Genomic DNA, 454,035 nt, shown 5'->3' on the forward strand with positions numbered 1-454,035 from the left:
CGCCCGACACCCTCCCCTCCTCCCTCGACCCCCTCTCCTCCCTCGCCAAGGGCTGTGCGGACGCCGCCGCGTGGACCGTCGACACGCTCAGTGACGCCGTGAAGAACACCGCGGACGTCGACTTCACGAACGGCACGTTCCTCAAGCAGTACGCCGTCGTGTTCGCGGCGTCGACGATCCTCACCCTGATCCTCTGGCTGCTGGCGGTCGCCAAGCGCGCCGTCCGGGGCGTGCCCCTCACCACCGCGCTCTCCGAAGCGGTCGGGTTCCTGTGGCTCACCGTGCTGGCGTCGGCCTTCACCCCGCTGATCCTCTACACGGTCGTGTCCGCCACCGACGCGGTGACCGACGTCCTGGCCAAGGGCACCGGGGACCAGACGGACACGTTCTTCGGCACGTTCTCCCAGGCGCTGGAGCAGGGTGACGACATCGGCGGCGGGCCGATCATGCTGATCCTGGTGTCGTTCGTGTCGATCGTCGCCGCCGGAGTCCTCTACCTGGAGCTGTATCTGCGGGCCGTCCTGCTCTACGTCGGCGCCCTGCTCGGTGTCGTCGTCTACGCCGGCCTCGTCGACAAGAACCTGTGGGGGCACGTCCGCCGCTGGGCGGGCATCATGATCGCCGTGATCATGGTCAAGCCCGTGATCGTCATCGTCCTGGGCCTCGCGGGCGCGCTGACCACGGAGGAGGGGCCCGACTCCGTCGCCGCGATCGTCTCCGGCCTCGCCATCATCCTGCTCGCGATCTTCGCCTCGGCGATGATCTACCGCTTCGTCCCCGGCTTCGGCGACGAGATCGCGAACGGCCGCAACAACCGCATCATGCAGGGCGCCGAGGGCAAGGCCGCCGCCGTGATGAGCTCCCCGGCGAACCTGGTCGCGCAGGGCATCAGAACCCACAGCACCCGCGGCAACGGCGACGGAGGAGGTGGCGGACAGTCCTCGTCCTCCGCCGCGGCCCGCCCCTCGAACCCCGCCTCCGGCGGAGTCGCCGCGCACAGTTCGCGGCCCTCGGACGGCGGCGGAAATGTCCCCTCCGCCGCACCCGCACCGCGCTCCGGCAGCCCGGTGAACACGCCCCACGCACGCAACACCCGCAACAGCGGCACCAAGAGCACAGGAGGTGACGGGCGTTGACGACCGAGTCCCACGTGTCCCATGCGGTCACGCCCCGCCGTACGTATCTGATCGGCCGCGCCCGGCCGAACGCGATCGTCGGCCGCAACCGCGAGAGCGGTGAGATCGCGCTGATCGTCGCGGGCGCGTTCCTCGGCATGATGTGCGGGCTCCTCGTCCCCGTCCTGACCCTGCGCATCGTGCTGCTCTGCGGCTTCCCGATGCTCGCGCTGGCCGCGGTCTACGTGCCGTACAACCACCGGACGTTCTACCGGTGGTTCGAGATCAACCGCAGCTACAAGCGGACGCTCCGCAACGGCACCACCTACCGTTCCGGCGCCACCGAGGCCGGCACCAGGCTCGACGGCCGGGAGATCGAGGTCGGTCCGCCGCCCGGCATCGGACGCATCTCCTGGCTGGCGGCGCCGTTCGGGCCGGACGAGATCGCCGTGCTGCTGCACGCCGACCGCAAGACCGTGACGGCCGCGATCGAGATCGAGGGGCCCGGCGTCGGCCTGCGCGACTCCGAGGACCAGGAAGCCCTCGTCGACCGCTTCGGCACCCTGCTCAAGCACGTGGCCAACGGCGACGGCTTCGTCACCCGCATCCAGATGCTCGCCCGTACCCTGCCGGCCGACCCCGACGCGCACGCCAAGGACGTCACCCAGCGCGGCGACGACAAGGCCCCGCCGTGGCTCCAGCAGTCGTACGACCAGCTCCAGTCGATGGTGTCCACCAGCAGCGAGCAGCACCGCGCGTATCTCATCGCCTGCATGCACTACAACCGCGAACTGGCCGCCGAAGCACACGCCATGGCCCGCGCCGCCCGGCCGCAGAGCGGACGCAAGCTGGACCGGGACGCCGGTCTCGCGGTCGTGATGGCGCGCGAGCTGACCGACATCTGCTCGCGCCTCCAGGAGGCCGACATCCGCGTACGCCAGCCGCTGGGCCAGGGCCGGCTCGCCTCCCTCATCCACGCCATGTACGACCCGGACCACCCCATCGACCACATCCAGGCGATGACCAAGCGCAACGCCTGGCCTGCCGAGCTGGACGCCATGGAGCCCACCTACCTCCAGGCCAAGACCCGCGAGTCCTCCACCCGCGCGCCCTGGTGCCACGCCACCGCCTGGGTCAAGGAGTGGCCGATGACCCCGGTCGGCGTGAACTTCCTCGCGCCGCTCCTCGTCCACACCCCCGACGTCATCCGCACCGTCGCCGTCACGATGGACCTCGAACCCACCGAGGTCGCCATCGAGCGCATGCTGACCGAGAAGACGAACGACGACGCCGAGGCCTCCCGCGCCGCCAAGATGAACCGGACCGTGGACCCGCGCGACATCGCCGCCCACGGCCGCCTCGACCAGCGCGGCGAGGACCTCGCCAGCGGCGCGGCCGGCGTCAACCTGGTCGGCTACATCACCGTGTCCTCCCGCTCCCCCGAGGCCCTGGCCCGCGACAAGCGGACGATAAGGGCGTCGGCCGGAAAGTCGTACCTGAAACTGGAGTGGTGCGACCGTGAGCACCATCGCGCCTTCGTGAACACTCTTCCGTTCGCCACCGGCATCCGAAGGTAGGGGCTGAGCCTGATGCGGGACCCGCTGTCCGTCCTCACCGACGCCTTCACGTCCTTCCTCTTCGGGAAGGTGGAGACGACCCGCCTCCCCGTCCGCACGTCCACCGGCCAGGCCCAGGCCGTCTACCTGCCGACGGCCGCGCCCGGCCTCGGCGACTCCGGCGTCATCATCGGCCGCGAGGTCTACTCCGGCAAGGGCTACATCTACGACCCCTTCCAGCTGTACGGACAGCAGCTCCCCGCCCCACACTGGCTGGTGCTCGGCGAGTCGGGCAACGGCAAGTCGGCCCTGGAGAAGACGTACGTCCTGCGTCAGCTCCGCTTCCGCGACCGCCAGGTCGTCGTCCTGGACGCCCAGGGCGAGGACGGTGTCGGCGAGTGGAACCTCATCGCCGAGGAGCTGGGCATAACTCCCATCCGGCTCGACCCGATGGCCGCCCTGGACCACGGCATCCGGCTCAACCCCCTGGACCCGGCGATCACGACGACCGGACAGCTGGCGCTCCTGAGGACGATCATCGAGGTCGCCATGGGGCACGGCCTGGACGAGCGCTCCGGCTTCGCCCTCAAGGTCGCGCACGCCTACGTCAACGAGACCATCGTCGAGCGCCAGCCCGTCCTCACCGACATCGTCGAGCGACTCCGCCACCCCGAGCCGGAGTCGGCCGAGGCGATGAACGTCGCCATAGACGACGTACGGGCCTGGGGCCTGGACGTGGCGCTGGTCCTGGACCGGCTCGTCGACGGTGACCTGCGCGGCATGTTCGACGGCCCGACGACGGTCGGCATCGACCTCGACGCCCCTCTCATCGTCTTCGACCTCTCCCACATCGACCGCAACTCCATCGCGATGCCGATCCTCATGGCCATCGTGGGGGTCTGGCTGGAGCACACCTGGATCCGCCCCGACCGGAAGAAGCGCATCTTCCTGGTCGAGGAGGCCTGGCACATCATCAACAGCCCGTTCGTGGCGCAGCTGTTCCAGCGGCTGCTGAAGTTCGGGCGCCGGCTGGGCCTGTCGTTCGTGGCGGTGGTGCACCACCTGTCGGACGTCGTCGACGGCGCGGCCGCCAGAGAGGCCGCGGCCATCCTCAAAATGGCCTCCACCCGCACCATCTACGCCCAGAAGGCCGACGAGGCACGGGCCACGGGACGCGTACTGGGCCTGCCACGCTGGGCGGTGGAGATCATCCCCTCACTGACCCCGGGCATCGCGGTGTGGGACGTCAACGGCAACGTGCAGGTGGTCAAACACCTGATCACCGAGACGGAACGCCCACTGGTCTTCACCGACCGCGCGATGACCGAGTCGTCCGCCGACTTCAACGACGACGCCCTGCGCGCCGCCGAACTGGAGGCGGAGGAACGGGCGGCGGCCTTCATGGAACAGCACATCGGCGACTCCTCCGAATCGACGGTGGCGTAGGACGACGGAGAGGCACCGGACGCATGAGACCGGACGACCGCCGCGACCAGCGGCCGGCCCAGGGCGGCATCCCCGACGGCCTGCTGGTCGGCCTGCTGGCCTTCATCCTCGGCATGACCCTGCTGGTGTGGACGGCGACCGGCCTGTCCGCCCTGTTCGCCCACGGCTCCTGGCCCGCCGGCGTCAGCTTCACCGGCACCCCGCTGGCCATGCGCCACCTGATCGCCGAGCCCCACGACATCCCCGGCGCCTGGCCGGACACCCCGCAGACGGCACTCTCCGGGTACGGGCTGTTCTGGGGGCTGTTCATCGGCCAGCTGATGGTGCTGGTCGTCCTCACCGTGTTCGTGATGGGCACGGTGGCCCGGTGGCGGGCGGTACGGCAGCGACGGCACACGGAGCCGACACCGACGCCGGCACCCGCACCGGCACCGGCACCGGCGGCGCGGGAGACACCGGCCCCGGAGGCACCGGCCCCGGAGGCACCGGTGCACGAGGTACCCGTCCCCAGGGCGCCGCAACAGAACCCGGCTCCGGAAACCGAGCCCTCAGCCTCTGCGGCCAACGGCAAGCGGGTGAGCGGTTGGGAAGCCAACCGCGCCGAAGGCGCCGTGCACTACGCCCCCAGGGAGAGCCGCCACTCCACCGCAGCCGAGGCCCTGCGGGACGCGGAGGGCGCCGCCCTCGTCATCACCTCCAACCCGGCCCTCTGGTCGGACACCAAGGACGCCCGCGCGAAACTCGGCCCCGCCCACCTCTACGACCCGAACCACCTCTGCGACACCCCCGCCCGCTTCCACTGGTCCCCCACCGCGGGCTGCGAGGACAGGCAGACGGCCACGAACAGGGCGGCCGCCCTCCTCGCCCCGGTCCGCCCCACCGCCCGGCTCGACCAGGCGCTCGGCGACACCGCCGAGCTGCTGCTGCGCAGTTACCTGCACGCCGCCGCCATCGACGGCCGCACCATCCGCCACGTCCACCGCTGGTCCCAGGGCCTCCAGATCCAGGACGCCGTCCGGATCCTGCGTACCCACCCCAAGGCCGCCCCAGGGTCCGCGGGCGAACTCGAAGGGTCCCTCACCGCCCACCCCGAACGCCGGGACATGGCCCAGCAGCTGACCGCGAGAGCCCTCGCCGCCCTCTCCACGGTCAATATCCGCGAGGCGTGCACTCCCAACCGAACTGATGCCCTCGCCTTGGATTCCTTCGTGCACGAACAGGGAACCCTTTACGTGGTGGGTGAATCCATTGAGGATCCCCGCACGAGCCCGGGCGCGATGCCGCTGCTCACGGCGCTCGTCTCCAGCGTGGTCGAGCGCGGCCGGCGCATGGCCGAACGGTCATCCTCCGGTCGCCTCGACCCACCAATGACCCTCGTCCTGGACGATGTCGCGGCCGTGGCCCCGCTCCCTCAACTCCCGGAGCTGCTGGCCACCGGGACGGACGTGGGCATGCCGACCCTGGCCCTGCTCCGCTCCCGCGAACAGGGCCGGGCCCGCTGGCCCCACGACGAACTGCCGGTCTAGAGCGCGAAGACCGCTTCAGCGCTCGAGCACGTACTCCAACTCGTAGTCCCCGGGCCCGCCCACCAACGGCACCGTCCGCCCGCTCGGCGCGAACCCCGCCTTGCGGTAGGCCCCCTGCGCCCGCACGTTGTCCGGATGCACGATGAGCCGCATCCGCTCCACCCCGTTCGCCCATGCCCACTCGAGACCGGCGTCGAACAGCGCCTTGGTCAGCCCGCTGCCCCGCCACTCGGACCGTACGAACACACCGACGACGTGCCCCTGCCGCCGCTCCACCGGAAACCCGGCCCAGTCCGTCGTCCCGGCCTCCTCCACCAGCACGGTCAACGTGCCGAGCCACAGCCCGCCGGGCCCCTCGGCGACGATCTGATGCGCCCCTGAGGCCCCCTCGGCGCCCCCGGCCGCCCGCTCCTGCCAGAAGGAGTCCGGCCGCGCCGCCGCGTCCTCGTACGTCTCCAGGTACGCGAGATCCGCGACCGGGTCCCGCAGCGCGCGCAGCCGCAGCTCCTTCACGGCGGGCCACTCGTCGGCGCGTATGGAGCGGATCACGTAGTCACCGGGGACCGAGGCACTCATGGCGGCCACCGTAATACCCGGGTACTACGCCTCTCACCTCATATACGGCCCCCGGAGGGACGCCCACCGGCCCCGGAACCCCGACCATGGTCGGATGGACCACGTGGACCCCGCACAGCCCCTGCCGGAAGACAGGGCGGCCGAACCCCTCACCGAGTACGTCCAGCGCGTCAACCGTCGGGTCCGCGCCTTCGACCGCCGCCGTCCACTCGTGTGGGACCTGCACCTCACCGGCTTCTGGGTGCTGGCCGCCCTGATCGACGCCTCCGGCGGCTGGCGCAACGTCGCCCACGACCCCGGCGTTCCCGTCGGCCTCGTCATCGCGCTCAGCCTCGCCCTCTCCGTGCCCCTCCTCTGGCGCCGCAGCCACCCCCGGGCCGCCCTGATCGTCACGCTGCCCGCGGCCCTGGCGAGCGCCTATTCGGGAGCCGCCCTCCAAGCCGCGCTGCTCCAGCTCCTCCTCGTCCACCACATCGCCCTGCGCCTGCCGCTGCGCAACCTCTGGTGGGCGGTGGCCCTGGCGACCGCCCCGACCTGTGTCACGGTCGTCCGCTACGGGGACGGCGCGGGCTCCTGGAACCAGCAGCTCGGCTCGCAGCTCGTCTCCATCGGCGTGGCCGCCCTCATCGGCATCACCGTACGCACCCGGCGCGACTACACCGAGGCCCTGGAGGACCGCGCCCGCCGCCTGGAGACCGAACGCGACCAGCAGGTCCGGCTCGCGGCGGCCGCCGAACGCGCGCGCATAGCCCGGGAGATGCACGACATCATCGGCCACAACCTCTCCGTCATCACCGGCCTCGCCGACGGCGGCCGCTACGCCGCCGCCAAGTCCCCCGACCGCGCCACGCAGGCCCTCGACGCCATCGGTACCACCAGCCGCCAGGCCCTCGGCGAACTCCGCCGTCTCCTCGACGTCCTGCGCGACGACGACCAGGACGCCGCCGGCAAGGCCGAACTGGCCCCCCAGCCCGCCCTCACCGACCTCGACCGCCTCCTCGACGGCGTCCGCCAGGCCGGCCTCCCCGTCCGTACGAGCGTCAAGGGCAAGGCCGCCCTCCCCGAGGGCCGCCAGCTCACCCTCTACCGCGTCATCCAGGAAGCCCTCACCAACACCCTCAAGCACGCCGGCCCCGACGCCACCGCCCACATCGACCTCTCCTACGAGGCGGGCGGCGCCGTCACCCTCACCGTCAGCGACACCGGACGGGCGGCCCCGTCCCCCGCCCTCACCGGCGGCCGCGGCCTGCCCGGGATGCGCGAGCGAACGTCCCTGTACGGGGGCACACTTGAGGCCGGTCCACGTCCGGCCCCCGAGCGGGGCTGGCGCGTCCGTCTGCACCTACCGGAGGAACCCCCGCAGTGACCACCGTCCTCATAGCCGACGACCAGCCCCTCCAGCGCTTCGGCTTCCGGATGCTCCTGGAGAGCCAGGACGACATGACGGTCGTCGGCGAGGCCGTCAACGGCGCCGAAGCCGCCCGGATGACGGCCGAACTCCACCCCGACGTCGTCCTCATGGACGTCCGGATGCCCGGTCTGGACGGCATCGAGGCGACCCGTCGCATCGTCGCGGACGGGGGCCGCACCCGCGTCCTCATCCTCACGACCTTCGACCTCGACGAGTACGCCTACGCCGGCCTGCGCGCCGGTGCCTCCGGATTCCTCGTCAAGGACGCCCAGCCGGAGGAACTGCTCTCCGGCATCCGCGCGGTGGCCACGGGCGACGCGGTGGTGGCCCCGAGCCTCACCCGCCGCCTCCTCGACGCCTACGTCCACCATCTGCCGGCCGCCACCGGGCCGGACAACTCCCCCGACGCTCCCGATCCGCGCCTGTCCTCGCTCACCGACCGGGAGACCGAGATCCTCCGGGTCATGGGCCAGGGCTGGACCAACACGGAGATGGCGGAGCGCCTCCACCTCGCCGAGTCGACGGTCAAGACCCACGTGGGCCGCATCCTGGCCAAGACGGGCTCGAGGGACCGCGTCCAGGCGGTGATCCTGGCGTACGACACGAAGTTGGTGGGGTAGAACGCAGAAAACCCCGCACCGTTCCCGGTGCGGGGTTTTCTCGCAATGATTGTTCGGCGGCGTCCTACTCTCCCACAGGGTCCCCCCTGCAGTACCATCGGCGCTGTAAGGCTTAGCTTCCGGGTTCGAAATGTAACCGGGCGTTTCCCCTACGCTATGACCACCGAAACACTATGAAACTCTCAACCGCACCATGTGTGGCACATGGGGTTGTTCGTGGTTTCAGAACCAACACAGTGGACGCGAGCAACTGAGGACAAGCCCTCGGCCTATTAGTACCGGTCACCTCCACACCTCACGGTGCTTCCAGATCCGGCCTATCAACCCAGTCGTCTACTGGGAGCCTTAACCCCTCAAAGGGGGTGGGAGTCCTCATCTCGAAGCAGGCTTCCCGCTTAGATGCTTTCAGCGGTTATCCCTCCCGAACGTAGCCAACCAGCCATGCCCTTGGCAGGACAACTGGCACACCAGAGGTTCGTCCGTCCCGGTCCTCTCGTACTAGGGACAGCCCTTCTCAAGACTCCTACGCGCACAGCGGATAGGGACCGAACTGTCTCACGACGTTCTAAACCCAGCTCGCGTACCGCTTTAATGGGCGAACAGCCCAACCCTTGGGACCGACTCCAGCCCCAGGATGCGACGAGCCGACATCGAGGTGCCAAACCATCCCGTCGATATGGACTCTTGGGGAAGATCAGCCTGTTATCCCCGGGGTACCTTTTATCCGTTGAGCGACGGCGCTTCCACAAGCCACCGCCGGATCACTAGTCCCGACTTTCGTCCCTGCTCGACCCGTCGGTCTCACAGTCAAGCTCCCTTGTGCACTTACACTCAACACCTGATTGCCAACCAGGCTGAGGGAACCTTTGGGCGCCTCCGTTACTCTTTAGGAGGCAACCGCCCCAGTTAAACTACCCATCAGACACTGTCCCTGATCCGGATCACGGACCCAGGTTAGACATCCAGCACGACCAGACTGGTATTTCAACGACGACTCCACCCACACTGGCGTGCGAGCTTCAAAGTCTCCCAGCTATCCTACACAAGCCGAACCGAACACCAATATCAAACTGTAGTAAAGGTCCCGGGGTCTTTCCGTCCTGCTGCGCGAAACGAGCATCTTTACTCGTAGTGCAATTTCACCGGGCCTATGGTTGAGACAGTCGAGAAGTCGTTACGCCATTCGTGCAGGTCGGAACTTACCCGACAAGGAATTTCGCTACCTTAGGATGGTTATAGTTACCACCGCCGTTTACTGGCGCTTAAGTTCTCAGCTTCGCCACACCGAAATGTGACTAACCGGTCCCCTTAACGTTCCAGCACCGGGCAGGCGTCAGTCCGTATACATCGCCTTACGGCTTCGCACGGACCTGTGTTTTTAGTAAACAGTCGCTTCTCGCTGGTCTCTGCGGCCACCCCCAGCTCAGAGTGTAAAACTCGTCACCGAGTGTGGCCCCCCTTCTCCCGAAGTTACGGGGGCATTTTGCCGAGTTCCTTAACCATAGTTCACCCGAACGCCTCGGTATTCTCTACCTGACCACCTGAGTCGGTTTAGGGTACGGGCCGCCATGAAACTCGCTAGAGGCTTTTCTCGACAGCATAGGATCATCCACTTCACCACAATCGGCTCGGCATCAGGTCTCACCCACATGCCATCCGGATTTACCTGGATGACGGGCTACACCCTTACCCCGGGACAACCACCGCCCGGGATGGACTACCTTCCTGCGTCACCCCATCACTCACCTACTGCAAGTCTGGTTCGCCGGCTCCACCACTTTCCTTTCCCCGAAGGGTCCGGAACGGCTTCACGGACTTAGCATCGCCTGGTTCGATGTTTGACGCTTCACAGCGGGTACCGGAATATCAACCGGTTATCCATCGACTACGCCTGTCGGCCTCGCCTTAGGTCCCGACTTACCCTGGGCAGATCAGCTTGACCCAGGAACCCTTAGTCAATCGGCGCAAACGTTTCTCACGTTTGTATCGCTACTCATGCCTGCATTCTCACTCGTGAACCGTCCACAACTCGCTTCCGCGGCTGCTTCACCCGGCACACGACGCTCCCCTACCCATCACAGCCGGCGTTGGCCGTATTGCTGCAATGACACGACTTCGGCGGTACGCTTGAGCCCCGCTACATTGTCGGCGCGGAATCACTAGACCAGTGAGCTATTACGCACTCTTTCAAGGGTGGCTGCTTCTAAGCCAACCTCCTGGTTGTCTGTGCGACTCCACATCCTTTCCCACTTAGCGTACGCTTAGGGGCCTTAGTCGATGCTCTGGGCTGTTTCCCTCTCGACCATGGAGCTTATCCCCCACAGTCTCACTGCCGCGCTCTCACTTACCGGCATTCGGAGTTTGGCTAAGGTCAGTAACCCGGTAGGGCCCATCGCCTATCCAGTGCTCTACCTCCGGCAAGAAACACACGACGCTGCACCTAAATGCATTTCGGGGAGAACCAGCTATCACGGAGTTTGATTGGCCTTTCACCCCTAACCACAGGTCATCCCCCAGGTTTTCAACCCTGGTGGGTTCGGTCCTCCACGACCTCTTACAGCCGCTTCAACCTGCCCATGGCTAGATCACTCCGCTTCGGGTCTTGAGCGTGCTACTCAAACGCCCTATTAGGACTCGCTTTCGCTACGGCTTCCCCACCCGGGTTAACCTCGCAACACACCGCAAACTCGCAGGCTCATTCTTCAAAAGGCACGCAGTCACGAGACAAAGAGCAAGCTCTCCGTCCGACGCTCCCACGGCTTGTAGGCACACGGTTTCAGGTACTATTTCACTCCGCTCCCGCGGTACTTTTCACCATTCCCTCACGGTACTATCCGCTATCGGTCACCAGGGAATATTTAGGCTTAGCGGGTGGTCCCGCCAGATTCACACGGGATTTCTCGGGCCCCGTGCTACTTGGGTGTCTCTCAAACGAGCCGCTGATGTTTCGACTACGGGGGTCTTACCCTCTACGCCGGACCTTTCGCATGTCCTTCGCCTACATCAACGGTTTCTGACTCGCCTCACAGCCGGCAGACTGTGAAAGAGAGATCCCACAACCCCGCACACGCAACCCCTGCCGGGTCTCACACGTATACGGTTTGGCCTCATCCGGTTTCGCTCGCCACTACTCCCGGAATCACGGTTGTTTTCTCTTCCTGCGGGTACTGAGATGTTTCACTTCCCCGCGTTCCCTCCACACTGCCTATGTGTTCAGCAGCGGGTGACAGCCCATGACGACTGCCGGGTTTCCCCATTCGGAAACCCCCGGATCAAAGCCTGGTTGACGACTCCCCGGGGACTATCGTGGCCTCCCACGTCCTTCATCGGTTCCTGGTGCCAAGGCATCCACCGTGCGCCCTTAAAAACTTGGCCACAGATGCTCGCGTCCACTGTGCAGTTCTCAAACAACGACCAACCACCCATCACCCTGCCCTCACAGGCAAGTTCACTGGGGCCGGCAACTGAAGGAAAATCATTCCCTCAGATACCCAACAGCGTGCCCGACACCCCTGCCCCTCCCCCACTCGTGTTCCACGCCGAAGCAGTACTAACGAGAAGATCAGGTCAAGTGTGCCGAGTAGTCAACGTTCCACCCATGAGCAACCGTGCAGGACATTTGCCTGCAGTCGGCTATTGCTCCTTAGAAAGGAGGTGATCCAGCCGCACCTTCCGGTACGGCTACCTTGTTACGACTTCGTCCCAATCGCCAGTCCCACCTTCGACAGCTCCCTCCCACAAGGGGTTGGGCCACCGGCTTCGGGTGTTACCGACTTTCGTGACGTGACGGGCGGTGTGTACAAGGCCCGGGAACGTATTCACCGCAGCAATGCTGATCTGCGATTACTAGCGACTCCGACTTCATGGGGTCGAGTTGCAGACCCCAATCCGAACTGAGACCGGCTTTTTGAGATTCGCTCCACCTTGCGGTATCGCAGCTCATTGTACCGGCCATTGTAGCACGTGTGCAGCCCAAGACATAAGGGGCATGATGACTTGACGTCGTCCCCACCTTCCTCCGAGTTGACCCCGGCGGTCTCCCGTGAGTCCCCAACACCCCGAAGGGCTTGCTGGCAACACGGGACAAGGGTTGCGCTCGTTGCGGGACTTAACCCAACATCTCACGACACGAGCTGACGACAGCCATGCACCACCTGTACACCGACCACAAGGGGGCGCCTGTCTCCAGACGTTTCCGGTGTATGTCAAGCCTTGGTAAGGTTCTTCGCGTTGCGTCGAATTAAGCCACATGCTCCGCCGCTTGTGCGGGCCCCCGTCAATTCCTTTGAGTTTTAGCCTTGCGGCCGTACTCCCCAGGCGGGGCACTTAATGCGTTAGCTGCGGCACGGACAACGTGGAATGTTGCCCACACCTAGTGCCCACCGTTTACGGCGTGGACTACCAGGGTATCTAATCCTGTTCGCTCCCCACGCTTTCGCTCCTCAGCGTCAGTATCGGCCCAGAGATCCGCCTTCGCCACCGGTGTTCCTCCTGATATCTGCGCATTTCACCGCTACACCAGGAATTCCGATCTCCCCTACCGAACTCTAGCCTGCCCGTATCGACTGCAGACCCGGGGTTAAGCCCCGGGCTTTCACAACCGACGTGACAAGCCGCCTACGAGCTCTTTACGCCCAATAATTCCGGACAACGCTTGCGCCCTACGTATTACCGCGGCTGCTGGCACGTAGTTAGCCGGCGCTTCTTCTGCAGGTACCGTCACTTTCGCTTCTTCCCTGCTGAAAGAGGTTTACAACCCGAAGGCCGTCATCCCTCACGCGGCGTCGCTGCATCAGGCTTTCGCCCATTGTGCAATATTCCCCACTGCTGCCTCCCGTAGGAGTCTGGGCCGTGTCTCAGTCCCAGTGTGGCCGGTCGCCCTCTCAGGCCGGCTACCCGTCGTCGCCTTGGTGAGCCATTACCTCACCAACAAGCTGATAGGCCGCGGGCTCATCCTGCACCGCCGGAGCTTTCGAACCTCGCAGATGCCTACGAGGGTCAGTATCCGGTATTAGACCCCGTTTCCAGGGCTTGTCCCAGAGTGCAGGGCAGATTGCCCACGTGTTACTCACCCGTTCGCCACTAATCCCCACCGAAGTGGTTCATCGTTCGACTTGCATGTGTTAAGCACGCCGCCAGCGTTCGTCCTGAGCCAGGATCAAACTCTCCGTGAATGCTTTACATCACGGGAGCGGAACAGTCGGAGGAATAATCCGACCGTTCACAGCGTCCTCGCTGTTGTGTTACTTCAAAGGAACCTCAACCCGATCAGAAGAACCGATCAGGTCGGGGTATCAACATATCTGGCGTTGACTTTTGGCACGCTGTTGAGTTCTCAAGGAACGGACGCTTCCTTTGTACTCACCTGAGAGACTCTCTCGGGCTTTCCTCCGGGCGCTTCCCTTCGGTCTTGCGTTTCCGACTCTATCAGATCTTTCCGACCCGATTTCCTCGGTGCTTTCCAGGTTCCCGCTTTCGCGTTTCCCTTTCCGGCGACTCCGACTCTATCAGATCCTTTCGGGCTCTGATTCCCCGTCAGAAGGGGTTGTCTCCGCGGCCGTTGGGCCGTTTCGACGTCTCAAACCTTAGCGGACCCTCTCGGCGATTCCCAATCGGGGTCGATCGGGCCGACGAGTACCAAGCGGAATTGAATTCGGACACACCGAAGTCATTCCCACTGGGGGATCATGCTGGTGGTTTGGGTGCCGCTGATGCGGCGGGAGGTGCTACCGCAGAACCGTTACGGTCCCGTGGCAACCCGGAGAACATTACGGATCCCGTAGGGGGCTGTCAAGCGTCGCTGTCAAGATCTTTAATCGAGGTCGCTGAGCCGGCCGCCGGCGTCAGGTTGTGCGTGCTCCACCCTGCGCAGGAGACGGGTGAGCACCTCGCCGAGCGCGGTCCGGTCGTCCGCGGAGAGGTCCTGGAGCAGGTCCTCCTCGAAGACGGTGGCGAGGCGCATTGCCTCCAGCCACTTCTGGCGCCCGTCCGCCGTCAGCGCGACGATCACACGGACCCGGTTGGACTCGTCGCGCTCCCGGGTGACCAGGCCCTCCGTCACCATGCGGTCGATGCGGTGGGTCATCGCGGCCGGCGTCAGGCCGAGGCGCTTGGCGAGGTCGCCGGGGCCCAGCCGGTAGGGGGCGCCGGAGAGGACGAGCGCCTTGAGCACCTCCCAGTCCGTGTTGCTGATGCCCAACTCGGCGGTCTGCCGGCCGTACGCGACGTTCATACGGCGGTTGAGGCGGGAGAGTGCCGAGACGATCTTCTCGACCTGGGGGTCGAGGTCCTGGAACTCGCGCTGGTAGGCGGCGATCTGCTCTTCGAGTGTCGGCTCGCCGGCGCCGGAGGTGTCGCCCATGGCCGCAGTATGGCACGCAGCTCCTTTGCCTTGAAGTCCTTCGGTATGTACTCTTTACCTTCGAACTTTAGCTTCTAAGTCTTCAGCTCTAACGGCTGTAGCGACCGATCCCGAGAGATCAAGAGAGGGTGAACGTGACCAGGGCAATGGGCGCGGCGATGCGCCGGATCCACGTGGGCAACGCACTCAGCGCGTTCGGACTCGGCTTCACCGTCCCCTATCTGTATGTCTATGTGGCGCAGGTACGGGGACTGGGTTCTGTCACGGCGGGCCTCGTGCTCGCCGTCTTCGCCGTGGCCGCGCTGATCGTGCTGCCGTTCGCCGGGCGTGCCATCGTCCGGCGGGGTCCGCTGCCGGTGCTGCTCGTCGCCCTGGTCACCGCCGCGCTCGGCGCGCTGAGCCTCGGGCTGTCCGCCTCGGCGGGCACCGTGCTGATCTCCGCCGCCGCGTTGGGTGCCGGGCAGGCCGTGATGCAGCCGGCGCTCGCGACGATGATCGTGGACTGCTCCTCGTCGGAGACCCGGTCCCGGGCGTTCGCGACGCAGTTCTTCCTGCAGAACCTGGGGCTCGGCGTCGGCGGGCTCATCGGTGGTCATCTGGTCGACACCACGAGCGCCTCGTCCTTCACGCTGCTGTTCGCGATCGAGGCGGCGATGTTCCTGGTGCTCGTCGCCGTCATGGCGACCGTGCGGGCGCCGCGCGCGCCGCGGCTCGAGGAGGCGCCGGGGCAGAACGCCGGCGGCGGAAGCTGGAAGCAGCTCCTCGGCAACCGGGCCATGGTGCAGCTGTGCGTGCTGGGCTTCGTGCTGTTCTTCGCCTGCTACGGGCAGTTCGAGTCGGGGCTGAGCGCGTACGGCGTCGAGGCGGCCGGGATCTCCACGTCCGCGCTGGGGACCGCGCTGGCCGCGAACACGCTGGTGATCGTGGTCGCGCAGTTCGCGGTGCTGAAGTTCGTGGAGCGGCGCAAGCGGTCACGGGTGATCGCCTCCGTGGGGCTGATCTGGGCCTTCGCGTGGGCCGTGGCCGGGTACGCCGGGCTGGGGCACGGCAGCCAGACGATGGCGACGGCCGCGTTCATCTCGACGTACGCGCTGTTCGGGCTGGGTGAGGCGATGCTGTCGCCGACGCTGGCGCCGCTGGTGGCGGATCTGGCGCCGACCGGTCTCGCCGGGCAGTACAACTCCGCCTTCGCCCTGGTGAAGCAGCTCGCGCTGGCGATCGGACCCGCGGTGGGCGGGCCGCTCGGGGCTTCGCTGCACGCGCCGTACATCGTGGCGTTCCTGCTGTTCTCGCTGGGCATCACGGTGCTGGCGGTGCGGCTGGGGCGGCAGCTCACGGACGTACAGAACCAGCCGTCGCTCGGCAGGAGCCGGGTGGTCACGCAGGGCGGGGCGCCGGTCGAGGCGGTGGCTGCCGCGGAGGCGTGAGCCGGGCCGGGGTGGGGACGGCGGGTTGCTGCCGACCGCCCCGGCTCACGGCTTCTGCAGGACGAACTCGCACCAGACCGCCTTGCCGCCCCCGGGTGTGCGCCGGGACCCCCAGTTGGAGGCGATCGTGGCGACGATGGCGATGCCCCGGCCGGACTCGTCCACCGGTTCCGCGCGGCGGCGCCGGGGCAGGTGGTCGTCCCCGTCGGTCACCTCGATGATCAGGCGGCGGTCGGTGCGGCGCAGGCGCAGCCGCATGGGTGGCGTGCCGTGCTGGAGGGAGTTGGCGACCAGTTCGCTGGTGGCCAGGACGCCAAGGTCGTGCAGGTCGGTGGGGAAGCGCCAGCTGGTGAGGACGCCGGAGGCGAAGGCACGCGCGCGTGGGGCCGCTTCGACGCCGCCGAGCAGTTCCAGGGCGGCGTTGCGGAACAGCTCGGCCTCGGCGCCCTTGCGGGCGGGGTGCTGGAGGACCAGGACGGCGACGTCGTCGTCGTGGTCGGGGGTGACGCCCGCCGAGCGGATCAGGCGGTCGCAGACCACCTGGGGGGTGCCGGTCGCGCCGGACAGGGCGCGCTCGAGGCCGGCGATGCCCTCGTCGAGGTCCTCGTTGCGGCGTTCCACCAGGCCGTCGGTGTAGAGGACGGCCGTGGAGCCGGGGGGCAGGGCGATCGAGCCGGACGTGTGGATCCAGCCGCCGGTGCCGAGCGGGGGGCCGGTGGGTTCGTCGGCGCGCTGGACGGTGCCGTTCTCGTCGCGGACGAGGATGGGCAGGTGGCCGGCGGAGGCGTAGACCAGCCGGCCCTCGTTCGGGTCGTGGATGGCGTAGACGCAGGTGGCGATCTGGTTGGCGTCGATCTCGGTGGCGAGGCCGTCGAGGAGCTGGAGCACCTCGTGCGGGGGCAGGTCGAGGCGGGCGTAGGCCCTGACCGCCGTACGGAGCTGGCCCATGACGGCGGCCGCGCGGACGCCTCTGCCCATGACGTCGCCGATGACGAGGGCGGTGCGGCCGCCGCCGAGGGTGATCACGTCGTACCAGTCGCCGCCGACGGCCGCTTCGGTGCCGCCGGGGTGATAGGTGGCGGCTACGCGCAGGTCGTCGGGCTCTTCCAGCTCCTGCGGGAGGAGCGAGCGCTGGAGGGTGACGGCGGTCTCGCGCTGGCTGCGTTCGCTCGCGCGGAGGCGGCCCGCGGCCTCGGCGTGGTCGGTGACGTCGGTCGCGAACACGAGGACGCCTCGGCCGCCTCGGCCGCCCCCGCCGCCTTCGTTCCCGCTGTCGGCGTCGGTGTCGGTGACCGGGGTGCAGGTGAAGGTGTAGGAGCGGCCGTCGGGGGCCTTGCGGGACTTGAGGGTGCGGGGCCTGCCGCTGCGCTGGACCTGGTCCAGGAGTGGGAAGAGGCCCGGCGCGTCCAGTTCGGGCAGCGCCTCGCGGGCCCGTTCGCCCAGGTCGCGGGTGCCGAAGGCGGCGACGTAGGCGTCGTTGACGTAGGCGAGGCGATGCTCGGGGCCGTGGACGAGGGCGACAAGGGCCGGGACGCGGTCGAGGACATCGCGCACGGGCAGTTCGTCAACGGTGGGGACGGCGGGGGCGGGCGGGGCCTCGTCGGTCAGCTGTTCGGCGCGGGCGGCGGGTACGGAGCCGTCTCCCCGCCGGTCGGGGGAGACCGTCGTGTCGGTCCGCGCTGCGGCGCGGCGCTGCGTTCCGGGGAGTCGGGCGCTCCAGCGCGTGAAGTTCACGAATCCTTGCCTCGTGTAGTTGTCGGCGGCCGGAGACCCGGTGCGGGCCGGGACCGGCCGGGGCCCCGGGGGCCGCGCTGGGGCGAGCGGCGGCGCGCCCGCGGTGGTGGACCAGTCTGGCAGGGTGCCGGCCGGGTCGGCATCCGTCAGACGCCTCAGTGGCCGCAGGAGTTCCTGAGTCCGGTCAGGACGACCCCTTCGGGTTGTGCGGTGGCTCCTGAGAAGGCTTTCCACCGGCCGCGAGTTCGAACTCCGCCCGCGGATGTTCGAGTGAACCCAGGGAGACGATCTCCCGTTTGAAGAGTCCGGCGATGACCCATTCCGCCAGCACGCGCGCCTTGCGGTTGACGGTGGGGACCCTGCTCAGGTGGTAGGCGCGGTGCATGAACCACGCGGGGTAGCCCTTCAGCTTGCGCCCGTAGACGTGGGCGACGCCCTTGTGGAAGCCGAGGGAGGCGACGGAACCGGCGTATTTGTGCGCGTAGGTGTCGAGGGGTTCGCCGCGCAGGGCGTGGGCGACGTTGTCGCCGAGGACCCTGGCCTGGCGGACGGCGTGCTGGGCGTTGGGGGCGCATTCCCGGCCGGGTTCGGACGCGGTGACGTCGGGGACGGCGGCGGCGTCTCCGGCCGCCCACGCGTGTGGGGCGCCGTCGACCGACAGGTGGGCGGTGCAGGTGAGCCGGCCGCGGTCGTTCAGGGGCAGGTCGGTGGCGGCGAGGACCGGGTGCGGTTTGACGCCGGCCGTCCAGACGACCGTACGGGTGGGGAAGCGGGAGCCGTCGCTGAGGACGGCGACGCGGTCGGCGCAGGATTCGAGGCGGGTGTCCAGGCGTACGTCGATGTTGCGGCGGCGCAGTTCGCTGACCGTGTAGCGGCCGAGTTCCTCGCCCACCTCGGGCAGGATGCGGTCCGAGGCCTCGACGAGGATCCACTTCATGTCCTCGGGGGTGACGTTGTGGTAGTACCGCGCGGCGTAGCGGGCCATGTCCTCCAGCTCGCCGAGGGCCTCCACGCCCGCGTAGCCGCCGCCGACGAAGACGAAGGTGAGGGCGGCGTCGCGGATGGCGGGGTCGCGGGTGGAGGAGGCGATGTCCATCTGTTCGAGGACGTGGTTGCGCAGGCCGATGGCCTCCTCGACGGTCTTGAAGCCGACGCCGTGGTCGGCGAGGCCCGGGACGGGGAGGGTGCGCGAGACGGAGCCGGGCGCGAGGACGAGTTCGTTGTACGTCAGCCGGCGGGCGCCCGTCTTCTCCTCGTCGGTGGCGAGGGTGGTGATGGTGGCGGTGCGCGTCGTGTGGTCGATGGACTGTGCCTCGCCGATGACGACGTCGCACTGGCCGAGGACCCGGCGCAGGGGCACGACGACGTGCCGCGGGGAGATGGATCCGGCCGCCGCCTCGGGGAGGAACGGTTGGTACGTCATGTAGGGGTCGGGGGTGACGACGGTGATCCCTGCCTCGCCCCGCCGGAGTTCGCCCTTGAGGTTCCGTTGCAGCCGCAGGGCCGTGTACATCCCGACGTAGCCACCACCGACAACGAGAATGCGCGCACGTTCCTTCACCATCCCATGACGCACCCGGCGCCTGCGTTTGTCCACAGGCTCGTCGATTTGTGTGACCGGAGATCGTCAAGGAGCGGAGTCGGACGAATCGTCGCGTTGTGGCGCTGTCGCGCAGGTCAGAGGGGGTGAGTGCGGGGGTGGGAGGCGGCACATTCGGGGTGTGTGCGATCCGTGTTCCGATCGGGGGGCGCTCCGTGCGGAACGTGCCCCTTCTGAATTGCCCCCCGCTCAACTATGTTCTTTCCGACGGGGTGTAGGGGGATGTGCTCATGGGGTCCGCGACAGGCGGGCCGCAGAACCGGGCCCGTTCCGCGCACTCCGGCTTTCGATGGCGGGGAGAGTCTCCGGGGGGAGACGTCATTACCGGGGGAATGTCTATGCATGTTCAGGACTCTCATTGGTCGTCCGCGTCGGCTGTCGCGCCCGGCGGTGCGATGAGTGCGGCGACGGGCGGCACACGCGGCGACTCGGCGCGCAGCGCGCCCCTGCGTGTGGACGCCCAGCGGAATCTGGAGCACGTGCTGCGCGCGGCGCGCGAGGTGTTCGGCGAGCTGGGGTACGGCGCGCCGATGGAGGACGTGGCCCGGCGCGCGCGGGTCGGTGTCGGCACGGTGTACCGGCGCTTTCCGAGCAAGGACGTGCTGGTGCGGCGGATAGCCGAGGAGGAGACGGCGCGGCTGACCGACCAGGCCCGCACGGCGCTCGGGCAGGAGGACGAGCCGTGGTCGGCGCTGTCCCGTTTCCTGCGGACGTCGGTGGCCTCCGGCGCCGGGCGGCTGCTGCCGCCGCAGGTGCTGCGGGTCGGCGTGTCGGACGACGGTGACGGCGGGGCGACGGCCGGTGATCCGAGGGTGCCGCAGCAGCGGATGCAGCCGGGCACCGGCGAGCTGCGGCTGGTGTCCGAGGAGACCGTGACGGCCGGTGGGTCGGCCGGTGGGTCGGCCGGTGGGTCGGCCGACGGACCGGTTTCCCTGGCGGGCGACGACGGGGCGGCGGCGCTGCTGGAGGTCGTGGGCCGGCTCGTGGAGCGGGCGCGTGCGGCGGGCGAGCTGCGGCCGGACGTGTCGGTGTCGGACGTGCTGCTGGTGATAGCCACGGCGGCGCCCTCGCTGCCGGACCCGGCACAGCAGGCGGCTGCCTCGGCACGGCTGCTGGACATCCTGCTGGAGGGGCTGCGGTCGCGGCCGGCGTGAGACGCCCGTCGAGGCGGGGGCTTTCTCCTTCCCCGAACGGCTGAGCGTTATCACCGCGGCACGGCAAGTCCCCACGGACGAGTGATGGTCGGCGCAGGGCTGTCCTGAACAAAAGCCAATATGGCACGCTGACCCGGTGTTCGGACGGGCTGGGCAGGTGGCGGGGGCTTTCCGCGATGAGCGTTGACGGGCGGGACGGGTCACTCGGTGACGGGAAGATCGGACCCGGTGACATCGGGAACGGCGACACCCGGGCCGGTGACGCCAAGGCCGACGAGGCCCAGGCGGGTGACTCGCCGCAGGTGCCGGGCCAGGGTGGGCCGACCCAGGTCCGGCGGGACGGCGTTCCCGCGGGGGTCGACCGGCCGGCCGATGACCGCGACCGCGGGGGCCCCGCCGAGGACGGCGGCCGTGGTGGCCGGACCGAAAGCGATGGGCGCGGCGCCCCCGCCGAAGGCGCCAGGCACGGGAGCCCGGCCGAAGGCCACGGACTCGGTGGCCAGGCCGAAGGCGACAGGCGCGGGGGTCCCCCCGAGGACGGCGGCCGTGGCGGCCCCACCGAAAACGACGGGCTCGGCGACCGAACCGAACGCGACAGGCACGGCGGCCGAGCCGAAGACGACGGACGCGGGGGGCGGGCCGAAGGCGGGAGGCGGGCGGGGGTCGGTGTTCCGGCGCAGCGTGAGTTGCACGAGGACAGTGTTCTGCCGCCGCCGCGCGTCCTGTACGACGACGGGATCCTGCCGCCGCCGCGCGAGCTGCCGTCGTCCGACGCGGACCTGATCGAGCGGATGCGCTCGGGCGACGACACGGCCTACGAGGAGCTCTACCGGCGCCACGCGGACGCGGTACGCCGGTACGCGCGCACCTGCTGCCGCGACGCCCACACCGCGGACGACCTCACCGCCGAGGTGTTCGCCCGCATGCTCCAGGCGGTGCGCGGCGGTTCGGGGCCCGAGCACGCCGTACGCGCCTACCTGCTCACCGCGGTCCGGCGCGTCGCCGCCGGCTGGACGCGGTCGGCCGGGCGGGAGCAACTGGTCGAGGACTTCGCGGTGTTCGCCGCGCAGGCCGCGCACACCGCCAAGGTGCCGGACGACGACACCCTGGAGCTGGGCGCCGACGTCCGCGCCATGCACGACGCCGAGCAGTCGATGGCCATGCGGGCCTTCCGGTCGCTGCCGGAGCGGTGGCAGGCCGTGCTGTGGCACACCGAGGTCGAGGACGAGTCGCCGAGCGAGGTGGCCATGCTCTTCGGGCTCGACGCCAACGGCACCCGCGTCCTCGCCAGCCGAGCCCGCGAGGGTCTGAAGCAGGCCTACCTCCAGGCCCATGTCAGCGATGCCCTGGTCGCCGACGAGGAGTGCGCCCGCTACGCCGACCAGCTCGGCACGTACGCGCGCGGCAGGCTGCGCATCCGGGCCGAACGCGGGCTGCGCAAGCACCTGGAGGAGTGCGCCAGGTGCCGGCTGGCCGCCACCCAGATCGAGGAGGTCGCCAGCGGCATTCCCGCCGTGGTGCCGGTCGCGGTCATCGGCTGGTTCGGTGTCGCCGGGTACGCCAAGGCGGCGGGACTCATCGCCGGGGGCGCGGGCGCCGGTGCGGCCGGAGCCGCGGGCGCGGCGGCCGCGGCGAGCGGCGGTACGTCCGGCGGAGCGGGCGCCGGGGGCGGTGCGGCGGCCTCCGAAGGGCTGGGCGCGCCGGTGAAGGCCGGCATCGCGGCCGGTGTCGTGGCGGTGGCCGCCGCGGCGGCGCTGGTCTTCGCGCTGGCCGGCAACGACGCCCCGGACGAGGAGCCGCCGAAGGCCGCTCCACCCGCCTCCTCGCCGGTGGCGCAGCCCGCCCCGGACACCCCCACGCCCTCGACGCGGCCACCCCGCCCGCAGGTACCCGCGGCAGCGCCCAGGCCGACCCCGACGCCCACCCCCACTCCGAAGCCGACACCGACCCCGGAGCCCACGCCCACCCCGAAGCCGACACCGACCCCGACTCCCACGCCGACCCCCACCCCGACGCCTCCACCTCCGCCACCACCGCCCGCCCCGACCGTCTACCAGTGGAGCGAGCTGGCGTACGACGTGACCGGCGACGGCACCGGCCCCGAGATGCGACTGGCCGGGAGCAGTTGGGTGTGGCAGCGCTCCGCCCTGTCGATCGACGACGTGCGGTACGCGCACGGGGTCACCGTCAACGGGCGCTCCTCGGTCACCGTCGACCTCAACCGTGACTGCTCGTCCTACGACGCGCTGGCCGGTGTCGACGACCTGACGATGAAGCTCGGAAGGGTCCACTTCTCGGTGTACGCGGACGGCGTCCGGGTGTGGAGCTCGGGGATGGTCAAGGGTGGGGACCCGGCGGTGCCCGTCCATGTGGACATCTCGGGGCGCGAGACCCTGCGGCTGGTGACCGAGCCGCACAGCCCCTTCGACTCGGTGGCGCTCGCGGACTGGGCCCGGTCGCGCTTCACCTGCGCGTAGGCGCCTGTGGGACCGGCTGCCGCGGTCGGCCGGCCCGCACCGCCTCGTCCAGCTCGCCCAACACGTCCCGCGTCGTGAGGGCGGCCCCCTGGGCCAGCTCGACGGCGTACCGCTCCCCGCCGAGGGCACCGCGGGCGGCGGAGTCGGCCCGCTCGGCGTGCGCGCGGTCTGGCATGGGGCGCGGCCGGTCGCCGCGCCAGTGACCGGCCGCGCCGAGCAGCCGCACCGCGCGGGCGTGGTCGCCCAGCTCGCACAGCAGCCCCGCGGCACTGTCCGCGAGGGTCGCGATGACCAGCTCGGCGCACCCCTCCTCGACTGCCGTACGGATGGTGTCCGCCAGCAGTGGCAAAGCCGGTCGCGGGCCCGACTCGCCCGCCGTCACGAGCACGTCCACCAGCCCCAGCATCGCCAGGAACTGGGGCGGGGGCGTACCGCGCGCGCATTCCTCGCAGGCCGCCTCCCACAGGACGCGCGCCCGCGCGAACTCCTTGTCGTCCACCGCGAGTCCGGCCCTGAGGATCAGGACGAAGGCCTTGGAGTCCACCACGCCGTACCGGTCGGCGGCGGCGCCTGCCTCGTCGAGTACGGCGAGTGCCGTGCCGCGGTCGCCCTCGCGGTAGGCGATCTCGGCGAGCCGGGCGATGAGGAACGGCGACTCCGCGAACGCGCCCACCTCCTCGGCGAGCCGCAGCGCCTCCTCGTACTCGGCTCTGGCCTCCTCGTAGCGGCCGCGCACCATGGCGGCCTCGCCGAAGGCGCTGCACACCTGGGCCTCCACCAGGCGGTCGCCGACGCGGCGGCTGAGCAGGCGCAGTTCCGCCAGGTCGTCGTCGACGCCGGCGAGGGTGCCCGAGGTGTCGACCACCGCGTGCGTACGGAACATGAGGCTGGCGGCGATCTCCCACTCGCCCCCGTAGGTGCGGCAGTTGGCGACGGCGGCGTCCATGGAGTGCCGGACGTCGCCCGAGTCGCTGACGAAGAACTCGGTCAGTGGCCAGATGAGGCCGGGCACCCGGGCCGCTTCCGGCCCGCCCGCGGCGAAGTGGTCCCGCACCCGCTGGACGTACCGCCGCATGCGGCCGTCCACCAGCCTGTCCCCAGGCCCGGTCTCGAAGGTGAGGAGGATGTGCATCATCCGCACCCGCATGCGCAGGGAGTGCAGCGGGTGCCGCCGGTCGTCCTCCCGGGCGGCGAGCAGCGCTTCTACGGGGTCGGCGGCGGCCGTACGACGGGCGAGGACGTCCTTCGACGGCACCTGGGCACCGCCCGCGTCCAGGGCGGCCCCCAGGCGCAGGGCGCGGTCCAGCCATCTGACGCCTTCATGACGGTAGTTGCGCAGCCACCAGAACCAGCCCATGGCAAGGACGAGGGCGGCGACCTCTTCCTCGTCGCCCGCGGTGAGGGAGCGGTCGAGGGCCGCGCGGATGTTGTCGTGCTCGGTCTCCAGACGGGAGATGTACGGCAGTTGCGCGGCCGACCGCAGCCGCGGGTCGGCCTCCTCGGCCAGGGCGCGCGCCCATGCGCGGTGGGCCTCTTCGGCGGCGGCGCGCAGGCCGGGCGCCTCGGCGGCGCGTTCGTCGGCGTACTCGTGGATGGTCTCCAGCATGCGATAGCGCATGCCGGTGCCTTGGGTGCCGGGGTCGGCGACGACCAGGGACTTGTCGACGAGGGCACCGACGAGGTCGGCCGCGGGCCCGGTGCCGACGGCCTCCGCGGCCTCGAGGTCCCAGCCGCCGGCGAAGACGGACAGCTCGCGCAGCATCGTGCGTTCCGCCTCGTCGAGGAGGTCCCAGGACCAGTCGACGACCGCGCGGAGCGTCTGCTGGCGGGGCAGGACGGTGCGGCTGCCGGAGGTGAGCAGGCGGAAGCGGTCGTCGAGCCGGTCGGCGATCTCGCGTGGGGTGAGCAGCCGCAGGCGGGCGGCCGCCAGCTCGATGGCGAGGGGCAGCCCGTCGAGGCGCCGGCAGATCTCGGCGACCGCGTCCTCGTCCCGCAGTACGGCGTCCGCGTCGGGGCGTACGGCGGTCGCGCGGGCGGTGAAGAGGCGGTGGGCCTGGTCGGGGGTGAGCGGCTCGACCGGGCGCACGGACTCGCCGGGGACGCCCAGGGGTTCGCGGCTGGTGGCGAGGATGGTGAGGTCCGGACAGCGGGTCAGCAGGGTCTCGGCGAGCCGGGCGGCCGCGCCGATGACGTGTTCGCAGTTGTCGAGGACCAGGAGTTGGCTGCGCGAGGCGCAGTACTCGACGAGCAGGGCGACGGGGTCGTCCTGCACGGCCGGCCGGTCGCCGGTCACCAGCACGGTCTCGCGCAGCCCGAGGGCGTTGACGACCGCGCCGGGCACCGCCTCCGGCCGGTCGAGCGGGGCCAGCTCGACCAGCCATGCCTGCGGGAGCCGGGCGGCGGCCTCCTCGGCGAGGCGGGTCTTTCCGGAGCCGCCCGGTCCGGTGAGGGTGACGAGTCGGGCCCTGTGCAATTCGGAACGGATGGCGTCGAGTTCGAGTTCCCGCCCCACGAAGGAGTTCAGCCGGGGTCGGATGTTGCCCCTTCGCTCGGGTGCCTGGGTCCGCTCGGGTGCCGGAGCGTGGCGTCCCGGGGCCTGCGCGCCGAGCAGTTCGGCGTGCAGGGCACGCAGGCGGGGGCCGGGTTCGGTGCCGAGGCCTTCGGCGAGGGCGCGGCGGACGCTCTCGTAGGCGGCGAGGGCGTCGGCTTCGCGGCCGGTGGCGCGCAGGGCGCGGACGAGGAGGGCGTGCAGCGGTTCGTCGTAGGGGTGCGCGGTGGTCAGTTCGCGCAGCCGCGGCACGGCGTCGTGGGCGTCGCCCAGGCGCAGTCCGGCCTCGATGCGGGTGCGGGTGGCCTCCAGGTGCAGGGCCTCGGGCCGGGCGGCGTGACCGGAGAGGTCGGCGAGGGCGGGGCCGCGCCAGAGGGCGAGTGCCTCGTCCAGGTGGCGGGCGGCGGTCGCGGCGTCGCCGCGTTCGAGGGCGGCGGTGCCTTCCCGTACGAGGCGCTCGAAGACGAACAGGTCCACGTCGTCGCGGGTCGCGGCGAGCCGGTAGCCGCCGGGGGCGGAGGCGACGGCGTCCTTGCCGACGGTACGGCGGAGCCTGCCGACGAGGGCCTGGAGGGCGGCGGGGGCGTCCTGTGGCGGCTCGTCCGTCCAGACCTCGTCGATCAGGGTGGCGGGCGTGACGACGTGGCCGGGACGCAGGGCGAGGGCGGCGAGGAGCGCGCGAAGGCGGGGCCCGCCGGGGGTGACGACGGTGCCGTGGTCCTCCGTCTGGGCCACGCCCAGGATTCTGTACCGCACGGGGTCATTGTCGCCGCACCGGCGGTGTGCGGGCACCCGGCGTGGGTGCGGTGAGTGCGCCGGCGTCCTCCTGGCACCCGGCGTGGGTGCGGGCCGGGGGTGGGTGACGCGGCCCGGCGTAGCGGGGTGCCGCTGCGCCCACCCGTGCCGCCCCAGCGGCACGACTGCCCGCAGCTACCGGGGGGGCGGGGGCGACTGCCCGCAGCTGCGGGGGCGGGGGGACTGCCCGCGGCTACGGCGGAGAGCCGCGGACGGCCGCCGGCGGCGGACGGGCGCGGGCGGCGGGCGGAAAGCCGCGGACGGCGGACGGGCGCGGGCGGCGGGAGGCGGGCGGAGAGCCGCGTACGGCGGGAAGGGGTCGTGTCGGGGGGTGTCCGCCCGCAGCGGTTGGCGCGTCAACGCGTCCCGCATCTGTGGCCGACCGATTCCGCGCCGTTCCGAGGACGGACACCCCCCGGCGCGGCACCGACCCACCCACAACGCACCGCGCTACGCGCACCCCCACCGGACCCGCACAGGCCGCCGCAGGCATCCCGCACCCCCACTCACCCCGCACAGGCCGCCGCAGGCACCCCGCACCCCCACCCACCCCCCACAGGCCGCCGCAGGCACCCCCGCACCCCCACCCACCCCGCACAGGCCGCCGCAGGCACCCCCGCACCCCCACCCACCCCGCACAGGCCGCCGCAGGCACCCCCGCTCAACCGCCGGAGGCACCCGCGTTCAGCCCCGGCGCGCGACCGTTCCCGCGCCGCCCAGCGCCCCCCGTTGCGGGGCGATGCCCGCGGGTACGGCGCGTTGGCGGGCCGGGGTGCCGGTCCAGCAGGTGCCGCGGCGGGCGAGGAGGCGGCGGAGCCAGAGTTCGAGGGAGACGAGGTCGGCCAGCCCGTCCAGCGGCAGCGGCTCACCCGCGGCGGCCGCGCGCACCGCTTTGCGCACGACCCGCGCCTCCACGAGCCCCGCCTCCGCGAGCAGCGGCGTGTCGAACAGCCCCAGCAGGGAGTCCGCGGAGGCCCGCAGCCCGATCCGCGCGGCGGAGGCCGCCACCGCCTGGGTGGGCGCACCCCACCCGCTCGGCAGCTCGCTCACCCCCGCCCCCTCCAGCACCGTCCGCAGGATCGCCGCCCGCGCCCCCGGCCGCACCCGCAGCGCCTCCGGCAGCGCACGACACGCGCGGACGACCTGGTTGTCGAGGAACGGCGCGTGCAACCGCTGGAAGCGGATCTCGGCGGCCTGCTCCAGCACCCGCACGTCCGCGGCCTGCCGTGCCAGCGCCGCCCGCGCCCGGAAGTCACCGGGCCGCTGCCCGGGACCGACCCCGGACCGCTGCGAGGACGTCTGGAGGCGAACCGATACTTCAGCCAGCGCCTCTCCGGTCAGCCACCGCGCCGCCGGCCCGGCTCCGGCCCAGGTCAGCGCGGCCAGCGACGCGTCCATCGCCCCGTCGCCGAGCGCGTCGAAGCGTCTGCGCAGCAACCGCTCGGAGAGCACCTCGAGCCCGCTGCGGTACGGCGTGCGCGCCAGCCGCCGGGCCGCCCCGTACACGCGCGCGGGGACCAGTACCGACCCGTCGGCCTTGGCCAGCGCGGCGACCGGCCGTACGAGATGGCGCCGTTTGCGGTCCATGAGCAGGTCGGCCAGCCGCGCCGGGTGGGCGTCGAGGACCTGCCGCGCCCCGTACCCGGTGAAGTGGTCCGCGCTGCCCGCGGCCAGCCGCGCCCGGTGCCGTGCGGCGGCGACCAGGGACGAGCCCGGTTCGTCGGTCAGCGGCCCGTCCAGCGCGGCGAACGGCAGCATGTCCTCGCCGCCGGTGACCACCACGTGGTGCAGCCGCGGGTTGGCCGCGAGCGCGCCCGCCCGCGCCAGCTCGGGCTCCTGCCCGCCGACGGCGAGGTCGTTGAAGGTGACGGCCAGCAGCCGCTCCCCCGCCCCGGTGCCGTGCCCGAGCACGGTCCCCGGCATCCCCGGCAGCCCGGCCGCCAGCAGTGCCAGCGTGCCCGAGGCCGGCCCGCCGGACAGGTCGGCCCCGATGCCCGGCACCGGCATGCCGCGCGCCGCACGGCGTTCCGCGGGGCCCATGCCCGGGACCGGCCCGGGGTCGATACCGTCCCCAGGGACGTGCCGCGGCGCGGCGAGCCGGGTGCGCACCGCCTCCACCAGGGCGTCCCGCACGCCGTCCACCGCGCGGTCGGGGTCGGCCGAGGGTGCCGCGACGGCGAGTGAGGCCACCGGCTCGTACCCGGCGACCTCGCGCGCCCCGGCGCGCAGGATCAGCGCATGCCCCGGCGGAACGCGCTTCACGCCGTCGTACGGGGTGGAGTCGTCCAGCGCGGCCGGCACGTCGGGCGTGGCGAGGAGCGCGGCGAGGTGGCCGAAGTCGAGGTTGGCCTCGACGAGGTCGGCCAGCGGCAGCGCGGCGGTCGCGTAGGCGGTGCCGCCGGCCCAGGGGGTGTGGAACACGGGCCGCGCGCCCGCGAGATCGCCGCAGACGGTGATCCGCCGTCCCACCTGGACGACGGCGGTGTAGCTGCCGGGCCACGCCGTCAGATGCCGCAGGGCGCCACCGCGCGCGGCGAACAGCGCGACCCGCAGCTGCTCGTCGCTCGCGCCGCAGATGCCGAGCACGGCGATCCGGGTCTGCGGGTCGGCCGTGACGACGCGCACCTCGTCGGGGCGCCAGTCGCCGACCGCCCACAGGGGGTCGGGGTCGCCCCACAACGGCTGGGCGCCCACGGGCTGCACGGTCTCGCCGTCGTAGCCATTGGCGCCCACGGAGCCGGGCACGGAGCCGTCCGCTCCGGCGATCCCGGCTGCTCCCACGGCGGCGCTGCTCCACCCCACCAACCACCGCATCGACGCCTCCACAGGCTGGGGACAACCAGTGCACCGTACGAACTGGTTCCCCATGCTGCCATGAAGGGCGCGCCACAGAGCGTCGGCGGAGCCGCATGAGCTCCTACGAGTGCGCCCGCGCGGAAACCCACGCGAGGGCGTCAACTCCCTCTCCACCGCGCTTCGGCAGCTCTCCGAAGGGCGTGAAGACGACGCGAATGCGCCCCCGTAACGCGCCCTTTGGCTACTCAACGCGCCCTCAACTCCCGTGGTGAGGGCGGTAGTACCCCGGAATCACCGGGGACGATTTTCAGCCAAATCAGCGTCACGCGGACACGTTCGAATACGCTCCGTACAGTCTCCGCGCACCGTCCGACAGCCTGCCGGCGGTGCGCGGCCCGGGGGACGGGACTCGCCCCCCGGGCCGGTCCGCCGCCCGCGGGGATGTAGGCGGCGGCGTCCCCCAGCCCACTGGATCCAGTACAGCGGGCCGACCCACGCAACGCCCATGGAACCGCTCCCCCCGTGGCCGGAGAAGAGCGCACGGGCGGGCGCACGGCCACACACCGGGAGCACGTGACAACAGACCGTGCAGGCACCGCACTTCAGTACGGACCACAATCCCGCCATCCGGAACAATGCCTCTTAACGCCTGGGATGCGGCGAACTACGCTGGGTTTACGAATGCCGCATGGTTATGCCAGCGCGGCAGCCGTCTGTGTCGAGGGGTGGCGCATGTCCAGGGAGCAACGCGGGCCGAACGAAAAGCTCGGCGCCGTTCTCGCCCTCGCGGGAATCAGCAACGCAGGACTCGCCCGGCGCGTCAACGACCTCGGCGCCCAACGCGGGTTGACACTTCGCTACGACAAGACGTCGGTGGCGCGCTGGGTGTCGAAGGGGATGGTGCCGCAGGGTGCGGCACCGCACCTCATCGCCGCCGCCATCGGCCAGAAGCTCGGCCGCCCGGTGCCGCTCCACGAGATCGGCCTGGCGGACGCGGACCCCGCCCCCGAAGTGGGCCTCGCCTTCCCCCGGGACGTCGGCCAGGCGGTCAGGTCCGCCACCGAGCTGTACCGTCTCGACCTCGCCGGCCGCCGGGCCGGCGGCGGCATCTGGCAGTCGCTCGCCGGATCGTTCGCGGTGAGCGCATATGCCACACCCGCCTCGCGATGGCTCATAACCCCGGCCGACAGCTCGGTGGCGCGCGACGTGAGCCCGGCCGAGGGCTCCGGCGCACCGCTCAAAGTCGGCCACAGTGATGTGCAGAAGCTGCGCGAGGCCGCCGAGGACGCCCGGCGCTGGGACTCCAAGTACGGGGGCGGCGACTGGCGTTCGTCGATGGTCCCCGAGTGCTTGCGCGTCGAGGCGGCGCCGCTGCTCCTCGGCTCCTACTCCGACGAGGTCGGCCGCGCCCTGTTCGGCGCCTCGGCCGAACTGACCCGCCTGGCCGGGTGGATGGCCTTCGACACCGGCCAGCAGGAGGCGGCACAGCGGTACTACATCCAGGCCCTGCGCCTGGCCCGCGCGGCGGCGGACGTACCCCTGGGCGGTTACGTCCTGGCCTCGATGTCGCTGCAGGCGACCTACCGCGGTTTCGGCGACGAGGGCGTCGACCTGGCCCAGGCCGCCCTGGAGCGCAACCGCGGGCTGGCCACGGCCCGCACCATGAGCTTCTTCCGCCTGGTCGAGGCCCGCGCCCACGCGCGGGCGAGCGACGCGGCGGCGGCCGGCGCCGCCCTGAAGGCCGCCGAGAGCTGGCTGGAGCGCGCCCGCCCCGGCGACAGCGACCCGACGTGGCTGGGTTTCTACTCCTACGACCGGTTCGCCGCCGACGCGGCCGAGTGCTACCGCGACCTGAAGGCACCACGCCAGGTGCGTCGCTTCACCGAGCAGGCCCTGTCGAAACCGACGGAGGAGTTCGTACGCTCGCACGGCCTCAGACTGGTCGTCTCGGCGGTGGCGGAGCTGGAGTCCGGCAATCTGGACGCGGCCTGCGAGCAGGGGGTGCGGGCGGTCGAGGTGGCCGGCCGCATCTCCTCGGCCCGCACCACCGAGTACGTCAAGGACCTCCTGCACCGCCTGGAGCCCTACGGCGACGAGCCGCGCGTCGTGGAACTGCGCGAGCGCGCCCGACCCCTCCTCGTGACTCCGGCATGACTCCGGCCTGACTCCGGCCTGATCCACCGCCCCCTTCCGGGTTTGAGGGCATTGTCAGTGGCGCAGTGCACTATCGAAGCCGGGAGGTGGGCCGGAGATGGAACGAGCGCGGACCGGGATCGCGCGGAGCATCGGCTACGACAGCGACGTGCTGGTGATCGGCGGCGGAATCGTCGGCCTGTCCACGGCGTACGCGATCACGCGCGCCGCGCCGGGCACCCGTGTCACGGTCCTGGAGAAGGAGCCGGGCCCGGCCCGCCACCAGACGGGCCGCAACAGCGGCGTCATCCACAGCGGTGTCTACTACCGCCCGGACTCGCTCAAGGCCCGCTACGCGGTCCGGGGCGCCGCCGAGATGGTCAAGTTCTGCGCCGAGTACGGCATCGCCCACGCCGTCACCGGCAAGCTGATCGTCGCCACGGAGCGCGCCGAGCTGCCCCGCCTGCACGCCCTCGTCCAGCGCGGCCGGGAGAACGGCATACCGGTGCGCGAGCTGGGCGCCGCCCAGATCCAGGAGTACGAGCCCGAGGTGCGCGGCCTCGCCGCCATACACGTCGGCACGACCGGCGTCTGCGACTACGTCGGCGTGGCCCGGCAGCTGGCCCGGGCGTCCGGCGCGGAGATCCGCTACGGCGCCGAGGTGCGCCGCATCGACCGGCGCCCCCGTCTCGGGGTCGCCGTGCGCACGGGCGCCGGGGAGGTGCTCCGGGCCCGGGTCATGGTCAACTGCGGCGGGCTGCACTGCGACGAGATCGCCCGGCTCACCGGGGACGACCCCGGCATGCGGATCGTCCCCTTCCGGGGCGAGTACTACGAGCTGGCGCGGCCCGAGCTGGTGCGGGGCCTGGTGTATCCGGTGCCGGATCCGGCGTTCCCGTTCCTCGGGGTGCATCTGACCCGCGGGATCGACGGAGGCGTGCACCTCGGGCCGAACGCGGTGCCGGCGCTGGCCCGCGAGGGCTACGACTGGGGCGTGGTGCGCCCCCGCGAGCTGGGCGCGACCCTGGCCTGGCCGGGTTCGTGGCACATAGCCCGGAGGCACTGGAGATACGGGGCGGGCGAACTGCGGCGGTCGCTGTCCAGGCGCGCGTTCACCGCGGCCGTACGCAGGCTGCTGCCGGCGGTGACCGAAGGCGACCTGGTCGCCGCGCCGGCCGGCGTGCGGGCACAGGCGGTGCTGGCGGACGGGACGCTGGTGGACGACTTCCTGATCAAGGAGGGCGCCCACGCGGTGCACGTCCTGAACGCGCCGTCGCCCGCGGCGACCGCCTCCCTCCCCGTCGGCCGGGAAGTGGCACGCAGGGCGCTGGCGATGCTCGGGACGGACTAGTCGGAGGTGGCCTGGTCGGAGGTGCCCGGCTCCTCCCCGCGCCCCGGCGCGCTGCTGCCCTCGTACGAGCCGAGGCCTTCGATCAGGGCGACGAGGGCGGGGTCCCCGGCGAAGCGCTCGGCGTGGATCTGCCGGATGAGGTCGCCCGTGGCCGGGTCCTCGTCGTCGGTCAGGTCGTGGGACACCATGTTCCTCACCAGCGGCAGCCCGATCTCGTCGACCTGCCGGTGCAGCGGAGCGAGCATGTACGCCCGGTAGGCCTCGATGTCCTGCACGGCGAACATCGCTCCGTAGTCGAAGTCACCGCCCACGTCGCGCCCGACCGTCCAGTACGCGACGGCATCGATCTCGCGCCCCATCCTGCGGAGCATGTCGAGCGCCTCCTCGACCTTGTCCTGCGGTGCGTCGGGGCGCATGGCGAGGCGGATCTGGTGATGAATCACGGCGGTTCTCCTCCAGGTCGGAAGGGCGGACGAAATGTTTCCCTCTCTCGCTCTAGTTATACCCTATAACGAATCCAGTAGTCCATCGCCGCCGCGTACATGGAGTGATGCCGTCGCACCGTAAAATCGACGCATTGTGTCTGACTCCCACCACACCCCCGAAGCTCCCCCGCCCTCGATGGGGACCTCCCTGCGGCACGTCCGCGCCAAGGGCGAGCCCCGTTTCCCCGACGGGCCGAAGGCCGATCCCGCCGGGTCGCACTTCGAGCGGCGGATCCGGAGTTTCCAGCCCCGTCGCAGTCGGGTGACCGCCGGGCAGGCGGACGCGCTCCAGCGGCTGTGGCCCCGGTGGGGCCTGGACATCGACGGGCAGCGGGTCATCGACCTCGCCGAACTGTTCGGCAACGCCCGCCCCGTCGTCCTGGAGGTCGGCTTCGGCATGGGCGAGGCCACCGCGCAGATGGCCGCCGCCGATCCGGACACCAACATCCTGGCCGTGGACGTCCACACCCCGGGCCAGGGCAACCTGCTGGGTCTCGCGGAGCGCAACGAACTGGCCAACGTCCGGGTGGGCAACGGCGACGCGATCATCCTCATGCGCGAGATGCTCGCCCCCGACTCCCTCGCCGGACTGCGCGTCTACTTCCCGGACCCCTGGCCCAAGAAGCGCCACCACAAGCGCCGGCTGATCCAGCCGGAGTTCCTGGACCTGGCCGCGACCCGGCTCGCACCGGGGGCCGTCGTGCACTGCGCCACCGACTGGGAGCCGTACGCCGAGCAGATGCTGGACGTGCTCACCGCGCACCCCGCCTTCGAGAACACCGTGCCCGGGGGCGGTTTCGCGCCGCGCCCCGCCCACCGGCCGCGGACCCGTTTCGAGGGCCAGGGACTGGAGAAGGGACATGTGGTGAACGACTTGCTCTTCCGCCGCGTACCCCACGGCGATCAGCACCGCGATCAGCACCGCGATCAGTACCGCGACCAGCACCGCGATCAGCTCAAGGAGCAGCCCCCCACCGGTTAGGGTCCATGCCGTGGCCACCTGTCCCCCGTATCCGACGCGTCCGCCCACGCATCCGCACCGGCATACGCACTGGTGGCAGCGCACCTGGGTGCGTTACGGCGCACTGATCACCCTGCTCGCGCTCTCCGGCCTGGTGATCCTGGCCCTGGTCCGCGAACAGACGGGCACGCAGGGCTTCCTGGTGGGACTCGGCCTGGCGGTGCTGCCCGTGCCGCTGCTCCTGGCCGCGTTCCGCTGGCTGGACCGGGTCGATCCCGGCCCCTGGCGCAACCTGCTGTTCTGCTTCGCCTGGGGCGCCTGCGCGGCGGCGCTGATAGCGATCGTCGCCAACAGCTTCGCGACGCGCTGGATAGCGACCGCGACCGCCGACCCGGCCGGCGCGGACACGCTGGGCGCCACGGTCATAGCCCCGGTCGTCGAGGAGTCCGCCAAGGCCGCCGCCGTCCTCCTGGTGTTCCTCTTCCGCAGACGGGACTTCACCGGCATCGTCGACGGCGTGGTCGTCGCCGGGGTCACCGCCACCGGCTTCGCCTTCACCGAGAACATCCTCTACCTGGGCACCGCCTTCGGCACCGACCAGCTCACCGGCGACAGCGGCATCGCCTCCGTCACCGCGGCGACCTTCTTCGTCCGTGTGGTGATGGCACCGTTCGCGCACCCGCTGTTCACCGTGCTCACCGGCATCGGCTTCGGCATCGCCGCGCTCTCGACGGGCGGGCACCGCCTGCGCCGAGCCCTGCTCCCGTTCGCCGGACTGCTGCTCGCGATGGGCATGCACGCGCTGTGGAACGGCTCGGCCGCGTTCGGCGAGTACGGCTTCTTCGCCGTGTACGCGGCGTTCATGGTGCCGTCGTTCGGCCTGCTGACCTGGCTGGTGATCTGGACCCGGCAGCGCGAGCTGGGCACCGTACGGGCCGAGCTGCCCGCGTACGTCGTGGCCGGGTGGCTCACCCCCGCGGAGCCGTACGCGCTCGGCTCGATGCGGGCCCGGCGCATCGCCCGGCAGCACGCGCGCCGGCACGCCGGGAAGGAGGGGGCGCGGGCGGTGGCGCGGTACGAGGCCTGCGCGACCTCACTCGCGTTCCTGCGCGGGCGTGGGCGCCGGGGCAGGGCCGGCACCGACTTCACCGCACGGGAGCGCGAACTGCTGAACGCCCTGTGGCACCTGCGAGGCGTCGCGCGCCCGGCGCTGGACTACGCGGCCCGGGCCACGGCCCCGCCCGCACCCCGGCCGGTACCGCCGTGGGCGTACCCGTACGGGCCCTACGGCGGCGGCCACCCGACGCCGTACCCGCCCAGGACCGCGTACGCCCCCTACGCCCCGCACACCCCCTACACCCCGTACGGACCGCACTCCGCGCCCTCCGCGCACTCCCCGCAGGCCCCTTACGCGCCGCCCGGTCCCTACCGGCCGTAGCGCCCGCTCAGGCCGACGACGCCCGTGTCAGCCTCGCGACCTCGTCCTGCGTCAGGCGCAGCTCCGCCACGCCCAGCAGCGCCGGCAGCTGCTCCACCGTGCGCGCGGACGCGATCGGCGCGGCGACGGTCGGCTGGGCGGCGAGCCAGGCCAGGGCGACCGTGGCGACGGGAGCGTCGTGGGCCTCGGCGATCTCGTCCAGGGCCGTGAGCACCCGCCGGCCGCGCTCGGTCTCCAGGTGCTTCGCCGCACCGCCCGCCCGCGGGCTGTCGACGGCCGCACCGGGCCGGTACTTGCCGGTGAGGAAACCGGCCGCGAGCGCGTAGTACGGCACGGCGGCCAGGCCCGCCTGCTCGGCGAGATCGCGCAGCTCTCCCTCGTAGGTGTCGCGGGAGACCAGGTTGTAGTGGGGCTGGAGGGCCACGTAGCGGGCGAGTCCCTCGCGGTCGGAGAACTCCAGGGACGCCGCGAGCCGCTCGGCGGAGATGTTGGACGCGGCGATGTGCCGCACCTTGCCGGCCTTCACCAGCGCGTCGAGCGCGCCGATGATCTCCTCGACCGGCACCTCGGGCTTGTCGAAGTGGGTGTAGTAGAGGTCGATGTGGTCGGTGCCCAGGCGGCGCAGCGAGGCGTCGGCGGCGGCCTCGATGTTCGCGGCGGTGAGTCCCGGGTAGTCGGGGTGCTGGCTGACCTTGGTGGCGAGGACGACGTCGTCGCGGTTGCCGCGGGCCGCGAGCCACGCGCCGAGGACGGTCTCTGACTCGCCGCCGCTGTTGCCGTCGACCCAGGCGGAGTAGGAGTCGGCGCTGTCGACGAAGTTGCCGCCGGCCGCCGTGTAGGCGTCCAGGACGGCGAAGGACTGGTCCTGGTCGGCGGTCCAGCCGAAGACGTTGCCGCCGAGGGCGAGGGGGAAGACCTCGAGGTCGGAGGAGCCGAGCTTGCGCAGAGAAGTCATGTAGGACGTCAACCACCGCACCGGAGAGGACCATTCCGGCGGACGCGCAAAAACCCCGCAAACCGGCAGCCCTGGCGTCGGGGGGTCGCCGTCAGGACCGCCGGGGACCAGCGGGGGTGGAGACGGTGTGGGTCAGGGAGTGAGGCCCTTGCCCTGCAGCCAGGCCATCGGGTCGATGCCGGTGCCGCCGTCGGTGTGGACCTCGAGGTGGAGGTGGGCGCCCGTGACGTTGCCGGTGGCGCCGACGCGGCCGATGACGTCACCGGTGGTGACCTGCTGGCCGACGCTGACGTTGATGGAGGACTGGTGCGCGTACCAGAGCTCGGTGCCGTCGTCGAGGGTGAGCACGGTCTTGTAGCCGTACGACCCGTCCCAGCCGGCCGACGTGATCGTGCCGCTGTGCACCGCCTTGAGCAGCGTGCCCGTGGGTGCGGCGAAGTCGAGGCCGGTGTGGTGGCCGGAGGCCCAGAGGGAGCCGGCCTGGTTGAACGTCGAGGAGATCGTGTACGAGGAGGTCGGCAGCGTGTACTGCTTGGCCAGCTCCGCGAGCCGCTCGGCCTCGGCCTTCTTCGCGGCCTCCTCCTCCGCCTTCTTCTTGGCGGCGGCGGCCTTGGCCTCGGCCTCCTTCTCCGCCTTGGCGGCGGCTGCCTCGGCCTTCTTCTCGGCCGCGGCGGCGGCTTCGGCGGCGGCCTTGGTCTCCACCTGGGCCTGCTGCTGCTCGGCCTGCGCCATGATCCGGGCCCGCAGCGACTCACCGGCGTCGGTGGTGGCGGCGGTCTGCGTGGTGTCCGCGGCGGCGGCCTGGCCGATGCCGCTGAGCGGGGTGGCGGAACCCTCGGGCTCGGTCGCCTCGTCGTCGCCGGAGATGAGCGAGCCGACGTTCGGCAGGTCCGGCATGGAGATCGACACCGGCGGCTTGCCGGTCTGCGCGCTGGCCATGCCGCCCGCGCCGACGGCCGCTATGACGCCTACGCCGAGGACGGTGGAGCTGCGGGCGAGCCCGCCGCGCTGCTTGGCGACGCGGTGCCGGCCGCGTACGGGACGGATGGAATCCGCGGTGGGATTCCACTCCTCCCAGGGGCCCTCTTCGGTGCGCGGGCCCTCGGGGCCGTCGTAGCCGAAGGTGTCGGTGTCGTGCCGGGTCGGCACGAACGGGGCCTCGGGGGCAGGCCGGTTTGACGCCACGTGGGCGTACTCCTTTCCTTCCTTTCGCCTACCGGGTTAGCTGACGGGTTCGGAGCAGGAAGGTCTCCTACGCGCGTGTGCCGACCGTGTCTCCACGGCGTCAAACGCCCGATTCACCCCAATGTGGTGGTTCCCCGGTTCCCTTGCGGAATTCGGCGCGTGCGCACGGAGCCGCCTTCTGTGACGGCTGGGACGACCGCGCTGCGTTATCGAACGTTAATAGACGCGGGGCTCGGATTCCAAGCTGTTCCTCTTGATCATTAACGGAAACGGCTGGGACGTACACCTCACAGCCGGTGAAAAACGGGCGAGTTGACCCGACCCCGGTATTCCCGTTCACGCGTCTTTGTTCTGACGGTACGTCAGTTGTTATGCGGAGGGAGGTCGTTCCGTCACGACTGGTGACAATGATCATGATCGCCGTGTCGGGGACGCCGTACGGCGAGCAGCGCCATGTCGTCCGCCATGCCGCCCCCGGAGTGGTGGCGCACGTCCTCGGCGAGGGTGTCGAGGAGCTTCGCCGGATGACGGAAGACGCGGCCGGCCAGCCGCGCGTGCGGATCGTAGAACTCACCCTTCGCGTCCCGGGCTTCGGACAGCCCGTCGGTGTAGAGCAGGAGTGTGGCCCCACCGGGGAAGGCGACCTCCTCCGCCCGGTCGGGCCACACACCCAGGTCGCCCATGCCTAGCGGCAGCGCCGACTCGCGGGCGGGCAGCGGGCCCAGGGTGCCGTCGGCGTAGAGCAGCAGGGGCGGCGGGTGGCCGCGGTTGACGATGCGCACGATGCCGTCGCCGTGCGGGAGTTCGGCGAGGACGGCGGTGGTGAAGCCCTCGAAGGCGTCCAGCCCGTCCCGCCGGGTGCCCTCGCGCGCCAGCGCCCGCTCCAGCCGTTGCGCCACCGCCTCCAGTGTCGCCTCCTGCTCGGCCGCCTCCCGGAAGGCGCCGATCACGACGGCGACGGCGGCCACCGCGCCCATGCCCTTGCCGCGCACGTCCCCGACGATGAGCCGGACGCCGCGGGCGCTGTCCTGCACGGCGTACAGGTCGCCGCCGATGAACGCGTCGGCCTGCGCGGCCTCGTAGGAGGCGGCGATCTCGAAGCCGGCGATCCGCTCGGCGGGTTCGGGCAGTACGGCGCGCTGGGCGGCCTCGGCGATCTCGCGGACGGAGACGAGGCGCTCGTCGGTGCGGCGCACGAGGCCGTTCACGAGGACGGCGAGGACGGCGACCGTCGCGATGGTGATCAGCTCGGTGAGGGAGTCGACGTAGTGGATGACGCCCTTGCCGATCTGCAGCCCGATGACCGCGGCGACCACCGCGACGCCGGTGAGCGCCGTGCCGCGCCGCGAGTAGATCGGGGCGGCGACCAGGGGCGCGGCCGTGTAGAGGGGGCCGGCGGTGAAGTACCTCGGGGTGAAGGTGTCGTACAGGATGGCGACGACGATCAGCAGCACGGGGAGCACGCGTACGAAGGCCCGCATGTACCTGGTCCGCCGGCGCGGCGGTGGCCCGGCGGGCGGCACGGGCCGCGCCTCGTCGCCGAGGCCCAGGCCGGGGTCGGGCACGGGATCTCCGGGGAGTCGGCCGCCGGCTCTGGCCTTCGCTCCCTCGTCGTCCACGTCACCTGGCCGCACCACTCGTCTCCCGCCACCCCGCACGTCCACGCCGCTCGCTGCCGTCCCGTACTCCAGGTTTCCCGGAGCGGGGGCGGGGGGCGAGCGGTGAGGGGCCGACCGAATGACGCCGCGTGGCGAAACGCACCGAGGGCCGGAACCCTTTCGGATTCCGGCCCTCGGCCTTCAGTAGCGGGGACAGGATTTGAACCTGCGACCTCTGGGTTATGAGCCCAGCGAGCTACCGAGCTGCTCCACCCCGCGTCGTTGTGTTCACCACTGTACGTCATCCCGGGGGCGGAATGCACATCGGTATCTCCCGTGACGGTTCCCTATCCCTCCAGGTGGCGGTTGGGCGCCTTCGCGCGCTCCTCGTACTCGGGCAGTACGACGACGACGGCGCCCCCGGCGGCGAGCACTCCGCTGCCGTTCGCCCCCGGCACGAAGGTGTCCGGCTCGCGCCAGGCCGTAACCACGCGGCGCACCCCGGCGTCGAGGATCAGCCGGGCGCAGGGCGCGGGCCGGGAGGCGCGGCGGGCGCAGGGCTCCAGGCTGCTGTAGACGGTGGCGGCCGCGAGCCGAGGGTCGGTGGGGTCGACCTTGGCGAGCGCGGCCTCCTCGGCGTGCACGACGGGGTCGCCGCCCTCCCGCGAATACCCCCGGGCCAGCTCCGTCCCGTCGGCGGCGACCACGACGGCCCCCACGCTGAACGCGGTGTCCGACGGCGGGCACAGCTCGGCCAGTTCACAGGCGAGCGCCAGCCAGTGCCGGTCGGCGGCGGCCACGCGGTCGCCGGTGCCGGGCGCGGTGGGCAGGTACCGGTTCAGCACCACGTCCTCGATCGGCCGCGACTCCACCAGCCGCAGCCGCCCGCCCTGGTAGGCACCGGGTCCGAACAGCCGGGGTGCGTCCGGGTCCCCCACGAGCAGCGGCGCGAGGACGAGCTGCAGCTCGTCGGCGAGCTCCTGCCGCAACAGCTGGGTGTGGACGCTCCCGCCTCCTTCGACCATGAGCCGCCGCACTCCGCGCCGGTCGTGCAGGTACTCGAGGGCCGCCCGCCAGTCGAGGACCGGGCCCAGGGGCACGACATCGGCGGCGATCCCCAGCGCGCGGGCCCGCAGGGCGCCGTCGTCGGTGGTCAGCAGCACCTTGTCCCCGCCGGTGTGCCAGAACCGCGCCGCCGGGTCCAGCTCGCCACTGCCACTGACGGCGACCTTGAGCGGGTACTCCGCCTTCCCGTCCGCGACCCGCGCCGCCCGCCGCTCGGCCGAGTTCACCAGCAGCCGCGGATTGTCGGCCCGGATCGTGCCGGCACCGATCAGGATCGCGTCCACGGAGGCCCGCACCTCGTCGACCCGGTCGAAGTCGGCGGGGCCGGACAGCAGGAGCCGGTCGGGTCCGGTGTCGTCCAGGTAGCCGTCGAGGGAGACGGCGGCGGAGAGGAGGACGTACGGGAGGGGCATGCGAGTACTCCCAGAAGGCGAGCGTGTGACGGGTTTTGGCGGGGCAACCCTAGGCGCCCGCACTGTCGTCGGGGCTCACCGCGTCCGGCCGCGGTCGGGCGCCGCCCTTCCCGGCTCCGCGACCCGCGCACGTGGGGGCGGAGCGCGCTTGGATGCGGAATTGCGAAAGTTTGCAATTCATTAGATGCTGTCTTGTCTGGCTCCGCGGACGGTCGCGGACCTGGATCTCCGTGTCCTCCGGTGGGGGGCACCGTCGGGAAGGCGAGGAGTGATGAGGGCGGCGATCGTTTCGCTGGGAGCCCGGCTCACGGCACTGCTGCCCGCACGCGACGACATGGCGCAGGTGCGCCGGACTCCGCGCCGGGATCTGCTGGCCGGACTGACGGTGGCGATCGTCGCGCTGCCGCTCGCGCTGGGCTTCGGGGTCTCGTCCGGTCTCGGCGCGGAAGCGGGGCTGGCGACCGCGGTGGTCGCGGGGGCACTGGCCGCGGTGTTCGGCGGATCGAATCTCCAGGTGTCCGGGCCGACGGGCGCGATGACGGTGGTCCTGGTGCCGATCGTCGCCGAACACGGGCCCTCGGGGGTGCTCACGGTCGGCGTCATGGCGGGCGTGATGCTCGTCGTGCTGGCGGTGCTGCGGGCCGGCAAATACATGCGGTACGTACCCGCGCCGGTGGTCGAGGGCTTCACACTCGGCATCGCCTGCGTAATCGCGCTGCAGCAGGTTCCGAACGCGCTGGGAGTGGACAAGCCCGAGGGCGAGCGGGTGCTGGTCGTCACCTGGCGCGCGCTGCGGGAGTTCGCGCAGCACCCGAACTGGACCGCGGTCGCCCTCGCTCTGGCGGTCGCGGCCGTCATGGTGGCCGGGGCCCGCCGGTGGCCCAAGGTGCCCTTCTCGATCCTCGCGGTGATCGCGGCCACCGTGGTCGCGCAGCTCGCCGGCCTCGACGCCGCCCGGCCGATCGGCGACCTCCCGGCGGGGCTGCCCGCGCCCTCCGTGGCCTTCCTCGACCCCGCCGCCCTCGGCTCCTTGCTCGCGCCGGCGGTGGCGGTGGCGGCGCTGGCCGCCCTGGAGTCGCTGCTGTCGGCCTCGGTCGCCGACGGGATGACGGTCGGCCAGAAGCACGACCCGGACCGGGAGCTGTTCGGGCAAGGGCTGGCGAACATCGCCGCGCCCCTGTTCGGCGGTGTCCCGGCGACCGGCGCGATCGCCCGGACCGCCGTCAACGTCCGGACCGGCGCGAGCTCCCGGCTGGCCTCCCTCTCCCACGCCGCCGTCCTGGCCGTGATCGTCTTCACCCTCGCTCCCCTCGTCTCCAGGATTCCACTGGCCGCGCTCGCGGGTGTGCTGCTGGCGACGGCCGTCCGGATGGTCGAGGTCGGCTCCCTGAGGGCCATGGCCGGGGCCACCCGCTCGGACGCGCTGATCCTCGTGCTCACCGCCGTGGCCACGCTGGCGCTCGACCTGGTCTACGCCGTGGTCATCGGCCTCGTGGTGGCGGGCGCGCTGGCCCTGCGGGCGGTCGCGGTGCAGGCCCGCCTGGACGAGGTGCCGCTGGACCGGGGGGACCACAGCGCCGAGGAACACGCGCTGCTGGCCGAGCACATCGTGGCGTACCGCCTCGACGGGCCGCTGTTCTTCGCCGCCGCCCACCGGTTCCTGCTGGAGCTCGCCGACATCGCCGACGTCCGGGTCGTCGTCCTGCGCATGTCGAGGGTGACCACGATCGACGCCACCGGCGCCCTGGTGCTGAAGGACGCGGTGGAGAAGCTGAACCGACGCGGCATCGCCGTCACGGCCTCCGGCATCCGCCCCGGTCAGCGCCAGGTGCTGGACGCGGTGGGGGCGCTGGAGCTGCTCCGGCTGGGAGGCAGCGAGTACCCGACCACGCCGGAGGCGATCCGGGCGGCTCGGACGCATCTGGAGTACGAGGGTGTACTGCCCGCCCTGCCGGCCCAGGTCTCCCGGACCGCGGAAGCAGAAGCAGAAGCGGAAGAAGCGGGGCGATGAGCACACGGGCACACCGCCTCCGCCGACGGGCCCGGTCGACGGGAACCGCACCCGCACCGGTATCGGCACCGGAACCGGAACCGACCGCGGTACCGGTATCGGCACCGGCCGGTCCGTCACCACGACCGGTCCGCCCGACGTGATCAGCGACCCCGACGACACCGCCCACCTGGAGACGCGATGAACGCCCTGCTCGAACCCCTGCCCCACCGGCACGTGCTCACCCTGCCCACCGAGCCCTCCGCCGTCCGGCTGGCCCGGGAGACCGCCGAGCAGGCGTTCGCCGAGTGGGGAGTCAACGCGAACCATCCCAGCGTGGGGCCCGCCCTGCTGATCCTCAGCGAGCTTGTCACCAACAGCGTCCGGCATGCCGCGCCGCCGTCCGAGCAGGTGACCGTCATCTATTCGGCCGGCGCGGACTGCCTGGCCTTCGCGGTGCACGACCGGCATCCGCACCAGCCGCTGCTGTCCGGCGCGGCCGCCGTGAACCCGTCCGGGGGTCTGGCGACCGTCATGGAGCTGACCACCGGCCTGGGCGGCACCGCGGTCGTCCGCGGCGACAGCGACGACCGGGGCAAGAGCATCTGGATCACTCTTCCCCTGTGATCGTCCGACCGTGTGATTGGGCCCGAGGGGTCGCTCGGGCGAGGATGGGCGGCATGCTGATGAGGATGGGGCGGGCGCGACGCGCCCTGGACCGGCCGACTGGGTCGCGCCGACGGGGTGCGAGGAAGGCGATGGCACGATGAGCACGCCGCTGTACCAGTTGAAGGCCGAGTTCTTCAAAACGCTCGGCCACCCGGCGCGCATCCGCGTACTCGAGCTGCTGAGCGAGCGGGAACACGCGGTGGCGGAGATGCTGCCCGAGGTGGGGATCGAGCCGGCGCACCTGTCCCAGCAGCTCGCGGTACTGCGCCGGGCGAACCTGGTGGTGTCCCGCAAGGAGGGGTCGACCGTGTACTACTCCCTGACCAGCCCTCAGGTCGCCGAGCTGCTCAGGGTCGCACGCGGCATCCTCTCCGGCGTGCTCGCCGGTCAGGCGGAGCTGCTCGCGGACCTCCGGGCCGACCTGCCCCGGACGGGGCCGCCCGCATAGAGCGGACTCGGGGCGTGAGTGACGGTACCCCGGTCATTTGTGGGCGTGTTCGCCCACGTAGAAGAGCAACCAGATGAAACCGGCGAGCAGGTGCGTGCCGAAGATGTAGAAGCCCGCCCGGATCGCGACGCCCCGCTCGAACCTGCGCTCCGCGGTGTTCCGCTCCTTCTTGCGGCGCTCGCCGCCGGGCTGCGCCTCGCCGCTCTCCCGGCTCATGCGGATCGTCCTCCGGATTCCACTGTCGGGCCCGTGGCGCGCAGTTCCTCCAGCAGCCGCTGCTGTCCCGCTATCAGGACGGACAGGACCCGGCGGGCGGCGGCCAGCAGGTCGGCCACGTCCCCGCCGGCCAGTTCGTAGACGACGGTGGAGCCGGTGCGAGTCGCGGTGACGATGCCCGCGCGGCGCAGGACGGCGAGCTGCTGGGACAGGTTCGACGGCTCGACCTCGATCGCGGCGAGCAGCTCGCGGACCGGCCTCGGTCCGTCCTGCAGCAGCTCCAGCACCCGGATGCGCACGGGGTGGCCCAGCATCCGGAAGAAGTCGGCCTTCGCCTCGTACAGCGGAACCGGCATCCCGGTCACCTCCCGTCCACGCCGTATCGCGGCATTCTGCGCATCAGAGCAACTCACCAATTGAAGAACTCTTCAAGTCTACAGGGACGTGGCCGGCCGGTAGGTTGCCGGTATGCCTGATCTCCGCTGGTCCTCACCCCTCGAGGCATACGCCGCTCTGTTGGAGGGCAACGCCCGCTTCGTCCAGGGCGACCGCTCGCACCCCAACCAGGACGCCGACCGCCGGTCGGAACTCGCGCCGCGGCAGCGTCCGTTCGCCGTGCTCTTCGGCTGCTCGGACTCGCGGCTCGCGGCGGAGATCATCTTCGACCGGGGGCTGGGAGACTTCTTCGTCGTCCGTACGGCCGGCCACGTGTCCGGCGCGGAGGTACTCGGCAGCATCGAGTACGGGATCGCGGTACTGGGCGCACCGCTCGTGGTGGTGCTCGGCCACGACTCCTGCGGCGCGGTCACCGCGGCCTCCGACGCCGAGCGCGGGGGCGCCTCACCCCCGGGATACATCGGGGACGTGGTGGAACGCGTGATGCCCAGCGTGCTCGCGGCACGCGCCCTGGGCCACACCGAAGTCGACGAGTTCGTGGACGAGCACATCCGACGCACCGTCGACGGACTGGTGGGACGCTCGGTGCTGCTGGCCGACGAGTTGGCCGCCGGCCGCTGCGCGGTCGTAGGCCTCTCCTACCGGCTGGCCGACGGAACGGTGCACCGCGTGGCCGCGCGCGGACTCGACGACGAGGATCCGTCCGGCCGGTCGACGGGCTGAGACGGACGGGACCCCAGCTCAGTCGTTCTCTGAACCGGGGTCCGACGGGTAGGCCCTGTGGGACTCGAACCCACAACCAATGGATTAAAAGTCCACTGCTCTGCCAATTGAGCTAAGGGCCCAGGCGTTGTGTCGCGCGGTGCTGCGTGATGTTGCCACACCGAGCATAGCCCGACGCGGCCGGGACGCCGATCGGGTATCCGGGTCGCGGCCGCGTCGTGGTGGGGTGGTGGGGCGCGGTGGCTAGGGGTCCACCGGCTCGGGGACGTTCGCTCGGGCGGCTGTGCGGGCGCGGGTGCGTTCGTGGTCGGGGTTGAGGAACCAGTGGCGGGCCGAGGCCAGCCACCAGGTGGCGGCGAAGCCCAGGACGACCAGGACGGCGATCGGGGCGTAGTTGAAGGTCTCCCAGGTGACCGGGGAGACCTGGGGCAGCATGAAGAGGACCGTGATGACGCCGACCCACGTCACCGCGACGACGCCCACCGCCTGGGACCAGCGGCCCAGGTGCCACGGCCCGCGTTCGAAGGCGGCGCCCTTGCGCAGGCGCAGCAGGGTCGGGATGACGTAGGCGATGTAGAGGCCGATGACCGCGATCGAGGTCACGGCGGCGTATGCCGTGACGTTGATCAGGTACGGCAGGCCGAGGACCAGCGCGGCCAGGGCGGCCAGCCAGACCGCTGCGACCGGGGTGCGGGTGCGCGGGTTCACCGAGTGCCAGATGTGGGAGTACGGGAGCGCGCCGTCGCGGGAGAAGGCGTAGATCATGCGGCTGTTGGCCGTCACCGACGCCATCCCGCAGAAGAGTTGGGCGCCGATCACGACGAGGAGGAGGAGTTTGCCCGCCGTGGCCCCCAGCGCGTCCAGGAGGATCTGCGCGGGGGGTGCGCCCGTGGGGGACGTCAGGGCGCCCTCGTAGGACTGGATGGCGAAGGTGAAGCCGAGGAGGAGGACGAAGCCCGCGATCCAGGAGGTCCAGATGGAGCGGACGATGCCCTTCGGACCGGCCGTGGACGCGTCGTGCGTCTCCTCGGTCATGTGGGCGGAGGCGTCGTAGCCGGTGAAGGTGTACTGGGCCATCAGGAGACCGATGAGGACCACGTAGACGCCGCTGCCCCAGCCGGTGTTGTTGACGAACTCGCCGAAGACGAAGGACGCCGACTGGTGGTGGTCCGGCGCGAAGGTCAGCGCGCCGACGATCACCGCGACGCCGAGGACGTGCCACCACACGCTCACGCTGTTCAGCAGGCCGACGATGCGGACGCCGAAGGTGTTCAGCACGCCGTGGAGGATCAGGATCGCGGCGAACAGGAGGATCGTGCGGCCCGGTGTCACCTCGAAGTCGAACTGGAGGTTCAGGTAGGCGCCCAGGAAGGACGCGGCGCCGAAGTCGATGCCGGCGGTGACCGCGACCTGGCCCAGCACGTTGAACCAGCCCGTGAACCAGGCCCAGGCCGCCGCCGTACGCGGGGGCGCCAGGCGGTGCGCCCAGAAGTACAGGCCCGCCGAGGTCGGGTACGCCGAGCAGATCTCGGCCATCGCCAGGCCGACGAAGAGGGTCATCAGGCCGACGGCGACCCAGCCCCACGTGATGACGGCGGGGCCGCCCGTGTTCATGCCGAAGAGATAGAGGGTCAGGCAGCCCGACAGGACCGAGATGATCGTGAAGGAGACCGCGTAGTTGGAGAACGCCGACATGCGGCGGGCCAGAACCTGGGTGTAGCCGAGCTGGGCCAGCCGTTCCTCGTCCGAGAGCCCGCGCGCCTTGGCGTCATCTGTCATGCCCCCAGCAATTCCCCCACCGCAGGCGTGACATGCGTCACTTCGTGGCCGAAAACCGGCCCGGAGAGCATGAGCAGCCATGGGCCGTCATGAGCAGCAGCATGAGCAGCAGAGCGCCGTGGCCTCCACCCTCAGGGGCGGAGGCCACGGCGCTCGTCAGATGTTCAGGCGTCAGCCGTTGCGCTTCCAGCGCGGCTTGTCGTCACGGCGGCCGAAGGACGACGACGAACCACGGTGGTCGTCGCGGCGGCCGTACGGGCGGTCGTGGCCGCCGGAACGGAAGCCGGGACGGTCGCCCTGGCGGTCGCGGTTGAACGGACGGTCGCTGCCACGGTGCCCGCCGCGGTCGTCACGACGGTCGTCGCGACGCTCGAAGGAACGGCCACCACGGTCGTCACGACGCTCGAACGAACGGCCACCACGGTCACCGCGGTCGTCACGACGCTCGAACGTGCGCCCGCCACGGTCACCGCGGTCGTCACGACGCTCGAAGGAACGGCCACCGCGGTCACCACGGTCGTCACGACGCTCGAAGGAACGGCCGCCACGGTCACCACGGTCGAAGGAACGGCCGCCACGGTCACCACGGTCGTTCCGGTCGTCGCGGCGGAAGCCACCACGGTCGTCACGACGCTCGAAGGAACGGCCACCGCGGTCACCACGGTCGTCACGACGCTCGAAGGAACGGCCGCCACGGTCACCACGGTCGTTCCGGTCGTCGCGGCGGAAGCCACCACGGTCGTCACGACGCTCGAAGGAGCGGTCGCGGCCGTTGCCGCCGGTGCTGCGCTCCGTCTTCTCCACGTCCCGCGCGCCGGGCTGCTCGGGCAGCGAGACCTCGGTCTCGGCCGCGGCGGCGGCCACCTCGGCCAGCGCCGTCTCCGGGTCCTCGCCCCGCTCGCGCGCGGACCTGGCGACCAGCCGGTCCGCCTCCTCGCGCAGCTCGGTGGCGCGGCGCTGGGCCCGCTCCAGCTCCTTCGTGAGCTGGGCGACCTCGCGCTCGGCCTGCTGAGCCGCGTTGCCCGCGGACTCGGCCTGGACCTCGGTCATCGACCGGGCACCGGTGATCTCGGCGACCTCCGGCTCGAAGGCCGCGCCGCCCTGGATGATGTGGCGCGTGGCGTCGACGCCCGCGTCCTCCATCAGCCGGAAGATCTGGCGGCGCTGGTGCGGGAGGGAGAGCGAGACGACCGTGCCGGTGCGGCCGGCGCGGGCGGTGCGGCCGGCGCGGTGCAGGTAGTCCTTGTGGTCGCCGGCCGGGTCCACGTTCAGGACCAGGTCGATGCCGTCGACGTGGATGCCGCGCGCGGCGACGTCGGTGGCGACGAGGGCGTTGACGTAGCCCTTCTTGAAGTCCTCCAGCACCCGGGTGCGCGCGCCCTGGGTCATGCCGCCGTGCAGGGCGTCGGCCTTCACACCGGCGTCGCAGAGCTGCTCGGCGATGCGGTCGGCGCCGAGCTGGGTGCGGACGAAGATGATGGTGCGGCCCTTGCGGGCGGCGATCGCGGCGGTGACCGGCGCCTTGTCCTTGGGCTTCACCACGAGGATGTGGTGCGACATGGTCGTCACGTTGCCCTGCGCGCTGTCGACCTCGTGCGTGACCGGGTCGGTCAGGTAGCGCTTGACCAGCGTGGAGATCTCGTTCTCCATCGTGGCCGAGAAGAGCATGCGCTGACCGCCCGCGGGGACCTGGTCGAGCAGCTCGGTGACCTCGGGCAGGAAGCCCAGGTCGGACATCTGGTCGGCCTCGTCGAGGACCGCGATCTGCACGTTCTCCAGGGAGCAGGCGCCGCGGTTGATGATGTCGCGCAGGCGGCCCGGGGTGGCGACCAGGATGTCGACGCCGCGCTCGAGGGCGTAGATCTGGTTGCCCATCGAGGTGCCGCCGCAGACGACCTTCATCTTCAGGCCCATGACGTCGCCGTACGGCTGGAGCGCGTCGGCGACCTGCATGGCCAGCTCGCGGGTCGGGGTGAGGATGACGGCGCGCGGCTTGTGCTTCTCGGTGCGGCCGCCGGCCAGCGTGGCCAGGGTCGGCAGACCGAAGGAGAGGGTCTTGCCGGAGCCGGTGCGGCCCCGGCCGAGGATGTCCTTGCCCGCCAGCGCGTCCGGGATGGTCGCGGCCTGGATCGGGAAGGGGGTGGTCACGCCGTTCTGCGCGAGCTTGCGCACGACGCCCTCGGGCAGACCGAGGTCGGCGAACGTCGACTCGGCAGCCTCGGCAGCCTCGGGGGTCGTGGGGGCCTCGACGGCCTCCGGCGCGCCCTCGGCGCCCGCGACGCCCTCGGCGTTCTCGGGCACGACGACGTGATCAGTACTGGTCATGGACATGCGAATGCGAAACCTTCCGGAGTCTCTCGTCGGCACGCGCCCGTCAACTCCGTGAATCGCGATTCGCAATACGACCGCCTCAATGCGGTCCACCACGGCAGGGGGAGAGAACGCGCCACACGGCGCGCTCTGCGGTGGCGCCGGGCAAATGGGATCAAACGATCTACCACCATACGCACCCTCCACCCCCGAAGGCAAACCGGGTAGCACATGCCCAGCTCAGCGGGGCCGCCACCCCGCTTTCCGAGGCCGTCCGCACTACGCCGGAGTCCCGGCCGCCGGTGCCGGTTCACGCTGTTCGAGCTGGGTCCCCGGCGGCTCGTGCGCCGACGAGGAGGGCTCGGCCACCGTCGGGTCCGGCGTCGGGGACGCGGGCGGCTCCTCGGTCGGCGTCGGGTCCGGTTCGACCGTCCGGGTGGGCTCCGCCGGCGGCGTCCGGGTGGGCTCGGGCCCATGGTCCCCGCCCTTCGGCGGCGGGGCCCCGGTCGGGCGCGCGGGCGGGGCGGCCGACGCGGACGCGTCCTTACCCTTCCCGTCGCCGCCCTTCCCCCTGCCGTCGCCCTTACCCTCGGCCTTCTTCCCCTTGCCGTGTCCCTCCCCGGCCGCCGCGCCGTACCCGGCGTTCCCGCCGGACACCGCGGGGCCGCCCTCGGGGACCTCGCCGCCCCGCTCCCCGGCGGAGTGCGACGGCCTGCCGCGCCCGCCGGGCTCGTCGTCGCCGACGCTCATGCAGCCGGCGGCGGCGACGACGGCCATGGCCGTGGCGGCCAGACGGACGGGTACGTACAAGGGGCGCACGGGCGGCCACCTCCGGGGGTCAAGGAGTCGCCGTGCCCAACTCCCGTCACCCACATGAGGACACGCGCCCGGCGAGGCGGACTTGACCCGGGCGCGTCACCCGTACCCGAGGGCGTGCAGCCGCGCGTCGTCGATGCCGAAGTGGTGGGCGATCTCATGAACCACCGTCACCTCGGTCTCGGCCACGACGTCCTCACGTGTCTCGCAGAAGCGCAGCGTCGGCCCCCGGTAGATGGTGATCCGGTCCGGCAGCACGCCCGCGTACCACTCCCCGCGTTCCGTCAGCGGCGTCCCCTCGTACAGCCCGAGCAGCTCGGGATCGTTCGTCGGCGGTTCGTCCTCGACGAACACCGCGACGTTGTCCATCAGCCGCGTCAGCTCCGGCGGGATCCGGTCCAGGGCCTCGGCGACCAGTTCCTCGAACTCCTCGCGCGTCATCTCCAGCACAGGCCCATTGTCGGGTACGACCGTGGAGTACGACCCGCATATCCGCCCCGGGCCGTGGGCATACGGGACCAATGGCCCGCGTCCCCGCCGCAGCCCTGCACGCCCTGGCCGAGGTGATGAACCCCATCCGCAACGCCCCGCGCGCCCTCAACCTCCACCGCCGCGCCCGCCGTGCGCCCGCCACACCCGAACTCGCCGCCCGCTCACGCCCCTGGACCCGGGCCGTCGGCCTCGTCGCCGTCGTCCTGCTCGGCGCCTGGCTTGGCCTGCTGGTCGTCGGCGACGTCCGGGTGCCGGTCGGCCCCATGAACACGACGATGACCCTGCGCCCCTCGCTCACCGGCGGCACGAAGATCAACGTCTCGCCGCTGGGCGCCCTCCAGCTGGACAGCCACGTCGCCCCGGTCCGCCTCGACGTCAACGTCGACCAGCTCGACCCCGACCGCGCCCAGGCCCTCGTCGACCACCCCGAACGCCTCTCCGGCCTCCAGGACGAGGTCGCGCGGGACGTCGAGCACGGCACCCTCGACCTCGCCGTCCGCTCCTGCGTCGCCGTCGTCACCGGCGCCACCACCCTCGGCCTCGCCGTCTACCGCCGCCCCCGGCGCGCCCTGGCCGCCGGCGGACTCGCCCTCACCCTCCTGGTCGCCTCCGGCGGCACCGCCTACGCGACCTGGAACCCCGACTCCGTCCTGGAACCGAGGTTCTCGGGCCTGCTCTCCTCCGCGCCCTCGCTCGTCGGCAACGCGCGCAGCATCGTGACCGAGTTCGACGTCTACCAGAGGGAACTGGCACGACTGGTGACCAACGTGACCAAGCTGTACGACGTCACCTCCACCCTCCCCGCCTACCAGCCCGACCCGACCACGATCCGCGTCCTGCACGTGTCGGACATCCACCTGAACCCGGCGAGCTGGAAGATCATCGCCTCGCTGGTGGAGCAGTACAAGGTGAACGTGATCGTCGACTCCGGCGACACGATGGACCACGGAACGGCGGCGGAGAACGGCTTCCTGGACCCGATCGAGGACCTCGGCGCCCCCTACGTCTGGGTCCGCGGCAACCACGACTCACGCGGCACCCAGGAGTACCTGAAGCGCCTGAAGAACGTGCACGTCCTGGACGACGGCCGGGCCCGGACCGTCTCCGGCCTGCGCTTCGCCGGCATCGGCGACCCGCAGTACACCCCCGACCGCTCCCAGGCGGACGGCGCCGAGGCCTCCCAGGAGCTGGCCGGCGCCCGGCTCGCCTCCGCCCTGCGCGACCAGAGCACCGCCGGCACTCCCGTGGACGTCGCCATCGCCCACGAGCCGTCGGCCGCCCGCGAGGTCGACGGCGACGTGCCGCTGGTCCTCGCCGGGCACCTCCACCACGAGGACATGGAGGTCATGAAGTACGGCACCCGGCTGCGCGTCGAGGGCTCCACCGGCGGCAGCGGTCTACGCGCGGTCGAGGGCAAGTACCCCGACCCGATCCAGGCGTCGATCCTCTACTTCGACCGGGACACCCGGCACCTCCAGGCCTGGGACGAGATCAAGCTCGGCGGCCTGGGCCTCACGACGGCCGAGGTCAGCCGCCATCTGCCGAAGGAGAACCAGCCGGGCGCCACCCCGTCCCCGACCTCGACCGCGCCCTCCGCGACAGCCCCGGGCGGCCCGGGCGCCTCCCCTCCGGGCAACCCTTCCGGCGCCCCTTCCCGCACCCCTTCCGGCACCCCGTAAACCGTTTTGGCGATACGTCTCGCCGTCGCCTATGCTTCTCACGTCCCCGACGCGCCGTGAGGCGCCCCGGCGGGCCGATAGCCCTCATCGTCTAGCGGCCTAGGACGCCGCCCTTTCAAGGCGGTAGCACGGGTTCGAATCCCGTTGGGGGCACCATCGTCGTATTCCGAGTGAGCCCGCGTCCTTCGACGCGGGCTCACTCGTGTGCGTGCTCAGTTGTGTGCGTGCAGGAGTTCACTCACCGCGAGGCGCGGGTGGGTGGCGGTGACCAGGGCCTGACCGACGAGGACCGCGTCCGCTCCGGCGCGCGCGTACTCCGCCACGTCCCGCGGGCCCCGTACGCCGGACTCCGCTACCCGGACCAGGTCCGCGGGGATGCGGGGCGCGACCTTGGCGAAGGTGGCCCGGTCCACCTCGAGCGCCCTGAGGTCGCGGGCGTTGACCCCGATCACGGTGGCTCCGGCCGTCACCGCCTGCTCCGCCTCGGTCTCGTCGTGCACCTCGACCAGGGGGTGAGCCCGATGTCCCGGGCCTGTTCGAGGAGTTCGGTCAGCCGTGCCCGGCCGAGCGCGACGCCGACCTCGAGCTTGCCGGACGCCGTCTTCAGCACGAGCGGTCCCCGCGTGGTCTCGTCGATGCGGATGTCGCCCTGCGAGGCCCGGGCCTCGACCTCGGCGTGCGCCCGCCCGATCGGCAGCGAGCGCGCCTACGCCGGCCTGCCCCGGTTCTGGAGCAACCAGTTCGCCTCGACCCTGCAGATCGCCGACCTGGGTCACGGCCACGGCCACGACACGGACCTGGTGCTGCGCACGGCCCCGGACGCCTTCTCCGTCCTGCTCTTCCGCGACGCCGCCCTGGTGGCCGTCGAGTCCGTCAACCGCCCCGCCGGCCACATGGCGGCCCGCCGCCTCCTCACGAGAGGAGTTCCCCTCACTCCCGAGCAGGCAGCCGGCGAGGGATTCACCCTCCGCGGCCACCTCGGAGCGCAGGCACCCACCCCCCGTGCCCGCTCCATGAGAAAGGGGCGCCACATGCCCCGCATCACCACGGCGTCCGCGGCCCACCCCATGCCCCCGGACCTCCCGGCCCGGGGACGCGGAAGGCGCCCGATCGGCGCCCACGCGTCCGCTCGCGGCCGACCTGTGCGTTTCCAGGGCGACACGCATCCTCTGATACTCTGCTTCAGCGACGTCACCCCAGCTGACGAGGGTCCGGACCACCGGGAATCAATCATGTTGGGGGCACAGCAAGCGTGTGCGACACTGTCACACACAGCGCCTGGTCCTGTGGAGCAGTTTGGAGTGCTCGCCACCCTGTCAAGGTGGAGGCCGCGGGTTCAAATCCCGTCAGGACCGCTGAGGTTTCACGTGAAACCTCGCGGCTGGGTAGCTCAGTTGGTACGAGCGATCGCCTGAAAAGCGATAGGTCGCCGGTTCGACCCCGGCCCCAGCCACATACAACCCCCGTCGAGATCATCGACGGGGGTTCTGTGTGTCCGGACGGAAATCGTTCGCCAGGATTTTCCCGGGGATGAGATCCTGGAACTCGTATGTCTACGCACCCCGCCCCCGCCCTCGGCACCCTCGCCCCCCGGCTGACCGAGCTGTCCCTGCGCGACGCGCACCGGCTCGGCCGCAGGCTCGAGGGTGCGCGGAAGATCCGTAAGCCGGAGGCCCGCGCCGCCGTTCTCGCCGAGATCGAGACGGAGGTGGCCAAGGCCGAGCAGCGCATCGGTGAACGCCGGGCGCGTGTGCCCACCGTCAGCTACCCCGAGCAGCTCCCGGTCAGCCAGAAGAAGGACGTGATCGCGGAGGCCATCCGCGATCACCAGGTCGTCATCGTCGCCGGCGAGACCGGATCCGGTAAGACCACCCAGATCCCGAAGATCTGTGTCGAGCTGGGCCGTGGCGTCCGCGGCATGATCGGGCACACCCAGCCCCGCCGGATCGCCGCGCGCACCGTCGCCGAGCGGGTGGCGGACGAGCTGGACACCCCGCTCGGCGAGACCGTCGGCTGGAAGGTCCGCTTCACCGACCAGGTGAACCCGGAGTCCACCTTCATCAAGCTGATGACGGACGGCATCCTGCTCGCCGAGATCCAGACCGACCGCGAGCTGCGCGCCTACGACACGATCATCATCGACGAGGCCCACGAGCGCTCCCTCAACATCGACTTCCTGCTGGGCTACCTCGCGCAGCTGCTGCCGAAGCGTCCCGACCTCAAGGTCGTCATCACCTCGGCGACCATCGACCCGGAGCGCTTCTCCCGGCACTTCGGCGACGCCCCGATCATCGAGGTCAGCGGGCGCACGTATCCGGTGGAGGTGCGGTACCGGCCCCTCCTCGAAGAGGACGGCGACGACGCCGACCGGGACCAGATCACCGCGATCACCGACGCCGTCGAGGAGCTGATGGGGGAGGGCAAGGGCGACATCCTCGTCTTCCTCTCCGGTGAGCGGGAGATCCGGGACACGGCGGACGCGCTGGAGAAGAAGAGATACAAGTTCACGGAGGTGCTGCCGCTGTACGCGCGGCTCTCCCACGCCGAGCAGCACCGCGTCTTCCAGCAGCACACCGGACGCAGGATCGTTCTGGCGACCAACGTCGCCGAGACCTCGCTGACCGTCCCCGGCATCAAGTACGTCATCGACCCCGGCTTCGCGCGCATCTCCCGCTACAGCCACCGCACCAAGGTCCAGCGGTTGCCCATCGAGGCCATCTCGCAGGCCAGCGCCAACCAGCGCAAGGGCCGCTGCGGCCGTACCTCCGACGGCATCTGCATCCGGCTGTACTCGGAGGACGACTTCACCGCCCGGCCGGAGTTCACCGACGCGGAGGTCCTCCGTACGAACCTGGCCTCCGTCATCCTCCAGATGACCGCGGCCGGCCTCGGCGACATCGAGAAGTTCCCCTTCATCGATCCCCCGGACCACCGCAACATCCGCGACGGCGTGCAGCTCCTCCAGGAACTCGGCGCGCTGGACCCGGCGCAGAAGGACGTCCGCAAGCGGCTGACCGACACCGGCCGCAAGCTGGCCCAGCTGCCCGTCGACCCGCGGCTGGCCCGGATGGTGCTGGAGGCCGACAAGAACGGCTGTGTCCGCGAGGTCATGGTCATAGCGGCGGCGCTGTCCATCCAGGACCCGCGGGAACGCCCGGCGGAGAAGCAGGCCCAGGCCGACCAGCAGCACGCCCGCTTCAAGGACGAGACCAGCGACTTCCTCGCGTTCCTCAACCTCTGGCGGTACCTGCGCGAGCAGCAGAAGGAGCGCGGCTCGTCGTCCTTCCGCCGGATGTGCAAGCAGGAGTACCTCAACTTCCTGCGCATCCGCGAGTGGCAGGACATCTACACACAGCTGCGCACGGTCGCCAAGCAGATGGGCATCCACCTCAACGACGCCGACGACACCGCGCCGGACGACCGGGTGCACGTGTCGCTGCTGGCCGGCCTCCTCTCCCACGTCGGCATGAAGGACGTGAAGGAGGGCGCGAAGAACGAGTACCTGGGCGCGCGCAGCGCCAAGTTCGCGATCTTCCCGGGCTCGGCCCTCTTCAAGAAGCCCCCACGCTTCGTGATGTCGGCGGAGCTGGTGGAGACCTCCCGCCTCTGGGCCCGCGTCAACGCGAAGATCGAGCCCGAGTGGGTGGAGCCGCTCGCCGAGCACCTCCTCAAGCGCACGTACAGCGAACCGCACTGGGAGAAGGACCAGGCGGCCGTGATGGCGTACGAGAAGGTCACGCTGTACGGCGTACCGATCGTGGCCCAGCGCAAGGTGAACTACGGGCGGATCGACCCGGAGGTCAGCCGCGAGCTGTTCATCCGCAACGCCCTGGTGGAGGGCGACTGGCGCACGCACCACAAGTTCTTCGCGGACAACCGCCGGCTGCTGACCGAGGTCGAGGAGCTGGAGCACCGGGCCCGGCGCCGGGACATCCTGGTCGACGACGAGACGCTGTACGACTTCTACGACCAGCGGGTGCCCGAACACGTCGTCTCCGGGGCGCACTTCGACTCGTGGTGGAAGCACAAGCGGCACGAGCAGCCCGACTTCCTCGACTTCGAGCGCGAGATGCTCATCAACGAGAAGGCGGGGGCGGTCACCAAGGACGACTACCCGGACTCCTGGCGCCAGGGGCCGCTGAAGTTCCGTGTCACCTACCAGTTCGAGCCGGGCGCGGACGCCGACGGCGTCACCGTCCACGTACCGCTCCAGGTCCTCAACCAGGTCACGGACGAGGGCTTCGACTGGCAGATCCCGGGCCTGCGCGAGCAGGTCGTCACGGAGCTGATCCGGTCCCTGCCCAAGCCGGTCCGCCGCAACTACGTGCCCGCGCCGAACTACGCGCAGGCGTTCCTGGACCGTGCCGTGCCCCTTCAGGAGCCGCTGCCGGTGACCATGGCGCGGGAGCTGAAGCGCATGGTGGGAGTGCCGTTCGACGCCGAGGACTTCGACTGGGCGAAGGTCCCCGACCACCTCAAGATCACGTTCCGGATCGTCGACGAGCGACGCCGCAAGCTGGCCGAGGACAAGGACCTGGAGGCGCTGAAGCTGCGGCTGCGCCCGAAGGCGCGCAAGGCCCTCTCCCAGGCCGCGGCCGCCACCGCAGAGCGCAGCGGCGGCGAGTCCCTGGAGCGTTCGGGCCTGACGGACTGGACGATCGGCACGCTGACCCGGGTCTTCGAGACGCGCCGGGCCGGTCAGCCGGTGAAGGCGTATCCGGCGCTGGTCGACGACGGAGCGGCGGCGGACACCGTCTCCGTCCGCCTTTTCGACACCGAGGCCGAGCAGGCACAGGCCATGTGGAAGGGCACGCGCCGGCTGATCCTGCGCAACATCCCGGTCAACCCGGCGAAGTTCGCGTCCGAGAAGCTGACCAACCAGCAGAAGCTGGGCCTGTCCGCGAACCCGCACGGTTCGATCCAGGCGCTGTTCGACGACTGCGCGAGGGCGGCGGCGGACAAGCTGATCGGCGACTTCGGCGGTCCCGCGTGGGACGAGGAGTCGTACCGCAAGCTCTACGACAAGGTCCGCGCGGAGATCGTCGACACCACCGTCCGCGCGGTGGGCCAGGTCCAGCAGGTACTGGCGGCCTGGCAGGCCTGCGAGCGCCGCCTGAAGGCCGTGCGGAGCCCCGCGCTGCTGGCGAACCTCCAGGACGTACGGGGACAGCTGGACGCGCTGGTGAAGCCGGGCTTCGTCACGGAGGCGGGCATCGGACGGCTGCCGGACCTGATGCGCTATCTGGTCGCCGCCGACCGGCGTCTGCAGCAGATGCCGACCGGTGTGCAGCGGGACACGTCCCGGATGGAGAAGGTCCACGAGATGCGGGACGAGTACGCGTGGCTGCTGGAGCAGATGCCCCAGGGCCGGCCGGTGCCGCGGCAGGTCCTGGATGTCCGCTGGATGATCGAGGAGCTGCGGGTCAGCTATTTCGCGCACGCGCTCGGCACGGCGTACCCCGTCTCCGACAAGCGCATCGTGAAGGCGATCGACGCGCTCGCGCCGTGACGGAGCTTGCACGGAGGGTGAGTTCGACCGGCGGCTCACCCTCCTGTACAGTCTCTTCTCGCAGCGCAACGCACAAGAAGCGCCGCGAAACCTGGTCCTGTGGAGCAGTTTGGAGTGCTCGCCACCCTGTCAAGGTGGAGGCCGCGGGTTCAAATCCCGTCAGGACCGCAACGAGACCCCGCACCGTTTGGTGCGGGGTCTTTTTTCGCGCCTGGTGGCATGTCCCGCCCCACGCCCCCCAGAAGGCCTCAGCGCCCCTCTCGCGGCCTTGACGGCGTCACATTCGCTCGGTACTCCAAAGACAGGGCACATCCCCCGTGTGGCCCCTGGAGGTGGCGTATGGCGGCATCGGTCAGGCACGAGACGCGGGCCCTGCTCCGCGCGCATCTGTCGGCCGCGTCGTCATACGGTCACGTGACGCGCCACTGTCCGATCTGTCACCGGCTGTTGCGGCTCGCGCTGGACTCGCCGGCGCCACAGTCTCCGACAGGCCGTCAAGAGGGCGTCGAGGACGGGAGCGCGTCCACGGCGTGAGCCCCGCGGGCCCCAACGTCCTTGCCGCGCCGACCTCCTGGAGGCCACGCCTCCATTAGCGCACAGGCGCCCGGCCCAACAACCACCATGCCGTGTGACGGGTGTCACCGCATGAGTTTTGGAAACGGTGGCACTTACGACTCCCCTACAACTAGTCAATTTAATATGTGCAATTGCACCCGGTTCCGCGGTGCTCGCACAGCCGATCCGACGCACGTCCCCAGACTCCGACAAGCCCGCTCACAGAACCGGCCGACCGCGCACCACCAGGCACAGGACCGGACACAAAAAAGATCGCGCTGGACCCGGCGGAGTCCAGCGCGATCAACGACGCACCTCTGTTGGGGCAGGGACGGCGTCGCTTGGAGCTGTGGTCCGAGCGCCCCGGCAGATTGGGGGACCTGCCGTTTTGCCCGGTTATTCAGTTGTTCAGGCCTCGCTGCGCTGCTGCGGAATGCCCGCGAGCAGAGCGCGGACCTCGGCTTCGCGGTAGCGGCGATGCCCGCCGAGCGTGCGGATCGACGTGAGCTTGCCGGCCTTCGCCCAGCGCGTGACCGTCTTCGGGTCGACGCGGAACATGGTGGCGACCTCAGCCGGGGTCAGCAGCGGCTCGGCATCAGGGGTGCGAGCGGTCATGAGCGGCCTCCTCGGGAGAACCGAACCTTCTCGGTTCATTCCTCTAAATTCTGCACCTTGACCCGCGTTGCCCGAAATGGCGGACGCGAGTCGAGTCGGTTATAGGACGAACGGCTTGTCCTCGGCACTACAACTACACCATCTGTCCAGCCGCGTCGGCCAAACCGATGGAATTGCCCTCCCAGGTGTTCATCAGCGACGGAAGCCGATGGACCATGCCATAGCGGACAGTCACGCCACTGTGACGATCAGTCACAGGACGATCAGGGGCCACTTGACCTGTCATCAGACCCCCCAAAGCGTGCAATGCTGAGAATCCGCCCACAGTGCATCACAGCAGGACGGAAGGAGCCCTCCCCGGGCTCCTTGTCCTATTTTGGCATGAGGAGGGGGAAGGGGCGCAAGAGTGATGTACGTGCGGTCCGTCACGCTTGACACATACGCCCGGATCGGGACCTACGTCCCTTGTCGAGATGACATCAGCCCACACCGAACGAGTGTCTGAGCGGAAGACGAAACCCCACATCGGGCGGTACGTCAAACGTCAGTTCGCGGACCGCCGGTCCCGGACCGCCCGCCAGCGCTCCACGAGCCGCCCGTAGGCCTCCCCCGCCGTGGCCCCGTCGCCGTGGCGCAGCGCCTCGATGCCCTCGGCCACGTCCGCCGCCGAGTGGTCGGCCTCCAGCTCGCCGGCCGGCAGGGCGTGCACCAGTCCGCCGTAGTCCAGCTCCACCAGGGAGCGCGGGTGGAACTCCTCCAGCCAGCGCCCCACATCCACCAGGCCGTCGATGAGCGGCCCCTCGTCCACGGCCTCCCGCAGGGCCCGCAGGCCCCGGGCCACCCGCCGGCGGGCCTGCACCATCGGCGTCCGGTAGCGCAGCACCGGCGCGGCCGCCCCGGCGCCCTCGCCGCCCCGGTCGTACTCCCGCTCCGCGTCGGAGACCAGTACGAACCAGTTGATCGGCACCTGCCAGGTGGCGGTGCGGATCCAGGGGCGGGCATCCGGATTCCGCTCCAGCCAGCGCTCGTAGTCCTGCGCGGTCTGACGACGTACGACCGGTGGGATCAGGGCGTCCAGAACGGGTTCCGGAAAGTCCTCGGCCACGTCCTCCAGGGCCTGCCAACCGCGCAGCCGGGTCCGCCAGGGGCAGACGCAGACCACGCCGTCGACCTCCGTCACGAAGGCGTCGGCGCTCTCGTGCACCGGCACCGCCACGGGCGGGGTGGGCAGCAGGTCGGCCAGGGAACGGCGGAGTTCTTCCTGGTAGGAGGGCCGGTCCGGGCGGCGCGCGTAACGGGTCCAGTGGGCGCGCTCCTCGTCGGGGAAGGCGGCCAGCGGTTCGTACACACGCAGGTACGCCGCGTACGGGACGATCACCGAGGACACCTTGGGCACGCCTGCTCCCTCCCCCGCGCACCGACGCGAAAACCTGCGGAGACTCGTGGAAACGGATCACAAACGCGCGAGAATCTCTGCGAATCGTCGCACGCCCGTACTCCGTGCGGAGGTGATCCTCGGCACTGTGCGGCGGGCGGGCACCACCAGGCTCTAATCTCATGCCACAGTCCCCGCCACCCGCACGGGGACTGCCGCCCATCGCCGCAACTACACAGGAGTCACCACCGTGACCGACGTAACCGGCGCACCTGCTGATGTACTGCACACCCTGTTCCACTCGGACCAGGGGGGTCATGAGCAAGTCGTGCTCTGCCAGGACCGTGCCAGCGGTCTCAAGGCCGTCATCGCCATCCACTCCACCGACCTGGGCCCCGCGCTCGGCGGTACCCGCTTCTACCCGTACGCGAGCGAGGCGGAGGCCGTCGCCGACGCGCTGAACCTCGCGCGCGGGATGTCGTACAAGAACGCCATGGCCGGTCTCGACCACGGCGGCGGCAAGGCCGTGATCATCGGTGATCCGGGACAGATCAAGAGCGAGGAACTGCTCCTCGCCTACGGCCGGTTCGTCGCCTCGCTCGGCGGCCGCTACGTCACCGCGTGCGACGTCGGCACCTACGTCGCCGACATGGACGTCGTGGCCCGCGAGTGCGGCTGGACCACCGGCCGCTCCCCCGAGAACGGCGGCGCGGGCGACTCCTCCGTCCTCACCTCCTTCGGCGTCTACCAGGGCATGCGGGCCGCCGCCCAGCACCTGTGGGGAGACCCGACGCTGCGCGACCGCACCGTCGGCATCGCGGGCGTCGGCAAGGTCGGCCACCACCTGGTCGAGCACCTGCTCGCCGAGGGCGCCCACGTGGTCGTCACCGACGTACGCAAGGACGTCGTTCGGGCCGTCACGGAGCGGCACCCGTCGGTGGTCGCCGTCGCCGACACCGACGCGCTGATCCGGGTGGAGAACCTGGACATCTACGCCCCCTGCGCGCTGGGCGGCGCCCTGAACGACGACACCGTGCCGGTGCTGACCGCCAGGGTGGTGTGCGGCGCGGCCAACAACCAGCTCGCCCACCCGGGCGTCGAGAAGGACCTCGCCGACCGCGGGATCCTCTACGCGCCCGACTACGTGGTGAACGCCGGTGGTGTCATCCAGGTCGCCGACGAGCTGCACGGCTTCGACTTCGACCGGTGCAAGGGGAAGGCCGCGAAGATCTACGACACCACGCTGGCCATATTCGCACGTGCGAAGGAGGACGGTATTCCGCCGGCCGCCGCGGCCGACCGGATCGCCGAGCAGCGGATGGCGGAGGCCCGTCCCCGGCGGTGATCGGCGGGGCCGCACAGGGGTCCTCGCAGGTTTGACCGGTACCCGTCGGGGGGCAGTTGGAGAGAACTCTCACTTATCCCGGCGGGTCGACCGTCGAAAGGTGGTTAAAATCGCCGTTGACCAGCGAGGACGGGCACCTCGCAGGTCCTGGGCATGGCCACGTCCTGCGGGCGACGTACCGTATGGGCGTGGGCTCAGGTACCGTGGAAGCCCTACGGACCGGTCTCTCCACGGAGAGCCCGTTCCGGACCATGAACGCGTGTCAAGACTCTGGGGCCGTCGAGCCCCGTCGTTGAGGGGGTCGAGCCATGGGGCGCGGCCGGGCCAAGGCCAAGCAGACGAAGGTCGCCCGCCAGCTGAAGTACAACAGCGGTGGGACTGATCTCTCCCGCCTGGCCGAGGAGCTGGGCGCATCGCCGGCGAATTCGCAACCGCCGAATGGCGAGCAATTCGAGGACGATGAGCAAGACGATGACGTGTACGCGAAGTACGCCGACCTCTATGAGGACGACGACGAGGACGAGGACGGCCAGTCCCCGCAACAGCGACGCGGCGCTTGACCTTGCACTGAGCACCTTCCCGGTCGGTGGCATCTGTCACCGACCGGGTTCTGTGCTACCCGCAGGGTCTCGGGCGGCCGGGTGTCAGACGGCGTAGTCGCCCACCAGCGCCGCGCCGCTCTCGTGGTCGCCGCGGTCGGTGATCTCGCCGGCCACCCAGGCGTCCACGCCGCGGTCGGCGAGGGTCGTCAGGGCCACGTCCGTCGACTCCTCGGGCACGATGGCGATCATGCCCACGCCCATGTTGAGGGTCTTCTCCAGCTCCAGGCGCTCGACCCGGCCGGTCCGGCCGACGAGGTCGAAGACCGCGCCCGGAGTCCAGGTGGAGCGGTCGACGACGGCGTGCAGACCGTCGGGGATCACGCGGGCCAGATTGGCCGCGAGCCCGCCGCCGGTGACGTGGCTGAAGGCGTGGACCTCGGCGGTGCGGATCAGGGCCAGGCAGTCCAGGGAGTAGATCTTGGTCGGCTCCAGCAGCTCCTCGCCGAGGGGCCGGCCGAGGCCGTCCAGGTGGGCGTCCAGGGACAGCCCGCCCTCGTTCAGCAGGACGTGGCGGACGAGCGAGTACCCGTTCGAGTGAAGCCCGGAGGAGGCCATGGCGATCACCGCGTCACCCGTACGGATGCGATCCGGGCCCAGCAGCCGGTCGGCCTCCACGACGCCCGTGCCCGCGCCGGCGACGTCGAAGTCGTCCGCGCCCAGCAGGCCCGGGTGCTCGGCCGTCTCGCCGCCCACCAGGGCGCACCCGGCCAGCACACAGCCCTCGGCGATGCCCTTGACGATCGCGGCGACACGCTCGGGGTGGACCTTGCCGACGCAGATGTAGTCGGTCATGAAGAGCGGCTCGGCGCCGCACACCACGATGTCGTCCATGACCATGGCGACCAGGTCGTGGCCGATGGTGTCGTAGACGCCCAGCTGCCGGGCGATGTCGACCTTGGTGCCGACGCCGTCGGTGGCGGAGGCGAGCAGGGGACGCTCGTACTTCTTGAGGGCGGAGGCGTCGAAGAGGCCGGCGAAGCCGCCGAGGCCGCCGAGGACCTCGGGGCGCCGCGTCTTCTTGACCCATTCCTTCATGAGCTCGACCGCGCGGTCGCCCGCCTCGATGTCGACGCCGGCGGCTGCGTAGCTGGCACCAGTTGTGTCAGGCATGACGATGAGAACCTTCGTGTCGTACGGCAGGGAGGCCGGGGAAGCCTGGGAAGCCTGTGGAACGGACGGCTACGGGCGACGGATGGCGTCGGCGGCGGCCGTACCGGCGGGCCCGGCGGCCAGCTCGGTCTCCAGGAGCTGCTTGCCGAGCAGCTCGGGGTCGGGAAGCTCCATCGGGTACTCCCCGTCGAAGCAGGCGCGGCACAGGTTCGGCTTGGCGATGGTGGTCGCCTCGATCATGCCGTCGATGGAGATGTACGCCAGCGAGTCGGCGCCCATCGAGGTGCCGATCTCCTCGACGCTCATGCCGTTGGCGATGAGCTCGGCGCGGGTGGCGAAGTCGATGCCGAAGAAGCAGGGCCACTTCACGGGCGGGGACGAGATCCGCACGTGGACCTCGGCGGCACCGGCCTCGCGGAGCATGCGGACCAGGGCCCGCTGGGTGTTGCCGCGGACGATGGAGTCGTCCACGACGACCAGCCGCTTGCCCTTGATGACTTCCTTCAGGGGGTTCAGCTTCAGGCGGATGCCCAGCTGGCGGATGGTCTGTGAGGGTTGGATGAAGGTGCGGCCGACATAGGCGTTCTTCACCAGGCCGGCGCCGAAGGGGATGCCGGAGGCCTCGGCGTAACCGATCGCGGCGGGGGTGCCGGACTCCGGGGTCGCTATGACGAGGTCGGCCTCGGCGGGGGCCTCCTTCGCCAGTCTGCGGCCCATCTCGACCCGGGAGAGGTAGACGTTGCGGCCGGCGATGTCGGTGTCCGGGCGGGCCAGGTACACGTACTCGAAGACACAGCCCTTGGGCTTCGCTTCTGCGAATCGCGACGTGCGCAGGCCGTTCTCGTCGATGGCGACGAACTCGCCCGGCTCGATCTCGCGGACGTAGGAGGCGCCGCAGATGTCGAGCGCGGCGGACTCGGAGGCGACCACCCAGCCGCGCTCGAGGCGGCCGAGGACCAGCGGGCGGATGCCCTGCGGGTCACGGGCTGCGTAGAGGGTGTGCTCGTCCATGAAGACGAGGCTGAAGGCACCGCGCACCTGGGGCAGCACCTTGACGGCCGCCTCCTCGACGGTCAGCGGCTTGCCGTCGTCGTCGACCTGGCCCGCGAGGAGGGCGGTGATCAGGTCGGTGTCGTTGGTCGCCGCGACGCGGGTGGAGCGGCCGTCCTGCTTGGGCAGGTCCGCGACCATCTCGGCGAGCTGGGCGGTGTTGACGAGGTTGCCGTTGTGCCCGAGCGCGATGGAACCCTGCGCGGTGGCACGGAACGTCGGCTGGGCGTTCTCCCACACGGAGGCGCCGGTGGTCGAGTAGCGGGCGTGACCGACCGCGATGTGACCCTGGAGCGAACCGAGCGAGGTCTCGTCGAAGACCTGGGAAACGAGGCCCATGTCCTTGAAGACGAGGATCTGGGAGCCGTTGCTGACCGCGATTCCCGCGGATTCCTGGCCCCGATGCTGGAGGGCGTAGAGCCCGAAGTAGGAGAGTTTTGCGACCTCTTCGCCCGGAGCCCAGACACCGAAGACGCCGCATGCGTCCTGGGGGCCCTTCTCGCCGGGAAGCAGATCGTGATTGAGTCGACCGTCACCACGTGGCACGCCACCGAGTGTAGGCGAGATCGACCACTGGTCCGAATTGGGGATATCGGCTCACGATCGGATCACTGGTCGGCGACGGCCCGGACGGTGGCACCGTCTTCGCTGGTCAGCGTCAGGGTTTCATGATCGATCCGGTAGTGGACCTTGCCGTCGAAGAGGGCCAGCATCCGCTTCTCGGCGTCCATGAGTGAGCCTTCGCACATCATTCGGGTGGTGGACGGGGCGCCGAGGGTGATACGTCCGTCGCTGACCGTGGCCCTGGCGTTGACGTGGTTGCAGGGCAGGCGGCCGGAGACGGTCTTGGCGTCCTGGTCGAAGGTGAGGTGGGCGCGGCCCTTGTGGCCGGGGGTGGTCACCGTCCATTTCGTCCCGTACAGGGACGCGTCCTGCGGCCTGCTCAGCCGGACGGTGTCGCCGTCGGAGGTGGTGAGGGTGAGCTTCTCGCCCTCGTGCTTGGTGGTGAGCGAGCCGGTGGTGAGGGTGCGGCCGAGGGACTTCTCGAAGTCGACGGGCGTGTTCTCGCAGGCCTTCTCGGTGAACATGCCGTCACTGAGCCGGACGCTCCCGCCGTCGACGTCGGCACGGGCGCTGAAGGTGTTGCAGCCGGTGCTGCCCGCGGCTTCGCCGCCCTCGTCGATCCGTACGTGTGCCGCGTCCGGCGCCCGGTGGGTGGTGCCGTCGACAGTGACGCTGTCGATGCTCCACCGGACGCCGGTGACGGACTGCCCGCCCGCGCCCACGGAACCGCTGCCGGTGTCGTCGGCCGTCTCGCTGCCGCAGGCCGCGGCGAGCGGGACGAGCGCGGCGACGGCCGCCACGGTCAGGGTCATGCTGCGCTGCTGCTTCTGCCTGTACATGCCCATTCGACGGAGGCGGGGAAGGACCGGTTCCCCTCAGCTCAGCAGGGGCAGCAGCTCCTCGAGGTCGGCCCGCTCCCCACTCGCGCTCACCTTGGCCGCCGCCAAGGCGTCCTTCCAGGCCAGCCGCCCGGTGGCCAGCCGCATCCAGGTCAGCGGGTCGGTCTCGACGACGTTGGGCGGTGTACCCCGGGTGTGCCGGGGCCCTTCCACGCACTGCACGACCGCGTACGGCGGGATCCGCACCTCCGTCGAACCGCCGGGCGCCTTCACCGCGAGCGCGTCGGCCAGCAACCGTGTCGCGGCGGCCAGCGCCTGCCGGTCGTACGGGATGTCGAGGCCGGGGACCGCGGCGTTCAGGTCGTCGGTGTGCACGACCAGCTCGACGGTGCGGGTGACGACGTAGTCGGCCAGCGGCAGGGCGCCCGCGCTGGTGGGGAGCAGCCTGCCGCCGGGCCGGGTGTCGAGCCGCTCGGTGAAGCACCGCTCGACCTCGGCGAGGTGGGCGTCCAGGTCCGGATGCTCGGCGGCGAGCCGCCGGGCGGTCCCGGCGATGGCGCCGGCGTCGGCGGCGATCGCGAACGGCCAGTCCAGCAGCCGCCCGTCCTGCCGCACGGGCTCGGGCTCCCCCAGCAGCCGGTCCACGGCGGCCAGCGCCATCCCGACGTGCGCCACCAGCTCCCGCACGGTCCAGTCACCGAGCCTGGTGGGCAACGCGAGCTGCTCGGGGGTGAGGGCACGGACCGCCGCCCGCACGTTGCCGAACTGAGCGAGGACGGCGGCGCGGGTGCGGGCGGGGTCGTAGGCGCGGGGGCGTTTCCTGGCGGGCGGCATGGCGGTGAGCCTATGCGGGCGTGGCGGTCGGCGAGGGCGTCTCGAAGACCTCGCCGTTGCGCGGGACGCCGATGCCGGGCCAGGTGAAGGGGACGCCCTGGGCGGTGTCCGGGTCGGGGCCGTCCATCAGCTGGAAGTGGACGTGCGGCTCGGTGGAGTTGCCGGAGTTGCCGCACCGGGCGAGGACCTGGCCGGCGTGGACCCGGTCGCCCTCGCGGACGGCGAAGGAGCCGCGCCGGACGTGGGCGTAGAGGGCGTGGGTGCCGTCGCCGAGGTCGAGGACCAGGTGGTTGCCGACGATGCGGCGGACGCCCGTCATCTCCCGCGCCGAGCCCTCGAGGATCATCAGGTACAGCAGCGCGGGCAGCGAGTTGCGGCTGAGGTGGTCGCGCTGGCCGTCGTCGGCCCGTACGACCGTGCCGTCGGCCACCGCGAGGAGCGGGGCGCCGAACGCCGGGAAGTCGCGGGCGTGCCGGGCGGGCGGCCACAGGACGCGGAAGCCGGGGCGGGCGCCGGGCTCCGGTTCGGCGACGAGGTCGATGGCGAAGGTCTGGCCGTAGGCGTGGACGCCGTGGCTCGGGGTGCGGCTGGCGGGACTGTTCAGCGCGGACCAGCGGCCGCTGACGGGCGGCGCGACCTCGACGGGCTCGCGGGCCTTGCCGGACGCGTCCGGGGCGCCGCCGTTCCACCGGTTGACCACGGTGATCAGGACGTAGGCGAGGACCAGCGGCGCGAAGACGCACCACCACGGATACCCGGGGTCGAAGACGACGCCGACGGCCACCAGGGCCAGGAAGGCGAGTTGCAGTACCCGGAAGGTGATCATGGCGAGCTTGCGTGCGGACATCGTTCCCCCTTGATCGTGACGGTTCCGTGGGTGTCGTGATGTTCCCGGTCAGTTCCGGGCCGTCGACAGCGCCACCAGCAGCGGTACGACCCGCCCCGGCGGCACCTCGTGGCGGCCCCGGCCGGTGGTGTGCAGCCAGCCGGCGCCGGTGAGCTGGCGCAGGTGGTGGTAGATCTGGCCGGTCGTGCCCACCCCGTCCAGCTCGGCCAGCTCGGCCGCGGTGCGCCGGCCGCCGAGGATCTCCCGCAGCAGCCGCAGCCGCACGGGATGCCCGAGCGCGGCGAACACCTCGGCGGAGTCGGCCCACTCGGCGTCCATCAGGCCGTCGGTGAGCGCGCCGTGCTGCCAGCCGTACTGCTCACCGGTCGGCAGGCGTACGGAGCCGGTGAACAGGACGCCCCCGGCCGCGGCCTTCATCTCCGCGAGCTGCTCCTTCAGGCCGTCCAGGGCCCAGAAGTCGCCCTCCTGGACGCGGGGTGCGGGCCGGTCGACGGCTTCCAGTGCGGCGAGGCGCCGTTCGAGATCGGCCACGCGTTGTTCCAGTCGCTGCTCCACTCCGACGAGATTACGGAAGTACGTAATTACGTGCAACCCTGAATCCGGATCACTCGTACGTGCGCCCGTCCGAGCAACTCGCCCTCGCGGCGCCGGAGCCCGGACCGTCACCCTCGAGTTCGTCGACGGACGCCTCGCGGTCAGGAAGGCGACGGACGGGGACCACGGCACCGTCGTGTCCTGGCTGGTCAGGCGCTGCCGGCAGACCCGGCCCGACCTGGAACTCGACACGGAGATCCGCAAGAACTACGTGCGGTGAAACGCCGAGGTCCCGCCCGGAATCGGACGGGACCTCGGTCTCACGGCAGCCGTGCGCTCAGGCCAGCAGCGCCGGGATCGTGCCCTCGTGGGCCTCGCGCAGCTCGGTCAGGGGGAGGGTGAACTCGCCCTGGACCTCCACCGCGTCGCCGTCCACTACGCCGATGCGGGTGACGGGCAGGCCGCGCGCGCCGCACATGTCGTTGAAGCGGAGCTCCTCCGAGCGCGGGACGGCGACGACCGCGCGGCCCGCCGACTCCGAGAACAGGAAGGTGAAGGCGTCGAGCCCGTCCGGTACGACCAGACGCGCGCCCTTGCCGCCGAGCAGCGCCGACTCGACGACCGCCTGGACCAGACCGCCGTCGGACAGGTCGTGCGCGGAGTCGATCATGCCGTCGCGGGAGGCCGAGATCAGGATCTCGCCCAGCAGACGCTCGCGCTCCAAGTCGACCTTCGGGGGCAGGCCGCCGAGGTGGTCGTGGATCACCTGGGACCAGGCCGAGCCGCCGAACTCCTCCCGGGTGTCACCGAGGAGGTACAGCAGCTGGCCCTCCTCCTGGAAGGCGACCGGCGTGCGGCGGGCCACGTCGTCGATGACGCCCAGCACGGCCACCACCGGGGTCGGGTGGATGGCCGCCTCGCCCGTCTGGTTGTAGAGCGAGACGTTGCCGCCCGTGACCGGAGTACCGAGCTGGAGGCACCCGTCGGCCAGGCCGCGCACGGCCTCCGCGAACTGCCACATGACCGCCGGGTCCTCCGGAGAGCCGAAGTTCAGACAGTCGGAGACCGCCAGCGGCTTCGCACCGGTCGTCGCCACGTTGCGGTAGGCCTCCGCCAGCGCCAGCTGCGCGCCCGTGTACGGGTCGAGCTTGGCGTAGCGGCCGTTGCCGTCGGTGGCGATGGCGACGCCGAGGCCGGACTCCTCGTCCACGCGGATCATGCCCGAGTCCTCGGGCTGGGCGAGGACGGTGTTGCCCTGCACGAAGTGGTCGTACTGCTGGGTGATCCACTGCTTGGACGCCTGGTTCGGGGACCCGACCAGCTTGCGGACCTGGTCCGCGAGCTCCTCGCCCGACTCCGGCCGCGGCAGCTTGTTCGCGTCGTCGGCCTGGAGGGCGTCCTGCCAGTCCGGACGGGCCAGGGGGCGCTCGTAGACCGGGCCGTCGTGGGCGACCGTGCGCGGGTCGACGTCGACGATCTTGCCGCCGTGCCAGAAGATCTCCAGCCGGTCGCCGTCGGTGACCTCACCGATGACGGTGGCGATGACGTCCCACTTGTCGCAGATCTCGAGGAAGCGGTCGACCTTCCCCGGCTCGACGACCGCGCACATGCGCTCCTGCGACTCGCTCATGAGGATTTCCTCGGGCGAGAGGGTCGAGTCGCGCAGGGGTACGTCGTCCAGGGTGACGCGCATGCCGCCGGAGCCGTTCGACGCCAGCTCGGACGTGGCGCAGGACAGGCCCGCCGCGCCCAGGTCCTGGATGCCGACGACCAGCTTCTCGGCGAACGCCTCCAGGGTGCACTCGATGAGGAGCTTCTCCTGGAAGGGGTCGCCGACCTGGACGGCGGGGCGCTTGGAGGGCTTGGCGTCGTCGAAGGTCTCGGAGGCGAGGATCGACGCGCCGCCGATGCCGTCGCCGCCGGTGCGGGCGCCGTACAGGATGACCTTGTTGCCCGCGCCCGACGCCTTGGCGAGGTGGATGTCCTCGTGCCGCATGACGCCGATGGCACCGGCGTTGACCAGCGGGTTGCCCTGGTAGCAGGCGTCGAAGACGACCTCGCCGCCGATGTTGGGCAGACCCAGGCAGTTGCCGTAGCCGCCGATGCCGGCGACGACGCCCGGGAGGACGCGCTTGGTGTCGGGGTGGTCCGCGGCGCCGAAGCGCAGGGGGTCGACCACGGCCACCGGACGGGCACCCATCGCGATGATGTCGCGCACGATGCCGCCGACACCCGTGGCCGCGCCCTGGTAGGGCTCGACGTAGGAGGGGTGGTTGTGCGACTCGACCTTGAAGGTGACCGCGTAGCCCTGGCCGACGTCGACCACACCGGCGTTCTCGCCGATGCCGACGAGCATCGCCTCGGACTCGGGGGCCTTCTCGCCGAACTGGCGCAGGTGCACCTTGCTGCTCTTGTACGAGCAGTGCTCGGACCACATGACGGAGTACATGGCCAGCTCCGCCCCGGTGGGGCGGCGGCCGAGGATCTCCACGACCCTCTCGTACTCGTCCTTCTTCAGGCCCAGCTCGGCCCAGGGCAGCTCGACGTCGGGGGTCGCGGTCGCGTGCTCGACCGTGTCCAGAGGCGTCCGGCTCATGCGTTGACCAGCTTCTTGAGGATCGAGGTGAAGAACGGCAGGCCGTCGGTACGGCCCGTACCGATCAGCGACTCGACGGCGTGCTCGGGGTGCGGCATGAGGCCGACGACGTTCCCGGCGGCGTTGGTGATGCCCGCGATGTCGTTGAGCGAGCCGTTGGGGTTCACGTCCAGGTAGCGGAAGGCGACGCGGCCCTCCGCCTCCAGCTCGTCCAGCGTGCGCCGGTCGGCGACGTAGCGGCCGTCCATGTTCTTCAGCGGGATGTGGATCTCCTGGCCGGCGGTGTAGTCGCTGGTCCAGGAGGTGTCCGCGTTCTCCACCCGCAGCTTCTGGTCGCGGCAGATGAAGTGCAGGTGGTCGTTGCCCAGCATGGCGCCCGGCAGCAGGTGGGCCTCCGTGAGGATCTGGAAGCCGTTGCAGATGCCGAGCACCGGGAGGCCGGACTTCGCCTGGTCGATGACGGTGTCCATCACCGGCGAGAAGCGCGAGATGGCGCCGGCACGCAGATAATCGCCGTACGAGAATCCGCCGCACAGCACCACGGCGTCGACCTGCCCCAGGTCCTTGTCCTTGTGCCAGAGAGCGACGGGTTCGGCGCCGGCGACGCGGATCGCGCGCTGCGTGTCCCGGTCGTCGAGACTGCCGGGGAAAGTGACGACGCCAATACGAGCGGTCACTTCGCGGCCCCCGCGACTACGTCCTCGGACTCGACCTTGACGGTGAAGTCCTCGATCACGGTGTTGGCGAGGAAGGATTCCGCAAGATCATGGATGCGGGCGAGGGCGGCGTCGTCGACCGGCCCGTCCACTTCCAGTTCGAATCGCTTTCCCTGGCGGACGTCCGAGATCCCTTCGAAACCCAGTCGCGGCAGTGCGCGCTGCACCGCCTGGCCCTGGGGGTCGAGGATCTCCGGCTTGAGCATGACGTCGACTACGACGCGTGCCACTGGCACTCCCGGTGTGTGGTGCTGAGCAGGTTCCTTCAGACTACCCGTACAAAATTTCTACGCGCGTAGCCTTGGAGGAAACTACGTGACCCCTGTCACGATTCCGCATCGAGGGGAGGCGGTCACGAAAAGCTTCGGGAAAGATCCCGGATCGAGCGCGGGACACCTATTGCGCGACGGACACGCCAAGAGATTTAGTCGGTCTTCCCATTGCAATGCCGGGCACTGTACAAATGAAATGTCATTAGCCGATACTTTGCCCAATTACAGGCGAACAGTCGGCATCATCGCGGCGTCTTGGCACGTTCGGGCACGTCATCGCGGAGATGCCGCACGAAGGGACCGATATTCGTGGCGCAGCGTGTCGTGGTCACTCTCTTTGACGACATCGACGGCTCGGAAGCGGCGGAGACGATCGCCTTCGGAGTCGACGGCCGTACGTACGAGATCGACCTGAACGAAGCCAATGCCCGGAAACTGCGCAAGGCGCTCGAGCCGTACGTCTCGGCCGGCCGCAAGCGCTCCCGGTCCGGCAAGGCGTACCGGCAGACGGAGGTCGCCCCCGACCCGGCGGCGGTCCGGGCCTGGGCCCAGGCGAACAAGATGGACGTGCCCGCGCGGGGCCGGATCCCGAAGAAGGTGTACGAGGCGTTCGCCGAGGCGCGGTGAGCCGCCGGGCCCCGTCCCGGGCGTGACCGAGGCCGACGGACGCTCAGCCGCCCCTCGCGGCAGCCGACTTGCGCAGCACCCAGGGTGATCAGCTAAAGTCTGGAGCACGCCGAGGGGCGAGGCCGAAAAGGCCCAGCTCACGGAACATGCGGGTGTAGTTCAGTAGTAGAACATCCCCCTTCCAGGGGGAAGGCGCAGTGTGCAATTCCTGTCACCCGCTCTGCATCGCCGTACCGATGGTCCGATTGGATCAGGTAGGCTGGTGCTCGCACCGATCGGTGAAGGCCGGTCGGGGGCAATGCGGACGTAGCTCAGTTGGTAGAGCGCAACCTTGCCAAGGTTGAGGTCGCGAGTTCGAACCTCGTCGTCCGCTCGGGAATCAGGCCCCGGTCCTCAGGACCGGGGTCTTTTCGTGTGCCTGAACCCGAGCGGCGTCCGGCAGCCCGGCCCTGACATTTGTCATGCGGGGTGATGACGGGCCGCACTGTCGGCGGGCCCCGTGTGCCGGAAGGCTTGGGGCATGCAATCAAACGGACACGAACACGTGATTGAGGTCACCGACCTGCGGCGTGTGTACGGGGGCGGGTTCGAGGCCGTACGCGGAATCGACTTCTCCGTGCGCCGCGGCGAGGTCTTCGCCCTGCTCGGCACCAACGGCGCGGGCAAGACGTCGACGGTCGAACTGCTCGAGGGCCTCGCCGCACCGGCCGGCGGGCGGGTGCGCGTCCTCGGGCACGACCCGTACACCGAGCGGGCCGCCGTACGCCCCCGCACCGGGGTCATGCTCCAGGAGGGCGGCTTCCCCTCCGAGCTGACCGTCGCCGAGACCGCCCGGATGTGGGCGGGGTGCGTGAGCGGGGCCCGCCCGCCGACGGAGGTGCTGGGGCTGGTCGGTCTCGAGTCGAAGACCGACACCCGCGTCAAGCAACTGTCCGGAGGCCAGCGGCGCCGCCTGGACCTGGCGCTCGCGCTGCTCGGCGACCCCGAGGTGCTCTTCCTCGACGAGCCCAGCACCGGACTGGACGCCGAAGGGCGCCGCGACACCTGGGAGTTGGTGAGCGCGTTGCGCGACCAGGGCACCACCGTGCTGCTGACCACGCACTACCTGGAGGAGGCCGAGAACCTCGCCGACCGGCTCGCGATCATGCACGAGGGCCGGATCGCCGCGACCGGCACCCCGGCCGAGGTGACCGCCGCCCAGCCGTCCCGGATCTCCTTCGAACTGCCCGCCGGCTACTTCGTGGGCGACCTGCCGCCGCTCGGCGAACTGGGCGTGAGCGACCACGAGGTCGACGGCCGGATGATCAAGCTGCGCACCCGGGAGCTCCAGCGCGCGGCCACCGGACTGCTGGTGTGGGCCGCACAGGCCGGAGTCGAGCTGCGCCGCCTGGACGTGCGCTCGGCGTCCCTGGAGGAGGCCTTCCTGAGCATCGCCAAGGAGGTGTCCGCGCGGACGGCCGACGGGACGACGCCTCAGACACCTCGGACACCTGGGACGCCTGGGACGACGAAGGAGTACGCCGCATGAGCGCCACGACCACCCATGACCCGGCCGCCACGCGCGCCGTACCCGCCCCGGCGAGCACGCCCAGGACGCGCATGACCGCCCTCGCCCGCGCCGAACTGACCCTGCTCGGGCGCAACAAGGGCACCCTCTTCGCCGCGCTGTTCGTACCGCTGGTGCTGCCGTTCAGCGTGCGGTCGGCGGCCAAGGAGATGGACCTCGCCGGAGCCGGGCTGACCACCGGCACCCTCGTCCTGCCCGCCGCGATCGGCTTCTCCCTGCTGTTCGCCGTCTACTCGGCCCTCGTCGGCGTCTTCGTCGTCCGGCGCGAGGAACTCGTCCTCAAGCGGCTGCGCACCGGAGAGCTGCGGGACGTGGAGATCCTCGCCGGCTCGGCGACACCGGCCCTGCTCAGCGGGCTCGTGCAGTGCCTGCTGCTCGCGGTGGGCTGCGCGGCGCTGCTCGACCTGTCGGCGCCGTCCGCGGTCCACCTGTCCGTCCTCGGCCTGCTGCTCGGTCTGGTGATGTGCGCGGCGCTCGCGGCCGTCACCGCGAGCTTCACCAAGACCGGTGAGAGCGCGCAGGTCACGCCGCTGCCCTTCATGTTCGTCTCGATGCTCGGCTCCGGCATGTTCGTCCCGCTGGAACTGCTTCCCGACCGGCTGGCCTCGATCTGCGAACTGCTGCCGCTGACGCCCGTCATCACCCTGGTGCGCGGCGGCTGGACCGGCGACCTGTCCGGCGCCGAGGCGATGGGCGCCGTCGTGACGGCGGTGGCCTGGACCGTGGTCGCGGTGTTTGCTGTACGACGGTGGTTCCGCTGGGAGCCACGGCACTGAGGCACGGGGCGACTGGGAGCGGCGGACGGATGCGCAGGCCGGGCGGATGGTGGCGGGTCAAGAGCACGCCGGAGAAAGTGGAGACGTACACGCGGTGGTCGTTCCACTTCTTCGGCGCCATCGAGATCGTCGCGCTGGGGGTGACCGCCTACGGGCGGGCCGAGGCCGGGCTCGCCACCGCGCTGTGCCTGCTGGTCACCGTGCACGCCGCCGTCTGCATGCTGGTCTCGTCCCGGGCACTGGACTGGACGCTCGGGCGGCGGCCGCAGCCCGTGCGGCTGATGTGGGCTCTCGTCGTCGTCACCGCCGTGGTCTCGGTCACCGCGGTCGGGATCGCGGAGCGCGGACCGGCCGGCGAGGTGGAGACCGCGGCGGGCACGGTCTACGGGGGAGTGATGTGCTTCGGCGCCGGTGTCATCACGCTCGGGGTGCGCGGCCGGCGGCGCATGGTCGCCGTCGTCGGGGCCTTCGCGCTGGGCGCCGGGCTCATCACGTTCCCGCTGGACATGCCCGTCCTCGCGTCGGTCGTGCTGGCGGGCCTGGTGATGGTGACCGGCGGGTTCCTCGCCGTCACCTCGATCTTCTCCCTCTGGCTGCTCAACGCGGTCTACGCGCTCGACGACGCCAAGGAGACCAGGGCCCGGCTCGCCGTCGCCGAGGAGCGGCTGCGGTTCGGCCGGGACCTGCACGACGTGATGGGACGGAACCTGGCGGTGATCGCGCTCAAGAGCGAACTGGCCGTCCAGCTGGCCCGGCGCGGACGGCCCGAGGCGGTGGAGCAGATGATCGAGGTGCAGCGCATCGCCCAGGAGTCGCAGCGCGAGGTCCGGGACGTCGTACGCGGCTACCGGGAGGTCGCCCTGGAGGTCGAACTGGCCGGCGCCCGGGGCGTGCTCTCGGCGGCCGGCATCGTCTCGGAGGTCACCGGCGGCACGGCCGGCCTGCCCGCCGAGGTGCAGTCCGCGCTCGGCTGGGTGGTGCGGGAGGCGACCACGAACGTGCTGCGGCACGGGGACGCGAAGAAGGTCACCGTGATGGTGCGGATGTCGGAGGGACGTGTAGTGCTGACGGTGGAGAACGACGGGGTGGCCGAGCCGACCGGGGAAGAACCCCTGGCGGGCTCGGGTGGCTCGGGCGGCTCGGGTCGCTCGGGCGGTTCGGGGCTCGCGGGGCTGCGGGAGCGGCTGTCCGCCGTGGACGGGACGCTGGAGGCGGGGACCGTCGGCAAGGGCGTGTTCCGGCTGACGGCCGAGGTGCCGCTGCCGGCCGCCGGGGCCGGGACCGCGCTGGAGGTCGCGTCGTGACGACGGCCGTGCGCGTGCTGCTCGCCGACGACGAGCACCTCATCCGCGGGGCGCTGGCCGCCCTGCTGTCCCTGGAGGACGACCTGGTCGTGGTCGCCGAGGCGGCGACCGGTCCGGAGGCGCTGGCGATGGCGCGGGCGCACGCGCCGGACGTCGCCGTACTGGATCTCCAGATGCCCGGCGCCGACGGTGTGAGGGTTGCCACATCCCTGCGGGCCGAGCTGCCCGCCTGCAAGGTGCTGATCGTGACCAGTCACGGCCGGCCCGGGCACCTGAAGCGGGCGCTCGCGGCAGGGGTGCGCGGGTTCGTCCCCAAGACGACCAGCGCCCAGCGGCTCGCCGAACTGATCCGTACGGTGCACGCCGGAAACCGGTACGTCGACCCCGAGTTGGCCGCCGACGCGATCTCCGCCGGGGACTCGCCGCTGACCGCGCGCGAGGCCGAGGTGCTGGAGCACGCCGCCGACGGGGCGCCCGTCGCGGAGATCGCCGAGCGCGCCGCACTCGCCGAGGGGACCGTACGGAACTACCTCTCGTCGGCCGCGAGCAAGCTCGGGGCGGAGAACCGGCACGCGGCGGTGCGGCTCGCCCGGGAGCGGGGTTGGGTATAGTGGCTGTCGCGCCACGGTGAAGTCCACGACGAAGCCCGCGCGCAGTGCGAACGTAGCTCAGTTGGTAGAGCGCAACCTTGCCAAGGTTGAGGTCGCGAGTTCGAACCTCGTCGTTCGCTCCAGGTGAGAAGCCCCCGGCTCCGGCCGGGGGCTTCTTCGTGTGCCGGGGCCTCTTCGGGGGTGGCCCCGGCCCCTCTAGCTCCAGCTCAGGCCGGTCAGGCGCTCGTAGGCCTCCACGTACTTGGCGCGGGTGGCGTCCACGACCTGCTGCGGCAGCGCCGGCGGGGGCTGCTCGCTCTTCCGGTCCCAGCCGGACTCCGCCGAGGTCAGCCAGTCCCGCACGAACTGCTTGTCGTACGACGGCTGCGCGCGGCCCGGCTGCCACTGGTCGGCCGGCCAGAAGCGGGAGGAGTCCGGGGTGAGGACCTCGTCGGCGAGGACCAGGGTGTCGTCCCCGTCGAAGCCGAACTCGAACTTGGTGTCCGCGAGGACGACGCCGCGGTCGCGGGCGATGTCCCGGGCGCGGGAGTACACGGCGAGGGTCGCCTGGCGCAGGGCGGCCGCGGTGTCCGCGCCGACCTGGCGGGCGACCTCCTCGTAGGAGACGTTCTCGTCGTGCTCGCCGACCTCGGCCTTGGTGGCCGGGGTGAAGATCGGGCCGGGCAGCTCCGAGCCGTCGACGAGGCCCTCGGGCAGCGCGAGGCCGCACACGGTACGGGTCTCGTTGTACTCCGCCAGCCCGGAGCCGGTGAGGTAACCGCGGGCCACGCACTCCACGGGGACCATCCGCAGCGACTTGCAGACCAGCGCGCGGCCCTCCCAGTCGGCGGGGGCGCCCGGCGGCAGCTCGGTGCTCAGGACATGGTTCGGGGCCAGGTCGGCGAGCTGGTCGAACCACCACAGGGAGAGCTGGGTGAGGACCCGGCCCTTGTCGGGGATCTCGGTCGGCAGCACCCAGTCGTAGGCGGACATGCGGTCGCTGGCGACCATCACGAGGTCGCCCGCCTCGTTCCGGTACAGCTCGCGCACCTTGCCGGTGTGCAGATGCACCAGACCCGGAACCTGGATCGGCTCGGGCTTTTCAACGAATCCGGACACGGTTCCTCCCCGTGGTTCTGTCTAGTACGTCGATTGTCCCGTACGTCGGGAGGAGGGCGACGGGCGGGGCGGTCCCTGCGCAGGTCAGTCCCGTTTGCAGATGCGGTCCAGGAGGTTGGCGGTGGCGCGCTGGACGCGCGGGTCGACGTGGCCGGGGCGGTCCAGGGCCGGGGACCAGGCGAAGGTTCCGGAAGCGAAGACCCAGGCGCCGGACGGGGCCCGGTACAGCGACGTCTCCTGGTGGCGCCGTGCGCCGTCGGCGTCGGTGTACGGCGAGTGGGCGAGCAGGACCCGCTCGTCGTGCTCGGGGAGCGCGGTGCGCGGGAAGTAGCGGTCGGCCTCGCCGGCGACCAAATCCTCGATCTCGTCACCCTCGTGCGCTCCGGTGGCCTCCCAGAGCCAGTGGTCGGCGTTGCGGACGACCATCGGGTGCGGTTCGGGGACGCGGCCGGCGTACTGGATGCCGAGCAGCTGCTGCTCGGCGCGGTCGATCTCCCGCCACAGGGCGGGCCGCCCCGGGCCCCTGCGTTTGCGGCAGGTCAGCAGGCGGTCGGGGGCGCCGGACGGGGAGGGGGCCAGCTCCACCTGCCAGTACATGGTGTTGGCGGAGAGGAAGACCAGGGACGTGCCCTGCTCGCGGGCGAGTCCCGCGGTGCGGCGCATGGGGGTGGACCAGTACTCGTCGTGGCCGGGGAAGACCAGGCCCCGGTAGCGGGCCGGGTCGATGCGGCCGGAGTGCAGGTCGCGGGCGTCGGCGTAGGCGAGGTCGTAGCCGTAGCGCTCGGCGAAGCGGATGAAGTCGTAGGCGTGCCCGACGTGCAGCGGCAGGCCCGCGCCCGCGTACGGGCGGTCGAAGGAGACGGTCGTCGCGGCGTCCGCCTCGCCCAGCAGCCGGCCCTTCTCGTCCCAGGCGTGGTAGAGGCTGGCTCCGGTGCGGCCGTCCTCGGGGTAGAGGTTGTACGCCTGCCAGGTGACGTCCGGCAGGAGCAGGAGCAGGTCGGCCGGGTGGCTGTCGCGGACCGTGAAGGGGACGTGGGAGCGGTAGCCGTCGACGGTGGTGAGGACGGCCACGTACGCGCCGATGTTCCAGTACGTGGGGATCTGGAGCCGCCAGGACAGCCACCAGTGGTGGCAGGAGACCGTGCGGTCGGCGGTGAGCGGAGGGGGCTGGACGATGCCGGACAGCCGGGGGCTGGTGGTGATCTTGGCGGCGCCGTCACCGCCGTAGTGGCCGATCCGGTAGACGTCGACGCTGAACTCCTGCGGCGGGTCGACGGTGATGTGGAAGTCGATGGCCTCGCCGGGCGCGGCGGCTCCGGTCGCGGTGAAGCCCTTGATCTGGCGGCGGACGTCGTCGGCGGCGCGGGGGCCGCCGCCGGTGCCGGGGTGCCCGTCCGGGTCCTGGGCGGTGGCGTCCCGGTCCGCGTACCAGGCGACCACCTGGCCGGTGTCCCCGAAGTACGTCTCACCCCCGCGCAGCCACGGAACGGGCCCCAGTCCGAAGGGGTCCGTCACGGCGTGCGCGAGTGCTCCCGACTCCCAGCGGCGGATCTGCTCGGGCCCCATGGGAAAGTCCCCTCCCTCGTGCCCCCGTGGTCGTGCGTATGACGAAACGCTCTTGCCATGTGCGCGATCGGTCCCAGCACATCACATTTCGCACGCGGGCTGTCACTGTTCGTTGCGAACTGGCCGAAAGTGGAATGGGAGGATCCGATTCACCTCGGCGCGAGAGGTCAGACCAGGCGCACCGGCTTCTCCGGGCGAACGCCGAGTTCGGTCATCCAGGCGCGCAGCGGGCCCGGGTCGCCGGTCTCGACGAGGCTGAGCACGCTGGGGGCCAGGTCCGCGGCGCGGGCGCCGCTGAACAGGAGCGACGGTCCGTCGAGCCAGTCCAGGCCCGGCGCCGCGCCCGCGGTGTCCATCGCCGCGCAGCACACCATCGCCGTGATGTGCGCGGTGAGGATCTCGCGGCCGGTGCGCGGGGGCTGCAACGGGAGGAGAGGGAGCGCCCGGTCGTCCCAGAGAGCGGGGTCGGGCCCGGCTGCCGGCCCCGGGGCGGACGAGCCTCCGGCTCCGGTGGGCCGCCCCTCCGCCTCCTCGCGGGCCAACTGCGCACTGAGCCCGGCGGCCAGCGCCGCGCCACGGTCCGTGGTACCGGCGAGGTCGTCCTCGTCGTCGGCGGGGGCGGGGGCGTCGGCGAGGGCCGGGGCGTCGGCGGGGGCCGGGGCGTCGGTGGGGGTGCGGTGGTCGGGGTGGCCTTCGCCGGGGAGGGCCGCGTCGGTGGGGGTGCGGTGGTCCGGGCGGCCTTCACCGGGGAGGGCCGCGTCGGTGGGGGTGCGGTGGTCCGGGCGGCCTTCACCGGGAACGGCCACGTCGGCCGGGGTGCGGTGGTCCGGGCGGCCTTCACCGGGGAGGGCCGCGTCGGCCGGGGCGCGGTGGTCCGGGCGGCCTTCACCGGGAACGGCCGCGTCGGCCGGGGCGCGGTGGTCCGGGCGGCCTTCACCGGGAACGGCCACGTCGGCAGGGGCGCGGTGGTCCGGGCGGCCTTCACCGGGAACGGCCACGTCGGCCGGGGCGCGGTGGTCGGCGGAGGCGTCTGAGTCGCCGTGCGGCGGGTGCGGGGCGCCGGTGGCAGCGTCCGGCGCGCCGGTGCCAGCACCGGTGACGGCACCGGGCCCAGCCCCGGTCGCGGTAGCCGCCTCGGGTCGACGCCCGACCTCTGCTCCGGTCGGGGTCCCAGCCCCGGCCGTGGTCCCGGGCTCAGTGTCGGCCTCGGTCCAGGTCCCGGACGCGGTCTCGGTCCCGGAAGCAGGGCCGGTCCCGGAGGCAGGGTCGGTCCAGACCCTATGGCCAGGCCCTGCCCCAATTCCCCTCCCGGCCCCTGCTTCGGGTCCAGTCGCGGCCCCGGGATCAGTCGCCGGAGAAGCGTCGGGCACCACGGGGTCCGGGGTCGTGAGGTGGTCCAGGACGCGGGCCAGGGTCGGGCCGTCGGTGCCCGGTGCGGCGGTGCGGCGGACGCCGAGGGTGTCCAGGACGCGGTGCAGGCGGGCCGCGTCCGTGCGCCAGGTCCGGTCGACGACCTCCTCGGGGTACTCGTCCCAGCCCACCGGCGACCAGTCCGGGCCCGCCTCGGCGGGCCCGCCGTGGAAGAGGCGCGCGGCGAGGAGCGAGACCGCCTCGTCCATCGCCCCGGGCTCCTCCAGCAGGTCGCAGGCGGGACGCTCGCCCAGTCGGGAGGCGAACCCCTCGGCCAGGCGGTCGCGGCGGGACAGCTCCGTGAGGGCGGCGACGACGCCCACGTCCAGCCGGGAGGGCCAGCGGCCCATCCGCCAGGCGGGCAGCGCGACCCGGGTCAGCAGCCGGTCCCAGCCCGCGTAGGCGAGCCCGACCTGCTCCTGCGCGACGATCCGCAGCCCGTAGTCCACAGCCTGTGCACGCTCGGCGGCGGCCACCGCGACCCCGCGCTCCATCTCGGCCGCGTGAGCGCGACAACTGCGCAGCAGCAGCCGGGACACCCAGCCCAGGCCCGCGCACGCCACACGGGACAGCGGGTCGCGTCGGCCCGCCGAGGCCACCGCCACGGCGGCGTCCAGGCCCCGTATGAAGCGCCGGGCGGCGGCTATGTCGGGGTGCGCCGAGGGTCCCGTACCGGCGACGACCGGGGCGAGGACGGCGCGCAGCTCGCCCACCCGCATCCACCACAGGAAGGGCGAGCCGATGACCAGGACGGGCGCGGCGGCACTCCGGCGCCGGGCGGGTCCGCCCAGGCCGGCCAGGTCGTCGTCGTCCTTCTCCTCGGGCGGCGGCCGGCCGTGGGCCGGATGGGTACGGTCCTCCAGCCAGCTGTCGCAGTCCGGGGTGAGGGCTATCGCGGAGGGGGCGGGGACGTCGAGCCGGTCGGCCAGGTCGCGCACCATCCGGTAGAGGTCCGGCGCGGACTCCTCGGCGATCGTGACCGTGGGCGTCACGGCGGGCCGGGAGCGGGCCACGACCAGGGCGACCCCGGCGGCGGCCGGCAGCACGAGCAGCGCGAGGACGGACACGGCCCAGCGCACGACGTCCCAGCCCTCGCCCGCGAGGCGCCCGGTGGAGCCGCCGACGAGGAGGATCACGGCGGCGGCAGCGGGCAGCAGGGCCACGGCCAGCGCACGGCTGCGCACGCGCAGCACCGCCAGTGCCCGGGAACGCGCGGCCTGCACGCCCATCTCCACACCACCGATAGCGGTCACGGCGGACCTCACCCCCTCATCGCTGTCCTGTCTGCCCTGTCTGTCCTGGACCGTCCTGCTGCTCTTGTGGTCTTCCGCTCTTGCTCACTCCCCCCACTGTGGCACCCGGCACTGACATCGCAATGCCGGTGGGCCAAGTGCCGGAACGCTTGCGCGGCACCATAGTTGGGGCCCCCGCGCCCGTCAGCCGTATGGCCCATCGGTCACTCGATGGAATGGCTTTGGGGAAAGGTGGAGACGGACAGCAAGGGTCAGGCCCCGGTTCCTGAGGAGACGGAGCCGGGGCCTGTCGTGTTCGGTGCGGAACGGGTGTTCAGGGAGTCCAGGGGACCCCCTCGGTCACGCGCCCGCCGCCCGCGCCGCGATGTCGGTGCGGTGCTGCGAGCCGTCGAGGCCGATGCGGGCGACGGCCCGGTAGGCGCGGTCGCGTGCCTCGGTGAGGTCGGCGCCGGTGGCCGTGACGGACAGGACGCGCCCGCCGGCGCTGAGCACGGCGTCGCCCTCGGCCCGGGTGCCGGCGTGCAGGACGTAGGCGTGCGGGGCGTCCTCCGCGGCCACCTCGTCGAGGCCGGTGATCGGGTCGCCGGTGCGCGGGGTGCCGGGGTAGTTGTGGGAGGCGACGACCACGGTGACGGCCGCGTCGTCGCTCCAGCGCAGCGGCTCGAGGTCGGCGAGGTTGCCGGTGGCGGCGGCCATCAGCAGACCGGCCAGCGGGGTCCTCAGGCGGGCCAGTACGACCTGGGTCTCGGGGTCGCCGAAACGGGCGTTGAACTCGATCACGCGCACCCCGCGCGAGGTGATCGCGAGACCGGCGTACAGCAGGCCGGAGAACGGGGTGCCGCGGCGGCGCATCTCGTCGACGGTCGGCTGGAGCACGCTCTGCACGACCTCGTCGACCAGCTTGGGGTCGGCCCAGGGCAGCGGCGAGTACGCGCCCATGCCGCCGGTGTTGGGGCCCTCGTCGCCGTCGAGGGCGCGCTTGAAGTCCTGGGCGGGCTGGAGCGGGCGCACGTTCTCGCCGTCGGTGACGGCGAAGAGGGAGACCTCGGGGCCGTCCAGGAACTCCTCGATGACCACGCGGTCGCAGGCCGCCGCGTGCGTCCGGGCCGCCTCGACGTCGTCGGTGACGACGACGCCCTTGCCGGCGGCCAGCCCGTCGTCCTTGACGACGTAGGGCGCGCCGAAGGCGGCGAGGGCCGCGTCGACCTCGGCGGGGTTCGTGCAGACGTAGGAGCGGGCCGTGGGTACGCCGGCGCCGGCCATGACGTCCTTGGCGAAGGCCTTGGAGCCCTCCAGCCGAGCGGCCTCGCCCGAGGGGCCGAAGACTGGGATGCCCGCCTCGCGCACGGCGTCGGCGACCCCGGCGACCAGGGGCGCCTCCGGGCCGACCACGACCAGCTCGGCGCCGAGCCGGGTGGCCAGCGCGGTGACGGCCGCGCCGTCGAGGGCGTCGACCTGGTGCAGTTCGGCGACCTCGGCGATACCGGCGTTGCCGGGTGCGCAGTGCAGCGCGGTCACGTCGGGGTCGAGGGACAGGGAACGGCACAGGGCGTGTTCGCGGGCGCCGCCGCCGATGACAAGGACCTTCACGGGGTCAGCCTAATGGGAACGGGGCGATGCGCTTTGTGCGGGCTTCCGAAGGCACGGGGCGCAGGCGCTTGTGGCTTCCTCCAGTACGAGCGGTACGGGCACCGCGCGGTTTCGGGCACCAGCGGCGGTACGGGAGTGGCCGCACCGCCCCGCCTACTCGTGCGCGATCTCCTCGACCACCGTCGCGCCCAGCTCCCGCACCAGCAGTTCCCTGCCGGAGAGGGCGGTCTCGTCGAGGTCCGGGTCGTCGTCCTCGGGAACGTCGTCCTCGGGGGAGACCGGGCGCGGCTCGGGCGCCGAGGGCCGAGGCGCGGGGGCGGGCTCCGGAGCCGGCGCGGACGGCTGGGCGGCGGGCGCGGGCGTCGAGGGCCTCGGTGCGGGCGCGCCGCCACCGAAGCCGCCACCGCCGAAGCCGCCTCCGCCACCACCACCGGATCCGCCCTGGCCACCGGAGGGACCGGCGGGCGGTGGGGGCGCCGAACCGCCGGAGGGGTCGACGATCGCGTCGATCTTCCACTGCACGTTGAACTGCTCGGCCAGGGCCTGCCGCAGCACGTCCTCGCTGCCGCTGCTCACGAAGTTGTCGCGAGCTCCGGCGTTGACGAAGCCGATCTGGAGTGAGGTGCCGTCGAAGCCGGTCACCTGGGCGTTCTGGCTGAGCAGGATCCAGGTGAACCGGCGCCGGTTCTTGACCGCCTCCAGGATGTTGGGCCAGATCGTGCGGGGGTCGACCCCGGTGCCGCCCGGCGGCGGAGAGGCGGGTGCGGGGGCGGGGGCAGCGGCGGCAGGGGCGGTAGCCGGGGCAGCGGCCGGGGCCGCGGCGGGTCCGGGAGCGTCCGGTGTCCGGGGCTGTCCGCCGCCGGCCGGTGCCGTCGTGGGCCACCCACCGGGACGGCGCCCGCCGCCCGCGGGAGCCGCGGCCGGCCAGGCACCCGGCGCGGGCGCCGAGGGAGGCGCCGCGGCGGGCGGCGCGCTCGGGGCGGGCGCGGTGTCGGGGGCGGGAGAGGACTGGGGCCGCACGCCACCGGTGGGACCGCCGCCTTCGTCAGGGGCGGGACCGGCGCCGACGGCCGCGTCCGAGGACGGTCCACCGGGATTCCGGACCGCCGCCCGGGCCGCGGCGGGCCCGCCGCCGGGCGCGACCGGAGCCTCGGCGGGCGGAACGGGGGGTGCGGCGGCCCCCGCCGCACCCCCCGCACCCGCATGCGCCTCGGGCCCGGGCACGTACCCCATGGCGGGCGCGCCCGCGCCGGCCGAGAACTGCACCCCGCGCTCGATCCGGTCCAGGCGGGCCATCACCGAACGCTCGTCGCCGTACGCGGCGGGCAGCATCACGCGCGCGCAGATCAGCTCCAGCTGGAGGCGCGGCGAGTGGGCGCCGCGCATCTCGGTGAGCCCCTCGTTGACGATGTCGGCGGCCCGGCTCAGCTCGGCGGCGCCGAAGGACCGCGCCTGGGCCTGCATCCGCTCCACGACGTCGGCGGGGGCGTCGATGAGCCCCTTGTCCGCCGCGTCGGGCACGGCGGCGAGGATCACCAGGTCACGGAGGCGCTCCAGCAGGTCGGTGACGAAGCGCCGCGGGTCGTTGCCGCCCTCGATGACGCGGTCCACGACCTCGAAGGCGGCCGAGCCGTCCCCCGAGACGAACGACTCGACGACGGAGTCGAGCAGCGATCCGTCCGTGTAGCCGAGCAGGGCGGTCGTCATGTCGTACGTCACACCGTCGGCACCGGCGCCCGCGAGCAGCTGGTCCATGACGGACATGGAGTCACGCACGGACCCCGCGCCGGCCCGCACCACCAGCGGCAGCACGCCCTCCTCGATCGCGATCCCCTCCCGGCCGCACACCTCGGCGAGATAGTCGCGCAGGGTGCCGGGCGGCACGAGCCGGAACGGATAGTGGTGGGTCCGCGACCGGATGGTCCCGATGACCTTCTCGGGCTCGGTGGTCGCGAAGATGAACTTGAGATGCTCCGGGGGCTCCTCGACGACCTTCAGCAGGGCGTTGAAGCCCTGCGGGGAGACCATGTGGGCCTCGTCGATGATGTAGATCTTGTACCGGCTGGAGGCGGGCCCGAAGAACGCCTTCTCGCGCAGGTCACGGGCGTCGTCCACGCCTCCGTGCGAGGCGGCGTCGATCTCGATGACGTCGATCGACCCCGGCCCGTTCCTGGCGAGGTCCTGGCACGACTGGCACTCGCCGCAGGGGGTCGGCGTGGGTCCCTGCTCGCAGTTCAGACACCGCGCCAGGATCCGGGCGCTGGTCGTCTTGCCGCAGCCGCGCGGACCGCTGAACAGGTACGCGTGATTGACCCGGTTGTTCCGCAGCGCCTGCTGCAGCGGGTCGGTGACATGCCCCTGCCCGATGACCTCGGCGAAGGACTCCGGGCGGTAACGGCGGTAGAGCGCGAGAGACGACACGCATACGAGGTTATAGGCGACCGCCGACAACCGGACCGCCCACAAAAGAGACGCCCCCCACGCACCCGCCAGAGCCGACCTACCCTTGCTGCCTTCCGGCCCTGGGGGAGTTCAGTCAGATAGCGCCGCGTGAGGGGCTGAGCCACACGTTACCCGATGTCGGGCCCCCAGAACGAGTTCGCAAGCACTCCCGGGCGTCATGTAATGTTCTCCGCGGAGGATTCGCCTAGTGGCCTAGGGCGCACGCTTGGAAAGCGTGTTGGGGGCAACCCCTCACGAGTTCGAATCTCGTATCCTCCGCCAGTGCCTCACCGGGCACGAAATCGAAGGGGCCCGCTGTTCGCAGCGGGCCCCTTCGACGTGTGTGGTCTCAGTTCTGGTCTCAGTCGCCGTGCGCGTACGGGCTCACCGGACCCGCCGCTGCCTACCCCTGGTTGGGGCAGGCAACCTGCTGGGGCAGGTCCCACACTTGCAGCCATGACCGCGAAATCGCCCCTCGGGGAGTTCCTGCACACCCGGCGCTCCCAACTGCGCCCGGAGGATGTCGGGGTGCCCACTTACGGGGAGCGCCGGCGTGTACCGGGTCTTCGCCGCGAGGAGCTCGCGCTGCTGGCGGGGGTGAGCGCCTCGTACTACACGCGGTTGGAGCGGGGGGAGTCCCAGAGCGCGTCCCCCGAGGTGCTGGACGCGCTTGCCGGGGCGCTGCTGCTGGACGAGTCCGAGCGGCGGTACCTGCATGACGTGGCCCGTACGGGCAGACAGCGCACCCGCGGCCGGCGGCCCGCGCCGGAACGTGTGTCGGAGCCGACCCGCCAGTTGCTGGACGTGATGGGGGATGTCCCGGCGATCGTTCTGGGACGTCGCAGCGATGTGCTGGCGTGGAACCGGCCGGGGCACGCCCTGTTCGCCGGGCACCTGGACCCGGGTGCCCCGGACCTCCCCCGTGAGCGTCCCAACATGGCCAGGCTGGTGTTCCTCGACTCACATGTCCGTGAGCTGTACGCGGACTGGCCGAGCAAGGCCAGGGCGGTGGTGGGGAGTCTGCGCCTGGTGGCGGGCCGGCATCCGGAGGACACGGCGCTGCACGCGCTGGTGGGCGAACTGTCGGCGAAGAGCGGGGAGTTCGCCACCATGTGGGCCGACCACCGGATCAGGGCGTGCACCGTCGCCGCCTACGAGATGCGCCATCCGCTGGTCGGTTCGCTGACCGTCACGCAGCAGACGCTGAGCCACGGGCCGGGCCCCGTCGTGGTCGTCGCCACCACGGAACCGGACTCACCCTCACGGGCGGGGCTGACCCTGCTCGCCCGGGCCACCGCGCAGTCCGGTTTCTCCACCGGACCGGCAAGGACAGGGTCCCGCGTCGGCCAGGACTGACGTCCTCGTCGATAGCCCACGCGTCCACATACCCACCCATCCGCCCACGGCCCCCAGGCCACCGCATGCGTCGGCATGTCGCCGCCGCATGCCCGAAAACACCCCGAAACAGGAAAAAATCATGTCCACGAGGCTTTTCCGGTCCGCCCTGACGGCGGGCATCATGGTCGCGGCCACCATCCCGGCACTCGTTCCCACCGCGGCCTCGGCCGTCTCCGCCCCCCTGACCGAAGCGCGGATCGCCGAGCACTTCGACCTGGCCGAGGGCCGGACGCCGGAGAACATCGCCATGGCGCCGAACGGTGACGCGTACGTCACCTTCGCCGCGGGCCGGCAGGTCGCCAGAATCTCCCGCGCGGGGGCCGTCCGGGTCCTCGCCACCCTGCCGGAGCCCGCGGACGGCGGCGTCCACACCCCTGTCATGGGCTTCCCGCTGACCACCGGCGTCGTACGTGCTCACGACGGCACGCTGTACTTTCTGTACGCCACCGGCACCGCAGACCTCACCGGCGTGTGGCGGCTGCACCCCGGCGGCCGGCCGCAGCGGATCGCCGCGCTGCCCGCGAACGGCCTGCCCAACGGCCTGGCGCTGGACCGGCGGACCGACACCCTCTACATCACCGATTCCGTACTCGGCACCATCTGGAAGGTCCCCGCCTCCGGGGGCACCCCCACCGCCTGGTCCACCGCCCCCGAGCTGGCCTCCACGGGCTTCCTCGGAGCCAACGGGCTGAAGATCCACAACGGTTCCGTCTGGGCCACCAACCTCGACAAGGGCACCGTCCTGCGTATCCCCATCCGTTGGCACGGACGCGCCGGCAAGGTCCGGACCGAGGCCAGCGGCCTGACGGGGATCGACGACTTCGCCTTCACCGGCCGCGGCGACCAGCTGCTGGCCACGCTCAACGGCCCGAGCGAGGTCGCGCTCGTCCAGCCCGACGGCAGCCACTCCACCGTCCTGACCTCGGCCGACGGCCTGCAGAACCCCACATCCATCGCTCTGCGCGGCGACCGGGTCTACGTGCTGAGCGCCGCCTACCTCACCAGGAAGGACCCGAACCTGCTCCTCGCCCGCCTCGACCGCTGACGCCCGCACACGCACACGCACACGCACTGAAGGAACTGAAGGAGAAGCACCATGCAGGACATGCACGAGACCACGCACGAGATCACCTTGGGCGACGTCACCGTCACCCGTGTCGAGGAGATGCACGGGCCGATCATGCCCGCGGACCAGTTCTTTCCCGGCATGCCCGAGCAGGCCTGGCGGGACCACCGCGAGAACCTCGTGCCCGACCACCTGGGAGCCGACGGCGTCATGGTCCACACCGCCATGCAGACCTGGGTACTGCGCAATGGCGGCCGTACGATCCTGATCGACACCGGCGTCGGCAACGACAAGACCCGCCCGGCCGTCGAGGCCTGGGACCATCTCACGCTGGACTACCTCGGCAATCTCGCCCGTGCCGGTGTGCGGCCCGAGGACGTCGACCTGGTGGTCAACACCCACCTGCACAGCGACCACATCGGCTGGAACACCCGGCTCGTCGACGGCGTCTGGACCCCCACTTTTCCCAACGCCACCTACCTCATGCCGAAGATCGACGTCGAGTACTGGAACCCGGCCAACAACCCGGACATCACCGGCGGCGTCAACGAGAACGCCTTCGAGGACAGCATCGCCCCCGTCCTGGCCTCGGGCCAGGTCCAACTGTGGGAGACGAGCCGGGAGATCGACGCCAACCTGCGTCTGGAGGCCGCGCCCGGCCACACCCCCGGCGCCGGCGTGATCACGCTCGACTCCCGCGGGGAGCGTGCGCTGTTCGCGGGCGACATCCTCCACACGCCTCTCCAGATCACCCACCCCGGCCACAACAGCTGCTTCGACCTGGATCCGGCCCAGTCCCGGGCCACCCGCCTCCGGCTGCTCGGCTGGGCCGCCGACAACAAGGCCCTCATGTTCCCCGCCCACTTCAGCGGCCACACCGCCCTGGAGATCGAGAACACCGGCAGCGGCTTCGCGATCAAGCAGTGGGCGCCGTTCCCCCGCTACTGACCCCGGCCCCCGCGGACTCACTTCACCTTCGACTCACTCCACCTTCGGGCCCTCCGCCGTCGCGGCCTCCAGCGTCACCCTCGGCAGCCGGCGGGCCACGGGGGACGGGAGCCACCAGGCGTGGCGGCCCAGGAGGTGCATGACGGCCGGGACGACGCGGCAGCGGATCACGGCCGCGTCCAGGCTCACGCATCGTCCACCGACGGCACGCAGTCGGGGAACCCGGAACGTTATAGGGCGCGCCCCGCTACCGCTCGATCCGTATCCGCCGCGTCTCGCTGACCTGGTCGATCTCCGACACCCGGATCGTCGTCCGCATCGTCCAGACGCCGGGGAGCGGGAGGGTGAGGGTGTTGGCGCTCCAGTAGCCGCCCCGGTCGACGAGTCGCGCGTCGATGGGTCCCACGTCCTTGTCGGGCAGGGTGAAGGAGAGCCGCAGTTCGGGTACGGCGGCCAGGCTGCCGTCGGGGCCGAAGACGACGGCCTGCACCGCGTTGTCGCCGGTGCGGCCGGGGTCGAGGGTGACCTGGACCGTGCCCCGGCCGGAGGCGCCGACCTCGAAGGGGATCGTGGTGACCGACGCGGGCAGCACCCCGCCCGCCGGAGCGGTCCGCGCCGCCTCGTCCGCCGCCCGGCCGGGCAGGGTGCTGGTCAGCACGGTCGTGACCACCAGGACGACGGCGGCGACGACTGCCTCGACCAGGACGGAACGGCGCAGACCGCGCCGAAGGGCTGCCCCGGCGGCGGGCGGTTCCGACACCGGCGGTTCCGACACCGGCGGTTCCGGCACTGACGGTTCCGGTTCGGACGGTTCCGGCGCCGCGACGGGTGGGCCGCCAGCCGGCACCGGCACCCGCTCGCGCACACGGTCCCGTTCCCGCTCCCGAACGCGCGGCTCCGCCGTCACCAGCGCGGCCGTCCACCTCCGGGACACCGCCGCCGCGGCCAGCAGTACCGCTACCAGGACCACCTTGACGAGCAGCAGCCTGCCGTACGCCGACCCCGTGAGCGCCTGCCAGGAGCCGAGGCCGCGCCAGGACTGGTAGAGGCCGGTGACGACCAGGACGGTCACGGAGGCGAGGGCGGTCCGGGAGAACCGGGCGACGGTGGCCGTGTCCGGGGCGGAGCGCAGGGTGGTGAGCAGGGCCACGAGACCGCCGAGCCACACCGCGGTGGCCAGCAGATGCAGCACGGAGGACGTCATCGCGACCGGCACCTGTATGCCGGCCGAGGCGTGCTCGGCGGCGGCCCAGGTCAGGGCGAGGCCGACCGCCAGTACGGCGCCCGCCGCGGCGAGGAGCGGGGGGCGCTCCCCCTGCCGGTCCACCCGGGCCGCGCGTACGAGGAACAGGGCGGCCGGCGCGAGCAGTGCCAGTCTGACCAGCAGCAGGACACCGGGGCGGGTCGTGAGGGTGTCGCCCAGCGCGGCCGCGTCCAGGGCCGCCGACGGTCCCGTCCCCGCCTCGTACGGGGCACGCAGCACCAACAGGGCGAGGGTGGCCCCCAGCAGCGTCCACCAGCCCGCCACCAGCGGCCGGCGCAGCGGGGCGGGGTCCGGCGGGCGGCACAGGGCGACGAAGGCGGCGACGCCGATGAGCAGGGCCGCGGCGAGGTAGGAGAGGTAGCGGGCGATCTTGTGGAGGGTCGCTGTCAGCGGGTCCTCCGTGGGACCGGTGTCCAGGGGCGCGGTCGTCTGCGACGGCTTGCCCACGGAGAAGGTGAAGGCGCCCGAGACGGGGTGGCTGTCGGCCGACACCACGCGCCAGGCCACGGTGTACGTGCCCTCGTCCAGCTCGCCCGGCAGCGCGACGCGGGCCGTGTCGGACCGCCCGGCCGCGCGCCCGGCCTCCCCCGTGTGGACCCGGTGGCCGCCGGGGTCCAGGACGCGGAAGGAGTCGTCGCGCAGGCCGACGGACTCGCTGAAGGTCAGGGTGACGTGGCGGGGGGCCCGCTGGAGGACGGTTCCGTCCTCGGGGTCGGTGGAGCTGAGGGCGGCGTGGGCGGACGCCGGTCCCGCGCCGCCGAGGAGGAGCAGGACCAGCACGGTGCCCAGCAGCACCAGCCGCCGAACTCCCCGCCGGTCACCTCCCCGCCGGTCAGGTCCTCGCCGCCGGTCCCGCCGGTCCCGTCCGCACTCTCGCTCCCGGGCTCCAGCGCACGCACCGCCACCACACCTCACGTCGCATCTCCGTCGTCGGGACCCACTGCCTCGTGGATACGTACGGACGCGGAGGCCGCCCCGCTCACCCGTGTGCCCGACGGCTCCTCACCACGACGGGCGTGCCGTCACCCCGCCGTCCACCACGAGGTCGTGGCCGGTGACCCAGGACGCCAGCCGGGAGGCGAGGAACACGCACGCGTCGCCCACGTCCTCCGGGCGCCCCAGCCGTCCCGTCGGCGCCGCCCGCCGCCATCTCCGTACGCCCTCCGGCCAGGCCTCCGCGAGGCCCTCCCGGTCGACGAGGCCGGGCGAGACGGAGTTGACCCGCACGCCCCACGAGCCGTACTCCAGGGCCGCCGACCTGGCGTGCATCACGACCGCCGCCTTGGAGGCGCTGTAGTGCGCGTGGGCGGGAGCGGGGGCGCCCGCCTCGATGGAGGCGATGTGCGTGACCGTGCCGCCGCCGTCCTGGGCCCGCATGACCCGGGCCGCGGCCTGCGTGCACGCGAAGACGCCGGTGAGGTTGGTGTCCACCACCGCACGCCACTCGGCCGCCGTCATGCCGGGCAGCTCCCGCAGCGGCTGCACGCCCGCGTTGTTGACCAACGCCGAGAGCCGTCCGCCGCCCCAGTCGGCGGCCTCCTCGACCAGGCGCCGGCAGGCGTCCTCGTCGGTGAGCTCGGCCCGCAGGACCGTGGCCTCGCCCCCGCGCTCCCGGATGCGTTCAGCCACCTCCCGCGCCGCCGCCACCGCCGTACGGCAGTGCAGCGCGACCGCCGCGCCCTCCTCGGCGAACCGCAGCGCGATCCCCCGGCCGATGCCCCCGCCCGCGCCGGTGACCAGGGCGACCTGACCCTCGAGGAGACGGGTGGGCGGGTTCACGGACGGGCTCGTGTGCGGGTTCACGGACGGGTTCATGGACGGCACAGTTCCACGATCCGCGCGGCCTCGGCCGGGTAGCGCGCCGTGAGGCCGGCGGCGTCGCCGTGCTCGTAGTCCCCGTAGGTGAATCCGGGCGCCATCGTGCAGCCGAACAACGACCACGCGCCGCCCGCCGCCACCCTGCCGCCCATCCAGGTCCCGGCCGGGACGGTGAACTGCACGTGCTGCCCGCCCAGGACGTCCGGTCCCAGCACGGCCGTACGCGCGCCGCCGTCCGGGGCGAGGAGCAGCAGCTCCAGCGGATCGCCGAGGTAGAAGTGCCAGACCTCGTCGGCGGGCAGGCGGTGCAGGGCGGAGAAGTCACCCGGTCGGGCGGTGAGCAGAGCGACGATGGCCGAGCCCGCCGGGCGTCCGTCCGGGCGCTCCGGCCCGGCCCAGGTGCGCCGGAACAGACCGCCCTCACGGGGGATGGGCTCCAGCCCGTAGTGCGTGATCAGGTCCTCGGCGGTCGGCGGGGAAGTCACCCGGCGAACGCTACCTCCCGGCGGAGGAAAGCGAGTTGTGCCTTCTTCTCCGGCAGGTACACGTCCGGCAGGTCGACCTCGGGCAGCACGACCGCGGGTCCGGCGGTGAAGCCCTGCTTGAGGAAGCGGGCGATCGCCTTCTCGTTGTCCACGTCCGGGTCGACCACGATCCGCGTCCGGTCCAGGCCCCGCAGGACGTACGCCATGAGGGTCCCCGCCAGCGCGGCCGTCCAGCCGGGCCGCGCGCCCCCGGTTCCGGCGGGGGCGAGCAGCAGGTGGACGCCGATGTCGCCGGGTTCGACGTCGTAGCACTCGCTCACCCGGTCGGCCCCGGGTTCGTAGGTCTGGAGCAGGGCGACCGGCTCGCCGTCCTTGACGACCAGGAAGGCGTGGTGGGTGTCGAGCGTGTCCATGTGGGTGTAGATCCCGGCGACCTGAGCCCGCGTCAGTCCCGTCATGCCCCAGAAGGCGGCTCGCTCCTCGCTCACCCAGCGATGGATCACCGCCGCGTCCACGGCGGCGTCGAGGGGGAAGACGCGGACGGTGCCGAAGCCGGCAAGGTGCTGCTCGTGGACGGGCGCGCGGTCGGCGTACGGGTGGTCAGCCATCGGATTCCTTCGTGAGCCGGGTGAAGTCGGTGATCACCGGGGCGAGTTCGCCGTCGAGCCACAGGGGCTGCTGGTCGCGGTGGTGGGGCGAGCCCGGGACGCCCGAGGCGCCGTGCGGCACCACCCAGCGGCTGTTCGCGCGGTCGGCCAGGTCCCAGACGTACCGGGCGGCCGGCCCGCGTGCGGCGCGGTCGGTGAGGCCGGGCACGGGGGAGGTGCACAGTACGCAGTCGTGGTCGCCGGAGAGGCCGGGTTCCTCCGCGCGGGAGCCGCTGTCCGGAAGCGCCCGCCAGGGGGCCAGGCGGTGCGTGTCCCCCCACGTGCCGGCGGGCGGTCGCGCGGCGACCTCCTCCAGGGCGGCGCGGACGGTCGCGGCGCGGTCGATGCCGTAGAGGTCCTCCGCGCGCAGCAGGTGTTCCAGGGCGTGTCCGACGCGCGGCACGAGCGCGAGCCACGGCAGGAGCACCTCGGGGTACGCGGGCGGCACGGACGCCGCGGCGAGGACCGGGTGCGCCGTAAGACCGCGTACGACCGCTGCGCGCACGGCCGCGTACGCCGCCGCGTCGGTGCTGCCGGCGTCCATGCGCCGGTCCCAGCCGAGGAGGCGGTCGCGCAGGGCGGCCGCGGCGGAGGTGAGGCCGGACAGCGCGGCGAGGTGGTCCAGGAGGGGGCCCGCCGAGCCGAGGTGGGTGTCCGTGTGGATCGCGGGCATGTCCGCCGCCGACCAGTGCTCCTTCTCCGCGAGCAGGGCGGCGATGCGCTCGGCGCGGTGCGGCGGGGCGAACTCGACGCCGAGCGGGGCGGCCGGGCCGCGCTGGTTGGCCATCACGGCGACGCCTTCGGTGAGTCCGGCGCGGGGCGGGGTGTGCCAGCCGGTCCACTCGTGGCCGTCCTCCCAGGCGGGCACCGGGCGCAGGCCGTTGGCGGCGGGGCGCACGGGTACGCGCCCGGCGACCCGGTGCAGCAGCCCGCCCTCGGTGTCGGCGGCCTGCACGACGTTGACCGGCTCGGCCCACGCGTCCAGGGCGCGGTCCACGTCGGCGACCCGGCGGGCCCGCAGCAGCGGCAGCAGGACGCCGAAGCCGAGGTCGGCGGTGACGCGGGGCGGGTAGCGCAGGCTGAGGGCGGCCGGGGTGCCGTCGTCGAGGCCCTCGGGGCCGCCGGCGATCACCGGGCCGCGGTCGGTCTCGATGACCTCGACCTCGACGGTCCCCTCCCCGGCCACGTCGATGCGTTCCGTGTGCCGGGCGGCGCGGTGCCAGGTGCCGTCGGGGCCGAGCGCCTCCACACCGGCGCCGGTGCGGCGCAGGCGCTCGCGGTACAGGTCCTGGTAGTCGGCCATGGCGTTGGTGATGGCCCAGGCGACCGTGCCGGTGTGGCCGAAGTGGGCGACGCCGGGGACGCCGGGCACGGCGAGGCCGACGACGTCGAACTCCGGGCAGGACAGGTGGACCTGCTGGTAGACGCCGGGGTCCTCGATGAAGCGGTGCGGGTCGCCCGCGATGACCGCGTACCCGGTCGTGGTCCGCTCGCCGCTCACCAGCCAGCCGTTGCTGCCCGCCGTGCCGGGGCCGTCGGCGGCGAAGAGGGCGACGGCCTCCGGACCGAGGTGCGCGGTGATGTGCTCGCGCCACAGCTTGGCGGGGAAGCCCGCGAAGAGGATGTGGGTGGCGAGCCAGACGCCGAGCGGGGTCCAGGGCTCCCAGCGGCCGGGGGCGAGGCCGGTGCGCGCGAACTCGGGGGCGGCGGGTCCGTCGTCTCCCGGCCCTTCGGCCAGCCCCTCGTTCACGCCGTCGACGTACGCCCGCACCCAGGCGGCCGTCTCCGGGTCCTTCTCCTCCAGGGCGGTGAAGCAGCGGCGTGCGGTGTCCGCGACCCGGGCGCGGCGGGCGAGGCGGTCCCAGGGCAGGGCCTCGGGTCCGAGGAAGGAGGCGGAGGTGCCCTGGGCTCGGTGCCGCTCGACCTCCAGTTGCCAGGCGCGGTCACGGGCGGTCACCCGGCCCTGGGCGCGGGCGAGTTCGCGCGGGGTGTCCGCGCGCAGGTGCGGGATCCCCCAGGCGTCGCGGTATGTCTCGGCGCTCACCTCTGTGCCCCTACTTTCCTTTAGGTTAGGCTCACCTAAGTTCTTGGACGTGGTGGCCGAATAGTACGTGAAGGGTGAAGGAATCATGGGGCAGGGGCGGGGTTGGGAGGGCGCGGTCCTCAAGCTGATGCGCGCGAAGGACTTCGAGTTCACCGTGACGCACGCCGAGGACGTGACCCCGCACTACCGGCGGCTGCGGCTGAGCGACGGCGGCATGCTAGCGGCGACCGGCGTCCACCCCACGATGTGGGTGCGGCTGTGGTTCGACAACGCCGGCAAGCCGCACCAGCGGGGGTACACACTGGTCGACCCGGACCCGGCGGCCGGCACCTTCGGCATGGAGTTCGCCCTGCACGAGGGGTGCGCGAGCGACTGGGCGCGGGCGGCGAAGCCGGGCGACACCATCGAGGCGACGGTCCAGGGCACCGGCTTCGAGGTGCCCGAGCCCCCGCCCTCCCGTGTCTTCGCGGTCGCGGACCCGGCGTCCCTGCCCGCCCTCAACTCCCTCCTCGACGCGCTGGGACCGGTGCCCGCGACCATCTGGTTCGAGGGCGGCACGGACGAGGGGCTCCCCTTCCGCACCGACCCCGAGCGGCACGAGGTGCACGCGGTTGCGCGCAAGAACGGGGGCGCGCAGCTGGTCGCGCGGGTGAAGGAGGCGCTGCCGGAGCTGCTGCGGTCCACGTCCGAGCCGTTCGTGTGGATCGCCTGCGACACCGCGACCACGCGGGCGCTGGCCTCGTACGCCCGCAAGGAGCTGGGCGTTCCCAGGCAGCGGGTGAACGCGCTGGGGTACTGGCGCGCGACCTGAGCCCGCAGGCGCGATCATCGGGGCCATGGACGTCACACTTCACCTCGCCCAGGACCCCGAGGCCGACGAGCTGCTGGGGCGCAGTCCGCTCGCCGCGCTGGTCGGCATGCTGCTCGACCAGCAAGTGCCCATGGAGTGGGCTTTCAAGGGGCCGTCGACCATCGCCCGGCGCATGGGCGCGGAGGACCTGGACGCGCACGACATCGCCGCTTACGACCCGGAGGCGTTCGTCGCGCTGCTGTCCGACAAGCCGGCCGTGCACCGCTACCCCGGCTCGATGGCGGGGCGCGTCCAGCAGCTGTGCCGGTACCTCGTCGAGACGTACGACGGTGACGCCGAGGCCGTCTGGCGGGGCGTCCCCACCGGCAGGGAGCTGCTGAAGCGGCTCCAGGAACTGCCGGGCTTCGGCAAGCAGAAGGCCCAGATCTTCCTCGCCCTGCTCGGCAAGCAGCTCGACGTCCGTCCCGAGGGGTGGCGCGAGGCCGCGGGCGCGTACGGCGAACCCGGCTCCTTCCGGTCCGTCGCGGACATCACGGGGCCGGAGTCGCTGACCAAGGTGCGCGCGCACAAGCAGGAGATGAAGGCCGCGGCAAAGGCCTCCGGCAAGTAGGCGGCACCCGGCCGGCGCCGGCCCGCGTCCCACCCGGCGCCCCTGTCAGCCCCGTGGACCGTCTCCGGTGGCGGGGGCGTCGCGGGTGCTCGCAGCATGGGGCATGACCGAACCACCCGGCGGGTCCCCCGGAGGGGCCGCGTACGACGACCGCGGCGTGCACGCCCGGCACGGGACGCACGCAGCGGCGCCCGGACGGCAGGAGCCCGAGCCCGAGCCGGCCTTCGAGGGGCCGCTGCACCTGCTGTCCCGTGCCGCCTGGCAGACCGTGCTGTTCACCGGTGTCGCCTCACTGATCCTGGGCGTGCTGGTCCTGGTCTGGCCGGGCGCCTCGCTGCTCGCGGCCGGCGTGCTCTTCGGCCTCTACCTCGTCATCAGCGGCATCCTCCAGCTGGCCGCCGCCTTCGGCACGCACCGCAGGACCTCGCTGCGGGTGCTGGCGTTCATCAGTGGCGCCGTGTCGATCCTGCTGGGTCTGTTCTGTTTCCGCGGCCCGCTGCAGTCGGTGCTGCTGCTCGCGCTGTGGATCGGCATCGGCTGGCTGTTCCGCGGTGTCACGCAGATCGTGGCCGCCGTGCACGACCCCGCGATGCCCGCGCGCGGCTGGCACATCTTCCTCGGCGCCGTCACCGTCGTCGCCGGCGTCGTCCTGATCGACTCGCCGGTCGAGTCGGCCACCGTTTTGATGCTGGTCGGCGGCTGGTGGCTGGTCGTCGTCGGCGTCGTCGAGATCGTCACGTCCGTGCGGCTGCGCGGGCGTGCGCACGAGGTCCCCCGCACCCCGTGAACGGGCGCCGCCCGTCCTCCCCTACGCCGAGCGGGCGGTTCTCGTCGCCGGCGCGGTGGACGGCGTACGCCGGGCGGGGACACGACTGACGTGAGCCCCGCACCGCACGCCTCTGCCGCCGCCCGCGCCGCGCGCGCCGGACGCGGGGGGCGTGGGGGGCGCTGGAGAGGCTGGGGGCGTGGGAGACGCCGGACGCGTGGAGGGCGCCGCGTCGCCCGGCTGCGGGTCCTGGTGCTGCTGCTCGTCCTGGTCGTGCCCTGCACGCACATGACGGCGCAGGCGGCGCCGACCGTGCCGGTGGCCGGTGCGGGCGGCACGGCGGGGGAGTACGACCACCTCGACACCGCCCTGCGCTCCCCGGGCCGCGGCGGCCGGCGTGCCGCCGTGGTCCGGCCGGCTCCGGCGTCCTGCGTGGCGGACGGCTGCCACCGTGTCCGGTTCCCCTCGGCCCTCGTTCCGGCCGGGTCGCCGCCCTCCGCCCGCGGCCCGCGCTCCGTGGTGCTGCGCTGCTGACCGCGCCGGACCGGTCCCCCGCCGGTCCGCACGAGCAGGGACACCACGCGATGCACGGAACCAGGAACGAGGAACCGCCATGCCCAACGACCCCTACGCCGTCCTGCGCGCCCTCCTGCGCGCCGAGGCCGCCCGCCGCGCCCCCAAGCCGGGCACCGAGCCGCAGGCCGCCGGCGAACAGCGGCTCCCCACCCGGGAACGGAGGCGCGGCTGACGGAGGGTCCGGGCGGCGGAGGCGGGTCACGCACCGTCTCCGCCGCAGGCTGAAGACCCTCACGGTCGCCCGTCCCGCGGGCCCGGTCCCGATTGATCCCGTTTCCGGCGTCATTTCCGGCGCCGCACTCCGGCGCCATGGCTGCGCCCGCAACGTCCGGGCCGGTAGGCTTTCCGTGTGATCTTCAAGCGCATCGGAAACGGCCGGCCGTACCCCGACCACGGCCGGGAAAGCACCCGGCAGTGGGCGGACGTCGCGCCGCGCCCGGTCCGCCTCGATCAGCTCGTGACGACCAAGGGCCAGCTCGACCTGGAAACGCTCCTGGCCGAGGACTCCACCTTCTACGGCGACCTCTTCGCGCACGTCGTGAAGTGGCAGGGCGATCTGTACCTGGAGGACGGGCTGCACCGCGCGGTGCGGGCCGCGCTCCAGCAGCGCCAGGTGCTGCACGCCCGGGTCCTCGAACTCGACTGACCGGGTCCGACCGCCCCCGTGGGGCTCCCGCTTGACCCTTTCGGGTTGCGTTGCACCGAACCACGGAACGTCGACTGATCATCTAATAGGCATCGCCGCTCAAGCGCACTACGCTGCGCCCATGAGCATGCTGACTCCTCCCGGCATGGGTGGCCAGTACAAGATCACGGGGGACAAGTACCCGCGGATGCGCCCGGCACGACGACGCGGCAGGATCGCGTTCGTCGCCGTCGCCTGCGTCACCGTTCTCGGAGTGCTCGGCTGGGGCACGCTGCAGCTCATCGACGTCTTCACCGGCGGCGACAAGGCCTCGGCGGCCGGTGCGGCGGGCTGTGCCACCACCGCGAGGGCGAGCGCCTCGCCCGCCGCCGCGGTGCTGCCGAAGCCGGGTCAGGTCACCGTCAACGTGCTCAACGCGACCACCCGCAGCGGCCTGGCACAGAAGACCGCCGACGAGCTGAAGAAGCGCGGCTTCCGCGTGGGCGACGTGAGCAACGCCCCCAAGGAGTACGACAAGAAGGTCGCCGGCACGGGTCTGCTGCTCGGCCCGGCCGCCGCTCTGAAGAGTTCGCTCCCCGTACTCGGCACCCAGCTGCCCGCCGCCGAACACCGCACCGACGCGGCCCGCAAGGGCGCCGCCGTCGATCTGATCATCGGCAACGGCTTCAAGGGGCTGGCGAAGCGCGCGGCCGCCGACACGGCGCTGGCCGAGCTGGCCGCGCCGCGGTCGACGCCCGCCGCTCAGAAGAAGAGCTGCTGAGCGCCCCCGGGGGTGGCTACTCGGCCGCCCCGTACATCCGGTCGCCCGCGTCGCCGAGGCCCGGCACGATGTAACCCTGCTCATTCAGGCGCTCGTCGACCGAGGCCGTCACGACCGTCACCGGGGTGCCGGCCAGCTCGCGCTCCATGAGTTCGACGCCCTCGGGAGCGGCGAGCAGCACCACGGCCGTCACGTCGTCGGCGCCGCGCTTGATCAGCTCCCGGATCGACGCGACCAGGGTGCCGCCCGTGGCCAGCATCGGGTCCAGGACGTACACCTGACGCCCGGAGAGGTCGTCCGGCATGCGCGTGGCGTAGGTGGAGGCCTGGAGCGTCTCCTCGTCGCGCACCATGCCCAGGAAGCCCACCTCGGCGGTCGGCAGCAGCCGGACCATGCCGTCGAGCATGCCGAGGCCGGCCCGCAGGATCGGCACCACCAGCGGGCGCGGGTGGGAGAGCTTGACGCCGGTGGTCTGCGAGACCGGCGTGCGGATGTCGACCTGTTCGGTGCGCACGTCGCGCGTGGCCTCGTAGGCGAGCAGGGTGACCAGCTCGTCGGCGAGACGGCGGAAGGTCGCGGAGTCGGTGCGCTGGTCGCGCAGCGTGGTGAGCTTGTGGGCGACCAGGGGGTGGTCGACGACGTGGAGACGCATGCCCACCACAGTAACCGGGCCCCGGGGCACCGGCGTCCCCGCGGCGGGCAAGCCCCGAGCGGCGGCTCCACTCGTTCGCGGGCGTCAAACCACCCGCCCGGGGGAAGGTGGGAGGGACGGACGCTGGGTGGTGAGACTGTGCCTGACCGGGACTTCCACAAGACGCCGTTCCCCGGCGCGGAGCGGGATACGGGACGCGCGACGGAGCCGAGTACGGAGCCGGAGCGCGATCCGGAGCCGGCGCGCGAGGCCGAACGGCGCCGCCGCCGGGCCCAGTTCCTGCGGGACCTCGCGGAGGCCCGGGAGCTGCGGGACCGCGTCCAGCCGCGCCGCGCCAAGACCGCCCGGCTGCGGCACGCGATGCGCATGCGCACCTTCCGCTGGTAGCTGCCGGGGCGACTCCCTGACCCGCCCGGGGAAGATCGCGCGCCGCGCCGACGTTGGTGGAGACGGACGTACGCGGGGACCGCGAGAATCCGCGTACGATCCGCACGTGGTGGCGACGAAGGCGCTGCTGGGCGGCTGTCCGGGTCCGTACTTCCGGGGAGCCGGTCAAAACCGCCGGACACAGGGCGCGGAAGACGTCCCCTGAGCGCCTTGTTTCTGCCACGATTCCGAGTGGGTGGGGCTCGGAGCACCGCTCCCCCGCCCGTAGCCTCCGCCGGGGGGAACCCCAACCGGCACGTCTATGACCAGTGGGAGAGTCACGGTGTACTTCGCCGCACTGCTCGCGCGCACCGAAGACGGGTGGGAAGCGAGCGACAGAGAGCTCGACGATGTGGAAACCCTGTCGGATCTGGCCGACCTGGCCCGGGAGGCCTCTCCCGACGACGACACGGTGCTCGTACTGATCGAGCAGGAGGACGCGTGGTTCGGAGTCGTCCGGGTGGACGGCGAGGAGGATCCCCGCATCTATGTCTCCGACGCCGCCGCGGCCGCCCGCAGCAGCTACGGCGAGATCCTGCTCACCGACGAGTTGCTCGGCCGGGAGCCCGGTGACGGCGGCGACGACCTCGACGCCCTCGACCTCGACGGCACGGAGGACGGTGAGTCCGACGACGACGGGGCCGACGGCGGTGACGGTGCCGACGGCGGTGACACGGCCGCCGGTTCGGGCGAGGCCGTGCCGCACGGGCCGGTCGGCGACGCCGAGGTCCTCGACGACCTCGGCGTGAGCGAGAAGGAGCTGCGCTCGATGTCCGGGGACGCGGTCGGGGAGATCGCCGAGGCCCTGGGCGCCTTGGACGTCCTGGAGACCGTCCGCTGACCGCGCCGGCCGAGGAGGATCCCGAGGGAGCACCGCCCGACCCGGTGCGCGACCGGTGGCGGTCCGCGATGCGGCTCGCCCTGACCGAGGCCGGGCGGGCCGTGCGGGGCGGGGACGTCCCCGTCGGCGCCGTCGTGCTGGCGCCGGACGGCACCACCGTGCTGTCCGCCGGGCACAACGAGCGCGAGGCCACCGGCGACCCGACGGCCCACGCCGAGGTCCTCGCGATCCGGCGGGCGGCCGCCGGACTGGGGGAGTGGCGGCTGGCCGGCTGCACGCTCGTCGTCACCCTCGAGCCGTGCACGATGTGCGCGGGCGCGCTCGTCCAGTCCCGCGTCGACCGCGTCGTCTACGGCGCCCGCGACGACAAGGCCGGCGCGGCGGGGTCCCTGTGGGACGTCGTGCGCGACCGGCGCCTCAACCACCGCCCCGAGGTGGTCGAGGGCGTCCTCGCGGACGACTGCGCCCGGCTGCTCACGGACTTCTTCCGCGAGCGCTGACACCGCCCGGAGGGCTGCTCAAAGACGTCCCCGGGACCGTCGAATACCGATTTCAAACCATGCCGCACTGTGCTGTAAGGTCTCTCTCGGTAGCGTGTCCGAGCGGCCGAAGGAGCTCGCCTCGAAAGCGAGTGTGGCGCAAGTCACCGAGGGTTCAAATCCCTCCGCTACCGCTTTGGAAGGGCCCCGTCGAAAGACGGGGCCCTTCGTGCGATCATGAGCGGTCGAAGGCGTGAGTCGAAAGGTCAGGGGAGGCCGCGGTGGCGGTGAACTCGAAGAAGATCGCCGTCTATGTGCTCGTGGTCTTCGTGCTGTATGTGATCATCACGGATCCGGCGAAGGCCGCCGACTACGTCCAGATAGGTTTCCAGGGCATATCCGACGCGGCGGGCGCCGTCGGCGACTTCATGACCTGGGCCGCCAACGGAGGAGAGTGATGATCCGCCACCTCGTGCTGTTCAAGCTGAACGACGGCGTCGAGCGCGACGACCCGCGCGTCGTCGAGGGCGTCGAGGCCTTCCGGACGCTGGGCGGCCGGATCGAGGAGCTGCGCTTGTGGGAGTGCGCCTGGAACATCAGCGACCGCCCCATCGCCTACGACTTCGCCATCAACTCCGCGGTGGACGACGCCGACGCCCTCAAGCGCTACGTCGAGCATCCGGCGCACCAGGCGGGCGTCGCGCTGTGGCGCGAATTCGCCACCTGGGTGATCGCCGACTACGAGTTCTAGTACGACCGGACGTTCCGGCCCGTGCCTGCGGCCCCGCACCTGACCGGTGCGGGGCCGTTCTGCGTTCACTCAACACGACGTTATGCGGTGCTTGCACACAGTGGACATGTCTTGTGATGCTATGACCGCTTTTGACGGATGAGTTGACGGAAGAGTTGACAGATCACGAGGTGGAGTTGACCGTGCCGGCCAGTACTGCGCCTCAAGCCCCGCCCGCGCCACCCGCGCCGCCCGCCCAGGCCCAGGAGACCCCGGCCCCGGCCTCGGCCTCACCCCCGGCCTCACCCCCGGCCCCGGCCCCCGCGCCGCAGCGCAGCCGGGGTGCCGACACCCGGGCCCTGACCCAGGTCCTCTTCGGCGAGCTGAAGGGCCTCACGCCGGGCACGCCGGAGCACGACCGGGTGCGCGCGGCGCTCATCGAGGCCAACCTCCCGCTGGTGCGCTACGCCGCCGCCCGCTTCCGCTCCCGCAACGAGCCGATGGAGGACGTGGTCCAGGTCGGCACCATCGGGCTCATCAACGCCATCGACCGCTTCGACCCCGAGCGGGGCGTGCAGTTCCCGACGTTCGCGATGCCGACCGTCGTCGGCGAGATCAAACGGTACTTCCGCGACAACGTCCGCACGGTGCACGTACCGCGCCGGCTGCACGAGCTGTGGGTGCAGGTCAACAGCGCCACCGAGGACCTGACGACCGCCTTCGGGCGCTCCCCGACGACCGCCGAGATCGCCGAGCGGCTGCGCATCACCGAGGAGGAGGTGCTGTCCTGCATCGAGGCGGGACGGTCGTACCACGCCACCTCGCTGGAGGCCGCCCAGGAGGGCGACGGGCTGCCCGGGCTGCTCGACCGGCTCGGCTACGAGGACCCCGCGCTCGACGGGGTGGAGCACCGGGATCTCGTGCGGCACCTGCTCGTCCAGCTCCCGGAACGGGAGCAGCGGATTCTGCTGCTGCGCTATTACAGCAATCTGACCCAGTCGCAGATCAGCGCGGAACTCGGCGTCTCCCAGATGCACGTCTCGCGGCTACTGGCGCGTAGTTTCCAGCGGTTGAGGTCCGCGAACCGGATCGACGCGTAACCTCGAGAGGGACTCGAGCGGAGTCGAAAGCGCGAGCGAGGGGTCACCGGGGAGAGCGAATCGCTCACCAGGGCCGTTGCGGGCGGAATCGGGCCGAAAGACCGTCAGACCCCCTGTTTCCAGGGGGTATTCGCATCTCGGATGTCGACATGTCACTACAGCGCGTTGCCGACATGTGACATTCTGCCGGAGACGCGTTTGCCGGAGCCCCGGCTCCGGTATTCAGGTGAAGGCTGCGTTCCCGGCGTGGGAGCGTGTGCCGTGACCGTCCCGCGACCCAAAGGGGGTGGCATGTCCGCAGAACAGGGCAGCTCGAAGGTGCTTGCGCTCGCGGAGAGCGAGACCGCGCCCGACACGATCGAGGCGCTCGGCCCCGTCGGCCCGATCGGTCCCATCGGCACCGTCGATGACGAACCGGCCGCCGAAGCCGTACCGAACCTCGACGCCGTGCCGGCCCAGACCCTTCCGGCCACGGAGGCCATCGACACCCGCACCCTGTCCCGCTCCCTGTTCCTGCGGCTCGCCGCCCTCGACCAGGACAGCCCCGAGCGTGCCTACGTCCGGGACACCCTGATCGAGCTCAATCTCCCGCTGGTGCGCTACGCCGCCGCGCGCTTCCGCTCGCGCAACGAGCCGATGGAGGACATCGTCCAGGTCGGCACCATCGGCCTGATCAAGGCGATCGACCGCTTCGACTGCGAGCGGGGCGTGGAGTTCCCGACGTTCGCGATGCCGACGGTGGTCGGGGAGATCAAGCGCTTCTTCCGCGACACCTCGTGGTCGGTGCGCGTCCCGCGCCGCCTCCAGGAGCTGCGCCTGGCCCTGACGAAGGCCAGCGACGAGCTGTCCCAGAAGCTGGACCGCTCCCCCACGGTGGGCGAACTGGCCGCCGTGCTGGGCGTGACCGAGGAGGACGTCGTCGACGGCCTCGCGGTCGGCAACGCCTACACCGCCTCCTCGCTGGACTCCCCGGCCCCGGAGGACGACGGCGGCGAGGGTTCGCTGGCGGACCGCCTGGGCTACGAGGACACGGCGCTGGAGGGCGTGGAGTACCGCGAGTCCCTCAAGCCGCTGCTGGCCAAGCTGCCGCCCCGGGAGCGCCGGATCATCATGCTGCGCTTCTTCGCCAACATGACCCAGTCGCAGATCGGCGAGGAGGTCGGCATCTCGCAGATGCACGTCTCCCGGCTGCTGACCCGGACCCTGTCGCAGCTGCGCGAGGGGCTCATCTCCGACTGACGGCTGATCCACGGCCCAAGGCCGTCAGCACGACAGCCCGGCGGCCGCCGCGGCACCTCGGGGGTGCCACGGCGGCCGCCGGGTCGTGTGTTGCGTGCCCGGCCCGAACTACCGGACGGCCCTAGCCCAGCGCCAGCCAGGCCACCGCCGCGACGACGATCACGGCGGCCACGATGCCGACGATCAGGCCGATGCGCGGCCCGGAGGAGGCGGCGGCGGGGGCCGCCTGCCGGGTCTGCGGGGCGTCGTCGACGAACGCGCGGAACATCTGGGTGCTGCCTGCGGGGTCGTTGGTGCCCTGGGGGCCCTGGTTGTTAGCCATGGGCCGAGACACTAGCGAATGTGCGGGTGCGGCCCAAGTGCGGGGCTCCCGAGGCCCCTTGCCCCCGCCCACCGACTACCACCTGCACGTTTACTTTCGCAATACTTGCCTTTGCCAACTTTTTATGCCGTCATGACCGTTTTTGTTTGCCTGTAGCAACCAACCGAACTTATGGTTGCCCTAAGCAACGAATCGGGAGGTGCGCATGGCCGAGAAGGCGCAGTACGAGGAGCTGATCCGCCAGTTCAGCGCCTTCGGCGCCGTGAAACGGGAGATGGGACGGCTGCTGCCGTCCGACTGTCCCGGTGGGTCCGTCGCCGTACTGACACTGCTCGGCCGCCACGGGGACATGCGCATGAGCAAGCTCGCGGAGCTGCTCGCGGTCGACATGTCGGTGACCAGCCGCCACGTCGCCCACGGCGCCGAGCGGGGCTGGATCGAACGCCTCCCCGACCCCGCGGACAGGCGCTCGCGCATCCTGCGCCTGACGCCCGCCGGGCAGGACCAGCTCGACGACATCGCCGAGCGGACCACCCAGCTGCTCTCCCACCGCCTGAGCGACTGGTCCGACGACGAGGTCGGCCAGCTCTCCCGGCTCATGGCCCGCCTCAGGGCCAGCTTCGACGACTGCCGGGCCCCCGCGGCCCGGCCTCCCGCACTGTCCGGGGACGAACAGTCCACCCGTACACCCGCGATCACCACGTAAGTAAAGGAAGTCCATGGCAACGACCACACCAGCCGGTGTGCGGGCTCATGCCAAGCACGGGGGAGGCTCCTCCGGAGACGCTCCGATGACGCACCGGCAGATCATGGAGGCACTGTCCGGGCTGCTGCTCGGCATGTTCTGCGCGATCCTGTCCTCGACCATCGTCACCAACGCCCTGCCGGAGATCATCGGCGACCTCGGCGGCGGCCAGAGCGCCTACACCTGGGTCGTCACCGCCTCGCTGCTGACGATGACCGCCTCCACCCCCCTGTGGGGCAAGCTCGCGGACCTGTTCAGCAAGAAGGCCCTGGTCCAGATAGCCCTGGTCGTCTTCGTCATCGGCTCCGTCGTGGCCGGCCTGGCGCAGAACCCCGCGATGCTGATCACCGCGCGCGGCATCCAGGGCCTTGGCGCCGGCGGTCTGTCCGCCCTGGCGCAGATCATCATGGCCGCGATGATCGCCCCGCGTGAGCGCGGGCGCTACTCCGGCTACCTCGGCGCCACCTTCGCCGTCGCCACCGTCGGCGGTCCGCTGCTCGGCGGTGTCATCACCGACACCAGCTGGCTCGGCTGGCGCTGGTGCCTCTACGTCGGCGTGCCCTTCGCGATCATCGCGCTGATCGTGCTGCAGAAGACGCTGCACCTGCCCGTGGTCAAGCGGAAGGTCAAGGTCGACTGGGCCGGCGCCTTCTTCGTCACCGCGGCCGTCTGCCTGCTGCTCGTCTGGGTCACCTTCGCCGACGACAAGTACTCCTGGATGTCCTGGCAGACCGGAGCCATGGTCGGCGGCGCGATCGCGCTGACACTGATCTTCCTCCTCGTCGAGTCGAAGGCCAGCGAGCCGATCATCCCGCTGCGCCTGTTCAAGAACCGCACCATCACGCTGGCCTCGCTGGCCTCGCTGTTCGTCGGTATCGCGATGTTCGCGGGCACCGTCTACTTCAGCCAGTACTTCCAGCTGGCCCGGGACAAGTCCCCGACGATGTCGGGACTCATGACGATCCCGATGATCGGCGGCCTGTTCATATCCTCGACGGCCTCCGGCATCATCATCACCAAGACCGGCAAGTGGAAGCGCTGGCTGCTGGCCGGCGGCGTGCTGCTGACGGCGGGCCTGGGTCTGCTCAGCACCATGCGCTACGACACCGCGTACTGGCACATCGCGATCTTCATGGCGCTGATGGGTCTCGGCGTCGGCATGATGATGCAGAACCTGGTGCTCTGCACGCAGAACCAGGTGGCCCCGGGCGACCTGGGCGCCGCGTCCTCCACGGTCACCTTCTTCCGCTCCCTCGGCGGCGCGGTGGGCGTCTCGGTGCTCGGCTCCGTGATGTCCACCCGGATCAGCCACTACGCCTCCGACACCATCGGGCAGCTCAGCCCGCAGGAGCAGGCGGCGGCCGCCAAGGCCTCCGGCAGCGGCGCCATCCCCGACATGGACCTGCTGCCCCCCGGCATCCGCGAGTGGCTGGAGAGCGCCTACGGGCACGGCATCGCCGACATCTTCCTGTACGTCGCGCCGATCGCGCTGCTCGCCTTCCTGGTGACGCTGTTCATCAAGGAGGTTCCGCTGCGCACCACGGGCGCCCTCGCCCAGGCGGCGGAGGCCTCGGCCGAGTCCGCCCCGCCGGTCGCGGGGACCCCCGCGGAGGCCACCCGCGTCGCCGACGAGCCGGCTCTGGCCGGTGCGATGGCGGCCGCGTCCCCGGCGCCGTCGGCCACGTCGGTCACGTCGGCCGCACCGGCGGCGGAACCCGCGGCCACCCAGCGGCTCGCCGCCGTGGCCACGGCGGCCGGTTCCGGTGAGCCGCAGGCGCCCGTCTCCGGGGGTGTCGCGGTCCGTGGTTTCGTCCGCGGCGCCGAATCCGCGCCGGTGCCGCAGGCCGCGGTCACGCTGATCTCGCTGGCCGGCCGCCAGCTGGGCCGCTCGGTCGCCCAGGGCGACGGCTCCTACGCCCTCGACGCACCGAGCGCGGGATCGTACGTCCTGATCGCCTCCGCCGACGGCTTCCAGCCGCAGGCCTCCACGATCGTCGTGAACGACGAACCGGTCGCCTACGACATCCTGCTCAGCGGCACCAGCGGCCTCACCGGCCTGGTGCGGGCCGTGGACAGCTCACTGCCGGTCAAGGACGCCATGGTGATCGTGACCGACGTCCGCGGTGACCTGCTGGCCAGCGCCGCCACCGGGGAGCAGGGCGAGTTCGCCTTCACCGAGCTGGTGCCGGGCACGGTGACCGTCGCGGTCAACGCCGCCGGCTACCGGCCGCGTGCCCTGCCCCTTGAGGTCGCTGGCACCGGCGTCACCCGCGTCGAGGTCGATCTCCAGGCCGGCGCGCAGGTCCAGGGCGTCGTGCGGGCCGGGCAGGGTCCGCTGGCCGACGCCCGCGTCACGCTGGTCGACGCCGCCGGGAACGTGGTCGGCACGGCCACCACCGGCACGGACGGGGCGTATGCCTTCACCGACCTGGACGCCGGTGAGTACACGGTCATCGCGACCGGCTACCCGCCGGTGGCCACCGCCCTGACGGTCTGCGGCACCGGTGCCGAAGGCCACGACATCCAGCTCGCCCACCCCGGCGAGTAGCACCGCCCCGGCCCGTGGCAGGTGTGCGCGCTGTGAGCGGAGGCGCGCCCGCCCACCACGGGCCGGTTTGTCTACGACCACTTTTTTGTGCCTTTGCAGGGAGAAAACGCCGATGGGACTGACCGCGAGGATCCGAACGCGGGACGGATGGGCCGTGTCGCACGCGGTCGTCACGGTGACCGACATGACCGGCGCACAGGTGCTGCGCGCCGAGGCGGACACCGAGGGCGCCGTGCGGGACACCACCGCGCTGACGCCCGGGGCGTACACCGTGATCGTCACCGCGGTCGGCTACGCGCCCGCCGCCTCCAGCGCGATCGTCACCGCGAGCGGCCGGGCCGAGGTCGGCACGGTGACGCTGGCCCGCCAGGGCGGCACCGAACTGCCGCCGCCCGGGCCGTGGACGGTCGACCCGGCGCACTCCAGTGTGGCCGCCGTCGCCCAGCACCTGGGCATCTCCAGCGTGCGCGGCCGGTTCACCGACTTCACCTCCACCCTCGAGATCGCCCCGGACGACGTCACCAAGTCCCGAGTCCAGGCGGTGATCCGGGCGGCCTCCATCGACACCGGCAACGGCATCCGCGACACCCACCTGCGCTCGCCGGACTTCCTCGACGTCGAGCGGTACCCGGAGATCACCTACCGCTCCACCGGCGTCTCGGAGGCGGGCCCGGACCGCTGGACCGTCCGCGGCGAACTCGGCCTGCACGGGATCGTCCGCCCGGTCGACCTCGACCTGGCCTACCTCGGCACCGGCGCCGACCCCTGGGGCGGCACCCGGGCCGCCTTCCGCGCGACCACGGAACTGCACCGCGAGGACTTCGCCATGAACTACAACCAGGTCGTCCAGGCCGGCATCGCCGCCATCGGCACCACCCTCAGGGTCGAACTGGACATCCAGGCCGTCCAGGGGGAGTCACTGCCCGCCGCGTGACGCGCCGCCGGACGCCCGGGCCACCAACTCGGCGCACAGGTCGCGGAGCTTGACGTTCCGGTCCTGTGAGGCCCGGCGCAACCGCTCCAGGGCCCGGTGGGCGTCGATCCGCTCCCGGGCCATCAGCATGCCGACCGCCTGGTCGATGACGCTGCGGGAGAGCAGCGCGGTGCGCACGTCGGCCGCCGAGGCCTGCTGCCGCTCGATGCGCAGCGCCTCGTTCACCGCGTCCGCGGCCCGCTCCGCGAAGGCCCCGGCCGCGTCCAGTCCGGCGGCCAGGGAGTCGGGCTCGAGGCCGTAGAGGTTGAGCGCGGCGCCCGTCTCGCCCTCGACGGCCAGCGGCAGCGCCAGCACACAGCGCACGCCGGTGGCCAGCGCGTACCGCGTGTACGCGGGCCAGCGGGACTCGGCCGCCAGGTCGGGGGCGTACTGCGCGGTCCCCGTCTCGGCGGCGTCCACACAGGGGCCCGAGCCGTTCTCGTACTGCCGCAGGTCCAGGCCGCTGGGCAGGCCGGAGCTGCCCGCCAGGGTCAGCAGCCGGTCGGCGCGGCGCACCGTGACCGAGCAGGCGGTGGCGCCGGGCACCTGCACGACCGCCCGGTCGGTCAGATCGCGCAGCAGGGTGTCGAGGCCCCGGCTGCGCGCCATGGCGTGGTCAAGCGTGTCCGTGGTCCGCGAGGTCATGCCCGTACGGATGTCCCGTCACCGCTCGGTCACGCCTCGGCCGCCCGTGCCGTCGTTCGCGTCGACGATGCGGCGGGCCAGGTCGCGCAGCTTCACGTTCTCCCGCTGGGAGGCCTTCACCAGGGACTCGAAGGCGCCGGCCGCGTCGATGTCCAGGCGCTCCATCAGGATGCCGGTGGCCTGGCCGATCAGGTCCCGGGTGCGCATGGCCTCGGTGAGCTGCTCGCGCACGGTCGCCGAGTCCAGGGCGAGGGCGACGTGCGCGGTGAACAGCCTGCCGATGCGGGCGGCGTCCTCGTCGAAGGCCTGCGGCTTGCGGGCGTACGCGGTCAGCACGGTCAGGCGACGGCGGTCGGCGCGCAGCCGCAGGGACAGCGCCGAGCGCAGACCGAGGCCGGAGAGGATGTTGCCGCCGCCGTCGGCCTCGCTGTCGTCCGTGCGCACCACGGGCGTGGTCCACAGGTGCTCCCAGTCCGGGTGCGGTTCGCGCCCCCCGTGCCGGGGCTCGGCCGCGAACCGTACGACCTCGTCGGTCCAGGCGAGGGTGCGGAGCCGGCCGCCGCGCTGGACCTCCGAGATGCCCGCGTGCTCCGCGCCGGGCAGCAGCCGCACCGCCAGCCCCACCGCGGTGCTCAGCGTGTCGTTCGGGGCGCCCGCACCGTGCAGTTGCCGGGCCGCCGCCGTCAGGGCGTCGGCCAGCTCGAAACCCGCCGGAAAACGCGGCAAATCAGTAAATTCGGACGCAGCCACCACGAACCTCTTCGGCATGCGCGGCCAAACGGCCGTGCGCAGGAGAGCTCCGCAGCACATTCCCGACTGCGAGCACAGGACGAACAGCACTTTAGCTGCTTGGTTGCGTGCCGGTGACGCCCGGCCGAAGGACCGGGCGGCCGCCTTTCGCACGACCGTGCCGCGTGGTGGAATGGACCCGGGTCAGGAAGCGGCCCGGCCAAAAGCCCGACGGACGTCTGTCAGGTGAGTGCTGTGACCTTCCCTCCCCAGCCCTGCGAGCCGTGCGAGCCGTGCGATCCACCCGGCTGCGCCGTGCTCGCCATGCCCAGCGACATCGACTTCTGCAACGCCTCGGGGCTGCTGCCCCTGATCACGGCCGCCGTGGACCAGCGCTCCGACGACCTGCGTCTCCTCGTCCTGGACTTCACCGCGACCCGCTTCATGGACTCCCAGGGCGTCCGTCTCCTCGACGCGGTACGCCGCCGCCTGCCCACCCGCACCCGGCTGCGGGTGGTGGCCGTCCCGAAGGGCGTACCGAGCCGTGTCCTGGAACTGTCCGGCCTGCGCCGCGACGTGCCGGTGTACGACAACCTCACGGAGGCGCTGCGCGTGGAGAGCCGGGACGGCGGAGAGCGGGGCTCCGGCCTAGGCTGACGGCATGGCACCGAACATCGCGACGAACACCCGTGTCTCCCTGGACGAGTTGCTGGACTTCGTACGCCCCCGGCACCGGGCGATCCTGCTGACCCGGCGGGCCGACGGCAGCCCCCAGGGATCGCCGCTGACCTGCGGCGTCGACGACTCCGGCCGGATCGTGGTCTCCACGTACCCCGAGCGGGCCAAGACGCGCAACGCGCGCCGTGACCCGCGGGTCAGCCTCATCGTGCTCAGCGACGAGTGGAACGGCCCCTGGGTCCAGATCGACGGCACCGCCGAGGTCATCGACTCCCCCGACTCCGTGGAGCCACTCGTGGAGTATTTCCGCAACATCTCCGGCGAGCACCCGGACTGGGACGAGTACCGGCAGGCCATGGTCAAGCAGGGCAAGTCCATCGTCCGGGTGACACCGCGGAAGTGGGGGCCGGTGGCGACGGGCGGCTTCCCGGCGCACCTGGCTGCGGACGACTGAGGACGACTGAGGACGGCTGAGGACGGCTCAGCCCCGTTCGACCATCGCCTCGATGCCCGCCACGAGCAGGTCGAGCGCGAACTCGAAGTCCCGGTCGAGCATCTCCGCGACGGTGTCGCCGCCGCGGGCCGCCATGATCTCCTGGGCGTCCTCGATGACGCCCCCGGTGTCCGGCATCTCGATCGCCGCGTTCATCGAGTCCTGGAAGTACTCGTCGGCGCTCAGGCCGGTGTCCGCCACCCGGGCGAGGAAGCGGCCCTCGATGGTGCCGTAGCCGTGGACGAACTGGAAGACGGCGGCGATGGCGCCGGTCACGCGGTGCGCGGGCAGTCCGCTGCGGCGTACGACGGTCTGCACCGACCGGGAGAAGGCCAGCGAGTTGGGCCCGATGTTGAGGTAGGTGCCGATCAGCCGGGACAGCCATGCGTGGCGCACCAGCAGCGCGCGGTTCTCCCGGGCCAGCGTGCGCAGTTGCTCGCGCCAGTCCTGGCCGGCCTCCGGGTCGGGTTGGCCGAGCTCGCCGAACACGGCGTCCAGGGCGAGTTCGAGCAGCTCGTCCTTGGTGTCGACGTACCAGTAGACGGACATCGCGGTGACGTTCAGCTCGGCGGCCAGGCGGCGCATGGAGAACCCGGCCAGGCCCTCGGCGTCCAGCAGGCCGACGGTGGCCTCGGTGATCCGCTCCCGGTCGAGACCGGACGGCTGCCCGCCGCGCCGACCGCTGCGCCGGCCCTCCCCCGACAGCCACACACTGGTCCGTGGACCCTGCCGCCCTGCCTTCGCCATGCGCGTCTTCTCCTCGACTCATCGAACGCCGGTCGGCCGGACGCCCCCTGAGGGGCGCGGGGAACGGCGCGACCAGCCACAACGGACCCACGGCCGCACCAATACCCTGCCACCGCGCCCGTCAGGCGACCACCTTCTCCGCGCGCCGCAACAAAACCGCCGCCACGACCCCGCCCAGCAGCACGGCCACCGCCCCCACCAGCTGACTGCTCTGCACTCCGGAGGAGAACGCGTCGATCACCCGTGCCCGCTCCGCCTCCCCCCGCGCCGAGGCCAGCGCGGCCGGCAACGACGACGCCGCCACCGGCACCAGCGCCGCGAACCGCGAGTTCAGCACGGCGCCCAGTACGGCCACGCCCAGCCCGTTGCCGAACTCCGCCAACGTACCGTTGACGCCCGCGCCGACCCCCGCCCTGGCCGGCGGGATCGCGCTCATGAGCGCGTGGGCCATGGCCGGGTTGCCGAGCGCGCACCCCACGCCGATCAGCAGCAGCCCGAGCAGCGTCCCGGCGTACCCCTGACCGGTCAGCGTGGCGATGGAGACCAGCCCCGCCGACATCAGCACCATGCTCAGCAGCACCGCCACCGGCGTACCCAGCCGGGCCAGCCATCTCGCGGCCACCCCGGAGAAGTTCAGCAACACCACCGTCAGGGCCAGCGGCGCGGTCCGCAGCCCCGCCTCCAGCGGGCCGTACCCGAGCACGAACTGGAGGTGCTGGGTGAGCAGGAACAGCGCGCCGCCCATGCCGAAGGTGATCAGCACCAACCCGGCCACCGCTCCCGTGAACCGCTGGTCGCGGAAGAAGCCGAGGTCGAGCATGGGGTGGGGGATGCGGCTCTCCCAGTGGGCGAAGAGCGCCAGCGCCCCCGCCGCGAGGGCCGCCGTGGCCAGTACCCGTCCCGACGCCCACCCGTACTCGGGGCCGGAGATGACCGCGTAGACCAGCGCGGCCATGCCGATCGTGGAGAGCGCCGCGCCGAGGAGGTCGGGGCTCTCGCCCTGCCGGTTCTTCGACTCGGGGACCAGGGTCACCACCGCGACCAGGCCGAGTGCGACGACCGGCAGATTGATCAGGAAGATCGCACCCCACCAGAAGTGGTCCAGTACGAAGCCGCCGATCAGCGGCCCGCAGGCGAAGCCGAGCGCGCTCACCGCGCTCCAGATGCCGATCGCCCTGGCGTGCTCCTCGGGCGCGAAGATCTGCATGACCACGGCGAGCGTGGTGGTCAGCAGCAGGGCGCCGCCCATGCCCATCCCGGCCCGGGCCGCGATCAACTGGCCGGTGGTGTCCGCGAGTCCCGCCGCCAGCGAGCCGAGACCGAACAGGGCGAGCCCCGTCGCCAGCATCTTCTTGCGGCCGTACCGGTCGGCGGCGCTGCCCGCGGTGAGCAGCAGGCCGGACTGCACCAGCGAGTAGGCGTTGATCATCCACTGGATGTCCGAGGTCGTCGCGCCGAGTTCGTCGGTGAGCGAGGGGATGGCCACGTTCAGCACGGTGTTGTCCAGCACGACGGTCAGCTGGGCGAGGCTGATGACACCGAGGATCAGCCAGCGCTGCGGGTGGCCCTGGACCGTGGGAGCGGCTTTCCGTTCCTGGGGCGAGGTCGTCATGCTGTACAGCGTATAGCGACTCTTATACGCTGTACAGCACAGCTCCGCCCCGGTCAGCCCGTCGGCTGGGTGAGGTCGTAGAAGGTGGCCGAACCGACGGTCACCTCCTTGTAGTTGGCCTCGACCCAGGAAGTGATCTGCGACGAGGTGCCGGAGTCGCCGCCCATGCCGCCGCCCGTTCCGCCACCGATGAAGTAGTGGATCCTGCCGTCCGCCACGTACTTCTTGAACTGGGCCAGGGTCGGCGACGGGTCCGTGCCGTTGAAGCCGCCGATCGCCATCACCGGGTCGCCGGTGCTGAGCTGGTAGCTCGCGGCGTTCTGGGAGCCGATCGCGGCGGCGGCCCAGGTGTAGTCCTCGGCGTCGGCCTCCAGCAGCTTCTTGGCCTCGGCGTCCACCTGGGCGCCGTTGAGGAGGCCGCCCATGCCGCCGCCACCGGCGCCCATGCGGCCGCCTTCGCCGGTCGTGCCGCCGTTCTGCGGTGCCTGCCCGTTCTGCGGTGCCTGGCCGTTCTGGCCCGGGGCGCCGCCGGGGAAGCCGCCGGTGCCGGGGCCGCCCTGTCCTTGTCCTTGTCCCTGCCCCTGGCCCTGACCAGGCGCTTTCCCGCCGCCCGGGAAGCCGCCGCCTCCGGGGCCACCGCCCCGGCCGCCGCCACCGCCGGGGCCGCCCATCATGCTCGCGCCGGACGGACCGGCCGTGACGATGGAGCCGCTGTGCCCCTCCCGCACCGTGCTCAGCGTGTACGCGGTGGGCGCGGCCAGCGACGCCACGAGGGCGAGGCCCGCCGCCGCGAGGGCGGTCCGCCGGCCCAGCCGGCCGGCGAAGACGAGCCCGAGCGCGGCGAGCAGACCGCCGACCAGGACCAGCCACTTCAGCCAGGGCAGGTAGTCGGGCGTGCGGCCCAGCAGCACGTACCCCCAGGCCGCGGTCGCCGTGGCGGCGGCGGCGAGGGCGAGCGAGACCCAGATCCGCTCGCGTCGTTCCCACAACGCGGCGGCGCCCATGCCGATGACGGCCGCCAGGTAGGGCGCGAGTGCGACCGTGTAGTACTGGTGGAAGATGCCGGCCATGTAGCTGAAGACGGCCGTGGTCATCAGCAGCGAGCCGCCCCAGACCAGCAGGGACGCGCGGGTGGCGTCCGTGCGGCCGCCGTGCCGCGTGGCGACGAGCCCCGCGACGAGCAGGATCAGGGCGGCCGGGAGCAGCCAGGAGATCTGGCCGCCGATCTCGGAGTTGAACATCCGGTCCCAGCCGGTCTCGCCCCACTGCCCGCCGCCACCGCCACCCATGCCGCCGCCACCGCCGCCGACGCTGCCGGTCTCCTCGCCGTTGAGCCGGCCGAGGCCGTTGTAGCCGAAGGTCAGCTCCAGGAAGCTGTTGTTCTGCGAGCCACCGATGTACGGGCGCGACGACGCCGGCCACAGCTCCACGACCGCGACCCACCAGCCGCCGGAGACGACGATCGCCGCGGTCGCCAGCGCCAGTTGACCCAGTCGCTTCTTCAGCCGGACCGGCGCGCAGACGCCGTAGACCAGGGCCAGGGGAGGCAGGATCAGGAAGGCCTGGAGGGTCTTCGCCAGGAACGCGAGGCCGATCGCGACGCCCGCCCAGACCAGCCACTTGGTCCGGCCGTCCTCCAGCGCCCGTACGACGAGGTAGCAGGTGACGGACATCAGCAGCGCGAGGAGCGCGTCCGGGTTGTTGAACCGGAACATCAGCGCCGCGACCGGCGTGAGCGCCAGGACGGCACCCGCGATCAACCCGGCGGCGGGGCTGAACCTGCGGCGCACGGCGGCGTACACGACGGCGACCGTCGCGACGCCCATCAGCACCTCGGGAACGAGGATCGACCAGGAGGAGAGACCGAAGACCCTGACCGCCAGCGCCATCGGCCACAGCGCGGCCGGGGGCTTGTCGACGGTGATGGCGTTGCCGGCGTCGAGCGAGCCGAAGAAGAACGCCTTCCAGGACTCGCCGCCCGCCTGCACGGCCGCCGAGTAGAAGGAGTTGGCGTAGCCGGAGGCGCTCAGGTTGTAGAGGTAGAGCAGGGTGGTGGCCAGCAGCAGGCCGAGGAAGGCCGGGCGCACCCAGCGGGCGTCGTCCGGACGGCCCCGCCACAGTCCGCGGAGCCGGGTCTGCCGGGCGGCCTGCCGGTGGGAGGGCGGCGCCGGCGGGGACGGCGGGCCCCCGTCCTCTCGGTCGGCGGGACGCGTGTCGTCCACGTAGCCCGTCCGGTCGTCGTGCGTGTGCGTCGTCATCGTGCGTCCCTCGGGTCGGTGTCGGCGGAGCGCACCGGTTGCAGCCGCACGGTCGCGTCGCTCCAGTCGCGGTAGGGGTCCGGGTGCCGAGCGGACGGCATGTCGGTGATCAGCGGCACGTCCGTCGGGTGCGGCACATCCGTCGCGTGCGGCACACCCGTCGCGTGCGGCACGTCCTGCGCGGGCGGCTCGTCCGGGAACACCCAGGCCCGGAAGAGCAGGAAGCGCAGCACGGTGGCCGCGAGGTTGGCGGCGATCAGTACCGCCAGCTCGGTGGAGTGGTCCGGGTCGGTCGTCGCCGCGCTGAGGGCGGCGAGCGAACCGCTGGTCAGGGCGAGACCGATGCCGAAGACGACCAGGCCCTGGGCCTGGTGCCGCACCGCGCCGCCCCGGCCCCGCACCCCGAAGGTCAGCCGCCGGTTGGCGGCGGTGTTGGCGACCGCCGAGACCAGCAGCGCGAACGCGTTGGCGAGCTGGGAGCCGGCGAAAAGCCGGAAGCCGCTGTAGAGCAGCAGGTAGAAGAGGGTGGACAGGACGCCGACGACGCAGAAGCCGACGAGTTGCCGGGCCAGCCCCTGCGGTACGTCCGTCAGGTCGCGGTCGCGCGGATCGTCACCGAAGGGCCGCGCCAGCCGGTCCAGCGGCAGCGAACCGGTGGCCAGGGCCTTGCCGACCCGCCACACGCCCCTGAGGTCGTCGGTCGCGGTCTTGACGATGTGCACGGTGGAGTCCGGGTCGTCGACCCAGTCGACCGGTACCTCGTGGATCCGGCACCCGGCGCGCTCGGCGAGCACGAGCATCTCGGTGTCGAAGAACCAGCCGGTGTCCTCCACCAGCGGCAGCAGCACCCGGGCCACGTCGCGGCGGATCGCCTTGAAGCCGCACTGGGCGTCGGAGAAGCGGGCCTGGAGGGAGCCGCGCAGGATGAGGTTGTAGGTGCGGGAGATGAACTCCCGCTTGGCGCCGCGCACCACCCGTGAGCTGCGGGCGAGCCGCGAGCCGATCGCGAGGTCCGAGTGGCCGGAGATCAGCGGCGCCACCAGCGGCAGCAGCGCGTTCAGGTCGGTGGAGAGGTCCACGTCCATGTAGGCCAGGACCGGGGCGTCCGAGGCCGACCAGACGGTCCGCAGCGCCCGGCCCCGCCCCTTCTGCTCCAGCCGGACGGACCTGACCCGGTCGAGGTCCGCCGCCAGCCGGGACGCGACGTACGGGGTGGCGTCCGTGGAGGCGTTGTCCGCGACGGTGATGCGGAAGGCGTAGGGGAACGTCCGCGTGAGGTGCTCGTGCAGTCTCAGGACGCACGGCCTCAGGTCCTTCTCCTCGTTGTAGACGGGGATCACCACGTCCAGGACAGGCGTACCGGCTCCTGCGGCCGGGAGATGCTCCCGTGCCGGCAGGGAGCCGGGAGAAGAGTCGGTTCGCATGGGACCGACTCTTCTCAAACCCCCTGTCGCACCGGTGTGGTGGGACTGTGCTGTGCCTGTGAGTGCGCCCATGCGTCGGACCGGTCGTGAACCGCGGGCAGATGCACGGTGAACACCGTCCGCCCGGGCGCGCTGTCGACGCTCACGCCACCGCCGTGCGCGGTCGTCACGGCCTGCACGATGGCGAGCCCGAGGCCCGTCGAGCCGGTCGCGCGGGACCGCGCCGAGTCGCCGCGCGCGAACCGTTCGAAGACGTGCGGCAGCAACTCGGCGGGAATCCCCGGCCCGTTGTCCGCCACGTCCACGCACAGCCACGCCCCGCTCCGTCGCACGCGCGCGGTGACGGTCGTACCGGGCGGGGTGTGGTTGCGGGCGTTGCCCAGCAGGTTGACCAGCACCTGCTGGAGCCGGGCGGCGTCCGCCGACACCGGCGCCGGTTCGTCGGGCAGGTCGAGGCGCCAGTTGTGATCGAGGCCGGCCGCGCGGGCGTCGCTGACGGTGTCCACGACCAGCGGTACGAGGTCGGTCTGCGCGAACTCCAGCGGCCGCCCGGCGTCCAGGCGGGCGAGCAGCAGCAGGTCCTCGACCAGCAGCGTCATGCGGCCGGCCTCGGACTCGATGCGGCCCAGCGCGTGCCGGGTGTCGGGGCCGACCTGTTCGCGTCCCCGGCGGGTGAGTTCGGCGTACCCGCGGATGGAGGCGAGGGGCGTGCGCAGTTCGTGGCTGGCGTCCGCGACGAACTGCCGGACGCGTGTCTCGCTCGCCTGCCGTGCGTGCAGGGCTGCGTGCACGTGGTTGAGCATCCGGTTGAGCGCGGAGCCGACCCGGCCGACCTCGGTGTGCGGATCGCACTCGGCCGCCGGCACCCGTTCGTCGAGGTTCACCTCGCCCGCGTGCAGCGGGAGTTCGGAGACCCGGGTGGCGGTGGCCGCGACCTTGCGCAGGGGCCGGGTGGCGACCCCGACGATGACGGTCCCGGCCAGGGAGGCGGCGATGAGGCCGGCGGCGGTGACGCTGGCCTCGACGATGATCAGGGTGTTGACGGTGCCGTCGACGTCGGAGGTGGGGAGGGCGGCGTAGTAGCCGTCGTGGTACTCCACGCGGTAATCGCCGAGGTCGGCGATCTCGACGGTGTGCGCGTTGCCGTCCCGGGGGACGGAGGCCAGCGCGGCGCTCTGGGCCTCGCTGAGGGAGACCGCCGTCGTGCCGCTGAGGTCGGTGGCCTCGTCGTCCTTCTTGCCGTATTTGGCGTCCACGACGACGCCGTCCCGCACCTCGGCGACGATCGTGCCGCGCGGTTGCGGTCCGTGGGTGACGAACTCGTCGAGGTCCGTCCCCTGCGGGCCCACGCCGCCGGCCTTGGGGTCGCCGGGCGGTCCGAAGCCGGACACCCGTGCCGCGACCTCGTGCACCTGCCCGTCCAGCTGCTCGTACAGGTGCGACCGCAACGCCACCGTCGTCACCGTGCCGATCACCGCGCAGACCACCGCGATCAGCGCCACCGACGCGACGACGAGCCGCGTCCGCAGGGTCCGCGGCCGCGGTCGTCGCCGGCGGCTCATGACGCGGCGGGCTTGATCAGGTAACCGGCACCGCGCCGGGTGTGGATCATCGGCTCGCGTCCGGCGTCGATCTTCCGGCGCAGGTAGGAGATGTACAGCTCGACGACGTTGGCCTGGCCGCCGAAGTCGTAGGACCACACGCGGTCCAGGATCTGCGCCTTGCTCAGCACGCGCCTCGGGTTGCGCATGAGGAAGCGCAGCAGCTCGAACTCGGTGGCGGTGAGGTGGATGCCGTCGCCGCCCCGGGTGACCTCGTGGCTGTCCTCGTCGAGGGTGAGGTCGCCGACGACGAGTACGGAGTCGGAGCGCCGGTCGGCGGCGCCCGAGCGCCGGATCAGTCCGCGCAGCCGGGCGACGACCTCCTCGAGGCTGAACGGCTTGGTGACGTAGTCGTCGCCGCCCGCGGTCAGCCCCGCGATACGGTCCTCGACCGCGTCCTTGGCGGTCAGGAACAGCACCGGCACGTCCGGCAGGTCGCGGCGCAGCCGCCCCAGCACGCTCAGCCCGTCCATGTCGGGCAGCATCATGTCCAGTACGACGGCGTCGGGCCGGAACTCGCGCGCGGCCTGGACGGCACCGTGGCCGTCCCCGGCGCTGCGGATCTGCCAGCCCTCGTAGCGCAGGGCCATGGACAGCAGTTCGGTGATGGACAGCTCGTCGTCCACTACAAGCACCCGGACGGGGCTCCCGTCCGGCCTCAGCAGTTCGGTGCGCCCCTGGGGCGAGGTCGTGGTCATACCGGACACGATGTCGGGGCGCTCTGAGAGCACCCTTTCCCCAAGCTGTGATTTCTCTGAGAAACCCACAGGGGCCTCTCAGGTACGGCCCGCGGGTGCGGCCGTGCGGGTTCAGCCGGTCAGTCCCGCCGCCGTGAGGGTGAGGTGGCGGACCAGGACCTCGGCCGCGGTGTCGGCGTCGCGGGCCAGCGCCGCCTCCTCCAGGCGGCGGTGCTCCTCGATGCCGTCCCGGCCGGGATTGCGGAGCGTCGACCAGCGGCGGGCCAGTTCGCTCGCCGTCCACAGCCGGTCGAAGGTCTCCAGCAGTACGGGGTTCCCGCAGCCCTCCATCAGGGCGCGGTGGAAGAGCCGGTGCGCCTCGGACCACGCCTCGCTGTAGTACTCGCCCTCCTCCGGCACGTACACCGGCGTGCGGGACAGCCGGTGGTGGGCGGCCCGCACCCGGGCCTCCCAGTCGACGTCGCCGCGCTCTACGGACATGCGCAGCAGGACGGGTTCGACGGTCCGGCGGGCCTCCGCGATCTCCTGCCAGCGGCGGTCGGAGAAGGCCGGGACGGCGAAGCCGCGGTTGGGCAGCCGGTCGGCGTAGCCCTCGCCCACCAGCCGCACGAGGGCCTCGCGCACCACGGCCAGGCTCACGCCCCGCTCCTTGGCGAGGTCCTGCGGCCTGAGGGCGTCACCGGGGGCGTGGCCGCCGCGCATGATCGCGTCCCGCAGATGTGCGTAGACCTGCTCGGAGAGCATCCGCTTCCCGGGTGGTGGCGAGGTGTGGCCGGTCTCAGTCATGACCCCAGCATAGACGATCCATTGAATAATCGATTATCAGTGTTATGGTCGATTGGTCGATTGCAGTAGCCGACACGGCTGCCCGCCCCGTCTGGGGCCGGCCCACCCGAAAGGAACGACGCGATGAGCGCCAACAACCCGTTCGCCCGCCTGCCCGAGGCGGCCTCGTTCACCCTCACCAGCACCACCGTCACCGACGGCGCCGCCTGGGCTCCCGAGCAGTTCTCCTCCGGCGTCCCCGGCGGCAAGGACGTCTCCCCGCAGCTGGCCTGGAGCGGAGCGCCCCAGGGCACCAGGAGTTACGCCGTCACCGTCTACGACCCCGACGCACCCACCGGGTCCGGCTTCTGGCACTGGGCGGTCGCGGACATCCCCGCCGCCGTCACCGAACTGCCCGAGGGCGCCGGCGACGACACCGGCTCGGGCCTGCCCGAGGGCGCCTTCCAGCTCCCCAACGACGCCCGCGCGGCCCGCTACCTCGGTGCCGCCCCGCCGGCCGGGCACGGCCCGCACCGCTACTTCGTGGTGGTGCACGCCCTCGACGTCGAGTCCATCGGCGTCCCGGCCGACGCCACCCCGGCCGTCCTCGGCTTCACCATGGCCGGCCACATACTCGGCCGCGCGGTCCTGACCGCGACCGCCGAGACCCCCGCCTGACGCACCGCGTGTCCACGCGCGGCGGCACCGCGCCTCAGCGCCCCTCCAGTCCGAACAGCCGGGCCGCGTTGTCGTGGCAGACGCCGCGCAGCCAGTCGTCCCCCAGCTCCAGCCGCTCCAGCGCGTGCAGCTGATGCAGGTAGGGATAGGGGATGTTGGGGAAGTCCGAACCGAGCAGGACGCGGTCGCCGAGGTCCGCCAGCCGGGGCAGCGCCCGGCGCGGGAAGGGGGCGAGGCGCTCGCTGAAGTCGGTGAACGCCATGGTCGTGTCCAGCCGCACCTCCCCGTACCGCTCGGCGAGGTCCAGGAAGTCCTCGTACTCGGGCATCCCCAGGTGCGCGACGACCAGCCGCAGCCGGGGATGGCGCGCCAGGACGCGCGCGATCGGCTCGGGGCCGGTGTGCTTGCCGGGCGCCGGTCCCGACCCGCAGTGGACGACGACCGGGATCCCGGCCTCGGCGAGCACCCCCCACGCCGCGTCGAGCAGCTCGTCGGCCGGGTCGTACGCCCCCACCTGCACATGCGCCTTGAAGACCCGCGCCCCCGACTCGACGGCCCGGCGGACGTAGGTCCCGACGCCCGGCTCGGGGAAGAGGGTGGAGGTGTGCAGGCAGTCGGGCGTCCGGCGGGCGAAGTCCACCGCCCAGTCGTTCAGCCACTGGGCCATCCCCGCCTTGTGCGGATACAGCATGGCGGTGAAGGCCCGCACGCCGAACGCCCGCAGCAGCTCCGCGCGTTCGTCCTCCTCCTGCCGGTAGGTGATCGGCCACTCGACCCCGCCGGTCAGCGGCCCGAGGGCGTCGAAGTAGCCCCAGACCTTGCGCAGCACCCGCTCCGGCATGAAGTGCGTGTGCACGTCGACCAGCCCGGGCAGCCCAAGCCCCTCCCAGAACCGGCGGACCTGCCCGGCCTCGTGATCACTCATGCGGCCACGATCGCGCCCCGCGCTCCCATGGACAAGGGGGCGGGGGCCCGGGAAGCCGGGAAGCCGGGAAGCCGGGAAGCCGGGAAGCCGGGAAGCCGGGAAGCCGGGAGGAGGGTCAAGGACGCGAGGTCAGAACAGCCCGTCCTGTACTCCGGCCGCTCGTTTGAGCTCGCGCACGGGCACGGCGCACGGCTCGCCCCCGGCGGACCCCAGCTCCCAGCCGGTCATCAGCCGTGTGTCGAGCACGACGACGCCGCGCTCCGTCGCCAGATGCAGATCCGGCCCGGCGGCCGCGACCAGCTCACCCCCGATCGCCCCGCCCGCCACCAGCTCGGCCACCTCCGCCACCGCGGCCGGCCCCCGGTCCGCCCCCTCGATCCCGAAGACACCCGCATGGTCCACACCCCGGAACGGCTCCGGCGTCAGCGACTCGGGCCAACCGCCGAGCGCGACCGCCCGCGCGTGCAGCCCGGCGATCTCGGCCGCCCGCTCAGCCGCCGTCCGAGGCAACCCGGCCCGCACCGCGCGCTTGTGGGCGTACGGAATGCGGTCGGGCACGCCCAACGCGGCCCGCAGCAGCTCCTCGGTCCGGCGCGCGGCCATCAGCGGCCCGCGGCCCAGCCAGCTGAAGCACACGGCCCCCTGCTCCAGCAGCCGGGCAGGCCCTCGTTCGTATGCGGTGATCCCCACCTTGACGAGTCCCGGACCGAACCACGCCAGATACACGTGGTACGGCCGCGGATCGTCCGCCATGGTGTCGGCGGCCACGGAGTGGGCCCGGTCCAGCCGCGCGCACTCCTCGCACCGCGCCCCCGTACTCCGCCCCGGCACGCCGGCCCGCACCGGACACGCGTGCCCCCGTGCTCCCACACATGTCCGCGCACCCCCTTCGGCGACCCCGAAGGCCACCCGCTTCCCCCGGACCAGCGCACTGCGCCGCCCCCCGACCCACGTCAGCACGGGACCGTCCGCCGCCCACCGCAGCCCCGAGCACTTCCATGCCTGTGCCATCCCTGCCGAGAGTAGAGGCCACCACTGACAACGCCCGGGCGGGCACTTACTCATGGTCAGTGCCCGCCCGGAAGTACCGTATGAACATGGCAGAAAGTGAAGCGAGGTGCCCCGAGCGCCTGGTCATGGAGCACATCACCAGCCGCTGGGGCACCCTGGCCCTGATCGCCCTGCTGGACCGCCCCTACCGCTTCAGCGAACTGCGCCGGGAGATCGGCGGCGTCAGCGAGAAGATGCTGGCCCAGACCCTGCGGACCCTGGAGCGCGACGGCCTGGTCCACCGGGACGCCAAGCCCGTGATCCCGCCCCGCGTGGACTACTCCCTCACCGACCTCGGCCGCGAGGCCGCCGAACAGGTCCGGGGCCTCGCGCGCTGGACGGAGCGGCGGATGAGCGCGGTCGAGCGGGCCCGCGAGGCGTACGACGCGACGCGGGAGTGACCCCGCCGCCCTCCGCGGGCCGGCCGCGTCACTGCTTCAGCACGGCCTTCATCACGCTCTTGGCGATGGGCGCGCCCAGCCCGCCACCGGAGATGTCCTCGCGGGAGATGTCCATGTCGGTCGGGTCGATGAACACGGCCACGGCGACGGAGGACCCGTCGTCCTTCTTGCCGTAGGACACGAACCAGCCGTACGGCACCTCGTCGTTCACGTCGACACCACGCTGCGCGGTACCGGTCTTGCCGCCGACGGTGATGCCGTCGATCTGGGCGCGCCGGGCGCTGCCCTCCTTGGCGGTGAACTCCATCATCTCCTGGACCTTCTGCGCGGTCTCGGCGGAGACCGCCTCGCTCATCACCGCGGGCTCGGTCTTCTCCAGGGTGTCGAGGTCCGGGCCCTTGACCTCGTCGACGAGGTAGGGCTGCATCACCTTTCCGTCGTTGGCGAGCCCGGCGGTGACCATGGCCATCTGCATCGGCGTACTGGTGAGGCTGCCCTGTCCCATGCCGGTGAGCGCGGTGCCCGGCAGGTCGAGCTCCTCCGGGTAGAGGCTCTTCGTGGCGAGCAGGTCTCCGAAGTCGTCGGAGTAGACGTCCTCGTTGAAGCCGAACTTCTGGGCCGTCTCACGCATCTTGTCCTGCCCCAGCTCGGCCGCGGCGTCGAGGAAGACGTTGTTGCAGGAGTACTGCATGGCGGTCTTCATCGAGGCCTTGTTGCAGACCGCGTCGCCGGCCTCACTGCCGATCTTGTTGCTGGACTGCGGCAGCGGGTACGGCGAGACGGCGTCCGTGCGGGCGTCGACGTCGGTGACGACGCCGTGCTCCAGCGCGGCGGCCGCGGTGAGGATCTTGAAGGTCGAGCCCGGCGGGTAGGTCTCCCGCAGCGCGCGGTTGGCCAGCGGCTTGTTCTTCTTCTTGTCCAGCGCGACGAATCGGTCGGACTCCTTGAAGGTGCTGCCGGCGAACGTCGACGGGTCGTAGGAGGGCGCCGAGACCAGCGCCAGCACCTTCCCGGTCCGCGGGTCCAGCGCGACCACGGCCCCCCGCGCGCCCTTCAGATCGCTCAGCCCGTCCCAGGCGGCCTTCTGCGCCTTCGGGTCGATGGTGGTGACCACCGACCCGGCCCGCCGGCCCTCGCCGCTGACGACGTCGGCGAACCGCTGGAACGCCAGCCGGTCGTCCTTGCCGGTCAGGATGGAGTCGTAGGTCTTCTCCAGCAGCGTCATGCCCTGGGCCTGCGACGCGTATCCCGTCACCGGCGCGTACATCGGCCCGTCGGCGTAGGTGCGCTTGTACTTGAGGTCGGTGCTCTCGGTCTCCTTGGAGCCGGTGACGGCCCGGCCGCCGACGACGATGTCGCCGCGCGGGGTGGCGAACTGCTCGATCTGCACCCGCCGGTTCTTGGTGTCGGACGCCAGCTCCGGGGCCCGGACGTACTGCAGCCAGTTCACGCGGATCAGCAGGCCGAGCACCAGCAGCCCGCAGAAGATCGCCACGGCCCTCAGGGGCTTGTTCACGGGTGGCCTCCGTCGAGGCTCGGCCGGCCGGATATGAAGACTGGTCCTCGCAACATGCGCTCACCCTAGGCACAGTTGCGCACAATGATCACGTCGACAGGGAAACACCGAAGGCCCCGTCGATCACTCGACGAGGCCTTCGATCCATGTGCACTCGGCAGGATTCGAACCTGCAACCTTCTGATCCGTAGTCAGATGCTCTATCCGTTAAGCTACGAGTGCTTGTCTTGTTCAGTTTTACCGCCGCTCCCGGCCCTTCCGGCCCGCTCGCGGCGACAGGAAGAACATTACATGACTGCCGCCGCCATGTGAAATCCATTGGCCACACCCCTTGTGACCTGCAAAAACGGCTTCGATGGCGTTATGCGCGCACCCTCGACAACGCCGAAGCCCCGACCGTGTGGCCGGGGCTTCGGTGATCGGTGCGGAGGCGGAGGGATTTGAACCCTCGATGGGCTTTAAAACCCAAACCGCATTAGCAGTGCGGCGCCATAGACCGGACTAGGCGACGCCTCCAGACAACATCACCCCTCGCGTGCGAGCGCGAGTGGCGCGTGCCGATGATGACACAGTTGAGCGCGCTGTCACCAATCGACCCCTACGGTACTAGGCGGGCAGGCCACAGGGCAAAGCCCTTAGGACGTACTCCGCGGCCGGTCGCGCAACGTCTGCCGGGCCCGCGCGTTGGTCAGGTCATGTTCCAGGTCACCCGCACCCCCGCCGCCCGCCTCCTCGGCGCCGCCGCCATGTCCGCCGCCGCCCTCGCCTCCGTCTGCGCCGCGCACCCTGCCGCGGCCGCCGGCCCCGGTGCTCCGGACGGCGACCACCTGACGGTCACCGTCCGCGACGCCGGCCCCGGCATGGACGGCACGTACGAACTGTCCTGCCACCCCGCCGCCGGCGACCACCCCGACCCCGAGGGCGCCTGCGCCGTCGTCGAGGGCGACACCCGGTGGGGCCGGGACACCTTCGCGCCGGTGCCCGAGGGCAGCGTCTGCACCATGCAGTACGGCGGTCCGGCGACCGCGCACGTCACCGGAACCTGGGCCGGACGCCCCGTCGACGTGACGTACGACCGCCGCGACGGCTGCGAGATCTCCCGCTGGGACCGCATGGTGCCGCTGCTGCCCGAGGTGGGGGCGCCGACCCGGTCCTAAGGGCCGGTCACAGGGGTAGGGACGACGGCCGTGGGCGGTCCCCGACGGTTACCGGTCACACGTTCTACGTCACTTCCTCGTGCACCTCCCTCGCATCCCACGCCGTCCGCCGGGCCCCAACCCTTAGACTCCCTCGCGTGACACGCTGCGGGCCGATTGGCAAGATGGCCCAGGCGGTCGGCAAGTGCGGTAACAGGAGGGAAGCGTCTCGTGAGCAGCAGGCCATCCCGAGGCGCTGCTCGCCTCGCAGCCATACTGGACGCGCTGCCCGACGCGTTGGTCCTGGTCAACGCCAACGGCACCGTGGTCAACGCGAACACCATCGCGCTGGAGGCGTTCGAGACGCCCGGCACCGCGCTGGTCGGTCGCGGACTGCTGGATCTGCTGCCGCAGTTCGACTCGCGGCTCATCCCCGGGTCCATGCGGCGGCCGGACCACATCGATCCCCGGGCGCGCACCAAGCCGACCCGGATGGTCGCCCGGCGCACCGACGGCTCCGAGTTCCCGGTCGAGGTCACCAGCGCCAACCTGGAGACCGGCCAGCAGGCCTACGACACCTACGGTTACACCGGCGACGAAATGCTGATGCTCGTCGTCCGCGACCTCTCCGGCACCGTCGACACCGAGGCGGAGCTGGCCCGTTCGCAGCGGCAGACCGAGATGATCCTGCGGGCCGCCTCCGAGGGCGTCGTGGGCACCGACACCGACGGGCGGATCGTCCTCGTCAACCCGGCCGCCGCCCAGATCCTGGGCTACCGGGCCGGTGAACTCGGCGGCCGCGAGCTGCACACCCTCGTCCTGCACTCGCGCGCCGACGGCTCGCCCTTCCCGTACGACGAGTCGCCGCTCGCCGACACCCTGCGCTCCGGGCGCAAGCACCGGGTTCGCGGGCAGGTGCTGTTCGCCAAGAGCGGCGACCAGCTGCCGGTCGACCTGACGACGGCGCCCGTGCGCGACGGCGACCAGCTCGTCGGTGCCGTGATGACCTTCACCGACCGGCGCCCCCAGGACGCGCTCGTCAAGGAGCACGAGGAGGCGGAGCAGCGGCACGCCGAGGAACGGGAGCGGCTCGCCGAGGAGCACGCCTCCGAGCTGACCGCGCTGCGTCAGCGTCACGTGGCCGAGTTGGAGGAGCTGCGGGAGCAGCACGCGGAGGAGACCGCCGCGGACGCCGACCGCTACGCGGCGCTCGGTGAGCGGGAGAAGGACCGCTACGAGGCGATCGCCGCCCGGCACGAGCAGCTGCTCACCCTCCTCGGCGTCTCGCTGCGCGGGCCCCTTGACGAGCTGCGCCAGGAGCTGGCAGCGCTGGCGTCGGACGACGCCGGGCAGTTGTGGCCCGAGGCCAACCAGGTGCTGCACCACCTGTCGGCCGGCTACGCGCGCATCACCACCCTCATCGACAACGTCCTCGGCTACCAGCGCCTCGACGTCGGCAACGAGCAGGTCGCCCGTACGAAGGTGATGCTCGACGCCGTCGTCGCCGCCGGTGTCGACGGGGCCGTGGAGCTGATCGGCCCGGGACGGGTGCAGTTCGCCGTGCACGCGCCGCCCATCGAGGCCGAGGTCGATCCCCGGCTGCTGGCCACCGCGCTCGCCCATCTCGTCGCCGACGTCGCGGGCGTCGACGCCACCGGCAACTCGCCGGTGTCGGCGACGGGCGGCTACCTGGACAACACCGTCGTGGTCGCGGCGGCGCAGCGCGGCGAGGTCGTGCGCATCGAGGTGCGCGGACCGTACGCCGGGGGAGACCCGGTGCACGAGCCGATCGTGCGCGGGATCGTGCGGGCGCACGGTGGCGTGCTGCAGACGCACGAGGTACCGGGCATGAGCGGCAGCGCGTACGTGCTGGAGGTGCCGATCGGGGGCGGGGCGGGGGCCGTCGCGGCCCAGGCCGCCCAGCTCGCCCAGCTCGCCCAGGGCACCGAGGTCGCCGTTCAGGGCGACGGGACCGCCGCGGAGGTCGCGGGGGTCGCGGGTACGGACAACGCCGTGGCCGTGCGGGCGCCGGCGCCCGGGGGCGGTCGGCGGCGTGCTCGGCGGGCGTCCGTCGACGCGTTCCTGGAGAGCGAGGTCGCGGGAGCACCGGGCGCGGGCGGTGCCGAGCCCGAGGCGGAGAACGCCGCACCGACCGGGCGGCGCAGGCGGCGCGCGGCGCAGGCTCAGGAGCAGGTTGCGGCGGAGCAGCTCGCTCAGGAGCAGGCTGCCCAGGGACAGGCCGTGGCGTCGGCGCCGCTTCCGGTGCCCGCGCAGGCGGGGTCGGGCGAAGGGGCCGGGTCCGGTGGTACCGGGCGTCGGCGTGGGCGGCCCGCGGAGGCCGCGGGTGCCGAGGTCGCCGGGGTGCCCCAGGGACTGCCCGCCGGGGTGTCCGAGGGCGCCGTCGTCATGGCCGGCGAGCACCGCGGAGGGGCCGCGGCGTCCAACACCGGTCTGGGCGGGACCGTACCGCCGCAGGGCGTGCCCGCGCCCTCCGGCGGACGTGCCCGGCAGGACGGCGGGGAACAGCAGGCGCTGCCTCCCGCACTGCCCGCGCAGGCCGGCGAGTCGGACCCGGCCGACGCCGATCGGCCGACGGGGCGCCGACGCCGTGCCCTGGCGTCCGCGAACGAACGCGCCGCCGCGCAGGAGGCGGCTCCGCGCCAGGTCTTCGCCCTGCCGCCCGCCGACGCCGACCGCCCGGCCGACGGGACGGCGGAGGCACCCGGGGCGCCCGTGACCGCGCCCACGGGGGCGGTGCAGGGGCAGGGGCAGGGGCAGGGTGGTCGGGCCCAGGTGCCCGGACCGGCCGCTCCCGGTGACGCCCACCCCGACGACGGCCGCCACGACGCCGTCCCCCACGACCAGGCCGACGACCACACGCCGCCGCAGCCGCACCCGGCCGAGGCGCCCACGGGACGCCGCCGCCGGGCCGGGGCCACCCGGCCGGCCGAGGAGTCGCCTTTGCCGGCGCAGGGTCGACCGGCGCAGCACGCTCCCGCGCAGAACGCCCCGGCGCAGGGCATCCCGGTCCAAGGAGCGCCGCCGGTGCACGGGGCCCCCGTGCCCGCGCAGCACACCGCCGGCGGCGGGGTACCCGCCCCGGCCGCCCAGACCACCCAGGCCCCGGGTGCGGAGGCCGGCGCCGACACCGCGCCCGCCGCCGCTGCCGCCGGTCAGCCCGCCCCCGCCCCGCAGCCGTGGCCCGCCGCCGCGGACACGCAGGGCGCCGGCACCCCCGTACCGCCCGCCGCGCCCGCGGCCCCCGCCTCTGCGGCTACGCCTGCGCAGGGCGTCCCGGCCTCGACGCCGAGCCGGGGCACCCCGCTGCCGCCCGAGAACGCGCCCGCTCCGCGCGCGGCGCAGCCCCTGCCCGCCGAGGCGGCCGCGCCCGTCGACCCGAACTCGACGCAGGGGCGGGCGATCAGCGTGCGGACCCTGGGGCAGGGGGTGCCGTTCAACCGGCAGGCGGTGCAGGTGCAGCAGCCGTCGGCCCTGCCCACCACCCCGCCGCCGCCGTCGGCCACACCCGCCCCGCATCAGCCGGGCGTCGGCGGCCGGCGCCGCAAGCTGGGCACGCCGCCCGACCCGGCCGCCGCCCGCCCGGAGCAGTCGGCCCGCCCGCACCCGTCCGCCGAGCAGCCGCCCACCGCGCAGCCGAAGAAGCAGGCCCAGCCGCAGCCCCAGGAGCAGCAGCCGTCGGCCGGTGGTCAGCAGCGGATCGCGCCGGTCACCGAGGGCGCCGGACGGTCGTACGCCATAGGGGCGCCGGACCGGAACGCCGCCGAGGGGCCCGAACCGCTGGACGGGCCCGGCGGGGCCGTGGAGGTGGCGGACCCGCCGCGTCCGCAGCCGATGGACGACGAGCTGCCGCCGGAGCCGCTGGACAATCCGCGGCGGCTGCTGGTGTGGCCCGCGCCGGACGTCTCCACGCAGCAGGCACTCAGCGACCGCGGCTACCGGCCGGTGATCGTGCACTCGCGCGAGGAGGTCGACGCGCAGATCGCGGCGTTCCCCGCCGCGCTGTTCGTGGACCCGCTGACCGGTCCGATCACGCGTACGGCACTCCAGTCGCTGCGGCAGGCGGCAGTGGCGGCCGAGGTGCCGGTGCTGGTCACGGCGGGGCTCGGGCAGGCCTCGCGGGACGCCGCCTACGGCGCCGACCCGGCCGTACTGCTCAAGGCGCTCGCTCCCCGGGACAGCGAGCAGCATCCGCCGCGGGTGCTGCTGATCGAGGAGCACGCGGAGATCGCGCTGGCGCTGACCGCGACGCTGGAACGGCGCGGGATGCAGGTGGCGCGGGCGGCGAGTGACGCCGACGCGGTGACGCTGGCGGGGCAGTTCCGGCCGAACCTGGTCGTGATGGACCTGATGCGGGTGCAGCGCGGCCAGGGGGGCGCGGCCGGGATCGTCGACTGGCTGCGCGCCAACGGGCAGCTCAACCGCACCCCGCTCGTCGTCTACACCGCCGCCGTCGACCAGGCCGACCTGCCGCGGCTGGCCTCGGGCGAGACGGTGCTGTTCCTGGCGGAGCGGTCCACCAGCGGCGAGGTGCAGGCCCGGATCGTCGAGCTGCTCTCCCGGATCGGGACCAACTGACGCGGCGCCGCCCGCGCGGCGCTACCGGTCGACGATCCTGCGCGCCGCCTTCTTGATCGAGGCACGCAGGCGGTCGGCGTCCGTGTCCTCGCCGCCGACCAGGATGCGATGCATCTGGGGCACGACGACCGCCCAGTTGGCCATCGCGACCAGCAGGAACAGCAGGTCGGGCGCCGGGATCGCGTCGGTGACCACGCCGCGCTCCTGGCCGTCGCGCACGGCGGCGACCTTGCGGGCGTAGTGGGCCTGGCGTTCGGCCTCGTGGGGCAGCTCGGCGGTGCCGTACTCCATGCCCTCCCAGAAGAGGAGGCGCAGCAGCTCGGGGTGGGCGGCGTGGTAGTCCAGCAGGCGGTCGATCCAGCCCTCGATGTCGTCCGGGTCGACGGGCACCGAGATCGCGAGGTCGAGCATCTTCTTCTCGAGGACGGACGCGAACAGCTCGCTCTTGTTGCCGTAGTAGGCGTAGATCAGCTGCTTGTTCGCCTTGGCCTCGGCCGCGATGCGGTCGATGCGCGCGCCGGCGATGCCGTGGCGGGCGAATTCCGCGACCGCCGCCTCGAAGATCCGGGCTTTGGTGGCCTCGGGGTCTCTTGCTGCCATGAGGCCAGGGTAGCGGGGCGGGCGCGGTAACCAACTATTTGGTTGACACGGATCGGGAATGCGGGCCAGACTCCGGGAGTTCTTCCAACCAACCAGTTAGTTGCTAGTGCGCTCGAAGGAGTGGCTCCGCTCATGCCGTCATCGTCGTCATCGCCCGCAACCACGCGGCCCGGAACCGCAACCGCGCAGGCCGGGCCGGCAACCGACCCCGTACGACCATCGTCCGGGAAGCCCGGGAGGTCTGAGAGGTTCGGTAAGACCGGAAGGTCCGGGAGGTCCGGGAGGTCCGAGACCGGGCCGTCCGGGGCCGCCGCCCGGCTCTTCCTCCCCCTGATCGCCCTCTGCACGGCCGTGACGGCCGCCAACATCTACCTCGCGGCGCCCCTGCTCCCCCTCATCGCCCACGACATGGGCTCCACCCCCTCGGGAGTCGCCTGGCTCGCCTCGGTCGCGCAGCTGGGATACGCGGCCGGCCTGCTCTTCTTCGCCCCGCTCGGGGACGCCGTGAACCGGCGCCGCCTGGTCGCCGTCCTCTCACTGGTCGCCACGGCGGCCCTGCTCGCCGCCGCCGCGTCCGCCGGGACCGGCGCGCTCGCGGGCGCCGTGCTGGTCGCCTCGGCCGCGACCGTCGTACCGCAGCTCCTGGTCCCGCTGGTCGCCGTGCGCGCCCCCGCCGACCGCCGGGCCCGGCACGTCGCGGCCGTCATCGCGGGCCTGTTCACCGGCGTCGTGGCGGCCAGGGTGCTCGGCGGTCTTGCCGGGCAGGCCTTCGGCTGGCGTGCGGTGTTCGTGGGCGCCGCCGTACTGACCGCCGTACTGGGACTGGCGACCGCGTACATCCTGCCCGTGGAGCGGCGGCAGCGGCGGGGCCCGCTGTTCGCGGGGCTCCTCGCGATACCGGGCGTGGTGCGCCACTCGCCCGACCTGTGGCGGGCGTGCGTGCGCCAGGCGGGGATGTACGGCGCGTGGAGCGCCCTGTGGACCTCGCTCGCGCTGCTCCTGGCGAGCGACGACGGGTACGGCATGACCACCGCCGCGGCCGGGCTGTTCGGCCTGTTCGGGCTCGCGGCGAGTGTGGTCGCGCCGCTCGCGGGCGGCATGGTCGACCGGTTCGGCGCCGCCAGGGTCGTACGGTCCGCTTATCTGCTGGCCGCGCTGTCGGTGCCGCTGTTCTGGCTGGGCGGTCGGGCGATGGCGGCCCTGTGCGCGGCGGCCGTCCTGGTCCACGCCGCCCTGGTCGCCTCCCACATCGCCAACCAGACCCTCGCCCTGACCACCACCTCCGCCCCGGCCACCGCCAACACGGCGTACGTCGTCGCCGGCTTCGCGGGCGGCGCGCTGGCCTCGGCCCTCGCGGGACCCGCGTTCGGCCACTGGGGCTGGGGCGGCGTGTGCGCGGTGGCGGGGGTGTGGCTGGTGCTGGGGTGGTCGGCCACGGCGGTGCGGACGCGGTAGGCGGCGTGGGGCACGGGGACGCCGGGTGGGGTTGGAGTCGGAGCCCCACCCGGCGTCCTTGTGCGCGCGCCGGTCGTACGCGGCTGGGTCGTACGCGGCTCGGCCGTATGCGCGTCGGTCGTATGCGCCTCGGCCGTACGCGGCTCGTCCGTACGGTCAGAGGCGGGTGACGTCCAGCCCGCCGTCGGCGTACCGCCTGCGCAGCACCTTCTTGTCGAACTTGCCGACGCTCGTCTTCGGCACCGTCTCGATGACCGTCCAGCGCTCCGGGAGCTGCCACTTGGCGATCTTGCCGTCCTCGGCGAGGAAGGCGCGCAGGGCGGTGAAGTCGGCGGTGGCGCCCTCCCTGAGGACGACGGTGGCCAGCGGACGCTCGCCCCACCTGTCGTCGGGGACGGCGACCACGGCGGCCTCGGCGACGTCCGGGTGGGACATCAGCGCGTTCTCCAGGTCGACGGAGGAGATCCACTCTCCCCCGGACTTGATGACGTCCTTGGCCCGGTCGGTGAGGGTGAGGAAGCCGTCGGGGGAGATCGTGCCGACGTCACCGGTCTTCAGCCAGCCGTCCTCGCTGAACTTGTCGGCGGGACGCAGCGGCTCGGCCCCGGGACCGTTGTAGTAGGCGCCGGCGATCCAGTTGCCGCGCACCTCCAGCTCACCGGCGGACTCGCCGTCCCAGGGCAGGCGCTCGCCGCCGGGACCGGTGAGGCGAGCCTCGACGCCGGCCGGGAAACGGCCCTGGGTGAGCCGGTAGGCGAACTCCTCCGGCGTGCCGACCACATGGGCCGGCGGACGGGCGATCGTGCCCAGCGGGGAGGTCTCCGTCATGCCCCAGGCGTGGCAGACCCGCATGCCGAGCGCGTCGAAGGCCTCCATCAGCGACGGCGGACAGGCGGAGCCGCCGATGGTGACCTGGGTGAGGGAGGAGACGTCCCGGGGCTTCGCGGTCAGCTCGGCGAGCAGCCCCTGCCAGATGGTGGGGACGGCGGCGGCGTGTGTCGGCCGCTCGCTCTCGATCATCGCGGCGAGCGGGGCCGGCTGGAGGAAGCGGTCCGGCATCAGCATGTTGACGCCGGTCATGAAGGTGGCGTGCGGCAGTCCCCAGGCGTTGACGTGGAACTGGGGGACCACGACCAGCGAGGTGTCCTGGTCGGTCAGGCCCATCGACTGGGCCATGTTGACCTGCATCGAGTGCAGGTAGATGGAGCGGTGACTGTAGACCACGCCCTTGGGGTCGCCGGTGGTGCCGGAGGTATAGCACATGGCGGCCGCGGCACGCTCGTCCAGCTCGGGCCAGTCGTAGGTCGTCGGCTTCCCGGCGACCAGGTCCTCGTACTCGTACACCTCGACGGACGCGCCGTCCAGCAGGGTGCGGTCGCCCGGGCCGCTGACGACGACGTGCTCGACCGTCTTCAGGTGCGGCAGCAGCGGGGCGAGCAGCGGGAGCAGGGAGCCGTTGGCGATCACGACGCGGTCGGCCGCGTGGTTCACGATCCAGGCGAGCTGCTCGGGCGGGAGGCGGAGATTGAGGGTGTGGAGGATCGCGCCCATCGAGGGGATCGCGAAGTAGGCCTCGACATGCTCGGCGTTGTTCCACATGAGGGTCGCCACGCGTTCGTCGTCACCGACGGCGAGGTCCTCGCGCAGGGCGTGCGCCAGCTGGGCGGCGCGGGCGCCGATCTCGGCGAAGGAACGGCGGTGCGGCTCGTCCTCACCGGTCCAGGTGGTCACCTGCGAGCTGCCGTGGATCGTCGACCCGTGGGTCAGGATCCTCGATATCAGCAGCGGTACGTCCTGCATCGTGCTCAGCACGGTGTCCTCCCGGGGCGACATTGCCTACGCGGCGGTAAGGGTTGCGCTGATTCTGCGCACATACCGCGCGGTATGTCACTAGTCCCGGGTGATCGATCAGTGCGCGTTGCCCGTCGGGGTGCGGTTCGGTGTCATCCGCGGAAGCCCCCAAAGGCTTTCATTAGCGAACAATCCCCAGCTCAGGGTCCTCGCGGAGCTTGCCGAGCGCCCGGGACACCGCCGACTTCACCGTGCCCACGGAAACTCCGAGCACTTCGGCCGTCTGGGCCTCGCTGAGGTCCTCGTAGTACCTGAGGACGACCATCGCACGCTGCCGGGCCGGCAGCTTCATGATCGCCCGCCACATCGCGTCGTGCAGGGCCTGCCGCTCCGCCGGGTCGTCGCCGCCGGGCACGGGCTCCGGCTCGGGCAGCTCGTCGCAGGCGAACTCGTCCACCTTGCGCTTGCGCCACTGCGACGTCCGGGTGTTCAGCAGCGCCCGGCGCACATAGCCGTCCAGTGCGCGATGGTCCTCGATGCGCTCCCAGGCCACGTACGTCTTGGTGAGCGCGGTCTGCAGCAGGTCCTCCGCGTCGCTCGGGTTCGCGGTGAGCGACCGGGCGGTACGCAGCAGCACCGGCTGGCGGGCCTTCACGTACGACGAGAACGACACGTACGAGAAGGTCTGTTTCCTCGCTGCGGCCACGGCCGGTGCGATGGCCGGCGCCGTGGCCCGTGCCATGGCCGGCGCCGTGGCCGATGCCGTGGCCGATGCCGTGGCTGTGGCGGCGTTCGAAGCGCTGGTGCAGACGGGTGTGGTCATGACTCAACGCTATGAGCGAGGGGGCGCCCGGCGGATCGGCCGCAGGTCCCGAAGCAGAGTCCGCCTCAGGTTGTAGGGGTGGTGTTGGCCCCACCTCCTGTAGGTGGACGAGGGGAGGAGGGGTACTGCGGGTTCACCCCTGGGGGCTCCCCGAGCGGTGGGCCCCCGTCGATACGCACGGGCACGAAACGCCACGGCACGAGTACCGAACAACGCCAGGGCACCACTGCCGAACAATGCCTGGGCACCAGTACGGAAGAACGCCACGCCGACGGTACGGAACAACGCCAGGGCGGCGGTACGGAACAACGCCAGGGCGGCGGTACCGAAGCACCGCCGCCCAGACGCACTGCGACCCCATGAAGCACACCCGCACAAGGAACCGGGGACCGGCGCGGCAGCGCACCCGCGCCGGCCCCTCAGCTCACCACCACAGCGGGGAGAAGCTGACGGCCACGTTCTCGTTGCCCTGATTGATCGCCGTGAACGCGGAGCCGTCGACCTGCGCGGTGTTGCTCTGGTTCGAGGCCCCCGAGCCGACCGCCTGCTGCTGCGTGGTGGACGAGTTGCCGTTGTTGTCGTCGCCGACGCCGCTGCCGAGGATGCCGGCGTTGGCACTGGCGGCGGTCGCGTTCGATCCGTCGTCCGCGAAGGCACCGTTGTCCGCCGTGGCCACGCCACCGAAGAGAGCGGCGGCGAGCGGAAGGGCGACAACGGCGGCGACGACACGGGCGGTACGGATGCTTGCCATGTTGTTCCTCCAGAACAAGTGCGCACCGGCTTCCAGCCGACAACGCGAGAAGTACGTGAACTAGGGCTTTTGCCAAGGCAGTTGGCCGACCGCCTCGACGTTGTACACGACGTCGCGTGATCAGAATTGCCCACCGAACCCCCGGCGAACCACCCCGTAAGCCCTGATTCGCCCTCAAGCGTGAGGACAAGTCGATAAACCCCTTTGCTTCCCTTCCGTACCAGCCCGGGGCAGCACGGACAGCTCCACCCCAAGCCCCGCAAGAGGTGAAGCGTTCCGCCACTTTTTCCGCCCACCCCGCCTCCCCGGCGCGTCGCACCGACTTACCCTTCCCTTTCTCGAACATGCGTACGAACATAGAGCCATGGCCACCACCGACCGGCAGGCCACGACGCTGGCCCTCGCACACGCCCTGTCAGCCGCGGAACGCGGACTGGCCGTCATCCCGCTGGCCCGGACGAAGCTCCCGGCCCTGCGCTCCCCCCACCGCGACGACCCGACCCCGCAGCCGCTCACCTGCCACGGCGAGTGCGGCCGCTTCGGCCACGGTGTCCACGACGCCTCCACCGATCCGGCCCGCATCCGCGCCCTCTTCGCCGCCGCCCCCTGGGCCACGGGCTACGGCATCGCCTGCGGCCTGCCCCCGCACCACCTGATCGGCGTCGACCTGGACACGAAGTCGGAGACGGACTCCTCGGCCGCCCTGCGCGAACTGGCCCTGCGTCACCTCTTCACGATCCCGCCCACGGTCGTCGTCCTGACCCCCAGCGGAGGCCGCCACCTGTGGCTGACGGGGCCGCCCGACCACGTCGTCCCCAACTCGGCCGGCCGCCTCGCCCCCGGCATCGACATCCGGGGCGCCGGCGGCTACCTGGTCGGCCCCGGCTCCCGCACCCGCCACGGCACGTACACGACCGCTCCCGGTACGTCCCACCTGCCTCCGGCGGCATGCCCGCCCGCGCTCCTGCGCCTGCTGCTCCCGCCGCCCGTCCGGCGCGCCGGCGGCGAGGCGGTGACGGTCGGCGGGGGCGAGGCGGCGACGGGCGAGGCGGGCGGCCGGGGCCTCGTCCAGTTCGTCCTCGCCGCGCACGAGGGCCAGCGCAACACCCGCCTCTTCTGGGCGGCCTGCCGCGCCTACGAGAACGGCATCGGCCCCGCCCTGCTGGACCCCCTGCTGGACGCCGCACGAGCCACCGGCCTGACCGAACGCGAGGCCCGCGCGACGATCGCGTCGGCGGCCCGCATGACGGGCCACCACCCCTGACCGAAGCCGCACGCCCCTGCTGCCCACCCCTGCTGTCCGCCCCACCCGGCACGAACCCGAAAGCCCCCGATGCACGACCGCCCCAAAGCACCGACCATGTCGCTGACCCGGGTCGTCCTGACCTCCGGCCGCAGCGTCGACCTGGCCGAACTGCGCCTCACGCCGACGTACGGCGGCATGCCGGAGAGCTACCCGTGCCGCCCCGTCAACGACCTGCGCATCCAAACTCTCCTGCACACCGCCGCCCGGATGTCCCCCACCACACCGGTACACCTGATCCCGCCGCCCCGCGAGTACCCGGACCAGTACGCCGGCGCCTTCGGCCCCGTCGAGACACTCCCGCGCGTGGCCTGCGTGGGCCGCTTCTCCTCCACGCCCCTGACCTCGGCCAGCGACCCGGTCCGCCACCGCTCCGGCCTGACCGTCATCTGGTTCCAGCCCACGTCCCGCATCCCGGACACGTACGACACGGAACCCGCCCTGCGGAACGTCGACTGGGCGGCACTGGCCAGGGACTACGAGTTCGAGGACCTACCGGACCGCCCCTAGGACAGCCCTAGGACGAAGGCCGTGCCGCCCCGCCCCCCCGTTCCCTCGCCACCTCGCACGGCTTCATGCATTGGGGCAGACGAGACCCGGCGAGTCCCTCTAACATTTGAGTACTGCCTACCGCCAGTGACCCAATATCGTGCGGCCTAATCGGCTTGTCCACAAGGAACCTAAATGCCCCGTGAGCGCCGACAGACCACTCAAACCATCGCATGGTTTCGTGACCTTTGGACCCGAGAATTGCTGGAGCTTGACCCTCCCTACCAGCGCAGAAGCGTATGGAATCAGTCCTATCAAGACTATTTCATTGAAACACTCATGCTCCAGTACCCAGCCCCGGCAATCTTCATTTATGAGAATATGTCGGCTGACGGAATCGCAAATTACTCTGTTGTCGACGGCAAGCAGAGATTGAGCGCAATTTTCGAGTTCACCTCGAACCAGTTTCCTGTCAGCGAGAAGAGCGCAATCAAGCGATCTCGGGGTCTTTTCTTCAGCGACCTATCCGACGAAGAAAGAAAGGAATTCTGGTCTTATCAGTTCGCTGTCGAATACCTTCCCACAACAGATGACAGCACCCTTAATAATATCTTCGATAGGATCAACCGGAATGTTGCGCGACTAACCCCGCAGGAGTTGCGGCACGCACGATATAACGGACAGTTTGCGCGAACCTGCGAAGAGCTTGCCGAGATCCTTCCCGTTGTCTTGGCTCAAGACTTCCCGCGTTTTGCGCCTGCATCACGTCGGCAGATGAAGGACGTCGAATTTGTAACGAACCTTCTACTCCTCACGGAAGAAGGGGCCCGCGCGTATTCGCAGGATGATCTAGATAGAGAATACGGGGCTAGGGAAGATGAGTGGTCCGAGCAGCAAAGGGTGGACGTAGAATTCCGCGAAACCATTCGCGTAATGTCACGCATCAACTCCGAGCTGCTCTCCGGCGCAGGGAAGCGCCTCAAGAATCAGGCAGATTTTTATTCTCTGTACGGCGCAATTTTGGAACTCTCGCGACATTCAAAGCTGCCGAGCGAGGCGGAAATTAATGGCCGGTTGGTTGACTTTATGAATGTGGTCGTTAGCGACGACGGGCGTGCGAACGACGACGTCGCAAAGCGATATTTCGAAGCCGCCCGATCCGCGTCTAATGACGCACTACAACGCCGCACTCGAATTGGTATCGTCAAGGACGTCCTTACGGGGGTGTGGAATGCCGGTGCCGCAGAGCGTATCTAATGCGTATAGCCAAGTGGAGCCGCTACTCAAAGCGGTTTCGGAGTACGTAGGGCAGACCCTCCGAACGTATTGCGACCGATCCGGCTACATTTTCTTCGATAGAATCAAGAAAGTTGAATCCCTCTCGGAAAAGCTGGAGGGCGGGAGAATTACAAAGTGGTCGGACATCGATGATCTCTACGCATGCACAATCGTAATTCCAACGACGGCGCATGAGCCTGCTGTTATTCGCAAATTGGATGCTTGTTTTACACGTGTCGGCATGAGGTCTCGAGGTACAACCAAGAAGGCTCCCGAAGTCTTCAGATTCGACACTACTCGTTACTATGCGCGCCTCACAGACGTTGCAGCAGCAGAGAGAGCACCTGGTATCGAGGGTGTTACTTTCGAAGTTCAGATTGCCACTGCATTCGAGTATGCTTGGTCGACTGTTACGCATGACCTAGTCTATAAGGGTGATCGAGTCGACTGGCAAAAGCAGAGGCTCGCTGCACAGCTAAAGGCTGCTGTCGAGCAGATCGAGATGATTATTGGCGCGTTCGACCAGGTTTCTGTCGCAGTCCCGGAGTCGGAGTGGCCCGACATTGCAGCAAAAGATGCGATCGTTGAGCGATTTCAAGAACTCATTACCGATGGGGTCATTTCGACGAACTTGACTCCAGTTAGTTGGCGACGCTTCGCGGATAATGTCTTCGCGCTCGTTTCGAGCTACACGCCAAATAATCATGCCAGGTCAAATTCGGTTGAGGCACTTCTGGTCGAATTCGCGACAATGTGGCGGCAGCCAAGTGCGCCACCGTGCCCTGAGAGTGGTTCACTGTTTCAGATGGTTCTTGGCCACGTGGGTAACTCGGACACGGTCGGGTCACTCGAAAAATACACGATTGTAAATTCGGTCGAGATGCGGGATTTCTATAAACTGGAAAATGTCAGTCGAGAATTCCAATTTGACGGTGCGCAACAGAAGTTGGATGCTGGGGGCAATCCGTCCTAACTTCTAGAGTTTTGCTTCCGCAGATCAGAAGATACGTTGCCCAACCGCCCTCCTTAGGCAGTACAGGTGCTACCTGCGCCTTCTGGTATGCCGCTCCGCCGTCGCCACCAGAAGGGGCGGGCCGCCACCGAAGGCCCACACCGTAATTGTGGAGTCGTACTAGGTGTACAAATGAGCGAGCATGCTCAAGCGGACACCTGAGATCGGTGCCCGCGGCCCGGCTGGGTCGGCTCTGGGCTGTCCCAGGCCCCTCGACGTTGACCAACGGCGACCGCCAGTTGCGGTGTCCCAGGCGACGCCCCAGGCTCCCCATTTCGTCTGCGACACTGGATGAGCTATGCCTAAGCCCGGAGAACTAAGCCGACTTGCGCTGACTCTCGCGCGCCGGCAACCGTGCCGAGTGAGGGTCTAACCGCGTGACAACGCCGACGAGAAAAGGCATACGATCCGGGACGAACCAGTCGCTCGGTCGAGGCATGACCCTCGCGTCGCGAGCCAACTCGTCCAGAAAGCATCCACGTCGAGACCCACGGCGCTGGCATGCTGGCAGGTCCTAGTATCGGACCGCAGCCCTGGGGGACAGCGTGATCGTGAACCGGAACGTCGGCAGCGAACAGCCGGATGAGCACGACGAACTAGAACAGCACCTCGCCGAAAGGCTCAGGGTCCCGCTTGACTGGCCAGAAGATGACGGCCTCACTGTCAGCCACGTAGCCAGAATTGCCGCTGCTGCCACATGCGATACCGCGTACAGCCATGCGGCCAACGGCCACTTGATCGACCTCTTCGCGGCACTTCCGCTGCCTGGGACGGCAAAAGGGAAGGACTTCTGGGAGCGCATCCGAGACGCCGGTGGTAGCGCATCCTGGAACATCCATCCTGCCAACATGGGCGGCCCCTTCTTCGACCGCATCCATGACGGCAATGAGGGGGGCATCGCCTCCCGGATGCTTAGCTTCATGGAGGAGCTGACGCCAGCTCAGCGCGCTGACGTGGCTGAGGTCATCGGCTCTGCCCTCGACAATGACACGATCGGCGTCAGTGGCCGGTACGGGGGCCAACTCTGGCTACGGGATGCAGAGATGAGCGCCTGGCGCGTTGCACTTGCCAGTCGACGAGAGTTCGAAACGGCACAGGAGCGCATTCAATTCTTCGAAGCGTGGCGCGACGCTTGACCTCAAGCACGCCCGAATCAGGTCAGCGAAGTACACGCGGACGTGGTCCGTCAGCGTCTCCACCATCGAGGTTGGGCATGCGCGCTGCTTTGCTCTTGGTATCGGCGTGAGTACATGAGTCGGGGTTGATACGAGCCCAAACGGGCGGGAAGTCCAGGTGCGGTCTCGGCTTCCTCCCCGCTCGCGAGGGGTGGCTGGGGGCATCGTTCAAGTCTGCCTTCAAAGGAGTTGGCGTTCACTCGCTCCCGAGGAGGCGACCACGGCTGGTTGCCACAAAGGGGTGCATTACGGGGAGCCCTCGTCAGCTCTTCCGCCAGTTCCTGCACTTCCGCCGGGTTCGTCGGTGCCGGCCCCGGCGGAGGTCCCCGCCCGACTCGGTATCGCCGAGGGCGAGCTGTGCGTCCGGACCGCTTACGAGTTCCTCGCCGACGGCAGGCCCGTGCAGCTGTCGACCAGTTGGGAGCCGTACGACCTCACCGCCGGCACTCTCGTCGTCCTCCCCGAGGGAGGGCCACACGCCAGGGCAGGCGTCGTGAACCGGATGTCCGCCATCGGCATCACAGTGGGCCATGCCATGGAACCGCCCGAGCCCAGGCAGGCGACCGCCGAGAAGGCGTCACTCCTCGGGACGGCCCGTCGAGACGGCGGACATCGTGGTGCCCGCCGCGCACTGCGAGATCGTCTACGAGATCCCCATCAACCGATAGTCCCAATTCGGAGCGTGCCAGCGCATGACCGACGCCATGGCCTGCCCCAACTGTGCGCAACTGCTGAAGTCAGGCGGACTGGTTTTGGCCAGGCGGGACGATGGTGATCGGGCATGCCGGTCTCTGTGGAGGTGTGCCGATGGGCACGCCTGGTGGAAGTGGGCGGACCGGCCCGACGATGGCTTGGAGATCTGCCCCGAGCCACGCTTGTTTCGATGACCCGGCACTCACGCGCACGAAAACGCACAAGGCTGCAACAGCCCCGGCTGATCCCTCGATCCATGGCGATACCAGGCCGTAAGCCGTGCCCCCTCGTGCCCCATCCGTGCCCGATAGAGCGGGAAGCCAGGGGAAACAGCGGTGACCGACGGGTACGCGAAACGGCAGCGGCCCCCGACCAAAGATGCTGGTCGAGGGCCGTAATGCACCGCGGTGGGTGTGGGATTTGAACCCACGGTGACATCGCTGCCACGACGGTTTTCAAGACCGTTCCCTTAGGCCGCTCGGGCAACCCACCCCTGCGCCGTCCCGCCTGGGGCGGAGCGGGTACAGCCTACCGGCCTCGGTCGGCGGGTGGGGCTCCCGGTTCGCAGTGGGGAGTGCGGGTCGTGCGTGCGCGGAGGTGGGTGGGGCGGCGGGTCCTCAGGTGCTTCGAGTAGGGGAGGCGATCTCCCAGGCCGCCTCGATCATCGGGAAGACCTCGTCCACCGCGGCCTCCGGGTCGGGCGCCTCGCGGGCCAGGGAGTAGGCGTCGATCACGAATCTGGCGATCGTGCGGCCGGCCGTCGCGCTCAGTGCGAGGTGGGGGTCGGCGGCGATGGCCGTGGCCAGCGCGTCCGCGTGGCGCAGGCGCATCGAGTCGTCGTACTTCCGCAGGGCGGGTGACGTGTCGATCATGCGCCAGATCGGGGCGGCGCCGTCCGCCGTGCAATGGCGTACGAGGGCCAGGATCTCGCGGCGCAGCGCGGGGATGAGCGGCTCGTGCGGCGCACGGTCGGTGACCGCCCGCGTGAGGCGTTGCTCGAAGTCCTCGTCCTGCTCGAACACCAGGGCCTCTTTCGAGGCGAAGTGGGAGAAGAGCGTGGTGACGGCCACGTCGGCCTCGGCGGCCACGTCACGGATGCCCACCGCGTCGTACCCGCGTTCCAGGAAGAGCCGCAGCGCGGTGTCGGCGATCTTCTGGCGGGTCGCGGCCTTCTTGCGCTCACGGCGTCCGGACTGCACGGTCATGGGCGCACGCTATCAGGTACGAAACAATAACCGTTATTAAAAGCTAACTGTTAGTGCTAACGTCGGCCGCATGAAGAAAGTGAGCTTCGCCGAGTTCGGCGGTCCGGATGTCCTGGAACTCATCGACGCCGAGGAGCCCCACGCGGGCCCCGGCCGGATACGCGTCGCCGTGCGGGCGGCCGGGGTGAATCCCGTCGACTGGAGGGTCCGTGAGGGCCAGGTCCTGGGCGCCCATCCGATCGAGTTGCCCGCCGGGGTCGGGCTGGACGCCGCCGGGGTGGTGGACGAGGTCGGTGAGGGCGTCGAGGGGGTCGAGGTCGGTGATCACGTGTTCGGCGAGGGGGCGAGCACCTATGCCGAGTTCGCCGTGCTGTCGGCCTGGGCCCGTATGCCCGAGGGCCTGACGTTCGAGGAGGCGGCCGGGTACCCCTCCGTGGTGGAGACCGCGCTGCGGATCATCCGCGAGGTCGGTGTGCGGTCCGGGCAGACGCTGCTGGTCAGCGGTGCGTCCGGGGGAGTCGGATCGGCGGTGCTGCAGATCGCCCGCGACCGCGGGATCACGGTGATCGGCACGGCCGGCGCGGCGAACCAGGAGTACCTGCGCGGCCTGGGTGCCCTCGCGACGACGTACGGCGAGGGCTGGGTCGAGAGGGTGCGGGGGCTCGGACGCGTCGAGGCGGCCCTCGATCTCGCGGGCTCGGGGGTGATCCGCGAACTCGTCGAGCTGACCGGGGATCCGGAGAAGGTCGTCACCATCGCCGATCTCGGCGCGCCGGAGTTCGGCGTCCGGTTCTCCGGCGTGGCCGCAAGCGTGCCGGCGGCGCTCGCCGAGGCCGTCGATCTCATCTCGCGGGGCCGGCTCCACATCCCCGTCGAGAAGTCGTACGCGCTCGGCGAGGCCGCCGCGGCACACGTCGACAGCCAGGCCGGTCACACGCGCGGGCGGCGGGTCGTGATCGTCTGAGCCGGGTGGGTCGGGTGGGGCGGCTGGGGCGGTGGGGTCCGCCCCACTGAAGCGGAAACGGAAAGATACGGCGGCGCTCGCTCCGTGTTGCCGGCCACCGAACGCACTTCACCACCGGGGCGGACCCCGGTGGTGAAGTGGATCGAGCGTGGATACGGGATCAGTCGTCGCCGAGCTTCGAGCCCAGGGTGACTTCGGCCGTGTGCTGCTTGCCGCCGCGCTCGTAGGTGACCGTGACCTCGTCGCCCGGCTTGTGGGTCCAGATCTCGCCGATCAGGGTCGGGCCGCTGTCGATCACCCGGTCGTCGAGCTTCGTGATGACGTCCCCGGGCTTGAGGCCCGCGTCGGCGGCGGGGCCGCCCGGTTCCACGGGCTCGGAGCCGCCCACGCCCTGCTCGGTGAGCTTGGCGCCGTTCGTCGTCTCCTCCAGGGAGACGGAGGCGCCGATCTTGGCGTACACCGGCTTGCTGGTCTCGATCAGCTGCTTGGCGACGAACTCGGCCTGGTTGACCGGGATCGCGAAGCCCAGGCCGATCGAGCCGGCCTGGCCGGTGCCGAAGCCGCCGTTGCTCGTGGACTGGATCGCGGAGTTGATCCCGATGACGTTGCCCTGCGCGTCGAGCAACGGACCGCCGGAGTTGCCCGGGTTGATCGACGCGTCGGTCTGCAGGGCGCTCATGTACGACGCCTTGCTGTCGGCGCTGCCGTCGCTGGAGGCCACGGGGCGGTTCTTGGCGCTGATGATGCCCGTGGTCACGGTGTTGGACAGGCCGAAGGGGGCGCCGATGGCGATCGTGGAGTCGCCGACCGCCACCTTGTCGGAGTCGCCGAGGGGGAGGGGGTTCAGGTCCGACGGGGCGTTCTCGAGTTTGATGACCGCGACGTCGTAGCCCTGGGCGTGGCCGACCACTGTGGCCTCGTACTTCTTGCCGTCGGGGAAGGTCGCGCTGAGCTTGCCTCCGTCGACGGCCTCCGCCACCACGTGGTTGTTGGTGACGATGTGGCCCTGCTTGTCGAAGACGAACCCGGTGCCGGTGCCGCCCTCGCCGTTGCTCCCCTCGGCCTGGATGGTGACCGTGCTGGGCAGCGCCTTGGCGGCCACGCCGGCCACGGTGCCCGGTTCGCGCTTGACGGAGCCGCCTGTGTCGGAGGCGGAGACCGTCGTGGAGCCGCCCTCGTCGTTGTTCTTGGCCAGGGTGTAGCCGAGACCGCCGCCCAGACCGCCCGCGACCAGCGCGGCGATCAGGACACCGGCGACCAGGCCGCCACGGCCGCGGCCCGACTTCGGGGCGGGCGGCTGGTACGAGGCTCCCCAGCCACCGCCGGAGCCGTCCCCGGAGCCGTCCCCGAAACCGTTACCGCCGCCCGCACCGTCGTACGCAGGGGTCGAGGCCGGGGTCGGCGTGCCCGGCGGCGGGGGCGGGGGCCAGGAGGCGTCCGGAGCCGTGGATCCCTGAGGGGCCTCGGGTGTGGCGGCGGGGGCCTGGTGCGGGGTGTGCGGGGCGGGGGGCTGGGCGGAGGCAGCGGCAGGAGCATCCACCGGCACGGGAGGTGCGGACGGGGCGGGGGGTACCGCGGTGCCCTCGTTCTCGGTGCTCACAGCTTCTCTCCTCGTTCCACGGCTGTTTGTCGCTCACCCTGTCGCTCACCCTGGTCGCGCTCAGCAACGCTCACGCGCTGCTCCACGGTCCGGCGCGATGCGGATGTGCTGGTGCTTTTGTATGCCATCAGCTTTTCCCACGGGCCGTCAGAGCACCATAAGCGGTTGCTGTGGGTCTCCGACCGTCCTTTATATGGGTTATCCAAGACTAAACGGACGTGCTGCCGATTCCGCCGATGGCACGTCTACCCGCCCGCGGTGGCACCATGACGCGGTGACCCACCCACGACAGCACCGGATTCAGGTCGTCGCCCACCGCGGGGCCTCCGAGGAGGCCCCCGAGCACACGCTGGCCGCGTACCGGAAGGCGATCGAGGACGGGGCGGACGCGCTGGAGTGCGACGTGCGCCTGACCGCCGACGGCCACCTCGTCTGCGTGCACGACTGGCGCGTCAACCGTACGTCGAACGGCCGCGGCGCGGTGTCCGCGCTGGAGCTCGCCGATCTGGCCGCCCTGGACTTCGGCGCCCGCCGGACCCGGGAGTTCTGGCGGACTCGCGACGAGCAGCCCGACTGGGAGCACCGGCCCGAGGACCGGGAGGAGACCTCCGTCCTCACCCTGGAACGGCTGCTCCAGCTGGTCTCCGACGCGGGGCGCCGGGTGGAGCTGGCCATCGAGACCAAGCATCCGACGCGCTGGGCGGGACAAGTGGAGGAGCGGTTGCTGCTGCTCCTGAAGCGGTTCGGCCTCGACGCCCCCGCCTCCGCCGAGGACTCCCCGGTGCGTGTGATGAGCTTCTCGGCCCGCTCGCTGCACCGGGTGCGGGCCGCGTCGCCGACGCTGCCGACGGTGTACCTGATGCAGTTCGTCTCGCCCCGGCTGCGCGACGGGCGCCTGCCCGCGGGTGTCCGGATCGCGGGCCCCTCGATCCGGATCGTGCGCAATCACCCCGCCTACATCGAGCGCCTGAAGCGGGCCGGTCACCAGGTGCACGTGTGGACGGTGAACGAGACCTCCGACGTGGATCTCTGCGCCGACCTGGGCGTCGACGCCATCATCACCAACCGGCCACGCGCGGTCCTGGACCACCTGGGCCGCTGATTCGTCCGCAGCCCTTGACCCGGCGGCCCGCCTGCTCCATTCTCCGGTCTCGGCCACACCGACCAAATCCAGCCAAGCGATTACGGGGAGTGCTCCGGCGCGTTCGGTGCGTGTTCGACCGTGTCGAATGCGTCACCGTGCGGGGATCGGCCGGTTTCCGGCTCAGGGCGATGGGGCATCCACACCGTGGCGTGGGGCAAAGGAGGTCTCGGGGGTGGCGTTGGTGGTGGCACAAGAGGTGCCCACGTCGTCGAGCATGGCCGTGCCCCATGGCCCTGCGGGCGTGGGGGAAGCGAGACACCGCATGCGTGATCAGTTGCGCGGAGGCGGTGTGGCGGAATCGGTCATCGACGATGCTGTACTGGTCCTTTCCGAACTGTTGAGCAACGCGTGCAAGCACGGCCGGCCGCTGGGCGACGCCCTGGCCGGGGACGGCGATGTCCGCGCCGCCTGGCAGGTGGACGCGGCCGGCCGGTTGTTGGTGGAGGTCACGGACGGTGGCGGCCCGACCCGTCCGGCTCCGGCGACGCCCTCGGTCACGGCGCACGGCGGCCGCGGGCTGAACATCATCACGGCTCTCGCCGACGACTGGGGCGTACGGGACGACGCGTGCGGAGAGGTCACGGTCTGGGTCGTCGTCCACGACGACGTGCACGACCCGGACGCCGGGCACCGGCGCGACGACTTCGCCGCCCGGATCTCGGCACCGGCGGTGTCGGAGATTCCCGGCCTGGACTTCGCGGACGCCTTCGACGACCTGGGCTGACGCGGACGCCTTCGACGACCTGGGCTGACCCGGCGGCCCGCCCGCCGGGAAGCCGGGGCTAGGGGGTGTCGTTTGGATCAGGCCGGCTCCAGGCAACGGTGTGGTGTTGGCGACCCCGGCAAGATCCAAACGACACCCCCTGGTTGTCCACAGGCGACCCGTCGTCCACAGGGTCCCGTCGGCCGGGGTGGGAACGGCTAGGCTCGCGCCCGTACGAGTCGAGCCGTAACCGGGAGACACCCACGATGGCCAAGAAGCGACCCCAGACGAAGGCCAAGCGGCCCCAGCTCGACGATGCCGAGGTCCCGGTCGTCGGCGCCCGTGAGCCCTGCCCCTGCGGCAGCGGCCGCCGGTACAAGGCCTGCCACGGCCGGTCCGCCGCACAGGCCACGACCGCGCTGGTGCAGCGCCCGTTCGAGGGGCTGCCCGGTGAGTGCGACTGGGTGGCGCTGCGGGAGCTGGTGCCCGCGGCCACGGTCGGGCTGACCCTGCGGGACGGCCTGCCCGAGGGCGTCCCGTCCGTCACGCTGGCCACGGTGCTGCCGATGGCCTGGCCCGCCCTGCGCCGCGACGACGGCTCGGTCCTGCTCGGCCTGCAGAACGACACGGCGTCGGGCGACATCAGCCGCGACCTCGCCGACACCCTCGCGCAGGCGCTGACCGCCCCGCCGGGCACCCCGGTGCAGGGCAGGCGCGCGCCGGCCGACGGTCCACGGCTCCAGGACCTGCTCGCGTCCGAGGGCGCGTTCGAGCCGGAGGTGCACGCGGGCTTCGAGTTCTGGGTCCCGGACCCGGACAACGCCACGCCGGAGGTGACCGCCTCCCTGGAGCGGGCCAACGCCGCGGCCATCCCGACCGTCCGGCTGCGGAGCGTGGACGCCGCCTACTGGTGCGAGACGCCGGACAAGAACCACCTGCGCTGGGTCATGCCGCACGAGGAGGAGCGGCTTCTGGACGCTCTTGCCCGGCTGCACGCCGCGGGCCGGTCGTCCCTCGGCGAGGGCACCCGCCTCGTCGGCTCCTTCCGCGCTCACGGGCTCACCGTGCCGGTGTGGGACCTGCCGAGCGAGGTCACCGCGCAGGACATCGAGAAGCCCGCCGCCGAGTTCGCCGAGCGGCTCGCCGAAGCCCTGGCTGCGGACTCCCCGCTCACCCACGACGAGCGCCGCGCCCGCGGCGGCCTTACCAACCGGCAGGTCACCCTCAGCTGACGCACAGCCGCGGAAGCCGCTCGGACTGACCGACCGGTCAGCCCGAGCGGCGGCCCGTGGACGGGTGACTCCAGTCACAACTCCCGGCGGAGACAGGCCAGTCGGTGACCGGAAAACAGGAGATCGAATTTGCTAACCGCCGATCTCTTGTTACCGTTCGAGTAGCCCGGTTGCTGGTGCATCCCCCGTCGCCAGCAACCGGGTCTTTCCATGCGCCCGGTCGCACACGCACCGCAGTCGCGCGTCAACTGCCCGTTTCCGCAGGTGAGTTGCCTTCGCCGTCTCCGCCGCCCCGGGCAGCTCCGTGACCCGCCCTGCTCTCGGCGTAACCGGTGTTCCCGGTCCCGGCGTTCTCGGTATTCCCGGTGTTCCCGGTGTTCCCTTCGCCCGCGGAATTCCCGTTGCTCCCGGTGCGCAGCAGAAGCGGTCCGTATCCGGCCCGGCTCGCGAACTCCGCGACGGCGGTGTACCCCGCCAACCCGCCCCGGGTGCGTTCCGGCGGCGTCTCGCAGGTGCCCGGCGCGTCCTCGGCACTCACCGCGCAGCGCATCCGCACGCTGCGCCCGTCGGGCCCCATGAGGCTCAGCACGGACTCGAGCGGGCCGCCGGTGGCGTTGCGGTAGTAGGTCCGCGCCCAGGTCTCCGTACCCCGGGCCAGGACACAGGTCTGCGCCTCGACGCCCGCGGGCGAGGTGAGTTCGGGACCGCAGCGAGCGGCCAAAGCGGGGCCGGGCGGCAGCGGGGAACGGGCGGGCGCGGCCCCGGCGCGGTCGGCGCCCTCGGCCGCCGCCCCGCCCTCACCGCCCTCACCGCCCTGCGAGAGGAGGGGGACGGCCGCGGCAGCCTTCGCGTCGGTGTCGCCCGACGGCCCGGCGGACGCCACGGCGAACGGCAGTACGACCGCGCACGCCACAACAGCCACGAGCCCGTACAGGCGGACCCGCAGGCGATCCGGCCTGCCACGATCCGGCCCGTCAAGATCCGGCCCGCCGCGACACGGCCCGGCGCGGTGCGGCCCGGCGCGGTGCGGCCCGACGGCGCGGTGCTCCCCAGCATGAAGCGGCATGGTCGGACGATAACGACCGAGAGCGGACGCGGACCCGGCGCGCGCCGGACACCCCTACAACTCGGGCGCGCTCACACCCGTACGAGTGAGGGCGTCGACCACCGCGTCCACCACGGCCTCCACGTCGGGCACCCAGGGTGAGGCGGAGCCGGGCAGCGGCGCCCGTTCCCAGCGGACGGCGCCGGCGCCGGTCTCGGACGGGGGCAGCGCGAGGTAGCCGCCCTCGCCGTGGAAGCGCAGGGAGCCGGGGACGAAGTCCTTGGCGTAGAGCAGCTCGCCCAGCTGCTCCATGGAGTACGGCCTGACCAGCAGCGCCCATCGGGTGGGCGAGGCCACGACCGGGCCGATCCGCAGCCCGGCGCGGTCGAGCGAGGCCAGGGCGTGGGCGGCCGGCAGCGCGGGCAGGGAGACGGCGCACGGGGCGCTGCCTCCGGTGGCCAGGACGATCGGCGCGGTGGGCCGGTTGGTCCACCACCAGCGCACCATGCGCTCATTGGTGGTGGCCGCGAGGAGACCGGGGTCGAAGGGATGCGCGCCCGGCACCGTGCACTCCGGGTCGGGGCATCCGCAGCGCGACCGCGCCCGCGGGTCGGCCGCCGCGCCCGGGAGTACGGGCCACTGCCATTGTGTCGCGTAGGTCAGAGCCGCGCCGATCAGCTCAGGCCGCCCGTCGTCGTGCTGGGACAAGGGCCTGCGTCGCCTTCCGAGGATCTCGCGCATGAGCGCTCGTTCCTTTCCGTTGCACGCCTGGCAACACCGTGGTCACTTCACACCATGTGTCGATCACTTCGCTGTGCGTTGCTGGTGGCGCATCACACCCCTGCCGAGGGGCACCCCCACGGGAGACCATGGGAAACACCTCTGCCAAGGGCAAGGGAAACCCCTGTGGGTCGAGCACTGACTGCGTCCGTGACGGTTCCGACCACACTGCGTCTGTCAAAAGCATGGGCGTGGCGCGGGGGTGGCGAAGTCTGGCGTTTTGCCGTCGCGCGTACTTCTCTCCGCCTCCGCCACGGGAGGATGGGGCACGGTCGTCGGTGGATAGGACGCCCGGGTCCGTCGCCAGGTTCCAGGTGGCCCCCAACCACCCCTGGCCTTCTCCGAGTACGTACCCATCACGACCGCTGTGACGCTCCGTGAAGCACCCCCAGTCGACCGCAACAAGGCGTCCTCTGGGGCAGTTTCAAGCCAATTTCGCTTTTCCGCAAGGGGTAGAGAAGGAGGCCGCTCGCACCCCATGGACACCAGGAAACCCGGCAGGACAATGCTGGACATCCCCTTACGAGTGCGTGTACATGTGGAGACACTGCTAGCGGCGCAGAATGACATGGGGGTTTGCGATGCTTTTGAGCAGTAAGCGCCGGTCGGAAGGCCGGACGCCATGAACGCCCCGCACCCTGCGAAAGTGGCCGGAATCGATTCAACGGTTCCGACCCCCGCACACACTGTCGCGTCCACGGCCACGGGTACCTCCCCGGCGACCTCACCAAACACCACGGACGCCACAGCCGTTACGGACGCCTCGGACGCCTCGGGCGCTCCTTGCGCCGCCCCCGGTGCCCTGCTCCAGGACCGGCTCGCCGGCTGGATCTCGGACCTCACCACCCTGCACGAACTGACCGAGCGCCTGGTCCGGACGGACACCCTCTCCGGCGGCCTCCAGGAACTGCTGAGCGCAGGAGCCGCCCTGGTGGGCGCCCGGCGCGGACTCGTCGTCCTGGAACCGGCCGACGGGCTCGGACCCGACACCACCATCGGCCTCGGACTCGCCCGCGCCGACCTCGGCCACATCGAGACCGTGCCCCGAAGTTCCCTGTCCTACGGGCCGATTCTGGACGGAGCGCCGACCGGTGAGGGCGGGATCGCCGAGCCCGACCTGCTCGCCGAGAAGAGCCTCGACCCCCGCCACCGCGAGGTCGCGAGCCGCCTCGGTTACGCCGCCAGCTACGCGCTCCCCCTGTCCGCCGAGGGCACCGGGCGCCTCGGCGCCGCCGTATGGCTCTACGACGAGCCCGCCGAACCGGATGAGCGCCGGCGCCACCTCGCCGGCCTGTACGTGCGGTACGCCGCACAGCACCTGACCCGCCTCCTCGAGGTCGAGCGCACCCGCACGTCCATGGCGACGATGGCCGAGGAGCTGCTGCCCTCCCGCCTGCCCCGGGTGCCCGGCGTGCAGCTCGCCGCCCGGCACCGCACCGGTCCGCGCGGCGGCGGCGACTGGTACGACGCGCTGCCGCTGCCGGACGCGGCCCTCGGACTCGCCGTCGGCTCCGTCACCGGGTCGGGACCCAGCGCGGTCGCGGCGATGGGGCGGCTGCGCGCCTCGCTGCGGGCGTACGCCGTGATGGAGGGCGAGGACCCGGTCGCCGTCCTGTCCGACCTGGAGCTGCTGCTGCGGCTCACCGAGCCCGCCCGCTCGGCCACCGCGCTGTTCGGCTACTGCGAGCCCGCGCTGCGCCGGATTACCCTGGCCGGCGCCGGACACAGCCCGCCGCTGCTGATCGGTCAGCGGCGCACGGAGTTCGTCGAGACCTCCGTCTCCGCACCCCTCGGCATGCTCGCCTGCTGGGAGGCGCCCAGCGTGGAGCTCCAGGCCGAGCCCGGAGAGACGGTTCTGCTGTACACCGACGGGCTGCTGCACCGCACCGGCGACCCGGCCGACCGCGCCTTCGCCCGGCTGCACGCGGCGGCGGCCGGCGTACCCCGGGCCGAGCGCCGCGACCCGGGCGCCGTCGCCGAGCACGTCCTGCGCACCGTGCTGCCGGACGGCAAGGCGGAGGCGGACTCCGAGGAGGACGTCGTTCTGCTGGCGGTCAGGTTCGAATAGTTCGAATAACGGACACTGACGCCTCGTATGTCCCGGACAACGGACGGTAGCGACCGCCCGTAACAGGCCCTTCGGCCCTGTGCCCCCTTCCGTACGACCGTACGATGGGGGTCGTCCAGTGCCGTATCGAGGAGGATGACGTGGCGGAGGAGCTCACCCCGGCAGTATCTGATCCTGCTGCTGACGCAGCGGGCCCGGAGACCGAGACCGAGGAGCCCGAGGAGCCCGGCAAGCAGCGCAAGAACGGCCTGTACCCGGGCGTGTCCGACGAGCTGGCCGAGAACATGAAGTCCGGCTGGGCGGACACGGAGCTGTACGACCTGGAGCCGATCGCCCAGGCCGCCGAGACCGCCACCCGCCGTGCCGCCCTGTCCGCCCGCTTCCCGGGCGAGCGCCTCGTGATCCCCGCGGGCAATCTGAAGACCCGCTCGAACGACACGGAGTACTCCTTCCGCGCCTCGGTCGAGTACGCGTACCTCACCGGCAACCAGACGGAGGACGGCGTCCTGGTCCTGGAGCCCAAGGGCGACGGCCACACCGCGACGATCTACCTCCTGCCGCGCTCGGACCGGGAGAACGGCGAGTTCTGGCTGAGCGGCCAGGGCGAACTGTGGGTCGGCCGCCGCCACTCCCTCACCGAGGCCGGAAAGCTCTACGGCATCCCCGCCTCCGACGTCCGCGAACTGGCCGACCACCTGAGCGAGGCCACCGGCCCGGTGCGCGTCGTGCGCGGCTACGACGTCGGCATCGAGGCCGCCCTGACCGACAAGGTCACCGCCGAACGAGACGAGGAACTGCGCGTCTTCCTCTCCGAGGCCCGCCTGGTCAAGGACGAGTTCGAGATCGGCGAGCTGCAGAAGGCCGTCGACTCCACCGTGCGCGGCTTCGAGGACGTCGTGAAGGTCCTCGACAAGGCCGAGGCGACCAGCGAGCGCTACATCGAGGGCACCTTCTTCCTGCGCGCCCGCGTGGAGGGCAACGACGTCGGCTACGGCTCCATCTGCGCCGCCGGACCGCACGCCTGCACCCTGCACTGGGTCCGCAACGACGGCCCGGTCCGCTCCGGCGACCTGCTGCTGCTCGACGCCGGCGTGGAGACGCACACCTACTACACGGCGGACGTCACGCGCACGCTGCCGATCAACGGCCGCTACAGCGAGCTGCAGAAGAAGATCTACGACGCCGTGTACGACTCCCAGGAGGCCGGCATCGCGGCGGTGAAGCCGGGCGCCAAGTACCGCGACTTCCACGACGCGTCCCAGCGTGTGCTGGCCGAGCGGCTCGTCGAGTGGGGTCTGGTCGAGGGCCCCGTCGAGCGGGTGCTGGAGCTCGGTCTGCAGCGCCGCTGGACGCTGCACGGCACCGGCCACATGCTCGGCCTGGACGTCCACGACTGCGCCGCCGCACGCGTGGAGTCCTACGTCGACGGCACGCTGGAGCCCGGCATGGTGCTCACCGTCGAGCCCGGCCTGTACTTCCAGGCCGACGACCTGACCGTGCCCGAGGAGTACCGGGGCATCGGCGTGCGCATCGAGGACGACATCCTCGTCACTGCCGACGGCAACCGGAACCTGTCCGCCGGCCTGCCGCGCCGCTCGGACGAGGTCGAGGAGTGGATGGCCGCGCTGAAGGGCTGACCCGCGATTCGACGGCCGGGCACACCACACGGGTGCCCGGCCGTCGGCGTACGCGCAGGGGAGTCCCCGCTCACACGGCCACCAGCGGGGCGTCCTCACGCCACTTGAGGATCTTGTCGAAGCTCACCACGGCACCGGCCCGCCCCGGCGTACTGCCGATGTGGACGTGGTCGGCGAGTTCCCTGATGAGGCACAGGCCGCGACCGCTCTCGGCCTCCACGGGCGCCGGGCGGGCCACACCCTGCGGACGGCCCGGAGCGACGGCGGGGAAACCGGGGCCCGTGTCGGCGACCTCGATACGGCACCGCTCGCCGTCGAGGTAGGCCGTGACGCGGTACGCCTGCGAGGGCCCGCCGGACCCGTCGTCGCCTCCGTGCTCGACGGCGTTCGCACAGGCCTCGCTCAGCGCGACGGAGAGGTCGAAGGAGATGTCGGGGTCGACGCCCGCGGTCTCCATGGTGCCGATCAGCAGGCGGCGGGCCAGGGGCACGCTCGCAGCCTCGCGCCGCAAATGGAGTGACCACCAGATGCTCATGCTCCAGCCTCCCGGCCGCGGCTCGACATACCGTTACGTATTGCCCCTCACACCCCGGTGTAAGCCCGCTCTCCCCGTGACACCGCTCATCTGGCGGATGCGGCCCTGCCGCCGATCGGTGTATGTGGGGCGGCTCACGCCATATGGTGACCTTCCGTCGCCCTCGGGTGCCTTCCGTCTCCTTCCCTCTCCTTCCATCGTCTTCCGTGCTCTTCCGTGCTCTTCCGACCCTTCCGGTCGTACGGAATCTTGTGGACCTGCCGTACGGCGCCGGGGGCGCCAGTGCGATGATGAGGCCGCCATGACTGCCCCCCACCCGCCAACGGCGCGCTCCGGGAACGACCTCCGGATCCTGCGGGCCGCGGTGTTCGCCGCGGTCTGCGTCGTGCTGGCCGCGGCGGGGCACACCCTGGCCTCCTGCGCCACCGTTCCGCTGTGGTCGCTGGGCGCGGGATTCCTCGGGGCGGTCCTGGTCGCCGTGCCCCTCGCCGGACGCCGGCGCTCACTGCCCGGCATCGTGGTGCTGCTCACCGTCGGACAGACCGCACTGCACGCCCTGTTCGGACTGGGCCAGCACGGCACCGCCGCGGCCACCGCGTCCGGTACGGCCGTCGCGTCCACCGGCGGGCCGGGCGCGTTGTCCGACGCGTCTTTGGTCCAGCAGGCCGCGCGGCTGGTCTGCGGGACCGCCGCGGCGGCGATCAGCCCGACCCAGGCCCAGCGGATCCTCACCGACGCGCGGATCGCTCCGGACCTCCACACCGGCGCGACGCACCACCCCGCCGACGCCCTGTCCCCCGCCGACGCCTCCGCCTCGCTGCTGCCGTCCCTGCCGATGCTGCTCGGCCACGTCCTCGCGGGCCTGGCCGCCGGCTGGCTGCTGCGGCGCGGGGACCTGGCCCTGGCCCGGCTCCTCGAACTGTCGGCGCACTCGGCCCACTCGATGGCCGAGGCCGCGTTCGTACGCGCCCTGCGCGCGGCGCTGTCTCTGGTGCGCACCCTGCACGCCGGGCTCGTCGGCGCCCCCGGCAACGGCCCGCGCCCGCCGCACACCGCCCTGTCGGCGCCGCCGCGGCCCCGTACGACCGCACTCCAGCACACGGTGATCAGGCGCGGCCCGCCCGGCGGCACGTTCGCCCTCGCCGCCTGACACGACGCGACACCATCCGCTTTGGGGAGGGGCCGTCGTCGTGCGGCACGCGCGCGTGCGCGCATCCCTCCCGTCACTCGTCACCGGCTCACCACCGGTGTCCACTCGAAGCGGAGTACTCCGTCCATGAAGGCTTCCCGTATCGCCGCCGCCGGCGCCGTCTCCGGCATCGCCGTCCTCGCCCTGTCCGCCCCCGCGTTCGCGCACGTCAGCGTGCAGCCGGAGGGCGCGGCCGCCAAGGGCGGCTACGCGGTCGTCGACTTCAAGGTCCCCAACGAACGCGACAACGCCTCCACCACCAAGCTGGAGGTCAGCTTCCCCACCGACCACCCGCTGGCGTCCGTGATGCCGGAGCCGGTCCCCGGCTGGAAGGCCGAGGTCACCAAGGCCAAGCCGGCCAAGCCGCTGGAGTCGCACGGCAAGCAGATCACCGAGGTCGTCACCAAGGTGACCTGGACCGCCGACGGCAAGGGCATCGAGCCCGGCTACTTCCAGAAGTTCCCGGTCTCCGTCGGCGCGCTGCCCGAGGACGCCGACCAGCTGGTGTTCAAGGCGATCCAGACGTACTCCAACAAGGAGGTCGTGCGCTGGATCGAGGTGCCGCAGGAGGGCCAGGAGGAGCCCGAAACCCCGGCGCCCGTGCTCAAGCTGTCCGCCGCCGAGGAAGACGCCCACGGCGCCTCGGGCTCGTCCGACGCGAAGGGCGACGACACCGAGGCGGCCGCGCAGAACACCGCCGCCGACTCCTCGTCGGACTCCGGCTCGGGCGACGGCAGCGACACCACCGCCCGGGTCCTCGGCATCGTCGGCATCGTCGTCGGTGCGGCGGGCGTCGCGTACGGCGTACTGGCCGGCCGCAGGCGCGACTCCGGCGCCTCGGCGTAACCAACGCCCGCGCCGGTGCGTCGGCGTGTGACCTAGCCGACGCATCCTCTCGTCCGGTGCGCGCCGGGCATCCTCCGTCGGTCCGACGGAACCCCGGCGCGCTCCGGAGCACCTCACATCTGGGACATTTTTCTATGCGCAAGAAGACGTTCGCCACGGCCGCCCTGCTCGCCGCCGCCTCCCTGACCCTCTCCGCCTGCGGCAGCGGCGCCGACAGCGACAAGCCCGTGACCGTGGTCTCCGAGGACAGCAGCCAGCAGGCCGCCACCGTCCTCGACAAGCCCTTCGAGAAGCCCGACCTGGTCCTCACCGACACCCGGGGCAAGAAGTACGACCTCCGCGAGCAGACCGCCGGCCAGCCCACCCTGGTCTACTTCGGCTACACCCACTGCCCCGACGTCTGCCCCCTGACCATGAACAACATCGCCGTGGCCAAGAAGCAGCTCTCCCAGGCCGAGCAGGACAAGCTCCGCGTGGTGTTCGTCAGCACCGACCCGGAGCGCGACACCCCGGCCGCGCTCGGCAAGTGGCTCAAGGGCATCGACGCGCAGATCGTCGGTCTGACCGGCGACTTCGACACCATCCAGGCCGGCGCCCGCACCCTCGGCATCTCGATCGATCCGCCGACCAAGGACAAGGACGGCAAGATCATCTCGACGCACGGCACCCAGGTCGTCGCCTTCTCCCCGAAGTCCGACGCGGGCTACGTGCTCTACGGCGAGGACGCCACGGTCGACGACTACACCAAGGACCTCCCCAAGCTCATCAAGGGGGAGAACCCGTGAGAGGCCGTTCGGGAAGGCGTTCAGGTTCGGGAGGACATGCGGGAACGTGTCCGGGAGGACGTGCGGGAAGGCGTTCGGGAGGACGTGCGGGAAGGCGTTCGGGAGGGCGCTCCGGTCTCGCCGCCGTGACCCTGGTCGGAGCCCTGGCCCTCGCGGGCTGCGGCGGCTCGGACTCCGGCTCCCAGGCCGCCGGTGCCGAACTCTCCGTCGGCGCCGCCTACATACCGCAGCCGGTCTCCGACTCGATGGCGGCCGGGTTCCTCACCATCACCAACAAGGGCGACGCGGCCGACGAACTCACCTCCGTCACGAGTGAAGCCGGCGACATCACCGTGCACGAAACCGTCGGCGGGACCATGAAGGAGGTCGACCGCCTCGAGGTCCCCGCCCACGGTCAACTCGTGTTCAAGAGCGGCGGAAACCACCTGATGTTCGAGAAGCTGAAGCAACAGCCGAAGCAGGGACAGTCCGTCACCGTCGAACTGCACTTCGCCCACTCCGACCCCGTCACGGTCAAGCTGCCCGTGAAGGCGGCCACTTACCAGCCCACCACTGGACATTCCGACCACTCCGAACACTCCGCACACGCTGAACACTCCGGACACTGAGGGAGGGACCACCTTGACGCAGACCATCGCCCCGCGCGTCCGGATCCTGGTGCTGCTGCTCCTGGCCGCGGCCTGCGCACTGCTGGCCGGCGCCACACCGGCCTCCGCGCACGCCGCGCTCACCGGAAGCGACCCCCAGCAAGGGGCGGTGGTCGACAAGGCTCCGGCCCAGGTGTCGCTCACCTTCTCCGAGTCGGTCTCCATGGACGACGACTCCCTGCGCGTCCTCGACCCCAAGGGCAAGCGCGTCGACGACGGCACACCGTCCGGCACGGGCGGCACGACCTACTCCGTGAAACTGCACGCCGGGCTCCCCGACGGTACGTACACGGTGAGCTACCAGGTCGTGTCCGCCGACAGCCACCCGGTCGCCGGCGCCTACACCTTCTCGATCGGCGCCCCGTCCAAGACCTCCGTCTCCGTCACCGGCCAGGAAGCGGGCGGCGGGATCGTCGGAGGGCTGTACGGTTTCGGCCGGTACGTGTCGTACGCCGGGTTCGCCGTCCTGGTGGGCGGCGCCGCCTTCGTGCTGGCCTGCTGGCCGCGCGGCTCCGGGGTACGGGTCGTGCAGCGGCTCGTCGTCTCCGGATGGCTCGCGCTGACCGCCGCCACTCTCCTGCTCCTCCTGCTGCGCGGCTCCTACACCAGCTCCGGCAAGGCCGCCGACGTCTTCGACCTGAACCTGCTCGGCGAAGTGCTGCAGACCAAGGCCGGCGCCGCGCTGGTCTCCCGGCTGCTGCTGCTCGCGGCGGCCGCGCTGTTCATAGCCGTGCTCTTCGGCGCGTACGACAAACGGGAGGACGAGGAGAGGCGGGACCTCACCTTCGGGCTCGCGGTCGGCGGAAGCGTCGTGGCGCTGGGCCTCGCGGCGACCTGGGCGATGTCCGAGCACGCTTCCGTCGGCCTCCAGGCCGGCCTCGCCATGCCGGTCGACGTCGTCCACCTGATCGCCGTCGCCACCTGGCTCGGCGGACTCGTCGCCCTGCTCGTCGCCCTGTATCGCGGCCCCGCGGACACACCGGTCCCCGACGACGCCGTACGCCGGTTCTCGCGCATCGCCTTCGGCAGTGTGATCGCCCTGGTGGCGACCGGCACCTACCAGTCCTGGCGCCAGCTCGGCTCCTGGACGGCCTTCACCGACACCGGGTACGGCCAGCTTCTCCTCGTCAAGATCGGTCTCGTGGCGGTACTCGTCGGCGTCGCCTACTTCTCGCGACGGTGGACGGCCCAGCTGGCCCAGGCGCTGCCCGCCGCCATCGCCCGGCAGCGGGAGAAGGAGCGGGTGGGCGCGTCCGACGGCCGTAAGAACGAGAAGGCCAAGGTCGAGGCGAGGGCCAAGACCGAAGGGAAGGCGCCCGGCACCGCGAAGGGATCTGGCACTGCGAAGGGCTCCGGCACTGCAAAGGGATCTGGCACCGCGAAGGGCTCCGGCGGCTCTCAGCGGGCCGCCCAGCTCGCCCGGCAGCGCGCCGCCGTGGACGCCGCCCGGCAGAAGCGGCAACGGGACGCCGACCCCCACCGCTTCGGGCTGCGCCGCTCCGTGCTCGCCGAAGCGGGCGTCGCCGTCGTCCTGCTCGCCGTCACCACCATCCTGACCCAGACCGAGCCCGGCCGGACCGAGGAGGAGGCCAAGGCCTCGGGCCCGTCCTCCACCGCCACCTCCGCGCCCTCCACCGGCGCGGTGACGCTGGACATGCCCTTCGACACCGGCAGCCAGAACGGCAAGGGCGTCGTACGGGTCGAGCTCGACCCCGCCCGGGTCGGCGCCAACGACCTGCACGTCTACGTCGAGCGCCCGGACGGCACCGCCTTCGACATCCCCGAGGTGAAGGTGGCCCTCACCCAGGAGGCCAAGGACATCGGGCCCCTGCCCGTCGTCCCCGACCACATCACCACCGGACACTGGTCGGCGAGCGGAGTACAGATCCCGATGGCCGGTGACTGGGAAGTCGCCGTGACCGTACGGACCTCCGACATCGACCAGGTCACCCTCTCCAAGAACGCGCAGATCGGCTGAACCGCACCATGGCTGACCAGTCCATTCCGGAGGCCCGACACCCCGAGGCGACCCGCGGGGCGCCCGGCGGCCCCGGACCACTCGACCCCGGGAACACCACCGCCCCCACGGGCGTCTCGCGACGGCGGCTCCTCGGCACGGCCGGTGCCACCGGGCTCGTCCTCGGCGCGGCCGGCGGCGCCGTGGGCTACGCGGCCGCGCCCTCCGACGCCGCCACCCCTCTCACCTCGCTCGGCAGCGAGCAGGCGATGTTTCACGGGAAACATCAGCCCGGCATCACCACCCCCATGCAGTCCTGCGGCCACCTCGTAGCCTTCGACCTCGCGGCGGGTGCCGGGCGCAAGGAGGCCACCGCACTGCTGCGCCGCTGGTCCGACACGGCCCGGAGGCTGATGGCGGGCGAGCCCGCCGGAACCCGTGACACGGACGTGGCCCGGGACGCAGGACCCTCCTCGCTGACCGTCACCTTCGGATTCGGGCACTCCTTCTTCGGCCGTACCGGCCTGGACAAGCAGCGCCCGGTCGCGCTCGACCCGCTCCCCGACTTCTCCTCCGACCACCTCGACAAGCACCGCAGCAACGGCGACCTCTGGGTGCAGATCGGCGCCGACGACGCCCTGGTGGCCTTCCACGCCCTGCGCGCGATCCAGCAGGACGCCGGGGCAGCCGCCCGCGTCCGCTGGCAGATGAACGGCTTCAACCGTTCGCCGGGCGCCACCGCCCACCCCATGACGGCCCGCAACCTCATGGGCCAGATCGACGGCACCCGCAACCCGAAGCCCGCCGAGCCCGACTTCGACAAGCGGATCTTCGTCCCCGAACAGCCGGGGAAGGGCGGCCAGGCCTGGATGGCGAACGGCTCCTACGTCGTCGTACGCCGCATCCGGATGCTCCTCGACGACTGGGAACAGCTCTCGGCCAAGGCCCAGGAGGACGTCATCGGCCGCCGCAAGGCCGACGGGGCGCCGCTGTCCGGGGGGTCGGAGACGACCGACATGGACCTGGAGAAGACGGACGGGGCCGGCAAGCTCGTCGTCCCGATCAACGCCCACGCCCGCATCACCCGCCCCGACCAGAACGGCGGCGCGGCCATGGTCCGCCGGCCCTTCTCGTACCACGACGGCTTCGACGCCGACGGTGTCCCGGACGCCGGCCTGCTCTTCATCTGCTGGCAGGCAGATCCGCTGCGGGGCTTCGTGCCCGTGCAGCGGAAGCTGGACCGGGGCGACGCGCTGTCGCAGTTCATCCGGCACGAGGCGAGCGGCCTGTTCGCGGTGCCGGGCGGGGCGGCGGAGGGAGAATACGTGGGACAGCCGCTGCTGGAGGGGTGAACCCGGCGGCGAGTCACCCCGAGGAGGGCTTGCGCGAGACGCGTGAGCCGGGTCTCGCCGGGCCCATTAGGGTGAGGACATGCCAGCCAGTTACGCGTATCTCGGCCCTGAAGGCACCTTCACGGAAGTCGCCCTGCGCACCCTCCCGGAGACGGCGACCCGGGAGCTGGTCCCCTACGTGTCCGTCCAGTCCGCGCTCGACGCGGTGCGCACCGGCGAGGCCGAGGCCGCGTTCGTGCCGATCGAGAACTCCGTCGAGGGCGGCATCACCACCACCCTCGACGAGCTGGTCGCCGGCCAGCCGCTGATGATCTACCGCGAGGTGCTGCTGTCCATCACCTTCGCGCTGCTGGTCCGCCCCGGCACCAAGCTGTCGGACATCAAGACGGTCACCGCCCACCCGGCCGCCCAGCCCCAGGTCCGCAACTGGCTCAAGGCGCACCTCCCGGACGTCGCCTGGGAGTCCGCCGCGTCCAACGCGGACGGCGCCCGCCTGGTGCAGGAGGGGCGGTACGACGCGGCCTTCGCCGGCGAGTTCGCCGCGGAGCGCTACGGCCTGGAGGTGCTGGAGGCCGACATCCACGACGCGGAGAACGCCCAGACGCGCTTCGTGCTGGTGGGCCGCCCGGCCCGGCCCGCGGCTCCTACCGGCGCGGACAAGACGTCCGTCGTGCTCTGGCAGCGCGACGACCACCCCGGCGGCCTGCGCGATCTGCTGGGCGAGTTCGCCACCCGGGGAGTCAACCTGATGCTGCTCCAGTCCCGGCCCACGGGCGCCGGGATCGGCAACTACTGCTTCTGCATCGACGCCGAGGGGCACATCTCCGACCGTCGGGTGGCCGACGCGCTGATGGGTCTGAAGCGGTCCTGCCTCCAGGTGCGCTACCTCGGTTCGTATCCCCGGGCGGAGGTCGAGCCCGCGGACGTGGACGCACTGCGGCCGGGCACGTCGGACGAGGCGTTCGTGGCGGCGGCGGACTGGGTGGCGCGCTGCCAGGACGGCCGGTTCTGACCGCCGGGCCTATCTGCTGATTTTCGTTGTCCACAGAAGTTATCCACAGGTCCCCTTCTCGACCTGGGGACAAGTCGACAACGAAGCGGCATTCAGTCGACAAATCCTCCTACGTCCCCCCACTTCACCCACAGGGGCCCAGGTCACCCTTCGTCCACTTGTTTCTTGCACCCCATTCTCCGGAGTGACACCAGGTGCCCCGTTTCCACTCGAAAGTGGGGGCGGGGAGGGTTTGGACAGCGCGGCTCCAGGATTGAGGAACGATCACTTCCGTGAATCCACAGATCTTTCGCACACCCTGTGGATAACTTTTCCGGGCTGTGGATTCCTGTGGACAGTCACCTCCCAAGTCCCGTTCCCCACAAGGAAATCCGGTCAACCCGTCGCCCGTGCAGCACCTCGTTCCAGGGATGCCGCACCTCTGCATTGACCAGTCGGACGGGACGTGAGACCCGCGTCCGGCAATAGTGGGTCGAGACGCGACACCGCGCACCGGTAGCCTTGACCGCGTGATTGACCTTCGCCTGCTCCGTGAGGACCCCGACCGTGTGCGCGCGTCCCAGCGCGCCCGTGGAGAGGACGTCGCGCTCGTCGACTCCCTCCTGTCCGCCGACGAGCGGCGCAGGTCGTCCGGCGTCCGCTTCGACGAACTGCGCGCCGAGCAGAAGGGCCTCGGCAAGCTGATCGGCAAGGCCTCCGGAGACGAGAAGGCCGAGCTGCTCAAGCGGGCCGAGCAGCTGAAGACCGACGTCAAGTCCGCCGACGCCGAGCGCGACGCGGCCGACGCCGAGACCCAGGAGCTGCTCCAGCGGCTCGGCAACCTCGTCCACCCCGACGTGCCCGTCGGCGGCGAGGAGGACTTCGTCACGCTGGAGACGCACGGCACGCACCGCGACTTCGCGGCCGAGGGCTTCGAGCCGCGGGACCACCTCGAGCTGGGCCAGCTGCTCGGCGCCATCGACGTCGAGCGCGGCGCCAAGGTGTCCGGATCGCGCTTCTACTTCCTGACCGGTGTCGGCGCGCTCCTGGAGCTCGCCCTGGTCAACGCGGCCATCGCGCAGGCCACGGCGGCCGGCTTCACACCGATGCTGACCCCGGCCCTGGTGCGCCCGCAGTCGATGGCCGGCACCGGCTTCCTCGGCCAGGCCGCCCAGGACGTCTACCACCTCGACAAGGACGACCTGTACCTGGTCGGCACGTCCGAGGTGCCGCTGGCGGCGTACCACATGGACGAGATCCTGGACGCCGACCGCCTGCCGCTGCGCTACGCCGGCTTCTCGCCCTGCTTCCGCCGCGAGGCGGGCTCGCACGGCAAGGACACCCGGGGCATCTTCCGCGTGCACCAGTTCGACAAGGTCGAGATGTTCTCCTACGTCCTCCCCGAGGACTCGCGGGCCGAGCACCAGCGCCTGCTGGAGTGGGAGAAGCAGTGGCTGACGTCGCTGGAACTGCCGTTCCGGGTCATCGACGTCGCCTCGGCCGACCTGGGCTCCTCGGCCGCGCGCAAGTACGACTGCGAGGCGTGGATCCCGACGCAGGGCAAGTACCGCGAGCTGACCTCGACCTCGGACTGCACCGAGTTCCAGTCCCGCCGGCTGTCGATCCGCGTCCGCGAGGACAAGAAGGTGCGCCCGCTGGCCACGCTCAACGGCACGCTGTGCGCCGTTCCGCGCACGATCGTGGCGATCCTGGAGAACCACCAGCAGGCCGACGGCTCGGTGCGCGTGCCCGAGGTGCTGCGCCCGTACCTGGGCGGCCGGGAGGTCCTGGAACCGGTGACCAAGTGACTGACACCGGCGCCGCCACCGACACCGACACCGACACGGTCTCCGACTCCGGTTCGGACGGAGGTTTCCCGTACCGGCTGATCGCGACCGATCTCGACGGCACGTTGCTGCGTAGTGACGACACGATCTCGCGGCGCACCCGGGATGCGCTCGCCGCGGCCACCCGGGCGGGCGCGGCCCACATCGTGGTCACCGGGCGGGCCGTGCCGTGGACCCGGCACATCCTGGACGACCTCGGTTACGACGGGCTGGCCGTCTGCGGTCAGGGTGCGCAGGTCTACCACGCCGGGGAGCACCGGCTGCTGACCTCGGTGACCCTGGACCGGCAGCTGGCCGGGGTGGCGCTGGCGAAGATCGAGGCGGAGACCGGTCCGCTGTATCTGGCGGCGAGCCGCGACGGTCTGGACGGCGACGTCCTGGTCGGCCCCGGCTACGCGGTCGGGGGCGACCTTCCGGCGGTGCCGTTCACGGACTCCTCGGACCTGTGGTCGGCTCCGCTGAACAAGATCTACATCCAGCATCCGACCCTTTCGGACGACGAGCTGGCCGAGGCTGCCCGGCGCACCGCGGGCGGCTTCGTCACGGTGACCATGGCCGGCGCGGGCATCGTCGAGCTGCTCCCCCTCGGTCTGTCCAAGGCGACCGGCCTGTCACTGGCGGCGCGCCGGCTCGGGCTGAAGGCCGCGGACACGATCGCGTTCGGCGACATGCCCAACGACGTCCCGATGTTCGGCTGGGCGGCCCGGGGGGTGGCGATGGCCAACGCGCACGAGGAGCTGAAGGCGGTGGCCGACGAGGTGACGTCCTCCAACGACGAGGACGGCATCGCGGTCGTGCTGAAGCGGCTGACGGCCTGATCTCCGGTCCCCAAGCCCCCGGAGAGCCAGCGCCGGGGGTAGTGGCCGCACGGTCCGGACGGCGCCGGCGTCCCCGTCGGTGGGCCCACGCGAGGCGTCTCGCGTGCTCGAAGCGGCCGCCCGATTTCGCCGGCGCCGTCCGGCCTCGTGCATCCCCCACAGTGCCGTCGCGGCAAGCCGGGCGCCACCGATTAAAAGCGGACGTACTCCGCGGGCGTGCGCTGCGGGCGGGTGCCATGGGCGTGTGCCATGGGCGTGTGGCGTGTCAGCCCCGACGCCACCTGCGGCGTCGGCCCTTGCTGAAGAACCATCCGGCGGGCGGCTCGTCCGAGCGCCATGGCTGCGGCTCCGGCTTCTCGCGGCTCCAGCGGGCGGCGAGCATCCGGGCGCGGGCCGAGGGCTCGGAGGTCCCGGCGTCGCGTATGAACTCCTCGTCCAGGACGAGGTCGTTCCAGGTCTCGTCACCGGGACCTTCGGTGGTGCCGTCCCCGGCGCCGTCCTCCGGCTGTCCCCGGTCGTCCTGCCGCGGTGTCCGACCCGTCATCCCGGTCCTCCCAGTCCTGCGTCCCCCGTGTCTCCCCGTACATTCCCCGGCCCAGTGTGCCCGGGCCGGGGTGAAGGTCCCGTCAGGTCCGGGGCCTGCTCACTCCTCCCCGGCGAGTGTCAGCGACCGCAGCTTCTGGCCGGCGTACCAGGTGGCGAGCACGGTCACCCCGACGAGCAGCATCGTCGCGGTGGGCAGGCCGACGTCGGAGGTGACCAGGTTCCCGTCGGCGACCTTCTGGGCCACCGCCAGCGACCACTGCTGGACGCTCAGCGTGCGGGCACCCGGTACCAGGGAGCCGAACAGTGCCTCCCAGACGAGGGCGTAGACGAGCCCGAAGACCACCGCGTGCCGGGACACCGTGCCCAGCAGCAGGAACAGCGCGGCGTAGGCGATGGAGGCGACCAGTGCGGCGATCGTGTAGGCGACGGCGACCTGCTGGCCGTTGCCGTTGAGAATCAGGCCGGCGAGCAGGGTGGGCACGGCGGAGAAGACCATCGTCACGGCTATGGCGACGATCAGCTTGGTGAAGATGATCGTCGGCCGCTTGATCGGCTTGGACAGCAGGTACACCACCGAGCCGTCGTCGATCTCGGGGCCGATGGCGCCGGTGCCGGCGATGACGCCGATGATCGGCACCATGGTGGCGAGGGCGAACCCGCCCAGCACGTCCGCCGTGGTCTGGTCGTCGGCTCCGGCGAGCGCGCGCACCGCGACGGCGATGACGAGCAGCAGTAGCGGGAGCGCGCCCAGGATGAGGGCCCGGCGGCGGCCGAGCAGGGCTCGATAGGTGAGCCTGGCGACTGTGGGGTCGTACATTCTTCGGCCTCCTACGCCGCGACGAGATACGAGAAGACGGACTCGAGGGACTCGTCGGACGGCGAGACCGTGAGCAGCCTGATGCCGTGGTCGCGGGCGACCTTGGGCAGCAGGGCCGTGAACCGGCCGAAGTCGACGGCCTGGATGCGCAGTGCGCCCTCGGCGAGGTCGACCTCGATGCCGGACGTCGACGGGTCGGCGATCAGCGCTGCCGCGAGGGCCCGGTCGTCGCTGGAACGCACCAGGTAGCGGTGCGGCCGGTCGGTCATCAGACGGCGGATCTTGCGGAAGTCGCCGCTGGCCGCGTGGCGTCCGGCGACGATGACCTCGATGTGCCAGGCGAGCTGTTCGACCTCTTCGAGGATGTGCGAGGAGAACAGCACCGTGCGGCCCTCGTCGCCCATGCGCCGCAGCAGGTCCATGAGCTGCATGCGCTGGCGCGGGTCCATGCCGTTGAACGGCTCGTCGAGCAGCAGCAGCGTGGGCTGGTGAACGAGGGCGGAGGCCATCTTCACCCGCTGGCGCATGCCCTTGGAGTACGTGGCGATCTTCCGGTCCTGGGCGTACGCCATCTCCACGGTGGCCAGCGCCTCGTCGGCCGCCTTGGCGCCCAGGCCGTGCAGCTCGGCGTTGGCCAGGACGAACTCGCGGCCGGTGAGGAAGTCGTACATCGCCTCGCGCTCGGGGACGATGCCGATGTGCTTGTAGATGGCCTCGTTGCGCCAGACCGGCTGGCCGTCGAGGGTGACGGTGCCGGTGGAGGGGGCGAGGAAGCCGCCCATCATGTTGATGAGGGTGGACTTTCCCGCGCCGTTGGGGCCGAGCAGGCCGGTGACGCCGGGGCCGATCGTCATGGTGATGTCGTTGACGGCGACCACGTTGCCGAACCAGCGGGAGACGTGGTCGATGTTCAGCGTGGTCACAGTCCCACCTTCGTGTAGCGGCGCATCAGCAGGCCGTAGGCGCCGGCGATCAGGCCCAGGGTGACGAGGGCGTAGACCGCGCCCTCGCCGTTGCTCGGGCCGACCCCGCCGGGGAAGGCCGAGGTGGCGCCCAGGAAGGCGGACTGCACTCCGTCGATGAGGGTGATCGGCGAGAACAGGCCGATCCAGGCGACGGCTCCGGAACTGCTCTGGACGTCCGCGATGGCCTGGAGCGTGGAGACCGCGCCATAGGTGATGGTGAGGACGGCGATGACGGCCGCGATGCCGAAGCCGCGGCGCGGGGTGACCGACGCGACGACCAGGCCGAGGCCGGCGAAGAGCAGCGAGAGCAGTGCCACGGAGACGAGTCCCTGTGCGAACCCCTTGGTCTGGTCCGCGAAGTCGAGTTTGGCGAGCAGCGCGCCGACGTAGAGCACCAGCAGGGGGGCTGCGGTGAGGATGAACAGGGCCGAGGCCAGCGACGCGTACTTGGCGCGGACGTAGTCGGAGGTCTCGATCGGCCGGGAGAAGTACAGCGGCACGGTCTTGAAGCGCAGGTCGCGCGAGACGGACTGGGGTGCCTGAGCCGCGACGTAGAGGCTGATGACGGCCTGCAGGACGATCGCGTAACGCGTGTAGTCCACGGGCAGGTCGTTGGCCTTGGTGGCGACGGCGACGGCGACCATGATGGCCGCCGGCAGGCACATCACCACGAACAGCAGCATCGGCAGCACCTTGGACTTGGCCGAGCGGCCGAGGCCGTAGGCGCCGCGCAGGGACTGCGAGTACAGCGAGCGTCGGGCGTAGGCGCGGCCGAGGCGGGGGCCGTCGTAGCTGCGGTAGCCGATGTTGTGGATGCGGGTCTGGTCACCCGGGACCGTGGCTGTGGGCTGTTCAGCTGCCATGGCCGACCGCCTCCTTCCGTGCTGCGTCGCTGTCGGTGAAGACCTCCGAGATGTGGTGCCGGCGCTGCTCCATGCGCACCAGGCCGAGGCCGAGGTCGGCGATGACGTCGCGGACCAGGTCGTAGGTCTCCTCGCCTGCCGAGGTGAGCAGCAGGACGTGGCCGGCGCCGGGCAGGCCGCTGCCGTCCTGGACGGTCACTCCGCGTGCGTCGAGCGCGTCGCGGACCGCGCGGGTGCCGTCGGGGTGCTCGTCGGTGTCGGTGACCTCGATCGCGAGGGTCGTCGTGGTCTGGGTGAAGTCCGTGGTGGAGCTGGAGCGCAGCAGCTTGCCGCCGTCCACGACGACGACGTGGTCGCAGGTGCGTTCCAGCTCGCCCAGGAGGTGGGAGGTGACGAGGACCGAGATGCCGAAGTCGGTGTGGATGCGGCGGATGAGGCCGAGCATCTCGTCGCGGCCGACGGGGTCGAGGCCGTTGGTCGGCTCGTCGAGGAAGACCAGCTGGGGGTCGTGCACGAGGGCCTGCGCGAGCTTCACGCGCTGCTTCATGCCGGTCGAGTAGCCGCCTATGGGCCGGTAGCGCTCCTCGTACAGGCCGACGTGGCGCAGGGTGTCGGCCGTGCGCTCGCGGGCGGCGGTGGGCGGCAGACCGGACATGCGCGCCATGTGGACGACGAACTCGGTGGCCGAGACGTCGGGTGGCAGGCAGTCGTGTTCCGGCATGTAGCCGACCCGCTCGCGGATGTCGGCGCCCTTGGTGGCGACATCGAGTCCGAGCACTTCGGCCCGGCCCTCGGTCGCGGGAGACAGACCCAGCAGGATCTTGATCAGAGTGGATTTGCCGGCGCCGTTGGCACCGACGAGTCCGGTTACACCGGGTCCGACGTCCACGGAGAGCCGGTCGAGCGCGGTCACCCGGGGGAACCGCTTGCTCAGGCTTTCGGTCGCGATCACAGTCACATCCATGACAGTAGTGACGGCCGCCACTGAGGTCGTCAGACCGCAGAGCCGTCTTGGCGTCAGACTCGAGTAGTACGGGCCCGTAGGGGATGCCGTACCTGAGAGCCACGGCGCGGTCCCCGAGGCCGCCGCCCACCGCTCTATTGACGTTTGGTCTAACAACTGGGAGATTCTGCGGCACGATCCTCGTCGTCACCGACTCGCGGGGCCCGGGGAGAGCGTGGGGACTGCGGCGCTGGGCGGAGGAGAGATGACGGTGCTGGACGGTGCGCGGGAACGCCGGGTGCACACGGGCGGGGTCGAGCTGTGCGTGGCCGAGCTGGGTGATCCCGGGCAGCCCACGGTCGTCCTGGTGCACGGCTACCCGGACAGCAAGGAGGTCTGGTCCGAGGTCGCCACCCGTCTGGCCCGCCGCTTCCACGTGGTCCTCTACGACGTCCGCGGCCACGGCAGGTCCACGGCGCCGAGCCCGCTGCGCGGCGGGTTCACGCTGGAGAAACTGACGGACGACTTCCTGGCCGTCGCGGACGCGGTCAGCCCGGACCGCCCGGTGCACCTGGTGGGCCACGACTGGGGTTCGGTGCAGTCCTGGGAGTTCGTCACGGTCAAGCGCACCGAGGGCCGCATCGCGTCCTTCACCTCGATGTCCGGCCCGTCCCTCGACCACTTCGGGCACTGGATCAACAAGCGCCTGAGGCGCCCCACCCCACGCCGGGTCGGACAGCTCCTCGGCCAGGGCGCCAAGTCCTGGTACGTCTACCTGCTGCACACCCCCGTACTGCCCGAACTGGCCTGGCGCGGCCCCCTCGGCAAGCACTGGCCGCGCATCCTGGAGCGCGTCGAGAAGGTGCCGAGCGGCGACTACCCGACCTCGTCGCTGCCGACGGACGCGGCGCACGGGGCGTGGCTGTACCGGGACAACGTACGGCCCCGGCTGCGCCACCCGCGCGAGGACGCCTACGCGCACGCGCCCGTGCAGCTCATCACACCCCTCGGCGACGCGTTCCTGTCGGAGCGGCTCTACGACGGACTGGAGCTGTGGGCGCCGGAGCTGACCCGTCGCACGCTGCCCGCGAAACACTGGGTGCCCCGCACCCGGCCGGACCGGCTGGCGGACTGGATCACGGAGTTCGTCACCTCCGTCGACGACGGGCAGTCCGGGACGGCGGCGAGCGGCAGGTACGCCGACCGCTTCGGCGGGCAGTTGGTGCTGATCACGGGCGCGGGCAACGGCATCGGGCGGGCGACGGCGTTCGCGTTCGCCGAGGCCGGCGCGCGCGTCGTGGCCGTCGACCGGGACGCCGAGTCCGCGGCCCGCACCGCGGAGCTGTCCCGGCTGATCGGTGCGCCGGCCGCCTGGGCGGAGACCGTCGACGTCTCCGACGAGCAGGCCATGGAGAAGCTGGCGGCCCGGGTCGCCGCCGAGTACGGCGTGGTGGACGTGCTCGTGAACAACGCCGGGATCGGTCTGTCGGGCTCCTTCTTCGACACCACGCCGGAGGACTGGAAGAAGGTCCTCGACGTCAACCTGTGGGGCGTGATCCACGGCTGCCGGTTGTTCGGCCGGCAGATGGCCGAGCGCGGACAGGGCGGCCACATCGTCAACACCGCGTCGGCGGCTGCCTTCCAGCCCTCCCGGGCGCTGCCGGCCTACGGCACCTCCAAGGCGGCCGTACTGATGCTCAGCGAGTGCCTGCGTGCCGAGCTGGCCGGTCAGGGGATCGGCGTCACGGCGATCTGCCCCGGCGTCGTCAACACCGGCATCACCTCGACGGCGCACTTCGCGGGCGTCGACGCCGACGAGGAGAAGCGCCTGCGGCAGCGCACCGCCCGGCTGTACGGGATGCGCAACTACCCGCCGGAGAAGGTGGCCGACGCCGTCCTCGAGGCGGTCGTGCACAACAGGGCCGTGGTCCCGGTGACGCCGGAGGCACGCGGGGCGCGTCTCATGTCCCGGTTCGCACCCGGGGTGTTGAGGCGCCTCGCCCGGGTGAAACCGCCTCTGTAGTTTCCACAGGGAACCCCAATCTGCCTGTGGATAACTGGACTTGACTGTGGATCAAACCTCGGCGGCAAAATCGATCGCGTGACGCGTGTCTCAGTCGGCAGGCTGGTGCCATGCAACAGGAGCACAACAAACACGAGGAACGCCAGCAACGCCGGGAACGCATGGATGACAGACGCACGGTGAAAGTGTCGAAGTATCTGTCGAAGCACCTGCGCCACCAGCCGGAGAGAATCGGGCTGGCCCTCGACGAGGGCGGCTGGATCGAGATCGACACGCTGATCGCCGCGGCGGCCTCGCACGGCTTCCGCTTCACCCGCGAAGAGCTCGACCACGTGGTCGACACCAACGACAAGCGGCGCTTCGCCGTCGAGGGCACCCGCATCCGCGCCAGCCAGGGCCACAGCATCGACGTGGACCTCGGACTGCCCTCGGCGACGCCGCCGCCGTACCTCTACCACGGGACCGTGGCCCGGCACCTGGGCGCGATCCGCACCGAGGGGCTGCGGCCGATGAACCGGCACGACGTGCATCTCTCGTCGGACCGGGAGACCGCGACCCGGGTCGGCGCCCGCCGCGGCCGGCCCGTCGTGCTCGCGGTGGACGCCGGCGCCATGCACTGCGACGGGCACGTCTTCCACGTCAGCGAGAACGGCGTCTGGCTGACACAGAACGTGCCGCCACGGTATCTGCGCTTTCCCGCTCCGCACTGACCCAGCATGATCGAAGGCATGGAACACCTGCCCACCACCCAGGCCGCCGTCACCGCCCTCCGCTCCATCGCCGAGGAGTACGGCCTGGACCTCGAGGTCACCGACGCCATCGGCGCCGACCAGACCTCCCGCCGCAGTTCCGCGGGCGTGGGCGTGACCACCGACGCCGACGGTTCCCTCCCGCACGAGGCATTCGTCGAGTTCGGCGGCGTTCCCCGGGTGAGCGTCCGGCTCTTCCCCGACGACGACGCCCTGATCACCGTCGAGAACGTGGAGTGCCCCGACATCCCGCGCGACGAGGTCCCCGCATTCCTGCGCTCCGTCTTCGGCGACCGTGCCTTCGTCAAGGGACGCCGCTTCCCGCCCGGCTACCACCTGATCGTGCCGCTGCCCGGGGACCGCACTCACCGGGAGTACGTACCGATGATCTTCCTCAGTCCGTGGCTGAGCAGTCGCGTACGGTGACGCCCGGAGGGTGTTTCACGTGAAACCGGAGACGGCCGCATAGGCTCGGAGACATGAGTCTGCGTCTGAGCACCGTGATCCTTCCTTACCGCCGCTGGCAGGAAGGCGGCCGTTCGACCTGGACACGGGCCGAGCAGCTCGGTTTCCACACGGCGTACACCTACGACCACCTCTCCTGGCGGAGCTTCAGGGACGGCCCGTGGTTCGGTGCCGTGCCCACGCTCACCGCCGCCGCGGCCGTCACCGAGCGGTTGCGGCTGGGCACCCTCGTCACCTCGCCGAACTTCCGGCACCCGGTGACGCTCGCCAAGGAACTGATCTCCCTCGACGACATCTCCGACGGCCGCATCACGCTCGGTATAGGAGCGGGCGGCACCGGCTTCGACGCCACGGCACTCGGCCAGGAACCGTGGACGCCGCGCGAGCGGGCGGACCGGTTCGGCGAGTTCCTGCCGCTGCTCGACCGGCTGCTGACCGAGGACGCCGTGTCGTACGAGGGCGACTTCTACTCGGCACACGAGGCGCGCAACATCCCGGGCTGCGTTCAGCGGCCCCGGCTGCCCTTCGCGGTGGCCGCGACCGGTCCGCGGGGGCTGCGGCTCGCCGCCCGGCACGGACAGGCGTGGGTGACCACCGGTGACCCGAAGCTGTTCGAGAACGGCACCCCCGAGCAGTCGGACCGGGCGTTGCGGGAGCAGGGCGACAGGCTGGCCGACGCCTGTGCCGCGATCGGCCGCGAGGTGAGCGAGCTGGACAGGGTCCTGCTCACCGGCTTCACACCGGAGCGCAGCCGCCCGCTGGAGTCCGTCGACGCGTTCGTGGACTTCGCCGGCCGGCACCGGGACCTGGGCTTCACCGAACTGGTCGTCCACTGGCCGATCGCCGACTCGGACTTCACCGCGGACGAGAAGATCTTCGAGCGGATCGCCATGGAGGCACCGGCCCAGCTGAAGGAATGAGAGCCGTTGCTGAACGAATGCCGTCGAGGAATGAGAGCCGTAGCTCACAGATGTGCGGACTGGCGCACGGGCGTGCAGGCATATGCGTGACAATGACCGGGTGACCTCAGCGACCCGACAGCCCGAGCCCCCGGCCGCCGCCACCCGCCCGCGACTCGTCGCCACCGACCTCGACGGCACGCTGCTGCGCGACGACAAGTCGGTCTCCCCGCGCACGGTCGCCGCGCTGGCCGCCGCGGAGAAGGCGGGCATCGAGGTCTTCTTCGTCACCGGCCGGCCCGCCCGCTGGATGGACGTGGTCAGTGCCCACGTCCACGGTCACGGCCTCGCCATCTGCGGCAACGGCGCCGCCGTGGTGGACCTGCACGGCGGCCCCGGCTCGCACCGGTTCGTCAAGGTCCGCGAGCTGCCTCAGCAGAACGCGCTGGACGCCGTACGGCTGCTGCGGGAGGCGGCGCCCGGCACGGTGTACGCGGTCGAGCAGACTTACGGCTTCCACCAGGAGCCGGCGTACCCGAAGCTGCACATGGAGGTTCCCGACGACCTCCTGCCCGCCGAGGAGATCCTGGCGCCGGGCGGTCGCGCCGCCGCCGAGCCGGTCCTCAAGATCCTGGCCTTCCATCCGGAGCTGGACCCGGACGGCTTCCTCACGCTGGCCCGCCTCGCCATCGGGGACCGCGCCAATGTCACCCGGTCCAGCCCGAGCGCCCTGCTGGAAATCAGTGGGCCGGACGTCTCCAAGGCCAGCACGCTGGCCCTGTGCTGCGCCGAGCGCGGCATCTCGCACGAGGAGGTCGTCGCCTTCGGCGACATGCCGAACGACGTCGAGATGCTCACCTGGGCGGGCCAGTCGTACGCGATGGGCAACGCGCACCCGGACGTGATCGCCGCCGCCTCGGGCCGGACGGTCGCCAACAACGACGACGGGGTGGCGGTCGTGATCGAGCAAATGCTGGCGGACCTGCCCTGACGTCCGCTCCCGCGGCCCGTGCGGTGCCCTCAGAGCGGCACCCCGCGCTGTGACAGCCACGGCACCGGGTCCAGTGCCGAGCCCATCTCGGGTGTGACCCGTACCTCGAAGTGCAGGTGGGGTCCGGTGGAGTTGCCGGTGCTGCCGGACTGGCCGATCCACTGCCCGGGCCCGACCCGGTCGCCCTGGTCGACCGCGACGGCGGCGAGATGGGCGTACTGCGTGTAGTAGCCGCCCGCGTGCTGGATGACGACCTGGATGCCGAAGGCCCCACCGCAGGACACCTTCAGGACCCGGCCCGTGCCGACCGAGCGCACCGGTGTGCCGACCGGCACCGCGAAGTCCTGGCCGGTGTGCCGGTTCGCCCACCGCGAGCCGCCGCTGCCGAAGGTCGCCGACAGTTCGTAGGTCTCGACCGGTGCCACCCAGGACGCGTCGACGCGCGTGTCCGGCTGGTCGAGGCGGATCGCGCCGGGGCACGAGCCCGCCGCGACGGAGGCGTCCGCCTGTCCGTCCAGCCGCGAACGCGCCGCTTCCAGCTTGCCCTCGATCTTCTTCTTCAGTTTCACCAGGTCGGCGTTGCGTTTCTCCAGCGCCCGCCAGGCCTCCTGTGCCTCGGTCTCGTCGGCGGCGAGCCGGGCCTCGGCCCGCAGGCTCTTGCCGATGGCCCTGTTGACGGCCAGGTCCGCGCGGGCCACCGTCCGCTGACCACGCATCAGCTCCTCGGGGTTGTCGGCGAGGAGCACCCGCGCGGTGAGCGGGAGCCCGCCGCCGCTGCGGTACTGGGCACGGGCGATCCGGCCCAGGTCCTCGTGCATGGCGTCGATCTTCTGCCGTTGCTCGTCGAGCAGTCGCTCGGCCTTCAGGGCCTTCGACCGTTGTGCCTCGGCCTCACGGCGCCCGTCCTCGTACTGACGGGTGGCGTCGGCCGCGTCCTCGTACAGCCGCGCCACCTGCGGGCCGAGACCGGCGCCGGATCCGCCGTCCCCGTCCATGCCGTCGGCTGGGCGGGCCGCGAGCACGGCGAGTGCGCACAGCAGCGCCGGAACGAGCAGCGGGTGTCGGCGGGATGAGCGCATGTCAGCGATCGTGGACCGGGGCGGGGCCCACGGTCCTGTTCAGGTCGTACGAGTGGGGGACCCGTTGCTGCACACGGCCCAGCGCGGCTGCTGCACACGGGGCAACACGGCGCCGGCGAACCTCAGTACGGCGCTTCCCACAGCACCGTCGTGCCACCGCCGTCCGCCCCGATGCCCGGCCCGAGCCGACTGGCGCCGCCGACGCTCTCGGCACGGCGCTCCAGATTGTGCAGGCCACTGCGCCGACCGCCCTCGGGGATGCCGACACCGTCGTCCGCGACGGTCAGGCGCACGCCCGGCCGGCCGTCCGGCAGCGCCGACGTCGCGTCCACGACCACCTCGATCCGGCTGGCGTGGGCGTGCCGGAAGGCGTTGGACAGGGTCTCGCGGAGCGCGGCGATGAGGTTCTTGCCGGTCAGGTCGCCGACGGCGGTGTCGACCGGGCCGACGAAACGGTGCGAGGGCGTGAAACCCAGTGGTACGGCGGCCATGGTGATCTCGCGCAGGACACGGGTGCGCAGTCCCGCGGGTGCCTCGGCGGGCTGCTGGAGCGCGAAGATCGCAGAGCGGATCTCCTGGATGGTGACGTCGAGTTCGTCGACTGCCCCGCCGACCCCGTCGCGCACCTCGGGCACGGCCGACCCGCGCTGGGCGCTCTCGAGCATCATCCCCGTCGCGAACAACCGCTGGATGACGAGATCGTGCAGGTCCCGGGCGATACGGTCGCGGTCCTCGTACACGGCGAGCCGTTCCCGGTCGCGCTGGGCGTCGGCCATCGTCAGCGCCAGCGCGGCCTGCGAGGCGAACTGGTCGCCGAGCGCGCGCTCCGTCCGGGTGAACGGACGATCCCCCCGGGCACGGGGCATGACGAGGCTCCCGAGGACCTTCCCGTCCCTGCACAGCGGCAACAGCATGATCGGCCCGTAGGAGCGCGCCAGTGCGGTGTCCAGGCGCGGGTCGGTGGCGGCGTCGTCCACGAACACGGACCGCCCGGCGAGGAGTTCTGCGACGACGCCGTTCTCCGGCGCTACGACCCTGCCGAGCGCGTTGGTGCGGTGCGGCGCGTCGACGGCCACGATCTCCAGGCCGCCCCCTTCGGCCGGCAGCAGCACGATCCCGGCGGCTGCTCCGGAGAGGCGGCGGGCCTGCTCGGCGACGGTCTGGAGGGCATCGTCGATGTCGCCGCCGGCCAGCAGCGCGGTGGTGACGGCGACCGACCCGTCGATCCAGCGCTCCCGCTGCTGGGCGGCCTCGTACAGGCGCGCGTTGCCGATGGCGATACCGGCCTCCGTGGCCAGGACCCGGACCATGGCGAGGTCGTAGTCGTTGAAGGGCTCGCCCGCGTGCTTGTCGGTCAGGTAGAGATTGCCGAAGATCTCGCCCTGCACGCGGATCGGGACCCCCAGGAAGCTCTGCGTCGGCGGGTGGTGCCCGGGAAGGCCGCGGTAGCGGGAGTTTTCGGCGAGGTCGGTGAGCCGGGCCGGCTGCGGATCACGGATGAGCGCGCCGAGCAGGCCCTCGCGACCGTCGGGGAGGTGTCCGACGCGCCGGGCGACCGCCTCGTCGACGCCGTGGTGCACGAAGTCGGTCAGGCCTTCCCCGTCCTCGCCGACGACCCCGATGGCCGCGTAGCGGGCGTTCGCCAGGTCGGCCGCCGTCTCGCAGATCCGGTTCAGCGCGGAGTGCAGCTCCAGTCCACTGCCGACGGACCGCATCGCGTCCAGCAGTTTCGGCACCCGTGCCAGAAGCTCGGCCGAGGCCCCCTCACGGGGCGGCGGGGAGCCGGGGGGCGGTGCTGCGGGCATGCCCCGAGCCTAATGAGACCTTTTTGTTCTGGAAAGTCGGATTACACGGGAATCTCGCGGGGCTGTGGCGGGGCACCCGGTCACCGTGCTCCCACCAGCAGCTCCGCCGCCTCCTCCCGTCCGGCCATCTCCCGCAGCGGTCCCGGCACCGCCGCCAGCTCCGCGTAGGTGCCGCGCTGTACGACCCGGCCCCGGTCCAGCACGACCACCTCGTCCACGGCCCGCAGTCCCGCCAGCCGGTGTGTGATCAGCAGGGTGGTCCGGCCCTCGGTGGCGGCCAGCAGATCCGCGGTCAGCGCGTCGGCGGTCGGCAGGTCGAGGTGCTCGGCGGGCTCGTCGAGCACGAGGACGGGGAAGTCGGCCAGCAGCGCCCGGGCCAGGGCCAGCCGCTGACGCTGGCCACCGGACAGCCGGGCGCCGTGCTCACCGACCAGTGTGTCCAGCCCGTCGGGCAGGCTGTCGGCCCACTCCAGCAGCCGGGCCCGGGCCAGCACGTCGCGCAGTTCGCCCTCGGTGGCGTGCTTCCTGGCCAGGAGCAGGTTCTCGCGCACCGAGCTGTCGAAGAGGTGGGCATCCTGCGCGCACAGCCCGACGAGCCGCCGTACGTCGTCGCCGGCCAGGGCGTAGGCGTCCACACCGGCCAGCGTGTAGGAGCCCGCGTCCGAATCGAGGAAGCGCAGCAGAACCTGTGCCAGGGTCGTCTTGCCGGAGCCGGACGGTCCGACCACGGCGATGCGGCGTCCTCGTGCCAGCGTCAGGTCCAGCCCCGCCAGCGCGTCCCGGTCCTGCCCGGCGTGACGCGCGGCCAGCCCCCTGAGGACCACCGGGAACGGTGAGGCGGGCGCCTGCCGTGGCGCCTCCGGCTCCCGCACCGGCTCCGGAGCGTCGAGCACCTCGTACACGCGCTCGGCGCTCCTGCGCACGCGCTGCCTGTACTGCACGGCCAGCGGCAGTCCGAGTACGGCCTCGAAGGCGGCCAGCGGGGTGAGGACGACGACGGCCACGGCCACGCCGGCGAGCCGGCCGTCGGCGACCGCCTGGACCCCGACGAGGGCGGCGCCCACGACGGTCAGGCCGGAGATGAGCGCGGTGAGCCCGTCGCCCAGCGCGGTGGCGGCGGCGGCACGCGAGGCGATCCGGGTGAGCGTGCCGTCGGCCCGCCGCGCCTCGGCGGCACGCCCGGGCAGGGCGCCGGCGACGGTCAGCTCGGCGGTGCCGGTGAGCAGGTCCGTCACCCGGGTGGCGAGCACGCCCCTGGCGGGGGCGAGCCTGCGCTCGGCCCGCCGCGCCACGGCAGCCGTGACCAGCGGAACACCGGCACCGGCCGCCAGCAGGCCGACCGCGAGGACCGCGCCGGCCTCCGGCAGCAGCCAGGCCGTGAAGCCGACCGACGCGGCGGAGACGAACACCGCGCTACCGGCGGGCAGCAGCCAGCGCAGCCAGTAGTCCTGCAACGCGTCGACATCGGCGACGAGCCGGGACAGCAGGTCGCCCCGGCGGCTGCGACGCAGCCCCGAGGGGGACAGCCGCTCCAGCCTCCGGTACACGGCGACCCGCGTGTCGGCCAGCATCCGCAGCACCGCGTCGTGCGACACGAGCCGCTCGGCGTAGCGGAACACGGCCCGCCCGATGCCGAAGGCGCGCGTCGCCGTCACGGCCACCATCAGATACAGCACAGGCGGCTGCTCGTAGGCCCGCGAGATGAGGTACCCGGAGGTGGCCATCAGGCCGACGGCGCTGCCGAGCGCCAGGCTGCTCAGCAGCAGCGCGAGGCCTAGCCGCCCGCGCCGGGCGGCGGACATGGCACGGACCCTGGAGAGACCCCCTCCGCGGGATCCCGTCGAAGACCCCGGGGCGTCGAGGGAAGCCGGCGCGGGGGCCTCGACGGACTCCTCGGCAGTTCGGGCGCCCGGCACCACGGGGGCGTCGTCGGACCCGGCGGCGGTGGCCGGCTCGTCCAGCCGCACCACCCGGTCGGCCACCTCCAGCAGTGCCGGACGGTGCACCACCAGCAGTACCGTCCGCCCCTCAGCGAGCCTGCGCACGGCGGTCACGACCTCGGCCTCGGTGGCCCCGTCCAGGGCGGCCGTGGGCTCGTCGAGCAGCAGCACCGGCCGGTCCGCGAGAAACGCCCGGGCCAGCGCGAGCCGCTGCCGCTGTCCCGCGGACAGTCCGGTCCCGTCCTCCCCGAGCACGGTCGCCGTGCCCTCGGGCAGGGCGTCCACGAACTCCAGGGCGCCCGCGTCCCGCAGTGCCCGCCGTACTGCGATGTCGTCGGCGTCGGGCCGGGCCAGCCGTACGTTCTCCGCGATGGTGCCCGCGTACAGGTGCGGATGCTGCGGCACCCAGGCGACGTGGGCGTGCCACTGCACCGGGTCGAGGGAGGAGAGATCGGCCTCCCCGACCCGGACCCGTCCCCCGGACGGGGACACGAAGCCGAGCAGGGCGTTGACAAGCGTCGACTTGCCCGCGCCGCTCGGGCCGACGAGCGCGACCGTCTCTCCGGGCTCGACGGTGAAGCTCACGTCGGTGACGGCGTCCGCGGCGCGTCCGGGATAGCGGACCGTCACGTCCTCGAAGGCCAGGGCACCGTCCGCCGGAACCGGGCCGGTCCCCGACGCCGGGGCGGGACGCTCCAGCACCGAGAAGATGTCCTCGGCGGCGGCCAGGCCCTCGGCCGCCGCGTGGTACTGCGCCCCCACCTGCCGCAACGGCAGGTAGGCCTCGGGGGCGAGTACGAGCACGACCAGGCCGTCGTACAGGGTCATGTCACCGTGGACCAAGCGCATGCCGATGGTGACGGCGACGAGCGCCACGGACAGCGTGGCGAGCAGCTCGAGCGCGAAGGACGACAGAAAGGCGATGCGCAGCGTCCGCATGGTGGCCTGGCGGTACTCGCCGGTGATGCGTTTGATCGAAACGGCCTGCGCCTTGGCCCGGCCGAAGACCTTCAGCGTCGGCAGCCCGGCGACCACGTCCAGGAAGTGTCCGGACAGCCGGGACAGCAGCCGCCATTGCTGGTCCATCCGGGACTGCGTGGCCCAGCCGATCAGCATCATGAAGATCGGGATGAGCGGCAGGGTGCCGACGATGATGGCCGCCGAGACCCAGTCCTCGGTGACGATGCGGGCGAGCACCGCCACGGGCACGACCACGGCGAGGCCGAGTTGCGGCAGATAGCGCGAGAAGTAGTCGTTGAGGGCGTCGACTCCCCGGGTGGCCAGGGCGACCAGCGATCCGGTCCGCTGTCCGCCCAGCCAGCCGGGACCGAGCGCGGTGGCCCGCTCCAGCAGCCGGCCCCGAAGCTCCGACTTCACCGCCGCGCTCGCCCGGTGCGCGGCCAGTTCGGTGAGCCAGCCGACCAGGGCACGGCCGCAGGCGACGGCGACCAACAGCAGCAGCGGCGTACGGAGTCCGGCGGCCGGCGTGCCGTGCTGGAAGGCGCCCACCACCACCTCGGCGATGAGCATCGCCTGCGCGACGAGCAATCCGGCGCCGACGGCGCCCAGGGCGACTACGGCCGCCAGAAAGAGCCGGGTGGCGCGGGCGTACCGCAGAAGACGTGGATCGATGGGTTTCACGTGAAACAGGCCTTCCTGTCCGGTGGGGTGCGTTTCACGTGAAACGCACCCCACTGGACTCAGTGCGCGGCGTCGGCGAGGTGCTGGGTGCCGATGCGCTTGCGGAACACCCAGTACGTCCAGCCCTGATAGAGCAGGACGACCGGCGTGGCGATCACGGCCAGCCAGGTCATGATCTTCAGGGTGTAGGGGCTGGACGAGGCGTTGGTGACGGTCAGGCTCCAGTCCGCGTCGAGCGTGGACGGCATGACGTTCGGGAAGAGCGTCAGGAAGAGCATCGCCACGGCGGCCACGATGGTGACGCCGGACAGGGCGAACGACCAGCCCTCACGCCCGGCCTGGTTCGCCATCAGGGCGGCGACCAGGGCGGCGACGGCCACCACGAGGGCGACCAGGCTCTTGGCGTCCCCGTTGTCGGCCTGCGTCCAGAGGAGGAAGACCAGGGCCAGCACGGCCGTGACCAGACCGACCCGCAGCGCCAGGGTCCGCGCCCGCTCACGGATCTCACCGACGGTCTTGAGCGCCGTGAACACCGTGCCGTGGAAGGTGAACAGCGTCAGGGTGACCAGGCCGCCGAGGAGGGCGTAGGGGTTGAGCAGATCCCAGACGGAACCGACGTACTCCAGGTCCCGGTCGATCTCCACGCCGTGGACGATGTTGCCGAAGGCCACGCCCCACAGGAACGCCGGGATGAGCGAGGTCCAGAAGATCGCGGTCTCCCAGTTGCGCTGCCACGTCTCCTCGGGCCGCTTCACCCGGTACTCGAAGGCAACGCCGCGGACGATCAGGCAGACCAGGATGACGAGCAGGGGGAGGTAGAACCCGGAGAAGAGCGTGGCGTACCACTCCGGGAAGGCGGCGAAGGTCGCACCGCCCGCCGTGAGCAGCCACACCTCGTTGCCGTCCCACACGGGCCCGATGGTGTTGATCAGCACCCGCTTCTCGGCCCGGTTCCGGGCGAGCAGCTTGGTGAGCACACCGACCCCGAAGTCGAAGCCCTCCAGGAAGAAGTAGCCGGTCCACAGGACGGCGATCAGAACGAACCAGACGTCGTGCAGTTCCATGACTGTGCAGCTCCCTCGGCCTAGTACGAGAAGGCCATCGGCTTGTCGGCGTCACGGAGATCGTCACCGATCTTCGTGGGCGGATTGAGGTCGGCCTCGGTCAGCTCGGGCGGACCCGCCTTGACGTACTTCATGAGCAGCTTGACCTCGATGACCGCCAGGACGGCGTACAGCAGGGTGAAGACGGACATCGAGATGACGACCTCGGCCGTGGAGACACCGGGGGAGACCGCGTCCCGGGTCTGCATCACGCCGTAGAGGACCCAGGGCTGCCGTCCCATCTCGGTGAAGATCCAGCCCCACGAGTTGGCGATCAGCGGGAACGCCATCGTCCACACCGCCAGCAGCCAGTACATCCGGGAGAGCCTCGCCCCGAGCGGCTGCTTCAGCAGCACCAGATGCGGGACCTCGTTCTCCCCGGTTCGCAGGGCGGCCGGCAGCAGGAACCTCTTCCGCGTCAGCCACAGGCCGAGCAGGCCAAGCGAGAAGGACGCCATGCCGAAGCCGATCATCCAGCGGAAGCCCCAGTAGGCGACCGGGACGATGGGCTTGTAGTCACCGGGGCCGAACTTCTCCTGGAGGTCCTTGTTGGTGTCGTTGATGCCGGGCACGTAGGACTCGAAGTCGCTGTGTGCGAGGAAGGACAGCAGCCCGGGGATCTCCAGGGCGACCTTGTTGTGCCCCTTGTCGACATCCCCGTAGGCGAACACGGAGAACGGCGCGGGTTCCTCGCCGTCCCACAGGGCTTCGGCGGCGGCCATCTTCATCGGCTGCTGCTCGTACATGACCTTGCCGAGGGTGTCGCCGCTGACCGCGGTGAGGATGCCGCCGACCGCCAGGGTGACCAGGCCGAGCCGGAGCGAGGTCCGCATCACCGGGATGTGCTTCTTGCGCATCAGGTGGAAGGCGGCGATGCCGACCATGAAGGCGCCGCCGGTGAGGAAGGCCGCGGAGAAGCTGTGGAAGACCTGGTTCAGGGTGGTGTTCTGGGTGAGGACCTGCCAGAAGTCGGTGAGTTCGGCGCGGCCCTTCTCCTCGTTGATCCGGTAGCCGACGGGGTGCTGCATCCAGGAGTTGGCGGCGAGGATGAAGTACGCCGACAGCAGGGTGCCGATCGAGACCATCCAGATGCAGGCCAGGTGGATCTTCTTGGGCAGCTTGTCCCAGCCGAAGATCCACAGGCCGATGAAGGTGGACTCGAAGAAGAAGGCGATCAGCGCCTCGAAGGCGAGTGGGGCACCAAAGACATCACCGACGAAGCGGGAGTAGTCGGACCAGTTCATACCGAACTGGAACTCCTGCACGATGCCGGTGACGACACCCATCGCGATGTTGATCAGAAACAGCTTGCCCCAGAACTTCGTCGCCCTGAGGTACTTCTCCTTCTCCGTGCGGACCCAGGCGGTCTGCAGCCCGGCCGTGAGGGCGGCCAGCGAGATCGTCAGCGGGACGAACAGGAAGTGGTAGACGGTCGTGATGCCGAACTGCCACCGCGCCAGCGTCTCCGGCGCCAGAGCCATGTCCACGTCGTCACTCTCCTTACATCGCCACATCGCCACATCGCCGTCGTCGTCGGCGGCGGTTTGAGCGCGTTTGTCACACCCAACACAGGCGCAACCGGGACACGCTTGTGAACGCGTTCACATTCACAAGCAATTATGACCTACTGCTTTTCGACACCGGAAGGGGGGTCCCGTGTGACGTCAACCCCTTCGCGGGAACTTGAACAAAATGTTGAACAGGTGCCCCGACGCCGGGCGCCAGGGACATGCCGAACTCGCGGGACGGCGCATGCCGTCCCGCGAGTCGTTCTTCTCAGGCAGTGAGGCCTACAGCTCCTTGCGGAACGCTTCCGACACCTTCAGGAAGATGTCGTTCGCCTCGGTCTCCCCGACCGTCACCCGCACACCCTCGCCCACGAAGGGCCGGATGACCGTGCCGCCCTGCTCACAGGCGTGCGCGAAGGCGGCCGTGTGCTCCCCCAGCCGCAGCCAGACGAAGTTGGCCTGGGTCTCGGGCACCGTCCAGCCCTGGGCACGCAGCGCGTCGACCACGCGCGTGCGCTCGCACACCAGCGAGCCGACCCGGCCGATCAGCTCGTCCTCGGCACGCAGCGAGGCGATCGCGGCCTCCTGCGCGATGTGGCTGACCCCGAAGGGCACCGCCGTCTTGCGCAGCGCCGCCGCCACCGGCTCGTGGGCGATGGCGAAACCCACCCGCAGGCCGGCCAGACCGTAGGCCTTGGAGAAGGTGCGCAGGACGCAGACGTTGGGCCGCTCACGGTAGAGCTCGACGCCGTCCGGGACCTCGGCATCGCGGATGAACTCGCGGTACGCCTCGTCCAGCACCACCAGCACATCGCTCGGCACCCGGTCGAGGAACCGCTCCAGCTCGGCCCGCCGCACCACCGTGCCCGTCGGGTTGTTCGGGTTGCAGACGAAGATCAGCCGGGTCCGGTCGGTGATCGCGTCCGCCATCGCGTCCAGGTCGTGCACGTCGCCCGGCGTCAACGGCACCTGCACGGACGTGGCGCCGCTGATCTGCGTGATGATCGGGTACGCCTCGAAGGAGCGCCAGGCGTAGATCACCTCGTCGCCGGGGCCCGAGGTCGCCTGGATCAGCTGCTGGGCCACGCCGACCGAGCCGGTGCCGGTGGCCAGATGGGACAGCGGCACGCCGAAGCGGTCCGACAGCTCGCTCATCAGGGACGTACAGGCCATGTCCGGGTACCGGTTGAAGGACGCGGCGGCGGCCGTCACCGTCTCCATCACACCCGGCAGGGGCGGATAGGGGTTCTCGTTGGAGGACAGCTTGTAGGCCACCGGACCGTCCGCCGCGGCGGGCTTGCCCGGCTTGTAGGTGGGAATCCCCTCCAGCTCGGCGCGCAGCTTGGGGCTCTTCTCGCTCACCGCAGTCCTCCTCGTGACCACCACCGGCATCGAATACTCCTCACCTTAAGAGGATTCGACGCCGCTGCGTATAGGTGGGACCAGACCTCATCCGTCACACTGGCATCAGGGGCATCAGTAGACGAAGGCGCACGATTCGGGGGGCGCGCTGCACATATATCTACGCGCCGGTGGCTCGCGCCGTGGCGCGCATCCCTCGTGCAGGTGAGTTGAGACCTCTTCGCAACATCTGCCACTTGGCAGGCCCTCACTGGTTGACACGTCAGGTAATGGGTTGACTGGGCTCAACTGGCTTGCTTTCCACGGCTGTTCAGCGTTAATGATCATGCAGAAACGTGACTGTCAACGCGTGCATATGCGTCCGCCCTACCCCACCCCATGAGCCCTACTATCGGCTCGCCATGACAGCAGCAGGGAAGCACCAGGTGAGCCGCGCGGAAACCTCACGTCGAGGCAGCCGGCCGGGCCGAGCGGGCATCAGGGACGTGGCCGCCGCCGCCGGAGTATCCATCACTACCGTCTCCGATGCCCTCAACGGCAAGGGCCGACTCCCGGATGCCACCCGGCGCCACGTGCGCGAGGTCGCCGACCGACTGGGCTACCGGCCCTCGGCCGCCGCCCGCACGCTCCGCACCGGCAAGTCCGGACTCATCGGCCTGACCGTGACGACGTACGGGGATGAACCTTTCACCTTCACCGAGTTCGCGTACTTCGCCGAGATGGCGCGCGCCGCCACGTCCGCCGCGCTCGCTCGCGGCTACGCCCTCGTCATCCTCCCGGCGACCTCCCGTCACGACGTGTGGTCAAACGTCGCGCTCGACGGCACGGTCGTCATCGACCCCTCGGACCACGACCCGGTCGTCAGCGAACTGGTACGCCAGGGTTTACCCGTCGTCTCCGACGGCCGCCCGGCCGGTTCGCTCCCCGTCACCGCCTGGGTCGACAACGACCACGAGGCGGCCGTACTCGGCATCCTCGACCACCTCGCCGACGCCGGCGCCCGCAGGATCGGCCTGCTCACCGGCACCACGACCGACACGTACACCCATCTGTCGACCACCGCCTACCTGCGCTGGTGCGAGCGCGTCGGCCAGGACCCGGTCTACGAGGCCTACCCCGCGCACGACCCGTGCGCCGGAGCGGTCGCCGCCGACCGGCTGCTCGCCCGCCCCGACCGGCCCGACGCCGTCTACGGCCTGTTCGACCCGAACGGCACGGACCTGCTCGCCGCGGCCCGCCGCTACGGGCTGCGCGTCCCCGAAGACCTGCTGCTGGTCTGCTGCAGCGAGTCCACCGTGTACGCCAGCACCGAGCCGCCCATCACCACCCTCTCGCTGAAGCCCCGCCGCATCGGCACGGCCGTGATCCAGGTCCTCATCGACGCGATCGAGGGGCTCCACTCCGACGAGCCGGTCGAGCAGGTGATACCGACCGAACTGATCGTGCGTACCTCGTCGCAGCGCCGCCCTCCGCGCACGACGGTCAGCCCCCCGCGTTCACCCGAGGGCGAGTAGGGCCGCCGCCCGGGGAGCGGGGGGCGAGGGCCGGCCGACGCGCCCGCTCGGGAGCGGCGGCCGCCCCGCGCGGGCGAGGCCACCTACCGGACGGAAGCGGCGGCGGGGGCGGCCGAGACGGCACCCCGGCACGTCGTGAGCAGATCACACCGCCGTCGGGGACGGTCGAAGCCAGGCCCAATCGGGGCGAAAGCCGCGGTGAACCGGGGTCCTGTTCTGATTCACTACCCCTGGGTCATCACACAGCGCGATCCGCATTCCTATGATGGGCCCACACACCGCGGGCCGCTGCGACCAGGCAGTCCGAAGCGGTGCAGATGCGGCGCGATGGTGGAGGGGTCGATGACTCAGGGGGCCGGTCAGGGACCCGAGGCGGAACGGACGGCGACGGTGCGCGACTTCCGGGTACCCGCGTACGTCCACGAGACCGCTCCGTACGCCACCACCGGCACACACGCGGGCGAGGCCGCTCCCCCCTCCGAGGAGGGGCACGAGGAGGCCGCTCCGGACGGGTACACACCCACTCAGCGGGATCTGCCCGTCATCCGTCGGGGTGACACGGTTCAGGTCGCCGTCGACCCCGAGCCGGTCGTGGTGCAGCAGCCGGCCACCGGCCAGGGTCCGCTGTTCGTCGTCGGCGACGTGCACGGCTACCTCGACGAGCTGCTGGCCGCCCTGCGGGAGAAGGGCCTCGTCGACGACGAGGGCCAGTGGTGCGCGGGCACCTCGCGCCTGTGGTTCCTCGGAGACTTCACCGACCGCGGCCCGGACGGCATCGGCGTCATCGACCTGGTGATGCGACTGTCCGCGGAGGCCGCCGCGGCCGGCGGCTACTGCAAGGCACTGATGGGCAACCACGAACTGCTGCTCCTCGGCGCCAAGCGGTTCGGCGACACGCCCGTCAACTCCGGCGCGGGCACCGCCACCTTCCAGGCCGCCTGGCTGCTGAACGGCGGCCAGAAGACCGACATGGACCGCCTTCAGGACCACCACCTGCAGTGGATGGCCCGCCTCGACGCCATGGAAGAGGTCGACGACCACCTCCTGGTCCACTCGGACGCCACCACCTACCTCGACTACGGCCGTTCCATCGAAGAGGTCAACGACACCGTCCGCGAGGCGCTCACACGCAACGACGCGGAGGAGGTCTGGGACCTGTTCCGCAAGTTCACCAAGCGGTTCTCCTTCCGCGACGAGGGCGGCGCCGACGCCGTGCGTTCACTGCTGGATACGTACGGCGGCACCCGGATCGTTCACGGCCACAGCCCCATCCCCTATCTGCTGGGCGAAGTCGGCTCCGAGGACGGCGAGGACGACACCCGTACCGCGGTCGAGGGACCGCACGTCTACGCGGACGGGCTGGCCATCGCGATGGACGGCGGCGTGACCATGGCCGGAAAGCTGCTGGTCCAGCAACTTCCGCTCGACGCCTGACCGTTCTTCCGGAGGGGTTTTCGGCGGCGGCGTCGGTACGGACCGGCACCCAATTTCTGGAAACCCCCTGTCACCGCCCACCGTCACCGCTCTACCATCGGCTTATCCGTAGCAGGCTCCCCTCCGTTTCTGCCCGACGGCTCGTTGGCATGCGAGCCCCAAGCCCTACGGAGCATCGGGGGATGCACATGAACAGCGTTCCGCAGCACCTGTCGAACGAGGACCGCCAAGAGTACGAGCGGATCCTCGACGAGGCGCTGCGCTCCGCACCACACCGCCCGGAACTGGCCGCTGTCGGACAGCGGCTCAACTCCGAACAACTGCGCACCATGGCACTCAACGCCACCGCCCTCATCACGGCGGCGGCCACGACCGAGTACCAGCACTACGTGAAGGTCCGCGAGGAACTGCGCCACCCGGCGCCCTCGGGCCCGTCGACGCCCGCCGAGCGCGAACCCGGCTCCCAGGAGCAGGGCACGGGCGCGGGGGGCCTCGCCGCCACCATGGGCGAGATGGCCGAGGCGACCGGTGCGGGGGCCGTCGCCGTCGTCGCCGTCCTGGCGCCGGTCCTGGCCGGCACCGCCGCAGCGATCTTCCTGCTGGTCGGCTACCTCCTGAAGATGCTCGACCCGGAGCAGACCTTCGCGCGGACCATGCTCACCACGGGATGGGTGTTCGGCGCCGTGACCGCGGTGGCGATCCTCGTCGCCGCGGTGGGGCTGCTGCTCACCGCCCTGCGCAACCGCCCCTCGGCCGAGTCCGGCTTCTACAGCGCACGCGACGAGGAGGTGGCCCGGGCCAGGGACGCCTGGCACGACGCCCTGCTGGAACGCGGCATCCTGCCCTTCCTGCGGGAGGCGCTCACCGAACCGGGCACGGCCGTGCTGCACCGCACGGGACCGGCCGCCCCGGGCAGCCGTATGCCGCACCTCGGCTACGGCCGTCCCGGGTTCACCAGTCCCGACGGCGGCCCCGAGGCGGGTCCTCGCCCGAGCTACTCCAGCCCGGACTACAGCAGCCCGGACTACGGCGGCCCGGAACACCGTCCCGAATAGCCACCGGCACGGGCGGGCAGCGCGTCAGAGGATGCCCGCCCGGCCGGCGGCAGTGATCCAGGACGGGAACTCGGAGAGCAGGCGGTCGTACAGCTCCGGGTCCGGTACGGTGCCGATGTCGTCGACGGCGAAGAAGCCGACATTGTCGACGCGACGGCCCGGCAGGGTGTCGAAACGCTCCAGCACCCCGTAGCTGGCGCGCCCGAGCCCCACGAACTGCCAGAAGACCGGCTCCTCCACGGCCTTGCGCAGCTCCCGCTCGATCTCGGCGTCGCGGTAGACGCCGCCGTCGGAGAAGAACAGCACCAGGGTCGGAACCGGTGCAGGGTTGTCCCGGACGAAGGCACGGACCTCGGCGATCACCTTCTGCTCCTCGTTCTGGATACCGACCGCCCGCATGTCCACCTGCTCGGGGTGCAGGCCCTTCTTCCTGCCCCGGCGGAACAGACTGATCTCCCCCACGCGTACGTGCAGCCGCAGCCATGCGGGCAGCTCGCCCAGACGCAGGTCGGGCAGCCGCGCCGGGTTGGAGGCGAAGGTCCATGCCTGCATCTCCCCGTCGTCGTCCAGCTGCGCGGCGACGGCGGCCATCCGCTCCACGACGTCCGCGACCACGCCCTTGGAGTAGAGGAGGGACATGGACCCGGAGGCGTCCAGTACGAGCACGACGCGCGCGGTGACGCCGGCCGCCCCGTGCTTGCTCAGGCTGACCGCCACCTGCTCCTTGCGCAGGGACAGCCGCTTGCGCATGTCCACGGGCAGCCGGTCCTCACCCTTGGTGAGACGGGGGCCGGTGGAGTCCGAGGACGGCGTCGGCGCTACGGGCGGCGCCGTGGGAGCCGGCGGTGGTACGGGTGCGGGTGGCGCGGGCGTCGGGGGAGCCGTTGCCGCAGGCGGTACGGCGGCCTGGGCATCCGGGGCGTCCGGGGCGGCAGTCTGCGGTGCGGCTGCCGCCGGGGGAGCGTCGTCCACGGAGATGCCGAAGTCGGTGGCCAGCCCCGCGAGTCCGGAGGCGTATCCCTGGCCGACCGCGCGGAACTTCCACTTCCCCTGGCGCCGGTACAGCTCGCCGCCCACCAACGCGGTCTCCGTCCCTGCCGTCATGTCGAACCTGGCCAGCTCGGTGCCGGCCCCGGCGTCCAGCAACCGCAGCGACAGCCCCGGAACCCGGCCGAACGTCCCGCCGTCCGCCGAGGCGCACAGGGCGATGCGTTCGACGGCCGGTTCCACCGAGTGCAGGTCCACCTCGACGGCGTCGGTCGTGACACCCGCGTCCGCACCGGGAGCACCCCGCTTGCCCAGGTGCCGCACCGCGCCGGACGTGTGACGGGGCTGGTTGTAGAAGACGAAGTCAGCGTCGTCCCGCACCCGTCCGGCCGAGGTGAGCAGCAGCGCGGAGGCGTCGACCTCGGGGACACCCGGCCCGGCGGACCAGACGAGTTCGACGCGCACCGCGGGGAAGTCGACGGCGACGTTGGCACCCTTGCTGAGGGAGGTGGCTGTCATGCGCCCAGTCTGCCGAGCGGGACCCCCCGGCGGGGAGAGGGCGGCCCCCACGGCCTGTCCCCTCCCCTCCTCACTCCAGTCCGCTCAGTCCGCTCAGTCCGCGATCGGCAAGTACACGCGGTTGCCCGCCGCCGCGAATTCCTGCGACTTCTGCGCCATGCCCTCCTCGATCTCGGCCTTGCTTCCCCCGTGCTCCCGGCGAATGTCCTGCGAGATCTTCATGGAGCAGAACTTGGGCCCGCACATGGAGCAGAAGTGGGCCGTCTTCGCGGGCTCGGCCGGCAGGGTCTCGTCGTGGAACTCCCGTGCCGTGTCCGGGTCGAGGGCCAGGTTGAACTGGTCCTCCCACCGGAACTCGAACCGGGCGTCGGACAGCGCGTCGTCCCACTCCTGTGCACCTGGGTGACCCTTGGCGAGGTCGGCGGCATGGGCGGCGATCTTGTAGGTGATGACGCCGGTCTTGACGTCGTCACGGTTGGGCAGGCCCAGGTGTTCCTTGGGCGTGACGTAGCAGAGCATGGCCGTGCCCCACCAGGCGATCATCGCGGCACCGATGCCGGAGGTGATGTGGTCGTACGCTGGCGCGACGTCCGTCGTCAGCGGGCCGAGCGTATAGAATGGAGCTTCATCGCAGATCTCCTGCTGAAGGTCGATGTTCTCCTTGATCTTGTGCATCGGGACATGTCCCGGGCCCTCGATCATGGTCTGTACGTTCAAACGCTTGGCGATCCGGTTGAGTTCCCCGAGTGTGCGCAATTCGGCGAACTGCGCCTCGTCGTTGGCGTCCGCGATCGAGCCCGGGCGCAGGCCGTCGCCGAGGGAGTACGTGACGTCGTAGGCGGCGAGGATCTCGCAGAGTTCCTCGAAGTTCTCGTACAGGAACGACTCCTTGTGGTGCGCCAGGCACCACGCCGCCATGATCGAGCCGCCGCGCGAGACGATGCCGGTCTTGCGGTTCGCGGTCAGCGGCACGTACGCCAGGCGAACGCCCGCGTGGACCGTCATGTAGTCCACGCCCTGCTCGGCCTGTTCGATGACCGTGTCCTTGTAGATCTCCCAGGTCAGCTCCTCGGCCCGGCCGTCGACCTTCTCCAGGGCCTGGTAGAGCGGGACGGTCCCGATGGGGACGGGGGAGTTGCGCAGCACCCACTCGCGGGTCGTGTGGATGTTGCGGCCGGTGGAGAGGTCCATGACCGTGTCGGCGCCCCACCGGGTCGCCCAGGTCATCTTGTCGACCTCCTCCTCGATGGAGGACGTCACCGCCGAGTTGCCGATGTTGGCGTTGACCTTCACCAGGAACCGCTTGCCGATGATCATCGGCTCGATTTCGGGGTGGTTGACGTTGGCGGGCAGTACCGCACGTCCCGCCGCGATCTCCTCGCGGACCACTTCCGGCGAGACGTTCTCCCGGATGGCCACGTACTCCATCTCCGGGGTGATCTCGCCGCGGCGTGCGTACGCGAGTTGCGTCACCGCGGTGCCGTCCCGCCCCCTGCGCGGTTGGCGCGGCCGTCCGGGGAAGACGGCGTCGAGGTTGCGCAGGCCGCCGCGCGGCGAGGTGTGCTTGAGTCCGTCGTCCTCGGGGCGGACGGGACGGCCCGCGTACTCCGCGGTGTCCCCGCGGGCGATGATCCAGTTCTCCCGCAGCGGCGCGAGTCCCCTGCGGACGTCGGTGTCGACGAGCGGATCGGTGTACGGGCCCGACGTGTCGTACAGCGTGACGGACTGCCCGTTGGTGAGGTGCACCTGACGGACCGGCACCCGCAGATCGGGGCGCGAGCCCTCGACGTACGCCTTGTGCCAGCCGATGGACTTCCCGGCCTCCGCGGTCTCCTCCTGGGCGGAGTTCTGCGTGGAGGCAGGCGTGCGTGCGTCCTTGATGGTCATGAGACCTACTCCCTACGCCGGCATTACCCGGTAACAGGTTCGGCGGTCGACGCAGCGGATTCCGTCTGTCGACGCTTCGTGGGATACGTCACTCGACTTCGGTGACGTTTCCCGTGAAACATCGCTGGGACGGAGGTCAGCGCCCTCTCAGCCCGGTGCTCCGAGCTCCCGCGTGTACAAAGGTGGCTCCACGCTAGCGCCCATTCGGGCGCGGTGAACAGAGGGCCCCCCTCGTTCTTGCGATGATCGGGCGGTGACCACACCGCAGCATCCCCCCTTTCCGCCGCACGAGCCCCACCGCGGACCGGACGCCGAAGAGGGCGACAGCCGTGCAGCCGGCCGCGCCCCCGTCGGCGCTCACGACGCGCACGAAGGCAGACAGGATGCGGGCCACGGACACGGGCCGGGCCAGGCGGGGCACGGACACGGTGGCGGCGGGCAAGGTGGCGGCGGGCAAGGTGCGGGCGGCGGGCACGGACACTCCCACAGCCACGGCCCGGCGGCGCCCGTCTCCCGGCATCTGCGCAAGGTCATCGCCGCGATCCTGATCCCCTTCGCCGCGGCGGTGGTGGTCGGGCTCGCGGTGCTGTGGCCGGGCGGTGCGCCGCCGCACGAGCGCACCGGGGTCGGCTTCGACCGGCAGACCCAGCAGGCCACCGTCACCAAGGTGGTCGAGCTGAGCTGTCAGTCGGTCAACGCCTCGGGCGGTACTCCGACCGGCGACACGTCCACCGCCGAGGGTTCCTCCGCGGTGCAGCAGGCGAACGGCGACTGCAAGCGGGCGACGATCCGCGTCGACACCGGCGAGGGCAAGGGCCGTACGTTCACCGAGATCGTGCAGCCGGACCAGTCACGGCAGTTGCACGAGGGCCAGAAGGTCGTGGTCGCCTACGAGCCGTCCGCGCCCGAGGACCTGCAGTACTCGGTGACCGACATCAACCGCCGACTCCCCCTGGCCCTGCTCGCCGGCATCTTCGCCCTCGCCGTCGTGGTCGTCGGACGGCTGCGCGGCCTCATGGCGCTGGTCTCGCTGGCCATCAGCTTCCTGCTGCTGAACTTCTTCATCCTGCCCGCGATCCTTCAGGGCTCGAACCCACTGGTCGTCGCGGTGGTCGGGTCCAGCGCCATCATGCTGATCGCCTTGTACCTGTGCCACGGGCTGTCGGCCCGTACGTCCGTGGCGGTGCTGGGCACCCTGATCTCGTTGTTGCTGATCGGTCTCCTCGGATCGCTGTTCATCGGCTGGGCCGCGCTCACCGGCAACACGGACGACAACACCGGTCTCATCCACGGCCTGTATCCGTCGATCGACATGAGCGGCCTGCTGCTCGCCGGGGTCATCATCGGTTCGCTCGGTGTCCTCGACGACGTGACGGTCACCCAGACGTCGGCGGTCTGGGAACTGCACGAGGCCAACCCGACGATGGGCCGGCGCGGGCTGTACCGCGCGGGCATCCGCATCGGTCGCGACCACATCGCCTCGGTCGTCAACACTCTCGTCCTCGCCTACGCGGGCGCCGCGCTGCCCCTGCTGCTGCTGTTCTCGATCGCGCAGAGCGGTGTGGGGACGGTCGCCAACAGCGAGTTGGTCGCGGAGGAGATCGTGCGGACGCTGGTCGGCTCGATCGGCCTGGTGGCGTCCGTGCCGGTCACCACCGCCCTGGCTGCTCTGGTCGTGGCGGCGGACCGGCCCGCCGACCGGCCGGCCCAGGCCGCGGGGGCGGCGCCGGGGACGGGCGCGACAGCGCCGGCACGTGGCGGGCGGGGCCGTCGCCGCAAGCGCTGACGCGCCCGGCGAAGCGTTACGGCACCGCCGCAGGGCTGCCGTAACGGTTCACCCTGCGCTCTGTTCCTCCGCCAGGATGCGGTCCAGGGCCTCGTCGAGGTGGGTGTCGAAGTCGGCGAGCGCACCCTCCTGGCCCAGTGGCACCAGCTTGTCGGTGCGGTCGAGGAAGGCGACCAGAGGTGCCGCGGAGGAGCGGAACAGCGCCTGGTCGCCGCCGACCTGAAGGCGGATCAGCACCTCGGCGAGCGGTTCCGGATCGACCGGTGCGATGCGCACGTCCCCGTCGCCGCACGGCCGGCCCACCCCGTCGACCAGCAACTCCCGGCCGAAGGCCCAGGTCACCGGCGCGTCCCCGGGCAGATGGAAGGTCAGGCGCACGGCATAGGGATCACGGGTCTCGTAGCGCAGCTCCACCGGAATGCGGAAAGAGAGCTCCTCGGACACGAGAAAGCTCATCATGACCTCTGCCTGTACGGACTCGCCCATCGCCTACCCCGTCATTCGCCGTCGACTGGCCGGGAATCAAACCTCTAACACTGGTGGCATCTTGCTCAACGTACACACCAGATCACAAGGAGTGAGTTTTCAGATACTGATAGAGATCGCGAGCGACCCCAGAAGCCGCCCCACCTCGTTCTGCAACCGCTGCGCCGCGGGCAGCACCCGGTCCGCCTGATGAAGCGGCAGGGAGATGGCCATCGTCGCGGCCGTGGTGCCGACGGTGATCGGGATCGCCGCGCAGACCGTCCCCAGGGCGTACTCCTGGCGCTCGGTCACCGGCGTCATCCGCCGCGTGCGTTCCAGCCGTTTCAGCAGACTGTGTCCGTCACGCACCGTGTACGGCGTGAGCGGCCGCACGGGGTAGCGGTCCAGGTGGTCGCGGCGGGCGTCCTCGTCGAGCTGGGACAGCAGGCACTGCCCGATGGCGTGCGCGTGCCCGGTCTCGCGGAAGTCCGCCCACTCCTCGACCGCCGGATTGCCCGGGGTGTCGGAGACGCACATGATCTCGATCTCGCCGTCCCGGTACATGGCGTAGTACACGGGGACACCGATCGCGTCCCGCCAGCGCGCCAGTGTGTCGACCACCGTGCTGCGACGTTTCTGCTCGGCCCCACTGCTGCTCAGCTGCTCGGCGGCGTCACCGAGGAAGAACAGCCCCTTCTCCCGGCGCAGGTAGCCCTCGTGGACCAGGGTGCGCAGCAGGTGGTACGCCGTGGGCAGTGCCAGCCGTGTCTCGCGGGCCAGTTGCTTGGCGGGGGCGCCGTACTCGTGCTCGGCGACGCACTCGAGGAGACGCATCGCCCGCTGTACGGAGCCGATGAGCGTCGCGGAAGGCGGGTCGGCGGAGGGTGGCGCTGGGGGTGTCCGAGGCGTCGGGCAGGGCTGCACGGGAAGGGTGTGCAGCGGGGCGAATGCGGTGTCAGCCGTGGCCAAGGGTCACTCCCGGAACGCGAGGGGCAGCCCGTGCGGGGAACACGGGTGGGGGTGTACGCCGTTCGCGAGGTCGCCCCCGCGTGGAGTTCCGGACTCTAACCGCCGGTCACCGCTCGCCGACGGCCCGTCCGGGAAACTTCCCCCGCCCGAGGGAACCGGTGGTTCCTGTTACCGCCACCGGTGTCCCTCTGCTCTCACCAGTCGCTGCGCGACGACGAGCTCGACATGAACTTGCGTACGACGTAGATCAGTCCGCCGACGAGCGCGACGAAGACCAGCAGCTTGAACAGCAGTCCGATCACGAACCCGACCACGCTGGCGATCAGCCCGCCGAACACGACCAGAGCGATGACCGGCACCGCGATCCACTTCACCCACCACGGCAGTCCCGTGAAGATCTCTCGCATCGCCCTCGTCCTTACCTCTCCGCCCGTCCGAGTGCCGGGCCCTTCGTCGGCCCGGTCGCCCGCTGGGAATCCTCTGATGTCCTGCACTCGATGCTAGAGCCGCGAGGGTCCCGGCAGGGCCCTCGCATCCCTTGTCTCCCCCTGACCGATCCCCTAGGGAACCCCGGGGGTCGGGCTCAGCTCTCCGGTGGAGAGAACATCACCAGAACCCGCAGGTCCTCGGCGATGTGGTGGAACTTGTGGGCGACCCCCGCCGGCACGTAGACCACGCTGCCGCGGGCGACCTGGGTGGTCTCCATGCCCACGGTGATCGCGGCCCGCCCGCTCACCACGAAGTACACCTCGTCCTGCGCGTGCGGCTTCTGCGGGTCGGTCGTTCCCGCGTCGAGGGCGTACAGACCGACCGACATGTTCCGCTCCCGCAGGAACTGCAGGTAGGCACCATCGTTGGCGGCGCGCTCCGCCTCCAGTTCGTCCAGCCGGAATGCCTTCATCGCCTCGTCCGCCCCTGCCTCACCGTTCGTGTCCGACCGCGTCTGCCACGATCAGACACATGAAGAATTTCCTAGTCAAGACGATCGCCAACGCTGGCGCCCTCGCCGTCGCCGTGTGGCTGCTCGACAAGATCACCCTCACCGGGGGCAGCACCGGGGAGAAGGTCGTCACACTGATCGTGGTCGCCCTGGTCTTCGGCCTGGTCAACATGCTGGTGAAGCCGATCGTGCAGGTGCTGACCTTCCCGCTGTTCATCCTGACCCTCGGCCTGTTCACGCTGGTGGTCAACGCGCTGATGCTGTTGCTCACGTCGTGGGTGGCCGACAAGCTCGATCTGAGTTTCCACGTCGACGGGTTCTGGACCGCCGTTCTGGGCGGACTGATCATCTCGATCGTCTCCTGGGCCCTCAACGCGTTTCTGCCCGACGGGGACTGATCGCGATGACCTACCGCGTCTGCTTCGTGTGCACGGGCAACATCTGCCGCTCCCCGATGGCCGAGGCCGTCTTCCACGCGCGCGTGGCGGACGCCGGGCTCGACGACCGGGTCGAGGCCGACAGCGCCGGCACCGGCGGCTGGCACGAGGGCGAGGGCGCCGACCCGCGCACCGTGGCCGTCCTCGCGGAGAACGGCTACGAACTCGATCACCGGGCCCGCCGGTTCCGGCAGTCCTGGTTCTCCCGCCTCGACCTCGTCATCGCCCTCGACGCCGGGCACCTGCGGGCCCTGCGACGGCTCGCGCCCACGGAGCAGGACGCGGCCAAGGTCCGCCTGCTGCGGTCGTACGACCCCGCCGCCGACAGCGGTGACCTGGACGTCCCGGACCCGTACTACGGGGGCGTGGACGGCTTCGAGGAGTGCCTTGAGATGGTCAAGGCGGCGAGCACCGGACTGCTCGCCGCGGTACGAGAGCAAGTGGAAGGACGGGCGGCATGAGCGATTCCGCTACGAACGACAGAGCAGGTACGGGCACGGGGAGACCCGCTTCCGGCCCCGGTGACGGCACGCGCGCGGTACGCGCCGGGCTGCCCGAACCCGTCAAGCACGAGCCGACCCTGCCCGGCCCCGTGTTCGCCGCCCACTTCCACCTGCCGGGCGACCCGACCGGTCCGTACACCTACGGCCGTGACGAGAACCCGACCTGGACCCACCTCGAGCGCGCCATCGGCGAGCTGGAGGACCCCGGGCGCACCGGCGTCGAGACGCTCGTGTTCGCCTCGGGCATGGCCGCGATCTCCTCGGTGCTCTTCTCCCAGCTGCGGGCCGGGGACACGGCCGTCCTGCCCGACGACGGCTACCAGGCGCTCCCGCTGGTCCGCGCGCAGCTGGAGGCCTACGGCATCGAGGTGCGCACCGCGCCGACCGGCGGGGACGCCCAGCTCGACGTCCTGGACGGGGCGAAGCTGCTGTGGATCGAGACGCCGTCGAACCCGGGGCTCGACGTGTGCGACGTACGCCGGCTCGTCGAGGCGGCACACGCGCGCGGGGCCCTGGTCGCCGTCGACAACACCCTCGCCACGCCGCTCGGGCAGCGCCCGTTGGAGCTGGGCGCCGACTTCTCGGTGGCCAGCGGCACCAAGCAGCTCACCGGCCACGGCGACGTCCTCCTGGGCTACGTGGCCGGCCGTGACGCCGGGGCGATGACGGCCGTACGGCGATGGCGCAAGATCGTCGGAGCGATTCCCGGCCCGATGGAGGCCTGGCTCGCGCACCGCTCGATCGCCACGCTCCAGCTACGGGTGGACCGGCAGGACGCCACCGCCCTCAAGGTCGCCGAGGCGCTGCGGACACGGCCCGAGATCACCGGGCTGCGGTATCCGGGGCTGCCCGGCGACCCCTCGCACAAGATCGCTTCGCAGCAGATGCTGCGCTACGGGTGTGTCGTGTCCTTCACGCTGTCCACGCGCGCGCGTGCCGATCGTTTCCTCGATGCGCTGCGCCTGGTGGAGGGCGCGACGAGCTTCGGCGGAGTGCGTTCCACCGCCGAGCGGCGCGGACGGTGGGGCGGGGACGCGGTGCCGGAGGGCTTCGTGCGGCTTTCGGTGGGCGCGGAGGATCCCGACGACCTGGTGGCCGATCTGCTGCGGGCGCTGGACGAATCGGCGGGCTGACGCCGCCGCGCAGCCCCTTCGTACCCTCACCGGCCGGGCCCGGCCGGGTGCGACGGACGGTCCGAGCCTCCCCCCTCGTGGCTCGGACCGTCCTCCGGTTCCCCGCGCGAAGAACCGCGCGACCAAGGCTAGTTGACTGTGTGTCAGTGTCCAATCACAGTAGCGACAGCGACCTATCGACATATTTATAGTTGGGTCCGCCGGGGGCTGGAGAAGAGCAGAAGAGGGGACGGGCTTTCCGTGGATCTGGCCTTGCTGCGCACCTTCGTCACCGTGCACCGGGCCGGTTCCTTCACCCGCGCGGCCGCCCTGCTCGGCCTCTCCCAGCCCGCCGTCACCTCGCAGATCCGTACGCTGGAACGCCAGCTCGGCCGCCCGCTGTTCCTTCGGCAGGCCCGCGGCGTGACCCCGACGACCATCGGCGACGAACTCGCCCACAAGGCCGCACCGCATCTGGACGCCCTGGTGGAGGTCGCCGAGACCGGGCTGGAGGACGACTCCTCCCTGCGCACCCTGCACCTGGCCGGACCGCCCGAGTTCACTGCCGAACGGGCGCTGCCCGCGCTCACCGAGCTCACCGGCGAGGACGGACAGGTCTTCGCCCTGCGCGCCTCGTTCGGGAACGCCGAGGAAACCCTGGAGGGCCTGGCCGCCGGGCATCACGATCTGGCCATCGGCACGGCCCGTCCCCGCGGCGCACTCCTTACGGCGACTGCGCTCTGCGACGAGGAACACGTTCTGGTCGCCGCGCCCGACTGGGCGGAGCGCGCCGGTGTCGAAAAGCTGGACAGCGCCGACGCGCCCGCTCTGGAAGACGTCCCCGTGGTCGAGGTGCACGAATCGCTGCCCTTCGTGGCCCGCTACTGGGCCTCCGTCTTCGATGCCCGCCCGGCCGCCCCGGGCACAGTCGTCGCTCCCGACCTGCGTGCGGTTCTCGCCTGCACGGTCGCGGGCGCCGGACTCGCCGTGCTGCCCCGCTATCTGTGCGCGGAGGCGCTGGAACACGGCGACATCGTCGCCCTGCATGATCCGCCGGTGCCGCCGTTGCGGACGTATTTCCTGGTGGTGCGTACCGGCACGTTGGCGATGCCGCACATCGCCCGGGCCCACGAGTGGCTGCTGCGCGCGGCCGCCGACTGGAACTGAGCCGGTGGACTCGCGAACCGGGGGTGCGTCGCGATGTTTCACGTGGAACCAGCCGGGCCACATTTCTCCCATGACCGTCCGACCCGTGGTCAAGCGCACCGCACGCGCCGTTCTGCTGGACGGCGACCACCTGATCCTGATCAAGCGGACCAAGCCCGGCGTCGACCCCTACTGGGTAACTCCCGGAGGCGGGGTCGAGGCGGACGACACCACCGTTGTGGACGCCCTGCACCGCGAGGTGTACGAGGAACTCGGCGCCAAGATCAGCGATGTGGTGCCCTGCTTCGTGGACACGGTGGAGCACATCGGCGAGGACGGTGGCGCGACCGGCGTGAAGGTGCAGCACTTCTTCGTCTGCCACCTGGAATCCATGGACCCGTCCCTGCGGCACGGCCCCGAGGTCGACGAGCCCGCCGGTGAGTACGAGATCGTCAGGGTGCCGTTCACCCGGGTCGGGATCGCCTCCGTCCACCTCGTGCCGCTGTCACTGCGGCACTATCTGGACGGCAACATCGAGGGAGTGCGTGCCATGCACGCACCCGACCTCGGCTGAGCCGCGCAGTCACGACATGGCCAAAAGGTTGCCCGTTCCACCGGAAACAGGTGGACGCGGACGGCCGCTGTCGGACAGCCTGACCTGCGTGCCGACACCTTCCCTCGCCTCTGCGCCGATCCGCCGTCTGACGCTCCGCGATCTCACCGCCTGCGCCGACCTGTCCGAGGACCGGGGGTGGCCGCGCGAGGAGCACAAGTGGGGGTTCCTCCTCACAGCCGGAAAGGGGTACGGCATCGACGACCCCGGCGGCGGTCTCGTGGCCGCCTGCACCGTCACCGAGTACGGACCACAGGAGCGTCCGGCGCTCGCCGCCATCGGCATGGTGCTGGTGGCCGAGCGGTACGCGCGAAAGGGCGTCGGACGCCGGCTGATGCGCCACGTCGTGTCCGCCCTGGGCACCACCCCCCTGACGCTGCACTCGACTCCGTACGGCCGCCCGCTCTACGAGGAGCTCGGCTTCAAGGTGACGGGCGGCGCGGAGATGGTGCGCGGGCGTTTCGCTCCGGGCGGGCCGGAACCGAGGACCGTCACTCGCGCGGCCACCGCCGAGGACCTCACCACGATCCTCCGCCTCGACGAGGAGGTGTTCGGCGCGGATCGCACCCCCATCGTCACGCGGCTGCCCGCCTTCGCCGACCAGCTCCGTGTCGCCGAGGAGGACGGTCGGATCATCGGGTACGCCGCGGCCTGGCCGAACATGGACACCCACGTCGTGGGCCCGCTGATCGCCCGGGGCACCGAGACGGCCAAGGCACTGATCGGCTCCCTCGCCGCCCGCACCGGCCGACCGCTGCGCACGGACATCGACGTACGGCACGAGGAACTGCTGTCGTGGGTGAAGGAGCGCGGCCTCGCGGCGGTCGCTCCCAACGCGGTCATGACGTACGGGATCACCGAGCTTCCAGGGGACTGGACCCGGAGGTTCGCGCCACTGACGGTGGCCGCGGGCTGACTGCGGCGGTACGACCTGCGCCACGACGAAGCCGGCCCCCGGGGGCTCCTGGAACCAGCGGTCGGACGAACGGCGGCTGCCGTCAGAGGAGGGTCTTCACGGCGGTCGAGGCGAAGGCGTGGTCCTGCTCGGGCGCGCCACCGCCCACCCCGATCGCGCCGATCAGCCGACCCTCGCGATGCACGGGCACGCCGCCCGCGATGAACAGCAGCGGCCGGTCGAGTGCCGTGGGCAGGGTGTGGAAGAGCCCTCCTGGCTGAACGGCGTCGACCAGGTCGGCCGTGGGGGCGTTCAGCTGGAGCGCCGTGTAGGCCTTGCGCGTGCTGGTCTCCCCGGAGATCAGCACGGCACGGTCGTCCCGCCGGAAGGCGAGCAGGTGGCCGCCGGCGTCGAGAACCGTGACGCTGACGGTGACGCCGGCGGCCTCGGCGGCGTGGCGGGCGACGGCGACGAGGGCTTCGGCGTCCTGGATCGTCAGCGGGGCGAGGGCGGTGGCGCTCATGGATGTTTCTCCTTGGTCGGTGCGGTTGGTGCGGTTGGTGCGGTTGGTGCGGTGCCCCGGTGGTCGTCGAGGCGGAATCGGCCGTGGTGCGCAAGGACGGCCCTGGCCCCGCGACCCCACGGCCGGGGTCGTTCAGCGGTGGACGGCGGCGGCTCGCTGCTCGGCGGGCACGGAACCCGCGACGACCGGCCCGGGAGCGCCGTCGCGCCGTTCCAGGGCGGCCGAGACGAGGGCGAGGACGAGGGCGGCCGCGGCGAGCGCGGCGCCGACCCAGTTCGGGGCGGTGTAGCCGAAGCCGGCGGCGATGACGACGCCGCCGAGCCAGGCGGAGAGCGCGTTGCCGAGGTTGAAGGCGCCGATGTTCACGGCCGAGGCCAGCGTCGGGGCGCCGTGCGCGTGGTCCAGGACGCGCTTTTGCAGCGGCGGGACGGTGGCGAAGCCCAGGGCACCGATCAGGACGACGGTCACGGCCGCCGCGATCTTGTTGTGCGCGGTGAGCGTGAAGAGGGCGAGTACGACGGACAGCGCGCCCAGGGAGATGTACAGCATGGGCATCAGGGCGCGGTCGGCGAACCTGCCGCCGACGAGGTTGCCGCCGACCATGCCGAGGCCGAAGAGGACCAGCAGCCAGGTGACCGAGCCATCGGCGAAGCCCGCGACATGGGTCATCATCGGCGCGATGTAGGTGATGGCGGCGAAGACTCCGCCGAAGCCGAGAACGGTCATGGCCATCGCCAGCAGGACCTGGGCGTTCTTGAACGCGGCCAGCTCGTGGCGCAGCCGCACGCCCTCTGCCCTGGGCACATCGGGGACCAGCTTGGCGACACCGGCCAGGCCGACGACGCCGAGCGCGGCGACGACGGCGAAGGTGAACCGCCAGCCGACGGACTGCCCGATCAGCGTCCCCAGCGGGACGCCGACGACATTGGCGACGGTCAGCCCGGTGAACATCATCGCGATCGCGCCGGCCTTCTTGTGCGGAGCGACCAGGTCTGCCGCGACGACCGATCCGATACCGAAGAAGGCGCCATGGGCCAGCGAGGCGACCACGCGGCCGATCAGCATGACGGAGAAGGCGGGGGCGAGGGCGGAGAGCAGATTGCCGACGATGAACAGGCCCATCAGCAGCATCAGCATCCGCTTGCGCGGGACCCTCGTGCCGAGCACGGTCATCAGCGGGGCGCCGAACATCACGCCGAGCGCGTATCCGGTCACCAGGAATCCGGCGGTGGGGATGGAGACCCCGTAGTCGCTCGCGACCTCGGGCAGCAAGCCCATGATCACGAACTCGGTCGTTCCGATCCCGAAGGCCCCGATCGCGAGGGCCAGAAGCGCGAGAGGCATGGAGGAGTGCACCTTCCAGATGATTGCAGGAGCGCTTTGCGTGCGTTCACAATAGTTGCACACGCGGGCTATATGCAACCGCCGACAATTGCGCCCCTGGTCTATCCTGGTCTCAGCCGCTCCGGGACGGAGGAACACATGACAGCGACGGATCCCGCGCTCACCGCCCTCTCCCAGGGCTGGTGCGCCCTCTCCCTGCTGCACGGGAGGATCGAGGCTCACATCGAGCGAGCCCTGCAGGCCGGGCACGACCTGAGCGTGCGCGAGTACTCCCTGCTCGACGTGCTCAGCCGTCAGCACGACGGCGACGGGGGTCACCTGCAGATGAAGCAGGTCGCCGACGCCGTCGTCCTCAGTCAGAGCGCGACCACCCGCCTGGTCACCCGGCTCGAGGACCGGGGCCTGCTCGAGCGCTACTTGTGCCCCACCGACCGGCGCGGCATCTACACCAACGTCACCGCGGCGGGTCTGAAGCTGCTGGACGACGCACGGCCGACCAATGACGCCGCCCTGCGCGAGGCCCTCGACGAGGCGGCCACCAACCCCGACCTGGCCCCGCTGGTCCGGGCGGTGGAGACCCTCAAGGCGCCGGTGCCCGCCTGACCGGTCTTAGAGTGCGGTCATGGGAGATCTCGAAATACGACCCACCGCCGCCGACGACATCCCAGCGATTGTCGCGATGCTCGCAGACGATCCGCTGGGCGCTCAGCGCGAGTCACCGGACGACCTGGGCCCCTACCTGACCGCGTTCGAACGGCTCAGCACCGATCCGAACCAGCATCTCGTCGTGGCCGTCCGCGACGGCCGGGTCGTCGGCACACTCCAGCTGACGATCGTCCCCGGCCTGTCCAGGCGCGGCGCCACCCGTTCGATCATCGAAGGCGTACGCATCCACGGCGACGAGCGCGGCAGCGGACTGGGCACACAGCTCATCGAATGGGCGATCGACGAGTCCCGGCGACAGGGCTGCCACCTGGTGCAGCTCACCTCCGACAAGACCCGCACCGACGCCCACCGCTTCTACGAGCGCCTGGGCTTCTCGGCCTCGCACACGGGCTTCAAGCTCCAGCTCTGAGCGAACGCTCCCATCACACCCTCAACGGTGCGCGGCCCTGTTTCACGTGAAACAGGGCCGCACCGGGTGCCGACGGCTGCTAGCCGATCCCCCGCCATCCCTCCGGGTCCACTCCGCCCGGTACAGAAGCCTTCTCGTCATACGGCTGGCGCGTGAAGACGAACGACCCGAGGTCCAGATGACTCACGGTCCCGTCCCCTCGCCTCACCGCTCGCAGCAACTCCCCCGCGTAGTAGCCCTCCAGCCCCGTCCAGCTACCGTCACCGTTCACCCGGAAGCGCGAGCGGCGACCCTGACCGGACAGCGGCTCCAGCGAGACTCCCCCGTCGGAGGTCAGCCGCAGGGCGAAGGCGTGCGTCCCCCAGTACCACTGCCCCGCCAACTCCAGCACGGAGGAGTCGACTTCCCGCAGCGGGCGCCACGGTTCCGGCATCCTCGGTTCCGCCTCCGCGACGATGCGCACAAGGTCGGCTCCGACCCCGGCGAGCAGTGGCCCGGAGGTGCAGTTGGTCAGGATCACCGCGGCCACGTCGTCGTCCGCGGCGATGGTGAGGTTGGCCAGGAAACCCGGCAGTGAGCCGGAGTGCCCCACGAGCAGCCGCCCCTCCCGGTGCTGGATCTGGAGCCCCAGGCCGTAGGCGGCGCCGTCCACGACATCGGCGGACTCGGCCGGCGCGGCGGGCTCCCGCATCTCCCGCACCGTCTCCGCGTCGAGGACCCGGTCGTCGCCCCTCGCCAGGAAGACGGCGAACCGTGCCAGATCCCCGGTGGTGGACCAGAGCTGCCCGGCCGGCGCCATCAGCCCGAGGTCCTCGGCGGGCTCGGGCAGCATCACATCGGCCCACGGATGCACCGCCCAGCCACCGGCGTGCGGCGCGCTCGGTCGGGTACTCGTACGGTCCAGTCCCAGCGGCTCCAGCACCTCCCGTCGCAGCACGTCCTCCCACGCGGCGCCACGCAGCTTCTCGACCAGCGAGCCGAGCAGGGTGTAGCCGGGGTTCGAGTAGTGGTGCCGACGGCCCACCGGATGCCGGAGCGGCTGCTTGCCCAGCACGTCGGCAAGCTCGGGCCGCAGCGAGCCCGGTGTCCGCTCCCACCACGGCGCGGGCGACTCGGCGGCCAGCCCGCCCGAGTGCGCCAGCAGTTCGGCGATCGTGGCCTCCCCCGCCCCGGTACCCGGCAGATGCTTCTCCAGCGGATCCCCGAGGTCGAGCACGCCCTCGTCGCGCAGTCGCAGGACGAGAGCGGCGGTGAACGTCTTGGTGATCGAGCCGATCCGGTACTGCACGTTCTCGTCCGGGCCGTGACCGTCGACCGACGTCCGTGCACCGTGCCACACGGCCCGCCCGCCCCGGACCACCGCCGCGACCAGTGACGGCGTACGCCCTTCGGCCTGGGCCACGGCGATCCGGTGCGACAGTGCCCGGCGGGTGGAAGGAAGCAGCTCTTCCTGAGGTGTCGTCATGCACCCAGTCCATCGGCCAGGACACCGCACGTCGAACCGATTTCCCCGTGCCGGGGGATCAGGTCTGCGCCATGTCCACGAAACGCGAGTAGTGGCCCTGGAACGCGACCGTGATCGTCGCCGTCGGACCGTTACGGTGCTTGGCCACGATCAGGTCCGCCTCGCCCGCGCGCGGCGACTCCTTCTCGTAGGCGTCCTCGCGGTGCAGCAGGATGACCATGTCGGCATCCTGCTCGATCGAACCGGACTCACGCAGGTCGGAGACCATGGGCTTCTTGTCGGTGCGCTGCTCGGGACCACGGTTCAGCTGGGAGAGCGCGATGACGGGGACCTCCAGCTCCTTCGCCAGGAGCTTGAGGTTGCGGGACATGTCCGAGACCTCCTGCTGCCGGCTCTCGGCGCGCTTGGATCCGCCGGACTGCATCAGCTGGAGGTAGTCGATGACGACCAGCTTGAGGTCGTTGCGCTGCTTGAGGCGACGGCACTTGGCGCGGATCTCCATCATCGACAGGTTCGGGGAGTCGTCGATGTAGAGCGGGGCCGCCGACACGTCGGGCATCCGACGGGCCAGGCGGGTCCAGTCGTCGTCCGTCATCGTGCCCGACCGCATGTGGTGCAGCGCGACGCGGGCCTCGGCGGACAGCAGGCGCATCGCGATCTCGTTGCGCCCCATTTCGAGAGAGAAGATGACGCTCGGCAGGTTGTTCTTGATCGAGGCGGCCCGCGCGAAGTCCAGCGCGAGCGTCGACTTGCCCATCGCGGGACGCGCGGCGATTACGATCATCTGACCGGGGTGCAGGCCGTTGGTCAGCGAATCGAAGTCCGTGAAACCCGTGGGCACACCGGTCATCTCGCCGCTGCGCGACCCGATCGCCTCGATCTCGTCGAGCGCGCCCTCCATGATGTCGCCGAGCGGTAGATAGTCCTCGCTGGTGCGCTGCTCGGTGACGGCGTAAATCTCGGCCTGGGCGCGGTTGACGATCTCGTCGACGTCGTCGTCGGCCGCGTATCCCATCTGCGTGATCCGTGTGCCGGCTTCCACCAGGCGGCGCAGGACCGCCCTCTCGTGCACGATCTCCGCGTAGTACGCGGCGTTCGCTGCCGTCGGCACGGTCTGGACGAGGGTGTGCAGATACGAGGCGCCGCCGATCTTGTTGATCTCACCGCGCTTGGTGAGTTCGGCGGCGATCGTGATGGGGTCGGCCGGCTCGCCCTTGGCATAGACGTCGAGGATGGCCTGGTAGACCGTCTCGTGGGCCGGTTTGTAGAAGTCGTGGCCCTTGAGGATCTCGACGACGTCAGCGATGGCGTCCTTGGACAGGAGCATCCCGCCGAGGACGGACTGCTCGGCATCCAGGTCCTGCGGCGGCACTCGTTCGAACGACGGGCCACCGCCGTCCCACGTGCCGTTGTCCGAGCCGCGCTCGTGCTGTTCGTCGCGGCTGCGGCCCCCCTCACCTCGGCGGCGGGAAGCAGGCAGACGATCGCTGGGGCCACTGTCGGCCCACGGGTCGTCCAAGGGCTCGGAAATGCTCACCGAGCCACCTCCTCCCGTCCGCCGAGCGGACCTCGCCGTGCCCCTCATTTCTACGGCACGGCACTGACAAATAAGACGCCCAACTCTGGTTCTGGCGCGTCGGTTTTGTGAGGGTTCACTGGCCGACGGACGGAGTGGGCGCCGGTCAACCGTAGGCCCGCGGGCACCGTCAGCCAATCTGGTTATCCACAGGCCATGTGGACGACGGGCCAGATGCTGTGGAGAACTCCGCGAAACCTGTGCACGACACGGTGGACAGCCCTGTGAACAAGCCGGCAGTGCAGCCCGAGAAGCGGCCCTGAGCTGCACCTTTGTCATCCACGGCCTGTGCAGAAGAAAAAGTTTTCCAGTCGGATCAAGATCGCTTCGAACCGTACCCAGAAGTACACGGGCCGAGACGGTACGTAAGGGTCGCTAAACCTTTGCATCTCTTACCTGTGGACGATTAGATTGGTGCTCATGACACAGGCCCCCGCGCGCTCTCGGACCGTCCGGCGTCGGCACGACCGAGAGATCGTCGCGCTGGCCGTGCCGGCTTTCGGCGCGCTCGTCGCCGAGCCCCTCTTTGTCCTGGCCGACAGTGCCATCGTCGGCCACCTCGGAACCGCTCAGCTCGCCGGACTCGGGATCGCCTCGGCCCTGCTCACCACGGCCGTCAGTGTCTTCGTCTTCCTCGCCTATGCCACCACGGCGGCCGTCTCCCGCCGTGTCGGTGCGGGAGACCTGCAATCAGCGATCCGCCAGGGCATGGACGGCATCTGGCTGGCCCTGCTGCTCGGCGCCGCCGTCATAGCGGTGGTCCTGCCCACCGCCCCCTCCCTCGTGGATGTCTTCGGCGCCTCCGAGACCGCGGCACCCTACGCGATCACCTATCTACGCATCTCCTCCCTCGGCATCCCGGCCATGCTCGTCGTGCTGGCCTCGACCGGTGTGCTGAGGGGACTGCAGAACACCCGGACCCCGCTCTACGTAGCCGTGGCCGGCTTCATCACCAACGCCGTCCTCAATGTCGTACTCGTCTACGGCGCCGGCCTCGGTATCGCGGGCTCCGCCTGGGGCACGGTCATCGCCCAGTGCGGCATGGCCGCCGTATACCTGTGGGTGGTCATCCGCGGGGCACGACGACACGGCGCCTCTCTGCGCCCGGACCTGGCCGGCATCAGGGCTTCCGCCCAGGCCGGCATGCCGCTGCTCGTGCGTACGCTCTCCCTGAGGGCGATCCTCATGATCACCACGGCCGTGGCGGCTCGCCTCGGCGACGCCGACATCGCCGCACATCAGATCGTCCTGTCGTTGTGGAGTCTGCTCGCCTTCGCTCTCGACGCCATCGCCATCGCCGGGCAGGCCATCATCGGGCGCTATCTGGGAGCCGGTGACGCCCAGGGTGCGCGCGACGCCTGCCGCAGGATGGTGGAGTGGGGCGTCGCGGTCGGCGTCGTACTCGGTCTGCTCGTGGTGTTGTCACGCCCGGCCTTCCTGCCCCTGTTCACCAGCGACTCCGCGGTCAAGGACACCGCGCTGCCCGCCCTGGTGATCGTGGCCATCGCCCAGCCGGTTTGCGGAGTGGTCTACGTCCTGGACGGTGTCCTCATGGGTGCGGGCGACGGTCCGTATCTTGCCTGGGCCATGCTGCTGACCCTGGCGGTCTTCACCCCCGCGGCGCTCCTCGTCCCCACACTCGGCGGTGGGCTAACCGCCCTGTGGGCGGCCATGACGCTGATGATGGCCATGCGCCTGGTGACGCTGTGGCTGCGCACCCGGTCGGGTCGCTGGATCGTCACCGGTGCTACCCGCTGACCGTTTCACGTGAAACACCGTGTTTCACGTGAAACACGTCTACGAGAACACGGCCGAGACGAACCCGGCCATGCACTGCGCCACGAAGAAGGGCCGCATCCCCCCGATGGGGAGATGCGGCCCTCTCATCGTCTCAACGCGAGCAGCGCTCAGGCCGCGACGACCTCGATGCTGACCTTGGCGTCAACCTCGGGGTGCAGACGCACGGACGTCTGGTGGGCGCCCAGGGTCTTGATCGGCGAGCCAAGCTCGATGCGGCGCTTGTCGACCTCGGGGCCACCGGCAGCCTTGATCGCCGAAGCGACGTCGGCCGGGGTGACGGAGCCGAAGAGACGACCGGCGTCGCCGGAGCGGACCGCCAGACGGACCTTCACACCCTCGAGCTGGGCCTTCACCTGGTTGGCCTGCTCGATGGTCTGGATCTCGTGGATCTTGCGAGCACGACGAATCTGCTCGACGTCCTTCTCGCCACCCTTGGTCCAGCGGATCGCGAACTTCCGCGGGATCAGGTAGTTGCGAGCGTAACCGTCCTTGACGTCGACGACGTCGCCCGCGGCACCGAGGCCGGAGACCTCGTGGGTGAGGATGATCTTCATGATTCGGTCACCCTTCCCTTATCGCGCGGTGGAGGTGTAGGGCAGCAGCGCCATCTCACGGCTGTTCTTCACGGCCGTGGCGACGTCACGCTGGTGCTGGGTGCAGTTGCCGGTCACGCGGCGGGCACGGATCTTGCCGCGGTCGGAAATGAACTTCCGCAGCATGTTCGTGTCCTTGTAGTCCACGTACGTGACCTTGTCCTTGCAGAATGCGCAGACCTTCTTCTTCGGCTTGCGCACAGGCGGCTTAGCCATGATGTTTCTCCTGTGTGATCAAGAAGTGTGGGTAGAGCCCGCCTAGAAGGGGGGCTCGTCCGAGTAGCCGCCACCGCCGCCAGAGCCGCCGGAGCCACCGGAGCCACCGCCCCAGCCGCCACCCTGGCCGCCGCCGCCCTGCTGGCCACCGGCGGGAGAGCCGGTCGCCCAGGGGTCGTCGGCCGGAGCGCCGCCGCCCTGCTGGCCGCCACCGGGGCCGCCGCCCCAGCCGCCGCCACCCTGGCCGCCACCGCCACCGCCGCCGTAACCACCCTGGCCACCGCGGCCCGAGGTCTTGGTGACCTTGGCCGTGGCGCTGCGGAGGCTGGCGCCGACCTCGTCGACGTCCAGCTCGTAGACCGTGCGCTTGACGCCCTCACGGTCCTCGTAGGACCGCTGCTTCAGCCGGCCCTGCACGATGACGCGCATGCCTCGCTGGAGCGACTCGGCGACGTTCTCCGCCGCCTGACGCCAGACCGAGCAGGTCAGGAAGAGGCTTTCGCCGTCCTTCCACTCGTTCGTCTGACGGTCGAAGGTGCGGGGAGTCGACGCGACACGGAACTTCGCGACGGCCGCACCGGACGGGGTGAAGCGCAGCTCGGGGTCGTCGACAAGATTGCCGATGACCGTGATGACGGTCTCGCCTGCCATGGGGGAACCTCTCGGCGGGTTTGCTGCTGGCTGCTTGTGCTGCTACTCGAATCCCGGGACCGACTGAGCGGAAGCTCAGTGCATCTCGGGACGGAGGACCTTGGTCCGGAGGACCGACTCGTTCAGGTTCATCTGGCGGTCGAGCTCCTTGACGACCGCAGGCTCGGCCTGCAGGTCGATGACCGAGTAGATGCCCTCGGGCTTCTTCTTGATCTCGTACGAGAGCCGACGACGGCCCCAGGTGTCGACCTTCTCGACCTTTCCGCCGCCGTCACGGACGACGGAGAGGAAGTTCTCGATCAGCGGGGAGACAGAACGCTCCTCGAGATCGGGGTCGAGGATGACCATCACCTCGTAGTGACGCATGTGGAACCCACCTCCTTTGGACTCAGCGGCCACGGTCGTTCCGTGGCAGGAGGGTTGCGATGCGTTCGCACCGGCATCAACGAGTTAACCAGGACCCACTGACAATCGGGCCTCCTCCGAGGAGGCGACCCGGTCGTGGCCGGCAACAGACACCGGTGCGGAAAGTACAGAGTACCCGTCCGTCGGCTTGCGGTTGAAATCCGGCTCCGAGGGGACACAATCGGTAGTCAGGGATGTGAGGGCGAAAACACACTGCCTTTGGCAGGAGGTTCTCCATGGCACAGATCATGCGACCCGCCAAGCCCCGGACCGGCTTGCTGGCGACCGACGGCAAACCGCACCCGCTCCAGGACTCGCTGCTGGCCGTGACCCTGGTGCTCGGAGTACTCGCCCTCGCCACCGCGAGCTTCCGGGGGCTGCACATCCTGACCTCCTGGGCCGGCCTGCTCGGCGTCCTGACCGGCGGATACGGCCAGTACGTCTCCGAGACGACACGGGAGCGCTTCGGCCTGGTGCTGGGCCTCGGTGCCTCCGCGCTCGGTCTGTTCTTCGGCATCTACCACGGCGGGCTCTTCGGCTGAGCCCCACCACCGGCCGCCCGCCGGACAACCCCTTCCAGCCGTACGCCGGACGGGGCGCTCACAGGGCGCAGTAGGCTTCGCGCGAGAGCCGGAGCCCCTGTACCCATGGGGACACACCAGCCCGAGGAGCGCCCCGAATGAGCCTGACCCTGAGGACCATCAGTCGCGAGCAGCATCTGGCCTACATCCAGAGTCTGCCGGCGGCTAGTCACATGCAGGTCCCGGCATGGGCGGACGTGAAGGCTGAATGGCGCTCGGAGAACCTCGGCTGGTTCGACGACCGGACCGGTGAGCTGGTCGGTGCGGGTCTCGTCCTCTACCGGCAGCTGCCCAAGATCAAGCGCTACCTCGCCTATCTCCCCGAGGGCCCGGTCATCAACTGGTTCGCGCCGAACCTCCAGGACTGGATGGAGCCCATGCTGGCGCACCTCAAGCAGCAGGGCGCCTTCTCGGTGAAGATGGGCCCGCCAGTGATCATCCGGCGCTGGGACGCCACGTCCATCAAGAAGGGCATCCAGGACCCCGACGTCAAGCGTCTGCGGGACATAGAGGCCGACCACATCGAGCCGCGTGCCTTCGAGGTGGCCGACAAGCTGCGCCGCATGGGCTGGCAGCAGGGCGAGGACGGCGGCGCCGGCTTCGGTGACGTCCAGCCCCGCTACGTCTTCCAGGTGCCGCTGGCCAACCGCTCCCTGGAAGAGGTCCACAAGAACTTCAACCAGTTGTGGCGCCGCAACATCAAGAAGGCGGAGAAGGCCGGCGTCGAGGTCGTCCAGGGCGGCTACCACGACCTCGAGGAGTGGCAGCGTCTGTACGAGATCACGGCCGTGCGCGACCACTTCCGGCCGCGCCCGCTGTCGTACTTCCAGCGCATGTGGGCGGCCCTCAACAACGAGGACCCCAACCGCATGCGGCTGTATTTCGCCCGGCACAACGGGGTGAACCTGTCGGCGGCGACCATGCTGGTCGTCGGAGGACACGTCTGGTACTCCTACGGCGCCTCCGACAACATCGGCCGCGAGGTCCGGCCCTCGAACGCCATGCAGTGGGCCATGCTCCGCGACGCCTACGCCCTGGGTGCCACCGTCTACGACCTGCGTGGCATCTCCGACTCGCTGGACGAGAGCGACCACCTCTTCGGCCTGATCCAGTTCAAGGTGGGTACGGGCGGCCAGGCGGCGGAGTACCTCGGCGAGTGGGACTTCCCGCTGAACAAGCTGCTCCACAAGGCGCTCGACATCTACATGTCGCGCCGCTGACCGCACAGCCCATCCCCGATCCGCACCTCTGACAGCCACGAGAAAGGTTCCAGGTCCGGCCATGGCGCTCACGCTCTACGTCGACACCGCGCGCTGGCGGGCGCACCACAAGCACGTCCAGGAGCAGTTCCCCGGGCTGGTCCCGGTCTGCAAGGGCAACGGCTACGGCTTCGGGCACGAGCGGCTGGCGGAGGAGGCCACGCGGCTGGGCTCGGACGTGCTGGCCGTCGGCACCACTTACGAGGCCGCCCGGATCAAGGACTTCTTCGGCGGTGACCTGCTGGTCCTGACGCCGTACCGGCGCGGTGAGGAGCCCGTGCCGCTGCCCGACCGGGTCGTGCGCTCGGTGTCGTCCATCGACGGTGTGTACGGCCTGGTGGGCGCGCGCGTGGTCATCGAGGTGATGTCCTCGATGAAGCGGCACGGCATCAGCGAGCAGGACCTGCCGCAGCTGCACGCCGCCATAGAGAACGTCCGGCTGGAGGGCTTCGCCATCCACCTGCCGCTGGACCGTACCGACGGCTCGGACGCCGTCGAGGAGGTCATCGGCTGGATGGACCGGCTGCGCGCGGCCCGGCTGCCGCTGCACACCATGTTCGTCAGCCACCTCAAGGCCGACGAACTGGCCCGGCTCCAGCAGCAGTTCCCGCAGACCCGCTTCCGCGCCCGGATCGGCACCCGGCTGTGGCTGGGGGACCACGAGGCCACCGAGTACCGCGGCGCGGTCCTGGACGTCACACGCGTCGCCAAGGGCGAGCGTTTCGGCTACCGGCAGCAGAAGGCCGCCTCCGACGGCTTCCTGGTGGTGGTGGCGGGCGGTACCTCGCACGGGGTGGGTCTGGAGGCCCCGAAGGCGCTGCACGGCGTCATGCCGCGCGCCAAGGGCGTCGCCCGGGCCGGCCTGGCCACGGTCAACCGGAACCTCTCGCCGTTCGTCTGGGACGGCAAGCAGCGTTGGTTCGCGGAGCCGCCGCACATGCAGGTGTCGATCCTGTTCGTTCCCACGGACGCGTCGGAGCCCAAGGTGGGTGACGAGCTGGTGGCCCATCTGCGGCACACCACCACGCAGTTCGACCGCATCCTCGACCGCTAGCAGCGCTTCCTCGACCGCGAGCGGGAAGGCCGTACACGATGACGTCGTGTACGGCCTTTACGCGTGTTCGCTCAGAGCGAACCGCCCGTCTGGCGGCTCTTGCCCCACCGGACCTGCGACCCGTCGAAGTGGGCAACGGGCTGTTCGGCGTGAGCCGCGGGGCCCAGGACGAAGACGTCCTCCGCGCCGTCCAGCACGCCGCCCGACGGGTCGTCGTCGCCGGTCCGACGGACCGGGTCCCGGTCCGGCATCAGGATGTCGCGCACGACCATGACGCAGAGGAACAGCGTTCCCAGCAGGTGCAGGGCGATGGCCCAGTGGTAGCCGTCCGTCGGCAGTCCCTTGTGGGCGTCGCCGCTGGTCGTGTACGCGAGGTACATCCAGATACCGAGGAAATAGGCCACCTCGCACGCCTGCCAGATCAGGAAGTCCCGCCACTTCGGCCGGGCCAGCACGGCCAGCGGCACCAGCCACAGCACGTACTGCGGTGAGTAGACCTTGTTGGTGAGGATGAACGCCGCGACGATCAGGAAGGCCAGCTGGGCGAACCGCGGACGCCGAGGGGCGGTCAGCGTGAGCGCCGCGATGGCACCGCAGCACAGCAGCATCAGCAGCGTGGCGAGGGTGTTGACGGTCTCGGTGCTGGGCGGGTTGTCGGAGTTGTGGACCAGGATCAGCCAGAAGGACCCGAAGTCCACGCCCCGTTCCTGGCTGAACGTGTAGAACTTCGACCAGCCGTCGAAGGCGAAGAGCATCACCGGCAGGTTCACCACGAGCCAGGCGACGGCCGCGCCCCCCAGTGCTGTTCCGAACGCCCGCCACTTGCCCGCCCGCCAGCACAGGACGAGCAGGGGGCCGAGGATCAGGAAGGGGTAGAGCTTGGCGGCCGTGGCCAGGCCCAGCAGCACTCCGAAGGCCAGCGGGCGCTCCCGGGACCACATGAGGACCGCGGCGGCCGTCAGAGCGACCGCCAGCAGGTCCCAGTTGACGGTGGCGGTCAGCGCGAAGGCAGGTGCCAGGGCGACGAGCAGACCGTCCCAGGGGCGCCGGGTGTGCGTGCGGGCCACGCAGACGGCGATGACGGCCGCGCAGACCATGAGCATCCCGGCGTTGACCATCCAGTACCACTGCTCCTGGTCCTGGATGGTGCCGCTGCCCGGCGTGAGCCAGGAGGCGACCTCCATGAACACGCCGGTCAGCACGGGGTACTCCAGGTACTCCATGTCGCCGGGGAGCCTGTCGAAGTACGGCACGAGCCCGTCGACGAACCCGCGTCCCTGGTAGAGGTGCGGGATGTCCGAGTAGCACGCGTGCGTGTACTGGGAGCTGGCACCGAAGAACCAGGCCCCGTTGTAGCAGGGCGCCTTCTGGACCAGGCCGAGGGCGAACATACCGATCGCCACGAGCGCGATCACCCGCACGGGAGTCCACCAGGACGTGCCAAGCAGCGCACGCCGGCCCAGAGGGCCGCCGATCAGCTCACTGCCGGCCGCGGCGACCGTGTCTTCCTTGGTCGGCCGCACCGGGTCCGGCTCGTGCACGCTCGCTGGCTTCGATTCTGCACTGGGCATGGGGCACATCCTGCCGTACGCACCTGGGAACACGCCGGGGCCGCCGCACCCTCGTGGATGCGGCGGCCCCTGTTTCACGTGAAACTTGCGGGCGTTTCACGTGAAACACCCATGCCGGACACGCCGCCGGCTATCCGTTCGGCCCGGAGATCAAACCGCCGTTCTGATTGCCTCTGCTGTCGTCCTCTTCGCCTGTCTCACTGGGCGACGTCGACGGCGATGGACTGTTGCCCTGACCGCCGTTTTCGTTGCCCGTCGTGTCGTTGCCGCCGTTCTCCCCGTCATCGCAATTCCACTCGAAGACACCGCAGGTGTCACTCGGACTGGGGGAGGGGGTGGTCTCGGTCCGACTGGGCGACGGCGTCGGCGACGGAGTCGTCTCCTCCTCCGTCTCGGAAGGAGAGGGAGTGGGCGTCGGCGACGGAGCGTCGTTGATGACCTCGCCGATGGGCTCCGGCTTCGGGAACTTCTCCGCCTTCATGCCCTTCACCGCGTCCGACATGTAGTCCTGCCAGATCGTGGACGGGAAGGAGGCACCATGGATCTTCTTCTCGCCACCCGTTCCGTACATCTCCAGGAACGTGCGGTTCTTGATGGACTCGTCGTCCGGGTAACGGAACATGCTGACCGCGGTCGACAGCTGCGGGGTGTAGCCGACGAACCAGGCGGACTTGTTGCCGTCCGTGGTACCGGTCTTGCCGGCCACCTCGCGGCCGGGCAGCTGGGCGTTGCTACCCGTTCCCTTCTCGACGACGGTCTTCAGGACGTCCGTGACGTTGTCCGCGACCTTCGCGGTGTACGCCTGCTTGGTCTCGACCTTGTGCGTGTAGATCGTGCCGTCCTTGTTCGACACCTTCGTGACGGAGTACGGCTCACGCTGCTTGCCGCTGTCCGCGAAGGTGGCGTACGCGCCTGCCATGCGGATGGCGCTCGGGTCCGAGACGCCGATGGAGAACGACGGGTAGCCGGAGCCGGCCAGGCTGTCCTCCAGGAGCCCCGCGTCGACGGCGGACTCCTTCACCTTGTCCAGACCGACGTCCATGCCGAGCTGCACGAAGGCGGAGTTCACCGACTCCCGCATGGCTTCACGAAGGTCGATCTTGTAGTCCGGCGGGTCACCGACGTCGTCCTTGCCGTCGTTCTCCTGCCGCCACTGCTCGCCCTTCTCGTTCTCCCAGATCGAGCCGTCGTAATTGTTGATCTTGAGGTTGTTCTTGCCGCTGTAGAGGCTCTTGGGAGAGACGACGGTGCGCTCGTCCTGGGCCTGGACCTCCCCCAGGTCGGGGTCGCGCACACCCCACTTCATCGCCGCCGCGAGTACGAACGGCTTGAACGTCGAACCGACCTGGGCGCCGGTCACATCGGCGTTGTTGGTGAAGTGCTTGGTGGCGTCCTCGCCCCCGTAGATGGCCTTGATGGCCCCGGTCTCGGTGTCGATGGACGCCCCGCCGAACTGGACGTGCGTGTCCGTCTCGGGGCGCTTCTTGGGGTCGATCTTCTCCTTGTAGACCTTCTGGACCGACTTCTCGAGCTCGTCGACCTTCTTCTTGTCGAAGGTCGTGTAGATCGAGTAGCCGCCCTTCTCCAGCTGCTGCTCCGACACCACGCCGCTCCTGACCACGGAGGACTTGGCGAGCCTCACGAGGTAGCCGATCTGGCCGCCCAGCTGCGCGTTCGACTGCGGGTTCTGCACCTTGGGAAGTTCGGTGTACTTGGCCCGGTCCGCCTGGCTCAGGTGCCCGTACTCCACCATCTTGTCGAGGGTGTCCTGCATCTGGGACTTGGCCCGGGCGCTGTTGGCGTCCGGCGTGGCCGCCGGGTCGATCGAGATCGAACCTGCCGGGTCGTAGTAGGTGGCGCCCTTGAGCACCGCAGACAGGAAGGCGCACTGTCCCGGGTTGAGGTCGACGGCGTCCACGTTGAAGTACGCCCGTGCGGCCGCCTGGATGCCGTAGGCACCGCGGCCGTAGTAGGCGGAGTTCAGGTAACCCTCGAGGATCTTGTCCTTGGGCTCCTCGGCACCGACCTTGATCGAGACGAAGATCTCCTTGACCTTGCGGGAGATCGTCTGCGACTGGTCGTTCAGCATCGCGTTCTTCACGTACTGCTGGGTGATGGTGGAGCCACCCTGCGTGTCGCCACCCTTGGCCATGTTGAACACGGCGCGGGCGATGCCCTTGGGGTCGACGCCACTGTCGTCGTAGAACGTCTTGTTCTCCTGCGAGATGACGGCATTGCGCATCGCCTTGGGAATCTGCGAGAGATTGACGCTCTGGCGGTTGCGCTCACCGCCCGTGGCCACCATCCGGCTGTCGTCGGCCCAGTAGTAGACGTTGTTCTGCGCCGTGGCACTCTCGTCGATGACGGGGACGCTCACCATGGCGTACGCGAGGCCCGCGGCGCCGACCAGGCAGCCGAAGAACGCGATGCACAGCCCGGAGACGAGCCGCCAGGAGGGCACCCAGCGGTGCCACCCGTCCTTGTCATGGCGCGGGTAGTCGATCAACCGCTTCTTGCCGGGCGCGGTGGCGCGTCCTCGCCCGGGCCCTGCCGAGCCGCCGGGAGCCCCTCTGCGGCCACCGCGGCCCGGCTCGGCCGCTCTGCGACGGCCACCGCCGTTCCGCTGTGCCGCGCGCCGGGCCTCGGCGCGGCTCCCGTACGCACGCTCCTCGTCCTCCGGACCGTACGAGCCGGACGGAGACTCTGTGGCGCCTCGCGGTGCCGCACGGCGACCGGAGGACGAGCCGGACTGACCGCGTCGGGCCGCGGCACGTCCGCCTCCCTGCGGCTGCGGCGGTTTGCGACGGTGCTCGCTCATCGAACGACTACTCCTCGGGCAGGCGCACCTTTGCGCGCCTGGAAAAGGCGGCTGGTTTCCGGTCCCCCCGAAGTACGGATGCGGTCCCTTCCGCATTCATCCGTACTGCACCGGGGACAGGGACGCCCCCACGCGTCACTCGGTTCCCGGTGGTCTGCATGGCGCACAGACTACGCACCGTCAAAACCCCCGAGCCCCGAAGTTCACCTCAAATCAGGCAACTTGCTCACGATGAAATCCGGATGTGACCCCGTTCACCAGTCCCCCTCTTGTCGCACGCGGAAGCTCGTTCTATCGTGCTGATGTATCGAGTCGATACATCAGCACGGCATAAGGGCGAGAGGAGGCGACGATGAGCCGGCGTTCCGGCATCCTCGAGTTCGCCGTACTCGGCCTGCTCCGCGAGTCCCCGATGCACGGCTATGAGCTGCGTAAACGGCTCAACACGTCGCTCGGTGTGTTCCGGGCGTTCAGCTACGGCACGCTCTATCCCTGCCTCAAGACGCTGGTCGCCAACGGCTGGTTGATCGAGGAACCGGGGAACATCGGCGAGGCCGCCGCTTCCCTCACGGGGCGCCGCGCCAAAATCGTCTACCGGTTGACGGCCGACGGTAAGGAACATTTCGAGCAGCTCCTCTCACAGACGGGCCCGGACGCGTACGAGGACGAGACCTTCGCCGCTCGCTTCGCGTTCTTCGGGCAGACGTCGCGTGACGTACGCATGCGCGTGCTCGAGGGCCGGCGCAGCCGGCTGGAGGAGCGCCTGGAGAAGATGCGGGCCTCCCTGGCTCGCACCCGGGAGCGACTCGACGACTACACGCTTGAGCTCCAGCGCCACGGAATGGAGTCCGTGGAGCGCGAAGTGCGCTGGCTGAACGAGCTCATCGAGAGCGAGCGGGCGGGGCGGGACCTCAGAGGTTCCGCAGCCGAGGGGACCGCTCAACAGGACACGACATCTGGAGCGACGGGCGGCCTGCCCCGGCCGGGGGACGACCCCCGGCCGGATACGCCCGGCGACACCGCCACGTGAGCGCCCACTCAGGGCCTCACTCGTACACACAGGGAGCAACCGGAATGGGTTCGGTTCGCGTAGCCATCGTCGGTGTGGGCAACTGCGCCGCATCGCTGGTGCAGGGCGTCGAGTACTACAAGGACGCCGACCCGGCGGCCAAGGTCCCCGGCCTGATGCACGTCCAGTTCGGCGACTACCACGTGCGTGACATCGAGTTCGTCGCCGCCTTCGACGTGGACGCCAAGAAGGTCGGCCTGGACCTCGCGGACGCCATCGGCGCCTCCGAGAACAACACCATCAAGATCTGCGACGTGCCGAACAGCGGCGTCCAGGTCCAGCGCGGCCACACGCTCGACGGTCTCGGCAAGTACTACCGCGAGACCATCGAGGAGTCCGCCGAGGCGCCGGTCGACATCGTCCAGATCCTCAAGGACAAGCAGATCGACGTTCTCGTCTGCTACCTGCCCGTCGGCTCCGAGGACGCGGCGAAGTTCTACGCCCAGTGCGCCATCGACGCCAAGGTCGCGTTCGTCAACGCCCTCCCGGTCTTCATCGCCGGCACCAAGGAGTGGGCGGACAAGTTCACCGAGGCGGGCGTCCCGATCGTCGGTGACGACATCAAGTCGCAGGTCGGCGCCACCATCACGCACCGCGTCATGGCGAAGCTGTTCGAGGACCGGGGCGTCGTCCTGGACCGCACGATGCAGCTCAACGTCGGCGGCAACATGGACTTCAAGAACATGCTCGAGCGCGAGCGCCTCGAGTCCAAGAAGATCTCCAAGACGCAGGCCGTCACCTCCCAGATCCCCGACCGCGACCTGGGCGCGAAGAACGTCCACATCGGCCCGTCCGACTACGTGCAGTGGCTGGACGACCGCAAGTGGGCCTACGTCCGGCTCGAGGGCCGCGCGTTCGGTGACGTCCCGCTGAGCCTGGAGTACAAGCTCGAGGTCTGGGACTCCCCGAACTCGGCCGGTGTCATCATCGACGCCCTGCGCGCCGCGAAGATCGCCAAGGACCGCGGCATCGGCGGCCCGATCCTCTCGGCGTCGAGCTACTTCATGAAGTCCCCGCCGGTCCAGTACTTCGACGACGAGGCCCGGACCAACGTGGAGAAGTTCATCGCGGGCGAGGTCGAGCGCTGAAAACCCCGGACTCCGGTCCGCCGAAGGTCCCCGGGTCGCATGACCCGGGGACCTTTCCCGTATGTGAGGCTGTGCCCCATGGCCGTCGTCCGTGACCTGCGCGTCCTGCTGCGCCTGAAGGGGTTTCGGCGCCTGCTCGCCGTCCGCCTGCTCTCCCAGGGCGCCGACGGCGTCTACCAGGTCGCGCTCGCCACCTACGTCGTCTTCTCCCCGGAGAAGCAGACCTCGGCCGCCGCGGTCGCCTCCGCGATGGCGGTCCTGCTGCTCCCGTACTCCCTCGTGGGCCCCTTCGCCGGTGTCCTGCTGGACCGCTGGCGCCGCCGCCAGGTCTTTCTGTACGGCAACCTGCTGCGCGCCGTGCTGGCGTCGGTGACGGCGGTGCTGATGATCGCCTCTGTCCCGGACTGGCTCTTCTACGTCTCGGCCCTCTGCGTCACGGCGGTCAACCGTTTCGTTCTCGCGGGCCTGTCCGCCGCGCTGCCCCGGGTGGTCGACGCCGAGCGTCTGGTGATCGCCAACTCGCTCTCCCCGACGGCAGGCACCCTGGCCGCCACGGCGGGCGGCGGCCTCGCCTTCGTCGTGCGCCTCGTGGTCGCGGACTCCGACGCCGCCGTGGTGCTGCTCGGCGCCGGGCTCTACCTGTGCGGGGCGCTGGCGTCGCTGCGCATCGCCGTGGAACTGCTGGGCCCCGACCCCTCACGCGTACCGCCGAGACTGGCCTCCGCACTCGCCGGCACCGCCCGCGATCTCGTGGCGGGCGTACGCCACCTCGCCGCACCCGCACGCCGGGAAGCGGCCTGGGCGCTCGCGGGCATGACGCTGATGCGGTTCTGCTACGGGGCCCTGCTGGTGATGCTGCTGATGCTGTGCCGGTACGCCCTGACCTCGGACACGGACGAGGGGCTCGCCCTGCTGGGACTGGCGCTGGGCGTCTCGGGAGCGGGCTTCTTCGCGGCCGCGGTGGTCACTCCTTGGGCGGCGGGACGACTGGGACCCGGTCGCTGGATGGCCGTCTGCGCGGCGGCCGCCACCGTCCTGGTGCCGGCGCTCGGCCTGCCCTTCGCCACGGCGCCACTGCTCGCCGCGGCCTTCCTGCTGGGCCTGACGACACAGGCGGCGAAGATCGCGACCGACACGGTCGTGCAGTTCTCGGTCGACGACGCCTTCCGCGGCAGGATCTTCTCCGTCTACGACGTGCTGTTCAACGTCGCCTTCGTCGGCGCGGCCGGGGTGGCCGCGCTCATGCTGCCGCCGGACGGCCGGTCGGCGCCGCTGATCGTGACCGTCGCCGTGGTCTACGGAGTGGTTGCGGCAGCTATGGCCCGTTTTGAGAGCCGGTCAGTGTCACATCAGTGACACAGAGCCCCACCGGAGTACAGAGTTGTCAGCGGGACCCGGTAGCTTACGTGCGTCTTATCTCGCGGCATGTCCGCGACACGCGCCTATTTTCAGGGGGACCCCCAGTGACCACTCAGCCGCCGCCTCAGGGCAACCCGTTCGCGCAGGGCCAGCCGCAGGGGCCTCAGCAGCCTCAGGGGCAGAACCCCTTCGCCCAGGGGCAGCCGGGCTTCCCGCAGCAGCCCGGTCAGCCCGGCTTTCCGCAGCAGGGTGCGCCGTACGCCCCGGTGCCGCCGCAGCCGGCCCGCCGCAAGCTGAGCTTCAAGACGATCAAAAACATCGTCATCGCGGTGATCGTCGTGGGTGTCGCGGTCGGCGGTTACCTCGCCAGCAAGGACGACGCCGACACGGCCGCGGTCGGCGACTGCATGCACCGTGGCAGCAGCAGCGACAGCGACCCGGACCTCGAGGTCGTCGACTGCGGTGACACGAAGGCCCAGTACGTGGTGCTGGCCAAGATCGAGGGTTCCTTCTCCGCCCTCACCGCCGAGAGCAAGTGCTCGGAAGCGGCCAAGGACTTCCAGTACTCGTACACCGAGAGCGGGAGCGGCAGCGACTTCCTGCTCTGCCTGAAGGACAAGTAGGGCCAGAGTCTCGAACGGTGAAGGGGCGGTGTTTCACGTGAAACACCGCCCCTTCACCTGTCCGCGACCCTCGCGTTTCGCCGGCCGGGCTCGTGTTTCACGTGAAACAGGAGCCCGGCTCACCGGTCACGCTTCTTGCTCGGCCCACCACTCCTTGAGCGCCGCCACCGCAGCGTCGTGTTCCATCGGCCCGTTCTCAAGCCGGAGCTCCAGCAGATGCTTGTAGGCCTGCCCGACGGCGGGCCCGGGGCCAATACCGAGGATCTCCATGATCTGGTTGCCGTCCAGGTCCGGACGGATCGCGTCCAGCTCCTCCTGCTGCTGAAGCTGCTCGATCCGCTCCTCCAGCCCGTCGTACGCGCGGGACAGGGCCGACGCCTTGCGCTTGTTGCGGGTCGTGCAGTCCGACCGCGTCAGCTTGTGGAGACGGTCCAGCAGCGGCCCGGCGTCCCGGACATAGCGGCGGACCGCGGAGTCCGTCCACTCGCCCGTGCCGTAGCCGTGAAAACGCAGGTGCAGTTCGACCAGGCGTGAGACGTCTTTCACCAGGTCGTTGGAGTACTTGAGCGCGATCATGCGCTTCTTTGTCATCTTTGCTCCGACCACCTCGTGGTGGTGGAACGAGACCCTGCCGTCCTGCTCGAAGCGGCGCGTGCGCGGCTTGCCGATGTCGTGCAGCAGGGCGGCCAGGCGGAGGATCAGGTCGGGGCCATCGCTCTCCAGGGCCATCGCCTGCTCCAGGACGATGAGCGTGTGGTCGTAGACGTCCTTGTGCCGGTGGTGCTCGTCCCGCTCAAGCCGCAACGCCGGCAACTCGGGCAGGACCCGGTCGGCCAGACCTGTGTCCACCAGCAGGCTCAGTCCCTTGCGCGGGTGCGGGGAGAGGATGAGCTTGTTCAGCTCCTCCCGGACCCGCTCGGCGGAGACGATGTCGATGCGCCCGGCCATGTCCTTCATGGCGGCCACCACCTCGGGAGCCACCTCGAAGTCGAGCTGAGCGGCGAAGCGCGCGGCTCGCATCATCCGCAGCGGGTCGTCGGAGAAGGAGTCCTCGGGAGTCCCGGGAGTGCGCAGCACGCGGGCCGCGAGGTCGTCGAGGCCGCCGTGCGGATCGATGAACACCTTCTCCGGAAGCGCGACGGCCATCGCGTTCACCGTGAAGTCACGCCGGACGAGGTCCTCCTCGATGGAGTCGCCGTAGGACACCTCGGGCTTGCGCGAGGTGCGGTCGTACGCCTCAGACCGGTAGGTGGTCACCTCGATCTGCCAGCTTCGATCAGCGTCTCCGACGCGGGCCTCCTTCTGCGCTCCGACCGTGCCGAATGCGATCCCGACCTCCCAGACCGCGTCCGCCCAGGGACGCAGGATCTTCAGGACGTCCTCGGGGCGAGCGTCGGTCGTGAAGTCCAGGTCGTTGCCGAGCCGGCCGAGCAAGGCGTCGCGGACCGAGCCGCCGACCAGGGCCAGCGAGAAACCGGCATCCTGAAAACGGCGGGCGAGATCGTCGGCGACAGGGGCGACCCGCAGCGGCTCACTCACCGCGCGGCGCTGCTCCCGGCTCGGGACACTGGGGCTGACTTCGTTGGCGTTCGGCACAACAAAACAGGGTACGTGGCCCAGGCGGAGACAAGCGCCCCCATTGATCACACACCGAATCACCCACTTCCGTATCGCTCCCTTTATAGGCGCACATACAGGGCGGCCCCGGCCTGGCAGCGGATCTTGTGGCGTACTCCGCGGCACTTCCCCTCGGCGCACATCGTTACCATGCGTGGACGCACATTCCGACGACCACTGATCACGACGAGGGACGGGCGAGCGCGTGGCCGAGGCGGCAGACTTCCAGAGGACCAGTGCCTCACCTGCCCGCCGGTGGCTCCGGCGCACCACGGCACTGCTCGCCGGGGCGCCGCTGCTGGCCGGGCTGGTCCAGCTGCCCGCGGCCGGCTCGGCGCACGCCGATGCAGTGGCCGATGCCCTGTCCGACGCCGACTCGGGTTCGGTGGCCGTGGCCGTCGACTCACTCACCCCCTCCGCGCCCACGGACGGGGACACGGTGACCGTGTCGGGCACCGTGACCAACAACGGCAAGCGAGCCGTCACCGACGCCCATGTAGGCCTGCGTGTGGGCCCCGAGGTCGACACCCGCTCGTCCGTCGACTCGATCGCGAAGGATGGCGACGATCTCCAAGGCTCCATCGCCCCGGAGATCGACAACAAGTACACCGAGAAGTTCTCCAAGCTCACCCCTGGCGTCGCCGAGCACTTCAACATCTCCGTGCCGGTCGACGACCTGAACCTCGGCGGGGACGGCGTCTACGCATTCGCCGTCTCGCTCTCCGGACAGACCTCCGCGCAACCGTGGGAGCAGATCCTCGGTATCCAACGGACCTTCCTGCCGTGGCAACCCGACGAGACCGACACCAGAACGAAGACCACGGCCCTGTGGCCACTCGTCTCGACCACGCACATGGCCGCCGAGACGGGACCGAACGAGGAGCAGACACCGGTCTTCCTCAACGACGACCTGGCCAAGGAGATCTCCCCCGGCGGCCGCCTGAACCAGATGGTGACGCTGGGCAAGGACCTGGACGTCACCTGGGTGGTCGATCCGGACCTGCTGGCGTCCGTCGACGCGATGACGGGCAGCTACCGCGTCCGGGACGGGGACGAGACCACCGCCGGCACCCACCAGGCGATCGCCAAGCAGTGGCTGGCTGATCTGCAGGACGCGGTGGCCGACAAGGAGGTCGTCGCCCTTCCCTTCGCCGACCCGGACCTGGCGTCCCTGGCCCACAACGGCACGGACGTCGCCGGCTCCCTGAGCCAGCTCAAGGACGCGACGGACGTCATCAACAACACGGTCGAGCCGATCCTCCATGTGAAGCCGAGCACCGACTTCGCCTGGCCCGTCGAAGGCGCAGTCGACCGGTCGATCGTCAAGGTCGCCACCTCGGCGGGCGCCGACAAGGTGATCGTGCGCAGCGACAGCCTCCAGGAGACCAGCGGCCTGCCGTACACGCCCTCCGCCGCCCGCCCCATCGGCGGCGGCACCACGGCCGTCGTGGCGGACGCCCGGATGTCCACGGCGTTCGGGGGCGACCTGACGACGGCATCCGCGTCCACACTCGCGGTGCAGCGCTTCCTCGCCCAGAGCCTGGCCCTGGGCCTCCAGACCGACAAGCAGCGCAGCGTCGTCATCGCCCCGCAGCGCACACCCTCCGGAAGCCAGGCACGCGCGATGGCCGAGGCACTGCGGGCCCTCCAGAGCGGCACCTGGTCCGACTCCCAGAAGCTGGCGGCGGCCTCCGCTGCCAAGCCGGACCCGGACGCCACCACCAAGGTGCCCGGGACCTCCTCCTACCCCTCGGCGCTGCGCAAGAAGGAGCTGCCCCGCTCGGCCTTCGTGGAGAGCGCGCGGACGCAGGACTCGCTCGAAAACTTCAAGGTCGTTCTGTCGGACCCGTCCCGGGTGGTGACGCCCTTCGGGCGCGCCCTGAACCGGGAGATCTCCGCCTCGTGGCGGGGCCGGGCCGCCGATGCGCAGTCGTTCCGCGCCGGGGTGAAGTCGTACCTCGACGGGCTGTCCGGCCGGGTCAGACTGATCGACAAGTCGGAGACCAAGCTCTCCGGCCGCAGCGCCACGATTCCGGTGACGGTGCAGAACAACCTGGTGCAGGATGTCGGTCCCCTGGTCCTGCGGCTCACCTCGACGAACCCGACCCGCCTCGAGATCGGCGGCGCCGACTACGAGGAACAGCCGATCTCGGTCTCCGGCGGCCACAGCCAGTCGGTGAAGTTCACCACGTCGGCCAACGCCAACGGCCGGGCGACGGTGATCGCCCAGCTGTACACGCCGGACGGTCGGAAGTACGGCGCGCCCGTCACCTTCGACGTGAAGGTCACCGAGATCACGGCCACCGTGATGCTCGTCATCGGCGGCGGCGTCCTGCTGCTCGTCCTCGCCGGCTTCCGGATGTACACACAGCGCAAGCGCGCCGCGGCCCGTGCCGCCGAGAAGAGCGACTCCGAGGAGTCGGAGAAGACGGAGACACCGGAGGAGTCGGAGGAGTCGGAGAACTCCGAGGACGACCCGCAGAACCCGGAAGGCCCCGAAGGACGTCTCACGGAGGAGTCCGAGGCACCGGCCCGGACAGGCGACCCGGAGCAGCCGAGTGACCCGACACCGGACACCGCAGCGGAAAGCGCCGACCCGTCCGGCACGGGTGAGAGAGTGGACCGTTGAGGATGTCGTGGCCGGTGGGCCCGGGACGATGAGGTGGGGTAGCCATGAACGCGCCGTACGACGGTGACCGCGGTCGGGCCGCGGACGGCTCGGGGCACCCCGAGAGTCCGCCGCCGGACCCCGGCCAGACGCCGCCGCAGCCTCCCGCGGACATGTACCTCCAGGACGCCTACGACCAGGATCCCTACCGGGCGCAGGACCTCTCCGCCCAGGACCCGGTCTCCGAGGCGCTCTACGACCGCGCCGCGCACCCGCCACCGCCGCCGGGCACCTACCCGCCGCAGCAGCCGCTGTACTCTCAGCCCTCCCAGTCCCCCTACGCCCCCGACCCCCGCGTCTGGGCGCAGACCCCGGCCCCCGAGCCGGAGGGCCCGACGCAGTACCTGCCGTACGGCGACGACCCTCGGACCACCCAGTTCGTCGGCGTGGACGACCTGGTCAGCCAGGCCGGCGACCAGCGCCACGAGCCGGATGCCTTCGCCCACCTGTTCCGGGACCAGCAGCAGGGCGGCGGCCACCCCTCGTACGACGACCACGCCTCCGTACCCGCCCCGGCCCCGGCACCCGGGCCGTACGGAGGAGCGCCGGGCCCGGGGCCGTACGGCACAACACCGGCGCCCGGACAGTACGGCGGGCACCAGGGGCCCGACCCGTACGGGAACGCTCCGGCGCACGGCCAGTACGGCGGCCCCGCTCCGACCCCCGGACCGCACGCGGCGCCCGCGCCCGGCCAGTACGCGGTGGCTCCCACCCCGGAAGCGGCCGAGGCCCCCCTCCAGGAGCCCGAGCCCGCCCCTGCCACACCGGCCGCCGCGCCCAAGAAGGGCGGCCGCGCGGGGGGCCTGCTGAAGTCGAGCGCCGTGATGGCGGCGGGCACGATGGTGTCGCGGCTCACCGGGTTCGTCCGCTCGGCGCTGATCGTCTCGGCGCTGGGTGTCGGTCTGCTCGGCGACACCTTCCAAGTCGCCTACCAGCTGCCCACGATGATCTACATCCTCACCGTCGGCGGCGGTCTGAACTCGGTCTTCGTACCGCAGCTGGTGCGGGCCATGAAGGACGACGACGACGGTGGCGAGGCCTACGCCAACCGCCTGCTGACCCTCGTCATGGTGGCGCTCGGCGCACTGACGGTGATCACGGTCTTCGCCGCACCGCTGCTGATCCGCCTCCTGTCCAACCCGGTCGCCAGTGACCCGGCCGCCAACGAGGTCGGCATCACCTTCGTCCGCTACTTCCTGCCCTCCATCTTCTTCATGGGTCTGCACGTGGTGATGGGGCAGATCCTCAACGCCCGCGGCAGGTTCGGCGCGATGATGTGGACCCCGGTCCTGAACAACATCGTCATCATCGTGACCCTGGGGATGTTCATCTGGGTCTACGGCACCGCGGAAAGCTCAGGGCTGAAGGTAACGAGCATCCCGCCGGAGGGCGAGCGCCTGCTCGGCATCGGAGTGCTGCTGGGCCTCATCGTGCAGTCCCTGGCCATGATCCCGTACCTGCGGGAGACGGGTTTCCGGCTCCGGCTGCGCTTCGACTGGCGGGGCCACGGCCTCGGCAAGGCCGTCACTCTCGCCAAATGGACGGTCCTGTTCGTCCTCGCCAACCAGGCGGGCGCCATGATCGTCATCCAGTTGTCCACCGCCGCGGGCAAGGCGTCGCCCGTCGACGGCACCGGCTTCGCCGCCTACGCCAACGCCCAGCTCATCTGGGGCCTGCCGCAGGCCATCATCACCGTCTCCCTGATGGCCGCCCTGCTGCCCCGCATCTCCCGCTCGGCGTCCGAGGAGGACGGGGGAGCGGTCCGGGACGACATCTCCCAGGGCCTGCGCACGACGGCCGTCGCCATCGTTCCCGTCTCCTTCGGCTTCGTCGCACTCGGCATCCCCATGTGCACGCTCATGTTCGGCTCCTCGGGTACCAGCGAAGCCACCAACATGGGCTACATGCTGATGGCCTTCGGCCTCGGCCTCATCCCGTACTCCGTGCAGTACGTCGTCCTGCGCGCCTTCTACGCCTACGAGGACACCCGGACGCCCTTCTACAACACCGTCATCGTGGCCGTGGTCAACGCCGTCGCCTCGGCACTGTGTTACTTCCTGCTGCCGTCGCGCTGGGCCGTCGTCGGCATGGCCGCCGCCTACGGCCTGGCCTACGTGATCGGCGTGGGCGTCGCCTGGCGCAGGTTGCGCAAGCGGCTCGGCGGGGACCTGGACGGCGCCCGGGTGCTGCGGACGTACGCCCGGCTGTGCATCGCGTCCGTCCCGGCCGCCCTGATCGGCGGCGCTGCCTGCTACGCCATCAGCCGCACGCTCGGCCAGGGCGCCGTGGGATCGTTCGCCGCGCTGCTGGCCGGCGGGGTGCTCCTGTTCGGCGTCTTCTTCGTCGCCGCCCGCCGCATGCGCATCGAGGAAGTCAACTCTCTGGTCGGCATGGTGCGCGGACGCCTGGGACGCTGAGACCCGGGGTAGGCGCACAACCATCGTCCGCCGCCGTGTGTCGTGCATAGCGGCAGACTGTGGGCACAATTGGGTTCGGCGTCGGACGCGCGGATCGGGAGTCGGCCGACGCGCATGGAGTGGGGAGGCAGGAACGACGGTGGCGGAACGGAGCACAGCTGCCGTCGACGTGGCAGACAACAGCGGTGATGAGCCGCTGACCGCACAGGCGGACCAGTCCACGGCCGACGGGGTGGCCAACAACCGGGAGCGGGACACGGACAGCGACGAGGCACAGGGGAACCCCACGAGCGAGGATTCCGGCAAGGCCTCGTCTCCCGAACTGCACAGCGGGCACAAGCTCGCCAGACGCTACCGCCTCGAGGAATGCGTCACCCGTCTGGACGGCTTCAGCAGTTGGCGGGCCGTGGACGAGAAGCTGCGCCGCGCCGTCGGCGTCCATCTCCTTCCGGCGGACCACTCGCGGGCCCGCTCCGTGCTGGCCGCGGCACGCTCCTCCGCTCTGCTCGGCGACCCCCGCTTCGTCCAGGTACTGGATGCCGTCGAGGACAACGACCTCGTCTACGTCGTGCACGAGTGGCTCCCCGACGCCACCGAGCTGACCGCGCTCCTCGCCTCCGGACCGCTGGAGGTGTACGACGCCTACCAGATGGTCAGTCAGGTCGCGTCGGCCATGGCGGCCGCCCACCGCGAGGGCCTCGCCCATCTGCGTCTGAGCCCCAACGCGGTGCTGCGCACCTCGACGGGCCAGTGGCGGATCCGCGGGCTCGCGGTCAACGCCGCGCTGCGCGGCATCAGTTCCGAAACCCCTCAGCGCACCGACACCGAGGCCATCGGCGCCCTGCTGTACGCCACGCTGACCCAGCGCTGGCCGTACGAGAGTGACGCCCACGGTCTGGCAGGTCTGCCCAAGGACATCGGGCTGATCCCACCAGACCAGGTGCGTGCGGGCGTCCACCGCGGTCTGTCCGAACTGGCCATGCGGGCGCTCGCCAACGACGGGGCCACCGCTTCCCGCCACGAGTCCCCGTGCACCACGCCGGAGGAGCTGGTGAAGGCGATCGGCGAGATGCCCCGCATCCGCCCGCCGGAGCCGACGTACACGGCCCCGCCCCAGTACCAGCGCACCGCCTACCAGCAGGGCGCCTACGGCCGTCCGGCACCGCATCCCGGTGCCACCCAGCCCGTGCCGACGCCACCGCCCCCGCTGCAGAGCCGGACCGGCAAGGCCCTCAAGTGGGGCGTCTCCGCCCTCCTGATCGCCGCGCTCGGCCTCGGCAGCTGGCAGCTCGCGGACGCCCTCATGGAGCGCGGCGGCAAGGCGGACGACCAGCAGACACAGACAACGGACGGCGACAACAAGAACGACGAGCAGACCAGGCCGGTCAAGCCGATCAGCGTGCAAGGAGCCCAGGAGTACGTCGCCAGTGGCGAAGCCCAGGCGCCGCAGGATGTGGCCAAGACCTACGACTCCGACGCCTCCACCTTCTGGCGCACCAAGCGGTACAACGAGGGCCCGACGCTCGCGCCTTACAAGCCCGGGGTCGGTATCGTCTACGACCTCGGGTCGCCCCAGGAGGTCTCGACCATGTCGATAGGGCTCCGGTACACCGGTGATCACACGACCGTGCACTTCTACGCCACCGATGCGCTGTCGCCCTCGACAGGAGTCGACGGCATGAAGGAAATCGCGACCGCCACCACGACCGGAGCCTCGCTCACGGCCGAGGCGTCGAAGCCCGTCAAGACGCGGTACGTCCTGCTGTGGATGACTGACGTGCCGAACGCTCCTTCCGACGGCTTCAGCGGCGCCGGCTACAAGCAGGCGATCACCGACGTGACATTCAAGGGCTGAGCGCCGCCGGGGAAAGGGGAGGAGGCCGATGGCAGATGACACCGCATACGGCGACATCAACGATCATGACCTCCTCGCCCGTCACGTCGAGGGCGACCCTGACGCCTTCGGTGAGCTCGTGCGCCGTCACCGCGACCGGCTCTGGGCCGTGGCCCTGCGGACTCTGGGGGATCGGGAGGAAGCCGCGGACGCCGTTCAGGACGCCCTCGTGTCCGCCTACCGGGCCGCCCACACCTTCCGCGGACAAGCAGCCGTAACGACCTGGCTGCACCGGATCACGGTGAACGCCTGTCTGGACCGTGCCCGCAAGGCCGCCTCACGGAAAACCGCGCCCGTCGACGACACCGAGCGCCTGGAGCAGCTCCTCGAGCCGCACGAGTCGGCCTCCGCTCCCGCCGAGCGCAACGATCTGCACCGCCAGCTGCTGGAGGCCCTGGGCACCCTGCCGGCCGACCAGCGGGCCGCCCTCGTTCTGGTCGATATGCAGGGCTACCCCGTCGCGGAGGCCGCCCGCATCCTCGAGGTGCCGACCGGAACGATCAAGAGCCGGTGCGCCCGGGGCAGAGCCAGGCTCCTGCCGCTCCTCACCCACCTGCGTCCCGACGGCAGCACGGAGGACAGGAAGCCTGGCCCGGAGCGGAACCGGACGCAGGGGACATCCGTCCCACCCGCAGCGGGACCGCACCGTTCGGGACCGTCGGAGGCAGGGCCGAGCGATTCAGCCGCAGTGAAGGGCGGAGGTGGACGAGCGTGACGTCGTCGACGACAGACATGACCGGGCACCCGGACGTCGCGGAGATCTCCGACCTCGCCGAAGGCCTCCTGCCGACCGCACGGACCACCGACGTACGGCGGCACCTGGAGGGCTGCGAGCTCTGCGCGGACGTCTACGCGTCGCTGGAGGAGATCCAGGGGCTGCTCGGCACCCTGCCGGCACCGGCACAAATGCCGGAGGACGTGGCCGCCCGTATCGACGCCGCTCTGGCAGCCGAGACGGTACCGCGCGCCGCCACCCCGGAGCCGGCATCCACCGAGGCCTCGTCCGGCAACGACGGCGCGCGTGTTTCACGTGAAACATCGACTCCGGCGGACCGGCCCGCCGGACACGCACGTGCCTCCTCCGCCGGCCCCGGCCGCAAGGAGCGGCGTCGGGGTGGGCGGCGCAGGATCGCCGTACTCGGCGCCGTGGCCGCCGCTGCCGCCATCGGGCTCGGCTCGGTCATCGTGTCTTCCCTGACCGGGGGGAGCCCCTCCGACGACACCGCCCACGGGCAGCAGACCGCACTCGCGGACACCTTCTCCGAGGGAAAACTGAAGGACACGGTCACCGGGCTTATCGCGGACGGCAGCACCCAGGGCGGCTCCCGTACGCCGCGCAGCTTCGGCATGGAGTCCGAGAACGGCAACGAGACCGCCGAGAACCATGTCTTCAAGCAGCCGACGGTCCCCGAGTGCATTCAGAGGGGCATCGGCCGCGACGACGCGGTGATCGCCACGGAGCCGGGCATCTACAAGGGCAAGAAGGCACTGCTGGTGGTTCTGCCCGACGCCTCCAACGACACCCGAGTCACCGCCTACATCGTCGAGTCGACGTGTGTGGATCAGCCCGCGGTCGGCAAGGCCAAGGTCCTCCTCAAGCACTCCTACGCGCGTTCGTAGCAGTCGCCCTCCCTCCGCGTCACGAGCCCCAGCCCCGGTCGCCCGTGTGCCCGGGCACGGCGGGAATGCGGGCCCCGTAGGATCCGTTAGGTGGGGTGAGAGTTCCGAGTGCAGCTCCACCCGGCCCTGAAGACGCAGTCCAGAGACGAGGAATGAAGCCGTGAGCGACGTCCGAAACGTGATCATCATCGGCTCCGGGCCCGCCGGCTACACGGCGGCGCTCTACACCGCGCGCGCTTCACTGAAGCCGCTGGTGTTCGAGGGTGCCGTCACCGCGGGCGGAGCTCTGATGAACACCACCGAGGTGGAGAACTTCCCTGGCTTCCAGGACGGCGTCATGGGCCCCGAGCTCATGGACAACATGCGTGCCCAGGCGGAGCGCTTCGGTGCCGAGCTGATCCCGGACGATGTCGTCGCCGTCGACCTCACCGGTGAGATCAAGACCGTCACCGACACCGCGGGCACGGTCCACCAGGCCAAGGCCGTCATCGTCACCACCGGTTCCCAGCACCGCAAGCTCGGCCTGCCGAACGAGGACGCACTGTCCGGCCGCGGTGTCTCCTGGTGCGCGACCTGTGACGGCTTCTTCTTCAAGGACCAGGACATCGCCGTGATCGGCGGCGGGGACACCGCGATGGAGGAGGCCACGTTCCTCTCCCGTTTCGCGAAGTCCGTGACGATCGTCCACCGTCGGGACACCCTGCGCGCCTCCAAGGCGATGCAGGACCGCGCCTTCGCCGACCCCAAGATCACGTTCGTCTGGGACAGCGAGGTGGCCGAGGTTCAGGGCGACCAGAAGCTGGCGGGCCTGAAGCTGCGCAACGTCAAGACCGGCGAACTCGCGGATCTGCCGGTAACCGGCCTGTTCATCGCGATCGGCCACGACCCGCGCACCGAGCTCTTCAAGGGCCAGCTCGACCTGGACCCGGAGGGCTACCTGAAGGTCGACGCGCCCTCGACCCACACCAACCTGACGGGTGTCTTCGGCGCCGGTGATGTGGTCGACCACACCTACCGCCAGGCGATCACCGCCGCGGGCACTGGCTGTTCCGCCGCTCTCGACGCCGAGCGCTTCCTCGCCGCCCTCAGCGACGAGGACAAGGCGGAGCCCGAGAAGACCACCGTCTGACCACCCCATCCCCCGCACCAACCAGTTAAGGAGCCAGCCGTGGCCGGCACCCTGAAGCATGTGACCGACGACTCCTTCGAGCAGGACGTCCTCAAGAACGACAAGCCCGTCCTGGTGGACTTCTGGGCCGCCTGGTGCGGTCCGTGCCGCCAGATCGCGCCGTCCCTCGAGGCGATCGCCGCCGAGTACGGCGACAAGATCGAGATCGTCAAGCTGAACATCGACGAGAACCCTGGCATTGCCGCCAAGTACGGCGTCATGTCCATCCCGACCCTGAACGTCTACCAGGGCGGCGAGGTCGCCAAGACGATCGTCGGTGCGAAGCCGAAGGCCGCGATCGTCCGTGACCTCGAGGACTTCATCGCCGACTGACGTTTCACGTGAAACACGCAATGGGCCGACCCGGACGGGTCGGCCCATTCGTTTACAGCGGACGCAGCACCGGTTCCTTCTGCACGGCTCCGAGCAGGCGGTCCAGTGCCAGCTCCACGTCCTCCTTCCAGGACAGCGTGGACCGGAGGTCCAGTCGCAGCCGCGGATGACGGGGGTGGGGCCGGACCGTCTTGAAACCCACCGCCAGCAGATGATCCGCCGGCAGAACGCACGCCGGCTCCTTCCAGCGAGCATCGCCGAATGCCTCGATCGCCTTGAAACCCCGGCGCAGCAGGTCTTTGGCGACCGTCTGGACCATCACCCGCCCCAGTCCCTGACCCTGGTACCCGGGCATCACGAACGCGGTCATCAGCTGGACGGCGTCGGGCGAGACCGGACTGGTGGGGAACGCCGTAGAGCGCGGGACGTACGCGGGCGGTGCGTAGAGGACGAAGCCCACCGGTACGTCGTCGACGTAGACCACGCGGCCACAGGACCCCCAGTCCAGCAGAACGGCGGAGATCCAGGACTCCTTTTCCAGGGCCGGCGTCCCCGCCGCTACCGCGGCCTCGCCGCTGACGGGATCCAGTTCCCAGAAGACGCACGAACGACAGCGCCGGGGAAGGTCCTGAAGGTTGTCCAGCGTGAGCGGTACGAGCCGGCGCCCCATGAAGGCTGTTCCTCGCTTCCTTCGCCTGCCGCGTCGCGGGCGGCTGTCAGAGCGCTCCGTTCCCTGAGCAGGCTGCCGATGAACCCACCGACCGCGCCCAGCCCCAAGCCCGCGCTCACCAGTTCGGTGCGAGTCATCGTTCGCATGGCCCCTGCCTTCCTCTCAGAGGTACTGCCAGGTGACAACGCCATCCCGATCGCATCGTATCCACGATGCGATGGCCCCGACACCGACGCAAAGCAAAGGGCGGGCCGTGTTCCGGTATGCACCGGACACGACCCGCCGTTGCGGCAGAACAGCACCGCGAGGTGCTCCACCTACCCGAGCATCAGGATTCGAGGTCTTCGCCCTCGTCCTCCAGGAGGCCCTTCTGCAGTACCGGTCCTTCGCCGGGAGCCAGGCTGCCGAGGATCCGCTCAAGGTCGTCCATGGAGGCGAACTCCACGGTGATCTTGCCCTTCTTCTGCCCCAGGTCGACCTTCACCCGCGTCTCGAAGCGGTCCGAGAGTCGTGTCGCCAGGTCCGAAAGCGCCGGGGAAACCAGCGAACCGGCCCGCGGGCCCTTGGCCCGCTGCGGCTTCTGCGGCCGGGAACCCATCAGGGTCACGATCTCCTCGACCGACCGCACCGAGAGTCCTTCGGCCACGATGCGATGGGCCAGCCGGTCCTGCTCCTCCGGGTCGTCGACGGACAGCAACGCGCGCGCGTGCCCCGCGGAGAGCACACCCGCGGCCACCCGGTTCTGAACCTTCGGGGAGAGCTTCAGCAGACGCAGCGTGTTGGAGACCTGCGGACGGGAGCGGCCGATGCGGTCCGCCAGCTGGTCGTGCGTGCAGTTGAAGTCCTTCAGCAGCTGGTCGTACGCGAAGGCCTCCTCCAGCGGATTCAGCTGAGCACGGTGCAGGTTCTCCAGGAGCGCGTCCAGGAGGAGCTTCTCGTCCTCCGTCGCGCGCACGATGGCCGGGATGGCCTCCAGCTCCAGCTCTCGGCAGGCGCGGAAGCGGCGCTCACCCATGATGAGCTCGTAGCGCCCGGGCCCCGTCGGCCGGACGACGACCGGCTGGAGGAGACCGACCTCCCTGATGGAGGTGACCAGCTCGGTCAGTGCGTCGTCGTCGAAGTCCTTGCGCGGCTGCTTCGGGTTCGGCGTGATGGCATCGAGGGGGACCTCGGCAAAGTGGGCCCCCATGGGAGGCCGAAGCCCCTCCGCACCATGTGGCGCCGCCGGCTCTTCCGTTTCACGTGAAACGTGCGACAGCGCGGCCACCTTTGCCGCAGCCACCCCCCGCTCGTTCGGCAGCAGAGGCATCGCCCCCGAAGGCGCGGACGCCGGGCTCCCCAGCGCTGCCGAGGCCACCGACTTCTCGGTCGGGGCGTTGGGGATCAGTGCGCCAAGACCACGGCCCAGCCCCCTCCGTCGCTCACTCACTGGATCCCCTCCACCATGTTCGGGTCATTCTGAGCGCCAAGGTGCGCCTGCGTCGCGTCGTAATTGACGCCCACACCCTTCAACGCCATCTCACGCGCCGCCTCCAAATAGGAGAGGGCTCCGCTCGATCCTGGATCGTAGGTCAGTACCGTCTGCCCGTAACTCGGGGCCTCGGAGATACGGACCGAGCGGGGAATGCTCGTCCGCAGCACCTCCTCGCCGAAGTGGCTGCGTACCTCGTCCGCGACCTGGGACGCGAGCCGCGTCCGGCCGTCGTACATGGTGAGGAGGATCGTCGACACATGCAGCGTGGGGTTGAGGTGGCCCCGCACCAGGTCGACGTTGCGCAGCAGCTGCCCCAGCCCTTCCAGCGCGTAGTACTCGCACTGGATCGGGATCAGCACCTCCTGGCCGGCGACGAGCGCGTTGACCGTCAGCAGGCCGAGAGAGGGCGGGCAGTCGATGAGGATGTAGTCCAGCGGCTGCTCGTACGCCGAGATCGCCCGCTGGAGCCGGCTCTCGCGGGCGACCAGAGAGACCAGTTCGATCTCCGCACCGGCGAGATCGATCGTGGCGGGCGCACAGAACAGACCCTCGACATCGGGGACCGGCTGGACCACTTCCGAGAGCGGTCGACTCTCGACCAGTACGTCATAGATGGAGGGAACGTCGGCGTGATGATCGATACCCAGCGCGGTGGAGGCGTTGCCCTGCGGGTCGAGGTCGACGACCAGGACTCTCGCACCGTGCAGGGCGAGTGACGCGGCAAGATTGACGGTCGTCGTCGTCTTGCCCACACCGCCCTTCTGGTTCGCTACCACCATGACCCGGGTCTGCTCGGGCCGCGGCAGTCCCTCGCCGGCGCGGCCGAGAGCCTCCACCGCCAGTTGGGCAGCACGACCGATCGGAGTGTCGTCCATCGGAGGCGGTGTTTCACGTGAAACATCCGCTCCCATCGACTCGGTACGGGGACCGGGGACCGGATCGGTCATCGGTCCCGCGATATTGGCGTCGGACCGCAAGGATTCACTCTCCTCGACTTCAGGCTCGCAATGAACAGAGCCTCCCATGCCTTCGGGGTCATGAACCAGTGAGGCCTGGTCTTCTGTGGAGAAATCCACCTCTGTGGACAACTCCGTACCCTCTCCGAGCGACCCGAGAGGCTTTCGGTCGCGGGGGTCGGCCGCGGCGCGGCCGCGACTGATGATGCCGTGCAGCAGTGAGCGACGTTTCACGTGAAACACGATGCACAGCAGTCGATGCCGAACTGCCGCGACACTCCGGCATACGCAGGTATGGCACCTTGTGTGGAGTAGGGCGGGCCATCAGAACGAACCCGCAGCCCCCTCACCGCCACAACGAGCTGTGACGCTATCCGCGGCGCCGGCGCGTCCTCCCGGTCCGGGCCGCCTTCGCCCGCTTGGCGGCGAAACGCACACCACCGGGGCTCTCACCGACCTCGACCCGCACCACGGTGGACAAGGGGTCCACGACGCCCTCTCCGACATGAAGGATCGACGTCTCCTCCGCACCGAGTTTGCTCAGCGCCGCGGTCGCCGCCTTCAGCTCCTCCTCGGCCGTGTCGCCCTTGAGAGCGAGCATCTCGCCGTACGGACGCAGCAGTGGAATCCCCCAGGTGGCGAGACGGTCCAGCGGAGCAACCGCACGGGCCGTCACCACGTGCACCGGCGGCATAGTGCCCATGACCTCCTCGGCCCGGCCACGCACAACGGTGACATGGTCCAGGCCCAGCAGCTCCACGACCTCGGTCAGGAAGTTCGTGCGGCGCAGCAGCGGCTCCAGAAGAGTGATCTTCAGGTCCTCCCGCACCAGCGCCAACGGAATTCCGGGCAGCCCGGCGCCCGACCCCACGTCGCACACCGTCACGCCCTCGGGCACGACCTCCGAGAGCACCGCGCAGTTCAGCAGATGCCGCTCCCACAGACGAGGAACCTCACGCGGACCGATCAGCCCGCGCTTCACACCCGCCTCGGCGAGCAGTTCCGCGTAGCGGACCGCGTCCGCGTAGCGATCACCGAACACGTCACGTGCCTGCTCGGGTACAGGGGGAAGCTCCGCTGCCTCCGACACAAGGACCGTCCTTCCGTACGGCACCGGCGCACCGGGCGCCGGTACCAGAACCACCAGAACTATCAGGCTGACAAAATTCGGCCCCGTCTGCGCAACAGACGGGGCCGGAGAACGAGAGGACCGATCAGGCGGGAAGCACGACGACGAAGCGCTCCGGCTCCTCGCCCTCGGACTCGCTGCGCAGTCCCGCTGCCTTGACCGCGTCGTGCACGACCTTGCGCTCGAAGGGCGTCATCGGCTGCATCCGCATGGACTCGCCGCTGCTCTTGACCTCGGCCGCGGCCTTGGCGCCCAGCTCGGACAGCTCGGCGCGCTTGTTGGCCCGATAGCTCGCGATGTCGAGCATCAGCCGGCTGCGGTCACCGGTCTCCCGGTGCACGGCCAGGCGCGTGAGCTCCTGGAGAGCCTCCAGCACCTCGCCGTCCCGGCCGACCAGCTTCTGCAGGTCCCGGCTCTTCGTGTCGCTGATGATCGAGACAGCGGCACGGTCGGCCTCGACGTCCATGTCGATGTCGCCGTCGAGGTCGGCGATGTCGAGCAGACCCTCCAGGTAGTCCGCGGCGATCTCGCCCTCCTGCTCGAGGCGGGTCAGGGTGTCCGCGCCCTCGGCAGCGGCGGAGGTGGTGCCTTCCGTCACGGGATGGACTCCTTCTTACTTCTTCGACGGGGACTTGGGCCGCTGCGGGCCCTTGCGCTGTCCGGACTGGGCCTTGCTGCGGCCACCACCGCCGGACTTCTGAGCCGGCTTCTTGGCAGCGCCGGCGGGCTTGGACTCCGGCTTGCCATCCTCCGGCTTGCTGTCCTGCGGCTCGTCCGACTTGGTCAGCGACGTCTTCGGCTCACCCTCACCGGCGGGCTTGGACTGGCGCTGGGACTTGCTCTGTCGCTTCGGCTGCTGACGCTTGGGCGTGGCCGCGGTCGTCACGGTCGAGCCGTCCGCGCTCTGCTCGGCGACGGCGGCGTCGTTCTTCACGACGTTGCCGTCGGCCTGAGCCGCCATTCCGGCCTTGTTCAGGCCGTTGATGAACTTACGCTCGGCCTCGTTGCGTTCCCGGCCCTTGGCGACGATGGCCTTCACGATGGCCTTCTCGCCCCGGCGGCGCGTCTTGCCGTGCTCGGTGACGCTCTTGTGCAGCCGCTCCAGGTAGGAGGCCTGCGCCTTGGAACCCGGCGTCGGGTTGTTGCGGATGACGTACATCTGCTGGCCCATGGTCCACACGTTCGTGGTCAGCCAGTAGACGAGGACACCGACGGGGAAGTTGATGCCGAAGACGGCGAACATGACCGGGAAGACGTACATCAGCATCTTCTGCTGCTGCATGAACGGCGTCTTGACCGTGGTGTCGACGTTCTTGGTCATCAGCTGGCGCTGGGTGAAGAACTGCGACGCCGACATCAGCACGATCATGACCGCGGTGACGACCCTGACGTCCGTCAGCGAAGCGCCGAGGGACTCCACCTTGGAGGCGCCATCGGTGAACTTCGCGGCCAGCGGAGCACCGAAGATGTGCGCCTTCTGCGCGCTCTCCAGCAGGGGCTGGTTGATCTTGCCGATGGTGTCGCCGGAGGCGATGCCGTTGAGCACGTGGTACAGGGCGAAGAAGAACGGAGACTGCGCCAGGATGGGAAGGCACGAGGAGAGCGGGTTGGTACCCGTCTCCTTGTACAGCTTCATCATCTCTTCGGACTGACGCTGCTTGTCGTTCTTGTAGCGCTCCTGGATCTTCTTCATCTCCGGCTGGAGCGTCTGCATCCCACGCGTCGCCTTGATCTGCTTCACGAAGAGCGGAATCAGGCAGATACGGATCAGGATCACCAGGGACACGATGGACAGGCCCCAGGCCCATCCGGTGTCAGGTCCAAAGATCGCCCCGTACACCGTATGGAACTGGACGATGACCCAGGAGACGGGCCAGGTGATAAAGCTGAAAAGGCTGGCAATCGTGTCCACTAATCATGCTCCTTGGGCATGGGGCGGGGTCTCTGCGGCCGGGATCGAAGGACCGGACGGGCTCGTGGGAGCCGCCTGTCCTTCGATGGCCGGTTCGGCGGCGGAGGGCCCGCCCTTGCGTGCACGCCACGCGTCACGCAGCATTTCGTGCCACCGCGGACGCTTACGCGGCGGAACATGGTCCACGCCGCCCAGCGACCACGGATTGCATCGCAGGATGCGCCACGCGGTGAGCGCCGTGCCCTTGATGGCACCGTGCCGGTCGATGGCCGTGTAGCCGTAGTGGGAACACGACGGGTAGTACTTGCACACCGGCCCCAGCAGTGGACTGATCGTCCACTGGTAGAGCTTGATCAGGGCCAGCAGTGGGTACTTCATCGCGCGCCCCCTCCCAGTAGCCGCGCCAGGGCGGCGTCCAGGTCTCGGGCCAGCTGTGCATGGTCGGCGTCACCCGCACCGGGCAGCGCTCGTACGACTACCAGGCTACCGGGGGGCAACAGGTCGATCCGGTCGCGCATCAGATGGCGAAGCCTGCGCTTCACTTTGTTGCGCACGACCGCGCCACCCACAGCCTTGCTCACGACGAAACCCGCACGTGTCGGGGGAGCGCTCTCCCCAGGCGCGTGCGGGTCCGTGGCACCGCTTCGAAGGTGGACGACGAGGGCCGGGCGGCCGGCCCGGCGACCTCGTCGTACCGCGGTCGCGAAGTCCTCGCGCCGCCTCAGCCGGTTCGCGGTGGGCAGCACGATGTCATGACCTGACCGGGATCAGGCGGACAGACGGGCGCGACCCTTGCTGCGGCGGGTCGCGAGAATCGCGCGGCCGGCACGGGTACGCATACGCAGCCGGAAACCGTGGGTCTTCGCACGGCGGCGGTTGTTCGGCTGGAAGGTGCGCTTGCTCACTCGGGGGCTCCAGAAAGAATCGGGGTTGGCGGGGTGCCGTCCTGGCTGTCACCGTGCGCCCACGAGTAGCTCGCGTTACGCCCGAGTGCACCGCTTTTCGATCACCTTGGACGTGACCTGTGCCCATCGGAGGCAGGCGGCAGCAGCCATCGACAACTCGACCTGGTTACGGTACGTGGGACTGCGCCATTCGGTCAAACCAGCGGTGACCGGGAGACACTTGTCCACAGGCTGGGGACAACAACTTGAACCCTACCCGTCGCGCTGACTACCGTGACTGGACTCCGATTCGTTCCCTTATCCCTGCCCCACCCGAGTTTCATCCCGACCCGTCCCCGAATCACACCTTCGAGGGACTCGTGAGAGAGCGTGCCCTGTGGCTGACGTACCTGCCGATCTTGCCGCAGTGTGGCCACGCGTACTGGAGCAACTTCTCGGGGAGGGCCGCGGGCAGGGTGTCGAGTCGAAGGACGAGCGCTGGATCCGGCGGTGCCAGCCCCTCGCGCTGGTCGCCGACACCGCCCTGCTCGCCGTACCGAACGAATTTGCGAAGGGCGTACTGGAGGGCCGCCTCGCCCCGATCGTCAGCGAGACCCTGAGCCGCGAATGCGGCCGCCCCATCCGCATCGCGATCACCGTCGACGACACCGCGGGCGACCCCACCGGCCCCACCGCCCCCGCCCCGCAGGCGCCGCCCTCCCGCCCCCAGCCCCGCTACGAGGAGCCCGAACTCCCCGGCCAGGGCGGCCGCGAGGAATACCGCGACCGCGACGAGTACGAGGGATACGGCCGCAACCGCGCCGACCAGCTCCCCAACGCACGCCCCGCCTACCCGCACGAGTACCAGCGCCCCGAGCCCGGCTCCTGGCCGCGCCCGCCGCAACAGGACGACTACGGCTGGCAGCAGCAGCGCCTCGGCTTCCCGGAACGGGACCCCTACGCGTCCCCGTCGCAGGAGTCGTACGGCCAGGAGCCACCGCCGTACTCCCACGACTCGTACCAGCAGGACTACCGCCCACAGCCCCAGGAACGCCCGTCGTACGACTCCCAGCGCGGCGACTACGAGCAGTCCCGCAGCGAGTACGACAAACCCCGCGGCGACTACGACAAGCCTCGGGGCGACTACGACCAGCCGCGAGGGGACTACGAGCAGCGCGGCCCCCGCCGGGACCTGCCCGAGCCCCCGCCCGGCTCCGGACACGTCCACCGCGGCGGCCCCGTCGGCCCCGGACCCGCCACCGGGGCGCCCGGCCCGCTGGCCGCCCAGCCCGCGCCGGCGACCGGCCCGGGCGAACCGACCGCGCGCCTCAATCCCAAGTACCTCTTCGACACCTTCGTCATCGGCGCCTCCAACCGCTTCGCCCACGCGGCGGCCGTCGCCGTCGCCGAGGCACCCGCCAAGGCCTACAACCCCCTGTTCATCTACGGCGAGTCGGGACTCGGCAAGACCCACCTCCTGCACGCCATCGGGCACTACGCGCGCAGCCTCTACCCCGGCACGCGCGTGCGCTACGTGAGCTCGGAGGAGTTCACCAACGAGTTCATCAACTCCATCCGCGACGGCAAGGGCGACAGCTTCCGCAAGCGCTACCGCGAGATGGACATCCTGCTCGTCGACGACATCCAGTTCCTCGCGGACAAGGAGTCGACGCAGGAGGAGTTCTTCCACACCTTCAACACCCTCCACAACGCCAACAAGCAGATCGTGCTCTCCTCCGACCGGCCGCCCAAGCAGCTGGTCACCCTCGAGGACCGGCTGCGAAACCGCTTCGAGTGGGGACTGATCACCGACGTCCAGCCGCCCGAACTGGAGACGCGCATCGCGATCCTGCGCAAGAAGGCGGTACAGGAGCAGCTCAACGCCCCGCCGGAGGTACTGGAGTTCATCGCCTCCCGGATCTCGCGCAACATCCGCGAGCTGGAGGGGGCACTGATCCGGGTGACGGCGTTCGCGTCGCTCAACCGGCAGCCGGTGGACCTGGGCCTCACCGAGATCGTCCTCAAGGACCTGATCCCCGGCGGTGAGGACTCGGCCCCCGAGATCACGTCCACGGCCATCATGGGCGCGACCGCCGACTACTTCGGACTCACCGTCGAGGACCTGTGCGGCACCTCGCGCGGGCGCGCGCTGGTGACGGCCCGGCAGATCGCCATGTACCTGTGCCGCGAGCTGACGGACCTCTCGCTGCCGAAGATCGGCGCGCTGTTCGGCGGCCGGGACCACACCACGGTGATGCACGCCGACCGGAAGATCCGCAATCTGATGGCCGAGCGGCGCTCCATCTACAACCAGGTCACCGAACTGACCAACCGCATCAAGAACGGCTGACGGCCGCCGGCACCGGCCACACGGGCGCCCCTGGACACCCCGGGGGCGCCCTTCGCGTGCCCGCGGGTCCGTACTGCCGTCCGGGCCGCTGTTCGAATACCTGCGGGGTTACGGCCGTCCTCCACAGATTCGGCCAGTTTTTTCCGTCCACACCTTGGGGACTGGGAAGTTGTCCCGATCCTGTCCACAGGCCAGGGTGTTGAGGGATCATCAGGCCAGGTCAGCTCCCTGTGGATTCGTGGACAAACGATCTCCACAGGCTGTGGACGACGAAACGCTCCACAGGCTGTGCGTTCAGTTGTCCACGGGCAACCCACAGGCTGGAGCAGGTTGTCCCCAGCGATCCCCAGCTTCTCCACATGCCTGTCCACTGTTCGGCAACGTGACGCGCCCTGTCACCACGTCGAGTGAAAGGCGTCACATCAAGGTGCTTGGTTGGGCTGTGGGAAACGTGGGTAAAGCTGGGGACGGCTCTGGGGAGAAGTCGCCCCTGCCTGTGCACGGAGTGTGCAGAACTTTCTGTTCTCCACAGATACGCCCGGTTGTCCACCGGCTCCGCCCACAGGCCCGGTGGACAAAATTCCTGCTCTGACCTGGGCAAACGAGGTTATCCACGGTATCCACAGGCCCTACTACTACTAGCGACTAGAGAGAGAGCGGAATTCGTTTCGAAGCGGGTCCTGTGCACAACTCGCCCTCTCGAGCCCGACCGCCCCTCGTCACGACTTGACCCCGAACGGCACCTACTGTCAGTGGGGTGCGTCAGACTGGTCCCCGGTGCTCTGCCCCTCAGGGGGACCGACGGCACCGACTCAGACGACGAAGGCCAGCAGGGCGAGCAGCGCCGGCAACAGCAGGAGGCGGCAACAGTGAAGATCCGGGTGGAACGCGACGTACTCGCGGAGGCAGTGGCCTGGGCGGCTCGCAGCCTTCCGGCCCGTCCGCCGGCGCCGGTCCTCGCGGGCCTGCTGCTGAAGGCCGAGGAGGGGCAGCTGAGCCTGTCCAGCTTCGACTACGAGGTCTCGGCGCGGGTGTCGGTGGAGGCGGAGATCGAGGAGGAGGGCACGGTCCTCGTCTCCGGCCGTCTGCTCGCCGACATCTCCCGCGCCCTCCCCAACCGGCCGGTGGAGATTTCCACAGACGGTGTACGGGCGACGGTGGTCTGCGGCTCCTCGCGGTTCACCCTCCACACCCTGCCGGTGGAGGAGTACCCGGCGCTGCCGCAGATGCCGGAGGCGACGGGCACGGTCCCCGGCGAGGTCTTCGCCTCGGCCGTGCAGCAGGTGGCGATCGCCGCGGGCCGCGACGACACGCTGCCCGTCCTGACCGGGGTGCGCATCGAGATCGAGGGCGACTCGGTGACGCTGGCCTCCACCGACCGCTACCGCTTCGCGGTCCGCGAGTTCCTGTGGAAGCCGGAGAACCCGGAGATCTCCGCGGTCGCCCTGGTGCCCGCCAAGACGCTCCAGGACACCGCCAAGGCGCTGACCAGCGGTGACCAGGTGATCCTGGCGCTGTCCGGTTCGGGCGCGGGCGAGGGCCTGATCGGTTTCGAGGGCGCGGGCCGCCGGACGACGACGCGTCTCCTGGAGGGCGACCTCCCGAAGTACAAGACGCTCTTCCCGACGGAGTTCAACAGCGTCGCCGTGATCGAGACCGCCCCCTTCGTGGAGGCCGTCAAGCGTGTGGCCCTGGTCGCGGAGCGCAACACCCCGGTGCGGCTCAGCTTCGAGCAGGGCGTGCTCATCCTGGAGGCCGGCTCCAGCGACGACGCACAGGCTGTGGAGAGGGTGGACGCGCAGCTGGAGGGCGACGACATCTCGATCGCCTTCAACCCGACCTTCCTGCTGGACGGTCTGAGCGCCATCGACTCGCCGGTGGCCCAGCTGTCCTTCACGACGTCCACGAAGCCGGCGCTGCTCAGCGGCAAGCCCGCGCTGGACGCCGAGGCGGACGAGGCTTACAAGTACCTGATCATGCCGGTGCGGCTGAGCGGCTGAGCTGTCCGGTCGCCGCCTGGCGGATGCCTGCTGGGGGTGTGGGGGTCGTCCCCCACAAGATCGCAGTATGCCGGTGCGGCTGAGCGGCTGAGGTCGTCGGCTGTCCACAAGGTGGGGAAGAACCCGCAGGTGGGGGCGTACGTCTGAGCGCGTATGCCCACAGCTGTGCACGGGCGTCCGGGTTTAGGCTCGGCGCGGGTACGAAAGTGCCGCGGCACGCATCCGGCGGGTACGGAGGTGCCGCCTTGCCACCTCGCACACCTAAGGAACGCAACTGATGGAGCTCGGTCTCGTCGGCCTCGGCAAGATGGGCGGCAACATGCGCGAGCGGATCCGCCGCGCGGGCCACACCGTCGTCGGATACGACCACAATCCGGACCTCGCCGATGTCCACAGCCTGGAAGAGCTTGTGGGCAAGCTCAGCGCCCCGCGCGTGGTCTGGGTGATGGTCCCGGCCGGCGAGGCCACTCAGGCCACCGTCGACCGGCTCGGTGAGCTGCTGGAGCCCGGCGACGTCGTCGTGGACGGCGGCAACTCCCGCTGGACGGACGACGAGAAGCACGCGGAGGAGCTGGCGGCCAAGGGCATAGGCTTCGTCGACTGCGGCGTCTCCGGCGGCGTCTGGGGCCTGGAGAACGGCTACGCGCTGATGTACGGCGGGGACTCGGAGAACGTCGCCAAGGCGCAGCCGGCCTTCGACGCCCTCAAGCCGGAGGGCGACTTCGGCGCCGTGCACGCCGGCAAGGTCGGCGCGGGCCACTTCGCGAAGATGGTCCACAACGGCATCGAGTACGCGATGATGCAGGCCTACGCCGAGGGCTGGGAGCTGCTGGAGAAGGTCGACTCCGTGGAGAACGTCCGCGAGGTCTTCCGGTCCTGGCAGGAGGGTACGGTGATCCGCTCCTGGCTGCTGGACCTGGCCGTCAACGCGCTGGACGACGACGAGCACCTGGACGGGCTGCGGGGTTATGCACAGGACTCCGGTGAGGGACGCTGGACTGTGGAGGCGGCGATCGACAACGCGGTGCCGCTGCCCGCGATCACGGCGTCCCTTTTCGCGCGGTTCGCGTCGCGGCAGGACGATTCGCCGCAGATGAAGATGATCGCGGCGCTGCGGAACCAGTTCGGCGGCCACGCGGTCGAGAAGAAGTAAGCAACACCCGAAGGTTGGGGAGGTCGGCGCACGACCATGCACGTCACGCATCTGTCGCTGGCCGACTTCCGTTCGTACGCCCGGGTCGAGGTGCCCCTGGACCCGGGCGTCACCGCCTTCGTCGGCCCGAACGGGCAGGGCAAGACGAACCTCGTCGAGGCGGTCGGCTATCTCGCCACCCTCGGCAGCCACCGGGTCTCCTCCGACGCCCCCCTGGTGCGCGTGGGTGCCGAGCGTGCCGTGATCCGCGCCCAGGTCAGACAGGGTGAGCGGCAGCAGCTGATCGAGCTTGAGCTGAACCCGGGCAAGGCCAACCGCGCCAGGGTCAACAGGTCCTCGCAGGTCAGGCCGCGTGACGTGCTCGGCATCGTGCGTACCGTGCTGTTCGCGCCGGAGGATCTCTCGCTGGTGAAGGGCGATCCCGGGGAGCGGCGCCGTTTCCTGGACGAGCTGATCACCGCCCGTTCCCCGCGGATGGCCGGGGTGCGCTCGGACTACGACCGGGTGCTCAGGCAGCGCAACACCCTGCTGAAGTCGGCCGCGCTCGCCCGTCGGCACGGCGGCCGCACGATGGACCTGTCCACGCTGGACGTCTGGGACCAGCATCTCGCGCGCGTGGGAGCGGAGCTGCTCGCCCAGCGCCTGGACCTGATCGCGGCCGTGCAGCCGCTGGCCGACAAGGCGTACGAGCAGCTTGCGCCGGGTGGTGGTCCCCTCGCCCTGGAGTACAAGCCGTCGGCGCCCGGTGAGGCGCACACGCGCGAGGACCTGTACGAGCAGCTGATGGCCGCGCTCGCCGAGGCGCGCAAGCAGGAGATCGAGCGGGGCGTCACGCTGGTGGGGCCGCACCGGGACGATCTGCTGCTCAAGCTCGGCTCGATGCCCGCCAAGGGCTACGCGTCCCACGGCGAGTCCTGGTCGTACGCGCTGGCGCTGCGGCTGGCGTCGTTCGATCTGCTGCGGGCGGAGGGCAACGAGCCGGTGCTGGTGCTGGACGACGTCTTCGCCGAGCTGGACGCGCGGCGCCGGGAGCGGCTGGCCGAGTTGGTGGCGCCGGGTGAGCAGGTGCTGGTGACGGCCGCGGTCGACGACGACGTGCCGCATGTGCTTGCGGGGGCGCGGTTCACGGTGGCGGAGGGGACGGTGGAGCGCGTATGAGCGCGGACGAGCCGGGCCCCGGGAAGCCCTCCGGGGACCGCGAGGGAAGTGGTCCGGAGCCCTCGGGGGTCGATCTCGCGCGCGTGGCGCTCAGGGCGGCGCGGGAGGCGGCACGCGCGCGTGGGGACGCTGCGCAGCAGAAGAGGCAGGCGCGGCGCGGCGGTCTGCGCTCCGGGGCGCGTGCCGACGGCCGTGATCCCATGGCGTTGGGTTCGGCGATCAACCGGCTGATCACCGAGCGCGGGTGGGAGACGCCGGCGGCGGTGGGCGGGGTGATGGGCCGCTGGCCGCAGATCGTCGGTGAGGACGTGGCGAAGCACTGTGTGCCGGAGCGGTACGACGAGGACGAGCGGGTGCTGGTCGTGCGGTGCGACTCGACGGCCTGGGCGACGAATCTGCGGTTGCTCGCCCCGACGCTGGTGGCTCGCCTCAACGAGGATCTGGGGCACGGGTCGGTGCGGATGATCAAGGTGTTGGGTCCGGGTGGCCTGGGCGGTCCTGGGCGGCGTTACGGGCCGTTGCGGGCGCCCGGCAGTCAGGGTCCTGGCGACACCTACGGGTGACGTTCTGGTGATCTGACACCTCGTCAGGGGTGCGTGATGTACCTCACAAAAATAGGTGTCAGGGGCCGGTGTGAACCGTTGGTGCCCGCTTCGTCGTACCACCACGCGCGGTTGCGGATCGCGATCTGACTCCCAAGTAGCAAAGGGTTGACGCCTCGAAGCGCTGAGTGCCGTTGTGAGCCTCTTGAGGCCCCCATCCGCATATCGGGAGTCGGACGACGCCGGTTCAGGGCGGCACATGCGGACTCAGGTACCGGCAAACCCCCATCAGTGTCAGTGGTACCGGTAGAATGGAACGCAATCCCGCCCCGAACGTGGGGACCGTCCGGGACTAGCTGAGCAACGCTGATCAAGGCTTACCAACGCAACATGCCGCAGCCGCTCCGGCAACCGCCGACGAGCCCGGCTCGTGCTGTGCCAGAAAGGGCGCTTCGTGGCCGATTCCGGCAACCCCAACGAGAACAACCCGTCCACCGACACCGGCGTGAACGACGCGGTGAGCACGTCGCACGGCGAGACCTCCGCCTCGTACGACGCCAGTGCCATCACCGTCCTCGAGGGTCTGGACGCGGTCCGCAAGCGACCCGGTATGTACATCGGCTCAACCGGTGAACGTGGCCTGCACCACCTGGTGCAGGAGGTCGTGGACAACTCCGTCGACGAGGCACTGGCCGGCCACGCTGACACGATCGACGTCACGATCCTCGCCGACGGCGGTGTCCGGGTCGTCGACAACGGCCGTGGCATCCCGGTGGGCATCGTCCCCTCCGAGGGCAAGCCCGCCGTCGAGGTCGTGCTGACCGTGCTGCACGCGGGCGGCAAGTTCGGCGGCGGCGGCTACGCGGTCTCCGGCGGTCTGCACGGTGTGGGTGTCTCCGTCGTCAACGCCCTTTCCAGCAGGGTCGCCGTGGAGGTCAAGACCGACGGCTACCGCTGGACGCAGGACTACAAGCTCGGCATCGCGACCGCGCCGCTCGCCCGGCACGAGGCCATCGAGGAGACCGGCACGTCGGTCACCTTCTGGGCCGACGGCGACATCTTCGAGACCACCGACTACTCCTTCGAGACGCTCTCCCGGCGCTTCCAGGAGATGGCGTTCCTCAACAAGGGCCTGCGGATCAACCTCACCGACGAGCGCGAGTCGGCGAAGGCCACCGCCGGCGCGGACGAGGCGGGCGAGGACGAGAAGCACGAGGTCAAGTCGGTCTCGTACCACTACGAGGGCGGCATCGTCGACTTCGTGAAGTACCTCAACTCCCGCAAGGGAGAGGTGGTGCACCCCACCGTGATCGACCTGGAGGCCGAGGACAAGGACAAGTTCCTGTCCCTCGAGGTCGCGATGCAGTGGAACGGCGGCTACACCGAGGGCGTGTACTCGTTCGCCAACATCATCCACACGCACGAGGGCGGCACGCACGAGGAGGGCTTCCGCGCGGCCCTGACCTCGCTGATCAACAAGTACGCGCGGGACAAGAAGCTGCTCCGCGAGAAGGACGACAACCTCACGGGCGACGACATCCGCGAGGGTCTGACGGCGATCATCTCGGTCAAGCTGGCGGAGCCGCAGTTCGAGGGCCAGACCAAGACCAAGCTGGGCAACACCGAGGTGAAGACCTTCGTCCAGAAGGTCGTCTACGAGCACCTCGCCGACTGGCTGGACCGCAATCCCAACGAGGCCGCGGACATCATCCGCAAGGGTATCCAGGCGGCCACCGCGCGGGTGGCGGCCCGCAAGGCCCGTGACCTGACCCGTCGTAAGGGCCTGCTGGAGTCGGCGTCGCTGCCGGGCAAGCTGTCCGACTGCCAGTCGAACGACCCGACGAAGTGCGAGATCTTCATCGTCGAGGGCGACTCCGCCGGCGGTTCGGCCAAGTCCGGCCGTAACCCGCAGTACCAGGCGATCCTCCCGATCCGCGGCAAGATCCTGAACGTCGAGAAGGCGCGCATCGACCGGATCCTGCAGAACCAGGAGATCCAGGCGATGATCTCCGCGTTCGGCACGGGGGTGCACGAGGACTTCGACATCGAGAAGCTCCGCTATCACAAGATCATCCTGATGGCGGACGCCGACGTCGACGGCCAGCACATCAACACCCTGCTGCTGACCTTCCTGTTCCGCTTCATGCGGCCGCTGGTCGAGTCCGGGCACGTGTACTTGTCCCGCCCGCCGCTGTACAAGATCAAGTGGGGCCGGGACGACTTCGAGTACGCGTACTCCGACCGTGAGCGCGACGCGCTGATCGAGATGGGCCGCAACGCGGGCAAGCGCATCCGCGAGGACTCCGTGCAGCGCTTCAAGGGTCTCGGTGAGATGAACGCCGAGGAGCTGCGCATCACGACCATGGACCAGGAGCACCGCGTGCTCGGCCAGGTCACCCTCGACGACGCCGCGCAGGCCGACGACCTGTTCTCGGTGCTGATGGGCGAGGACGTCGAGGCCCGGCGCGCGTTCATCCAGCGCAACGCCAAGGACGTCCGCTTCCTCGACATCTGAGTCGGTCTCAGCTGACCGCACCAGGAAGGACCTTCACCAGCAATGACCGACGAGAACACTCCTGTGACGACGCCCGAGGGTGACGCCCTGGCGATGCGTGTCGAGCCCGTCGGGCTCGAGACGGAGATGCAGCGCTCCTACCTCGACTACGCGATGTCCGTCATCGTCTCGCGTGCGCTGCCCGACGTCCGTGACGGCCTCAAGCCCGTGCACCGCCGCGTGCTGTACGCCATGTACGACGGCGGGTACCGCCCCGAGCGGGGCTTCTACAAGTGCGCCCGCGTCGTCGGCGACGTCATGGGCAACTACCACCCCCACGGCGACAGCTCCATCTACGACGCCCTGGTCCGCCTCGCCCAGCCCTGGTCGATGCGGATGCCGCTCGTCGACTCCAACGGCAACTTCGGCTCACCGGGCAACGACCCGGCGGCGGCCATGCGCTACACCGAGTGCAAGATGGCGCCGCTGGCGATGGAGATGGTCCGCGACATCGACGAGGAGACCGTCGACTTCACGGACAACTACGACGGCCGCTCACAGGAGCCGACCGTCCTGCCCGCCCGCTTCCCCAACCTGCTGATCAACGGCTCGGCGGGCATCGCGGTCGGCATGGCCACCAACATCCCGCCGCACAACCTGCGCGAGGTCGCGGCCGGCGCCCAGTGGTACCTGGAGAACTACGAGGCCTCGCACGAGGAGCTGCTCGACGCACTCATCGAGCGCATCAAGGGCCCCGACTTCCCGACCGGCGCGCTGGTGGTGGGCCGCACGGGCATCGAGGAGGCCTACCGCACCGGCCGTGGTTCGATCACCATGCGCGCGGTCGTCGAGGTCGAGGAGATCCAGAACCGCCAGTGCCTGGTGGTCACGGAGCTGCCGTACCAGACCAACCCGGACAACCTCGCGCAGAAGATCGCCGACCTGGTGAAGGACGGCAAGATCGGCGGGATCGCGGACGTCCGGGACGAGACGTCGTCCCGCACCGGTCAGCGCCTGGTCATCGTGCTCAAGCGGGACGCGGTCGCGAAGGTCGTCCTGAACAACCTCTACAAGCACACGGATCTGCAGTCGAACTTCAGCGCCAACATGCTGGCCCTGGTCGACGGCGTGCCGCGCACCCTCTCGCTGGACGCCTTCATCCGCCACTGGGTGAACCACCAGATCGAGGTCATCGTCCGGCGCACGAGGTTCCGCCTGCGCAAGGCGGAGGAGCGGGCGCACATCCTGCGCGGCCTGCTCAAGGCCCTGGACGCCATCGACGAGGTCATCGCGCTGATCCGGCGCAGTGACACCGTCGAGATCGCGCGCGGGGGCCTGATGGACCTCCTGGAGATCGACGAGATCCAGGCCAACGCGATCCTGGAGATGCAGCTGCGCCGCCTGGCGGCCCTGGAGCGCCAGAAGATCGTCCGCGAGCACGACGAACTCCAGGCGAAGATCACCGAGTACAACGCGATCCTCGCCTCCCCGGTCCGCCAGCGCGGGATCGTCGGCGAGGAGCTGACGGCGCTCGTCGAGAAGTACGGCGACGACCGCAAGACCAAGCTGATCCCGTACGAGGGCGACATGTCCATCGAGGACCTGATCGCCGAGGAGGACATCGTCGTCACGGTCACGCGTGGCGGTTACATCAAGCGCACCAAGACCGACGACTACCGGGCCCAGAAGCGCGGCGGCAAGGGCGTGCGCGGCACGAAGCTCAAGGAAGACGACATCGTCAACCACTTCTTCGTGTCCACCACGCACCACTGGCTGCTGTTCTTCACCAACAAGGGCCGCGTCTACCGCGCCAAGGCCTACGAGCTGCCCGACGCCGGGCGGGACGCGCGCGGCCAGCACGTGGCGAACCTGCTGGCCTTCCAGCCGGACGAGTCGATCGCCCAGATCCGCGCGATCCGCGACTACGAGGCGGTTCCGTACCTGGTCCTGGCCACCAAGGCCGGCCTGGTGAAGAAGACGTCGCTGAAGGACTACGACTCGCCGCGTTCGGGTGGTGTCATCGCCATCAACCTGCGCGAGCAGGCGGACGGCAGCGACGACGAACTGATCGGAGCCGAACTTGTCTCGGCCGAGGACGATCTGCTGCTGATCAGCAGGAAGGCGCAGTCGATCAGGTTCACCGCGTCGGACGACACGCTGCGTCCGATGGGCCGTGCCACCTCGGGTGTCAAGGGCATGAGTTTCCGCGAAGGGGACGAGCTGCTCTCGATGAATGTTGTTCGAGCCGGTACGTTCGTGTTCACTGCCACAGACGGCGGGTACGCGAAGCGCACCTCCGTCGACGAGTACCGCGTCCAGGGTCGCGGTGGCCTCGGCATCAAGGCCGCCAAGATCGTCGAGGACCGCGGGTCGCTCGTGGGCGCGCTGGTGGTCGAGGAGCACGACGAGATCCTCGCCATCACACTCTCGGGCGGTGTGATTCGTACGCGAGTCAGCGGGGTCAGGGAGACGGGCCGTGACACCATGGGTGTCCAACTGATCAATCTGGGCAAGCGCGATGCCGTCGTCGGCATCGCACGCAACGCCGAGGCGGGACGCGAGGCGGAGGAGGTCGACGGCGATGTGGTCGTCGACGAGACCGCCGAGGGTGCCGCGACCACCGGCACGGACGAGGGCGAGGCGCCCTCGGCCGAGTAGCACGAGGAGAGAGTCATCGTGAGCGGAGCCACGGGCGCCGGATCGGCCGGTACCCCCACGGGTACGGAAACGGGCGGCGGCGGCCGTGGCTCAGCCGCGCGTGCGACGGATTCGCACACGACTCAACTGCGCAAGATCGACGAGGGAGCGACCGATTCGTACTCGGCGAGCTCGTCCAAGACGCATGGATCCCAGGGGGGAACTGTGACGGACACCCGAGGCCAGCAGACTCAGGCGGCCTCGCCGCTGCCGGGAGAACGGCAGCCCCAGCAGCAGGGCGGGCCGTACCACCCGCCGCAGGCCTACCAGACCCAGGGCGGCAACGCGTCCGCCGTGCGCCGCCCGCGCACCGGCGCCCGCACCACGCCCCGCGTCCGCAAGGCACGCCTGCGCGTGTCGAAGGCCGACCCGTGGTCGGTGATGAAGGTCAGCTTCCTGCTCTCCATCGCGCTCGGCATCTGCACCATCGTCGCGTCCGCCGTGCTGTGGATGGTCATGGACGCCATGGGCGTCTTCTCGACGGTCGGCGGCACGATCGCCGAGGCCACAGGATCGAACGAGTCCAACGGCTTCGACCTGCAGTCCTTCCTTTCGCTGCCCAACGTGCTGCTGTTCACGACGGTCATCGCGGTCATCGACGTCGTCCTCGCGACGGCCCTGGCCACGCTCGGCGCGTTCATCTACAACCTGTCCGCCGGCTTCGTCGGCGGCGTGGAGCTGACGCTCGCCGAGGACGAGTGATCCTCGCTCCGAGGCCCCGCGACAACCGATTTTGGGACTGCCCGCCTCGTGCGCTAATCTTCAGGAGTCAGCGCGCGGGACATACACCGCAGAGCGCGGCGGGGCTATAGCTCAGTTGGTTAGAGCGCATCCCTGATAAGGATGAGGCCACAGGTTCAAATCCTGTTAGCCCCACCAGCGAAAAGACCCCCAGCCGGTTGCTGCTGGGGGTCTTTGACATCCACGGCTGACATCAACGGCTGTCATGGAACCGGCCTCAGCTTCCCAGCGTCGTGCTTGGTACGGATGCTGCGCTGAGGAGGACTGTGGAAGGCGATCCGCCATGGTGGGGGATCTTCGTGATCTCGGCTGGAGTGACAGTGGTTCTTGGGGCGATCTTTCTGTCCATGGTTGCCACAGTCGCTCTCAGCGTGATCTGGGTGCGCAGCAGGTTCCGGCGCCGCCGCCCATCCAGCGGACACGTCAGCCAATGAGCGGATCTTCCAGGAGTTCGGCGAGCATGCCGACCGCTTCCCGCTCGCTGTCGCCGACCACGTGCGTGTAGATGTCCATGGTCATGCTGATCTGACTGTGCCGGAGGATCGCCTGAGCCACCTTGGGGTGCACCTTCAGGAAGGCGAGCAGGGTCCCGCAGGTGTGCCGGGCGAGGCGGACCGTGATCCGGCGGACGCCGGCGCGCTTGACGAGGCGATCGAAGGTGCGGGAGAAGCCCACCGGGTCGATCATGCCGCCGTGCTCGGAGGAGAAGATCAGGTCATGGTCCGGCTCCTGCGACCAGTGCTCACCGGCGATCTTCCGTTCCAGCGCTTGCAGCTCGCGCCGCTCATCCAGGACACGGGCGCAAAACTCGGGGAGTGGGAGCACGGCCTGTGAGGATTCCGTCTTGAGGTCCTTGAGGACCAGGCCCACGCCCTTGACCCGCTGCACCTGCTTGACCGGGGTGAAGCGGCCGGCCTCGAAGTCGATGTCCTGCCAGCGCAGCCCGAGCACCTCGCTTCGGCGGAGGCCGAGGACCAGGACGAGGACGCAGGCCGCGTAGAGCCGGTGGGCACGCACCGAGCGGAGGAAGGCGATCGCCTCGCGGGCGTTCCACGCCGTGCCCCTGTCCTTGCTGACCTTGGGCATGTCGACCAGGAGAGCGACGTTCCGCGTGATCAGCTCCTCGCGCATGGCCCGGTTGAGGGCGTTGCGGAGCACGCGCAGGACCTCGAAGCGGGCCGAGGCGCCGACCTTCTCCCGGGTCAGCGCGGCCATGAACGCTCGGATCTGCGCCGGGGTGAGCTTGACCAACGGCTTTTTGCCGAGGTGAGGCAGCAGGTACAGCCGCACCTTGGACTCGTACTTCACGTACGTGTTGTGCTCACGCTCCGGCGAGACGATGTGCTCCAGCCAGTAGGCCAGCCACTCGCCGAGCGTCCAGGACCGGGAGGGCACGGGGATGCCGTTCCGCTCCTGATCCTGGAGCTTGCCCAGCTTCTCGTTCGCCTCATCCCACGTCCGGCCGTATACGTACTTGCGCACCCGGTTGCCGTCCGTGTCGGTCACGTACGCGGCACCCTGGTACCGGCCATCGGACCGCTTGGTGATCGTGCCGCCGCCGTTGGGCCGACGCTTCGCCATCAGGCAGCCTCCCCGATCTGACCAACGATGAAGTCGCGGACCGCGTGGTCCGGGATACGGCGGCAGCCGTCGACTTTGATGGACACGAGGCGGTGGGTCCGGATCAGGTCGTAGACCTTGGTACGGCCCACCTTCAGCCGCGCCATGACCTCAGGCACGGTCAGCAGCTCCGGGACAGCGGTGGTCATGTAGCGGCTCCTTCCAGGTCGAGCAGGGCGGGTAGTTCCTCACGGGCCGTCTCGCGGTTGTGCTGGATGTCGCGGCGGATGTTGGCGGCAAGCCAGGATTCGCCGGGGGTGTGGCCGTGGCCGGCGTAGGTCCAGTGGGCGAGGGTGAGCGTGGTGGCGTCCTCGTCGTCGGGATCGGGCAGGCCGAGGGCGGCTCGTTGCTGGGCGGCGCGGTAGTCGGCGCGGGTCTGGCGCAGTTCGCCGAGGGTGGTCGAGTAGCGGCGGGACTTCGTGGAGAAGTGGCCGCGGAAGCCGAGCATGTGGGCCCAGTCGCGCAGCTTGCGGTCCGGGTAGAGCGCGTGGAGGTCGAGGCACGCGGCGATGAGCCGGGCGGGGTGGTCGGGAACGCCGAGCAGGACGAGCGCGTCTTTGCTGCCGATCCGGCGGTCTACGGTGCCGGTGGTCTCGGCCGCTTTCGTGGCGTACTTGGCGACGTAGGAGGCGACCGCCTGTTCGGTGATGTCCTCGCCGTCGCCGAAGGCCCGGATGGGGCGCACGTCGAGCTGAGTGCCCCAACGCAGGGTGCGGGCGGGCTGGTCGCCGGAGGGGGCTACGTCGACTTCCACGCGGGCGGCGGCGGCGTGGATCGCGTCGGTGAGCAGGTCGAGGGTGGCCCACGCCGGAGGAGGCGAGTCGGGCCCGTCCGGACCGTCGAAGCGGACGACTGCATGGAAGTGCACGGCGCCGCGCTTCTGGTACTCGGCGACTTTCCCGAAGGACACCCGGGACTGTTCCTTGGCTTCCTTCTGCGTGAGGCCGGCGCGCTTGGCGATCTCGCGGCGCAGGTAGATCGTGAAGTAGCGCCACAGCTCGGAGGCGTGGTTGTTCCACAGCACAGCGCCCGCGTAGTCGTACGTGTCGGGGTCAAGCGGGGTGCCCAGCTCGGGAGCGTCCTCGCCGTGGCGGACACCGCAGCGGCAGGGCCGGTTGCCGGGCCGGTTGTGGACCGGGCCGAACGAGGGGGCGGTGAGGGTGGCGAACACCCGCGGGTGGTCCCGGATCGTGTGCGGGGTGCCCTTGGTCGGGTCGCCGACGAGGCCGGCCCGGATCAGGTGGTAGGTGTCGCCGGCGTAGGTCCAGGCGCAGGAGGGGCAGCGGGAAGCCCGCCGGTTGCCGCACGCGAGGCGGAGCCGGCCGCCCGGCTCGGTGTCGGTCGAGTAGGAGTGCAGCACCTGCCCGGTGGTGGCGTCGCGGGTGACGGTTGAGCCTTGCAGGTGGATCGGGTCGGAGCAGCCGCCGGTGCGGCGGATCTGGTCTTGGATGCGGTCGAAGCCGGTGGACCCGGCCAGCCTCAGCACGTCGGTGAGGGTGGCCGGGTCCAGGCCCGCCGCGGCGGGGACGTTCGTCACGCGTCGTCCTCCGTCACGGTGTGGCGGTCAATCCAGTCCTCCGCGCAGACCTTGTGCACGGGCTTTCCGCGGTCGGAGCGCAGCGGGGTGGGCTTGTCGCACAGGACGCACGGCTTGTCACCGCTGGAGTCGAAGTGCTTGGCAGAGCGCCAGTCGAGGAGAGCCACCGCGATCACCGACCCGTCCGGGCGAGGGCCGTGGGGGCGGTGTGGCCGGTGCCCTGGCAGGCCGGGCAGGTGACCCGGAGGGTGGCGCGGGTGCCGTCCGGGTGTCGGGCACCGGTGGTGATGGCGGCGGTGGCGAAGCCGTCGCAGTCGCGGCAGACGCGCGTGTTCGAGGCGTGCTGAGGCATGATGAGGCTTCCCTTTCGGGTCCGTTGGATCTGGATGGGCGAGCCGTCCGGGGCGGCGGAAACTTGGCGGTTGAGGCCGCCCCGGCCGGTGCTACTTGCGCTTGCGGGTCTTGTGCTTGGACGTGCGGTTGATCGTGTAGCTGAGTCCGCCGGTGGCCGACAGGACTCCGATGGCCGCGCCGGCGACGACCTGGACGACGAAGGCGATCACCAGCAGCACCGCGACCGATCCGGTGAGGACGACGAGCGTCAGGACGATCGGGCCCTTGTAGGAGCGCGGAGCCTCATGGACGATCACGACGCGTCGCATGTCGGTGCCGGGCGGGATCTGCCGGTAGAGGTCGGCGGGAATGTGTCCGGCGCGGATCTGATCTTCGGGCAACTGCATGGCGTGCCTCCTTTCAGGTGCAGCGGTGGGTGCGGGCGGCGAGTTCAGCGGCCGACCGGTCGCCGTATTCGTTGGAGAAACCGCACTTGGGAGCGGTGCAGGCGGCGGTGTGCCGGGTCTGGCCGCGGCCGTTGTTGAACGAGGCCACTTGGACCGGGCCGATGCGGATCACGTCGTAGAAGCGGTTCGGGCGCACGCGGGTCACCTCCTTTCAGGCGAGTTGGGCGACGATCGCGCCGGCGAGGTCTTCCGGGACGCCGAGGCGAGCGCGCAGGGTGGCGGTGTCAATGTCCGTTCCGGTCCGGGTGCGGTGCTCGGTGGCGACCTTCCGGGCATGGTCGACCAGCGCAGGCGGAACCGCGGGGACCGAAGCCAGGGCTTCCGGCAGGGCCGGGGCAGGCTCCGGGGTCGGGATTTCTGAGGCCGGTTCGCGAACCGAAGGGCGGTCGACGACCGGCACGGACCGGGGCGCAGGTTCCGGGCCCGGTGCGGGGGCCGGGTCGGTCGGGGTGTGGGCGAGCAGGGTGCCGCCGAGGAAGGCCAAGGCGGGCCAGCCGGCGACGAGGATGCGCAGCCAGGCCGGAACCTGTTCGAGGTCGAGGAGCCCGGCGGTGGCGATGTTCGCGCCGAGGGAGGCGACCAGGGCGACCAGGAACCAGAACCAGGCCAGCTTCGAGCGTTCGGTGCGCAGCCGACGCCACACGGCGACCAGGAGCAGGTCGACGGAGACGGGATAGGCCCAGGCCTTCCATCCGGTCTGTCCGGCCGCTTCGGCAAGGTCGTGCAGGTGGGCGAAGGACAGAGCCCCGGCGATCACGGCCTGGATGAGTACGGCGTCGATGCGGATCGAGCGGAACACGACTCTTCACCTCCCCTCTGGGATCAGTCGGAGGCCGGGATCTCGCCGGCGCCGAAGCAGTTCAGGCACATGCCGGTTTGCTGGCCGACCGTCCTGCGCTTGCGTCCGACGCGGACGGAACGGGAGACCTCCCCCGTGCCCTTGCAGGACGGACACGGCACGGTCGTGGGCTTGGCGGTCTTGCGCGCAGTCATGAGCGATCCCCCGTTTCCGAGGTCAGGGTCTCGGGGCGATCAGCGGCGGGTCGGTGGACGCCGGCGGCACCCATCGGCGGCCGGAACGGGGCCAGGAACGGCAGCTCCGGGGTGAGGTGGGCGAACTCCCGGCACACGGCGGCCGCTTCAGCCGGCGAGGTCTCCGGGGTGCGGATGCGGGACCAGCCACCGGAGGTGTCACCGGCCACCGCGACACCGGGGCGATCGGCGCGGATCGAGGTTGCCGCCATCACCGCATCCGGCGCGATGTCGCCCAGGCCCATCTCGGCGGTCTGCTTGTCGTTGACGCGGTGGACCACACGGCCGGTGAGCTGGGCACGAAGCGCGGTGGCGCCCCTGCCGAGGTCGGAGCCGAAGCGCTGCCCGCAGACCTCCAGGTAGATGCCGATCGCGCGGGCCATCTGCCCCAGCCGGACCAGTTGCATGACCGTCCGGTCCCGTGCCGCTTCCTCCTTCTTGGAGGTGACGAAGAACAGCTCTGCCACCTCGTCGATCAGGACGACCAGCGGCACCGGCCGCAGCTTCGCGGGCAGGTCCCACACGTCCGAGACGCCGTGCAGGGCGAGGAGATCGAACCGCTCACTCATCTCCAGGACCAGCGCGTCTATCAGCCGTCCGGCCATGTCCGGATCGGTGGCCAGGGCGGAGAGGCGAGGCGCGTAGCGGCTGTGCTCGACACCGCGCTTGCAGTCGATGCCGATCAATCCGACCGGGAGCTTCGCCAGGCCCTTGACCAAGTTCCGTTGGTACACGGACTTGCCGGACTGGTTCGCACCCAGAGTCAGCGCCATCGGAACCGCGCGGTAGTCCCGTTCGAAGACCGTGCCGTCCTCCCGCAGCGCCACCGGAACGACCAGGCCACGAGGCTGAGCGGAGCGCGGGAGACGGACGCGGCGCAGCACGTCGTAGCCCGTCATCCGCAGTTCCACGTAGCCGGGCTTGGTCTCCGTCACGTTGACCGACTGCACGCCGAACGCGTGGCGCAGCCGCTCCGAGGAGGTGGCCACGTCGGCGGGCTCCAGGCCGGCCGGGAGGCGCAGCGTGATGCGCAGTCCGGTCGAGGTGGGCCGGACCCGGCGGACCTTCGGCGGCACCGGCCGCACCTCACGACGGGACAGGTTGCGCGTCATGAAGGCCCGCAGTCCGGACGGCTGCACCGTGAGCCCGCACACCTCCATCGTGGACGCGTACGAGAAGGTGAACCGGCCCCACGTCAGCGGCAGGCCCACCGTCGACCAGTACAGGCGCGGTGCCCGGTGCTTCGCGTAGCCGACACCGCCGGCACCCGCTAAGGCGCCCGTGGCCTCCAGCCACATCGTCAGGTCAGCCATGATCAGGCCGCCGAGGTGATCGCGACTGCGCGGAACGAGATCCCGTGCCGCTTCTGGCCGTTGAACTCGTTCTCCCAGTCACGCGCCTTGAGGCCGACCACCCGCACCGGCATGCCCGGGGCGAGACCCTCCGGGTAGCCCGTCTCCGGGATGGTGACCTGGTAGAGGTTGCCCTCCCCCTCGTCCGAAACGAGCAGGCCCACGGTCGATAGGCCCGCGCCGGTGTCCCGGTCGACGGCCCGCTCACCGGTCTTCTTGTTGGCCATCTTCGGTTCCGGCGCGGTTGCCACGAACACGATGGCGGTCGAAACGTCGATCTTGAAGGACGGCATCAGAACTCCCTGTTTGACGACGGAGCAGCTCAATAGGAGCCGCGCGCCTCCCGCTGTCCTAGGACTGCGAGCGACAAGAGAGATATTGCACCGCAGTCCTAGGACTGTCAACAGTCCTAGGACTATGTTTCACTGGACCTCGTAGAGAGGGGTTGCGTGATGGCGCCGAAGTGGCGGGAGCTGGCGGACAAGCTGGCTGAGCAGATCGAGAGGGGTGACTACGCCCCGGGCCAGCAGTTGCCGCACATCAGGGAGCTGGTCGAGGCCGGCGAAGGCTCCAAGGCGACCGTTCACGCTGCCTATAAAGCGCTGGAAGCCGAGGGGCTGGTCACCTCATCCCGAGGTCACGGCACGGTTGTTCGGCAGCAAGTCCCGCTTAAACGACTCGGCATCGCCAGGTACGACAAGGCGAAGTGGCGCGACGGCGACGAGGTGGCGTTCATTGCGGACCGTGTGGCTTCGGGACGGGCGTACCGCCGCAACGAGCAGACCCAGACGGTCAGCCTTGTTGAAGCGTCGGCAGAGGTGGCAGCCGCGCACGGCCTGTCAGTGGGCGCCCCGGTCTACGCCCGCGCACGGCTCGTCAAGGAGGGTGACCAGCCGACGCACACTCTGACCAGCTACTACCGGCCCGAGCATGTCGAAGGCACGCGCATCGTTGACCCGACACCAGGCCCCGCCGGCCGGGGTGGTGGCTTTCGCGTGCTGTACGACGCGGGTTACGAGATCGATCACATGCAGGAGAGGATCTTTGCTCGGGCGCCGAAGGCCGACGAAGTGAGTCTCCTGCAACTGCCGCCCGGGGAGCCGATCGTCGAGCTGCACCGCACCACCTACACGGCGGACGGCACCGTGGTGGAGTTCGCCATCGGCGTGCACGCTGCGTCACGCTTCGCCTGGGAGTACGACTTCAAGGTGCCGGACTCGGCGGAGAGCAGGGAAGACCAGCAGTGATCTCAACGCAGAATTGGGCCGATACGCGACTTCTGTGGGAGTACCACCAGATGGGCCACACACCCCGGCCCTGTTCTGTCGCAATCGGGCTCGGCAGTCACGACCTGGGCGTCGCCGACACGGCGGCCGAACTGTACGAGCGCGGCATGGCTCCACTGATCGTATTTACCGGCGCCACCAGCCCCACCACGCGAGAACGCATGCCACGAGGTGAGGCGGTCCACTACCGAGAGCGCGCGCTTGAGCTTGGCGTCCCCAGCTCAGCCGTTCTGGTGGAGCCGCGGGCGAGGAACACGGGCGACAACATCCGCTTCTCGCGCGAGCTGTTGAAGGAGGCCGGCATTGAGGTGTCCTCGGTCTTGCTGATCAGCAAGCCGTACGAGGAGCGGCGGGCGTACGCCACGGCGCGCAAGCTGTGGCCCGAAGTTGAGATCGTCAGCGCGTCCAGCCCGATGACGCTGAACGAGTACGTCGACTCCATCGGTGACGCCCGCACGGTGATCGACATGCTCGTTGGCGCGCTACAGCGTCTGTTGGTCTACCCGGATCAGGGCTTCCTGATCAGCCAATCCGTACCCGCCGACGTGATCGAGGCGTACGAGCGCCTTTGCCAAGCCGGATTCACGAGCCGACTCCTGACCACCGGTGCACCCTCGTCCTGACCAGGCAACGACGTGAGCTGTTACAGGTTTCTCTACCTCATCAAGCCCCGGCTGCGCTCCGCTCCGCCGGGCGCGCGTCGGCGGCGGCTGCGCCCGCGCTCCTGCCTTCGGCCCGCTCGGCGCTGCCGCCGCCGACGCGCGCCCACATGTGGATAGGGCCGGTAGCCATGAGTCGATCACCGTATAGTGCGGCCCACGGTCAAGGCGATGCCTCCGGCGGGGGATCGCCCGGCACCGGGATGGAGGGGGCGCCGTTCCCGGCTGCGGGTCCGTAGTGGCGTGCGCGGGGAGCGCCCATCCCGACCACCATCGACCCAGGCAAAGCCGAGCAGACGCGGCCCATGGCGTCCAGGTCGTTCGTACAGTGGCGCGCTCCACCTGGACGCCATGAACCACGCCCGCTCCACGGTGTGTGGGTCGACGGCGGACGGGATGGGCGCTAGGGACAGTGGTGGGCTGGGGAAAGGAGTCGGCCGCGCCATCTATGCTTTGGAGCAGGGGTGCCATGACCGATGGAGATTGGTACGACGACAGCGACTACGAGAGCGCAGTCAAACGGTCCGAGCGGGTGACTCGGGTGGGATGGACCGCGATTCTGGGCGTGACGGGAGTGGTCGGCGTTGCCGCGATCGCTGCCGTTGTGGTCTGCCTGGCCGCGGTCGTCGGCGGCGTCTATGTCGTCATGGTCGCCAACCGGTAGCACGTCACTCAGCTTGTCAAGAGAGCCTTGCTGGTCTGACACCAATGCCTGACACCAACAGCCACGGACAGTGGCGATCGGCGTCGGATGCCAGCGGCCGAGGAGCCCGGGCGCAGAACGGATTTACCAAGGTTCCTGGCTACCCGTGATTGACCTGATAAGGATGAGGCCACAGGTTCAAATCCTGTTAGCCCCACCAGCATGAAGACCCCCAGCCGGATTCGGTTGGGGGTTTTTGGTGTCTGGGGTTCTCGGGACTGCCGCGAAGTGCGGGGCGGTGGGTGTGAAAAGACCCGACCGCTGGCGACGGGGGATGCGCCAGCGGTCGGGCTGTGGCCAAGGCTAACAAGGCCGGGTGCGTGGCGGGTGCCGACTGGTCGGTCGGGCATCGGTGATGTGACAGGGATCACGTGCTTCCTGGGGGGTGTTCAGGGGTCGCACGGCGGGTCGTACTCCAGGCGTGGCAGGTACTCGTGCCACTTCTCCTTGGTCAGCACGCCCCGGGTGGCGGAGCAGATGCGGTCGATGGCGTCGTCCACTCCCAGGCTCCACAGCCGGACGGTGTCCGTGCCGCTGGACACCCCGAGCATGTGGCTCACGGGGCTGAAGGACAGGAAGTTGCCCGTCTTGGCGTTGGGGCTCATCGCCTGGCCGAGGGGAGCGGCCCCGGCGGGTGAGGTGACGTTCCAGAGCCGGACCGTGTTGTCGTTGGCGCCGCTGGCGAGGGTGTCGCCGTCCTGGCTGAACGTCAGCGACACCACCGAGTCGGTGTGTCCGGCGAGAGCGGACTCCGCGGCGGACCCGTCGCCCGGGTCGGTGATGTCCCACAGGCGGACCGTGCCGTCGTCGCTGCCGCTGGCCAGGGCGTGGCCGTCGGGGCTGTAGGCGACGACGTTGACGGGCCCGAGGTGCCCGGAACGGGGTGCGCCGAGGCGGGTCGCGTGGTCGGGGTCGGTGACGTCCCAGAGCTGGACGGTGTCGTCCGCGCTGCCGCTGGCGAGGGTGCGGCCGTCCGGGCTGAAGGCGAGGGTGTTGACGTACCCGGTGTGACCGGTGAGCGGCTTGCCGAGGCGGCGGGGGCGGGACGGGTCGTCGATGTTCCACAACTGGATGGTGCGGTCGTCGTGGGCCGTGGCCAGGGTGTGGCCGTCGGGCCCGAACGCCAGTGTGTCGGGGCCCGCGTAGCGGGTGTCCAGCGCCACCGGTGGTCCGTGCGCGGTGGGCCGGGCCGGGTCCGTGACGTCCCACAGCTGGAGCGCGCGGCCTCCTGTGAGCACCGCGAGCGTGTGGCCGTCCGGGGAGAACACCAGCGACCGGATGTCGCCCTCGCCGGGCCTGAAGGGCGCGCTCAGCGACACGGGCCGGCCGGGGTTCGCCACGTTCCACAGCCGGACTCTGCCGTCGCGGGCCGCCGTGGCCAGTACCCGCCCGTCCGGGCGGAAGGCACCGGTGCGGCCGATCATGTCCGACGTCGGCAGCGACCACAGGCGGACCTTGCTGTCACCGTTGCCGGTGGCGAGGGTGCGGCCGTCGGGGCTGAAGCCGAGCGCGTACATCTCGCCGCTGCTTCCGGCGAGGGGCACGCCGACCTGCGAGGGGTAGGCCGGGTCGCTGACGTTCCACAGGCTCGCCGTGCTGTCCGCGCTGCTCGCGGCGAGCGTGGCGCCGTCGGGGCTGAAGGCCACGGCCCATATGGGGCCGCTGTGGCCGGTGAGCGGTGCGCCTACGGGCTTCGCACGGTCCGGGTCGCGCACGTCCCAGAGCTGGACGGTGTCGTCCGCGCTGCCGCTGGCGAGGGTGCGGCCGTCGGGGCTGAACGCCACGGAGTGCACCAGGCCGCTGTGCCCGGTCAGCGGTGCGCCGACCGGTTCGGGGCGGGAGGGGTCGGCCACGTCCCAGAGCCGGACCTTGTCGTCGTCGCCGCCGGCCGCGAGCGTGTGGCCGTCGGGGCTGAACGCCACCGCGCGCACCGCCGCGCTGGACCCGGTCAGGGTGTCGAGCGCTGTCGGACGGCGCGGGTCGGCCACGTTCCACAGGCGGACGGCGTGGTCGTCGTGGGCGGAGGCCAGGGTGCGGCCGTCCGGGCTGAACGCGAGCAGGTAGACGGTGCCTCCGTGACCGGGCACGGGAGTACCGAGCGGGCGTGGGTGGCCGGGGTCGCGCACGTCCCACATCCGGATCGTGCCGTCGTCGGAGGCGCTGGCCAGGGTGCGGCCGTCCGGGCTGAAGATCGCGGTGCTCACCCAGCTGGTGTGTCCGGTGAGGGGCTTGCCCAGCGGTTGGGGACGCGCCGGGTCCGAGACGTCCCACAGCCGCACCGTCCGGTCGTAGCTGGCCGTCGCCAGGGTCCGTCCGTCGGGGCTGAAGGAGGTGAGGTAGACGGCGCCCGTGTGCCCGAGGAGCGGGGTGGCCAGTGGGGCGTTCACGATCGAGATCAGCCGGTTCCTGACGTCCTCGTCGTCCGGCCGCAGGCGGTGCGCCGCCAGGTCGAGCTGGGCCGACAGCGACGGGTCCGTGTCCTGGACCCGGTCCGCCTCCGCGACCACCTGCTCGAACACGGCGTCGTTGCGCTGCTGCCAGGCGATCACCGCCGAACCGACCGCCACGAGGGCCAGGACGACCAGCGCCGAGACCGCGGCGCGACTGATCAGGACGGTGCGCCTGCGCAGCCTGACCGCGGCGGCGAGGAACTCCACCGCGCTGCGGGTCAGGAACGTGTCGTCGGCCGACTCCGCCCAGCCGCTCGCCTGCGCCAGCCGGGAACCCCGGTAGAGCAGGGAGGCGTCGCGCTCGGACTCCTCCCAGGCCAGGCCGTCCTCCTCAAGACGCTGGCGCAGCAGGTTGCCGGCGCGGTCCTCGTCGATCCAGTCGCGCAGCCGGGGCCAGGCGTGGAGCAGCGCTTCGTGGGTGATCTCCACGGTGTCCGCGTCGAGTGTCACCAGCCGGGCCCGCACCAGCGCCTCGAGGGACTCCTCGGTCTTGCCCGGGTCCCCCGACTCCTCGGCCAGCCGGCGCCGCGTACTGCGCCTGCGGGTGGCCTGGGTGTCCTCGCTCAGCCGGACCAGCCTGAGCAGCAGCAGCCTCGCGGCCGCGCGGGCCGCCGGGTCCAGGCCCGACCAGGCACGCTCGGCGGTCGCGGCCACCGCGCCCTGGATCCCGCCGGCCGCGCGGTACCCGGCCAGGGTCAGCCGGCCCGCCTTGCGCCGCTGCCAGGTGGCGAGCAGGGCGTGGGAGAGCAGCGGCAGCACGCCCGCGTCGTGCGCCCCGCGTGGGCCGTCGGTGCTCACCTCGCGGATGATCAGCTCGGCGAGCCCCGGTTCGAGTTCCATGCCGACGGCCCTGGCCGGAGCGGTCACCGCCTCGCGCAGTTCCGCGGTGGTCAGCGGCCCGAGCACCATGTGCCGGTGTTGCAGCGCGTCGGCCAGCTCGGGATGGCGCAGGCACTGGTCGTAGAAGTCGGCGCGTACGCCCAGCGTCACCAGCACGGGTGCCGCGCTCCGCGCGTCGCCGGGCACGCAGGCGGCCTGGAGGAGCCGGATGAACAGGCGCCGGTCCGTCTCGTCGGCGCAGAGCGTGAACAGCTCCTCGAACTGGTCCACGATGACGACCGGAGGGGGGTCCGGCGGGGCGTCGCCGCGCGCCGCCCATGCAGTGAAGGCCGCCCTGGCGGCGTCCTCGGTCCGCGGATCGTCGGCGTCCGCCTTCTCGGCCTTCGCGCTCTTCTCCCCTTTTTCCAGGGTCTGGGCGGTTTCTCCGGTTTCCCCGGTTTCCCCGTCCAGGTCGCCCGGTGCCGCCGCCTGCCTCGCGGCGCGGACGACCGGCGCGAGCTGCGGTATCAGTCGGGTCAGCTCTCCGAGTGGGTCGGCCCCCGGCACGAGCTGGAGGACCTCCCTGGCCTCCCCGGCTTCGCCGGCCTGTCCGGACTCCCCGGCCTCTCCGGACACCCCGGTGTCCCCGTCCTCCCGGGGCGGCCCGTCCGCCGCGTCAGGCGCGCCGTCGCGCAGGGCGGGCACCAGGCCGGCGTGCAGCAGGGAGGACTTCCCCGCCCCGGAGGCGCCTACGAGCATGACCAGCCCGCCCGTGTCCCGCGCCGCGTGGAGCTGGGTGACGAGGGCCTGCGTGCTCCGTTCCCGCCCGAAGAACCAGCCGGCGTCCTGCCTGCGGTAGGCGGCCAGCCCCCGGTAGGGGCAGACCCCGCCGCTGGCGGCCGGAGTCTCGGCAGGGGGCTGTTCCTCCGCCGCGGGCGGCGCGGGGCGTTCGGCGGTCGGGTCGGCCACCGCCCGCTCCCACAGGCGCTGCCACTGGGTCAGGTCGTAGAGACCGGCGGAGACCGGTACGGGCCGCGCCCGCCGCGCCTGCGGGACGAGTACGTGCAGGACCGCCGCGAGGGCGGGGAACTGGGCGGGCACGTTCTTGGCCCGCCGCCAGTCGCTGATCCGCTGGGCGGAGACCCGTACGGGCCGCCCCCGTTCGTCGACCCGCTGGAGCCGGACGACGGCCTCGGACACGCGTTTGAGGGGAGGGTTGCCCGCCTCCCTGTACAGCAGTGCGAGGCGTTCCGCGAAGGCCGTGCGTGCCCCTGAGTCGAAACTCAAGGTCTCCACTCCTTACTTCCCCCGCACCTGGACGTCCGGACCGGAAAACTCACTCTATACGCCTGACCTGCGACTACATCGGCGTCATGATTCCGGAACCTCCTCTGCGGCGACCACAGGTGGCAGGATCGCACCGCAGTGGCGAGGCGGTCTCGCGGCACCCTGACAGGTCAGCGGCCCAGCGCTCGAAGTGTCACCCCACGTGACCGCATGTTCTCGGTCAGTTTTCGGTGGCCAGACCCTTTCCGACCCGTTCCGGTATCGCACGCGAAAACGGCGCCGGCATGGTTTGGCACCGGTCCCCACGAGGGGAGGGACCGGAGCCAAACCATGCCGACGCGTACGTGGGGCCCCGGAACGTCACCGGTGCCGTTCGCGCCACTCCTCCAGGCCGCCGCCGGCCAACGGGCAGGCGCCCGCCAACGGGTAGGCGGACGGGACGGATTCGGCGCGCCGATCCGCGGGCAGTCACGTCGTGAAGACTCCGACATCGACCGCCGCTGGAGTGCGTATGAGGATCTCCGTCGACCCCGAGCAGTGTTACGGCTCCGGCGACTGCGTCCACCGGGCCCCGTCCGTCTTCACCCAGGTGGACGGCCTCGGTGCCGTCATACCCGGCCGGGAGCACGACGTCGACGCCCCGCGGGTGCGCGAGGCGGCCGAGGGATGTCCGTCCGCCGCGATCACCATCACGGCAGGGGACTGAGCATCCGAGGCGGACCGAGCGGTTCCGTGCCACATGCCCTGGTCACCCTCGCCGCCCGGTACGTGCGCAACGGCCCCGGCACCTTCGGGAAGGCGGCCCTCGCCGCGCGCCTGGTCGACCCGCAGCTGCGCGAGCACCCCCGCAGGAGAGTCGTCGAAGCGCGTTCCGGCGGTCTGTTCGCCGTGGACACGCAGGACCTCATCCAGCGGTACCTGTACCTCTTCGGCGCCTGGGAGCCGCACATGACGGGCTGGCTGCGGCGCCGGCTGCGACCGGGGGACGGCTTCGTCGACGTCGGGGCCAACATCGGCGTCTTCAGCGTCCTCGCGGCCCAACTGGTCGGTGCCGCGGGCCGGGTCGTCGCGATCGAGGCGTCCCCCGAGCTGCACCGCCGTCTGGTGGGGCACGCGCGGCTCAACGCCCTCGGGAACATCCGCGCGCTGAACGCCGCCGTCTCGGACCGGTCCAGGACGCTGACCTTCGTGCTCGCCAGCTCACGGAACACGGGGGCGAACAGCATCGTCCCGTACGACGGCCCGGCGGAGTCCAGCTTCGAGATGGAGGCCAGGACGCTGCCGGACCTGCTCGGCCCGGCGGAGATCGCGAACGCCCGGGTGATCAAGATCGACGTCGAGGGCGCGGAGGGGAGCGTCGTGCGCGGTCTGGCACCGATGCTGGGCGATCTGCGGTCCGACGCGGAGATCAGCGTCGAGGTGGCGCCCGAGCGCATGGCCCGGCTCGGGGACTCCGTCGACGACCTGCTGGGGGTCATGCGTGACGCCGGGTTCCACGTGTACCGGCTGGCCAACGACTACGCGCCGGGGAGCTACCCCTCGGCGCTGAGCCATGAGCCCCTGGCGCCGGTCCGCTGGCGCGGGCCGGTGACCGAGGAAAGCGACCTGGTCTTCTCGCGGGTCGACGCGGAGAGGCTTCCCTGACCCCCGGGACGGCCCGCAGCGATGCCGCCCCACCGGTTCACGGACGCGCGCGCGGGCCGTCGGCACCGTCCGGCGGACGCCACCCGAAGGAGGCCAGAGCCCTCGCCCTGGCCTCCACCACCGCCATCCGGGCATCGCGTTCGGCGGGGTCCACATGGCCCGCGTGGCCGGTCACCTGGCCCTCCCACTTGCGGTAGAAGAGGCCCACCTCCCCGGAGAACCACCCCCGGCTCACGGAGTTGAGCGCGAGCAGCAGACCGGTGTCCTCGGACGCGGGCAGGGCCATCCAGCCGCCGAGGGCGAGCAGCAGAGCACGCCGTACCAGGAGCGTCGCCGGGTGGACCTGGGCGCGGAAGCCGTTCGCCTTCCAGAAGTCGAGCACCGCCCCGCGCTCGATCGGCCCGTGCTCCGGGTCCCCGGGGAAACCGGCCGTCGAGCCGTCGGGCAGGAGGTCCAGGACCCGCGAGGTCGCCCAGCCGAGCGCCGGGTCGGCCTCCAGGGCGGCCAGGTCGCGGGCCAGGGCTCCCGGGGCGAGCCGGTCGTCGGCGTCCAGGACCTTCACGTACGCGCCGTCCACGTGGGCCAGGGCCATCGTGCGGGCCACCCCCGGCCCGCCCTGCCGGTCCTGTCGCCCCTGGTGGAAGACGACACGAGGATCGTCGGGCACATACGGCCGGACGTCCCGCGTACGGCCGTCCTCCTGGATCACCCAGCGCCACTCCCAGCCCTCGGGCAACTCCTGTGCGCACAACGACGCGTGGGCCTGCGGCAGGAAGTGGGCCGAGGGACCGTGGACGGCCGTGACGACGACGACGCGCCGGTTCACGGCGGCAATCGTCGCGTGCCGGAGGTCGTCCGCGATCATTTCGTACGCCTTTGGCACTCGCACTCAGGGTTTCGGTCGGTCGTCAGGTCCGTCGTCCGGTCGGTCGTCAGGTCCGTCGCCCGGTTCGTTGTCGCGCTCGCAGGCTACAACTCCTGAAGAGGGCCCGAGGAGCCGAGGGCCGTCGTCCCGCACACGGCGGCGGCCCGGCTGCTCTGTCGAGCCGCCGGGCCGTTTCTCGCGTGTGGTGCTGTACGCAGATCGCCGTTACGTCAGGGTCGGGGGTCTCGCGGCCCGCTCAGCGCTGGAGCGGGGCGGTGTGCTGGTCCGGAGACTCGGCGACGGTGTCGTCGCACTGGGGGGCGACGGCCGTGGCGGTGGCGTCGGCGAGCGGGCGGTGACGGCAACTGGGCGCCGCCCCGTGGGCCTCGGCGCGGATGCGCTGCTTCATCGTGGGGGGCAGGGAGCCGGTACGGGACCAGGACCAGGGGACCGAGGCCGCGGGCGCCTCCTGCGGGGAGGCGCTCTCGGCGTTGCTGTGCGTTCCGGTCTGCGGTACGGCCGCGGAGGCCGTCGTCGTGATGAGTCCGAGCGCCGTGCACAGCGCGAGGAAGGCGGTGACGATGGTGGTCCACAGCGTCATGACCTTGTTCCGGGCCATAACCCCTCACTTTCGGGTTGGGCGATTTGCGTACTTTCCTCATGATGTGTATGTGGGCCGCGAAGTGGTGGACCTCGGTCCGTGGCGCGTCGATGTTCAGATGAACACCACCCGAATAGCCGCAGGGCGCTGTAAAAGGTGCGCAGACGGGAGGGAAGAGGGCAAAAGTCGCCGCGTGTAGGGGTGCGATCACCCTCCGATCGGAACGGCTGCATCCGCTTCTAGAGGGTTCCGGCGACGGGCAGTTGACCGCCGACGCAGGTCACCGATCGGTATCGGCCGGTGTGTATAGTCGGGCGCCAGAGGTCCCCTACGTCAAGGAAAGACGAGGTCGCGCGGTGAAGAAGCTTCTCCTGGTCGCACTGGCCGCCATCGGCGGGCTCCTCGTGTACCGCCAGATCCAGGCGGATCGCGCCGAGCAGGATCTGTGGACGGAGGCGACTGACTCCGTGCCCACGGGTTCGTGAGTACGACCGACATCCGGTCCTGAGCAGACCCCGGCCGTCAAACGGTCGGGGTTTTGTGTTGCCCGGCTCCGCGCGCCGGGCGCGGGGGTGCGGGAGCGCGGGGGTGCGCGGCAGGATGGGGCACGGTCCGCGCGGGGCGGGCGGCGACAGAGCCGGTGGACGCGAGGGGTGGCGGGTCATGGGACGGTGGTGTACGGCCTGGCGGCGCGCCGGGACGGGGCGTGACCGGCCGACGGTGCCCGCGCGGCTGGCCGTCGTGACCGCCACTGTGGCCACGACCGTCGCACTGGCCACGACCGCCGCCCCGCCCGGCGCTGCGGCTCTCGCGGCCGGTGCGCCCGCCGGATACGACTTCGCCGACGACGCCCGCCGGATCACGGGCGCGAGCGCCGCCTCGGAGGCCGAACCGCTGGAGGCCGGCGCCACGTACCGCGGCTCCCTGCCGAGAAACGGCACCCTCTACTACCGCCTCGAACTCGACGCCGCCTCCGACGCCTACGTCTCCGTCACCGCCGTACCCGGACCCGACGGCGAGGTCACCGCCGTCGACGGCATCCGCGTCGCCGTCCAGGACGCCGACGGCGGCTCCTGCTCCTCCGACAGCGCGACCTTCGGCGCCGCCCACAGCCCCCGCCCGGTCACCGCCTGGGGCATGCGCGAGATCACCCCCGGCGCCAACCGCTGCCAGGACGCCGGCACCTACTACGTCACCGTCGAGCGGACCCGGCCCCAGGACTCCCCGCCGGACGACTGGGACCTGGAACTCACCGCCGCCACCGAACCCCGCCCGCGACAGGACGGCGCGACCCGTGCACCCGAGACCTGGGACTCCGCCTCGCCCGAACCCCTCGCCGGCGAGCCGGAACGCCGGCCGGGCGGCAATGGCTTCGCCCACGCCACCGCCGTTGGGCAGGGCGTATGGCAGGATGCCATCCGTCCCGGCCAGACCCTCTACTACAAGGTGCCCGTCGACTGGGGCCGCCAGGTGTACGCGACCGCCGAACTCGGCGGCTCCGGCGACGCCTCCGGCTACGCCACCAGCGCCCTGCGACTGGCCCTGCACAACCCCGTGCGCGGCGAGGTCGACGACGCCGCCAAGGGCTACACCGGCCGGCCGGCCACCGTCGGCCTCGCCCCCCTGCCACCCGTGGCGTACCCCAACCGGTACGCCACCTCGGGACAGGTCGGCGCACTGCGGTTCGCCGGCGACTACTACGTCGTGGTCCACCTCGCGGCACAGGTCGCCGACGACTTCGGCGAGGGCCCCTTCGACCTGACCCTGCGCGTACGACTCGGGGGAGCACAGCGGAGCGGCCCCGACTACGCGGGAAAGTCCCGGCCCGAGGGCCTCTTCGAGGTCTCCGCACAGGACCGGGCGACCGCGCCGGAGAGCGGGTCCACCGGCGAGAACCTCACCATGAAGGCGGTCGCCGTCGCCGGGATCGGAACCGGCAGCCTGCTGCTCCTGGCCCTGGCCCTGTGGACGGCGGCGGCCCGGCGCCGACCCTAGGGCCCGCCGGGCCGCACTCAGATACGGGCCAGCGCCCAGAAACCCACGGCATAGCAGGCCAGCGCCAGCAGCAGCAGCGGCACCGCCACCCGCGCCGGCGGACCCGAACGGCGCCGCCGCCGACCCCCGCGGTGCTGCACGGGAGAGGCGCTCTGCGCGGACCCCGCGGTGTACGCGGCGGTGGGAGCGTCGGCAGGCCGGGGCGGGGACGGCGCCAGAGCCCGGGCGGGAAGCGGCGGCACGTGCGGCGGCATGCGCGGCGGCTGGTCCGGGGACCAGTCCTGGGACCGGTACTGCGGGCTGCCCGTGAAGACCGGGCTCTGCGCGGACGACCGCGCATCGGCCGCCGACCCCGAGGTGACGGTCGGCTGCGGAGGCGGCAGCTCAAAACTGCCGGTCTCCGACATGCCGCCCGGCCGCCCGGAGTCGGCAGTGGCCTCCGACGGCGTGCCGGCCGCGGCAGGCGGAGTACCGGTCGCCGCCGGAGTGGAGGGCGTCCAGGCGCCGGCGGGCGGTGTGCCGCCGGGCAGCGGACCGGCGGGCGCCGGTGGGGTCCGGTCCGGGGCCGGCGACGGGTCGCCCGGGGTCGCCGCGGTCCAGGGCGGCGCGGCGGCCGGAGCCGCACCCGGTCCGGCCGGCCGTCGCGGGTCCGTCGCCACGTCGTCCACCCCCGACGCCCGCTTGAGCGGACCGTCGGCGCCGAACCCCGACGGCAGCGGCCCGACCTGATCGAAGATCTCGATCAGCTCGTCGTCGGGACCGGGCTCCGGCAGCAGCTCCGCCGCCGCGGCCAGCGCCTTGCGCGCCCCCGTCGCGGTACGGAACCTCGCCGGCGGATCCGGCTGCACCAGCGTCGCCACCACCTGCCACAGCGGCTCCGGAATCCCCTGCGGCGCGGGCGGCGTACCACGCTCGGCGAAATGCTGCACGAGCGCCTTGGCGTCCGGCTTGGCCCCCTCCAGCAGATACAGGGCCACAAGACCCACCGCGAACAGGTCCGCCGGAAAATCCGGCTCCGCGCCCATCATCTGCTCCGGCGCGAGATAACCAGGCGTCCCCACCACGAGGTTGGTCTCCGTCAGCCTCGGCTCACCCAGCCGCATCGCGATACCGAAGTCGGACAGCCTCAGCCGCGGACGGCCCGTCCCCGTCGCCTCAAGCAGCAGATTGGCCGGCTTGATGTCACGATGCACGACCCCCTCCCCGTGCACCGCCGCCAGCCCCGACAGAAGCTGGTCGAGCAACGTGCACACGAAGGCCGGCGGCAGCGGACCGTAGTCCCCGACCAGGTGGACCAGCGAACCGCCCGTGACCAGGTCCATCGTGAACAGCACCTGATCGTCGTCGGCCGCCCAGCTCGCCGGCGCCAGCACATGGGGATGATCGATCCGCAGCGCCTGCTCACGCACGAACCGCAGCAGCGAATGCGCGTCCCGCTGCTGGAGCACCTTGGCGGCCACATAACGCCGGCGCCGGTGATCCCAGGCACGCCAGACGGCACCGACCCCACCGCGGCCGATCGGGTCGACCAGCTCGTACCGACCCGCGAAGACCTCACCCATGGCTGTGCGCCGCTCCTCCCCTGGGACCTGTCGCGCCACTCCCGCGGCCCGGCCGCCGACCCCCTCGCGGCGACCGGACCCCGGGATCAGTTCTGGTGGGACTGGTAGTGCGCGACCGCGTCCGAGGTACGACCCGCGCCATAGACCCGCAGGAACTCCGCCAGCTCCGGATGAGAGGAGGAAAGGGAGTCCGCCGCGTCGATGATGTCCCCCGCGGCCGCCACCGAACGCAGCAGCGACTGGATCTCACGGACCACCCGCTTGACCGTGGGCGCGCCCGAACTGGTCGTGGTCGTCGTGGTGTTGTTGAGCACCGAGCCCCCCTGGGACTTCTTGATCTCGTCCATGCGCTCCGTCGCCTCGGCCGCGCTCACACTGCCGTCCGCGACCTGCCCCGCCAGGTCCTGCAGCAGCTGCACCCGCTGGACCACCGCGGGATTGCCGATCTTCGCCCGCTGGCCGCTCATCAGCTGCGACAGCATCGGCGCGGACAGCCCCAGCACCCCCGCGAGACGAGCCTGGTTGAGACCGAGATCATCGATAAGCCTGCGGAAGAGCGCCCCCAACGGCTCCCCGTACCAGTTCCGCTGCAGTTCCCGCGCTCTTGCGGTGGCTTCCTGCTGTGCGGCGTCCATTGCGTCTCCCCATCGCTTCCCCAAAAACCGCAGTTCGCTCCAGCGAACCACGCCGAGCATCTTACGGAGCGTGGTCGTTCCCCGGGAGCCCCAATCATTTGTGAGATACGGGGGGCGACCCGGTACTCTTGTCCGCGGCGACCGGCGGTCCGCGACACCACGACCGACGCCGCCTCCCAAGGGGCCTTAGCTCAGTTGGTAGAGCGCTGTCTTTGCATGGCAGATGTCAGGGGTTCGACTCCCCTAGGCTCCACCGTCAAGAGCGCCTCCGACCTGCGGAAACGTACGGCGGAGGCGCTCTGTGCGTTCCTCGGGCCGAACGCGGGTATCCGTCCGCTCCACCCCGGCGGCACGGAGACCTTCCTCACCGTCCGCGCCCGCGCGGCACCCCCGACAACGCACGCTCCAACCGAATGATCATCAACGACCGTACGGAAAGGGCCTGTTGAGAACGCGGAACAACCCTCCGGCTCACGCGACACAACCGGAACGGACCCACAAACGGACCGATCTCGGCGCCCCGGCAGTGCTGTCTGCTCTTGATATCGTCACCCCACAGGGCATCAGCGCCACACCCCCGCGGGGCGGTGCCACGTGGCTCATCGCCGTCGGAGCCGTCCGGTCGCTACCGACGAGGTGGAAGGGGTAGACCATGCGGGCGAAGGTACGGGCCGCTCTCGACGCGCTCTATATGAAGCGGCTGGTCAGAGAGCTGGAAGGACGCCCACGCCCCCAGCACATCGGCATCATGCTCGACGGCAACCGCCGGTGGGCCAAGATGTCCGGCATCGCCGACCCCCGCGAGGGCTACCGAGCCGGCGGGGCGAAAGTGCTGGACTTCCTGCGCTGGTGCGACTCCGCGCAGATCGAGCACGTCACCCTGTTCATGCTCTCCGACGACAACCTCCACCGGCCCGAGGAGCAGCTGGAACCGCTCATCGACATCATCGCCGAAGTCGTCGAGCAGCTCGCCGCACCCGGCAACCCCTGGCCCGTGGAAGCCGTCGGCGCCCTGGACCTGCTGCCCGCCGAGTCCGCGAGCCGCCTCAAGACCGCCACCGCCGCCACCCAGGACCGCAAGGGCGGCACCAAGGTCGACGTCGCCGTGGGCTACGGAGGCAGACGCGAAATCGTCGACGCCGTGCGCTCCGCCCTCACCGAGCACAGCTCCCAGGGCGGCGACATCGACGAGTTCATCGAGACCTTCACCATGGAGCACATCTCCAAGCACCTGTACTCCAAGACACGGTCCGAGTCCGACCTCATCATCCGCACCTCCGGCGAACAGCGCCTCTCCGGATTCCTGCTCTGGCAGTCCGCCTACGCCGAAGTCCACTTCTGCGAGACCTACTGGCCGGACTTCCGCGAGATCGACTTCCTGCGCGCCCTGCGCTCCTACTCCCTGCGAGAACGCCGCTACGGCCGCTGAACGCCCGTTTCACGTGAAACATCGCCGCGGGGCGGGAGACTGGAGAGTCTCCCGCCCCGCGGCGGTTGGAAAACTGATCGACGCCGGCCCGGCGAGGATGCGGAGGATCAGCGGGGCTCTTCGCCCTCCGCCTCCTCCTGCGCCTGCTTGGCCTGCACCTCGGGATCGAGAACCGCCTCCCCGGTACCGTCCACCGACGTCAGCCGCCCCGACTCCGGAACCTCCGTCGCCTCCGGCGGCTCCACCAGCCAGTCCGGGTTGGCCTGCTTGTCCCACCACTTCCAAGCGGCGAAGGCACCGCCCGCGACGACACCCACCACCGCCAGGACCTTGGCGACACGACCGGCCCTCGCCCGTCGCTGATGCCTGCGCGTCAGCCTCTGAATCTCCTTCGCCGTCACCTGACCCCGCAAAGCGGCCAGCGCCGCAGCGCCCCGCGCCGTGGCCTCGTCCCTCACCGGGCCGGCCGCGGCCACCGCCTGCTCGATCATCGGGCGTGAATAGTCGGCCGCCTGCCGAGCGGCCAGACGCGTACGGACGGCAGCCTCCTGAGCGGCCGCGTCCATCTTCGGCGGCACATGCGTACGGGCCTGCTCCAGCCGCGGCGCGACACGCACGCCGTACTGAAGACGAGCCTGATCTGCGGCCTGCGACACCTTGGGCGCCAGCCGTACGCGCGCCTCCTGTGCATAGTGAGCGGCCCTGTCCTTGGCCGTGTCGGCGTAGGGCGCCACCGCTTCCGCGGCGTGCAGCACGCTGTCCTTCGCCGAACCGGTCGCGGCGCGCACGCTGTCGATGCGGGTCACGGGTTCCTCCTCCTCGGTGGCGTACGGTAATTCGACTTTCCACCCTTTTACGGATCATGCCTGCGGACGCACCGCCAGGCATGTGAGGGCGGGCATCCGGGTCACGGACGATGCCTCCGGGCCCTCTGGGGCAAGTGGTGATGAAGTTGCGAACAAGAGCCGATCAACGTCAATAACGGATGAATACCGGGCAACGCGATCCCGCCCACGACAATGCCACGGATCCACGCCCCGCGCTCGTGACCCAGCGGGATGAACTACGAACGCACCCCCGCCCGTGCGAGGATCGGGGCGCACAACAGGACGACGGAAGGCACCCCGTGGCCGAGCAGCTCTACGCCACCCTGAAGACCAACCAAGGTGACATCGAGGTGCGGCTGCTGCCGAACCACGCACCCAGAACGGTCAAGAACTTCGTCGAGCTCGCCCGCGGCGAGCGGGAGTGGACCCACCCCGCCACCGGCGAGAAATCCACGGCCAGGCTCTACGACGGCACCGTCTTCCATCGCGTCCTCAGCGGCTTCATGATCCAGGGCGGCGACCCCCTGGGCAACGGCACCGGCGACCCCGGCTACCAGTTCGCCGACGAGTTCCACCCCGACCTCGCCTTCGACAAGCCCTACCTACTGGCCATGGCCAACGCCGGCCCCGGCACCAACGGCTCGCAGTTCTTCATCACCGTCTCCCCGACGACCTGGTTGAACCGCAAGCACACGATCTTCGGCGAAGTGACCGACACCGCCAGCCAGAAGGTCGTCGACACCATCGCCGCCACCCAGACCAACCCCCGCACCGAACGCCCCGTCAACGACATCGTCATCGAGACGGTCGTCGTCGAAACCCGCAACGGCTGACCCACCTCCGCACCGGGCAGGAACCAAACGCCCCGCCCAACCGTAAAGAAGGGCGGGGCGGTGCATCTGCACACACCGCCCGCAGGACGACCGAGGGGAAGCCATGGACCACGCAGCCGCCGGCCCACCGGACGCCCAGAGCCCGCCCGGCTGCTACCGCCACCCGGACCGCCAGACCGGCATCCGCTGCACCCGCTGCGAACGCCCCATCTGCCCGGACTGCATGGTCAACGCCTCCGTCGGCTTCCACTGCCCCGACTGCGCCGCCGGCCGCACCGGCGGCAACGGACCCGCCCCCGCCGCCTCCCGGCCCCGCACCCTCGCCGGCGGCACGGTCGCCGCCGACCCCCACCTCCTCACCAAGATCCTCATCGGGATCAACGCGGCGGTGTTCATCGCCGTCCAGGCGCTCCCGTCGTCCTTCCTCAGCGACATGGTGCTCATCGGACGCTGGCCCCCCGCTCCCTTCGCCCCGACCGAGGGCGTCGCGGAGGGCGAGTGGTACCGCCTGGTGACCACGATGTTCACCCACGAGGAAATCTGGCACATCGGCTTCAACATGATCAGCCTCTGGTTCCTCGGCGGCCCCCTGGAAGCAGCCCTCGGCAGAGCCCGCTACCTCGCGCTCTACCTCGTCTCCGGCCTCGCCGGCAGCGCCCTCACCTACCTGCTGGCCTCACCCACCACGGCCACCCTCGGCGCCTCCGGCGCGGTCTTCGGCCTCTTCGGCGCCACCGCCGCCCTCGTGCGCCGGCTCAACGCAGACATGCGGCCGGTCGTCATCCTGCTGGCGATCAACCTCGTCTTCACCTTCACCTGGGCCAACATCGCCTGGCAGGCCCACATCGGCGGTCTCGTCGCCGGCGGCGTCATCGGCTACGCCATGCTCCACGCCCCGCGCGAGCGGCGGACGCTCGTGCAGTACGGCTCCTGCGCGCTGGTCCTCGTGGCCGTCGTCGGCGTGACGCTGTTGAGAACGGCCCAGCTCACCTGAGCGTTCCCCCGTTGTCCACAGCGGATGTCGGAGGGTGTCGGATCTTGTGCACAGCGTGCGGGAACACATGTGCCCCCTGTCGCTGACCAGTGTTATTGCAGGTCAGGCAGGGGGCGAACATGTTTTCGGAACCTGGGTCCAGCCGGTACTTCCGTCACACCGGCGTCAATGCCCGGTGGGTTATCCACAGATCGTCTTTCTTTTCCCCATGTGGATAACGCCTGTGGATAACTCCGTGGATAGCCCTGGGCAGAGCTACTGAGGAGCTACCACCGGGCTACTTCCACTGCGTCGAGACACCGAATCCGGCGGCGATGAAGCCGAAGCCCACCACGATGTTCCAGTTGCCCAGGGAGTCGATGGGCAGTGAACCGTCGGTGACATAGAAGACGACGATCCAGGCGAGGCCGAGGACGAACATGGCCAGCATGACCGGCGCGACCCAGCCGCGGCTGGTCAGCTTGATGCTGGTCGCCTGCTTGGAGGGCGGCGGCGTGTAATCGGCCTTCTTGCGGATACGTGACTTCGGCACGAGGGTCTCTCCTGTCGATGCGCTGCGTGGCCGCGCAGGGAACGGGGGTCGGTCTCGGGGGCGGCGTACATGGGACAAGGGGACTCTGAGCGCTCCCCCGGGCGTCCGTTAGCGTAGTCCTTCCGTGGCGCCGAAGGAGATAAGGGTACGTTGAGCAATTCTGCCGACTCCCCCGGGACGGGATCCAGTCCTGCCCGCGGCCGCCGTTTCCGGCCCGTGCGCGTGCTCACGGCGGCCGTCTTCGCTCTCGCGGGTCTCATTTTCTTCACCAGCTTCAATACCGCGAAGGGCACCAATATCCGTACGGACGCCTCTTTGCTCAAGTTGTCCGATCTCATCCATGAGCGCAGCAGGGAGAACGGCGGGCTGGAGGAGTCCAACGCGGACCTGCGCGAGGACGTCGAGTCGCTGGCGGAGCGCGACGACGGACGGACGAAGTCGCAGGACGACGAGTTGGCGGCGCTGGAGAAGAAGGCGGGTACGCAGAAGCTGAAGGGCGAGGCGATTTCCGTCACGCTCGACGACGCCCCGCCGGACGCCACCGCCAAGCTCCCCGGTTATCCGGAGCCGCAGCCCGACTACCTGGTGATCCACCAGCAGGACCTCCAGGCGGTGGTGAACGCGCTGTGGCAGGGCGGTGCCGAGGGCATCAGGGTCATGGACCAGCGGTTGATCTCCACCAGTGCGGTGCGCTGCGTCGGCAACACCCTGATCCTTCAGGGCCGCGTCTACTCGCCGCCGTACAAGATCCAGGCGGTCGGTGACCCGGAGCGGCTGAAGGACGCGCTGGCGGCGTCGCCGGCGATCCAGAACTACATGGTGTACGTCAACGTGTACGGGCTCGGCTGGAAGGTCGAGGACGACGGGAAGGTCACGCTGCCCGGCTACTCGGGCACGGCGGACCTGCACTATGCCCAGCCTGTGGATTGAGGCCGTTCCGCAGGGCCCCGCGCCGCTAGTCTGGTGCGGTACGGCGTGATTGCGGCGTCGTGGTGCGACGGAAGGGACGGCATGTACGGCTGGATCTGGCGGCATCTGCCGGGGAACGCGTGGGTGAAGGCGCTGCTCTCGCTCGTGCTGGCGGTGGCCGTGGTCTACGTCCTCTTCCAGTACGTCTTTCCGTGGGCCGAACCGCTGCTTCCCTTCAACGATGTGACGGTGGACAACCAGTGAGCGCGCGCATCCTCGTCGTCGACAACTACGACAGCTTCGTCTTCAACCTGGTCCAGTACCTCTACCAACTCGGCGCGGAGTGCGAGGTGCTGCGCAACGACGAGGTGTCGACGGCGCACGCCCAGGACGGCTTCGACGGCGTACTGCTCTCTCCCGGTCCGGGTACGCCGGAGCAGGCGGGGGTCTGCGTCGACATGGTCCGGCACTGCGCGGCGACCGGGGTGCCGGTCTTCGGGGTGTGCCTCGGCATGCAGTCGATGCAGGTGGCGTACGGCGGTGTGGTGGACCGGGCGCCGGAGTTGCTGCACGGCAAGACCTCGCCGGTCGAGCACACGGGCAAGGGTGTCTTCGCGGGTCTGCCCTCCCCGTTCACGGCGACGCGGTACCACTCGCTGGCGGCGGAGCCGGGCACGGTGCCGGCGGAGCTGGAGGTGACGGCCCGTACGTCCGACGGGATCGTGATGGGGCTGCGTCACCGTGAACTGCTCGTCGAGGGCGTGCAGTTCCATCCGGAGTCGGTGCTGACCGAGCACGGGCACCGGATGCTGGCCAACTGGCTGGTGGAGTGCGGCGACCAGGACGCGGTGGCGAGGTCGGCGGGGCTCGCCCCGGTGGTGGGCAGGGCCACGGCGTGACCGCGCTGCGCCCCGAGCGGGACTCCGGCACGGCCGGTGACCAGGGGGCCTCGTACGGGCAGCCGTACGGGGATTCCGGTGCGCTCGGGGACGGCTGGTACGAGGATTTCGCCTCCGTCGCCTCCGTCGGTCCCGTCGACGAGGAGACGGTGGCGCTGCGGATCCCGGAGCCTCCGCCGCAGCGGACGACGACCGAGACTCCGTCCGGCGGCCGTGCGGCGCGCAGGAAGGCCGCGAAACGGCGTCACGGGCGCCGTGGGGCGTCCGGGGGCGGGTCGGCGGGGGATGGAGCGGAGGACGCCCCGAAAGCGCCTCTGTCGCGCGTGGAGGCACGTCGTCAGGCGCGCGCCCGCAAGCCCGGCCCCGCGGTGATCGCCAGTCGTGCCATTGGTGAGATCTTCATCACGACCGGTGTGCTGATGCTGCTGTTCGTCACGTACCAGTTGTGGTGGACGAACGTGCGGGCGCACGCGCAGGCGGACAAGGCGGCGAGCGACCTCCAGGAGGACTGGGCGAGTGGCAAGCGCAGTCCGGGGAGCTTCGAGCCGGGGCAGGGTTTCGCGCTGCTGCACATCCCCAAGCTGGACGTGGTGGTGCCGATCGCGGAGGGCATCAGCAACAAGAAGGTGCTGGACCGCGGCATGGTCGGGCACTATGCGGAGGGCGCGCTGAAGACGGCGATGCCGGACGCGAAGACGGGCAACTTCGCGTTGGCGGGGCACCGCAACACGAAGGGCGAGCCCTTCCGGTACATCAACAAGCTGCAGCCGGGTGATCCGATCGTCGTGGAGACCCAGGACGACTACTTCGTCTACAAGATGGCGTCGATCCTGCCGGTGACGTCGCCGAGCAACGTCAGCGTGTTGGATCCGGTTCCGAAGCAGTCGGGCTTCAAGGTGCCGGGTCGGTACATCACCCTGACGACCTGTACGCCGGAGTTCACGAGCAAGTACCGGTTGATCGTCTGGGGCAAGATGGTCGAGGAACGGCCGCGCAGCAAGGGCAAGCCGGATGCGCTCGTCAGTTAAGGGCGGATGACCAGTGGCAGCGACCACCGACACGGAGCACCAGGAGAACGCCGAGGCGCGCGGTCGCGGGCGGCGTCGTCCCGGGCGGATCGTCGCGCAGGCGGTCAGCGTCCTGGGTGAACTCCTCATCACCGCGGGCCTGGTGCTGGGCCTGTTCGTCGTCTACTCCCTGTGGTGGACGAACGTGGTCGCCGACCGGGCGGCGGACAAGCAGGCCGACAAGGTCCGTGACCACTGGGCTCAGGACCGGGTGGGCGGGGGCGGTCCGGACGGTCCCGGGGCGCTGGACACCAAGGCGGGCATCGGCTTCCTGCACGTCCCGGCGATGGGCGAGGGCGACATCCTGGTGGAGAAGGGCACGTCGATGAAGATCCTCAACGACGGCGTGGCCGGCTACTACACCGACCCGGTCAAGGCGACGCTGCCCACCTCGGACAAGAAGGGGAACTTCTCGCTCGCCGCCCACCGTGACGGGCACGGGGCGAAGTTCCACGACATCGACAAGATCGAGAAGGGTGACCCGATCGTCTTCGAGACGAAGGACACCTGGTACGTGTACAAGACGTACGCCGTCCTCCCCGAGACCTCGAAGTTCAACGTCAAGGTCCTCGAAGCGGTCCCGGGCGAGTCCGGCAAGAAGAAGGCTGGCCACTACATCACCCTGACGACCTGCACCCCGGTGTACACGAGCCGGTACCGGTACGTGGTGTGGGGCGAGCTGGAGCGCACGGAGAAGGTGGACGGGGAGCGGACGCCACCGGCGGAGCTGCGGTGAGGTGACGCCCTAACGGAGAGCTGTGAGGCGCGCTCCGGCGCTCCAGGCCTCCAACGCGTCACGGTTCACGGTGATGACGCCGCTGAGCTTGGCGATCGCCTCCGCCTCGTGGCTGAAGTTGCAGGTGGCGACGAAGAGCGCGATGTCCACGGGGTCGATGGCGCGCGCCGCCCCGGCGAACTTCTGCATGTCGGCGCTGGGAACGGTCCGGCGTCCGGTCCGGTTCTTGCACTGGACGGCCACCGTACGTCCGTCGACGGTGCGACCGGTGATGTCGATGCCTCGGTCGGTGCGGGCCTTCCGTACGACGACGTCGACGCACCCGTCACGCTGCATCAGCCCGGCGACGTGGTGCTCGAAGGCCTGCCACGTCATGGCCTCGAGCTTCGCCCTGACGCCTTCCACGGGCGCCTCGCCCTCCAGGACGGCGAGGCGCCTGTCGTGCCAGCACAGTAGTTTGCGTTCGACGTTCTCGATGTCCTCGCGGAGTTCGATGAGCTCGCTTCGGTGTTCGCCGGAAGTGGCGATCAGGGCGTTGAACATCGGTACGACGGTCCGGCCCAGGATGTGGGTGATGCGCTGGTCGATGCGGGCGTCGAGGGCGGAGTTGTCAGTCGGTGCCGGGTTTTCCACAGGCTGTGTGCGGGCCAGGTACTCCATGTCCAGGAGGTAGACACGCACCTGACGTGCGACTTCGCTGTCCCGGAGGAGCATGGCGACGTTGAGGACGGCGCGGCGGGAGAAGACGGCCATCGAGCGCGCACGCGACTGCATCCCACTGAGGTTCTTCAAGGACCTCAGTGGCACGGAGCCCCGGTCCCTCTGCTGAGGGGCCGGGGCTCCGGTCGGTCGGGCTGGCGGGTCAGTCGCGGCCGGGGAGGCCGCCGATGATGCCGCCGTTGTCATTTCCTCCGTTGTTGCCGCCGTTGCCGCCCACCGTGTTGAGGGTGATCTGCGTGGCGGCCGGGTCGTCGACCTCGCTGTTGGCCGGCGGGTTCTGCCCTATGACGACGGCGTTGCCGTCGTTGGGGCCGGAGACCTGGATGTTGGTGAATCCGGCCTGGTTCAGGGTCTGCTGGGCCTGAGCCAGGGGGGTACCGAGCTTGATCTCCGGCACCTTGGTCTTCTCCACGGCCTTGCCGACGACGATCGTCACCTGGGATCCCTTGTCGACCGACTGATTCGCCGAAGGGGTCGTGGAGATGACCTTGTCGACCTGGTTCGGGTCGTTGGTGGGCTGGTCCGTGCAGGTGGCCTCGAGGTCGCTGTTCTCCATCTGGGCCTTGGCCTCGTCGCAGCTGCGGCCCACCACGTCCGGCACCGTGGCCTTGGCCTCGGCCTTGGCGACCTCCAGGGTCACCGTGGAGCCCTTCTCCAGCTCGTTACCCGGGTCGGGGTCCTGGCTGAGGACCGTGCCCTCGTCCTGGGAGGACTCGGTCTGCTTGGTCTCGACCTCGAAGCCCTTGTCCTTGAGCTGCTGGGTGGCTTCCTCGACGTTCTTGTCGATGACGTTCGGGACGGCGACCTTCGGTGCGCCGGTGGAGACCACCAGGTTGACGGTGGACTTCTTCTCGACGTCGGTGCCCTGCTTGACGTCCTGGTCGCAGATGTTGCCCTTTTTCTGGTCCTCGCAGGGCTTCTGCGTGAAGGCCAGTTCCAGGTCGATGTTGGTGGCCTGTTGCTGGGCGTCGCTCTTGCTCAGGCCGATGAACGCCGGCACGGTGACCTTGCCGTTGCCCGGTCCGCTGTTGCCGGTGAAGGCGTACTTGCCGATCAGGATGGCGCCGACGAGGACGAGGACGCCGGCCAGGACCAGGAAGATCGTGGAGGTGTTCTTCTTGCGGGGCTGCTGGCGGCGCCGGTCGGGGCGGTCGTCGTAGCCGTAGCCGCCGTCGTCCGGGTTCATGGGCGGCAGCATGGTCGTGGCGCCGCCGCCGGCGTCCGAGCGCAGGGCGGTGGTCGGCTGGTCGTCGGGGTAGGCGCCGTAGCCGCCCGCGGCCATGGCGCCCAGTGCGGCGGTGGCGGCGACGGGCTGGCCGTCGAGGCAGGCCTCGATGTCGGCGCGCATCTCGTCGGCCGACTGGTAGCGGTAGTCGGGGTCCTTGGTCAGGGCCTTCAGCACGATCGCGTCCATCTCGGGCGTGATCTCGGGGTCGAAGACGCTGGGCGCCTGCGGTTCCTCGCGTACGTGCTGGTAGGCGACCGCGACCGGGGAGTCGCCGACGAAGGGCGGGCGCACGGTGAGCAGCTCGTAGAGCAGGCAGCCCGTGGAGTACAGGTCGGAGCGGGCGTCGACCTGCTCGCCCTTGGCCTGCTCCGGGGAGAGGTACTGGGCGGTGCCGATCACGGCGGCGGTCTGCGTCATGGTCATGCCGGAGTCGCCCATGGCGCGGGCGATGCCGAAGTCCATGACCTTGACCTGGCCGTTGCGCGTGAGCATGACGTTGGCCGGCTTGATGTCGCGGTGGACGATGCCGGCCCGGTGCGAGTACTCCAGGGCCTGGAGGATGCCGATGGTCATCTCCAGCGTTCGCTCCGGCAGCAGTTTGCGGCCGGAGTGAAGCAGCTCACGGAGTGTGGAGCCGTCGACGTACTCCATGACGATGTACGGGATGGAGACCCCGTCGATGTAGTCCTCGCCCGTGTCGTAGACCGCCACGATCGCGGGGTGGTTGAGCGAGGCGGCCGACTGGGCCTCCCGGCGGAACCGGGCCTGGAAGGACGGGTCGCGCGCGAGATCCGCGCGCAGCGTCTTCACCGCCACCTGGCGCCCGAGCCGGGTGTCATGCGCGTGGTAAACCTCCGCCATGCCACCACGGCCGAGCACCGGGCCCAGCTCGTACCGGCCGCCGAGGCGACGCGGCTCTTCCATAGCTACCTACCAGCCCTCTCCGTCGGTCCCGACCGGCATGCTTGTACGGTCGGAGGCTGCCGTCCGGCCCACCGTACCCGGCTCGGGTTGGGTGCCTCGGCCAAGCCGGGCAGCCGATACAGGACCGGTATCGCAACGTGCGCCGATGTGAAGGGGACGTGATCGGAGTCACGTCCCGTTCATGGTGTGATCACTTCTTGCTGTCGATGACGGCCTCCATGACGTTCTTCGCGATCGGTGCCGCGAGGCCGCCGCCGGAGATGTCGTCGCGGACCGCGTTCTCGTCCTCGATCACCACGGCCACGGCGACGGGCGAGGTGCCGTCGTCGCCCTTGGCGTACGAGATGAACCAGGCGTAGGGGTTCTCGCTGTTGTCGACACCGTGCTGTGCGGTACCGGTCTTGCCGCCTACGGTGACGCCGTCGATCTGGGCGTTGGTTCCCGTGCCGTCCTCGATGACGGTCTCCATCATGGACTGGAGGATCTGGGCGTTGTCCGCGGACAGCGGCTTGCTCATCTCCTCGGGGTCCGTCTTCTCGATGGTGTCGAGGTTCGGGGCCTGGAGCTCGTCGACCATGTACGGCTTCATCAGGGTGCCGTTGTTGGCGATGGCCGAGGTGACCATGGCCATCTGCAGCGGGGAGGCGGCGGTGTTGAACTGGCCGATGGAGGAGAGCGCGACCTGTGAGTCGTTCATGTCGTCGGAGAAGCGGGAGGCGCTGGAGCGGACCGGGACGAACTGCTCCTCGGTGAAGCCGAACTTCTTTGCGGTCTCCAGCATCTTGTCGTTGCCGAGGTCGTAGCCGACCTTGCCGAAGACGGTGTTGCAGGAGACGCGCAGGGCCTCCCGGAGGGTGGCGTTCTTGCAGGGGAGGTCGCCCTCGTTGGGCAGCTCTTGGGTGGTGCCGGGCATCGTCCAGGGCAGCGGGGAGTCGGTCTTCTCGTCCGCCGAGTCGTACAGGTCGTGCTCCAGGGCCGCCGCCGCGGTGACCACCTTGAAGGTGGAGCCGGGAGGGTAGACCTCGCGCAGGGCGCGGTTGAGCATCGGGTCGTCGGGGTTGTTCTTCTTCTGGAGCTTGTTCCAGGCCTCGCCGGCCGCCTCGTTGCTGCCCGCGATGACGGTGGGGTCGTACGACGGGTAGGAGGCCATCGAGAGGATCTTGCCGGTGGACGGTTCGATCGCGACGACGGCGCCCTTGGCGCCCTGCTTCTTGAGGCCGTTGTAGGCGGCCTTCTGGGCGGCGCTGTTGAGGGTGGTGACGACGTTGCCGCCCTCGCGCTTCTTGCCCGTGATCATGTCGAGGGTGTTGCGGAAGAAGAGCCGGTCGTCGTTGCCGGTGAGGATGCCGTCGTCGATGGACTCGATCTGGGTGGCGCCGAAGGCCTGGGAGACGTAGCCGGTGACGGGCGCCCACATTGCGCCGTCCTTGTAGGTGCGCTTGTACTTGAAGTCGCCCTCGGTGGTGGCGTGTCCGGTGATGGCCTTGCCGTCGACGATGATGTCGCCGCGGGGGCTGGCGTACCGCTCGATGGCGACGCGGCGGTTGTGCTCGTCCTCCTTGAGCCCGTCGGCCTGGACGTACTGGAGCCAGTTGTCGCGGATGAGCAGGGTGAGGACCAGGAGGCCGCAGAAGATCGCGATTCGGCGCAGTGGCTTGTTCACGGTCGGACCACCTGGGTCATCTCGGCGTCGGGGTTGGCGGGCGCGGCGGGTGCCGGTCTGCGCGCCGTGTCGCTGATGCGCAGCAGGATGCCGATCAGCGCCCAGTTGGCGATGACGGAGGAGCCGCCGTAGGCCAGGAAGGGCATCGTCATGCCGGTGAGCGGGATGAGGCCCATGACGCCGCCGGCGACGACGAAGACCTGGAGGGCGAAGGCGCCGGAGAGGCCGATGGCGAGGAGCTTGCCGAAGGGGTCGCGGGCGGCGAGGGCGGTGCGCACGCCGCGTTCGACGATCAACGCGTAGAGCAGGAGCAGGGCCATGAGGCCGGCGAGGCCGAGTTCCTCGCCGAAGGTGGCGAGGATGAAGTCGGAGTTGGCGGCGAAGCGGATCAGCTCGGAGTGGCCCTGGCCCCAGCCGGTGCCGAGGGTGCCGCCGGAACCGAAGGCCCACAGGGCCTGCATGGCCTGCTCGGAGTGGCCGGTGACGCCGGCGCGGGAGAGCGTGTACTCCTTCATCGGGTCGAGCCAGGCGTCGACGCGCTGCTGGATGTGGGGTTCGAAGCTGGCGACGCCGACGGCGCCGACTCCGGACATCAGCAGACCGAAGACGATCCAGCTGGTCCGTTCGGTGGCGACGTACAGCATGATCACGAACATGCCGAAGAAGAGCAGCGAGGTGCCGAGGTCGGTCTCGAAGACGAGGATGAGGATGGAGACGATCCAGACGACCAGGATGGGGCCGAGGTCGCGGCCGCGGGGCAGGTAGAGGCCCATGAAGCGGCGGCTGGCGAGGGCGAGCGCGTCGCGTTTCACCATCAGGTAGCCGGCGAAGAAGATCGCCAGGACGATTTTGGCGAACTCGCCGGGCTGGATGGAGAAGGAGCCGACCTGGATCCAGATCTTGGCGCCGTAGATGTTCTTGCCGAGGCCCGGTACGAGGGGGAGCAGCAGCAGGAACAGGGCGCCGACCATGGAGATGTAGGTGTAGCGCTGCAGGACGCGGTGGTCCTTGAGGAACACCAGCACGGCGACGAACAGGGCGATGCCCATCGCGGTGTAGATCAGCTGGCGGGGTGCGGCGGTGCCGGCCTGGTCGATGTCCTGGAGGAGTTCGGACTGGTCGAGGCGCCAGATGGCGACGAGGCCGAGGCCGTTGAGCAGGGTGGCCAGCGGCAGCATCAGCGGGTCCGCGTAGGGCGCGAACTTGCGCACGACGAGGTGGCCCACGCCGGCCAGCAGGCCGAGGCCGAAGCCGTAGCTCAGCAGGCCCGCGGGGACCTCGTCGTTGATGGCGAGGCCGACGTTGGCGTAGGCGAAGACCGGGATGAGGACGGCGAACACGAGCAGAGCCAGCTCGGTGTTGCGCCGGCTCGGGGCGCCGATGGCGCCGATCGTGGACGTGTGGTGCGTCGACGGGTTGGTAGTACTGCTCATCGTGTGACAGGGCCTCTCACGGCTTGCCTACTGCTTACCGCACAGCGAGACGACCTTCTGCTCTTCCTCCGAGAGGGTCGGGCCGGAGCCTGGAGTGGGTGCGGTCGTGGACTCGGACGATTCGGGTGCCTTCGGTGATCCCGAGGGGTTCGGGCTCGGTGAGGCCTTGGACGTGAAGGAGGCGGGGGTGGTTCCCGTGGTGCCTCCGGCCTCGCCCTCGCCCGTCTTCGCGTTCTTCTCGGTCTCCGCGGTGCGCCGGTCGGCCTGCTTCTTGCAGGCCGAGGCCTGGACCGCGAGTTCCTCGATCTTGGCCCGGGCGTCGTTGAGGTCGCTCTCGGGGATGGTGGCCTCGACCAGTTCCTGCTGGTAGGGCGGCAGGTACTTGAGTTCGATCTCGGGGTGGTCCTTCTGGACCTTCGAGAGGGAGACCCAGGCGAGGTCCTGGCTGATGCCCCGGTACAGCGCGAGGTGGTCGTCCTTGGTGCCGACGTAGTACTGGGTCTGGGTCCAGCGCCAGCCGCCGTACGTGCCGCCGCCGATGACGGCGAGGGCGAGCACGGTGTAGAGGGACCTCTTCAGCCACCTGCGGCTCTTGCGGGGTTTGACGAAGTCGTCGGGGCCGTAGTCGTCGAAGCCGCCGGTCGGGACGTAGCCGGTGGTGTCGCCGCTGCCGGGCGGGCCGAACTCGCCGCCGCCGCCGCGCTGTCCGCCCTGTCGGCCGAGGCCGGCGGCGCGGCCGGCCGGGGTCTGCATGATGCCGTTGTCGCCGAACTGGGCCTGGTTCTCGGCGACGGCGCCGACGACGACGGGGGTGTCGGAGAGCTGCCCGGCGAGGGTGTCGCCGGTGTCGAGGTCGAGGACGTCGGCGACGATGACGGTGATGTTGTCGGGGCCGCCGCCGCGCAGGGCGAGCTGGATCAGTTCCTGGACGGTTTCCTGGGGGCCCTGGTAGCTGGCGAGGGTGTCCTCCATCGTCTGGTGGGAGACGACGCCGGAGAGTCCGTCGGAGCAGATGAGGTAGCGGTCGCCGGCCCGTACCTCGCGGATGGACAGGTCGGGTTCGACGTGGTCGCCGCTGCCGAGGGCGCGCATCAGCAGGGAGCGCTGCGGGTGGGTGCCCGCCTCCTCCTCGGTGATGCGTCCCTCGTCGACGAGACGCTGTACCCAGGTGTGGTCCTGGGTGATCTGGGTGAGGACGCCGTCGCGCAGGAGGTAGGCGCGGGAGTCGCCGACGTGGACCATGCCCAGGCGCTGGCCGGTCCACAGCAGGGCGGTCAGGGTGGTGCCCATGCCCTCGAGGGCGGGGTCCTCCTCGACCATCTGCCGCAGCTGGTCGTTGGCGCGCTGCACGGCGGCGCCGAGGGAGGTGAGGACGTCGGAGCCGGGCACGTCGTCGTCGAGGGCGACGATGGTGGAGATCACCTCGGAGGAGGCGACCTCACCGGCGGCCTGGCCGCCCATGCCGTCGGCGATGGCGAGCAGGCGGGGGCCGGCGTAGCCGGAGTCCTCGTTGCCCTCCCGGATCATGCCCTTGTGCGATCCGGCGGCGAAGCGCAGTGACAGACTCATGCGCACCTCGCCCGTCGGCTCCGACTCCAGCCGGTCGTGTCGAGCCACACTGCCCACCCTCCGGTCGGGAGCGCGCCGGGGCCCGGGGTGCCGGCCGCCGCTGCGTGCTCGCTCCGCTCGCGCTCATTCATTGGTGTAGCACTACTTCCGCAGCTCGATGACGGTCTTGCCGATGCGGATCGGCGCCCCCGGGCCAATCGGCGTGGGGGTCGTCAGCCGGGACCGGTCCAGGTAGGTGCCGTTGGTGGAGCCCAGGTCCTCGACGATCCACTGCCCGTTCTGGTCCGGGTAGATCCTGGCATGGCGGCTGGAGGCGTAGTCGTCGTCCAGCACGATCGTCGAGTCGTGTGCCCGGCCGAGCGTGATGGTCTGGCCCTGGAGGGCAACGGTGGTGCCGGTGAGCGTGCCCTCCGTGACGACCAGTTTGGTGGGCGCGCCGCGGCGGCCGCGGCCGCCGCTGGGCTGCTGGCGCTGCGGTGGAGGCGCCTGGCCCTGGCGCGTGGCGGTCTGCTGCGGTCGGGCGGCGTCGCGCCGCGCGCCGCGCTGGGTGACTCGCGTACCGAACAGGTCGCTGCGGATGACCTGCACGGCCACGATCACGAACAGCCACAGTACGGCGAGAAAGCCCAGCCGCATGACCGTGAGGGTCAGCTCTGACATTGCCCGCGGATCACCCTTCGGCTTGCCTGTAGATAACGGTGGTGCTGCCCACGACGATGCGTGAGCCGTCGCGGAGCGTAGCGCGGGTGGTGTGCTGTCCGTCCACCACGATGCCGTTGGTGGACCCGAGGTCCTGGATCGTCGTGGGCGTTCCGGGCCGGATCTCGAGGTGTCGGCGGGAGACGCCGGGGTCGTCGATCCGCACGTCGGCCTCGGTGCTGCGTCCGAGTACGAGGGTCGCGCGGGAGATCTGGTGGCGGGTGCCGTTGATCTCGATCCAGTGGCGGGTGCGGGCGCCGGGTGCGGGCGCGGCCGGGGGTTGCTGGCCGCCCGCGGGCTGCGGGTAGCCGTAGCCGCCGGGGCGGCCGCCGGGCGGCGGCGCGGACGGCATGGGCGGGGCGCCCGCGGGGGAGGCGGCCGGCGGGTAGCCGTAGCCACCGCCCGGGCCGCCGGGCCGTCCGGGGGGTGCTGCCGGGGGGGCGGCGGGGCCCGCGGGGGCCGGGCCGCCCTGGTGGCTGCTCGAGGAGGCGAGCGTACGGCTGCGCACCCGGTACAGGCCGGTGTCGAGGTCGTCCGCCTTCTCGAGGTGGACCTTGATCGGTCCCATGAAGGTGTAGCGCTGCTGCTTGGCGTAGTCGCGGACCATGCCGGCGAGCTCGTCGCCGAGCTGTCCGGAGTAGGGACTGAGGCGCTCGAAGTCGGGCGTGCTCAGTTCCACGATGAAGTCGTTGGGCACGACGGTGCGGTCGCGGTTCCAGATGGTCGCGTTGTTGTCGCATTCGCGCTGGAGCGCTCCTGCGATCTCCACGGGCTGCACCTCGGACTTGAACACCTTCGCGAAGGTGCCGTTGACCAGACCTTCGAGACGCTGCTCGAATTTCTTCAGGACTCCCATGGGGCACCTCCTCCGTCGCTGCCGTCCTGTCCACTGCCTTGCGTACTGCCGCTGTGCGTCCTGCTGCCCTGCGCTCGGCCGGCGGGTGCGCCGCTCTTTCGCGCACTGCCTACCTGGTACTGCTTACTGATCGTATCCACGCGCCGCTCGATCGGCTGGTTCCCCCTGTCGGCCCGGTCGACGGGTGTCGACGCCTCTCGCAGGTACTCATGCCCAGGATCGTAGAGGCGGCCGCAGACCAGTGTCCCGCACCTGACTGCGGACCCCTACCGGCTCCTGGGGAGACGGGCCGGACCGGTACGAGGTTGATACGTGAACGGGCACGGCTCGATACGAGTGCCCGAAGGAGGGCGGGCGCCCCGCTCCGGCGGGCAGAAGGGATGTGAATCGCCCCCTTCCAGCGTGCTAATGTTCTCGTGTCGGAAGGCGCCGGACCGCAGGGAACGGGCCAGAAAACACACCCAATGCGCGGGTGGCGGAATAGGCAGACGCGCTGGATTCAGGTTCCAGTGCCCGAAAGGGCGTGGGGGTTCAACTCCCCCCTCGCGCACCAGCCGGAAGCCCCCCAGGTCTCGGACCTGGGGGGTTTCCGCATGCCTGGGCGCGGTGGCCGGGGTGGGTGCGCTGTGAGGAAGGTCTCAGGACTCGGGGAGCCACAGGGCCGGCACGTTGGGCGGCTCCCAGCCCGTCATCGAGGTGTGCGCCTGGAGGCAGCGGTAGGCGCGGCTGCCGTACGTCACCCGGTCCCCGGCGGTGTAGGAGTGGCCGCTCGACCAGGTGCCGCCCGGCGGGTCGGTGGGTGGGTCGGTGGGGTCGGGGCCCGGGCCGCCGTCGACGTTCAGGACGAAGTCGAAGGTGGCCTGCCTGCCGCCGCCGGCGTCGCGGACGTTCATGAGCAGCGCCGGGTCGAAGAGGGCGTCCGTGCTGTTGCGGGGCTCGCCGGGGAAGTAGAGCTGGGTGGTCAGCACGGGTTCGCCGGGGGCCTGCGCCTTGACGTGGATGTGCCGGGTGCGGCCGGGATACAGGCCGGGGACGATCGTGCGCAGGGTGAACGCCCCGCCGGCGTCGGTGAACTGGTGGCCGCGGAAGGTGTATCCGGCCATGTCGTAGGCGCCGGCGTTGTCGGCCTGCCAGAAGTCGAGGAGCACGCCGGACAGCGGGACGCAGTTGCGGCCGAAGACGTACCCGCTGACGGTGAGCGGGGTGCCCGGGGTGCCGGGGGTCGTCAGGTCGGTGCGCAGCGGGGAGTTCGGCTTGAAGTACGGGCCCTCCATCTGGTCCGGCGTCGGGTCGTCGCCGTCGTCGCAGTAGGGGGTGGGCGGCAGCGCCCGGTCGGTGGAGGAGCGGGCGGCGTCCCGGGCCAGCGCGATACCGCCGGTGGCGAGCAGCGGGACGGCGGCGCCGGCGGCGACGGCCGCCCTGAGCAGCGTCTTGCGGCTGATGCCGCGGTCGGCGTCGGGGCCGGGGCCGGGTTCGTCGGGGGTGGTGGGGGCGTCGGAGGTCATGGCGGTTCCTCGGTCTCCTCGGTGGGTGGTCCCTGGGGGAGCTGGACGGGACGTGCGGCATCCGGGACGTCGGGGACAGGGAGCGCGCCCGCCGGCGCGGGGCAGGCTGCTGTGGATGCTTCGGCGGGCGCGCTCCGTGGTGATCGCTGGAAACCGTAGGCGCGCCGGCGGGGCCGGGGGCACCTCCTGTTCCGCCCTCTGCCCGGCGTTATGCGGGCGGCGGGCAGGGGTCCGTGTACGGGCGGTCCGGGCGGGGGTACGGTCGTGGCGCGCCGGCGCGGAGGGCACGGACCGGCGCGGTGCCGGCAGGCGCGCGTGCGGGGCGCGGGCGCGACGCACGGGTACGGACGGGTACGGACGAGTACGGGAGGGGCGGCCGGGATGAGCGGGGCGATGGCGGGGGCGAGCACGGAGGCGGCGGCGGTGCCGGCGGCGCGGGCGGAGGGCACGAGCGCCGAGGGGGCGGGGCGGGGCGGGCGGGTGCCGGTCGTCGCGGGGTTCGCGCGGTGGCCCGCGGGCGGCTCGCCGAAGGCGGAGGGCAAGGCGCTGCGCACGCGCGTTCCGCGGTCCGCGCACGCCGCCCTCGACCTGGACGCCGCCCGGCCCGACGCGGTGAGCGCGGTCGAGGAGTCCAACCGCGGCCGGATACCGGGGCTCGCCCCCATCCGGGCCGGGCGGATGGCGGCCACGCCGTTCGCCTTCCTGCGCGGGTCGGCGGGCCTGATGGCGTACGACCTGGCGCGCACGCCGGTGACCGGGATCGGCGCCCAGATCTGCGGTGACGCGCACGCCGCCAACTTCGGCCTCTACGGTGACGCCCGCGGTGGCCTGGTCATCGACCTGAACGACTTCGACGAGACGGTCCACGGCCCCTGGGAGTGGGACCTCAAGCGGCTCGCCGCCTCACTCGTCCTCGCGGGCCGGGAGGCCGGCGCCGACGAGGACACCTGCCGCGAGGCCGCCCATGACGCGGTGGGCGCCTACCGGCGCACCATGCGGCTGCTGGCCGGGCTCCCGGCGCTGGACGCCTGGAACGCCATCGCGGACGAGGAACTGGTCTCCCACACCGACGCCCACGACCTGCTCGGCACCCTGGAGCGGGTCTCCGAGAAGGCGCGGGCCAACACCAGCGGGCGTTTCGCGGCGAAGTCGACCGAGTCCACCGAGGACGGCGGGCGGCGCTTCGTGGACGCGGAGCCGGTGCTGCGCCGGGTGCCCGACGCCGAGGCGGCACAGGTCGCGGGCGCCCTCGAGCCGTACCTGGCCACGCTCTCCGAGGACCGGCTGCCGCTGCTGGCCCGGTACGCGGTGCACGACGTGGCCTTCCGGGTCGTGGGCACCGGCAGCGTGGGCACCCGGTCGTACGTGGTGCTGCTCCTGGACCACCGGGGTGAACCGCTCGTGCTCCAGGTGAAGGAGGCCCGGCCTTCCGCGCTGCTGCCCCACCTGGCGACGGCCGGGTTCGACGCCCCCGGGGCCGCGCACGAGGGGCGCCGGGTGGTCATGGGGCAGAAGCGGATGCAGGTGGTCAGCGACATCCTGCTGGGCTGGACGTCGGTCGACGGGCGGCCCTTCCAGGTGCGGCAGTTCCGCAACCGCAAGGGCAGCGTCGACCCCGCCGCCCTGGCCGCCGACCAGCTGGACGACTACGGCCGTATGACCGGCGCCCTGCTGGCCCGCGCCCACGCGCACAGCGCCGACCCGCGGATCGTGGCGGGCTACTGCGGCAAGAACGGCGAACTGGACGAGGCGGTGGCGGCGTTCGCCGTGGCCTACGCCGACCGCACGGAGGCCGACCACGCGGGGCTGGTGGGCGCGGTGCGCACGGGGCGGGTCGCGGCGGAGCTGGGGGTGTGAGGACGGCCCCGGCCCGCCGGGCGGGCCGGGGCTGGAAGATCGGCCCGGAGGCCGGCCCCGAAGGCCGCAGGGCGTGGGCGGATCGTGGCCTAGGCTGGTCGGGTGACGACGCCGGAAGCTGAGCCCGAGCAGGGGGGTGCGCCGCGTCCCGAGGAACGGCTGGAACAGGCCGTACGGGCCGCCGAGCAGGCACTCATCGAGTACGAGATCGCGCTGGAGACCTTCCGTGTGGAGGTCGAGAACTTCTCGCGGCTGCACGAACAGCGGCTCGGCCCGGTGTACGCCCGGCTCGAGGAGCTGGAGGCGCAGATCCTGGACGCCAGGGCGGCCCGCACGGGCGACGCCGACGACCGGCGGCGGGCCGACGAGGCGCGGGCCCGGCTGATGCCGATCCCCGGCGTCGAGGAGCTGCTGAACGGCTGGATGGACGGGGACGGGCTGTTCCCCGAGGCCTCGGCGATGCTCACGGACCAGGCGGTCCGGCCTCCGCAGCGGGTGCGGCCCGGCGAGGAGGCCCGCAAGCTCTACCGCGAGCTGGCCCGCAAGGCCCACCCCGACCTGGCGCAGGAGGAGGACGAACGGGTCCGGCGCGAGGAGTTCATCACCCGCGTCAACGCCGCCTACGCCCGGGGCGACGCGGCGGAGCTGCGCGAGCTGGCCGAGGAGTGGGCCGCGGGGCCGACGCCGGAGCGGCGCCCGAGCCGGGGCGAGGAGCTGTACGTCCGCCTCGAATGGCTCGACCGGCGCAAGGAGATGCTCACGCTGCTGGCCAAGGAGCTGGAGGAGAGCGCGATCGGCGCCATGCTCCGGCTGGCCCCGGACGACCCCGACCGCCTGCTGGAGGAGATCGCCGAGCAGTTGGCGACGCAGGTGCGTGAGCGGGAGGCGGAGCTGGCGGGGGTGCTCGGGCAGGACTGAGCAGGACCGCGGCTCGGGTAGCGTCTGGGACATGAGTTTCGGAGCTGGTGTGCCCACGGTCGGCGTCGACGACGTCAAGGACGGCGACTTCCTGTTGGACGTCCGCGAGGACGACGAGTGGCAGGCGGGTCATGCCGCCGGGGCGCTGCACATTCCCCTCAGCGAATTCGTGTCCCGGTACGGTGAGCTGGCCGAGGCGGCGCCGCAGGACGCCCGGATCCACGTACTGTGCCGCGTCGGCGGTCGATCGGCGCAGGTCACCATGTACCTGGCCCAGCAGGGCGTCGACGCCGTGAACGTCGACGGCGGCATGCAGGAGTGGGCCGCGGCCGGCCGTCCCGTGGTGGACGAGAAGGGCGAGCCGGGGCACGTTCTCTAGGCTGTCCCCGGATCTCCCGCGGATGTGGTGACGGCCACGGTGCGGCCGGTCCGCCGGGGGGTGTGCGGGCGGCCGGTCCTGAGTACCGTTCGCGTTCGAACGTTGCCGAGCAGCCGCACGGGTGGCGCGTGGGCGCCCCGAGGCTGTGCGGGCGGGCGGAACGACGGATCGGGACCGGAACGGGGCGGAATGGACGCGTACGACACAGGCTCGGACGCCCGGCAGGGGCGGGACGACGGGCGGGAGGAAACCGGTGGGTCGGCCGCGGCCTCCGACGCGGCGGCAGGGACCCCCGAGACCTCGGCGGGGACTGCGGAGGCCGCGGCAGGAACCTCCCAAGCGGCCGGGAACTCCGGGGAAACCGGGCCCGCCGTATCCGAGGCCGACGGTGTCGCCGGTGCCGCACGTGCTCCGGAGACCGCCGAGCCCCGCACGGGCGTCGCCGCGCTCTCCCCGCGCTACCAGGTCGGTGCCGTGGTCGCCCTGGCGGTCGTCGCGGTCGCCGTGTGTGCCCACATAGGCCTGGTGTTCCTGCACGTGGCCCCGGCCAACACCCTCACCAAGCAGCACGGCGAGGCGGTGGACGAGTGGGTCTTCCCGGAGTTCGAACAGAACTGGAAGCTCTTCGCGCCCAATCCGCTCCAGCAGAACATCTCCGTCCAGGTCCGCGCGGAGGTGAGCACGGCGGACGGCGCGATACGGACGACCGGCTGGTACGACCTGTCCGCCGAGGACGGCCGGGCCATCGACGGCAATCCGCTGCCGAGCCACACCCAGCAGAACGAACTGCGCCGGGCCTGGGACTTCTTCGTCGCCACCCACGACTCCGACGACCGCCCGGTGGGCCTGCGGGGCACCCTCTCCGAGACCTACCTGCGGCGCGTCGCGGTGCTGCGCCTGGACCGCAACGAGGCGGCGGGACCGGGCGGTGCCGTCGAGCGCGTCCAGTACCGTTCCCGGACCACCAACGTGAAGCCGCCGCCGTGGAGCGGTGAGAAGGTCTCCGACCGGCCGACCGTCCGTGAGCTGCCCTGGTGGTCCGTGTCAGCGGGCGGCAAGGACGGCAAGGCCGACGAGGCCGGCAAGACCGGCAAGGCTGCGAAGTCCGGGAACGAAGGGGGTGCCGAGTGAACGGCATCGCCCTCTCGGTCTCCCGCGGCATCGCCCGCGTCACCGGCGCCGCGCTCGGCCCGTACCAGAGTGCCGTGGTCCGCATCGGCTTCAGCGCCACCTGGCTGCTCTTCCTCCTGCGTGAACTGCCCCACCGCAGCGAGCTGTACGGCCCGGACAGCCCTTGGGGCCACGACCTCGCCGAGCAACTGATCGCGGACAACGGCGCCTTCACGGTGCTGCTGTGGTCAAACGGGCGGACCTGGTTCGAGATCGTCTACGCGCTGGCCGTTCTGAGCAGCGTGCTGCTCCTGCTGGGCTGGCGCACCCGGACCATGTCCGTGCTGTTCATGGTCGGTGTGCTCTCGTTGCAGAACCGCAGCGTCTTCATGGGGGACGGCGGCGACAACGTCCTGCACCTGATGAGCATCTACCTGGTCCTCACGCGGTGCGGCCAGGTGTGGTCGCTGGACGCGCGCAGGGCGCGGCGCGAGGCCTCGGCACGCGCGCGTGGTGAGCGGGTCGTGGACCGGGTCGGGCCGGTGCTGTGGTGCGTGTCCGGGTTCGCGCTGCTCACCGTGACGCTGGCGGGCGGTCTCGACGGCGACTGGTTCGTCCCGGCGCTGCTGTGGGCGGCGTGGCTCTCGCTGGGCCTTTGGTGGGCCGTCGGGCGCGGCGCGCAGGGCGGTGAGCCGCGGATCCTGCTGGACGTGGTCACCAACATCGTGCACAACGGCGCGCTGGTCGTGATCATGGCCGAGGCCTGTCTGATCTACGCGACCGCCGGCTGGTACAAGATCCAGGGTTCACGCTGGCAGGACGGCACGGCCGTCTACTACCCGCTGCACCTGGACTACTTCTCGCCCTGGCCCGCGCTCTCCGACGCGCTGGCCGCCAACGGCACGATGGTCATGCTCATCACGTACGGCACGGTCGCGGTGCAGGTCGCCTTCCCGTTCACGCTGTTCAACCGGCGGGTCAAGAACGTGCTGCTGGCCGCGATGATGATCGAGCACGCGGTGATCGCCGTGACGCTCGGGCTGCCGTTCTTCTCGCTGGCGATGATCGCCGCCGACGCGGTCTTCCTGCCGACCTCGTTCCTTCGCCGGCTGGGCGGCTGGGCGGCACGCGCGCGTGGCCGGCTGTCGGGCCGGCCGCCGTCGAAGGCGATGGGCACCGGGCCCGGGGGCGCTCGTACGGCGGTGGTGCCCGGGCCCCGGGCGCAGGAGGGGAAGCAGGAGGGCGAGCGGGCCGGTGCGGGCGCGGTGGACGAGAAGGACCCCGAGGACACGCACGTAGGCTTCCGGGCATGACCGCCCCCGACCTCGCACCGCCGGCCGCCTGGCGCCGGCACGTCGGCCGGTGTGTGCTGCTGGACGGCTTCCACGCCCTCAAGCACGCGCTGCGCTTCGGCGCCGAGGTCCCGGTCGCGGTCACCAGTGACCGCGCGGGCGCCCTGGCCCTCGCCGGCGAGCTGGCGCCCGACGTGCGCGAGGCCCTGGAGGGGCTGCTGACCGAGGTGTCGCACGAGGTGTACGCCTCGCTCGTCGCGCGGCCGCACCCCACCGCGGTGGCCGCCCTTGCCGTACGGCCGTCGCGGGCGGCCGGCCTGGGGGCGCTGGCGCACCTGCCCCGCCGTGCCCCCGTCGTGGTCCTCGACCAGCCGCGCAACCTCGGCAACGCGGGGGCGGTGATCCGGCTGGCCGCCGGTTTCGGGGCGACCGGCGTGGTGACCACGGGCACGCTCGACCCCTGGCACCCCACGGTGGTGCGCGGTGGCGCCGGGCTGCACTTCGCGACGGTCGTGGAGCGGCTGGAGGTGGCGGAGCTGCCGCCGGGCCCGGTGTTCGCGCTGGATCCGGAGGGTGAGGACATCCGGGGGGTGAAGCTGCCGGACGACGCGCTGCTCGCGTTCGGCTCCGAGCGCAGCGGGCTCTCGGGTGGGCTGCGCGCGCGTGCCGATCATCTGGTGGCGCTGCCGATGCGCCCCCAGGTCTCCAGCTACAACCTCGCGACCAGTGTGGCCATGACGCTGTACCACTGGAGCGCCACCGGGGGCGCGGTCCAGGCTTCCTAGGCCGGCCGGCGGACCTCGACCACCCGGAAGCGGCTCGCGACGAACGCGCCGTCGCACAGGGCCGCGTTGGCCGCCGGGTTGCCGCCCGAGCCGTGGAAGTCGGAGAAGGCGGCCGTCTGGTTGACGTACACCCCGCCGGTGAGGTTGAGGGAGAGCTGGGCGGCCTCCTCGAGGCAGGCCTCCTGCACCGACTGCTCGACCTCCGCGTCGGTCGTGTACGCGCCCACCGTCATCGCGCCCTTCTCGCGGATGCTGTGGCGCAGCAGGTCCACGGCGTGGGCGGCGGAGTCGACGGCGACGGCGAAGGAGACGGGGCCGAAGCACTCACTGGTGTAGGCGGCCTCGTCGTCGGGCTTGGCGCCGTCCAGTTTGACGATCACCGGGGTGCGCACGACCGCGTCCGGGAAGTCCGGGTGGGTGATCTCGCGGGAGGCGAGGGCGACCTCGCCGAGTCCGGCGGCGGCCTCCAGGCGTGCCTTGACGTCCGGGTTGACGATGGCGCCGAGCAGGGCGTTCGCGCGGGCGTCGTCGCCGAGGAGGCCGTCGACGGCGCGGGCCAGGTCGGCGGTCACCTCGTCGTAGGTCTTGGGGCCCTGGTCGGTGCCGATGCCTTCGCGGGGGATCAGCAGGTTCTGCGGGGTGGTGCACATCTGGCCGCTGTAGAGGGACAGCGAGAAGGCCAGGTTGGCGAGCATTCCCTTGTAGTCGTCGGTGGAGTCGACGATCACCGTGTTGACGCCGGCCTTCTCGGTGAAGACCTGGGCCTGGCGGGCGTTGGCCTCCAGCCAGTCGCCGAAGGCGGTGGAGCCGGTGTAGTCGATGATCCGGATCTCGGGGCGGGTGGCCAGGGTCTTGGCGATGCCCTCGCCGGGGCGTTCGGCGGCCAGCGCGACCAGGTTCGGGTCGAAGCCGGCCTCGGTGAGGACGTCGCGGGCGACCTGGACGGTGAGGGCGAGCGGCAGTACCGCGCGCGGGTGGGGCTTGACCAGGACCGCGTTGCCGGTGGCGAGGGAGGCGAACAGGCCCGGGTAGCCGTTCCACGTCGGGAAGGTGTTGCAGCCGATGACGAGGCCGATGCCGCGCGGGACCGGGGTGAACCGCTTGGTGAGCGCGAGCGGGTCGCGCTTGCCCTGCGGCTTGGTCCACTCCGCCGTGTCGGGGGTGCGGACCTGTTCCACGTAGGCGTAGGCCACGGCCTCCATGCCGCGGTCCTGGGCGTGCGGGCCGCCGGCCTGGAAGGCCATCATGAAGGCCTGCCCGGAGGTGTGCATGACCGCCTGGGCGAATTCCATGGTCCGGTCGGCGATCCGCCTCAGGATCTCCAGACAGACCATGGCGCGCAGCTCCGCGCCCGCGTCCCGCCACGCCCTCTGCCCGGCCTTCATGGCGGGCAGCAGCACGTCGAGGTCCGCGTGCGGGTACTGGACGCCCAGCTCGACGCCGTACGGGGAGACCTCGCCGCCGACCCAGTCGTCGGTGCCGGGCTGGCCGAGGTCGAGGCGGGTGCCGAGCAGGGCGTCGAAGGCGGCCTTGCCCGCCGCCGTGTCCAGGCTGCCGTTCTCCCCGTAGGCCTTGGGGTGCTCGGGGTGGGGGGACCAGTACGCGCGCGTGCGGATCGTCTCCAGCGCCAGGTCCAGGGTCGGCCGGTGCTGGGCGATCAGCTGGTGTGCGGTGAGTTCGGCGGCCATGCGGGACCAACTCCTCGTCTCCCACGAATGTGCCGTCGACTCTCCGGCGGGTTCGTGGACCTGGGGGGAAACCTGGGCAGAAACAGGCGGACACGGCTAGAGTAACCGAACGATCGGTCGGGACAAGGGGGACCGCCGCATCTGTGGAAAACCCCGTGCGGGAGGATCGCGCACATGACAGCACTCGACCTCAGCAGCCCCGTGGCCGTCGTCGGCACCGGCACCATGGGCCAGGGCATCGCCCAGGTGGCGCTGGTCGCGGGCCATCCCGTACGGCTGTACGACGCCGCTCCGGGGCGGGCCCGGGAGGCGGCCGACGCGATCGGCGCCCGGCTCGACCGGCTCGTCGAGAAGGAACGGCTCACCGGCGCCGAACGGGACGCCGCCCGTGCCCGGCTCGGGCCCGCCGAGACCCTCGCCGACCTCGCAGGCTGCGCCCTGGTCGCCGAGGCGGTCGTGGAGCGGCTGGACGTGAAGCAGGAGCTGTTCCGCGCGCTGGAGGACGTCGTCGGCGACGACTGCCTGCTCGCCACCAACACCTCCTCGCTGTCCGTCACCGCCATCGGCGGCGCGCTCGGCAACCCGGGCCGCCTGGTCGGCCTGCACTTCTTCAACCCGGCGCCGCTGCTGCCGCTGGTGGAGGTGGTCTCCGGCTTCGCGACCGACGTCGAGTCGGCCACGCGCGCGTACGAGACGGCCCGGGCCTGGGGAAAGACCCCGGTCGCCTGCGCCGACACCCCCGGCTTCATCGTCAACCGCATCGCCCGGCCCTTCTACGCCGAGGCCCTCGCAGTCCACGAGGACCAGGGCGCGGACCCGGCCACCATCGACGCCGTGCTGCGCGAGTCGGGCGGCTTCAGGATGGGCGCCTTCGAGCTGACCGACCTCATCGGGCAGGACGTCAACGAGTCCGTCACGCACTCCGTGTGGCAGGCGTTCTTCCAGGACGTGCGCTTCACGCCGTCGCTGGCCCAGCGCCGGCTGGTCGAGTCCGGCCGGCTCGGCCGCAAGAGCGGGCAGGGCTGGTACGACTACCGGCACGGCGCCGAGCGTCCCGAGCCGCACACCGCCGAACCCGCCGAGCCTCCCGCCTACGTCGTCGCCGAGGGCGACCTGGGCCCGGCTGCGGAGCTGCTCGCGCTGATCCGCGAGGCGGGCATCGAGGTCCGTACGGAGGGCGAGGACAACGGCACCCGGCTGGTCCTGCCCGGCGGCGGACAGCTCGTGCTCGCCGACGGCCAGACCTCGGTGGAGTTCCGGGACGTCGTCTACTTCGACCTCGCCCTCGACTACCGGCGCGCCGCGCGCCTCGCCCTGTCCGCCTCGCACTTCACCTCGCCGCGGACCGTCGCCGAGGCCACCGGCCTGTTCCAGGCGCTGGGCAAGAAGGTCAGCGTCATCGGTGACGTCCCCGGGATGATCGTCGCCCGTACGGTGGCGCGGCTCATCGACCTGGCGGTGGAGGCGGTCGCCAAGGGGGTGGCCACCGAGGAGGACGTCGACACCGCGATGCGTCTGGGTGTCAACTACCCGCTGGGCCCCCTGGAGTGGAGCCGCCGGCTCGGCGGGGACTGGGCCTGCGCGGTCCTCGACAACCTGCACCAGTGCACGCCCTCGGGCCGGTACGCGCCGTCTCTGGCGCTCTACCGCCACGCGTACGCCGCCGACAAGCAGGAGGGCACCCCCTCATGACCACCGCCAAGCGCGACACGTACACGCCCGAGACGCTGCTCTCCGTCGCCGTGCAGGTCTTCATCGAGCGCGGCTACGACGGCACCTCCATGGAGCACCTGTCCAAGGCGGCGGGGATCTCCAAGTCCTCGATCTACCACCACGTGACGGGCAAGGAGGAGCTGCTGCGCCGGGCCGTGAGCCGGGCCCTGGACGAGCTCTTCGGGATCCTGGACGAGGAGCACGCGCGTGTGGGGTCCGCCGCCGAGCGGCTGGAGTACGTCGTGCGGCGCATGGTCGAGGTGCTCATGGCCGAACTGCCCTATGTGACGCTGCTGCTGCGGGTGCGCGGAAACACGGACACCGAGCGGTGGGCGCTGGAGCGGCGGCGCGAGTTCGACCACCGGGTCGCCGCGCTGCTGAAGGACGCGGCGGCCGAGGGGGACGTGCGCGCGGACGTGGAGGTGCGGCTCGCGACGCGGCTGGTCTTCGGCATGATCAACTCGATTGTCGAGTGGTACCGCCCGGACGGTCCCGACGGCCGGAGCGCGTCGGGTCAGCGCGAAGTGGTCGACGCGGTGGCGCGGTTGGTGTTCGGCGGACTGCGCAAGGCGTCCTGAGCCGCCCGGCGCCGGCCCCGGCGGTCAGCCCTGCGGTTCCAGGTCCTCGGTCTCGAACACCAGCAGGGTGCGGGTGCTGAGCACCTCCGGAATGGCCTGGAGGCGGGTGAGCACCAGTTCGCGCAGGGCCCGGTTGTCCGGGGTGTGCACCAGCAGCAGGACGTCGAAGTCGCCGCCCACCAGGGCGATGTGCGAGGCCCCGGGGAGCTGCCGCAGCTGCGCGCGGACCGTGCGCCAGGTGTTCTGGACGATCTTCAGGGTGATGTACGCGGAGGTGCCGTGTCCCGCGCGTTCGTGGTCGACGCGGGCGCCGAAACCGCGGATGACGCCGTCCTCGACGAGCCGGTTGATGCGCGCGTAGGCGTTGGCGCGCGAGACGTGCACCCGCTCCGCGACCGACCGTATGGAGGCGCGGCCGTCCGCCTGGAGCATGCGCAGGATGTCCTGATCGATGGCGTCCAGCGGGCGCGGGGGCGGCGGGGTGCCGGCGTCGTCCGGGGTGCCGGCTTCCTCCGGGCGTTCGGCCATTTGTTCAGATGCCATGTCCCCCCGCCTTCTTACGATGGACGTACTGCGTCCATCTCAGGCTGTGGAGAACCGTTTGTCCACAGCCTGGGGCCGCCTGTAGCCAAAATGTGCCGACGACCGAACAATCGGTAGGTGAGGCCCGTCACACCCGTGGCGAGCCCGAAGCCGCTCCCACGAGGAGGTGCCGTCATGACGGTCATGGAGCAGCGGGGCGCGTACCGGCCCACACCGCCGCCCGCCTGGCAGCCCCGTACCGACCCCGCGCCGCTGCTGCCCGACGCGGAGCCGTACCGCGTCCTCGGCACGAAGGCCGCGGACCGCGCCGACGCCGACCTGCTGCGCACGCTGTACGCCCGGCTGGTGCGCGGCCGGCGGTACAACGCGCAGGCCACGGCGCTGACCAAGCAGGGCCGGCTGGCCGTCTACCCCTCCAGCACCGGCCAGGAGGCGTGCGAGATCGCCGCCGCGCTGGCCCTGGAGGAGCGGGACTGGCTCTTCCCCAGCTACCGGGACACCCTCGCCGTCGTCGCCCGCGGCGTCGACCCCGTCGAGGCCCTCACCCTGCTGCGCGGCGACTGGCACACCGGTTACGACCCCTACGAACACCGGGTCGCCCCGCTGTCCACGCCGCTCGCCACCCAGCTGCCGCACGCCGTCGGCCTCGCGCACGCCGCCCGCCTCAAGGGCGACGACGTGGTCGCGCTGGCCATGGTCGGCGACGGCGGCACCAGCGAGGGCGACTTCCACGAGGCGCTGAACTTCGCCGCCGTCTGGCGGGCACCGGTCGTCTTCCTCGTCCAGAACAACGGCTTCGCGATCTCCGTCCCGCTCGACAAGCAGACCGCCGCCCCGTCGCTGGCCCACAAGGCCGTCGGCTACGGGATGCCCGGCCGCCTGGTCGACGGCAACGACGCCGCCGCCGTGCACGAGGTCCTGTCCGACGCCGTACGCCGCGCGCGTGCCGGCGGCGGCCCCACGCTGGTGGAGGCGGTGACGTACCGCGTCGACGCGCACACCAACGCCGACGACGCCACCCGCTACCGCGGCGACGCCGAGGTGGAGACCTGGCGCCGGCACGATCCGGTCGAGCTGCTCGAGCGGGAGCTGACCGAGCGCGCTCTGCTGGACGAGGACGGCATCCGCGCCGCCCGAGAGGACGCCGAGACCATGGCCGCCGACCTGCGCGCCCGGATGAACCAGGACCCGGAGCTGGACCCGCTCGACCTGTTCGCCCACGTCTACGCCGAGCCCACCCCGCAACTGCGCGAGCAGCGGGACCGGCTGGTCGCGGAGCTGGCGGCGGAGGCCGAGAGCGAGTCCGCAGCCGGGTCGGAAGGGACGCATCGATGACCACCGTCGCCGTCAAACCGGCCACCATGGCGCAGGCCCTCACCCGTGCGCTGCGCGACGCCATGGCGGCCGACCCGGCCGTGCACGTCCTGGGCGAGGACGTGGGCACCCTCGGCGGCGTCTTCCGGGTCACCGACGGGCTCGCCGCCGAGTTCGGCGAGGACCGCTGCACGGACACCCCGCTCGCCGAGGCCGGCATCCTCGGCACCGCCGTCGGCATGGCGATGTACGGGCTGCGTCCGGTCGTCGAGATGCAGTTCGACGCCTTCGCCTATCCGGCGTTCGAGCAGGTCGTCAGCCATGTCACCAAGATGCGCAACCGCACCCGCGGCAGGATGCCCCTGCCGCTGACCATCCGCATCCCCTACGGCGGCGGCATCGGCGGCGTCGAGCACCACAGCGACTCGTCCGAGGCGTACTACATGGCGACTCCGGGGCTCCATGTCGTCACGCCCGCGACGGTCGCCGACGCCTACGGGCTGCTGCGCGCCTCCATCGCCTCCGACGACCCGGTGGTCTTCCTCGAACCCAAGCGGCTGTACTGGTCGAAGGACACCTGGAACCCCGAGGAGCCGACACCCGTTGAGCCGGTAGGCCGCGCGGTGGTGCGGCGCTCCGGCCGGAGCGCCACGCTCATCACGTACGGGCCGTCGCTGGCCGTCTGCATGGAGGCGGCCGAGGCGGCCCGGGCCGAGGGCTGGGAACTCGAAGTCGTCGATCTGCGCTCCCTGGTGCCGTTCGACGACGAGACGGTGTGCGCCTCGGTGCGGCGGACGGGACGCGCGGTCGTCGTCCACGAGTCGGGTTCCTTCGGGGGCCCGGGCGGGGAGATCGCGGCCCGGGTCACGGAGCGCTGCTTCCACCACCTGGAGGCGCCGGTGCTGCGTGTGGCCGGGTTCGACATCCCGTATCCGCCTCCGATGCTGGAGCGTCACCACCTGCCCGGTGTGGACCGGATCCTGGACGCCGTGGGGCGCCTGCAGTGGGAGGCCGAAAGCTGATGGCACACGCTTCTGATGGGCACATCCGGGAGTTCAGGCTCCCCGACCTCGGTGAGGGGCTCACCGAGGCGGAGATCGTGCGCTGGATGGTCGAGGTCGGAGAGGTCGTCGCCGTCGACCAGCCGGTCGTCGAGGTCGAGACGGCCAAGGCGATGGTCGAGGTGCCCTGCCCGTACGGCGGCGTGGTCACCGCCCGCTTCGGCGAGGAGGGCGCGGAGCTGCCCGTGGGGGCGCCGCTGCTGACCGTGGCGGTGGGCGAGGACGCCCACGCTCCGGCGCGGGAGCCGGACACCGGCGGCGGGGCCGGGCAGACGCCGCCCGCACAGACGAAGGCGCAGGGGTCGGGCAACGTCCTGGTCGGATACGGCACCTCCGAGGCACCCGCGCGGCGCCGCCGGGTGCGGCCCGCCGAGCGGGTGCCCGTGGCCTCCGGGCGGGCCAACGGCCAGGTCCGTGCCGCCGAGCCGGCGGACGGCCCGGTCCCCGTCATCTCCCCGCTGGTGCGCAGGCTCGCCCGGCAGAACGACCTCGACCTGCGCGAGCTGACCGGCTCAGGACCGGACGGGCTGATCCTGCGCGCGGACGTGGAGTACGCGCTGCGTGCCGCCGCCGCCCAGGGCGGCCGTACGGCGGCCCAGCAGGCCGGCACGGGCCAGGCGTCGGCCGCCGCGTCCCTCGCGCCCTCGGCCGCGCTCTCCGAAGGTCTCCGCACCCCCCTCAAGGGCGTCCGGGGCGCCGTCGCCGACAAGCTCTCCCGCAGCCGCCGCGAGATCCCGGACGCGACCTGCTGGGTGGACGCCGACGCGACCGAGCTGATGCGGGCGCGCACCGCGATGAACGCCGCCGGGGGGCCGAAGATCTCCCTGGTCGCCCTGCTGGCCCGGATCTGCACGGCCGCCCTGGCCCGCTTCCCGGAGCTGAACTCCACGGTCGACACGGAGGCCCGGGAGATCGTCCGGCTCGACCGGGTCCACCTCGGCTTCGCCGCCCAGACGGACCGGGGACTGGTCGTGCCGGTCGTCCGGGACGCGCACGCGCGCGACGCCGAGGGGCTGACCGAGGAGTTCGCCCGGCTGACCGAGGCGGCCCGCGCGGGCCGGCTGACGCCCGGTGAAGTGACCGGCGGCACCTTCACGCTGAACAACTACGGCGTGTTCGGCGTCGACGGCTCCACGCCGATCATCAACCACCCCGAGGCGGCGATGCTCGGCGTCGGCCGCATCGTCCCCAAGCCGTGGGTGCACGAGGGCGAGTTGGCGGCGCGTCAGGTCGTGCAGCTGTCGCTCACCTTCGACCACCGGGTGTGCGACGGCGGTACGGCGGGCGGTTTCCTGCGGTACGTGGCGGACTGCGTGGAACAGCCGGCGGTGCTGCTGCGAACCCTGTGACAGGAGTGACGGCGCGCACCGGGCGACGGCGCGTCCGCACACGCTCCGATCGCGCGGGCTCCCCTGCGTTCCCTGTGATCGCTCCGGGCCGCATACTCAGGGGGTGACCGCGAGCGAGCCCACCGGCAACCCCGGCGCCGGCACCGGACCCGAGCCGGGCCCCGGCCCCGCCGGGTACGACGCGGTCGTGCTCGCCGGCGGGGCCGCCCGACGGCTCGGGGGCGCGGACAAACCCGGCCTGCGGGTGGGCGGCCGCGCGCTCCTCGACCGGGTGCTCGCCGCCTGCGCCGGAGCGCGGAGCACCGTCGTCGTCGCCGATCCCCGGCCCACCGCGCGTCCGGTGACCTGGGTGCGCGAGGACCCGCCCGGCGGCGGCCCGCTCGCCGCCCTCGACGCCGGACTGCGGCACACCACGGCGGAGTTCGTCGCGGTGCTCTCCGCCGACCTGCCCTTCCTCGCCGGGCCGACCGTCCGGCGGCTGCTGTCGACGCTAGCCGCGGGCGACGCGGACGGCGTACTGCTGACCGACGGCGACGGCCGCGACCAGCCCCTCGTCGCCGCCTATCGCGCGCCCGCGCTGCGCCGCGAACTGGCCGCGCTCACCCGGGACCGGGAAGAGCGGGCGGACCGGGCCGGACTCACCGGGCTGCCGCTGCGCCGCCTGACCGGCGCCCTCCGCCTCACCCGCGTCCCCGACGCCGTCGCCTCCTTCGACTGCGACACCTGGGACGACATCGCCATCGCAAGGGCACGCATCAGGGAGCATGGTCACGTGTTGGATGAATGGATTTCTGCAGCCAAGGACGAGTTGGGCATCGACCTGGACGTCGACACCGGCGTTCTGCTCGATCTCGCGCGCGACGCCGCCCACGGGGTGGCCAGGCCCGCCGCCCCGCTGACCACCTTCCTCGTCGGCTACGCGGCCGGACGGGCCGGGGGCGGTCCCGAAGCCGTCGCCGAGACCGCCCGCAAGGCCGCGGCCCTCGCCCTGCGCTGGGCCGAGGAGGCCGCCGACGCCGGCCCCGCCCCCGCGAAGGGCAAGCCCGAAGCGGCCACCGACGCCACCCCCGACACCCGCCCGGACGCGTGATGACCTCCCCCGGCACCAGGGCCGACGAGGAAGCGGAAGACCTCGACGTCGAGGAGGCACTCGCCCTCGTGCAGGAGAAGCCCGGCCCTCCCCACGGCGACCCCGGTCACACCACGCACCACGGCCACCGCGGCGCCCCGCACCAGCAGGCGGAACCCCACCACCACGCGACCCCCTGGCCCGAGGCCCGGACCACCGCCGAGCGCGCCGCCCGAGCCGCCGCCCGTGCCACCCGCCGAACGCCGGTCTCCGTGCCCCTCGACGCGGCCCTCGGCCTCACCCTGGCCGCGCCGCTGGCCGCCCTCACGGACCTGCCCTCCTTCGACACCTCCGCGATGGACGGCTGGGCCGTCGCCGGTCCGGGCCCCTGGACGGTGCGCGACGAGGGCGTCCTGGCCGGGCACGCGGAACCCGCGCCCCTCACCGACGGCGAGGCCGTCCGCATCGCCACCGGCGCCCGCGTCCCCCTCGACGCCACCGCCGTACTGCGCACCGAGCACGGCCGCACCGGCGAACGCGGCCGCCTGCACCCCACCCGCGAGGTCGTCCACGGCCAGGACATCCGCCCGCGCGGTCAGGAGTGCCGCAGTGGCGACCAGTTGCTGCCCGTCGGCACCCTCGCGACCCCGGCCGTACTGGGCCTCGCGGCGGCCGCCGGATACGACACCCTCACCGCGCTCCCCCGCCCCCGTGTAGACGTCCTCGTCCTCGGCGACGAGCTGCTCACCGAGGGGCTCCCGCACGACGGCCTCATCCGGGACGCGCTCGGCCCGATGCTGCCGCCGTGGCTGCGGGCCCTGGGCGCCGAGGTCCGCGCCCTCCGCCGGATCGGCGACGACGCCAAGGCCCTGCACCGTGCCGTCACCACCTCCGACGCCGACCTGATCGTCACGACCGGCGGCACCGCCGCGGGACCCGTCGACCACGTCCATCCGATCCTGCGCCGCATCGGCGCCGACCTCCTCGTGGACGGCGTCAAGGCACGCCCCGGCCACCCCATGCTGCTCGCCCGCGTCAAGGACGACCAGCACCTCGTCGGACTGCCCGGCAACCCCCTCGCCGCCGTCTCCGGACTGCTCACCCTCGCCGAGCCGCTGCTGCGCACCCTCGCCGCCCGCCCGGCACCCGAGCGGTACACGCTGCCGCTGCGGGACGCGGTGCACGGGCACCCGTACGACACCCGGCTCGTGCCCGTCGTGCTGCGCGGCGAGGGTGCCGTGCCGCTGCACTACAACGGTCCGGCGATGCTGCGCGGCATCGCCGCCGCCGACGCACTGGCCGTCGTACCCCCCGGCGGTGCGCGGTCCGGACAGGAGGCCGAGCTGCTCGACCTGCCGTGGGCGACCGGCGGAATCGGAGTGTGTTTCACGTGAAACTTCCGGGCCAGGACGCGATCGCCCGGCAGGCGGACGAGCACCTCGTGACCCACCGGGTGAAGCTCCCCAGGAAGCTGGTGGAGCACCCGTTTCGCCAGGTGGCCAAGCGGCTGTCCGTCGCGCTGGTGGTCCTCGTGGTGACAGCGGTCGTCGTGTACGTCGACCACGACGGCTACACCGACAACTCCGACGGCTCCGTCGACCTCCTCGACGCCTTCTACTACGCCACCGTCACGCTTTCCACCACCGGATACGGCGACATCACGCCCGTCAGCGACTCCGCACGGCTGACCAACATCTTCGTCATCACGCCCCTGCGCGTGCTGTTCCTGATCATCCTGGTCGGCACCACGCTGGAAGCCCTCACCGAGCGCACTCGGGAGGAGTGGCGCCTGAACCGCTGGAGGTCCGCCTTGCGCGATCACACCGTCGTCGTCGGCTTCGGAACCAAGGGACGGTCGGCGATCCAGACCGTCTGCGCGACCGGGCTGCGCAAGGAGCAGGTGGTCGTGGTCGACCCCAGCGGAAAGGCCATCGAGGCCGCGACGGCCCACGGCTACGCGGGCGTGGTCGGTGACGCGACGCGCAGCGACGTGCTCAACCGTGCCGAGGCGTTCCGGGCGAAGCAGATCATCATCGCCACCCAGCGCGACGACACGGCCGTACTGGTCACGCTGACGGCCCGGCAGCTCAACCGCGGCGCGAAGATCGTGGTCGCGGTCCGCGAGGAGGAGAACGCGCCGCTGCTGAAGCAGTCCGGCGCCGACGCCGTGATCACCAGTGCCAGCGCCGCGGGCCGACTGCTCGGGCTCTCCGTCCTCAGCCCCGCCGCCGGCATGGTCATGGAGGACCTCATCAGCCAGGGCAGCGGGCTCGACCTCATCGAGCGGCCCGTCATAAAGGCCGAGGTGGGCAGGAACCCGCGCGAGATGGACGACCTGGTGGTGAGCGTGCTGCGCGGGCACCGCGTCCTGGGCTACGACGATCCGGCCCTCGGCGGACTGGAGCTGACGGACCGCCTGATCACGATCGTCCGGGCGACGCCGGCCACCCACGTGGCGCCCGACGCCCGCCCGCTGCCCCGCGACTGAGGCGGCCCGCTACTTGCGGTTGTACAGCCGCATCGTGACCGGGCCGAAGACCAGCAGGAGCACGCCCGCCCAGCCCAGCGTCCAGGCGATCTCGACGCCGGGCCAGTCGCCCGCCATCAGACCGCGCACCGCGGACGCGAGGTGGGTGATCGGGCTGTTGTTGACGAAGGCCTGCAGCCAGCCCGGCATGGTCTTCGGGTCGACGAAGACGTTGGACAGGAAGGTGAGCGGGAAGATCACCATCATGCTGACGCTCATCACCGACTTCTCGGTGCGCAGCATCAGCCCGAACATCGTCCAGATCCACGAGAAGGCGAACGAGAACAGCAGCAGCAGCGCGATCCCGGCGACCACGCCGACGAACCCGCCGTCGGGCCGGTAGCCGAGCAGCAGTCCCACGGAGAGCATGACCACGGACGCGATGGTGTAGCGCAGTGCGTCGCCGAGGAGATAGCCGACCATCGCCGAGGGCCGCCAGATCGGCAGCGAGCGGAAGCGGTCGAAGACCCCCTTCTCGATGTCGACGTTCACCGAGACCCCGGTGTACATCGTGATCATCACGACCGACATCACGAGGATGCCCGGCAGGACGAACTGGATGTAGTCACTGGGCGAACCGGCCAGCGCACCGCCGAAGAGGTACGTGAACATCAGCAGGTTCATGATCGGGAAGGCGGTGACGTCGAAGAGCTGCTCCGGGACGTGCTTGATCTTGAGGATCGCGCGCCATCCGAACGTCAGGGACGTGGACAGGGCGCTGGGCCGCGGCGGCCGCTCCCTGGTGACCAGCAGGGCCGCGAGCGACTCGGTGCTGACCGGGGACAGTTCCTTGTTCTCGGTGCTCGTGGCCGTGCTCATGCCGTCGCCTCGTCCTTCGTGTCGGTGCCGGAGCCGCTGTCGGTGCCGCTGTCGGCGTCGGTGCTCTGGCCGGTGTCGTGCCCGGTCAGCGCCAGGAAGACCTCGTCGAGGCTGGGCTGTCCCAGGGAGAAGCTGTCGACGGTGATGCCGGCCCGGGCCAGCTCGCCGAGCGCCTTGGCGGCCTGGTCGGCGGCCGTGTCGCTCGCCGCCACCCCCAGGCGCGCGGTCAGCGCCACCGGGTCGGGCTCCGGCTGCACCTCGGCGACCAGCAGGTTGCGCAGGACCCGCTCGGCCTCGGGCCGCTCCTCCGCGTCCCGCAGCCGCAGATGGACGGAGCCGGCGCCGACGGACGCCTTCAGCTCGCCCTTGGTGCCCTCGGCGATCACCCGGCCCTTGTCGATGACGGCGATCCGGGATGCCAGCTGGTCGGCCTCGTCCAGGTACTGCGTGGTCAGCAGCACGGTCGTGCCCTGGGCGACGACCGCGCGCACGATGTCCCAGACCTGGTTGCGGCTGCGCGGGTCGAGGCCGGTGGTCGGCTCGTCGAGAAAGAGCAGGTCGGGGGTGTTGAGGATGGACGCGGCGATGTCGATGCGCCGCCGCATGCCGCCGGAGTAGTGCTTGACCTGCTTGGCCGCGGCGTCCGACAGACCGAAGGCCGCCAGCAGCTGGTCGCCCCGCTCCCGTGCGGCCGCCTTTCCGTGCCCGAGGAGCCGGCCCAGCAGGACCAGGTTCTCGGTGCCGGTGAGGTCCTCGTCCACGGACGCGTACTGGCCGGTGAGGCTCACCCTGCCGCGTACCTCGTCCGCCTCGCGTACGACGTCGTGGCCGAAGACGTGGGCGTGGCCGTCGTCGGGCCGCAGCAGGGTCGCGAGCATCTTCACCGTGGTGGTCTTGCCGGCGCCGTTCGGGCCGAGGACGCCGTAGACCGTGCCGGCGGGCACCGCGAGGTCCACCCCGTCCACGGCCCGGGTCTCGCCGAACGTCTTCACCAGTCCCTCGGTCCGGATGGCGAGGTGGGACGTGTGCGTGCTCATGCTGATGGTCCTTCCGCGTTCATGGACTACGCGTTCCTGGACTACGCCTTCCTGGACAACGCCTTCCTGGACTACGCCTTCCTGGACAACGCCTTCCTGGACTACGCGTTCTTGGTCTCCGCATGGGAAGACCTTTACCGTCGCGCAAACTCATCGCCGACGCACAGGGATTTTCCGGCGGGGGGACACGGCGGGCACAGGAGTAGCGTCGCCCTCATGCATGCGATCACGATTTCCGAACCCGGAGGCCCCGAGGCGCTGGTGTGGGCCGAGGTCCCCGACCCGGTGCCCGGCGAGGGCGAGGTCCTGGTCGAGGTGACGGCGGGAGCCGTCAACCGCGCCGACATCATGCAGCGCCAGGGCTTCTACGACCCCCCGCCCGGCGCTTCCCCGTATCCGGGCCTGGAGTGCTCCGGGCGCGTGAGCGAGGTGGGTCCCGGCGTGTCCGGCTGGGCCGTCGGCGACGAGGTGTGCGCCCTGCTCGCGGGCGGCGGCTACGCCGAGAAGGTCGCCGTCCCGGCCGGTCAGCTGCTGCCGGTGCCGCAGGGCGTGGACCTGAAGCGGGCGGCGGCGCTGCCCGAGGTGGTCTGCACGGTCTGGTCGAACGTCTTCATGGTCTCCCACCTGCGCCCCGGGGAGACGCTGCTCGTGCACGGCGGCTCCAGCGGCATCGGCACCATGGCGATCCAGCTCGCCAAGGCCGTGGGCGCGAAGGTCGCGGTGACGGCGGGCACCAAGGAGAAGCTGGAGCGCTGCGCCGAACTGGGCGCGGACATCCTGATCAACTACCGGGAGCAGGACTTCGTCGCCGAGGTGAAGGACGCGACGGACGGTGCGGGCGCCGACGTCGTCCTCGACAACATGGGTGCCAAGTACCTCGACCGCAACGTCCGGGCCCTCGCCGTGAACGGCCGGCTCGCGATCATCGGCATGCAGGGCGGCCGCAAGGGCGAACTGGACATCGGCACCCTCCTCGCCAAGCGCGCCGCCGTGAGCGCGACCTCGCTGCGGGCCCGCCCGCTGGAGGAGAAGGCGGCCATCGTGGCGGCCGTACGGGAGCACGTCTGGCCGCTGTTCGCCGGGGGACACGTCCGCCCGGTCGTCGACCGCGAACTGCCGATGAGCGACGCCGGTGAAGGGCACCGGATCGTGGAGGAGAGCGGGCACGTCGGCAAGGTGCTGCTGGTCACCCCGTAGCGGGCGCGGGCCTACCCCCGGCGCAGACGCAGGCCCACGAGGCCCAGGGCCAGGCCGACGCCGATGAAGACCAGGCCGCTGCCCAGGGGGAGGATCCGCAGGACGGGCTCGGTGGCCTCCTGGCTCTGCGTGCCGGTCTGCGGCCGGGACCGGGACGGGGAGGCCGAGGGCACCGGGGCGGCCGCGTCGGGCCGCACGGCGGTGGCCGCGTCCTCGGGGACGCCCTCGTCGCCGTCGCCGTCGCCGTCCGCGCGGTGAGCGGCGTTCTCGTCCGTGCCGTCCTGCTCCCGCTCCCGCTCCTCGGCGCGGCCGGGGCGCTGCCTGCCCTCGCCCGGCAGGCTCCCCGCCCGGGAGGGCTCGGTCCCCGCCGCGGTGCCGGACGCCGACGGCGCGGGGGAATGGGAGGGCGTGGCGGAACCCCGCCCCGCGCTGCCCGCCGGGCCGGATTCCGCGGCGGACGGGGAGGCGGGCCCGGCGTCCGGGCCCTCCTGGCGGTCGGGACCGTCGGGGCGCCCGGGGTGTTCGTGACCGCCCCGCCCGTCGTGCTTGCCGGAGCCGTCCGCGTCGGCGGTCGCCCCCGGCGCCGAGGCGTGGCCCGGCGCGGAGGGCGCCGGGGACGGCGCCGCCCGCACCGCCGGGAACCCGGCGCCGTGGGCCTGCTCCGCCCCGTACGGCGACATCAGGGCGCCGACCCCCAGGACCCCCACCAGTCCCGTCGCCCGCAGCGTGCGCAGCCATGGAGTCACGTCCGTGACCCCCTCCCGGTGCTAACCAGTCGTGTAATTCGCCCAAATCGCTCAAATCAACAAAATCGACGGAACAAGCCTCACACCAGTCGGCGACACCGGCATTCCGGACTCCGCCGAACGCGGTGGGGGACGCTTGGGCGGGGGGCACCACCCGGTCGCGGTGCACGGGTGCGAGACAATGGCGTCATGGAGATGCCGAGGAACGACAGGTCGCCGGACAACCCTCAGATCCTGGTCGTCGGCCAGGACGGAATGGCGCTCAGCGGCGGCGGGGACGACGACTCCCGCGAGATTCCGGTGACCGAGCAGGTGGAGCAGCCTGCCAAGGTCATGCGGATCGGCAGCATGATCAAGCAGCTGCTGGAGGAGGTGCGGGTGGCGCCCCTGGACGAGGCGAGCCGGGTGCGGCTCAAGGAGATCCACGCCAGCTCGGTCAAGGAGCTGGAGGACGGGCTCGCTCCGGAGCTGGTCGAGGAGCTGGAGCGGCTCTCCCTGCCGTTCACGGACGACGCCACCCCGACCGACGCCGAGCTGCGGATCGCGCAGGCGCAGCTGGTCGGCTGGCTGGAGGGCCTGTTCCACGGCATCCAGACCACGCTGTTCGCCCAGCAGATGGCCGCGCGGGCCCAGCTGGAGCAGATGCGCCGCGCGCTGCCGCCGGGCGCGGGCGGTCCGGAGGGCGAGGAGCCCCCGCAGCCGGGCGGCCGCTCCGGCGGGCCCTACCTGTAGGAACGGCGTCCACCGACATCGCGAAGGGCCCGGCAGCACCTGCTGCCGGGCCCTTCGCCCGCTGTCACACGCTCACTCGGAGGCCGGGTTGCCCGTCGAGACCTTCAGCTGGATCTGCGGCATGTCCTCGGGGTCCACGTCGGTGCCGGCCGTCGGGAACTGGTCCCGGATCGAGCCCTCGCCGTAGGTGTTCTCGTCGACCTCGACGACCTTCATCGTCCAGCCGGCGGCGTTGAAGCACTCCTTGACCGAGCCGATGTACTTGAACGTGAAGTCCGGCACCTTGATCTTTTCGGGGTCGTTGTACGACTCCTCCGGCTCGGTGCACTTGTCCTTCTCGATCGTCTTCTCCTTGTCGGGCCCGCGGTAGCCCGCCGCCTTCGACGGCGACGCGGACGTGCTCGCGGAGCCGCCACCGCCGGCCTCCGGGTCCTCGTCCCCGCCGCCGTTCATCAGCAGCGCGCCGATCAGCGCGCCGACGGCCACGACGGCGACCACGATCGAGCCGATGATCACTGGCTTGTTGTTCCGGCCGCCGCCCGAGGAGCCGGTGGCCGGGGCCGACGGAGTCAGGTTGTACGGCGGCGGGGTGGCCGATCCCTGCTGCTGCGCGTACTGCGAGGGCGCGGGCGTCTGGTAGCCGGCCTGCTGCGGATAGCCGTACGCGGGCGAGTGCGCCGCCGGGGCCGGGGTGCCGTACGGGTTGGGACCAGGGGCCGGCGTCGGCTGGTACGGCGTCTGGACGGGACCGGTGGGCGCCGGGGTGCCCTGGTCGACCGGCGGGAACACCGCGGAGCCGACGCCCGCGCCGCTCGACGTGCTCGCGCCCGGCACGATGCTCGGCGGGGCCGCCTGGAAGGAGGCCGCCACGCGCAGGCACTCGTCGCGCATGGCCTCGGCGCTCGGGAAGCGTTCGTTCGGGTTCTTCTTCAGCGCGCGGGCCACCAGCGCGTCCACGGCCGGCGGCAGGGCGCGGTTGACGGAGGACGGAGCCACCGGCTCCTCCTGCACGTGCGCGTACGCGATCGCCAGCGGCGAGTCGGCGTCGAACGGCAGACGTCCGGTGACCAGTTGGAACAGCATGATGCCGACCGAGTACAGGTCGGAGCGGGCGTCCACACCGCGGCCGAGGGCCTGTTCCGGGGAGAGGTACTGCGGGGTGCCGACGACCATGCCGGTCTGGGTCATCGAGGTCACGCCGGACTGCATGGCGCGGGCGATGCCGAAGTCCATCACCTTGACCACGCCGCGCTTGGTCATCATCACGTTGCCGGGCTTGATGTCCCGGTGGACCAGGCCCATCTCGTGGCTGATCTCCAGGGCCGCCAGCACGTCCGCGGTGATCTTCAGCGCCTTGTCGGCGGGCATCGCGCCCTGCTGCCGGACGTCCGCGTCGAGCACGGAGCCGAGCGGCCGGCCCTCGACGTACTCCATGACGATGTACGGAGTCGTCAGGCCGTTCAGATCGTCCTCGCCGGTGTCGAAGACGGAGACGATGTTGGTGTGCGTGAGCTTGGCCACGGCCTGGGCCTCACGGCGGAAGCGCTCGCGGAAGGCCTGTTCACGTCCCAGCTCGGTGTGCAGCGTCTTGATCGCGACCTGACGGTCGAGGACCGAGTCGTACGCCAGGTGCACCGAGGCCATGCCGCCCTCGCCGAGCAAGTCGCGCAGCTGGTAACGGCCGCCGGCGAGCGCCCGCCCCGCATACCGTCCCTGTCCGGCGTCCTGGCTCATGTCTCTGCGTCCCCCATGGGCGCCGCAAAGCCGGTGGCAGCGGCACGCGCCCTCGTGATCGAAAGTGCTATTCCCGGCCAAGTCTGCCCCAGGGCACTGACACGTCAAGCGCGGTGCCCGTTCCGTGACCGTACGCGAAAGAAGCGTCGCGGAAGCGTTACAGCCGGCGTACTGCCGGTACACAGAATTTGCACGAGAGTACGGAACCAGGGTTTCATGACCGGTCCGTCTCATGTGCCGGTCCCGGCGCCCATCTCGGACCGGAGGCCAGCGCGGAGGCTGTAGCGTGGCCGACGGAGACCGTAACAACACCGCGCGTACCGCGGGCAGAAACGACGGCGAGGACTGATGGCACAGCAGCAGCGCGCCCAGGACCCGTCCGAACCCGAGGCATCTGGCGGCGGTATGTCTGACGCGCCGGAGAACTGGGGCAACGGCGGCTTGGTCGGCGACGGCCGGTATCGGCTGACCCGCAGACTCGGGCGGGGCGGCATGGCCGAGGTCTTCGCCGCCGAGGACGTCCGGCTCGGACGCACCGTGGCGGTCAAGCTGCTGCGGGCCGACCTCGCCGAGGACCCCGTCTCCAAGGCGCGCTTCACGCGCGAGGCACAGTCGGTGGCAGGCCTCAACCACCATGCCATCGTGGCCGTGTACGACTCGGGCGAGGACTTCGTCGGCGGCCAGTCCGTGCCGTACATCGTGATGGAGATCGTCGAGGGCCGCACCATCCGCGACCTCCTCCTCAACGCCGAGGCGCCCGGCCCCGAGCAGGCGCTGATCATCGTCTCCGGTGTGCTCGAGGCGCTCGCCTACTCCCACCAGCACGGCATCGTGCACCGCGACATCAAGCCGGCCAACGTCATCATCACCGACAACGGCGCGGTGAAGGTGATGGACTTCGGCATCGCCCGCGCCCTGCACGGCGCGTCCACGACGATGACGCAGACCGGCATGGTCATGGGCACCCCGCAGTACCTCTCCCCCGAGCAGGCCCTCGGCAAGGCCGTCGACCACCGCTCCGACCTGTACGCGACGGGCTGCCTGCTCTACGAACTGCTCGCGCTGCGCCCGCCGTTCACCGGCGAGACCCCGCTGTCGGTGGTCTACCAGCACGTCCAGGACATCCCGACGCCTCCCTCCGAGGCCTCCGACGCCGTGCCGCCCGAGCTGGACGGCCTGGTGATGCGCTCGCTGGCCAAGGAGCCCGACGACCGTTTCCAGACCGCCGAGGAGATGCGCGGCCTGGTGCAGTACGGGCTGCAGATGCTGTACGAGCAGGGCAGCCACACCGGCACCTGGAACACCGGCCCGGTCGCCGCGCACGACGGGCGGCACACGCCCGCGGCCGGCCTCGCGGGCACCTCGGTCATGCCGCACCCCGACCACGGCTCGGGCACCACGCAGATCCCGCAGCCGATCCTGCCGAACGGCTACGGCGGGGGCGACGACGGCGGCTTCGAGGGCCGCGGCAACAAGGGCAGCGGCCGCGGCAAGCTCTGGATACTGGCCGTCTTCGCGGTGATCGCCATCGCGGCGGGCGTCGCGCTGGCCCTGAACAACGGCGACGGCGGCAAGGGCGGCCCCGAGACGGACAAGAGCCCCTCGGCGTCCACCTCGCAGAGCTCCGACAAGGAGTCGCCCAGCTCCTCGCCCAGCGACGAGGCCACCGAGGAGACCACCGACCCGGGCACGGAGCAGGGCAGCGGCGGGGGCGGCACCGGCGACGGGGACTGGGACCAGCCGTACACGCCGTCGTACACGCCGTCGGAGACCGCGACGAACGAGCCGACGGGCGATCCGACCGGTGACCCGACGGGCGACCCGACGACGCCGACCGGCGACCCGACGGGCGATCCGACCGGTGACCCGACGGGCGATCCGACGGGTGACCCGACGGGCGGCACCGGCGGCGACCCGACGGGCGACCCCGACGACCCGGCCGGCGAGTGACCGGACCTCCCTCCACACCCCACGCGCGCGTGCGACCCGGAAACGGGCCTCACGCGCGCGTTGCGTCTGTCTGCCTCTGAGCGGGGTCTCTGAGCGGGACCTCTGAGCGCGACCGCTACGCGGGCCCCGCCGAGCCGTCCGTGAAGTGCACCGTGCCGAACTGCGGCTCGAGGCGCAGGTAGGCGGGCGCGAAGGGCTCGCCGTCCACCCGGCTCGGCGCGGGACCGAACCGCTCCAGCTCGGCGGCGCTCGGCTCGTGGTTCTCGCACCGGCCCAGGACCTGCACGGTCCACAGGCTCTCGCCGGGCCGGGCGGAGGTCAGGTTGTCCGCCCCGTACGCGACGACGCTCCCGGCGCACACCCGGTGATAGCCCCAGCTCCTGGGCATGCGCAGCAGGACCCGGCCGTCGGCCACGATGTGCCGCGCGAAGGCGAGGAAGGGCAGGGCACGCATGGTGGTGGCCGCCCGGCCGTAGGCGGTACGGCCGAGCAGGCCGACGGCGAGCTGTTCGTCGGAGGGCATGCACTCACTGTGCGCGAGCGCGGGGCACCGGAACAGAGTCGCCCGCCCCGGCAGGAGGGGACGTAAGTCCCGAGTAAGTCCCGGCCGGTCCCGTCAGCGGTTCTCGGCCTCCAGCCGTGCCACGAAGGCGGCCGCCTGGGAACGCCGCTGCATGCCGAGCTTGGCCAGCAGGCTCGACACGTAGTTCTTGATCGTCTTTTCCGCCAGGTGCAGCCGCTCGCCGATCGCGCGGTTGGTCAGCCCCTCGCCGATCAGCTCCAGGATGCGGCGCTCCTGCACGGTGAGCCGGGCCAGCCGGTCGTCGGGCTGCGTCCCGCCGCCGCGCAGCCGCTCCAGCACGCGCGCGGTGGCCGCCGGATCGAGCAGCGACTTCCCGTCCGCCACCTCCCGTACGGCGCTCAGCAGCTCGGTGCCGCGGATGTCCTTGAGGACGTAGCCGGAGGCGCCCGCCATGATCGCGTCGAAGAGGGCCTCGTCGTCGGCGAAGGAGGTCAGCATGAGGCAGCGGACGGACTCGTCCAGGGAGCGGATGTCGCGGCAGACCTCCACGCCGCTGCCGTCCGGCAGCCGTACGTCCAGCACCGCGACGTCCGGACGGGTGGCCGCGATCCGGGCCTGCGCCTCGGCCGCCGTACCGGCCTCGCCCACCACCTCGATGTCGGCCTCGCCCGAGAGCAGATCGTGCACCCCGCGGCGGACCACCTCGTGGTCGTCGAGGAGGAATACCCGGATTTTTCCGTCTTCGCGCACGCGGTCAGTCTCACACACCGACTCTTCCCGTGCCCGGGGTGGCCGGGATAACGTGCCGTTGTTCCGGCCCCCTGCGAGGCTGTGACCAGTAAAACTTCCGTCCTTCGCCGATTTACTTGGAAATCCGAGTAAAAACGCAGGTCAGGAGGGGTTTCACAGAAATGTGGAGCACTGGGTAACGTGCTGTTCGCAGGGCGCTCGCCGGGGCACCTGTCACGCCTGTTCCCGACCGGGCCGCACCCACCCTTGTGCGTCCGCCGGGCCGCAGGTGAGCCGCACTGGCTTCCGGCGAACCCGGGGGCCGGACCGACGGAGGAGCACACGTGACCGAGAGCACTGCCGCGCGCAAGCCGCGACGCAGCGCCGGAAGCAAGGCGGCCGGCACCACCGGCACCAAAGCCGACACCACCGGCGCCAAGCGCACCACACGCAACACTGGCACCACCCGCACCGCTGCCCAGAAGGGCTCCGCGACGGAGCTCGTGCAGCTGCTCACCCCCGAGGGCGAGCGCGTCGAGACCGCCAAGAACTCGCCCTACGCCGAGTACGCCTCGTACGTCGCCGACATCACCCCCGACGAGCTGCGCGGCCTGTACCGCGACATGGTGCTCACCCGGCGCTTCGACGCCGAGGCCACCGCCCTGCAGCGTCAGGGCGAGCTGGGCCTGTGGGCCTCGCTGCTCGGCCAGGAGGCCGCCCAGATCGGCTCCGGCCGCGCCACCCGCGAGGACGACTACGTCTTCCCGACCTACCGCGAGCACGGCGTCGCCTGGTGCCGGGGGGTGGACCCGACCAACCTGCTCGGCATGTTCCGGGGCGTGAACAACGGCGGCTGGGACCCCAACGGCAACAACTTCCACCTGTACACGATCGTCATCGGCTCACAGGCGCTGCACGCCACGGGCTACGCGATGGGCATCACCAAGGACGGCGCGGACTCCGCCGTGATCGCCTACTTCGGCGACGGCGCCTCCAGCCAGGGCGACGTGAGCGAGGCGTTCAACTTCGCCGCCGTCTACAACGCGCCGGTGGTGTTCTTCTGCCAGAACAACCAGTGGGCGATCTCCGAGTCCAACGAGAAGCAGACCCGGGTGCCGCTCTACCAGCGCGCCCAGGGCTTCGGCTTCCCCGGCGTCCGCGTCGACGGCAACGACGCGCTGGCCTGTCTCGCGGTCACCCGGTGGGCGCTGGAGCGGGCGCGGCGCGGTGAGGGCCCGGCGCTGATCGAGGCGTACACGTACCGCATGGGCGCCCACACCACCTCGGACGACCCCTCCCGCTACCGGCACGACGACGAGCGGGCCGCCTGGGAGGCGAAGGACCCGATCCTGCGCCTTCGCCGCTTCCTGGAGTCCTCAAACCACGCGGACGAGGGATTCTTCGGGGAACTGGAGGCGGAGAGCGAGGCGTTGGGCAAACGAGTGCGCGAAGTGGTCCGTGCCATGCCGGACCCGGACCGGTTCGCCATCTTCGAGAACGTGTACGCGGACGGGCACGCGCTCGTCGACGAGGAGCGGGCCCAGTTCGCCGCCTACCAGGCATCGTTCGCAACTGAGTCCGACAGCGGCTTCGCCGCGGGAGAGGGGGTCTGACATGGCAGCGGAAAAGATGGCGCTGGCCAAGGCGATCAACGAATCGCTGCGCCGCGCGCTGGACTCGGACCCCAAGGTCCTGATCATGGGTGAGGACGTCGGCAAGCTCGGCGGTGTCTTCCGGGTCACCGACGGTCTGCAGAAGGACTTCGGCGAGGACCGGGTCATCGACACCCCGCTGGCCGAGTCCGGCATCGTCGGCACCGCCATCGGCCTCGCCCTGCGCGGCTACCGCCCGGTGGTGGAGATCCAGTTCGACGGGTTCGTCTTCCCGGCCTACGACCAGATCGTCACCCAGCTGGCGAAGATGCACGCCCGCTCGCTGGGCAAGGTCAGGATGCCGGTCGTCATCCGCATCCCCTACGGCGGCGGCATCGGCGCGGTCGAGCACCACTCCGAGTCCCCCGAGGCGCTGTTCGCGCACGTGGCGGGCCTGAAGGTGGTCTCGCCGTCGAATTCGGCGGACGCGTACTGGATGATGCAGCAGGCCATCCAGAGCGACGACCCGGTGATCTACTTCGAGCCCAAGCGGCGCTACTGGGACAAGGGCGAGGTCGACAAGGACGCCATCCCGGGCCCGCTGCACACCGCGCGGGTGGTGCGCGAGGGCAGCGACCTCACGCTGGCCGCGTACGGTCCGATGGTGAAGCTCTGCCAGGAGGTCGCCGACGCGGCGGCCGAGGAGGGGCGGTCCCTGGAGGTCGTGGATCTGCGCTCGATCTCGCCGGTCGACTTCGACACGATCCAGGCGTCGGTGGAGAAGACCCGCCGCCTGATCGTGGTCCACGAGGCGCCGGTGTTCCTGGGCTCGGGCGCGGAGATCGCCGCCCGGATCACGGAGCGCTGCTTCTACCACCTGGAGGCCCCGGTGCTCCGGGTCGGCGGCTACCACGCCCCGTACCCGCCGGCCCGCCTGGAGGAGGAGTACCTGCCCGACCTGGACCGGGTGCTGGATGCCGTCGACCGCTCGCTGGCGTACTGAGGAGGGGAGCGTGACGACGATGACGGACAGCTCCGTGCGTGAGTTCAAGATGCCCGACGTGGGCGAGGGACTGACCGAGGCCGAGATCCTCAAGTGGTACGTCAAGCCCGGTGACACGGTCACCGACGGGCAGGTGGTGTGCGAGGTCGAGACGGCCAAGGCCGCCGTCGAACTGCCCATCCCCTACGACGGCGTGGTCCGCGAGCTGCGCTTCCCCGAGGGCACCACGGTCGACGTGGGCACGTCGATCATCGCGGTGGCCGTCGGTGACGGTGCGGCGGCCGCCGCGGAGCCGGTGCAGGAGGCCGTGGCGGACACGCCGGCCGCCGCCGAGGCGGAGGAGCCCAAGCCCGAGGGCCGCCAGCCGGTCCTGGTCGGGTACGGGGTGTCCACCTCCTCGACCCGCCGCCGCCCCCGCAAGGGCGTGGAGGCCCCGGCCGCCGCACCGGAGGCGTCGGCGGCGCCGGCGGCGATCCAGGCCGAGATGAACGGCCACGGACCCGCGGCGCCGGCGGCGCCGCCCGCCGGTGAGCGTCCACTGGCCAAGCCGCCGGTGCGCAAGCTGGCGAAGGACCTCGGCGTCGACCTGGCGAGCGTGGTGCCCTCCGGGCCGGACGGCATCATCACGCGCGAGGACGTCCACGCGGCCGTCGCCCCCGCGGCCGAGCCGGAGACGGCCCCGACGACGGCCCCGACGCCCGCCGCGTCCCCGACGGCGACGCCGGCCTCGTACGACACGGCGCGCGAGACCCGGATCCCGGTCAAGGGCGTCCGCAAGGCGACGGCGGCGGCGATGGTCGGCTCGGCGTTCACGGCGCCGCACGTCACCGAGTTCGTGACCGTCGACGTGACGCGCACGATGAAGCTGGTCGAGGAGCTGAAGCAGGACAAGGAGTACACGGGCCTGCGCGTGAACCCCCTTCTCCTGATCGCCAAGGCACTGCTGGTCGCGATCAAGCGCAACCCGGACGTCAACGCGTCCTGGGACGAGGCCGCCCAGGAGATCGTGGTCAAGCACTACGTCAACCTGGGCATCGCCGCCGCGACCCCGCGTGGGCTGATCGTCCCGAACATCAAGGACGCCCACGCCCAGACCCTGCCGCAGCTGGCCGGGGCCCTGGGCGAGCTGGTCTCGACGGCCCGTGAGGGCAGGACCAGCCCCGGCGCCATGCAGGGCGGCACGGTGACCATCACCAACGTCGGCGTCTTCGGCGTCGACACCGGCACGCCGATCCTCAACCCGGGCGAGTCCGCGATCCTCGCGGTCGGTGCGATCAAGCTCCAGCCGTGGGTGCACAAGGGCAAGGTGAAGCCGCGTCAGGTCACCACCCTTGCCCTGAGCTTCGACCACCGCCTGGTCGACGGCGAGCTGGGCTCCAAGGTCCTCGCCGACGTGGCGGCGGTCCTGGAACAGCCGAAGCGGTTGATCAGCTGGGCATGAGAGCCGCGAACCGAGTAGGTTCATGACAGAGGGGCGCCGCAAGTTCGAGTTGCGACGCCCCTCTCGCCGTGCCGGGCTCAGACCTGATGCAGCACGTACACCGGAGCCCCGTCGTCGGCCCCGCCCCGCGAGCGAATGCAGGCGTGCCTGCGCAGCAGCCGGAGACATTCGTTGACCCGGCGCACGGAAAGTCCCGTACGGGCGGCGATCGACTCCAGCGGCTCCCGCAGCTCACCCTTTTCGACGAGCACCGGGGCGATGACCCGGGCCACCGTCCACACGTCCTCCGTCACGGACAACCGCTGCCGCCAGTCGGCCAGCACCGACTCCGTGGTGGGTGCCGGGGCGAGGTGACCGCCGGCCGTCCCGCGCTGGAGGACCAGGGTGTCGAACCGGTCCGCGATGCGTTCCATCGCCCGGACCATCGCCTGCTGCACGGCGAGGGTGGCCTGCTGCGTGGTGAGAGTGGCCTGCTGCGTGGCCAGCATCTGCCTTTGCAACGCGATCGACGCACGCTGTCCCTCGGCCAGCTCCTCATCCAACCGAAGGTTGTGCGCCTCCAGCCGGACGATGGCCTCGGCAACCTGGTCCGGCATGGCGTAGGCGATGGGAGCACCCGGCGCGGAGGGTTGTACCTCCGCCTCCTCGAGAGAGTAGGAACCCTCGCGCTGCACGGTCTCGATGACTTCGGCGACCCACTGCTTGAAGGGGGCGCAGGCCGGTTTGGTGCAGGCGTTGACGAGGAGGATGAGACCTTGGAGAGAGATGATGTGCAAGTCTCGACGCCACCCTCTACCTGCGGGAACGCTGAGACCGTAACCTCCAGTTACGGTCTCGAGCATCTCTCGGTGCTCGTCGGGAACATGATCTGCGAGCGCCTTGCGAGAGTTGGTGTGGCCGAGTTCCTTGCAGACATCCACCGCCGGGAACCAGTGGCTTCCGTCCGGCATGGTCAGCCTCCGCACCCGGGCGCCGGTGGCCGCGTACACGAAGTCGCTGACGTCGATCGCCTCGTGCGGCTCGGCGGGGTTGTATCGCTTGCTGGGTTCGTTCATGAGAACCACCTCCGCAGCGGAACGTAGAGCGGAGGTGGGGGCATATGCCAGCCAGGACGGAGATGTTCACGACTGCGAGCGAAGATGATCGTAATTCGCTGCAGTGGTCGAGGAACTGGGTGTAAGGCCCGTGCGGAGGGGCCCACCGGCGTCGGTGAGCCCCTCGTGTGCTTCCGTGTGTCAGATCCTGCCGAAGCCGTAGTTCATGAGCTTCGTGGCGTCCTTGGCGCGCTGGGTCGACGACGAGGAGGCCAGCACCGTGCCGATGACGGTCTTGCCCTTCCGGGTCGCGGCGAAGACCAGGCAGTACTTGGCCTCCGGGCCCGAGCCGGTCTTCACGCCGATCGCCCCGCTGTAACTGCCGAGGAGGGTGTTGGTGTTGGTCCAGGGCGCCATCGTGCGGGTGCCGCCCTTCTTGGTCTTCGTCTTCGCCGTGTACTTCTTGGTCTTGACGATCGTGCGGAAGGTGGAGCTCTTCATCGCACTGCTCGCGAGTTTCGTCAGGTCGCGCGGCGTGGAGTAGTTCTTGCCCTTGCCGATGCCGTCGAACGAGTCGAAGTGCGTGTTCTTCAGGCCGAGGCTCTTGGCGGTCGAGTTCATCTTGCCGATGAAGGACTTCACCCGCGCCGCCCGCGTCTTGCCCGAGCCGAACTTGTCGGCGAGCGCGTACGCGGCGTCGCAGCCGGACGGCAGCATCAGCCCGTACAGCAGCTGGCGGACCGTCACCTTGTCGCCGACGATCAGGCGGGCGGAGGAGGCGTTCTTCGAGACGATGTAGTCGCTGTACGCCATCTGGATCGTGACCTTGGCGTCCAGGTTCAGCTTCGGCTGCGCGAGCACGACCTTTGCGGTCATGATCTTGGTCGTGGAGCCCGTGGACCGCTTGGTGTCGGCGGCCTTGGTGTAAAGCGACTTGCCGTTCGCGTTGTTCATCACGAAGCCGCCCTTGGCGGCGATCGAGGGCGCGGCGGCGGCCCGCACGGGAGCGGCGGTGGCCTGGGCGGGTACGGCGGCCTGCGCGGGTGCGGTCGCGAGGGCTCCGGTGGTGAGTACGGCGCCGCCGGTGAGGGCGACGGCGAGGGCCCTGCGAAGACGGATGTTCGGAATACTGGTCATTGAGTTGATTACCCCGATTGTGGTGAATTCCCCTGGAACGCGGCTGTGTTGTGGCCGGCGTGGTCGGTGCGGCTCCGGCCGCGTCAGTGCGACACGCGAAGGGTGCGAATGGTTGCGCTGCGGGGCGGGAGACGGCCGCGGGATCCCTCTCACGGGTGACCGGGGGCCGGGTGGCCGGGCGTCCGGATGCTGGACCGGACCCCTCTTGTGTCCCTGTTGTATCTATCCTGTCCGCATGAGCACGGCAGTGAAGCAACCCCCCGCGGCGGACCGCGTCTACACCCACGTCAAGCAGGGCGTCCTCGAGCGCCGTTACGAGGGCGGGACGCTGCTCACCGAGGGCGAGCTGGCCGAGGCCGTGGGTGTCTCCCGCACCCCGGTGCGCGAGGCGCTGCTCCGGCTGGAGGTCGAGGGGCTGATCCGCCTCTACCCGAAGAAGGGCGCCCTGGTCCTGCCCGTCTCCGCGCAGGAGATCGCGGACGTGGTGGAGACCCGGCTGCTGGTCGAGGAGCACGCGGCCAGGAAGGCCGTACCCGCCCCGCCCGGGCTGGTCGAACGGCTGGAGGAACTGCTGGCGAGGCAGAAGGGGCAGGCCGCCGCCGGTGACTTCGCCGCCGCCTCCGTCACCGACCGGTGTTTCCACGCCGAGATCGTCCGCAGCGGCGGCAACGCGATCCTCTCCCGCCTCTACGACCAGCTCCGCGACCGTCAGCTGCGCATGGGCGTCGCCGTCATGCACTCCCACCCCGACCGGATCGCCCACACCCTCGCCGAGCACGAGGAGATCCTCGACGCCCTGCGCGCCGGGGACGCGGAGGCGGCCGTCGCCGTGGTGGGCCGGCACGTGGGCTGGTTCTCGCACCTGGCGCGGGGGGAGGTCCGATGAGTTCGGCCACCTCGGCCGGCCGCGCGCTGCCCGGTGATCCGCCGGGCGGGCGGCGTGCGATCGCCGTGTGGGGGATCGGCGTGTCCGTCTACTTCGTCGCCGTCATCTTCCGTACGTCGCTGGGGGTCGCCGGTCTCGACGCCGCCGACCGCTTCCACGTGGGCGCCTCCGCCCTGTCCACCTTCTCCATCCTCCAGCTGCTGGTCTACGCAGGCATGCAGATACCCGTCGGCCTGCTGGTCGACCGGCTCGGCACGAAGAGGGTGCTGGGCATCGGCGTCGTGCTGTTCACGGCGGGGCAGCTGGGCTTCGCCTTCTCCCCGTCGTACGGCATGGCGCTCGCCTCGCGGGCGCTGCTGGGCTGCGGCGACGCGATGACGTTCATCAGTGTGCTGCGGCTGGGCACCCGCTGGTTCCCGGCCCGGCGCGGGCCGATGGTCGCCCAGCTCGCCGGTCTGGTCGGCATGGCGGGCAACCTGGTCTCCACCCTGGTCCTGGCCCGGCTGCTGCACGGCATCGGCTGGACGGCGGCGTTCGCGGGCAGCGCGCTGGCGGGCGTGGTCGTCTTCGTCCTGCTGCTGCTGTTCCTCAAGGACCACCCCGAGGGGCACGAGCCGGAGCCGCTGTCGCACCAGGGGGCGGCATACGTACGGCGGCAGATCGCCACGTCCTGGCGGGAGCCGGGGACGCGGCTCGGGCTGTGGGTGCACTTCACCACCCAGTTCCCGGCGATGGTGTTCCTGCTGCTGTGGGGGATGCCGTTCCTGGTCGAGGCGCAGGGGCTGTCCCGGGCCACGGCCGGTGAACTGCTCACCCTCGTCGTGCTGTCCAACATGACGGTCGGCCTGGTCTACGGCCAGGTCATCGCCCGGCACCACGCGGCGCGGCTGCCGCTGGCGCTCGGCACCGTGGCGGCGACGGCGACCCTGTGGGCGGCGACGCTGGCCTATCCGGCCGACCACGCGCCGATGTGGCTGCTGGTCGTGCTGTGCACGGTGCTCGGGGCGTGCGGTCCCGCGTCGATGATCGGCTTCGACTTCGCGCGGCCGGCGAATCCGCCTCAGCGGCAGGGCACGGCGTCCGGGATCACGAACATGGGCGGCTTCGTGGCGTCGATGACCACGTTGTTCGCGGTGGGGGTGCTGCTGGACGCGACCGGGGACGACTACGGGGTCGCCTTCTCGTCGGTGTTCGTGCTGCAGGCGCTCGGGGTGACGCAGATCTTGCGGCTGCGGAAACGGGCGGCCCGGCGTGAGCGGGAGCGGCTTGTCGCCAGCCGGGTGGAGACGGTGCACGTGCCTGTGTAGGCAGCCGGCCTGGGTACGGGGCGGGGTGGGTGCGCAGCCCGGCGCTGCGCCCACCCGTGCCGCCCTGGGGTACCGCCCAGGCCGTTCAGGCACTGGGGGAGGCACGACTGCCCGCAGCTAGGGCGTCACCGTGAAGTGGCGCAGGATCGCAGCCGTCAGATCAGGGTCGCCCTCCGTCTTGATGCGGTCCGCCGCCGCCTGGAGGGTCACGCGGCCGCAGGCCAGGCGGAAGTAGGTCTCCCAGTCGAGGGTGAGGGTCGCGGCGGGGCCGAGGGCGGGGGCCGTTTCCAGGGTGCCGCGGCCCTGGATGTCGACGCGGATGGTGCGCAGGAACTCGACCGGGCCGTGGACGTCGAAGACGACGGCGGAGCTGCGCGGCGCGTTCGCCCGCTCGGCGACGACGGCGGGCAGCTCGCCGAGCAGGACGTCACGCGCGACGTGTGCGCCGGGGGAGTCGAGGTTGCCGGGGCGGCCGAGGGCGGTGCGCAGGTCCTGCTCGTGCGCCCACACGTCGAACGCGTGCCGGCGCACGGCCTCCTCCAGGGTCAGCTCGGTGCCGAGCGGACCGCGGACCTTCGTGCCGGGGTCGCGGGACTCGTTGCGCAGCTGGCGGTTGCGCCGGATGATCATGTACTCCAGCTCGGACGTCATCTCCGGTGCCGTGTGGTGGCGGCGGACGTCGACCTGCATCTCCATGTAGCGCTGATGGTCGTTGGTGACGTGGAAGAGGTCGCGCGGGAGCGTGTGGATGGGGCGGGGATCGCCCAGCAGTTCGGAGTCCATGCCCAGAATGTGGGAGACGATGTCGCGCACCGACCACCCCGGGCAGGGGGTGCGGCGGTTCCACTCCGCCTCCCCCAGCGGCTGGACCAGCTCGGATATCGCCTCGATGGAGTGAGTCCAGGCGTCGGCGTAGGGCTGGAGGGTGGGATGCAGACTCACGGAACGGGACCCCTCGGCGGTCGGTACACGGGCGGGTTGTGGCGTCGGTGCCAGCGGGCGGGTGGTTGCGGTCGGCGGGCGTCTTGGGACGCTAAGTTACGCTGCTGTGCGGCACCCCGGCAGTGCTTTCGTGTGACGATCGTAGGCCCGTGTGGACGGCTCGAATGCCAGGACGGTGGTAGTGTGCGCGCCTCTTTGATCCAAATCGCCGTGAACGAGGATGAATCGGTCGAAGCGCGTCGCCTGCGAGCGGCTGCTCTGGTAAGGGACCAGGCCGGTGCCGACCTCGTCGTGCTGCCGGAGCTGTGGACCACGGGCGCGTTCGCCTTCGAGGAGTTCGACGCGGCGGCCGAGCCGCTGCGGGGAGCGACGTACGAGGCCATGGCCAAGGCGGCGAGCGACGCGGGCGTGTGGCTGCACGCGGGGTCGGTCCCGGAGCGCGCCCCGGACGGACGGCTCTACAACACCTCGCTCGTCTTCTCCCCCTCCGGCGACCTGGCCGCCTCGTACCGCAAGATCCACCGCTTCGGCTTCGACAAGGGCGAGGCCGTGCTGATGGGCGCGGGGCGGGAGTGGGTGACGGTCGCTCTGCCGGAGACGACCCTTGGTGTGGCGACCTGTTACGACCTCCGTTTCCCCGAACTCTTCCGCTCGCTGGTCGACGCCGGTGCCGAGGTCCTCGTCGTCCCGGCGGGCTGGCCGGAGCGCCGCCGGTCCCACTGGACGCTCCTGGCCCGGGCGCGGGCGGTGGAGAACCAGGCCTTCGTCCTCGCCTGCGGAACGGCCGGGACGCACGCCGGAGTTCCGCAGGCCGGTCACTCGATCGTGGTCGACCCCTGGGGCGAGGTGCTCGCGGAGGCCGGCCCGGACGAGGAGGTCCTCACGGTGGAGTTCGACCCGGCGAAGGTGGCGCGCACCCGGGAGCAGTTCCCGGCCCTGAAGGACCGGGTGCTGGGCCTGGAGCCGCCACGGCGGTGACCGGAGCCGCCACCGGAGACGACCGGAGCCGCCGCAGCCATGACCGGGCCGGGGCGGCGGGCCCGCGTCAGTCGTCCTCCCGCTCCTTCTCCGCCAGGTGGATCACGCACACCGTCAGCGCGATCAGCAGCGCGGGGTCGGCGTCGTCCCGTACGACGTCGACGCCGTAGGTGTCCCGCAGGGTGAGCCAGCGCCGGGAGATGACGGCCAGCAGCTCACCGTCGTACTCGACGGCGAACTCGCGGTCGAGGATCTTGCCGCTGATGTCCAGCTCGGTGCCGTCGGCCAGGGTGACCCGGTAGTGGTTGCGCAGCAGCGACAGCCGCTTCCGCTTGATCCGCGCCAGGGGCTCGCCGCCCCGCTCGATCACCATCGTGTCGCGCAGCGCGAACATCTTCTGGTGGATGTCGATGAGCACGCGTCCCTGGGTGTCCTTCAGCTCCCAGGTGTCCCGCAGCCGCATCGCCTTGCCGTCGACGAGGTAGGCCTTGTTGCCGTTGTCGTCCTCGATCCAGTAGTCGTCACCGATGCCGAGGAGCCGGTCGTACACGAGGAATCTCATGACGTGATCGCTTCCCCCACGCCCGGGCCGAAACGCCGTCGGTAGGCCGACGGGCTGAGGCCGGTCTCGCGCCGCAGCCGCGCCCGCAGGTTCGCGGCGGTCCCCAGCCCGCTGCGCGCCGCCACCACCTCCAGCCGCTCCTCCCCGCGCTCCATCAGCCGCCGGGCGAGGGTCACGCGCTCGGCCGTCAGCCAGGCGAGGGGTGTCGTCCCCAGTTGGGCCCGGAAGCGCCGGTGCAGGGTCGCCGGGGACACCGCCGCGCGCTCCGCGAGGTCCCCGACGGTCAGCGGCTCGCCCAGCCGTTCCTGCGCCCACTGCAGCAGGGGCGCGAGCGACTCGTCGGGTACGTGGGGCAGCGGCCGTTCCACGAACTGCCGCTGCCCGCCGTCCCGGTGCGCGGCGAACACCAGCCGCCGGGAGACGGCGTTCGCGATCTCGGCGCCGTGGTCCTCGCGCCAGATGTGCAGCCCGAGGTCGAGCGCCGCCGCGCTGCCCGCGGCGGTGAGGATGTCGCCCTCGTCCACGAACAGCACGTCCGGCTCCAGCAGCACCCGCGGGTGCAGCCGGCGGAAGGAGTCCGCCCAGAGCCAGTGCGTGGCCGCCCGCCGCCCGTCCAGCAGCCCCGCCTCGGCGAGCGCGAAGGTACCGGTGCAGAGGCTGACGACGCGGGCGCCGCGCGCGTGTGCGCGCCGGATGGCGTCCAGGACTGCCGGGCCGCGCGGTACGACGTTGTCGGGCCGGCCGGGGACGACGAGCGTGTCGGCGCCGTCGGCCGTGTCCAGCCCGGGTACGTCGGCGAGCGTGAAGAACCCGTGGTTCATCCGGATCCCGGGGGTCGGCCCGCACAGCGACACCTCGTACAGCGGCCTGGGCAGCCCCAGTTCGGGCCGCGGCAGCCCGAACAGCTCGGTGGCACAGCCGACCTCGAAGGGGTTGGTGCCCTCGTCGACGATCACGGCGACGCGGTGGGGGCGCGATGGCTGAGAGGATCCTTGCGGCATGTGCGATTTCTAGCACTCGTCCGGTGGGTCCGGCACCCCGCACGATGTCGTCATGCCACAGGAACACGACGACGTCATGTCACGGGAACCCGTCTCTCTCGCCTCCGCCCTCGCCTCCTTCAGCGAGCAGTGGAGCCCCCGCATCGTCACCGCCGTCAACGACTACGACGTCCGGATCGCGAAGGTCGAGGGCGAACACGTCTGGCACGTGCACGACTACACCGACGAGTTCTTCCTCGTCCTCGACGGCGAACTCCACATCGCCCTGCGCGAACCCGACGGGGAACGCACGGTCGTCCTGCCCAAGGGCTCGGTCTTCACCGTCCCGCGCGGCACGGAGCACAAGCCGTACGCCCCCGCCCCCGCCGCGATCCTGCTCCTCGAACCGACGGGGACGTCGACCGTGGGCGACCGGCACGACGACGTGCCCGCCCACGTGGACGCCACGACGGGACACGCGCTGACGTGACGGGCCGGCTCAGGAGCCGTAGCCGTTGTTGTAGCCGTCCTGGGTGTGATGGTGGTGGGACCGTTCCTCGACGACCGGGGTCGTCGGCGGCATCACGACGCGGCGCCGCCGGGCGATGCTGCTGAACGTCGCGACACCGATCAGACCGACGATCATGAAGATGACGCCGACCAGGTCGAGGTTGACGCCCTGCATGTCCCAGTCGGTCGCGAACGTGAGGATGGCTCCCACGGCGATGAGGATGATGCACCCGCCGAGGCCCATGAGTGTCGCCTCCCTGTAGATCCGGTCGGTTCCGGGTTTCCGGTCGATCCGGTTCCGTGCGGGTACCCCCGGCCGGAACGGCCATGCGGTGCAGGGGTGTTCCGGCCGAGACGCTCGGGGAGTCAGCCCTCCAGGAACGCGACCAGCGCGTTCGCCAGCAGGTGCGGGTCGTCGGCGCCGCACAACTCGCGGGCGCTGTGCATCGACAGGATGGCCACGCCGATGTCGACGGTGCTGATGCCGTGCCGGGCCGCGGTGATGGGGCCGATGGTGGTGCCGCACGGCATGGAGTTGTTGGAGACGAAGGACTGGAAGGGCACGTCCGCCTTCGCGCAGGCGGCGGCGAACACCGCGCGGCCCGAACCGTCCGTGGCGTAGCGGTTGTTGACGTTGACCTTGAGGAGGGGGCCGCCGTTGACGCGCGGGTGGTGCGTCGGGTCGTGCCGCTCCGCGTAGTTGGGGTGGACGGCGTGACCCGTGTCCGACGACAGACAGACCGTGCCGGCGAAGGCGCGCGCCCGGTCCTCGTACGAGCCGCCGCGCGCGAACACCGAGCGCTCCAGCACGCCGCCGAGCAGCGGGCCGTCCGCGCCCGTGTCCGACTGGGAGCCGGTCTCCTCGTGGTCGAAGGCGGCGAGGACGGGGATGTACGGGAGGTCGGCGCCGGAGGTCGCGACCGCGGCCAGGGCGGCCGTACCGGCGTGCACGGACAGGAGGTTGTCCATGCGCGGACCCGCCACCAGCTCCTTGTCGCGGCCCAGGTACGCCGGGGGCTCCACGGAGTGGGTCATCAGGTCCCAGCCGGTGACCTCGCCGCGGGCCAGGCCCGCCTCGTCCTCCAGGAAGGCGATCAGGTCGCCGTCGCGCACGGTGTCGCCCAGGCCCCAGACGGGCTGGAGGTGACGCTGCTTGTCGAGCTTGAGGCCCTCCGTGGACACGTTGCGGTCCATGTGGATGGCGAGTTGCGGGACGCGGAGCAGCGGGCGGTCGATGTTGACCAGGCGGGTCGAGCCGTCGCGCAGCGAGAGGCGGCCGGCCAGGCCCAGGTCGCGGTCGAGCCAGGAGTTCATCAGCGGGCCGCCGTAGACCTCCACGGCGACCTGGCACCAGCCGTGCGCCCCGGTGTCCGGGCGCGGCTTGACGCGCAGGTTGGGGGAGTCGGTGTGCGCGCCGACGATGCGGAAGGGGGTGTGGGCCGCGGCACCCTCGGGGACGTACCAGGCCACGATCGCACCGCCGCGCAGGACGTACTTGCCGCCGCTGCCCGCGGCGGGAGCCGCTGATGTCACCGTGTCCCAGGCGTCGGTCTCCGCGACCTGGCGGAAGCCGGCCTTCTCCAGCCGCTCGGCGGCGGTCGCCACCGCGTGGTACGGCGTCGGGCTCGCCGACAGGAAGGTCATCAGGTCGTCGGTGTGGCCGCGGTCGAAGCGGGAGGGTGCGCTCATGGGTTCACCTTAACGACGTACGAGGGCCCGCTTCCCGACTGGCGGGAGCGGGCCCTCGTGGGCAGTGTGGGCGCGGTGGGGGCTCGGAGGGGCGGGCGGGGCTAGAAGGCCGCCTCGTCCAGCTCCATCAGGTCGAGCTCGACGCCCTGGGCGACCTTGCGGGCCAGGGTGAGGCCGGGCAGGACGTTCGCGGCGAAGAACTTCGCGGCGGCGATCTTGCCGGTGTAGAAGGCCTTGTCCCGGGCGGAGGCGGTCGGCAGCTTCTCGGCGGCGATGGCGGCGCCCTTGAGGAGCAGGTAGCCGACGATCACGTCGCCGGAGGCCAGGAGCAGGCGGGTGGTGTTGAGACCCACCTTGTAGATGTTCTTGACGTCCTGCTCGGTGGCCGCGAGGTCGGTGAGCATCAGGCCGACGATGGCCTCCAGCTCGACGGCGGCCTTGGCCAGGTGGTCGCGGGCGCCGGACAGCTCCTCGCCGCCGGTGGCCAGGGCCAGGAACTCCTTGATGTCCTCGGCGAGCGAGTTCAGCGCGGCGCCCTGGTTGCGGACGATCTTCCGGAAGAAGTAGTCCTGGCCCTGGATCGCCGTGGTGCCCTCGTACAGGGTGTCGATCTTGGCGTCGCGGATGTACTGCTCGATCGGGTACTCCTGGAGGAACCCGGAGCCGCCGAAGGTCTGGAGCGACTGGGCGAGCTGCTCGTAGGCCTTCTCCGAGCCGTAGCCCTTGACGATCGGCAGGAGCAGGTCGTTGAGGGCGTGCTCGGTGGCGGCGTCCTCGCCGTCGGCCTCCTTGACCTGGATCTCGTCCTGGACGGAGGCGGTGTACATCACCAGCGCGCGCATGCCCTCGGCGTACGCCTTCTGCGTCATCAGCGAGCGGCGCACGTCGGGGTGGTGGGTGATGGTGACCTTGGGCGCGGCCTTGTCCATGAAGTTGGCCAGGTCGGGGCCCTGGACGCGCTCCTTGGCGTACTCCAGGGCGTTGAGGTAGCCCGTGGAGAGGGTGGAGATCGCCTTCGTGCCGACCATCATGCGGGCGAACTCGATGATGCGGAACATCTGGCGGATGCCGTCGTGCCGGTCGCCGATCAGCCAGCCCTTGGCGGGGTGGCGGTCACCGAAGGTCATCTCGCAGGTGTTGGAGGCCTTCAGGCCCATCTTGTGCTCGACGTTGGTGGCGTAGACGCCGTTGCGCTCGCCGATCTCGCCGGTCTCGAAGTCGAACTCGTACTTCGGGACCAGGAAGAGGGACAGGCCCTTGGTGCCGGGTCCGGCGCCCTCGGGGCGGGCGAGGACGTAGTGGAGGATGTTCTCCGACATGTCGTGCTCGCCGGACGTGATGAAGCGCTTGACGCCCTCGATGTGCCAGGAGCCGTCCTCCTGCTGGACCGCCTTGGTACGGCCGGCGCCGACGTCCGAACCGGCGTCCGGCTCGGTGAGGACCATGGTGGAGCCCCACTGCTTCTCGACGGCGAACGAGGCGATGTGCTTCTGGGCCTCGTTGCCCTCCTCGAAGAGGATGCCGGCGAACGCCGGGCCGGAGGAGTACATCCACACGGCCGGGTTGGCGCCGAGGATCAGCTCCGCGTAGGCCCAGATCAGGGAGCGGGGCGAGGTGGTGCCGCCGATCTCCTCGGGCAGGCCCAGGCGCCAGTACTCGGAGTCCATGAAGGCCTGGTAGCTCTTCTTGAAGGACGCCGGCACCGGCGCGGTGTTGGTCTCGGGGTCGAAGACCGGCGGGTTGCGGTCGGCGTCGGCGAAGGACTCGGCCAGCTCGTTCTCCGAGAGGCGGGTCAGCTCCTCCAGAACGCTCTTGGCGGTGTCCGTGTCCATCTCCGCGAACGGGCCCGTGCCGTAAACCTTGTCACGGCCGAGCACCTCGAAGAGGTTGAACTCGATGTCCCGGAGATTCGGTTTGTAGTGCCCCATGGCGACGGCTCCGTTGAGAGATCGGCGAGGCACTGACTCCTCGCATCTGTACACATACCAACTACACATACCAAGTAGTAGCTCCGATGATGCTACCCGTCGGTAATAAGAAGCAACCCCGAGCCGGACATCTGTGACCCGTCACTCGCTACTCTTTGCGGCATGTACGGCTACGACCAGACCGCGGGTCCTCAGCAGCAGCAGTACGCTCCGCCGCCGCAGCAACCGATGGGCGGCGGATACGGGCAGCAGCCGCCGCTGTACCCCGAGCCGTCCCCGCCCTCGCTCGCGGACGCGGTGCGCGCCTTCACCACCGGGCAGATGTCCGCCGAGGACTTCCAGCAGATCTTCGCGACCTCGAAGGTGTACTGCCCGCGCGGCGACAACCCCGGCTTCCTCGCGCTGCACAACACCCAGCAGCCGGTGATCCCCATGTTCACCGGCCTGAAGGAACTGCGCCGGTACGCGGGCAAGGAGTCGAAGTACTTCGTGATCACCGGCGCAGAGGTGATCGACCTGCTGCCGACCGGCTACGGCTTCGTCCTGGACATGGAGGGTGAGCACCGGATGGTGTTCGACGCGAAGGCCGTCGAACAAATGGTCGATTTCGCGATGCGCCGGATGTACGGCTGACCCGTTGCCACCACTGCGAGCCCGGAGGGAATGCCCTCCGGGCTTTCTCGGTTTGAGGTGGCAAGAAGTTCAACGCTCAACTAAAGTGGGCGTACCCGAGGAGGTACCGACATGCCTGCAGTGACCGTCGAGAACCCGTTGACGCTGCCCCGCGTATCCGCGTCCGCCGACGCCGTCGCACGTCCCGTGCTCACCGTCACGACCGCCCCCAGCGGTTTCGAGGGCGAGGGCTTCCCGGTGCGCCGCGCGTTCGCCGGGATCAACTACCGCCATCTCGACCCGTTCATCATGATGGACCAGATGGGTGAGGTGGAGTACGCGCCCGGCGAGCCCAAGGGCACGCCCTGGCACCCGCACCGCGGCTTCGAGACCGTCACCTACATCGTCGACGGGATCTTCGACCACCAGGACTCCAACGGCGGTGGCGGCACCATCACCAACGGCGACACCCAGTGGATGACGGCCGGCTCCGGACTGCTGCACATCGAGGCGCCGCCGGAGCAGCTGGTGATGTCGGGCGGGCTGTTCCACGGCCTCCAGCTGTGGGTGAACCTGCCGGCCAGGGACAAGATGATGGCCCCCAGGTACCAGGACATCCGCAGCGGCTCCGTCCAGCTGCTCACCTCCCCCGACGGCGGCGCGCTGCTGCGCGTCATCGCCGGTGAGCTGGACGGCCACGAGGGCCCCGGGATCACGCACACGCCGATCACGATGGTCCACGCGACGCTGGCGCCGGGCGCCGAGATCACCCTGCCCTGGCGGGAGGACTTCAACGGCCTGGCGTACGTGATGGCCGGGCGCGGTTCCGTGGGTGCCGAGCGGCGTCCGGTTCGCCTGGGGCAGACGGCGGTCTTCGGGGCCGGGGGTTCGCTGACCGTCCGCGCGGACGAGAAGCAGGACGCGCACACCCCCGACCTGGAGGTCGTGCTGCTCGGCGGGCAGCCCATCCGCGAGCCGATGGCCCACTACGGCCCGTTCGTGATGAACACGCGCGATGAGCTGCAGCAGGCCTTCGAGGACTTCCAGAAGGGCCGGCTGGGCACCGTCCCGGCGGTGCACGGCATGTCCGAGGCCGGGCCCGAGGCCTGACGGTCGTCGGGGGCGGGCGACCTCGCGTCGCGCCGGCACCGCGTCACCCGGGCGGGCGGTCCGTGCAGGACAGTCCGCCCGGCGCGTGATCGGCTGGGGGCGTGCAGCTCCTCCCCGGCCCGGTTCGGCGTTTCGCCGCCTGGTGCGCCGTCATCCTGCTCGCCAGCGGGGTCGTCTACGTCGCGATTCGTCTCTGCGTGGAGTTGCGCACCGCGGTGACACCGGCGCTGCTGGCGCTGCTCGGCACCGCCCTGCTCAGGCCGCTGCACGCGCGGCTGGTGAAGGCCCATGTGCAGCGGTCGCTGGCCGCCGGGCTGACCTGCGTCGCCGTGCTGGCCGTGGTCGGCGGGGCCGTGTACATCGTGGTGTCCGCGCTCGTCGAGACCGGTGACCAGATCATCACCTCGCTCCGGGACGCGGCGAAGGGGATCGCCGACCACTTCGGTGCCGCCGGGACCTCGCTGGACGACATCGCCTCCAACGCGCGCGAGCTGCTGGGCAAGTTCGGCGGTACGGCCGCCTCGGGCGTGGTGACGGGGATCAGTGTCGTCGCCGAGATGCTGGCCATGGCCGTGCTCGCCCTGCTGCTCGTCTTCTTCTTCCTGCGCGACTCCGACCGCGCCGTCGGCACCGTGCGCGCCATCGCCCCGCCCGGTGGCGCAGACATGGTCGAGGCCATGGCCCGGCGGGCGTTCGGGGCCGTCGAGGGCTTCATGCGGGGCACCACCCTGATCGCCCTCATCGACGCGGTCTGCATCACGGTCGGGCTGCTCGTCCTGCGCGTCCCCGGCGCGGTCGGGCTCGGGGCGCTGGTCTTCGTCGGCGCCTACGTGCCCTACCTCGGCGCGTTCCTCTCCGGTGCCGTCGCCGTGCTGGTGGCGCTGGCCGACCGGGGGTTCGTCATCGCGCTGTGGGCCCTCGGGGTGGTGCTGGCCGTGCAGGTGCTGGAGGGGCACGTGCTCCAGCCGATGATCCAGAGCCGGACCGTGCAGATGCATCCGGCCGTCGTCCTGCTGGCGCTCACCGCGGGGGCGTCGGTGGCGGGCATCCTGGGGATGCTCCTGGCCGTTCCCCTGACCGCGGCGGCGTTCGGGATCGTGCACGAGTTGCAGCGGCGTTACGCGGCTTCGGGGCCGTCGGGGCCGTCCGCGGGGCCGGGGCCGGGGTCGGCCCCCGGGACCGCGGACTCGTAGAGCTCGTACCAGATGCTCTTGCCCTTGCCGCGCGGGGCGACGCCCCACGCGTCCGCGAGCAGCTCGATCAGCATCAGGCCGCGTCCTGAGGACGCCATCTCGCCGGGCCGGCGCTTGTGCGGCAGGTCGTCGCCGTTGTCGGTGACCTCCACCCGGATCCGCCGTCCGCCCGGCTCCCCGGCGACCTCGGCGACGAGCAGGGCGTCGGTGTCGGTGTGGACCAGGACGTTCGTCAGCATCTCGGAGAGCAGCAGCACCGCCGCGTCCCGCTGCTCCTCGTCCGGCCAGTCGTGCAGCAGGTCGCGCAGATGCCGGCGGGCGGTGGCGATCCGTGCGGGCTCGGCCTGGGCGACCGACAGCATCGTGCGGCGCACCGGCGCCGCGGCCACGGTGCTGTCGCCGCAGCCGCAGCCCTCGCCCTGCCGGCACAGCAGCAACAGGGCGATGTCGTCCTCCCGGCGGTCGGACAGCGGGCCGACGGTGTGGTGCGAGGAGGGCCCGTGCACGGCCTGGACCAGCGCGTCGGCCAGCTCCTCCAGGCCGCCCTCGTGCTCCTCCAGGATCACGCGCAGTCGGTGCCAGCCGGTCTGCAGGTCGTGGCCGCCGGTCTCGACCAGGCCGTCCGTGCACAGCATCAGGGTGTCCCCGGGTTCCAGGGCGAGCCGCGTGGTCGGGTAGTCGGAGTCCGGGTCGATGCCCAGGGGCAGTCCGCCCGCGGTGGCGAGGATCAGCGCCGTGCCGTCCGCCATGCGCACGACCGGGTCCAGATGTCCGGCGCGGGCGCTCTCCACGGTGCCGGTGGCGGGGTCGACCTCGGCGTAGTAGCAGGTCGCGAAGCGCATGTCGCCGGGGTCGTCCGCGGACTGGGTGAGGCCGTGGAAGAAGTGCGAGGCGCGGGAGAGCACCGCGTCGGGGCGGTGGCCCTCCGACGCGTAGGCGCGCAGGGCGATGCGCAGTTGGCCCATCAGCCCGGCCGCCCGCACGTCGTGTCCCTGGACGTCGCCGATGACCAGGGCGAAGCGGCCCCCGGGCAGCGTGATCATGTCGTACCAGTCGCCGCCGACCTGGAGGCCGCCGCCGGTGGGGACATAGCGGGCGGCGACGTCCATGCCGGGGATCTCCGGGCCGAGCACGGGCAGCATGGTGCGCTGGAGCCCGTCGGTCAGCTCCCGCTGGGTCTCGGCGGCGCCCGCCCGGGACAGGGCCTGCGCCAGCATCCGGGCCACCGTGGTCAGCACGGAACGCTCGTCCGGCGTGAACGCGACCGGGTAGGCGAAGGCGGCCAGCCAGGCGCCCATGGTGCGGCCGGCCACGGTGAGCGGCAGGTAGGCCCAGGAGCGGCGGCCGAAGCGCTCGGCGAGCGACCACGTCATGGGGTAGCGGGACCGGTACTGCTGAGGGGAGGAGAGGTAGACGGCACGGCCGGTGCGGACCACCTCGGCGGCCGGGTAGTCGGTGTTCAGGGACATGTCCACGAACGGGTTGGCCTCGTTCTCCGGCTGGCCGTGGTGGCCGATGACGGTGAGGTGGTCGCCCGAGACCCCGAAGACCGCGAGGCCGTCGGGGGAGAACCCCGGCATCGACAGCCCGGCCGCGACCCGCAGCACCTCCTCGGTGGACCGTGCCTCGGCCAGGGCCCGGCCGGCGTCCAGCAGGAAGGCCTCCCGCGAGCGGCGCCAGTCGCCGGTGACCGCGCTGCGCCCGGCGGGGGTGCCCGGCCTCGGCTCGGTGACCTCCTGGAGGGTGCCGGTCAGCTCGTACGCCTTGCGTACGGGGTCGAAGGAGGGCTTGGAGCGGCTGCGCACGACCCGGACGATGTGGCCGTGCTCGTCCATGATCCGGATCCGGACCTCGGCGAGTGTGCCCTCGGCGACGGCGAGTTGGACCACCCCGGTGATCTCGTTCCAGTCCACCGGGTGCAGCCGGGCCCGTACCTGGGCCTCGGTCAGGAGCGCCTGCCGCGCGGGCAGCCCGAGCAGGCGGGCGGCCTCCGCGTCGACCGTGACCTCCCCCGCGGCGGTGTCCCAGTGCCACACACCGGTCGCGAGGGCGGCAAGGACGTCCCCCACCTCGGGCAGGGGCTCACCAGTGCGCATTGACCCACTGTAAGAAGAGGTGATCGGACGCTGCCACCGGTCGCACCGGCGGCGACGGCGGGTCCGCGGCGGGTCCGTGCCGAGTCCGTGCCGAGTCCGTGCCGAGTCAATGGGGAGGAAGTCGGCCGTGGGTGCCCGGTACGCTGGGGGTGTTTCACGTGAAACACCCCCCGATCCGCGAAGGCTGGATGAACGACGATGCATCGGTACAGGTCCCACACCTGCGGCGAGCTCCGCTCCTCTGACGTCGGCACCGACGTCCGACTGAGTGGCTGGCTGCACAATCGGCGCGACCTGGGCGGCATCCTCTTCATCGATCTGCGCGATCACCACGGCATCACGCAGCTCGTCGCCCGGCCCGGTACCGAGGCGTACGAGGCGCTGGACAAGCTGACCAAGGAGTCGACCGTTCGGGTCGACGGCAAGGTCGTCTCCCGGGGCGCCGAGAACATCAACCCCGACCTGCCCACCGGCGAGGTCGAGGTCGAGGTGGGCGTGGTCGAGCTGCTCGGCGCCGCCCAGCCGCTGCCCTTCACCATCAACGCCGAGGACGGGGTCAACGAGGAGCGGCGGCTGGAGTACCGCTTCCTGGACCTGCGCCGCGAGCGCATGCACCGCAACATCATGCTGCGTACGTCGGTCATCTCCTCGATCCGCAGCAAGATGGTGGCCCTCGGCTTCAACGAGATGGCAACGCCCATCCTCACCGCCACCTCCCCCGAGGGCGCCCGCGACTTCGTGGTGCCCTCCCGCCTGCACGCGGGCCGCTTCTACGCCCTCCCCCAGGCGCCGCAGCAGTTCAAGCAGCTGCTGATGATCTCCGGCTTCGACCGGTACTTCCAGATCGCGCCCTGCTTCCGCGACGAGGACGCCCGCGCCGACCGCTCGCCCGGCGAGTTCTACCAGCTCGACGTCGAGATGAGCTTCGTCGAGCAGGAGGACGTCTTCCAGCCGGTGGAGCGGCTGATGACGGAGCTGTTCACGGAGTTCGGCAACGGCCGCGAGGTCACCTCCCCCTTCCCGCGGATCCCGTTCCGCGAGGCGATGCTGAAGTACGGCTCCGACAAGCCGGACCTGCGCGCCAAGCTGGAGCTCGTCGACATCACCGACGTCTTCGAGGGCTCGGAGTTCAAGGCCTTCGCCGGCAAGCACGTGCGTGCGCTGCCCGTCCCGGACGTCTCGGGCCAGCCCCGCAAGTTCTTCGACCAGCTCGGTGACTACGCCGTCTCGCAGGGCGCCAAGGGCCTGGCCTGGGTCCGCGTCGGCGAGGACGGTGCGCTCACCGGCCCGATCGCGAAGTTCCTCACCGAGGCGAACGTCGCGGAGCTGACCAAGCGCCTGTCCCTGGCCCCCGGCCACGCGGTGTTCTTCGGCGCGGGCGAGTTCGACGAGGTCTCCAAGATCATGGGCGCGGTGCGGGTCGAGGCCGCCCAGCGCGCCGGGCACTTCGAGGAGAACGTCTTCCGGTTCTGCTGGATCGTCGACTTCCCGATGTACGAGAAGGACGAGGAGACGGGGAAGATCGACTTCTCCCACAACCCCTTCTCGATGCCGCAGGGCGGCATGGACGCCCTGGAGAACCAGGACCCGCTGGACATCCTCGCCTGGCAGTACGACATCGTCTGCAACGGCGTCGAGCTGTCCTCCGGCGCGATCCGGAACCACGAGCCGGACATCATGCTCAAGGCCTTCGAGATCGCGGGCTACGACGCGGAGACCGTCGAGCGCGAGTTCGCCGGCATGCTGCGCGCGCTGCGCTTCGGCGCCCCGCCCCACGGTGGCATCGCCCCGGGCGTCGACCGCATCGTCATGCTGCTCGCCGACGAGCCCAACATCCGCGAGACGATCGCCTTCCCGCTCAACGGCAACGCCCAGGACCTGATGATGGGCGCCCCGACCGAGCTGGACGAGTCGCGTCTGCGGGAGCTTCACCTGACGGTGCGCAAGCCGCAGCCGAAGTAGTCCGCCGACGGCACGGCACAGGGCCCGGCACCGGATCGATCTCCGGTGCCGGGCCCTTGTGCGGCCGGAGCAGGGCGGTGCCGAGGGGCGGTCTCAGAACCCCGGGCAGGTGATCTGAACGACGCAGACCCGCTCGCTCCGCAGGACGACTCGCGTCAGCGGGCCACGAACTGGGTCAGGATCGCCTGGACCTCGTAGATGTCGACGCCCTTGGTGAAGGTCTTCTGGATGGGGGCCTGGGAGCCGGACAGCCAGATCTTCAGTTCGGCGTCGAGGTCGAAGTGACCGGCCGTCTCGACCGCGAAGTGCGTGATGCTGCGGTACGGGATCGAGTGGTACTCCGTCTTCTTGCCGGTCATGCCCTGCTTGTCGACCAGGATCAGCCGCCGGTCGGTGAACAGGATGGTGTCGCGGATCAGCAGGAACGCGGCGTGAACCTGCTCGCCGTGGCCCAGGAGCCTGGCGTAGTCCTGCTGAGCCTTGGTCGGGTCGACGGTGTGCGCGTTGCCGAACAGTGCCACGGATCGATTCCCCCCACGTGTAGCGGTGGTGGCCGGACATCGGACCACTTCGATGCGATCTTCGCAAAGCGAGGGGCGCGAGAACAGGGCCGTACCCTTCCGGGCCCGTGCTGTAGCCAGCGTGTTACGTGGTCGGCTCCTCGCGACGCGAGGAGGGCCTCACACCAACGAAACTCTCCGTCAACTGCTGGGCGGCCGACGGAAGTGGTAGCCGGGCACGGGACCGAGGCTCTCGTCGTCCACATCGATGCTGTCCGACCAGTCGCGCCGTTCAAGGGGGGCCAGTAGGGACTCCAGCGTGCAGGACCAGATCTCGCACAGGGTGCGGACGAACAGGCCGTACAGGTCGTCCGACATGCGCCACCAGTGCTTCTGCCAGGTGAGCGTGGCGTGGTCGCGGGCGAACTCGTACGCGGTGTCCCGGTGTGCGGTGGACGGAAACACCTCCGACAGTGGTGAGGTGAAGCCGTACTGAAGGATGAAGACGCAGTTGTCGGGGATCCGGACCTCCTCTCCTGACAGCGGATGGCTGAGTTCGGGCGGACGAGTCCGCCAAGTAAGGGGCCAGCCGAACCCCACGAAGATGTCGTTGCGCCGTCCTGCCCATTCGCGCACATCGGACAGGCGCAGCACACCCTGTGACGTCAGTGCGAAGGCGATGTCGTCGGCGAGCGGGTAGAGAGCACAGTGCAGGGTGTAGGCGAGTTCGAGCTGGAGTGAGTCGTCGAAGAGCCCGGCGTTGCGCAGTCGTTGCTCCTGGGTGCGCATCCACTGCTGCATCTGGTTCCGGCTGGCGACCAGCGCGGCCTTGTCCCGTGATGCCCGGCTGGGCTGTCCGGCGAGGTAACCCGAGAACGAGACCGAGGTGTCGGAGAGGAAACCGTTGACCGTGACCGTGCCCGGAAAATCACGTTGGCCCTGGTGCAGCATGCTGCTCCACAGCATGGCGATCCCGATGCGCTGCCCTTTGTCGTCGCGCACTTCCGTGGCTCTGCTGACGAAATCGTCGCGTATCCGGAGGCGGAACTTCTCTTCCCCGGCGCGTCCCTTGGCTGCCTGGGGCGGGTAGAGGCGGTCGAACACCTTGTCCGGTGACCCGGACGCCAGGGAGAACGGCGGGAGGATCTCGGGGGCGTCCGCGCTCGGTTCCCAAGTATGGATGGGGACCGCATTCTCCAGGACCAGACGCTGGGCGAGCTGGGCCAGCCGTTCGTCGTAGGTCCGGTTGAACAACCCCTTGAACGCGTAGGGGCTGATCCTGAGTTTGACCCGTACTGTCGTGCCTTCGGGCACCCAGCCCTGCCCGGTGGCGGGGGTGAGTAGGGGCCGGTGGGAGGGGCCGTCGAAGGTCAGGCGACGGGCGTCCGCGAGCGAGGCGTCGTAGCGGCGGGTGATCAGTTCCACCTGGTCGCCGAGCAGGAAGACAGAGAAGAAGCCGATACCGAAACGGCCGCTGGGCCGGAAGCCGCCGTCGGCCAGCCCTGGGAGCCGGGTGCGCACGCTCGTGGAACTCCAGCCGCTGGTGCCGAAGTCGAGCAGCCCGTGAGCCAACGTGTCCTCGTCCATGCCGGTGCCGTAATCACGCACCTCCAGGAACCAGTTTCCGTCGTTCTCGGCTAGACGGATCTCCACTCGCCCGAGCGGAAAGTCGGGCTGCAGCGTCTGCCGGGCCAGCACGGCGTCCTGGGCGTTCTGGATCAGCTCCCGCAGGGCGACCTCGGGCTCGTCCCCGTAGAGCTGCCGCCCGCCGAGCGTGCCGACCAGTGCGGGAATGTCGGAGACTTTGACGGTCGCGTCGATGGGGCGCCAGTCCTGCACGCGGAACAGTTCCGCGAAACGTTCCGGGGAGTCGACACCGGCGACGGCGCGCGCCGCGAGCCGGTCCCGGCCGAGGTCGTGCAGGAGGGCGTCGACGGCCTTCAGCTCGCGGTCGATGCCGCGCAGGTACTCCAGGGCCAGCCACCAGGCGGTGGCATCCTGCGGAGGGAAGGGACGCAGCGAGCTGTAGGTGACCCGGTCGCCCTTCCGGTAGGGGCGGCTGATGTGTTCCTGGAACCGCCAGTGCTCCCGGGAGGCACCACGCGGTCGCCGCAAGGAGAACAGGAAACCGGGTGCGCGCCGGCTGTCGACCTGGGTGGCGTCGGCGAGCCGCAGAATACAGGCCAGCTTGAGCGGCTCGATGATCCACTCGCTGGGCTGCCAGGGCAGGGACCCGATCGAGTGCCGGAACTCTCCGGCGAGGCGATCCACGGGCCACCAGTGACTGGCTGCCAGTTCGCCGATCAGCGGGCCGTACCACTCACGCAGCTGGGTTTCCTCGATGAGGAAGATCTCGTTCCCCGCGCTCGACCGCCAAGGCTGGTCAACCAGCCGCTTCGCCTGTTCCGCGTGGGTTTCGCGGATCGCGGTCGCAACGCAGGCCGCGGCGATTTCCGCAGGCGGGTCATCCAGCTCATCCCGGTCCGGCCAGCAGCCCTCTCGCTCGTAGTAGGCCAGCGACACGAGGTCGTGCCACCGCTGCTCACCCAGTGCCTCGGGCACGCTTGTCCCGTAGGCGGCCGCCCCCATCGCCGCGTCGTGCAGCACGAACGCGCAGCCCAGGACGTAGGCCTCGGCAGGATTCAGGGTGACCTCGTCGCCGCAGACGAGGTCGGCCATCTCCCACAATGCGTCCACGTGGCTGATGTCGTGCACGGTGAAGTCGGGCATGCTCCGGGCGTTCTCCTCGAGGAGGACACCCGCCTTGCTCCGCAACTCCGTGTACGACGTGCGCAGCCGCTCCCGTTGTCCGGTGTGCGGGTCGACGTCCGGGCGGGCGGCCAGGGTGTTCTGCCACAGGGTCGTGCTCGTGTGGACGTGCTCGGTCACGGGGGAAGGTCACCTCATCGCGGGCAGGAGGAACACGGCGGCGAGCGCCCACATGGTGAGCACCGACACGAGGATGAAGAGCACCACGTACGTTTCGTACCAGCGCAGGAAGTTGCCAGGACGGGGGCGCTTGCGGAAGCCGGGCCCGACGATCTCGTCGGTGATGTCGCACTCCTCGTTGCGGTAGTCGATCCAGGCGAGTGCTCCGACCACGATCAGCGTGCCGGTGAAAGCGGCAACCACCGTGGTCAGTGTTAGTAGCCCGATCACTCCGCCCCGGGCGGTGTCCGCCGTCAGCTCCCACTTGCGGTAACCGACGAAGAGCACGAGCGCCGCGGTGACGAGGGCGGTGGCCAGGGTCTGATAGATGGCGAGGAAGCGGTGCGCGTTTTCGTTCACGGCTTGGATCTGCTGTAGCAGATACCGGTAGCGCTCCAGCGCGAACTCCTTGCGGACCGTGGCGCTGTCCGTGGGCGCATCCGGCCGTGCCTGGTCCGGCCGCGCCTGTCCCGATTCCCCCATTGCCCCCACCCGTAGGCCCGCCGTCCACTGACCTATACCCACCCGGCGCCAGTTCACCCGATGGGCGACACGAGGAGGCCACGTCGGGCGAACCGGGGAAGGTGCAGGCGCTCAACGCAGAGGTCCGGGAACACGGTGTACCCGGACCTCTGGACGTGCGGCGTACGCCCTATGCGGTCGGCTTCTCCTCGAGACGTGGGAAGAGCACCGCGCCCTTGGTGACCGTCGCGCCGGCGGGCAGCCGGCCCCAGTCGGCCGCGTCCTGGACCCTCTGGTCCGCGAGGGCTCCGAGGGAGGCCTCGGCTCCGAGGGAGTTCCAGAGCTTCTGGGAGGTGTCCGGCATGATCGGGTTCAGGAGGACCGCCATGGCGCGGAGGGATTCCGCGGCCGTGTAGAGGATCGTCGCCAGGCGGGCCCTGCCCTCGGGAGAGTCGTCCTTGGCGACCTTCCAGGGCTCCTGCTCGGTGATGTAGCCGTTGACCTGCTTGACGAAGTCGAAGACCGCGAGGATGCCGCCCTGGAAGTCCAGCTCCTCGCCGATCTTCCCATCGGCCTCCGTGACGGCCCTGGTCAGGCCGGAGTGGATCGCCTTCTCCGCGTCCCCGTCGGCCGTCGAGGCCGGCAGCTCGCCGCCGAAGTACTTGTTGACCATGGCGGCGACGCGGGAGGCGAGGTTGCCGTAGTCGTTGGCCAGCTCGCTGGTGTAGCGGGCGGAGAAGTCCTCCCAGGAGAAGCTGCCGTCCTGGCCGAACGCGATCGCGCGCAGGAAGTACCAGCGGTACGCGTCCACGCCGAAGTGCGAGGTCAGGTCCTGCGGCTTGATGCCGGTCAGGTTGGACTTCGACATCTTCTCGCCGCCGACCATCAGCCAGCCGTTGGCGGCGATCTTTCCGGGCAGGGGCAGGCCCTGTGCCATCAGCATCGCCGGCCAGATGATCGCGTGGAAGCGGAGGATGTCCTTGCCCACCAGGTGGACGTCGGCCGGGAACGTCGACTCGAACTTCTCCGGGTTCTCGTTGTAGCCGACCGCCGTGGCGTAGTTCAGCAGGGCGTCGATCCACACGTAGATGACGTGCTTGTCGTCCCAGGGGACCGGCACGCCCCAGTCGAAGGTCGAGCGGGAGATGGAGAGGTCCTGGAGGCCCTGGCGGACGAAATTCACGACCTCGTTGCGCGCGGACTCGGGCTGGATGAAGCCCGGGTTGGCCTCGTAGTGGGCGAGCAGCTGCTCGCTGTACTCGCTCAGCTTGAAGAAGTAGTTCTCCTCGCTGAGGAGTTCCACCGGCTTCTTGTGGATCGGGCACAGCTTCTGGCCCGCGTACTCGCCCTCGCCGTCGAGCAGCTCGCCGGGGAGCTTGTACTCCTCGCAGCCCACGCAGTACGGGCCCTCGTATCCGCCCTTGTAGATCTCGCCCTTGTCGTACAGGTCCTGCACGAACTCCTGGACGCGGTCGGTGTGCCGCTTCTGCGTGGTGCGGATGAAGTCGTCGTTCGCGATCTCCAGGTGCTCCCACAGGGGCTTCCAGGCCTCGGTGACGAGCTTGTCGGCCCAGGCCTGCGGGGTGACCCCGTTCGCCTCGGCCGTGCGCATGATCTTCTGACCGTGCTCGTCCGTGCCGGTGAGGTACCACACCTTCTCGCCGCGCTGGCGGTGCCAGCGGGTGAGCACGTCGCCTGCGACGGTCGTATAGGCGTGGCCCAGGTGAGGAGCGTCGTTGACGTAGTAGATGGGGGTCGAGACGTAGTACGCCTTCGCCCCCTGCTTCTCGTTTCCAGTGGCCGCCATGGTCGAAATCCTACTGGGCTCGTGGAGATCGACTCACATGCGTTTCGGGGGGTGGACGGAGAGGTTCCCCTTCGTCCACCCCCCGAGGGGTTCGTGCGTGCGGCCGCGGTGCCGGCTACGGGCGCCAGGTGGCCAGTACGCCCTCGTACAGCTCCTTGTCGGTGAGCTCCTTGGGGGTCTCGCCGGCGAGGAAGTGGGACGCGTTGGCCGTCTTGAGCTTGCGGAGGTAGTCGAAGGCCTTGTTCTCCGGGTCACCGAAGGCGACGAAGGAGAAGTGGACGTTCGGGTGGTTCGCCGCCGCGTCCGTGAGGGACTGGGTGGCGGGGGTCTTGGCGTCGGGGGCGCCGTCGGTCTGGAAGACCACCAGGGCGGGGGTGCCGGGGGCCGCCTCCTTGGCGTGGTGGGCGAGGACGGCCTCGACGGCGGCGTGGTAGCTGGTGCGGCCCATGCGGCCGAGCGCTGCGTGCAGCTCGTCGATCTTGTTCTCGTGGTCGGTGAGGGTGAGGTCGCCGGTGCCGTCCACTTCGGTGGAGAAGAAGGTGACGTGGACCGTAGCCTCGGGGTCCAGGTGCGCCGCGAGGGCGAGGGTCTGCTCGGCGAGGGCCTGGGCGGAGCCGTCCTTGTAGTACGGGCGCATGGAGGCGGAGCGGTCGAGGACGAGGTGGACCTTGGCGCGGGCGCCGGTGAGGTCGTGCGTCTTGAGGGCGGTGGCGGCGGCCTTGTAGGCGGTGGTGAGGCCGGGGGCGCGGGAGCGGAGCGTTGTGGGGGTTGTCGCCGGTTTTGACGCCTCGGCTTCGCCTTCGGCGTCCGTGTTCCCACCCGCACCGCCCGTGCTGGTTTCGTTGTCGGGTGCGGGTGGCCCCTGTGGGGGCTCGGCGCCGTCGGCGGCTGCGGCTGCGGCTGCCGGGGCGGGGGCGGGTTCGGGTTCGAGGGCGGGGGTGGCGGCCGGTTCAGGCTTCGCCTCAGGCTTCGCCTCCGGCTCAGCCTCCGCTTCGGCCTCCGGCTTCGCCTCGGCCTCCGGCTTCGTTCCGGCCTCCGGCTTCGTTCCGGCCTCCGGCTTCGTTCCGGCCTCCGGCTTCGCCTCGGCCTCCCGCTTCGGCTTCGGCTGAGCCTCTGGATCCGGATCCGGTGTGGCCTCCGGTTCTGGGTCCGGTTCCGGCTTGGCCTCGTGTACCGGCTCGGGCTCGGGCTCTGGTTCGGGCTTCGCCTTGGTCTCCGGCTCCGGGGCCGTGGCCTCCGGCTTCGAGGGTGTGGCTTCCGGCTCCGGGGTTGACTCCGGCTTCAGCGTTGCCTTCGGCTCCGAGGTTGGGTCCGGGGACTCCGTTGCCTTCGGCTCCGAGGTTGGGTCCGGGGACTCCGTTGGCTTCGGGACCGTGACGTTGGCGAAGGCGGCCCTGACGAGGTCGTGCTCGTTGGGGGCGGGGTCGGTGGGGGTCTCCGAGCGGGGCTCGGGGACCTGTGTGGCCTCCGGCTGCTCCGGGGCCTCGGTCGGCTCCGGGGGTGCGGTGGGCTGGGACGGGAGCTTCGGCTCCGGCGCGGTGACCGGCGGTGCCGTGTCCTGCGTCGCACCCTCCGCCTGGGCGGTCCGTTCTTTGCGTGACCGGCCGAACGCGTTCCGCAGGAGAGTGAGAATGCCCATGTGCGCAACCCTTCGGGTGAGTTGATGCCGTCAATCCCTGGCCAGGACGGACACGTAAGGTTAGCGGTCCCGGCTTGTGATCTTGTGCAGGGTCTGCCATGCGTACGCGGACGCGTCAAGGCCGGATCGAGACGCTGGCGCAATTCCCCCACGGCTTCCGCGGGTTCACCCTCCGTTCACCGCGGCGCCCGGCTCCCGCACGTATGTGCACCTACGGTCGCGCTGACACCAGGGCATTCAGGGATTCTCAAGGGGAGAAACACAGTGCGCAAGCTGCTGCCGTTGATCGGAACGCCGTCCGGTTCGCATCCCGGCGGCCGGTCCGCGATGACCTGCCGTTTCCGGTGTGGTGACGCCTGCTTTCACGAGGTGCCCAACACCAGCTCCAACGAGTACGTCGGTGACGTCATCGCCGGTGCGCTCAGCCGCCGTTCCATGATGCGTGCCGCCGCCGTCGTGACCGTGGCCGCGGCGGGTGCCGGGGCCGTGGGCGTCGCGGGGGCGCCGTCGGCACAGGCCGCGCCCGCGGCCGGGAAGGGGCACGGGAGGCCCTCCAAGGCGTCCGGTGCGCGGGGGCTGCGGTTCACGCCCGTCGCGCCCAACACCGACGACGCCGTGACCGTCCCGGAGGGGTACCGGCAGGACGTCGTCATTCGTTGGGGTGAACCCATTCTGCGTGGGGCGCCCGCCTTCGACGCCGAGAAGCAGTCCGCCAGGGCGCAGGCCGGGCAGTTCGGGTACAACAACGACTTCCTCGCGCTGCTGCCGCTGCGGGGTGAGCACGGCCGGCAGGTCCTCGTCGCCAACCACGAGTACACCGACGAGGTGCTCATGTTCCGCGGCTACGACCCCGAGAACCCGACCCGTGAGCAGGTCGAGATCGCCTGGGCCGCGCACGGGCTGTCCGTCGTCGCCGTGGAGGAGGAGAAGAGGAGCGGCCGGCTGACGCCCGTCTCGCGGCATCGGATCAACCGGCGGGTCACCGCCACCACCGAGTTCCGGCTGACCGGCCCGGCCGCCGGGTCCGACCTGGTGAGGACCTCCGCCGACCGCGGTGGCCGCAAGGTCCTCGGCACCCTCAACAACTGCTCCGGCGGCACCACCCCCTGGGGCACGACGCTGCACGGCGAGGAGAACTTCAACCAGTACTTCGCCAACGCCTCCAGCGACACCGACAAGCGGTACGGCATCGGGACCGGCGCCACCGAGCGCAAGTGGGAGCGGTTCGACAAGCGCTTCGACGTCGCCCGGGAGCCCAACGAGGTGCACCGCTTCGGGTACGTCGTCGAACTCGACCCGTACGACCCGGACTCCACGCCCCGCAAGCACACCCTGCTCGGCCGCTTCAAGCACGAGGCCGCGACCGTGCGGCTGACCGGCGACGGGCGTCCGGTCGTCTACACCGGCGACGACGAGCGGTTCGACTACTTCTACAAGTTCGTCGGCAGCAAGCGGATGCGGCACGGCAGCAGCCGCTGGGCGCGCGAGCACAACCTGTCGCTGCTCGACGAGGGCACGCTGTACGTGGCCAAGCTCAGCGGCGACTCCCCGGCGATCGAGATCGACGGGACGGGCACGCTGCCGCGCGACGGCGAGTTCGACGGCAGTGGCCACTGGATCCCGCTGGTCACCGCGACCGAGGACGGTGCCGTCTCGCACGTCGAGGGCATGAGCGCCGAGGAGGTGTGCGTGTTCACGCGGCTGGCCGGTGACAAGGTCGGTGCGACGAAGATGGACCGGCCGGAGGACATCGAGCCGTCGCCGACCACCGGCAAGGTGTACGTCGCCCTCACCAACAACACCAACCGCGGCACGACCGGCTACGCGGGTCCCGACGAGGCCAACCCGCGCAACGCCAACAAGCACGGCCACGTCCTGGAGCTGACCGAGCGCCGGGGCCGGGCCGACGCCACCGCCTTCGCCTGGTCGCTGTTCCTCGTCGCCGGTGACCCGGAGGACCCGGCGACCTACTTCGCGGGCTTCCCCAAGGACAAGGTCAGCCCGATCTCCTGCCCCGACAACGTCGCCTTCGACGACCACGGCAACCTGTGGATCTCCACCGACGGCAACGCGCTCGGCACCCACGACGGCCTCTTCGGCGTCGCGACCAAGGGCGACCGGCGCGGCGAGCTGAAGCAGTTCCTGACCGTGCCGAACGGCGCGGAGACCTGCGGCCCGCTCATCCAGGACCGGCGCGTGCTGGTCGCCGTGCAGCACCCGGGCGAGATCGACGGCGCCTCCGTGGAGGAGCCGGCCAGCACCTGGCCCGACGGGCCCGGGAAGATCGTGCGCCCGGCGGTCGTGGCGGTGTGGCGCGCGGACGGCCGCGACATCGGGGTCTGAGGCCGTACGGCCGGGGTCAGCCGTCCGCCACGTGCAGGGTCAGGTCGACGACCAGCGCGCGGTGGTCGGTGTCGGCCAGGTCCAGGAACCGGGCGCGGTGCGCTGCGAAGTCCTGGGACACCAGCACGTGGTCGATCTGGGCACCGAACACGGGGAGGGTCCGCGCGGGCCAGCTGGGCGTGCGGTCCTCGCCCGCCAGCCGGGCCGCGTCGCGCAGTCCCGTGTCGAGGATGCGGCGGAAGGCGGCGTGGTCCTGGGAGGCGTTGAAGTCGCCGGCGAGGACGGTGGGGGCCCCGCGGTCCTCGGCGGCGGCGTCGCGCAGGGCGTCCAGCTCTTCGCGCCACAGGCCCACCTGGTCCGGCAGCGGCGGCATCGGGTGGGCGAGCTGGAGCCGTACGGCGTGGCCGCGCACGTCGGCGACGGCGCCCGGCATGCCCATGGTGCCCCGGACGCCGGGGGCGGCCTCGAGCGGGAAGGCGCTCAGGATGACGGAGCCCTCGGAGCCGCCGCCCTCGACGGCCTGCCGGTGGGGGTAGTCGGCGGCGAGGTCGCGCCGCAGGGCCGCGGCGCACGTGTATTCGCACTCCTGTACGAAGACGATGTCCGGCTTCTCGCGCCGCACGGCCGAGACCAGCGCGCCGGTGCCCTGCCCGAACTCGACGTTCGAGGTCAGCACCCGCAGCTCGGCCACGGGCGGCCCGGCGGGCTCCCCGCTCTTGCCGTACGGCTCGATGAACCACGCCAGCAGCCCGAGCAGCGCGACGCCCCACACCGCGCCGGTCCACCAGCGGGCGAGCAGCGTCAGCAGCAGGGCGGCGCCGGTCGGCACCAGCAGCCAGGGCAGGAAGGCGAGGAGCTGCGGTACGGGGGTGACGCCGTCGCTGTCGGCGACGCGGCAGCCGACGACCACGCTCACGCCGGCGAACAGCAGCCCCGCGCACCAGGCCGCGAACCGCCGCCCGGTGCGGCGGGCCGCCGGCCACTCGCGGGAGTCGGCCCACTCGCCACTCGCCGTGTCGGTGTTCAAGTCCCGGCCCTTCGCTCGCGGGTGCGATGCCCGAATCCTCCCTCAAAGACGGGAGCCGGGGGCGGGAAGTTGCGCGCGCACCGGCTTCAGGCCCCCGCGTGGAACTCCCGTACGACCTCGATGCGGCCCACGACGTGCCGGTTGAACTCCTCCAGCTCCTCCGCCGGGACCCACAGCTCCAGGATCGTCTCGCCGCCGGCCCGGCGTACCGGGTAGCGCTCCAGGAAACCGGCGTCGACCTCGAAACGGGTGACGTATCCCGAGCCGGACGCCGGGACGTTCCAGTCGCGGGCGATGCGGACGGCGTAGTCCTCGTTGAGGACCGGGTAGAAGATCGGCTGCTCGGGCAGCCGGGGCGGCCAGGCCGTCCAGCCGGAGGCCTCGACGAGCGCCAGCTCCTCGGGGCCCGTGGGGCGCCACAGGGTCGTCGTCCTGGTCATGGGCGGTGACGGTAGCCGTCCGGGAGCGGGCCTGGCCAAGGGATTTCAGAGGCGGGTGCGGGTCGGCCGGGGTGGTGCCGGGTCGGCGGGGGCCGGTGCGGGTGTCCGGCGGCGGTGGAGCCGGTGTCCGTGCCGGCCGGTGAGCCAGGAGGTCAGGGCGACCGTCAGGCCGAGGGCGACCAGCAGCCAGGAGGCGGTGCGCAGGGTTTCGGTGAGGGCGTCGTAGACGGCGCCCGCGGCCGGGCCGTCCACCGCGCCGGGGAGTTCGGCGAGGGTGAGGCGGCGGCCGACCATGACGGCGAGGGCGAGCAGGGCCCCGCCGAGGGCGGTGCCGATCCCGGCGGCCGTGACGGCACGGCGGCGGCAGGCGGCGACGGCGATGCCGGCGACCGCGAAGACGACGGCCGCCAGCGGCAGCCAGAAGGCGGCGACGTCGAGCACGTGGTAGCCCTTCCTGAGCCGGTCCGCCTCGTGGGCCGGGAGCACGGTGACCGCGGTGTGCCGGACCGGGATGCGCCGTGCGAACGGCACGTTGTCCTCGGTGAGCCGCTCGCGCACGCGTTCGGTGACGGGGGCCAGGTCCACGGTGACCGCGCGTCCGGCCGCGCCGTCGTCCCGCAGGGCGCGCAGCACGGCGCCGTGGACGGTGCGGTTGGCGGTGTCCCAGCCCTCGTGGAAGGCCTCGGTCCGGGTGAATGAGCGGGCCGCGTCCTGCACGAAGAGCCGCACGGTGCCGTTCACGGGGCCGGCCGTCGCCTCGTCGAGGAGTCCGGCGGATCCGGCGAATCCGGTGCCCAGCGTGTCGGCGACCGCCTCCCTTACGTCCGGGTCGTCGGCGAGGGGCGCCATGGCCGCGACGTACCGTCCGGTGTCGGCCAGCCCGTACGCCGCCCAGCCCGCCAGCGCGCCGCACGGCACGAGCAGGCAGGCGAGGACGACGAGGACGGCCGACAGGGTCCTCCGCAGGCGTGGGAACACCCTCCCAGGCAAACCCCCGCGCTCACGCCGGGCGACCGGTGTGACTGCATATGGCCCCCAGATACGGCCCCCCATGACGAGCCGGTCAGGTGGTGCGGGCCGCCCGGGCCTCCTCCGCGTCCTGGTGGGTGTAGTAGCGGTAGACCAGCGAGGCCGTCACCGCCGCCGCGAGCAGCAGGGACACGACGACGCACGTGAACATGGCCACGCCGCTGCCCGCGTACAGGAACCCCAGCGCGCTGCCCGCGAACGCGCCCCACAGCACCGCGTGGCCCTCGCGCGGCAGCCGCTCGGCCACCGTGCGGATGACGACGTAGAGCACGGCGAAGGCCAGTGCGGTCATGAAGCCGAACAGCAGGTTCCCGCCGGTGACGGGGCCGCCGCGGCGGTGGATGGCGGCGGCCCAGTAGCCGTACACCAGCCCGATCGTGACGGGCATCGCCCACTTCGCCAGCAGGTGGGTCCGCTTGCCGAAGACGTCGGGCATCGGACGGCCGCGCGTGCCCGTCCCGCGGCCGCGCGTGCCGGTCCCGGTGGATGTTCCGCGTGTCGGTACCGCGTGAGCCATGAGAGCACTCCTCTCGCCTCGCCCCGTCTACCAGGGCACACCTGGCCACGCCGGCTGGCAAGTCAGGATGCGGGCCGGTCGGGGGCGTGTTTCGCTGGGCGTCGTGAGGGGTCGTGTGCGCAGGCCGGTGCGCGGCCGGTGGCGGCTGCTCGGCCGGCTCGTCCACGCCGCCGGCCGGGGCGACGCCGTGTCCCGGCACGAGCTGCTCAGCATCCGCGGCCACAGCGTCGCCTGGATGGTGCCGCTGGTCCTGCTCTTCGGCATCACCGCGGGCGACATCACCACCGGCGCGTTCGAGATAATCTCCTGGACCGTGCTGGTGCCCGGCGTCGCCGCCTCGATCTGCGGGGTGCGGGGAACGGCCGTGTTCGCCGCGCTCTCGATCCTCGTCTACGTCTTCGCCGACACCGTCTGGCAGCACCGCGACGAGACCGGGCTGCCCGGACTGGTCCTCGTCTCCCTCGGCGGAACCATCGCCGTGCTGGCCGCCGGGGTCCGGGTCGGCGGCGAGCGGCGCATGCTGCACATGCGGGACATCGCCGACACCACCCGCCGCACCGTGCTGCGCCCGCTCCCGGTGGGCTTCGGCGGCCTCGACCATGCCGCCGTCTATCTCTCCGCGGACACCGAGGCCCGCGTCGGCGGCGACTTCTACGACATCCAGCCCGGCCCGTACGGCACCCGTGTCCTCGTCGGCGACGTGCAGGGCAAGGGCCTCGGCGCGGTGGAGACGGCCGCCGCGCTGCTGGGCACCTTCCGCGAGGCCGCCTACCACGAACCGGACCTCGCGACGGTCGCCGAGCGCCTGGAGATCCGCATGGTGCGCCACCGCGCGCACACGGCGGGCCTCGGCCGGCCCGACGGCGACCGGTTCGCCACCGCCGTGCTGGTCGGCTTCTCCCCCGGGCTGCCCGACGCCGTGGACGCCGTCGTCTTCGGACACGAGCCCCCGATGGCGGTCGGACCCGGCGGCGTACGGGCCCTGCCGGTCGTGGGCGGGCTGCCGCTTGGCATGGCCGAACTCGACTCCGGCAGGCCCGGCGCGCTGCCGCCCCCGCACCGGCTGCACCTCGCCGCGGACGAGACGCTGCTGCTCGTCACCGACGGGGTGACGGAGGCCCGCGATCCCGACGGGGCCTTCTACCGGCCCGCCGACGACATCGCCCGCGCCGTCGCCGCCGACGCGCGCAGCGCCCTGCCCACGCGCCTGGTGGCCCTCGTACGGGACGGCACACTGCGGCACTGCCGGGGGCGGGTGGCCGACGACACCACGGTCTTCGCGGTACGGCGCCGGGAGGAGTCCGCAGGCGGCTGAGTGCCCCGCTTTGCAGCCGCAGCGGTTACGGTGCTGCCGTACGTGATCGACAGGGGGAGGGGACATGCCCGGAACCGTGCTGCTGCTCGCGGCGTCGCCCGTGGGCAAGGGGTGCCTGGTGGACGCCGCCTCCGTGCTCCCCGTCCTCGCGGCCGTGGCGCCCGCCGTGCTCTCCGGCACCGACACGGCGAACGTCGTCGAACTCGCCGACCCGCTGGAGCCGCAGGCCGTCCTGACCCGGCTGCGGGCCGCCGCGGCGGCTCCCGGACCGCTGACCGTCTACGTCGCCGGGCAGCTCCAGCTGGACCGGCGCCAGCGCCTGCCGCACCTCGCGCTGGCCCGCACGACCCCGGCGACCGTCCGCTACACCGCGCTGCCCTGGCACTGGATCCGCGAGGAGCTGCGGCTGCGGCCGAGCGGCGCGACGACGCTGCTGCTCGATCTGCACGCCGACCACGAGACCTGGCAGTGGCTGCGGACCAACCCGCTGGATTCCGGGCGCAACAACGCCGTTTACGGTCGCATCGCGCCGCCGCCCTCGCGGCGGACGGTGGCCACCCCGTCGTACATGCGGGGCGTCGCGACGATCCTGCGCAGTGGGCACCGGCCGTCGCCGGACCAGCTGCACCAGCAGGCGCTGGCCCGTACGGCGGCCGACGGCGCGGGCGGGGGCGCGATGGCCGGTGCGGACCTGGTGCTGACGGCACCGGGGCCGCTGGCGGGCGACCCGCACGCCGTCATCGCCGCCGCCGTGCAGGCAGGGCGGCACGCGGACGCCGACGCCCTCGCCGCCCGGCACGAGCGGGCCGCCGCCCACGCGTACGGGCCCGCCTCCGAGGACGCGCTGCACTGGAGGGAGGTCCGGGCCGACCTGGCGATGTTCGCGGGGGACCCGGTGCGCAGCTGCCGGGCCTGGCTGACGGTGGCCGAGTTCCGGCTCGGCGCCGGACAGCCGCCCGAGGCGCCCGCCGTGGAGGCGGCCGTCGACCGCGCCCACCACCAGTGGGGGCAGATCCGCGACGCCGGGCGGGCCCGCGAACTGGGCGCCGCGCTCGCCGTGTTGCGCAGCCGCGTGCCGGGCCGCCGCGAGGGCGCGCTGGACCACGTCCAGCGGGAACTGAGCCGCCTGCAGACGCAGGGCTGAGGCCGCCGGGGGCGGTGGACCGGTCGGTGGCGTGCGCCGCTGCGGGGTGGCGGGTCGGTAGCGGGTGGGTGCCGGGTCGGTGGCGGTCGTGGCCGGTCGTGGCCCGTCGTACGTCGCGATGGAGCTGACGGCGGTACCGGGCGGACGTAGGGGACCGGTCGGCGGGCGGCGCCGTCGGCGCGGACCGGCGTGGCGGTGACGGAGGTCCGGGCGGTGCGCGCTTGTCTGCGGCGGCGGGCCCGCGGACGGTGCGGACCGGTCGGCGGTGACGGACGGTGCGGGCCCGCGCGGCGGTGACGGCGGGCGGCGGGCGGCGCGGCGGTGACGGAGGGCGGCCGGGGCGGCGCGGCGGTGACGGCAGGTGTCGTCCTAGCGGTCGGCGGCGGCCAGGTCGTCCGTGGTGGGGGCGGTGTCGTGCGCCGGTGCCGGCGCGGGGGAGCCCGCCGTGTCCGTGGGGCCCGCGTTCGCGGCCAGCAGCAGGCAGGCCACGGCGGCGACCGCGGCGGCGAGGGCCCTGGCGTAACGTTCGGCGGTGCGGGTGGGTCCGAGCACGGCGTCCTCTGCGGGATCAGGGATTGTGTCAAGCACTGTTAAGCGCGCTTAATACGCGGTTTAACCTAGAGCCGTCCGAGCAGAACGGCAAGAGCCTCATGGGGAGTTGGCAGTGGGGGACCGTGACGACCGAGACGCCATCGGGCGCCGGGTGCAGCGACTGCGGGCCGAGCGCGGGATGACCCAGCGCCAGCTCGCGGAACCGGCCTACACACCCGCCTACATCTCCACCCTGGAGGCCGGCCGCGTCCGCCCCTCCGACGAGGCGCTGCGGCATCTCGCCGAACGGCTCGGCGTGGGCTACGAGGAGCTGGCCACCGGGCGCCCGGCCCGCCTCGCCACCGACCTGCGGCTCAGGCTCACCGAGGCGCAGCGCACCCTCGCCACCGAGGGCGCCGAAGCGGCGGCCGGGCAGTACGCCGAGCTGCTCGCCGAGGCCGAGGCGTACGAGCTGGCCGAGGAGCGGGCCGCCGCGCTGCTCGGGCTCGGGGAGTGCGCCGTGGAGACCGGTGAACTGGTCACCGGCCGACGGTACTTCGAGCGGGCCGAGGAGTGCCTCGCCGAGGCCGGCGCCCCACTGCCCGCCCGGGTCCCCGCCGTGCGCGGACGCGCCCTCGCCCACTATCTCGCCGGTGAACTCCGCTACGCCGTCTACCTCCTGGAGACCACCCTCGACGAGCTGAACCGCGGCGGCCTGCACGACCCCGACGCGCTGCTGCTGCTCTACGCCAGCGCCATCGGCCCGTACATGGACATGGGGGCCCACGCGCGCGCCGCCCAGGCCGCCGAACTCGCCCTCTCCCTCGCCCCCAGCGCCGGCGACCCCGCCCTGGTGGCCCGCATGCACCGCTCCGTCGCCCGCACCCTGCTCGCCGAGGGCCGCCTCGCCGAGGCCGACGCCTCGCTCGCCAAGGCGGCCGAGCTGTACCGCACGCTGCAACTGCGCACCGAGCTGGCCAACTGCCACTGGATGCGCGGCTACGTCTGCGCCCAGAACGGCGAACTCCCGCGCGCCGAGGCGGAGATGCGGGAGGCCCTCGACATGCTCTCGGCCACCCGCGCCGCCCTCTACAGCAGCCAGGTCGCCGTCGAGCTCGCCGACGTGCTGCACCGGCGCGGCAAGTCCGAGGAGGCCGCCGGACTGCTGCACGGGGTGCTGAACGACCTGTCCTCCGAACGGGGCGCCGTGCACGCCGCGGGCGCCCACCGGCTGCTCGGCATCATCGCCGAGGACGCCCGGGACACCGAGGCCGCCGAGGAGCACTACGTCCGTGCGCTGAGCCTGCTGGAGCGTGCGGGCGCGGCCGGTGATCTGGCCGACCTGTGCCGGCTCCTCGGCGACCTGCTGCGCCGCACCGGCCGGGTGGAGGCGGCCCTGGACGCGTACCGCACCGGCCTCGGGCACCGCACCGCGCCCGGCACGACCACCCTGGGGCCGGCGCCCGCACAGCCGCCGCTGTAGCCCCGCGGCCGGCGGCCCGCCCGGTTTCCCCTGGGTGGGCAGGGGTAGTCGGCCCTCCGGCCCCGTGCGGGAAGGAGGCGGTCGCGTGCCGCCCGACGACGAACCCCGGTGGCCGCTGGACGGCTCACGTGCCGCCGATGCCATCACCGCCCGGGTGCGCGGCGTGCCGCCGGGCGAGGTGCCGGGCCGGCTGTGCGTGATGGCGATGGGGCTGCTGGCGGTGGCCGGGGCGAGCGCGTCGCTGCGCGTCGAGGGCGTGCCGGTACGGCTGTGCGCCAGCGGGGACCGGGCGTCGTACCTGGCGGAGATCCAGGCCACGCTGGGCGCCGGTCCCTGTGTGAGCGCCGCCGAGTCGGGTGTCCCGGTGCTCGCCGGCGATCTGACGTGCGGTGCCGACGCCGGCCGGTGGCCCGTCTTCGCCCAGCAGGCGACGGCGGTCGGCGTACGCGCGGTCTACGCGCTGCCGCTGGGCGGCGACGCCGGGTGCGTGGGCACCTTCGACCTGTACCGCGACACCCCCGGCGCGCTGACCGACCCGCAGTTGCGCACCGCACGGCTGATGGCCGGTGCCATGACGGGGGCGGTCATGGCGTTGCCGCGCGGGCAGGAGGCCTGGCTGGACGAGCTGGCCGGTGACCACGACGAGGTCCACCGGGCCGTCGGCATGATCATGGCCCAGCTGCGGGTCGGCGCCGACGAGGCTCTGGCCCGGCTGCGTGCCGACGCGTTCGCCCGCGGCCGCACCGTCCACGACGCCGCCCTTGAGGTACTCGCCCACGGCCGCCGCTTCGACCGCGACCGCCGGGGCCCGCCCGACGGCCCGGAGGAGTCCTGCTGAACCGCGTGGGCGTTCGCCGCCGCTACACCGCTACACCTGGGCGCGTCCCTGCCGCCGGACCTCCGTCAGGCGCCGTGTCCCCACCTCGACGGCCGCCCGGGTGGCGTCGTCGGCCGCCTCGCCGAGGGTGCCGTTGGTGAGGCTGATCGCGTCGTCGCCGACGCGTACGGCGACGAGGTCCACGGTGAGGACCGTGTCCCCGGAGTTCCCGGAGTCCCCGGAGCCGTCGGCGTCCCAGGCGTCCCCGGAGCCCGCCGCCGCGCCGCTCACCGTCACCCGCAGGCCTTGGCGGGCGTCCCCCGCCTCCGGGAGCGTCACGCCGGTGACCCGCACGTCCCGGGTCGTGCCACGGGTGGCCCGGGCCTCGAAGCGCCCGCAGGTGTCCGGCAGCGTCCCGAGCCAGGCCAGCGTCGCGTCGATGTCGCCGGCGCGTGAGGAGGTGACCCGGTAGTGCAGCTGGGCCCCGCCGTCCGCATCGTCCAGGGCGGCCGTGGCGCGGGGGGCGGTGGCGGCGCCGAAGAGGTCCTCCGTGTAGAGGACGTCCAGCAGCCGGCGGCAGTCGGACCCCTCGGCGGTGGCCTTGAGCACCTCGTCCCGCCAGGTCGCCGCACCCCGCGTCGGCTCCCACGCCTCCCCCAGGTCCGCCTCCGTGATCAGGGCCGCCCGCGCCTGCCCCCGGGTGAGCACCGGCGGCAGGGCGGGTGACGGTAGCGCCGCCGGGGACCGGGCGGTCGGCGGCGCGGTGCCGGCCGGCCGGTCCGCCTCCCGCCCGCCGGCGGCACAGGCGGCCGCCGTCAGTGCCAGCGCCGCCGAGAGCGCCGCGGCGAGCAGGGGACGGGCGGCGGGGGCGTGCTGCATCGGTGCCTCCTGGAGGGCCGGTGCGACCGGCGCCGTTCAGGATCGGTCACCCCTCCACGGCACCACCGTCCCCGCCACGCCACCAGCGTGCGGGGCCGTCCGGGTGAGCGGTCCGGACGGCCTCGGGCGGGCCGGGGCCGGTTACAGCCCCAGCCATACCGTGGTGTCCGGGCCGAGCCGGCCGTCCTCGAGTGGTGCGCTGGTCAGTAGGACTTCTCCGGCGGGCAGGTCGACGGCCCGGTCGGAGAGGTTGGTGACGCAGCGCCAGCCGTCCGAGCGGTCGAACCGCAGTACCCCCGGGCCGGGCGGCCTCGGGCGGTCCGGACGGCCTCGGGCGGGCCGGGGCCGGTTACAGCCCCAGCCATACCGTGGTGTCCGGGCCGAGCCGGCCGTCCTCCAGCGGTGCGCTGCTGAGTAGGACTTCTCCGGCGGGCAGGTCGACGGCCCGGTCGGAGAGGTTGGTGACGCAGCGCCAGCCGTCCGAGCGGTTGAACCGCAGCACCCCGGCCGGGGCGTCGTCCGCCCAGGTCAGGGACTCGCCGTCGAGCAGTTTGCGGCGCAGGCGCAGGGCCGTGCGGTACAGCTCCAGGGTCGAGCCCGCCACCCCGTCCTGGGCCTGGACGGCGTACGCCGCGAAGTCCGGCGGCTGCGGCAGCCACGCCGCGCCCGCGCCGAAGCCGTACGACGGCCCGTCCGTGGTCCACGGCAGCGGTACCCGGCATCCGTCGCGGCCCTTGCGGACGTGCCCGGTCTGCTCCCAGATCGGGTCCTGGAGGACCTCGGTCGGCAGGTCGGCCACCTCGGGCAGCCCCAGCTCCTCGCCCTGGTAGACGTACGCCGAGCCGGGCAGCGCCAGCAGCAGCAGGGTCGCGGCGCGGGCCCGGCGCAGGCCGGCCTGCCGGTCGACGGCTGGTGCGTGGCCGCCGGACAGCAGCCAGGCGTCGGTGTCGGTGTCCGGCGGCAGGACCAGGCGGGTGGCGTGGCGGACGACGTCGTGGTTGGACAGCACCCAGGTCGCCGAGGCACCGGCGGCGTGGGCGTCGGCCAGCGAGCCGGTGATGACCTCGCGCAGCTCGGCCGCGTCCCAGCCGGCCTGGAGGTACTCGAAGTTGAAGGCCTGGCCCAGTTCGTCCGGGCGGGCGTACAGCGCGCGCCGCGCGCCCGGGACCCAGGCCTCGGCCACCGCCATGCGGGGCGGGGTGTAGGTGTCGAAGATCTTGCGCCAGTCGCGGTAGACCTCGTGCACCTCGTCGCGGTCGTAGAACGGGTGGGTGCCCGGCGCGAACTCCGCGAGGGCCGCCTCGCCGCTCAGCTCCGGGGCGCCGAGGTCGCGCAGCGGCTCGGCCAGGTCCTTGACCAGCGCGTGCGCCACGTCGACGCGGAAGCCGTCGACGCCCCGGTCCGACCAGAACCGCAGCGTGGTGCGGAAGTCGGTGCGGACCTGCTCGTTCTCCCAGTTCAGGTCGGGCTGTTCGGGGGTGAACAGGTGCAGGTACCACTGTCCGTCGGGCACCCGCTTCCAGGCGCTGCCGCCGAAGACGGACTGCCAGTCGGTGGGCGGCAGCTCCCCGTGTTCGCCCCGGCCGTCCCGGAAGACGTAGCGGTCGCGGGCCGGGGAGCGGGGGCCCGCGTTCAGGGCCTCCCGGAACCACACGTGGCGGTGCGAGGTGTGGTTGGGGACCAGGTCGGCGATGACCTTGAGGCCCAGGCGGTGGGCCTCTGCGGCCATCGCGTCGAAGTCGTCCAGGGTGCCCAGGCGGGGGTCGACGTCGCGGTAGTCGTCGACGTCGTAGCCGCCGTCGGCGAGTTCGGAGGGGTAGAAGGGGCTGAGCCACAGGGCGTCCACGCCGAGCGCGGCGAGGTGGGTCAGGCGCTGGGTGATGCCGCGCAGGTCTCCGAGTCCGTCGCCGTCGGCGTCGGCGAAGCTGCGGGGGTAGACCTGGTAGATGACGGCCTGCCGCCACCAGTTGGGGTCATTGGAGGACAGGTCGGGTGCGCTGGTGGTGCTGCGTACGGTCACGCGGTCTCGTCTCCTTCGCGATGCGTGCGGGCGACACGAACGGATCTGTTAGGTCTGTCCAGATCACCCGAAAAGCGAACCCGTGCGCCCGCGACGCGCCGGTGGCTACGCCTCCGTGCGCTCGACCGTGCTCAGGTACAGCTCCACGTACCGGTCCACGTCCACGTCCAACGCCACGTCGACCAGGGGTTGTTCGCGCATGCCCTCGTGCAGTTCGGACTCGCCGACGCGCCGGCGGCGGTCGACGAGGGTCTGGCCGCGGGACGGGCCGGGGGCCAGGGACACCTCGACGGGCAGCCGGTGCGTGGTCAGACCCTGCGGGTCGATCACCGCGCAGACCGCGCCCGCGTCGCCGAGGCCGCCGCCGGGGTCCGACTCGTCGGTGGCCGGGCCGCGGTGGGCGAGCAGCTCGCCGGCGAGCCGGGTGCCGGGCTCGGCGCTCGCGCGCAGCCGCCGTACGTCCTGGCCGGGCACGATCACCCGCTCGAACACGTCCAGCCCGTACATCGTGATCGGCACCCCGGCGGTGAGCAGGATCGCGGCGGCCTCCGGGTCGTGCCAGACGTTGAACTCGGCGACCGGCGTGGCGTTGCCGGTGGCCACCGCGCCGCCCATGAACACGATGCGCTCGATGTTGCCGGTGACCTCGGGGTGGGTGCGCAGCAGCAGCGCGATGTTGGTCAGCGGCGCGGTGGGGATCAGGGTGACCGGGCGCGGGGAGGCGAGGATCTCCCGGCGCAGCAGCGTCACCGCGTCCACGTCGGCGGCGGTGCGGGTGGGCGCGGGCAGGCCGAGGTCGCCCATGCCGTCGTGCCCGTGCACGTGCCGGGCGGTGCGCACGGCCTCGATCAGCGGGCGCCCGGCGCCCCGGGCGACGGGGACGTCCGGGGCGCCGGCCCGCTCCAGCACGGTCAGCGTGTTCCGTACGACCCCCTCCACGTCCGTGTTCCCGGCCACGCAGGTGACCGCGCGCAGGTCGAGACGCGGGTGGCGGACCGCCAGCATCAGGGCCAGGGCATCGTCGATGCCGGTGTCGCAGTCGATGATCACCGGGATGGGCTGCTGCTGCGCGGAGGCGGTCGTCACGGCGGGGTCTCCTTGTGCTTGGCGGGGGCGCCGGTGCCGGTGACCCTACGCGCGCTCAGACGGCTTCCCACAGCTCGGGCCGTGTCCTCGGCCGGCCTGGTGATCCGCGGGGGCGGGTGGGTGCCGGTGCGGCTACTCGGGCTAGGGGGTTCCTACCGCTCGGGGCCGCGGGCCCGGACCGCGCCGGTGATCCGCCGGGGCGGCCGGGCGCCGTGGGCGCTGCGTGGGCCCGGGCGGGCTCCCGGCGCCCGGACCCTGTCTCCGACCCGGGTGAGTGATCCGCGGGGGCGGCCGGGCGGCCGGGCGCCGTGGGTGCGGTGTGGGCCCGGGTGGGATCCCACCGTCGGGACCGTGTCTCGGGGCCGGGTGGGTGATCCGCGGGGGCGGGTGGGTGCCGGGGCGGCTACGCGGGCTAGGGGGTTCCTACGGCTCGGGGCCGCGGGCCCGGACCGCGTCGGTGAATCTCCGGGGCGGCCGGGCGCCGTGGGCGCTATGTGGGCCCGGGTGGGATCCCGGCGCCCGGGCCGTGTTCTCGGACCGGGCGGGTGATCCGCTGGGGTGGCCGGGTGCCGGGGCGGCTACGTGCGCTCAGGGGGATTCCCACAGTTCGGGGCCGCGGGTCCGGACGCGGTCGGTGATGTGGTGCAGCAGTTCGGGGCCGGGCATCCGGCCCGGGCGGTGGCCGTCCCGCAGGCGTACGTCGACCAGGTCGCCGTCCGCTGCCTCCCGGGCGCCGATCACCGCCTGGTACGGCACCTTCCGCGCCGCGCGGACCCGGGCGCCGAGGCTGCCCCGCTCGGGGCCGGCGACCTCGGCGCGCAGCCCCTGGTCACCGGCGCGCCGCACGAGGTCGTACGCCTGCTCCTGCTGGGCCTCGGCCACCGGCAGCACCACCAGCTGCACCGGTGCCAGCCACGCCGGGAACGCGCCGCCGTGCGCCTCGATCAGGTGGGCGACCACCCGTTCCACACTGCCGATGACGCTGCGGTGGACCATGACCGGGCGATGCCTGGCGCCGTCGGGGCCGATGTAGCGCAGGCCGAAGCGCTCGGGCTGGTGGAAGTCGATCTGGACGGTCGACAGGGTGGACTCGCGCCCGGCCGCGTCCTCGATCTGCACGTCGATCTTGGGCCCGTAGAAGGCGGCCTCGCCCTCCACCGCCTCGTACGGAAGACCGTCCAGGGCCTCCTCCAGCAGCGCGGTGGCCCGCCGCCACAGCTCCGGGTCGGCGACGTACTTGCCGCCGGGACCCGGCAGGGACAGGCGGTAGCGGGTGGCCCGGATGCCGAGGTCGGCGTGGGCGCCGCGGATGAGTCCGAGGGCGGCGCGGGCCTCGGCGGCGGCCTGGTCCGGGGTGCAGAAGATGTGGGCGTCGTTGAGGTGGATGGCCCGTACGCGGGTCAGTCCCCCGAGTACGCCGGAGGGCTCGGAGCGGTACATGGCGCCCAGCTCGGCGATCCGCAGCGGCAGTTCCCGGTAGCTGTGGGAGCGGGAGCGGTAGACGAGGGCGTGGTGGGGGCACAGGCTCGGGCGCAGGACGACCTCCTCGGCGCCCAGTTCCATCGGCGGGAACATGTCGTCGCGGTAGTGCTCCCAGTGCCCCGAGATCTCGTACAGCTCGCGTTTGCCGAGGACGGGCGAGTAGACGTGCCGGTAGCCCGCCCGGCGCTCCGCCTCGCGGACGTACTCCTCCAGGGTGTGGCGGACGATCGCACCGTCGGGCAGCCAGTACGGCAGGCCCGCGCCCATCAGGGGGTCGGTGTCGAACAGCGCCAGCTCGCGGCCGAGCCGCCGGTGGTCGTGGCCGTGGGCGTGGGCGTGGGCGTGTTGGTCGTGGTCGTGCACGGTGGTCTCCTCGGGAACGGGTCCACAGGACGAGCACCGCGCGACGAAGCCCCGGGGCGCTCGCCCCGGGGCTTCGGACTTCTGGTCAGCAGTCAGCGCGCCGGGACGTTCCCCGGCGTCGTCATCAAGAACGAGCAGGCGCGCTTCATGGAGAGGACGGTACCGGGGGCGGGACGCCGCCGCGAGCGAGTTTCGTCAGCGCACGATCACCAGCTCGTGCGAGGTGGTGTTGAGCCGCCGGCCCCCGTCCCGCGTGCAGGTCACGACGTCCTCGATGCGGACGCCGAACCGGTCGGGCAGGTGGATGCCGGGCTCGATGGAGAAGCACATGCCCGGTTCGAGCGGCTGCTCCTCGCCCTCCACCAGGTAGGGCGGCTCGTGGGTGGTGACGCCGACGCCGTGGCCGGTGGGGTGCGCGACGTGCCCGGCGTGGCCGGCCTCCTCGATGACGGCGCGGGCCGCCCGGTCGACCTCCTGGCAGGACACCCCGGGCCGTACCGCCTCGAAGGCCGCCCGCTGCGCGGCACGGACGGTCTCGTGGACCCGGCGCTCCTCGTCCGTCGGGGCCCCGACGTGGACGGTGCGGGCGGTGTCGGAGCCGTAGCCGTCCCTGAGTCCGCCGAAGTCCAGGACGACCATGTCGCCGTCGCCGATGACCCGGTCGCCGGGCCGGTGGTGCGGGTCGGCGCCGTGGGGTCCGGAGCCGACCACCGTGCACTCGACCCGGCTGTGGCCGTGCTCGCGCAGCAGCCTGCCCAGGTCGGCGGCCAGCTCGCGTTCGCTGCGCCCGCCGAAGCGCAGCCCGAGGATCTCCTCGTACGCGGCGTCGGCCGCCGCGGCCGCGGACGTCAGCCGGGCCACCTCGTGCTCGTCCTTCACCGCGCGCCGCATGGGCAGTACGGCGGACAGCGGCTGGTAGGTGGCCAGGGGGAGGGACTTCTGGAGGCACAGCAGGTGCAGCGCCCAGGTCGCGTCGGAGACGGCGTACCGGCCGTGCGGGCGCAGCAGTCCGGCCGCCGCGGCGTAGGGGTCCTGTCCCTCCCACCAGTCGGAGACGCGTATCGCGCTCGCGCCGGGAGCGGTCTCGGCGTTCGGGCGGTCGAGCGTCGGTACCAGCAGCCGGGGCTGGGAGGTGGCGGCGAGGACGAGGAGGGTGAGGCGTTCGGCGGTGGCGGTGGGCCGGTAGCCGCACAGCCAGACCAGGTCGGGGCCGGGGGTGACCAGGACACCGGCGAGCCCGAGAGCGGCGGCCTCGTACGCGGTCCGGTCCATGCGGGCCGCGTAGATCTCGTCCGTGAAGGCGGCGGGGTCGGGGGTGCCCTCGCCCGTGCCTTCGCCGGTCTCGCCCGGGTCGCCCATGGCCGTCAGCGGCGCACCGCGCGTGCGGGCCTTCCGGTACCGGTCATGTCGTCGCCTCCAAGGGCCTGGTGGGGCACGTGCCGCGCGGGCGGGCGGGTCCCCTCCAGTCAAGACCGGAGGGCGCCGCCACGCCCTCCGGTGTGCCGCCGTACGGGCGGCTCAGACGTGCCCCGGTCCACCGCTGCCGAAGGCTCCGCTCGACCCCGGCAGCCAGCGGCGGCGTTTCTGGTCGTCGCCGCGGCGGCTGCCCGAGTGGTGGAGCTGGTAGGGCATGAGCCGGGGGCTTCCGTCCTCGTTCAGCGGGATCTCGTCGGGTTCGCGCATCTCCCGCTCCTCCCGGACGGCGCCGCCGTCCGGGAGGTGGGGCTGTTCGTCGGCACGGGGGCGGTCGGGTTCCCGGTCCATGACCCGCATGCCCATGCGTACGGCCCAGATCAACGCGCCGGCGATCACCAGCCCGAGGATGAAGACCACCGTCACCTTGAGCCCGCCCGAAGGCGCGGCCAGCAGTACATACGTTGCCGTACTCATGTTCTGATTATGTACCCCCAAATGCGAGAAAGCGCCTGATATGTCCTGGCGATCTTCTCCTGGCACCCGCTCACGGGGCCCGCAGGGCGTCCACCGCGATCCGGGCCGCGGTGCCGATCACCGCGTCCGCCGCCGGGAGTACCGCCGCGGTGTGGGCGGTGCGGGTGAAGACGGCGACGGCGTAGCGGCCGCCGTCGGGGTACTCGACGACGCCGACCTCGTTGCGCAGGGTCGGCAGGCTGCCGGTCTTGCCGGCCACGTGCACGTCGTCGAAGGGGAAGCCCGAGGCCAGGCGGTGCGGCCACACCTGGAGGCCCATGATGCGGCGCGCGGCCGCCCCGTACTCGGGCGGGCACGCCTCGTCGCGCCACAGGGCGGTGAGCAGGCGGGTCATGTCCCGGGGGGTGCTGTGGTTGGTGCGGGCCGGGTCCAGGGCGCGCAGCCGGGTGATGACGTGCGGGTCGGCCAGGGCCTGGGCGCCGGCGGGTCCGGCGTCCTCGCGCATGGTGCCCAGCATCTCGCCGAAGCCGTACACCGCCCGCGTCCGGGTCAGGCCGAGGCGGGCCGTGGTGCGGTTGACGGCGTCCAGACCGACCCGGCCGAGCAGCAGGTCGGCGGCGGTGTTGTCGCTGACGGACATCATCAGGAACGCGGCGTCGCGCAGCGACAGCCGGACCGGGTCGAGCATGGCCGCGAGCCCCGTGGGCCCCGGGGTGCGTCCGGCGGGCGGGCACTCGACCTGCTCGGTGAGGTCCAGCACCCCGGCCGCCGCCTGCTCGTGCAGCGTGACGAGCACGCACAGCTTGTGGACACTGGCCGTGCACACCGGCTGGTCCGCCCCGGCCGCGATCTGCGCCCCCGAGTCGATGTCCACGGCGTGCAGCCACCCGGTGACCCCGGCGTCGGCGAAGGCCGCGTCCAGACGGGCGGCGGTGGCGGTGTCGGTCATGACCGGGACTCCGATGCCGGGCGAGCGCCCACCGGCCGAGCGGGACGGGCGAGGGGCGCCGGGGGGTGGCGGTCGATGCCGACGGCGGCGGGCCGTGCGGGGCGGTGGCGGAGGAGGGCCGGCCGTGCGGGTCGGTGGTGGAGGGCGGCGGGCCGTGCGGGTCGGTGGTGGAGAGCGGTCGGCCGCACGGGTCGGTGGTGGAGGGGGGTCGGCCGTGCCGGTGGGTGGTCGAGGGCGGCGGGCCGCACGGGTCGGTGGTCGAGGGCGGCGGGCCGTGCCGGTCGGTGGTCGACGGCGGTCGGCCGCACGGGTCGGCGGTGGAGGGGGGTCGGCCGCACGGGTCGGTGGTCGAGGGCGGCGGGCCGTGCCGGTCGGTGGTCGACGGCGGTCGGCCGCACGGGTCGGTGCTCGAAGGCGGCGGTGTCGGTCAAAGCCAGTACTCCGATGCCGGGCGAAGGTGCAGGGGCCGGGCGGGTGCCTCGGAGTGCGCGTCGGCCGTGGTGCGCAGGGCGTGTGTGGCCGCGTCCGCGAAGGCGGCGACGGCTGCGTCGCCGCGCCCCTTGGGCCAGGCCGCGGAGTGCCGCCAGCTCGGCGGGGCCCCCGCCAGCGGGCGCCAGACCAGGTCCTGGTCGCCGGGGGTCACGAGCCGGGTGTCGCGCGGGCCGAGGGCGACGGCCCCGGACGACAGCACCAGGCCGCGTACGAAACTGGCGCCCTGGCCGTGCCGCACGGCGGCGGGCGTGTAGCCGCCCCGGGCGCAGGCGGTGAGCAGGTCGTCGTAGACCGCGGGGGCGTCGGCGCGCGGGAAGAGCACCAGGTCGTAGCCGGTGAGCGCGGCGAGCGGCACCGCCTCCAGCTCCGTCTGCGGGGCACCGCGCGGCAGCAGGACGCCGAGGTCGCGGCGCAGCACCGGGCCCAGCTCCAGGCCGGTGACGTCGCAGGGGTGGTGGATGAGGCCGACGTCCAGCTCGTGGGCGGCGAAACCGGCGAGCTGCTGGGCGGTGGTCAGCTCGTGCAGCTCCAGCTCGAGACCGGCGTGGCGGCGCCGGAAGTCCGCCAGCAGGGCGGCGACGGTCTCGCCGGAGATGTCGGGGGACAGGGCGGCGCGCAGCAGGCCGCTCTCGCCGTCCCGGATACGGCGCGCGGCGGTCCGCAACGACTCGGCGCGGGCCAGCAGCTCACGGGCCTCGGCGAGCAGCAGCGTGCCCGCCTCGGTGATCGTCACCTGACGGCTGGTGCGCTCGAAGAGCCGGACGCCCAACTCCTCCTCCAGCCGCCGGATGCGCTGCGACAGGGGCGGCTGGGCCATGCCGAGACGGGTGGCGGCACGCCCGAAGTGTGACTCTTCTGCAACAGCCACGAAGCACTCCAGGTGCCGCACCAGGTCCACGAGCAGTAATCATATCGGGGATTGATCGATCCGACATCCATATGAATCTTGGACAGGGACCCGGCGGGGTTGCTCTCCTCGGGGCATGCGCTCCTTCCGTGACCTCGCGCTCCGCACCCGCCGTTGGCCCGGTGCGCTCGCCCTCGCCCTCGCGCTCCCCCTGGCCGGCTGCGCCGCCGACTCCGACCGCCCGGACGGGGCGCCACCGGCGAGCGGCTCGTCCGGCACCGCCGGCGGCACGGCGACGGCGACTCCGGCTCCGACTCCGGGCGCGGAGGTCCGCGCACAGCTCCGCGTGGACGGCCACACCCGCCCGTACCTCCTGCACCGGCCCGCCGCCGCCGACGACGGCCGAAGGCCCCTCGTCATCGCCTTCCACGGCCGCGGTGCCGACGCCGCCGAGCTGCGCGAGAAGACCCGGCTGGAGAAGGCCGCCGCCGCGCGCGGCATGCTGGTCGCCTTCCCCGAGGGCCTCGACCACGGCTGGGGCGCGGGCACCCGGGCGACGGAGCAGCGCCCCGACGCCGACACGGACGTGCGGTTCACCGAGGCGCTGATCCGGCACCTGGTCCGCACCGAGCGGGCCGACCCTGGGCGGGTCTACGTCGCCGGCTTCTCCAACGGCGGCTCGATGGCCCTGCGCATGGCCGCCGAGCGCCCCGGCCTGCTGGCGGGCGCGGCCTCGGTCTCCGGTCAACTGCCCGCCGGGGACGCCGCGGTGAAGCCCACGGGTCCCGTCCCCGTCATGGTCGTCTACGGCGCCGACGATCCCGTACGACCCCTTGCGGGCCTGCCCTCCCCGCCGCCGGACCCCGAGGAGCCGATCCTGCCGACCCTGTCGGCCCGGGACAGCGCGGAGGCCTTCGCGGCCGCCGGCGGCGCGGGTGACCCGGTCACGAAGGGCGAGAAGGGCTACGACCGCACGGTCTGGCGCCTGAAGGCCGCCGCGGACGAACCGGCCGCCACCGTCCAGCTCCTCGTCGTCGACGACGCCGGTCACACCTGGCCCGGTTCGACCGTCCCTCCGCCCAAGGGATTCGGCCCCGTCAGCAAGGCCCTGAACGCCACCGACACGATCCTCGACTTCCTCACCGGCACCGACACCGACACCGACACCGACACCGGCACCGGCACCGGCCGCTGACCTGTGACCCGCCCCGCCCCGCCCCGACCCGACAAGGACCTCGCCATGCCCGACAGCCCTTACGTCACCTCTCCTCGCCGCCGCAGGCCCCGCAACGGCGTGCGGGCCGTCGCCGCCGTGGGCGTCGTCCTCGTGATCGCCGCGGGCGGCTCGTACGCCGCCGGGTTCGGCCCCTTCGCGCGCGGCGACGACGGGCCCGACCCCGCCGCGATGAAACAGGCGCGCGCGTTCCTCGCCGACTGGGCCGCCGGCCGGATGCCGAGCGCGGCCGGCCGCACCACCAGCCCCGACAAGGCGCAGGAGGTGCTGCAGAGCTTCACCGCCGGACTCGACATCGAGGCACCGAAGCTGACGGCCGGGGACGGGGCGAAGGAGGCCGAGGACGGCACGCTCGGCGTCCCCTTCACCGCCCGGATGCCGATCACCGACCTGGGCACCTGGACGTACGAGTCGCGACTGCCGCTGCGCGAACAGGACGACGGCAGCTGGAAGGTGGACTGGCGGCTGTCCCTGGTGCACCCGCGGCTGACCGACACGGAGAAGTTCCGGCTGGAGCGCGAGGAGACGACCCCGCCCAAGGTCACGGACCGCGCGGGGACCTCCCTCTCGGGCGGCGAGTACCCGTCCCTGACCCCGCTGCTGGGCAGGCTCGCGGGCGGTGCGGACGGCGGTCCGCGCGGCGCGGTCGAGCTGATCGACCGCACCAGCGGCGAAACCGTGCGCACCGAGGCGTCCTTCGGCGAGAAGCCCGACCCGGCGAAGACCGACGCACCCGTACGCACCACCCTGGACGCCACCTGGCAGTCCGCCGCCGAGAAGGCCCTCACTGAGGCCGACGGCAAGAACGCTGCCCTCGTCGCCCTGCGCATCGACAACGGCGAGGTCCTCGCCCTCGCCAACTCCCCCTCCTCCGGCTTCAACCGCGCCGCCTCCGGCACGTACGCGCCCGGCTCCACCTGGAAGATCGTCACCAGCAGTGCCCTGCTGCTCAAGGGCGCGGTCGAGCCCGACGACGTCGTGGACTGCCCCAAGTACCTGACGGTCGGCAAGGAGTTCCACAACGTCGAGACCTCCGAACACCCCGGCGCCACCTTCCGCAAGGACTTCACCGAGTCCTGCAACACCGCCTTCATCAGCCTGCGCGGCAAACTCGACGACGGGGAGCTGGGCAAGGTCGCCCGCACCTACTTCGGGGTCGGCCAGGAGTGGCACATCGGCATCCCGACGTACGACGGTGCGGTGCCGGCGCCCAAGGACGAGACGGAGAAGGCGGCGTCGATGATCGGGCAGGGCCGGGTCCAGGCGAACCCGCTGATCATGGCGTCCGTGACGGCGACCGCGGTGTCCGGCGAGTTCCACCAGCCGTCCGTCACCGCCGGGACCGCGGGACGCACCGACGAGACCCGGACCGAGCCGCTCCCCGGCAAGGTGGTCACCCAGCTGCGCGAGCTGATGCGGGCCACCGTCACCGACGGCACCGCGCACGTCCTGGCCGACCTGCCCGGCGAGATCGGCGCGAAGACCGGCACCGCCGAGGTCTCCGACGACCAGGACAACAACGGCTGGCTGGTCGCGCACCGCGGCAACGTCGCCGTCGCCGTCGTGGTCGAGGAGGGCGTCACCGGCGGCGGCTCGGCGGGCCCGATCGTGCACAGCCTGCTGTCCGCCGTGCCGCAGGACCCGGCCTGACACCGGCCGCCGCCGCCCGCCGCCGCCCGCCTCAGCCGAGGCGCACCGGCAGTTCCGTCAGGCCCCGGAGCAGGGTGCTCGTCCGCCAGGTGAGCGTCGCAGGGTCGGCGGCGAGGGCGAGCGCGGGGTGCCGTTCGAGGAGCAGCCGTACGGCGACGGTGGCCTCGACGCGGGCCAGCGGGGCGCCGAGGCAGTGGTGGAGGCCGTGGCCGAAACCGAGGTGGCCCCGTGTCCGGCGGCCGATGTCGAAGCGGTCGGGCTCGGGGAAGTGGGCGGGGTCCCGGGAGGCGGCGGCGAGCGAGACGAGCACCGACTCGCCGGCCTCGATCCGGGTGCCCGCCAGCTCCAGGGGCTCGGCCGCGAAGCGGAACGCGGAGGCGTGCACCGGGGAGTTGTACCGCAGCGACTCCTCCACGGCGCTCTCGGTCAGGTCCGGGTCGGCGCGCAGCCGGTCGAGCTGGTCGGGGTGGGTGAGGAGGCCGTGCACGGTGGCGGAGATCAGGTTGACGGTCGTCTCGTGCCCGGCGACGAGGACGAGGAAGGCCATGCCGAGCAGTTCCCCGGCCGTGAGGGCGCCGCTGTCCTCGGCGGCGACCAGGTCGCTGAGCAGCGTGTCGTCCGGGGTGCGGCGCTTGTGGGCGGTCAGGCCGGTGAGGTAGCCGGTCAGTTCGCCGGCCGCCGAGGCCGCCGCCTCGGGCGAGGTGGGCATGACCAGCTCGTTCGACCAGGTGTGGAAGCCCCCGCGGTCGGCCTCCGGTACGCCCAGAAGGTCGCAGATCACCGTGACCGGCAGTGGCAGCGCGTACCCGCCGACCAGGTCCGCCGTGCCCGTGCCCGTGCCCGTGCGCGTGCCCGTGCGCGGCAGCGCCTCCAGCAGGTCGCCCGCGACGCGCTCGACGCGGGGCCGCAGCGCGGTGATCCGCCCCGGCGTGAAGTGGCCGGCGACCAGGTGGCGCAGGCGGGTGTGCTGCGGCGGGTCGCTCTGGAGCATGTTGTGGCCGATGGCGTGCCCGCCGTCGCTCTGCCAGGACGCGGAGTGCCGGATGTCGTTGCTCAGCCGCGGATCGGTGAGCGCGGCCCGCGCCGCGTCGCGCGTCACGACCAGCAGACTCTCCCCGCTGCCCGGCACGTGCACCCGGTGCACGGCGCCCTCGGCGCGCAGGGCGGCCAGTTCCTCGAGGGTGGGCGCGGTCATGGGACCTCCTGAGGTCGGCGACTGAAACGGGGAGCACTCCCCGTTTACGGCTCCGAAGATAGCATCGGCACGGAAGACGCGGGGAGCACTCCCCGGTTCGTACGACCCGGAGGGTGAGGATGACCGTCGGCGCACGCGACGGAGCGCCCCGGCAGCGACGCGACGCGCGGCGCAACCGGGAGCTTCTGCTGGAGGCGGCCCACGAGGTGTTCACGGAGTACGGTCTCGACGCGCCGCTCGACGTGATCGCGCGCCGGGCGGGGGTCGGCAACGCGACGCTCTACCGCCACTTCCCCACCCGCGCCGCGCTCGTGGACGCCGTGTTCCGGGACTCGCTGACGGGCACGATGGACGCCGGTGAGCGGGCCAGGCGGGCGCCGGACGCGTGGGCGGGCCTCACCGCCTATCTGGAGGTCGTCTTCAGCACGCTGGCCGCCGACCGCGGCTCCAACGACCTCATGACCACCCATCTGCGGGGCGTCGACAGCCTGGAGGCCGTGCACGAGCACAACCGCCGGACCGTCGACGCGCTGCTGTGCCGCTGCCGTGACGAGGGCACCGTCCGCGCCGACGTCACCACCGAGGACGTACTGTTCGCGCTCGCCGCGCTCGGCCGTGCGGTACCGGCGCTGACCGCCGCGACCGCGCCGGACGCCTGGCGCCGCCCCCTCGCCCTGTTCCTGGGCGGCCTGCGTACGACAGGCGCCCCGCCCCTGCCGGCGACGCCGCTGACCGCCGCGGAACTGGGCGAGGTCCTGCGGGAACTCGGCCCGCACCGCACCCGCGCCGGTGGCCGCGAGCCCGACGCGTGAGCCGGGCGGCGCTCACGCCCTGGGGCCGTGACGCGTGAGCCGGCCCGCGCTCAGCCCTGGGGCGTGCCCTGGCTGCCGGTGCCGGTGCCGGTGTCACTGCGGCTGCCGGTGTCCTCGCGCTTGACCGTCTCACCCTGGATGACGCGCGGAGCCTCCTGCCCGTCGGCGTCCGCCGGTGTCCGCTCCTCGTCCTTGGCAGCCCGGGCCTCGGCCTTGAGGATGCGGGCCGACTTGCCCGCCGAGCGGGTCAGCTCGGGAAGCTTCTTGACGGCGAGGACGGCAATGACGACGACGAGAATGATCACGAGTTCGCTCAGTCCGAACACGGCGCTCCCCTGATGGACGTACGGTGCGGGCCCGCGGCACGGGCCCACACACGGAATCTACGGCATGGCAGGGCCGGGGCCGCGGGAGTCAGAGGTCGAACTCGTGCGGCGGCAGGTCCAGGGCGTAGCAGGCCTCGCGGACCACGGCCCGCTCGTCCTTGTCGAAGTCCCCGTCGGCGCCGCCGATCACGATGCCGATCTGCACCACGGCCCGCGCCTCGGCGGGCTTCTTCTTCGCCTTGGCGATCTCCTGAAGGACGCCGACCTTGCCGAAGGCGAAGTCGGCGGTCAGCTTGTTCAGGTTGTCCTCGAACCGGCGGCGCAGGTCGTCGGCGGGGAAGTTCGCCAGCACCTCGTTGGTCGAGATCAGCTGCGCGACCCGCTGCCGCTCCGAGGGGTCGACGGTGCCGTCGGCGGCGGCGACCAGCGCGCACATCGCCATGCTCGCGTCGCGGAAGGCGCCGCTCTTGAGGTCGTTCTTCTTCGCCACGAGCTGCGTCTGCATCTGCGACGCGGACTCCTTGAAGCGGTCCCACAGGGCCATGAGAACTCCGTACGGGTCGGGAAGGCGAATCTCTACAGTGATGTAGAAGTTATCAGGCCTCCTCGTCGCCCCCGACGGCCGTTCCGACGCCGGGGGCGGCCTGGTGGCCGTACACCGCGTGGGAGCCGTACGACGCCCGGTGCTCGACCAGTTCCTGGATCCAGCCGTCGACGAGGGTGCTCCAGTCCTGCGGGCCGGCCGCGGCCTCGTGCGGGACGGTGAAGCGGCTGAGCGCGTCGTGGCCGTCGGAGAACGGGCCGCCGCGCTTGTCCGCCTCCAGCACCACTTCGAGGGCGCCGGACACGGCCAGGAAGGTCACCTCGATCTCGTTGACCTGGTGGGCGTAGCGCGGCGGCGGCGTCAGCTCGATCTCCTGGTGGAAGGGCAGCCGCTGTCCGGTGCCGCCGATGCGGCCGTACTCCAGGTCGGCCGAGCGGAAGCCGAAGCCGAGCTGTCCGAAGGCCTCCAGGACGGCCTCCTGGGCCGGCAGCGGTGCCACGGTCAGCGGGTCCAGGTCGCCCTTGTCCCGGGCGCCGGCGACCGCCAGCTCGGTGCGCACGCCGAGCACGATGCCCAGCGGCCGGCCGCGCACCTCGGTGACCGGCGTCTCCCAGGGCAGCGACATGGTGAACGGAACGCTTCGCCGTTCGCCCGCCGAGAGCCGGAAGGGCCCGCCGACGGTGTGCCGGTCGAAGGTGACGACGCCCTCGCCGTCCCCCTCCTCGCCGGGCCCGCCGTGCTCGGTCTCCACGCGGGCCACCAGCTCCAGTGCGACGTGCTCGACGTCGTGGCCGGCGGTGCCGCCGACGAGGTGGACCTCGCCCGACAGCGCGCCCCCCGGCCGGGCGCCCGGGTCGAGGACCGTGTCCACCGTGGGTCCGCCCACGCCGGGGGAACCGAGCAGCCGCTTGAACACCATCGAGGCGTTCTCTCCTTCACGTTCGTGCGGGGTACCGCGTTCGTGCGGGGAACAACCGGAACCGTCCGGCCGTTCTCTACAGGCGAGTAGAAGCATAGGGGTCCGAGGACTCCCGATCTCTTTGCTCGTCCTTTACCCTGTGAGGGAAACCTCGGGCGGCCGGCGACGGCCCCCACCGACCCCGTTAAGGAGTCCCGTTCCGTAATGGAGCCTCCCAGTACCGGCCGTGCCACGGTCGGCCCGCCAGTGCCCCTGCATGTGCGTGAGGGAAGCGGGGTGGCACGGTGACCGAGGTCCTGCTGCTCCTGCTGGCCCTCCTCCTCACCCTGGCCTGCGCCCTCTTCGTCGCGGCCGAGTTCTCCCTCACCACCGTCGAGCGCGGTGACCTGGAGCGGGCCGCCGAGTCCGGTGAGCGCGGCGCCGACGGCGCCCTGAGGGCCGTCCGGTCCCTGACCCTCCAGCTGTCCGGCGCCCAGCTCGGCATCACCGTGACCTCGCTGGTCATCGGCATGCTGGCCGAACCGTCGATCGCCGTGCTGCTGCGCGGCCCGCTGACGGCGATCGGCCTGGGCGGCGCCGCCTCGACGGTGGCGACCGTGCTCGGCGTGGTCCTGTCGACCGTCGTGCTGATGGTCGTCGGCGAGCTGGTCCCCAAGAACTGGGCGATCTCCCGCCCGCTGGCCGTCGCGAAGGTCGTCGCGGGCCCGCAGCGCGGCTTCACCACCGCGTTCGGCCCCTTCATCCGGCACCTGAACAACACGGCGAACCGAGTCGTGCGCCGCTTCGGCCTGGAACCGGCCGAGGAGCTGGCCTCCGCCCGCAGCGCCGAGGAACTGGTCGCCCTGGCCCAGCACTCGGCCGCCGAGGGCGCCCTGGAGGCGGACTCGGCGGAGCTGTTCGTGCGCACCCTGCACCTGAGCGAGCTGACCGCGGAGAACGTCATGACCCCGCGCGTGGACGTCAAGGCCCTGGAGGCCCACGCCACCGCCGCCGACGCCGCGAACCTCTCGCACGCCACCGGGCTGTCCCGCTTCCCGGTCTACCGGGGCAGCCTGGACGAGGTCATCGGCACCGTGCACATCCGCGACGTCCTGGCCCTGGAGCCGGACCGCCGCCGGGCGACCCCGGTCACCGACCTGGCCACCGCGCCCCTCCTCGTGCCGGACAGCCTGCCCGCCGACCGTCTCCTGGAGCGCATGCGCCGCACCCGCACCATGGCCGTCGTCATCGACGAGTACGGCGGTACGGCGGGCGTGGCGACCGTCGAGGACATCGTGGAAGAGGTCGTCGGCGAGGTCCGCGACGAGCACGACCCGGTCGAGATACCGGACCTGCTGCCCGCCCCCGCCGAATCGGACGGCCGCGCGGCCTGGGAGGCCGACGGCTCGCTGCGCCTGGACCACCTGGAGCGCATCGGCCTGACCGCGCCGGACGGGCCGTACGAGACCCTGGCCGGGCTGGTCGCCACCCACCTGGCGCGCATCCCCGCCAAGGGCGACGTGATCGACCTGGACGGCTGGCGCCTCGACGTCCTCGACGTCGACCACCACCGCGCCGACCGCCTCCGCGTCACCGCGCCCGCGCAGGCCGTGTCCGCCGTGTCGGCCGACCGGGAGCCGGAGGCGGCCCGATGACCGTCGTACAGCTGTTCATCGGCGCCCTGACGCTGCTGACCAACGCGTTCTTCGTGGGCGGCGAGTTCGCCCTGATCTCCGTACGCCGCAGCCAGATCGAGCCGCGTGCCAAGGAAGGTGACAAGCGGGCCCGGATGACCCTGTGGGGCCTGGAGCACCTGTCGGCCATGATGGCGACGGCCCAGCTGGGCATCACCGTCTCCTCGCTGGTGCTCGGCGCGGTCGCGGAGCCGGCCATCGCGCATCTGATGGAGCCGGTGTTCGAGGCGGTCCACATGCCGCACGCGCTGGTCCACCCGATCGCCTTCGCGATCGCGCTGGCCCTCGCCACCTACCTGCACATGCTGATCGGCGAGATGATCCCGAAGAACATCGCGCTGGCCGCCCCGGCGACCACCGCCCTGCTCCTCGCCCCGCCGCTGGTCGCCCTCACCCGGGCCCTGAAGCCGGTCGTCTTCGGCATCAACGCCTTCGCCAACACGCTCCTCAAGCTGCTGCGGGTGGAGCCGAAGGACGAGGTCGAGGCCGTCTTCACCGACGACCAGCTGGCCCGCATGGTGGTCGACGCCAGCGAGGCCGGACTGCTCACCCCGGCCGACGGCGAGCGCCTGCGCGACGCGCTGGAGCTGGGCACCCGCCCGGTCGGGGAGATCCTGGTCCCGGCCCAGAAGATGCGCACGGTCCCGTACACCGTCACCCCGGCCGAGCTGGAACGCATGGCCGCCGACGCGGGCTACTCCCGCTTCCCGGTCACCGGCCCCGGCGGCACCGTGCTCGGCTACCTGCACATCAAGGACACGCTGGGCCTCACCGACCGCGAGAGCCCCTTCCCGCGCACGGCCCTGCACCGGGTCACCCGGGTCCGCATCGACACCCCCCTCGACGACACCCTCACCGCCCTGCGCACCGAGGACAGCCACCTCGCCGCGGTCACCGGCGAGACGGGCGCGGTCCTGGGCTTCGTGACGATGGAGGACGTCCTGACGGAGCTGGTGGGTCCGACCTCACCGGTGGCCTAGGCCGATCCGCCGATCCGCCGATTCCGCCGGGACGCCTACCGCGTTCCGGCGGACTTCCGGGCCGCCACACCTGCGTGCTCCCTGTTCACCGTCGTGCGGGTGATAGTCGTCGGGGATGTGACGGCCGGTGAAGGGAGCGGAGATGGACGCCGGCGGTTCCGGGCACGTGCGGCACCTGCCACGGCGAGGTGCGACAGCCGTGCTGCTCGCCGCCACGTTCATGGGCATCCTCGACGTGCTGATCGTCAATGTGGCCGCCCCCTCCATCCAGCGCGATCTGCGGGCGGGGTTCTCCGACATCCAGCTGGTGATCAGCGGCTACGTGCTGGCCTACGCCGTCGCCCTGACCACCGGAGGACGCCTGGGCGGCGCCTACGGGCACAAGCGTGTCTTCATCACCGGCCTGCTGGCCTTCGCGGCGATGTCGACGGCGTGCGCGGTCGCACCCAACGTCGAGGCACTCGTGGTCCTGCGCATCGGCCAGGGGCTGACCGCGGCCCTGATGCTCCCCCAGGTCCTCGCCCTGATCCAGACCGTCTTCCCGCCGGAGGAACGCCCCCGGGCCCTGGCCCGGTACGGAGCGACCATGGGACTCGGAGCGATCGCCGGGCAACTCCTCGGCGGGCTGCTGATCGACCTCGACATCCTCGGCCTGGGCTGGCGTTCGGTGTTCCTGGTCAATGTGCCGGTCGGCCTGGCCGCCGCGGCCTGCGCCGCCGTCCTCCTTCCGGCGTCGCGGCCCGGACCGCGCCACCGACTCGACATTCCCGGCCTGTTGCTGACCGCCATCGCCATGACGCTGCTCGTCTACCCGCTCATCCGGGGCCAGGCGGGCGGCTGGCCGCTCTGGATCTGGCCGTCGTTCGCCGGCTCGGTGCTGGCGCTGGCCGCGCTGTGGCGCGTGGAGCAGAGATGCGCCCGGTCCGGCGGCTCACCTCTCCTGCAACCCTCCCTCCTGCGCAAGCGCGGGTTCAGCCTGGGCCTGGCCGTCGTCGTCGCCTTCTACAGCGGCAACTACGGACTGTTCCTGCTCCTCGCGTACGTGTTCCAAGAGGGCATGCACCTGTCGCCGCTCGGATCGGGCACGGCCTTCCTGCCGCTCGGCGTCGGGTTCGCCGCCGCATCGATGGCGGGCCGGAAACTGGTCGCCCGACACGGCAGGAACGTGCTCGTCGCAGGCGCCGCGGCCATGGCGGCCGGCTACCTCCTCCTCATCGTCACCCTGCTGCCCGGCCCCGCGCCGACCGCGCCCCTCGCGGCACTCGCCATGGCCCCGGCCCTGCTCGTCGCCGGCGCGGGCGGGGGGATCGTCGCGGCCCCCCTGGTCGGCAGCATCCTCGCCACCGTCCCCGAGCAGGACGCCGGCGCGGGATCCGCCGTCCTGCTCACCGTCAACCAGGCGGCCATCTCCCTGGGCGTCGCCGTCTTCGGCACGCTCTTCGTCGCCCTGCTCGGCACCGACCCGCAGGACGCGGCGGCGTCCACGCCGGTGACCGACTTCACGGAGGCGCTGATCGGCTGCTCGTGGCTCCTGGTGGCCCTGGCGGTGATCACCGGCCTACTGCTCCGACGCCTGCCGCGACAGGCGGGGTGAGCCGGGCGCGCTGCGCTTACGGTGGCGCGGCCGGTCGCGGCAGGCTGGTAGGGACGTCAGGGGTCGTGGGCCCCTGGAAGACGTGGGGCCAGGTCACCTGGGGCATTACCGGGAGCCTGGCCTGGCGCATGTCTGGGGCCCGTTCAGCGCACCTCCAGGCGGAAGACGGCGTCCTTGGGCAGCGCGTACCGGGCCTGCTGGACGGTGGCGACGTCGCGGGCGTTGAGGACCTGGTCGCGGGCCTCCATGAACAGGTGTTCCACCTCGAACCCGTGCAGCTCGCAGACCAGCAGGTTCAGGCAGTGCGCGCGGGCCCGCTCCTGTCGGCGCGGTCTCACCGGGGCGCCGACGGCGACGACGTGCAGCCCGTCGAGGGCGGCCACCGTCCGCGCCAACTCGCCGCGCTGGGCGGCGTCGGCCTTGGTCCAGTGCACCTTCGTCGAGGCGTGCCTCGCCTGCAGGCGAAGCATCCGCTTGCGGGCCTGGTCGCGGGCGTCGTCCTCGATGACCGCCGCGGCGATGATGTAGAACCCGGCGTCGTCGTGCTCCTGGAAGGACTCGTCCGACCAGGCCGTGCTCGCGCTCATTCGTCCGCGTCCTCGTCGGGCTCGTATCCGTCCCGGCTGCGCCGGCGCTCCCGCAGGACGTGAAAGCCGGGGTGATCACGCTTCCGTTTCTCGGCAGTCGCGGCAGTGGGTTTCGGTCTCGGGGGCGCGGAAGCCCCGGTCGCAGCCGTCGCAGTTGCGTACGGGGTGCCGGACGGGAGCCGGTGGGGCCGTCACCGTGGCCATGGCGCGGAACGGGGCCGGGGGCGGCAGCTTGTCGGCCAGACGGTGGGCCAGGAGAGCGGCCGGGCGGTGCAGAGGCTCGTCCGGGAGATTGGCGGTCAGGGCATGGCGTACGCGGCTGGGGAGGACGTCCCGCTCCAGCCAGGCCGCGACGCCGGGCGCCAGGTGGGCCGTGTCGGTGGCGGACAGCAGCAGCCGGGAGTCGTGTCGGCGCAGGTCGGCGAGGAGGTCGACGGCGGCCTGGAGAAGCCCGGGGACCTTGCAGCCGGGCTGCGGTACGGCGGGGAGCGCCTTGCGTCCCGCCGTACGGCGGGGGTGGGGCGTCCGCTGCGGTCCCGTGGCGGGGCATTCGGTGTCCGACCTCCGACGCCGGGCCCGGGGGTCGTTGCAGGAGACGGTGCGCGTGACGATACGGCCGTCGGGGGCCCGTTTGCGTTCGCGGCGCAGGTAGCCGTGGGCCTCCAGCTCTCGCAGGGCCGCGCTGATACGGACCGTGCCCTCCTTGAAGCGGGCGGCCAGGCTCTTGATGTCCACGGAGGTGCCGCCGCGCACCGACTGGACGTACAGGCCCAGGCCGATCGCCAGCAGGGACAGCTCCGGGTGCTGGGCGAGGTGGTTGCCGACCACCGTGAAGTTGGCGGTGTGGCGGACGTTGTCGTGGATGACCCCCGAACGGGGTCGATTGTCGTCAGCGGCGGACTCGGTGCGTGCGGGCACGCTAGGGTTTGGGGCAGCCATCCGGAAGCTCTCTTCTTCCTTGGTGGTCAGGCCCCCGCGAGGATCGCTAGTCCCCGACGGGGGCTGACATATGTCAGCGGTTGTTGCGCTGAGCGTAAGGGAGTTGGGGGTACCGAAATCCAGCCCGACCGGTGATGTTCACCCAGGCGGGTGACTCGACGCCGTGGGCGGGTGGGGTGGGGTTTGGAAGGGGTGTTTTCCCCAAGTCGTCCTTGGAGGGGGTCGCCCGCGACTCCGGAACGCGAGAACCCGGGTTCCGGTGTCAGCGCAGGGCGGCGGCGAACGCGGACCACGCCGCGTGGCCGACGAACAGGGCGGGGCCGTCAGGGCGCTTGCTGTCCCGGACCGGGACGACGTCGGGGAAACCGGGGGCGATTTCCACGCAGTTGCCGCCGTTGTCGCCGCTGTGGCTGCTCTTGATCCAGGTCGCCGCGCTCAGGTCGCAGATGCCCATGCCGCGCCGATCAGCGCAGGGCTGACGTGAAGGACGCCCAGGCGGAACGGGTGACGACCAGGGTGGGGCCGTCAGGGCGCTTGCTGTCCCGGACCGGGACGACGTCGGGGAAACCGGGGGCGATTTCCACGCAGTTGCCGCCGTTCTCGCCGCTGTAGCTGCTCTTGACCCAAGTCGACGCGCTGAGTTCGTGCCTGTCCATGCTGCCCGTACCCTTCCATCGTGTCGCCGATGAGGGCGAAAGTCTGGCGGGCTGACAGAACATCCGCCCTGAGCACATCATAGGTGTGGCTATGACGCGCGTAAGCGGCCGGATCCCGGTTGAAATGGCCACGGTCCGCTGACTCCGAGTACACCCATCGCTCCCTGCTGGGCAGCTCGATCAGCGACATGGAGACGTTGGGGCGGAGCAGTTCCGGGAAGCTCGCCGGTGCGACTTGAACACGGATGTTGGGGCGCCGCCCGAGGTCCAACAAGTGCGCGCACTGCTCCTGCATGACCTCCGGACTCCCTACGACGTTGCGCAAGCAGCTCTCGTCAAGGACAACGATGTAGGAAGGGCCGCTGCCGACCAGGAAGCGCTGCTGCCGACTCAGTCGCGCTCGCACGCGTTCCTCCAACTTGGGTCCGCTCGCGACGCGCGAGAACAACGCCCGCGCATACTCCTCCGTCTGCAACAGCCCCGGCATCACCCGTTCCTGATACTCCCGCAGCGCCACCGCCTCCGCGTCCATGTCGGCCCGGCGCTGGAACCAGTCCGGGTGCTCCACCTCCGGATACCAGTCGATGCGCCCCCACAACCGCGCCAACACCCCACCCGTGCCCAGTAGCTCGTCGCACGTCTTCGCGAACGTGTCCTGCGGCACCCGCGTCCCCGCCTCCACCCGGGCGATGTGCGACCGGTCGCAGGGGATACGGGCCGCAAGACCCTCCTGCGTGAGCCCCGCGGCCTCCCGGAAGTGCCGCAGTACCTCGCCGAACACGGCGGCCGTACTCGCGCCCGAGCCACCGGCGTTGCGTCGCCCCACGGTCCCCCGCCTCCCCCCTGCGTGACAGTGGACGTGTGTCACGCGTCAAGCGTTGATACCGACGATTCCCCTGCGCAACTCTCAATACACCCAGAGTCACGGAGGTTGCACGATGGAACCGGGAACGCTCGTCTACGACCCGCGCACCCGCAGGGTCGGTGAGTACCGGGGTGTGGCGGGGCCCTGCGCGATGCTGCGACCCGTCGGCGGTGGCCGGGAGTGGCAGGCCGACCCCGCGCTGATCCGGGCGGCGACGGCCGAGGAGAAGCTGAGCGCGGGTGTGCGCGCGGCCAACGACCGGTCGCGTGACGGGGTGTTGACGGCATCGCCGCTGGTCGACGTGGGGCCGCCGCCCGAGCCGGTCGCCGGCTGCGCCACCTGCGCCGGGCTGGCCGAGCGCCGCGCCCACGCACGGGCCGCCGGTGACGGCAGCGCGGAGACCGACGCCGACGTGCTGCTGGACCGGCACCGGCGGCGGGAGCACCGTGCCCGCCGGCTCTTCCGGTTCGTACCGTTCGCGATCGTCCAGGACCCGACGGCGCTGCCCGAGTACCAGGCGCACTGTGTGTCCGGGGACGACGCCGACTGCGGTGCGACGTCGGGACCCTGCGTCGCCCCGGGGGACGTCGAGGAGTGGCAGCGCGGGCACACCCGGGACACCGGGCACACCCGCTACCGCCGCTGTTTCGCCGACTACGCCGTGCTGGAACGCGTGGAGCTACGTTCCTGAGCCGGGCGGATGTGCTGCTCAAGCTGCCCGCAGCGCCTCCGCCGGAGGCGTCCGCAGGGCGTGCCGGGTGGGCAGCTCGATCGTGAGGTACGACGTCAGCACCACCGTCGCGGCCACCGCCGGGAGCAGCCAGGCGGGGCCCGCCGGCCAGGGGTGGCCGAGGAAGCCCTGGCCCAACAGGGCGAGCGGGACGGCGGACAGGAGCAGGCCGGAGACGAGGGCGGCGGCGGCGATCACCGCGGCCTCGCGGCGCATCATCGCGCGGATCTGCCGCGGCGTCGTACCGACCAGGCGCAGGGCGGCTATCTCGGCCCGGCGCTGGGCGGTGGCGGCGACCAGCTTGTTGGCGATGCTCAGGAGCAGGTAGCCGAGCAGGACGACGATGGTGGCCAGGTTGATCCACACCTCGGGCGGCGCGTCCGCTCCGGTGTCGTCCGGGGTCGTGCTCGCGACCGTCAGGCCGGTGCGGTCGGCGGCCAGCGCGGCCAGGGCCCGCCCTGCCTCGGACGTGCCGTCGGTGCGGACCAGGACGCGTTGGTCGAGGCCGGTCGTGGTGTGCCCGGCGGCCAGTTGGCGGGAGAGGACGACGGGGCCGAAGCCCAGCCCGCGGTCGTACACGGCGACGACCCGGGCGTCGACCCGTGCCCCGTCGCCGAGCACGAGGCGTACCCGCTTGCCGAGGCCCGCGTCGCGCGTGCGGGCGGCTTCGGCGCTGACGGCGACGGTCGCGCCGGTCAGGCGGTCCAGGCCGCCGTCCGTGACGCCCAGGTCCACGACGTCACGGGCGTCCGGGGCGAGGATCATCGCCGAGGCGGACTCGGCCGCGGGTTCGCCGAACTGCTCGTACTCCCACACCACCGTGGTCGTCCCGGCGGGCGCCGCCGACCGTACGCCGGGCACCTGCCGTACGGCCGTCAGGGTGTCCGCGGGCAGTCCGCCGAGGCCCGGCGCGGACACCTCGTACTGGGCGGGGGTGCCGGTGCGGGTGTCGTCCGAGGTGGCGGCCAGCACCGTGGTCTGCGCGAAGGTGTACGTCAGGACGAACACGACCGCCATGGCCAGCGGGCTGACCACGCCCGACAGGCGCAGGGCGTAGGCGCGCGTGTTGGACAGCGCCAGCCAGGTCGGGGCCGCGACCCCGGGCCGCAGCCGCCGTACGGCCGCCTCGCCCGCGCCCTTGACCAGCGCCGGTCCCGACAGGGCCAGGCCGATCGCGGCGACGATGCCCGCGATGGACGTGGCCGAGGCCCCGATGACGGTCCTGGACAGCAGCGGTGCCGCCGCCAGTGCGCAGGCGCCGAGGATCAGCAGCAGTCCCGCCCGCGTCCGGACCCGGGACGGGGTGCGCGGTTCGCTGCGCGACTCGGCGACCGCCTCGGTGGCCGGCATGCGGGAGGTGCGCCAGGCCGCGCACCGCGCCGAGAGCTGTACGGCCGCCGCCACCAGGAGCAGCGTGGCGAGCGCGGGCAACGGGCTGATGGTGAGGGGGAGTTCCTCGGGGAGTACGCCGCGGTCGGCCAGCAGCTCCCGGAAGCGGCCCGCGAGCAGGTAGCCGACGGCCACGCCCGGCACCAGGGCCACCGCCGCGACGACCGTGGACTGCGCGGCGGCCAGCCGGCGGATCTGCTTCGGGGTCGCCCCGACGGCCCGCATCAGCGCCAGGTCGCGGCGCTGTCCGGCGATCGCCACGCCCAGCGCGCCCGCGACCACGAACCCGGTGATCAGCAGCACGATCCCGGCGAGCGAACCGGCGAGCAGGACCAGCAGCGAGCGCGCCGAACCGACGCCGGGCGACACCGCCTCGCCCCGGTCCGCGCCGGTGACGACCTGGAGGCCCGTGCCGGCCACCTCCTCGCGGACCGCCGAGGCGACCCGCTCCCCGGCGCCCTCGTCGACCCGGAGACCGACCAGGTCGACGGTCCCGGCGCGCGGGCCCCCGCCGCCGGCGTCGCGTCCGGCCAGGGCGGCGGCCGTCCCGTCGGCGAAGTAGACGCCGGCCGCGTCCGGGGCCTCGATCACCGCGGAGACCCGGTAGGCGGCGGCGGGGCGGCCGGCCGCCACGACCCGGACCCGTTCGCCGACCGCGAGGCCCGTCGCCGCGTCCACGGCGACCTCGCCCGCGCCCGTGGGCGCCCGGCCCTCGACGCGCGGGTGGGCCAGCAGCCGCGTGGAGGACCAGCCGTGGCCCGCCGTCGTGGGGTCCTGGGTGGCGGGTACGACCTGGCCGTTTCCGTTTCCGTCTCCGTCTCCGTCGATCAGCGCGGCCGGGAAGCCGATGTCGCCGACCGCCGTGGTGACGCCGGGCAGGGCGGCCAGCCGGTCGACGAGCCGGCCCGGTACGGCGGCCCGCTCGGGCAGCGCGATCGGCAGGTCGCCGCTCGGGTGGAACTCCTGGTCTGCGGCGACCACGACGTCCGCGCCGCCGAGCCGTCCGGGCGGCAGCTGGGAGCGGAGCCCGGACTCGGCCAGTACGCCGGTGGTGGTGATCAGCGCCGCGCCGCCCAGGACCGCGCAGGCCACGGCGAGCAGTGCGGAGATCCGGTGGGCGGCCATGCGCCAGGCGAGATGCAGCATGGTCTACCGCTCCCCCAACGCCACGAGGCGGTCGGCGAGTTGTGGCGCGCTCGGCCGGTCGAGGGCCTCGACCACCCGGCCGTCGGCCATCACCAGCGCGTGGTGCGCGCGGGCCGCCGCGGCCGGGTCGTGGGTGACCATGACCACCGTCTGACGCAGGTCGTCGACGAGCGCGCGCAGCAGGTCCAGGACCTGGTGGGCGCTGCGCAGGTCCAGCGCGCCGGTCGGCTCGTCGGCGAAGACGACGGCGGGCTTCGCCGCCAGCGCCCGTACGACGGCGGCCCGTTGCTGCTGGCCGCCGGACAGCTCGGCCGGGCGGTGCGACAGCCGGTCGGCCAGCCCCACCCGCTCGGTCAGCGTGCGCAGCCAGTCCCGGTCCGGGCGCCGGCCGGCCAGCCGCAGCGGCAGCGTGATGTTGTCCTCGACGCTGAGCGAGGGGATCAGGTTGTACGCCTGGAACACGAAGCCGACGCGTTCGCGGCGCAGTTCGGTGCGGCGGGTCTCGTTCATCCCCGAGATCTCCTGCCCGTCGATGCGGACGCTGCCCGACGTGGGGGAGTCGAGGCCGGCCGCGCAGTGCATCAGCGTGCTCTTGCCGGAGCCCGAGGGCCCCATCACGGCGAGGAACGTGCCGTGCTCCACGGTGAGCGACACGTCGTCGAGGGCCCGCACGTTCCCCGGGTACGTCCTGGTGACGTTCGCCAGCGCGATGGCGGGCGCCCGGCGCGCGGTGGCCGTCGTGAGGGCGGTGCTCATCGACGTCCCCGCAGACCGCGCAGGACGAGCGTGCCGGCGGCGAGCGCGGTGACCACGCCGCAGGCCAGGTGCACCAGGACGGAGGCACCGGCGAAGGAGGCGACCATGTTGGCGACCACGCTGAGCACGACGACGGCCCACAGCAGCGTGCGCAGCACGTCCCCGCGGGAGACGGCGTCCGGGCCGTCGCCGTCGCCGTCGCCGGGGTCGGGGTCGGTGCGGGGTGTGCCCAGGCGGTAGGGGTCCTGATGCGTCATGGCTGCGTCCTCCGTGGGTTTCGCTCTCGGTCGCCTTCGACGCTCTCGACGCTATGGACCGGGGCCCCCTCCGGACGATCCCGTGGGCGCCCGGCCCGAGGTACAGCAGGCTGTACCTTTCGGCTCCGGACCCGTCGCCGGGGCGCGCGGCGGCATAGGGTCGGGCACTCCCGAGAGGGCGGACGGCCCGGAAGGAGGCGCGCGGGTGACTGCTGCGACCACGTCCGTGCGGGAGACCGCCGTACGGACCCTGCGCTCGGCCGGCGCGGCGACCGGGCAGCTCGTCGGCGGGCTCGGTACGGCCGTCCCGGGGCTGGGCGTGCTGGTGCTGCTGGCCGTGGCCGCGGTGACCGCGCCGCTCGGCGTGGGGCTGCTGCTCGCCCCCGTCGCGCTGCACGCCCTGCACGCGCTGGCCCACCGGGAACGCGCACGCCTGTCCCGCCGGGGCCCCGAGATCATCCCGCCCGATCCGCCGCCCACCCGGCTGCGGCTCGCGCTGGCCGACCCCACGACCCGGCGTGAACTGAGCTGGCTGGTCCGGCACGCCACCCTGGGGTTGCTCCTGGGCCTGCTCGGCCTGCTGCTGCCGCTCTTCGCCTTCCGCGACACCACGTTCCCCCTGTGGTGGCGGCTGGGGCCCGAGGAGTCGACGACCACCTCCGTGGGCGTCGGCACCGCGCACACCTGGCTGGACGCGATCGCGGCGGCCCTGCTGGGCGTGGGCTGGATCGCGATCGTCCTGGGGCTCGGGCCGGGCATGGCGCGGCTCCAGGCCGACCCCGCACGGCGGTTGCTCGCGGCGGGTCCGGACACGGACCTGTCGCTGCGGGTGGCGGAACTGACCGCGACGCGCGCGGCGGCCCTGGACGCGCACGCGACCGAGCTGCGCCGCATCGAGCGGTCCCTGCACGACGGTGCGCAGAACCGGCTGGTGTCGGTGACGGTGCTGCTGGGCGCGGCGCGGCGGATGGCGGCACGGGATCCCGCCGGTGCGGACGCGTTGCTGGAGCGGGCTCAGTCGGCGGCGGAGCAGGCGTTGGCGGAACTGCGGTCGGTGGCGCGGGGCATCCTGCCGCCGGTGCTGGCCGACCGCGGGCTCGCGGGGGCGCTGTCGGGGCTGGCGGCGGACTGCGGGGTGCCGTGCCGGGTCGAGGCGGACGTGCCGGAGCGGTGCGCGGCGTCGGTCGAGGCGACGGCGTACTTCGTGGTGGCCGAGGCGCTGACGAACATCGCGAAGCACAGCGGTGCCGAGCGGGCGTCGGTCACGGCCCGGGCCCGCGGGGGCCGGCTGCGCCTGGTGATCGAGGACGACGGCCGGGGCGGCGCCGACGAGGACGGCGGTTCCGGCCTGACCGGCATCCGCCGCCGCGTCGCGGCCCTCGACGGCACCCTCCACCTGACCAGCCCACCCGGCGGCCCGACCGCCCTCGAGGTGGACCTCCCGTGCGGAGGGCGGCCGACGGCCTGATGCAGCGGGGGCCTCGGAGCGGGCTGGGGCCTGCCCTGCCGTTCATGCAGCCCGGCTGCCCGCCACCGCGGCCATGAGGGGTTCGGCGGCGGCCTCGCCGGTGTCCGGCGGCACCACCAGCAGGTCCCAGCGTCCGTGGCCGGGGGCGAGCAGGACCACGGTGTCCGGGGCGTGCCCGGCGACGCTCTTGCGCAGCCGTACGACCTGGTTGCAGACGAACATCCGGCCCGGCGACGCGGCCCAGGCCCCTCCGTGCACCGTGACACCGGCGATGTGCCCCCAAGCGCGGGGCAGCGCGGCGAGCAGTTGGGGAAGCTCGGTCAGAAGATCGTAGGAACGCGGCCACCAGGCCCCGTCGAGGCGGCGCGGCAGGAGCCCCGGGGTCGCGAGGCGCAGCCGCGGGGCCGGGGCGGTGGAGCGGGCGGACCGGGCGGACGGGGCGGGGAGTTCGGGAGTGGTGATCACGGTCGTCGTTCCCTTCGGTGGCGGCGCGACGCGCGGGGCGCCACGCGGTGCGGTTACGGGTCGGCGCCCGGGCGCGGTGTGCGGGGTGACAGGCGTACGCGGGGCGCCCGGCCGGGGTGCGGGTACGTCGGGGCCGCGGCGGGCGGCCCGGTCAGGCCGGGCGGGTGCGGGAGCCGGAAGAACCGGAAGAACCGGAAGAGCCGGGAGAGCCGGAAGAAGGGGCGGGGGCGGTCATGATGCGGAACCTGTCCCGGGCGTCGAGGCGCTCGGTGTCGTGGTGCCCCGGGAACGAGGCCGGTCCGGTCACCGGCATGCGCCATGCCCTCGGTCTTCTGAGAGTACCCCGCCGACGGCGGGGACGGGCGGCCCGGACGGGGCCCGGAGTACCGTGGAGGGACCGGGGGCAAGCCGCGCACCGGCCCCGACACCGGTGCCGCTCCCGGCGCATGACGACACCGGGCCGGATCCGCCCGAGCCCGGGGCAGGACTCGCCTCATGACCGTGAACGTGCCGGTGCGGCCGACCACCTCAGAGCGTCACGTGCGACAGAGCGGAGCCGGAACCCACTGGCCCGGTCCGGGGCGGCCGAGGCCGGAGCGCGGCTCCTCGCCGCTGGCCGGGGAACGGGTGCGGCCCTTGACCCGCCGCCAGATCGAGGACCGGTTCGGGGACTTGGGCGACCTGTACGCGCAGACCTCCGGCGGCGGCCCCTGGGCGTGGAACGTGGCCCGCGGCGCCTTCCTGCGGCAACTGGCCGCCGACGTGAGGCGTCCGGGGTTCTCGCTGCTGATCGCGGAGACCACCACGCTGACCGGCTGCGCCTACGGCTATCCGGTGCCCGGCGCCGCCGCCGGGGGCGCGCGGGGTCTGGAGGCGTACCTGCCGGGCAGCGTGCGGTCCGTCGCCGCGGCCGGGGGGCTCTTCCTGGTCTCCGGGATCATCGTCCCGGCCCGCGTCCGCAAACAGAACCAGGACCGTGCCTGGAACCTCGCCCGGCGCCTGCAAAGGCGGCTGCTCACCGAGCACGACGCGGTCCTCGGCGTCACCCTGGTGGAGCGGGCCGACGGTGCGACCGTGCAGGCGCTGCGCTCCTGGGGCTGGCGCTACGCCGAGGGCGAGACCCTCCAGGCGTCCCTCCTCGGCCCGTACGGCGTCCTGGTCCTCGGGCCCTGAACCGGCCGCACCCCTTTCACGGTGCCGGCATCCGCAGGGCGAGGAGGGCGATGTCGTCGGTGCTGCCCGGCGGCATCCGGGCCAGCAGCCGGTCGCACAGGGTGTCCAGCGGCTCGTGGGCGTAGGCGAGGGCGTTGCGGCGCAGCCGCCCGAGGCCGGTGTCCAGGTCGCTGCCCGGCACCTCGACCAGGCCGTCCGTGTACAGCAGGAGCGTGGATCCCGGCGGCAGCGCCACCGTGGCGTCCGGCCGGTGACCGCCCGCTCCCAGGCGGGCGCCGAGGAGGAGGCCCTGCCCGGCCTCCAGGTACCGCGCGCCGGAGCCCGGGGTCAGCAGCAGCGGCGGCGGGTGCCCGGCGCTGGCCCACCGCAGGGTCCAGGGGCCGGTGTCCGGGCCCTCGACCCGGGCGAGGACGAGGGTGGCCATCGAGACGGTCGTGATGACCGGCATGGCGTCGTCGAGGCGGTCGACGACGGCGCCGGGCGGCTCCGCGCGGTCCCAGGCCAGTGAGCGCAGGACGCCGCGCAACTGGGCCATGCCCGCGGCGGCCGTCAGGTCGTGGCCGACCACGTCGCCGATGACCAGCGCGAGCGCGCCGTCCCTCAGTTCGAACGCGTCGTACCAGTCACCGCCGACCTGGGAACCGGCCGGGGCGGGCTGGTAGCGGGCGGCCAGGCGCATGCTGCCGGGCCGGGGCAGCGGGGTGAGCAGGTTGCGCTGCATGGCCTCGGCGACGGCGCGCTGGCGGCCGAACCGGCGCGCGTTGTCGATGAGCAGCCCGACCCGGCGGCCGATGTCGCCCACCACGTCCAGGTCACCGGAGTCGAAGGGGTGCGCCGGGTTGGTGCGCACCAGGGTCAGGGCACCGGTGACCTGCCGCTGCGCGCCCAGCGGCACGGTGAGGGCGGAGGTCGCGCCGACGGTCCGCAGGAAGTCGTGGTGGACGGCGGCCAGCGGGGAGTCGGTTTCCCCGGCCGTCTTCCCGGCGGTCTTCTCGGCGGTCTTCTCGGCGGTCTTCCCGGCGGTCTCCCCGGCGCTCTCCCCGGCCGTTTCCTCGGCGGTCTCCTCCCACCCCCGCAGCACCGGCTCGCCCCCGTTCAGGACTCGCGCCGGCTGCGACAGGGCCGCGGCTCCGGTCGTCGGCAGCGGGCCGCGCCAGCCCTCCCGCGTCGCGTCCCGGCCGGCCGGTCCGGTCACCGCCACCCGGTGGACCTCCTGCCCGGAGCCGGTCAGGAGGTCCACCGCCGCCCAGTCCGCCAGCCGGGGCACCAGGAGGCGGCCCAGCCGGGCCAGCGCCTCGTCGGTCTCCAGCGTCTGCCCCAGTACGTCCGTGATCTCCGCGACGAGCGTCAGCCGCTCGTTGAGGTCCTCCAGGGCGCTGGTGTAGGCGGCCCGCTCCCGGCGGGCGCCGCGGTCGGCGGCCGTGTCGGTGTCGGTGGCGCTGTCGGTGAACAGCAGGGCGACCCCCCTGGGCACCCCGCCGTCCGCCAGCGGGGAGGCGGACCAGGACACCGGGGTCAGGCCGCCGTCGCCGCGCAGATAGCAGTCGCCGTCGCCGCGCGCCTCGGTCCCCTGGTCCAGGGCCTGGAGCAGCAGGCACCGATCCCGGGGGATCCTGTCACCGTCCGGGCTGCGGTGGAGCAGGTCGTGGGCGTCCGCCCCGCACATCTTGGACGCGGGCCGGTCCAGCAGCCGCTCGGCGGCCCGGTTGACCGCGACGATCCGTCCGTCCGTGTCGATCACGAGCAGGGCGGTGCCCAGCTGCTCGGCGACCCGCCGCCAGAAGTCCCCTTCCGCGGCCCACCGCCGTCCCGCGTCCCGCGCACCGTTCGCCACGTCGCCCCTCCAGTCAAGGCACCAGTGCTCCGATCGTCCCGGGGCCCCGGGCCGGCCGCATCGCCGACACACGACGGCTGCCCCGGCACGGCCCCGGAAACCCCCGGATATGTGTTCGCCGCGGCAACTATCCGAGGGGCGCGACTAGAGTTCAGGTGCGGGGGAACCGGATTCCCTGCGGCGGTCCGTGTCCCCAGCGGTCCGCAGGAAGGTATGCATGCCCCCGGAGAGCAGGCTGAGCGCCGAAGGTCGGCCGCAGGCCGCCGACCGGCTCGACGACGACCAGTACCCGGCGTACACCATGGGCAGGGCCGCCGAGCTGATCGGTGCCACACCGGGATTCCTCCGTTCCCTCGGTGAGGCCGGACTGATCAGCCCGACGCGTTCGGAAGGCGGGCACCGCCGGTACTCGCGCCAGCAACTGCGCCGCGCCGCCCGCGCCCGCGAGCTGGTCGACCAGGGCACTCCCATCGAGGCCGCCTGCCGCATCGTCGTCCTCGAGGACGACCTGGACGCGGCGCTGCGCATGAACGAGGAACTCCGCCGCGAGGCCGGGCGGGTGCCCGGCGTGAACGGAGACCGGCGCGGCGAGTGAAAACCTGATCTCGGCGAAACAGATATTCGCCGAACGCCGGGAAAAATGTCCTACAGGGAAATCGACGCCCTTTTGTCGGCGATTTCGTTCCCTGGCCGTCGATTCATTTCATGCTAGGCTGGACATCAGTTGCAGTTGTGGTTGCCATTTGTGTTACCGGTTTTCCGGGCAGGTGATCATCGCAGCGATGGGAAGACCCGCACGGTGCGGGTCTCCAGCACTGCCTAGGAGTAAAAGACATGGCTTCCGGTACCGTGAAGTGGTTCAACGCCGAAAAGGGCTTCGGTTTCATCGCGCAGGACGGCGGCGGCGCCGACGTCTTCGCCCACTACTCGAACATCGCCACCCAGGGCTTCCGCGAGCTCCAGGAAGGCCAGCGGGTGAACTTCGACGTCACGCAGGGCCAGAAGGGCCCGCAGGCGGAGAACATCGTTCCCGCGTAACTCGCGCGAACGAACGTATTGAGGGCCCGCACCGCAAGGTGCGGGCCCTCTGCGTGTGTCGCCAGTCAGTCACCAGCCGGTCGCCAGCAGGTGGTTGAGGAGCAGGGCCAGTGCCGCCTGCGCCGTCAGCCACCCGCGCGGGCGGCCGAGGAACGCGCAGGCCGGCAGGAGCCACAGGGCGAAGGGCAGCCAGATGCGCTCCGTCTCCGCCTTGCTCATGCCGGACAGGTCGGCGGCCAGCAGGGCGAACAGCGCGGCGGCAACGAGGAACGCGAGCCGGATGCCCCCGGTGTCCTCGACACCCCCGCTGTCCCCGCTGTCCCCGCTGTCCCCGCTGTCCCCGCTGTCCCCGGTGGCCGCCGGGCCGCCGCGCCCCCGCGCCCACAGCCGCCCGATCGTCCGCCGCAGCCCCGCCGCCGTCGCCAGGCCCGTGATGAGCACCGTGCAGGCGAGGTTCGCCCACACCCAGTAGCCGTACGGGCGGACGCCGCCCGCGCCCTCGTAGTACCGGGTGACCAGCAGGTGGTAAGCCTCCCACCAGTCGAACCCGGCCACGGTGAACGCCACCGGCACGACCGCGAAACCGGCCAGCAGCGGCACGAGCAGCACGGGACGCTCCCGGACCCGGCGCCTGCCCAGCAGCAGCACCGCCGCGGCGATCACCGCGAAGAGCGTGAGCCCGTAGGAGAGATAGCAGGCCAGGCCGAACAGCAGGCCCGAACCGGCCGCCCACCACAGCGAGCGCCCGGTGACCGCCAGGGCCAGCAGCGCCACCGCCCACGCGGCGACCGCCGCGAAGTACGCGTCGGCCGACGTGCCCAGCCACACCGCCGCCGGGGCCAGGACCAGGAAGGGCGCCGCCCGCCGGGCGAGCCGCTCGCCGGCCAGTGCCCGCACCGCCACCAGGACCGCCACGCACGCCGTCGCGCCCACCGTGATGGTCCAGGCCCCGGCCCAGCCCCCGCCGCCGAGCCCGACGCGGTCGAGCAGCACGTAGGTGAGCGTGGCCGCCGGAGGGTGACCGGCGACGTGGGCGGGCCAGTTGTCGGGGGAGTGGAGCAGGATGTGCCCGGTGAAGTCGCGCAGGGTCGCCGGGATGTCGTGCCAGCGGCCGATGACCGAGAGGTACTCCTGACGGGTGGTGAGCCGCCCGGCGACGCCCCGGTGCCAGCCGTCGACGAGGGCCAGCGACCAGATCCAGGCCATCGCCGTACCCCAGGCCGCGCAGAGCAGCGCGCGCCACGGCAGGCGGGCGGCGACGGCCGGGCCGTACGCCACGGCCGCGACCGCCACCAGGACGGCGGCCGGGGTGCCGGGGCCCAGGTGCGGGTCCCAGCGGCCGAGGAGCGGTGGCCAGCCGACGATCAGGTCCTCGTAGTCGAACACCGTGCGGCCGACCAGGACGGCGGCCGCCACGAGGAGCACGGCGGCCGCGGCGGCGCACAGGTCACCGAGGGCGGGACCGGAGGAGCGGGCAGGGCGGGCGGCGCGGGCAGGGCGGACAGGTCGGTCGGGGCGGGGGCTGGTCACCCCGGCACCGTAGGCCGGGAGATCGCGCTCGGGGCGGTGCGCGCGGCCGACGTCAGCGTTTCGTCATGGGTCGCGACCGCTTTCCCGGGCCGGTCGCGGCCTACGGTCGGGACATGCGCGACCTCGCCCCACGGCTTCCGTCCTCGCCGGGTTTCTGGCGCAGCCCCCTGCGCGGCCCCTGGTTCACCTCGGTGCTCGGCCTCGTCCTGCTCGTCGGCATCACCGTGCTGTTCCTGACCGGTCTGCTGTCGTACGCCGCCTACAACCCGGACCTGTCCCCGGTCAACGACAAGACCCCGGACAAGGGGCTCCTCGGCTTCTACCTCTTCGCCTGGCCGACCGGCCCCTCCTGGCTGTACCGCCTCACCCAGGGCGTCCACGTCACCCTCGGCCTCACCCTGATCCCGGTGCTGCTGGCCAAGCTGTGGTCGGTGGTGCCGAAGCTGTTCGCGCTGCCACCGGCGCGTTCGCTCGCCCACGCGCTGGAGCGTGTCTCGCTGCTCCTGCTGGTCGGCGGCGCGCTGTTCGAGTTCGTCACCGGTGTGCTCAACATCCAGCTGGAGTACCTCTTCCCCGGCTCCTTCTACCCGCTGCACTTCTACGGCGCGTGGGTCTTCTTCGCCGCGTTCGTCGCGCACGCCGCGCTGAAGGTGCCGGCCGCGATGCGCAACGTACGGCGGATGCGCGCCGGGGCCGGGGAGGAGCGGGACGGCCTGGTCACGCCGCGGCCCGACGCTCCGACCGTGTCGCGGCGCGGGGCGCTGTGGACGGTGGGCGGGGGGTCGCTGCTGCTGTTCGCCACCGGTGCCGGGCGCTCCTTCGACGGACCACTGCGGGCGACGGCTCTGCTCGCGCCGCACGGCGGGGCCGAACCGGGGAGCGGTCCGAACGGCTTCCAGGTCAACAAGACGGCCGCGTACGCCGGCGTCGACGCGGCCGAGACGAGCGAGGAGGCGTGGCGGCTGGTCGTCGTGGGACGCACCACGACGGTCCGCCTCGCCCGCGCCGACCTGCTGCGACTGCCGCTGCACAGTGCCGCGTCGCCCATCGCCTGCGTCGAGGGCTGGTCGACCTCCGACCAGCATTGGCGGGGGGTGCGGCTGCGGGACCTCGCCGCGTTGGTGGGCTTCGACGGCGACCCGCCGGACGTGCTCGTCGAGTCCCTCCAGCGGCGCGGCGCCTTCCGGCGCGGGGCCCTGCGCGCCAATCAGGTGGCCGACCCGCGCTCCCTGCTCGCCCTGTCCGTCAACGGTGCGGCGCTGAGCCCGGATCACGGCTACCCGGCCCGGATCATCGTGCCCGCCGCGCCGGGCGTGCTGAACACCAAGTGGGTGGCCCGGATGACGTTCGGAGACCTGGGATGAACCTCGTGCACAGGCTGCGGCGGTCAATGCGGTCAATGCGGCCAGCGCGGCCCGTGATCGGCAGTCCCTTCCAACTGCTCCTGCTCGCGTGCTCGTTCGCGCTCGCGGGCTATGCGGGGGTGCGGCTGCTCGCCGGTGACTGGCTGGGGGTGGCGCTGTGGTTCGTGGGGGCGGCGCTGCTGCACGACCTGGTGCTGCTGCCGCTGTACGCGGTGGCCGACCGGGCGCTCGTACGCGGACTCGGGGCGGTGCGCCACCGTGCGTGGGCGCCGTACGTGCGGATCCCGGCCGCCTTCTCGGGGCTGCTCCTGCTGGTCTGGTTCCCGCTGATCAGCGGCCGGGTGGACGCGCGTTACCGGTCGGTGGCCGCGCTGTCGGCGGACGGGTTCCTCGCCCGCTGGCTGCTGATCACGGCCGCGCTGTTCGGCGGCTCGGCGCTGCTGCTCGCGCTGCGGCAGCTGCGGCCGCCGCCGCTGCGCAGGGCGACGAAGCGGCGCTCCCCCGACGTCCACTGACGGGCGGTCCGCCAGCCGGCGGCACCCGCGTGGCGGAGCAGGGCGCGGGTGCCGATCCGCGCCCACGGGAAGGGGCTGCCGGACGCGTGGGCGTCGGTGACGTCGACGACCTGTACGTGGGCGCGCTCGTCGACGTCGACCGGGGCCGTCTCGGCGATCAGCAGACCGCCGGGTGCGAGCAGGGCGGCGACGCGGGCGAGCAGGGCACGGGGGTCGCCGCCGATGCCGACGTTGCCGTCCATGAGGAGCACGGTGTCCCAGCGTCCCTCGCCGGGCAGCGGCTCGAAGACCGAGCGCCGCAGCGACTGCCCGCCGAGCCGTACGGTGCGGGTCACGGCGGCCTCGCTGACGTCGATGCCGAGGACGGCCCGGCCCCGGGCGGCGAGTTCGACCACCAGCCGGCCCGGTCCGCAGCCCACGTCGAGCACGGCGCCCTCGCACCGGTCGAGGACCTCCCGGTCGACCGCGTCGGCCCGCGCGCACCAGCGCTCCACGTCCAGCGGCAGCAGCCATCCGTCGGTACGGCGCAGGAACAGCGGCCCGTGCCCCGACCGCAGGGCGTCGGCGTAGGGGTCGGAGGCCTCCCAGGCCCGGGCGACGAGGGGAGGGGACGCCCGTACGGTGTCCGGGCGCGCGCTTCCCGGGCTGCGCGCGGCGCCGTTCACCGGTGCGCCCGGTGGTCCGCGACCGGGGCGCACGCGCCCAGCCGGGCGGCGAAGCGGCCGTGCGGGGCCAGGGCGGCGACGGCGTGGGCGTCCGCGGCCGTGTCGACGTCGCGCAGGCGCGGCAGATCGCGTACCCGAAGCCCCGCCAGCAGGAGCCGCTCGCGCTGCACGGCCCCCGTCACCGGCGTCGACATGGGCACGCCCCGCAGCAGGGCGGGTTCGGGGCGGGCCAGGCCCAGGGCCCAGAAGCCGCCGTCCTCGGCCGGACCGAAGTACGCGTCGCAGTCGGAGAAGTCCACGTCGAGCAGGCGCGGCGTCACCTGCGGGGTGTCCATGCCGATCAGCAGGGCCGGGCCCGCGCAGCCCGCGAAGGCGTCCGCGAGCCGTGCGTCGAGACCGCCCGCACACTGCGGGACGACCTCGAAGCCGGGCGGCAGCCAGGGGCCGGGGGCGCCGTCGAGGACCAGGACCCGGCGCCGCGCGGGCGTCGCGGCCACCGCCGTCAGGGTGTCGGCAAGGGCCGCCTCGGCCAGCGCGGCCGCCTCGGCGGGGGTGAAGGGCGGGGTGAGCCGGGTCTTGACCCGGCCGGGGCGCGGCTCCTTGGCGATGACGAGAAGGGTGGTCGTGGCGGTCACTTCGCGCTCCCTTCGCGGACCGGGTGAGTCGCCGGTGCCTCGGCCAGGACGCGGCGCATGTCCCGTACCGCGTGCCAGGTGCCGCGCCAGGTCCCGGTCACCTTCGAGGCGCCGGTGCGGGGCAGGTAGGGCACGTCGTGCTCGGTGACCCGCCAGCCCGCGTCGGCGGCCCGCACCACCATCTGGAGCGGGTAGCCGCTGCGCCGGTCGGTGAGGCCGAGGGCGAGCAGCCGTTCGCGGCGGGCGGCACGCAGCGGGCCGAGGTCGTGCAGCCGCAGGCCGGTGCGCCGGCGCAGCATCCGGGCGAGGGCGACGTTGCCCGCGCGGGCGTGCGCGGGCCACGCGCCCCTGGACCGCGGTCGTCTGCGGCCGAGCACCAGGTCGGCCGTGCCGGCCCGGATCTCCTGTACGAAGGGCGTCAGCAGGGCCGGGTCGAGGGAGGCGTCGCAGTCGCAGAAGCAGACGACGTCGGCGGTCGCGGCGCTCAGCCCGGCGTGGCAGGCGGCGCCGAAACCGCGGCGCGGCTCGGTCACGACCGTGGCGCCGAGCGAGCGGGCGAGGTCCGCCGAGCCGTCGGTGGAGCCGTTGTCGACGACGAGCGCACGCCAGCCGGCCGGGATGCGGGCCAGGACCCAGGGGAGGGCCCCGGCCTCGTTCAGGCAGGGCAGTACGACGTCGACGCCGACGTCCGGAGCGGGCGAGGTGGTCACGGCCTCACCCTACGAACCGGAACCGGGCGAATCGGACTCCCACTCCTTACGAAACACGGACGTCGCGGCCCCGTCGGCGCCCGGGAGGGACGCGGGCGCGGGCGCGGTGCGAGGCTGGGCGCATGCAGCAGCCCTTCGAGTCCGCTTCCGCGAACGCGTCCCCGGTCGGGCCACCGGAGGAGCCCGCGGCCGCCCCCGCCCGGATCCTCGTCGTCGACGACGACCCCACCGTCGCGGAGGTCGTGGCCGGATACCTGGACCGGGCCGGCCACCTCGTCGACCGGGCCGACGACGGTCCGGCCGCGCTCGCCCGGGCCGCCGCGCACCGGCCGGACCTGGTGGTGCTGGACCTGATGCTGCCCGGCATGGACGGCCTCGAGGTGTGCCGGCGGCTGCGCGGCGCCGGGCCCGTGCCGGTCATCATGCTGACCGCCCGGGGCGACGAGGACGACCGCGTCCTCGGCCTGGAGGTCGGCGCGGACGACTACGTGACCAAGCCGTTCAGCCCGCGGGAGCTGGTGCTGCGGGTGGAGTCGGTCCTGCGCCGCACCCGGCCCGCCGACCGGCCGGGCCCGCCGTCCGCGGCCGGGCTGACCATCGACCCCGCCGCCCGCCGGGCCACCAAGGACGGCGGCGAACTGGCCCTGACCCTGCGCGAGTTCGACCTCCTCGCCTTCTTCCTGCGGTACCCGGGGCGGGCGTTCGCCCGGGAGGAGCTGATGCGCGAGGTGTGGGGCTGGGACTTCGGCGACCTGTCCACCGTCACCGTCCATGTGCGGCGGCTGCGCGGCAAGGTCGAGGACGATCCGGCTCGGCCCCGGCTGATCCAGACCGTGTGGGGCGTGGGCTACCGCTTCGACCCGGCCGGCCGGGAGGCGGACTGACCGTGCACGCCACCCTCCTCATCGCCCTGTACGCCTTCGCCGGTGCCGCCGCCACCGGACTGGCCGGCGCGGCCGTGCTGCGGCTGATCCGGCGGCGTTCGCTGACCGCGTCGCTCGCGGTGGTCGCGGCGGTCGCCGTCCTCGCGATGCTCGCGGGCACGCTCGCGGTCGCCTGGGCGATGTTCCTGTCCCCGCACGACCTGTCCGTCGTCACGACCGTCGTGGCGATGGCGGCCGTGGTCTCCCTGGCCACCGCGCTGCTGCTGGGCCGCTGGGTGGTCGCCCGGAGCCGTGAACTGACCGCCGCGGCACGGTCGTTCGGCGACGGCGGCGACTACGCGGCGCCGACCACCCCGGCGACCGCCGAACTGGCCGCGCTCAGCCGCGAGCTGGCCGCCACCAGCGCCCGGCTCGCCCAGTCCCGGGAGCGGGAGCGCGCCCTGGAGACCTCCCGGCGCGAACTGGTCGCCTGGATCTCGCACGACCTGCGCACCCCGCTGGCCGGCCTGCGCGCCATGTCCGAGGCGCTGGAGGACAAGGTCGCCGCCGACCCCGACCGCTACCTCCGCCAGATCCGCACCGAGGTGGAACGCCTCAACGACATGGTCGGCGACCTCTTCGAACTCTCCCGCATCCACGCCGGCACGCTCGCCCTCGCCCCGGCCCGGATCTCCCTCTACGACCTGGTCGGCGACGCCCTCGCGGGCGCGGACCCGCTCGCGCGCGAACAGGGCGTACGGCTGGTCGGCGACGCGGTGGCGGCCGTGCCGGTCGAGGTCGACGGCAAGGAGATGAGCCGGGTCCTCGGCAACCTCCTGGTCAACGCCATCCGCCGGACCCCCGCCGACGGCACGGTCGCGGTCGCCGCCGAGCGGTCGGGCCAGGGCGTGGTGGTCTCCGTGTCCGACGGCTGCGGCGGCATCCCCGAGGAGGACCTGCCGCGCGTGTTCGACACCGGGTGGCGCGGCACCCACGCCCGTACGCCCCCGGCCGGCGCGGGCCTCGGCCTCGCCATCGTCCGCGGCATCGTCGAGGCCCACCGCGGCCGCGCCACGGTCCACAACATCCCCGGCGGCTGCCGCTTCGAGGTCACCCTGCCCCTGGCGGACGCCTGACCCGCCGGCCTGCGTGCCCGGATCCCGTCGGCGTGGTCCGGGCGCCACGGCCCTGGTCGCACCGCCCTGCCTCGACGCCCGGCCTGTTCGCCACCGGTTCTGGGCTGCGTCGGTGTGTGGCTGGGCGGGACGACTGCGGTCGCAGCGCCCTGTCCCGGCGCCTGAACGGCCGCCACGGGTTTTGGGGGTGCGTCGGCGTGGTCCGGGCGGTACGGGTTCGGTCGCGCCGCCCTCCTCCGGAGCGTGTCCCTCCCGCACCACCGGTTCTGGGCTGCGTCGGTGTGTGGCTGGGCGGGACGACTGCGGTCGCAGCGCCCTGTCCCGGCGTCTGAACGGCCGCCACGGGTTTTGGGGGTGCGTCGGCGTGGTCCGGGCGATACGGGTTCGGTCGCGCCGCCCTCCTCCGGAGCGCGTCCCTCCCGCACCACCGGGTCTCGGGGCACGCTGGTGCGGGCCGTGCCGCAGCCACCGGCCGCCCCGCGCCGGGGGCGCGTAGCGGCCGGCGGGGGACGGGGCGCACGGCGGAGTCGGGATGTGGGTGGTCCGCCGGTCGGTGGGTGTCGGTGGTGGGGGACGGGTTCAGTCGCCCCGCAGGCCCGCTCGTGCGAACTCCCGCATGCCCTCGGCGAATCCCACGCGTGGCCGCCAGCCCAGGGCGTCCCGCAGGCGTGCCGAGTCGGCGGTGATGTGGCGTACGTCGCCGAGGCGGTACTCGCCGGTGACGACGGGCTCGGGCCCGCCGTAGGCGGCGGCCAGGGCGGTGGCCATCTCGCCCACCGTGTGCGGCTCGCCGCTGCCGGTGTTGTAAGCGGTGAGGGTGCCGTCCGGCGGCCGGGCCTCCAGGGCCGCGACGTTCGCCGCGGCCACGTCCCGCACGTGCACGAAGTCCCGGCGCTGACGGCCGTCCTCGAAGACGCGCGGGGCCTCGCCGCGGGCGAGCGCGGAGCGGAAGAAGGAGGCGACGCCGGCGTACGGGGTGTCGCGGGGCATCCGGGGGCCGTACACGTTGTGGTAGCGCAGCGACACCGCCGTCGCGCCACTCGCCCGGGCCCAGGCGGCGGCCAGGTGCTCCTGGGCGAGCTTGGTGGTGGCGTACACGTTGCGCGGGTCGGCCGGGGCGTCCTCGCCGACCAGCCCCGGGGACAGGTCCGCGCCGCACCGGGGGCACGTGGGCTCGAACCGGCCCGCGTCCAGGTCGGCGACGGCACGCGGCCCCGGCCGCACCACCCCGTGCCGGGGGCACACGTACCGCCCCTCCCCGTACACGACCATCGACCCGGCGAGCACGAGCCGCCGCACGCCCGCCCCGGCCATGGCGGCGAGCAGCACGGCGGTGCCCAGGTCGTTGCGCGAGACGTACTCCGCCGCGTCGGCGAACCCGTCGCCGAGCCCGACCATCGCCGCCTGGTGGCACACGGCGTCCACGCCGGCCAGCGCCCGGGCGACGGCCGCCGGGTCGCGCACGTCGGCGCCGGGGTCCTCGCGGACGTCGTAGCAGACGGGCTCGTGCCCGTGCTCCCGCAGGGCCTCCACGACATGGGACCCGATGAATCCGGCACCGCCGGTGACCAGTACGCGCATACGCCCACGCTAGGCCCGCGGGGGCGCCAGGCCGGGCGCGCCGACCGGCACGTCACGGGTCCGTAAGGAGCGGAGCCGACGTGACCGACAGTGACTTTGCCGGCTCTTTACAACCCGCCCCTCCCCCGCCTCGTCTCTCCGTCCGATCCGCAGCACACACGCGGTGCGCATCCGCACCGCCGACGAGAGAGAGCGACCCGATGCGCCGAACCATCCTCAGTGCCGTGGCCCTGGCCTGCACCGCCGTACTGGCGGGCACCGCGCCCGCGTTCGCCGACGACCCCTCCCCGGTCCCCTCCGCCCCCGCCGAGAGCGCCCCGAGCCCCGGCACCGGACCGGCCGAGGCCGCCACGCCGTCCCCCAGTGCCCCGGCGGGCGAGCCCACCCGGGCCCCGGCCCCCGCGCCGGCCGACGGCCAGGTCTCCGTCGTACCGGAGGGCGCGGCCGACACCGGTGTGGCGGCGCCCTCCGACACCACGGGAACCGACGAGGGGCTCATCGGCGCGGGCGCCGGCGGGGTGCTCCTGGCGGGCGGCGCGGTCCTGTTCGTCGTACGCCGTCGACGGGCGGCGACCGGGGCATGATCCCGCGCCCCGGGCACGCTCTCGCCACCGTCGCGCTGGCCGCGCTGCTCGTGGGCTGCGGCGGCGGCCAGGGGGACGACGACACCGCCCCCGCGCGCTCCGCGACCACGGCACCGCCCGCGAACGCCCCGGCGAAGTCGGCGCGGCCCCTGGCGCGTTCGGTCCCGGTGGGCCTGCGCATCCCCGCCATCGACGTCGACACCCCCGTGATGGGGCTGGGGTTGGCGTCGGACGGCACGGTGGAGGTCCCGCCCGTCACGGACGACGACCGCGCCGGCTGGTACCGCCACTCACCGACCCCGGGGCAGGTGGGACCGTCGGTGATCCTCGGCCACGTCACCGTGGGCACGTACGGGGACGGCGTCTTCCGCGACCTCGCGCGGCTGCACCGGGGTGACCGGATCGACACCCGCCTGGAGAACGGCACGGCAGCGGAGTTCACGGTCACCGCCGTACGGACGGTGGACAAGGCCGACTTCCCGACGGACGACGTCTACGGGGACGTGGCGGGGCCGGAGTTGCGGCTCATCACCTGCGGCGGTCCGAAGGCGGGCGAGGAGTACCGGGACAACGTGATCGTCTTCGCCGAGCTGAACACGACGCGCCCCGCGGCCTCCTGACCGACCGTGCGTATTGCCTACCCTCACGACCATGGAGAGCGTTGAAACGGTCCCGTGACAGGGCGGCGTCCGAGCTGTTCGCCGCCCTGTATCCGCGCCTCGCCGGCTGGTGCCGCCGGCTCGTCGACGACGACGAGACGGCCCACGAGATCGCCTCCGAGGCGTTCACCCGGCTCTGGGCCCGCTGGACGTCCGTGGAGGAGCCCCGCGGCTTCCTCTACGTCACGGCCGCCAACCTGGTCCGGGACCACTGGCGCAAACTGGAGCGCGAGCGCCGGGCGGTGCGCCGGGTCACCGCCGAGGTCGCCGTGCGCCCGCACCCGGAACAGGCCGACCCCTCGGTGCGGCTGCTCGTACAGTCCCTGCCGGAGCGGCTGCGCGTGCCGATCCTTCTCCACTACTACGCCGACATGCCGATCCGGGAGGTGTCCGTGCTGACCGGACGCAAGGAAGGAACCGTCAAGGCCGACCTGCACGCGGCCCGCGAACTGCTCCGCGTCCATCTGAGGAGAAGCCTTGACCACACGCCTTGAGGACGAGATGGACGAGCCGGGGTTCGAGCGGGACGACGACGATCCGCTGCTGGTCGTACTGCGTCCGGGCGCCGACTTCCTGGGCCCGCCCCCGGGCCGCTACGAGGCGATCCGCCGGGCGGCGTCCCGCCGGCGTCTCGTGCGCGCCGCCGCCGGTGCCGCCGCGACCGCTGCCGCCGCCGCCCTGATCGCGCTGCCGCTGAACTGGTCGGCCCCCGCGGCCCCCACCCGTCCGACCGCGCCGCTGGCCCCGGCCCCCGCCGACCCGACGCCGGAGCTCTCACCCAGTCCGGCCCCGCCCCAGGACTCCCCACGGGCCCCCGCCCCGAGCTCCGGCCCGCCGTCCCCGACCGCCGCCACGCCCTCGCCGTCCGAACCCGCCGGACCCTCCGAGCCCTCCACGGAGCCGAGGACCCCGCCCGTCGGCCGGGCGCCGTCGAACGCGCCCGGACGGCAGGCGTCGTCCGGCCCCGGCGCCGTACCGACGCCCTCTGAGGACGACGGCGCGGCTGCTACAACGGGGCGATGATCTATCACGTGGTGCCGCTCGCCGAGTGGAACGCCGACCCGGGCCGCCCGTACGCCCCCGCCTCGCTCACCGAGGACGGGTTCGTCCACTGCTCGCCCGACGAGGAGACGACCCTCGCCGTCGTCAACGCGTTCTACCGCGGCGTGCCCCGGCCGCTGGTGGCGCTGCTCCTCGACGAGGAACGGCTCACCGCGAGGTGTGTCCGGGAGGCGGCCGACCCCGCCCCGCCGCCCGGGGTGCCCGAAGGCACGCTGTTCCCCCACGTGCTCGGCCCTCTCGACCGCGCGGCCGTCCAGCGTGTGCTGGAGGTCCGCTGGGACGACGAGGGCCGGGCCGCGGGACTGTTCTGACCTCAGAACTCCTGGGGCGCGGTGCCGCCGAGCAGCGTGGACGTGGACTCGGCCGGCGCGCCGAGCAGCGTGGACTCGGCCGACGAGGCGCCGCCGAGCAGCGCGGACGCCGTCTCGACCGGCGTGGTCGCGGGCGCCGGGGCGGGCACGGCCCCGGGAGCGGGGTGGCACGTGAAGCCCAGACGGGCCATCGCCCGGGTCACCTCGCCGCTGGAGAAGTCGCGGCGGTCCTGCCGGGTGACGACCTCGCCCACCTGCTTGACGGGGTAGCGGCGGCGCCCGATCGTCACCGACTCACCGGTGACGGTTTCGGGCGTCACGCCCTTCATCGAATCCAGCACCCCGCCCTTGGTGAGGTCGAACGGGTACCGGGCGATGACACAGCGCATGATGCCTCCACAAGGGGGAGATGGGGCGGGTGGGTTCTACCGTTCGCCGGAGTCGGTCGGCTGGGACGGATAGGACGGGTAGGACGGGTAGGACGGGTGGGGCAGGTGGGGCAGGTGGTGGGCGGCTGCTCCTAGGCCGCCGAGCCGCCGGCGGACTGCCGGCGCGGCCTGCGGCGCGGGGCCTCGCCGGCGGGCCGTCCCTGGACGGCGCGGCCCTGACCGGTGCGGGGCTGTGCGGCGGTGCGGCTCTGGGCGGCGGCGCCCTGTCCGCCGCGCCCCTGGGCCGAGCGGCCGCGGCGGCCGCGGGACGAGGAGCCCGCCCCGGACGCGGCGCGCCGGGGGCGCTCCACGACCGGTACGGCGATGACGACGGGCACACCCGAGGGGGCCTGCGCACCGGTGATGCGGGACAGCTCGGCCTCGCCCGAGCGGACCGGCGTGACCTGCGGGTTGATACCGGCCAGGGACATCAGCCGGGTCATCTCACGCCGCTGATCCGGCGTCACCAGGGTGACGACGCTGCCGGACTCGCCGGCCCGGGCGGTGCGGCCACCGCGGTGCAGGTAGTCCTTGTGGTCGCCGGGCGGGTCCACGTTGACGACCAGGTCGAGGTTGTCGACGTGGATGCCGCGGGCCGCGACGTTGGTCGCCACCAGGGCCGTCACGTGCCCGTCCTTGAACTGGGCGAGGGTCCGGGTGCGCTGCGGCTGGGACTTGCCGCCGTGCAGGCCGGCGGCGCGCACCCCGCTCTTCAGCAGGTGCTTCACCAGCCGGTCCACCCGGTGCTTGGTGTCGAGGAACATGATCACCCGGCCCTCGCGGGCGGCGATCTCGACGGTCGTGCGCTGCTTGTCCTCCTCGTGCACGTGCAGCACGTGGTGTTCCATCGTGGTGACGGCACCGGCCGAGGGGTCGACGGAGTGGACCACCGGGTCCGTCAGGTAGCGGCGGACCAGCCGGTCGACGTTGCGGTCCAGGGTGGCGGAGAACAGCATCCGCTGGCCCTCGGGGCGCACTTGGTCGAGCAGCGCGGTGACCTGGGGCATGAAGCCCATGTCGGTCATCTGGTCGGCCTCGTCCAGGACGGTGATGGTGACGTCGCCGAGGTGGCAGTCGCCCCGGTCGATGAGGTCCTTGAGCCGTCCGGGCGTCGCGACGACCAGCTCCGCGCCGGAGCGCAGCGCGCCGGCCTGCCGGCCGATGGACATGCCGCCGACCACGGTGGCCGAGCGCAGGCCCACGGCGCGGGCGTACGGGGTGAGCGCGTCGGTGACCTGCTGGGCCAGCTCACGGGTGGGTACGAGGACCAGGGAGAGCGGGCGTCGCGGCTCGGCGCGCCTGCCGGCCGTGCGGGCCAGCAGGGCGAGGCCGAAGGCGAGGGTCTTGCCCGAACCGGTGCGGCCGCGGCCGAGCACGTCGCGGCCGGCCAGGGAGTTCGGCAGGGTCGCCGCCTGGATCGGGAACGGCACGGTCACGCCCTCGGTGCCGAGGGCGGCCAGCAGGCGGTCCGGCATGTCGAGTTCGGCGAACGTCTCGACGGCGGGCAGCGCCGGTGTGACCGTCTTCGGCAGCGCGAACTCGCCCTGGGGGGCGGCGGCCGGCCTGCGGCCGGAGCTCTGGGAGCGGCCGGTCGCCTTCGAGCGACGGGGGGCTTCGCCGGAGCGCCGGCGGTCGTTGGTGCGTGCGCGGTTCATGGGGAACCTTCCTTGATACGGCACGTAGCAAGGGAGACCCGCAGCGGAAGAGCGGCGCAGGGAATCGCAAGAACGAGCCGGCCCCGGTCGATTTCGGCGCGGTGGGCCGAGTGGACCGGGAGAATTGATGAAAGCGGGGAAACTGAATGAGCGGGGGGAAATCCGTGCCCCCGCGGGGCGTCGTGCGCCCGGAAACGCGGCGAGCTGGGGCCCGCACCCCAAGGTGCGGGCCCCAGCTGCGAAGTATGCGTGAGCGTCAGGCGGGAACGATGTTCTCGGCCGTCGGGCCCTTCTGGCCCTGCGCGATGTCGAACGTCACCTTCTGACCCTCGAGCAGCTCGCGGAAGCCCTGGGCGTTGATGTTCGAGTAGTGGGCGAAGACGTCGGGGCCGCCGCCGTCCTGCTCGATGAAGCCGAAGCCCTTTTCGGCGTTGAACCACTTCACGGTGCCGGAAGCCATGTTTTCTCCTTCGGTACGGTGCTCGGAGTTCACCCTGTGTGCACTCCGGTCGCCGTGATGATCACCCCGTCGGAAAAACCTTCAGGCAACCACAACTGCAACTTCCATCGACAGTAGCACGCCGTGATCGGCCGGGAGCCGGCGATAATCCTGCCCCGATCGGCCCGCCGGGGAATATTCCCCGGGCGTCCGGGCGGTTTCTCCCGCCATGGGGGCAGATATTGGCCCGCCGGGACGGCAGTCTTGCGCCCGCTGCTCCCGCCCGCAGGGCCGTGACCTCCTGTGATGTACCGCCGTGGGCTCGGCGGGAGCTCGTCCGGACGCCAAAGCGACAAAAGCGGCGAGAGCTGTGTACCGAGACAAAGGACACGCCGCTTCAGGCCCGGAGATAGGCCAGTACCGCCAGGACCCGGCGGTGGTCGTCGGGCGCCGCGGGCGGCAGGTCGAGCTTCTGCAGGATGCCCGCGATGTGCTTGGCGACGGCGGCCTCGGTGACGACGAGACGGCGGGCGACGGCCGCGTTGGACCGCCCCTCGGCCATCAGCGCGAGCACCTCGTGCTCACGCGGGGTGAGCCGCTCGAGCGGATCCCTGCGACGGGCGAGCAACTGGCGTACGACGTCGGGGTCGACGACCGTCGCACCGGCGGCGACACGGGTGACGGCATCGGCGAACTCCTCGACGTCACCGATGCGTTCCTTGAGCAGGTAGCCGGTGCCGGCCCGGCCGCGCCGGTCGTCGAGGAGTTCGTCGGCGAAGGTCTGCTCGACGTACTGACTGAGGACCAGGACCGCCAGCTCCGGCTGCTCGGCCTGGAGTCGGCGGGCCGTGCGCAGCCCTTCGTCACTCTGGCCGGGCGGCATCCGGACGTCGGTGATCACCAGGTCCGGCCGGTGTTCCCGGGCGGCGGCGAGCAGCGCGGGGCCGTCGCCCACGGCGGCCAGGACCCGGTGGCCGAAGCGCCCGAGCAGATGGACGAGGCCTTCGCGCAGGAGGACCGCGTCCTCCGCGATCACGATGCGGAGGGACGGCCGCACGGGAGCTCCGCTCTCAGCAGGGTGGGCCCGCCGGGCGGGCTGGACAGGAACATTCTGCCGTCGGCGGCGGCGATCCGGTCGGCGAGACCGGTGAGTCCCGTACCGCGGGCGGGGTCGGCGCAGCCGGAGCCGTCGTCCTCGATGTCGAGGCGGAGTACGCCGTCGTGGCAGCGGGCGGTGACGCGGCAGCGGCCGGCACCGCTGTGCCGGGCGATGTTGGTGAGCGCCTCGGCGGTCACGAAGTACGCCGTCTGCTCGACGGCGGCCGGCAGCCGGCCGGGGAGTTCGAGGTCGAGGTCGGCGGGGACCGGGCAGCGCCCCGCGATGTCCCGTACGGCGGCGGGCACGCCCCGCTCGGTGAGGATCTGCGGATGGATGCCGCGGATCAGCTCCCGCAGCTCGGTGAGTGCCTCCTTGGCCAGGGCGTGGGCCTCGCCGACCTCCTTCGCCGCGGCGCTGTCGGGCGGCAGGTCGAGGGAGGCGAGGCCCAGTTTCACGGTGAGGGCGACGAGGCGCTGCTGGGCGCCGTCGTGGAGGTCGCGTTCGATGCGGCGGCGCTCGGTCTCGAAGGCGTCGACGAGGCGGGCCCGGGAGCGGACCACCTCGCGCAGCTCACGGTCCTGGGGGAAGAGGACGGCGCGGGTCACGGCGGCCCGGACCCCGGCCCACACACCGATGGGATACGCGGCCACCGGCAGGAGCAGGGCGCCCGCGACCGGCCCGGCGACGCCCTGCCAGGCGGAGGCGGTGGGCTGGAGGGGGGTGAGGAGGAGGAAACCCGGGATGCCGAGCGACACCAGCGCCACGGCCAGGTCCGCCCAGCCCACGGCCAGGACGGACACGGCACCGTATCCGGCGGCCAGTGGCCCGCCTCGCGGCCCGGGCCGGGCACCGGCGTCGCCGCGGTCCACGAGAGTGAGGCGGCGCCGTTCCAGGGGCCCCGCGAGGGCGGCGGCGAAGACGAGGACGGCGGCCGCGCAGAGCACCTCGGCGAGCGTGCCGAAGGAGGCGGTCAGCAGCCCCGCGACACCGAGGTAGGTGAGGGTCGCGAACACCCCGCCGGACAGCAGGTGCCCCAGCGCCCGCCACGGCCAGGCGGTACGCAGAAAGCCCAGCGGGCTGCGGGTGAGGGCCTCCAGGACGGTTCGCGGGGTCACCCGGTCGACCGTAGCCGCGCGGGTCCGCCGGGTCGGTAGTGCCAGGTGGAGTGTGTCCTCTCGCCCAGGCACCAATGCGTCCGCCGGTACTCCTGCCGTTGCCTTGCACCATGACCACCACACAGACCACCGCCGCGGCCGTGCGGCCCGTCGAGCTGCGCGCGGTGACCAGACGCCACGGCACGGGGGAGCAGGCCGTCACCGCCCTCGACGGCGTGTCCACGTCCTTCGCCGCGGGCACGATGACGGCCGTCATGGGCCCCTCCGGCTCCGGCAAGTCCACCCTGCTGCACTGCGCGGCGGGCATCGACCGGCCGACCGCCGGGGAGGTGCTGATCGGCGGTACGGAACTGGGCGCGCTGGACGAGAACGCGCTGACGCTGCTGCGCCGGGAACGGGTGGGCTTCGTCTTCCAGGAGTTCAACCTGGTGTCCGCCCTGTCCGCCGCGCAGAACGTCGAACTGCCCCTGCGTCTGGCCGGCCGCCGTCCCGCTCCCGACGAGGTCGCGGCGGCGCTCACCGCCGTCGGGCTCGCGGACCGCGGCGCGCACCGGCCGAGCGAACTCTCCGGCGGCCAGCGGCAGCGCGTCGCGATCGCACGGGCGATGATCACCCGTCCCGCGGTCCTCTTCGCCGACGAGCCGACCGGCGCGCTGGACACCCGGGCCTCGCGCGCGGTGCTCGGGCTGCTGCGGGACCTGGTGGACGGCCGCGGCCAGACGGTCGTGATGGTGACGCACGACCCGGCCGCCGCCGCGCACGCGGACCGCGTGGTGCTGCTCGCGGACGGACGGCTCGTGGACGAACTGCCGGGCGCCGAGGGCGCCGAGGCGATCGCGGCGCGGACGGCCGCGCTGGAGGTGCGGCCGTGATCGGCCCGGCGACCGTGCGGGAGCGGTGGCCCTCCTTCCTGGGCTCCTTCGTGGCCGTGGCGCTGGGCGTCGCGGTGGTGGCCATGAGCGCGCTGGTCCTGCTGTCGGACGGCGCGCGGGTGCCGGACCGGCTGGCGGGCGCGCCGGTACTGGTGCAGAGCCCGGCGGGGACGCGGACCGACGGGGTGTTCGTGGAGAACCCGCCGTGGACACCGGAGCGTGCCGAGGGGCTGCGCCGCGAACTGGCCGGACTCCCCTCGGTCGCCGCCGCGGTGGCGGACCGCTCCTTCTACGCACAGGCGACGGGCACCGAGCAGCGCGAGGGGGAGCGGCAGGGCCACCCCTGGTCCGCGGCCGCGCTCGCCTCGTACGGCCTGAGCGCGGGCCGGGCACCGGCCGCCGCGGGCGAGATCGTGCTGGACGCGTCCCTCGGCCACGAGCCCGGCGAGAGGGTCACGGTGCTCACCGCGCGCGGACCGCGGGACTTCTCGGTGTCCGGGACGACGGACGGCCCCGGCTACTACGTCACCGACCGCCGGGCCGCCGAACTGGCCGGCGGGGTACGGACCATCGGGCTGCTCCTGGACCCCGGGGCCGACCCCGCCGGCGTCGAGGCCGCCGCGCGGCGCGTCGTCGGCGGCGACGGCACGGTCCTGGCCGGCGGGGCCCGGGACGCGCTGGCGCCCAAGCGGGACGAGACGACCCGCTGGATCGGCGGCCAGGTACTCACCGCGATGGCGCTGCTCTCCGCCTTCGTCACGGTGTTCGTCGTCTCCTCGACGTTCGCGTTCACGGTCGCGCAGCGCCGCCGCGAGTTCGGCCTGCTGCGCACCATCGGCGCCACGCCGCGGCAGGTGAAGCGGACGGTGTACGGCGAGGCGCTGACGGTGGGGGCCGTCGGCGCGGCGGTGGGAGCGCTGCTGGGGGTGGCGCTCGCCCCCGCCATGACCGGTCTGCTGATCGACGCGGGCTTCCAGCCGGCGGGCTTCGCCGTACGCCTGCGGTGGTGGGTGCCGGCCGCGGCCTTCGCGCTGGGCCCGGTGGTGGCGCTCCTCGGCGCCGGGGCGGCGTCGCGCCGGGCGTCCCGCGTCGGGCCGCTGGAGGCCATGCGGGACGCCGCGGTGGACAGCCGCCCGATGACGCGCCGCCGGTGGGGCACCGGCCTGGCGGCGACGGGCGTGGGCGCGGCCTGCTCGGTGGGCACGGCCTTCTCGGGCCCCGACGGCATGGTGCTGCTGGGCCTCGGCGCGGCGATGGGCCTGACGACCGGCCTGACCCTCCTCGTGCCGGCGCTGGTCGGGCCCGTGATCGGGCTGCTGACCCGCCCGCTGGCCCGTCGTCCCGGGGCGACGGCCGTACTCGTACGCGAGAACATGATCACCGCGGTGCGCCGCACCGCCGCCACCGTCGCCCCCGTGCTGGCGACCGTCGCCTTCGCCGTACTGATCACCAGCACCGTGCAGACCACCCAGAGCGCCGACACCGCCCGGCGGGCCGCGGCCGTACGGGCCGAGGCGGCCGTCGTACCGAGGGGAACCCCGGGTCTGTCGGACGCCGTTGCCGCCCGGGTCGAGGGCACGGCGCCGCTGTCCACGACCGTCTACGGCGGTGCCGGACGGGCGGCCCTGACGGCGGCCGGGGTGAGCGCGGACTTCGGCCGGGCGTACGCCGTGCCGGTGCCGAGCGGTGGCACGAGGGGCGACACGGTCGTCGTCACGGACGCGGTGGCCGCCGCGCACGGCTGGCGCGAGGGCGGCAGCGCCGAGGTGACCTTCGACGACGGCCGCACCCGGCGGCTGCGCGTGGCCGCCGTGATCGAGGACCAGGCGCTGCCGTACCAGGTCCTCCTCCCCCGCGACCTCGTGCGCGCCCACGATCCGTCCGCGCTGGCGGACGTCGTCTACCGGACCGGCCCCGCCCCGGCGCGGCTGCCGGACGGACTGGGTGCCGAGGAGGTCACGGTGGCGCGGTACGCGGCCGCGGACGACGCGGAGGACGACCGACTGGTCCGGCTCTTCACCCTGATCCTCGTCGCGGTGTCGGCGGGCTACACCGCGATCGCCGTCGCCGCCACCCTGCTGGCGGCGACCGCGGGCCGGGTACGGGACCTCCGGGTCCTGCGCCTGTCCGGTGCGACCCCGCGCCAGATCCTGCTCGCCCTCGCGGCCGAGACGTGCTGCGTGGTCGCCCTGGGCGCCGTGCTCGGCCTGGCGGTGGCCGCGCCGGCCCTGTTCGGCACGGTCCACGGCATGCGCCGGTCGCTGGGTCTGCCGGTGGAGTTGCGGGTCGCCTGGCCCTGGCTCGCGGGCACGGTGGTGGCCTGTCTGTTCCTGGCCGCGGCGGCCACGGTCCTGCCGGCCCGGTCCGCGCTGCGGCGTATGCGCCGGGCCTGACGGGCTCGCCGGGCTCGCCCGGGGCGCCCGGCCGCCGGGTCAGCCGAGGTCGGTGAGGTCCTCAGCGGTGAGGACGATCGACCCGGCGGCCGTGTTCTCCTCCATGCGCCGGGCCTGACGGGCTCGCCGGGCCCGACCGGAGCGCCCGGCCTGACTGGCCGGCACGGTGGTGGCCTGTCTGTTTCTGGCCGCGGCGGCCACGGTCCTGCCGGCCCGGTCCGCGCTGCGGCGTATGCGCCGGGCCTGACGGGCTCGCCGGGCTCGCCCGGGGCGCCCGGCCGCCGGGTCAGCCGAGGTCGGTGAGGTCCTCAGCGGTGAGGACGATCGACCCGGCGGCCGTGTTCTCCTCCAGGTGGGCGGGCGAGCCGGTGCCGGGGATGGCGAGGGTGACGGGGGAGGAGGCGAGCAGCCAGGCCAGGGCGATCTGCGGGACCGTGGCGCCGTGCCGGTCCGCGACCTTGGCGATACGGTCCCCGCTGAGGTCGCTCAGGCCGCCGCCCAGCGGGAAGAACGGCACGTAGGCGATGCCGGCCTCCTCGCACAGCTCCAGCACCTCCGTGTCGTCGCGGTTGTCGGTGTGGAAGTGGTTCTGGACGGCGGCGACGGGCGCGATCGCGCGCGCCTCGGCGAGGTGCCCGGCGTCCACGTGACTCAGGCCCAGGTGGCGGATCAGGCCCTCCTCGCGCAGCGCGGCCAGCGCCTCGAAGCGGGCGGCGACGGACTCGCCGTGCGGCGGCGGCTCCATTCCGCCGATGCGGAGGTAGACCAGGTCGAGGCGGTCGACGCCGAGGGTCTGGAGGTTCTCCTCGACCAGCGCCCGCAGCGCCGCCGGATCGGTGGTCGCCGCCAGGCCGCCGTCGGGGGTGCGCAGCGGGCCGACCTTGGTGGCGATCACCAGGTCGTCCGGGTAGGGGTGCAGGGCCTCGCGGATCAGGTCGTTGGCGCGGACGGAGCCGTCGTCGCTGGTGTAGAAGGCGGCGGTGTCGATGTGGTTGACGCCGAGTTCCACGGCACGGCGCAGTACGGCGCGGCCGGTCTCCGGGTCGCGGGCCGGGCCGAGGAAGCTGTTGGTGGGCAGGCGCATGGCTCCGAAGCCGAGCCGGCCGATGGTCAGGTCGCCGCCGAGGCGGAAGTCGTTGCTCATGCCGTCAGCCTGCGCGGGGGCGCCGCGGGCCGCGAGACCGTGGCAGCTTGCTGCCAGGAGCGAGGCCGGGGGGAATGTCGCGGCGGCGGGGACCAACAGGGCGGCAGGCGGCACAATCGGTGTATGGCAGAGAGCGTGACGATCCACGGTGACCTGGAGCTGATGGCCCGTGCCGGGCATCTCTTCTCCTCGGTGCGTGAGGAGTTCGTGTGCGCCGCCCGCGACCTCGACACCTGGCCCCGCCCCGCCGCCCGGCGGGTCGCCACGGCCCGGGTGCGGGAGAGCGGGACGCAGCGGGTCCGCAAGCTGCTCAGCCCGGCCGCGCTGGCCGACGAGGACGGCCGCGCGCACCTGAGCGAGCTGGCCGCCCGGGGCGCCCGGGTACGGATCGCCGCCGGCGCCCTCCCGCACGAGACGATCGTCATCGACCGGCGCTGCGCGATCCTCGCCGGAGCGGACTCGCCGGAGGGCCGTGCGTACACGGTGACCACCGCGCCCACCCTGGTCGGCGGCGTGTACGCCCTGTTCGAAGCGGCCTGGGAGGCGGCCGCCGACCTCGCGTCCTTCCTGCGGGGCGAGCAGCCCCACCTGGACGCCGGGAGCCGGACGGTGCTGCGGGCTCTGGGTTCGGGCGCCACCGACGAGGCCGCCGCGCGGGAGCTGGGCATGTCGCTGCGTACCTACCGGCGCCGGGTCGCCGAACTGCTCGACACCCTCGACGCGGGGTCGCGGTTCCAGGCGGGGGTGCGCGCGGGCGAACTCGGCCTGAGCGGCTGAGGGAACGGTTCGGCGTCCGTCGGCGTCGTCTCCTTCCAGGGCACGGCGGCCGTGTCCCGGAGAGGGGCGGCGGGGTGGGTACGGGCGGGTTCGCCGAGTGGACACGGCGGTTCGAGGACGAGCGCGAGCGCAGACGGGAGCAGGGGGACCCGGACTGGGAGCGGGGCGCCGTGCTGCCCGAGGCGGTGTGGGCGGGCATCCAGCGCTTCCAGGTCGGCGAGGACGGTGACGGCGCCAACCTGGTCGGCAAGTCGGACCGGGCGGGCGACGCCGACTACGCGCGGGCGGTCCGGCTCTTCGTCGCCGAGGAACAGAACCACGCCCGGCTGCTGGCCCGGCTGCTGGCCGCGGGCGGCGTGCCGACGCTGCGCGGCCACTGGAGCGACACCGTCTTCGTACGGCTGCGGCGGCTGATGGGCCTGCGCCTGGAACTGCTGGTGCTGATGATCGCCGAGGTCGTGGCACTGCGGTACTACCGGGCCCTGCGCGACGGGACCGAGGACGCGCTCACCACGGACGTGGCCGGACGGATCCTGGCCGACGAGCGGCGCCACGTGCCCTTCCACTGCGAGCGGCTGCACGCCTCGCTGGACGAACTGCCCCGCTTCGCACGCCGCCCCGTGATGGCCCTGTGGCGGCTGCTCCTGCTCGCGGCCACCCTCGTCGTCGCCGTCGACCACGGCCGGGGTCTGCGCCGGCTCGGCGTCGGCCGGCGCCGTTTCGCGGCCGACGTCATGGCCTCGTCCGCCGAGGTGGTCCGCGCGGTACTGGCTCCGCCGCCGGGCACGCGGTCCGGTGAGGAGTGAGCGCCGGACGCCCGGAGGAACCCCGATGGCCTCCGCCCGCCCGTGCTACTTGCTGACGGCGAAGCGCATCAGGGCGTGTTCGTCGCCCTGCTTGACCTTGCCCGTCTCGTTGATCACCTCGAGCTTCCAGGTGCCGCCGACCCGCACGGCCTTGGCCACGGCGCAGCCGTTGTCCTGGCTGAGCAGGCTGGGCCAGATGTCGGCGACCTGCTGCGTGCCGCCGCCGCTCGCGTCGTAGACCTTGAAGCTGATGTTGCGGGCCTTCTGGAAGGAACTGCCCTTCTTGTACGCGGCGGCGACGAACACGATCGACGTGATGACGCTCGGGAGCCGCGCGAACTCGACGGTCACCGTCTCGTCGTCGCCGTCCCCGTGTCCGGTCTGGTTGTCGCCGCTGTGGAGCAGCGAGCCGTTGCCCATGGGGTCGAGCGAGTCGAGACCGGCGAGGCGTACCGGGTCTCCGCCCTGGAGGGCGACGGCGATCAGGTCGAGGTCGGTGCCGGTCTTGCGGCGCAGCTTGCCGAGCACCCCGCCGCTGCTGCCGGCGGTGGGGTCCCAGGAGACGCCGATGGACAGGTGGGTCACTCCGTCCAGGTCCGCCGGGCCGTCTTCCTTGGTGAGCGTGATCATGTGTGGGTCATCCTCCGTCGTCGTGCCTGTCTGGCCAAAGTGTGCCTGGCGCGGCCAAATTCCGATATGGCGGGTCTGTCGCTGCGGCGCCGGCCGTCCCGGGACGGCCGGCGCCGGCCGGTCAGTTTTCGAGAAGCGCCGCGCGCCCCGCCGCCACTAGCGTCAACGACATGAACTCCATCGACTCCGTCACCTTGGAGGTGGCCGACACCGAGGCCGCCGCCCGCTTCTACTCCGACGCCTTCGGACTGGACTCGTCGCGGGTACGCGTACGCGCCTCCGACGCCCCGACGACCGGCTTCCGCGGCTTCACCCTGTCGCTCGTGGTGGCGCAGCCGGGCAACGTCGACGCACTCTTCGCCTCCGCCGTCGAGGGCGGCGCCACCGTCCTCAAGCCCGCCGCGAAGTCGCTGTGGGGCTACGGAGGGGTCGTCCAGGCGCCGGACGGCACGGTCTGGCAGATCGCCACGTCGTCGAAGAAGGACACCGCCCCCGTCACCCGCGACTTCGACGAGATCGTCCTCCTCCTGGGCGTCGAGGACGTCAAGGCCACCAAGAAGTTCTACGTCGAGCAGGGCCTCACCGTGGGCAAGAGCTTCGGCGGCAAGTACGTCGAGTTCGCCTCCGCCCCGGGCACCGTCAAGCTCTCACTCTACAAGCGCCGGGCCCTCGCCAAGGTCGCGGGCGTCGCCGCCGAGGGCACCGGCTCCCACCGTCTCGTCCTCTCCGGCGCCGGAGAGCCGTTCAGCGACCCGGACGGCTTCGCCTGGGTGCCGGAACTCAGCGTGTGATCCGTTCGTCTTCCTGTGCATGTCATCACGGGAAACTCCGCGAATACGTTGGCCCCGGCCGCGGGCGAGACTCTGGGCCGTGGCGGGGGCGGCGACCCTCGCGTTCCTCATAGTGCTGGAGATCGCCGCGCGTCGCTACGGCCTGCCGGGGCCGATGACCAACCAGGCCAAAGAGCTGATATTCGCGCCCGCTTCGGGCCCCCTGCTGTACGCCGGCATGGCGTTGACGATGGTGGTCCTCACCTGGCGGCAGCGGTTCGTCGCGGCGGCCGCCGCGGTCGGCGTCGACCTCGTCGTCGCGCTGGTGCGGTGGGCGGCGGACGCCTCCGTGTCCGGCAGCCACTCCTTCGGCAACGGCGCGCTGTGGGTGATCCTGGGCTGCGCGGTCGTCGCGTTCACGCGGCGCACCGGCGAGGAACGCGTCCTCCTGCTGAAGGGGGTCGGGCTGGGCCTCCTGCTGGTGGCCGGCCGCAAGACGGGCGACGCGTGGCTGCTGATCACGTCGAAGACCCGCCCGACGGTGCTCGACCAGTACGTGGCGACCGCCGACCACGCGCTGGGCAACCCGTCGTGGCTGGCGGGCCGGATCGTCAGGGCCACGGGCCCGGTCGGTGACCACCTCCTCGACTGGGTCTACGTCCAACTCGCGGTGGCCGCGGTCGTCGTCGCGCTGTACCAGTTGCGCAAGGTGGCGGCCGAGCGCCGGTTCCCGCGCCATCACCTGGTGCGCACCTTCCTGCTGATCGGCCTTCTCGGGCCGGGCATCTACATGATCTTCCCGGTCGTCGGACCGGTCTTCGCCTACGGCAGCGGCGCCTTCGGCACCGGCGGCGAGCAATGGGCGATCGCCAGCCTGTGGCCCCACACGACACCGCCCCTCATCGCGCCCCACCCGGTGACGTACGACGGGGTCACACCGCGCAACTGCATGCCCAGCCTGCACACGGCGTGGGCCACCGTGATCTTCGTCCACTCCCGCACGGGCCCGCGGATCCTGCGCTACGCGGGAACGTTCTGGCTGGCCGCCACCCTCAGCGCGACGCTGGGCTTCGGCTACCACTACGCCATCGACCTCGTGGCCGGTGTGGTGTTCGCGTTGACGATCGAGGCGGCGCTGCGCTCGCTGGACCGCGGTTGGGACCGGTCGGGGACCCAACTGGTCGTCCACGGAACAGTGGTGTTCGCCGCGATCCTGGCGTCCACCCGCTATCTGTCGCTGGAGATGGCCCACCATCCGTGGGTCTTCGGCCCGCTGCTGATCCTGGCGATGGCCTCGGTGATCCACGGCTATGCGCGGACCACGAAGGGGTGGGCGCCGATGGCCGCGGCGCCGGCCCAGCGGCCGGAGCCCCGACTCGAGGCGGCCTGACGCGGCCTGACGCGGGCTGAGCACATCCGCAGGCGTGGTGCCATGCGTGGCGCCACGAGGGTGCAGGCTGGCTCACCCGTATATGCGCAGGTCAGGTGGCTCTCTCTGGCGGCCTTCCGAAATTGGTGCCATGAATGCTTGTCCATGACGCCACCATGGTGCCATGATGGCGTCATGGACCTCACCCCGTATGTCGACACCCTCCGCCGCGAACTCGCGGTGGCCGCCGAAGCCGGGGGCGACGAAGCCCGCGAGCTGGCCGAGAGGCTCATCGCCCCGTTGGAGTCGGCGACCCGGCTGACCATGCTCAACGTGCTCTCCGCCGCGATGGACGAGATCACCCGCGAACTCGCCCCCGGGTCGGTCGACGTGCGGCTGCGCGGGCTCGAGCCCGACTTCGTGGTGACGCCGCCGCCCACCGACGAGAGCGCCCCCGCGGCGTCGGCCGCACCCGCCGAACCGCTCAAGCCGCAGACGCCCGCCGACGGCGACGAGGGCGGCATGGCCCGCGTCAACCTGCGCCTGCCGGCCCACCTCAAGGTGCGCGCCGAGGACGCCGCGAGCCGCGAGGGCCTGTCGGTCAACGCGTGGCTGGTGCGCGCCGTGTCGGCCGCGGTCGACGGCGGTGGCGCGCCGGGCGCGGCGGAGCGCGCCCGCAGCGTCGGGCAGAGCTTCACCGGCTGGGTGCGTTAACCGCGCGCCGCGCCCGCGCCCCGAAAAGATCGAGCTCCGCACCCACACCACGTCCCACCAGCGGGGACGCCCCACGGACTCATGAGGACGGTACAGCCATGCCTTCTTTCGACACTCCCCGGCCGATCGCCGTGACCGCCCACGTCGGCGCCGGTTCCGTCCGCTTCACCGCGGGCGACCGGCTCGACACGGTCGTCGAGGTGCGCCCCGGCGACCCCGGGCGGGACAAGGACGTACGGGCCGCCGAGCAGACCGAGGTCTCGTACGTGAGCGGCGTCCTGACGATCAGCACGAAGGAGCGCCGCTTCATCGGACCCTCCGGCGGCGTCGACGTGACGGTGGAGCTGCCCACGGGCTCGCGCGTCGACGTGGAAGGCTCCTGGACCCAGGTCCTCGGCGAGGGCCGGCTCGGCGAGGTCCGGGTGAAGACCCCGGGCGGTGACGTCCGCCTGGACACGACCGGGCCGCTCCAGCTCACCGCCTCCCACGGCTCGGTCACCGTGGACCGGGTCGAGGGCTCGGCCGAGATCACCACCAGCTCGGGCAGCGTGCGCGTCGGCGTCATCGACGGCCCGGCCGTCCTGAAGAACTCGCACGGTTCCACGACCGTGGGCGCCGCACTCGGCGACCTGCGGGTGAAGAACGCCAACGGTGACATCAACGTCGCCCGCGCCGAGGCCTCGCTCACCGCCACCACCGCCCACGGCACCCTGCGGGTGGACGAAGTGGTCCGCGGAGAGGTCCGGCTGGAGACCTCCTACGGCGCCATCGAGGTCGGCGTCCGCGAGGGCACGGCCGCCTGGCTCGACGTCCACTCGGGCGCCGGGCAGGTGCGCAACACGCTCACCGCGTCCGGCAGCCCCGCGGACCCCGAGGACGCCGTCAAGATTCGCGCCCGCACCCGGTACGGCAACATCGACGTCCGCCGCGCCAAGGCCTGAGCGCCGCCCGGCCCCGCGCTCCGCCCACTCCGCCCCCTCCTTCATCCTCCTTCACCCCACCCCTCGAACGGGAGGGCTCCATGCCTTCATCTGTCATGCCCACGCCCAGGAAGGGCGACGGTGCGCACGCGTCCGCCGCCGCGATCTCGACCGTAGGTCTGCGCAAGTCGTACGGCGACAAGACCGTCCTGGACGGCATCGACCTGCGCATCCCGGCCGGGTCCGTGTTCGCGCTGCTCGGGCCGAACGGTGCCGGCAAGACCACCGCCGTGAAGATCCTGTCCACGCTCATCTCCGCCGACGGCGGGCAGGCCCAGGTCGCGGGCCACGACCTCGCCGCCGACCCGCAGGCCGTGCGGGCCGCGATCGGTGTCACCGGGCAGTTCTCGGCCGTGGACGGTCTGATCACCGGCGAGGAGAACATGCTCCTCATGGCCGACCTGCACCTGCTCCCCCGGCGCGAGGGACGGCGGGTCGCCGCCGAACTGCTGGAGCAATTCGGTCTCACCGAGGCCGCCGGGAAGCCCGCCGCCACCTACTCCGGCGGCATGAAACGCCGCCTCGACATCGCCATGACCCTGGTCGGCAGCCCGCGGATCATCTTCCTGGACGAGCCCACCACCGGCCTCGACCCCCGCTCCCGCCACAACATGTGGCAGATCATCCGCGAACTCGTCACCGGCGGCACCACCGTCTTCCTCACCACCCAGTACCTGGACGAGGCAGACGAACTCGCCGACCGTGTCGCGGTGCTCAACGACGGCACGATCGCAGCCGAGGGCGCCCCCGAGGAACTCAAACGCCTCGTCCCCGGCGGACACGTCCGGCTCCGCTTCACCGACCCGGACACCTACCGGGCCGCGGCCGCCGCCCTGCCCGCCGGGACCCCGGACGAGGACTCCCTCACCCTCCAGATCCCCAGCGACGGCAGCCAGCGCGACCTGCGCTCCGTCCTCGACCGCCTGGACGACGCCCGCATCGAGGCCGACGAACTCACCGTCCACACCCCCGACCTCGACGACGTCTTCTTCGCCCTGACCGGCGGCGCCGACGTCCCCGCCCAGTCCGACGCGACCAAGGAGACGGTCCGATGAGCACTCTCCCCCTCGCCGCGCGCAACTCCTCCACCATGCTGCGCCGCAACCTCCTGCACGCCCGCCGCTACCCCTCCCTCACCCTGAACCTCCTGCTCACGCCGATCATGCTGCTGCTCCTCTTCGTCTACATCTTCGGAGACACGATGAGCGCCGGCATCGGCGGCGACGCCGACCGGTCCGCCTACGTCGCCTTCCTCGTGCCGGGTCTGCTGCTGATGACCATCGGCAGCACCACGATCGGCACCGCGGTCTCCGTCTGCAACGACATGACCGAGGGGATCATCGCCCGCTTCCGCACCATGGCCATCCACCGGGGCTCCGTGATCACCGGGCACGTCATCGGCAGCGTCCTGCAGTCGGTGATCAGTGTGGTCCTGGTCGGTGCCGTCGCCGTGGCCATCGGCTTCCGCTCCACCGACGCCACCCTCCTGGAATGGCTCGCGGCCTTCGGGCTCCTCACGCTGTTCGCGCTGGCGCTCACCTGGATCGCGGTCGGAATGGGCCTGGTCAGCCCGAACGCCGAGGCCGCCGGCAACAACGCCATGCCACTGATCTTCCTGCCCCTCATCTCCAGCACCTTCGTGCCCATCGACGCGATGCCGGGCTGGTTCCAGCCCATCGCCGAGTACCAGCCGTTCACGCCCGCCATCGAGACCCTGCGCGGCCTGCTCCTCGGCACCGAAATCGGCCACAACGGCTGGCTCGCCCTCGGCTGGTGCCTGGCGCTCTGCGCGCTCGGCTCCTTCTGGTCGAAGGCGGTCTTCAACCGCGACCCGAAGTAGGGCAAGGCACCGGGCGGCAACCTCCGCGGGCGGGCGCCCGCGGCCCGTCCCCGGCCTCCGGGGCGACGCACTCCGACACCCCGTCGGCGTACGCCGCCCTTTCGCGGTGCCATGACTGGCGCAGGGTGGCGTTGAATGACTTTCTAGTGGCGATTCGTGCTCTGCGGCGGCGGGGTGGGCCTCGCCTCCAGCCTCGCCGTGGCGGCCCTCGCCTCCTGGATCCCCTGGGCCCTGGCCAACGCCGTGATCACCGTGGTCTCCACCGTCCTCGCCACCGAGCTGCACGCCCGCTTCACCTTCGGTGCCGACGGGCGCGCGACCCGGCGCCAGCACGTCCGGTCGGCCGGGTCGGCGGCGGCCGCGTACGCGGTGACCTGCGTGGCGATGTTCGCCCTGCACCAGCTGGTGGCGACGCCGGGCGCGGTGATCGAGCAGGTCGTCTACCTGTCCGCCTCCGCCCTCGCCGGCGTCGCGCGGTTCGCGGTGCTGCGCCTGGTCGTCTTCGCGCGCGGCCGCACGCGGGTCGTCCCCGGGCCCCGGACCGCGGTGGGTGGCCGGGTGCTGCCCGCCCTGGCGTGAGGCGCTCGTCGTCAGAGAGGCGTCAAGGGCGTTCGTGCCGCCGTATGGAAGCCATCAACGGTGGCCGAATCCGGTCGGAAAGGGGCTCTCATCTCGATGTCAGCCTCTTTTCCGAACCCCACTAGGAGCCTGCGATGGCCGACCTGGCCTTCGTCGTCACCATGATCGCGGTGTTCGCGCTCGTGGCCCTTGTCGCCAAGGGGGTGACGAAGCTGTGACCGCGGAGAACATCGTCGGCCTGATCGTGGCCGTCGCCCTGCTGGGTTACCTCGTCCTCGCCCTGATCCACCCGGAGAGGTTCTGAGCCACCCCATGAGCCCCGTCCTCGCCGGCGTGCTCCAGCTGCTCGCGCTCGTCGCCGCGCTGGGTCTCGCCCACCGCCCCCTCGGCAACCACATGGCCAGGGTCTACACCTCCGACAGGCACTGGCGCGTGGAGAAGTGGATCTACAGGGGAATCGGCGCCGATCCGGACACCGAGATGCGCTGGCCCGCGTACCTGCGCGGCGTCCTCGCCTTCTCCCTCGCCGGCCTCCTCTTCCTCTACCTGCTCCAGCGGCTCCAGGGCGTACTGCCCGGCTCGCTCGGCTTCGCGTCCATCGACCCGGACCAGGCGTTCAACACCGCCGCGTCCTTCGTGGCCAACACCAACTGGCAGTCGTACTACGGCGAGCAGGCCATGGGCCACGTCGTGCAGACCGCCGGGCTGGCCGTGCAGAACTTCGTCTCGGCGGCCGTCGGCATCGCGGTGGCCGTCGCCCTCGTACGCGGCCTCGCCCGGTCCCGCACCGGTGAACTCGGCAACTTCTGGGCCGACCTGGTCCGCGGAGTCGTCCGCGTCCTGCTGCCGATCGCCCTGGTCGGCGCGGTGATCCTGGTGGCCTGCGGGGTCATCCAGAACTTCTCGGGCATCCACGAGGTCGGCCAGTTCATGGGCGGCACCCAGGAGTGGAACGGGGGCGCGGTCGCCTCCCAGGAGGTCATCAAGGAGCTGGGCACGAACGGCGGCGGCTACTTCAACGCCAACTCCGCCCACCCCTTCGAGAACCCGACGCCGTTCACCAACCTGTTCGAGATCTTCCTGATCCTGCTGATCCCGGTCGCCCTGACCCGCACCTTCGGCGTCATGACCGGATCGGTGCGCCAGGGCTACGCGATCCTCGGCACCATGGCCACCATCTGGGTCGCTTTCGTGGCCCTGATGATGTGGACCGAGTTCGCCCACCACGGCCCCGCGCTGGAGATGGCCGGCGGGGCGATGGAGGGCAAGGAGGTCCGCTTCGGCATCGGCGGCTCGTCGATCTTCGCGGTGACCACCACCCTGACCTCGACCGGCGCCGTCGACTCCTTCCACTCCTCCTACACCGGACTCGGCGGCGGCATCACCATGCTCGGCATGATGCTGGGCGAGATCGCGCCCGGCGGTGTCGGGTCCGGCCTCTACGGCATGCTGGTCATGGCGGTCATCGCGGTCTTCATCGCCGGCCTCATGGTCGGCCGTACCCCCGAGTACCTGGGCAAGAAGATCGGCACCCGCGAGATCAAGTTCGCCGCCTGCTACATCCTCGTCACCCCGGCCCTGGTCCTGGTCTTCACCGCCGCGGCGATGGCCCTGCCCACCCCGGGCCACTCGATGACCAACAGCGGGGCGCACGGCTTCTCCGAGATCCTGTACGCCTACACCTCCGCCTCGAACAACAACGGCTCGGCCTTCGCGGGCCTGAACGCCGACACCCAGTGGTTCAACAGCACCCTCGGACTCGCCATGCTGCTCGGCCGGTTCGTGCCGATGGTGTTCGTCCTGGCCCTCGCGGGCTCGCTGGCCGGGCAGCAGCCGGTGCCGGCCACCGCGGGCACCCTGCGCACCGAGAAGCCGCTCTTCGCCGGCCTGCTGGTGGGCGCCGTCCTGATCATCACCGGTCTGACCTACTTCCCGGCCCTTGCCCTGGGCCCGCTCGCCGAAGGGCTGGCGGCATGACCACCGACACGCACAAGACCGACCCGCGGAACCAAGGGGACCCGATGTCCACAGCCACCCCGACCCGGGCGCCGCACGACGACGCGCCCACCGGGCACAAGCCCGAGGAGGGCCGCGTGGGAGCGGGCCTCTTCGATCCCGGGCAACTGGTCCGGTCGCTGCCCGACGCGCTGCGCAAGCTCGACCCGCGGGTGATGGTCAAGTCGCCCGTCATGTTCGTCGTCCTCGCCGGCTCCGTCCTGACCACCGTCTTCTCCTTCAAGGACCCCGGCGACTGGTTCGGCTGGACGATCAGCGCCTGGCTCTGGCTGACCGTGCTCTTCGCCAACCTGGCGGAGGCGGTCGCGGAGGGCCGCGGCAAGGCCCAGGCCGACACGCTGCGCAAGGCCAAGTCCGACACGGTCGCCCGTCGGGTCGACGGCACCACCGTGCCCGGTACCGGACTCACGGTCGGCGACCTGGTCGTCTGCGAGGCCGGGGACGTCATCCCCGGCGACGGCGACGTCGTCGAGGGCGTCGCCTCGGTCGACGAGTCGGCGATCACCGGCGAGTCCGCGCCCGTCATCCGCGAGTCCGGCGGCGACCGGTCCGCGGTCACCGGCGGCACCAAGGTGCTCTCCGACCGCGTCGTCGTCAGGATCACCACGAAGCCGGGCGAGACCTTCATCGACCGGATGATCAACCTGGTCGAGGGGGCGGCCCGGCAGAAGACGCCGAACGAGATCGCGCTGAACATCCTGCTGGCCTCGCTGACCGTCGTCTTCCTGCTGGCCTGCGCCACCCTCCCGCCGTTCGCCGCCTACGCGGGCACCCACCTGACCATGGTCGTGCTGGTTGCCCTGCTGGTCTGCCTGATCCCGACCACGATCGGCGCCCTGCTCTCCGCGATCGGCATCGCGGGCATGGACCGCCTGGTGCAGCGCAACGTGCTGGCGATGTCGGGCCGCGCGGTCGAGGCCGCCGGTGACGTCTCCACGCTGCTGCTGGACAAGACCGGCACCATCACGCTCGGCAACCGGCAGGCGGCGGAGTTCGTGCCGGTGGGCGGCGCCGGCGGCACCACCGACGTCGACGTCGCCGACGCCGCCCAGCTCGCCTCGCTCGCCGACGAGACACCCGAGGGCCGCTCGGTCGTCGTCCTCGCCCAGGAGAAGTACGGGCTGCGCGAACGCCCACCCGTCGCCCACCACCGCCCTTCTGAGGAAGCGCTTCGCGCCCTTTCTTCTTCGGGCGAACTCGTGGGCGCCGAGTGGATCCCGTTCACCGCCCAGACCCGTATGTCGGGTGTGGACGCCGACGGCCGCAAGGTGCGCAAGGGCGCGGCGGGTTCGGTCCTCGCCTGGGTCGAGGAGCGGGGCGGCACGGTCGCCGACGACGCGGACGCGGCCGTCCGGCGGATCTCGGAGGCGGGCGGTACGCCGCTGCTGGTGGCGGTCGAGGACGAGCGCGGCGCGCGTGTCCTGGGCGTCGTCCACCTCAAGGACGTCGTCAAGCAGGGCATGCGCGAGCGGTTCGCCGAGCTGCGCCGCATGGGCATCAGGACCGTCATGATCACGGGCGACAACCCGCTGACGGCCAGGGCCATCGCCGACGAGGCGGGCGTGGACGACTTCCTCGCGGAGGCCACGCCCGAGGACAAGATGGCGCTGATCAAGCGGGAGCAGGCCGTCGGCAAGCTGGTCGCGATGACCGGCGACGGCACCAACGACGCCCCCGCGCTGGCCCAGGCGGACGTCGGCGTGGCCATGAACACCGGCACGTCGGCCGCCAAGGAGGCCGGCAACATGGTCGACCTCGACTCCAACCCGACCAAGCTCATCGAGATCGTCGAGATCGGCAAGCAGTTGCTGATCACGCGCGGGGCGCTGACGACGTTCTCCGTCGCCAACGACGTCGCCAAGTACTTCGCGATCGTCCCGGCGCTGTTCGCGGCCGTCTATCCGGGCCTGGACAGGCTCAACGTCATGGGCCTGTCCTCGCCGGACTCCGCGATCCTGTCCGCGGTGATCTTCAACGCGCTGATCATCGTCGTCCTGGTCCCGCTCGCGCTGAAGGGCGTGCGCTACCGGCCGACGAGCGCCGACCGGATGCTGCGCCGCAACCTCGCCGTCTACGGACTGGGCGGCCTCGTCGCCCCGTTCGCCGGCATCAAGCTCATCGACCTGATCGTCTCGACCATCCCCGGAATCGGTTGACCGCCATGAACACCTCCGTAACCAACGCCGCCCGGCTGCTCGGGGCGGGCCTGCGCGCCCTCCTCGTGCTGACCGTGGTCACCGGCATCGTCTACCCGCTCGTCGTCACCGGCATCGCCCAGGGGCTGTTCCCCGGGAACGCGAACGGCTCGGAGACCAAGGCGGACGGCGGCAGGGTCGTCGGCTCGTCCCTGATCGGCCAGGCGTACAACCTGCCGCTGAAGGAGGGCCAGGAGACTCCGGAGCCGGACCTGAAGTGGTTCCAGGGCCGTCCCCAGAACGGCCTCGGCACCAACACCGTCAACACCCAGTACGACCTGATCCTGTCCGGTGCCACCAACCGCTCCGCCGACAACGCGGAGTTGGCCCAGTGGGTGAAGGACGCCAAGGCCGCCGTGGTCAAGGACAACTCGGTGCCCGGCCACCGGGTGGCCCCCGCCGACGTGCCCGCGGACGCGGTCACCTCCTCCGGCTCCGGCCTGGACCCGGACATCTCCCCGGAGTACGCCGACCTCCAGGTCCACCGGGTCGCCGAGAAGAACGGCCTGCCCGCCGAACGCGTCCAGACCCTCGTCGACCGGCACACGGAGCCCCGCACCCTCGGCTTCATCGGCGAACCGCGGGTGAACGTCCTCGAGCTGAACATCGCGCTCGGGGAACTCGCGGCCGGGCACTGAGCCGGGCACGGGGGATTGGGGGAGGCCGGTTACAATCCGGACCATGGCCCTGACCGTGAGCGACGTGGAGCGGTTCGAGGCCTCCAGGCACCGTCTGGAGGCCATCGCCTACCGCCTGCTCGGCTCCGCGGGCGAGGCCGAGGACGCCGTGCAGGAGACGTACCTGCGCTGGCAGGCGGCCGACGTCGAGCGCGTCGAGGTCCCCGAGGCCTGGCTGACGAAGGTCCTCACCAACCTGTGCCTCAACCAGCTCACCTCGGCCCGCGCACGCCGGGAGACCTACGTGGGCCAGTGGCTGCCCGAGCCGCTGCTCGCCGGTGACCCGATGCTCGGCCCGGCGGAAACGGCCGAGCAGCGCGAGTCGGTCTCCTTCGCGGTCCTCGCGCTGCTGGAGCGGCTCTCGCCGGGCGAGCGGGCGGTGTACGTCCTGCGCGAGGCGTTCGGGTACGCGCACCGGGAGATCGCCGCGATCCTCGACATCAGCGAGGACGCCAGCCAGCAGACCCTGCACCGCGCCAGGAAGCACGTCGCGCAGGGCAGGGCCCGCACGGAGATCGACGAGGCGGCGGCCCGGCGGGTCGTCGACGAGTTCCTCGCGGCGGCCACCAGCGGCGACACCGAGCCGCTCGTACGGCTGCTCACCCAGGACGCCGTGTCGGTCGGCGACGGCGGCGGGAAGGTCCCGGCCCGCGCCAAGGCGTTCGAGGGCGCCCGCGCCGTGGCGACGTTCCTGCGGGGGCTGTTCAAGCCCGGCAAGGCCAAGCGCGACCTGGCCGGCGGTCCCGCCGAGATCTACGCCGCCACCGCCAACGGCGACCCCGCCGTGGTGGCCGTCGTGCACGGCCGGGTCATCGGGATCATGTGCCTGGAGGTCACCCCCGAGGGGATCGCGGGCTTCCGCAACCAGGTCAACCCCGACAAGCTCGAACGTGCCACGCGGCGGTGGGCGGCCACCGACCACGGAGACCCCCTGTTCAACGCCTTCTGACGTCTCCCTGGCGTCTTCCTGGCGTCTCCCTGACGTGACCTGACGTCTTCTGACCAGAATGTGGTGCGCGTCACTCCCCGCCCCTGTCAGGAATCGGCGGGCTGCCCGGTTCAAGGGGCGAGTCCCGCTGGAGAGCCCCGCCGGAGAGCCTCAGCGGCCGGAGACAAGGGAGTACGTCATGCAGCACGCCACCCAGCACCGCATCGTCGTCCTGGGCGCCGGATACACCGGAGCCGTCGCCGCCGGGCGGCTCGCCAGGCGACTGCGCCGCGAGGACGCGGCCATCACCCTCGTCAACGCCGAGCCCCACTTCGTCGAACGGGTCCGGATGCACCAGCTCGCGGTCGGTCAGGACCTCGCGCCCCGCTCCCTGGACGAGATGTTCGCCGACACCGGGGTCGACCTGCGCATCGCGACGGTCACCGGTGTCGACGTCGACCAAAAGACCGTCGCCGTCACCGACCCGGACGGCCCCGGGGAACTGCCGTACGACACCCTCGTCTACGCCCTGGGCAGTGCCTGGAACCACCAGGACGTCCCCGGTGCCGTGGAACACGCCCACGAGATCGCGGGCCGCTCGGGGGCGCTCCGGCTGCGCGAACGCCTGGCGGGTCTTGAGGCCGGCCGGTCCGTGGTCGTGGTCGGCGGCGGGCTCACCGGCCTGGAGGCCGCGTCCGAGATCGCCGAGGCCCGCCCGGACCTCGACGTGGCGCTCACGGCCCGCGGCGACCTCGGCGACTGGCTCTCCCCCAAGGGGCGCCGGCACCTGCGGAAGGTCTTCGGCGCCCTGGGCATCACGGCGCACGAGAACGCCGACGTCACGACGGTCGCCGAGGACCACGTCGTCACCGCCGACGGCACGCACGTCCCGGCCGAGGTCACGGTGTGGACCACCGGATTCGCCGTCCACCCGATGGCGCGGGCCACCACGCTGGACGTCACCGACACGGGCCGGATCGTCGTCGACGGGACCATGCGCTCGGTGTCCCACCCGGACGTGTACGCCGTGGGCGACGCGGCCCTGGCGGCGGGCCCCGGCGACAAGCCCCTGCGGATGTCGTGCGCCTCGGGCGTCCCCAGCGCCTGGCAGGCCGCCGACGCCATCGCGGCCCGCCTGACCGGCCAGAAGCTGCCGAAGGTGTCGCCGCGTTACTTCAACCAGTGCATTTCGCTGGGCCGCAGGCAGGGCCTGATCCAGTACGTCACCGCCGACGACCGTGCGGTGAGCGCGGCCCTGACCGGACGGCTCGCCGCCCTCTACAAGGAACTCGTCTGCAAGTCGGCGGCCTGGGGCGTCGCCAACCCGACCCTCGGCATGCCGACCCGCCGCCGCCCGGTCGCGCCCCGGACCCCGGAGCCGGTCCCGACGGTGTGAGCGGCCGCCGTGCTCAGCGCACCGGGAACCCGAAGTCGTACCCCTGCTCCTCGAGCCACGGCAGGACGCGACGCAGGGCTTCGACGGTCTGGGTGCGGTCGCCTCCCGCGTCGTGGAAGAGGATGGTCGGCCCGTTGGGCAGCTCCCGCTGGACGGTGGCGACGATGGCGTCCGTGCCCGGCCGCTCGAAGTCCTTGGTGTCCACGTTCCAGCCCAGCGGGCGCATGCCCCGGGAGGCGGCCAGCTTGCGGCTGTAGGGGGTGAAGGCACCGCCGGGGGCGCGGTAGTACATCGGCCGTACGCCCCCGGACGCCTTGGTGATCATGCGCTCGGCGTCGAGGATCTCCTTGGACTGGTAGGCCTCGGACTTCTTGTCCATGGCGGTGTCGTGCGACACCGAGTGGTCGCACAGCCGGTGCCCGGCCGCGACGACGTCCTTCACCAGGTCCGGGTGGGCCTGCGCCTGCGTGCCCGTCATGCAGAAGGTGGCCTTCACGTCGTACTCGCGCAGCAGATCGAGCACTTGGGGGGTCCACGCGGGGTCGGGGCCGTCGTCGATGGTGATGTTGACGCCGCGCGCCCCCGCGTCCGAGGCGTGCGCGATGCTCACGTCGACCGGCTTGATGTCGCCGCCAGGCGTGGCCGAGGCGGTCGCCTTCGGCGTCGCGCCACCCGCCGGGTCGGCCTGCGCGGTCCACACCGAGGCGCCGACTGCGAGCACCGTCACGCCCAGCGCCGCCCCGACGACCTTGCCGTACCAGCCCCGCCCGCCACCGTGCCGCGCCATGTCCGCCCCGCCTTCGCGTAGTTCCTCGCCGGCCCTCGATCACGTTGGGGACCACATGGCAGGACGAGAGACGAAGGCCATGGGATGCGTCCGTTACCGATCACGGACAATCCCGGGGGAGTTCGCGGACATGTCGACGGCAACGGCCCAGGACGGGGCGCCTATTCGCCGCCGTCGGGCAGCGTCGACGCGAGTCGCCCGAGCAGGCCGGCCGGCTGCGCCTGCTCGTCCGCGTCGAGTCCGGAGAGCAGCCGGCGCTGGTTGTCCAGGTGGACGGCGACGAGTTCGCCGGTCAGCTCGACGCCCTCGGCGGTGAGGGTGACGAGGCACCCGCGCGAATCGCCCTCGGCGACGGTCCTGCCCACCAGGCCGCGGGCCTCGAGCCGGTCGACCCGCTTGCTGATCGCGCCGGTCGTGACGAGGACGGTGCGGCTGAGCTCGCCCGCGGACAGCGCGTACGGCCTGCCCGCACGCCGGAGCGCCGCGAGCACGTCGAAGTCACCGCTGCCGAGGCCCGCGGCCTGGAAGGGCGGGCGCAGGTGCTGGTCGAGCGCGTCCGTGAGCCGGAAGAGCCGGCCGATGACGAGCATCGGGGACGCGTCCAGGACTACGACGCGGTGATCGCCGAGGCCCTCGCCGAACTGGGGCTCCCCGCGTCCCTGGCCGGGGCCGCCCGCACCGACGCCCACGACGCCGCCCTGCGCGCCGGCCACCGGACCGCCCAGGAAGCGGTCGGCGAGGAGGCCGGGACGCCCGTCGTCACCGTGGACGGCGTCGGCTTCTTCGGGCCCGTCCTCTCCTCCGTCCCCAGGGGCGAGGACGCGACCCGGCTGTTCCAGGCCCTCTCCACCCTCGCCGGGACAGCGGCGTTCGCCGAACTGAAACGGGGACGCGGTGCGCTCGACGTCCGCTGAACCGGGCGCGCCGGCTTCCTGCCCGACGCCGGCCGGTCGCACCTGTGGACCGCCCACGACGTGGCCCCTATACGAGGATCGGCCAGAAGTAGGCGACTCCCGCGATACAAGCCGTGGCCGACCCGATCATCCAGTACAAGGAGAACGTGTTGACAGGCACGTTGTCCCAAGGCTTCTCCTCCTGCTCCTTGATGTCGGCGGCGACCTTCTTGGCGATCGGCGCGAGCATGATGACGAACGTCATGAGGGCGCTGCTGTAGAAGTACAGGGTCTGTGGGACGGAATAGCCTTCGAACGCGGCGTTGGGCACCAGGTACAGCCAGCCGACCAGCGGGGCGAGAAACATGCGCAGCTTCGCCTTCGGCGTCGGCATGCACCAGTACATCGTGGCCGCGTAGACGACGGTGACGCCGGACGCGACGAGCCACCAGTCGCCCGTATTCAGTTGGAAAGTCATGCGCGCGGCTCCTTCCGGGCCAGAAGCATAAGCATCTGGCCGTCCGGGCGTGACGGGCATCTTCCGGCACCAGTACGCGGGCGAGCTCTGCCGCGTTCCGGCAATGTCAGGAGCGCTCTCGTGACCGGAACGTGCGGCGGTAGGTGTCGGGGGGCACGCCGACCGTGCGGTTGAAGTGGCGGCGCAGCGTCGTGGCGGTGCCCATGCCGGTGGCCGTCGCGATGGCGTCGACGGCGTCGTCGGTGGTCTCCAGCAACTCCTGGGCGCGGCGGATCCGTTGGGTCAGCAGCCACCGCAGCGGGGTGGTGCCGGTCGCCGCCCTGAAGTGGCGGCTCAGGTTGCGTGAGCTCATCCGGGCCCGGCGGGCCAGGTCCTCCACGGTGAGCGGGTGGTCGAGGCGTTCGACCACCCAGGGGAACAGCGTGGCGAGCGGATGGTCGTCCCGGGCGGGCACCGGGGCGGCGACGAACTGGGCCTGGCCGCCTGCCCGGTGCGGCGGCACGACCAGGCGACGGGCGACGGCGTTGGCGACGGACGAGCCGTGGTCGAGCCGGACCAGGTGCAGGCACAGGTCCATCGCGGCGGCCTTTCCGGCAGAGGTGAGCACACTGCCGTTGTCCACGTAGAGCACGTCCGGATCGACCTCGACGCGCGGATGGCGGGCGGCCAGGGCCTCGGTGTGCGCCCAGTGCGTGGTCGCGCGCCTGCCGTCCAGCAGACCGGCGGCGGCGAGCACGAACGCGCCCGTGCACAGCGAGGCCACGCGCGCACCCGCCTCGTGGGCCGTGCGCACCGCGTCGACGAGATCGGCGGGCGGGTCCTCGTCGGTGTCCGCCCAGCCGGGGACGATCACGGTGTCGGCGTGCCGGAGGCGGTCGAGCCCCTGGTCGGGCTCCAGCCGGAACCGGCCGACCCGCACGGCGTGCGCGCCGCACACCTCCACGTCGTACCAGAGGACTCCCACCCCGGGCGGAGCGGCGCCGAACACCTCGTAGGCCATGGACAGTTCGAAGTGCAGCATCCCCTCCGTGAGGGCCAGCGCGACGGTACCCATGTCCGAAAGTGTACGGGGCACGTCGTTTCAGACACTCACGGTGGGGATCCCGCCCTCGTCAGGATGGTCCGCAGCGGATCAAGCGCGTCACGACGACGACGTGGTCGCGCATCAAGTGGATCGATCGAGACGGGGGAGGACCCATGGGATCGGCATCAGAGGCGGCATCGGCATCGGGCCGGACGGTGACGGTGTTCGGCGCCTACGGACACACCGGACGCTTCGTGGTGGCGCGGCTGCGGGAGCGCGGCTTCGTCCCCGTCCTCTCGGGGCGCGATGCGGGCAAGCTGCGGGCGATGGCGGCATCCGCCCCCGGACTCGCCGTCCGCCCCGCGTCGGTCGACGACCCCACCTCGCTCGACCGCGCCGTGGACGGTGCCGACGCCGTGGTCAACTGCGCCGGACCCTTCGCGACGACCGCCGCTCCCGTGATCGAGGCGGCACTGCGCGCCGGGATCCCGTACGTCGACGTGGCGGCCGAGATCGAGGCCAACGTGGACACGTTCACGCGCTTCGGGGACCGCGCCCGCGCGGCGGGAGCGGTGATCGTCCCCGCGATGGCCTTCTACGGCGGCCTCGGCGACCTGCTGGTCACCGCCGCGATGGGCGACTGGACGTCGGCCGACGAGGCGACCGTCGCCTACGGGCTGAGCAGTTGGCACCCCACCCCCGGGACCCGCGCCGCGGGCACCGTCTCCGGTGAGCGGCGCGGCGGCCGGCGCGTCCGCTACACGGGCGGGCGCCTGCGGTACCACGACGACGAGCCGACGGTCCTGGCCTGGTCCTTCCCCGCCCCGACGGGCACCAGGGAGGTCGTCGGGGAGTTCACGATGGCCGACGTGGTCACTGTCCCCAGCCACCTTTCCATCCCCGAGGTGCGCACCCACATGGCGATCGAGGCGGCCCGGGACCTCTCGGACCCGGGCACGCCGGCGCCGAGAGTGGCGGACGAGAACGGCCGCTCGGACCAGACCTTCCTCGTCGACGCCGTCGTACGCTCCGGCGGCACCGAACGGCGCGCCCTGGCAAGCGGCCGGGACATCTACGCCGTGACCGCGCCCCTCGTCGTGGAGGCGGTCGACCGGATCCTGACCGGCCGGACCCGCACGGTCGGCGTCGCCTCCGCCGGCGAGATCTTCGACGCCCCCGACTTCCTCCGCGCGCTGTCCCCGCACCTCTCCTGCGCCCTGCCCGGGCAGCGGACGGTGTCCTGACCTACCCGGCGGCCGTGGGCCCCGCGTTCAGCTTGGCCACCCTGGTGATGATGGCGTCGGCCACCGGCTCCCCGGGCCAGGGGAAGATGCGGGTGACGGAGTACTGGTGCGCGAGGCCGTGCAGACAGACCCAGAGGGTGACGGCGTCCAGTTGCGGGTCGGCGACCGATGACTGGCCCGCGGCGACACAGTCGGCGAGGGCGTCGGCGAGGACCTGCATGGCCGTCGCACCGAGCGTGGTGAGCTCCTCCTCCGTCAGGGAGCTGTCGCCCAGGGTGGGCATCCACAGGCCGCCGAACATCGTGCGGTAGCGCCCGGGGTGGTCCTGTGCGTAGCCGAGGTAGGCGCGGCTCAGCGCGTACAGCCGGTCCCGCGGGTCCTCCCCGGCCTCCTGCACGGCCGCCCGCAGATGGGCTTCGAGGGCGGCGAACTCCCGTCGTACGACCGCCAGCATGATGGCCGGCTGGTCCGGGAAGTGCGGGTAGATCGAGGGGGCGGCGATGCCGACCTTGCGCGCCACCGACCGCAGGGTGATCGCCCGTTCGTCGCCGGTCTCGTCCAGCAGCGCGGCGGCGGCATCGACGATGTCCTCCCGCAGGCGGCCGCCCTCACCGCGCCGGTTGCGTACGCGGGCCGTTCGCTTCGGTGCGTCCTGACTCGTCGCGTTGGTCTCTTTCATCCTCGTAACCTTACGCGCAAAAGTTTATTGGCGTAAGTCCTTGCTCGCGCTCGGGTTACATGCGTAGCCTTACAGCCGTAAGTACGAGGTCGGGGCAGTACCGCTCCTGTTCACCGTCCACGGCCTCCGCTCCCGCACGGAAGGAAACGACCCATGTCCACGACCCACTCCCGCCTCGGCACGCGCCTCGCGGCGGTCACCCTCTCCCTCGCCGCGGCCGGCGGTGCCCTCGCGGCCGTCGCCGCACCCGCCCAGGCCGCCTCCGGCCCGGCCCGCACCGGCGCCGGCCACCACGGCGGCGCCGTCGAATGCCGCGGCCAGGGCACCGACCCCGACGCCGTCGTGCGCTACGGGACCGAGATCCTCGTCGACGCCCCGCCGAGCGCGGTCTTCAAGACCCAGACGGACGTGGAGCAGTGGCCGTCCTGGCAGGACGCCGTACTCACCAGCGACCGGCTCGACCACGGTCGCCTGCGCCCCGGTTCCGCCTTCCGGTGGACCACCCCGGTGCCCGCCACCCCCGCGACGCCCGCCACCACCCTGACGGTCACCTCCACCGTCCAGCAGATCCAGCGCGACCACTGCGTCCGCTGGAGCGGACCGGCGACCGGCGAGGGAATCCACATCGACGAGGGCACCCACGTGTGGACCTTCACCAAGGTCAAGGGGGGCACCCTCGTCCGCACCGAGGAGACCTGGACCGGCGACCAGGCCGAGGCCGACGTCGACCTCTCGACGCAGGCGCTCGGCGCGGGCCTGGAGGTCTGGCTGAAGGACCTCAAGGCCGCGGCCGAGGCCCGCACCGGCTGCTGACCCGCGCCGGGCCGGCCGCGCGCCGTTCCCGGACCTGGAGTTCGCCATCGAGGCCCCCCGGTCAGGTCTGGGCGAGCCTGCCCCTCGGGGTGCGAGGCCTTACGCCCGTAAGTTTATCTCCGCATTCCCTTGTCGGGTCCGATCTGACGCCTGTAGCCTTACAGTCGTAAGTACACAGCTGAAACCCCGAGGGAGTACGCCATGAGCAGCATCGTCTCCGCGACCGAAGTGGTCCTGCCGGGCAAGGTCGAGCCCGAGGGTCTGGAGTTGCGGACCCACGAGCTGCCGGCCCCGGGCAAGGGTCAGGTCGTCCTGCGGATGGAGGCGACGGGGGTCTGCTTCGCCGAACAGCAGATGCGCCGGGGCAAGTACTACGACCAGCCGCCGTTTCCCTTCGTGCCCGGCTACGACCTGGTCGGCACCGTCACCGCGGCCGGGGAGCAGGTCGACGCCGCGCTGACCGGGCGCCGGTTCGCCGCGGTCACCAAGACCGGCGCCTGGGCCAGCCACCTGCTCGTCGACGCCGCCGACCTGGTGCCCGTCCCCGACGGGGTCGACCCGGCCGCCGCCGAGACGGTCATCGTCAACGGCATCACCGCCTGGCAGCTGCTGCACCGCACCGCCAAGGTCCGCGCCGGCCAGACCGTCGTCGTCCTGGGCGCCAACGGCGGCGTCGGCTCCACCCTCGTCCAGCTCGCCCGGCAGGCCGGCGTCACCGTCATCGGCACCGCCTCGCCCCGCCACCACGCCACCCTGCGCGAACTCGGCGCCACCCCCGTCGACTACCGCGACCCCGACATGTACGCCCGCATCCGCGAGCTGGCCCCCGAGGGCGTGGACGCGGTCTTCGACCACGTCGGCGGCCCCGCCATCGAGGACTCCTGGCAACTGCTGCGCCGCGGCGGCAGCCTCGTCTCCTACGGCACCGCCGCCACCAAGGACGAGGAGGGCAACTCCCAACTCCCCGTCCTCAAGCTCTTCGCCCGCCTCAACACCTGGAACGCCCTGCCCAACGGCAAAAGCGCCCACTTCTACAACTTCTGGGCCGGCAAGCGCCGCTGCCAGACCTCCTGGCAGCGACGGCTGACCGAAGACCTCACCCAGGTCCTGCGCCTGGTCGCCGACGGCACCCTCGTCCCGCAGATCGCCGCCACCTTCCCCCTGACCGACACCGTCGCCGCCCTGCGACTCGCCGAATCCCGCACCGTCGCGGGCAAGGTCGTCATCGTCCCCGAGACGTGACGGCGCCCGCCCCGCCGATACGACCCCACCTGGTCGACACACCACCGAGGAAGAGACCGACGCGATGAACGCACGACGCACCCTCCTGCTGACCATGGCCGCAGCCGCGATCGCCACGGCGACGACGCTCTCCGCACCGGCCGTCGCGTCGGCCCACGAGGCACGGCCCGGTACCGGCACTCCCGCCTTCCAGCAGTGCCACGGCGTGACCGTCGACAAGAGCGCGCCCGTCGTCGCCCGCGCCAGCGTGCTGATCAAGGCGCCGGTGCGGAAGGTCTGGGACCTGCACACCGACATCGACGCCTGGGACACCTGGATCCCCGAGATCACGCCGGCGAAGAAGCGGACGCCGGGCCCCCTGCGCCCGGGCTCGGTCTTCGAGTGGTCACCCCAGGGCATGCAGGTCACCTCGACGGTCACCAAGGTCGACCGGAACCGGTGCGTCGCCTGGGCCGCGCCCGTCAACGGCATCGACGGCGTCCACCTGTGGACGTTCAGGAAGGTCAGGGGCGGCGTGCTCACCACCACCGAGGAGTCCTGGTCGGGCGCCCCCGTCGAGGCCGACGTCCCCGGCAACCAGGCCGCCCTCGAGTCCGGCCTCGTCGACTGGGTGAACCGCCTCAAGGACACGGCCGAGTCGAAGACCGACCGCGGCGTCCACCGGGGCGAGTGACCCGACGCGGCACGGGCCGGGCCCGGCACTCGCGAGCACGGCGGACGGTCTCCGTACGGCGATGTCTTCCCTGCGACCGGTTCAGATCTGGCCGAGGTCGATCTCCGCTGCGAAGGGGGCGGTGATCTTCAGGGTGCCGGTGAACACGTCCCCTTCGCGGTACGTCCTCGTCGCGGGATCGAGCAGGTACGTATACACCAGCGGTGTGCCCGTCGCGGCTTGCTCGATCCGCCAGTAGAAGCCGATCCCGGCCTTGGCGTACTGGTCCACCTTCACGATCCGGTCGGTGGTCTCCGAGCCCGGCGACACCACCTCGGCCACGAGCAGTACGTGCTCGGGCCGGGTGGGCGTGATGTCGATCGTGTCCGCACGGTAGACGATGACGTCGGGGCGACGGTTGGTCAGCGGGACGTCCTGAAGCCGGACGTCGAAGTCCGTGTCGGCGTTCCAGTCGGGGCCGGCTGCGACGTCCAGGGCGTTCGCCAGGAGTCGGGCCAGTCGATTGTGCCGCTTGGAGGCGCTGGGGCTCACGACGACCATTCCGTCCACGATCTCGATGCCGGCGCACTGCTCCTCGGACCACGACTCGTACTCCTGGGCCGTGATCTGCTGGTGCATCCACGCCGGGGCGACCATCTCGGCAGTCATGACACGCCTCCCGGACACTGTGCGGCGGGCCCGATCCCGCTGCACTCAGCGTACTGTCTCCAGCTCGCAGACCGCCTGGCCCGGGACTCCGCCGGCGCTGACTCCCGCCGTGCCCGCCTGGTCCAGGTGGGCCGGGCATTCGACGCGGGTGTGCCGCTGTGCTGATGTGCCTCGGGGACCCATGGCGGCTACGGATACAGCTTCAGCTGCCCTGGGCCCGGTCGGGCGGTCGATGCACTGCCCCCGTGGAGGACCGGTGACGGGTGAGTTGCAACTCCCGTCCTGCAAGGACTCAGTCCAAGGCGTCACTGCCGGCGGAATCGCCAATGCGGGAGGGGCGCATTGGATTCGGGCAGGTCGGACCTGTACGGCTTGCGCTCGCTCACCTTGGCCCAGCATGCCCGAGCCCTCCGACCGGCAGGGATACCGCAGTCCCACACGTTCAGGTGACGACAAATCACCTGTGAACAGTAGTGGCCCGAGATGATCAATGATCGGGGCGGGAGCGCCGGCGTGCGATCAGTGGCGGTGATCGGGCTCGGTCGCCGGGCCGGTGCCGTTGGTGCCCAGGTCGTCGGAGCGGTCGGCGTCGACGCGGGGCCACTGTGCTGTGGGCCGTCCACCCGGCCACTCCCGCAGCGGGGGCCAGTCGGGTGCCCCGCCCAGGGTTCGCGTGGCGTGCCCGAGGCGTGGCCAGCCTGCCGGGGAGTCCTCCCAGTCCTCCTGACGCCCGAAGGCCGTGAGGTCCATGAGCGCGTAGCTGTAGTCCACCGCCTCGGCCCCGCGACGTTTGGTCCAGTACGTCTCGAAGACGCGGTCGCCGTCGCGCAGGTAGCACACGAGGTGGAACAGGCCGGGCTCCCGGCCGACGAGAAGCGACTCGAGCGAGGGCTGGGCGGAGTACCAGGGCATCGTCCAGCCCATGAAGGCGCGGTAGCGCAGGCTCTCCTCGTACGACGTCTGTGCATCCCCGAAGCCGTAGGCCGTGTTCCGCCCCTGACAGAACACGGCGAAGGTGATGTCGCGGGAGTGCAGATAGGCCGGCTCGCCCACGTGGCTCATCACCCAGGTACAGCCCTCGCACTGCTCAGCGGCCTGCCGGCCGGGCCACCACATGAAGTAGTAGGCGATCATCTGGCGTCGCCCTTCGAACGCGTCCAGCAGCGTCATGGGGCCGTCCGGCCCCAGCAACGGGCTGTCCGCGGCCACCTCGACCATCGGGAGCCTGCGGCGCGCTGCGGCGATCGCGTCGCCTTCGCGGGTGTGGGCCTTCTCCCTCGCCCGCAGCCCCTCCAACTGCTGCTCGAAGGTCGCGCGGTCGGCGACCGGTGGTTGCGCCCTGCTCGGGTTCCCGGACATCAGCGGCTCCTGGAATCGCTTCGTTGCGACTACGGCGCACTCCTCAGTAACGGACTGGCCGGTCGGGATCCGCCGTGATGCGCGATCCGACCTGTCTCTATTGTCGCCGAGCATGCGACGGTGTCGCGGTTGTCCTGGACGACGGCTGTCATGTTCGACCCGCCGAGGGCGGGCGGCGAGGTCGTGGAGGTGGGGCGGACACAGGCAGGTTTCCTGCGGCCCGGAAGCTGCTTCCCACCCGACAGCGGTGGGTGGGAAGCAGCGCGCCAGAGCCCATCTGAGCATGGCCAACCTGCAGTTGGGGCACACGGGGGCACGCCACCCTGCGATTGGACTAGACAACAAGAAACCCCCGGGCCGATGACCTGGGGGTTCGGAGTGGAGCGGGTGACGAGAATCGAACTCGCACTCTCAGCTTGGGAAGCTGATGTTCTACCACTAAACTACACCCGCGTGGGACGCCGACCGCAGTCGGTGCCTGGACGCTCACTCACTCTACCCCATGCCTGGTCCCCGGTGTTCGCACCGTGGGGCCGGTGGTCGTTTCGGGGGCGGGGACGCGGCTGCGGGGGCTCGGAGTCGGGGCGTACGGTGGGGGCCTTGGAGAGGGTGTGCGTGCGGGCGGAGTGCCGCCTGGAGAGTCGTCTCTTTCATCCCGTACTGTGGCTTTTGTCGTCAGGGTAGTAAGCCAGACGAGCCTCTTGGGGAAGGGACTTGAAGGACTTGATGGAGCGCACCGTCGTCCGCTGTGCCGATGGGCACGTGTTCACCGCCACCTCGTTCCCGATGCAGCAGGCCGAGCGACTCGGCCCCGGTCGGCTCGTCCGATGTCCGCGCTGTGCGCGGCTGCGGAGTGCCGTGCCGGTGGGTCTGCAGAAGCGGTAGCGGGCGGCCGACGCCGGCAGGGGTCGGCACAACGGTCGGCCTTCCGGCAGGGAGACCCAGTAGGACAGGGCGCGCGGCGCGGCGGCGGTTGTCGCTGCTCCGCGCGCCTTGCGTATCCTCGGTGCGTGCTTCTCTCAGACAAGGACATCCGGGCCGAGATCGACGCCGGACGGGTCCGCATCGAGCCCTTCGACGACTCCATGGTGCAGCCGTCGAGCATCGACGTGCGCCTCGACCGCTACTTCCGGGTGTTCGAGAATCACCGGTACCCGCACATCGACCCCTCCGTCGAGCAGGTGGACCTGACCCGGCTCGTGGAGCCGGACGGGGACGAGCCGTTCATCCTGCACCCCGGCGAGTTCGTGCTGGCCAGTACGTACGAGGTCGTCTCGCTGCCCGACGATCTCGCCTCGCGGCTCGAAGGGAAGAGCTCGCTCGGGCGGCTCGGGCTCGTCACGCACTCCACCGCCGGGTTCATCGACCCGGGCTTCTCCGGGCACGTGACGCTCGAGCTCAGCAATCTCGCGACCCTGCCGATCAAGCTCTGGCCGGGGATGAAGATCGGGCAGCTGTGCATGTTCCGGCTCACCTCGCCGGCCGAGCACCCGTACGGCAGCGAGCGGTACGGGTCGCGGTACCAGGGGCAGCGCGGGCCGACGGCCTCGCGCTCCTTCCTCAATTTCCATCGGACCCAGGTATGAGCAGCGAGAACGCAGGCAGGACGCACGCATGAGTGATGTTCGGGAGAATCTGACCTACGAGCAGTTCGGCGTCGCCGTGCGCGAGCTGGCGCAGGCCGTCGCCGACGACGGGTACGAGCCGGACATAGTGCTCTCCATCGCCCGCGGCGGCGTTTTCGTGGCGGGCGGGCTGGCTTACGCGCTCGACTGCAAGAACATCCATCTCGTGAACGTGGAGTTCTACACCGGGGTCGGGACCACGCTCGACATGCCCGTCATGCTCGCGCCCGTGCCGAACGTCATCGACTTCTCCCGCAAGAAGATCCTCATCACCGACGACGTCGCCGACACCGGCAAGACGCTCAAGCTGGTCCGGGACTTCTGCCTCGACACCGTCGCCGAGGTCCGCAGCGCGGTGATCTATGAGAAGCCCCACTCCCTCGTCCAGTGCGAGTACGTGTGGAAGCGGACCGACGAGTGGATCAACTTCCCGTGGAGTGTCTTGCCTCCCGTACATAGGTCGGGCGAGGCGGCCAAGGTGAACAAGGAGGCTCTTTAAGAGACTTGATTGCCGGTGCCGACCTGAGCGGACGCCAGGTTGTCAGTGCCGACCGATATGCTTCTGCCGTCCACTTCCGGCCCATCCCAAGCTTCGGCCTCAGGAGCCGAGGACTCCGCCAGTAAGGGGGGTTGGTATCACCGGATCGGAAGAGGACATGGCAGATCTGCGGAAGCCGGATGATCACGAAGAGCAACAGCGCGATTCAGGACGACGCCGCACCAAGGCCGAAATCTTGATCGCACTTCTCACCGCGATCGCGGCAGTCGCAGGCTGTGTGGAGCAGCTGGCGCGTTAGAGCGTCGACGTAGGGTGGTGAGCCGGACGATGGCAGGGGCAGCAGAGCGGGCCCCGGCCAAGTAGTAGTCGGCCGGGACCCGCTCAACGACTCCATGCACTGGCCCGATCCTGGTGGGAAGACCAGGGTCGGGCCTTTGTGCGTAGAGCCAGCCCCTGTGACCTGCGGCTTCGTTCCGTGACCGAGGCCACAAAGTGGAAGCTACATTTTGCAGGTCTATAGCCCAGACTATAGCCCGAGGCCTTAGCCCCTCCTAGCAGGCCCTAGCCAGTCCTAGCAGGCCCTAGCCGGTCTCAGCCGGCCCTAGCCGGTGTCTGACGGTCTCCATCGCGACGTTGACAGCCCTGGTCAGCGCTGCCTGCGATACTCCCCATCGGCTCTCCGGAACTGCGAGATGCCACCGAGGTAAGGGGTCGGCGGGCTGTCGACGGTCGTCCTGCTCCTTCCGGGTGGACGAGGCCACATTCGTTGATGTCAGGCCTGGACGCGAGAGGGGCTCACCTCCGAAAGCGGAGGTGAGCCCCTCTGAACTGAAGCCTTGGCGGGCACAAGACCGGCATGGCCCCGCGGTGGTGGCGAGGCAGCCGACCCTTGTCGCACCCGGGTCGCGGCCTTTGCCGTGCGGACGACCTCACCACTTGGCAAGGTACGCCTTCTGATCCGTAGCTCTATATGGACCGGTCGGTGGGGGTCATACCGGCCACTTATCAATCCCGTGAAGGCGTCACTGGACGATGCCGGTTGCTGCGGTTGCTGTGCCTTGCTGCTGTACGAGCGTGCCGTGCGCCGAAGTCTGGCCCGCACGCATGGCTGCCCGAGCTAGCCACAGAGCGTTGAGGACGATCAGAGATGTGGCCAACTCCTGCGCCTGAGGGGCGACCCCCCACAGGATGCAGACAATTACCGTGATCACGGTGACCGACTGAGGGCGAGTTGACAGATGCTGGGTAACCCGCGGGAGACTCAAGATGGACCTCCAAGGTTCTGGACCCGCCCTGCCGTGCACGCCTAGGAAACCTGTTCGGCGAGGGCGGGTTCTCTCTGTGCCGTGGGGCTCATGCTGGCTTAAGATCGGCTATTCGCAAATTCGATCTCGTGTTTTCCGGTACTCCATCGATCGCCGACTGGCTTGTCACAGCAGTGAGTTGCGCTGGGCCACTCACTTGATCAGGCTAGATGTCATTGCTGAAATGCCGCAATACGGACATCGGTTGGAGTGTGGGCCGGCGGGATCTGCTGTCGGTGCTTCTGGGTCTTGCCGGGGATCTCGGGGCCTGCGTTTTCGCTGGTCTCAGCGCTCTGCGTAGTCATTGAGGAAGCCCTGCGCGGCGGTCACGAAGGTGCCGGCTCTGCCTGGGGCGACGATGGTCGGGATGGGAGCACCCCACGCACGCCCCAACGTGCCCGCAGTCGGCGTCGGCGCCCCCTGAGGTCATGAGCACTGACGAGTGGCTGCGGATGCACCTTCGCCGTGCTCCCGAGCGTGACGAGGAGTGGGTGCGCCGTGCCCTCGTGTTGCAGGGGCGGGCCTGATCGTCACCGCCAGACGGGTTCGATCAGGCTGGGGTCGAACTTCCGGCGTCCTCGTCCGGCCGGGTGAATGATCACGGCTGAGATGCTGTGCAGCACGATCTCTTGCTGGCGCTCGACAGGGAGCGCAAAGAACTCCTCGACGGTGAGGTTCGCTGCTTCACCCTTGGCCTCGGCCTGCTTCCGCTCCTTGTAGAAGCGGGCCCGCTCCAGTTTCAATTCGTCGCGCAGACGCTCCTTGGTCGGCAGGAGCTGCAAGAGCGTGGCAACCGTGATCTGTTTCGAACGTTCGGCGTCCACGAGTTGCGCGATGTCCTGCGTGATCTCCTGCAACTCGACCTCACGCGACCATTGTTGATCGACGGGAACCGCGGTGACTGCTGCTCGCGTCCGCTGCTCTTCCAGCGCGAGTTGGGCTATCAGCTTGTCGACGGGCTCTCCAACCCGTCCGACCTTGCCGCATCCGCCGTTCACTACGGAGCACTGGTACGTGTACCTCGTGGCCTTCGATCCTGGTTGCCAACGGTTGTTGATCTGTCCTCGGATCTTCGCCTTGCACAGTCCGCATCGGGCGATGCCTGAGAGCAAGTACTTGCGGGCTAGGGAGCGGCCGGGATGCTTCTGCTTCCGCTCGGCGACGGCCGCGCAGACGGCTTCCCACTCCTCCAGAGTGTTGATCCGTTCCCAGTTGCCCTTGATCGGTTCGCCGTCTTCGCCGACCAGAATCTCGCCGTGGTACGTCCGGTAGCCGACCAGCCTCGGGTTGGTCAGGAGCTGCTCGACGTGATGGTGGGCCATGCGCTTGGTGCCTGCGCGCGGGTTGCCCAGGCCCTGTTGCTGCCACCGGGTCCGGATGGTGCCGATGCGTACGCCGGCGAGGACCTCGCGTTGTGCCTCGCGGATGGCTTCGGCGGCCTTCGGGTCGAGCTTGGTCCGGTCGTCCTTGCTCCAGCCGTACGGCGCTGGCCCTCCGCTGTCCTTGCCCTGCTGAGCCAACTCCAGGTGCTTGCGCTTGATCCGGCGTGACGCGTCGTGCGACGACTTGTTGGCGAACGCGACCATGATGCGGGCCATGGTGCGGCCGTCCGGCGAGGCAAGGTTGATGTCGTTCGTGACGGTGGCGAACTCCAGGCGGGGCCGCTCGTCGAAGATCTCGATGAGGCGTTCCAGGTCCTGCGGCTGTCGAGCGAGACGGTCCAGGTCGTAGGCCACGATGCCGTCGATGAGGCCGGCGCGGAGATCCCTCAGCATCAGCTCGAACTCGTCGCGCACGACGTTGCGCTTGAACGCCGACACGTCGTTGTCCTCGTAGGCCTTCACGACCTGCCACGACCGGAGATCCGCGAGGCGCTCGCAGTCCTGCTGCTGCCTGGCGACCCCCAGAGACTCGCCCTCGTCGTCCCGCGAGATCCGGGTGTAGACACCTACCTTGCGTGCCAAGGTCGGCCCTCCCCCTGCCTTCTGAGCAGGGCCAGACTACTACCGTCATCAAGTCAAGTCAGCCCGGAGTTTCCTGCCTCCCGTCGTACACAGGGACGATCAGGTGCTCGACGCCTGACCGGCGGGGAGTGTGCGTGGAATGGGGAGGGCCCCCGGCGTCGTGCCGGGGGCCCTTGCCACTGAGGCCACTGAAGGCGCTGTGGTCGGCTAGAACGTGCCCAGCTTCACGATCGACAGCAGGGCGATCAGCTGGATCGCGGATGCGCCGAGCGCCTTCGGCCAGGGCAGGTCGTGGGAGCGGCTGACCATCAGGGTGAGCAGGGCGCCGGCCGCGACCCAGGTGGCCCAGCCGAGGACCTGGACGAAGGACGCGTCGCCGCCGAGGAACAGGGCGAAGAGCAGGCGGGGCGCGTCCGTGATGGACATGATCAGCATGGAGAGGCCGACCGTGGGCTGCCAGGCGCCGTCGCCGCCCAGCTGGCGGGCCAGGGTGTGGGTGACCACGCCCAGGACGAAGGAGCTCAGCACCATCGCGACCGCCGTGGTCAGGACGATCGGGATCGCGTTCGAGAGGGTGGCGTTGATCGCCTCCTCGCGGGCGCCGTCGAAGCCGAAGACCGCCAGCAGGCCGTAGAGGAACGTCACGATGAGCGCCGGGGCCCACATCGCGTAGTCCCGCATCTGGAGGAAGGTCTGGTTGGGCGCGAGCACGATGCCCCTCAGCAGGTCCTTCCAGTGCAGGCGGGGGCCGACCGGGCCGGGCGCGGGTGCGGAACCGGCGCGGTAGGTGTCGCCCTGGTTGTAGGGGTCGTCGACCGTGAACGCCTGGGTGTGGCCCGGGTTGTTGGCCGCGTACGGGTCGTACGGGGCCTGCTGGGGATGTCCGCCGTGGCCGTAGCCGCCGTCGCCGAAGTACTCCGGTTCACCGTGCCCGCCGCCGTGCGCCTGCGGCCACGGGGATCCGCCGGGGCCGGGACCGGGGGCACCACCTCCGTACGGCTGCTGCGGGTACGGCTGCTGAGGCGTCGCGGGACCGCCGTACGACGGTCCCTGGGGCGCCTGCTGTCCGTACGGAGGGTGTTGCGGTCGCGCGTTGGGAGCGCCGTTGTTCCGGCCGCGTCCGATCCTGAATCCAGCCACGCCTTCGAACGTACCTGGTCCCGGAGAGTGACGTGCGGGGCCCGGCCATTCGGAGGGTCCTTTGCGGCCGAGCTGTGACATCCCTTACGGGTGGTCCCCGAGGCCTCCCTGACGTCTCCCTGACGTCTCCCCGGCGGGGCTCCGCGCCGGTCTGCCCGCCGGTCCGTCCGCCGGTCCCCCACGGGTCTCCCGCGGAGCCTCTACGAGGTCAGGAAGTCCGACGTCGAGAACGTGACCGCGGCCTCCGCCGACACCAGCGCCTTCGCCGCGCCCCGGTGGACCTCGACCGCGTCCTTCGTGTCGCCCTGGTACGTCCGCACCACCAGGTCCGCCAGGCCGTCGCCGTCGAAGTCCCCGGCCGTCAGCACCCGCGTCGTCCCCGTCGCCTCGGGCGTCACGGTGACCGTGCCCCGCGTCGTGGGGCCCGTCGTACGGCCGGGGAAGACGCGCACGCCGGAGCCGCTGGAGACCAGTTCGTTCCGGCCGTCCCCGTCGAAGTCGGCGGCGTCGAGCATCGAGCCGGGGGTGTCGAGGGTGCCGCGTGCCGCGGTGGGGAGGTCGTAGCGCATCGCCGTGCCGTCCAGGGTGCCGACGGCCGCGTCCAGCGCCTTGCCCTTGCCGAAGGCGCCGAGGGCGACGTCGATGCCGGTGGGGAGCGTGACCCCGGTGCGGGTCGGGCCGTCCGGGCCGCCCAGGACGACGGCCGCCTTGCCGGGGCCGGCGGAGGTGCGGACGACCAGGTCGTCGTACCCGTCGCGGTTCACGTCGGCGGCGGGGCCGGTCGGCGCCTCGCCGGGGGAGGGGACGGGCGCGCCGGCCTCGTGCGGTGCGCCCTTGCGGGTGAAGGGGCCGCGCAGATAGCTGAGGCGGCCGGCCGAGGCGTGGACGACCAGGTCCTCGGCGCCGTCGCCGTCGAAGTCGCCGCACACCGGACGCTCGGGCCAGTCGTTGCCGTAGCGGGCCTTGGCGGGGACGGTCAGCGGGACCGCGCGGTCGGCCGGTCCCGACGGGGAGCCGAAGAGGAGCTGGAGGGGGACCGGAGGCCGGCCCTGGCCGTCGTAGGGCGGGTCGGTGGTGACCACCAGGTCGGTGAAGCCGTCGCCGTCGAGGTCGCAGCTCGCCTCGGCCTCGAAGACGGCCGGCAACTGTCCGTCGGTGGGGGCCGCGAACTTCTTCGGGGTGAGCAACTGCCGGGCACCGGGGACCAGTCCGCGGGAGGAGCCGTAGACGATGCCGATGCCGGCGTCGTCCGCGTGGCTCTGCGCCTTGACCAGGTCGTCGAGGACGAGGTCGCGGTGGCCGTCGCCGTTGAAGTCGTCGGCGACCTCGCTGCCCTTGCCGTGCGGGACGGGGAGCTGGGCGGGGGCCTGGGCGGCGCGTACGGGGGTGGGGGCGGTGTCCTTGGTGGCCTGCGCCGGGCCGTGGCCGCAGGCGGCGAGCAGCAGCAGGCAGCCGACGGCGGCTGTGCCGGTCAGGGTGCTGTGTCTCGGGCGCACCGTTCACCTCGTCCGTATCAACCCGTATCACCGACAACGACCGAGTAATGATGCACGTGTTCGACATACGGCGACACCCCCGGGTTCGCACGGAACCCGGGGGTGTCGGTCGGGGAGTGGCCGGAGAGGGGCTACTTCACCGGCTCCGGCGTCGGCTCGCTCTCCGTCTCGGGCTCACCGGCGGGGTCGGCCGGGGTCCTGACGGAGTCCAGCAGGAGCTGGGCGACGTCGACGACCTGGATCGACTCCTTGGCCTTGCCGTCGTTCTTCTTGCCGTTGACCGAGTCGGTGAGCATCACCAGACAGAACGGGCAGGCCGTGGACACGATGTCGGGGTTGACCGACAGCGCCTCGTCGACGCGCTCGTTGTTGATGCGCTTGCCGATCCGCTCCTCCATCCACATCCGCGCGCCGCCGGCGCCGCAGCAGAAGCCGCGCTCCTTGTGGCGGTGCATCTCCTCGTTCCTCACGCCCGGGACGGCGGCGATGATCTCGCGCGGAGGCGTGTAGATCTTGTTGTGGCGGCCCAGGTAGCACGGGTCGTGGTAGGTGATGATGCCCTCGACCGGGGTGACCGGGAGCAGCTTGCCCTCGTCGACCAGGTGCTGGAGCAGCTGGGTGTGGTGGATGACCTCGTAGTCGCCGCCGAGCTGCGGGTACTCGTTGCCGAGGGTGTTGAGGCAGTGCGGGCAGGTGGCGACGATCTTCTTGGCCGACTTGGGCTTCGCCGACTCGGGCACCACCTTGCCGTCGTCGTCCATCTCCTCGCCGAAGGCGGCGTTGAGGGACATGACGTTCTCCATGCCGAGCTCCTGGAACAGCGGCTCGTTGCCGAGCCTGCGCGCCGAGTCGCCCGTGCACTTCTCGTCGCCGCCCATGATCGCGAACTTGACGCCCGCGATGTGGAGCAGCTCGGCGAAGGCCTTGGTGGTCTTCTTGGCGCGGTCCTCCAGGGCGCCGGCGCAGCCGACCCAGTAGAGGTACTCGACCTCGGTGAGGTCCTCGATGTCCTTGCCGACGACCGGGACCTCGAAGTCCAGCTCCTTGAGCCACTCCAGGCGCTGCTTCTTCGCCAGGCCCCAGGGGTTGCCCTTCTTCTCCAGGTTCTTGAGCATCGTGCCCGCCTCGGACGGGAACGCCGACTCGATCATCACCTGGTAGCGGCGCATGTCGACGATGTGGTCGACGTGCTCGATGTCGACGGGGCACTGCTCGACGCAGGCGCCGCAGGTGGTGCAGGACCACAGGACGTCGGGGTCGATGACGCCGTTCTCTTCGAGGGTGCCGATCAGGGGGCGCTCGGCCTCGGCGAGGGCGGCCGCGGGCACGTCCGCCAGCTGCTCGGCGGACGCCTTCTCCTCGCCCTCCATGGTCTTGCCGCCGCCGGCCAGCAGGTAGGGGGCCTTGGCGTGCGCGTGGTCGCGCAGGGACATGATCAGGAGCTTGGGGGAGAGCGGCTTGCCGGTGTTCCAGGCGGGGCACTGCGACTGGCAGCGGCCGCACTCGGTGCAGGTGGAGAAGTCCAGCAGGCCCTTCCAGGAGAACTGCTCGACCTGGGAGACGCCGAAGACGTCGTCGTCGCCCGGGTCGGTGAAGTCGATCGGCTCGCCGCCGGACGTCATCGGCAGCAGGGCGCCCAGCGCGGTGCCGCCCTTCGCGTCGCGCTTGAACCAGATGTTCGGGAAGGCGAGGAAGCGGTGCCAGGCGACGCCCATGTCGGTCTTCAGGGCGACCGTGATCATCCAGATGAAGGACGTGGCGATCTTCAGGCCGGCGAAGAGGTAGACGAGGTTCTGGAGCGTGGAGAGGTCCACGTCCCGCAGCGCGGAGACGACCGGGTACGAGATGAAGAACGACGCCTCGTAGCCGTCCACGTGGTGGAGGGCGCCCTCCAGCGCGTGCAGCATG

The 454,035-nt window shown here is 71.5% G+C and carries 401 protein-coding genes, 18 tRNA genes, 3 rRNA genes, 1 other RNA gene, 8 pseudogenes and 2 riboswitches (2 of these 433 running past the window's edge); of the genes and pseudogenes, 219 read left to right on the forward strand and 212 right to left on the reverse strand.

The annotated features are described in order from the left end of the window. The 4 genes in view from ACGH7X_RS18290 to ACGH7X_RS18305 are tightly spaced (at most 23 nt apart) and all read left to right on the forward strand, a layout consistent with a single transcriptional unit that may run on beyond the window. A protein-coding gene (locus ACGH7X_RS18290; protein ID WP_399886420.1) for a hypothetical protein crosses the window boundary here: on the forward strand, positions 1-1,136 show its 3' portion. Its footprint begins 208 nt before the window's first position; 1,136 of the gene's 1,344 nt are visible here — the last part of the coding sequence; the start codon falls outside the window, past its left edge; the stop codon is at positions 1,134-1,136. After that, positions 1,133-2,692, forward strand: coding sequence for an SCO6880 family protein (locus ACGH7X_RS18295; RefSeq protein ID WP_399886422.1), 1,560 nt, complete (start codon positions 1,133-1,135; stop codon positions 2,690-2,692). Before ACGH7X_RS18290 ends, ACGH7X_RS18295 begins: the two co-directional genes overlap by 4 nt. A gap of 12 nt (positions 2,693-2,704) precedes the next feature. Then, positions 2,705-4,117 carry an ATP-binding protein gene (locus tag ACGH7X_RS18300; RefSeq protein ID WP_399886423.1) on the forward strand — a complete coding sequence of 471 codons (1,413 nt, stop codon included), beginning with the start codon at positions 2,705-2,707 and terminating at the stop codon, positions 4,115-4,117. A gap of 23 nt (positions 4,118-4,140) precedes the next feature. Continuing rightward, positions 4,141-5,643 carry a type IV secretory system conjugative DNA transfer family protein gene (locus ACGH7X_RS18305; RefSeq protein ID WP_399886424.1) on the forward strand — a complete coding sequence of 501 codons (1,503 nt, stop codon included), beginning with the start codon at positions 4,141-4,143 and terminating at the stop codon, positions 5,641-5,643. A 15-nt stretch (positions 5,644-5,658) separates the two neighbouring features. Here the strand turns inward: ACGH7X_RS18305 and ACGH7X_RS18310 are convergent, their stop codons facing one another. Continuing rightward, complete coding sequence (locus ACGH7X_RS18310) at positions 5,659-6,219, reverse strand: GNAT family N-acetyltransferase (protein WP_399886425.1); 561 nt, start codon at positions 6,217-6,219, stop codon at positions 5,659-5,661. Between the two features lie 94 nt (positions 6,220-6,313). Here ACGH7X_RS18310 and ACGH7X_RS18315 point away from each other — a divergent pair, with 94 nt between their 5' ends. Together ACGH7X_RS18315 and ACGH7X_RS18320 are read left to right on the forward strand one after the other, a co-directional pair. Further along, the gene (locus tag ACGH7X_RS18315; RefSeq protein WP_399886427.1) at positions 6,314-7,585 is read left to right on the forward strand and encodes a sensor histidine kinase; all 1,272 of its coding nucleotides are present in this window, start codon (positions 6,314-6,316) and stop codon (positions 7,583-7,585) included. Then, positions 7,582-8,250, forward strand: coding sequence for a response regulator (locus ACGH7X_RS18320; RefSeq protein ID WP_399886428.1), 669 nt, complete (start codon positions 7,582-7,584; stop codon positions 8,248-8,250). The genes ACGH7X_RS18315 and ACGH7X_RS18320 overlap by 4 nt, the downstream gene beginning before the upstream one ends. 51 nt (positions 8,251-8,301) lie before the next feature. Here the strand turns inward: ACGH7X_RS18320 and rrf are convergent. From rrf to ACGH7X_RS18340, 4 genes are all read right to left on the reverse strand, one after another. Next, a 5S ribosomal RNA gene (rrf, locus tag ACGH7X_RS18325) occupies positions 8,302-8,418 on the reverse strand. 84 nt (positions 8,419-8,502) lie between these two features. Then, a 23S ribosomal RNA gene (locus ACGH7X_RS18330) occupies positions 8,503-11,625 on the reverse strand. Positions 11,626-11,897: 272 nt separating this feature from the next. Beyond that, a 16S ribosomal RNA gene (locus ACGH7X_RS18335) occupies positions 11,898-13,424 on the reverse strand. Together the 16S, 23S and 5S rRNA genes form the textbook arrangement of a ribosomal RNA operon. A gap of 638 nt (positions 13,425-14,062) precedes the next feature. Continuing rightward, positions 14,063-14,611: a MarR family winged helix-turn-helix transcriptional regulator gene (locus ACGH7X_RS18340; protein WP_399886429.1), complete on the reverse strand. Its 549-nt coding sequence runs from the start codon at positions 14,609-14,611 to the stop codon at positions 14,063-14,065. Between the two features lie 146 nt (positions 14,612-14,757). Here ACGH7X_RS18340 and ACGH7X_RS18345 point away from each other — a divergent pair, with 146 nt between their 5' ends. Continuing rightward, entirely contained in the window at positions 14,758-16,038 is a 1,281-nt protein-coding gene (locus ACGH7X_RS18345) for an MFS transporter (protein WP_399897141.1), read from the forward strand. Between the two features lie 45 nt (positions 16,039-16,083). Here ACGH7X_RS18345 and ACGH7X_RS18350 read toward each other — a convergent pair whose 3' ends face one another. Continuing rightward, entirely contained in the window at positions 16,084-17,772 is a 1,689-nt protein-coding gene (locus tag ACGH7X_RS18350; RefSeq protein ID WP_399886430.1) for a SpoIIE family protein phosphatase, read from the reverse strand. A gap of 184 nt (positions 17,773-17,956) precedes the next feature. Beyond that, positions 17,957-19,336: an NAD(P)/FAD-dependent oxidoreductase gene (locus tag ACGH7X_RS18355; RefSeq protein ID WP_399886431.1), complete on the reverse strand. Its 1,380-nt coding sequence runs from the start codon at positions 19,334-19,336 to the stop codon at positions 17,957-17,959. 374 nt (positions 19,337-19,710) lie between these two features. Between ACGH7X_RS18355 and ACGH7X_RS18360 the strand changes: the two genes are divergently transcribed. Then, positions 19,711-20,526: a TetR/AcrR family transcriptional regulator gene (locus tag ACGH7X_RS18360; protein ID WP_399886432.1), complete on the forward strand. Its 816-nt coding sequence runs from the start codon at positions 19,711-19,713 to the stop codon at positions 20,524-20,526. A 176-nt stretch (positions 20,527-20,702) separates the two neighbouring features. Beyond that, entirely contained in the window at positions 20,703-23,003 is a 2,301-nt protein-coding gene (locus tag ACGH7X_RS18365) for a sigma-70 family RNA polymerase sigma factor (protein ID WP_399886433.1), read from the forward strand. Here ACGH7X_RS18365 and ACGH7X_RS18370 read toward each other — a convergent pair. Next, on the reverse strand, positions 22,990-26,307 hold the full coding sequence (locus ACGH7X_RS18370; protein WP_399886434.1) for a BTAD domain-containing putative transcriptional regulator: 3,318 nt from the start codon (positions 26,305-26,307) through the stop codon (positions 22,990-22,992). The genes ACGH7X_RS18365 and ACGH7X_RS18370 overlap by 14 nt on opposite strands. A 723-nt stretch (positions 26,308-27,030) precedes the next feature. Beyond that, positions 27,031-29,160: an asparagine synthase-related protein gene (locus ACGH7X_RS18375; RefSeq protein WP_399886435.1), complete on the reverse strand. Its 2,130-nt coding sequence runs from the start codon at positions 29,158-29,160 to the stop codon at positions 27,031-27,033. 714 nt (positions 29,161-29,874) lie between these two features. On the opposite strand from ACGH7X_RS18375, the gene ACGH7X_RS18380 reads away from it, so the two are divergent. Both ACGH7X_RS18380 and lhgO read left to right on the forward strand, forming a co-directional pair. Continuing rightward, the gene (locus ACGH7X_RS18380) at positions 29,875-31,296 is read left to right on the forward strand and encodes an MFS transporter (RefSeq protein WP_399886436.1); all 1,422 of its coding nucleotides are present in this window, start codon (positions 29,875-29,877) and stop codon (positions 31,294-31,296) included. Between the two features lie 97 nt (positions 31,297-31,393). Further along, entirely contained in the window at positions 31,394-32,626 is a 1,233-nt protein-coding gene (gene lhgO / locus ACGH7X_RS18385) for an L-2-hydroxyglutarate oxidase (RefSeq protein ID WP_399886437.1), read from the forward strand. Here the strand turns inward: lhgO and ACGH7X_RS18390 are convergent. Beyond that, positions 32,623-33,069, reverse strand: coding sequence for a Dabb family protein (locus ACGH7X_RS18390; protein ID WP_399886438.1), 447 nt, complete (start codon positions 33,067-33,069; stop codon positions 32,623-32,625). The two genes, lhgO and ACGH7X_RS18390, sit on opposite strands and share 4 nt — an antisense overlap. A 136-nt stretch (positions 33,070-33,205) precedes the next feature. Here ACGH7X_RS18390 and trmB point away from each other — a divergent pair, with 136 nt between their 5' ends. Continuing rightward, positions 33,206-34,093 carry a tRNA (guanosine(46)-N7)-methyltransferase TrmB gene (gene trmB, locus ACGH7X_RS18395; RefSeq protein ID WP_399886439.1) on the forward strand — a complete coding sequence of 296 codons (888 nt, stop codon included), beginning with the start codon at positions 33,206-33,208 and terminating at the stop codon, positions 34,091-34,093. A 10-nt stretch (positions 34,094-34,103) separates the two neighbouring features. Beyond that, on the forward strand, positions 34,104-35,510 hold the full coding sequence (locus tag ACGH7X_RS18400) for a PrsW family intramembrane metalloprotease (protein ID WP_399886440.1): 1,407 nt from the start codon (positions 34,104-34,106) through the stop codon (positions 35,508-35,510). A 7-nt stretch (positions 35,511-35,517) separates the two neighbouring features. Here ACGH7X_RS18400 and ACGH7X_RS18405 read toward each other — a convergent pair whose 3' ends face one another. The 5 genes from ACGH7X_RS18405 to ACGH7X_RS18425 form a co-directional block, all read right to left on the reverse strand. Further along, positions 35,518-36,465: an aldo/keto reductase gene (locus ACGH7X_RS18405; RefSeq protein WP_399886441.1), complete on the reverse strand. Its 948-nt coding sequence runs from the start codon at positions 36,463-36,465 to the stop codon at positions 35,518-35,520. 132 nt (positions 36,466-36,597) lie between these two features. After that, positions 36,598-37,650, reverse strand: a complete 1,053-nt coding sequence (locus tag ACGH7X_RS18410) for a M23 family metallopeptidase (protein WP_399886442.1) — start codon at positions 37,648-37,650, stop codon at positions 36,598-36,600. An 11-nt stretch (positions 37,651-37,661) separates the two neighbouring features. Further along, positions 37,662-37,818: riboswitch (cyclic di-AMP (ydaO/yuaA leader) on the reverse strand. A 224-nt stretch (positions 37,819-38,042) separates the two neighbouring features. After that, positions 38,043-39,269: a PP2C family protein-serine/threonine phosphatase gene (locus ACGH7X_RS18415; protein ID WP_399886443.1), complete on the reverse strand. Its 1,227-nt coding sequence runs from the start codon at positions 39,267-39,269 to the stop codon at positions 38,043-38,045. A 184-nt stretch (positions 39,270-39,453) separates the two neighbouring features. Further along, positions 39,454-39,527 (reverse strand) — tRNA-Met (locus ACGH7X_RS18420). 68 nt (positions 39,528-39,595) lie between these two features. Next, positions 39,596-40,726 carry a dihydrofolate reductase family protein gene (locus ACGH7X_RS18425; RefSeq protein WP_399886444.1) on the reverse strand — a complete coding sequence of 377 codons (1,131 nt, stop codon included), beginning with the start codon at positions 40,724-40,726 and terminating at the stop codon, positions 39,596-39,598. Positions 40,727-40,997: 271 nt separating this feature from the next. On the opposite strand from ACGH7X_RS18425, the gene ACGH7X_RS18430 reads away from it, so the two are divergent. The 3 genes from ACGH7X_RS18430 (at position 40,998) to ACGH7X_RS18440 (ending at position 43,833) form a co-directional block, all read left to right on the forward strand. Further along, on the forward strand, positions 40,998-42,737 hold the full coding sequence (locus tag ACGH7X_RS18430) for a SulP family inorganic anion transporter (RefSeq protein WP_399886445.1): 1,740 nt from the start codon (positions 40,998-41,000) through the stop codon (positions 42,735-42,737). 180 nt (positions 42,738-42,917) lie between these two features. Then, positions 42,918-43,343, forward strand: a complete 426-nt coding sequence (locus ACGH7X_RS18435) for an ATP-binding protein (protein ID WP_399886446.1) — start codon at positions 42,918-42,920, stop codon at positions 43,341-43,343. Positions 43,344-43,482: 139 nt separating this feature from the next. Further along, positions 43,483-43,833, forward strand: a complete 351-nt coding sequence (locus ACGH7X_RS18440) for an ArsR/SmtB family transcription factor (RefSeq protein ID WP_399886447.1) — start codon at positions 43,483-43,485, stop codon at positions 43,831-43,833. Positions 43,834-43,866: 33 nt separating this feature from the next. Here ACGH7X_RS18440 and ACGH7X_RS18445 read toward each other — a convergent pair whose 3' ends face one another. Next, positions 43,867-44,049 carry a DUF6126 family protein gene (locus ACGH7X_RS18445; protein WP_399886448.1) on the reverse strand — a complete coding sequence of 61 codons (183 nt, stop codon included), beginning with the start codon at positions 44,047-44,049 and terminating at the stop codon, positions 43,867-43,869. Then, positions 44,046-44,405, reverse strand: coding sequence for an ArsR/SmtB family transcription factor (locus tag ACGH7X_RS18450; RefSeq protein WP_399886449.1), 360 nt, complete (start codon positions 44,403-44,405; stop codon positions 44,046-44,048). Before ACGH7X_RS18450 ends, ACGH7X_RS18445 begins: the two co-directional genes overlap by 4 nt. 112 nt (positions 44,406-44,517) lie before the next feature. Between ACGH7X_RS18450 and ACGH7X_RS18455 the strand changes: the two genes are divergently transcribed. Beyond that, positions 44,518-45,168 carry a carbonic anhydrase gene (locus tag ACGH7X_RS18455; protein WP_399886450.1) on the forward strand — a complete coding sequence of 217 codons (651 nt, stop codon included), beginning with the start codon at positions 44,518-44,520 and terminating at the stop codon, positions 45,166-45,168. A 49-nt stretch (positions 45,169-45,217) separates the two neighbouring features. On the opposite strand, the gene ACGH7X_RS18460 is transcribed toward ACGH7X_RS18455, so the two are convergent. From ACGH7X_RS18460 to ACGH7X_RS18480, 5 genes are all read right to left on the reverse strand, one after another. Then, positions 45,218-45,290, reverse strand: a tRNA-Lys gene (locus ACGH7X_RS18460). A gap of 121 nt (positions 45,291-45,411) precedes the next feature. Beyond that, positions 45,412-46,947: an amino acid permease gene (locus tag ACGH7X_RS18465; RefSeq protein WP_399886451.1), complete on the reverse strand. Its 1,536-nt coding sequence runs from the start codon at positions 46,945-46,947 to the stop codon at positions 45,412-45,414. Between the two features lie 171 nt (positions 46,948-47,118). After that, positions 47,119-49,278: a DEAD/DEAH box helicase gene (locus tag ACGH7X_RS18470; protein ID WP_399886452.1), complete on the reverse strand. Its 2,160-nt coding sequence runs from the start codon at positions 49,276-49,278 to the stop codon at positions 47,119-47,121. Positions 49,279-49,536: 258 nt separating this feature from the next. Further along, positions 49,537-50,076, reverse strand: a complete 540-nt coding sequence (locus ACGH7X_RS18475; RefSeq protein ID WP_399886453.1) for a hypothetical protein — start codon at positions 50,074-50,076, stop codon at positions 49,537-49,539. Positions 50,077-50,172: 96 nt separating this feature from the next. Further along, positions 50,173-50,523 carry a metallopeptidase family protein gene (locus tag ACGH7X_RS18480; RefSeq protein ID WP_399886454.1) on the reverse strand — a complete coding sequence of 117 codons (351 nt, stop codon included), beginning with the start codon at positions 50,521-50,523 and terminating at the stop codon, positions 50,173-50,175. A 71-nt stretch (positions 50,524-50,594) separates the two neighbouring features. Here ACGH7X_RS18480 and ACGH7X_RS18485 point away from each other — a divergent pair, with 71 nt between their 5' ends. Both ACGH7X_RS18485 and ACGH7X_RS18490 read left to right on the forward strand, forming a co-directional pair. Continuing rightward, a complete protein-coding gene (locus tag ACGH7X_RS18485) occupies positions 50,595-52,244 on the forward strand; it encodes a metallophosphoesterase (RefSeq protein ID WP_399886455.1) in 1,650 nt (549 codons plus the stop codon). An 80-nt stretch (positions 52,245-52,324) separates the two neighbouring features. Then, positions 52,325-52,400, forward strand: a tRNA-Glu gene (locus ACGH7X_RS18490). Between the two features lie 56 nt (positions 52,401-52,456). Here ACGH7X_RS18490 and ACGH7X_RS18495 read toward each other — a convergent pair. Next, positions 52,457-52,830: pseudogene (locus ACGH7X_RS18495) on the reverse strand (indole-3-glycerol-phosphate synthase TrpC); the annotation flags it as partial. 55 nt (positions 52,831-52,885) lie between these two features. Here ACGH7X_RS18495 and ACGH7X_RS18500 point away from each other — a divergent pair. The 6 genes and pseudogenes from ACGH7X_RS18500 to ACGH7X_RS18525 form a co-directional block, all read left to right on the forward strand. Further along, positions 52,886-53,203, forward strand: a pseudogene (locus tag ACGH7X_RS18500) (oxidoreductase C-terminal domain-containing protein); the annotation flags it as partial. 321 nt (positions 53,204-53,524) lie between these two features. Next, a tRNA-Asp gene (locus ACGH7X_RS18505) sits at positions 53,525-53,599 on the forward strand. A gap of 24 nt (positions 53,600-53,623) precedes the next feature. After that, positions 53,624-53,697: transfer RNA gene (locus tag ACGH7X_RS18510), tRNA-Phe, on the forward strand. A gap of 96 nt (positions 53,698-53,793) precedes the next feature. Then, positions 53,794-57,753, forward strand: a complete 3,960-nt coding sequence (hrpA, locus tag ACGH7X_RS18515; RefSeq protein WP_399886456.1) for an ATP-dependent RNA helicase HrpA — start codon at positions 53,794-53,796, stop codon at positions 57,751-57,753. A 93-nt stretch (positions 57,754-57,846) separates the two neighbouring features. Next, a tRNA-Asp gene (locus ACGH7X_RS18520) sits at positions 57,847-57,921 on the forward strand. A gap of 171 nt (positions 57,922-58,092) precedes the next feature. Continuing rightward, the gene (locus ACGH7X_RS18525; RefSeq protein WP_399886457.1) at positions 58,093-58,287 is read left to right on the forward strand and encodes a DUF6274 family protein; all 195 of its coding nucleotides are present in this window, start codon (positions 58,093-58,095) and stop codon (positions 58,285-58,287) included. Between the two features lie 429 nt (positions 58,288-58,716). On the opposite strand, the gene bldC is transcribed toward ACGH7X_RS18525, so the two are convergent. Further along, on the reverse strand, positions 58,717-58,923 hold the full coding sequence (bldC, locus tag ACGH7X_RS18530; RefSeq protein ID WP_003949541.1) for a developmental transcriptional regulator BldC: 207 nt from the start codon (positions 58,921-58,923) through the stop codon (positions 58,717-58,719). A 544-nt stretch (positions 58,924-59,467) separates the two neighbouring features. After that, positions 59,468-60,319, reverse strand: coding sequence for a hypothetical protein (locus tag ACGH7X_RS18535; protein ID WP_399886458.1), 852 nt, complete (start codon positions 60,317-60,319; stop codon positions 59,468-59,470). Between the two features lie 229 nt (positions 60,320-60,548). Here ACGH7X_RS18535 and ACGH7X_RS18540 point away from each other — a divergent pair, with 229 nt between their 5' ends. Together ACGH7X_RS18540 and ACGH7X_RS18545 are read left to right on the forward strand one after the other, a co-directional pair. Next, positions 60,549-61,643 carry a Leu/Phe/Val dehydrogenase gene (locus ACGH7X_RS18540; RefSeq protein WP_399886459.1) on the forward strand — a complete coding sequence of 365 codons (1,095 nt, stop codon included), beginning with the start codon at positions 60,549-60,551 and terminating at the stop codon, positions 61,641-61,643. Between the two features lie 308 nt (positions 61,644-61,951). Then, on the forward strand, positions 61,952-62,203 hold the full coding sequence (locus tag ACGH7X_RS18545) for a DUF3073 domain-containing protein (RefSeq protein ID WP_217162888.1): 252 nt from the start codon (positions 61,952-61,954) through the stop codon (positions 62,201-62,203). Positions 62,204-62,287: 84 nt separating this feature from the next. On the opposite strand, the gene purM is transcribed toward ACGH7X_RS18545, so the two are convergent. The 9 genes from purM to purS all read right to left on the reverse strand — a co-directional run bounded on the left by purM (position 62,288) and on the right by purS (position 71,565). After that, complete coding sequence (gene purM, locus ACGH7X_RS18550; RefSeq protein ID WP_399886460.1) at positions 62,288-63,355, reverse strand: phosphoribosylformylglycinamidine cyclo-ligase; 1,068 nt, start codon at positions 63,353-63,355, stop codon at positions 62,288-62,290. A gap of 69 nt (positions 63,356-63,424) precedes the next feature. Continuing rightward, positions 63,425-64,951, reverse strand: coding sequence for an amidophosphoribosyltransferase (gene purF, locus ACGH7X_RS18555; RefSeq protein WP_399886461.1), 1,527 nt, complete (start codon positions 64,949-64,951; stop codon positions 63,425-63,427). A gap of 62 nt (positions 64,952-65,013) precedes the next feature. After that, positions 65,014-65,808 carry an META domain-containing protein gene (locus ACGH7X_RS18560; protein ID WP_399886462.1) on the reverse strand — a complete coding sequence of 265 codons (795 nt, stop codon included), beginning with the start codon at positions 65,806-65,808 and terminating at the stop codon, positions 65,014-65,016. A gap of 36 nt (positions 65,809-65,844) precedes the next feature. After that, complete coding sequence (locus tag ACGH7X_RS18565) at positions 65,845-66,642, reverse strand: sterol carrier family protein (protein WP_399886463.1); 798 nt, start codon at positions 66,640-66,642, stop codon at positions 65,845-65,847. Positions 66,643-66,652: 10 nt separating this feature from the next. Continuing rightward, positions 66,653-67,489 carry a peptidoglycan DD-metalloendopeptidase family protein gene (locus tag ACGH7X_RS18570; protein ID WP_399886464.1) on the reverse strand — a complete coding sequence of 279 codons (837 nt, stop codon included), beginning with the start codon at positions 67,487-67,489 and terminating at the stop codon, positions 66,653-66,655. 48 nt (positions 67,490-67,537) lie between these two features. After that, positions 67,538-68,020 carry an ArsR/SmtB family transcription factor gene (locus tag ACGH7X_RS18575; protein WP_399897144.1) on the reverse strand — a complete coding sequence of 161 codons (483 nt, stop codon included), beginning with the start codon at positions 68,018-68,020 and terminating at the stop codon, positions 67,538-67,540. Between the two features lie 340 nt (positions 68,021-68,360). Next, complete coding sequence (gene purL / locus ACGH7X_RS18580; protein ID WP_399886465.1) at positions 68,361-70,619, reverse strand: phosphoribosylformylglycinamidine synthase subunit PurL; 2,259 nt, start codon at positions 70,617-70,619, stop codon at positions 68,361-68,363. Next, on the reverse strand, positions 70,616-71,296 hold the full coding sequence (gene purQ, locus ACGH7X_RS18585) for a phosphoribosylformylglycinamidine synthase subunit PurQ (protein ID WP_399886466.1): 681 nt from the start codon (positions 71,294-71,296) through the stop codon (positions 70,616-70,618). Before purQ ends, purL begins: the two co-directional genes overlap by 4 nt. Continuing rightward, positions 71,293-71,565: a phosphoribosylformylglycinamidine synthase subunit PurS gene (gene purS, locus ACGH7X_RS18590; RefSeq protein ID WP_003974895.1), complete on the reverse strand. Its 273-nt coding sequence runs from the start codon at positions 71,563-71,565 to the stop codon at positions 71,293-71,295. The genes purQ and purS overlap by 4 nt, the downstream gene beginning before the upstream one ends. A gap of 351 nt (positions 71,566-71,916) precedes the next feature. On the opposite strand from purS, the gene ACGH7X_RS18595 reads away from it, so the two are divergent. The 8 genes from ACGH7X_RS18595 (at position 71,917) to ACGH7X_RS18630 (ending at position 76,614) form a co-directional block, all read left to right on the forward strand. Next, complete coding sequence (locus ACGH7X_RS18595; protein WP_399886467.1) at positions 71,917-72,234, forward strand: Lsr2 family protein; 318 nt, start codon at positions 71,917-71,919, stop codon at positions 72,232-72,234. Positions 72,235-72,382: 148 nt separating this feature from the next. Then, positions 72,383-72,454, forward strand: a tRNA-Gly gene (locus tag ACGH7X_RS18600). 80 nt (positions 72,455-72,534) lie between these two features. Further along, positions 72,535-72,607, forward strand: a tRNA-Gly gene (locus ACGH7X_RS18605). A gap of 147 nt (positions 72,608-72,754) precedes the next feature. Continuing rightward, positions 72,755-73,762 (forward strand): ABC transporter ATP-binding protein, encoded by a 1,008-nt coding sequence (locus ACGH7X_RS18610; protein ID WP_399886468.1) that lies wholly within the window; start codon positions 72,755-72,757, stop codon positions 73,760-73,762. After that, a complete protein-coding gene (locus tag ACGH7X_RS18615; RefSeq protein WP_399886469.1) occupies positions 73,759-74,577 on the forward strand; it encodes an ABC transporter permease in 819 nt (272 codons plus the stop codon). Before ACGH7X_RS18610 ends, ACGH7X_RS18615 begins: the two co-directional genes overlap by 4 nt. A 29-nt stretch (positions 74,578-74,606) precedes the next feature. Next, the gene (locus ACGH7X_RS18620) at positions 74,607-75,881 is read left to right on the forward strand and encodes a sensor histidine kinase (RefSeq protein ID WP_399886470.1); all 1,275 of its coding nucleotides are present in this window, start codon (positions 74,607-74,609) and stop codon (positions 75,879-75,881) included. Further along, positions 75,878-76,492, forward strand: coding sequence for a response regulator (locus tag ACGH7X_RS18625; RefSeq protein ID WP_399886471.1), 615 nt, complete (start codon positions 75,878-75,880; stop codon positions 76,490-76,492). The genes ACGH7X_RS18620 and ACGH7X_RS18625 overlap by 4 nt, the downstream gene beginning before the upstream one ends. 46 nt (positions 76,493-76,538) lie before the next feature. Further along, a tRNA-Gly gene (locus ACGH7X_RS18630) sits at positions 76,539-76,614 on the forward strand. Between the two features lie 73 nt (positions 76,615-76,687). Here ACGH7X_RS18630 and ACGH7X_RS18635 read toward each other — a convergent pair. The 6 genes and pseudogenes from ACGH7X_RS18635 to ffs form a co-directional block, all read right to left on the reverse strand. Beyond that, positions 76,688-77,590, reverse strand: a complete 903-nt coding sequence (locus ACGH7X_RS18635) for a phosphoribosylaminoimidazolesuccinocarboxamide synthase (RefSeq protein WP_399886472.1) — start codon at positions 77,588-77,590, stop codon at positions 76,688-76,690. A gap of 84 nt (positions 77,591-77,674) precedes the next feature. Continuing rightward, a complete protein-coding gene (locus tag ACGH7X_RS18640; protein WP_399886473.1) occupies positions 77,675-79,156 on the reverse strand; it encodes a N,N-dimethylformamidase beta subunit family domain-containing protein in 1,482 nt (493 codons plus the stop codon). Between the two features lie 1,376 nt (positions 79,157-80,532). Then, a pseudogene (locus ACGH7X_RS18645) lies at positions 80,533-81,819 on the reverse strand (hypothetical protein); the annotation flags it as partial. Between the two features lie 339 nt (positions 81,820-82,158). Beyond that, positions 82,159-83,409 carry a phosphoribosylamine--glycine ligase gene (gene purD / locus ACGH7X_RS18650; RefSeq protein ID WP_399886474.1) on the reverse strand — a complete coding sequence of 417 codons (1,251 nt, stop codon included), beginning with the start codon at positions 83,407-83,409 and terminating at the stop codon, positions 82,159-82,161. A 153-nt stretch (positions 83,410-83,562) separates the two neighbouring features. Beyond that, positions 83,563-85,830 carry a DNA polymerase III subunit gamma and tau gene (locus ACGH7X_RS18655; RefSeq protein WP_399886475.1) on the reverse strand — a complete coding sequence of 756 codons (2,268 nt, stop codon included), beginning with the start codon at positions 85,828-85,830 and terminating at the stop codon, positions 83,563-83,565. Positions 85,831-85,875: 45 nt separating this feature from the next. After that, positions 85,876-85,972, reverse strand: an RNA gene (ffs, locus tag ACGH7X_RS18660) — signal recognition particle sRNA small type. Between the two features lie 73 nt (positions 85,973-86,045). Here ffs and ACGH7X_RS18665 point away from each other — a divergent pair. The 4 genes from ACGH7X_RS18665 (at position 86,046) to ACGH7X_RS18680 (ending at position 89,263) form a co-directional block, all read left to right on the forward strand. Beyond that, positions 86,046-86,133 (forward strand) — tRNA-Ser (locus tag ACGH7X_RS18665). Between the two features lie 174 nt (positions 86,134-86,307). Next, positions 86,308-87,207 carry a helix-turn-helix domain-containing protein gene (locus tag ACGH7X_RS18670; protein ID WP_399886476.1) on the forward strand — a complete coding sequence of 300 codons (900 nt, stop codon included), beginning with the start codon at positions 86,308-86,310 and terminating at the stop codon, positions 87,205-87,207. Positions 87,208-87,328: 121 nt separating this feature from the next. After that, positions 87,329-88,294, forward strand: a complete 966-nt coding sequence (locus tag ACGH7X_RS18675) for a hypothetical protein (protein ID WP_399886477.1) — start codon at positions 87,329-87,331, stop codon at positions 88,292-88,294. Positions 88,295-88,354: 60 nt separating this feature from the next. Next, a complete protein-coding gene (locus ACGH7X_RS18680; RefSeq protein WP_399897146.1) occupies positions 88,355-89,263 on the forward strand; it encodes an MBL fold metallo-hydrolase in 909 nt (302 codons plus the stop codon). A gap of 33 nt (positions 89,264-89,296) precedes the next feature. Here ACGH7X_RS18680 and ACGH7X_RS18685 read toward each other — a convergent pair. The 6 genes and pseudogenes from ACGH7X_RS18685 to ACGH7X_RS18710 form a co-directional block, all read right to left on the reverse strand. Beyond that, positions 89,297-89,452 (reverse strand): annotated as a pseudogene (locus ACGH7X_RS18685) (hypothetical protein); the annotation flags it as partial. Between the two features lie 58 nt (positions 89,453-89,510). Beyond that, on the reverse strand, positions 89,511-91,322 hold the full coding sequence (locus tag ACGH7X_RS18690) for a copper resistance CopC/CopD family protein (RefSeq protein WP_399886478.1): 1,812 nt from the start codon (positions 91,320-91,322) through the stop codon (positions 89,511-89,513). 207 nt (positions 91,323-91,529) lie between these two features. Beyond that, complete coding sequence (locus ACGH7X_RS18695; RefSeq protein ID WP_399886479.1) at positions 91,530-92,342, reverse strand: SDR family NAD(P)-dependent oxidoreductase; 813 nt, start codon at positions 92,340-92,342, stop codon at positions 91,530-91,532. After that, complete coding sequence (locus ACGH7X_RS18700; protein WP_399886480.1) at positions 92,339-92,830, reverse strand: cupin domain-containing protein; 492 nt, start codon at positions 92,828-92,830, stop codon at positions 92,339-92,341. Before ACGH7X_RS18700 ends, ACGH7X_RS18695 begins: the two co-directional genes overlap by 4 nt. Next, positions 92,827-93,438, reverse strand: a complete 612-nt coding sequence (locus tag ACGH7X_RS18705) for a GNAT family N-acetyltransferase (protein WP_399886481.1) — start codon at positions 93,436-93,438, stop codon at positions 92,827-92,829. Before ACGH7X_RS18705 ends, ACGH7X_RS18700 begins: the two co-directional genes overlap by 4 nt. Further along, a complete protein-coding gene (locus tag ACGH7X_RS18710) occupies positions 93,431-95,521 on the reverse strand; it encodes a penicillin acylase family protein (protein ID WP_399886483.1) in 2,091 nt (696 codons plus the stop codon). The genes ACGH7X_RS18705 and ACGH7X_RS18710 overlap by 8 nt, the downstream gene beginning before the upstream one ends. Before the next feature lie 85 nt (positions 95,522-95,606). On the opposite strand from ACGH7X_RS18710, the gene ACGH7X_RS18715 reads away from it, so the two are divergent. The 7 genes from ACGH7X_RS18715 (at position 95,607) to ACGH7X_RS18745 (ending at position 99,690) form a co-directional block, all read left to right on the forward strand. Further along, positions 95,607-96,332: a siderophore-interacting protein gene (locus ACGH7X_RS18715; protein ID WP_399886484.1), complete on the forward strand. Its 726-nt coding sequence runs from the start codon at positions 95,607-95,609 to the stop codon at positions 96,330-96,332. Between the two features lie 25 nt (positions 96,333-96,357). After that, positions 96,358-96,942, forward strand: a complete 585-nt coding sequence (locus ACGH7X_RS18720; RefSeq protein ID WP_399886485.1) for an HhH-GPD-type base excision DNA repair protein — start codon at positions 96,358-96,360, stop codon at positions 96,940-96,942. 103 nt (positions 96,943-97,045) lie between these two features. Then, positions 97,046-97,729 (forward strand): HdeD family acid-resistance protein, encoded by a 684-nt coding sequence (locus ACGH7X_RS18725; protein ID WP_399886486.1) that lies wholly within the window; start codon positions 97,046-97,048, stop codon positions 97,727-97,729. A gap of 231 nt (positions 97,730-97,960) precedes the next feature. Beyond that, the gene (locus ACGH7X_RS18730) at positions 97,961-98,242 is read left to right on the forward strand and encodes a hypothetical protein (RefSeq protein ID WP_399886487.1); all 282 of its coding nucleotides are present in this window, start codon (positions 97,961-97,963) and stop codon (positions 98,240-98,242) included. A 79-nt stretch (positions 98,243-98,321) separates the two neighbouring features. After that, entirely contained in the window at positions 98,322-98,456 is a 135-nt protein-coding gene (locus ACGH7X_RS18735; RefSeq protein WP_399886489.1) for a hypothetical protein, read from the forward strand. A 177-nt stretch (positions 98,457-98,633) separates the two neighbouring features. After that, the gene (locus tag ACGH7X_RS18740; RefSeq protein ID WP_003999914.1) at positions 98,634-98,930 is read left to right on the forward strand and encodes a type II toxin-antitoxin system VapB family antitoxin; all 297 of its coding nucleotides are present in this window, start codon (positions 98,634-98,636) and stop codon (positions 98,928-98,930) included. A 145-nt stretch (positions 98,931-99,075) separates the two neighbouring features. Next, entirely contained in the window at positions 99,076-99,690 is a 615-nt protein-coding gene (locus tag ACGH7X_RS18745) for a LytR C-terminal domain-containing protein (protein WP_399897149.1), read from the forward strand. Between the two features lie 16 nt (positions 99,691-99,706). Here the strand turns inward: ACGH7X_RS18745 and upp are convergent, their stop codons facing one another. After that, positions 99,707-100,342, reverse strand: a complete 636-nt coding sequence (gene upp / locus ACGH7X_RS18750) for a uracil phosphoribosyltransferase (RefSeq protein WP_393804020.1) — start codon at positions 100,340-100,342, stop codon at positions 99,707-99,709. A gap of 138 nt (positions 100,343-100,480) precedes the next feature. Between upp and ACGH7X_RS18755 the strand changes: the two genes are divergently transcribed. The 8 genes from ACGH7X_RS18755 to ACGH7X_RS18790 all read left to right on the forward strand — a co-directional run bounded on the left by ACGH7X_RS18755 (position 100,481) and on the right by ACGH7X_RS18790 (position 105,157). Continuing rightward, positions 100,481-100,729 (forward strand): hypothetical protein, encoded by a 249-nt coding sequence (locus ACGH7X_RS18755; protein ID WP_399886491.1) that lies wholly within the window; start codon positions 100,481-100,483, stop codon positions 100,727-100,729. A gap of 322 nt (positions 100,730-101,051) precedes the next feature. Then, on the forward strand, positions 101,052-101,609 hold the full coding sequence (locus ACGH7X_RS18760; RefSeq protein WP_399897151.1) for a hypothetical protein: 558 nt from the start codon (positions 101,052-101,054) through the stop codon (positions 101,607-101,609). Between the two features lie 68 nt (positions 101,610-101,677). Further along, the gene (gene tadA, locus ACGH7X_RS18765; protein WP_399897154.1) at positions 101,678-102,109 is read left to right on the forward strand and encodes a tRNA adenosine(34) deaminase TadA; all 432 of its coding nucleotides are present in this window, start codon (positions 101,678-101,680) and stop codon (positions 102,107-102,109) included. A gap of 88 nt (positions 102,110-102,197) precedes the next feature. Continuing rightward, positions 102,198-102,282, forward strand: a tRNA-Ser gene (locus tag ACGH7X_RS18770). Positions 102,283-102,369: 87 nt separating this feature from the next. Next, a complete protein-coding gene (locus tag ACGH7X_RS18775) occupies positions 102,370-102,546 on the forward strand; it encodes a hypothetical protein (protein ID WP_052836888.1) in 177 nt (58 codons plus the stop codon). Beyond that, on the forward strand, positions 102,546-102,839 hold the full coding sequence (locus tag ACGH7X_RS18780; RefSeq protein WP_399886493.1) for a Dabb family protein: 294 nt from the start codon (positions 102,546-102,548) through the stop codon (positions 102,837-102,839). Before ACGH7X_RS18775 ends, ACGH7X_RS18780 begins: the two co-directional genes overlap by 1 nt. A gap of 182 nt (positions 102,840-103,021) precedes the next feature. Beyond that, positions 103,022-103,918, forward strand: coding sequence for an RNA polymerase sigma factor SigF (locus tag ACGH7X_RS18785; protein ID WP_399886495.1), 897 nt, complete (start codon positions 103,022-103,024; stop codon positions 103,916-103,918). Positions 103,919-104,209: 291 nt separating this feature from the next. Beyond that, positions 104,210-105,157, forward strand: coding sequence for an RNA polymerase sigma factor SigF (locus ACGH7X_RS18790; RefSeq protein ID WP_399886496.1), 948 nt, complete (start codon positions 104,210-104,212; stop codon positions 105,155-105,157). 121 nt (positions 105,158-105,278) lie between these two features. Here the strand turns inward: ACGH7X_RS18790 and ACGH7X_RS18795 are convergent, their stop codons facing one another. Then, positions 105,279-105,479 carry a hypothetical protein gene (locus tag ACGH7X_RS18795; protein ID WP_399886498.1) on the reverse strand — a complete coding sequence of 67 codons (201 nt, stop codon included), beginning with the start codon at positions 105,477-105,479 and terminating at the stop codon, positions 105,279-105,281. Positions 105,480-105,684: 205 nt separating this feature from the next. Between ACGH7X_RS18795 and ACGH7X_RS18800 the strand changes: the two genes are divergently transcribed. The 3 genes from ACGH7X_RS18800 (at position 105,685) to ACGH7X_RS18810 (ending at position 109,706) form a co-directional block, all read left to right on the forward strand. Next, positions 105,685-106,185 (forward strand): MarR family winged helix-turn-helix transcriptional regulator, encoded by a 501-nt coding sequence (locus ACGH7X_RS18800; RefSeq protein WP_399886499.1) that lies wholly within the window; start codon positions 105,685-105,687, stop codon positions 106,183-106,185. Positions 106,186-106,198: 13 nt separating this feature from the next. After that, positions 106,199-108,772, forward strand: coding sequence for an MFS transporter (locus tag ACGH7X_RS18805; RefSeq protein ID WP_399886501.1), 2,574 nt, complete (start codon positions 106,199-106,201; stop codon positions 108,770-108,772). 112 nt (positions 108,773-108,884) lie between these two features. Further along, complete coding sequence (locus ACGH7X_RS18810; protein WP_399886504.1) at positions 108,885-109,706, forward strand: YceI family protein; 822 nt, start codon at positions 108,885-108,887, stop codon at positions 109,704-109,706. On the opposite strand, the gene ACGH7X_RS18815 is transcribed toward ACGH7X_RS18810, so the two are convergent. Beyond that, the gene (locus tag ACGH7X_RS18815; protein WP_399886506.1) at positions 109,689-110,390 is read right to left on the reverse strand and encodes a GAF and ANTAR domain-containing protein; all 702 of its coding nucleotides are present in this window, start codon (positions 110,388-110,390) and stop codon (positions 109,689-109,691) included. The two genes, ACGH7X_RS18810 and ACGH7X_RS18815, sit on opposite strands and share 18 nt — an antisense overlap. A gap of 18 nt (positions 110,391-110,408) precedes the next feature. After that, entirely contained in the window at positions 110,409-111,158 is a 750-nt protein-coding gene (locus ACGH7X_RS18820) for an ANTAR domain-containing protein (RefSeq protein WP_399897157.1), read from the reverse strand. 216 nt (positions 111,159-111,374) lie between these two features. Here ACGH7X_RS18820 and ACGH7X_RS18825 point away from each other — a divergent pair, with 216 nt between their 5' ends. Both ACGH7X_RS18825 and ACGH7X_RS18830 read left to right on the forward strand, forming a co-directional pair. Further along, positions 111,375-111,776: an STAS domain-containing protein gene (locus ACGH7X_RS18825; protein WP_399886508.1), complete on the forward strand. Its 402-nt coding sequence runs from the start codon at positions 111,375-111,377 to the stop codon at positions 111,774-111,776. 4 nt (positions 111,777-111,780) lie between these two features. Then, a complete protein-coding gene (locus tag ACGH7X_RS18830) occupies positions 111,781-112,251 on the forward strand; it encodes a PPOX class F420-dependent oxidoreductase (RefSeq protein WP_399886509.1) in 471 nt (156 codons plus the stop codon). Positions 112,252-112,278: 27 nt separating this feature from the next. Here ACGH7X_RS18830 and ACGH7X_RS18835 read toward each other — a convergent pair whose 3' ends face one another. The 7 genes from ACGH7X_RS18835 to ACGH7X_RS18865 all read right to left on the reverse strand — a co-directional run bounded on the left by ACGH7X_RS18835 (position 112,279) and on the right by ACGH7X_RS18865 (position 121,416). Then, entirely contained in the window at positions 112,279-113,037 is a 759-nt protein-coding gene (locus ACGH7X_RS18835; protein WP_399886511.1) for a TetR/AcrR family transcriptional regulator, read from the reverse strand. Between the two features lie 121 nt (positions 113,038-113,158). Beyond that, positions 113,159-114,649, reverse strand: a complete 1,491-nt coding sequence (locus ACGH7X_RS18840; RefSeq protein WP_399886513.1) for an MFS transporter — start codon at positions 114,647-114,649, stop codon at positions 113,159-113,161. A gap of 53 nt (positions 114,650-114,702) precedes the next feature. Next, positions 114,703-116,907 carry a glycosyltransferase family 39 protein gene (locus ACGH7X_RS18845; protein WP_399886515.1) on the reverse strand — a complete coding sequence of 735 codons (2,205 nt, stop codon included), beginning with the start codon at positions 116,905-116,907 and terminating at the stop codon, positions 114,703-114,705. Further along, positions 116,904-118,331, reverse strand: a complete 1,428-nt coding sequence (locus tag ACGH7X_RS18850; RefSeq protein WP_399886517.1) for a glycosyltransferase — start codon at positions 118,329-118,331, stop codon at positions 116,904-116,906. The genes ACGH7X_RS18845 and ACGH7X_RS18850 overlap by 4 nt, the downstream gene beginning before the upstream one ends. A 14-nt stretch (positions 118,332-118,345) precedes the next feature. Continuing rightward, on the reverse strand, positions 118,346-119,893 hold the full coding sequence (locus tag ACGH7X_RS18855; protein WP_399886519.1) for a sensor histidine kinase: 1,548 nt from the start codon (positions 119,891-119,893) through the stop codon (positions 118,346-118,348). Then, positions 119,890-120,630 carry a response regulator transcription factor gene (locus tag ACGH7X_RS18860; RefSeq protein WP_391971688.1) on the reverse strand — a complete coding sequence of 247 codons (741 nt, stop codon included), beginning with the start codon at positions 120,628-120,630 and terminating at the stop codon, positions 119,890-119,892. The genes ACGH7X_RS18855 and ACGH7X_RS18860 overlap by 4 nt, the downstream gene beginning before the upstream one ends. A 111-nt stretch (positions 120,631-120,741) precedes the next feature. Then, the gene (locus ACGH7X_RS18865) at positions 120,742-121,416 is read right to left on the reverse strand and encodes a GntR family transcriptional regulator (protein ID WP_399886521.1); all 675 of its coding nucleotides are present in this window, start codon (positions 121,414-121,416) and stop codon (positions 120,742-120,744) included. Between the two features lie 123 nt (positions 121,417-121,539). Here ACGH7X_RS18865 and ACGH7X_RS18870 point away from each other — a divergent pair, with 123 nt between their 5' ends. Continuing rightward, entirely contained in the window at positions 121,540-122,073 is a 534-nt protein-coding gene (locus ACGH7X_RS18870; RefSeq protein WP_399886523.1) for a YbhB/YbcL family Raf kinase inhibitor-like protein, read from the forward strand. A gap of 34 nt (positions 122,074-122,107) precedes the next feature. On the opposite strand, the gene ACGH7X_RS18875 is transcribed toward ACGH7X_RS18870, so the two are convergent. After that, positions 122,108-122,998, reverse strand: coding sequence for an amidohydrolase family protein (locus ACGH7X_RS18875; RefSeq protein ID WP_399886524.1), 891 nt, complete (start codon positions 122,996-122,998; stop codon positions 122,108-122,110). A gap of 129 nt (positions 122,999-123,127) precedes the next feature. Continuing rightward, positions 123,128-124,009 carry a DUF2797 domain-containing protein gene (locus ACGH7X_RS18880; RefSeq protein WP_399886526.1) on the reverse strand — a complete coding sequence of 294 codons (882 nt, stop codon included), beginning with the start codon at positions 124,007-124,009 and terminating at the stop codon, positions 123,128-123,130. A gap of 80 nt (positions 124,010-124,089) precedes the next feature. Here ACGH7X_RS18880 and ACGH7X_RS18885 point away from each other — a divergent pair, with 80 nt between their 5' ends. Continuing rightward, positions 124,090-124,449, forward strand: coding sequence for a winged helix-turn-helix transcriptional regulator (locus tag ACGH7X_RS18885; protein ID WP_399886528.1), 360 nt, complete (start codon positions 124,090-124,092; stop codon positions 124,447-124,449). A gap of 28 nt (positions 124,450-124,477) precedes the next feature. On the opposite strand, the gene ACGH7X_RS18890 is transcribed toward ACGH7X_RS18885, so the two are convergent. From ACGH7X_RS18890 to ACGH7X_RS18900, 3 genes are all read right to left on the reverse strand, one after another. Further along, the gene (locus tag ACGH7X_RS18890) at positions 124,478-125,965 is read right to left on the reverse strand and encodes a peptidoglycan D,D-transpeptidase FtsI family protein (protein ID WP_399886530.1); all 1,488 of its coding nucleotides are present in this window, start codon (positions 125,963-125,965) and stop codon (positions 124,478-124,480) included. Between the two features lie 149 nt (positions 125,966-126,114). Continuing rightward, a tRNA-Arg gene (locus ACGH7X_RS18895) sits at positions 126,115-126,187 on the reverse strand. Between the two features lie 203 nt (positions 126,188-126,390). Beyond that, positions 126,391-126,481, reverse strand: a tRNA-Ser gene (locus tag ACGH7X_RS18900). A gap of 179 nt (positions 126,482-126,660) precedes the next feature. Here ACGH7X_RS18900 and ACGH7X_RS18905 point away from each other — a divergent pair. Together ACGH7X_RS18905 and ACGH7X_RS18910 are read left to right on the forward strand one after the other, a co-directional pair. Continuing rightward, the gene (locus ACGH7X_RS18905; RefSeq protein ID WP_399886531.1) at positions 126,661-127,122 is read left to right on the forward strand and encodes an SSI family serine proteinase inhibitor; all 462 of its coding nucleotides are present in this window, start codon (positions 126,661-126,663) and stop codon (positions 127,120-127,122) included. A 210-nt stretch (positions 127,123-127,332) separates the two neighbouring features. Beyond that, positions 127,333-131,697 carry a PAS domain-containing protein gene (locus ACGH7X_RS18910; protein WP_399886533.1) on the forward strand — a complete coding sequence of 1,455 codons (4,365 nt, stop codon included), beginning with the start codon at positions 127,333-127,335 and terminating at the stop codon, positions 131,695-131,697. 21 nt (positions 131,698-131,718) lie between these two features. On the opposite strand, the gene ACGH7X_RS18915 is transcribed toward ACGH7X_RS18910, so the two are convergent. Next, positions 131,719-132,297 carry a TetR family transcriptional regulator gene (locus ACGH7X_RS18915; RefSeq protein WP_399886534.1) on the reverse strand — a complete coding sequence of 193 codons (579 nt, stop codon included), beginning with the start codon at positions 132,295-132,297 and terminating at the stop codon, positions 131,719-131,721. 132 nt (positions 132,298-132,429) lie between these two features. On the opposite strand from ACGH7X_RS18915, the gene ACGH7X_RS18920 reads away from it, so the two are divergent. Continuing rightward, positions 132,430-133,752, forward strand: a complete 1,323-nt coding sequence (locus tag ACGH7X_RS18920; RefSeq protein ID WP_399886535.1) for an MFS transporter — start codon at positions 132,430-132,432, stop codon at positions 133,750-133,752. A gap of 156 nt (positions 133,753-133,908) precedes the next feature. Here the strand turns inward: ACGH7X_RS18920 and ACGH7X_RS18925 are convergent, their stop codons facing one another. The 3 genes from ACGH7X_RS18925 to ACGH7X_RS18935 all read right to left on the reverse strand — a co-directional run bounded on the left by ACGH7X_RS18925 (position 133,909) and on the right by ACGH7X_RS18935 (position 137,117). Next, positions 133,909-135,585 (reverse strand): long-chain fatty acid--CoA ligase, encoded by a 1,677-nt coding sequence (locus tag ACGH7X_RS18925; RefSeq protein WP_399886537.1) that lies wholly within the window; start codon positions 135,583-135,585, stop codon positions 133,909-133,911. A 139-nt stretch (positions 135,586-135,724) separates the two neighbouring features. Next, positions 135,725-136,366, reverse strand: coding sequence for a SigE family RNA polymerase sigma factor (locus ACGH7X_RS18930; protein ID WP_399886539.1), 642 nt, complete (start codon positions 136,364-136,366; stop codon positions 135,725-135,727). Positions 136,367-136,790: 424 nt separating this feature from the next. After that, the gene (locus ACGH7X_RS18935) at positions 136,791-137,117 is read right to left on the reverse strand and encodes a hypothetical protein (protein ID WP_399886541.1); all 327 of its coding nucleotides are present in this window, start codon (positions 137,115-137,117) and stop codon (positions 136,791-136,793) included. A gap of 364 nt (positions 137,118-137,481) precedes the next feature. On the opposite strand from ACGH7X_RS18935, the gene ACGH7X_RS18940 reads away from it, so the two are divergent. From ACGH7X_RS18940 to ACGH7X_RS18965, 6 genes and pseudogenes are all read left to right on the forward strand, one after another. After that, entirely contained in the window at positions 137,482-138,381 is a 900-nt protein-coding gene (locus ACGH7X_RS18940; RefSeq protein WP_399886543.1) for a bifunctional DNA primase/polymerase, read from the forward strand. Positions 138,382-138,450: 69 nt separating this feature from the next. Continuing rightward, positions 138,451-138,930, forward strand: a complete 480-nt coding sequence (locus tag ACGH7X_RS18945) for a hypothetical protein (protein WP_399886544.1) — start codon at positions 138,451-138,453, stop codon at positions 138,928-138,930. Between the two features lie 174 nt (positions 138,931-139,104). Further along, on the forward strand, positions 139,105-140,166 hold the full coding sequence (locus ACGH7X_RS18950) for a DUF262 domain-containing protein (RefSeq protein ID WP_399886546.1): 1,062 nt from the start codon (positions 139,105-139,107) through the stop codon (positions 140,164-140,166). Next, positions 140,147-141,160: a hypothetical protein gene (locus tag ACGH7X_RS18955; RefSeq protein ID WP_399886548.1), complete on the forward strand. Its 1,014-nt coding sequence runs from the start codon at positions 140,147-140,149 to the stop codon at positions 141,158-141,160. Before ACGH7X_RS18950 ends, ACGH7X_RS18955 begins: the two co-directional genes overlap by 20 nt. Before the next feature lie 590 nt (positions 141,161-141,750). After that, positions 141,751-142,335 carry a hypothetical protein gene (locus tag ACGH7X_RS18960; protein ID WP_399886550.1) on the forward strand — a complete coding sequence of 195 codons (585 nt, stop codon included), beginning with the start codon at positions 141,751-141,753 and terminating at the stop codon, positions 142,333-142,335. A 337-nt stretch (positions 142,336-142,672) separates the two neighbouring features. Then, positions 142,673-143,042: pseudogene (locus ACGH7X_RS18965) on the forward strand (UTRA domain-containing protein); the annotation flags it as partial. A gap of 430 nt (positions 143,043-143,472) precedes the next feature. On the opposite strand, the gene ACGH7X_RS18970 reads toward ACGH7X_RS18965, so the two are convergent. Further along, positions 143,473-143,559 (reverse strand) — tRNA-Ser (locus tag ACGH7X_RS18970). Between the two features lie 125 nt (positions 143,560-143,684). Next, complete coding sequence (locus ACGH7X_RS18975) at positions 143,685-144,272, reverse strand: TetR/AcrR family transcriptional regulator (RefSeq protein WP_399886551.1); 588 nt, start codon at positions 144,270-144,272, stop codon at positions 143,685-143,687. Positions 144,273-144,342: 70 nt separating this feature from the next. On the opposite strand from ACGH7X_RS18975, the gene ACGH7X_RS18980 reads away from it, so the two are divergent. Beyond that, positions 144,343-145,236, forward strand: coding sequence for an NADP-dependent oxidoreductase (locus ACGH7X_RS18980; protein ID WP_399886553.1), 894 nt, complete (start codon positions 144,343-144,345; stop codon positions 145,234-145,236). Between the two features lie 160 nt (positions 145,237-145,396). On the opposite strand, the gene ACGH7X_RS18985 is transcribed toward ACGH7X_RS18980, so the two are convergent. After that, entirely contained in the window at positions 145,397-146,836 is a 1,440-nt protein-coding gene (locus tag ACGH7X_RS18985) for a S1C family serine protease (protein WP_399886555.1), read from the reverse strand. Between the two features lie 274 nt (positions 146,837-147,110). On the opposite strand from ACGH7X_RS18985, the gene ACGH7X_RS18990 reads away from it, so the two are divergent. The 3 genes from ACGH7X_RS18990 (at position 147,111) to ACGH7X_RS19000 (ending at position 149,915) form a co-directional block, all read left to right on the forward strand. Beyond that, on the forward strand, positions 147,111-147,938 hold the full coding sequence (locus tag ACGH7X_RS18990; protein WP_399886557.1) for a glycerophosphodiester phosphodiesterase: 828 nt from the start codon (positions 147,111-147,113) through the stop codon (positions 147,936-147,938). 127 nt (positions 147,939-148,065) lie between these two features. Next, on the forward strand, positions 148,066-148,704 hold the full coding sequence (locus tag ACGH7X_RS18995; RefSeq protein WP_399886560.1) for an ATP-binding protein: 639 nt from the start codon (positions 148,066-148,068) through the stop codon (positions 148,702-148,704). Positions 148,705-148,949: 245 nt separating this feature from the next. Next, positions 148,950-149,915, forward strand: coding sequence for a DUF5926 family protein (locus ACGH7X_RS19000; protein WP_399886562.1), 966 nt, complete (start codon positions 148,950-148,952; stop codon positions 149,913-149,915). 244 nt (positions 149,916-150,159) lie between these two features. On the opposite strand, the gene ACGH7X_RS19005 is transcribed toward ACGH7X_RS19000, so the two are convergent. Both ACGH7X_RS19005 and ACGH7X_RS19010 read right to left on the reverse strand, forming a co-directional pair. Next, positions 150,160-150,837, reverse strand: coding sequence for a hypothetical protein (locus ACGH7X_RS19005; protein ID WP_399886564.1), 678 nt, complete (start codon positions 150,835-150,837; stop codon positions 150,160-150,162). Positions 150,838-151,035: 198 nt separating this feature from the next. Further along, positions 151,036-151,701 carry a bifunctional DNA primase/polymerase gene (locus ACGH7X_RS19010; RefSeq protein WP_399886566.1) on the reverse strand — a complete coding sequence of 222 codons (666 nt, stop codon included), beginning with the start codon at positions 151,699-151,701 and terminating at the stop codon, positions 151,036-151,038. Between the two features lie 661 nt (positions 151,702-152,362). Here ACGH7X_RS19010 and ACGH7X_RS19015 point away from each other — a divergent pair. Then, positions 152,363-153,808 (forward strand): PP2C family protein-serine/threonine phosphatase, encoded by a 1,446-nt coding sequence (locus ACGH7X_RS19015; RefSeq protein ID WP_399886568.1) that lies wholly within the window; start codon positions 152,363-152,365, stop codon positions 153,806-153,808. Positions 153,809-153,948: 140 nt separating this feature from the next. Next, positions 153,949-155,445, forward strand: a complete 1,497-nt coding sequence (locus ACGH7X_RS19020; protein WP_399886570.1) for an aminopeptidase P family protein — start codon at positions 153,949-153,951, stop codon at positions 155,443-155,445. A 70-nt stretch (positions 155,446-155,515) separates the two neighbouring features. Here the strand turns inward: ACGH7X_RS19020 and ACGH7X_RS19025 are convergent, their stop codons facing one another. Beyond that, positions 155,516-155,980 (reverse strand): ATP-binding protein, encoded by a 465-nt coding sequence (locus ACGH7X_RS19025; protein ID WP_399886572.1) that lies wholly within the window; start codon positions 155,978-155,980, stop codon positions 155,516-155,518. 301 nt (positions 155,981-156,281) lie between these two features. Here ACGH7X_RS19025 and ACGH7X_RS19030 point away from each other — a divergent pair, with 301 nt between their 5' ends. The 9 genes from ACGH7X_RS19030 (at position 156,282) to ACGH7X_RS19070 (ending at position 166,412) form a co-directional block, all read left to right on the forward strand. Then, complete coding sequence (locus ACGH7X_RS19030; protein ID WP_399886574.1) at positions 156,282-157,130, forward strand: hypothetical protein; 849 nt, start codon at positions 156,282-156,284, stop codon at positions 157,128-157,130. A 126-nt stretch (positions 157,131-157,256) separates the two neighbouring features. After that, complete coding sequence (locus tag ACGH7X_RS19035; protein WP_399886575.1) at positions 157,257-158,015, forward strand: YcnI family protein; 759 nt, start codon at positions 157,257-157,259, stop codon at positions 158,013-158,015. Between the two features lie 134 nt (positions 158,016-158,149). Further along, complete coding sequence (locus ACGH7X_RS19040) at positions 158,150-158,800, forward strand: SCO family protein (protein ID WP_399886577.1); 651 nt, start codon at positions 158,150-158,152, stop codon at positions 158,798-158,800. Between the two features lie 125 nt (positions 158,801-158,925). Further along, a complete protein-coding gene (locus tag ACGH7X_RS19045) occupies positions 158,926-159,408 on the forward strand; it encodes a copper chaperone PCu(A)C (protein ID WP_399886579.1) in 483 nt (160 codons plus the stop codon). A 13-nt stretch (positions 159,409-159,421) separates the two neighbouring features. After that, entirely contained in the window at positions 159,422-161,425 is a 2,004-nt protein-coding gene (locus ACGH7X_RS19050; protein ID WP_399886580.1) for a copper resistance CopC/CopD family protein, read from the forward strand. 8 nt (positions 161,426-161,433) lie between these two features. Beyond that, entirely contained in the window at positions 161,434-162,756 is a 1,323-nt protein-coding gene (gene efeB, locus ACGH7X_RS19055) for an iron uptake transporter deferrochelatase/peroxidase subunit (RefSeq protein WP_399886582.1), read from the forward strand. 79 nt (positions 162,757-162,835) lie between these two features. Beyond that, entirely contained in the window at positions 162,836-163,768 is a 933-nt protein-coding gene (gene pheA / locus ACGH7X_RS19060) for a prephenate dehydratase (protein ID WP_164419018.1), read from the forward strand. Between the two features lie 509 nt (positions 163,769-164,277). Continuing rightward, positions 164,278-165,555 (forward strand): serine--tRNA ligase, encoded by a 1,278-nt coding sequence (gene serS / locus ACGH7X_RS19065; protein WP_399886584.1) that lies wholly within the window; start codon positions 164,278-164,280, stop codon positions 165,553-165,555. After that, positions 165,552-166,412, forward strand: coding sequence for an HAD family hydrolase (locus ACGH7X_RS19070; RefSeq protein WP_399886586.1), 861 nt, complete (start codon positions 165,552-165,554; stop codon positions 166,410-166,412). The genes serS and ACGH7X_RS19070 overlap by 4 nt, the downstream gene beginning before the upstream one ends. 265 nt (positions 166,413-166,677) lie before the next feature. On the opposite strand, the gene ACGH7X_RS19075 is transcribed toward ACGH7X_RS19070, so the two are convergent. The 5 genes from ACGH7X_RS19075 to ACGH7X_RS19095 all read right to left on the reverse strand — a co-directional run bounded on the left by ACGH7X_RS19075 (position 166,678) and on the right by ACGH7X_RS19095 (position 170,555). Further along, the gene (locus tag ACGH7X_RS19075) at positions 166,678-166,956 is read right to left on the reverse strand and encodes a hypothetical protein (RefSeq protein WP_399886588.1); all 279 of its coding nucleotides are present in this window, start codon (positions 166,954-166,956) and stop codon (positions 166,678-166,680) included. A 99-nt stretch (positions 166,957-167,055) separates the two neighbouring features. After that, positions 167,056-167,775 (reverse strand): ABC transporter permease, encoded by a 720-nt coding sequence (locus ACGH7X_RS19080; RefSeq protein ID WP_399886590.1) that lies wholly within the window; start codon positions 167,773-167,775, stop codon positions 167,056-167,058. An 11-nt stretch (positions 167,776-167,786) separates the two neighbouring features. After that, a complete protein-coding gene (locus ACGH7X_RS19085) occupies positions 167,787-168,698 on the reverse strand; it encodes an ABC transporter ATP-binding protein (protein WP_399886592.1) in 912 nt (303 codons plus the stop codon). Next, positions 168,695-169,603: an ABC transporter permease gene (locus ACGH7X_RS19090; RefSeq protein WP_399886594.1), complete on the reverse strand. Its 909-nt coding sequence runs from the start codon at positions 169,601-169,603 to the stop codon at positions 168,695-168,697. Before ACGH7X_RS19090 ends, ACGH7X_RS19085 begins: the two co-directional genes overlap by 4 nt. Continuing rightward, positions 169,593-170,555, reverse strand: a complete 963-nt coding sequence (locus ACGH7X_RS19095; RefSeq protein ID WP_052836930.1) for an ABC transporter ATP-binding protein — start codon at positions 170,553-170,555, stop codon at positions 169,593-169,595. Before ACGH7X_RS19095 ends, ACGH7X_RS19090 begins: the two co-directional genes overlap by 11 nt. Positions 170,556-170,811: 256 nt before the next feature. Here ACGH7X_RS19095 and ACGH7X_RS19100 point away from each other — a divergent pair, with 256 nt between their 5' ends. The 5 genes from ACGH7X_RS19100 to ACGH7X_RS19120 all read left to right on the forward strand — a co-directional run bounded on the left by ACGH7X_RS19100 (position 170,812) and on the right by ACGH7X_RS19120 (position 175,673). Continuing rightward, a complete protein-coding gene (locus ACGH7X_RS19100; protein WP_399886597.1) occupies positions 170,812-172,569 on the forward strand; it encodes an SDR family oxidoreductase in 1,758 nt (585 codons plus the stop codon). A 161-nt stretch (positions 172,570-172,730) separates the two neighbouring features. Then, positions 172,731-173,279, forward strand: a complete 549-nt coding sequence (locus tag ACGH7X_RS19105; RefSeq protein WP_399897160.1) for an RNA 2'-phosphotransferase — start codon at positions 172,731-172,733, stop codon at positions 173,277-173,279. A gap of 6 nt (positions 173,280-173,285) precedes the next feature. Then, a complete protein-coding gene (locus ACGH7X_RS19110) occupies positions 173,286-173,744 on the forward strand; it encodes a hypothetical protein (RefSeq protein ID WP_399886599.1) in 459 nt (152 codons plus the stop codon). 53 nt (positions 173,745-173,797) lie between these two features. After that, a complete protein-coding gene (locus ACGH7X_RS19115) occupies positions 173,798-174,703 on the forward strand; it encodes an LLM class flavin-dependent oxidoreductase (protein ID WP_399886601.1) in 906 nt (301 codons plus the stop codon). Positions 174,704-174,785: 82 nt separating this feature from the next. Next, positions 174,786-175,673, forward strand: a complete 888-nt coding sequence (locus tag ACGH7X_RS19120) for an HAD family hydrolase (protein WP_399886603.1) — start codon at positions 174,786-174,788, stop codon at positions 175,671-175,673. Between the two features lie 29 nt (positions 175,674-175,702). Here ACGH7X_RS19120 and ACGH7X_RS19125 read toward each other — a convergent pair whose 3' ends face one another. From ACGH7X_RS19125 to hisC, 6 genes are all read right to left on the reverse strand, one after another. Beyond that, positions 175,703-176,752, reverse strand: coding sequence for a peptidoglycan DD-metalloendopeptidase family protein (locus tag ACGH7X_RS19125; protein ID WP_399886605.1), 1,050 nt, complete (start codon positions 176,750-176,752; stop codon positions 175,703-175,705). 122 nt (positions 176,753-176,874) lie between these two features. Continuing rightward, entirely contained in the window at positions 176,875-178,557 is a 1,683-nt protein-coding gene (locus tag ACGH7X_RS19130) for a GAF domain-containing sensor histidine kinase (RefSeq protein ID WP_399886606.1), read from the reverse strand. 80 nt (positions 178,558-178,637) lie between these two features. Next, positions 178,638-182,138, reverse strand: coding sequence for a thiol reductant ABC exporter subunit CydD (gene cydD / locus ACGH7X_RS19135; protein WP_399886608.1), 3,501 nt, complete (start codon positions 182,136-182,138; stop codon positions 178,638-178,640). A gap of 59 nt (positions 182,139-182,197) precedes the next feature. Next, positions 182,198-183,202 (reverse strand): cytochrome d ubiquinol oxidase subunit II, encoded by a 1,005-nt coding sequence (cydB, locus tag ACGH7X_RS19140; protein WP_399886609.1) that lies wholly within the window; start codon positions 183,200-183,202, stop codon positions 182,198-182,200. Between the two features lie 20 nt (positions 183,203-183,222). After that, complete coding sequence (locus tag ACGH7X_RS19145) at positions 183,223-184,728, reverse strand: cytochrome ubiquinol oxidase subunit I (protein WP_399886610.1); 1,506 nt, start codon at positions 184,726-184,728, stop codon at positions 183,223-183,225. A 303-nt stretch (positions 184,729-185,031) separates the two neighbouring features. After that, positions 185,032-186,111: a histidinol-phosphate transaminase gene (gene hisC, locus ACGH7X_RS19150; protein ID WP_399886612.1), complete on the reverse strand. Its 1,080-nt coding sequence runs from the start codon at positions 186,109-186,111 to the stop codon at positions 185,032-185,034. 401 nt (positions 186,112-186,512) lie between these two features. Between hisC and ACGH7X_RS19155 the strand changes: the two genes are divergently transcribed. The 3 genes from ACGH7X_RS19155 (at position 186,513) to ACGH7X_RS19165 (ending at position 190,114) form a co-directional block, all read left to right on the forward strand. After that, positions 186,513-187,625 (forward strand): LacI family DNA-binding transcriptional regulator, encoded by a 1,113-nt coding sequence (locus ACGH7X_RS19155; RefSeq protein WP_398326831.1) that lies wholly within the window; start codon positions 186,513-186,515, stop codon positions 187,623-187,625. A 327-nt stretch (positions 187,626-187,952) separates the two neighbouring features. Then, complete coding sequence (sppA, locus tag ACGH7X_RS19160; protein WP_399886613.1) at positions 187,953-189,059, forward strand: Ser/Thr/Tyr protein phosphatase SppA; 1,107 nt, start codon at positions 187,953-187,955, stop codon at positions 189,057-189,059. 182 nt (positions 189,060-189,241) lie between these two features. Next, a complete protein-coding gene (locus ACGH7X_RS19165) occupies positions 189,242-190,114 on the forward strand; it encodes a hypothetical protein (protein ID WP_399886614.1) in 873 nt (290 codons plus the stop codon). 24 nt (positions 190,115-190,138) lie between these two features. Here the strand turns inward: ACGH7X_RS19165 and ACGH7X_RS19170 are convergent, their stop codons facing one another. Both ACGH7X_RS19170 and thiC read right to left on the reverse strand, forming a co-directional pair. Further along, a complete protein-coding gene (locus ACGH7X_RS19170; RefSeq protein WP_399886615.1) occupies positions 190,139-191,620 on the reverse strand; it encodes a VWA domain-containing protein in 1,482 nt (493 codons plus the stop codon). Positions 191,621-191,713: 93 nt separating this feature from the next. Next, positions 191,714-193,507 (reverse strand): phosphomethylpyrimidine synthase ThiC, encoded by a 1,794-nt coding sequence (gene thiC, locus ACGH7X_RS19175; RefSeq protein WP_399886616.1) that lies wholly within the window; start codon positions 193,505-193,507, stop codon positions 191,714-191,716. After that, positions 193,500-193,689: riboswitch (TPP riboswitch) on the reverse strand. (Overlaps the previous gene by 8 nt.) Positions 193,690-193,760: 71 nt before the next feature. Between thiC and ACGH7X_RS19180 the strand changes: the two genes are divergently transcribed. Continuing rightward, positions 193,761-195,293 carry a YibE/F family protein gene (locus ACGH7X_RS19180; protein WP_399886617.1) on the forward strand — a complete coding sequence of 511 codons (1,533 nt, stop codon included), beginning with the start codon at positions 193,761-193,763 and terminating at the stop codon, positions 195,291-195,293. A 48-nt stretch (positions 195,294-195,341) separates the two neighbouring features. Here the strand turns inward: ACGH7X_RS19180 and ACGH7X_RS19185 are convergent, their stop codons facing one another. The 4 genes from ACGH7X_RS19185 to ACGH7X_RS19200 form a co-directional block, all read right to left on the reverse strand. Further along, positions 195,342-195,779, reverse strand: coding sequence for an SsgA family sporulation/cell division regulator (locus tag ACGH7X_RS19185; RefSeq protein WP_217163131.1), 438 nt, complete (start codon positions 195,777-195,779; stop codon positions 195,342-195,344). Between the two features lie 99 nt (positions 195,780-195,878). Then, positions 195,879-196,613 (reverse strand): IclR family transcriptional regulator, encoded by a 735-nt coding sequence (locus ACGH7X_RS19190; protein WP_399897163.1) that lies wholly within the window; start codon positions 196,611-196,613, stop codon positions 195,879-195,881. A 308-nt stretch (positions 196,614-196,921) separates the two neighbouring features. Beyond that, entirely contained in the window at positions 196,922-197,134 is a 213-nt protein-coding gene (locus ACGH7X_RS19195; protein ID WP_007388908.1) for a DUF5326 family protein, read from the reverse strand. 176 nt (positions 197,135-197,310) lie between these two features. After that, a complete protein-coding gene (locus tag ACGH7X_RS19200; protein WP_399886618.1) occupies positions 197,311-197,628 on the reverse strand; it encodes a cupin domain-containing protein in 318 nt (105 codons plus the stop codon). A 59-nt stretch (positions 197,629-197,687) separates the two neighbouring features. On the opposite strand from ACGH7X_RS19200, the gene ACGH7X_RS19205 reads away from it, so the two are divergent. The 6 genes from ACGH7X_RS19205 (at position 197,688) to ACGH7X_RS19230 (ending at position 202,394) form a co-directional block, all read left to right on the forward strand. After that, positions 197,688-198,065, forward strand: a complete 378-nt coding sequence (locus ACGH7X_RS19205) for a phage holin family protein (RefSeq protein WP_399886619.1) — start codon at positions 197,688-197,690, stop codon at positions 198,063-198,065. Between the two features lie 5 nt (positions 198,066-198,070). Beyond that, positions 198,071-198,565 (forward strand): low molecular weight protein-tyrosine-phosphatase, encoded by a 495-nt coding sequence (locus tag ACGH7X_RS19210; protein WP_399886620.1) that lies wholly within the window; start codon positions 198,071-198,073, stop codon positions 198,563-198,565. Then, entirely contained in the window at positions 198,562-199,740 is a 1,179-nt protein-coding gene (locus tag ACGH7X_RS19215) for a cystathionine gamma-lyase (protein WP_399886621.1), read from the forward strand. The genes ACGH7X_RS19210 and ACGH7X_RS19215 overlap by 4 nt, the downstream gene beginning before the upstream one ends. A 240-nt stretch (positions 199,741-199,980) precedes the next feature. Further along, positions 199,981-200,886: a LysR family transcriptional regulator gene (locus ACGH7X_RS19220; RefSeq protein WP_399886622.1), complete on the forward strand. Its 906-nt coding sequence runs from the start codon at positions 199,981-199,983 to the stop codon at positions 200,884-200,886. A gap of 70 nt (positions 200,887-200,956) precedes the next feature. After that, positions 200,957-201,439 (forward strand): NUDIX domain-containing protein, encoded by a 483-nt coding sequence (locus tag ACGH7X_RS19225; RefSeq protein ID WP_217163145.1) that lies wholly within the window; start codon positions 200,957-200,959, stop codon positions 201,437-201,439. Between the two features lie 88 nt (positions 201,440-201,527). Beyond that, positions 201,528-202,394, forward strand: a complete 867-nt coding sequence (locus tag ACGH7X_RS19230) for a GNAT family N-acetyltransferase (protein ID WP_399886623.1) — start codon at positions 201,528-201,530, stop codon at positions 202,392-202,394. 82 nt (positions 202,395-202,476) lie between these two features. Here the strand turns inward: ACGH7X_RS19230 and ACGH7X_RS19235 are convergent, their stop codons facing one another. Both ACGH7X_RS19235 and ACGH7X_RS19240 read right to left on the reverse strand, forming a co-directional pair. Next, positions 202,477-202,896: a heme-binding protein gene (locus ACGH7X_RS19235; protein ID WP_399886624.1), complete on the reverse strand. Its 420-nt coding sequence runs from the start codon at positions 202,894-202,896 to the stop codon at positions 202,477-202,479. Positions 202,897-203,028: 132 nt separating this feature from the next. Then, complete coding sequence (locus ACGH7X_RS19240) at positions 203,029-204,240, reverse strand: MFS transporter (RefSeq protein WP_399886625.1); 1,212 nt, start codon at positions 204,238-204,240, stop codon at positions 203,029-203,031. Positions 204,241-204,378: 138 nt separating this feature from the next. Here ACGH7X_RS19240 and ACGH7X_RS19245 point away from each other — a divergent pair, with 138 nt between their 5' ends. Beyond that, positions 204,379-204,843: a MarR family winged helix-turn-helix transcriptional regulator gene (locus ACGH7X_RS19245; RefSeq protein WP_399886626.1), complete on the forward strand. Its 465-nt coding sequence runs from the start codon at positions 204,379-204,381 to the stop codon at positions 204,841-204,843. Between the two features lie 19 nt (positions 204,844-204,862). After that, positions 204,863-205,315 carry a GNAT family N-acetyltransferase gene (locus tag ACGH7X_RS19250; RefSeq protein WP_399886627.1) on the forward strand — a complete coding sequence of 151 codons (453 nt, stop codon included), beginning with the start codon at positions 204,863-204,865 and terminating at the stop codon, positions 205,313-205,315. 79 nt (positions 205,316-205,394) lie between these two features. Here ACGH7X_RS19250 and ACGH7X_RS19255 read toward each other — a convergent pair whose 3' ends face one another. Continuing rightward, positions 205,395-206,780 (reverse strand): serine hydrolase domain-containing protein, encoded by a 1,386-nt coding sequence (locus ACGH7X_RS19255; protein WP_399886628.1) that lies wholly within the window; start codon positions 206,778-206,780, stop codon positions 205,395-205,397. 58 nt (positions 206,781-206,838) lie between these two features. Continuing rightward, positions 206,839-208,317, reverse strand: a complete 1,479-nt coding sequence (gene dnaB, locus ACGH7X_RS19260; protein ID WP_399886629.1) for a replicative DNA helicase — start codon at positions 208,315-208,317, stop codon at positions 206,839-206,841. A gap of 459 nt (positions 208,318-208,776) precedes the next feature. Between dnaB and ACGH7X_RS19265 the strand changes: the two genes are divergently transcribed. Continuing rightward, on the forward strand, positions 208,777-210,114 hold the full coding sequence (locus ACGH7X_RS19265) for an MATE family efflux transporter (RefSeq protein ID WP_399886630.1): 1,338 nt from the start codon (positions 208,777-208,779) through the stop codon (positions 210,112-210,114). 149 nt (positions 210,115-210,263) lie between these two features. Here ACGH7X_RS19265 and rplI read toward each other — a convergent pair whose 3' ends face one another. The 4 genes from rplI to rpsF form a co-directional block, all read right to left on the reverse strand. Beyond that, complete coding sequence (rplI, locus tag ACGH7X_RS19270) at positions 210,264-210,710, reverse strand: 50S ribosomal protein L9 (RefSeq protein ID WP_073726061.1); 447 nt, start codon at positions 210,708-210,710, stop codon at positions 210,264-210,266. Positions 210,711-210,728: 18 nt separating this feature from the next. After that, positions 210,729-210,965 (reverse strand): 30S ribosomal protein S18, encoded by a 237-nt coding sequence (gene rpsR, locus ACGH7X_RS19275; RefSeq protein WP_003949403.1) that lies wholly within the window; start codon positions 210,963-210,965, stop codon positions 210,729-210,731. 42 nt (positions 210,966-211,007) lie between these two features. After that, positions 211,008-211,616 (reverse strand): single-stranded DNA-binding protein, encoded by a 609-nt coding sequence (locus ACGH7X_RS19280; protein ID WP_399886631.1) that lies wholly within the window; start codon positions 211,614-211,616, stop codon positions 211,008-211,010. Between the two features lie 75 nt (positions 211,617-211,691). Next, positions 211,692-211,982, reverse strand: coding sequence for a 30S ribosomal protein S6 (gene rpsF, locus ACGH7X_RS19285; RefSeq protein ID WP_003975025.1), 291 nt, complete (start codon positions 211,980-211,982; stop codon positions 211,692-211,694). Between the two features lie 275 nt (positions 211,983-212,257). Between rpsF and ACGH7X_RS19290 the strand changes: the two genes are divergently transcribed. The 3 genes from ACGH7X_RS19290 (at position 212,258) to ACGH7X_RS19300 (ending at position 214,915) form a co-directional block, all read left to right on the forward strand. Then, positions 212,258-212,563, forward strand: coding sequence for a hypothetical protein (locus tag ACGH7X_RS19290; protein ID WP_399886632.1), 306 nt, complete (start codon positions 212,258-212,260; stop codon positions 212,561-212,563). 137 nt (positions 212,564-212,700) lie between these two features. After that, a complete protein-coding gene (gene femX / locus ACGH7X_RS19295; protein ID WP_399886633.1) occupies positions 212,701-213,822 on the forward strand; it encodes a peptidoglycan bridge formation glycyltransferase FemX in 1,122 nt (373 codons plus the stop codon). Between the two features lie 61 nt (positions 213,823-213,883). After that, positions 213,884-214,915, forward strand: coding sequence for an alanine racemase (locus tag ACGH7X_RS19300; RefSeq protein WP_399886634.1), 1,032 nt, complete (start codon positions 213,884-213,886; stop codon positions 214,913-214,915). Between the two features lie 71 nt (positions 214,916-214,986). On the opposite strand, the gene ACGH7X_RS19305 is transcribed toward ACGH7X_RS19300, so the two are convergent. Then, complete coding sequence (locus ACGH7X_RS19305; protein ID WP_399886635.1) at positions 214,987-216,495, reverse strand: glycosyltransferase family 87 protein; 1,509 nt, start codon at positions 216,493-216,495, stop codon at positions 214,987-214,989. A 121-nt stretch (positions 216,496-216,616) separates the two neighbouring features. Then, positions 216,617-218,992 carry a transglycosylase domain-containing protein gene (locus ACGH7X_RS19310; protein ID WP_399886636.1) on the reverse strand — a complete coding sequence of 792 codons (2,376 nt, stop codon included), beginning with the start codon at positions 218,990-218,992 and terminating at the stop codon, positions 216,617-216,619. 664 nt (positions 218,993-219,656) lie between these two features. Between ACGH7X_RS19310 and ACGH7X_RS19315 the strand changes: the two genes are divergently transcribed. The 4 genes from ACGH7X_RS19315 to ACGH7X_RS19330 all read left to right on the forward strand — a co-directional run bounded on the left by ACGH7X_RS19315 (position 219,657) and on the right by ACGH7X_RS19330 (position 223,443). Beyond that, positions 219,657-220,334: a PadR family transcriptional regulator gene (locus tag ACGH7X_RS19315; RefSeq protein ID WP_007388937.1), complete on the forward strand. Its 678-nt coding sequence runs from the start codon at positions 219,657-219,659 to the stop codon at positions 220,332-220,334. A 44-nt stretch (positions 220,335-220,378) separates the two neighbouring features. Further along, the gene (locus tag ACGH7X_RS19320; RefSeq protein ID WP_399886637.1) at positions 220,379-221,461 is read left to right on the forward strand and encodes an inositol-3-phosphate synthase; all 1,083 of its coding nucleotides are present in this window, start codon (positions 220,379-220,381) and stop codon (positions 221,459-221,461) included. Positions 221,462-221,539: 78 nt separating this feature from the next. Further along, a complete protein-coding gene (locus ACGH7X_RS19325) occupies positions 221,540-222,817 on the forward strand; it encodes an MFS transporter (protein ID WP_399886639.1) in 1,278 nt (425 codons plus the stop codon). A 107-nt stretch (positions 222,818-222,924) separates the two neighbouring features. Further along, positions 222,925-223,443: a hypothetical protein gene (locus tag ACGH7X_RS19330; protein ID WP_399886640.1), complete on the forward strand. Its 519-nt coding sequence runs from the start codon at positions 222,925-222,927 to the stop codon at positions 223,441-223,443. Positions 223,444-223,569: 126 nt separating this feature from the next. Here the strand turns inward: ACGH7X_RS19330 and ACGH7X_RS19335 are convergent, their stop codons facing one another. Next, entirely contained in the window at positions 223,570-225,039 is a 1,470-nt protein-coding gene (locus ACGH7X_RS19335; protein ID WP_399886641.1) for a CCA tRNA nucleotidyltransferase, read from the reverse strand. 226 nt (positions 225,040-225,265) lie between these two features. Between ACGH7X_RS19335 and ACGH7X_RS19340 the strand changes: the two genes are divergently transcribed. The 7 genes from ACGH7X_RS19340 (at position 225,266) to trxA (ending at position 235,160) form a co-directional block, all read left to right on the forward strand. Further along, positions 225,266-227,689, forward strand: a complete 2,424-nt coding sequence (locus tag ACGH7X_RS19340) for a DUF6049 family protein (RefSeq protein WP_399886643.1) — start codon at positions 225,266-225,268, stop codon at positions 227,687-227,689. Between the two features lie 44 nt (positions 227,690-227,733). Further along, on the forward strand, positions 227,734-230,145 hold the full coding sequence (murJ, locus tag ACGH7X_RS19345) for a murein biosynthesis integral membrane protein MurJ (protein WP_399886644.1): 2,412 nt from the start codon (positions 227,734-227,736) through the stop codon (positions 230,143-230,145). Positions 230,146-230,284: 139 nt separating this feature from the next. Further along, on the forward strand, positions 230,285-232,000 hold the full coding sequence (locus ACGH7X_RS19350) for a protein kinase family protein (RefSeq protein ID WP_399886646.1): 1,716 nt from the start codon (positions 230,285-230,287) through the stop codon (positions 231,998-232,000). A 28-nt stretch (positions 232,001-232,028) separates the two neighbouring features. Further along, positions 232,029-232,754: an RNA polymerase sigma factor SigM gene (sigM, locus tag ACGH7X_RS19355; protein ID WP_399886647.1), complete on the forward strand. Its 726-nt coding sequence runs from the start codon at positions 232,029-232,031 to the stop codon at positions 232,752-232,754. A 17-nt stretch (positions 232,755-232,771) separates the two neighbouring features. Then, positions 232,772-233,659 carry an anti-sigma factor family protein gene (locus ACGH7X_RS19360; protein WP_399897166.1) on the forward strand — a complete coding sequence of 296 codons (888 nt, stop codon included), beginning with the start codon at positions 232,772-232,774 and terminating at the stop codon, positions 233,657-233,659. A gap of 160 nt (positions 233,660-233,819) precedes the next feature. After that, complete coding sequence (trxB, locus tag ACGH7X_RS19365) at positions 233,820-234,788, forward strand: thioredoxin-disulfide reductase (RefSeq protein WP_399886648.1); 969 nt, start codon at positions 233,820-233,822, stop codon at positions 234,786-234,788. Positions 234,789-234,827: 39 nt separating this feature from the next. Continuing rightward, on the forward strand, positions 234,828-235,160 hold the full coding sequence (gene trxA / locus ACGH7X_RS19370; RefSeq protein ID WP_399886649.1) for a thioredoxin: 333 nt from the start codon (positions 234,828-234,830) through the stop codon (positions 235,158-235,160). 52 nt (positions 235,161-235,212) lie between these two features. Here the strand turns inward: trxA and ACGH7X_RS19375 are convergent, their stop codons facing one another. The 9 genes from ACGH7X_RS19375 to rpmH all read right to left on the reverse strand — a co-directional run bounded on the left by ACGH7X_RS19375 (position 235,213) and on the right by rpmH (position 242,206). Then, positions 235,213-235,830, reverse strand: coding sequence for a GNAT family N-acetyltransferase (locus ACGH7X_RS19375; RefSeq protein ID WP_399886650.1), 618 nt, complete (start codon positions 235,828-235,830; stop codon positions 235,213-235,215). Positions 235,831-236,158: 328 nt separating this feature from the next. Continuing rightward, entirely contained in the window at positions 236,159-237,259 is a 1,101-nt protein-coding gene (locus tag ACGH7X_RS19380) for a ParB/RepB/Spo0J family partition protein (protein ID WP_399886651.1), read from the reverse strand. Further along, on the reverse strand, positions 237,256-238,329 hold the full coding sequence (locus ACGH7X_RS19385; protein WP_399897169.1) for a ParA family protein: 1,074 nt from the start codon (positions 238,327-238,329) through the stop codon (positions 237,256-237,258). The genes ACGH7X_RS19380 and ACGH7X_RS19385 overlap by 4 nt, the downstream gene beginning before the upstream one ends. Positions 238,330-238,630: 301 nt before the next feature. After that, the gene (gene rsmG / locus ACGH7X_RS19390; protein ID WP_399886652.1) at positions 238,631-239,350 is read right to left on the reverse strand and encodes a 16S rRNA (guanine(527)-N(7))-methyltransferase RsmG; all 720 of its coding nucleotides are present in this window, start codon (positions 239,348-239,350) and stop codon (positions 238,631-238,633) included. A gap of 124 nt (positions 239,351-239,474) precedes the next feature. Continuing rightward, positions 239,475-239,987 (reverse strand): protein jag, encoded by a 513-nt coding sequence (locus ACGH7X_RS19395; RefSeq protein WP_399886653.1) that lies wholly within the window; start codon positions 239,985-239,987, stop codon positions 239,475-239,477. Between the two features lie 15 nt (positions 239,988-240,002). Beyond that, entirely contained in the window at positions 240,003-241,301 is a 1,299-nt protein-coding gene (yidC, locus tag ACGH7X_RS19400) for a membrane protein insertase YidC (protein WP_399886654.1), read from the reverse strand. Positions 241,302-241,304: 3 nt separating this feature from the next. Beyond that, positions 241,305-241,679 carry a membrane protein insertion efficiency factor YidD gene (gene yidD, locus ACGH7X_RS19405; protein ID WP_399886655.1) on the reverse strand — a complete coding sequence of 125 codons (375 nt, stop codon included), beginning with the start codon at positions 241,677-241,679 and terminating at the stop codon, positions 241,305-241,307. After that, positions 241,676-242,047 (reverse strand): ribonuclease P protein component, encoded by a 372-nt coding sequence (rnpA, locus tag ACGH7X_RS19410; RefSeq protein ID WP_087808380.1) that lies wholly within the window; start codon positions 242,045-242,047, stop codon positions 241,676-241,678. Before rnpA ends, yidD begins: the two co-directional genes overlap by 4 nt. Positions 242,048-242,068: 21 nt before the next feature. Beyond that, positions 242,069-242,206 (reverse strand): 50S ribosomal protein L34, encoded by a 138-nt coding sequence (gene rpmH, locus ACGH7X_RS19415; protein ID WP_003975051.1) that lies wholly within the window; start codon positions 242,204-242,206, stop codon positions 242,069-242,071. 376 nt (positions 242,207-242,582) lie between these two features. Here rpmH and dnaA point away from each other — a divergent pair, with 376 nt between their 5' ends. The 9 genes from dnaA (at position 242,583) to ACGH7X_RS19460 (ending at position 255,458) form a co-directional block, all read left to right on the forward strand. Further along, positions 242,583-244,535: a chromosomal replication initiator protein DnaA gene (gene dnaA, locus ACGH7X_RS19420; protein WP_399886656.1), complete on the forward strand. Its 1,953-nt coding sequence runs from the start codon at positions 242,583-242,585 to the stop codon at positions 244,533-244,535. 869 nt (positions 244,536-245,404) lie between these two features. Next, positions 245,405-246,535 carry a DNA polymerase III subunit beta gene (gene dnaN / locus ACGH7X_RS19425; RefSeq protein ID WP_399886657.1) on the forward strand — a complete coding sequence of 377 codons (1,131 nt, stop codon included), beginning with the start codon at positions 245,405-245,407 and terminating at the stop codon, positions 246,533-246,535. A 277-nt stretch (positions 246,536-246,812) separates the two neighbouring features. After that, entirely contained in the window at positions 246,813-247,688 is an 876-nt protein-coding gene (gene gnd, locus ACGH7X_RS19430; RefSeq protein ID WP_399886658.1) for a phosphogluconate dehydrogenase (NAD(+)-dependent, decarboxylating), read from the forward strand. A 36-nt stretch (positions 247,689-247,724) separates the two neighbouring features. Then, entirely contained in the window at positions 247,725-248,846 is a 1,122-nt protein-coding gene (gene recF / locus ACGH7X_RS19435) for a DNA replication/repair protein RecF (protein ID WP_399886660.1), read from the forward strand. Further along, positions 248,843-249,409 carry a DUF721 domain-containing protein gene (locus tag ACGH7X_RS19440; RefSeq protein WP_399886661.1) on the forward strand — a complete coding sequence of 189 codons (567 nt, stop codon included), beginning with the start codon at positions 248,843-248,845 and terminating at the stop codon, positions 249,407-249,409. Before recF ends, ACGH7X_RS19440 begins: the two co-directional genes overlap by 4 nt. Before the next feature lie 433 nt (positions 249,410-249,842). After that, the gene (gene gyrB, locus ACGH7X_RS19445; protein WP_399886662.1) at positions 249,843-251,903 is read left to right on the forward strand and encodes a DNA topoisomerase (ATP-hydrolyzing) subunit B; all 2,061 of its coding nucleotides are present in this window, start codon (positions 249,843-249,845) and stop codon (positions 251,901-251,903) included. Between the two features lie 42 nt (positions 251,904-251,945). After that, the gene (gene gyrA, locus ACGH7X_RS19450; protein ID WP_399886663.1) at positions 251,946-254,540 is read left to right on the forward strand and encodes a DNA gyrase subunit A; all 2,595 of its coding nucleotides are present in this window, start codon (positions 251,946-251,948) and stop codon (positions 254,538-254,540) included. An 18-nt stretch (positions 254,541-254,558) separates the two neighbouring features. Beyond that, positions 254,559-255,281 carry a DUF3566 domain-containing protein gene (locus ACGH7X_RS19455; RefSeq protein ID WP_399886664.1) on the forward strand — a complete coding sequence of 241 codons (723 nt, stop codon included), beginning with the start codon at positions 254,559-254,561 and terminating at the stop codon, positions 255,279-255,281. Between the two features lie 100 nt (positions 255,282-255,381). Beyond that, positions 255,382-255,458, forward strand: a tRNA-Ile gene (locus ACGH7X_RS19460). Positions 255,459-255,743: 285 nt separating this feature from the next. On the opposite strand, the gene ACGH7X_RS19465 is transcribed toward ACGH7X_RS19460, so the two are convergent. The 11 genes and pseudogenes from ACGH7X_RS19465 to ACGH7X_RS19515 form a co-directional block, all read right to left on the reverse strand. Beyond that, a complete protein-coding gene (locus ACGH7X_RS19465) occupies positions 255,744-256,901 on the reverse strand; it encodes a tyrosine-type recombinase/integrase (protein WP_399886665.1) in 1,158 nt (385 codons plus the stop codon). After that, complete coding sequence (locus ACGH7X_RS19470) at positions 256,901-257,089, reverse strand: helix-turn-helix domain-containing protein (RefSeq protein ID WP_121701867.1); 189 nt, start codon at positions 257,087-257,089, stop codon at positions 256,901-256,903. Before ACGH7X_RS19470 ends, ACGH7X_RS19465 begins: the two co-directional genes overlap by 1 nt. Next, on the reverse strand, positions 257,086-258,477 hold the full coding sequence (gene repSA / locus ACGH7X_RS19475; protein ID WP_399886666.1) for a replication initiator protein RepSA: 1,392 nt from the start codon (positions 258,475-258,477) through the stop codon (positions 257,086-257,088). The genes ACGH7X_RS19470 and repSA overlap by 4 nt, the downstream gene beginning before the upstream one ends. After that, entirely contained in the window at positions 258,474-258,653 is a 180-nt protein-coding gene (locus ACGH7X_RS19480; protein WP_399897769.1) for a hypothetical protein, read from the reverse strand. The genes repSA and ACGH7X_RS19480 overlap by 4 nt, the downstream gene beginning before the upstream one ends. Continuing rightward, positions 258,650-258,829, reverse strand: a complete 180-nt coding sequence (locus ACGH7X_RS19485) for a hypothetical protein (protein WP_399886667.1) — start codon at positions 258,827-258,829, stop codon at positions 258,650-258,652. The genes ACGH7X_RS19480 and ACGH7X_RS19485 overlap by 4 nt, the downstream gene beginning before the upstream one ends. A gap of 91 nt (positions 258,830-258,920) precedes the next feature. Then, positions 258,921-259,217, reverse strand: coding sequence for a hypothetical protein (locus tag ACGH7X_RS19490; protein ID WP_399886668.1), 297 nt, complete (start codon positions 259,215-259,217; stop codon positions 258,921-258,923). 13 nt (positions 259,218-259,230) lie between these two features. Next, positions 259,231-259,413, reverse strand: a complete 183-nt coding sequence (locus tag ACGH7X_RS19495) for a mobile element transfer protein (RefSeq protein ID WP_108987213.1) — start codon at positions 259,411-259,413, stop codon at positions 259,231-259,233. 15 nt (positions 259,414-259,428) lie between these two features. Continuing rightward, entirely contained in the window at positions 259,429-260,076 is a 648-nt protein-coding gene (locus ACGH7X_RS19500; RefSeq protein ID WP_399886669.1) for a DUF2637 domain-containing protein, read from the reverse strand. A 23-nt stretch (positions 260,077-260,099) separates the two neighbouring features. Beyond that, positions 260,100-260,270 (reverse strand): hypothetical protein, encoded by a 171-nt coding sequence (locus tag ACGH7X_RS19505; RefSeq protein WP_399886670.1) that lies wholly within the window; start codon positions 260,268-260,270, stop codon positions 260,100-260,102. A gap of 22 nt (positions 260,271-260,292) precedes the next feature. Then, positions 260,293-261,622: pseudogene (locus tag ACGH7X_RS19510) on the reverse strand (FtsK/SpoIIIE domain-containing protein). Positions 261,623-261,624: 2 nt separating this feature from the next. After that, a complete protein-coding gene (locus ACGH7X_RS19515; RefSeq protein WP_399886672.1) occupies positions 261,625-261,954 on the reverse strand; it encodes a hypothetical protein in 330 nt (109 codons plus the stop codon). 159 nt (positions 261,955-262,113) lie between these two features. Between ACGH7X_RS19515 and ACGH7X_RS19520 the strand changes: the two genes are divergently transcribed. Then, complete coding sequence (locus ACGH7X_RS19520; protein WP_399886673.1) at positions 262,114-262,908, forward strand: GntR family transcriptional regulator; 795 nt, start codon at positions 262,114-262,116, stop codon at positions 262,906-262,908. Next, on the forward strand, positions 262,905-263,570 hold the full coding sequence (locus tag ACGH7X_RS19525; protein ID WP_399886674.1) for a YdcF family protein: 666 nt from the start codon (positions 262,905-262,907) through the stop codon (positions 263,568-263,570). The genes ACGH7X_RS19520 and ACGH7X_RS19525 overlap by 4 nt, the downstream gene beginning before the upstream one ends. A 40-nt stretch (positions 263,571-263,610) precedes the next feature. Here the strand turns inward: ACGH7X_RS19525 and ACGH7X_RS19530 are convergent, their stop codons facing one another. Then, positions 263,611-263,739 (reverse strand): hypothetical protein, encoded by a 129-nt coding sequence (locus ACGH7X_RS19530; protein ID WP_399886675.1) that lies wholly within the window; start codon positions 263,737-263,739, stop codon positions 263,611-263,613. Positions 263,740-264,075: 336 nt separating this feature from the next. Between ACGH7X_RS19530 and ACGH7X_RS19535 the strand changes: the two genes are divergently transcribed. Beyond that, positions 264,076-264,270, forward strand: a complete 195-nt coding sequence (locus ACGH7X_RS19535) for a hypothetical protein (RefSeq protein WP_399886676.1) — start codon at positions 264,076-264,078, stop codon at positions 264,268-264,270. 428 nt (positions 264,271-264,698) lie between these two features. On the opposite strand, the gene ACGH7X_RS19540 is transcribed toward ACGH7X_RS19535, so the two are convergent. Continuing rightward, complete coding sequence (locus tag ACGH7X_RS19540) at positions 264,699-268,874, reverse strand: hypothetical protein (protein ID WP_399886677.1); 4,176 nt, start codon at positions 268,872-268,874, stop codon at positions 264,699-264,701. Positions 268,875-269,376: 502 nt separating this feature from the next. Between ACGH7X_RS19540 and ACGH7X_RS19545 the strand changes: the two genes are divergently transcribed. Beyond that, positions 269,377-269,571, forward strand: a complete 195-nt coding sequence (locus ACGH7X_RS19545; RefSeq protein ID WP_399886678.1) for a ferredoxin — start codon at positions 269,377-269,379, stop codon at positions 269,569-269,571. A 62-nt stretch (positions 269,572-269,633) separates the two neighbouring features. Next, positions 269,634-270,509: an FkbM family methyltransferase gene (locus tag ACGH7X_RS19550; RefSeq protein ID WP_399897172.1), complete on the forward strand. Its 876-nt coding sequence runs from the start codon at positions 269,634-269,636 to the stop codon at positions 270,507-270,509. A gap of 37 nt (positions 270,510-270,546) precedes the next feature. Here ACGH7X_RS19550 and ACGH7X_RS19555 read toward each other — a convergent pair whose 3' ends face one another. Further along, positions 270,547-271,374: a glycosyltransferase family 2 protein gene (locus tag ACGH7X_RS19555; RefSeq protein WP_399886679.1), complete on the reverse strand. Its 828-nt coding sequence runs from the start codon at positions 271,372-271,374 to the stop codon at positions 270,547-270,549. A 256-nt stretch (positions 271,375-271,630) separates the two neighbouring features. Next, on the reverse strand, positions 271,631-271,993 hold the full coding sequence (locus tag ACGH7X_RS19560) for a DUF6344 domain-containing protein (RefSeq protein WP_399886680.1): 363 nt from the start codon (positions 271,991-271,993) through the stop codon (positions 271,631-271,633). 338 nt (positions 271,994-272,331) lie between these two features. Here ACGH7X_RS19560 and ACGH7X_RS19565 point away from each other — a divergent pair, with 338 nt between their 5' ends. Continuing rightward, entirely contained in the window at positions 272,332-272,460 is a 129-nt protein-coding gene (locus tag ACGH7X_RS19565) for a DLW-39 family protein (protein ID WP_003999697.1), read from the forward strand. A 178-nt stretch (positions 272,461-272,638) separates the two neighbouring features. After that, the gene (locus ACGH7X_RS19570; RefSeq protein WP_399886681.1) at positions 272,639-273,970 is read left to right on the forward strand and encodes a hypothetical protein; all 1,332 of its coding nucleotides are present in this window, start codon (positions 272,639-272,641) and stop codon (positions 273,968-273,970) included. Between the two features lie 17 nt (positions 273,971-273,987). On the opposite strand, the gene ACGH7X_RS19575 is transcribed toward ACGH7X_RS19570, so the two are convergent. Together ACGH7X_RS19575 and ACGH7X_RS19580 are read right to left on the reverse strand one after the other, a co-directional pair. After that, a complete protein-coding gene (locus tag ACGH7X_RS19575) occupies positions 273,988-275,532 on the reverse strand; it encodes a serine/threonine-protein kinase (protein WP_399886682.1) in 1,545 nt (514 codons plus the stop codon). An 86-nt stretch (positions 275,533-275,618) separates the two neighbouring features. Continuing rightward, complete coding sequence (locus tag ACGH7X_RS19580) at positions 275,619-276,167, reverse strand: helix-turn-helix domain-containing protein (RefSeq protein WP_399886683.1); 549 nt, start codon at positions 276,165-276,167, stop codon at positions 275,619-275,621. Positions 276,168-276,347: 180 nt separating this feature from the next. Here ACGH7X_RS19580 and ACGH7X_RS19585 point away from each other — a divergent pair. Continuing rightward, positions 276,348-276,420 (forward strand) — tRNA-Ala (locus ACGH7X_RS19585). Between the two features lie 40 nt (positions 276,421-276,460). Here the strand turns inward: ACGH7X_RS19585 and ACGH7X_RS19590 are convergent. Continuing rightward, positions 276,461-276,649, reverse strand: a pseudogene (locus tag ACGH7X_RS19590) (hypothetical protein); the annotation flags it as partial. A gap of 170 nt (positions 276,650-276,819) precedes the next feature. On the opposite strand from ACGH7X_RS19590, the gene ACGH7X_RS19595 reads away from it, so the two are divergent. Continuing rightward, positions 276,820-277,596: an isoprenyl transferase gene (locus ACGH7X_RS19595; protein WP_399886684.1), complete on the forward strand. Its 777-nt coding sequence runs from the start codon at positions 276,820-276,822 to the stop codon at positions 277,594-277,596. Positions 277,597-277,703: 107 nt separating this feature from the next. Here the strand turns inward: ACGH7X_RS19595 and ACGH7X_RS19600 are convergent, their stop codons facing one another. Then, positions 277,704-278,402, reverse strand: coding sequence for a DUF5324 family protein (locus ACGH7X_RS19600; protein ID WP_399886685.1), 699 nt, complete (start codon positions 278,400-278,402; stop codon positions 277,704-277,706). A 320-nt stretch (positions 278,403-278,722) separates the two neighbouring features. Between ACGH7X_RS19600 and ACGH7X_RS19605 the strand changes: the two genes are divergently transcribed. Together ACGH7X_RS19605 and ACGH7X_RS19610 are read left to right on the forward strand one after the other, a co-directional pair. Beyond that, the gene (locus ACGH7X_RS19605) at positions 278,723-279,256 is read left to right on the forward strand and encodes a peptidylprolyl isomerase (protein ID WP_399886687.1); all 534 of its coding nucleotides are present in this window, start codon (positions 278,723-278,725) and stop codon (positions 279,254-279,256) included. 103 nt (positions 279,257-279,359) lie between these two features. Further along, positions 279,360-280,250, forward strand: coding sequence for a rhomboid family intramembrane serine protease (locus ACGH7X_RS19610; RefSeq protein ID WP_399886688.1), 891 nt, complete (start codon positions 279,360-279,362; stop codon positions 280,248-280,250). Positions 280,251-280,527: 277 nt separating this feature from the next. On the opposite strand, the gene crgA is transcribed toward ACGH7X_RS19610, so the two are convergent. After that, on the reverse strand, positions 280,528-280,782 hold the full coding sequence (gene crgA / locus ACGH7X_RS19615) for a cell division protein CrgA (protein WP_399886689.1): 255 nt from the start codon (positions 280,780-280,782) through the stop codon (positions 280,528-280,530). A 150-nt stretch (positions 280,783-280,932) separates the two neighbouring features. Here crgA and ACGH7X_RS19620 point away from each other — a divergent pair, with 150 nt between their 5' ends. From ACGH7X_RS19620 to ACGH7X_RS19640, 5 genes are all read left to right on the forward strand, one after another. After that, positions 280,933-281,712 (forward strand): DUF881 domain-containing protein, encoded by a 780-nt coding sequence (locus ACGH7X_RS19620; protein ID WP_399886690.1) that lies wholly within the window; start codon positions 280,933-280,935, stop codon positions 281,710-281,712. A gap of 81 nt (positions 281,713-281,793) precedes the next feature. Beyond that, positions 281,794-281,955: a hypothetical protein gene (locus ACGH7X_RS19625; RefSeq protein WP_043382636.1), complete on the forward strand. Its 162-nt coding sequence runs from the start codon at positions 281,794-281,796 to the stop codon at positions 281,953-281,955. Continuing rightward, on the forward strand, positions 281,952-282,590 hold the full coding sequence (locus ACGH7X_RS19630; RefSeq protein ID WP_399886691.1) for an aminodeoxychorismate/anthranilate synthase component II: 639 nt from the start codon (positions 281,952-281,954) through the stop codon (positions 282,588-282,590). The genes ACGH7X_RS19625 and ACGH7X_RS19630 overlap by 4 nt, the downstream gene beginning before the upstream one ends. After that, positions 282,587-283,618: a class E sortase gene (locus tag ACGH7X_RS19635; RefSeq protein ID WP_399886692.1), complete on the forward strand. Its 1,032-nt coding sequence runs from the start codon at positions 282,587-282,589 to the stop codon at positions 283,616-283,618. The genes ACGH7X_RS19630 and ACGH7X_RS19635 overlap by 4 nt, the downstream gene beginning before the upstream one ends. Before the next feature lie 13 nt (positions 283,619-283,631). Beyond that, positions 283,632-284,393 carry a class E sortase gene (locus tag ACGH7X_RS19640; protein ID WP_399886693.1) on the forward strand — a complete coding sequence of 254 codons (762 nt, stop codon included), beginning with the start codon at positions 283,632-283,634 and terminating at the stop codon, positions 284,391-284,393. 9 nt (positions 284,394-284,402) lie between these two features. On the opposite strand, the gene ACGH7X_RS19645 is transcribed toward ACGH7X_RS19640, so the two are convergent. The 7 genes from ACGH7X_RS19645 to fhaA all read right to left on the reverse strand — a co-directional run bounded on the left by ACGH7X_RS19645 (position 284,403) and on the right by fhaA (position 293,485). After that, positions 284,403-285,167 (reverse strand): restriction endonuclease, encoded by a 765-nt coding sequence (locus ACGH7X_RS19645; protein WP_399886694.1) that lies wholly within the window; start codon positions 285,165-285,167, stop codon positions 284,403-284,405. Positions 285,168-285,255: 88 nt separating this feature from the next. After that, positions 285,256-287,265: a Stk1 family PASTA domain-containing Ser/Thr kinase gene (pknB, locus tag ACGH7X_RS19650; RefSeq protein ID WP_399886695.1), complete on the reverse strand. Its 2,010-nt coding sequence runs from the start codon at positions 287,263-287,265 to the stop codon at positions 285,256-285,258. Between the two features lie 190 nt (positions 287,266-287,455). Further along, positions 287,456-288,928 (reverse strand): peptidoglycan D,D-transpeptidase FtsI family protein, encoded by a 1,473-nt coding sequence (locus ACGH7X_RS19655; protein WP_399886696.1) that lies wholly within the window; start codon positions 288,926-288,928, stop codon positions 287,456-287,458. Continuing rightward, complete coding sequence (locus ACGH7X_RS19660) at positions 288,925-290,361, reverse strand: FtsW/RodA/SpoVE family cell cycle protein (RefSeq protein ID WP_399886697.1); 1,437 nt, start codon at positions 290,359-290,361, stop codon at positions 288,925-288,927. The genes ACGH7X_RS19655 and ACGH7X_RS19660 overlap by 4 nt, the downstream gene beginning before the upstream one ends. Positions 290,362-290,388: 27 nt before the next feature. Further along, the gene (locus ACGH7X_RS19665) at positions 290,389-291,930 is read right to left on the reverse strand and encodes a Stp1/IreP family PP2C-type Ser/Thr phosphatase (protein WP_399897175.1); all 1,542 of its coding nucleotides are present in this window, start codon (positions 291,928-291,930) and stop codon (positions 290,389-290,391) included. 141 nt (positions 291,931-292,071) lie between these two features. Then, positions 292,072-292,590 carry an antibiotic biosynthesis regulator FhaB gene (gene fhaB / locus ACGH7X_RS19670; RefSeq protein WP_271319304.1) on the reverse strand — a complete coding sequence of 173 codons (519 nt, stop codon included), beginning with the start codon at positions 292,588-292,590 and terminating at the stop codon, positions 292,072-292,074. 10 nt (positions 292,591-292,600) lie between these two features. Next, the gene (fhaA, locus tag ACGH7X_RS19675; RefSeq protein WP_399886698.1) at positions 292,601-293,485 is read right to left on the reverse strand and encodes an antibiotic biosynthesis regulator FhaA; all 885 of its coding nucleotides are present in this window, start codon (positions 293,483-293,485) and stop codon (positions 292,601-292,603) included. Between the two features lie 466 nt (positions 293,486-293,951). Between fhaA and ACGH7X_RS19680 the strand changes: the two genes are divergently transcribed. Further along, positions 293,952-294,038: transfer RNA gene (locus ACGH7X_RS19680), tRNA-Leu, on the forward strand. An 85-nt stretch (positions 294,039-294,123) separates the two neighbouring features. Here ACGH7X_RS19680 and ACGH7X_RS19685 read toward each other — a convergent pair. Next, positions 294,124-294,990, reverse strand: coding sequence for a carbohydrate-binding protein (locus ACGH7X_RS19685; RefSeq protein WP_399886699.1), 867 nt, complete (start codon positions 294,988-294,990; stop codon positions 294,124-294,126). 381 nt (positions 294,991-295,371) lie between these two features. Between ACGH7X_RS19685 and ACGH7X_RS19690 the strand changes: the two genes are divergently transcribed. The 6 genes from ACGH7X_RS19690 (at position 295,372) to ACGH7X_RS19715 (ending at position 301,331) form a co-directional block, all read left to right on the forward strand. Continuing rightward, the gene (locus ACGH7X_RS19690) at positions 295,372-296,847 is read left to right on the forward strand and encodes a DUF2252 domain-containing protein (protein WP_399886700.1); all 1,476 of its coding nucleotides are present in this window, start codon (positions 295,372-295,374) and stop codon (positions 296,845-296,847) included. A gap of 102 nt (positions 296,848-296,949) precedes the next feature. Further along, positions 296,950-297,765: a hypothetical protein gene (locus ACGH7X_RS19695; protein WP_399886701.1), complete on the forward strand. Its 816-nt coding sequence runs from the start codon at positions 296,950-296,952 to the stop codon at positions 297,763-297,765. 49 nt (positions 297,766-297,814) lie between these two features. Further along, positions 297,815-298,144: a rhodanese-like domain-containing protein gene (locus tag ACGH7X_RS19700; protein ID WP_399897178.1), complete on the forward strand. Its 330-nt coding sequence runs from the start codon at positions 297,815-297,817 to the stop codon at positions 298,142-298,144. Between the two features lie 189 nt (positions 298,145-298,333). Beyond that, positions 298,334-299,275 (forward strand): DUF5819 family protein, encoded by a 942-nt coding sequence (locus ACGH7X_RS19705; RefSeq protein ID WP_399886702.1) that lies wholly within the window; start codon positions 298,334-298,336, stop codon positions 299,273-299,275. Then, the gene (locus tag ACGH7X_RS19710; protein WP_399886703.1) at positions 299,272-300,567 is read left to right on the forward strand and encodes an HTTM domain-containing protein; all 1,296 of its coding nucleotides are present in this window, start codon (positions 299,272-299,274) and stop codon (positions 300,565-300,567) included. Before ACGH7X_RS19705 ends, ACGH7X_RS19710 begins: the two co-directional genes overlap by 4 nt. After that, complete coding sequence (locus ACGH7X_RS19715) at positions 300,564-301,331, forward strand: TrmH family RNA methyltransferase (RefSeq protein WP_399886704.1); 768 nt, start codon at positions 300,564-300,566, stop codon at positions 301,329-301,331. Before ACGH7X_RS19710 ends, ACGH7X_RS19715 begins: the two co-directional genes overlap by 4 nt. On the opposite strand, the gene paaN is transcribed toward ACGH7X_RS19715, so the two are convergent. Next, entirely contained in the window at positions 301,328-303,019 is a 1,692-nt protein-coding gene (gene paaN, locus ACGH7X_RS19720) for a phenylacetic acid degradation protein PaaN (protein WP_399886705.1), read from the reverse strand. The genes ACGH7X_RS19715 and paaN overlap by 4 nt on opposite strands. A gap of 174 nt (positions 303,020-303,193) precedes the next feature. Between paaN and ACGH7X_RS19725 the strand changes: the two genes are divergently transcribed. Beyond that, positions 303,194-304,711 carry a 3-hydroxyacyl-CoA dehydrogenase gene (locus ACGH7X_RS19725; RefSeq protein WP_399886706.1) on the forward strand — a complete coding sequence of 506 codons (1,518 nt, stop codon included), beginning with the start codon at positions 303,194-303,196 and terminating at the stop codon, positions 304,709-304,711. Then, positions 304,708-305,310 carry a TetR/AcrR family transcriptional regulator gene (locus ACGH7X_RS19730; protein WP_399886707.1) on the forward strand — a complete coding sequence of 201 codons (603 nt, stop codon included), beginning with the start codon at positions 304,708-304,710 and terminating at the stop codon, positions 305,308-305,310. The genes ACGH7X_RS19725 and ACGH7X_RS19730 overlap by 4 nt, the downstream gene beginning before the upstream one ends. A 24-nt stretch (positions 305,311-305,334) precedes the next feature. On the opposite strand, the gene ACGH7X_RS19735 is transcribed toward ACGH7X_RS19730, so the two are convergent. Continuing rightward, entirely contained in the window at positions 305,335-305,838 is a 504-nt protein-coding gene (locus ACGH7X_RS19735) for an Lrp/AsnC family transcriptional regulator (RefSeq protein WP_399897181.1), read from the reverse strand. Between the two features lie 189 nt (positions 305,839-306,027). Here ACGH7X_RS19735 and pdhA (ACGH7X_RS19740) point away from each other — a divergent pair, with 189 nt between their 5' ends. From pdhA (ACGH7X_RS19740) to ACGH7X_RS19765, 6 genes are all read left to right on the forward strand, one after another. After that, positions 306,028-307,188, forward strand: a complete 1,161-nt coding sequence (gene pdhA, locus ACGH7X_RS19740) for a pyruvate dehydrogenase (acetyl-transferring) E1 component subunit alpha (RefSeq protein ID WP_399886708.1) — start codon at positions 306,028-306,030, stop codon at positions 307,186-307,188. Continuing rightward, complete coding sequence (locus ACGH7X_RS19745; RefSeq protein WP_399886709.1) at positions 307,185-308,189, forward strand: alpha-ketoacid dehydrogenase subunit beta; 1,005 nt, start codon at positions 307,185-307,187, stop codon at positions 308,187-308,189. The genes pdhA (ACGH7X_RS19740) and ACGH7X_RS19745 overlap by 4 nt, the downstream gene beginning before the upstream one ends. Further along, positions 308,189-309,577: a dihydrolipoamide acetyltransferase family protein gene (locus ACGH7X_RS19750; protein ID WP_399886710.1), complete on the forward strand. Its 1,389-nt coding sequence runs from the start codon at positions 308,189-308,191 to the stop codon at positions 309,575-309,577. Before ACGH7X_RS19745 ends, ACGH7X_RS19750 begins: the two co-directional genes overlap by 1 nt. A gap of 103 nt (positions 309,578-309,680) precedes the next feature. After that, positions 309,681-310,667, forward strand: a complete 987-nt coding sequence (locus ACGH7X_RS19755) for an NTP transferase domain-containing protein (protein WP_399886711.1) — start codon at positions 309,681-309,683, stop codon at positions 310,665-310,667. Further along, the gene (locus ACGH7X_RS19760; protein WP_399886712.1) at positions 310,667-312,040 is read left to right on the forward strand and encodes a molybdopterin molybdotransferase MoeA; all 1,374 of its coding nucleotides are present in this window, start codon (positions 310,667-310,669) and stop codon (positions 312,038-312,040) included. The genes ACGH7X_RS19755 and ACGH7X_RS19760 overlap by 1 nt, the downstream gene beginning before the upstream one ends. After that, positions 312,037-313,134 (forward strand): potassium channel family protein, encoded by a 1,098-nt coding sequence (locus ACGH7X_RS19765; protein ID WP_399886713.1) that lies wholly within the window; start codon positions 312,037-312,039, stop codon positions 313,132-313,134. Before ACGH7X_RS19760 ends, ACGH7X_RS19765 begins: the two co-directional genes overlap by 4 nt. Positions 313,135-313,143: 9 nt before the next feature. On the opposite strand, the gene ACGH7X_RS19770 is transcribed toward ACGH7X_RS19765, so the two are convergent. Together ACGH7X_RS19770 and ACGH7X_RS19775 are read right to left on the reverse strand one after the other, a co-directional pair. Next, on the reverse strand, positions 313,144-313,992 hold the full coding sequence (locus tag ACGH7X_RS19770) for an ABC transporter permease (protein WP_399886714.1): 849 nt from the start codon (positions 313,990-313,992) through the stop codon (positions 313,144-313,146). After that, positions 313,989-315,029: an ATP-binding cassette domain-containing protein gene (locus tag ACGH7X_RS19775; RefSeq protein WP_399886715.1), complete on the reverse strand. Its 1,041-nt coding sequence runs from the start codon at positions 315,027-315,029 to the stop codon at positions 313,989-313,991. Before ACGH7X_RS19775 ends, ACGH7X_RS19770 begins: the two co-directional genes overlap by 4 nt. Before the next feature lie 216 nt (positions 315,030-315,245). Here ACGH7X_RS19775 and ACGH7X_RS19780 point away from each other — a divergent pair, with 216 nt between their 5' ends. Then, positions 315,246-316,226, forward strand: coding sequence for an NAD(P)H-quinone oxidoreductase (locus ACGH7X_RS19780; protein WP_399897184.1), 981 nt, complete (start codon positions 315,246-315,248; stop codon positions 316,224-316,226). Positions 316,227-316,237: 11 nt separating this feature from the next. Here ACGH7X_RS19780 and ACGH7X_RS19785 read toward each other — a convergent pair whose 3' ends face one another. Continuing rightward, positions 316,238-316,972, reverse strand: coding sequence for a hypothetical protein (locus tag ACGH7X_RS19785; protein ID WP_399886716.1), 735 nt, complete (start codon positions 316,970-316,972; stop codon positions 316,238-316,240). A 189-nt stretch (positions 316,973-317,161) separates the two neighbouring features. Between ACGH7X_RS19785 and ACGH7X_RS19790 the strand changes: the two genes are divergently transcribed. Next, positions 317,162-317,704 (forward strand): bacterial proteasome activator family protein, encoded by a 543-nt coding sequence (locus ACGH7X_RS19790; RefSeq protein ID WP_399886717.1) that lies wholly within the window; start codon positions 317,162-317,164, stop codon positions 317,702-317,704. Positions 317,705-317,776: 72 nt separating this feature from the next. Here ACGH7X_RS19790 and ACGH7X_RS19795 read toward each other — a convergent pair whose 3' ends face one another. After that, positions 317,777-319,438 carry a protein kinase gene (locus ACGH7X_RS19795; RefSeq protein ID WP_399886718.1) on the reverse strand — a complete coding sequence of 554 codons (1,662 nt, stop codon included), beginning with the start codon at positions 319,436-319,438 and terminating at the stop codon, positions 317,777-317,779. Positions 319,439-319,786: 348 nt separating this feature from the next. Between ACGH7X_RS19795 and ACGH7X_RS19800 the strand changes: the two genes are divergently transcribed. After that, a complete protein-coding gene (locus ACGH7X_RS19800; protein ID WP_399886719.1) occupies positions 319,787-321,388 on the forward strand; it encodes a protein kinase in 1,602 nt (533 codons plus the stop codon). Positions 321,389-321,503: 115 nt separating this feature from the next. Here ACGH7X_RS19800 and ACGH7X_RS19805 read toward each other — a convergent pair whose 3' ends face one another. Continuing rightward, positions 321,504-321,911, reverse strand: a complete 408-nt coding sequence (locus ACGH7X_RS19805; RefSeq protein ID WP_399886720.1) for a pyridoxamine 5'-phosphate oxidase family protein — start codon at positions 321,909-321,911, stop codon at positions 321,504-321,506. A 93-nt stretch (positions 321,912-322,004) separates the two neighbouring features. Continuing rightward, complete coding sequence (locus ACGH7X_RS19810; RefSeq protein ID WP_399886721.1) at positions 322,005-322,661, reverse strand: response regulator; 657 nt, start codon at positions 322,659-322,661, stop codon at positions 322,005-322,007. 323 nt (positions 322,662-322,984) lie between these two features. On the opposite strand from ACGH7X_RS19810, the gene pdhA (ACGH7X_RS19815) reads away from it, so the two are divergent. From pdhA (ACGH7X_RS19815) to ACGH7X_RS19825, 3 genes are read left to right on the forward strand one after another with little or no spacing between them, the layout of a single operon-like run. After that, positions 322,985-324,253 carry a pyruvate dehydrogenase (acetyl-transferring) E1 component subunit alpha gene (pdhA, locus tag ACGH7X_RS19815; RefSeq protein ID WP_399886722.1) on the forward strand — a complete coding sequence of 423 codons (1,269 nt, stop codon included), beginning with the start codon at positions 322,985-322,987 and terminating at the stop codon, positions 324,251-324,253. A 16-nt stretch (positions 324,254-324,269) separates the two neighbouring features. Beyond that, positions 324,270-325,235: an alpha-ketoacid dehydrogenase subunit beta gene (locus ACGH7X_RS19820; protein ID WP_399897187.1), complete on the forward strand. Its 966-nt coding sequence runs from the start codon at positions 324,270-324,272 to the stop codon at positions 325,233-325,235. Between the two features lie 19 nt (positions 325,236-325,254). Beyond that, positions 325,255-326,676: a dihydrolipoamide acetyltransferase family protein gene (locus ACGH7X_RS19825; protein WP_399897190.1), complete on the forward strand. Its 1,422-nt coding sequence runs from the start codon at positions 325,255-325,257 to the stop codon at positions 326,674-326,676. Between the two features lie 77 nt (positions 326,677-326,753). Here ACGH7X_RS19825 and ACGH7X_RS19830 read toward each other — a convergent pair whose 3' ends face one another. Then, positions 326,754-327,731, reverse strand: a complete 978-nt coding sequence (locus ACGH7X_RS19830) for a Bro-N domain-containing protein (protein ID WP_399886723.1) — start codon at positions 327,729-327,731, stop codon at positions 326,754-326,756. Between the two features lie 180 nt (positions 327,732-327,911). Continuing rightward, on the reverse strand, positions 327,912-328,847 hold the full coding sequence (locus tag ACGH7X_RS19835) for a D-alanyl-D-alanine carboxypeptidase family protein (RefSeq protein ID WP_399886724.1): 936 nt from the start codon (positions 328,845-328,847) through the stop codon (positions 327,912-327,914). Between the two features lie 235 nt (positions 328,848-329,082). Here ACGH7X_RS19835 and ACGH7X_RS19840 point away from each other — a divergent pair, with 235 nt between their 5' ends. Both ACGH7X_RS19840 and ACGH7X_RS19845 read left to right on the forward strand, forming a co-directional pair. Continuing rightward, the gene (locus ACGH7X_RS19840; protein WP_399886725.1) at positions 329,083-329,733 is read left to right on the forward strand and encodes a GntR family transcriptional regulator; all 651 of its coding nucleotides are present in this window, start codon (positions 329,083-329,085) and stop codon (positions 329,731-329,733) included. After that, positions 329,730-331,040, forward strand: a complete 1,311-nt coding sequence (locus ACGH7X_RS19845) for a nitrate/nitrite transporter (protein WP_399886726.1) — start codon at positions 329,730-329,732, stop codon at positions 331,038-331,040. Before ACGH7X_RS19840 ends, ACGH7X_RS19845 begins: the two co-directional genes overlap by 4 nt. A 117-nt stretch (positions 331,041-331,157) precedes the next feature. Here ACGH7X_RS19845 and ACGH7X_RS19850 read toward each other — a convergent pair whose 3' ends face one another. Continuing rightward, complete coding sequence (locus ACGH7X_RS19850) at positions 331,158-331,982, reverse strand: maleylpyruvate isomerase family mycothiol-dependent enzyme (RefSeq protein ID WP_399886727.1); 825 nt, start codon at positions 331,980-331,982, stop codon at positions 331,158-331,160. Between the two features lie 183 nt (positions 331,983-332,165). Between ACGH7X_RS19850 and ACGH7X_RS19855 the strand changes: the two genes are divergently transcribed. Then, positions 332,166-332,960, forward strand: coding sequence for a carbon-nitrogen family hydrolase (locus ACGH7X_RS19855; RefSeq protein WP_399886728.1), 795 nt, complete (start codon positions 332,166-332,168; stop codon positions 332,958-332,960). Between the two features lie 67 nt (positions 332,961-333,027). Here the strand turns inward: ACGH7X_RS19855 and ACGH7X_RS19860 are convergent, their stop codons facing one another. Continuing rightward, positions 333,028-333,522 (reverse strand): LURP-one-related/scramblase family protein, encoded by a 495-nt coding sequence (locus ACGH7X_RS19860; protein WP_399886729.1) that lies wholly within the window; start codon positions 333,520-333,522, stop codon positions 333,028-333,030. Continuing rightward, entirely contained in the window at positions 333,519-334,523 is a 1,005-nt protein-coding gene (locus tag ACGH7X_RS19865; RefSeq protein WP_399886730.1) for a helix-turn-helix domain-containing protein, read from the reverse strand. The genes ACGH7X_RS19860 and ACGH7X_RS19865 overlap by 4 nt, the downstream gene beginning before the upstream one ends. 76 nt (positions 334,524-334,599) lie before the next feature. On the opposite strand from ACGH7X_RS19865, the gene ACGH7X_RS19870 reads away from it, so the two are divergent. Beyond that, positions 334,600-334,992 (forward strand): cupin domain-containing protein, encoded by a 393-nt coding sequence (locus ACGH7X_RS19870; protein WP_399897193.1) that lies wholly within the window; start codon positions 334,600-334,602, stop codon positions 334,990-334,992. A 9-nt stretch (positions 334,993-335,001) separates the two neighbouring features. On the opposite strand, the gene ACGH7X_RS19875 is transcribed toward ACGH7X_RS19870, so the two are convergent. The 3 genes from ACGH7X_RS19875 to ACGH7X_RS19885 form a co-directional block, all read right to left on the reverse strand. Beyond that, on the reverse strand, positions 335,002-335,256 hold the full coding sequence (locus tag ACGH7X_RS19875; protein WP_399886731.1) for a DUF6458 family protein: 255 nt from the start codon (positions 335,254-335,256) through the stop codon (positions 335,002-335,004). A gap of 122 nt (positions 335,257-335,378) precedes the next feature. After that, the gene (locus ACGH7X_RS19880) at positions 335,379-336,701 is read right to left on the reverse strand and encodes a M18 family aminopeptidase (protein WP_399886732.1); all 1,323 of its coding nucleotides are present in this window, start codon (positions 336,699-336,701) and stop codon (positions 335,379-335,381) included. Positions 336,702-336,802: 101 nt separating this feature from the next. Continuing rightward, entirely contained in the window at positions 336,803-338,629 is a 1,827-nt protein-coding gene (locus ACGH7X_RS19885) for an acyl-CoA dehydrogenase (protein WP_399886733.1), read from the reverse strand. Positions 338,630-338,791: 162 nt separating this feature from the next. On the opposite strand from ACGH7X_RS19885, the gene ACGH7X_RS19890 reads away from it, so the two are divergent. The 3 genes from ACGH7X_RS19890 to ACGH7X_RS19900 all read left to right on the forward strand — a co-directional run bounded on the left by ACGH7X_RS19890 (position 338,792) and on the right by ACGH7X_RS19900 (position 341,544). Then, positions 338,792-339,262, forward strand: coding sequence for an SseB family protein (locus tag ACGH7X_RS19890; RefSeq protein ID WP_064728881.1), 471 nt, complete (start codon positions 338,792-338,794; stop codon positions 339,260-339,262). Positions 339,263-339,373: 111 nt separating this feature from the next. After that, the gene (locus ACGH7X_RS19895) at positions 339,374-340,351 is read left to right on the forward strand and encodes a pirin family protein (RefSeq protein WP_399886734.1); all 978 of its coding nucleotides are present in this window, start codon (positions 339,374-339,376) and stop codon (positions 340,349-340,351) included. 101 nt (positions 340,352-340,452) lie between these two features. Next, positions 340,453-341,544: an AI-2E family transporter gene (locus ACGH7X_RS19900; RefSeq protein ID WP_399886735.1), complete on the forward strand. Its 1,092-nt coding sequence runs from the start codon at positions 340,453-340,455 to the stop codon at positions 341,542-341,544. Here the strand turns inward: ACGH7X_RS19900 and ACGH7X_RS19905 are convergent. Then, positions 341,469-343,640 (reverse strand): SpoIIE family protein phosphatase, encoded by a 2,172-nt coding sequence (locus ACGH7X_RS19905; protein WP_399886736.1) that lies wholly within the window; start codon positions 343,638-343,640, stop codon positions 341,469-341,471. The genes ACGH7X_RS19900 and ACGH7X_RS19905 overlap by 76 nt on opposite strands. 198 nt (positions 343,641-343,838) lie before the next feature. On the opposite strand from ACGH7X_RS19905, the gene aspS reads away from it, so the two are divergent. Then, positions 343,839-345,602, forward strand: a complete 1,764-nt coding sequence (gene aspS, locus ACGH7X_RS19910) for an aspartate--tRNA ligase (RefSeq protein ID WP_399886737.1) — start codon at positions 343,839-343,841, stop codon at positions 345,600-345,602. Between the two features lie 155 nt (positions 345,603-345,757). Here the strand turns inward: aspS and ACGH7X_RS19915 are convergent, their stop codons facing one another. From ACGH7X_RS19915 to ACGH7X_RS19935, 5 genes are all read right to left on the reverse strand, one after another. Continuing rightward, positions 345,758-346,123, reverse strand: coding sequence for a PH domain-containing protein (locus ACGH7X_RS19915; RefSeq protein ID WP_399886738.1), 366 nt, complete (start codon positions 346,121-346,123; stop codon positions 345,758-345,760). A 180-nt stretch (positions 346,124-346,303) separates the two neighbouring features. Then, positions 346,304-348,991, reverse strand: coding sequence for an ATP-binding protein (locus ACGH7X_RS19920; protein WP_399886739.1), 2,688 nt, complete (start codon positions 348,989-348,991; stop codon positions 346,304-346,306). Positions 348,992-349,000: 9 nt separating this feature from the next. After that, a complete protein-coding gene (locus ACGH7X_RS19925) occupies positions 349,001-349,513 on the reverse strand; it encodes a hypothetical protein (RefSeq protein WP_399886740.1) in 513 nt (170 codons plus the stop codon). Between the two features lie 169 nt (positions 349,514-349,682). Beyond that, the gene (metG, locus tag ACGH7X_RS19930; protein WP_399886741.1) at positions 349,683-351,299 is read right to left on the reverse strand and encodes a methionine--tRNA ligase; all 1,617 of its coding nucleotides are present in this window, start codon (positions 351,297-351,299) and stop codon (positions 349,683-349,685) included. 115 nt (positions 351,300-351,414) lie between these two features. After that, positions 351,415-352,938: a VWA domain-containing protein gene (locus ACGH7X_RS19935; protein WP_399886742.1), complete on the reverse strand. Its 1,524-nt coding sequence runs from the start codon at positions 352,936-352,938 to the stop codon at positions 351,415-351,417. A 264-nt stretch (positions 352,939-353,202) separates the two neighbouring features. On the opposite strand from ACGH7X_RS19935, the gene ACGH7X_RS19940 reads away from it, so the two are divergent. Continuing rightward, entirely contained in the window at positions 353,203-355,281 is a 2,079-nt protein-coding gene (locus ACGH7X_RS19940) for a PhoX family protein (RefSeq protein WP_399886743.1), read from the forward strand. A 16-nt stretch (positions 355,282-355,297) separates the two neighbouring features. Here the strand turns inward: ACGH7X_RS19940 and ACGH7X_RS19945 are convergent, their stop codons facing one another. The 4 genes from ACGH7X_RS19945 to ACGH7X_RS19960 form a co-directional block, all read right to left on the reverse strand. Continuing rightward, positions 355,298-356,308, reverse strand: coding sequence for an endonuclease/exonuclease/phosphatase family protein (locus ACGH7X_RS19945; RefSeq protein WP_399886744.1), 1,011 nt, complete (start codon positions 356,306-356,308; stop codon positions 355,298-355,300). An 86-nt stretch (positions 356,309-356,394) separates the two neighbouring features. Beyond that, positions 356,395-356,748 (reverse strand): ADP-ribosylation/crystallin J1, encoded by a 354-nt coding sequence (locus ACGH7X_RS19950; RefSeq protein ID WP_399886745.1) that lies wholly within the window; start codon positions 356,746-356,748, stop codon positions 356,395-356,397. Between the two features lie 45 nt (positions 356,749-356,793). Next, on the reverse strand, positions 356,794-357,726 hold the full coding sequence (locus ACGH7X_RS19955; RefSeq protein ID WP_399886746.1) for a hypothetical protein: 933 nt from the start codon (positions 357,724-357,726) through the stop codon (positions 356,794-356,796). Between the two features lie 85 nt (positions 357,727-357,811). Then, positions 357,812-358,294 (reverse strand): hypothetical protein, encoded by a 483-nt coding sequence (locus ACGH7X_RS19960; protein ID WP_399886747.1) that lies wholly within the window; start codon positions 358,292-358,294, stop codon positions 357,812-357,814. Between the two features lie 67 nt (positions 358,295-358,361). Between ACGH7X_RS19960 and ACGH7X_RS19965 the strand changes: the two genes are divergently transcribed. Together ACGH7X_RS19965 and ACGH7X_RS19970 are read left to right on the forward strand one after the other, a co-directional pair. Beyond that, positions 358,362-359,609: a PP2C family protein-serine/threonine phosphatase gene (locus ACGH7X_RS19965; protein ID WP_399897196.1), complete on the forward strand. Its 1,248-nt coding sequence runs from the start codon at positions 358,362-358,364 to the stop codon at positions 359,607-359,609. A 64-nt stretch (positions 359,610-359,673) separates the two neighbouring features. Then, on the forward strand, positions 359,674-360,753 hold the full coding sequence (locus ACGH7X_RS19970; protein ID WP_399886748.1) for a hypothetical protein: 1,080 nt from the start codon (positions 359,674-359,676) through the stop codon (positions 360,751-360,753). 369 nt (positions 360,754-361,122) lie between these two features. Here the strand turns inward: ACGH7X_RS19970 and ACGH7X_RS19975 are convergent, their stop codons facing one another. After that, positions 361,123-361,305 carry a hypothetical protein gene (locus ACGH7X_RS19975; RefSeq protein WP_399886749.1) on the reverse strand — a complete coding sequence of 61 codons (183 nt, stop codon included), beginning with the start codon at positions 361,303-361,305 and terminating at the stop codon, positions 361,123-361,125. A gap of 112 nt (positions 361,306-361,417) precedes the next feature. Here ACGH7X_RS19975 and ACGH7X_RS19980 point away from each other — a divergent pair, with 112 nt between their 5' ends. Both ACGH7X_RS19980 and ACGH7X_RS19985 read left to right on the forward strand, forming a co-directional pair. Beyond that, positions 361,418-362,767, forward strand: coding sequence for a helix-turn-helix domain-containing protein (locus ACGH7X_RS19980; protein ID WP_399886750.1), 1,350 nt, complete (start codon positions 361,418-361,420; stop codon positions 362,765-362,767). An 85-nt stretch (positions 362,768-362,852) separates the two neighbouring features. Further along, entirely contained in the window at positions 362,853-363,605 is a 753-nt protein-coding gene (locus ACGH7X_RS19985) for a GAF and ANTAR domain-containing protein (RefSeq protein WP_399886751.1), read from the forward strand. A gap of 30 nt (positions 363,606-363,635) precedes the next feature. Here ACGH7X_RS19985 and ACGH7X_RS19990 read toward each other — a convergent pair whose 3' ends face one another. From ACGH7X_RS19990 to ACGH7X_RS20030, 9 genes and pseudogenes are all read right to left on the reverse strand, one after another. Then, positions 363,636-364,463 (reverse strand): hypothetical protein, encoded by an 828-nt coding sequence (locus ACGH7X_RS19990; RefSeq protein WP_399886752.1) that lies wholly within the window; start codon positions 364,461-364,463, stop codon positions 363,636-363,638. Positions 364,464-364,604: 141 nt separating this feature from the next. Further along, positions 364,605-364,760, reverse strand: a pseudogene (locus tag ACGH7X_RS19995) (DUF3459 domain-containing protein); the annotation flags it as partial. A 52-nt stretch (positions 364,761-364,812) separates the two neighbouring features. Beyond that, a complete protein-coding gene (locus ACGH7X_RS20000; protein ID WP_399886753.1) occupies positions 364,813-366,483 on the reverse strand; it encodes a glycoside hydrolase family 13 protein in 1,671 nt (556 codons plus the stop codon). A 105-nt stretch (positions 366,484-366,588) separates the two neighbouring features. Beyond that, positions 366,589-367,569: a nucleoside hydrolase gene (locus tag ACGH7X_RS20005; protein WP_399886754.1), complete on the reverse strand. Its 981-nt coding sequence runs from the start codon at positions 367,567-367,569 to the stop codon at positions 366,589-366,591. 588 nt (positions 367,570-368,157) lie between these two features. Beyond that, positions 368,158-369,414, reverse strand: a complete 1,257-nt coding sequence (gene thrS / locus ACGH7X_RS20010) for a threonine--tRNA ligase (protein ID WP_399886755.1) — start codon at positions 369,412-369,414, stop codon at positions 368,158-368,160. 195 nt (positions 369,415-369,609) lie between these two features. Continuing rightward, complete coding sequence (locus tag ACGH7X_RS20015; RefSeq protein ID WP_399886756.1) at positions 369,610-370,773, reverse strand: M24 family metallopeptidase; 1,164 nt, start codon at positions 370,771-370,773, stop codon at positions 369,610-369,612. A 159-nt stretch (positions 370,774-370,932) separates the two neighbouring features. Continuing rightward, positions 370,933-371,304, reverse strand: coding sequence for a DUF6479 family protein (locus ACGH7X_RS20020; RefSeq protein WP_399886757.1), 372 nt, complete (start codon positions 371,302-371,304; stop codon positions 370,933-370,935). A 70-nt stretch (positions 371,305-371,374) separates the two neighbouring features. Further along, positions 371,375-372,253, reverse strand: a complete 879-nt coding sequence (locus ACGH7X_RS20025; RefSeq protein ID WP_399886758.1) for a serine hydrolase — start codon at positions 372,251-372,253, stop codon at positions 371,375-371,377. Between the two features lie 427 nt (positions 372,254-372,680). Then, positions 372,681-373,613: a LysR family transcriptional regulator gene (locus ACGH7X_RS20030; RefSeq protein ID WP_399886759.1), complete on the reverse strand. Its 933-nt coding sequence runs from the start codon at positions 373,611-373,613 to the stop codon at positions 372,681-372,683. Positions 373,614-373,728: 115 nt separating this feature from the next. Here ACGH7X_RS20030 and ACGH7X_RS20035 point away from each other — a divergent pair, with 115 nt between their 5' ends. Together ACGH7X_RS20035 and ACGH7X_RS20040 are read left to right on the forward strand one after the other, a co-directional pair. After that, positions 373,729-374,787, forward strand: a complete 1,059-nt coding sequence (locus ACGH7X_RS20035; RefSeq protein WP_399886760.1) for an alpha/beta hydrolase family esterase — start codon at positions 373,729-373,731, stop codon at positions 374,785-374,787. Positions 374,788-374,832: 45 nt separating this feature from the next. Continuing rightward, positions 374,833-376,476, forward strand: a complete 1,644-nt coding sequence (locus ACGH7X_RS20040) for a penicillin-binding transpeptidase domain-containing protein (RefSeq protein ID WP_399886762.1) — start codon at positions 374,833-374,835, stop codon at positions 376,474-376,476. A gap of 31 nt (positions 376,477-376,507) precedes the next feature. On the opposite strand, the gene ACGH7X_RS20045 is transcribed toward ACGH7X_RS20040, so the two are convergent. Further along, complete coding sequence (locus tag ACGH7X_RS20045) at positions 376,508-377,671, reverse strand: cytochrome P450 (RefSeq protein WP_399886764.1); 1,164 nt, start codon at positions 377,669-377,671, stop codon at positions 376,508-376,510. Between the two features lie 119 nt (positions 377,672-377,790). Between ACGH7X_RS20045 and ACGH7X_RS20050 the strand changes: the two genes are divergently transcribed. Then, positions 377,791-378,483: a TetR/AcrR family transcriptional regulator gene (locus tag ACGH7X_RS20050; RefSeq protein ID WP_399886766.1), complete on the forward strand. Its 693-nt coding sequence runs from the start codon at positions 377,791-377,793 to the stop codon at positions 378,481-378,483. Positions 378,484-378,533: 50 nt separating this feature from the next. Here the strand turns inward: ACGH7X_RS20050 and ACGH7X_RS20055 are convergent, their stop codons facing one another. From ACGH7X_RS20055 to ACGH7X_RS20065, 3 genes are all read right to left on the reverse strand, one after another. Further along, a complete protein-coding gene (locus ACGH7X_RS20055; protein ID WP_399886767.1) occupies positions 378,534-378,809 on the reverse strand; it encodes a twin-arginine translocase TatA/TatE family subunit in 276 nt (91 codons plus the stop codon). An 88-nt stretch (positions 378,810-378,897) separates the two neighbouring features. Further along, positions 378,898-379,353, reverse strand: a complete 456-nt coding sequence (locus ACGH7X_RS20060) for a tellurite resistance TerB family protein (protein ID WP_399886769.1) — start codon at positions 379,351-379,353, stop codon at positions 378,898-378,900. Between the two features lie 52 nt (positions 379,354-379,405). Continuing rightward, a complete protein-coding gene (locus ACGH7X_RS20065; protein WP_399886770.1) occupies positions 379,406-380,272 on the reverse strand; it encodes a sporulation protein in 867 nt (288 codons plus the stop codon). Positions 380,273-380,556: 284 nt separating this feature from the next. Between ACGH7X_RS20065 and ACGH7X_RS20070 the strand changes: the two genes are divergently transcribed. The 3 genes from ACGH7X_RS20070 (at position 380,557) to ACGH7X_RS20080 (ending at position 384,519) form a co-directional block, all read left to right on the forward strand. Continuing rightward, the gene (locus ACGH7X_RS20070) at positions 380,557-381,906 is read left to right on the forward strand and encodes a hemolysin family protein (protein ID WP_399886771.1); all 1,350 of its coding nucleotides are present in this window, start codon (positions 380,557-380,559) and stop codon (positions 381,904-381,906) included. After that, positions 381,903-382,925, forward strand: a complete 1,023-nt coding sequence (locus ACGH7X_RS20075; RefSeq protein WP_399886772.1) for a hemolysin family protein — start codon at positions 381,903-381,905, stop codon at positions 382,923-382,925. The genes ACGH7X_RS20070 and ACGH7X_RS20075 overlap by 4 nt, the downstream gene beginning before the upstream one ends. A 199-nt stretch (positions 382,926-383,124) precedes the next feature. Continuing rightward, positions 383,125-384,519 carry an MFS transporter gene (locus ACGH7X_RS20080; protein WP_399886773.1) on the forward strand — a complete coding sequence of 465 codons (1,395 nt, stop codon included), beginning with the start codon at positions 383,125-383,127 and terminating at the stop codon, positions 384,517-384,519. 143 nt (positions 384,520-384,662) lie between these two features. Here ACGH7X_RS20080 and ACGH7X_RS20085 read toward each other — a convergent pair whose 3' ends face one another. From ACGH7X_RS20085 to ACGH7X_RS20105, 5 genes are all read right to left on the reverse strand, one after another. Next, the gene (locus ACGH7X_RS20085) at positions 384,663-385,106 is read right to left on the reverse strand and encodes a hypothetical protein (protein WP_399886774.1); all 444 of its coding nucleotides are present in this window, start codon (positions 385,104-385,106) and stop codon (positions 384,663-384,665) included. Positions 385,107-385,181: 75 nt separating this feature from the next. Further along, positions 385,182-386,045, reverse strand: a complete 864-nt coding sequence (locus tag ACGH7X_RS20090) for a helix-turn-helix domain-containing protein (RefSeq protein ID WP_399886775.1) — start codon at positions 386,043-386,045, stop codon at positions 385,182-385,184. 262 nt (positions 386,046-386,307) lie between these two features. Continuing rightward, positions 386,308-386,499, reverse strand: coding sequence for a DUF397 domain-containing protein (locus ACGH7X_RS20095; RefSeq protein WP_399886776.1), 192 nt, complete (start codon positions 386,497-386,499; stop codon positions 386,308-386,310). Positions 386,500-386,509: 10 nt separating this feature from the next. Beyond that, positions 386,510-386,623, reverse strand: coding sequence for a DUF397 domain-containing protein (locus tag ACGH7X_RS20100; RefSeq protein ID WP_399897198.1), 114 nt, complete (start codon positions 386,621-386,623; stop codon positions 386,510-386,512). Beyond that, positions 386,571-387,527 (reverse strand): Scr1 family TA system antitoxin-like transcriptional regulator, encoded by a 957-nt coding sequence (locus ACGH7X_RS20105; protein ID WP_399886777.1) that lies wholly within the window; start codon positions 387,525-387,527, stop codon positions 386,571-386,573. Before ACGH7X_RS20105 ends, ACGH7X_RS20100 begins: the two co-directional genes overlap by 53 nt. Before the next feature lie 112 nt (positions 387,528-387,639). On the opposite strand from ACGH7X_RS20105, the gene ACGH7X_RS20110 reads away from it, so the two are divergent. Then, on the forward strand, positions 387,640-388,257 hold the full coding sequence (locus tag ACGH7X_RS20110) for a hypothetical protein (protein ID WP_399886778.1): 618 nt from the start codon (positions 387,640-387,642) through the stop codon (positions 388,255-388,257). Positions 388,258-388,275: 18 nt separating this feature from the next. On the opposite strand, the gene ACGH7X_RS20115 is transcribed toward ACGH7X_RS20110, so the two are convergent. From ACGH7X_RS20115 to ACGH7X_RS20125, 3 genes are read right to left on the reverse strand one after another with little or no spacing between them, the layout of a single operon-like run. Continuing rightward, a complete protein-coding gene (locus ACGH7X_RS20115) occupies positions 388,276-390,831 on the reverse strand; it encodes an FtsX-like permease family protein (RefSeq protein ID WP_399886779.1) in 2,556 nt (851 codons plus the stop codon). A gap of 3 nt (positions 390,832-390,834) precedes the next feature. Then, the gene (locus ACGH7X_RS20120) at positions 390,835-391,587 is read right to left on the reverse strand and encodes an ABC transporter ATP-binding protein (protein ID WP_399886780.1); all 753 of its coding nucleotides are present in this window, start codon (positions 391,585-391,587) and stop codon (positions 390,835-390,837) included. Further along, positions 391,584-391,844, reverse strand: coding sequence for a hypothetical protein (locus ACGH7X_RS20125; protein ID WP_399886781.1), 261 nt, complete (start codon positions 391,842-391,844; stop codon positions 391,584-391,586). The genes ACGH7X_RS20120 and ACGH7X_RS20125 overlap by 4 nt, the downstream gene beginning before the upstream one ends. Positions 391,845-392,049: 205 nt before the next feature. Here ACGH7X_RS20125 and ACGH7X_RS20130 point away from each other — a divergent pair, with 205 nt between their 5' ends. Next, on the forward strand, positions 392,050-393,312 hold the full coding sequence (locus ACGH7X_RS20130) for a sensor histidine kinase (protein ID WP_399886782.1): 1,263 nt from the start codon (positions 392,050-392,052) through the stop codon (positions 393,310-393,312). Between the two features lie 42 nt (positions 393,313-393,354). Here the strand turns inward: ACGH7X_RS20130 and ACGH7X_RS20135 are convergent, their stop codons facing one another. Next, complete coding sequence (locus ACGH7X_RS20135; RefSeq protein WP_399886783.1) at positions 393,355-393,777, reverse strand: DUF5994 family protein; 423 nt, start codon at positions 393,775-393,777, stop codon at positions 393,355-393,357. Between the two features lie 636 nt (positions 393,778-394,413). Here ACGH7X_RS20135 and ACGH7X_RS20140 point away from each other — a divergent pair. Beyond that, positions 394,414-394,950 (forward strand): hypothetical protein, encoded by a 537-nt coding sequence (locus tag ACGH7X_RS20140; RefSeq protein ID WP_399886784.1) that lies wholly within the window; start codon positions 394,414-394,416, stop codon positions 394,948-394,950. 16 nt (positions 394,951-394,966) lie between these two features. On the opposite strand, the gene ACGH7X_RS20145 is transcribed toward ACGH7X_RS20140, so the two are convergent. Beyond that, positions 394,967-396,784 (reverse strand): SpoIIE family protein phosphatase, encoded by a 1,818-nt coding sequence (locus ACGH7X_RS20145; RefSeq protein ID WP_399886785.1) that lies wholly within the window; start codon positions 396,782-396,784, stop codon positions 394,967-394,969. A 217-nt stretch (positions 396,785-397,001) separates the two neighbouring features. On the opposite strand from ACGH7X_RS20145, the gene ACGH7X_RS20150 reads away from it, so the two are divergent. Continuing rightward, positions 397,002-397,379, forward strand: coding sequence for a MerR family transcriptional regulator (locus ACGH7X_RS20150; RefSeq protein ID WP_399886786.1), 378 nt, complete (start codon positions 397,002-397,004; stop codon positions 397,377-397,379). A gap of 239 nt (positions 397,380-397,618) precedes the next feature. Then, entirely contained in the window at positions 397,619-397,822 is a 204-nt protein-coding gene (locus tag ACGH7X_RS20155; protein WP_003975194.1) for a cold-shock protein, read from the forward strand. Between the two features lie 69 nt (positions 397,823-397,891). Here ACGH7X_RS20155 and ACGH7X_RS20160 read toward each other — a convergent pair whose 3' ends face one another. Next, complete coding sequence (locus tag ACGH7X_RS20160; protein ID WP_399886787.1) at positions 397,892-399,352, reverse strand: hypothetical protein; 1,461 nt, start codon at positions 399,350-399,352, stop codon at positions 397,892-397,894. A gap of 113 nt (positions 399,353-399,465) precedes the next feature. On the opposite strand from ACGH7X_RS20160, the gene ACGH7X_RS20165 reads away from it, so the two are divergent. After that, entirely contained in the window at positions 399,466-400,716 is a 1,251-nt protein-coding gene (locus ACGH7X_RS20165; RefSeq protein ID WP_399886788.1) for a molybdopterin-dependent oxidoreductase, read from the forward strand. 352 nt (positions 400,717-401,068) lie between these two features. Here ACGH7X_RS20165 and ACGH7X_RS20170 read toward each other — a convergent pair whose 3' ends face one another. Genes ACGH7X_RS20170 through ACGH7X_RS20180 form a run of 3 tightly spaced genes read right to left on the reverse strand, consistent with a single transcriptional unit; the run spans position 401,069 to position 403,241 of the window. Next, positions 401,069-401,896 (reverse strand): class I SAM-dependent methyltransferase, encoded by an 828-nt coding sequence (locus tag ACGH7X_RS20170; RefSeq protein ID WP_399886789.1) that lies wholly within the window; start codon positions 401,894-401,896, stop codon positions 401,069-401,071. After that, complete coding sequence (locus ACGH7X_RS20175) at positions 401,893-402,531, reverse strand: DUF2064 domain-containing protein (protein ID WP_399886790.1); 639 nt, start codon at positions 402,529-402,531, stop codon at positions 401,893-401,895. The genes ACGH7X_RS20170 and ACGH7X_RS20175 overlap by 4 nt, the downstream gene beginning before the upstream one ends. Then, positions 402,528-403,241, reverse strand: coding sequence for a glycosyltransferase family 2 protein (locus ACGH7X_RS20180; RefSeq protein WP_399886791.1), 714 nt, complete (start codon positions 403,239-403,241; stop codon positions 402,528-402,530). Before ACGH7X_RS20180 ends, ACGH7X_RS20175 begins: the two co-directional genes overlap by 4 nt. 122 nt (positions 403,242-403,363) lie before the next feature. Here ACGH7X_RS20180 and ACGH7X_RS20185 point away from each other — a divergent pair, with 122 nt between their 5' ends. Then, a complete protein-coding gene (locus tag ACGH7X_RS20185; protein WP_399886792.1) occupies positions 403,364-404,125 on the forward strand; it encodes a response regulator transcription factor in 762 nt (253 codons plus the stop codon). Positions 404,126-404,127: 2 nt separating this feature from the next. Beyond that, positions 404,128-405,240 carry a sensor histidine kinase gene (locus tag ACGH7X_RS20190; RefSeq protein WP_399886793.1) on the forward strand — a complete coding sequence of 371 codons (1,113 nt, stop codon included), beginning with the start codon at positions 404,128-404,130 and terminating at the stop codon, positions 405,238-405,240. Between the two features lie 579 nt (positions 405,241-405,819). Here ACGH7X_RS20190 and ACGH7X_RS20195 read toward each other — a convergent pair. Further along, positions 405,820-406,821 carry an NAD-dependent epimerase/dehydratase family protein gene (locus ACGH7X_RS20195; protein WP_399886794.1) on the reverse strand — a complete coding sequence of 334 codons (1,002 nt, stop codon included), beginning with the start codon at positions 406,819-406,821 and terminating at the stop codon, positions 405,820-405,822. 200 nt (positions 406,822-407,021) lie between these two features. On the opposite strand from ACGH7X_RS20195, the gene ACGH7X_RS20200 reads away from it, so the two are divergent. From ACGH7X_RS20200 to ACGH7X_RS20220, 5 genes are read left to right on the forward strand one after another with little or no spacing between them, the layout of a single operon-like run. Beyond that, the gene (locus ACGH7X_RS20200) at positions 407,022-407,405 is read left to right on the forward strand and encodes an LPXTG cell wall anchor domain-containing protein (RefSeq protein WP_399886796.1); all 384 of its coding nucleotides are present in this window, start codon (positions 407,022-407,024) and stop codon (positions 407,403-407,405) included. Continuing rightward, complete coding sequence (locus ACGH7X_RS20205) at positions 407,402-408,025, forward strand: class F sortase (RefSeq protein WP_399886797.1); 624 nt, start codon at positions 407,402-407,404, stop codon at positions 408,023-408,025. The genes ACGH7X_RS20200 and ACGH7X_RS20205 overlap by 4 nt, the downstream gene beginning before the upstream one ends. 41 nt (positions 408,026-408,066) lie before the next feature. Then, positions 408,067-408,558, forward strand: coding sequence for an RNA polymerase sigma factor (locus tag ACGH7X_RS20210; RefSeq protein ID WP_003975205.1), 492 nt, complete (start codon positions 408,067-408,069; stop codon positions 408,556-408,558). Continuing rightward, positions 408,542-409,087, forward strand: coding sequence for a hypothetical protein (locus tag ACGH7X_RS20215; protein ID WP_399886798.1), 546 nt, complete (start codon positions 408,542-408,544; stop codon positions 409,085-409,087). Before ACGH7X_RS20210 ends, ACGH7X_RS20215 begins: the two co-directional genes overlap by 17 nt. Beyond that, positions 409,084-409,437, forward strand: coding sequence for a DUF952 domain-containing protein (locus tag ACGH7X_RS20220; RefSeq protein ID WP_399886799.1), 354 nt, complete (start codon positions 409,084-409,086; stop codon positions 409,435-409,437). Before ACGH7X_RS20215 ends, ACGH7X_RS20220 begins: the two co-directional genes overlap by 4 nt. Before the next feature lie 2 nt (positions 409,438-409,439). On the opposite strand, the gene ACGH7X_RS20225 is transcribed toward ACGH7X_RS20220, so the two are convergent. From ACGH7X_RS20225 to ACGH7X_RS20245, 5 genes are all read right to left on the reverse strand, one after another. Further along, on the reverse strand, positions 409,440-409,826 hold the full coding sequence (locus tag ACGH7X_RS20225; RefSeq protein ID WP_399886800.1) for an SCO5918 family protein: 387 nt from the start codon (positions 409,824-409,826) through the stop codon (positions 409,440-409,442). A 131-nt stretch (positions 409,827-409,957) separates the two neighbouring features. Beyond that, positions 409,958-411,520: a DEAD/DEAH box helicase gene (locus ACGH7X_RS20230; RefSeq protein WP_399886801.1), complete on the reverse strand. Its 1,563-nt coding sequence runs from the start codon at positions 411,518-411,520 to the stop codon at positions 409,958-409,960. Positions 411,521-411,776: 256 nt separating this feature from the next. Beyond that, positions 411,777-411,980 (reverse strand): cold-shock protein, encoded by a 204-nt coding sequence (locus ACGH7X_RS20235; RefSeq protein ID WP_055418803.1) that lies wholly within the window; start codon positions 411,978-411,980, stop codon positions 411,777-411,779. A 376-nt stretch (positions 411,981-412,356) separates the two neighbouring features. After that, complete coding sequence (locus tag ACGH7X_RS20240) at positions 412,357-413,016, reverse strand: response regulator (protein WP_399886802.1); 660 nt, start codon at positions 413,014-413,016, stop codon at positions 412,357-412,359. Next, entirely contained in the window at positions 412,992-414,173 is a 1,182-nt protein-coding gene (locus tag ACGH7X_RS20245) for a sensor histidine kinase (protein ID WP_399886803.1), read from the reverse strand. Before ACGH7X_RS20245 ends, ACGH7X_RS20240 begins: the two co-directional genes overlap by 25 nt. A 110-nt stretch (positions 414,174-414,283) precedes the next feature. On the opposite strand from ACGH7X_RS20245, the gene ACGH7X_RS20250 reads away from it, so the two are divergent. Together ACGH7X_RS20250 and ACGH7X_RS20255 are read left to right on the forward strand one after the other, a co-directional pair. Further along, a complete protein-coding gene (locus ACGH7X_RS20250) occupies positions 414,284-415,045 on the forward strand; it encodes an ABC transporter ATP-binding protein (protein WP_399886804.1) in 762 nt (253 codons plus the stop codon). Next, positions 415,042-417,438: an FtsX-like permease family protein gene (locus ACGH7X_RS20255; protein ID WP_399886805.1), complete on the forward strand. Its 2,397-nt coding sequence runs from the start codon at positions 415,042-415,044 to the stop codon at positions 417,436-417,438. The genes ACGH7X_RS20250 and ACGH7X_RS20255 overlap by 4 nt, the downstream gene beginning before the upstream one ends. Positions 417,439-417,477: 39 nt before the next feature. On the opposite strand, the gene ACGH7X_RS20260 is transcribed toward ACGH7X_RS20255, so the two are convergent. Together ACGH7X_RS20260 and ACGH7X_RS20265 are read right to left on the reverse strand one after the other, a co-directional pair. Further along, positions 417,478-417,603, reverse strand: coding sequence for a hypothetical protein (locus tag ACGH7X_RS20260; RefSeq protein WP_399886806.1), 126 nt, complete (start codon positions 417,601-417,603; stop codon positions 417,478-417,480). 121 nt (positions 417,604-417,724) lie between these two features. Then, complete coding sequence (locus ACGH7X_RS20265; RefSeq protein WP_399886807.1) at positions 417,725-418,582, reverse strand: aldo/keto reductase; 858 nt, start codon at positions 418,580-418,582, stop codon at positions 417,725-417,727. 123 nt (positions 418,583-418,705) lie between these two features. Between ACGH7X_RS20265 and ACGH7X_RS20270 the strand changes: the two genes are divergently transcribed. Together ACGH7X_RS20270 and ACGH7X_RS20275 are read left to right on the forward strand one after the other, a co-directional pair. After that, positions 418,706-419,359, forward strand: a complete 654-nt coding sequence (locus tag ACGH7X_RS20270) for a DNA-binding response regulator (protein ID WP_399886808.1) — start codon at positions 418,706-418,708, stop codon at positions 419,357-419,359. Positions 419,360-419,433: 74 nt separating this feature from the next. Beyond that, positions 419,434-420,165 (forward strand): ferritin-like domain-containing protein, encoded by a 732-nt coding sequence (locus ACGH7X_RS20275; RefSeq protein WP_399886809.1) that lies wholly within the window; start codon positions 419,434-419,436, stop codon positions 420,163-420,165. Between the two features lie 45 nt (positions 420,166-420,210). Here ACGH7X_RS20275 and ACGH7X_RS20280 read toward each other — a convergent pair whose 3' ends face one another. Then, positions 420,211-420,795, reverse strand: coding sequence for a TerD family protein (locus ACGH7X_RS20280; RefSeq protein WP_399886810.1), 585 nt, complete (start codon positions 420,793-420,795; stop codon positions 420,211-420,213). Positions 420,796-420,965: 170 nt separating this feature from the next. On the opposite strand from ACGH7X_RS20280, the gene ACGH7X_RS20285 reads away from it, so the two are divergent. The 13 genes from ACGH7X_RS20285 to ACGH7X_RS20345 all read left to right on the forward strand — a co-directional run bounded on the left by ACGH7X_RS20285 (position 420,966) and on the right by ACGH7X_RS20345 (position 434,259). Continuing rightward, positions 420,966-421,586 carry a glyoxalase gene (locus tag ACGH7X_RS20285; protein ID WP_399886811.1) on the forward strand — a complete coding sequence of 207 codons (621 nt, stop codon included), beginning with the start codon at positions 420,966-420,968 and terminating at the stop codon, positions 421,584-421,586. A gap of 79 nt (positions 421,587-421,665) precedes the next feature. Next, entirely contained in the window at positions 421,666-422,955 is a 1,290-nt protein-coding gene (locus tag ACGH7X_RS20290; protein ID WP_399886812.1) for a phosphatase PAP2 family protein, read from the forward strand. A 174-nt stretch (positions 422,956-423,129) separates the two neighbouring features. After that, positions 423,130-423,648: a hypothetical protein gene (locus tag ACGH7X_RS20295; protein ID WP_399886813.1), complete on the forward strand. Its 519-nt coding sequence runs from the start codon at positions 423,130-423,132 to the stop codon at positions 423,646-423,648. Positions 423,649-423,746: 98 nt separating this feature from the next. Further along, positions 423,747-424,589: a DUF4097 family beta strand repeat-containing protein gene (locus ACGH7X_RS20300; RefSeq protein WP_399886814.1), complete on the forward strand. Its 843-nt coding sequence runs from the start codon at positions 423,747-423,749 to the stop codon at positions 424,587-424,589. A gap of 80 nt (positions 424,590-424,669) precedes the next feature. After that, entirely contained in the window at positions 424,670-425,683 is a 1,014-nt protein-coding gene (locus ACGH7X_RS20305; protein ID WP_399886815.1) for an ATP-binding cassette domain-containing protein, read from the forward strand. After that, positions 425,680-426,468, forward strand: coding sequence for an ABC transporter permease (locus ACGH7X_RS20310; protein WP_399886816.1), 789 nt, complete (start codon positions 425,680-425,682; stop codon positions 426,466-426,468). Before ACGH7X_RS20305 ends, ACGH7X_RS20310 begins: the two co-directional genes overlap by 4 nt. 156 nt (positions 426,469-426,624) lie before the next feature. Next, the gene (locus tag ACGH7X_RS20315; protein WP_399886817.1) at positions 426,625-427,047 is read left to right on the forward strand and encodes a GtrA family protein; all 423 of its coding nucleotides are present in this window, start codon (positions 426,625-426,627) and stop codon (positions 427,045-427,047) included. 214 nt (positions 427,048-427,261) lie between these two features. After that, positions 427,262-427,351 (forward strand): K(+)-transporting ATPase subunit F, encoded by a 90-nt coding sequence (gene kdpF / locus ACGH7X_RS20320; RefSeq protein WP_037922167.1) that lies wholly within the window; start codon positions 427,262-427,264, stop codon positions 427,349-427,351. 8 nt (positions 427,352-427,359) lie between these two features. Next, positions 427,360-429,024: a potassium-transporting ATPase subunit KdpA gene (kdpA, locus tag ACGH7X_RS20325; protein ID WP_399886818.1), complete on the forward strand. Its 1,665-nt coding sequence runs from the start codon at positions 427,360-427,362 to the stop codon at positions 429,022-429,024. Beyond that, the gene (kdpB, locus tag ACGH7X_RS20330) at positions 429,021-431,219 is read left to right on the forward strand and encodes a potassium-transporting ATPase subunit KdpB (RefSeq protein WP_399886819.1); all 2,199 of its coding nucleotides are present in this window, start codon (positions 429,021-429,023) and stop codon (positions 431,217-431,219) included. Before kdpA ends, kdpB begins: the two co-directional genes overlap by 4 nt. A gap of 5 nt (positions 431,220-431,224) precedes the next feature. Next, positions 431,225-431,896 carry a potassium-transporting ATPase subunit C gene (locus tag ACGH7X_RS20335; RefSeq protein ID WP_399886820.1) on the forward strand — a complete coding sequence of 224 codons (672 nt, stop codon included), beginning with the start codon at positions 431,225-431,227 and terminating at the stop codon, positions 431,894-431,896. A gap of 43 nt (positions 431,897-431,939) precedes the next feature. Continuing rightward, positions 431,940-432,884, forward strand: a complete 945-nt coding sequence (sigJ, locus tag ACGH7X_RS20340; RefSeq protein WP_399886821.1) for an RNA polymerase sigma factor SigJ — start codon at positions 431,940-431,942, stop codon at positions 432,882-432,884. A 178-nt stretch (positions 432,885-433,062) separates the two neighbouring features. After that, the gene (locus ACGH7X_RS20345) at positions 433,063-434,259 is read left to right on the forward strand and encodes an NAD(P)/FAD-dependent oxidoreductase (RefSeq protein ID WP_399886822.1); all 1,197 of its coding nucleotides are present in this window, start codon (positions 433,063-433,065) and stop codon (positions 434,257-434,259) included. Between the two features lie 13 nt (positions 434,260-434,272). On the opposite strand, the gene ACGH7X_RS20350 is transcribed toward ACGH7X_RS20345, so the two are convergent. Continuing rightward, positions 434,273-435,046, reverse strand: a complete 774-nt coding sequence (locus ACGH7X_RS20350; RefSeq protein ID WP_399886823.1) for a polysaccharide deacetylase family protein — start codon at positions 435,044-435,046, stop codon at positions 434,273-434,275. Between the two features lie 161 nt (positions 435,047-435,207). Beyond that, the gene (locus ACGH7X_RS20355; protein ID WP_399886824.1) at positions 435,208-435,636 is read right to left on the reverse strand and encodes a MarR family winged helix-turn-helix transcriptional regulator; all 429 of its coding nucleotides are present in this window, start codon (positions 435,634-435,636) and stop codon (positions 435,208-435,210) included. A gap of 27 nt (positions 435,637-435,663) precedes the next feature. On the opposite strand from ACGH7X_RS20355, the gene ACGH7X_RS20360 reads away from it, so the two are divergent. Further along, positions 435,664-435,960: a hypothetical protein gene (locus tag ACGH7X_RS20360; RefSeq protein WP_399886825.1), complete on the forward strand. Its 297-nt coding sequence runs from the start codon at positions 435,664-435,666 to the stop codon at positions 435,958-435,960. A gap of 67 nt (positions 435,961-436,027) precedes the next feature. Here the strand turns inward: ACGH7X_RS20360 and ACGH7X_RS20365 are convergent, their stop codons facing one another. Both ACGH7X_RS20365 and ACGH7X_RS20370 read right to left on the reverse strand, forming a co-directional pair. Then, positions 436,028-436,417: a hypothetical protein gene (locus ACGH7X_RS20365; RefSeq protein ID WP_399886826.1), complete on the reverse strand. Its 390-nt coding sequence runs from the start codon at positions 436,415-436,417 to the stop codon at positions 436,028-436,030. Between the two features lie 106 nt (positions 436,418-436,523). Next, positions 436,524-437,471 (reverse strand): helix-turn-helix domain-containing protein, encoded by a 948-nt coding sequence (locus ACGH7X_RS20370; protein WP_399886827.1) that lies wholly within the window; start codon positions 437,469-437,471, stop codon positions 436,524-436,526. A 143-nt stretch (positions 437,472-437,614) separates the two neighbouring features. Here ACGH7X_RS20370 and ACGH7X_RS20375 point away from each other — a divergent pair, with 143 nt between their 5' ends. Beyond that, positions 437,615-438,685 carry a saccharopine dehydrogenase family protein gene (locus ACGH7X_RS20375; protein WP_399886828.1) on the forward strand — a complete coding sequence of 357 codons (1,071 nt, stop codon included), beginning with the start codon at positions 437,615-437,617 and terminating at the stop codon, positions 438,683-438,685. A gap of 1 nt (position 438,686) precedes the next feature. On the opposite strand, the gene ACGH7X_RS20380 is transcribed toward ACGH7X_RS20375, so the two are convergent. After that, positions 438,687-439,364: a TetR/AcrR family transcriptional regulator gene (locus tag ACGH7X_RS20380; protein WP_399886829.1), complete on the reverse strand. Its 678-nt coding sequence runs from the start codon at positions 439,362-439,364 to the stop codon at positions 438,687-438,689. A 153-nt stretch (positions 439,365-439,517) separates the two neighbouring features. On the opposite strand from ACGH7X_RS20380, the gene ACGH7X_RS20385 reads away from it, so the two are divergent. The 3 genes from ACGH7X_RS20385 to ACGH7X_RS20395 all read left to right on the forward strand — a co-directional run bounded on the left by ACGH7X_RS20385 (position 439,518) and on the right by ACGH7X_RS20395 (position 442,092). Further along, a complete protein-coding gene (locus ACGH7X_RS20385) occupies positions 439,518-440,177 on the forward strand; it encodes an SRPBCC family protein (RefSeq protein WP_399886830.1) in 660 nt (219 codons plus the stop codon). A 201-nt stretch (positions 440,178-440,378) separates the two neighbouring features. Beyond that, complete coding sequence (locus ACGH7X_RS20390) at positions 440,379-441,419, forward strand: medium chain dehydrogenase/reductase family protein (RefSeq protein WP_399886831.1); 1,041 nt, start codon at positions 440,379-440,381, stop codon at positions 441,417-441,419. A gap of 64 nt (positions 441,420-441,483) precedes the next feature. Continuing rightward, positions 441,484-442,092: an SRPBCC family protein gene (locus tag ACGH7X_RS20395; RefSeq protein WP_399886832.1), complete on the forward strand. Its 609-nt coding sequence runs from the start codon at positions 441,484-441,486 to the stop codon at positions 442,090-442,092. Positions 442,093-442,173: 81 nt separating this feature from the next. On the opposite strand, the gene ACGH7X_RS20400 is transcribed toward ACGH7X_RS20395, so the two are convergent. From ACGH7X_RS20400 to ACGH7X_RS20410, 3 genes are all read right to left on the reverse strand, one after another. Beyond that, a complete protein-coding gene (locus ACGH7X_RS20400; RefSeq protein ID WP_399886833.1) occupies positions 442,174-442,740 on the reverse strand; it encodes a Uma2 family endonuclease in 567 nt (188 codons plus the stop codon). A 519-nt stretch (positions 442,741-443,259) separates the two neighbouring features. Further along, positions 443,260-444,099: a DUF899 family protein gene (locus ACGH7X_RS20405; RefSeq protein ID WP_399886834.1), complete on the reverse strand. Its 840-nt coding sequence runs from the start codon at positions 444,097-444,099 to the stop codon at positions 443,260-443,262. 379 nt (positions 444,100-444,478) lie between these two features. After that, positions 444,479-444,552, reverse strand: a tRNA-Gly gene (locus ACGH7X_RS20410). Positions 444,553-445,109: 557 nt separating this feature from the next. On the opposite strand from ACGH7X_RS20410, the gene dcd reads away from it, so the two are divergent. Then, positions 445,110-445,685 carry a dCTP deaminase gene (dcd, locus tag ACGH7X_RS20415; protein ID WP_399886835.1) on the forward strand — a complete coding sequence of 192 codons (576 nt, stop codon included), beginning with the start codon at positions 445,110-445,112 and terminating at the stop codon, positions 445,683-445,685. A 28-nt stretch (positions 445,686-445,713) separates the two neighbouring features. After that, a complete protein-coding gene (locus ACGH7X_RS20420; protein WP_399886836.1) occupies positions 445,714-446,223 on the forward strand; it encodes a phosphoribosyltransferase in 510 nt (169 codons plus the stop codon). A 1,834-nt stretch (positions 446,224-448,057) separates the two neighbouring features. Here the strand turns inward: ACGH7X_RS20420 and ACGH7X_RS20425 are convergent. From ACGH7X_RS20425 to ACGH7X_RS20440, 4 genes are all read right to left on the reverse strand, one after another. Beyond that, positions 448,058-449,491 (reverse strand): recombinase family protein, encoded by a 1,434-nt coding sequence (locus ACGH7X_RS20425; protein ID WP_399886837.1) that lies wholly within the window; start codon positions 449,489-449,491, stop codon positions 448,058-448,060. Between the two features lie 207 nt (positions 449,492-449,698). Then, positions 449,699-450,712: a YIP1 family protein gene (locus ACGH7X_RS20430; protein WP_399886838.1), complete on the reverse strand. Its 1,014-nt coding sequence runs from the start codon at positions 450,710-450,712 to the stop codon at positions 449,699-449,701. A 119-nt stretch (positions 450,713-450,831) separates the two neighbouring features. Next, positions 450,832-452,127: an FG-GAP repeat domain-containing protein gene (locus ACGH7X_RS20435; RefSeq protein ID WP_399886839.1), complete on the reverse strand. Its 1,296-nt coding sequence runs from the start codon at positions 452,125-452,127 to the stop codon at positions 450,832-450,834. A 131-nt stretch (positions 452,128-452,258) separates the two neighbouring features. Next, positions 452,259-454,035, reverse strand: the 3' portion of a protein-coding gene (locus ACGH7X_RS20440) for a (Fe-S)-binding protein (protein ID WP_399886840.1). 506 nt of this gene lie beyond the right edge of the window; the window shows 1,777 of its 2,283 coding nt (coding positions 507-2,283); its start codon lies beyond the right edge, outside the window — the gene reads right to left on this strand; its stop codon occupies positions 452,259-452,261.

This window comes from Streptomyces sp. BBFR51 (genome assembly GCF_044591655.1).
GTDB lineage: Bacteria > Actinomycetota > Actinomycetes > Streptomycetales > Streptomycetaceae > Streptomyces.

Excerpts from the sequence above, each read along its gene's own strand:
- ACGH7X_RS18300 (WP_399886423.1), top strand. The coding sequence starts at position 2,705 with ATGCGGGACCCGCTGTCCGTCCTCACCGACGCCTTCACGTCCTTCCTC.
- ACGH7X_RS18305 (WP_399886424.1), top strand. The coding sequence starts at position 4,141 with ATGAGACCGGACGACCGCCGCGACCAGCGGCCGGCCCAGGGCGGCATC.
- ACGH7X_RS18310 (WP_399886425.1), bottom strand. The coding sequence starts at position 6,219 with ATGAGTGCCTCGGTCCCCGGTGACTACGTGATCCGCTCCATACGCGCC.
- ACGH7X_RS18315 (WP_399886427.1), top strand. The coding sequence starts at position 6,314 with ATGGACCACGTGGACCCCGCACAGCCCCTGCCGGAAGACAGGGCGGCC.
- ACGH7X_RS18340 (WP_399886429.1), bottom strand. The coding sequence starts at position 14,611 with ATGGGCGACACCTCCGGCGCCGGCGAGCCGACACTCGAAGAGCAGATC.
- ACGH7X_RS18345 (WP_399897141.1), top strand. The coding sequence starts at position 14,758 with ATGGGCGCGGCGATGCGCCGGATCCACGTGGGCAACGCACTCAGCGCG.
- ACGH7X_RS18355 (WP_399886431.1), bottom strand. The coding sequence starts at position 19,336 with ATGGTGAAGGAACGTGCGCGCATTCTCGTTGTCGGTGGTGGCTACGTC.
- ACGH7X_RS18360 (WP_399886432.1), top strand. The coding sequence starts at position 19,711 with ATGCATGTTCAGGACTCTCATTGGTCGTCCGCGTCGGCTGTCGCGCCC.
- ACGH7X_RS18365 (WP_399886433.1), top strand. The coding sequence starts at position 20,703 with ATGAGCGTTGACGGGCGGGACGGGTCACTCGGTGACGGGAAGATCGGA.
- ACGH7X_RS18375 (WP_399886435.1), bottom strand. The coding sequence starts at position 29,160 with ATGCGGTGGTTGGTGGGGTGGAGCAGCGCCGCCGTGGGAGCAGCCGGG.
- ACGH7X_RS18380 (WP_399886436.1), top strand. The coding sequence starts at position 29,875 with ATGTCCAGGGAGCAACGCGGGCCGAACGAAAAGCTCGGCGCCGTTCTC.
- lhgO (WP_399886437.1), top strand. The coding sequence starts at position 31,394 with ATGGAACGAGCGCGGACCGGGATCGCGCGGAGCATCGGCTACGACAGC.
- ACGH7X_RS18405 (WP_399886441.1), bottom strand. The coding sequence starts at position 36,465 with ATGACTTCTCTGCGCAAGCTCGGCTCCTCCGACCTCGAGGTCTTCCCC.
- ACGH7X_RS18425 (WP_399886444.1), bottom strand. The coding sequence starts at position 40,726 with ATGCCCCTCCCGTACGTCCTCCTCTCCGCCGCCGTCTCCCTCGACGGC.
- ACGH7X_RS18430 (WP_399886445.1), top strand. The coding sequence starts at position 40,998 with ATGAGGGCGGCGATCGTTTCGCTGGGAGCCCGGCTCACGGCACTGCTG.
- ACGH7X_RS18435 (WP_399886446.1), top strand. The coding sequence starts at position 42,918 with ATGAACGCCCTGCTCGAACCCCTGCCCCACCGGCACGTGCTCACCCTG.
- ACGH7X_RS18440 (WP_399886447.1), top strand. The coding sequence starts at position 43,483 with ATGAGCACGCCGCTGTACCAGTTGAAGGCCGAGTTCTTCAAAACGCTC.
- ACGH7X_RS18445 (WP_399886448.1), bottom strand. The coding sequence starts at position 44,049 with ATGAGCCGGGAGAGCGGCGAGGCGCAGCCCGGCGGCGAGCGCCGCAAG.
- ACGH7X_RS18450 (WP_399886449.1), bottom strand. The coding sequence starts at position 44,405 with ATGCCGGTTCCGCTGTACGAGGCGAAGGCCGACTTCTTCCGGATGCTG.
- ACGH7X_RS18455 (WP_399886450.1), top strand. The coding sequence starts at position 44,518 with ATGCCTGATCTCCGCTGGTCCTCACCCCTCGAGGCATACGCCGCTCTG.
- ACGH7X_RS18465 (WP_399886451.1), bottom strand. The coding sequence starts at position 46,947 with ATGACAGATGACGCCAAGGCGCGCGGGCTCTCGGACGAGGAACGGCTG.
- ACGH7X_RS18470 (WP_399886452.1), bottom strand. The coding sequence starts at position 49,278 with ATGTCCATGACCAGTACTGATCACGTCGTCGTGCCCGAGAACGCCGAG.
- ACGH7X_RS18485 (WP_399886455.1), top strand. The coding sequence starts at position 50,595 with ATGGCCCGCGTCCCCGCCGCAGCCCTGCACGCCCTGGCCGAGGTGATG.
- hrpA (WP_399886456.1), top strand. The coding sequence starts at position 53,794 with ATGTCTACGCACCCCGCCCCCGCCCTCGGCACCCTCGCCCCCCGGCTG.
- ACGH7X_RS18525 (WP_399886457.1), top strand. The coding sequence starts at position 58,093 with ATGGCGGCATCGGTCAGGCACGAGACGCGGGCCCTGCTCCGCGCGCAT.
- bldC (WP_003949541.1), bottom strand. The coding sequence starts at position 58,923 with ATGACCGCTCGCACCCCTGATGCCGAGCCGCTGCTGACCCCGGCTGAG.
- ACGH7X_RS18545 (WP_217162888.1), top strand. The coding sequence starts at position 61,952 with ATGGGGCGCGGCCGGGCCAAGGCCAAGCAGACGAAGGTCGCCCGCCAG.
- purM (WP_399886460.1), bottom strand. The coding sequence starts at position 63,355 with ATGCCTGACACAACTGGTGCCAGCTACGCAGCCGCCGGCGTCGACATC.
- ACGH7X_RS18560 (WP_399886462.1), bottom strand. The coding sequence starts at position 65,808 with ATGTACAGGCAGAAGCAGCAGCGCAGCATGACCCTGACCGTGGCGGCC.
- ACGH7X_RS18565 (WP_399886463.1), bottom strand. The coding sequence starts at position 66,642 with ATGCCGCCCGCCAGGAAACGCCCCCGCGCCTACGACCCCGCCCGCACC.
- ACGH7X_RS18570 (WP_399886464.1), bottom strand. The coding sequence starts at position 67,489 with ATGTCCGCACGCAAGCTCGCCATGATCACCTTCCGGGTACTGCAACTC.
- purL (WP_399886465.1), bottom strand. The coding sequence starts at position 70,619 with ATGAGCCGGACGCCTCTGGACACGGTCGAGCACGCGACCGCGACCCCC.
- ACGH7X_RS18610 (WP_399886468.1), top strand. The coding sequence starts at position 72,755 with ATGCAATCAAACGGACACGAACACGTGATTGAGGTCACCGACCTGCGG.
- ACGH7X_RS18615 (WP_399886469.1), top strand. The coding sequence starts at position 73,759 with ATGAGCGCCACGACCACCCATGACCCGGCCGCCACGCGCGCCGTACCC.
- ACGH7X_RS18620 (WP_399886470.1), top strand. The coding sequence starts at position 74,607 with ATGCGCAGGCCGGGCGGATGGTGGCGGGTCAAGAGCACGCCGGAGAAA.
- ACGH7X_RS18640 (WP_399886473.1), bottom strand. The coding sequence starts at position 79,156 with ATGGGGCCCGAGCAGATCCGCCGCTGGGAGTCGGGAGCACTCGCGCAC.
- ACGH7X_RS18670 (WP_399886476.1), top strand. The coding sequence starts at position 86,308 with ATGACCGCGAAATCGCCCCTCGGGGAGTTCCTGCACACCCGGCGCTCC.
- ACGH7X_RS18675 (WP_399886477.1), top strand. The coding sequence starts at position 87,329 with ATGTCCACGAGGCTTTTCCGGTCCGCCCTGACGGCGGGCATCATGGTC.
- ACGH7X_RS18680 (WP_399897146.1), top strand. The coding sequence starts at position 88,355 with ATGCACGAGACCACGCACGAGATCACCTTGGGCGACGTCACCGTCACC.
- ACGH7X_RS18695 (WP_399886479.1), bottom strand. The coding sequence starts at position 92,342 with ATGAACCCGTCCGTGAACCCGCACACGAGCCCGTCCGTGAACCCGCCC.
- ACGH7X_RS18705 (WP_399886481.1), bottom strand. The coding sequence starts at position 93,438 with ATGGCTGACCACCCGTACGCCGACCGCGCGCCCGTCCACGAGCAGCAC.
- ACGH7X_RS18715 (WP_399886484.1), top strand. The coding sequence starts at position 95,607 with ATGGGGCAGGGGCGGGGTTGGGAGGGCGCGGTCCTCAAGCTGATGCGC.
- ACGH7X_RS18720 (WP_399886485.1), top strand. The coding sequence starts at position 96,358 with ATGGACGTCACACTTCACCTCGCCCAGGACCCCGAGGCCGACGAGCTG.
- ACGH7X_RS18725 (WP_399886486.1), top strand. The coding sequence starts at position 97,046 with ATGACCGAACCACCCGGCGGGTCCCCCGGAGGGGCCGCGTACGACGAC.
- ACGH7X_RS18735 (WP_399886489.1), top strand. The coding sequence starts at position 98,322 with ATGCCCAACGACCCCTACGCCGTCCTGCGCGCCCTCCTGCGCGCCGAG.
- ACGH7X_RS18745 (WP_399897149.1), top strand. The coding sequence starts at position 99,076 with ATGGGTGGCCAGTACAAGATCACGGGGGACAAGTACCCGCGGATGCGC.
- upp (WP_393804020.1), bottom strand. The coding sequence starts at position 100,342 with ATGCGTCTCCACGTCGTCGACCACCCCCTGGTCGCCCACAAGCTCACC.
- tadA (WP_399897154.1), top strand. The coding sequence starts at position 101,678 with ATGCGGCTCGCCCTGACCGAGGCCGGGCGGGCCGTGCGGGGCGGGGAC.
- ACGH7X_RS18780 (WP_399886493.1), top strand. The coding sequence starts at position 102,546 with ATGATCCGCCACCTCGTGCTGTTCAAGCTGAACGACGGCGTCGAGCGC.
- ACGH7X_RS18790 (WP_399886496.1), top strand. The coding sequence starts at position 104,210 with ATGTCCGCAGAACAGGGCAGCTCGAAGGTGCTTGCGCTCGCGGAGAGC.
- ACGH7X_RS18795 (WP_399886498.1), bottom strand. The coding sequence starts at position 105,479 with ATGGCTAACAACCAGGGCCCCCAGGGCACCAACGACCCCGCAGGCAGC.
- ACGH7X_RS18800 (WP_399886499.1), top strand. The coding sequence starts at position 105,685 with ATGGCCGAGAAGGCGCAGTACGAGGAGCTGATCCGCCAGTTCAGCGCC.
- ACGH7X_RS18805 (WP_399886501.1), top strand. The coding sequence starts at position 106,199 with ATGGCAACGACCACACCAGCCGGTGTGCGGGCTCATGCCAAGCACGGG.
- ACGH7X_RS18810 (WP_399886504.1), top strand. The coding sequence starts at position 108,885 with ATGGGACTGACCGCGAGGATCCGAACGCGGGACGGATGGGCCGTGTCG.
- ACGH7X_RS18815 (WP_399886506.1), bottom strand. The coding sequence starts at position 110,390 with ATGACCTCGCGGACCACGGACACGCTTGACCACGCCATGGCGCGCAGC.
- ACGH7X_RS18820 (WP_399897157.1), bottom strand. The coding sequence starts at position 111,158 with ATGCCGAAGAGGTTCGTGGTGGCTGCGTCCGAATTTACTGATTTGCCG.
- ACGH7X_RS18830 (WP_399886509.1), top strand. The coding sequence starts at position 111,781 with ATGGCACCGAACATCGCGACGAACACCCGTGTCTCCCTGGACGAGTTG.
- ACGH7X_RS18835 (WP_399886511.1), bottom strand. The coding sequence starts at position 113,037 with ATGGCGAAGGCAGGGCGGCAGGGTCCACGGACCAGTGTGTGGCTGTCG.
- ACGH7X_RS18840 (WP_399886513.1), bottom strand. The coding sequence starts at position 114,649 with ATGACGACCTCGCCCCAGGAACGGAAAGCCGCTCCCACGGTCCAGGGC.
- ACGH7X_RS18845 (WP_399886515.1), bottom strand. The coding sequence starts at position 116,907 with ATGACGACGCACACGCACGACGACCGGACGGGCTACGTGGACGACACG.
- ACGH7X_RS18850 (WP_399886517.1), bottom strand. The coding sequence starts at position 118,331 with ATGCGAACCGACTCTTCTCCCGGCTCCCTGCCGGCACGGGAGCATCTC.
- ACGH7X_RS18855 (WP_399886519.1), bottom strand. The coding sequence starts at position 119,893 with ATGAGCCGCCGGCGACGACCGCGGCCGCGGACCCTGCGGACGCGGCTC.
- ACGH7X_RS18860 (WP_391971688.1), bottom strand. The coding sequence starts at position 120,630 with ATGACCACGACCTCGCCCCAGGGGCGCACCGAACTGCTGAGGCCGGAC.
- ACGH7X_RS18865 (WP_399886521.1), bottom strand. The coding sequence starts at position 121,416 with ATGACTGAGACCGGCCACACCTCGCCACCACCCGGGAAGCGGATGCTC.
- ACGH7X_RS18870 (WP_399886523.1), top strand. The coding sequence starts at position 121,540 with ATGAGCGCCAACAACCCGTTCGCCCGCCTGCCCGAGGCGGCCTCGTTC.
- ACGH7X_RS18875 (WP_399886524.1), bottom strand. The coding sequence starts at position 122,998 with ATGAGTGATCACGAGGCCGGGCAGGTCCGCCGGTTCTGGGAGGGGCTT.
- ACGH7X_RS18880 (WP_399886526.1), bottom strand. The coding sequence starts at position 124,009 with ATGGCACAGGCATGGAAGTGCTCGGGGCTGCGGTGGGCGGCGGACGGT.
- ACGH7X_RS18885 (WP_399886528.1), top strand. The coding sequence starts at position 124,090 with ATGAACATGGCAGAAAGTGAAGCGAGGTGCCCCGAGCGCCTGGTCATG.
- ACGH7X_RS18905 (WP_399886531.1), top strand. The coding sequence starts at position 126,661 with ATGTTCCAGGTCACCCGCACCCCCGCCGCCCGCCTCCTCGGCGCCGCC.
- ACGH7X_RS18915 (WP_399886534.1), bottom strand. The coding sequence starts at position 132,297 with ATGGCAGCAAGAGACCCCGAGGCCACCAAAGCCCGGATCTTCGAGGCG.
- ACGH7X_RS18920 (WP_399886535.1), top strand. The coding sequence starts at position 132,430 with ATGCCGTCATCGTCGTCATCGCCCGCAACCACGCGGCCCGGAACCGCA.
- ACGH7X_RS18925 (WP_399886537.1), bottom strand. The coding sequence starts at position 135,585 with ATGTCGCCCCGGGAGGACACCGTGCTGAGCACGATGCAGGACGTACCG.
- ACGH7X_RS18930 (WP_399886539.1), bottom strand. The coding sequence starts at position 136,366 with ATGACCACACCCGTCTGCACCAGCGCTTCGAACGCCGCCACAGCCACG.
- ACGH7X_RS18935 (WP_399886541.1), bottom strand. The coding sequence starts at position 137,117 with ATGGCAAGCATCCGTACCGCCCGTGTCGTCGCCGCCGTTGTCGCCCTT.
- ACGH7X_RS18940 (WP_399886543.1), top strand. The coding sequence starts at position 137,482 with ATGGCCACCACCGACCGGCAGGCCACGACGCTGGCCCTCGCACACGCC.
- ACGH7X_RS18945 (WP_399886544.1), top strand. The coding sequence starts at position 138,451 with ATGCACGACCGCCCCAAAGCACCGACCATGTCGCTGACCCGGGTCGTC.
- ACGH7X_RS18950 (WP_399886546.1), top strand. The coding sequence starts at position 139,105 with ATGCCCCGTGAGCGCCGACAGACCACTCAAACCATCGCATGGTTTCGT.
- ACGH7X_RS18975 (WP_399886551.1), bottom strand. The coding sequence starts at position 144,272 with ATGACCGTGCAGTCCGGACGCCGTGAGCGCAAGAAGGCCGCGACCCGC.
- ACGH7X_RS18980 (WP_399886553.1), top strand. The coding sequence starts at position 144,343 with ATGAAGAAAGTGAGCTTCGCCGAGTTCGGCGGTCCGGATGTCCTGGAA.
- ACGH7X_RS18995 (WP_399886560.1), top strand. The coding sequence starts at position 148,066 with ATGCGTCACCGTGCGGGGATCGGCCGGTTTCCGGCTCAGGGCGATGGG.
- ACGH7X_RS19000 (WP_399886562.1), top strand. The coding sequence starts at position 148,950 with ATGGCCAAGAAGCGACCCCAGACGAAGGCCAAGCGGCCCCAGCTCGAC.
- ACGH7X_RS19010 (WP_399886566.1), bottom strand. The coding sequence starts at position 151,701 with ATGCGCGAGATCCTCGGAAGGCGACGCAGGCCCTTGTCCCAGCACGAC.
- ACGH7X_RS19015 (WP_399886568.1), top strand. The coding sequence starts at position 152,363 with ATGAACGCCCCGCACCCTGCGAAAGTGGCCGGAATCGATTCAACGGTT.
- ACGH7X_RS19025 (WP_399886572.1), bottom strand. The coding sequence starts at position 155,980 with ATGAGCATCTGGTGGTCACTCCATTTGCGGCGCGAGGCTGCGAGCGTG.
- ACGH7X_RS19030 (WP_399886574.1), top strand. The coding sequence starts at position 156,282 with ATGACTGCCCCCCACCCGCCAACGGCGCGCTCCGGGAACGACCTCCGG.
- ACGH7X_RS19035 (WP_399886575.1), top strand. The coding sequence starts at position 157,257 with ATGAAGGCTTCCCGTATCGCCGCCGCCGGCGCCGTCTCCGGCATCGCC.
- ACGH7X_RS19040 (WP_399886577.1), top strand. The coding sequence starts at position 158,150 with ATGCGCAAGAAGACGTTCGCCACGGCCGCCCTGCTCGCCGCCGCCTCC.
- efeB (WP_399886582.1), top strand. The coding sequence starts at position 161,434 with ATGGCTGACCAGTCCATTCCGGAGGCCCGACACCCCGAGGCGACCCGC.
- pheA (WP_164419018.1), top strand. The coding sequence starts at position 162,836 with ATGCCAGCCAGTTACGCGTATCTCGGCCCTGAAGGCACCTTCACGGAA.
- ACGH7X_RS19075 (WP_399886588.1), bottom strand. The coding sequence starts at position 166,956 with ATGACGGGTCGGACACCGCGGCAGGACGACCGGGGACAGCCGGAGGAC.
- ACGH7X_RS19080 (WP_399886590.1), bottom strand. The coding sequence starts at position 167,775 with ATGTACGACCCCACAGTCGCCAGGCTCACCTATCGAGCCCTGCTCGGC.
- ACGH7X_RS19090 (WP_399886594.1), bottom strand. The coding sequence starts at position 169,603 with ATGGCAGCTGAACAGCCCACAGCCACGGTCCCGGGTGACCAGACCCGC.
- ACGH7X_RS19100 (WP_399886597.1), top strand. The coding sequence starts at position 170,812 with ATGACGGTGCTGGACGGTGCGCGGGAACGCCGGGTGCACACGGGCGGG.
- ACGH7X_RS19105 (WP_399897160.1), top strand. The coding sequence starts at position 172,731 with ATGGATGACAGACGCACGGTGAAAGTGTCGAAGTATCTGTCGAAGCAC.
- ACGH7X_RS19110 (WP_399886599.1), top strand. The coding sequence starts at position 173,286 with ATGATCGAAGGCATGGAACACCTGCCCACCACCCAGGCCGCCGTCACC.
- ACGH7X_RS19115 (WP_399886601.1), top strand. The coding sequence starts at position 173,798 with ATGAGTCTGCGTCTGAGCACCGTGATCCTTCCTTACCGCCGCTGGCAG.
- ACGH7X_RS19120 (WP_399886603.1), top strand. The coding sequence starts at position 174,786 with ATGCGTGACAATGACCGGGTGACCTCAGCGACCCGACAGCCCGAGCCC.
- ACGH7X_RS19125 (WP_399886605.1), bottom strand. The coding sequence starts at position 176,752 with ATGCGCTCATCCCGCCGACACCCGCTGCTCGTTCCGGCGCTGCTGTGC.
- ACGH7X_RS19130 (WP_399886606.1), bottom strand. The coding sequence starts at position 178,557 with ATGCCCGCAGCACCGCCCCCCGGCTCCCCGCCGCCCCGTGAGGGGGCC.
- cydB (WP_399886609.1), bottom strand. The coding sequence starts at position 183,202 with ATGGAACTGCACGACGTCTGGTTCGTTCTGATCGCCGTCCTGTGGACC.
- ACGH7X_RS19155 (WP_398326831.1), top strand. The coding sequence starts at position 186,513 with ATGACAGCAGCAGGGAAGCACCAGGTGAGCCGCGCGGAAACCTCACGT.
- sppA (WP_399886613.1), top strand. The coding sequence starts at position 187,953 with ATGGTGGAGGGGTCGATGACTCAGGGGGCCGGTCAGGGACCCGAGGCG.
- ACGH7X_RS19165 (WP_399886614.1), top strand. The coding sequence starts at position 189,242 with ATGCACATGAACAGCGTTCCGCAGCACCTGTCGAACGAGGACCGCCAA.
- ACGH7X_RS19170 (WP_399886615.1), bottom strand. The coding sequence starts at position 191,620 with ATGACAGCCACCTCCCTCAGCAAGGGTGCCAACGTCGCCGTCGACTTC.
- thiC (WP_399886616.1), bottom strand. The coding sequence starts at position 193,507 with ATGACCATCAAGGACGCACGCACGCCTGCCTCCACGCAGAACTCCGCC.
- ACGH7X_RS19185 (WP_217163131.1), bottom strand. The coding sequence starts at position 195,779 with ATGGGCGAGTCCGTACAGGCAGAGGTCATGATGAGCTTTCTCGTGTCC.
- ACGH7X_RS19195 (WP_007388908.1), bottom strand. The coding sequence starts at position 197,134 with ATGCGAGAGATCTTCACGGGACTGCCGTGGTGGGTGAAGTGGATCGCG.
- ACGH7X_RS19200 (WP_399886618.1), bottom strand. The coding sequence starts at position 197,628 with ATGAAGGCATTCCGGCTGGACGAACTGGAGGCGGAGCGCGCCGCCAAC.
- ACGH7X_RS19205 (WP_399886619.1), top strand. The coding sequence starts at position 197,688 with ATGAAGAATTTCCTAGTCAAGACGATCGCCAACGCTGGCGCCCTCGCC.
- ACGH7X_RS19210 (WP_399886620.1), top strand. The coding sequence starts at position 198,071 with ATGACCTACCGCGTCTGCTTCGTGTGCACGGGCAACATCTGCCGCTCC.
- ACGH7X_RS19215 (WP_399886621.1), top strand. The coding sequence starts at position 198,562 with ATGAGCGATTCCGCTACGAACGACAGAGCAGGTACGGGCACGGGGAGA.
- ACGH7X_RS19225 (WP_217163145.1), top strand. The coding sequence starts at position 200,957 with ATGACCGTCCGACCCGTGGTCAAGCGCACCGCACGCGCCGTTCTGCTG.
- ACGH7X_RS19235 (WP_399886624.1), bottom strand. The coding sequence starts at position 202,896 with ATGAGCGCCACCGCCCTCGCCCCGCTGACGATCCAGGACGCCGAAGCC.
- ACGH7X_RS19240 (WP_399886625.1), bottom strand. The coding sequence starts at position 204,240 with ATGCCTCTCGCGCTTCTGGCCCTCGCGATCGGGGCCTTCGGGATCGGA.
- ACGH7X_RS19245 (WP_399886626.1), top strand. The coding sequence starts at position 204,379 with ATGACAGCGACGGATCCCGCGCTCACCGCCCTCTCCCAGGGCTGGTGC.
- ACGH7X_RS19250 (WP_399886627.1), top strand. The coding sequence starts at position 204,863 with ATGGGAGATCTCGAAATACGACCCACCGCCGCCGACGACATCCCAGCG.
- ACGH7X_RS19255 (WP_399886628.1), bottom strand. The coding sequence starts at position 206,780 with ATGACGACACCTCAGGAAGAGCTGCTTCCTTCCACCCGCCGGGCACTG.
- ACGH7X_RS19265 (WP_399886630.1), top strand. The coding sequence starts at position 208,777 with ATGACACAGGCCCCCGCGCGCTCTCGGACCGTCCGGCGTCGGCACGAC.
- rplI (WP_073726061.1), bottom strand. The coding sequence starts at position 210,710 with ATGAAGATCATCCTCACCCACGAGGTCTCCGGCCTCGGTGCCGCGGGC.
- rpsR (WP_003949403.1), bottom strand. The coding sequence starts at position 210,965 with ATGGCTAAGCCGCCTGTGCGCAAGCCGAAGAAGAAGGTCTGCGCATTC.
- ACGH7X_RS19280 (WP_399886631.1), bottom strand. The coding sequence starts at position 211,616 with ATGGCAGGCGAGACCGTCATCACGGTCATCGGCAATCTTGTCGACGAC.
- rpsF (WP_003975025.1), bottom strand. The coding sequence starts at position 211,982 with ATGCGTCACTACGAGGTGATGGTCATCCTCGACCCCGATCTCGAGGAG.
- ACGH7X_RS19290 (WP_399886632.1), top strand. The coding sequence starts at position 212,258 with ATGGCACAGATCATGCGACCCGCCAAGCCCCGGACCGGCTTGCTGGCG.
- femX (WP_399886633.1), top strand. The coding sequence starts at position 212,701 with ATGAGCCTGACCCTGAGGACCATCAGTCGCGAGCAGCATCTGGCCTAC.
- ACGH7X_RS19300 (WP_399886634.1), top strand. The coding sequence starts at position 213,884 with ATGGCGCTCACGCTCTACGTCGACACCGCGCGCTGGCGGGCGCACCAC.
- ACGH7X_RS19305 (WP_399886635.1), bottom strand. The coding sequence starts at position 216,495 with ATGTGCCCCATGCCCAGTGCAGAATCGAAGCCAGCGAGCGTGCACGAG.
- ACGH7X_RS19315 (WP_007388937.1), top strand. The coding sequence starts at position 219,657 with ATGAGCCGGCGTTCCGGCATCCTCGAGTTCGCCGTACTCGGCCTGCTC.
- ACGH7X_RS19320 (WP_399886637.1), top strand. The coding sequence starts at position 220,379 with ATGGGTTCGGTTCGCGTAGCCATCGTCGGTGTGGGCAACTGCGCCGCA.
- ACGH7X_RS19325 (WP_399886639.1), top strand. The coding sequence starts at position 221,540 with ATGGCCGTCGTCCGTGACCTGCGCGTCCTGCTGCGCCTGAAGGGGTTT.
- murJ (WP_399886644.1), top strand. The coding sequence starts at position 227,734 with ATGAACGCGCCGTACGACGGTGACCGCGGTCGGGCCGCGGACGGCTCG.
- sigM (WP_399886647.1), top strand. The coding sequence starts at position 232,029 with ATGGCAGATGACACCGCATACGGCGACATCAACGATCATGACCTCCTC.
- ACGH7X_RS19360 (WP_399897166.1), top strand. The coding sequence starts at position 232,772 with ATGACCGGGCACCCGGACGTCGCGGAGATCTCCGACCTCGCCGAAGGC.
- ACGH7X_RS19375 (WP_399886650.1), bottom strand. The coding sequence starts at position 235,830 with ATGGGGCGCCGGCTCGTACCGCTCACGCTGGACAACCTTCAGGACCTT.
- ACGH7X_RS19385 (WP_399897169.1), bottom strand. The coding sequence starts at position 238,329 with ATGGGAGGCTCTGTTCATTGCGAGCCTGAAGTCGAGGAGAGTGAATCC.
- yidD (WP_399886655.1), bottom strand. The coding sequence starts at position 241,679 with ATGAAGTACCCACTGCTGGCCCTGATCAAGCTCTACCAGTGGACGATC.
- gnd (WP_399886658.1), top strand. The coding sequence starts at position 246,813 with ATGGAGCTCGGTCTCGTCGGCCTCGGCAAGATGGGCGGCAACATGCGC.
- recF (WP_399886660.1), top strand. The coding sequence starts at position 247,725 with ATGCACGTCACGCATCTGTCGCTGGCCGACTTCCGTTCGTACGCCCGG.
- ACGH7X_RS19440 (WP_399886661.1), top strand. The coding sequence starts at position 248,843 with ATGAGCGCGGACGAGCCGGGCCCCGGGAAGCCCTCCGGGGACCGCGAG.
- gyrA (WP_399886663.1), top strand. The coding sequence starts at position 251,946 with ATGACCGACGAGAACACTCCTGTGACGACGCCCGAGGGTGACGCCCTG.
- ACGH7X_RS19465 (WP_399886665.1), bottom strand. The coding sequence starts at position 256,901 with ATGGCGAAGCGTCGGCCCAACGGCGGCGGCACGATCACCAAGCGGTCC.
- ACGH7X_RS19470 (WP_121701867.1), bottom strand. The coding sequence starts at position 257,089 with ATGACCACCGCTGTCCCGGAGCTGCTGACCGTGCCTGAGGTCATGGCG.
- ACGH7X_RS19485 (WP_399886667.1), bottom strand. The coding sequence starts at position 258,829 with ATGCCTCAGCACGCCTCGAACACGCGCGTCTGCCGCGACTGCGACGGC.
- ACGH7X_RS19490 (WP_399886668.1), bottom strand. The coding sequence starts at position 259,217 with ATGCAGTTGCCCGAAGATCAGATCCGCGCCGGACACATTCCCGCCGAC.
- ACGH7X_RS19505 (WP_399886670.1), bottom strand. The coding sequence starts at position 260,270 with ATGACTGCGCGCAAGACCGCCAAGCCCACGACCGTGCCGTGTCCGTCC.
- ACGH7X_RS19515 (WP_399886672.1), bottom strand. The coding sequence starts at position 261,954 with ATGCCGTCCTTCAAGATCGACGTTTCGACCGCCATCGTGTTCGTGGCA.
- ACGH7X_RS19520 (WP_399886673.1), top strand. The coding sequence starts at position 262,114 with ATGGCGCCGAAGTGGCGGGAGCTGGCGGACAAGCTGGCTGAGCAGATC.
- ACGH7X_RS19530 (WP_399886675.1), bottom strand. The coding sequence starts at position 263,739 with ATGGCTACCGGCCCTATCCACATGTGGGCGCGCGTCGGCGGCGGCAGC.
- ACGH7X_RS19535 (WP_399886676.1), top strand. The coding sequence starts at position 264,076 with ATGACCGATGGAGATTGGTACGACGACAGCGACTACGAGAGCGCAGTC.
- ACGH7X_RS19545 (WP_399886678.1), top strand. The coding sequence starts at position 269,377 with ATGAGGATCTCCGTCGACCCCGAGCAGTGTTACGGCTCCGGCGACTGC.
- ACGH7X_RS19555 (WP_399886679.1), bottom strand. The coding sequence starts at position 271,374 with ATGATCGCGGACGACCTCCGGCACGCGACGATTGCCGCCGTGAACCGG.
- ACGH7X_RS19560 (WP_399886680.1), bottom strand. The coding sequence starts at position 271,993 with ATGGCCCGGAACAAGGTCATGACGCTGTGGACCACCATCGTCACCGCC.
- ACGH7X_RS19570 (WP_399886681.1), top strand. The coding sequence starts at position 272,639 with ATGGGACGGTGGTGTACGGCCTGGCGGCGCGCCGGGACGGGGCGTGAC.
- ACGH7X_RS19575 (WP_399886682.1), bottom strand. The coding sequence starts at position 275,532 with ATGGGTGAGGTCTTCGCGGGTCGGTACGAGCTGGTCGACCCGATCGGC.
- ACGH7X_RS19580 (WP_399886683.1), bottom strand. The coding sequence starts at position 276,167 with ATGGACGCCGCACAGCAGGAAGCCACCGCAAGAGCGCGGGAACTGCAG.
- ACGH7X_RS19595 (WP_399886684.1), top strand. The coding sequence starts at position 276,820 with ATGCGGGCGAAGGTACGGGCCGCTCTCGACGCGCTCTATATGAAGCGG.
- ACGH7X_RS19610 (WP_399886688.1), top strand. The coding sequence starts at position 279,360 with ATGGACCACGCAGCCGCCGGCCCACCGGACGCCCAGAGCCCGCCCGGC.
- ACGH7X_RS19625 (WP_043382636.1), top strand. The coding sequence starts at position 281,794 with ATGTACGGCTGGATCTGGCGGCATCTGCCGGGGAACGCGTGGGTGAAG.
- ACGH7X_RS19645 (WP_399886694.1), bottom strand. The coding sequence starts at position 285,167 with ATGCAGTCGCGTGCGCGCTCGATGGCCGTCTTCTCCCGCCGCGCCGTC.
- pknB (WP_399886695.1), bottom strand. The coding sequence starts at position 287,265 with ATGGAAGAGCCGCGTCGCCTCGGCGGCCGGTACGAGCTGGGCCCGGTG.
- ACGH7X_RS19660 (WP_399886697.1), bottom strand. The coding sequence starts at position 290,361 with ATGAGCAGTACTACCAACCCGTCGACGCACCACACGTCCACGATCGGC.
- ACGH7X_RS19665 (WP_399897175.1), bottom strand. The coding sequence starts at position 291,930 with ATGAGTCTGTCACTGCGCTTCGCCGCCGGATCGCACAAGGGCATGATC.
- fhaB (WP_271319304.1), bottom strand. The coding sequence starts at position 292,590 with ATGTCAGAGCTGACCCTCACGGTCATGCGGCTGGGCTTTCTCGCCGTA.
- fhaA (WP_399886698.1), bottom strand. The coding sequence starts at position 293,485 with ATGGGAGTCCTGAAGAAATTCGAGCAGCGTCTCGAAGGTCTGGTCAAC.
- ACGH7X_RS19685 (WP_399886699.1), bottom strand. The coding sequence starts at position 294,990 with ATGACCTCCGACGCCCCCACCACCCCCGACGAACCCGGCCCCGGCCCC.
- ACGH7X_RS19690 (WP_399886700.1), top strand. The coding sequence starts at position 295,372 with ATGAGCGGGGCGATGGCGGGGGCGAGCACGGAGGCGGCGGCGGTGCCG.
- ACGH7X_RS19705 (WP_399886702.1), top strand. The coding sequence starts at position 298,334 with ATGGACGCGTACGACACAGGCTCGGACGCCCGGCAGGGGCGGGACGAC.
- ACGH7X_RS19715 (WP_399886704.1), top strand. The coding sequence starts at position 300,564 with ATGACCGCCCCCGACCTCGCACCGCCGGCCGCCTGGCGCCGGCACGTC.
- paaN (WP_399886705.1), bottom strand. The coding sequence starts at position 303,019 with ATGGCCGCCGAACTCACCGCACACCAGCTGATCGCCCAGCACCGGCCG.
- ACGH7X_RS19725 (WP_399886706.1), top strand. The coding sequence starts at position 303,194 with ATGACAGCACTCGACCTCAGCAGCCCCGTGGCCGTCGTCGGCACCGGC.
- ACGH7X_RS19730 (WP_399886707.1), top strand. The coding sequence starts at position 304,708 with ATGACCACCGCCAAGCGCGACACGTACACGCCCGAGACGCTGCTCTCC.
- ACGH7X_RS19735 (WP_399897181.1), bottom strand. The coding sequence starts at position 305,838 with ATGGCCGAACGCCCGGAGGAAGCCGGCACCCCGGACGACGCCGGCACC.
- pdhA (WP_399886708.1), top strand. The coding sequence starts at position 306,028 with ATGACGGTCATGGAGCAGCGGGGCGCGTACCGGCCCACACCGCCGCCC.
- ACGH7X_RS19745 (WP_399886709.1), top strand. The coding sequence starts at position 307,185 with ATGACCACCGTCGCCGTCAAACCGGCCACCATGGCGCAGGCCCTCACC.
- ACGH7X_RS19750 (WP_399886710.1), top strand. The coding sequence starts at position 308,189 with ATGGCACACGCTTCTGATGGGCACATCCGGGAGTTCAGGCTCCCCGAC.
- ACGH7X_RS19760 (WP_399886712.1), top strand. The coding sequence starts at position 310,667 with ATGACCTCCCCCGGCACCAGGGCCGACGAGGAAGCGGAAGACCTCGAC.
- ACGH7X_RS19770 (WP_399886714.1), bottom strand. The coding sequence starts at position 313,992 with ATGAGCACGGCCACGAGCACCGAGAACAAGGAACTGTCCCCGGTCAGC.
- ACGH7X_RS19775 (WP_399886715.1), bottom strand. The coding sequence starts at position 315,029 with ATGAGCACGCACACGTCCCACCTCGCCATCCGGACCGAGGGACTGGTG.
- ACGH7X_RS19780 (WP_399897184.1), top strand. The coding sequence starts at position 315,246 with ATGCATGCGATCACGATTTCCGAACCCGGAGGCCCCGAGGCGCTGGTG.
- ACGH7X_RS19790 (WP_399886717.1), top strand. The coding sequence starts at position 317,162 with ATGGAGATGCCGAGGAACGACAGGTCGCCGGACAACCCTCAGATCCTG.
- ACGH7X_RS19795 (WP_399886718.1), bottom strand. The coding sequence starts at position 319,438 with ATGAGCCAGGACGCCGGACAGGGACGGTATGCGGGGCGGGCGCTCGCC.
- ACGH7X_RS19800 (WP_399886719.1), top strand. The coding sequence starts at position 319,787 with ATGGCACAGCAGCAGCGCGCCCAGGACCCGTCCGAACCCGAGGCATCT.
- ACGH7X_RS19805 (WP_399886720.1), bottom strand. The coding sequence starts at position 321,911 with ATGCCCTCCGACGAACAGCTCGCCGTCGGCCTGCTCGGCCGTACCGCC.
- ACGH7X_RS19820 (WP_399897187.1), top strand. The coding sequence starts at position 324,270 with ATGGCGCTGGCCAAGGCGATCAACGAATCGCTGCGCCGCGCGCTGGAC.
- ACGH7X_RS19825 (WP_399897190.1), top strand. The coding sequence starts at position 325,255 with ATGACGGACAGCTCCGTGCGTGAGTTCAAGATGCCCGACGTGGGCGAG.
- ACGH7X_RS19830 (WP_399886723.1), bottom strand. The coding sequence starts at position 327,731 with ATGAACGAACCCAGCAAGCGATACAACCCCGCCGAGCCGCACGAGGCG.
- ACGH7X_RS19835 (WP_399886724.1), bottom strand. The coding sequence starts at position 328,847 with ATGACCAGTATTCCGAACATCCGTCTTCGCAGGGCCCTCGCCGTCGCC.
- ACGH7X_RS19840 (WP_399886725.1), top strand. The coding sequence starts at position 329,083 with ATGAGCACGGCAGTGAAGCAACCCCCCGCGGCGGACCGCGTCTACACC.
- ACGH7X_RS19845 (WP_399886726.1), top strand. The coding sequence starts at position 329,730 with ATGAGTTCGGCCACCTCGGCCGGCCGCGCGCTGCCCGGTGATCCGCCG.
- ACGH7X_RS19860 (WP_399886729.1), bottom strand. The coding sequence starts at position 333,522 with ATGAGATTCCTCGTGTACGACCGGCTCCTCGGCATCGGTGACGACTAC.
- ACGH7X_RS19865 (WP_399886730.1), bottom strand. The coding sequence starts at position 334,523 with ATGCCGCAAGGATCCTCTCAGCCATCGCGCCCCCACCGCGTCGCCGTG.
- ACGH7X_RS19870 (WP_399897193.1), top strand. The coding sequence starts at position 334,600 with ATGTCACGGGAACCCGTCTCTCTCGCCTCCGCCCTCGCCTCCTTCAGC.
- ACGH7X_RS19875 (WP_399886731.1), bottom strand. The coding sequence starts at position 335,256 with ATGGGCCTCGGCGGGTGCATCATCCTCATCGCCGTGGGAGCCATCCTC.
- ACGH7X_RS19880 (WP_399886732.1), bottom strand. The coding sequence starts at position 336,701 with ATGAGCGCACCCTCCCGCTTCGACCGCGGCCACACCGACGACCTGATG.
- ACGH7X_RS19885 (WP_399886733.1), bottom strand. The coding sequence starts at position 338,629 with ATGGGGCACTACAAACCGAATCTCCGGGACATCGAGTTCAACCTCTTC.
- ACGH7X_RS19890 (WP_064728881.1), top strand. The coding sequence starts at position 338,792 with ATGTACGGCTACGACCAGACCGCGGGTCCTCAGCAGCAGCAGTACGCT.
- ACGH7X_RS19895 (WP_399886734.1), top strand. The coding sequence starts at position 339,374 with ATGCCTGCAGTGACCGTCGAGAACCCGTTGACGCTGCCCCGCGTATCC.
- ACGH7X_RS19905 (WP_399886736.1), bottom strand. The coding sequence starts at position 343,640 with ATGCGCACTGGTGAGCCCCTGCCCGAGGTGGGGGACGTCCTTGCCGCC.
- aspS (WP_399886737.1), top strand. The coding sequence starts at position 343,839 with ATGCATCGGTACAGGTCCCACACCTGCGGCGAGCTCCGCTCCTCTGAC.
- ACGH7X_RS19925 (WP_399886740.1), bottom strand. The coding sequence starts at position 349,513 with ATGGGGGAATCGGGACAGGCGCGGCCGGACCAGGCACGGCCGGATGCG.
- metG (WP_399886741.1), bottom strand. The coding sequence starts at position 351,299 with ATGGCGGCCACTGGAAACGAGAAGCAGGGGGCGAAGGCGTACTACGTC.
- ACGH7X_RS19935 (WP_399886742.1), bottom strand. The coding sequence starts at position 352,938 with ATGGGCATTCTCACTCTCCTGCGGAACGCGTTCGGCCGGTCACGCAAA.
- ACGH7X_RS19950 (WP_399886745.1), bottom strand. The coding sequence starts at position 356,748 with ATGACCAGGACGACGACCCTGTGGCGCCCCACGGGCCCCGAGGAGCTG.
- ACGH7X_RS19960 (WP_399886747.1), bottom strand. The coding sequence starts at position 358,294 with ATGGCTCACGCGGTACCGACACGCGGAACATCCACCGGGACCGGCACG.
- ACGH7X_RS19965 (WP_399897196.1), top strand. The coding sequence starts at position 358,362 with ATGCGGGCCGGTCGGGGGCGTGTTTCGCTGGGCGTCGTGAGGGGTCGT.
- ACGH7X_RS19970 (WP_399886748.1), top strand. The coding sequence starts at position 359,674 with ATGCCCGGAACCGTGCTGCTGCTCGCGGCGTCGCCCGTGGGCAAGGGG.
- ACGH7X_RS19990 (WP_399886752.1), bottom strand. The coding sequence starts at position 364,463 with ATGCAGCACGCCCCCGCCGCCCGTCCCCTGCTCGCCGCGGCGCTCTCG.
- ACGH7X_RS20015 (WP_399886756.1), bottom strand. The coding sequence starts at position 370,773 with ATGGGCGACCCGGGCGAGACCGGCGAAGGCACGGGCGAGGGCACCCCC.
- ACGH7X_RS20020 (WP_399886757.1), bottom strand. The coding sequence starts at position 371,304 with ATGAGTACGGCAACGTATGTACTGCTGGCCGCGCCTTCGGGCGGGCTC.
- ACGH7X_RS20025 (WP_399886758.1), bottom strand. The coding sequence starts at position 372,253 with ATGACCGACACCGCCACCGCCGCCCGTCTGGACGCGGCCTTCGCCGAC.
- ACGH7X_RS20035 (WP_399886760.1), top strand. The coding sequence starts at position 373,729 with ATGCGCTCCTTCCGTGACCTCGCGCTCCGCACCCGCCGTTGGCCCGGT.
- ACGH7X_RS20040 (WP_399886762.1), top strand. The coding sequence starts at position 374,833 with ATGCCCGACAGCCCTTACGTCACCTCTCCTCGCCGCCGCAGGCCCCGC.
- ACGH7X_RS20045 (WP_399886764.1), bottom strand. The coding sequence starts at position 377,671 with ATGACCGCGCCCACCCTCGAGGAACTGGCCGCCCTGCGCGCCGAGGGC.
- ACGH7X_RS20050 (WP_399886766.1), top strand. The coding sequence starts at position 377,791 with ATGACCGTCGGCGCACGCGACGGAGCGCCCCGGCAGCGACGCGACGCG.
- ACGH7X_RS20060 (WP_399886769.1), bottom strand. The coding sequence starts at position 379,353 with ATGGCCCTGTGGGACCGCTTCAAGGAGTCCGCGTCGCAGATGCAGACG.
- ACGH7X_RS20065 (WP_399886770.1), bottom strand. The coding sequence starts at position 380,272 with ATGGTGTTCAAGCGGCTGCTCGGTTCCCCCGGCGTGGGCGGACCCACG.
- ACGH7X_RS20075 (WP_399886772.1), top strand. The coding sequence starts at position 381,903 with ATGACCGTCGTACAGCTGTTCATCGGCGCCCTGACGCTGCTGACCAAC.
- ACGH7X_RS20085 (WP_399886774.1), bottom strand. The coding sequence starts at position 385,106 with ATGAGCGCGAGCACGGCCTGGTCGGACGAGTCCTTCCAGGAGCACGAC.
- ACGH7X_RS20090 (WP_399886775.1), bottom strand. The coding sequence starts at position 386,045 with ATGGCTGCCCCAAACCCTAGCGTGCCCGCACGCACCGAGTCCGCCGCT.
- ACGH7X_RS20095 (WP_399886776.1), bottom strand. The coding sequence starts at position 386,499 with ATGGGCATCTGCGACCTGAGCGCGGCGACCTGGATCAAGAGCAGCCAC.
- ACGH7X_RS20110 (WP_399886778.1), top strand. The coding sequence starts at position 387,640 with ATGGAACCGGGAACGCTCGTCTACGACCCGCGCACCCGCAGGGTCGGT.
- ACGH7X_RS20115 (WP_399886779.1), bottom strand. The coding sequence starts at position 390,831 with ATGCTGCATCTCGCCTGGCGCATGGCCGCCCACCGGATCTCCGCACTG.
- ACGH7X_RS20120 (WP_399886780.1), bottom strand. The coding sequence starts at position 391,587 with ATGAGCACCGCCCTCACGACGGCCACCGCGCGCCGGGCGCCCGCCATC.
- ACGH7X_RS20125 (WP_399886781.1), bottom strand. The coding sequence starts at position 391,844 with ATGACGCATCAGGACCCCTACCGCCTGGGCACACCCCGCACCGACCCC.
- ACGH7X_RS20150 (WP_399886786.1), top strand. The coding sequence starts at position 397,002 with ATGCCCCCGGAGAGCAGGCTGAGCGCCGAAGGTCGGCCGCAGGCCGCC.
- ACGH7X_RS20155 (WP_003975194.1), top strand. The coding sequence starts at position 397,619 with ATGGCTTCCGGTACCGTGAAGTGGTTCAACGCCGAAAAGGGCTTCGGT.
- ACGH7X_RS20165 (WP_399886788.1), top strand. The coding sequence starts at position 399,466 with ATGCGCGACCTCGCCCCACGGCTTCCGTCCTCGCCGGGTTTCTGGCGC.
- ACGH7X_RS20185 (WP_399886792.1), top strand. The coding sequence starts at position 403,364 with ATGCAGCAGCCCTTCGAGTCCGCTTCCGCGAACGCGTCCCCGGTCGGG.
- ACGH7X_RS20195 (WP_399886794.1), bottom strand. The coding sequence starts at position 406,821 with ATGCGCGTACTGGTCACCGGCGGTGCCGGATTCATCGGGTCCCATGTC.
- ACGH7X_RS20200 (WP_399886796.1), top strand. The coding sequence starts at position 407,022 with ATGCGCCGAACCATCCTCAGTGCCGTGGCCCTGGCCTGCACCGCCGTA.
- ACGH7X_RS20205 (WP_399886797.1), top strand. The coding sequence starts at position 407,402 with ATGATCCCGCGCCCCGGGCACGCTCTCGCCACCGTCGCGCTGGCCGCG.
- ACGH7X_RS20220 (WP_399886799.1), top strand. The coding sequence starts at position 409,084 with ATGATCTATCACGTGGTGCCGCTCGCCGAGTGGAACGCCGACCCGGGC.
- ACGH7X_RS20225 (WP_399886800.1), bottom strand. The coding sequence starts at position 409,826 with ATGCGCTGTGTCATCGCCCGGTACCCGTTCGACCTCACCAAGGGCGGG.
- ACGH7X_RS20230 (WP_399886801.1), bottom strand. The coding sequence starts at position 411,520 with ATGAACCGCGCACGCACCAACGACCGCCGGCGCTCCGGCGAAGCCCCC.
- ACGH7X_RS20235 (WP_055418803.1), bottom strand. The coding sequence starts at position 411,980 with ATGGCTTCCGGCACCGTGAAGTGGTTCAACGCCGAAAAGGGCTTCGGC.
- ACGH7X_RS20250 (WP_399886804.1), top strand. The coding sequence starts at position 414,284 with ATGACCACCACACAGACCACCGCCGCGGCCGTGCGGCCCGTCGAGCTG.
- ACGH7X_RS20265 (WP_399886807.1), bottom strand. The coding sequence starts at position 418,582 with ATGAGCAACGACTTCCGCCTCGGCGGCGACCTGACCATCGGCCGGCTC.
- ACGH7X_RS20270 (WP_399886808.1), top strand. The coding sequence starts at position 418,706 with ATGGCAGAGAGCGTGACGATCCACGGTGACCTGGAGCTGATGGCCCGT.
- ACGH7X_RS20280 (WP_399886810.1), bottom strand. The coding sequence starts at position 420,795 with ATGATCACGCTCACCAAGGAAGACGGCCCGGCGGACCTGGACGGAGTG.
- ACGH7X_RS20285 (WP_399886811.1), top strand. The coding sequence starts at position 420,966 with ATGAACTCCATCGACTCCGTCACCTTGGAGGTGGCCGACACCGAGGCC.
- ACGH7X_RS20295 (WP_399886813.1), top strand. The coding sequence starts at position 423,130 with ATGGACCTCACCCCGTATGTCGACACCCTCCGCCGCGAACTCGCGGTG.
- ACGH7X_RS20300 (WP_399886814.1), top strand. The coding sequence starts at position 423,747 with ATGCCTTCTTTCGACACTCCCCGGCCGATCGCCGTGACCGCCCACGTC.
- ACGH7X_RS20305 (WP_399886815.1), top strand. The coding sequence starts at position 424,670 with ATGCCTTCATCTGTCATGCCCACGCCCAGGAAGGGCGACGGTGCGCAC.
- ACGH7X_RS20310 (WP_399886816.1), top strand. The coding sequence starts at position 425,680 with ATGAGCACTCTCCCCCTCGCCGCGCGCAACTCCTCCACCATGCTGCGC.
- kdpA (WP_399886818.1), top strand. The coding sequence starts at position 427,360 with ATGAGCCCCGTCCTCGCCGGCGTGCTCCAGCTGCTCGCGCTCGTCGCC.
- kdpB (WP_399886819.1), top strand. The coding sequence starts at position 429,021 with ATGACCACCGACACGCACAAGACCGACCCGCGGAACCAAGGGGACCCG.
- ACGH7X_RS20335 (WP_399886820.1), top strand. The coding sequence starts at position 431,225 with ATGAACACCTCCGTAACCAACGCCGCCCGGCTGCTCGGGGCGGGCCTG.
- sigJ (WP_399886821.1), top strand. The coding sequence starts at position 431,940 with ATGGCCCTGACCGTGAGCGACGTGGAGCGGTTCGAGGCCTCCAGGCAC.
- ACGH7X_RS20345 (WP_399886822.1), top strand. The coding sequence starts at position 433,063 with ATGCAGCACGCCACCCAGCACCGCATCGTCGTCCTGGGCGCCGGATAC.
- ACGH7X_RS20350 (WP_399886823.1), bottom strand. The coding sequence starts at position 435,046 with ATGGCGCGGCACGGTGGCGGGCGGGGCTGGTACGGCAAGGTCGTCGGG.
- ACGH7X_RS20355 (WP_399886824.1), bottom strand. The coding sequence starts at position 435,636 with ATGCTCGTCATCGGCCGGCTCTTCCGGCTCACGGACGCGCTCGACCAG.
- ACGH7X_RS20365 (WP_399886826.1), bottom strand. The coding sequence starts at position 436,417 with ATGACTTTCCAACTGAATACGGGCGACTGGTGGCTCGTCGCGTCCGGC.
- ACGH7X_RS20370 (WP_399886827.1), bottom strand. The coding sequence starts at position 437,471 with ATGGGTACCGTCGCGCTGGCCCTCACGGAGGGGATGCTGCACTTCGAA.
- ACGH7X_RS20375 (WP_399886828.1), top strand. The coding sequence starts at position 437,615 with ATGGGATCGGCATCAGAGGCGGCATCGGCATCGGGCCGGACGGTGACG.
- ACGH7X_RS20380 (WP_399886829.1), bottom strand. The coding sequence starts at position 439,364 with ATGAAAGAGACCAACGCGACGAGTCAGGACGCACCGAAGCGAACGGCC.
- ACGH7X_RS20385 (WP_399886830.1), top strand. The coding sequence starts at position 439,518 with ATGTCCACGACCCACTCCCGCCTCGGCACGCGCCTCGCGGCGGTCACC.
- ACGH7X_RS20390 (WP_399886831.1), top strand. The coding sequence starts at position 440,379 with ATGAGCAGCATCGTCTCCGCGACCGAAGTGGTCCTGCCGGGCAAGGTC.
- ACGH7X_RS20395 (WP_399886832.1), top strand. The coding sequence starts at position 441,484 with ATGAACGCACGACGCACCCTCCTGCTGACCATGGCCGCAGCCGCGATC.
- ACGH7X_RS20400 (WP_399886833.1), bottom strand. The coding sequence starts at position 442,740 with ATGACTGCCGAGATGGTCGCCCCGGCGTGGATGCACCAGCAGATCACG.
- ACGH7X_RS20405 (WP_399886834.1), bottom strand. The coding sequence starts at position 444,099 with ATGTCCGGGAACCCGAGCAGGGCGCAACCACCGGTCGCCGACCGCGCG.
- ACGH7X_RS20420 (WP_399886836.1), top strand. The coding sequence starts at position 445,714 with ATGAGTGATGTTCGGGAGAATCTGACCTACGAGCAGTTCGGCGTCGCC.
- ACGH7X_RS20430 (WP_399886838.1), bottom strand. The coding sequence starts at position 450,712 with ATGTCACAGCTCGGCCGCAAAGGACCCTCCGAATGGCCGGGCCCCGCA.